A 333,539-nucleotide genomic window follows, 5' to 3' on the forward strand; every position below is an offset into this window, starting at 1 on the left:
AGTCATCTTATTCAGTCATCTTATTCAGTCATCTTATTCAGTCATCTTATTCAGTCATCTTATTCAGTCATCTTATTCAGTCATCTTATTAAATAAATAATATAAAGATAACAAATTGATTAAAATTTGACAACAATGAAAAATAGTATCTAACTTTTAAAATACCTGAAAATATCCTTATTTTATCGTACGATTGCAAATAAAAAACCGCCCGTTAAGCGGTTTGAGAGGTACCTAATTTGATATTCGGTCTATTAACTAATTCTAAATAAATAATTCTATCATTAACTTCTATATTCTCAGGTACAAAGTAAAAATCACTAATTTTTTTAAAAAAATCAGGCAAAAAATTATTTCAATATGTTTTATAATAGTTACTTTCATACTGTGGATTTTTAATATTAATATTAATAATATGATCCCCTACAATTTCATCATAAATATTTTTCATTTTTATTTTCCTATCTAATAAATAAATTTTAAAAAAATTGTACTTCAAAATTTTAATTAATTCTTTATTAATCGCCTTTTTTAAAACTATATTTTTCTGTTTTTAATAAATTAAAAACACTTAAAACTAATGCATCGCATAATCTTATAATCTTTTTCTCTAAGTAATAATATAATATATTTTAAGAAATTTAATAAAATTATGCAAAAAAAATATAAAAAATTCTTTTTAAATAATTTTTAAAAAGAATAAATTAAGAATTTAGTCTTAAATCATATATTTTCCCATCATCAGTCAAAATATAAAGCCAATTACCAAAAGTTTTGACATCAATAATACTATTTTTCTCAATAATTTTTAACACTTTAATTTCATTATTATCAATTTGATAAATATTCCCTTGATCATCCCCACCATAAATAAAGTTATTATTATCTAATGCAATATTAAAAATTACTCCTTTACGTAAGCTATTTATTAAAGTTCAAGTATTATTTTGATAAAAGTAAAATTTACTTGCCCCGTCATCAGCACTATCTAAAATTGCTAAGGTATTATTTTGGTTGACAATATTATAAACTTCCCCATTTACATGGTAAAATTTGTGTCATTGTTCCAGAAGCGGATCATAAGTTTCCAGCTCACCATTATTAAAACCAAAGATAATATTTTCATTAAGGTGATTAATACTTAGAATGCTAGTATCGGTAAAATTATTAATTAAGTGGGCTGGTGTAACCCCAACCTGGCCAGTGTAAACATCACCATTGCTAGCTCCCGCATATCATCTTCCTTCATAACAATAAACACTATAGATTTCAACTCCCTGCCCCACCAGCAACTTGGTAACAGTTGGATTGTTGAAATTACCAGTATAAACAAAGCCATTAACAGTACCAACATACCAATTATTACTATGTCAATCAACAAATAAACTTAAGATTAAATCAGATAATTCAATTGTTTTTAATATTTGATGTTGATAACCAATAATTAACTTACTATCACTGGCAACATACCAATTATTATGGGTATCAATTTGTAACCGATAACCTTGGTGAGTGGGAACAGTTGTTAATAATTCAAAATTAGCCCGCACAGAAGGATGACACGCAAAAAGATTAGTACCAACTATTGTGCTAAAAACAAAACTAGTTAAAATCTTTAAAATTTTGTGCATCATAAAGCTCCTTCCGATTATGTAATCATTTTTATTATAATAAAGAATCCTTTTAATAATTATTGTTAAAAGTAAATCTTTTAAAGGTTTAAAAAGTAAGGTAATTTTCTACATTGGACTAGCATCCACCCAAATTGATAGTTTATAAAAAATAACGTATAATTATTATAAGGAATGGTGGAAACATATGCGATGATTAATTAAGTTATTATCTTTAACAATTGTAGTTGGTGGTTTAACACCCCTGAGTGCTTGTAAAAATACTAATAGTTCACCAACTAATCATAAACCAACACCCCCACCAATTGATCCCGATGATAATAATAATGATCATAATAATGGTGAAGATGAAAACCCGCATGATATAGTGGTAATTCATCAAGAGATTAATGGTTATGACCAAGAAAAAGAAGCCTTAACTAATTTCCTAAAACAAGTTACTTTTAATAATGCTTTTGAACAAGACTGAAATCGCAGTTCAAAAACAACAGCTGTTAAAAGTTTACCTACCCTGTTATATAATTGAATCTTTTATAATTATGATGTCCAAAATATTAATGTTGGTGCTGAAACAGTTAATTTAACTTCTTTTATTGAGCAAATTAAACCAACCGTCAATATTACTAGTAACGGAACTGACAAAGAATATAGTTTTACTAATCTCAATGACTGAAAATATAATAGTAAATATCATACTATTGATAATATTCGCTTACAATTTAAACTACCTGACAACGAAGTTTATGTTTTTGACCGGACAATATCAGTGATGTTTTTAGAAGAAGACTGGGGTTATGTCGCTAATATGATTGATGTTGGTTATCGCAATAATTTAATTCAATATTTTAAAACTAACCCTAATTATTGACAAATATGAATAACCGAATGAAAAACTAATACGCCAACCACCCAACAAATTCAAGTAAAACTTTTTAGTATCTTGAAAAATTTCAGCCGTCCTTCGGTAATGAAAAATAATCCTTATTTCATTGATCCACTATTATATCATTATGGTGTTTATAAATATGGTCCCAATGATCACGACCAAGAAGAACCAAGTGACGAAGACATTGCTGGACAATTTGCTCGCTCATATAAAACAACTTATGAATTTTTTAATGACCCGTGAAACTTAGATGATTTCTTTCCAACCATTGAGCAAGATTACCAAGCCATTTATTTTTCTTATGAAGCAAATTTTAGTTGTGAAATTAAAAGCTTTGCAAGCACAACTAGTTTCTTTTTCAATATTCAATTTTCAGCAATTATCAATAAAAAATAATTATAATCTTGTATCTTCCTCAGCAGAATCGTAACCACTAAAATTAATTAATTCTTGATGTCTTGCTTTTTCTTCCTCAATTTGTTGCTTAATATTTTCTTGTTTTTCCTCATTTTTTTTCTTAACTTCCTTACATAATTCTTTTAATGCCAAGGCGGCAAGCTCTACTTTTTCAACTTCTTCTTCAGAAAGTTCCGCACAAGGAGGATTATCAACCGGTGGCGGTCCTTCTGATGGGATGTCTAAATTAAAATTATAAAATCACCTAAAGTCTTCCTCACCAAAATGTTGGTCATCAAATTGCCTTGATAATTCATCATTTGAAATGTCAAAGGATGCGCTTCGAATATGATTTAGCACATTAGAATTTAATTTATTACGGTCATAAGCCATAACTTCCATATAGTTGTCCCTAATAAGAGTCGGCCTCATAATATCAGAATTTCATCCGGGAACAAAATTTAACATTTCAGGACATTGTTCTTTGAACTTCAACAGCATTCCATGATAACTCCCAGTTCAGCGATTAAAAAGGCAATCACTTAAATGTAATGTTAGTCTTCAAGTTAGTTTTTCATTTATCCGAAAATTATGGGTTGATCTGGGAACTAATCCATGTAATATTAGATTAGTTGTGCAAATATCTTTGGCGTCATTACAAAGTTTTAAAAAAGTTTCTCAATCCTCAGGCGCTAATTTTGATTTTACATATTCTTTATAATAATTAGCCCTATTAATTTCCACCATTTCGCTAGTTATATTTCAAATTGAAGTATCCTTTTTTCATAAAAGTTTTAATCATTCAAACATAATTACTTAACCTCCTGATTAATTAAAAAGTACCTAAAATAACTAAATATTTTAGGTACTTTACGCACTCTTTTAAGTTGCTAATTTAATTTTAACGAAAATATTAAAAATAACACACGAAAATAATTATTACTTTTAGAATATTAAAATGACTAATTTTTCATAAAGGTGGTAAATATGATAGAATAAAAGCAACAATAAAAGACTAACAAGGAGAATTTTATATGAATTTAAGTATGTATAAAAAAGCAGAAATGCATCCAATGATTGAAAAAACAATGGAGTTAATTTTACATATTGGATTACCAATTATTGTCACTGAAGTTGCCGGTTATTATTTAGAAAGGTTAGAATTAGCAAGTGGTTATATTTTGATAATTAAACTAGCATTAGTGATTGTCTCATTAGTTCTTTCTGCTTTTTTAATTGTGCCGTTAATTTACTTAGCAGTAAACTATCGATTATTTCGCTTCATTAAAAAATTTAAAACCCACACCTTATTTAATTATAATAATAAAATTGCTAATGAAGATTTTAATGAATTACTAAAAACCTTATCAATTGATAATTATCACCATATTGTCCAAAAAATTAAAACTGAACGGAAATTTAAAGAATTATTACCAATTACTGATTTAGAAATAAAATACAACTGATTTAATGGTAAAATCAAAAGCTTTGTGTTTGTGATTCCTGGCTATGGACGCATTAGTATGTATAACCAAGAAATTTATTTAGATCATAAAAACCATTTAATGTTATTACACATTAACCATTATATTAAAACTAACTTTTTATTAGATACTATTAAAACTAATGATTTTCACGGGACAAGTTTAATTACCTTTAGTTGTTTTACAGGGAAATTAAACTCCTGGTATTATTTCACTGATGCCACTCGTCAAGAATACGGAGTAGTTGTTAACCAAGCGGAATTTTTAGGAGTGCACTCGGATTTAAAAAAAGATCATTAATTAACAAGAATAAAAAAGGTTTAATTATGTTAACATAATTAAACCTTTTTAAAAACTAAAATTTGTAATTTTTTAAGCAACTAGTGAAAACTCACGAACACTATAATCAGTTTTTTCAGTAAATTTATTTAAACGTTTTTTGTAAGTAATGATAATGTTTTTAAAGTTATCAAAATTAAATTCTGATTTTAATTTATTAGCCACATCATCTCATGCAATACAGTGCACTTCATTACCATTATCTTCAACTCAGAATTCGAATAAGTCGTGTGACCCACCATCTTTTGAGTTAACTGTTTTAAAGTTAGTTCCTTTATCACCAATAATTGGGAATTGAACATTTGAGATTATATCATCGTTTCTTCTTTGAAAGTTGTTATTACTTCTGTTGTTGTTGTACATCTTTTCCTCCTAAAAAATCATTCATAATGAGTATATTTAAAAAGTATTTTTTAAATCGTTCTGGAAATTTTAAGATTATTATGTAAAAATAATTGTAAAATTAAGCCTAATATCAAAATGAACTCTTTTTAGTATATCGTTTATTTAGAAAAAAATCAACTAATTTATGAAAATAAGTAATTTTTGTTCAAATAAATTATGTGTTTGTTTAAAAAACTATAAATTTAATAAATATAATCAGACCTTAAAAACTAAATTACACAAGTTTACTATCCTAGGATTATTGGTTCATATATACCAATAAATTGAACTTTAATTTACAAATTAATAACATAGATTAAATATTCGTAAACAAGAAAATTACTTACAAAATGAAAATGAATCTAATAAGATAGTAAAAATCTCATCTGTTAATTATTATTAAATTATTTTCGGATTCTAAAGGTAGAATAAGCATAATTATTTATTATAAAAACTTAAAATAACAAATCAAATATCAATCAGGATTCAATTCTTTGTTCCATAATAATAATGAAAAAAATAAAATTAAAAAAATTAATAACTCCTGAGATATTTTTTAATTAATCTATTATTATTTATACAAATATTAAAATTATTATCTTCATATTAGTGACGATATTGACAAAATATCAAAACTTCTTTTTCCCCTCCCATCAAATAACTTCTATTATGCAATATATTTATAAAAGTGTTATTCTAATTAATTACTAAAGCATGTCACACATTGGAATTATAAGTACCAGCATACAACGAACCATCAGATGAAAAACGCAACGAACGAATCGCTCCATCATTCAAACTAGCAAACTTTGTTGCTGTTCCACCAGTGGCAATCCGCCACACATTCGAACTACTAGTAGCAGCATACAACGAACCATCCTGTGAAAACACCAACGAATAAATTTGACTATCGCTTAAACCAACAAACTTTGTTACCATCCCATCAGTAGCAATCCGTCACACATTAGATGTTTGAGTAGCAGCATACAACGAACCATCCTGTGAAAATACCAATGAATTAATGGTAGAATCATTTAAACTAGCAAACTTTGTTGCCGTTCCATCAGTGGCAATCCGTCACACATTCGATCTACTAGTAGCAGCATACCAAAAACCATCAGATGAAAAGAGTAATGAAAAAATTCAACCATCATTCAAACTAGCAAACTTTGTTACCATCCCACTAGTGTCAATCCGCCATACATTGGAGTTACTAGTAGCAGCATACAACGAACCATCCTGTGAAAGTACCAACGAAATAATGGCAGAATCATTTAAACTAGCAAACTTAGTAACTGTACCACTAGTAGTCACACGTCAGACATTTGATTGATCAGTGGCAGCATACATATAAACTTCTAAATTACTAAATTAATAATAAAAGTAAATTTTTACAAAAACCTTATAAGAAAGTAATTATCTAAATAAAATAAACTAGCAATTGCTAGTTTATTTTATTTAATGTTATTAAAAGTTATTTAGTTGTTCTTTTTATCTTATTAGCTAATAAAATATATTGTTTTATGTTTAAATATTCCGAACTATTTATAATAATATTTTTGTCTAACTCACCAATAATATATCAACTCCTTATGCTATTATAAATGGTTGGGCTTCTTAAATAAAATAAATAATATAAAAACAAAACATAATAAATATAAAAATAAAATTTATTCAATAAATATATTTAATTACAAATTTACAATTAATTATTTTATTTATAATTAATTTAATATATTTTATATATATATTAAAAATATAATATAAAAATAATGATCAAAAAAAAGTTAATAAAAGCGCAGATGATATTAAAATAAAATTATCAATTTTTGTAACTGATGAAATATTTTTCATTAAAAAATAAAAAAACATATGATAAGCAAAAATAAAAAGTGATAAGTCTCCTAAAAAAATAATAAAATTGTTAGACTTAATATTAAAAGATAAAAATAAACAAAAAAAAGATGTTGCACAAAAAATTGTTAATGGTGAATAAGTTAAATATAACGATTTAGGAAACACAAAAATATTTAAAAAATTAATTCAAAACGATAATAAAAAAAATATTATTGTCACGAATGTTACTATTATTTTATTATTTTGTAAATATTCTTTGCCATATAAACTAACAAAAGCGCCAATTAAATAGCAATAAAATAATGGAATTATTCAAAGAAATTTTTGGCCAAAGAAAAAAGAATAGATTTGAAAAGTTAAATATATTAGTAATATAACTATTATTATTTTTTTCTTGATAATTAATATTAATAAATTTAAAAAAGGAGCTAATAAATAAATAATCGAAATTGCACTTAAATATCATCATGCTCAATTATTACCCGTTAATAAAATTTCAATTCAATTATTTTTTGACAAAGATGAAAAAAGAAGATTTAAAATAATATTAAAAATTCATAAAAATAATAATGTTGGCAAAAATTCAATCATTTTATATTTTGTATTTTTATTACATAAAAAATAACCAGTAATCATTGCAAAAATACTAACAGAAACATTTAATAATGGTTTAAATCATAAAAAATATAAAAAATAATGATGGAAAACAACAAATAAGCAAAGTATAAATTTCAGTAACTGAATATTTGCTTGTTTATTTTTATATATTTTTTGCTTATTTATAATTTTAATTTGTTCAATCATATTATTATCTCCTTATTAATCACTTTTGCTCCTTATAACAATTAAGATTATATACATACTTAAAATTAATAATTACTTTCTAATTATATATTAAAATTAATGTATTTATTAATTTTTAAATAAAATTATAGTTAACTTAGATTTTAACATAATTAAATTTTGATTATTAACTTTTTTTGATATATTTTAATGTCAAGACTTTTTTAGACAAATTTTATGTAGAGTAATAATTTCTGTATTGTACTAGTGAAAAGATTTTAATAAAGGTGTTAAAATGGCTAAAAAAAGAGCTTTGGTTGATACTGTATTAGAATTAATAGTCATTAATTATAATTATTCTTTTCAAATTTCGTAGGTGTTTAATTCTTCTCATGCGTAGTTGTTGATTTGCTTTTGAATTCATTTGCTTAGGGTAAGGTTTGGTGTAATTCAGTGAACGCAAATTCCTTGCTTGTAGTATTCTTGTAAGTTGTCAAGTTTTTTGATAAATCTATCAGGTGCTTTCCGTGTTCGTTCTAATTCAATTACTTGACAGGAATTATCATTTTTGTAAATAACTAAATCGGGATAACTGTTCAGATTGCCATTTTCCATTTTTAATTCGTGCTCTGTTAAATAACATTGAACAATACCAGATAAAATCAACTTCAAAACCAGCAAATAAAAAAATACTGCTACACAATAGATCAATTACATTCTCGTTTTAAACATTTTATTAAAAGATTTAGAGGTATTAGAGTCATATACTCAATATTATATTTTTATTGTTTTAAATTTATTGATGAATATAGAAAAACATCAATATCAGAATAAAAAATAATTTATTAAACATAATTTAATTAATCGTTTTCACAAAATCAATTAAAAATATATTAAGAAATAATATTTTTTTAAGTAAATTTGATAAATATCTATATGCTTTTATTAATGAAATGCAAACTTTTCAAGAACTTTGAAAAATTAAACATGTACCAGATAAAAAACTAATTAAAAATTCATTTTTATTTAAAAATGAATTTATTTCTCAAATTTAGATTTTATTTTTTTTAAATGTTCATTCCTCTTTATACCAATTCCACTTATTGTTTTTCCAAAAGAAGTGATTTGATTTTTATTTTGTTCTTCTATACAAAAACTATTACAAATTTGACTATTAATTACACTCACAGTCCTATTTAATTTAAGCATCATTATGTCCTGAATTTCTTGATTATTAAAATTATAATATACTTTTAATTGTTCTAGTATCAGAAAGCAATCTGCTAATTCTTCTTTTATTAATTCTTTGTTGGTCTTTCCTTTTAAGTTTTTACACAGTTCTTTTTGTAATTCAGCCATTTCTTCTATCGCCTGAATTATTTGTTTATCACCATAATATGTAATAATTGGTTTTATTAAATCTTTCATTTATTTTTCTCCTTCTTATTTAAATAGTTTTTAATAGCTCTTTAAAAATGGCTTCTAAAACTGGAACTACAATTGAATTACCTGCAAGTTGATATAATGCTGTTTTAGGTAATTCTTTAACTTCCTCAATATCTAGTTCATTAAATCCCATTAATCTTCAACATTCTTGCTCTGTTAAAACTCTTAAATAACAATATTTACCTTCTATTTCAAATATTGGAATATCATCACCCAAATATTCATTTGCATCAACTAGTACTTTTTGTTTTATGGATAAAGTTAAAGTATTAATATTGCCATCAGGCATAGCAACTATGTTATTTTGATGAACAGTTGATAAAGGAATAATAATGTTTCCTTCCTTTTCTCTTATTTTTCCTGCTTTTCTAGGTGAACCATCAGCTAAAGTATAATTATAATCATCATTAACTTTATAAGTTTTTATTGGAATTGCTAATTGCCCTGGTCAACCATAAGCAGTAGTTATTGTAGGCAAAATTGCTTTTTTATTACTTGTATCAGTAAATGTACTAACTTGAGTATGATTCATAATAGGGATTTGTGTTTTTCCTTGATTATTAAAAGTATTTTTATTTATTGGAATTGCTATTTTAATTTTGGAAGATGCCATAATTGTAGGTATTTCACCATTTTCACTATTAACAATATAATTATCTTTATTAAAAGTTGTAATTGGAATTTTAACAACTCCCGCATTGTTTCAACGTACTTGTTTAGTAGTAACACATTGAGCAATGCTATCTACAATTTTTATCTTGCCTTCTTGAATTGCTTTCGCCATTGAGGGTTGTTTGATATAATATGATTTATCTACATTTTGGTCTAAAAAATCTTTTAATGATTTTCTAACTTTTTTAAAATCTCTTTCAGTAAAACCCATTAGTTTTCAAAATTCTTGTTCTGATAATTCTCGTCAATGTAAAATATTTTGAGAATCAATAAATCCAATTTTAATTGGTACAGTTACATTTATTGTTCCTACATATGAATTTATTTTTCAAATTCGATTATATGCTCCATTAACCAGTTTATTATCTGTTGCTCGTGGAATTGTATAAAAATTACTATATTCTTTAAATTTAGATTCTACCTTTCAAAGATGCCCTTTTTCTAAAAAATATGATAAAGGAATCATTTCATTTTCTTTAACATTCTCTCATATGAATTTTTTATTTGTTGAATTTAAAATTGATACTACAAATACACGCTCACGATTTTGAGGAATTCCAAAATCTTTTGAATTTAAAACTTTATAAGTATTTGTATATCCCAAATTTTCTAATTTTCATAGATAATAATTAAAAAAATATCAATGACAAGCTTTTTTAGTTCCGTTACTTTCTAAAATATCATTAATATAATTAGAACAATTTAAATCTTTTTCATAACATGAGTAATCTTTATGATTTAATACCCCCTTAAAATCATCGCATGATATACAATAACCATATTTATGTTTGCATTTTTGTAATAAACCTTTGACATTTTCTCAAACTATATACTTAGGTTTATGCATTAATTCTTTTTCAATTATCCTAATAGTTTCTAAAAATAATAAACTTCTACCGGATTCAATATTCTTTTTTCCAGCATTGTTTCAATCTTGGCAAGGTGAACCATGAACTAATAAATCAATTTGAGTATTTCATTTACGAACATCTTGTGGTGAATATTTATTTTTAAACAAACGATTATAAGCAATTGTTGCATAATCTAATACTTCAATATAATCTGTTGATTTAATGTCATATCCTAAATTTTCTAAAGCTTTACGTGGTGCACCTATTCCCCCAAAAATTTCTAGAACTTTAATTTTTTTATTAATTAAATTCATTGTAATTGTGCTCCAGGTAAATTTAATTTATATGTAACTCAAAGACATCCTTGATTGAATGAACTGGCACAACCTTTAAACTTAATTCTCTTTTTAAAAATTAGTATCTGAATATTACTATTATGTTTTTCAAATAAGTTACCTCTAGGTGTTGTTTCTAATGTTCTTAAAGGCAATAGCATTGCAAATGGAATATCTAGTTTAAATAATCTTTCTAGTATTTGATTTTGAATACTAAATGGTGGATTTGAAATAATAAGATCACAATTTTTAGGTGGTTTTGTAGTAAAAAAATCATTTTGCAAATCATCAAAAATATGTGTTGCTTGAAAATTTGATAAATTATTGTTTAAAGCTTCTTGTCTAAATTCCGATTCTAAATGATTAAAGGGTAATCATATATTTCGATAAGTACTAATATTAATTCTTTTATACATATCTTGCACAACTCATTTTGGAGTTTCTACATGATCTTTATCTCTAATTTTTGGTTCAGATGAAACTATCCTAAATTCTGTATTTGCCATAAATTTCCTCTTTCTATAATTAGTAAAATATTTTCCTAGAAATAAATCTCTTTATAATTTGAAATTTGAATAGTTTCTATCTCACTAAATAACTTGTCATTATCCATAAAATTAAATTTAAGTTGTCCAAAATTATTTATTTCAGAAGTAACTAAAATTTTATGTTTAATTAATAATTTTTCTATTTCATTGAATTCTTCATACATATAATTATTTTCTAAAACTTTTATTTTTAATGAATTCTCAGCTTCTTTTAAAGAATTAAAACTTTCAATTAATAATTTTCAGGTTTTGATAACTAAATTAAATTTCTTTAATTTTATTCATTCTTTTAACTTGTTAATCTTGTTATATTTAATAGCTTCATAATTTTTCATTATAAATCTTTGCACTCTTTACTGCTTGAGTTGTTAGAAGAATGTTGATTTAATAAGTTTAATATTAATCCCAATTCTTGGATATTTAGTTCTACTTTAGTAGTCAATAATGGCTCTGACACTAAATTTTTACTAATTAAATTACTATCTATATTTTTTAATATTTCATTTAAGACAGCTTTGTATGATTTGTTAATTTTTAATGATAATAATATTTTTTCTGATAATTCATTTTTACATAACATAATTAATTTCCTCCATTCTTAGCAAGTAATATTAATTGCTTTTTGATATTATTAATTTCACTAATTTTTTTGCATAAACTTTTCTTTTTGGTTGTAAAAGAGACTGATGGAATTATAGCCACATATTCATTTTCAGTTCCTATTTCACCAATTTTCCGAATAATTATTGATTCGTATTTAACTAAAGATATTATTTCATTGACTACTTGATCCATCAAAAATTGCAGTTCACTCTTTAAATCAGTTTTATTATTTTCTATCATATAGATCATTCCCTTTTATTTTTTCTACTATTAATTTTTCATTAGCTTTTAATAATCTAAAATTGTTCTTGTGTTTTAACAATCAACTTAAATGTTCTTCTGCAGCAGCACGATTTGAATATGAATAAATACGTCCTTTTTTATTTGTGTAATATCCTATATATTCTGATGTTTCAATATTTTGAATTATAATGACTCACATAATTATGTGCTCCTTCCTAAGGATCCAAGTTCATTAATTAATTGCCTTAAAAAATCAAAATGTTTTTGACAAAGTACAATACAGTTAAAACTAGTGATAATTGCATATTGCGGTAATGATTGATCAAAATCGACAGTAGGACATACTTCACAAAATGAATCAGCAACTTTTGTTGTTCTCTTTTCAATATGCAGTTTTTGAAAAGTTGGTTGATTATCGCTCATATATCTAATTCCTTTCTATACTTTTTGAACTAAATGGTAAGAGTTATGCTGGTAGTATCAAGTTTGTTCCGCACATGTTGTTTCAACTTTTTGTAGTGATGTGCCACAGCATACTTTTTGCTCAACATACCCCCTGCTCTTTGATAAAGTTTTTTAGCTAATGCTAAGTTAAATTTCATATCTTTAGAAAAAGAAACTATTGGATTTTTAACAAATCCTTTAATTTTGAAATGAATATCATCTAATTCATTTACTGTTGTTCCTTTCGCCTGAATTCTCTGCATATCAACTAAATAGTTGAACAAAAGTCTGGCAGAGTCACTTTTGTATCGATTAGTTTGAGTTTCACCAATTGCTTTTTTAGTATTATCCTGATTACGCACTTCAATAAGTTTTTTCTTGCCACGATATTCTACTTTTTGAAATAATTCTTTAGTTACGTCATCTAAGTTTATTTCCTTATTTATTACTAACCTAGTTTTTTTAGGTTTTAATAAATTTTTGCTTCTTCTAAATAAACGACATTTATAATCCGTTAAATTTTTCATTTTAAATGTTTTACCTTTAGTAGCAGAATAAGGATTTTCATAAAACATTTTAGTAATGTATTTTCCCATATAAGAAGCTATTTTTCCTATTGTGTCTGATTCTTCAATATCACGTTGAGTAATTCTAATACAGGTATTAAAACCATGTGGTCATAATTTTTCAAGAACTTTTGAATTAAAGATTGTCTGATATTTCATAAATTTACCATCTTTAATTTTTTTAGTTGTAAGTTTTTCTAAATCCATATCGACAGTGTTTTTCAATAGAATATGAAAATGAACTGCTCCACGTTCTTGATATTCATAAACTAGTAACCACTTATATTCAGCATTTCTAGTTTTTAAATATTTATTAAATCTCATGTTAAACTTATTAAAATATTCATTTGCAGTTTTAATATCTGTTAAATTTTCCTTAAAAGTTAACGTAATAAAATAATCATTTGGTCTAAAATTTAGATATACAAAATCTTGAATATTCTGTCTAGATCTATTAAGACTTGAAACTGATTTTGAAAACTTTTCATCTTTATCAATTTTAGATGGTGTATCTAAAACTACAGAATCACTAACTTTTGATCTACTAAATTTATTTCATGCATATGAAATTGGTACATAGACAGCTGGTTTTAATTCAATTCAATTGTTATATTCATCTTTTCACATAACAGCTTTTTCAACTTTAATTACAGATGGTTCATTCCATACTTTATATGGCATATTGGAAACTCTTATTCTTGCAACATCGCCTACCTCTGTTAAAGTAACAACTGTTCTTCTTTCAAATTTTTGAGCAGCTACGAAACTCATTTTTAACCTCCTACTTGACTTTTGTAGAATATTAAAAAAACGCCCATATTTATAGACGTTTTTTTAATATTAGGAGGTACCTAATTTTTTATTCTATCTAATTTTTGCTATTGGAATAAAGGTTAAGTAAATTATTAACGTTAAAATAACGGATTTTCTTATTTTAAAACTTTAATTTTCAAGATTTGTACACGGGTTATTACGGTCCAAAATTTTAATTTCACAACTACCTCTTAAATTAGTAGCAATCAAGGTTTGTAATTCAGATAAAGCATTTTCAAAATCAGTTTCCCGGTCAAATTCTAAAAATTCAATACACAATACAGCATCAATTGCTTGTTCTGTTAACATTGTGCGAGTTGATTCTCGTCAATTGAGACAACGACAAATTGCCCCAATCTCATCTTTATAAACAATTTCTCCCTCATAAGGTAGTTCTTTTTGCTCTGAACCTAAGGTAATAAAATCTTCAGTTCCGATGGCTTTGGTTAATAACATATCCCCCACAATTTTGCTAATATCTTCCCCACCACACGGCATCCCATATTTTAACGAAACTGAATTATAAATATCAACTAGTGGATTAATGGTTCTAATTTCATTATTGTTTTTAACTCGTTTTAACAAAGCCTCAATGGAAGAACGAGCACCCTTTTTAGTTTTAAATTGTTGATAAGCTTCTCGTCAAGTTCTAATTACTGGGTTAGCCATAAACTCTTCCGCGCTAATATATTGTTGAGCGTTTTGTTGCGCAGCATTCAACAACGCTTGGTACTGAGCGGTGTCATAAATATGATTATCAATATTATGGGCAATTACTACCCCAATTTTGGCGGTTGGAAAGATTGCTCAAAAATCATCTTTAATAATTATTTTCTTCATATATGATTCTCCTTTGGAATTTGTAAATATTTATTAATATAACTTTAAATGCTGACTCTAAAAGCCATCCTTATTATTATATTAATAAAATATTATAAATTAAAGAAATTTTTCGCAAATTAATGATTTTAATAAATTTTTTTTATTTTTTAAACCTTTTAAAAGTTTATAACTAATAAGAAAAACTCTAACATTCCAAAAATCACAAGCATATAATGAGAGTGAGGGTAAATAAATTATTTACTTTCACTTAATAATAGAAAAAACTATTAAAAAGCATATTTTAACTTAAAGGAGGTTTTTATCATGAAAATCTTATTATCATTAATTAGTTCTGCCGCAATTGTTGGAGGAACAAGTGGGGCTTTGGCTCCTATTAACCATCACAATGTTGTAAATAAAAACTTGGGAGAAATTCCAGCATTTAACCAAACTGTTATTAATGCTGTTAAAAACGAAGTCACTGCCGATTTTATGATGTATCAACCCAAACCAGATGTTAGTCATGCTAAAATTGCTGTAATTACTCCCCAAAACTTTACATCGAACTTTGTAAAATCATTTGTTGATTTTGCTGGAACAACCCACACTGGAACATTATGACAAGTTCAAATGATCATCCAAGTAACATATGTGATCCATGAAGAATCACCAGTAACAATTACTATTAATGGTGAATTTGCTTACTATGATGCCATTGCTCAACATGCCTACACTAATATTCCATGATCAAATTACATTTTATAATTTTAATAATAAATTCCTAAATACGCGAAAATAAAAATCTATCGAAATGATAGATTTTTTTATTGAAGAAACTTAATCTTTTTTTAAGATTGTTTTAACAGTGCCGTTAATACGATCTTTAATTGTTAGCTCATACATTGTGGTATTATTAAGGGTTGTTTTCTTAACATCAATAATTTTATGTTCAATGCCATTATCAAAAATAAAATCACCAACCGCATAATGGGTTACCATCTGAGTAGCATTCGAATCCTCAGCATTATTGAAATCAAAACGATTAACATTTAACCCCACACTAGTTTCTGCTTGGTCGTTATCATCAAAGGTTAATTCCACCGTCGGGCTATTCTCTGCGATAGTTGGTGGTTTTTCTTCTAACTCCGCTTTAATTTTTTTTCGATCAAAAATTGAAGATAATGATAAAGTATTTTCTGGTTCTAAAAATTGGTTCGTTGGAAATGATTCAACATATTTTTCATCCCGTTTTGGCATAATATAATCTGCTGGTTGAATCAAAGTCGTTGGTCGTTGGAGTGACTGTTCATTTTCAACCGAACGCTGATTTCCAGTTGGATTTGTTTCTTTCGATTGTAATTTTGTTTTTAACTCATCTAATTGTTGAAGATTATTTTCTAATTCTAACTTATCATTACCCGGTTCACTATGCGTGGTCGGAATCCGTTTGGGAGTTTTTAACCCAGTATATTTTTTTAATGCTTTAATATCACCATGTAATTTAATTAAATAATCTTGCACCTGGTTCATATTATCTTTTAAGGCACTCAGTAACTGATCATGTTCTGTAATAAGGTCAGCATGTTTATTATCAAGAGATGAAGTGGCTGTTATTTTTTCAACGATGGTTCCCTGTGGCAATGGTTTTTGGGCAAGTACTTTGCTTAGTAAGAGAATCATAAAGATTCCTGCGCAGCTTGGACCAATAATTAACATAAAAATTGTTCCCACTTGGTATTCCAAAATTGCTTGATTGGTATAAGGCGGTAAGACAATACCACCATTAACAGTTTCACTAATTTGCAAATGAAAAATTGCCTGGAAACCAGTTGCTAATAAGGCAAAGGGGTCTGAAAACTTTACTTCATAAACAATATTATGATGTCATTGTTGTAAAACATAATTGGGATCAGCGGTTAACGATAATAATTGACTTCCCCCAATTCCTAGTAAAATTAACGCAATAATAAAACTAGCAATTGTCAAAAAGAAAGTTGTCAATAAAAAGGCTTTACTAATAAAAAACTTTTTCATTTTTAAACTAAAATTAATTCTCGCTGTGCTTCGGTTAAGAGCTGATGACCATCTTCGGTAACTAGAATATCATCTTCAATCCGCACCCCACCCAGGTCGGGAATGTAAATCCCTGGTTCCACAGTAATTACCATTCCTGGTTTTAGGGGAACATTACAAAATGGTGACACCCGGGGAAACTCATGGACTTCAATTCCTAGCCCATGACCAGTTGAATGGGTAAAATATTCACCATAACCTTTTGCAATAATATAATTACGACAAATATCATCAATTTCTTTGGTAGTTACCCCTGGTTTAACAGCGGCAATTCCTAATTTTTGGGCTTGATAAACAATATCATAAATTTCTAGCATTTTTGCACTAGGTTGTCCTAAACCAATTGTGCGAGTGGTATCTGAACAATATCCTTGGTAAATACAACCAAAATCAATTGTGACTAATTCATTATTATTAATAACTTTGTCGGAAGCTTTCCCATGGGGTAATGCTCCACGGATTCCCGAAGCAACAATTGTTTCAAAACTAGGTTGTTCAGCCCCCATTTCAATAAAGGTGTTTAAAATAATTTGTTCAACTTCCCGTTCAGTCATCCCCACCTTAATTTTTTTAATAACATTGGCAATGGCTGCGTCCCCAATTGCACAGGCTTTTTTGATTAAGTTAACTTCCTCATTATCTTTAATTGTTCGTAATTCTGTAAAATCAACGGGTTTTAAAGTAACATCCCCTAACGCTTTATCAATCATTTGGTAGTGACTATAAACTAAAAAATCACTTTCAAAAGCAAGGTTTTTAACCTGGTGTTTGTGAAGAACTTCACTTAGGGTTCCAAAAAAACCATTAGCATTATTGGTTACCATTAGTTCGACTCGGGACACATTTTTGGCATGTTCTTTTCCCGCTGTGATATAACGACCATCTAAAAATAAAATCGACTCATCTTTAGTATATAATAAGTACCCTTCCGAAGAAGCAAATTTAGAAAACCATAAGCGGTTAACGGGAGAATGAAATAAAATTGCTTCAACATTGTGCTGCGTTAAATACTTATTTAAAATTGCATTGCGATCTAATTTAATATTGATAAATTTTTGCATTGTTCCTACTCCTTTATTCTTATTCATATTACCTTAATTAAACCTTAATTATAAAATAAAGCAACCAGATTGTTAAAGATTTCCGAAATTTTCTTTGATCACATCCCCAGGATGCAACGGATTTTTAGTTAATAAACCATGTTCATAAGCATAATGTTTAATATTTCTTAAGTCAAGATTAGGAAAGGCATTAATAATATTACTAAATAAACCTCCTTGTTTAACAACCTCTTCATAAATAATAATTTGCTGATACTGGTGGGCAATTATTTCTTGCATCATCTTTTCATCAATTGGATTTATAAAACGAGCATTAACTAGGTTAACTTTGGCTGTTAATTGGTGATTAATAATCAACTTTTTAAAATGTTCAACATTATTCCCATAGGTGATAATAAGATACTGTGCGGTTGGAGAAGATAAGTAATATTCTCATTCCCCAATCGTAAACGGAGCAGGATTATCATTGTAAGTAATTCCCATTTTCGGATAGCGAATAAAAAATGGGTCGCGGTCATTAGCTAATGCTAACTGTAACATTTGGTTAAAATCCGTATCATTAGCTGGTTGCGCAATAATGGCAAAACCCCCCATACTATTTAAAAAACTAATATCATAGACCCCATGGTGACTTACCCCATCCGCTAAACTTAAACTAGCGCGGTCAATTAGAAAAATTACCGGTAAGTGGTTGCGAACAACATCATGTAAAATTTCATCATAAGCTCGTTGTAAAAATGTTGAATACATGCTAACAATAACTTTGTGGTGGTCAAGGGCAAACCCGCTGGCTAACGTAACCCCGTGTTCTTCAGCAATCCCCACATCAATACAATAATCTTTATTTTCATTCATAAACTCTTCTAAATATAAAGAAGATTGCATCGCTGCGGAAATTAAGTAAAATTTTTGGTTCCGAAAAACTTTTTGGAGATGGTGAGCCACATAATAGCTTCATTCACTTTCTGGTTTGGTGACTAAACTATAAGAATGACAACTTTCTGAACTAGTTGGATTTTCTTCTGGATAGCCCTTTCCTTTTTTGGTATTAACATGGACCAGAACACTTCCCTTTGTTTTTTTGGCATTTTTTAACGCCCGGGTTAACTTCCGAAAGTTATGACCATCAATTTTTCCAATATAGTCTAAATTAAAACCAGCAAATAGCCCGGGGATGGCAAAGCGGTGGATTAATTTTTCAACTAGTAAATGGCATAAATATAGTAAGGTAAAAGGTGGAATATAACGCGTAACCTTTGAAATTTTTGCCATCATTTTATAAAACCAACTAGCACGAAATTTACTAATTGTGGTATGTAAAATACTAATGTTTTTAGAAATACTCATTTCATTATCATTTAAAATAATAATAACTTTGTTGGCAATTGTTCCTAAGTGATTTAACGCTTCAAAAGTTAAGCCATTAGTAAATGCGGCATCCCCAATAATACAAACAACGTTTTGATACTGGGGGTTATAACTATAAGCAATGGCAGTTGATAATGCCGTTCCCGCATGGCCATTGGCTAGATAATCATACTTACTTTCCTGGGGTGATTGAAAAGCACTGAGACCGTGCGGCAAGCGAATTGTGCTAAATTGTTCCTTGCGATCAGTTAAAATTTTATAAGGATATGTTTGGTGACCAGTATCAAATAAAATTAAATCATTATTATCAATATCAAATGATTTTAATAAGCTAATGGTTAATTCAACGGTTCCTAAGTTACTTGCTAAGTGACCACCATTTTTCTTGACAGTTGTAATAATGGTGGTGCGTAAATCTTCCGCAAGTTCAGATAGTTCTTTGGTGCGTAAAGTTTTCAAATCATAATGATTATGATAATCTTTTAATTTCATTTCCTTCTTATCCTTTCTAATTAATATTTCTGCAAAAAATAATTATTATATTGAATAAAATAATTAAAATAAACGGGGGTAATATCAGCAATGGCATAATGACACTGGGAAGTTACTAATAATTTAACTTTATAAACTTCAACATTTTTAGTATCATTTAACATTTTTTTAATAACATTTAAATTAATTAGCATTACTAATAAATACCCATATTCATAATACAGTTCCCCCTGGGGATGATCTAAAAAGGGCTGGTAAAAAACATTGGCAATTTCGGCATATAAAAGATGATATGGATAATATGGTTTTACCCGGTGGTGATGATGATCAATTGTGGTAAACAATTCTGTTTCATAATTAATATTTAAACGGTGAAGAATAAGCTGTTCTGCTAATTTATTAATTGCTTGTAAAATTTCTTTGCCCTGCTTTTGGACCTTTTGACGTTTAATATAATGCATATGATAGTAGATTAAAATTAGCTTAATCAGAATAATACTATCAAAATAATCTTTCTCAACTCGATTATTTAACCGCAATAAATAAACATAATTCTTAATGATAATATCTTTCCTATCAAAAGTTGTAAAATATTTAAAAACTGCCCGATTTAAATTTAATTCTAATAGTTTTTTAATAATTTTACGATTGTTTCTTTTAACTCACCCTTGGTGTTCAAAAATTTGCCCCATTATTCGTCGTCAACTTTAAAATCTGTTGTTTTATTATCATTAACAATTTTAGTCACTTTATCTTTGATATCTTGCAGCTTAATTTCTGCTTGTTTTGTCAACTGAATTCCGGTTTCAAAAGCATTAATTGCCTGATCGATTGGTAATTCATTTTTTTCTAATTCATTAACAATGTTTTTTAATTCTGTTAAAATGTCTTCAAATGATTTTTTAGGTTCCATTATTTCCCCTCCTCTTTAATATCAGTAACTTGTGAATAAACAAGCCCATCACTTAACCTTGTTATTATTTTATCATTATTCTGAACTTGCGATGTTGATAATAAAATCTTTTGCTTACTATCATATGTCACACTATAACCCCGGGTTAAAGTTTTTAAGGGGCTTAATAAATCTAACTTAGCAATTAAATTATTTTTGTGGTGCGTCAAGGTTAGTAAAGAATTTTGAATGATTGTTAATAGTTGCTGATAATAATAACTAACTTGGTTAAGATTATAATTAATAAAATTATCAGTGATTTGGTTAAACTTATGTCTTAAAACTTGGTAATTATGAAATCGTTTTTCATATAAGGCCTGGGGAGTTGTTAGCCAGTAGTTATTTTTTAAATTATTTAAAGTAACTTGGTAATTATCAACTTTATTTTTAATTAAAGTAATTAAAGTTTTATACTGTTGGTGCAGATAAGTTAGTAATTCCTTTTGGTCAGGAGTTGCTAACTCAGCGGCGGCGGTTGGGGTTGGTGCGCGTAAATCAGCAACAAAATCAGCAATTGTAAAATCAATTTCATGGCCAACCGAAGAAATTATTGGGATTGGACATTGGTAAATTGCCTCGGCTACTTCAAATTCATTGAAAGCTCACAAATCTTCAATACTTCCCCCACCGCGACCAACAATCAAAGTATCCAATGGCACGTTAAAATTTTGGGCTGCTGTAATTTTTGCTTTAATGTCATATTTAGCCTCTTTTCCCTGTACTAAACAAGGGAACAAATAAATATTAGTTTGGGGAAAACGGCGATGAATAGTGGTAATAATATCACGAATGGCAGCACCAGTTGGAGCAGTAATAACCCCAATATTACGGGGAAATTTAGGAATTGGTTTTTTAATTGCCTGGGCAAACCACCCTTTTTGTTCTAAGGTCTGTTTTAATTGTTCATATTGTAAAAATAAATCACCAATCCCATCTAAGCTAATATTGACAACTTGCAAACTATATGTTCCTTGTGGTTCGTATAGTTTGACCGTTCCAATGGCAATAATTTTTAACCCTTCTTTTAACTTAAATTTTAGATTTTTAGCATTAAAAGAAAACATAATTGCTCGGAGTTGGGACTTTTCATCCTTAATTGTAAAATAAATATGACCTGAAGAATGATTGGTAATGTTGGAAATCTCACCCTGGACAGAAATATTAACTAAATTATGATCTTGTTCTATAATATTCTTGATATAAGCATTAATTTCAGAAACTTTAAAAATATTACTTGCCATGATTCTCACCTTACATTTTCTCTAATCATTATATATTTTTTTTCTTTAAATTATAATTATTTAGATGGTTTTTCAATAATTTTAATAAAAAAGAATATTATTAAGCATTTAATAATATTCTTTTAATTAGTCTTTTAATAATAACGTCTATTATTATAATATCAAGCAAAATCACCAAGACGATAACCATTTTGGTTTTGATTATCTCGATCAGGATAATTTTTAATTAATCGGGCTTCATTATCAAACTCTACCACATAACTATATTTGATCTGTTCACTATTATTTAAATACTGATTGCCATCCCCATCATATGCTTGCCAATCTGTTGTTGTTCATCGTTGACCAACAGGGGGCGCATTATATTTATTTTTTGTTAGATCTCATAAGGGGTTATATTGTTTTGACCAGTCAGAAATTTTGGCATATGCAGCTTCAGTATAATCAATTGATGCTGTATGATGGTTTAAATCAACCGACTGGTCTTTAGGACCATAATAATCTAATTGGTAACGGACACCAACTAAACTACCATTATCATCAACTATTTTTCCTAATTTTTTACCATCGACCCCAGTTCCTTCCGCAGTAATATTTCATTTTTTATCTAAAAAAATATTATCGAACCAATCATTAGCCATTGTTTGATTAACATTTTTCACTAATTTCCCTAAAAATCCGGTATCAAAACTAGTAGTTTCACTAATAAATTGATGCATTAAATCAGCATCAGAATTAGTTTGATCACCATGGGCTCAAATATTTAGCATTTCTAAAAATGACCCAGGATGATACTTATTTTCGCTTGGTAAAAATCCTAATTCGTTTAAGACAAATTGTCCATATTTACTATGCGGATTAACTTGTCCTAAATTAACTTGATAATCTGCCATTGTTGGTCCTTCATTATATACCTTTTCTATATGTTGAACATTTTCTTGGTTAATAACAAAATCATGGGTTGTATCATCCCACCGGTAAAACCAATTAGCAAGACTACCAATCCCTCTTAACAATTTATACAAATCAAAGCCCGGTTCTTTTAGCATTTGGGTAACTATCCGTAATAATCCACTGGCTTCCGTTGCTAGCGGTAATTTTTTAAAGATTTCAGAATTTTGAAATTGTTGTAATTCTTGATAGATTCCTAACGACATTGTTGCATTAAAATTTTGCTCATTAAAATTAGGTCCTAGGGTGCTCAGAGCCTTTGTAAACCACTGATTTAAAATTGCATATCATTTAATAAAAAAATCTTGATTAGTGATTAAAGCTAGTGATTGTTTTTGTTGATCTCCTGGTTTCAAAAAATAACGATAAATTTCTCCTTGAATTTGTTTTAACAAATTATATAGATTTACATTCTGAGGATGGCCACTATTATCCTGATATTGCACTTTTAAAGTATTAATTAAGTTTTCACCAAAGATTTTTGCGAGCGGACTAGTACTGTTAATTGTTGGTTCGGATGAATCGAGATGATACCAATCTTTAATAGCAAAAATACTCATTACTGCTAAGGGAGCAGCTAAAATTAATCCTAAACTTTTTTCTCCCGCCTGGTCAGTTTTTACCACCGGTAATAATTTAGTAAGATTATATAATGCTGGTAACTCAGCACCAACACCAAAACTGTTTAAACCAGTCATTGCTAAATTAAAATATTGAGTCCCAAATAAATCATATAAACTAGAAGTTTGGTTAGCGATTGCTTGACCATACTTAACTGTTTCTTGGTCTTTATTTTTATCAAAATAAGTAAGGTTATTAGGGGTTGGTGGACTACCAACAGCATTATCAAAAACTAAATTTGAAACACCGGGACTTTCGGGATCTCCATAATAATAAAATCAATCTTTGGTATTCTGAATATAATTAGTAATTGTTTTTGAATGTTGCGATAAAATATTGGCATATGCCCCAGTATCATACAATGCCCAAGCAGTGTTGGGATTGGCAACCACACTATCAGCAGTTCAATTGTCAACATTTCATTTTGAAAAATCATCCATCTGTACCATGGTACTCATAATATTATAACGATTATTTTCACCATAATAATCAGGGCCATGGTTAGGTCTTCAAAACATGTTATTTAGTTTCTTATATTCAGTAACATAATCATTAATTTTAACTTGTTGACCGCTCTTTGTTGTAAAAGTACCTTGTAAGTTACTTGTTAAACTATTTAAAAAATATTGTAACGCTGGAAAAGCATAGGTGTTCATATTTTCATGGCGAGCAGCAATTAAAATTTTTGCAATGCTACTTGTATATTTAATTTCATTGCGGATTACAGGATCAATCTTATTTAATTCACTATCAAAATATCCTGTCCTTGTATTTGCTTTTTGATTTTTACAAGCGATTACACTTATAGTTGAAGTTGTTAATAAACTTGCCACACTAAAAATGGACAATAACTTTTTCATTTTTATATGTCTCCTTTTATATCTTTCTTGGGCCTTAAAAATGATTATATTTAAAAAAAAAAAAAAAAGTGATAAGATAAATAACTAAATTTCAAAAATTTGGGGAGAAATCCAAAAATAACCATTAATTAAATAACTAAACTATAACATAATAAAAAAACCTGCTAGCGGTTTTATACTTGGTCAAGAACTTTATTAAGATAACTATAATCTTCATCTTCCCCATATTTTTTAACAATTTCCAAGGCTTCATTAATGACAATTGCCCGGGAAGTGTGTAATTCTTTAATTTCATAGACACTATATACTAAGACAGCTTTATGATAATTACTTAACCGTTCAAATACTCACCCTGGTTTTAAGTTATGGCTAATATCCGCGATAATTTGGTCTAAATGGTCAAGAATTTCAATAACTTTGTTAATTTCCGCTTCAGTACGAACACTTTGGGAAAAATCAAATGCTTCCTGTTTTGTTTGACTAATTGTATTATTTAACACAAAATGTCGATATAATAAATTAATAATATCAATCCGAATTTCACGTTGAGTCATTACTAGCTCCTTCTATATAAAATGATATAAACTATATCAAAAATGACGATCATATTTTTTATTAACAGCATTGGCATGGGCGGTCAACTGGTGATGTAAATATAAGATACTCTCATCTGATATTTTATCATAAGTTTGCTCATCAATTTGCTCAATTTGTTGAATCACATCAAACCACGAATGGTTGGTTAAATTTAAGTGCCGAATGTTATGATTCTGTCCCCAATTATTAAAAGTTAATTCATAATGAGTATCAATAATTAAAAAGTTAATTGTGCAAACGGCCAAGAATTGTTTGGCGTTTAATAATTTTAAAACCCGGTTAATCATAAATTGTTGAGTAACAATTGGTGAGGTAATTGTTTTATTATTAAAATTTCAATATGGTTGGTGAATGTCAACTGTTAAGGGGGCTGTTAACTTTTTATACTTCAGAAAATATAAATTTTTGCGGGTTAAAACAATCCGGTCAAAAAAATAAGTTAAATGGTATTTTTCATCATAAAACGCTACATTTTTAAAATACCATAAATAATTAACTTGTTGTAAATATTTTTTCATAACCCGATCAAGTGGCGAATAGTTTTGCCTGCGAAACTCTTCTTTTCATGTGAGCGGTGGCAATGATAATTTTGTTCGAATCTTAGTTAATTTTTTTGTTGCTTTCAAAGACCATCATTGCTCCTGTTCATGTAAATTACTTTCTTATGGTAATTATATCAAAAAAGACCCCTAACTTAAATCCTCCTGGTTTCAGAATTCGCAAAGAAAAAAGGTTCTGTGAACCTATTATTTATCATTTTTACGAATAATTTTAAAAAGTGGTTTTTTCTTTTGGGAAAATTCAGCTTCTTCTTCATCTAATAAGCGTTGCAATAAATCATCATTATACTCACGGGTTAATTCTTCTTGGACCGGAAAACTTTGATCAACTACTCTAATATGGGTATTATTAACAATTAAGGGATGATCAATCTCACTAGCCGGAATAATATTAACATCAGTTGAATGTAAGTATAATAATTTACCTTCTAACTTAACATTTGATAATAACAAACATTCATTTTTTTTGACCAAAAAATCCCCTAGTTGATCTTCTGTATAAATTGGATATGCTAAATAATTATGATTAGTTTCTTGGTTATTAAATAATAATTTACTTTTGCTTCCCCGATGAATTGAAATAATTTGACCATTTTTTAAAACATATAAATAACCATTTTTAATTTCACTCTGTTCCAATGTCAGCCCCCCAAATTCACTTTAATTATACCTAATTTTTTAAAAAAGTATAAAAAAATATCATAATTTTTCTTGAAAGTTCTTGAAAATTTATCTTAAATCTACCAAGATTTTGCACAAAAATTAAAAAAGCACTGCTTGGCAATAACTTTTTGTTATTTTTTAGCACGTGCTTCTTGGGTTAATTTTGCTTGAGTTCGTAAGGAAGTGATTAATAAATCACGATTTTCCTTAATTTCTTCGCGGATTCGTAATAAATCTTGAAATTCTTTTTGTTTTTTAATAAAATCTTCAATATTAGCTTTGGTTGTTTTATTTTTTAGCAATTGCTTATTTAATAACCGAATTTCAATATGTTGTTTCTGGTTTAATAACATAACATGACGACGCAAGATTGCTGTGGATTCATCCCGGTTTGCTAAAATTCGTTCTTGCAATTCGGGATCAGTTGTTTTAATTGCTTTTGATAAATTGATTGCCCGGTTAAAATCCGCTAGTTCTTGGGATAGTTGCCGGTTATAACCTTGTTCATATTGCATCTTAACATTCATTAAATATTGTGTCATCCGTTGTTCATAAGCTAAGCGTTGATCAAGATTTGGTTTTTTAGTTTCATCAAATTGATGATTATAATTAGCTTTTTTATAGCGGTCTTTCGCAATTTGGGCTTGTTCATGTTCTCATTCCTCATCCACTGAGGGTGACAAGATTTGATCATCATTACTAATTTCTGCAAATTGATTTTTTGAACGGTTATTTTTAGCCGCTAATTGCTGGCGTAAAGAATTTAACTGTTCTTGCTCCTCGGGAGTAAGCTTTTGGAATTTCCCTTTTGTTTCTAAACGTAAAATAACACGTTCTTCAATTGATAAATCATCGGTTTCACTACGAATAATTTTAACTGGGGTTGGTTTGGGTGGGGTTGGTGCTTTGGGCAAGAATTCCCCCGGGGCCAACTCGGATTTCTTTTGGGTAATTAAGCGAACCAGAATTTCTTCATCATTTTTTTCAATTTCAATTTTTTCATCGGGATTAATAACAAAATCAACCACAGATAATCCGTTTCGTTTAATTTGGGTAATTTGTTCAGAAAAAACTGGGCGTAATTCTCTTTTGATTTCTGTTGTTTCTTCTAACTCATGGCGACGAATAATTGGTTTTTTAACTGGTTCATTTGATAAAGGAACATTAGAATTTAACTTGTTTTTAACACTGCTAGTATCAAGACTACTTCATGATGAGTAAACATCACCTGGTTTCAAAATTTCATTATCATCAACTGGTGGTTTAATTAGATTAACTGGTTTTTTATTTGCAATTGGTTTAGCAGTAGTTTTTTCAAGAGCAGTTGGTTTAACTGCTTTTGGTGTTTTAACTTTTGGTTGTGCTGTTTTTGTTTTTTTGACCGTTGCTTTTTTGTTGGCGGCTGGTTTTGCTGGTGAAGTTTTGGGAGTTGGTGCTTTAGTTTTTGGTGCTGCTTTTGGTTTAGCAGCTTTTTGTACAACTGGCTTTGTAACTACTGGTTCAGCAGCTGGTGTTGCAGCAGGTGGGTCTGATTTTTCAGTTAGTTCTCGATAATCACGATTAATGAACTGACTTTTATTACGTGCCTTTTCCCAATGACTTTTATCATTTAAACGAATTACCCCCGGTTTTTTAACACTACCAACTTCTTGTTGATATTGTTTTAATAAAGCTTTATACTCTTCACTGTCCTTGTCCATTTGTCCTAATAAAACTTTAATTGTTGATGGTGTGATTTTTTTCTCGACTAATTCATCAGTGTTCCGATCTGGATTAATAATATTTCCATAACTAACTCTTGATGTTACAATTGATTCTTCATTCATCTTGTCTTTTGCCATTTGTTTTACCCCTATCTTGAATATCTGCCTATTCTGTATGTCTCCATATAATTATATAAAATTTTCAAAACTTTTTAAATACTTTTTAATAAAAACTTGATTTTTAAGATATTTTATTTATAATATTATTTTATAATTTTTTAATTCATAATTGTGAAAATAAAAGGATGATAAATTATCCCTGTTACCATTTTGATTTTGGGCCTTTGCGATGGCGAACCCGAATTTTTTTTATTTTCGGGGGTTTATTAACAACTACTGGTGATGGGGGAACTGGGGGACGATTATACATTTGATGTTCATCATATAAGGAACGCGCAATTTCCCGCATTAAGACTGTCCCATAGTTATCATTATTACCATGTTCATCAGCAATTTTTGCTAAATCAATTTGTGGTGTGGTTTTTAATTCATCATCAATCTTTACATCAGCATTTAACATTTTTTTGTTTACTTTTGGTAATTTTCCGGCTGTTTTCGTTAACTGTTCTAAATATTCAGCACGCTTAGCTAATTCTTGTAAGCGAAATTGTTGAATTTGGTGTAATTTTGCTTGCTGCGATAATTTGGAAGAATGCAATTTTTTATCTTCCGCTTTTTTTAACGCTAGTAATAACTCCCGTTGGGTTTGCTCATCCATTTGTTTTGCTCATAATTCTTTTTCTTTTGCTCATTCTAAAGCAACTCCCGGACGTTTTGTTGGATCAATATCACTCGAAGTAATTACTTCGTCAAAATATTTACTAATTAATGTTTGTGTATCTTCATCATGGGGATGTTTCATCCTAGTCAACTCCTTTGCTGACCAAGGCTATGTTAATAAGAGTTTATTTTAGTCTTGGTTTTTGTTTTCATATTTTGCTACTAAAATTTGTGGCAATGGGTGGTCAACTGGTGGTTTTTTATGTTTTCGACTTAATTTTTTTTGTAACTTTTGTTCTTTTTTGATATTTTTACTAATTAATTTTTCTTTATATTGTTTTTCTGCTAAAATTGATGCTCTGCGTCGTTCGATTGCTTTTAACTCATTAGGATGATAACCAGCCGTTGTATATTTAATGGCGGTTAAATCAAACTCTAAATTTGGACGTTTAGATTCATCGTAATAATTAATACCATAATCTTTTAATTTTTTACGAGATTGTAAAATTAATTTTTCCTCAGCAACGGTTTGCTTTTTATTTTGGAGTTTAGTATCAATTTTAGCGCTCGCCTTTTTTTCATTTTCCTCGCTAAGGTTAAAAAAATTTTCACCATATTTTAATTTTTTAAGATTTGGTCGCTTTTTAGGATCAATATCAGAAATATAAATTTCTTCTTTTAAAACTTTTTTTCGTTTTGGTTTAGTTTTTTTAACAGGTTCTGGTTGTTCATCATTCACGATGGGCGCTGGTTTTACCACGACCGGTCGTGAAGACGGCTTTGGTTGGGGTGGTGTTTTTGGTTCAACAACCTTTGCTGACTGTGCTAAGGGATTAATCTGACTAGTAATATCCGTTGGCAAAAAGAATTCTGTTGATAATAACTTAACAACTGGTTGTTCATCAGGAATATAATTTTTAATAACTTTGTCACCAACATTAACTTTACGACCTAACCCTCATTCTTGCACGGAATTTTTTAAGCGTTTGCGGTGTTGCAAAATATGGTCCGGATTTTTGCGTGGTTTGGGTTTATTAATTGCTTGTTTTTTGGCGACCGAGTCCATATATTTTTTTCATTCCCCAGCATTTGAGTTTCGTTTTGATAATAAATTTAATTGTGATTTACTTAAGTTTAACTGGTCGCGAATTTCTTCAATTGATTTTGGTTTAGTATTTTGCACTTTTGTTAAGTCATTTTCCGGGCGATAGCCTTCTCGGGGAGCATTATTATATAAATTAGCTCCTGATTCTTTACTATTACGACGTTTTAGTAATTCTAATTGGGTTTTATTTAACCCTCATGTTCGTGAATTTTCTTTTACTTTTTCATTAAATAACTGCAACTTGTTTTCTTCGTTAGTTTCAATAATTTCATCCGCTAAAATTAAATCGTCATTATTAGGTCCCCGTTGGACATCACGTTGACTTAGTAATTTTTTTTGTGTGGCGTTTAACCCTAATTCCGAAGGACTATTAATAACAACTGGTTCTTCTTTTTCAACATTATTAATTGTGTTATTTTTTCAAAGCTCCGCTGGTGAAGTATTTCGCTTATCTAAGAGTGTTTTTTGGGTTGCGGATAATCCTAAGATATCACTGTTAAAAGGATTATTTTTTGCTTTCGCAACAGCTTTCGGCGCCGAATCTTGCTCTTCACTACGATAGCCTTTAATTTCCCGGTTAGGAAATAATTCTTTAGGATCTGTTAATTCCCGTTTTTTTAATAATTCTAGTTGTGTGCGGTTAAGTCCTAAATTATTATTAGGTCCTTTTTTCCCCTTTGTCTTTGAATTACTCATCTGTGCTGCCCCCATTGACCATTTTAATTCATTCTTTTAAATTATATCATTTTTTGATTGATTTTAGTATAAAAACTTGTATAATATATTGCTATTATTTATTAATTGATAGCCTTACTTAAATGATTAATATAAGTATACTCCTATTTTTAGTAAATTATCATCATTTAGCAAGATAAAAATAAAAAAGTAAATGTAAATTTACTTTAGTCTTCTTCTTCATAATTATTCAATAACTTTTTGGGTTTGCGAGGAACTGCTGGCTGACGGGTACGAGAATTTCGTAAATTACTTAAATAATTTAAACCAGTGGCAAGAGCAATAATTCCCACAAATAATGCGCCCACTCCTAAAATGACTAATGGGTAACCAACCACCCGGGGGTCTAATTGTTCATATGGAAATGGGGTAAATACTTCCTGATTTTGTGGCGGAAATGATATTAGCATTACAGCTCTTAACAAAACATAAAATAAATAAATTGCTAAGTGGATCATGTTATACCAACTATATTTTTTAAAATAATCTTTGCTATTAATGATGGGGGTAGCAAAAATAAAATAAAACCCAATAATTAACAACGGGGTCACCATATGTTCAATGACAGATTTGATAATCTTATACCAAGTATTAAACCCGACAACATTACTTGAAACTAATAAAGTTACATTATATAAAATAAAAGCTAAAACATTTAAAGCGGTAACTCGCGTTAAATTATTTTTTCCAGTAATTCAACTTGGCATATTTTTAGTGTGGATATTAATTCAATTAAGCAAACCATATGTAAATGTTGCTAATGAAATTCACACAGATAAGTAAATCGACTGGTTAATGATCGAAAAATCAAAATTAGTTGTATAATCACCATATTGGGGATCTGGTTGGATAGTTGAAAAAATTAAATCTAAGAAAACACATAACAGCGGAACAATTGTAAATCAGACATAGAAAGCATATTTAAGATAACTTTTTTTCATTTGCCTACTCCTAAACTTTTGTAATATCAGAAATGATATTAATTTTATTTTAAATATTAGTGCACAATATTATCTTAATTTTCCGCTTAATAATTTTTACATCGCTATTTTTTCATAGTCTTATCAATAACATTACCAACAGACTAAGTTAATTATACAAAAAAAAAAAAAAAGGAAATTCAATAAATTATTTTAAACTAAAATAGCATCTTTGATAAGATGCTATTTTTGCTTACTTAAATAAGTTTCTAAAATTAATTGGGCCGCTAAACTATCTTTTTTTTGCTTACGCTTAGCACGTGATAAATTAGCCTCTAACATAATTTGATGGGATTGGTGGGTTGTTAACCGTTCATCAACTAAAATAATGGGAATTACCAAATTGCCTAGTTTTGTTTTTAAAATTGCAATAAATTCTTCAACCATTTTTGCCCGAGGACCAATGGTATTATTCATATTTTTAGGATAACCAACAATTAAATGACTAAATTTTTCTGTGGTAATTAAATTAACAACCTGACTTGCTGCCTGTTGAAAATCCTCCTCGGGAAAACGAAGTACTCCCCGGGCAGTGGCAATAACTCCGTGTGAACTTGCTAGTCCAATTGTTTTACTACCAACATCAAGAGCTAAATAATAATTATTCATCAAGATAGGTAAATAAGTTTTCCATAATGGTTAACATCATTGCTTTATTTTTAAATCCTGATTGAGCAACGCTCGGATTACCCCCACCATTACCTTCAATCAGTGGATTTAATTTTTTGACAATATTCCCCGCTTGATATTGGGTTTGCAGATCTTTAGAAACTCCCACGACTAATTTGTAATCATCCTGGTGATGGAAATCTACAAAAAATACGAGAAGGTTATTATATTTTGTTTTATAGTTATCAACCAAGGCTTTTAAAGTTGCTACATCAATTTCAACATTAAAACGATGATAAAGCACATTAATATTATTTATTGTCGTAACTGGTAAATCTTGATATTGGGTTAGTTGTACTTGCATGCGGAAATTAGCATATTTTTTATTTCATTGCTTATATTGTTCTTTAAATTCTAAAATTAAATCTTTTAGTTGTTTTAAGTGCTCTTTTGAAATAGCTAAATCATTAATTTGATTTCATAACCTTTCTAAGTTTTCATCTGGTAAGTTGTCTTTACCTTGGTTATACTTATCAATTAATACCATAACCTCATTTTTTATTTTTAAAAATTCATCATTTAAATAAGCCGCAATTGTTTTGTGACTAGTAATGGCATGAACACGATAAGTTCCGGCTCCTTTTGATTCAACCCCGGTTACCATTAAATCCTCCACTTCTTGGGAGTTAGCAACATGGGTTCCTCCACATAATTCACAAGAATAAGTTCCAAAACGCACGATTCGCACAATTTCATCATATTTTTCGGTAAAGAAGGCTAACGCATGATATTTATTAAGAGCTTCATCCATATTAGTATAAATAACTTCACAAGGAATTGCTGCTTTAATAGCCTGGGTAACTGAAGCTTCAACTTTGGTAATTTCTTCATTAGTAATATTTTGGTTATGAGTAATATCAATTCTTAACCGTTCTTCATCATTATAAGAACCAGTTTGCATAGCATGAGTTCCTAAAACTTCTCGTAACGCTGCATGTAATAAATGGGTCCCCGAGTGATTTTTCCGGGTGTAAAAACGTTTGTCCTTATCAATTGAAGCGTTTACTTCAGCGCCTAATTTAATTGTGCCATTAACAATAACATGGTGAATATTTTGCTTATTAGGACCTTGCTGCACATCAACAACTTGGATGGTTGCCGTAGCACTCGTAATAATTCCGTGGTCGGCTGCTTGCCCCCCCTTTTCAGCATAAAAGGGCGTGCGATCTAAAATTAAATATCCTTCCTGATCAGTTAACTCGGTTACTTCTTGGTTATGGGCAAACATAAAAACAACTTTAGCATTTTTAACTTCTTCAACTTCATAACCAACAAATTCACTAACAACATCTAATTTAGTAAATAGTTCATTTTGCAAATGCATTGCTTTAATATTTTTGCGATTCGTACGGGATAAATCTTTTGCCCGTTCTAACAATTGGTAGAACCCAGCACTATCAACTTTAATATTATTATCTGCCGCTTCTTCTTCAATTAATTCAATTGGAAAACCATAACTTTCAAATAATTTAAAAGCATTTTCTTTACTAATTTCACCATATTTTTCTTTTAATTCATTAAATAGTTTACTTCCTTGTTCCAAAGTATTTAAAAACTTAACTTCTTCATCTTTAATCGCCTGGATAATAATTTCTTGTTTAGCAATTAAATAATCATAAAATGGAACCATCGCATTAATAACTTCTGTCACTAATAAATATAAAAATGGCTGGTTAATTCCTAGTTTTTTCCCATATAAACTAGCTCGGCGGATTAAACGCCGAATAACATAACCACGATCCTTGTTACTAGGAAAAACACCATCAGCAATCGCAAAAGTTGCCGCACGAATATGATCAGCAATTACTTTAAAAGCGGTATTAATTTTTGTTTGTTCACTTGGTTCTTTTCAAAAATCACTAGGATCATATTGATATTTATTATTAATAATTTTTTCAGTAGCCTTAATAATTGGTAAAAATAAGTCAGTTTCAAAATTAGTTGGAGTTTCTTGAATAATAGAAGTAATTCGTTCCAAACCTGCCCCCGTATCAATATTTTTCCGGGGTAATTCACTATAAGTACCATCGCCATTATTATTAAATTGTGAAAAGACAATATTTCATACTTCTAAATAACGATCATTTTCAATATCTTCTTTTAATAACCGCAGTCCAACATGTTGGGGATCATATTTTTCTCCGCGGTCATAAAAAATTTCAGTATTTGGTCCACAGGGTCCTTCCCCAATTTCTCAAAAATTAGTATCTTTACCACCCCTAATAATTCTGTCATCACTTAAACCAATAATATCTTTTCAAATATGATAAGCTTCGTCATCCTCTTCATAAATGGTAATATACAATTTTGCCGGGTCAAAACCAATTCATTGAGACGAAGTTAAAAACTCTCATGCAAATTCAATTGCTTCTTTTTTAAAATAATCGCCAATTGAAAAATTGCCCAACATTTCAAATAAGGTATGATGACGAGCAGTATGACCAACATTTTCAATATCATTAGTTCGAATTGATTTTTGAGAGTTAGTTAATCTTTTGGCCGGGGGGGTTTTGCGCCCATCAAAATAAGGTTTTAATGTCGCTACACCTGAATTAATTCATAGTAATGAGGGATCATCAACAGGAATTAACGAAGCAGGTTTTAATTCATAGTGGTCTTTTGATTTAAAAAAATCCAACCATAATTGTCTAATTTCAGTTGAAGTAAGTTTTCGCATTAATGTTATCCTTCCTAATTAATATCATTTCTTAAAGTCAATTGAATTATAGCATATCAAAAAATAAAATACTGTTTAAATCAATTAAACAGTATTGTTTTTAACGACTATTTTGAGAATCCTTTAATAAATCTTGAATACTTAAAACAATTGTTCTATTCTTTGCTAAATTCTCTGCTGATTTTTTTGCAGCTTTTAGTTGTTTAAATTGATGATAAAATTGTTCATATAAATTTTCTAAATTATTATCCTCAATATTAATTTTATAAGTATCTTGGTATTTTTTTATTTTCATGCAGCAGTTTTTCATTGCATCACTAAGCGATTGTATTTTTTTATGATATTTATCAGATTGAAATAAATTGGGTTCATTTACTATTTCCTCATAAATAAATTCCATTAATCCTAAAGCTTTCTCAGTTAATTGAATTTTATTTTCTCATAAATCTTTTTTAAGATTATCAAACATTTCGTGGGTAAAAATAACATTTGAAATATTCTTATACATTTGGAGCGTACTCAATAATTCATCAAATATACTAAAAAAATTATCCAAAAATAGTTCCAAATTTTTAGTTAATTTAAGGTTACAAACTTGTTGATATTTTTGTAATCCCCTGGGGGAATCATATTTATTTTCAACAGCGATAATTTTTTGATAAAACTCTTTTTGAAAAGTAATTTTTCAGTTTGCATTTGTTGATGAACCTTTTTTCGTTCTTGCTTCCGCCATTTTATTTTTTCATTTAATTCATGCTTCAGGTTTCTGGTTTTCAAAGAGCCTATCCCCAATAGTTTTGTCTTCGCGAGTAGTAAAATTATTAATTAGTTTGGCATAACTATCAAACTTATATTTTAATTGTAAAAATGTTGCTAATGGTGTTGTCGATGGATTTGACATTTTTCTTTTCCTTTCTAATAAAATAATAATTAAATAAAAAAATACCTAACAAAAAAATGTTAGGTACTTTAAGTACTCAATTATTATGTATTTAATTATACTTAAAAAATTATTTTTCCACAACATTATGCCAAATTTTATTTGTACTTTTACTATACACATAAACATTATTCTTTTGATCAATAAATATTTGCGGATCGGGATAATTTAAACTAGCAATTTTAGTAACTGTTCCACTTAAATCACCCATTCAAATATTACCTTGGGCGGATGCTCCATACCAATGGTTTTGATGATCAAGCACAATTAAATTAATATTTTCACTTAACTTGGCCAAGGGTTTAAAATTAGCATTTGTATCACCAACATATAATTCTTTACTATTGGTTGCCACATATAGATGATTATTTGCATCAATATTTAAAGCACTAATTCCAGTTAAGGTTCCCAAGGCTTGCGGTTGTGTACCCGGACCTTTTTTAAATAAGTTTCCTTGTCCCGAAGCAATATAGACATTGGCATTATCATCAACAACAATATAATTAATCCCAAAGGTATCACTAAATTGGGTTACTAAGTCTAGCGAAGAATTATTAGGATTAATTGTTCAAACTTTATGACCAAGGTCACTTAAATAAATATTTTTATTTTTTGTTAAGACAAAATTGATAACTTTATCAGCAAAATTAGAAACTTTTGTTTTATGGGTTAAGTCTTGCAAATCATAATTTCAAATTTCATCAAGATTATTATTGGTAGTATGGTTAACAATAAATAATTTATCATCTTGATTAATTCCCAACGCTCCAATATTATTAATATCTAGAAAGGTATTAAATTTATTTGTCTTATTATTTTTTCAAATTTTACTATCTTTGGTTAGGACATATAAATTATTCTGGCGATCACTTGTAATTCCCCAGACCTCTTGTTGAAAAGTACTATATTCTTGCAAAGTAATCACCGGATTGTTGGTAATCCCAATCTTTGTCGGTTGGAAGAAAAGTCACCATACAATCCCGCCACTGGCGGCTAAAATTAAAATTACCACTAAGATTCAAATAACAACTCATTTTTTATATTGTTTTTTCGGAGAAATTGGATTAGAACCAAAATCTATCTTATTAAATTTAGAAGAGACTGTTAATGATGGAGGTTTTAAAACCGGATCACGATGAGATTCTTTGGAATTATTAATCGGTTGATGTGGAACTTTTAACGGGTGGGAAATATTATTGGCAATATGCTGTGCATGGTTCTTAATTATAAATAACCCACAAATGATTTTATCACAATAAAAAATAGCCAATGGTTCTCCAAAATTCTTTGGTTGTTGTTTTAAAATTGGCGCATTAAAATTAATTAATTTTAAATTTTGCAAATTAAAACTTGGATTATTTAAGCGTAGATTAATAAGAACTTTTTTAACATTATTACAACAGCGTGAACATAAACCTTGATAACCATCAACAAATAAATTTCCCATATTGCCTCCAAAAATAATTAGTTCTATTTTATAAAGTCATCGGTAGTAATTTAATATTATGTTGCTATGGTAATATTGTAATAAAGTCTTAAATAAATTAATATTATTGTTTTAATTATATAAAAAGATTGCTTATTTAGCAAGATAGTTAATTAAAATCGTCAAAAATATAATAATGTTGAATAACTCTTTCCTCATTCCCCCTAAATCTGCATTAATTGTAAAATAAAATCTTTGATAATAATACTAGCATATTTTAAATTTTCTTTAAATTGGCTAGTTGAAGCAGTGGGATTATGGAGATAATCACTAATAACTTTGATTGATAGGATTGGGATGTTAAATTTATATGCTGTTTGGAAAAAAGCAGTCCCCTCCATATCCACAATATCAATTAAATTATTAAAATTTGCTTGGAGATATTCAAAATGATGTTGTTGGTCAATAAAAATATCACTTGTTCCTAACACCACTTTGTGGAGATTTTCATCATCTTTGGTAATTTGGCTAATTAATTGGGGGTCACTGGTAAAAAATGGTGGTTCTTGGGGGATTTGACCTTTTTGATAACCAAATTCACTAGCATCGGCATAAGTATATAGTGCTTTTTCAACAATTAATAATTCAAAAATTTTATACTCAGGTTTTAAACTACCAACCGTTCCAATATTATATATCTTTTTAATAGCATAGTCATTAATTAAGGTTGTCAAAGCAATCGCCGCATTAACTTGTCCAATTTGGGAAATGGCAAACAATCATGTTCCCTTTTGAAATAATTTAATATGATCATATTTAATAATTTCACTTGGTTTAATAGTATCTAATAATACTTGCAACTCTTCTTGCATGGCACCAATTACTAAATTCATTTTCTTGTTCTCCTCTATTGCTCAGTAATTCAAACTTGGTATGTTTTTAAAATATTAGTTCCTAAATTATCGACCCCATGTTTTTGACTAGCGATTTCATACTGACGTTTTAACATCTCCTTAAAAGTTAAAGTTAAATCCTTGGTAGCTAATGCTCGTAATTCTTCAACCCCCGGATAATTACGCTCATCACTAATTTTATCAGCAATAAAAATTAACATTTCAAAGGGGGTCATTTCAGGATGACCGACCGTATGTCATTTCACAGCATTCAAAATTTCTTCATCGGTAAATAACAAATCATATTTTAAATGTAAAAACCCAGTATAAGAATGCCAAGTCGGTACTGGCTCAGTTAAAGTTTCTGGGCAATATTTTATTAGCATATCACGTTGTCGTTCTTCACTTCAACGTTTGGTAACATCATGAAAAGTTCCCGCAATTAAAGCTTTATGGTCATCTAAATGGTGAATGATGGCTAATTCTTGAGCTTTTTTACCAACATTTAAACAATGAAGATAGCGTTTTTCATCCATTTGGTCCCGAATTCGTTCTTCTAAATATAATAAGTGATCATTAATGTAATTATTAATAGCTGGTAATTGTAAATCTAAATTTTTCCCTTCCCGAACCAGGGTACTTGATAAATGCGTATTATTTTTAAAAGGAACACTAATAGCCTGGTATTTAGTTAAAATCTCGGGGGTAACATCTTGATGATTACGTTCAAAAATAATAAAAGTTTGCAGTTTTACTAATTCATTAATATTATTTCACTTATCTAAACTAGCTAATTGGTCAGAACCAATCATAAAATAAAATTGGTTAGTGGGATTTTGTTCATACAAAGTCTTCACAGTTTGATAAGTGATACTAGGTGCATTATTCTTTAATTCTAAATCATTAATTTTAACATAGTCTAATCCTTGAATGGCAAGTTTAATCATATTTAAGCGATCAACAATTGGGGATAATTTTCGTGTTTTAAAGGGGTTTTGATTAGTAGGAATAATTCAAACTTCTTGAATATCACAATGTTCCTTAACTAATTTTATCATTTTTAAATGATCACTATGAAATGGATCAAAACTTCCACCAAATAATGCTATTTTCATTATGTTTTTTTCTCCCTTGTTATTATCATTACTAATTTATTTTATCTTAATAATAAAAAAACACTACCAAAATGTAATGTTTTTTTCAATATTTTTAGTTATTCATTATTATTTTTAATCCCTAATTCTTTTAAAACATCTTCAACAGTATCTTTTAAAATCTTACGAAATTGGGCAATTGATAAGGTAATTGTAATATTATCATTTTCATTCTTTAAGAAATCTTCCTGGTTAGCATCAGCCATGGGGGTAGTTTTCTTAGGTGAAGAATTTTTTTTCTTTTGGAACACCTTTTCTCCCGATGGCAAAATTACTACTTCTTCGTCAAAATCATCATCGCTCCCGTTAATCACAATTTCTTCATCATCCGCATTTAAAGTTAACTTATCATCATCACGGTGCGAGGTTTTAATCCGGTTCATAATATAATCCATTCGGTCATTAAAATTACGTTCCTTAATCCGATTTAATAATTGTTGAAATTCATTGGGTTGGGTTTGGGAACTATCACGAAGTTTTTTTAAGTTTTCTAACCGTTCAATTAAATTGTCATGTTCATTTAAACCAGGTTCATTTTTTAACTCATTAATTTTTGAACGAGCATTTTGCAAAATTGCGTGGATATTACCTTCTGGCAAGCTGCTTGGCGAAGAAATTTCGCTATCTTCGGTGCTATCTTCAACAACTAGTCGTTCTTGGGGGGGGTGGTCTTCTACTAATTCATCAGTTAGTTGAACACCACTTACTGATTCAATCTCATCATCATAACTCAGATGATTTTCTAAATTAATTGCTAAATCTTCGGTTGGTGGAGTTTTCTTTTTTCGTGCCATATTCTGATCCTCATTTTCATTAATTCTTTTAAATTATATAATAATTTTAAAATTTTAGGAAATGTTCTCGCCCAAAGGCTTTAGTTAGTTACTTTCATACTTTGCCGGAAGAAACATAGGGCACAAACTACTAAGAAACAAGAAATTGTATCAAAACATACTGAGGTAATGGTTCCCCACCAAGAAACATATTCATTAAAAGTTAAAGGAAATAAGGTAATTAAACTAACCACCCCAAAAATTAAGCCCCCAATTCCAAAGATAAAACTTAACAAGTCAAACCGAAAGGCTCAACGTTCATATTGATAACGAAAACTGTTTTTATTTTGCATTGTTGTTTTTTGTAAACTATATAATTTGGTTCCTGACCGGTAAGCAACAAAAGCACTTAAAACACTTAAACTATCAAAAAAGATTGATAATAAGGTAAAAATAAAAGAGTGTGTATCTCTAACTTTTTCGTTTGGATTTCAAAATGGTTCTAATGAAATTGCGCTTAAACTCCCAAACATAATTCCAAAAAAACCAAAAATAAAACTTAAAATATCAGATCAAACAATTTTGTCTTTGAGTTTTTTCATAGTAAATAGCCTCTGCTTTGTAAATGCTAACATAACCAAAATTATACTCTCTTTAAATTTAAAAGTAAATCACCAATATTTTGTTGAAAACTAGTAATTAAAAGCGATCACGAAATAATTGTTTAATTTTTTTATTAAACTCTAACCAAAAATCGATTAAATAATCTTTAGAATCTAATTTTCCTTCGGCAATTTGGTCTAATACCTTTTCCATATTAGCAGTATAATACTCATCAATAATGCTTTGATATGCTTTTTCTAAATAGTCAATAGTTTTAATCCCTTGCGTAGTTGGTTCATATGCTTTTTTATTTAAAGTAACATATTCACGAGTTCGTAAAATTTTAAAAATGGTAGCATAAGTTGCTGGACGGCCCACCCCAAGTTCTTCTAAAACTTTAATTAAACTTGCTTCCGTAAATAGTGGTTCTGGTTTCGTAAATGATTGTTTTGGCAAAATTTCATCAAATTTAATTTCACTGCCAAGTTGATAAGTATTCTTACTAGTTAATAAATCTTCCTCATCTTCTTCTTTATCATCTAATAATTTTTTAACTCCCATAAAAGAAATAATTCCGGTTGCTAAAGTAAATTCATACTTATCTTTATTAAGAATAGTAACTATTGTCCGATCAATTTGGGCGGGGGCCATTAATGATCCTAAGGTGTATTCTCAAATTAATTTATAAATATTATATTGTTCTTTTGGTAAATGTTCTTTGGCCCAAATTAAATCATGGTTTAAATTAGTTGGGCGGATGGCCTCATGAGCATCTTGGACATTTAACTTACTTTTTTGTTTTTTAGTTGTTGTTAATAGATATTCTGGTCCAAATTTATTAGTTAAATAATCTTGGGCAGTTCGAATAAAATCATCATTTAACCGAGTTGAATCAGTACGAGGATAAGAAATTATTCCTTGTTCATATAAGGTCTGTAAGATTTTAGTTGCCGTTTCCGTTGGATAATCATATTTACTATTTGCTTTTTGTAAAACTGTTGATGTAATTAAGGGACTAATCCCCTTACTTTTTGATGGCTTCTGGACAATATTCGTAATTTTACTAGTAGGAGTAAGATCAGCAATAATATCATTGACCATTTGTTGAGAAGAAATTGTTTTTTCAACTTTATTATTATTAATTTTTGTTAGCTCAAACTGATCTTGGCGATGAAGTCCAAAAAGATTTCAATATTCAACTGGTTTAAAATTCTGATGTTCAAAATAACGTTTAACAATTAATTTTAAAGCCACAGATTGCACTCGACCAGCTGATTTAGAATCAATTTTTACTTTTAATAAATTAGACAATCGAAAACCTAATAATCTATCTAAGATTCTTCGTGTTTCTTGGGCTTTAACAAGATTCATATCAACTTTTGTTTTATTAGCAATTGCATTCATCACTGCTGGTTTGGTAATTTCATTAAAAATTAAACGATAGCTCTTTGATTTGCACCGTAAAAGTTCTTGTAAACTATAAGCAATAGCTTCTCCTTCGCGATCCGGGTCAGTTGCTAAATAAACTTGTTCAGCATTGTTTGCAAACTCTTTTAATTTGTTAATAATCTCAACCCGGTCGGGAATTGGTTGATATCTTGGCTTCATAGTTTCTAAATCAATTCCCAAATAATAATCACCATCAGTTTTTAATTCTCGTAAATGCCCACCCGTTGCTCAAACAATATAATCTTTTCCTAAAAAACTTTGGACTTTTTTAGCTTTGGCGGGAGCTTCCATAATTACTAATATTTTAGCCATTATTATTGTGTCCTCCTATCTTAAATTTTGTGCGTGCTGTTTGGATTGTAATATGCTACTTATTTTAACACAATTAGGGTCTAATAAAAATTAAAATCATTTTCAAGATTTGATATAAATTGCCAAAATTTAAAATAGAAAAATAAAAAAACTGGAAACCCAGTCTTTAACTTAAGATTCTTTTTGTGATGTCAATTATTTTTGCAACATCATCTGGTCTTGTTAACCCCGTCGTTTTATCAATAATTGCTGAATAAATATGCGGAATAATCTTTTGTACCTTAGCATCTAAGGCAATTTGCAGAATTTCTTGATAATTTTCAAAATCGATCCCCCCCGTTGGCTCCAGTCATAAGTCGGCCTGGGCACAAGCTTCAGCCACAATTTTATATTCCGCACGATGTTGTAAACCATTCATTGGAAAAAATTTAATTGATGACGCTTGCATTTCTTTAGCCATTGCCATGGCGGTTGAAACTGGCACAATTGCGGGTTCGTGATTGCTACTTAATGGCCCAGTTGATATTTTAACATAACCCGGTTTTCCGGTTGGCGAAATTAAGCAGTTAATAATTGTATTCTCACGAGCTACACTTCCTCTTGTATAACCAACAACAGGAAATACTTGGTTAATATGACGGGGTAAGACTTGTTTTGCAATATCAACTACCCGGTAGCACTGAGTAGGATCACCACTACCTAATCCAATACTAGCAACATCACCAATTACTTGGTGAAAATTATTGACATAATTAATAGCTGCTTCGGAATTTAAAAAATCTTTTGCTAAAATACCAATTAGGACATGACCTTGCCCTGCTGTTTTAATATCCTGGGCATTATTAATATCTTTTGCTAAAACATTAATACAAACCCGATCTTTAATAAATAACATTTATTGTCCCTCCTTTTTAACATATTCTTGAATTAATCCCCCAATAATTTTGATATCTTCAAGTGCCAAGGCACGGGGGTCGATATAAATAATATTTTTATTTGCATAATTATTTCTGGTAATTAAAATAGGATCATTATTTTCAAAATAATGGATTAAATCATTTGCCTGAAAATTAGTAATGGCAGGGTCAATTATAATTTTAAGACGATATAATTCACGGCCCGCTTCATCTTGCTCAATAATACTTTTAATTCCTGGTAAATTATCAATCATTACTTGTAACTGTTCTAAGAGTTTAATTTGGTCTGACACATCTGGTTTTCGAACTAAATACTCTTCGACAGCTTGTACTAACCCTGCAATATTTTCTTTACCAATTTTCATAGCCCGCGCAATTCCACCACTTTGAGCACGGATATAATTTAAGTATTTTTGCTTTCCAATAATTAATCCCGCGGTTGGTCCCGATAATGCTTTGGTCCCACTATAAATAACAACATCTGCCCCCTGGTGATAATATTTGATTAAATCTTCTTCGGCCGCACAATCAATGATAATTGGTAAATTATGCTGGTGCGCAGTAGTGATTGCTTCTTGGGGTGATATGATTGATTTTTGAACACAATGATGAGATTTAATATATAAAACTGCTGCACTGCGGGAGTTTATTAAACTTGTTAAATGCTGTGAATAACACATATTGGCATAACCAGCTTCCTTCACAACACCACCCCCTAAATTTACCATTGTTTCAATTGCTCCTCCAAAATTAATATTATGACCTTTGGGTAAAATAATTTCATTGGGTAGTTCGTGATTTTGCAAGACATTTAACTGCAAAGCATAATTATCTTGGGCAATCATCCCGGCGACACTAATAGCAATTCCCCCAGCTGCACAATTAACAATGTGAACATCTTCTACTTGTAATAGTTTTGCTAAATAACGACTTGCCTGGGTAACTAAATCTTTCATCACCACATAGTCTTGGCCGGCAGTAATCATTGATTGTCCAACTGCTTTGGAAATGGTTGAAACCCCAATAATAGACATTTTTCCAGCGGCATTAATTACTTTTTTTAAATTTAATTTTTGATAAAAACTATTTATTTTTTCCATATTTTCTCTCCCCTAAGTGGATGATGTTCGTTTTAACAACACACATCACCGGTTTAATTTCTTTTGTTAATTTGATGGTTTGTCCTTGTTTTTGTTGCATTCCTTCAGTAGCTAATATGTCAACTTGGTTAATTTCAAAAAATGTCAGATCAGCCTGGTAATTAACTGCTAACTTTCCACAATGGGAAAATCCTAAAAAGGTTGCTGGGTCAATTGTAACTTTGGCAATGATTTCTTTTAAAGATAGTCCAAAGTATAGCATTTTACTTAATACATTTGCTAATGAATATACTGGCCCATCCCAACGATTTTTTTGGTAAATATCACTACTAATAAAATCAGGAACATACTTATGGGCTAGAGCTCATTTAAAAGGAGCAAAACTAAAACTTTCACTACCATGACCAACATCTAATTTTAGTCCCCGCTGTAATGCAGCATTTAAATACCCAATTGTTAAAGGATCTTTTTGAAAAATTCGATTTGACTTGCCATTATAAGCATGAGTAATAATGACATTGTTACCTGTTAATGCCAAAATATCATTAATATTTGGTGGTCCATTCCCAATGTGAATCATTACTGGTACTAAATTATTATTCTGCTGAATCTTAATTGTTTTAATAAGTGGTTGAAGTTCATTAACCCCAACAACACTCTTTGACATTCTTACTTTTAACCCAACAATAAAATCAGGATATTGATGAAGCTTTTGCGAAATTAATTTCTCATCAATATTATTAAGATCCAGTAATTCCCCTTGAAAAGGAATTCCAATCTTCGCAACATTTAATCAACAATAAACTTTTGTTTGATACTTATCTTTACAATGATAAAAATCATCAACAGCATCAGCGCCAACACTGCCAGCATCAATAACAGTTGTTACACCTTGACGAACCCCAATCTCATCAGGGTCATCCGTATATAATGATTGTTTTTCATAACAATGGGTATGAATATCAATTCACCCCGAACTCACATATGCTTTATTAAAAAAGTTATACTGTTCAAAATTAGCATATTGCTTTATATCAAAACTTGTCATCTTGCCAATGGCAATAATGGTGTTATCGTTTGTACTAATATAAATGGGCTGGTCATCAAGATCCAGAACATTATAAAATACTCGTTTAATTCTCTTCACCTCCTATGAAAATGCCGGAACCATTCCTAAAATCATGGCACCCAAAATTGCTCCCCCAACTAGTGGTTTTTTAATTCACATGAAAATCCCCGCACCAATACCAGCACCAATCCCCGCTAAGGGATTAAAAGTAGCGGCCGAAAAAATTACTAACGGTCCTAAGAATTTTCCAGTAGCATTCCCAGCACCAATCATAATATCTGTTCCGAGTCCTTTGGCTTCTTTTGGTTTTAAGATGCGAATTAAAATAATGACCACCCCAATAATCATTCCAATCACCGCTCCTAATAGTAGAGCTAAGAATGGGTTATGCATTACAAAGGCTAACTTATTTGAGGCTAGAAATACTGCGGGAACTCCAATTCCAACTCCAGTTAAAATTGAACCACCAACATCTAGTATTCCAACTAATGGCCCTTCTAAAATACGGGCAATTAAAAATCCAACCGCAAAGCCCATTGCGGCCGTATAGTCGCCAGTCACTAACCCATTTTTTAACATGGCGACTACAAAAATTTCATTTAAAGCTCCGATTCCTTTTTGCACAAATAAATATGTTGATAATACTACCCCAGCACTTAGCATCATTGTAATGATAATAAAGAACCAGTCTTTCAGTAAGATTCTTTCAAGACGATTAAATCCGCGCAAAAAATTTGATTCCTTACTATTAATACTTTCCAGATTTTGGCCAGCCACATTTGCTAATAAATTAATTTTTTGTGCTAACAATTCTAACTTATCATTTGCTTTTTGAAACTGATGTTCTACTTTATGATAATAGAGGTTAGTTTTTTTAAACTCTCATTTTAATTTAACATTATCAAGTAAAACTTTTTTACTCTTAGCATATTGAGAAAGTTTTTGGCCAACAATAATGTTTTCGCTTTCCAAAGTAGTAATAATTGTTAAATTATGATCAAGAGTATGTTGTAAATTAATTTTACGGTTAGTAATTTTTTCAATTTTAACTTGATATTTTTTAATTCTTGCATTATACTGCGCAATTTTTTTATTATTAATCTTATCAATTTCTTGTAACTTGGTTAATAATAATTCTTTGCTAATCCCCGAGTTTAATGGTTCGGCATTATTTAATAACTCATCATATTCGTTTTTAATAACATTGACATGTTCTGTTAAAAATGTCTCTTGTTCAAATGTAACTTCGGATTGTTTTTCAGTTAAGATTGTTTCTTTTGTTGTCAAATTATTTAATAATAATTTTAGTTTTTCATTTTTTCGACACAAAATTTTATATTGCTGAATAATTTTCTTTTTTGATTTAATTTCTGAATAATTTTGTTTGTAATCTTTAATATATGCTTTTGCATCCTTAACTAAAGTTTCTGCTTGTGATCACTTAGCACTAATTTTTTGGTAATGCTTAGTCACCTTTTCCAAGTTTTTTTGAGCATTAAGAACATTTTCTTGTTGAAACTCATATTCTGTTTTTAAAATTTCAGCTTCGGATAAAGTTTTAGCTTTCAACTGGCGAATATTTTTTTTCAAACTTTTAATTGCATTACGAATAACTAATCGTTTATTAAAATCTCTCTCATCTTGTAGTTTATTTTGATGAGTAGTAATTTGGGTTTCATAAATTAATAATTGTTTTTTAATTTTATCTGTTTTATTAATCATTGTTTGTAATCTGTTTGAATTATTTAGATCTCTCTTCATTATTGCACCTCTTCTATAATCCCGGGGTGAGACGTTAAATTATAATCAATATTAACATGTCCAAGTTGGACCAAGTCCCCTAACATTTTTATCCCCGAAGCTTTAACAGGTTTTAAATGAATAATATCATTTCAGGTGATATTACGAAAATAAGCAATCAAAATAAATAACACAATGGTTAACACAAACAAAACTCAAAATTGAACAGATAAAATTCCTTTTTGATCCCATGATGAACCAACTAAGATTCCTAACACAATACCAGGAATAGCATTCCCGGAAATAAATTGGGATAATACCCCAAAAATAATTGCTGGAAGACCAATTTTCTTTCCTGCATCTAAAGCGGCAATTAAAAATAACACGGGCATAATATAATTAAACAAATAATTTGCCGCGGGAGATAAAATTCCACTGGCAATGGCAGATAATTGGCGGGGAATATAACTATAAATTGTAATCATGATTGGCATCACAACAATCCCAATGATCATTGAACCAGCACCAACCATTAATGGGGAGCGCATCACTTGAAAGGTATCTTTTTTTCGCGTACATACTTTTGCCAAAGCAATTCCTCAGTTAGGAATAATTCGATGAATAACATCTTGGGTCAACGCCCCCGTTCCAATTGCGGAAGCAGTTGAGTTAAAAAAAATCCTAATCCAAATGCAAAGTGCGAAACTGGATCACCATTACAAGCATTAATTTCTCCCAATGTTCGGAAAGCCCCTAGTGCTTGTTTTTCTGGGGCATGAAACATTCGGGCGGTTCCAATTCCAATTGATAAACCGACCAATGCCCCAATAATAATTGCAATAATAATAGCAACACCTAAACTCATCTTGGTAACCTCCTAAAATATTTCAAGATATTTTGCCCGCACAATAATTTTCAATTTAATTTCATACTTAAGTTTTTTGTGGGGAAAAAAAGTTCCTAAAAACCGTTGTGATTTTAATTCACTATTATCAGATAACTCAACAACATCTAATGGTTCTAAATGAATAATAAAATTATTAAATTTCTTATATGCTAATTTTTTCATTTCTTCAAAAGCATTATTATATGCTTCACGAATTTTAAGACCTTTTCCGGTTACGATTAAATCGGTTTCTTCAATTTTTAAAATTGATTTGTCTTCTTGTTGATAAGTATTTATTAAAGAGGGTTGGGATGATTGAATTTTATCTTCGGGATTATTCATTTTGATGAACCTCTAATCAAGCGGTGGTTAATTTTTCACCTAACTCTTCCGTGTCCATAAATCCAAATCCTAATACTTGGATGCCTTGTTTAATTGCACTAACTCCCTCGTCAACTGATCGTAAATGATCAACTGCTTCATAATCAAATTCATTAGCAGCGGTAATGGCCCCAGCTCCCCCAGAGCCACAAAAACTAATTCCTAAATCAGCTTGAACTTCATTCATTACTTGCCCTAACTTCATATCAGCTAGCATCCCTTCAATAACAATTGCAGTTCCTCCCGCGGCTTCAACCCCCGCTTTCACATTAAATCCTTGACCCATTCGGTGGCCAATAACTACTAGTGGTTTTGTCATTTTTAAACCTCCTCCCAATTTGCTAAATGTGTTGCCACTAAAAAAATTTCTTTCTCACTAATTTCAAAATCTTTTTCACTTAATAACTTCAATAAATCATTTAAAAACTCTGTTGCTGCTTTGATAAATTCTGGTTTAATTTGTGCCCTAATCTCTGGTGTCAAATCAAATTCCAATTCTTGCTGGTGGTAAAAACGGTGAAGAAAGGCTAAAATATGATTTTCAAAAATATCATATGTATTACTAGCTATTTTATATTGGTCTGCTGTCATTAATTTTTTAACCACCATTTGGGCAGTACTTTTATCCACACCCATTAAAGATGATCACCTCTTTTCCCTATAATAAGTTTAAAACTAAATAAAACAAAAAAAGTTTCATTATTTATTTTTAAAAATGAAACTTTTTTTATTTTTTCAAAAAGGTATTTTGTAAAATATTAGTATAGTATTCTTCTCTTGAAGCAATAATTTGCTCATAAATTAAATCTAGCACATATAACATTGCATAACGTGTGGACTTTGTAATTAAATAATTATCATTCGGATTATAACTAAGATTTAAATTATAATCTCTTAGTTTTTTTAAGTGGTTTTGTAAATATTTACTAATTGTAAAAATAACAGCATGGTTCTTTTTGGCTTGCTTAACTAAATTTAAAACACTTTTGGTTTCTCCCGATAATGATAATGCTAAGACAACAAAATCCTGGTCAATAATTTGACTAAAAATTAAATTGTTTTCATGGTCTTTATTAAAATAAGTTTTAATACCCAACCGTAATAGTCGTGAGTAAAAGCTTTCCATTCATAAAGCTGATTCACCATAGGCAAATAATAAGATTGTTTTATTATTATTCACATAGTCAACAAATTTTTGAATAATTTCATAATTTAATAAGGCATTAGTTGCCTCTAAATTAGTTTTAATTTTAGTCAAAGTATTGTCGAGGTTATGATTATTTGGGTGCTTATTAGTATTAAAAGATGTTAAAATAATAATTAATTCTTTATAACCTTGAAGGCCAATTTCTTTACACATTCGAATAATGGTGGCCGGCGAAGAAAAAGTTGCCTTTGCTAATTGGTTAATATTATAATTATTAATTTTATTCAAATGATTAATAATAAATTCACTGATAAAAGAAAATTTATTTTCATTATTTTTTAAATTTTCTAATTTATTAATTAAGTTATCATAATTCATAAGTCTCGCTATCTCCTTATTATTCACTTATTTGTCCCTTACTTATAAAATTATCATAAATTATTCTAATTATTGTTTTTTTTTTTTTTTTAGTTAATAATATTATTTATTATTTTCAAAGGATATGTTAAGATATTTTAGTAATTGACAGAGGTAGTTTATTATTTATAAACTTGAGAAATACTCTTCGAACCTGATCTAGTTAATACTAGCGTAGGGAGTTCAAATTATGATGAATTAATTTTATATTCTATTATTTTGTTCTCTTTCTCATGTTAATTACTATGTAATTATTGTGTAAGGAGTTTTTTTATGGAGCAAACCGTTGAAAATTTTTATGATGCCAAGAAACAAAAAATAATTTTGTGGACCGGGAAAATCATTTGTATAATTCCCATTGTTTTGTATTTAGTTTTTCTAATTTTAACAGCTAGTTTAAATGCAACGTTATTAAGTAATTTATTACATATTAACAACGATGAAAATTTACAAAACATGCGGTTATTTTTAATTTGTTTTTGTAGTTTTGGATTAATTTTTGCGATTTTATACGCAGTGAGTTGTTGAATTTGTAAATACGAAGAATATTTAAACTATAAAATGCAGTTTATTTTACTAAGTATCTTTAGTTTAAATATTTTAAATTTAGTTTTAAATATTACAATTTATAGCCAAGAATTAAAACCGCAAGATACCATTTTTAAAGATAAAACTAAACAAAAAAAATTTTGACAATTATTTGGAATTAGAAAATGGTATACCTTTGATTATGTTATCATTGCGTTATTTGTGGGAATTACTTTAGCCCTAAACTATATTGAAAGTTATCTCTTACCCCAATTGCCAAATGGTGGTGGGGTTGCTTTAAAATATATTCCGTTAATTATCTTAGCTTTTATTCATTCAAGTTTAGCAGGATGAATTTGTGGGGCTGTTAGTTCATTATTAGCAATTTTATTTATTCAATCAGGATTTATAATTTCACCATGATCATTTATCCTAGATTATTTTTTACCAATGACAACTCCCTGCTTAGCAGGATGAATGCGATTCAAAGTTACAAATGATAAAAAATATATTACTTATATTAACTATTTAATTATGTGTATCACAATTATGCTAATTATTTACTTTTGACAAATTTTATCAGCAGTTGCTGTCTGAAACGTGTTATACCCGGATGCAATTTGAAAAGGTTATGCCGGATGATTATATGCTTTTGTTTATAACTTCATTCATATGTTCTTATTTACCTATCCGCTAACCCAAATCGTAGTGCCAATTGCTCTGCGGGGACTAGCACCTGTATATATAAATCGCTTTCAACAACATTATGGTTACTAATAAAATATTATTAATAACTATTAAAAGTTTAAAAAGGTTATTAATTAATAACTTTTTTTATTTTATAATGAAAATGAAGAAAGACTTTTCTTCGGAAAGGAAGCGGAAAACATAATGAAAAAATTAATTAATTTATTAGTGGCGTTAAGTATTAGTGGCGTAATAACTATCAGCCCAACTTTTAAAAACCAGCCTTCCAATTATCATCATTCAGAGAAGGCATTTAACCAGCATTGAACAAAATTGGAAAAATTTAGTTTTAGCAAAACAAAAATTAGTGCTCGTAAAGTAGTTACTTACAAAATTGGAAACAACAAAGATTTATATTATTTGGACTTAACAAATCCAACTAACCCTATTAGTAAGTTACTCTTTAAAAATCTTGGAATGTATCAATTTGTTTCCCCAATTGATAACATTTTAATTGGTTACCAAATTGGGGTATTCCCAAGTGCCTTGCAATATTTTGATTTAACTGATATTAACCATCCCGTTATAAAAAATCTAAATTTTAAAAATAACATTTATAACCTTGAAGTATTATCTTCAACACAACTTATCATTAATGCTGAAATAAATAATAAATCACAAATATTGATCGCTGATGTTCAAAATCCCCAACAACCAGTTTATAATTCTGTTAAGGTCGGAATCAATAATATTTCAGCTATTAAAGCAATTAGTAACCATGAAATCTTACTAACGTCTAAGGAACAGGAATTATCCTATTTAAATTTTAGTAATCCACAACAACCAGTTTTAACACCACTAAAAATTAAAGTGAATAATATTAATGAAATAAATAATATTTTACCATTAACCAATAATACTTTTATTATTAGTGATCTCGATAGTAATATGTGATATTTAAAAATTAATAATTCGCATCCTAAATTAACTGCTTTGCATCTGAAAGGATTAAGTTTATTAAGTAATTCTTTTATTGCAATTAATAATCAGCAAATCTTTTTTGTAACACCAAATAATTTAACCTTAACATATCTTGATTTTAGTGATTTAAATCATCCCCTCTTAATTCCTTATCACCAATATCAAAATGTTACTCAAATCGTTAAAGTTGATCAAAATGGAATTTTAATTAACCAAATGGCAGGTACTCTTACTTATCTTGATATTAGTAATTTGCAAGATTTAAAACCAACAAGTTTAACAAAGCAAACTTTAAATATTCCAATTCTTTCGTTAACAAATAATAACTGACTGATTGTTGACGAAACAGGAACTAATTGGTTACTCTATAATAATTAATAAATAAAAACTCTTAATTAATTAAGAGTTTTTATTTTTAGCTCAAATTGCTGATACTTCCTTGATCTTCATATCTTTAGCTTTAATAATTTTATTGCTTTTAACATTTAGTGGTTGTTGAAATTCTTTTTTATTACCCGATTTAATTTCACCATGCACTGCTGCTTTTCAATCATTTAATGTTCCCTTACGTGCTTTGGCATTTTTTCAATGCATTGCTAAACAATTATTAACCTCAACTTCGCCGCCCTTTTCGACAGGAACTAATAAATCAATTACTCACCCAAATTCTGTCTCCTTATTAAATTCAGTGATTTTAATAAAAGCTCCAGCAATATCTTTACGAAATAAAGTATTGTTTCGTCCGCCGGCTGGATGAGTATTATCTCATATCTTTCTTATTTCTGGCTCTGTTAATTTATAATTTTTTGCCATAAAAATCTCCTCTTTATATCTAAAACTATTATATTAATTATATAATATTTTTTGCATAAAGTATAGCGACCGACCCGGTTTTCCGAAGGTTCGTCATTCGGAATTAAGATTAACATCATAGTTAACATTTTCTTGTTTAGTCTTTAGCACCTCAATAAAAAATTATTTATTAAAATTTTATTTTTGAACAGGCACATTACTTGCTTTGCGAACTAGAAAAAATACTTTTAAAGCAATCACGGCTAATAAACCACTACTAATATCAAAGATGACTGCTAAAATAGTAGCGAAATAAGAAAAGCGAACATTTTTTCATAAAACAGTTAAGGATACTAAACTAAGAATTTCAAAAATTAAACCAATTAAACCAATAAAGAAACTAAAAAAATCTAGTTGCAGTGAAGTTTTTTCTAACTTCAAAATTTTAACTGTTGCATGGTTATCTTGCTTAACTTGTAGATGCTTAGTCCCAACAATAAAAGCAATTAAAACAAATAACATACTAGCTATGTCAAAAAAAATTGCCCCAATCGTAATATCATAAGATAAAATTGTATTATTTCAAAAAGGTTCTAGGGATAGTAAGCTAATAATTCCACATACTGAACCCACAAATCCTAATACAAAACTAGCAGTATCAGTTAAAATAATAACATTCCCAAGATTTCTAAAGACTTTTTTCATTTCTTCCGGTATCCTTATGTTCCTTGCTATTAATGTAAATAAACCTATTTTATGATTATAACTATTTTTAACAAAAAAACAAGCATAGTTTTGATACCCAAAAAGATAATAATTATTTAATTAAAGTAATTTTAAAAAAAAAAAAAAAACGTCCATGTTTTAATAAACGTTTTATAAATTAAAAATACTTTTTTTGATCATTTATTCTTAATTAAATTAGAAAAGGAAATGGGAAAATTATAAAAAGTTCTAAGAAGAAAAATCTTTTCTGGATGATTAAAACTTTATTAAGAGTCACATTAATAAAATAGAATATCCAAATGAGCTTGTCATATTATTAAATTAATATTTTCATCAATTATATTTACATAATACTTAAAAATATTATTTTATAACTTAGAAAAATTAATAGCCAAGGATACTTTTATCTTCAATAATATTATTTAACAATATTAATTCTAACTCTAACAGGGTCATCTTTAAACTAACTATGTTGCATTGGTGTTACAATAAGAATGAACTTGATTCTAAATAATATTTATGGCAAATTAATTTTGATTATAATTTATGTTTAGCAAATAAAGAATTAGCAAAATTAAGGTGGAATGGTTTTTACTTGCTTGAATAAAATTACAAATAATGAATCATATTATTTTTAAAAGTATGGTCTTGGTTACCATTTTTCATTTGTAAATAGGTAAAAATGATTTAGTTAGTTTAAATAACCAAATCAATAAAAATTATTAACTTTAATGTGTTACCTATTTACATCTTTATTTTAACTCTTTTATATTTAAAAAACTTATTTTTTTTAAAAAATTTCTATTAATTTTAGACATTTTTTCTATATCAAAAATAAGATTTTATAAATTAAACATTCGTAACTTTTTTAACAAACACAACATCCTCCAAATTAAAATTATCTGGGGTGTCAATTAGCTGATGATGGTATTTTCTTCAATAATATCATAAAATGGGAATTAAAATTCCAGCACAAATAAAGTCTGTTAAACCAATTAAAATAAAGAATCAAATTGGATTACCAGTTGCAATACTTATTCCATAACCAATTGCTAAGCATGGTAAAGCAATTACTACTGAGCGTAAACTATTAGTAAAAGTCGCCATCATTGATTTATTAATTCCTTGAAAGAAAGTTAAACATATAAAAGTTAATGAACATGTTGGATAAGCCATAAAATATATGACAACTCATCAATGGTATTGTCCCGCATCTTGGGCAGGAAAAGCAAACAACTTAATCATATCACCGGCAAAAATCATAATTAAAATAAAAATTAAACAAAACCAGATTATTAAAACTAAACTAACCCGTTTTAGCACTTGTCAAATCCGATTATATTTTTTTGCCCCATAGTTATAAGCAATAATTGAACGAGCCCCCTGCGTTAAACCAAACCCAACAGAAATTATAAAAGTTATCCATGGGTTAATAGCTGCAATTAATTGTTGAAGAATAGCAATATTGTTTTCATACTTTTGATTAGGTAGTAACACTGCTAAACTAGTTGCAACATAAGAAGTTAACATAAATGATAAGCTAATAATAAAATTAGGCAGTCCCGCTTTCATAAAATTAGCAACATTATTTCATTTTATAAAAAATAAATCATGTTTATTAAAACGAGCATTACTATGCTTAAAACAAAAAATTAGTATTATTCCCCACCCAAATTGGACAAAATAAGAAAGCACAGTTCCTAACATTGAACCAACCATTTCTAAGTGACAAACTTTCATAAAGAAAATGCTTCCGGCACAATTTATTAAAACAGAAGTGACAATTGACATCATAACCCAGTTCATTTTTCCTTCACTGCGAAGCATTGATAAAAACCAATAACTTAAAAACATTAAAGGTGTTGATAATAAAAGTGGATATAAATAGCTTCAACATAACTGTTCTGTAATTGGATTATAATATGATCCCATTTGGCTCGTAATTAAAATAGCATGCCACTGGGGAAAAATTATGCAAAAAATTACGAAAGCAACCATAATTGAAAAAATAGTCGTAGTGGCAAAACCATTCCCCGCAATCTCCTTCATTTTTTGGTTATTACGTTGCCCATAGGCAATGGAAAAATTCATTGCACATCCTAATCCAATCATAATACTAAACGCTAGAATTAAATTATTTACTTGCATTGAATATTGGGTTGCAACATTAATAAAAGAACGCATCTCATTATAAGGAATCATTGTCACAGCTTCTACTCCGTAAAGATGATTAATAATATTATATTGGTTAACATACCACGGATCATACATTAAATCAGGAGTAGCATATGCTAGTGCTAATTCTTTATCAATAATATTATAAGCTCCTTGAATTACCATAATTAAAACAGTTGGTAAACAAAAATATAAAATAGCAATTCAGGGTTTTGCATAACGAAACTTTTGCTCATTTTTTGTCATTATTAAACTCATTAGTCATCCCTCCTTTCGCTTTAAATATAAAAAGGACACCAAAAATTAGTTGTTTCATAGTTTGGTGTCCTTATTTATATTATAAACCTCGCAAGGAGGGTTTTTTAATTTTATTTATAAAATTTATAAAATAACTTTATACCATCGTAATAAACCTACAACGGCATTAATTAAATTAATTGTTCACAAAATAATCATGTTAATATTAATAAAACCGGTAATCCCACTGTACATAATAATTTGGGTAAGATTAACGAAAATTCAAAATATTCACTGTTCTCGTAAACCACCAATCATTAAAAGCATTGCAATAATGCTTAAACCAGTATTTAAAGTGTCTAACAAATGGGGTGCTAATTGATTATCATAGTCATACTGACCAGTAATTAGCTTTGATAACCAGGGAATTTCAAAATAAAAAATGACAGAAATTATGATCCCAATAATAATGGCCCCCACAAGGACATAGTATCATCGTCATTCCCGGATTTTAACTTCAGTTTCGCCAGCCCCGATTCGTTTTTGCCAGTGGTACCAACCAATAATTTGAAAAGGTAAAAAGAAAAAGATGTTTAATTGAGCAGCCCCAATATAACCTCAGGCAAAGGCAAATAATCCATAAATAATTACATTAATCGTTCCCCAGAAAAAATTTGATAAGCGCCCAAAAGCAATTAAAAAGATACAAATAATCCCCGTAAAACTAGCAATTCCACTTAGCGATAATAAAACAATTTTTCATACCTGCGTATGATTAGCAATTGCCCCACTAATTACAAATCATGAGGAAGAATTATTGAAAAAATAATTAAAATCAATAAATGATAGCACTAATGTTAGCAAAGCAATAATGATAATTGCAATTTTAAACTTCAGATTTAAGTCTTTTAAATCTGATTTAATACTTTTATAACCTAAAAAATTATTAATAGTAAAAGCCTCCTTTAATAAAAAATGATATTTTAGTAATTTAAAATATCATTTCAATTTTTATAATTTGTCTAAAAATGTATAAACCTCTTGGTAATTTGGTTCCGAACTAACAGGGTTTACAATTTGTAAATAAATAATCTCATTATTTTCATTTAAAACAATGACACTACGAGCTAATAAGTTATTAAAATCAAAATATAAATTAGTTTTATTGCCAAAATCTCGATAGTTAGTATCAGATAATAAAATATGATTTGGATTTAAAAAAGATTCGCAACCTCTGGTTAAGGCAAACGGTAGATCACGTGATATTGTAATTAACTGCACATCAGGATATTTGCTAACTAGCTTATTATTAAACTCGCGAGTTTGTAACATACACACACTAGTGTCAATGCTCGGAATTGCGGAAATTACTTTGTATTTTTTCTTAACATCAGTCAAATTAAAATCTTCAAATTTTGTGGTGTCCGCTTTAAAAATTAATTTATCCCCCACTTTTATATGGTTTTTAGGAAGTAATGTATAAACATCACCTTGCATAGTTTTTATAGCCATTTTGTTCACTTTCCTTTTCTATAATTGTATTATAACTTGTTTTTAATATTTTATCAGAATTTAAATTCTAATATTTTTATTTTATAAATTATTTCAAGCAGTTGCAATAATCTCCTGCACTTTTTGATCAGTTATGTTATTAATTGGTGCTGATGTTTGTTGCAATAAACAAATAAATTCAATGTTTGCTTTTTTATTGCCAGTGATTGGTGAATAATCAAGATCTAAAAAACTAAAATTGTTTTGTAAACTTAATGCGATAATTTTTTTAATAACTTCATAATGAATTTCCTGACGATTAATTTTTCCCTTATTAACATTTTCGCGGGTAGTTTCAAATTGTGGTTTAATTAATAACACAGCATAATGCTTTGGTAATAAAATATCTTTTAAAACCGGGATAATTTTATCTAATGAAATAAAAGAAACATCACAACAAGCAAATTCAATGCCATCGGCAAATAGCTCTTTATTTGCATAACGAAAATTAGTTTTTTCTAAACTAATAACGCGCTGATCACTACGTAATTTTCAAACTAATTGGTTGGTTCCCACATCAACAGCATACACTTTTTTGGCATCATTTTGTAATAAACAATCAGTAAATCCTCCAGTAGAAGCACCAATGTCCAAACAAACTAATCCCCCCACGGGAATTTGAAATGTGCGAAGCGCTTTTTCTAATTTATAACCTGCTCGCGAAACATATTTTAATTCATTGCCACGAATTTTAATGTCCGCATTATCATCAACTAATGTCCCCGCCTTCAAAATTGGTTCATTATTAACTAAGACATTATTACTTAAAATTAGCGCCTTGGCTTTTTCACGCGAAGGAGCTAATTTTTTATCAACTAATAACTGATCGATTCTAATTTTCATTTTTTACCTTCATATCTCTTTTCTAACGTTGTCATGGTCATAAAAATGTTTTATTACTTTTTTTTAAGTGTAGTTTACGTAATAATATCACTAATGCAATAATAATTATAGTAATAATTAATAAAAAAATTAAAAAACAAATTCAATTAGTTTTTCGTTTTAAATAACGCATTTCTTCAAAAGGCATAATATCATAACCATAGTAGCTAATAATTTGACCGCGGGTTCTTTTAGCTAATAGTAAAGATAAAACGTGGAGTCCCAAAGTGGCTAATAAAACAATACTAGTAACAGTAATTTCCGTTTTTAAATTTTTAACATTACCAAGTTTTCAAAATCCTAACACAAATTCTTTCTTGCCAATGTCATAAGCATGTTGTAGAGCAATTAAAATCCCTAAGGAAATTAACCCTAATAAGTAAATTAATGTTGCTAATCAATTGATAACAATTTTACGCACAATACTTTTTTTATAAATACTAAAAACAAAATTAGGAATAGTTTCATGACCGGTTTGAAGTTGTTGATAATATCTCTTAACTTCCCCGCGAATAGTTGATAATTCAAAACAACCATAAAAGAAAATCCCAACCGCTAAAATTAATAAAGCAATTAGTAAATATGGATATGGTATTAATTGAACTTTAATATTGGCAAAAGATGCTTCCGCAAATTTAATTCCCCCAGGCATTAAATCAGATAATTTTTGCTGTGAATTAGGAAAATAACCTTTGCTTTTTGCAACATAATAAATTGTAATAAAGAATGCTAAAATAAAAATTCCTCCCAAACCAAATAAAAGATAACAACTAGCACGAAATTTTTCTCAAATTATCTTTTGTTTAATAAAACCCGGAATCTTATCTTTTATTTCATTATCATTAGCAAATCCTAATGGTGGTTGCACTAAGTTCGGGTTATTAATTTGGCTAAGTGGTGGCGAATAGTTTTGTCCCGTTGGTGAGGAATTATTCGACTGGGGTTGGTGTGGTGGTAAATTTGGTTGATAATCATTATTAATAAATTCATTACCTTTATCTTTTTTCATTTTTTGTCTCCTCATTATTCTTTTTGTATTTTAAGTTTGTCGCACCTAAAAAAATATCAAAAGGTTATTATTAATAAATGATACATAACAAAATTTTAACATTTAAAATGTTTAAAGATAAAATAATATTTTTCTAAAAAATGAAAAAATCCTAAAGTTTTTGTTTAGGATTAGTAATTAAATAATTAATTTTTTGCACTCGTTTTTTAGTATCCCGGTAAAATTCTAACGCTTGGTCTTCTTTCAAAATATAATCAGTGATTTTTTTGAAAAAATATGCGCCATACGTTTGTGATCATTTTAAGGAAACAAAATCATCTGTTAACTTCGCTTCAATCATTTTTGAATAGTTGCTAATAATGTAATTACTTTCTAATAATAAATTAGCGATATTATGGTATTTAAATAAATAATAGTTAGTTTTTGGTAACTGGTATTTTTGCACCAGATTAGCCAGGTTGGTTGGGATAACCAAATGGTGAGTGTTTAAATCAACAATAACTTCTTGTGGTTGCCATAAGGGAACATAATGAACCTGGGCTTTTAACTTTAGCATTTTCTGATACTCTGGTTCAATCATTCATCGACGTGCTCACTTATTATTTGCTCAATTATAATAAGAAAATTTATCAAACATTGTTTAAGCCCTCCTGGTTAATATAATTATTCCTGCAATTTATTAACTATGAACGATATCCTTTCACTAACATTGCAAAAGAAATAATTAAAATATTAACAAAAAAGAAAATTGTAATAATAGGAACATAGGCTGGGAATTGGAAGAATGCTTTAAATTCTGTTCACATTAAGATCTGTCAAATTAACCCAATAACTAACCAAATTAGCATTTGCAAAAACATTAATAAATTATAAGAAAATTGTTGTAATTGTGATAAGCGGTACCACATAAAGTAAATGGGAATTAAACTAATTGCCATTAGTAAAATTGAAATAACCAATAAAATGTAATTTGTTGTAACATACTTTTTCGTTGATATAAAAGCAGGAAAGATCATAATAACAGCAAACCCAATTCCTAACACAATCATTCCAATGTTTGAACGCATACGAGCGCGAAGTTCTTTTTTGGTTGAAATGTTAATAAAGCGGAGCCATGCTAAGAACTGATTATTTCCCCGGTATGAAGAAGAAGATGGCATTAAGATACTAATGGCCATTCGTAAGGCAAGACCAATAACTAATAGTATTAAACTAATTGGTGTTAAAAATACTAAGAAAATTGTCCCCGCTTTAATGGCCCCGTTTGCTAAGTTAAAAATACCATCCAAGCCATCTTGGTTCATAATAATCCCAAAAATTGAAAAAACATTTGGTTGATAAGGTTGTCCGTTTGTTCAGTGAATCACCCCATCATCAATATTCGTTCCATATCAAATTTCTTTATAACCATTGGCTGTGTGGGAATTATCCGTAAGTGATATTAAAAATAATCCTAAGAATAAAGCAATATAACAAGAAACAGCACCAATTCATAAACAAAGTTTTCCAACTTTTAAGCGGATATTTCATTTTCAATGGGGAGTCTTAACGTTTAATAATAATATTAAAACAAATAACCCAGTCCCCGCCGCAATAATTCCAAAGATTGGTAAAAAAATATATAAATCTAACGCCCAAAATTTAAATAAACCAAAACCATCTAACGCAAAGATTCCTTGGAATGAAGCGTACGATAATAAAAAGTTTAAAAGATTATAAGCACTGCTAGCTTTAATATTTGGTAAAGGGTTAGTTGCCATTCCCTCAATACTTAAATTAGTAATGATATTGTTTTTAATTGCACCCACTTGATTATTTAAACTTGGTGTAACTGCAATCCCAATAATGGCAAAAATCACAAAAATTGCTCAAATTGCCCCAAATTTTAATCAAGATGTTAACGCCATTAAAAGTCCTCCTATTGTGTTCTATGTAAAATAATTTTTGATAAGCAAAAGTTTTCCATTGTTTTAATTATACCAAAAAAAGTTAATGAAATTAACACTAACTTTAAAAGTTCCGTCATTTACATCATAATTCTTTCCACTGCTTTGATATCAGGTATTGATAATAAAGAAGACTTCACCTGATTTAGTTTATCAACATTTGCAACTTTAATAATTAATTTAATGGTAGTTGCCATTAAAGATGGCGCACTATGAGCGTTAATCATTTGAATGGCAGCGTTTAAATGACTTAAAATTTTTGTTACATCTACTAATAACGCCGGGCGATCAATGGCTTCAATTTTAATGGCACAATCATATTGTTTATTTTTAGAAACACTTTCGTTTCAACTAACTTCCACTTGTCGTTCTTGTTTTTCGGCAGTCTGAATATTTTTGCAGGTACGCAAGTGCACTTTAATTCCCTCGGCTTTTGAAACATAACCAACAATATCTTCATACGGAATTGGTAAACAACATTGGGAAATCACAACCTTAATGCTGGTAATTCCTTGGACAATAATGTCATCTTTTAACTGGGCTTTTTTATATTGTTTATCTTGTAATTTTTTTAAGATTTTTTCATTTTGGCTAGTTTCATTATCTAGGTAAATTAAGTTAACAGCTTCTTCAATTGAATATTCATCATTAGCAACATCTAACAAGAAATCTTCAATGTTATGATAATTAATCGCTTCTAAACGCTCTTGTTGTCCTTCTGAATCAAGGAGTTTTCATTTAAAATCTTTTTTGGCAATGTAGTCTTCAATGTTAGCTTTGACTTGCTTAATCTTTTCTAAATTAGCAGATTTAGTATCCCCCGTTGTTTCGGCAATTTCACGTTTTAAATATTTTTTAATTTTTTGCCGGGCCGATGAAGTTTTAGCAATCACTAGCCATGAATGGTTTGGTTTCTGAGATGGTGATGTTTTAATATCAACAACATCCCCGGATTTTAAAACAGTGGCGATGGGCGAAAAGAACCCATTGATTTTGGCTCCAATCGTTTTTTCCCCAATTTCCGAGTGGATCTTGTAGGCAAAATCTAATACTGTTGAACCAAACGGTAAGGTTACAACTTTTCCATTCGGAGTTAACACATAAACTAACGAAGAAAAAATATCATTCTGAATGATTTCTTCCATTAGTTGGTCCGAACGATAGGCCTCTTGTTGAATTTCATCTCGTTCTTGGGCCGTGATATTTTCTAAATCCAAAATCCGTTTAAAGATATCTAGTCGTTCATCAATATCTTTTTGTTTTTTGGCAACATCATAATTTTCGCCTTCTTTGTATCGTCAGTGGGCCGCCACCCCTTGTTCCGCAATTTCATCCATTTCTTCAGTCCGAATTTGCACTTCAAAAATTGTTCCATCACTAGCAACAATTGTTGTGTGCAACGATTGATATAAATTATTTTTCGGTGTTGCAATATAATCCTTAAAACGGTTATTAAGCGGAGTAAAGTGTTGGTGAATATAACCTAACACCTTATAACAATCATCAACAGAATGAGTTATAATCCGTACCGCTAAAATATCATGAATATCATCAAAGTCTTTTCCAAACTGGTTCATTTTCCGGTAAATCGAATAAATTGATTTGCTTCGCCCAAAAATGCGAACATCCATCCCCTTTTCGTTAATTAAAATATTTTTAATTTCGGTAATTTTTTGAGCCATGTTAGATTCACGTTCTTTATTACTTCATTCTAACAAGTGGACAATTTTAGTATACTGGGCAGGATTCATAATTTTAAAGGATAAATCTTCAATTTGAGATTTAACTGCCTTCATCCCAATCCGGTGGGCAATGGCTGAATAAATTTCTAAACTTTCTTTGGCAATAATTTGTTGTTTTTCTGGCGATAAATAATTAATTGTTTTTAAATTATGTAAGCGATCAGCTAATTTAATAATAATAACCCGAATGTCCTTGGCCATCGATAAATATAATTTTCGTAAATACTGGGCCTTAATCTGCGTACGGTTTTCTTTAGCAAAATAGCTAACTTTTGTAACAGCTTCTACTAAATCCGCAATTTCTTTCCCAAATAATTTTTCAACTTCTTCAAAAGTAGCCGGGGTGTCTTCTAAAACATCATGTAACAATCCAGCGATTAATGTTTTAGGCCCCATCCTTCACTGCGCTAAAAAAAAGGTGGTTCATAAGGGATGAATAATATAGGGCGCACCACTTTTGCGAGTTTGACCTTGGTGTTTCTCACTAGCATAGTGGTAGGCTTTTTCAATTTCTGCTAAGGTGTTCTGATCCTTAATATATAATTTAATTTGATCTAACACCGTGGCAAATTTTATTTGGTCATCCATTATAAACACATCCTTTTCTATCTTTGCGTCTATAATTATATAATTTAATTAATTAATATTCAATAATAGCGCGGTGCGGGTAATCTTTTAATTGGTCACTACCATTTAAGAAAGTTAACTTAATTAAAAACATCATTCCAACCACTTCTGCTTGTTGGTCAGCTACTAACTCGCAAATTGCTTTGGCCGTTCCCCCCGTTGCTAAGACATCATCAATAATTAACACTTTATCATTAGGCTGTAAATCTCCTGCATGAATTTCCAACGTATTCGTTCCGTATTCTAACGCATACTCGGCTTTCACAGTAGCGCGGGGTAATTTATGGGGTTTGCGAACAGGAATAAATCGTAAATTAGCCGCATAACTAACTGCCGGTCCAAATAAGAATCCACGGGCTTCTGGCGCTAAAATAACAGTGGCCCCCACTTCGTGCGCATAAGCAACCATCTCATCAATTACTGTTTTAAAAGCGGTGGTGTTATTTAATAGAGGCGTAATATCTTTGAAAATAATTCCTTGCTGTGGAAAATCAGGGATATCAATAATATATTTCTTTAAATCCATTGTTCTGCTCTCCTTTTGCTAGTCATTAACACCAGCAACAATTTGTTCATCAATTTCAACCCGTTGCGAGTCTAAATAATTTTTAACCCGGATTTTATTTAATGCCCGGTATTTTTCTAACGCCACTCAAATCGGGATCGCTAAGAATAACACACTAAACATTCCAATTGCTAACCCAATGAAAACAGTAATGTTAAAGCCAAAGACACTTCCCGAAAAGGCCGCTAAGATAATTAAAATAATTGCAAAGATGGCCCCTAGAGTTAAACAATGACGAAGCATTTGTTTAATTGTTAAATTGGCAATTTTTTGTAAAAAGTTATGGGTATAATTATAATTCCGAAATTCTTTGTTAATTAATTTAATTTCTTTTTTATTTTTAGCAGCTAAATCTTGGGCAATTTTTCATTGCGTTTTAAGATGTTCAGCAAACTCTTTCTTCACTTCTTTTTGTTTTAAATTAGGGTTGGCCACCATTAATTTTTTAATTTCTTCTTGCATGTAAACTTTTTTAGCCCGGCGTAAACGGCGAACTTGGGCGCGGTGCTCACTCATATATGTAAAGAAAGTTTCATATTCTTTAATATTAACCAGTTTTTTGTTTTGTTTTGCTCGCGCCATGACAATCGCTCCCATTGCTCACGCAAAACCAAAGATGGCGATAAAGGCAATACTCATTTCAAAAGTTAAAAGAATATGGGCAATTACGACAATTGAAACACTAACTGCTAAGGTAAAGACAGCGGCACATAAAATTCCAATAAATTGTGCTCAGTCTAATCGGAATAATGTATAAACAAAGATACAAGCAATTCCAATTGCTAAACTAATCCCCGCTGTTTTTAAGATATAGGTTTCCATCACTGGTGAGGTTTTTTCTAAGTTAAAGACCGGGTCTTCGGGGGTTAAACCATAATACCCAGCAATTGATGAGAGCAATTCACGGGCAAAATTACTTCCCGAAATATTAGTACTAATAACTAATAATTGTTGACCCATTGACATATCATCAGCTTTGATAACATATAAATTAAAACTAAAATTATAACCACGCGTTGCTTGTAAATGTTTTAATTCTTGGGTCATCTCTTGAATTTCCGCTGCCGCATCATCGCGATGACGTCAAATATCACTAGCAACAGTAATATTAGTTCCTGGTTTAATTGTACTATCAATATTTGCTTTCCCAGCAAAACCAATAATTAAGGCAATGATAATTAAGATGATTCCCACAATTGGCGAATATTTCGTAATATTATATAATGAAAATTTTGGTTTGAATCGTAACTTGTGGGGTTTTTTTGGTTGGCCTTCCACACTGGCGGTAGTTTCGTTAACATCACTTGTTGGTAAGGCAAAGAAACTTTCACTTAGTAATTGACCTTCCCCATTCACCACTTGGTGGGGGTGTTTTTTTTGTTGGAAATAAGTTAACAATGAAAAGCGAGGAATATCTAACCACGTAACTTTTTCTTGTCAACGAAGTTTAATAATAATCCAGTACATAATCCGAGCCACGGCAAAGACCATTACTAATGAAATTATTAAAGCAACTAGTAAGATAGTGGCAAATGATTTAATATTATTAGTTCCTGCTCAGAATAATGATAATCCTAAGACTAATAAGACAACTAAGGCATCCACAAAAACAGCAACCGTTTGTTTATTGGCAATTTTCATCGCCGGTTCATAAGGTAAACCATTTTGATAGCGCTCACGCTTATAGCGTGAAAATAGCAAGAGATTTCCTTCTAAGGCGATTCCAAAGGCAATAATAACCGCAGTAATACTTTCGGGGGAAATTTGGACTCCTAATAACGATGAGAAGTATAACGTTAAAATAATCGTAAAGGCTAAGGTTAGAATTGCTACAAATCCAAACAAACGATAGTAAATTAATAAATAAACACAAATCGCCGCCGCAATAATTCCTAACACAATCATTGAAACATTTAAAATATTACGTGAAACAACCGGTGGAATTGTGGTATGACCACGCACAACAAATTTTAAACCACTTAAGCCCCCATTAACTAAGTTACTAATTGTGCGGGCTTCTGTATCAGTTGAAGTTGCAATTTGGTTAGAATTTAAACCGGGAGTTGTCCCCTTATTAATGGCATTATAGTTAATAATGTATTTTTTATACTTATCTTTTATTTGGGGCGTATAGTTCACAATACCAGTTAAATATTTTCGTAACGGGTCAATGTATTGATTTTTAATTGCTTTTTTATCATTGGGATCAATTACTAGTTTATCTAAAGAAACAGTAGTAAAGCGAAAACTATCTTCTTGCATTAGTTTCACTAATTCTGGATGACTCATTCCACTAGTTGCTAAATCTAGTAAGTTGCGATAGACAATAATTCCCCCTTGCCCCTCATCTTTGTAACTAACATCAAAAATACTACGAACATTAAGAATATCAGTGCCGTTTAGGTTGGGTAAAATATTAACATTAAAATTAGTAGCGATCGCTTGAATATTATCCGTATCATGGCGTAATTCATCAATGAATTGGCCAAGATCCGTTCAAATGTATAATGGTTCGGGTGACCCTTGACTAGGCGTTAAACTTTTAATAATAGCATCTCATTTCGCCTGGTCTTTAATATTTAAGTTAATAATTGGGTGGCGAGTTTTATCAATCCCCGCTTCGGCGCCAGAAATTACATCACTTAATGGTGTTCGTTCTTTATCACTAACTAGTAAGTCAGTGCCATCCCCTTTCATTAAATAAATGGCTCCTAAGCGTTGAATATCAGTTTTTAAATCAGCATACGACTTAAATAAATCCTTCCCGGCAATTAATTCTAACCCATTATGCCCTAATGTTTGCAAGTATAAGTTAGTATTATTTAACGGGTCAAGCTTGTTACGTAATAAATCTAGTCCTTTTTTATTATCACCGTTGGGAGAACCATCGGGGTTTTCTACGGTTGTATCAAAAACATTAATTTGAACTTGATAACCGCCCGAATAAGCAATTCCTAATTTATAAGAATAAGAAAAATTTTCACCAGAAAAAACCGCACCCACGATCATGGCACACGTTAAAATTAATAAGACAAAAATTCTAACAATTAATTTTGTTAAAACCTTTCTATTAACTGGTTTTTTTATTGTCTTTACTTGTTGTTTTTCTTTCACAATAACACCACTCTATATTCTTATCATTATCCATATGTTTCTTGGTTTAACCTTTTTTATTAGTAAACATATCTTTAAAATCATCTAACTTTACATCTTGATTAATGATTTTTTCATTATTCATAAATTCAATAATCCGGTTCATTTTAATATTAAAGATATAATAGGCGCTGTCACTAACATCAATTACTTTTTTATCAGCCAAAATAACTTTTAGAAAGTAATTAGCAACATCAACTTCGCTAATATTAGGATTAGCTAACTTAAAATCAATGGTTTTTAATCTGATCATTTTAATGATATAATCGGCTGTTTGCCGACGGAATTTTTCTGTATTTTCCATTAAGCATCCACCTTATTTCAAATCAATTACTATTATATATTAGTTCTTTTGAAAAATTAAGTAAAATCTGAAAAATATTTAAAAATTTATCAGGTTTTTTCGCGTAATTGGGCAATAATTGCTAAACCATTACTAGTTAAAACCCGGCCCCGCGGAGTTTTTATCAAAAATCCTTGTTGTAATAAATACGGTTCAATGACATTAGTAATGGTTAACAACGGTTCATTAATAACTTGGCTGAGAGAAACCAAGCCAACCGGTTGAGTACCAAAAAGTTCGTTAATTGTTAATAAATAATTAATTTCTAAACGATTTAACCCCGCGGGAGCATAATTTAAGTTAGTTAAAATGTCCTGTACTTCCGCTAAAGTAAGATTGGTTTTATTGACAACTAAACTATAGTCATAGACATGTTTTAACAAGTTAACAGCCTGGCGGGGATTATTGCGCGTAAAACTAGCAAGATAAGCAACCACATTACTATCTAAAATAAGATGGTACTTTTCCATTGTCGTGGTGATAATTTGACAAATTTCGGTTGGTTGATAAGGGCTGAGATAAAAATGGTGGAGAAAGCGGTTTAATAATGGGCTTGGCAATTGGTGTACTAAGGTCGTGGCCCCAATAAGAGTAAATTTTGGCAAGGCAAGATTGATAACACGCGTATTATAATCTTTGCCAATCACTAAGTTTAGTTGATTGTCTTCTAACACCGGGTATAAGATTTCCCCAACTTCTTTAGCAATTGAATGAATTTCATCAATAAAGACAATTTCATAGTCGTGCAGTTGGGTTAAACAACTAATTAAATCACTGGGCTTTTGTAAATTTGGTCCGTGCAAAACATGTAACTTGCTATTAGTCACCTTGGCAATTAAATACGCCAAACTTGTTTTTCCTAACCCACTGGCTCCCGCAATAATGATGTGGTCGAGGGGTTCTTGCTTTAATTTGCTAGCCGCAATTGCTAGAGTTAAATTCTTTTTAATTTGTTCTTGACCGATATATTGGGTGAAAGTCTGCGGGCGAAAATTATAAGTAGACATACGAACTCGCTTTTTGGAGCACTTGTTTTAAATATTGGTCAAGATTATCACAATGATGGTCACTTTCGTTAATTGCTTTATAAATAATTGGAAGCGAATAACCAAGGGTCTTTAAACAATCAATCACACTATTTTGGAGATTGTTATATTCCTTGCGAAAATAAATTTTTTGCAGATGCATAATTAAAATCCGAGCGGTATGGGATTTAACTCCTTTTAGCTTACTTAAAGTTTCAATGTTATTTTCCTTAACATAACTTAATAACTGGTCAACACCAACCTGGGTTAGAACATTATAAGCTGTTTTTAAACCAATGGTGGGAATTGTTAATAAATCTAAAAATAGTTTTTTAGTCTCTAAATTATAAAAACCAAACCACTGGTAAGCAGCAAATTCGTTATTAATTAAACAAGTGTAGACCTGGAAAAGATCCTGTTCATGTAAGTTAATTTCTTTGGGGGTAATTAAGGTAATTTCATACCCATAATTATTAATTTCTAATAAGATTTGGTGGCCCTTAATTTGGCGGATAATACCTTTTAAATAACTATACATTTTAATCATCCCTTCTCGTTTGTTATTTCACATTTTGAGAATGGATTTCCTTGCGAAAATTTAAAAAGTTACTAAAATTTTTAGTAAGTTAACCATCTTGACTAAATCATCATGGTTTTTTTGTAAAATTTCGCGAAGATGCGCTTTTTGAAAGGCATAGAGATTATGATTTAAGTGCTTATGATCATAGGTATATAACGCATCTAATGTGCGTCATAATTTATCCCAGTAGTCTTTATCATGGTTGTCATTTTTCAATAAGATTTGGTATAACTCATCATTTTGTAACACATAATCTGGTTGTTTCACTGTGATAACTTCTCCCGTGGGATGGCTAAACCGTAAAATATTTTGGTTGTGGTATAAATCATAAATATCAATAATTTTGATATTGTCGAGATTAAAGCGAAACATCTGTTTTTTGGCCATATAATTTAAAATTGTCATTTCTAAATCTTTTCCCAAGACTAAAAAGGTTTTAATTTTTTTGCGGAGCACCAGGCGGTTTAAAAAATGGGCAAACGATTTTAGACTTTGTTGCTTTTTATTATTAATTGTTCAGTTCAAATGATATTGGTAGTTAATTAACTCATCAAGAGGTTTAGTTTGTAAATCAACCAAACTGCTAAGAACACTTGTCCCAATTAAAAATGGTTTTGAATGACTATCTTGCAAATGGTCATACAACTGGTAGTCTTTCCGAAAGTGATACGCTTCAAAATCAAAAGCTAACATTGGAAATGCCAGGTTCCCAATAATTTCTTGTAACACTTGGGGCTCATATGTAATTGTAATTCCATTTACGACATGCTGTGCCATTTAACCGCTCTTTTCTATATTATTATTTAATTATGATAAAAAAGGATAATCTCCTATCCTTTGCATTGTGTTAGTCCCATTGGGCATTATGATAGACTTGTTGCACATCATCATCTTCTTCTAATAAATTAATTAATCCTTCAACTTTTTCCTTGGTACTGCTGTCCACTTCGACAAATTGGGTGGGATTCATAGTAATTTCCACCACATCAAAGTCATTAATCTTTTTCACTTCGGTCAAGAACTTTTTCACCTGCATTAATTTATCGGGAGCTGTGGTAATAATAAAATTATTATTTTCCACTTGTAAATCTTCCGCTTCCGTTTCTAATAATCATTCTAAGACTTCATCTTCGTGAAGGTGATCATTGCTAAAGGCAATCATCCCCTTGCGTTCAAATAAATAAGCCACTGAATTGGTTTGGCCAAGACTCCCACCTTTTTTAGTAAAATAACTACGAACATTCGCAGCTGTCCGGTTACGATTATCCGTTAAACAATCAACAATCACCGCCACGCCGTGGGGACCATAACCTTCATAACGAACTTCTTCATAATTATCAGTTGTTGTTTCACCAGCCGCTTTTTTGATCACCTTTTCATAATTATCCTTGGGCATATTATTTGCCCGCGCTTTTTCTAATACTAACCGTAGCGCGGGGTTAGATTCAATATTTGGTCCACCTTTTTTAACTGCCACGCTAATTTCCTTGGCAATTTTAATAAAAATTTTAGCCCGTTTAGCATCTTGGGCGTCTTTCCGGTGTTTAATATTAGCAAATTGTGAATGTCCTGCCATGTTGTCCCTCCTTAATATCTTAACATTTGACATTTATACTATATTATATTTTAAAGGGTTTTTTATGATTTGAAAAGAAAAAAATCAAAAAATAGCAATAAAAAAGTCACCAAAATAAAAAACAAGTTTAAAAAACTTGTTTTAAATAATCCTGATAATAACTCGGTAATTCTTAGTCACGAATTACTAATTCATTTTGTAAAGCTAAAACTTTTTCCGCTCCTAATATTTTATCGGCAATTGCTAAGGCAAAATTCATGGTTGAACCAACTGAAGCACCGGTAATAATATGCCCATCGGTAATGGCGGCCATTTCATCATTGTAAATTGCTTTTTCCATTCCACTTGTGCACCCTGGATAACTTGTTGCTTCGCGGTTATCTAAAATTCCTAGATGTCCTAAAATTTGGGGCGCCGCACAAACTGCCGCAATGGTTTTTTCTTCTTGGTTGGCACGAATTAACCAGTCCTTAACCATTTCACTTTTCATTAAATTTTCAACCCCAACGCGACCCCCAGGCAGAATATAACCAATATATTGTTCATATTTAACATCTGCTAACAATTTATCAGCTTTAATAATAACATCATGAGCTGATTTTACTTCTAAATCATTAGTAATACTAATTAACTCCACCTGTAACCCTCCACGTCGTAAAACATCAGTTGTAATAATTGCTTCGCCTTCTTCAAAACCAGGCGCTAAAAATAATGCAAATTTCATCCAGAAACACCTCTTTCTATTTGTTAATTATATTATATTTTTATATAATTGTTAAGTAAAGGATTATGATAGAAAAGAGTGAAAAAATGGGATTAATTGGAAATTTCTTATACCGGTTACGGAAAAAAGAACAAAAGCATAAAAAACATTATCGTCAGTTTCATGAAGAAAATTTATTAATTGTTAATGGCGTTATTAAAAATGTGAATATTAAAACAATTCGTACTTTTCGTGATAAGTTTGAAAATCTTATTCAACCAAAAGCCATTAATGTTAAAAATGGTTATCTAATTCGCAAAGCCCATGCTTTTAATAGTTTTGGGATCTTTTATAAATTAGATGTTGTTTTTTGTAATAAAAACTTTCAAGTTATTAATTTAATCCCTAATTTTACTAGCCAAAAAGTTAGTCATTACTTTTCTGAGTGCTACTTTATATATTGTTTCGCCCCGGGAATGATTAACTTCTTAGAAATTAAACAAAATGATATTGTACGAATTAGTTAAAAATATCAAGGAAAATTAATTATTAGGATATAATAAAAGTATTGAAAGATTATTAAATAAAAAGGAGAAAAATATATGGCAAAACTAAAATATGCTAGTGTCTCAGTTAGTATTACCTTCCCAAAAGTAATGGTCTGAGTGGCAGGTGTGTGACTATTCCTATTAGCAATTTTAAATGCTTGTGGAGTTCCGAATACTAATACCGCAATGTATCAAAAAAATAGTACCACTGATCACGGAGCCATTGTCTTAATTAGTGCATTTCTATTTACTTGTGTGACAACTTTTGTTAAACATAAAATTGGAAAATTAATTGCGGGAGTTGTCTTCTTAGGCTTAGCGGTTGTGGGAATTATTGGCGTGTTAGTTACTTCAACTTCAAGCACTTCAACATGAGTAATTTTCGTTGCTGAATTAATTGCAATTATTGGATGTATTATCTGAATTCTTGAGGGTGTTGGTGTTTTAAAAGTAACAAGTACTAAATAACAAGAAAAACTTTGCTAAATGCAAAGTTTTTTTATTTAAGTAATTAATGTTATCTGATGCTTTCTTCAACCGGGCGTGAAGTGCTTGATTTACTTGTTTTTTGTTGGGTTCACATTGTAGTTTTTTCCTTAATAATATTTTTTGCTAAAATTTCGTATTGGGCGCGGTCACTTGTTAAATCATAAACCATATTTAATGCTAATAGCGCACGTTTATACAATAATTGGTTTACTTTACTATTTTTAACTTTTAAATATTCACTCCATGTTGCTAAAACTTTTGTTTTTAAAACTCGATTTTGTTTGTGGAGATTTTCTATTTGTTTAGCTAAATTTTCTTGCTTAATATCATTAGCCAATGGTGTTCGTAAAACATTCGTAGTATGTAATTTTGTAATTTCTGCTTGATTTGCTTTAATTTGGACTTGGTAATTTACTAAATCACTTAAAAGTTGCCCAATTTTAGGATGTTTGATTCACTTTAAAATATCTTGGTAAAAGGGATAACGTTCAATTTCAGCGTGAGTACGGTCCTGAAATAAATCCATTCGAATAAATAATTGACATTCTCACCAGATTTTGGCAGCCAATGGATAAGTTAAATCAATTTTTTGTTCCCCGTCGCGTTTACATAGTTGTTGATATTGGCTTTTCTGATACTCATCAGAAAAATCAATTAGTTCTCCTTGATAAGAACGGTCAATTTTTCAAGTTTTTGCTGCTTCTAATAAGAAATCATCTTCATTACTAGTTAACAGTGTTGTTGTACTAGCACGGAAACTTAACACATTATATTCAGATTTTAAAGCTGTCAATAATTTAAGATATTGTGGTTGCTGATATTCGGCAGGAGTTAAATTTGCTACTTTTTTAAATTGTTGAGAAAAACGTTTGAAGATTTTAGTTAGATTTTCTTTACTAGCAGTAGATGACAATTCATTATCCGAAGCACTTGGCAAGAAACTATTTTTTAGATCTTTACATGCATTAACTAAATCTTCAACTGCAATTCGTTTTGCTAAAATTTGCATTTTAGCAGTTAATAATTCTTGGAAAGTCTCAAAATCGGTAGTATTTTGCCGAATTAATGCTTGTTCAGTAGCAGTAAAATAATCCCTAGTTTGTTTAGCAGCGATGTTATCAAAAAGTTTAGTAAAATTAGTTTGGAACGAATCATTAATAGTAGCTAGTTCAGCATACGAAGCTCGTAAGTCAACATACTCACTATCTAAATTAATGCTCATTTCTTGAACTTTTTTGCTAGCAGCTTGAAGATCATCCCCAAACTTATGGATTAAAGCAATGTCCCTACTAATTTCAGGGAGAATTTCATATTTAGGAACAATAATTTTTTTAACTTCCAAAAAATTATTTTTAACAGTGTGATAATGTTTAATTAGTTTTTCATATGCTTGTTCAGCTTCTTTATCATAAAAGCGGGCTTTGATTTTTAATAATTGTAATTTTTGCTGTTCAAATTCCATTATGATATCTTCAAAATTGGTTCAAATTCTATTATATTCAGTTTGATCAAGAACCGAATTATTTTCAACTAAAATTAATAATTTTTTAAATTCTTCATTTTCAATTTTAGTTAATAGCGCAGTACTTTTAGCAATTAACTGTTGAAAAGCCAGATAATATTTTTCTAAATATTTTGTTTTTACTTTCGGGTCTAATCCGGCGATTGGTCAATTACTATGCTCTTCAAACAAATCGGCATAATTAACTTCTGGGGTTTTTTGTTCAATATTAATGTTATTAATCGCAAGGATCTGTTTTAAGAAATTATCTAAATATTGGTTTTGCCCCGGACTAATTTTAAAATAATCATAATATTTTTTAGTTAAAACAGTTGTTAAGTTAGTTGCTTCTAAGTCGGGATTTTTTAACATTTCTTGGATAATGTCATCTAAAAAATTATTCGTATTTTTAACATAGAGTAAACCATAACTTTTTTGGTCAGCCGTTGGGACCATCTGAAAATCAAATGGCGCCCCACTAAGTGGTTGTCTACTTTCATCAATTACTTCAAGATATGTTTTAATAAAATCTTGGTAGTTGTAATTTTTAATGGTATCAAACCATAACCCTAATTTTGGATTGCTTGTTATTTTTAATAAAAAATTATAAATTTCTTTAATCATTGCTTGTAATTTTTCAAAAAAACGCGGGTCAGATTGGTTATATTTATAAATTTCATTATGAGCCAATTTTTCAAAAGGATAAGTAGGGACTGCCAGTTCCCGGCAAACTTTTTGTTGCAAAAGTCCGGCTGGGGTCATTATTGGATCAATAATATTAGTTCGCAAACGAGCAAAGGCTTCTTGCAAAGTTGCGGTTGGAATCGGAGTTGGGGTCATTCCGTGCTCTTGAATTTTTTTGACCCCCGCCTCATATTGTTCTTGTAATTCCGTTAGTTTGGCAGAATCAAAAAACATTTCATCGGTGCCTAAATTTTTAAAACTAGGATGATTAGCTAAGAAATTTTGGAAATGATTAATTAATTCTGGTTCAGATAATGTTGATGGTGATTTTGCAATAATTGCTAAGAAACTCTGTTTTAATTTTTCTACTTCAAATGTAATTCCAAATTTAATATCTCTAAAATAATGGTTAATTCCTTGTAAATATACATCATGATGAACAAAATTTGCTTTAAATCTAGCGATACTTGTTTTAATACGTGCTGTCAAATCAGCAAGTTCTTCGAAATGTATTTCCGAATTCCCAGATGTTCTATTGCGTAATAGATAAAATTCTAATTCCTTAGCTAATGTTGGGTCCAATATAGTAAGATATTGATTAGTTACCTGATATAACTCTGAATCTACTGTCATATTTTCTCAATTATCAAAAATTGCATATTTTGTGACTAAAGTATTAGTTAACCATTTTTCTAATTCAACATATTTATTAACAAAATTTGAAAATTGTTCGTATGACACAAAACTATTCGGAAGTGAACTAAAAGGATGGTTTGCAATTCGTGCTTGGTATTTTTCAAAAGTTTTTGTTACAATTACTTGTTCAAAATAAAGGTATAATTGGAGAGCAAAATGATTATAAATATTAACTTGCTTAATTGAATGTTTTGCCTTAAAGTCAGCAATTTGAGTAATATTATCATTACTAAAGTTTGTACAATTAACTAAATTAAGCGTATCGTGGTCTTGATCTAAATATTGCTGATAGTCAACAGGAATTTGTTGTCAGTACCAACGATATTTTTGAATATTTTGAACCAAACTACTAACATCAACTGTTGATAATAAGTGAGCATCTAAATTATGATAAAAACCATGATATTTTTTTAAAACAGCATATTTTAAAATATCAAATGCTTCATTCGGCGATGTTTTAAGCGTTTGACGGAGATGCTCATTAATTTGAGGAGTTAAAATTTCTGTCTCCTCATCTAAAAATTTAACATTGGCTTTAATATCTGAGGTTTGTAACTTTGCTTGTACCCTCGCTTTTAAAATATCCTCATCTTTTTTTAATTCTGTCCATGTTTTAATTTCTTTTGCCACCAAAAATCTATAAGCATTTTCACGAAGTGAATGCTGATGATCCACAGTATCAAGTTGAGTTTTAAATTCATTTCATAACTGACGGCACTTTGTAGTTACTACTTCGGAAAATTCCCAATAATTAGTAGTTTCATCATTGTTTAATAATGTTGTAATAACATAGTCTTGAATAAGATCACGAAAATGATCAAAATCAAAATTTATTCAAACATTAACCTGGTAGTCTGGTAATTTAACAGTGGCTAGTTTAATTTGTTGGACTTCTTCTTCATTAGGTTCTTTACTAATTATATAGTTAATATTTTTATCATTAATAGTTGTCTCCTGATTATATTTTAGATATGAAGATAAATAAGTTTCAATTCTTTCGATATTCAACTCATCTGCTAACGCGGGATTAGTTACTAAAATATTTTCTTTTAAAAATGTTAAATAAAGTTGTAATGTTTGACAATATAATCGATGTTGGGGTGCTTGGGTTCATTTCTTTTTTTCTAACTCTTGTTGCATAATTAAAAATGAGCGTTTTTGCTTAGTCATTGTTGTTTTTAAATTTTTTAACTGCGTAATAGTAGTTAAAAAAGTATTATTTTGACTCGTTGAAAAATCAGCATTTACTGTTCTATCACTAGCTGTTGCTGGAGAACTTACCGTAGTTGCTACAGCAGCCGTTGTGAATTCGTCAATTGCATCCTTTTGTACGGCGGTTGGGGTGATAATTCGCTGCATAATTTGATTTAATGAATCTTCAATAGTAAGATATTGTGCTTCTAAAAATTGATGGTCCAAAAAGTCACTCAAAACAGCAGTATCTTTATATCTTAATAATAAGCGATTATTTTCATACGCTGTTTTCATTAAATTATCCATTTTTGTTAATAATATTGTTCTATTTGCTTCATTAAAAGTTGCGGGGGGATTATCAAAAACTGCTTGTAATTCTGCAATCGCAGTTAAATTAGCCAGTAGTTTGGTTAATAAATTATTATATTTATTAATTTTGATGGTTGCGTCGGAAAACCGGTTAAATTCTTGTTGAAAACTAACAAGTTCATCAATATGTTCGTTAAAATTAATTAATTTTTGAGCTAAAATAGTTAATCCTTCATTAGCGTGCGGATTTGTTTTCATAATTTTTTTCTTATTTAAGAAATTGCTATTTTGTCTAATGATGTCTTGCATTTCTTTAATATTTTTATTTATATGGTCCATCGGGATTGCCTTCTTTCTTAAAATAAAAAAAATTAAAAAATGCCTAATAAAAAATTACTTTTTATTAGGCATTATCTATGCTCAATTAAATTATTTCTATATAAATAAATATCTTTATTTATATGGTTTAATTATAGCATTGATAATTTAATGAATAAAATTATTCTAGTTTATTTTTTTTGAATAAATTAAATGTTAAAAAAATCAAATAAAATTAATCATCATCGATTTCAATAAAATCATTGTCTTCTTCTTCAATCGCATGAGCAAAGGACTCAACTTTTTTCCCATTCCCATGATAAGTTTTGTCTTTAATGCGACGAATTTGATCTTCCATTTTTTTGGATGCTTGTTCAACACCTTTATAAAAGTCATCGGTAGTTACTTCTGCTTTTAAGAAGTTATTTTTTCCTTTTATATCAATTGAACAATTAATGTGGACTTGATTTTCTTTATAAAATTCAATATCCATTTGAACTATATCATTAGGAGATACTTGACTATATTTTTCTAATTTATCAAATACTGTTTTAATATGATCTTGCATTGCTGCAGTTACTTCAAGATTTTTGCCTCTAATAGTATATTTCATGTGACATCCTCTTTTCTATGTCTTAATTATATGCTATTCTTTATTAATTTGACAAGCAAAATTCTTAAGATAATTATTTTTATTTAATAAAACTTTCCTCATCACTGTTATTTCTTTGCAGAGAGCTTGAGAGATTTTCGGCTTTAGTATTCAGACTTTCTTTTTTTAATTGCAGAGAATAATTTTGATAAATATTTTCAAAACTACCAATAGAATTTAAAATTAAAGAAGCTTTTTTAAACAATTCTTTATTTTTATCTTGTATTTTAAAATATTTATCTCATTTTGCATTCTCATTCGCGGAATTCTTCATACATGTTTCGATAACTTTATGCCATTCAGCAATGGGGTTATAAATATTAGCTAAATAATGGGCTCGTTTTTCACCTCAGCGGACAATTTTTAGTCCTTCATAATACATTTTTTCTGCTTTTCAAATTTTTATTAAAATTAATTGAGAATAAGGATATTTCTGGGATATTTCCTGATATAGACGATCATTTTTTAGAAAAGAATCACCAATTAAACTATTATTTTTTTTAACATTATTAACTCAGATTTTATCTGACGCTTCAGATAAACTATATAACTGTTCATCATAATATTTTGCAAAATTAGGTTCTGTACTTATCTTGCTATTCATTTTATCTAAAAATTGTTCAAATTTATTATTAAAAATTTCTAATTTTCTATAATTTTTACAAATTATATTTTGGATGGTTTTTTCAGAAAATTCATAAATTAATTCTTCAAACTTATCCATACAATAATGAATATCTCGTTGCATTTCTTCATAGATATCTTTAAAGTTAGCATCTTTTTCATTTCAAGAAATTAATGCTCTCTTAGCAGTATCAAAAAAATGTGCTAATCTATTATAATCATCAAAAACCTTTTTCACATTCGAAAGCATTATTTTATATGTCGTAAGTTTTGAGAATTTATCTTTTCATTTTTCTATAAATTCTTGGTCATCTTCTGATAAATAGATATTCACTAGTAAAAAATTAATTAACTTATTATAAGTGTTTATTGTTTGTTCTAAATCATCAACTACTATTTCGTCAAGGTTATCTTCGGTTAAATTAAGATATTTTTCTTTTTGTTTCAAAAAATTCAGTAGTTCATGAACTTGATTTTCATTCTCTTTTCATTTTTCAATATTTTTAATTTTTTGACTAATTGCCATGATATTTTTTTTAACTGCTAGTTCTAACTTAGAAAATTCATCAATTCTTTTTTTAATGCTTTGGAAAAGTTGTTCAGTATTAGTTAAAGAACTTAAATACTGGTAAAAATCTTGTTCACTAAAAATATGTTTTAGATTCTTCATATTATTGTTTCAATCATCATAATTATTTTCAATTTTTGTTAGTTTCTCTTTCAGTACATCAATACTAAATAATTTATCTTCCAAAAAATCTTTGGCATAATTAAAAATATCATTAATTCCATCATTTATTTTTAAATTTAGTGACTCATCAGTTACTAAATAATTATTAATAAGTTTAAGTTGAGTTAAAAAACCTTTTTTGATCTTTAATTGGGCAATTATTTTATCCATTTTTGCCATAGAATTAGTTACATGATTTTTGTGTCAAGTTGAAAAATTAACAGTATCTACAATTAGTTTTTCTTTTCTTCATTTTATCAAATTAAAAATTTTGGCAGTTAATTCCTTTTTTCCAATTTCATATTGTTCAATTATTTTATCATACTCAGTATCCTCAAAAATAGAATTATTAGTTAAATAATCATTAAGGTTTAAATTTTGATCATTTATAAATTTATTTACCTCTCCTTGAATTAGTTTTGATTTTCTCTCAAATTCATCGTTATTATATGAAGTTATTTCTTGCATTAGTTCTTGTTGCTCAAGAGCATTAAATCATTCTAGAGATTGTTGAACATCTATTTTGATATTACTATCAGTTTTAATAATTTCGCTAGTAAAAGTAACCAATGGTTTGAAGATTTCTGTATTTGCTTGTTCATCAGATAGAATTGCAAACTGCTGATGAAACATTTTGTTGACAACTGTCTTTATAAGATGATTTTCAGTTTGGGAAGAATTATGCAGCATTTCTTGAATAATTTCTTTTATTAACTTGTTATTACTTTTAGCAAATAATAGTGCAAGATGGTCATTATTATTAGTATTATCATTACTATTATTTGAACTTAAATAGTAAAATTCAAAGGGGGATACTTCTCCATGTGAAATTTTATTAGCATATAAATCTTCAAAAGAATTAGTAAATAGTTTAGGGTCAGAAATTATATTTTTCCAAAAACTATTAGTTTTTTGAGCATTAAAAAGGGTTAGAATAAAATTAAATAATTCTTTAATCATTGTCATAAAAGCGGCTAAGAATTTATCACTAGTTGGGTTAAATTTATAAATTTCATCAAGGTTACTTACCTTATACAATACTTCTGAAAAATTAGTTTGCAATTCTGTTTCATATAAAGGTAAAGCATCATCTAAATTATCAATAAATTTTGGTAATTCTCATTCTATAAATTTATTGATTTTATCGAAATCAATTTCAATAACATTAACTCCTAGTCTTGTTAGATTATCAACAAAATTATTATATTCTAATAATTTTGTTGATAATTCTGCATCAAGAATTACATTATTTTCTACTAATTCTTTACTTATTTCATTAATATCATATTGACTATTTTTTCATTTAATTACTGTACTTTGGACATTTTTTTGGATAACCCCTAACCCATCTATAATTTCTCTGTGCTTGTTAGATAAAATTCCAGTTAACATAGGAAAGCCACGGATAAATGTATTAATTTTATCTTTAATATTAGATTCAATTAGAGTACTAGAACTTTTTTTATAATTAATAAACTTATCATATAAATCTTTATCTATAATTTTTAGAACATTTTCTAGAAAATTATTTAATTCTAGATTATTTACTATTTTTGTTTGTCAATTATCAAATATATTTTTTATTTTATCTTGTGCTACATATTTATTAATATTCTTAATTAATATTGCAAATTTTTGGTTAAGGAAACTTAAATCATCATAATTTTTAATTACTAAATCTTTAGCAGTAATTTTTGCATGAGGATTAGTACCTAATCGTTTTTCTTGGAGAATATTTTGTGTATAATCATCTATAACAATATCAATCTTTTTAGCAAACGATGTTTTTAACCTTTCTTCGATATCCAACATTAATTTTAGTAGGTAATGAGTATGAAAATTAATTTTTAACGTTGGCTGGGCAAGTTTTAAATGTTTAATTTTTTCAATCTGATTTAAACTAAAATCATTTAAACTTATAAAGTTTATGACTTTTAAATCATCATCAAATATTTGTCGTTGTTCAAGAGGAATGTTTTTAAAATAATGCGGGTTATCATTAATAGTTTTTAATATTTTTTTAACATCCACTAATGTTAAAAGTTGCGTGTTTAAATCATGTACAAACCCAGGATATTGATCCAAAATAACATATTTTAAAATTTGAAATGTTGAAAATGCTCCACCCTTTAAAATGTTTCTATTAAGATATTTCTTAATTTCCAATCGCATAATTTGTTGATTATCATTTAGATCACATAAATTTGCGGTAATTCCCATTTTTTTAAGTAATTCTTTATTTTCTTGGAGCAGACCATTTTTTAGTTGGGTAATTGCTGATGGAGTTAAAATATTTTTATTAATTAAAAATTGGGCAAGATTTTCACTAAGGGATAAATCATCGTGGTTCTGCAAAGTACTTCTAAACTCTTCCATTAATGAATCATAATATTTCTGAGCTAGTTCAGAATATGAATCTTTTTTAAAGATATTTTTTTTGATAATTTCTTCTCTAGTTGTAGTTTTAATATGATGATTTAAAGCTTCTTTAAATTTATAAAATAATACTTCATCAAAATTAATTCAAATATTAAAGGTATAATTATTTTTTGATAAAAGTTCTTGTTGTCATTTAATTTGAGCCAATTGGTCAGGTGTTAATTTTGCAGAAATTAAATAATTAATATTTTTTTCTTCAGATTTTAAAGGATTATTATATATTTGGTAATCTTTTAAATTATTTCTTAATTTTTCTAGATTTAATTTTTGTGATAATTCTGGATTATTATTAATATACTTAGCTAAATATAGAATATATAATTGTAAATTTTGAAAGAATAAATTATAATTATTTTCATTTATTTCATCTTGGAGAATTTCAATATTATTTTCTCTTTTAATATTTGGCGACTCATTGGTAATTCAACTATTTTTCAATTTTTTTAAAAAACTAATAATTTTTGGTGCGGTTGCAAGAGGGATACCATGTTCTTTAATAACATTATTGACTTCTTCTGCTTCTATTGAATTAAATTTTATAGCATCAAATTGTAAATTAGGAGAAGAACTTGTGGCATTCTCTTGAAGGCCATTTTTTAATTTGGATAAAATAAGTTCGTCAGTTACCCTTGGACTATACATACCACGTGCTCATTGGGAAGTAATTAAATCAAAAGAATTATTTTTTAGTTTCATTGCCTCCCCTTGCTCAATTTTAAATATGTCAATTTCAGCATTATTTTTTGCTATTTCTTCATTTAGTCCCTGAATATTACCCTCTTCTTTTGTAAAAAATTCTAATCTAATTTCTTTTTCACTACGAATAAGTTCATTAGCAATTCGCTTTAGAATGGTTTGATATTTATAAAATTCCATTTGATTAATAGCTAAAAGATCATGAAGTTTATCTATAACTTGTGGAATATTTTTAATGCTATTGTCATTTATTCACTTTGCTAAGATATTACCGTTATTTTTTATTCTTTTTAATCTTTCTTCACATCAAGAATTATATTTTTTATACAACTTTTTAAGTTCTATAATTTTTCGGCGTTTTTGTAGTTTTTGTTTAAATATTTGAATTATAATTTCTGAATTTTTTTCTTGTGAATTTTTCTTGTTATTAATCTTAATTTCATTATTAATCTTTTTAACTTGCTTACATAATTCAGAAATAAGCGTTTGATAATTTTGAGATTGGTCATTTTCGTGGTTAAATTCTAAATTGATTAAAATATCCTCAATTTCAAGGGAACCTTTTTCAAATAACGGCACCATATTTTCATTTTTTTGGGCATTCCCAAGGCTTGTTAAGAATTTTTCGATTATTAAGTAAAGTTCATTACTAAAATTATTGGTTTCTTTCCGTAATATTTCTAAATAGCCAAAACAATTATTAATGAGTGCTCTTGATAAATTTTGGTTAGTTTTTCAATATCTCTGAATTTGTTCTAATTCTTTAATTAGTTTTGTTAGGGCATTTTTTGAAATATAATACTTATTTTGTTCCGCAATAATGGTTTTTGATAAATCAGATTGGGAAGTAACAACATTATCATTATTTGCTTTCACTAAATTAAATAAATCAAGCTGTTTATTATATAATGCATCCAATGGTTCTAGTGTTAAAGAAGAATTTTGACCATGATTTATTTCATTGGTTAATATTTGTTGATTATTATTTAAGATGTTTCAAGTATTTGTCATTAAAAAAACTTTTTTGCTTGGCATAAAAATCATCCTTCCGTTCAAAAAATTAAAATGCCTAAATAAAAATTGCTTTTTTTATTTAGGCATTATTTATGCTCAACTAAAAATCATGTAAATAATTTCATTTACACTTTTATTTTACAATATATAACACTTTTTAAATTTAGAAATAAATCTTTTTTTAAATAAATAATATGTCTTAAAATTTACATTAAAAATAAAATATCATTATTGTTAACTTTCTTTAGGATATTTTAATTTAGTAAATGGTTGGGCAGGAGCCTGGGCTAGTTTTCTTTTATGCTCCGAAATGGCGTGTAATTTTTGAATTTTTTCCTCAATAGTTGGACTTGTTTCAAAGCCTTGTAAATAATTATCAAGTTCGTGGTAACTAAAACCTAATTCATCCTCATCGGTTTGGTTGGCTCATAATCCGGCGGTTGGTTTGCGAGTAATAATTTCGGGACAAACCCCTAATAATTCAGCGGCTTGACAAACTTCCCCTTTTAATAAATGAATAATCGGAACTAAATCAACACCCCCATCACCATACTTAGTAAAATAACCAAGATGTCATTCATCAGCATTATCTGTTCCTAATACCAAATATTGGTGAGCTTGCGCCAAAGCATATAGTGTCGTCATTCGTAAACGCGGTTTAATATTAGCAAGGGCTAATTTATTAGTTGGAGATAATGGTAAATTTTTAACTAATTCATCATAAGTAGTTGTTAAATCAACAACTTGGGATGTTAACTGGTGGTGGTTAACTAGTTTCAGACTATACTCCTGGTCAACCGGATCAGAATGGCAAGGCATTATCACTGTTAAATGGTTGTTGGGAAAGGCTTTTTGGCCTAATAATGCAACAACAGCAGAGTCAATTCCTCCCGATAAGCCAATAATAACACCCTGGCAATTAGCGACGGTGACTTCTTGGCGAATTCAAGTAACTAAATAATCTAAATAATCTTGTAAGTTTTTCATTTTAACCATCCCATTCTAATTCATAATCAAAAATCTTAACTGTATCGCCGGGTTGGGCTCCTTTGGCACGTAACATGTCAAAAACTTTAAGATCTTGCAACTTTTTATTAAATAATAATAAATTATCATAAGTTGAAATTGGTGTTTTATGGTAAGCTTTAAAAACACTTTCCCCTTCAACTTTTCAAAGGCCATTTCCTAAATTAATAACTTGAACATCAACTTGTTTTTCTTCATAAGTATAATGTTTATAACTAGCATCACTTGGTGCTTCGGTTTCGCCAAGTTGCCATAATGCTTTGTTTTCTTTAATTTCGGCTAAAAAATCCCCAATTCGGTTTAATAAAACATCTAAATTTTGGTTTAATAACCCACTTGTTTCAATAATATCAGCATTTTTAATTTGTTTTTTAAATTCTTGTAAGTTTTCACGAGCATTATCAATATCCATTTTATTAGCAACAATTAATTCTTTCCGGAGTTCTAATTTATAATTATATGATTTTAATTCATTTTGAATTTTATGATAATTATCAACAACATTTTCAGTTCCATAGTTTCCCGACATGTCAATGACATGGACAATAATTTTGCACCGTTCAATATGGCGGAGAAAATCATGGCCAAGACCTTTGCCAGCACTAGCCCCTTCAATTAGGCCCGGTAAATCAGCCACCACAAAACTACGATTTTTACTATCCTTAACAACCCCTAGCTGGGGAGTTAAAGTGGTAAAGGGATAATCAGCAATTTGGGGTTTTGCTTTTGATATTTTTGATAATAAAGTTGATTTACCAGCATTGGGAAGACCAACTAATCCAACATCAGCTAAAACTTTTAATTCACAACGAACTTCAAGACTTTCACCCAGATCACCGGCTTCAAAAATGGTCGGGGCTCTATTTCGGGAGTTTGCAAAGCGAGCATTCCCGCGACCACCTTTACCACCCTTTGCAACAATACATTCTTGATTATGTTCCAAAATATCACAAATAATTTGATTTGTCGCATTATTGATAACTAAGGTTCCTAACGGAACTTTAACATATTTATGGGGCGCATTCTTACCATGCATATCTTTAATGTCACCTTTTTCCCCATCTTGGGCTTTAATTTCCCGTTGGTATTTCAGATCTAATAGCGTGTTCATTCCTTCATCGCCAACAAAGATAATGTCCCCACCATTACCCCCATCACCTCCAGCAGGGCCACCTTTGGGAACATATAATTCACGGCGAAAAGCGACCGCTCCATCGCCGCCTTTTCCAGCTTGTAATTTAATTGTTGCAACATCAATAAATTTCATTTATCTACTCTTTTCTTTCTGTACTATATCTATCTTACCCTAAAATTATTAAAAAGTATTAAGATTATTATTTAAAATAACCATTAATTTTAATAAGAAACCTAACCAGTAAGAATTCCAAAATTAATTTTATTACAGATTTTAAATTTTATAATATAATTATATTCTAAACTACTTTGAAAACTATGAATTATGAAAGGAAAGGATGTGATTAGTTAGTGGGTAGGAATAGAAAACATCTAAAACTTTTTGAGTTTTTAACTGTGTTTGCGACAATGATTGGGATTGTTGTGGGGGTTGGAATTTATTCAAAAAATGACCTCGGGAAAGGTCATGTGTTAGGAATTACCCAAAATCCAGTGATGGCAATTATCTTATGAGTCATTGTCGGGATTTTAGGAATTGCGATGATTGTTGCTTTTATGGAAATCGCTTCATCCACTAAAAAAGGCAAAAGTGGAACCTTAGCAAACTGATTTGGTCATTTTGTTAATCGAAAAACCGGGTCATTAGTAGCGATTTTTAATATTTTAGGTTATATACCTATTATTTATTCAATTTTATCGTACTTAATTATTGATTTTATCTTAACCGCATTAGAAGTAACTCCTAGTTCTGATGTTAAATTAGCAATCTTCTTGGTTGGTGGTGTGGGAGTAATGAGTTTATTTGGAATTGCCAATGCGTTTACACGTCATTCGGGAAAAATTATTCAAATTATTGGATTAGGAATTAAATTATTCCCCTTAATCATTGGATTATTTTTAGGATTCGTTCATCCCGCCAGTGATAACTCATTTAATGAACCAACAATGCGAAGTTGACACGCGGGGAATTTCTTTATTGCAATTGCACCAATTTTATTCTCGCTTGACGGTTTTATCTATGCGGCAAATTTACAAAAAGAAGTTACTAATAAGCAGCAAGTACCAAAGGCATTGTTTTGTGGAATGGTATTTATTATTGTCTTTTATGTTTTATTATCAATCTCAATCTTTTTAGGAACAAATGATGGTAGTTTATTTACCTTGTTTGCTAATACATTAGCTGGTTGATTTACTAGAGTAATTTATTGGTTAATTGTAATTTCGGCCTTGGTTAGTTTAAATGGAATGACCTTAACAGGGGCCAACGCCATTCATGCCGCTTCCGAAGATAAGTTCTTTTTCTTCCAAAAAGCAATTTCGTTAAAATGATCAGCAATTTACCAAACTATGATTGGAATTGTATGATATTTAATTGCGGTATTAGTCAGTTATTTTGCCACTGGTGATTTATTTTATATTATTGACCAGTTGTCAAATGCGATTACCGTTCTTGATTTTATCTTTTATGGTCTATTAATCTTAGCGGCAATTGTTAATCGGATTCGCAAAAAAGTCCCTGTTGATAAAACCCGGATGTTTTGACCGTTTGCAATATTATCTGTGGTAATTTTAGCCACTTTTACTTCTTATATTATTTATTCAATTTTTGCCGAACCAGGAGGTATTACCCGTTGATTCTTATTAGGAACAATGATGATTGTAGTTATTGTGTGAGCAATTAATGAATATTTAATTAAAAAAACGCAAAAATCAGAACCTGAAGCAAATCCTGAGGTTGATCCAACCTTATTAAATTCAGAGCTGGTTAAATCATCACAAACTCTAGAAACAGTATAAAGTCTATCCATTAATAGTCTTTTTTTATTACCAATAAAAAAAGACCTTTATCGAGGAATAAAGATCTATTAAAATTATCATGTTTTTTGAACTTAAATTTAAATAAGTGAGAGGATATTTTTTATAAAGTTCAATTTATTATTAAGCATAAGGGTTTTGAGAATAACAGATGTGTTAAAAAACTTAAATATTATATAAGAGTTAAACAAATTCAATGTAGACGAGAATGAGTAAATAGCGACATATTAAAATGGAGATAAGAATAAATTTTTATAAATTATATTTAAAACTAAAATATAAAACTTATGATTATTTTTTAACAGCACCTGTTATTTATTATAAGCTATTTCTTATGATAAGTTATTTTAATGGGGTATATTAATTTATATGTATTTTCGAAGGTAAATTTATAAATGTTATATATGAATAAGTTTGTTATTTTAATGCACTATAGCATGCATTTCTAATACTTTTATAAATTATAATATTTCAATACAGATACCTCTTTCCTTGATTAAATAATTTTCGCATTCGTAAATAGTTTTTTGCAGTTTATATTTATCAATTGATGGGGTACCCATATGAGGATCCCACCTCCTTTCCTATCATAATTATTTTTTAATCAATAATGTATCTGAGAAAAGACTTGCTGTTCGTTTTATAAATCTCTTCCTAATATAATTAAATCATTGAAAAGCAAAATTTTTTTTATTAAAAATAAACTTATTTTTTGTATGAAAAATAGAAACCATAATTTTTACGGTTTATTTTTTTGCTAAATAAAATAATTGTAAAAGAACTTGCACTTTTTCTTCACTAGTAGCATCTGATTCAAGAATTTTATTAACAATCATTTTTGCTTTTTCAAAATCTAATAAATCTTCCATTGCTAAACTTTCTAATTTAATTTTAGCAAGCATATCTTCTAAATTAGTATTTAAAGAAAAGTAAATTCCCTTGTTTTCTTTTTCAATATTAACATCATTACTAATTTTTAAATAATAATCATAATGATTTTTATTTTTATAATAATTATTTAACGAAATAATTTTATTAATATAAAAGTTGGGAAACATTTCAGTAGCTTTGGCTTTTAATAAATTAGCTAAACTTCCTTTTAAATCAGTAACCAAAATTGCTTCTTGGCGAATAATATCTTTCTGGGGGAAAGTATTAATATAGGGGATGAAGATAATAGTAAACTCAATAATTTGTTTTTCAATTAGTTCTTTATTAATAACTTCTTTAATATTATGATTTAAATTGGCAGTTAAAAACTTAAACAAGGTTTTATATTCCACCCGGGATTTAATAAAATCTTGTTTTAATTTTGTGGTAGCATCAATTGTTCATAAATTTTCTCATTGGTATTTTGTTCAGATTAAAAACCGAAATAAGCGTTGTTGGGCATCATGACGGTTGATCGTATATCCTTCTTTTTCAAGGTGATCAAATAATCGTTGCAAAAAATTAGTAATGACTTGGTATTCATAACCAAAGTCATTCGTAGCAACAATCATTTCATGTTTTGATAAAAACATATTTGATAAAAATAATTTTTCAAATTGATTAGAAGTAAATTCAATATTAAATGTTTGACAAATTTCATCAATAACTTGGCTAGCAATGCTATATGATTTTTGATGTTTATAAAACTGCTCATGGTCTGCCATTTGGGCATATAGCTGTTGACCTTCACTAAATTTTTTTCGATATACCAAGGTGATAAATAAAATTAAGGATAATGTATCTCACCCGAGTTCAACAAATGATAAATCATTTTTATGTGATAATAAAATATTTTTTATTTTTAAAAAGTCTTCATGACCATATGGTAAATTAAACTTGTTAAAAATAAAATCTAAAATTAATTTACTACTTTTATTTGTATTAATTTGTATACTAAGATTAATCAATAATTTCCGTTTTGATAATTCATCACCACAAAAGAAATACCCGTTACCACTGTTAGAAATTAAAATTTTATCATAATGGTATTTTTCGCGAATTGTTTCATTAATTTTAGTAATTAACTTAAAAGCACTATTCACACTAATGTTTAGTAACTTACTAATGGTGCTTAGTTTAGTATAGTCGTTTAAAAAGACATAAGTAACTAAAATATAACCCCCAACATTACTATTTAAAAAGATGTCTTGTTTCGAAGTTATTAGTTCATAAATTTCTTGAAATTCTTCTTTAGTAATTTTAGTAACATTCAAAGTCTTATTTTTATGTTTTAAGGCACTATTAATGTGATTTAAGTGATAATAAAAATCACCGCGCGATATTTTAATATGATTTAAGAAATTTTTAATTTTCTTAAAAGGTTGGTCCAAATTTTCTTTTAAGGCTTCTAGTATTTCCAAATCTTTTGAATCTAACATAATTATTTTTTCTCCTTACTCTAATTATATTATTAATTTTTTCTTTTTAAAAAATAAAATAAAAAAATGTAATATTATTTTATTACATTTATTTTAATTTGTCCTAATAATTTTTTAACTTCTGTGATTTCAGCAATTCCTTTGGTAAATGCTGTTGCTGCTCCCGCACTTGCACTATACAAGAGGGCTTGATCAAAGGAATGGTGTTTTAAGTAAGTTCCCACAAAAGCACCCACCATTGAATCACCAGCTCCTACCGAATTTACTAATTGTCCCTCAGCACTATTAACTTGATAAATATTTTTATCAGTAATTAAAATGCTGCCCTCTTTTCCATTACTAATTAAAACATTTTGTGCACCCATTGTTATTAACTGCTGACCAAGATTAATGATATCTTTTTCATTTTTAAAATGATAATTAGTTTGAAAGAGTTCATTTAGTTCTTCTAGATTTGGTTTAATTAAAAACGGATGATAAGGTAATGTTAATAATAAAATTTCTTTAGTACTATCAACCACAAACATAATATTATTTTCAGCACAATACTTAGCAATCGTTGCATACAAATCATGGGGACAACCCTGGGGAACCGAACCGGAAATAATTAAACAGTCATTAGCTTTCACAGTTGCTTTAACTGCTTCAATAATTTTTGTAACATCTGATTGGGAAACTTGAAAACCTAAACCATTTAATTCAGTTTCTTGTTTAGTAGTTAAGTTTTTTATTTTTAAATTTACCCGAACCTTTCCAGCAACTTCCACAAAATTACTATCAATATTTTTTGCTTTTAAATAATTTAAAAATTCAAATTTACTATCCTGTCCCATTCACCCTAAGACTGTTGTTTGATATCCTAAATTTTTTAACATCACCGAAACATTAATTCCCTTCCCGCCAAGAACCTCATATTCATTAAGAGCTTTATTTGTTACTCCTAAGTTAAAAGTTTCAGTTTCAACAATTCGATCAATAGCGGGGTTTAAAGTCAAAGTATAAATCATTTTAATAACCTCATCTCCTTTCACAATTATACCTAAATAAAACCCAAAACTTAATTTGGGTCTTAACTTTCTTAAAGATTAATATTTAATTTTCCTTTTTTAATATCATGCATTCTTCAAAAACTTAAAACACATGTTGAGGCAATTGCTCCTAAGATAATTGCTAATAAGTAGAAAACAATTCCCATCCCAATTTGTAAACCAGTTCCACTAAATAAGTTTGATCGTAAGAGTGCAAAAACAAAGATTCCACCGTGTGGAGCACTTAAACTAACTTGGAATGCCATTGTCACGGCCCCTGTAATTGCACCACCTACCATCATTGCTGGTAATACCCGTTTGGGATCTTTGGCCGCATAAGGAATTGCTCCCTCGGTAATAAAACACAATGCTAAGAACCAGTTAGCACGCGATGCCTCACGGTCTTTTGGGGTTCATACTTTTTTAAATACTAAACATGAACAAGCGATTGCTAACGGAGGGACCATTCCAGCAGCCATTACAGAACCCATAATCGTTGGTTCATAGACAAAACCAGATTGTCCAACATCGGGATTAATTGATAATGTTCCTAATGTGTAAGCTACTTTATTGACCGGTCCACCCAAGTCAACACACATCATAAACCCTAAAATTAATCCAACAATAACTGACACATTATATTCGTTTAATTTGGTTACTCCTAATTTTAAACCATAAGCAAAATAACCTAGCGGAATGTTTAAAGCAAACATTACCACTCCAATTGCTAAAACTGATAACACGGGAATAAAAACAATATCTTTAACTCCTCGTAAGGACTGGGGAATTTTTTTAAAGATTACTGTTAAACCATACACAATGAAGGCAGCTGCATATCCCCCAACTAGCGCCCCGATGAATCCTGAATTATATTGCAGTCCCGATGGTAATAAACTTCCCCACTCATTAACTCATTTTGTGGGGTCTTGACCAGGACTATATAACATTTCGGGCGCAGTGGCCGCTAAACCAGCAATCATTCCTGGCAAAAGACCTTGGGGTCCAACAATTGAATATGCAACATAGGCCCCTAAAATTGGAATCATCATTGCAAAGGCAATTTTTCCCAACCCACTAAATCAGCGGGCAATTGGACGGTTCGTTCCAAAAGCACCACCCGTATAACCTGAATCTAATAAAAATCCAATTCCTAAAATAATACCACCAGCAACCACAAATGGTAACATTCGCGAAACTCCACCTAATAAGTTTCGTGAAACATATTTAAATTGTTTTAAAGAGATTTCACCAACTTCATCACTAGCACCCTTATTTTTAATTGTTGTTAAGCGATCATGGTTTAAATATCGTTTAATGACAGCTTGGCCATCATAAATAGCATCTTTGGTCCCCACTTCCAGAACTTCTTTATTGGCAAAACGCCCTAAGTTAGTAACTGCCTTGTCAGCAGCAAAAATAATAATTTTAGCGTTCGCAATATCTTCTGGCGTTAACACTGATTCTGGTCCACTTCGACCTTGGGTTTCAATTTTAACGGTATATCCCATTGCCTTAGCCGCTTCTTCTAATTTTTCTTTTGCCATATAAGTATGGGCAATCCCGGTCGGACAAGCAGTAATCCCAATCACATCATAATGTTGATTTGGTGCTAACTTATCTGCCTCTGGTGCTTCTTTAGTTTGAAAAGCATTAATTAACTCTTGATAAGATGTAGCCCTTCGAAGTTGCTTAATGGTATCCTTATTAGTTAAAAACATGGCGAGTTGAGATAATGCTTGGATATGTTCTTTACCACCCTGGGCGGGGGTAACAATCATAAAAATTAAATCAACTGGTTTATTATCTAAACTCTGCCAATCAATTTCTGTTGCCAAGGTCATAATAGCAATAGTTGGTTGATTAACTGCTGAACTAGAACAATGGGGAATTGCAATCCCATCGCCAACACCAGTAACGCCCTCTTTTTCACGCTTTTCTAAATCTTGTAATAATTGTTGTTGATTAGTTACAATATTATTTTTAACTAGTAACGCACTTAACTCTTCAAAAACAGCCGTTTTTGTTTTGACAGTTCCCTTAATAATTGTTGTTGTCTCATGAAAATAATTAGCAATTGTCATTCAATATCCTCTCCTTTAGTTACTTTTCTTTCAATTGGCGGAAATAATTTCAACTTCATTAGTTGTCGCAAATTTTACTAATGACTTATGATTAAATTTAGTTTGGTCGGCTAAAACATACGCTTGCTTTGCTCTTTTGATAACTTCAGCTTTAATCATCGCTTCTTCAGGATCAGTTGTATATAATTCATTGTCATCAATTCCATTTACTCCTAAAAAAGCTAAGTCAATATTATATTTTTGTAAAGTACTAATTGCTTCTCAACCGATTAGAGCACCAGTTGATAACTTATACTTACCTCCTAATAAATAAACATCATGAAAACCAGCGATAGTTAATAATTCAGCGTGTAAAATTGAATTAGTAATAATGATAATTTTTTGGGTTGGATCAATTAATTTAATTAAAGCTAACGTTGAAGAACCAGCATCCAAATAAATTGACATTTTATCTTTGATTAACTTAACAGCCTTATCAGCAATTAAATATTTTTCTTTAGCATTATGCTGAATCTTTTGATTAATTTGTTCTTCAAAACCATATTCTTTGCTTTCTTTTAGCTTAACTCCCCCATGAGTTCTTTTAATTAATCCTTGCTGTTCCATTTCCGTTAAGTCACGGCGAACAGTAGTTGGTGAAAGATTTAATTTTTCAATAATATCATTAACTAAAATGATATGATCCTCTTTTAATAATTCTAAAATTTTATGCCATCTAATATCCTTTATCATTCTTAATCACCTAATTTTATTATATCCTAATTTAACCAAAATCAACCAAAAAAAACCAAAAATAATAAACTATAATAAAATTATTTGTTTTTAACACTTTTTTTGTTTGAATTTTATTAAGGTTATTTTTAACCTTTTTTTGTGAAATTGCTATAATTTAAGTATCTTACAATTAATTAATGTAGGAATAAAAATTACAAAGAGAGTATTTAAAATACCATAAAAAAGTTTATTTTTTATGGTATTTTTCTTTAAATGGAGGTGTTCTTATGCCAGAAGAAATTTTATCTTTAGATAGTGATGAAGGAATTCAAGAAGATTTATTGGATGGTGAACAATTGTTAGACGACGACAATTCTTCACCATCATTGGAAAAAGAAAGACAACCATCACAGCAGGTTGAAGAAAGTTCTGATGAAGGATTTGTTGATGATTCAGATGACAAAGAGTTTGAAAATGAACCAGGCAATAATAAAAGTTTATGAACAAGAATAAAAAATAAACTTACTGGAAATAATGAAGAAATAAAAGTTAGTAATATTGCTTTTTTAGCATTGTGAAAATATCATAATGATTTGGATAAATATGAAGAAAAAGAAAAAAATGAAATTAAAAAATGCTATCAAAAATTTCAAGAAAAAATTTATGGTATTTTTGCAAATAGTAATGAAAACGATGAAATTGTAATAAAAGTTGAAGGTCGTGAAGTTGCAGCTATTACAATTAAAGAATTAAAAAAAATCCCTGATGATCCGGTAAAATGAGTTTATGACCAAATTGAAGCTAATAATAAAACTAAAAAAACTCATACGATTAATGCAGAAGAACTAACTGAAAAGCAACAAAAATTAATCCAACGAAAAAATGAAAACGTGAAAAAAACAGATGATATTCAAACCCAATTGGACAATCAATATAATGAACAATTAGTTCTTAGCCCATCGGCCCCACCAAGCCCTGATGAATCATTTCATCGATAACACAATAATTTAATTAACATAAAAAATGGATAATTTAATTATCCATTTTTTTATAAATATCAAATTGCTGATCATTCCATATCCGATAATTACTTTTAATATTAATCCGCTCTAATGTCACAGAAATAATAATAGAAAAAATGTAACAAACACCAATTTGAATGGCATCATTAATTAATTCAATAATAGCGGCAGAGGGGCCAAATAATAAATAAGCATATAAAACATATCATAATAGCATTAAACTGCTTAACAAGTTAGCAACATATCTGGTAATAATCCGATATAAAAAGTAAGTAAGGACAAACATTAAAATCCGAATAATGATGGAAACCGGAATGAAAACTAACCCGCCAGTTATTAAGTCAATTATTCCGGCATAAAGAATTCCGACAATTAACATTAATGGTCCACGAATAAAGATTGTTAACCCTAAAAATAACCCATCGGATAATTGTAAAATACTTTTCCCATTTGCAATTTTAATAAACTGACTAATAAAGGCAATAATAATCAAGATTGCAGTAACTAGCGCCAGAGTTGTTAAATAACGAATTGATTTTAAACGATACATAAAGCTTGTTTTCTTTTAAACAAATTGTTGATGAACCGCAATTTCAGAGGAAGGATTATGATAAAAAACACTAGTTTCAACTGGTTTTTTTCCTTCCCGCTGAATTTTTAGGAGAATAAGATAACCATTAATTACTTTAATTTTAATTCCTTCTTTAGTTAAAGCAACAATTGTTCCGTTTGCTAACTGTTGATCATTAGTTGTTAAATGATCCCAACTAATTTTTGCCTCGTGAATTTTATAAATTTTATCATTAATAGTAGTATAGGCAATTGGTCACGCATATAATCCCCGAATTTGGTTATAAATATTTTCTTTAATTTGATTCCAATTAATTCGTTCTTCCTCGCGGGTGATATTATAAGCAAAAGTAACCTTGGTTTCATCTTGGGGGACTGGCTGGTATTTATTTTCTAACGTTGGGATTAAATGGTGTTTAATAATATCAATTGCTAACACCATTAATTTATCATGCAAAGAACTGGCAGTATCAGTTAAGCTAATGGTTAGTTTGTTTTGATAATAAACATCGCCAGCATCCATTTTTTTAACCATTTGCATCAAACTAATCCCTGTTTCATGCTCACCATATATAATTGCTTTATGAATTGGTGCCCCACCCCGTAATTTGGGTAATAATGAGGCATGGACATTTAAACAATTAATAGTTGGCAAGGCTAAAATTTTGCTCGGAATAAATTGGCCATATGCACAAGTTAAAATTAAATCTGGTTGTAACTGGGCTAACTCTTCATAAGCATCAATTAATTTTTCTGGTTGAAAAACTAGTAAGTTATGCGCTAGTGCTAATTGCTTCACCGGTGAAAACTGTACTTCTTGTTTACGCCCAGTTTTCCGGTCAGGTTGGCATACCACCCCAACAATAGTAAACTCGGTTTCCATCTCTAACAATGTTTTTAAAACACTTGTAGCAAACATGGGAGTTCCCATAAAAATTACCCGATATTTTTTCATTTTTATCATTCCTTTTCTATAAATAATGGTGTTGGTGTAATAATTTTTTAATATGCTGGAAAATTACCACCATTGCTAACGTATCACGATTACAATATTTTAACATTGCCGAACGAAAATATTTTAGTCAAACTGGTAAGGTAATATTATTTTCAACGCGCCGACGGAAGGTTTCACTGGCCATATCCCCTTTTCGAATTTTTAACTCCTGGTAAGTAAACTGGGGATCAAAAGCCGGCTGGGTTTTTTTAATTGATTTGGAACCATAAAATTCTGGTTTATAAATCATGAAGTCTTTAAAAAAATCCATTAAATCAATTGTTTTTGCTCTAATTTCTAATAATTTAGTTTGGAGATATTGGTATTGTTGTTTACAAGAGATGTCATCTGTGGTGGAAATTTTTCAGTTCAAATAATCTCCTAGTTCAAAAAGAACTTTGCACTCAAAACTTTTATAATAGGCCACATAAACTCCCAACCCATTCTTCGTTAAATCAGCAACTAATTGGGTCGCTAATGCTAACCGGGGGTCTTCTAGACCATCAGCTAAATAAGCATAATGATCCATTGTCTTTTCATCTCGATAATCAAAGTTATCATCTGTTAAAACATGAACCGAATATTGAAAAGGGATCTGTTGATAAGAATATGAATAATCAAACCGTGGCACGGCAGCTTTCATTGTTTCAAAGTCATACATATAAATAGGATATTGATACTGACGAAAAATCTGTAATAATTCATCAACCCGGTGGGGATTAATCACGGGGTCTAAATCCTGCAACACTTTAATTTGGCGCGTTTGGGGTTCATTAAATTGTAAAGGTTTTTTTAAGGTAGCAGAACGTTTAAAATTAAATGGTAAATGAATATCTTTTAACATCATAATATTTTCTTCATATAATAGTAAGGTTTTCTTGCCCATCCCACGGTAAAGCTCAAACACACTATTATGTTCGGGGAGCAAGGCACTTGCATGTTGGCAATAACCATAATAACGGAAATGATCATCTGGTTTTTGGTTTCAGCAACTAGCCCCCACAAATAAATCATAAATTTCTGTTAATGACTTTTGATATCCTAGTTTAATTGCTACTAAATCAAGTTCAATCGCGCGCTCATTTTTTAACCGGGGGTCAGTAATCTCACCAGTTGTTAACTGCTGGGCAAATGTCATTAATGATACGCCCGCCATTCGTTTCGAGGGTTGTTTAAAGTCATCTTGTAACATAAAAAGACAGTCATAATCAATATCACCATGCCGATAATATGACGGGTCTAACAACATTACAGAAATTTTACTAATTCGTAAACCACAGCCAGTTAAAACATAATATTGGTAAGCAATATCATAGGCATGATCAATCTTGAGATCTTTTTCAACATACTCACCAAGATCTTTATCATATTTTTTACCAGTAGAAGCTTTTACTTCAATTAAATGAAAACTACCATCATCTAAACGTTTTAAAATATCACATTTGGTAATACAATTATTATATTGAAAAGAAGGTTCAAAATATACTTGGTAAGATTGATCTTGCAAAACCTCCTGGGTTTTCGCAAAAGCAATTTTCTTACTATAGTGGTCAAGATTAAAACATTTATAATCCCGGGCAAAATATTCGCGTGCCCGCGCGCCCACTTCATTTCCATCGGCAATCGTTTCTCCCGGATAAAATTCAATAACCTCAGCGGGATCAATTAGTTGGTTTAAATCATCATGGTAATTGTTTAGTTTTTGGGTGTCCAAATCATCATCACCTACTCCAGCTGGTCAGGATGTTTCGAGCATTAAATCATAGAGGTTTTCGTTCATAATATCAACAGCATTATTTTCTTCATCTTCAGTTTCATCATTTAAAAAACTGTCTTCATCAATTTTTGTCCCATGAATATTATCTTTTAAATCAAAAAAAACTGAGAGTTGTTGTTCACTAACCCATGTTTGAACTTGTTTTAAGTTTGCCCGGTTAGCTAATGCTCAGGATAATTTAAAACATTTTTTAAAACGTTTATAATCTTCTTTTTTTAAAGTAAGTTTAGTGTCCATTTTTATTAACCTCCAACTAAATTAATTATACTAATAAAATAAAAAAATAAATTCAAGTTTGAATTTACTTTTATTTGCGGGGCACAAATTTTTCAACTTTTGGTTTTGGTTTATCTTCGGGATGACCACTGCCTGCAGTTTTTTTACCAGCTTTTCGTAAATTGCGTTCTTCTTCCCGTTTTTTCAACATTTCCTGACGTTGTTGTTCCATTTCTTTTTTGGTTTGTTCTTTTTGGGCTTTTTTTTCTTCTTTTGTTAACTTAACTTTCTTTTCAATAATATTAATACGGCGTTTAGCTTCTTCTAAATCAATTTCTTGGTTAACAGTTCATGTTGTTTCATATTGTTTTTTACTAATTTTTTTTGAAATTCCCTCAATTTCAAACGCTTTTTGCTCTAAAAAATTATTTGTTTTTGCCTCGTAAATATCAACAATTACATCAAAAATATCACGGTATTTATATTCTTTCCCTTTGCGGGCAATAACTTTTTCATATTCTAAGCGTAAATTTTTACGGTTATCAGTTTCTTTAATATATTGTTTAATTTTATCTTTTACCTGTTTTTTCCGTTTTTCCCGCTCTAATTTTTGGGCTTTTTTCCCCATTACCGACGAAACTACCGCAAAAATAATAACTGCTACCACAATCACAACTAAAATAATATTCATTGTCATTGAGTTTCCAAATAAATTTGACATTTAAAATAAACCTCCCATAAGTTTTAGTTTCTATGATGAATCTAACCGCTAGTTAATACTAACCTTTTTCTTATTAATATTATATCTTAACAAACTGAATAGTAAATAAAATTTACCAAGATTCTAACTTTAAAACCTGGTAAATTTTATAATTTAAGTGGTAACACTTTTCGTCTCTTCTTCAATAATTGCAATTTGTTTTAATTCCGTCGCACTTTCATTTAGTAAGTGCTGCGCTGCTTCTTGTTCTGTCATTGGCAAAAATTCAGCATCTAGTTGGGCTTGGAAAGTCGGATTATTTTTTAACCGATCACGTAGTTTTGGCATATAATAAATAAAATACCACGCCACCGCCACCGCAACAAAGAACCAGAACATTAAAAATTCAATCAAAGTGGCAGCTAATGTGGCCCCAGTTTCATTAATCATCGTTGTAATCATTTGGTAATTAAAAATAATAAACTGGATTGTTAAAAAAATAAAAGTAACACTAAATAAAATTCATTCTCAAACTTTAATTTTTAACTGACGACGAAAGCCCATCACACAACATGCTGCTAACACAAAAATATAAATAACAATTGTAATATTTGTTGAAAATCCTAAGACAGTTCCAAAATCAAAGCCCGAACCAATCGCATCAGGGATTACTAACATAATAATACAAGCAATAATTGTAATAATTAAGTTAACAGTACTTGCACGCATTGCAATATTTTCTTTATCTAAGACAGCTAGCTTTTCACTAATATATCCTTCTTTTGCTAAGGGTTCAATCATTCCTCCTGAATATAAGGAATTTTGCATGGCACCGTTTAATTTTAATGATAAAGTACAAATGACTAAAATTACCATGCCAGTGGTACCAGCAACCCCCGCCACAACATTATTTGGATTATAATTACTTGTTCCTGAGCTTCAACCATTATGGTTAATACCAGCCTCGGTAATAGCGCCAATAATAAAGACGGTTACTACTAAGTAAAAAATTGTTGCAATTGCTAAAATAATAAGAATTCCGCGGCCAAAATTTCGTTGCGGATTTTTAACATTTTTGGCGACGACAATAAATGTTTCAAAACCAACAAAGAAATAAAAGAAACTACTAAAAGCATTATTAAACTTATCGACCGTAAAGGATAAATTTTTCGTTCCCTGGGCGGCTTCGTTAAAAGCAAGATGACCATTTTGGGCCATTAAAATAATGGCACAAATAATTAAGAAAATAGTTGAGCCTCATTTAATAATTCCCGATAAATTAACAAATCAGCGAAAACCTTTCATTCCAAAGTACATACAACTAGCAACGAGAGCATAAATTAAGATTCCAATACTATCAATAATTAGGTTTTCCCATCGTTTTGGTGCTCACGCAAAAATTGGTAGTTGGTCTAAATTAGTTCGAAACATGGAAATAATGGTAACAATAATTGTTGAAGGTAAGGTAATATATTGGATAAAACCAATTAACCAACCACAAAAACGGCCAAAGACTCCACGGACATACACATAAGCCCCACCATTAGTATCATGGTAGACTTTACTACACTTGGCAAACGCTCAAGCACTCCCCCAAGCCATTAAGGCCCCTAATAAAATAATTCATAAAATATGTAGGCCTAACCCCCCAGTTTGTCAGTAATATATTGAAATAAATGACATTGGAAAGGCAATTCCACAGGTGTAGTTAAACCCAATTCAAACTAGTTCCGCCAAACTAATTTTACTTTTTTCCGGTTTTGTTGTTTTGGACCAGAATTTCATTTTTGTCCAAAATCCTTTTTTTTCCATTTTTAATTCCTTTCTATTTAATAATTAGTAAAAAAAGAGCGAGATAATAAAACTATATTATCTCCCTAAGTTGGTAATTATTCTTCACGTAAATCGCCTTCTAAGGCAAGTGCTTCTTCCCGAATATGAAGCGCATCTTGAAGATTTTCATTATCTTGGTTCTGATGAATTGCCTTGTTCCGAACTAAATAGTTATCTAATTCATCTTGAATTTCTTTCATTACATAGTGTCAATCATCAACTACTACAAATTGCGCATCTAATGCTTGTTGAATAGTTGGATCTTTTTGTAATCTTGCTTTGTATTTAGGCATGTAATAAACAAAGTATCAAATAATTGCAAAAAGTATCATCGCCAGAATGTAAGCAACTTCAATGGTATTTGAAACCAGCGCAGCTACACCCGCGGCTGAATCCTTGGTCCCTAACTGGGCAATGGCACTATCATATGATTTTCCTAAATCAATAAAGAATTGAATAAATTGTCAAATTAAGAAAACAAATACTAACATTCACGCAATCATTTCTCAAATTGTTACTTTCATTTTTTTAGTAAATCCTAGTTTTAAAGCCGTCGCAATTACAAAAACATAAATAATAATCATAATTAATGAGGCTTCACCAACAATTGCGGCATAGGAGAAGACCGAGTCGCCTCCCGTCGCTCCCTGAATAATATCAGGAATAAATAACCAAATGATGGCAAAAATTAAGGTAATTACTAAGTTTAAAAATGAAGCACGAAACGGAATGTTATCTTTTGTTAATTCTTGGTATTTAGCTGGAAAAATCCCCTCTACGGCAAAAGGTTCTAAAATTGACCCTGAATATAAGGCATTTTGCATTGCCGCATTTGCTTTTAAGGAAACAGTACAAATTAACATAATAATAACACCAATATAATATAGTCAACTTCCAGCGTGATCACCTAATAATCGAAAGACTTGCAAATTAGGGTTATTACTAAATTCTCCCCCAATCGCTCCTAGCATTAAAACGGTTACCACCACATAAAAGATGGTTGATAATAACATTGTTCAAATAATACTACGTCCGATATTTCGTTCGGGGTTTTTAACATTTTTCCCAATTGTCGCATATGTTTCAAATCCAAGGAAGAAAAAGAAACACGAGGTAAAAGCACTTGAAAAATTGCTAGGATTTAATTGGGTATATTTACTACTAGCATTTAAATCTCATGCGGAAGTACCATTTAAGGCAAACATTGCAATTAAGGCAATAAATAATAATGCGGTTGAACCCCATTTAATATAACTTGAAGCATTTAAATAGCGTTTTAACATTTTCATTCCTAAAAATAACGTACATGAAACTAACATATAGACAAAGACTCCAACCGCATCTCATGTTAAATTAGCTCAATTTCCTAAACTATCTTTGGTATCTAAAAAGGTTCCTGATCCTACAAAGTTTAATCTAATCATTGAGACAATTTGCGAAGTAACAATAATTGGTAAGGTAGTATATTGTAAAAAAGAAATAAATCAACCTCAAAATTTCCCAAAATTACTACGCACATAAATATAAGCGGCCCCGTTTCCAGCTGGGTGTACACGCGATAATTTATTAAAAGCTCAGGCACAAGTTCCCGCCACTAATCCTTCAATTAAAAAGATTCAAATCATGTGCATTCCTAAAAATAACCCATCATGTTTTTCCGATGATATCATTAGCGTTGCATAAACCGAAGTAAAAGCAATTCCACAAGTATAGTTAAAACCTAATCATACCAACTCTTGCAAACTAAACTTCTTTTTTTCACCACTAACTGTTGTATTTTCAGTTTTCGCAGAGTTTTTCATTTTTTTAAAATACTCCTTTCTTTTCAAAAGATATTAAATAATAAACTTGATAAAGGCATCGTGGTCCTCTTAATTTAAATAAAAGGATATTGCTAAAATTACTTTAAACTCAAAATGAATTATAATTTAAAGTAAATTTAGATATCTAATTTATTGGCATATCATTTATTTAAATTTATTAAATAATTCCTTTATATAAGAATTAGTATAATTAAAAATAATTGAAAAAGCAAGTAAAAAATGCGAAGTATTTTAAAAAACCTGATAAAATTAGCCTTTTTTACGACATTGAATATTAATTAACTTCAAACATCAAACTTGTTTAAATATAATTACTCTTGTTTTTTATTACTATTTTAATTATTTGATATACTTGTAGCGAATAAATAAATTATTCACATTTATAAACAAATGAAAACATATTAGAGCACACAAAGGCCGTAAAAGTAAGCAATATTTTTACGGCCTTTTTATTTATTTAGAAAAAATAGAAAGACAATTAGGAAACTTTAACATGAAAACATATTATGAAGTAAAACAAGAAAAAATTAAGAATTTTACAGAAAACATAATCCTTTATCAAGAACATCCGGAAATTATTGACAATGAAAATTTTATCTTTGCTTATGATGAATTTTTGAAGGAAATGAAAAGATATAACGATGAATTAAAAGAAAATGAAAAACTAAGCAACGATATTGTAAAAATAGAGAACATTTTACAAGATAAAAACTATCATATTACAGCAGAGGATTTAAACGAAACTTTAACAAATCTTAAATCTTACCAAAAAAAACTAATTAAACTTGAGTTAGAAATGAAACAAAAGAAAAACTCAAAAATTGTTAATTTATTAACTAATATTCTTATAATTTTGAAACAAATAATAGAAACCTTAACAACTTGATTAAAAAATCTACGCTTTGATATGGCTGAATTTATGATTGGGAAAGAACATGTCAATCGAATCGAACCAACAGAACATTTTGATTTAACTGAATTAGAAGCATTAAAAGGAAACATTTCAAATACACAACTCATGATATTAGCAGTGGAGAACTTTAACTTTTTTTTAAAAGAAAACTATTATGATGCAATTCCCAAAAACTTATATAAATTGGTAGATAACCAAGCTGCAAAAAATAACCCTGCTGATGAAACAATGGATTTTGAACTTGAAAGTTTAAAATTTTGACCAATTAATATCCGCCAAAAAATCCTTACTAACTTACGTAGTCACTTAGAATCTTGGGTGGCAAAAGATGACAAGTATTCATTACAAAACTATCAGCAAATAAATGCTATGATAAATGATGAATTAAACACTATCGCTAATCTTAGTATAAAAAATGAAAATCTAAATGAGAAAATTGCTGAAATTGAAGATTTTATTAAAAATAGTGACCAGGAAATTTTTGAATCAGTTAGATATTTGCAATATCTTACTGATCTAGCCCTAATTCAAGAACATCATATTACAGAAGTCTATAAATATTTAATGATTCCAGAAAAAGATGAATTAATAAAAAAAATAACAGAAATGACTCAAATTTTAGAAAATAAAAAATCAATAACTGAGCAATATGAATTATTAACTAATTATATAACATTCATTCCCGCGTTAAATATAGACTTGGAAGATTTTAAAAGCTTTGATTTAGCTACTATTAACAATATCTGCCAGCAAATCCTTAAAACACCTGCCAAAGATTTAATGATAGAAAAACTAATTAATCACTTGGAAACTTGTTATTGAAATAATTTAAAAGAATTTATTATCAATTATCAAAAAACGCAAACCTTTATCTTACAAAATCTTTTAATAAAAATAAAAATGGGTGAAACCAATAATATTAACCGATTCGCTATTGAGTCCCAGTTTAACATATTACAAAAAAATGAAGACAAGTTATTAGAATCAATAATACTATGTAATAAAAATTATACAAATCTTATTCACCTGATAATTCCTAATGATCAAAAAAAATGTGAAAATATTATTGCAAAACTAGCAATAACTACTCAATCTATTGAAGACCATACTAGCCAAATTATTCCAATCTATGACCAAACCAACCCACCAAAATGAATAAAAAAATTCAACGAATTTGACAATAAACTTGAGGAACTTATAGAGCAGCAAAATTTTTTTGAAGATAAGAATAAACTAATACAAAAGAAAAATAGTTCGCAGAAACAAAGTAAATATCGTTATGCATTTTATAAAGAAAGAAGTTTACCTCAAAAATTTTTTAAAGAATTTGATATTTTAAATGCTAATCAATTAAGCTTTCACCATTGATATCAAACTGGTTATTCTATAATTGATAATTTTATTAAGAATGACTCTCTTGATAAAAATGATATATCTTTTAAAGAAAAAGAAGATGAATTATTAACCTTGCGATTGAGTAATTTAAAAAAACCTGCCTTTTATACAACATTAATTGAAAATCTTGAAGCAGAACAAAGAACTTTATTAAAAGATTATCCTGATTTAGAACAATTTTTGCAAAATATGTTTAAAAATAATGAAGAACATATTGCGACAACAAATGCTTTTTATAAAGATTTTTTAGTATCTAAGGCTAGTACATTAGAAAATAACGATGATGATTCAAAAAATAAATGATACCAATATCATTATTTATTAAAGTCAAAGTACAATCATGAATTTATGAGATTATTTAATTATTTTGGTCCCAAAATATATTTGCTTAAATTTACCAATGGTGATTTTGCTAAAAAAATTCTTCAAAAAATTAAAACTGATATATCATACTTTGAAATAGATTTTTTGAAGGCAGTTGGATTAATAAATAATGAAACCCCTACAATTAACCCTAGAAATTTAATTATTAAAAATTTAGACAAAATTACTAAACATAATGAATCAGCAACTTTTGAAATGTCATCTACTAGTCTTCAAAACAAATTACCATCTTATGACATCATTCAAAAATACTATGAATGTACAAATAAAATTAATTCATTAAGTTATTTAAGATATTTTGCTGAACTTTATGATACTAATAATCCTGATGGAATATTTAAAAAAGATAATTTTTCTAATTCATTTATGATCCCTTATGAAATTTTGCATCAAATAAAATCTGAAATTTTTGACGTGCAAAACGAAAAAATTCAAGATTCAATCTTTAAAAATAAAGGCCATGAAATCATTGAAAAAATAAGGTTTATCCAACAAAAAATTATTAGTAAAAAAGAAACAATTTATGAAATAATTTTAAAAAATAAAACTGAAATTGAAAATGATGAACAATATAGTTTCGACCGAATCATAATAGAGATTTTAAAAGATATTAACGCTATTTTTTACGAAATAACAAATACAGTTATCAAAAACCACGACAAGTTAAATTTAAAAATAAATGAATTTAATAATGATAATGCCATCTTAAATCATTTGGGAAAAACAATTGGTTTTGAAAATATTGATACTATCCCCTATCATAACCTTCTTATTGATTGAAATAAAATTGATATGCATTTGGAGGCCTTTAATCTAGAATCATTAAATTCCAATGGCCAAAAATATATAGCATCTAATCTATTAGACACAATCCAGATTTTAATTGATGAATTAATTTCCAATAACTTAAAATTAGAAAAACTTGATGATGACCAAATAGCTTCTAAAGGAGAAATGTCCCTATTTTCTGACATTAATTCATTAGTCCAACTTTTTTGTAAAAAAAATGCTCAACAAATTTTTGGTTTAATCGCAAAATTAAATGAAAATAATAACGAGCTAAATATATTATTAAACAAAAAACTAGAAGTAGTCATAGAAAAATACAAAAAAGAAGTTGAAATTGGAACTGATAAACTAAAAGAACTAGAAAAAGAACTACAAATACAACAAAAAAATCATCAAGAAATACTACAAGAAAGTAATGAACAATACCAAAACGAAATAACAAAACTAAAAGCAGAACTAGAAAAAGAAAAAAGAGAAATAGAAAAAGAACTACAAATACAACAAAAAAATCATCAAGAAACATTACAAAAAAGTAATGAAGAACACGAAAACAAGATAAGAGAACTAGAAAAAGAACTACAAATACAACAAAAAAAACGCCACGAAGCACTACAAAAAAGTAATAAAGAACACCAAAACGAAATAACAAAACTAACAGCAGAACTAGAATTACAAAAAGAAGAACTAGAAATACAACAAACAATTTACCAAAAAACACTACAAGAAAGTAATAAAGAACACCAAAACGAAATAACAAAACTAACAGCAGAACTAGAATTACAAAAAGAAGAACTAGAAATACAACAAACAATTTACCAAAAAACACTACAAGAAAGTAATAAAGAACACCAAAACGAAATAACAAAACTAAAAGCAGAACTAGAATTAGAAAAAAGAAAACTAGAAAAAGAACTACAAATACAACAAAAAAAACGCCAAGAAGCACTACAAAAAAGTAATGAACAACACCAAAACGAAATAACAAAACTAAAAGCAGAACTAGAATTAGAAAAAAGAAAACTAGAAAAAGAACTACAAATACAACAAAAAAAACGCCAAGAAATACTACAAGAAAGTAATGAACAACACCAAAACGAAATAACAAAACTAAAAGCAGAACTAGAATTAGAAAAAAGAAAACTAGAAAAAGAACTACAAATACAACAAAAAAAACGCCAAGAAATACTACAAGAAAGTAATGAACAACACCAAAACGAAATAACAAAACTAAAAGCAGAACTAGAAAAAGAAAAAATAATTCACCAAGAAGCTCTACAAAAAAGTAATGAAGAACACGAAAAAATAAGAGAACTAGAAGAAAAACTAGAATTAGAAAAAAATTATGAAGTAATGAAGAACTTTATTGATAATTTAGAAACCATTGCTTCCAATAAAGATAGTTTATTTAAAGCGGTGCTTAATTTCGATGGAACAGGAACATTTAACCATACTCAAACGATAATGCTTGAATCTGTTTGAAATTATATGAACAATAAAATAGAAAAAAATAAAGAAATAGACAAAGAAATTTTAATACAAAAGATAGCAAAATTAGAACAAGAAATAAGCGACCTGAGAACTAATGTTATAAGTTCTGACATTAAAGATGATTTTATTGAAAATTATCTAAAAGAATTAGAAAGTTGAAAAATTGAGCAGAAATGGAAAACAAAAACTGATTTTCATGATGAATATGTCAAGTACAAAAAAGAATTTAAAAATAAAAAAATAGATGGTTTTAAAGCCTGGGCACAACTAATTATTTCAACTAAAAATATAGATCTTCATAATAAAATTAATGATGATGAAACTATAAATAAAATTATTAAATATGCACTATTAACCATAATAAAAGCGTGTGAACCTTATTCAAATGTTCTTGATCAAGTGGGGAAAAAAAGTACCCAAGATTGAGAGAACGATAAGAATAAACCAGTAATTATTCAAGATACTACAGATATAAATTTAAAACTTAATTCGACACCCTTATTTAAGGAATATCAAAGTTTTAATGATTCACAAGAAATTATTAAAAATTTAATAACAGCAGGCAAATATCAACTTCTAAAAGAAATTGGTAAGATGTTAAATCAAAATATGCTAAATGTCCTAAATCCCTCATCACAAATTGAAAAAAAATTATCATTAAAAGTAATGCAGATATTAAATAATATTAAAGATTATAAAGTAAATGCTAGTAAACTAAATAAAAATTTAAGTGGATCCCTTTCATCCTTAGCTTCCACTAGTACCACTGCAAGCAATATTAGTAATCGTTTCAGGTCTTGATTATCAAACAACGATTCTAATAATAGATAATCGCGATATAAAAAATGAATTCTCTTTTAGAATTCATTTTTTTATTAAACAACATAGTTTTTAAATTATTATTTTTTAATAATCTAATTCTTTGTTTTTGATATGTTCTTGGCGCATAATATCATAAATATCAGATTCAAATTTTTTTGTTCCATTAATAACTGCCAACAATGGTTGTTCACCAATTTTAGCTGGTAGTTGTAAGGTATCTTCAAAGTAAGTGGCAATTCCTTTAATTAAACCACCCCCACCACAAATGGTGATCCCGTTTTGAAAAATATCTCCCGCTAATTCGGGTGGTGTTTCTTCTAAAACTTGAACTGTTAAATCAATAATACGAGAAATTGGAACTTTTAGAACTTCACGAATTTCTTCGGGAACTAGTTCAATTTCGCGTGGTAAACCAGAAACAACATCTCGACCATATACTTTCATTTTTCGTTCATCGGGATATTTTGCTAAACTACCAATTTCAATTTTAATCATTTCCGCAGTTTTAATTCCAATTTCTAATCCATATTGACTACGAACATATTTTAAAAGTTCATCATTTAAGTAGTTACCAGCAACTTTAACTGATTTTGATAACACAATATCTCCAGATGATAACACCGCAACATCAGTTGTTCCTCCACCCATATCAACAACTAAGTTTCCATTAGGTTTATAGATATCAACTCCCCCACCTAAGGCTGCCATTTTAACTTCTTCTTCAACAAAGACACGGTCAGCTCCTAAGTTAGTAGCAATTTTTTTCAAGGCATTTTTTTCTAATTCTGTAATTACACTAGGACAAGCTAGTAACATTACTGATCCTTTTAATTGTTTTGAGACATGTAAACGGTTAAAAATATATTTTAATTGGGCTTCGGTTGCTCTAATATCTGTGATAACTCCGTCAACCATTGGACGGACAATTCGAATTGATTTGTTACCTTTTCCGATCATTTTATATGCTTCGGCTCCAACAGCAATAATTCGATTTTCTTTTATTTTGTAAGCAACAATTGAGGGTTCATTATAAACAATTCCACTTCCTGAAATGTAAACAAGTGTAAATGCTGTTCCTAAATCAATTGATACAAAAGTCGGTTTCTTATTGTTAATTAATGCCATATAAAAATCCTCCTTAAGTATAATTATATTCTAATTCTTATATTAAACAAGATAAAAATTAGGAAAAAATATAATTATTATTAAATCTACCGACATAATTTTAGAACTTTAATAACTAAGTTGTTAACCTGATACCTTAATTGCTAATGATTTTGTTTTGATTTCCCCTGGAATTACTGATCAAGATGGAATTTTAAGATTACCATATTTTAAATTTGTAATTTTAACTTTTTGAATTTGATATTTTAAGACCACATCACTTGGTTGTAATGGTTGTAATAATCCTTCCACTTGTAAAAACTTAATATTAAAGAAAACAACATCAGTATAATATCCCCGGTAATGCCTTAAATTGGTGTTAACCGTTGCCAAATTAGTTGGGAATGATAATTGGGTTGGTGGTAAAAAATTAGGAACAAATGAATAAAAAACGTTGTTCCGAATAGCTAACTTATTTTTAAAATTATTTAATAAATTTAACTGGTCAGCTAACCAGTGGTTTACAACATCAATTTCTTGACGATAAATGTTAACTTGTCCCTGGGCTGTTAAATAAACAATATTTTTAAGGGGAACAGCATGGGCATTATCATTGACCCCCATGGCATAATTAGTAATTGCCGGATTGGCATTTTGATCAATTGCCACTTCAACGGGGGTCAGATTGCAATTAAAATTATCAATCTTAATGGTGTTATCCGCATGAAAATTGTGACAACCGCTCAGCAAACTAGCCGGAGTACTGCTCAAAATAACGGCACTAAAAAAGGTTAGTAACTTTTTCATAATCTCTCTCCTTGGTAATATCTCATTCTCGCTATTGTCTTAACTATCTTAACTCGTTTTATTATAAAATACAAGATACCCAGAAAATAAATAACAAAATAAAAAAAGTCAAAATTTGTTTTGACTTTTTTAAAAACTCCTATTTTTTTAATGACTGCACGGGATTACCATGGTAGGCATCTAAGTAGATTTGTTTAATATCAGTTAATAATGGAATACGGGGGTTAGCTGGTGTACATTGGTCATCAAACGCATCTTGAGACATTTTGTCTAAGGCTGCTAAGAAGTCTTTTTCACTAACATTTAATTGGTATCTTTCAAAATATTCTTTAAATGAACTAACTAATTCAACATCTTTTGATAATTTTTGCACATTACTAATTAAGTTATCAACTAATTCCGCATCACTACTTCCTTTAATCCCACAGTAACGAGCAATTTCGGCATAGCGTTCTAGCGCATTAGCAACTGTATATTGTGAGAAGTAAGTTTGTTTACCCCCTTCTAATAAAGTTGCTGCATTATAACGAATTACATATGGTAATAAAATTGAGTTTGCTGCCCCGTGGATAACACCAAATTCTCCTCCAATTTTATGACTCATTGAGTGCACTAGTCCTAAGAACGCATTGGCAAAGGCCATTCCGGCTTGAGTTGCGGCATCTGCCATTTTACTACGTGCTTTAACAGCACTGCTACCGTTATGGTAAGCATCTGGTAAATAAGTAAAGATTGTTTTAATTCCTTGTAAACAATAAGGGTCAGTATAATCCGTTGCTAAAGCTGAAACATAAGCTTCAAACAAGTGGGTCATTGCATCTAACGCTGGAGCATTAGTTCCCCCTTTCGGCACGGTTAATGTTAACTCAGGGTCCACAATTGCCATGTGCGGAGTTAAGGCATAATCCGCTAGCGGATATTTAATATGAGTTTTATCATCGGTAATAACTGAGAATGGTGTTACTTCTGAACCGGTTCCCGAAGTTGTGGGAATACATACTAATTTAACCCCGTTTGTCATTGTGGGGAACTTCACAACTCTTTTGCGAATATCATTAAAGGTCATTGCTAGGTCAGCAAATTTAGCATCCGGATGTTGTTCTAATAACCAAATCATTTTGGCCGCATCCATCGCACTTCCTCCCCCAATGGCAATTACCACATCGGGACGCGAGTTTTTCATTGATTTAACTCCCCGTTCAGTTGTGGCAAACGTTGGGTTTGGTTCAACATCGGCAAACACATCATATTTAATTCCTAATTGTTCTAGCACTGATGTAACTTTTTGGCCGTATAATTCGTTAATTACCGGGTCAGTTACAATAAAAGCTTTTTTACAATTTCATTCTTTTAGATCTTGTAACGCAAATGGTAAACATCCAAATTTATGATAAATGCGTTCTGGTAATCTCATTCATTGCATATTTTCTCTCCTTACTGCGACAGTTTTAGTATTTAATAAATGTTGGGGCCCAATGTTAACTGAAGTTGAGTTTCCCCCTCAGCTTCCACATCCTAAGGTAAATGAGGGTGCTAATTGGAAGTTGTACATATCACCAACGGCTCCTAATGATGATGGCATGTTAACAACCATTCTTCCGGCGTTTAAAGAATCACGTCATAAGTCAATCTCGGCTTTCCCTTTAATTTCATCCGTTCATAAACTAGCAGTATGCCCTGGTCCCATTGTTAATAAGTCTTTGGCGATTGCTAACGCATGGTTAAAGTCTTTTGCTTTATATAAACCAACATATGTTGATAATTTTTCATGGGCTAATGGTTCATCATGACTTGATTTTTCAGCCGGACATAAAATTAATCTCGTGTTGGTTGGAATTGTTACCCCGGTAATTTTGGCAATTGTTTGGGGAGTTTGCCCTACTAAAGCAGGGTTTAAAATCCCATATTTTCCTTCTTTAAACATTGCTTTGCGAACTTTATCCAAGTCTTCTTTTTTGGTCATCACATAACCATTTTTTTGTTCAAATAACTTGACAACTTTGTCATACACTTTTTCTAACACAATTACTGAGTTTTCAGTGGCACAAATAACCCCGTTATCAAAAGTATTTGATTGCATAATTGAAGAAGTTGCGACATCTAAATCAGCTAATTCAGTAATGATTGCCGGACAGTTTCCAGCTCCCACTCCTAAGGCTGGTTTTCCTGAAGAATAAGCTGATTTAACCATTCCTGGTCCCCCAGTGGCTAAGATTAGATCAGCCGCTGCCATTAAATCAGTGGTATCTTGAATTTGAGCATCTTCCACCCACGCAATAATATCTTTGGGTGCTCCCGCAGCTACAGCGGCATCTAAAACAACTTTCGCCGCTTTAATGGTACAATTTTTTGCTCCTGGGTGGGGCGAAATAATAATCCCGTTTCTTGTTTTTAAGGCAATTAATGTTTTAAAAATTGCCGTCGCCGTTGGATTTGTGGTTGGAATAACAGCCGCAATGACCCCCACTGGTTCATATACTAGTTGGTATCCTAATCCTAAATTTTCTTCGTACACACCTACTGTTTTCATATCACGGTATTTATTATGAATATACTCAGCAGCATAATGGTTTTTAATAATTTTGTCTTCAACAATACCCATGTTTGTTTCATTAACAGCATCAATTGCTAATTCGATCCGAGCTTTATTGGCAGCAATTGCAGCAGCATGAAAAATTTTATCAACTTGCTCTTGATTATAAGTTGCAAATTGCTTTTGGGCAGCACTAACTTTCGTAATTAATGCTTCAATTTTTTTGTTTTCCATCTTTTGGTTTTCCTCCTAATTTGTAAAAATATCTCCATCAATATAGTTATACTACAATATTTATAACATTGATATAGTTTTTTGGTAAATTTTGACAATTTTAAATGGAAATAATTACCATTTTAAAATAAAATTATCTATTTTTTTATTTACGATGCATCCCTTCTTGGACGATCTTTAGACACTCGCGACAATATTCACGAGTGGGTGGGACAACCTCTGGTAATTCAAACTTACGATTTAAATTATTATATTTGGGAATCATCATATTATGATATGGGAGGATTTCAAATTTTTCCATATGTTTTAAATCCTTAATAAAATTACCAATCCCTAATAAATTTTCTCTCGTATCAGTATAACCTGGGACTAAGACATGACGAATTCAAGTTGTTGCCCCATTGTCATCTAACCACTTAATTCCTTGTAAAATATTTTCGTTTCCTAATCTGGTTAATGCTTTGTGCCGAACACTATCAATTTCTTTAATATCACAAATAAATAAGTCACACACTTTAACCAGCTCTTTTCACTTATTTAAAATTACTTCATTAGTACTAAAAGTACATACGGAAGTATCAACCGCCGTATGAATCCCGCGCGCTTTGGCGGTGGTAAATAATTCAATAATAAAGTCTAACTGCATTAAGGGTTCTCCCCCCGACATTGTTAAACCACCATGGACATAAAATTCTTTTGTTCGTTCATAATGATCAAGAATTTCTTCGACCGAAATTGGTTTTTCCTTATTTACCTCCTGTGTTTCTGGATTATGACAATATTTACATCTTAACGGACATCCTTGTAAGAAATAAACTAGTCGTAACCCTGGTCCATCAACCGCGCCAAAAGACTCAAAACTACTATAATATCCAGTCACCTTTGACATGCTCTCCCTCTTTTCCATAATTATTATATCCCTTTTATTAAAAAATAAAATAGGACTAAATTATTCAAAATAAAACAATCAACTCCTCACGTTGATTGTTTTATTTAATTAATAGCTTAATTTTTATTACATTCCTTCGTGGAAAGTTCTTGAAATAACATCTTCTTGTTGTTCTTTAGTTAATTTTACAAAGTTAACGGCGTATCCTGAAACACGAATTGTTAACTGTGGATATAATTCAGGATGTGCTTGGGCATCTCTTAAAACCGCACGGTCTAAAACGTTAACGTTTAAGTGGTGTCCTCCTTTTCCCATGTATCCGTCTAGCATATTAACTAAATTTGTGATTTGTGAATCTGATGCTGACATCTTCTTCATCTCCCTTCTCTTATACTTATATTCTAGTCCTTTCCCACTAAAAATCAAGATGTTTACCAAAATTTTTCATTTTTATTGATAAAGTAAAAAAGAACAATTTCTTGTTCTTTTGTGAGTTTAGTCTAATTTTCCAAAGACATTTTTAAAGACTTCATCATAAGTTGCCACGGGAATAATTTTTAAAGTATCCTGCACTTCTTTTGGAATATCATCTAAGTCTTTTAAGTTTTTATTTGGGATTAAGATTGTTTTTAAACCACTTCGTTTTGCTGAAATTGATTTTTCTCGTAATCCCCCAATTGGTAACACTTGACCACGCAAGGTAATTTCCCCCGTCATTCCAATGTCTTTTGAAACAGGACGGTTACTTAATGCACTAATAATTGCGGTTGTTAAAGTAATTCCCGCTGAAGGGCCATCTTTTGGGACTGCTCCTTCCGGAACATGGATATGAACATCATGGGTTTCAAAGAATTTGGGATCAATACTATATTTTTCAGCATTTGCTTTAACATAGTCTAACGCAATCGAAGCTGATTCTTTCATCACATCTCCTAGTTTTCCGGTTAACACAAAGTTTCCTTTTCCTAGGAAGGTATTAACTTCAATTGGTAAGATGTCCCCACCAAATTGGGTATAAGCTAAACCAGTTACGACTCCAATTTGTGATTCTTTTTCTGCTTCGGTATGTTCAAAACGACGTTTTCCCAATAATTCATTAACTACCTGCGGAGTTACTGTTAAGTTTGTCATTTCTTTATTTAAGAATTTAACAATAAACTTACGAGCAACAGCGTTTAAATCACGTTCTAACTGTCTAACTCCTGCTTCTCTTGTATAATGCTTAATAATTTCATTAATTGCATCATCATTGAAAATTAACTGACCATCAGCTAAACCATTATTAGTTAATACTTTTGGTACTAAATAATCTTTTGCAATATGGAATTTTTCTAATTCCGTATAGGAAGATAATTGAATAATTTCCATCCGGTCAATTAATGCTTCGGGAATATTATCATAGTAGTTGGCTGTTGCAATAAACATAACATTTCCAAGGTCATAGTTTTCTTCAATATAATGATCTGAGAAAGTTGCATTTTGTTCAGGGTCAAGAACCTCTAGCATTGCACTAGCGGGATCACCACGATAGTCAGAAGACATTTTGTCAATTTCATCTAACAAGAATAAGGGGTTAATTGTTTTTGCCCGTTTCATTGATTGAATAATTCGCCCAGGCATTGCCCCAATATATGTTTTCCGGTGACCTCTAATTTCTGATTCATCTTTAACCCCACCTAGGGCCACTTTGACAAAGTTCCGTCCGGTTGCTTCCGCAATTGATTTCGCTAAACTAGTTTTTCCAACACCAGGAGGGCCAACTAAACAAATAATTTGACCTTTTAGGGAGTTAGTCATTGTTTTAACAGCTAAATATTCAATAATCCGTTCTTTAACTTTATCTAATCCAAAGTGATATTTATCCAGCATTTCTTTCGCATATTTTAGATCATTTTTTTCTTCGGTACGTTCTCACCATGGAATTTGCATCATTCAGTCAATGTAAGTACGAATAATATTTGATTCACTTGAAGCTTGTGGTAATGATTCATAGCGAGCAATTTCTTGTTCAATGCGTTCTTTGATGTTTTTTGGGAACGGTTCTTTTTCTAGTCGTTCTTTGTAAACTTTCATTTCGTCTGCCGCATCATCGAATTCACCTAATTCATCTTTAATTGCTTTTAATTTTTCACGTAAATAGTACTCACGTTGTTGTTCATCAACACGTTCTTTAATTTTTTTACTAATTTTGTTATCAATATCACTAACTTGTTGCTTATTAACTAAATGGTCAAAGATAATTTGTAATCTTTTTTCAACATCCAATTCTTCTAAAATATCTTGTTTTTTAGCAACTGGAATAAATGGTAAGAATTGGGCAATGGTGTCAACAACTTCATTACCATCAACGGAATCACCGATTTGTTCTAATAAATCTTCCGGTAAAATATCTTGCAATTCCATTAATTGTTTAATATTGCTTGTAATTTTTTCTACAATTTTATCTTCTGATTTAATTACTGATTTTAAAATATCAATATCAGCAGTATAATATTCCCCTTCGCGTAAATCTAACAATTTAACACGATCAACGGCTTTAAAGTTAACTGTTAAACTACCATCTTCTCACACTTTCCGAATTTTTAACTCTGCTAAGACTCCAATCCGGTAAATCCCTGATAATTTTGGGTCATCTTCTAGTGGTTTTTTTTGACTAACTAACACAATATGGTTATCGAATTCCTTATTCGCTGTGTTAACCGCTAAAATTGACTTATCTCTCCCCACTTCTAAAACTTGTTCAAAACCTGGAAAAATATAACTACCTCTAGTAACTAACACAGGAACATTCTTTAATTGGGTTGTTTCTGTTGATTGGTTAATTGGTTCTGCCATTTTTAAACACCTCCTATAAATGTTTTTTACTTGTATATATGTTAACTATCATAAAATAAAAGTCAATAGTTAAGATACATTTCCACTATAAAAAGATTATAACAAAAAAATTAGCACTTGCAATACATAAGTGCTAAAATTTTAAAAGTTTTCTTTTATTGACCATTATTATTATATAAGTATTCAAAAACCTTATCATGAATTACTTGGTCTTTAATTTGGTCTTCAGTTACTAATTTGGCTTCTTTTAAAGTTTTGCCATCAATTCCAAATTGTTTTCCTAATTTATCATATTCTTTATCAATATCTTCGGCACTAACATCAAATTTTTGCTCTGCTTTGACAGCATCAACAATAACACCATTTTCTAAACGGTTTTTAGCATCTTTGAATAATTCATTATTAATGTCTTCTTCAGTTAACCCCGTTCTTTTTTTGTAAGTTTTAATGTCCATTTGTTGCGCTTGTAATTTTTGTTCAAATTCATGTTTTAACTGGTTGGCTTCCTTACGAATAATTGATTCTGGAATTGATAAGGCTGAATCTTTGGCAATTTCTCTAAATAATAGTCCAATAAAACGGTCTTGTTCTTGCTTCATTAGTTGTTCTTGTAGATTATTTTCGACATGTTCTTTTAACTTCGCTAAAGTATCAATTCCTTTTAAATTAACATCTTTTGCTAATTCATCATTTAATTCGGGTAGTTCTTTTTCCTTAACTTCTTTAATATTTAGTTTAAATACAGCTGGTTTTCCTTTTAATTCTTCCACTTGATAGTCAGCGGGGAAAGTAACATTTATATCATGGTGATCACCAGTTTTTAAACCAATCATGGCTTCTTCAAAGCCAGGAATAAATTGACCACTACCAATTTCTAACGTAAAATCACTTGCTTTTCCCCCTTTAAAAGGTTTTCCATCCATAAATCCCTCAAAATCAAAGATAACAGTATCACCCTTGGCAATTGGGGTTGTTTTAGCTTTAAAAATTGCAAACTTGTCACGTAACTGGTCAATGCTTCGATCAATATCTTCTTTTTTAACAACTACTTTTTCTTTTTTTAACTCATTAAATCCAGTGTATTTATTAATTTTAATTTCTGGTTTTAAATCAAATTCTAATTCTAAAACATATTCTGTTTTGCTTAATTTTTTAACTGCAGGAGTTGGGGAATTAAATGGTTCAACATCTGATTTTTGCGCAAAGGCAAATTGATAAGCTTTATTAACAACTAAGCGGTGTGCTGCATTTAAAATATTTGCTTCGGTTAAATGCTTTTTCACCAAGTCAGCAGGGACTTTTCCCTTACGAAAACCAGGGACTTCAATTTCATTAGTTGCCTTTTGTTCAGCTTTTTTAACCACCTCTGCTCATTCGTTACCATCAACAGTTACAATTCATTTTCCAATTCCTTTATCTAAATTTTTTTCTGCTTTAAATTTCATCTTTAATACCTACCTTTTTAACACATTTATCATTATAACAAAAACTATAATTTATATCCGCTAAATTTATTATTTTTTACAGAACTTGTTCAATTTCAAATAATTCTAAATATTTATTCGCAATTGCCACTGAGCAATTTAACTGTTCAGCAATTGTTTCAATTTGGATATCATCAAATTGAAGTAAATGACCTTTATAAATAATTGCGCAAGTGAGATCAGCAACTTCATTATTATCAATAAAAAATGGATAGAGCGCATAATAATAATTTTGTAAAATATATAAACAAACATTGAATAAACTAGGATTATCATTATAAACATACTGGTCTAATAATTTTTGAATTTTTTTAACCTGGTGGTGAGTACAAAAATCTTGAATTTTTGTGGGATTTAACATGAAGGTGCCATTTGTTTTAGTTACTTGGAAATTTTCATCGATATTTTGTTCTTTTAAGACATATAATAAATGAATTTTTGACCCGTTGCGATAAAGATTATTCATTAAATATTTCCTAATTGTGGGGAGAATTTGGCGAGCATTATAGTTTTTTAAATAATGAAAAGCAACTAAATGATTTTCTTCATCCATCGAATTTAATAAAATATTTTCAATCTCCGCTAAGGATAAATTTGCTGGTAATTTCCGATTAGTTTGCTCATTCAAGACCGCATTTGCTTGTTTAAAAAATTCAACTAATTTTGTTTCAACTTGCTGGGGAATATAGGGCATTTCTAATTCATTGCGAGTTTTTCAATAAACTGCTTCATAATCACCTTCTTTTAAGAGATCAGCAAGTTCCGTTAAAATTTCATCATAATAATTATTTGATTTTTCCATCTTCTTAAACTCCTAGGATTTCTACTAAAATTATATAATTAAAAAAATAAATTAAAAACCCTATTTACATTAATTTTTAACTAATGTGGATAGGATTTAATTTGTGCTTTTTCAATTAAATTTAAATGGCACCCACGGAGAGATTCGAACTCACGACCCTACGCTTAGAAGGCGCATGCTCTATCCTACTGAGCTACGTGGGCATAACCTTATTTATATTATCACAATTATTTTCATTTTTTCAAGCAAAATTAGGATATTTTAAGTAGATATTTTGTGGGTAGAAAATAAAAAAAATAATTTTGCTAATCATTTTAAATAAAAAAATATGTTATAATTTTTTTAGAATTAAATATTTGAGTATATATAATACCTAACAAAGCTTTTTTTGTTAGGTATTTTTTATTTCAGAGATATTTAGTTCTACTAGGATATGAAACTAGAATTCTGACTGACTATTTTAACGGAAATTTAAGTCTTGATAGCTAAATTTAACATAGAGATCCCTTAAATCGCAACGTAACAATTTGAAAAACTATTTTTAATTAAAAAAGTAGTTAATAATTAACTACTTTTAAAAGAACAATTCTTCACTAAGATCATAATCAAGATATAAGGTTGAATTGTCATTAGTTTTTGGTTTGGCTGGAATTAATTGGTAATTTAATTTAAATTGATGTTCAATTAACACAATTGCCCGATAAATTGCCATAAAAATGACCCCATTAATTGAAAACTTAATTAAATTAAACGGAATCACAATTGATACTAAAATACTTTTAAACCAAGCAATATCACTTGGTTGATAGTTCATAAATTTTGCATACATATCATAAATAAATAACCAGTTAAAAAATGTCATTAAGAATGTTGTACAAATAATGCTAAAGATAATAGCAATACTTGTCATTAAATAGTCATATCCTTTTTCGTTTTTGCCTTTAACAAATTTATTAATTATTTGGCGGAAATAAAAATCCCCAACTAAGAAAATCCAAATAAAAATTAAATCGGCCAGCATTAAGGCAAAAACATCAATTGGACCATCCCCTAAGTAGGCCATTCGTAATCAGCTTACACTAATTACTAATAAACTACTATAAACAATTCCAATAATTCGGACTGCTAATAAACAGATAAAGTCAGTAAATTCAATTTTTAAGAACGGAGCCACTGAAAAAATACTTAAATTAGCCACCTTACTAATTCAAGAAAATAGCACATATAACGCAACAATAATTGCCATGGCCGCGATTCGTTTTGTTTCTAACCGAAAACTATTTTTCAATAATCCTCTCATCTTAAATTCCTCACTTTTTTAATCACTAAAATTATATCTAATTAAAAAGAAAATGGAATAGTTATTAATCAAAGTTTTACAAATCATGAAAGGAACAGCAACCAATGCAATTTAACAACTTACAAGAATTACAAAATATTATAATAAAGTTTTCATCATTAGAAATTAGAAATAACCAAGAACTAACTAATGCAATAAAAGAAACTCATCAAAAATTTTTAAATATTATTTTAAAGAATATTTTAAAAGAAATTAATGTTCTACAAGAAGATTTAACAAAAAATGCTCATGACCCTTTATTAGGAGAAACTAGTCAAGAAAAACAAGAAAAATTAGCTAGTCTTTATTCATTTCAAAAGAAAATTGAGTCACTTCAAAGCGAAATTAAAGAAATGGTACCAACTGCACTAACAATCGAATCCGAAAAAATTAAAATTAACTTACTTTTTGATAAAATTATTGATCATTTATCACAACAAGAAATAACTAATTTTAAAAAAATTTTTGAAGAAGATTTAAATGTAGCAATAAAATCACTTGGTTTCAAAATTAAAACAATACAATATCGCTTAAAAATTAATCCACGCAATATTTATTTTGCTAAAGCAAATACATCTATTTTAAATTCTATAATTCCTACAAAAATAAAAAAAATGATTTTGCCAAATAAACAAAAACAAGGGATTGAAATTGCAGATTTTGATTTTTGTAATCTTCCATCTAGTGATGATGTTTTTAAGTGAGTAAAACCGAAACAAACACCAGCCAGAAAAAAACAATCACCAAATTTAGAAGAACTCAATGAAATTGATATTGCTAATAAGTTAAAAATAACTGAAGAAAAGCAAGTAACTGAGCAAATTGAAATGGATGTTTTAACAACAAGGCAAGAAAAAATGCAAATAGCAAAAAATCAAAATGGGAAAAAACTTAACGAAATTAAAACAGAAATAAAACAGGCCCAGGAAGAAATAGAAATGAGTGAAATTAAAAATAACCCTACTAGTCGTTAAATTTCCAAAATATTATCCAACTAATAATTTTATATGTTATATTAATATAAGAAAATAAAAAAGAAAGGAAATTTTAAGATGAGTAAAAATAATGTGCTGCCAGTAATTGTGGAAATTCCTAAAGGATCAAGCAATAAATATGAATATGATAGTCAAACGGGCCGTATTATTTTAGACCGGGTATTATATGGTGCTAATTTTTATCCCGGGGAATATGGATTTATTGAAAATACTTTAGACTGGGATGGTGATCCGTTAGATGTAATTTCATTAATTACCTATCCAACTGTTCCAGGGTGTCAAATCAACGTCCGGGTGTTAGGAACAATTAACATGATTGATAATGGCGAAATTGATACCAAATTATTTGGAGTGGTGGATAGTGATCCCCGATTTAAACATTACCAAACATTAACAGATGTGCCCCAACATTTGCGCGATGAAATTGAAAATTTCTTCTTGCAATATAAAGCATTACAAAAAAAAGAAGTTCGGATTAATGGTTGAAGTGGTGTTGAACAAGCCCTTAAAGAAATTAAAGAATGTCAAGATCGTTACTTAGAATATAAAACAATTCTTGAAACTGAAGGCAAAGAAAAAGTAATGCAAATCTGAAAAGAAAAAGGACTAGGTCAAGCGTAAACTAGGATTTATTACTAAAAAACTGTAAATAATTACAGTTTTTTATTTTTGATTCTGATCAATTTTTTCGGAAATAATATCAACAATTTCATTAGGAGTTTTATCTTCCGCATCAATAACTAAAAAATTAAACTTATCCTTATTTCGTTGGTATCATTCTTCATATTTTTTATTTAATAACTCTCAGTAAGCAGGGCTGACGGTTTGTTCACTTGGTCTTCCCCGTTGCTTAATCCGGTTCATGGCCCCAAACGGTGAAATTCGTAAGTAAACTACTAACTCTGGTTTAATGGTTTCATCTAGGTATAAACTTTGTAAAACTACAATATCATAAAACTCCCGATAAACTTTGTAATCAGTCATGTTCATATAACCTAGTTCGTGAAGAACATCCACAAAGATAATATCTTCTAAGACACTCCGGTCAAAAATAATATTTGGCTCAATTTTAGCTTGTTTTAACTGTTTACTACGAGCCATCACCATATAAACTTGCATTTTAAACGCCATATTTTTGGGATCAGCATAGTATTCATCTAAATATGGATTTTCTTCAACTGGTTCATCCATTACTACATAGTTATATTTATCGCCAAGCATTTTACTAATCGTTGATTTTCCAACCCCTACTACTCCCGCTAATGTAATTCGCATAACTTCCCTCTTTTCTCATTTGCTTAATTTTATCGTATTTTAAAAATGATTAAAAGTAGTTTTATTTTTTTATACTATTAAAAATTCCAAAAAAGCGCTTAATTTCTTTGGGTTTTAAGTATCGTCATTCACCTGGCTTTAAACTTTCATCTAACTGTAAAAAACCAATGGCCACTCTTTTTAACTTAAGAACTTCACTCCCTACTGTTGTAAGCATTCGTTTAACTTGGTGTTTTTTACCCTCATGAATAATTAGTTCTACCACGGTGGTATCATCTTTTTCTGAGTATTTTAACACCCGCGCTTGGGCGGGTGAAGTTGTAAAATTATCTGCAATTGTTACTCCCCGGGCTAAATCACGTAGTTGTGTTTTTGTCACCACTCCTTTGACAAGAACATGATAAGTTTTATCTATAATATGTTTTGGATGAGTAATAATATTAGCAAACTCCCCATCATTCGTAATTAATAATAATCCACTCGTATCATAATCTAATCGTCCAACGGGATAAACACGCTGGGAAATTCCTGGTAAGTATGAGAGTACCGTTTTGCGATGGTGAGGATCACGAACAGTGCTAACAGTATTACGCGGTTTATTTAACATGATGTAGATTTTTTGCTGGTTTTTATTTGCCAGGATTTTATTATCAATCATAATAACATCGTGGGGACTAACTTTAAACCCCATTTCTCTAATAACTTCACCATTCACCTTCACGCGGTGCTGGGCAATTAATTCTTCTGCTTTGCGCCGCGAAGCATAACCATAATTAGCAATTACTTTTTGTAACCGTTCCATTATTTAAATAAGTCCTCTTCTTGATCACTAGTAATTTCTTGTAATTGCGGTAATTCAGCTAGGGAATTTAAGTTAAAAGCTTTTAAGAATTCTTCGGTAACTTTATAGTTTAGTGGTTTTCCGGGCAAGTCACTTTTGCCAGCTTCTTCAATTAATTCACGAGCTTTTAACTTATAAATGACATTATCGGAATTAACGCCCCGTAAATCCTCAATTTCTGGCTTGCTAATCGGACCACGATAAGCAATGATGGCTAATGTTTCGAGAGCTGCTTGGGATAACCGGGCTTCAACTTTAGGATGGGATAATTTTAAATAAAACGGATAATATTCTTTTTTAGTTGTTAACCGGTATTTATTTGCAAAATTATTAATCATTAACCCCCGAGTAGAATTAGTTTGGTATTCCTTGGTTAAGGTTGTAATTAACTGCTGACAATCCACAGGTGGTAATTCTAAAACTTCACTAATTTCAGTCAGACCAATTCCTTCATCGCCGCTAATAAAAAGTAACCCTTCTAATAAAGCAATTTTTTCATTATTATTCATCTTGGTGCTCCTCTCCTAAGTTAAGATAAGTAATATAAATGTTATCCAAATGTTGGTGCTGAGTAATGCTAATCTTTTGATGACGAGCTAAGTCTAAAATCGCAATAAAACAAGCAACAAACACTTGGGTTGATAGTTCAAAATAATCTAATAAATCTTCTAATAACCATTCCTGCGTGGTGTTTTCAATAATATTTAAAATTTTAACCGCAACTTCTTCGGGGGAAACTTCGGTAATAATAATATTGGAATTTAATGGTTTCGCCGCATTAATCCGCTCTAACATTTTCAAAAAACTATTGGCTAATTTATCAATGTTAATTTTAGGGGATAATGGTAATTCTTCATCGGGAATGCGTTGACCTTTAATAATAGTTTTTGGTTTGGATAAATATTTACTTGATTCTTGGTGTTGGTTTTTAAAATAATGGGTCACTTCTTTAATCTTTTTATATTCTAATAACCGGGCAATTAATTCTTCACGGTTATCCTTTTCGTAGTTTTCATCAATTTCAACTTCTTCTTTTGGCAATACTAGTTTGGTTTTAATTTCAATTAAATAACTAGCCATTAATAAATATTCGGACGCAATTTCAATGTTTAATTTTTCAAATTGATGTAAATATGCTAAAAACTGATCAGTTATTTCTAACAAACTAATACTAAAAAGATCAACTTCTTTTTCTTTAATTAGATGTAGTAATAAATCCAACGGACCAGTAAAATTATCTAAACTTACTTCATAGCGGGGATTATTTGTCAACATTATCTTTCCCTTCTTTACTTCCTCTTTATATATCATAATGATATTTTATAATAATTCAAAGCAAAATTATAAAAAATTGCGAAATCCACCCCTCAGTTCTAAAGTCCAAAGAAAAAGAGGGCACAGCTCTCTTAATTAATTATTGAATTACTTCATATACTAGTTCGTACGCTTTGGGTTCTTTGTCGGTAATTTTAAAAGTACTTGCTGCTCATTCATAAACTGGTTCGGTAACATAGCGATTAGTATATAATGTCATCACTACTTCCCCTTCGTTAACAAATTCACCCGTTTTTTTATTTAAGTAAATTCCGGCATGATGGTCAATTGCTTCTTCTTTGGTATTGCGTCCAGCTCCTAAGCGGACAGATAATAATCCTAAGGCGTTAGTATCAACAATTTCGACAAAACCAGTTTCTTTTGCTTTAATTTCAACTTTATTTTTAACTTTTAGCATTTGGTCTAGAGAACTTAAATCACTAATTAGTGATAAATCACCACCCTGTTCTTGAATAAAGTTTTTAAAGTAAGTTAATGGTTCGGATGAATTATGGAGTTTATCCTGACAAGCTTTAAAAGCACTGTCAAAATCAGGGAATAAGTCTGCTTGGCATAAACTCAAGGCGGCTGATTCACAAACAATATAATTTAAGTCATCAGGACCTTCACCTTGCAACGTTTTGACAACTTCATAAATTTCAATGGCATTCCCAATAGCACGACCTAACGGTTGGTTCATATTGGTAATTTCCGCCGCAATTTTTTTATCAAAGTGTTTCCCAATCCCCACCATAATTTCAGCTAATTGCTTAGCTTCGGAAATTGATTTCATAAAAGCCCCATTCCCACATTTAACATCTAAGACAATCCCATCACTACCCGTCGCAATTTTTTTACACATAATGCTAGCGGCAATTAAGGGAATTGAATTGACAGTGGCTGTCACATCACGAAGAGCATAAATTTTTTTATCGGCAGGAACAATATTACTTGACTGGGCAATAATTGAAATATTTGTTTTATTAACAATTCGGACAAATTCCGCAAACGGAATTTCAACTTTGAACCCGGGGAAACTTTCTAATTTATCAATTGTTCCTCCTGTTTGGCCCAGACCACGACCCGACATTTTTGCTACTTTTAATCCAAAACTAGCAACCAAGGGGGCGTAGATTAAACTAACTTTATCGCCAACTCCTCCTGAAGAATGCTTGTCAACTTTAAAACCGTTAATTGGTGATAAGTCATATACTTCTCCAGATTGAATCATTGCATCAGTTAAATATGATATTTCAGTAATTGACATTGATTGGAAAAAAACTGCCATTAGAAAAGCCGACATTTGATAGTCAGGGATCACCCCCGTAGTATATCCTTCAATAATAAATTTAATTTCTTCTTGGGTTAGCTCTTGGCCATTTTTTTTCTTTTCAATTAAGTCTAAAAGTCTCATTCTTTTTCATCTCCTATGTATTTCTTAAGCATTTTTGGCTTTTTGTTTTAATTCGGCACGATATTTTTCATAGGCTTTCTTATGGTCAACATCTTTATATTGATCAATTCCTTTTTGAATGATTTGCTTAACATTGTTTGAAATTAAGTCGGTTGGTTTGGTCATAAAAGTATCTGGTTTAATTGGTTTATGAAACACAACATGAATATATTTCTTGCCTTTTTGTTTAACTTTTTTATTTAAAACTTGGTATGAATTAACAAGGGATACGGGAATAATTGGCGCATGTGCTTTTTGGGCGATTTTAAAACTTCCTGCTTGGAATTCGCCCATTGCTTGTTGATGACTACGGGTTCCTTCTGGAAAGACAACCATTGTCCGGGGCACCCGAATTAATTCATTTGCTTCATTAATAACTTCAATTGCTTGGCGGGGATTCTTACGGTCTAAGAATAACACATCAATTAAAGCCACAAAATTTTTAAAGCGCTTGTCAGTTGCTAATTCTTTCTTGGCAATAAAAGCACAAGGAGCAGTTTTATTAAAATCATTTAACCGAAAAATAATCGCGGGATCAATATTTGACTGGTGGTTAGCAACCATCAAACAACCCTTATCAATTCAATTTTCTTCGTTATGAACAATTAATTTAATATCAAAAATTCATAACATATACTTTGTTCGTTTCTGGAGCCAGTGATAACGATATTCTTCAGAAACAATGTTGGGATCACGTTTAATTTTTCTGGCCATGCTCTTTGATTTTGTTAACATTCGTAAAAAACGAGGGAATGTTAAGATAATTTTTCATATATTTGGCATTAAGATCTTCTCCTTCTCACATATTTTTTAACAGTAAATTTATCATACTCTTGGTTAAATTTTAATTCAAAATCATCAAGATTAAAAGGGGGAAAATAAGTATCACCAGTATATTCACCCTTAATATAACTAATAATTAGCTCATCTGCCACGGGTAACGTTTCTTCATATACCTTTGAACCCCCACACACTATTAACTCATTATTAGGATTTTGGTGATATTGCGCAATGATTGGTTGTAAATCATGAACAATTTGAACATCGGGATGATCAAAGTGATAATTAGGATTATGGGTCACCACAATTGTTTTGCGATTAGGTAACACCCGGTTAATCCCTTCAAAAGTAGTCCGTCCTAATAAAATTGTTTTATTAAGAGTTTCAGCTTTAAAATGTTGAAGTTCAGCTTTAATATGCCATGGTAAGTGGTGATCCTTACCAATTAACCCATGCTGATCCATTGCTCATAATAACTTAATCATTATACTGCCACCAAGCCTTTAATCGCTGGATATGGATCATAGTTTTCTAAGACAATATCTTCATAAGTAAAATCAAATAATGATTTAACATCCGGGTTTAATTTTAAGGTTGGTAAAGCACGGGGCGTTCTCGTTAATTGTTCATTAATTTGGGTTAGGTGGTTTTGATAAATATGACAATCACCAAAACTATGAACAAAATCACCCACTTCAAAACCGCATACCTGCGCAATCATATAAGTTAATAAGGCATAACTGGCAATATTAAACGGAACTCCTAAAAAAACATCGGCACTACGTTGGTATAATTGGCAACTTAATTTATTATCTTGAGAAACATAGAACTGGACTAGGGTATGACAAGGTGGTAAGGCCATATTATCAACTTCTTTTGGATTTCAAGCACTTAAAATATGACGACGTGAATAAGGGTTGGTTTTTAAATTATCAATTAACTTTGCTAGTTGGTCCACTCCTTCAAAATTACGTCATTGTTTTCCATAAACTGGACCAAGATCCCCATATTTTTGTGCGAATTCATTATCGGTTTTAATTTTTTCAACAAATTCAGCTAAAGTTTCATTTTGGTAATCTGGTGTCTTCGTATATTTTTCATATGGCCATTCGTTTCAAATCCGCACATTATGGTCAACTAAATATTTAATATTAGTATCACCCTTAATAAACCATAGTAATTCATAGACTACTGATTTAAAATGAACTTTTTTCGTTGTTAACAAGGGAAACCCTTCCGCTAAATTAAAACGCATTTGATAACCAAAATAAGAAATTGTCCCGGTGTTAGTCCGGTCTTGCTTGGCTAAACCATTATCTAAAATAAACTGGGCCATTGTTAGATACTGTTTCATTAATTTACCACTCCTTTTTATCCTGTTAGAAAGTATCAATACAAGTAAATATTACCTTATTTAACAAATAAAATCACTCGAAATTACGAACAATTAATTAATTTTTTGCTGGCATTTTAAAAATAATATGTTATCATATCTATAAGAAAAGAGGCATCAAACTAATGAAAAAATATTTTAAATTATTAATTAGTAAACTTAAAATATCATTTGGTTTGTTTGTGCCCAATATCTTTGGCGCAATCCGCACCTCAAATAGTGATAATGAATATGAACAAGCTTATATAATTAATACTGCAATTTGTACTCCCGAAGAAATTAACCAAGCAACAATTAAGGTTAAAACAGAAGAAGAACAACCAACGCTACCAGTTAGTCACCAAATTATTAAAAAACATCATAATTTAAGATTAACCCCACCACAACATAACCCCCTATTAGTAATTATTGGTTTTGTTGTCTGGTTTTTTAAAATAAAAAATGTGCAGATTCTAATCTAAGTCAAAACTGTAGCTTACTCAAGAATACAAAATACATACCCAAAAAATTAATACCTAATCAAAATACAAGCAAATTTAAATTAACAATTATAAACTTACAACAAATATAGTAATTTTTTCATATTTAAATTAAACCTTTCAAATCAAATAATAATATTATAAAAAGTCTAGTTCCTCTCATGCTAGGCTTTTTTTTAATTTAAAATAAAAAAATATTTTCTTACGAAAATATTTTAAAACCATGGTTTAAAAGTTTTAGTAATTCCAAATCATGAATTAATCTCATTCTGGACAACTGGTAAGTTAAAATATAGAATAACAACCACAATAATTGCTAAGACTAATAACACCGCAAAGACGATCATAAAGATTGCAAATTTAGATAGTTTTCGTTTTTCATGGGTGGTATCATTCTCAGCGGCTAAAGTAGCTGGCTGCTGGTCAGCATATAAGTTATTAGCATCATAACCAAAGTCCTGATCATTATTTAGGTTAAATTCATTATTGGCAGAGTCATTATAACTTGGTTCTGCAAAAGTACTGGCGTCATTACCAAATTCTGATCCGTAATTATCTAAATTATTATCTAAGTCCATCTCATTGGTATTCATCATTCCATCATTGATATTTTCCATTGCAAATTCATCATCAGTAAATTGACTATCAACCCCTAAATTTGGGTTAGGGGTATTTAAATTTGAGGATGCCATAATTTCTGGGTTCATAATTGCATAATGGTTATCGGTCCCTGGCGCTGGTGGTTGATTATTATTGCTATTATTTACATACTCACTGCTTGGTGGTGGATTAAGGGGCGGTGCAAGTGGTGGATTATATGGTGGTTGTTGATAAAATGATGGTTGGTTTAATGGCGGTGTAAAATATGGTTGGTAAGGATTATTCATCAAATAAGGATTATTAAAATTCATATAATTAGGAGTTTCTGGATAATATGAATAATTTTGTTGGTGATTACCAACTGGTGATAAAATGTATGGTTGGTAAACAATTGGTTGATAAATTGGCTTATTATGTTGAATATTATTTTGGCCAGTTAATCCTAATGAATTTAAAACAGGCGAATTACGATTATTCAATGGTCCTAATGGGCCTAACCCCATTTCTAATTCCGAGTTATTAACGGGATAGTAACCTACTTGCGCTCCCCCATAAAACATTGGATTTGGTGCACCCCCGATAGGATTCATCATGTGGGCAGCTGATAATTGATTATTCCGCGCCATTAATGCTTGGTTTTGTTGCCATAATTGATTAATTAAATTAGTATTATCCATATTGCCAGTTGGACTAGGATTATTTGGTTGTTGTTGATAATTAAGGTTATTTGTTGGTTGACTAAATGTCGAATTTAATCCCGCTTGGTTTAAATTTCTCCCTGGTCCAGGCTGGGGAAAATTATCTGGTGATTTGTTTGGAACAGCGGTTTGTTGAAAATTTTCATTAGGAAAAGGCTTTGGTCCATTATTATTAGTTCCCAAGTTTTGATTAATTGCTTGTTGAAATTGTTCTTTGCTGTTTGTCATTACTGTTTGCCCCTATCATATATTAACCTATACTCGATATACCCTGTTGTCTTTGTATTATTATTACTATATATATTATACTACAAAATTGATTTTTTTAATTTATAATCTTGCATTATTTTTTATTTAAGTATATACTATTATATTTTTATTTTTTTAAAAAAATATAATATAAATAAAAAAACCTTTTAAATCAAGGTTTTAAGACATTATTTAGAATCACTATGAATAATAATATTTTGTTCTTCATTTTCAACCGCGTTATCCTTGGCTTGTTGGACAAAATCATCAGGATGATCAATTAACTTAGCTTTATTTTTGCGCCATGTTGTATAAAGCATTGGCACTAAAATTAACGCACAAATTAAATCATTTAACCCCGTGAAAACAAAGTAATCAATATTATTTCCCGTCGCATTACTTACCCCAAAACCGATTAATGATAAGGGAACAATTACTAATAATGATCGGAGCATTGAAGAAATCATTGTTTGCACCGGACGACCAATTGATGAATACAAGGCCATTGCGGTATAAGTTGCCGCGGCAAACAAATATGTTGAGAAGTTTAAAACTGCATACCAGCGGTATTTACCAACTAATTCAGCGGGAAACTCATATAATTTCATCATTTGATCAGCAAACGCTAAAATAATGATAAAAACGATAAAGAACCAAATTAATTCTAACAATGCCACCCGAAAGATAATTTTCTCAATCCGTTGGTATTTTTTTGCCCCATAAGCATAGGCACAAATAGCGGTTGCTCCCTGGGACAATCCAATTCCCGCGGAAATAAAGATTACCATAAAGGGTGAAATTGAAGTATAGACTAATTGACAAATATAGATTCCTACACTAGTTGCTTGCACTCGTTGACCATTTAGCGTAAAGTAAACATCATCTTGACCGGGTAAATGAACAACTAAAATTGTCGAAATTAAAATTTGGATGGCATTGGCAAAGTTCATAAAAAACGCACCAACCCCAATTGGCATTGCCCTTTTAATAACGGCAAATGATAACTTCATATCTTTAAATCCAAATTTACAATATGAATTTTTAGAAAAGATAATAATGGCGGTTGAAAAACATATGTTAAAAGTTCATGCCATCATACTACCCATCATCACTCCGGACATTTGTAAGTGGCAAAGTTTAGCAAAAATAAACGAAAATAAGACGTTGACAGGAATTGATAAAACTTGCATTAATAAAACAATGAAAACTTTTCCTTCGGTACGTAAAAAGGTTGGCAGAGCAAATGATAAAAATAATAAGGGTGAACAAAAGATAAAAATCCGGGAATATTCCCAAGCTAAAGTTACATAGTGCTCTTGAATTGCGGATGATAAAGAACTATTCATCTGTACCCGGACTAATAAAGAATGAAAATTATCATTCATTAAGAAAAACACCACGGTACTGATAAAAATTGAGGTAATAATTTGTAAAACAATCATGTTACCCATAATTTTGCGCATCGCAGCAATATTTCGTTTTCCATATTCCATTGAAAAAACAATTGAACAACCAACCCCAAATAACATCGCGAACGAAAAAATTGTATAATAAGCAGTCATTGTATACCCTGTTGTTAAATTTACTAAATTATCAGCATTTTTAGCAGTGATGCCAAATCGGATCATAATATCATCCTGAGTAAAACTTTGGGCCATATTTTTATCAATAATGTTATATAGTCCCTGAATAACCATAATTAACACCATCGGTCCACAAAAATACCAAATTGCTTCCCAAGGTCTCGCATAGCGAAGCATCTGTTCACGTTTGGTTAATCCTAGTTTACTATCCATAATCTTCTCACCTCCTTTGAAAATATGTTAAACATTTAACAAAATAACCTTAAAATTATACCATACTTTTTATAACTTCATCGTTTTCAGCAATTATTTATCCAAAAATTTTAAAACATCTTCAAGATGCTCAACGGGTTTTACTTTTCGTCAAGCTTGGAGAATGTTGAAATCATTGTCAACAACAAAAGTACTTCTTTCAATTGCCATAAAAGTATTGTTAAACATCTTTTTTTGTTTCATAACATCAAAATGCTGACAAAGTTTTTCATCAATATCACATAGCATTGGAAACGCAACCGCATGGTCACATTTAAACTGATGTTGTTTTTTGGGATTATCCCGGGAAATACCAATCACATTATAACCTTTTTGCAAAAACTCTTGGTAATGTTTATTGTAGGCAATGGTTTCTAATGTACATCCCGGGGTTGCTGCTTTCGGGAAAAAATATAAGACATAGCCCTTCTCTTTTTGAAATTCTGTTAATAAATGTTGTTGATTATCCTCAAATAAAAATGGTGTTGTTTTTAAATCCATTGTCCTGACCTCCTTGTTAAAAAAATAAGAAATAACAATTTCTTATTTTTGACTACTAAAAATTTGAATTAAGTATTTTGTTACTTCCAGTTTGTTTTTTAATATGTTAAATGATAATTTTAAATCGAGAAAAATCAAGTAAAATGAAATTTCGCTCAGATCAAATTGGTATTCTAGTTTATTAATTTCTGCTTGAATTTTATCAATTTCTGCTTTAATATCCTCATAATCCTCTTGCGCAGCATATACTTTTAAACTAGCACGTTCTTGTAAATCACTCACATCTTGATCTAATGATTTAATTATTGCCATTAATTCATTTAATGATTGTTCAATCTTTTCTTCTTTTAATGACATTTTTTCATTCTTATGCTCCATATTAATCACCTACTTCTATGTCTTTAATATATCATAAATTAACAAAAGAAACTAAAAATTTCCAATTATTAGAAAAAATTATCTCCTAGTAACTGCTAAATTACCAATTATGATGTGCTTAGTATTACTAAATAATCCGTTCTTAAATTAAAAGAGTGGATAAAAAATATTATAAGGGAAAAGGATGATTTGTAAAGATAAATCATCCATTTAATAAAAAAATGGTTATTGTAATAACCATTTTTAACCGCAAAATGCCACGGCTTCAATTTCCACTAACGCATCTTTGGGCAATTTTCCAACCTGAACGGCAGCGCGCGCTGGTTTGTTCGTATTAAAAAATTGACCATAGACCTCGTTCATTTTCGCAAAATCATTCATATCTTTTAAGAAAATATTAACTTTAACAACATCTTCTAAGGTCGCATTCCCAGCGGCTAAGATTGCTTGAATGTTTAATAATGATTGTTTTGTTTGATCAGCAATATCATTACTAATAAATTCCATTGTTGAAGGAACTAATGGTAATTGCCCCGAAACATAAATAAAATCTCCGGCCTTAATTGCTTGGGAATATGGTCCAATTGCACTTGGTGCTTGATCAGTATTAATTACTTGGTGTGCCATTTTTTTCTTTCCTTTCTGTGGTCTTTATAAGGTTATTATACAACAAAAGGTTTAGTAATTAATTACTAAACCTTTAATTCTTGTCACTGAATTTAATGTTTCTCTAATTCCTTGGACCCCTTGGCCGGATTCTTTAATTCCTAAGAATGGGAAGGAATCAGGTCCGCGTTGGGATTTTCCGTTAATATTAACAGTTCCGGTTTCTAATTCATGGGCCAAATGAAAGGCTTTGTTAATATTTCTAGTAAAAATACTTGCTTGTAAACCAAAATTTGATTTATTAGCAATTTTAACCATTTCTTCTTCAGTTTTACAACGAATAATTGGTAATACTGGACCAAAGGGTTCTTCTCATGCTAAACGCATATCAGTTGTAACATGGTCAATTAAAGTGGCGGCCATTAAATTACAATCCCTTTTATTACCAACGATTAATTTTGCATTTTGTGCTAAAGCATCATCAATTAATCCTTGCACAAAATCAGCGGAATTTAAATCAATTAGTGGAATAATAGTATGATTATCTAATGGTGAACCCATTGTTAATTTTTCAACCTCTGGTTTTAATAGTCTTACTAACTCATCAGCTACGGTATCATCAACTAACACCCTCTTAATGGCTGTACAACGCTGCCCTGAGTAAGAAAAGGCCCCGCCAATAATTTCTTTAACTGTTTTATGTAAATCAGCATCCGCTAATACTAATGCAGGGTCTTTTCCTCCTAATTCTAAAACTAATTCCCGACCTTTAGCCATATTTTTAATATGGTTTCCAACTTCGACTGAACCTGTAAAAGAAATTAAATTAATTTCATGATGACTAACTAATAAATCACCAATATCACGACCTCTTCCCGTTACGACATTAAAAACACCACGGGGAAAATTAGCTTCCATTGCTAATTTTGCCATGTAGAGTCCAACTAAACTACCATTAGTTGCTGGTTTAAAAACAACTGTGTTTCCAACAACTAAACTTGGGGCAATTTTAGAGATACTTAAGTTAACAGGATAATTGTATGGTGAAATTGCTAAAATAACACCCCGTGGTACTCTCGTAAAGATTCCCATTTTGTTTTTAATATTTCACCCATCACCAGTTAAAGCTTCTGGTTGCATTCTTTTGGCTTCTTCAATCGTATATTCAATATACTCAACTGATCGTAAAACTTCAGTTTCACCATCTTTAAGATTTTTCCCAACTTCATAAGCCATAATTTTTGCTAACTCTGCTTTATGTTTAAGTAATAAGGCACTTCAGTCTTCTAAATATTTAATTCGTTCAAATAAGGTTAAATTTGCCCATTCACGTTGGTGTTGGCGAGCACTTTTAAAAGCTAAATCAATTTCTTTTGCTTTTAAAGCAGGCACCTTTCCGCATGGCTTTAAATCAATTGGTGAAATAATTTCTAATCATTCACCATTATTAATTAACTTTCCATCAATTAGAGCATCAAGTGTTCAATTCATAAATTTATCATCTCTTTTCTATATAATCTTATTCTATAACTTTTTTATTAAATTGCTAGCAGTTTTATTTGAAAACCACCTTGTTAGTGGTTAATATAATAAATGTTGATAAATTAAATGCCGTTTTCTTTAATAAAGTTTTCTAAGGCTGCTAGTGATCGCGAACCATAAGCTTGGTATTTTTCTAATTTTGAATTAAATTTTTGATCAGTAAAATCAGGAATAATTCCAAAATTAGCTTTCATTGGTTGAAAATTATCCGGACTCGCATTAATAATATAATTAATTAAAGACCCAATCATTGTTTCGGGGGGAAATTCCAGTAGTTCTTGCTGGTTAGCATAACGAAAAATATTAATGGCACTAGCCAAACCCATCGCAGCGGATTCAACATAGCCTTCCACCCCGGTAATTTGTCCCGCAAAGAAAAGATGAGGATTGGCTTTTAGTTGTAATGTTGGTTGTAATAATACTGGGGAATTAATAAAATTATTTTTATGCATAACTCCATAGCGAACAATCACCGCATTTTCTAAGCCTGGAATTAATTGGATAATTCTTTTTTGTTCGGGAAATTTTAAATTAGTTTGGAAACCTACAATATTATATAAACTATCAATGGCATTATCTTGGCGCAGTTGAACTACCGCATATGGCTTGGTTCCATTCGGCATTGCTAAGCCAACTGGTTTCATTGGACCAAATAGTAATGATTGGCGACTACGCTTCGCCATTACTTCAATTGGCATACAACCTTCAAAATAAATTTCTTTTTCAAAGTCATGTAATTGGACAACTTCAGCATTAACAAGTTCATTTACTCAGTTATCAAATTCCGCTTTTGTTAATGGACAATTAATATAATCCTTACCTTCACCCAAATCATAACGAGATTTATAGTATGCTTTCTTAAAATCAATACTATTTTTGGTAATAATTGGGGCGGCAGCATCAAAGAAGTAAAAATATTCTTTACCTAAGAAATCACGAAGTGCCGCTTGCAGGCTAGCAGTTGTGAGGGGACCAGTTGCAATTAAAGTAATTTCCTTGTCATTAATCTGGTTATATTCCTGGTCAATAATTTCAATGTTGGGATGATCAGCTAACACTTCTGTAATATATTTCGAAAACCCCTTACGGTCAACAGCTAAGGCACCCCCTGCTGGAACCCGGTTGGCATAGGCTGCTTTAATAACTAGCGAATCCAACATTGTCATTTCAGCTTTTAATAGCCCCACACCATTGGTGATATTATCACTTCGTAACGAGTTTGAACATACTAGTTCAGCAAAATAATCTAATTTTTGAACCGGATTTTTATTAATGCGTTTACTTTCATAAAGTTTAACCTTAACACCCCGGGTTGCTAACTGGTAGGCAGCTTCACACCCAGCTAAGCCAGCCCCAATAATATTTACCGTTGTCATTTTAAAGTTTTCCTTTGATTTGTTCATATTGGTTTAGATATTGTTGATATTTTTCTTGTTCGGCTTTAACCTTCTCAGGAGATGCCTTGGCTAAGAAATTTTGGTTATTTAAAATATTGCGACTGCGTTCTAGTTCTTGTTCCAATTTAGCTAATTCTTGCTTTAATTTTTCTTGTTCCACCGTACGGTCAATTAAACCAGCGGTAATAACTTCTAACGTGTAATGAGGTAATGGTAAGGAAATATAATCTCCCCCTGGCAGTTGATAAGTAACTTCTATAATTTCAGCGTTAACTAATTTTTTTAAATATTCATTAATTGCTGGTTGGTAAGTTTTCAAATGCTCATAATAATCTGCTTGGGGATTAATAATAATTTTGATTTCGTGGTCCCGACCAATATTGTGCTCATTGCGTAATTCACGAAGGGCAGGAATAATCATAATAACATCATTTAAAAAATTAACTGGATAAGTAAAGTTAACATCGGGATATGTTTCTAACATAATTGATGGTTGTAAATTTAGGTGTTGGTAAATCTCTTCACTCACAAATGGAATGAAAGGATGTAACATAATTAAAATTTGTTTTAAAACATAGTATAAAGTTTGGAAAGTAATTTCTTTAACTTCGTGCTGACTACTATTTAAATTAACTTTTGCAAGTTCAATATACCATGAGCAATATTTATTTCACACAAAATCATATAACTCTTTGCCAGCCAGTACAAACTCATAGTTATCCATATTTTCTTTAACCTGATGTAAAGTTTTTGTTAATTCACTAAGAATTCAACTATCAATATTATTTTCTTGGTGGTGAGCAATAATTTGGTCAATCTCATTGGCAAAAGCTGATCACGGCACAAAACCAGTTGGCAAGTTTAATAACACATAACGAGAAGCATTTCATAACTTATTAATAAAATTTCATGACGCGTTAATTTTTTCTTGCGAATAACGTAAGTCTTGACCCGGAGCACTATTGGTCATTAAGAAATGGCGGAGAGTATCAGCACCGTACTGTTCAATCACATCCATCGGATCAATCCCGTTCCCTAATGATTTACTCATTTTTCGTCCTTGTTCATCCCGAATTAACCCATGAATTAAAACATCATTAAATGGTTTTTGGTCAGTAAATTCTAATGCTTGAAACATCATTCGTGATACTCAAAAGAAAATAATATCATAACCCGTTACTAAGACATTAGTTGGAAAATAACGGTTAAATAATTTTTCATCCCAATTTCACCCAAGAGTCGTAAACGGTCATAAGGCAGAAGAAAACCAAGTATCTAAAACATCTTCATCTTGGGTTCAGTTCTCTAAGTCACTAGGCGGATTAACACCAACATAAATTTTTGTTTCATCATTTTTGTGGTACCATACTGGAATTTGATGACCTCATCATAACTGACGGGAAATACACCAATCTTGAATATTTTCCATTCAAGTTAACAAGGTACGATTAAAACGTTCCGGGAAAAAATTAACTCGTTCGGCACTATTTTGTAAATTAATAACCGCCCTTGCTAACGGTTGCATTTTAACAAATCATTGTTTTGATAAATATGGTTCAACAATTGTATCACTGCGTTCTGAAAAACCAACTTGGTGATGATGATTTTCAATTTTAACAACTAACCCTTGGGCAGTTAAATCAGTTACTAAGTTACTGCGCGCAGCAAAGCGATCCTGGCCTTGATACTTCCCTGCTAGTTCATTCATAGTACCATCTAAGTTCATACAAATTGGCATTGCTAGGTGATGGCGAAGGCCAATTTCATAGTCATTAGGGTCATGGGCAGGAGTACATTTCATAGCGCCAGTCCCAAAGTCCATTTCAACATAATCATCACAAATAACTGGAATTAATTCATTATTAGCTGGATTAATAACTTTTTTATTTCAATATTTTTTGTAACGTTCATCCTGGGGATTAACAATAACACATTGATCAGCAAACATTGTTTCGGGACGAGTTGTGGCAATGGTTAAATATTCAGTGGTACTGTTTTCTAAGAAGTATTTAAAGTAATACATCTTCCCTTCCACTTCTTTATAAATAACTTCAATATTAGAAAGCGCTGTTTGTTGATGGGGATCTCACGGAATAATGCGATAACCACGGTAAATTAAACCTTTATTATATAACTCCCTAAAAACTTTGCGGACTGCTAACGATAAATTATCGTTTAAGGTAAACTGTTCTTTTTGATAATCCAATGCTAATCCTAATTTTGCCCATTGACTACGAATAATATCTGCGTATTCTTCTTTTCATGCTCAAACTTGTTCAATAAATTTTTCACGCCCTAAATCATGGCGCAAAATATTATTAACTGTTCGTAATCGCTCTTCAACCTTGCTTTGCGTTGCAATTCCGGCGTGGTCCATTCCTGGTAAATATAAAGTATCATAACCATTTAATTTTTTATAACGAATAATTAAATCTTGTAATGTTGTATCCCAGGCGTGCCCTAAATGTAACTTCCCAGTTACATTTGGCGGGGGAATCACAATTGCAAATGGTGGTTTTGGTGAATTAACATCACTTGTAAAATAACCATTTGTTTTTCAAAATTCATACTTATCTTTTTCCACCATTTGGGGTTGGTATTTTTTATCAAATAATTCTTTCATGGTAAATCCTGCCCTTCTGTTGTAATAAAAACTCCTATTATATCAATCTATAATAGGAGCAATTAATTTAATTACGGTACCATCCTGATTTTAATAAATAATTAATATTATTTATTATCTTAATTAAGATATTTAATTTTATCTTATAAGCAACCTTCATTAATATAATATATTAATCTTGCACCACCTGATTAATTCTCTAAAATATTATTATTAACTACTCCTCTTATATTTATATCCTTTATTATAATTTAAAAAGTTAAAAATACAAGTTAATTACTTGAATTATTACTAAGTAGTTTTTATAGTTTTCAAATTTAATTTTATTTCATAAAATAACTCTTTAATAACAATAAAAAGTAATTTCAACTTTTTTAAAATTTCAATATTTTAGTATAAATCCCCAATTAAAAATATTTTTAAAAAATATTTTATAGTGTTATAATTTTTATATAGAAAATTATTATGGAGGAAAAATAAATAATGAAAAAATTATTATTTCTATTAGGAACACTAGTTATTAGTAGTATTTCAAGTAATATTGCCTTAACAAATAGCCAAATCTTAAACCAAAAAGTAACTAACATCTCAACAGAATTAAAAACAAAAGATTTTAATACTGATAATGTCTCATTATCAACGGGAGATGCTGAACAAAATTTACCACAATTTGTTGCAGTACTAAATGAAGCCTTTCAATATATAAAAGAAAACAATATTAAAAATTGAAATATTAAATTGTTAAATTGATATCAAACTAGTCCATATGAACAAGATCGAAATCACTTTATTCCCCAAGATCAATTGGATAATCTTCACAAAATTATGAGTACCGACTCCTTTGTTGCTAAGACATTAATAGGTCAGTGAAAACGAATCCCAGTTTCTGAAACAACTTTCCATTATATTTGGAATTCTTATTTAGTTTATACTAATAACCAACAGGAAGGAAAAACCAACTTAAATCCTTTTTCAGCAGAACTTCCTGTTCAAGAAACAAGAACATTTAATATAAAACTTACGATTGAGTATTCCGAACCAATTCACGAAATTATTGTTGATTCTTCATTAGTTGAAATTACTAGTGATGCAGCTTATGGTAAATTAACTGCAATGACAGATATTTATGATAAATGTTATGAAGCAATGCAATTATTAACAAACCCCAGAATTGCTATTATGGTAATTGGGTTCCTTGTTAATGGTGAAATTAGAGCAGCTGTGCCGTTGTCACAAAATGCTGTTCATACATTTAAAAATATATTAACTGATGATAATTTTAAATTATTAGATTTTGAATTTCATGCTGAAAATCATGGATCTGACAAATTTTATACCGTTAATATGATTTATTTAGATAATAATGTTGAAAAAAATATTCCGTTGTCACCATTTTTTACAATTCACGGTTTATTTCAAAAAGCTACAATCCTGTTGGAAACCGAATTAATAGGAGATTAATTAACAATTACATAAACAAGGATTTAGTCATATTTATAAAAAAAATTATTTTATAAATATGACTTTTAATATTTATATAAAGAATTAAAAAATGTCTAAGTTAATTAGACATTGGTTGTAATTTGCGCTAATTGCGCTGATTTATTATTCGCATTACCTGTTATTAATGTTGAAGTTGAAATTGAAGTCACTGTAATTTTAATGTTAAGATTAGCAGTACTTAAATCAACTGTGGCGGGAAACGTCGTTCCATCATCTAAAGTTATTGCGGTATGGTAGTCCGTATCTAATTTAGTTCCTGTTACAATCTTATCAATTAAATTTTGTACCACCATGTTAACTGCACTTGTTACATCAGCTTTGCTAACCTGACCGGGAGTTGCGACTGAACTTCCAGTCACGGTGATTGGTTGGGGAAAAGTAAGATTACTAATATTTTTTCGGAAATTTTGATCAGAGATTAGAACATCCCCATCAAATTTTGTCCCTGCTAAATAGCCTTGCATTTTTCGCGCTAATGCTAATTGTTCAGGACTAATAAAATCACCATGCTGGTCTTTATAAAACTCGCGAATTTGATCATCATTTGCTTTAGTAATTGTTAAATGAATAGTATCACCATTTTTTAAACTACTTGTTCCATCTCAACCTTTATAAGTAATTAAAAAAGCATTCCCAAATAAATCGAGGTTATCATTAACTTCCTTTTGATGAGCACTCTCCACCTTGGTTGCAAGAACTTTCACAACTGTTGTGTTAAGTTTTTCTTTACTATCAACATTTAATAACACCTGGCTAAAATCACTAGCTGTTAAACCACCTAAAACAGGAGGTTTTGGATTTTCGGGCTTATTACAAGCAACCACTGATGAAGCACCGGTTGCTGTTAAACCAACAGCTCCTAGAATTGCTAAAAGTTTTTTCATAGGTCTTCTCCTTTATTGTGGAATAGAAAGGGATTTTAATTGTACTGTTCGTTTTTTCATAATTTATGTCTTTCTTTCCAAGAATATTATATTAATTAGTTTCCAATAATGTCAACCATTTAAAATTCTTAATTTTAAACAAAAAAATGGTTATCAATTAATTAATAACCTATGTTTTAACTAAACAAACTAGTAGCGCCTAGGGCAGTTGTAATAATAATTCAAAATGGTAAAGCGATAATTGAAATTAGCGTTGATACTAAAGTAAGATTGCTTGTTAATAATGTTTCTTTATTAAAATTAATTGAGTAAGCAACAATTACTGAGGCTGGGGGCGCTGCTAACATTATAACAATAATAGTTAACCCCATTGTGGATGTTGTTCAAGCACCGGTTGCTTTACCAATTAAAGCAACCAAACAAGTTAGCCCTAAGCCAATGACTGGGGCAATTAAAGTTTTCATAATAGTTCCATATCAAACTTTGGGATCTTTTAAGATATGAGTAATTTTCCCTTTTGTTAAATTAATTCCAATTGCTAACCAGGCTAAAGGTGTACAAACTCCAGCTAATGTTTTAGTAACAGTAAAGAGCGGGGGAAAAGTATTATCTAATCGCAGGGGTGAATATTTTGCCGAACTATTCTTTATCTGGTCGGGAACAACATTAATTCCCGGAATTAACTGGGTTACTCAAAAAATAAAGCCAATAATTGTGGCAATTAAAATTGGATTGAAAAAGATTTTTTTATAATTTAACTTTAACATCTGCCCAACATACACAAATTTGTTGACTGCTTTAACAGGTTGGTCAGTAGAAATGTGCACTGGATGATTAACTTTTCCCATAATAATAAACCCTAAGGAATATAAAAAGATATGGTATGGAACATTAAAAATATTAGAAGCAATTTTGCTTTCACTACCAGGAAATAAAGCTGTTACAATTGGAATCCCAAAGAACGAAGTCGCCGCAAAGGTCATACTCATTCCCAAAGCATCTTGGACATCTTTATCATATTGGAGATAAAAATAACGGGCAATTACTAACATAATTAAATAAAATAAAAATCCCGTTAATAATACCGCACACTCTGTTTTAACTTGTTCAACACTCGTATCAGACATAAACCCGTCAAATACTAAACATGGTAACCCCAGGGTGACTAAAACTTTAATAAAAACAACATCCCAGGTTGGTTTAAACTTTTGTTTTTTGGTTAAAATTCACCCCAGAAAAATCACAAAAATAGTTGCCAAAATGGCACTTCAAAAACCCCATGCTTGGAGTGTCTCACCAATTGCACTACCAACTGAATAAAAAATAATCCTCGTCTCCTCTTTTTTTCTTGTTTACTTTATTATAGCAAGAAAAAATCCTTATGGTTTCTTTTTATCACTTTCATCACTTGTTGCCTGGTGTTTTTTGGTTGCTAACCAATCACGATAAATGAAAAAGACAAAACTACTAAATAAAATAACAAATAAAACAATAATAATAACTAATGTAATAATTTCATTATGACCCATCGTCTGATCCCTCCTGTGGTACTGTTCTACTATTAAGCGTAACTGGTTTAATTTGATATTTTTTTAATTTGGTAATTGATAACCAACTAAAGAGTGCCGGAATAATTATCCCGAGTAAGACAGCTAACACACTTAATCATCATGCTTTATCTAATCCTTGGCTAACAAAAGTATAAAGCATAAAAATGATATTAACAAAAATTAGGACTGGAACTAAATATGAAAAAATAATCCGATAACTCTTGTTAATTTTAATTCACGAAGTCGCATTATTATTATCAATAATAATTTGTAACTTTTTGTAAATATGGACAAATAAGATAATTTCTAATAAACACATTAGTAACATATCAACACTGCCTGCTAAGGATTGGAAAGAATATATTAACTGGTTAGTTTCACTAAACATTAAGACTAAACCAATTACCATCATTAACCCAATGACTCCCAACACAATTTGGCGTTCTTTAATCCGATAGTTGGTATAGATTGCGTTAATACTAATTTCTACCATTGCAATAATACTACTTAACCCCGCAAATAATAATGCAATAAAGAATAAGATTCCTAAGAAATTACCGATCCCAACCACGGTGTTCTGGTTAATAACATTAAAGGCCTGCGGAAAGACATTAAAAATAAAACTCATCCCATCCCCATTCGGAAATTCAGCATCAATTGCTTTACTAAAATCATTAATACTACTTAAATTAGGGTTTTGGTTATAGACCAAAATCCCAGCGGATCCAAACACCATGATAATAGTTAATAACGAAATTGTTAACACTCCGGTTGATAAAATTCATGCTTTATTGGCATTATCTTGCTTTTTATTCGTTGACCCCGCAAAAATAATCATAAATCCCGACCCCACACAAACCGTAAAAATTGCTAATCCAAACGCATCACTTCAGACTTGGACATTTCCAAACGAAGCAGTTGTTTTATGGGTCGGAAGAAAAACCGTTCCTAATCCTTGCAAAGCCCCTGGGACTGTTAAAATATAGATTGATAAAACTAATAAGATTAAAAATAAGAGTGGAATAAATACTAAGTTTGCTTTTTCAATTCCTTTATTCCGAAAGTAAATAATTGCACCAACAATCACAATAATTACTAAAAATGCTATATAAGCTATTCATTGAAAATTAGCATCCCCAGCAACACCAACTCCCCCGGGTTCTAAAATATTATTATTAAATCAACTTGGAATCGCAATTAAATTAGTGAATTCAAGGACTAATGAAATTAACACATAACCAATTAAAACAGTATAATAATTGGCCACAATAAACATAAATCCCGCTTGAAATCACCCCATAAAACCACCAACGGTTGGATTCTCTTCATCAAATATTCTGATTGCTGATTTCCGTCTTAAATTCCCTAAATTAAACTCAAAAATTAATAAGGGTACCGAACAGACTATTAACGCAAAAATATATAGCACTAAAAATGATAATCCCCCATCTTGTTTTAATAAAGTGGGAAATCCCCAGACGTTTCCTAAACCAATTGCTGCTCCTAAGGTAGAAACAATAAAACCAATCTTGCTAACTTCTTTTTGTTTTTTCATTCTTTTCCCTTCCTACTATTTATATTACCCACCAATAATTTATTAAAATTGTACCATTATTTTAAATAACAACATAAAAATTCAAAAGAAAATTTAATTGTCTTAATAAAATAAAAAGTACCTCCTTAAATATCATGACATATTTAATGGTACTTTTATTATTTATAGAAAGGTATTTACATTTATTTTATATTAATTTCGTATTTGATTATTGATATATTTTTTAAATATTTTATATTAAATTTTATTATTTATTTTCTTCTTGATGAAAATTTATAGTAAATGTTAATTCTTTTGATGTTGCAGAAGCAGCACCTTTTGTAATTGTTACAGTTACTTTAATTGAACCATTTTGATCAGCAGTTGGTGCTGTAAAATCAGCAAATTTATAACTAACTTCTGCATCAGCTTTAGCTTTTGAAATTTCGCCATCAATCAAATTTTTAATTGCTGTTTCAACAGCAGGTTGATCATTTCCTTCTGGAGAAATTGTTAACTTTTCACCACTAATAGCATCAACTTTAGCTTTAATAGCATCAACTAATTCCTGATCCTTATTTTCTTCTTGATGAAAATTTATAGTAAATGTTAATTCTTTTGATGTTGCAGAAGCAGCACCTTTTGTAATTGTTACAGTTACTTTAATTGAACCATTTTGATCAGCAGTTGGTGCTGTAAAATCAGCAAATTTATAACTAACTTCTGCATCAGCTTTAGCTTCTGAAATTTCGCCATCAATCAAATTTTTAATTGCTGTTTCAACAGCAGGTTGATCATTTCCTTCTGGAGAAATTGTTAACTTTTCACCACTAATAGCATCAACTAATTCCTGATCCTTATTTTCTTCTTGTTGTTTAAATGTTACAGTAAACTCTCTTTTACCTGTTAATATTTTAGAATCATCTTTTGCTGTAATTGTAAATTTTAATCCTTTAGAAATATCTTGACCAACTTTAATACTTTCAAGTCCATTAATATCATAATCTGTTCCTTCAATAGCACCTGAAACACTATTATCTTTTAATGTGGTTTTTACAAATTCTTGTACTTTTGTTTTAACAAAATCTACATCACTTGCTGCAAGTTTATCTGTTTTAGAAACTGAAATTGCAAGAGGTTGAACCGAAATAATTCCAAGATCTGTTTTTTTAACTTCTTGAGAATTAAATTTTACATTAATTGGGCTTGAAGAACCTTTAAGTAATTCACTTTTATCAACAGCTTTAACAGCTAATGTTACCCCTTTTGATAAATCTCCGGCTTTGATATTATCAATTCCATCAACTGTATAATCTTTATCAGTTGCAGTTGATTGCAATTTTTTAACTGCTTCTGAAATAGCTTTAATAACTTTGTCTTTTGCATCGTTTGCTTCAGTATCAGTAACTTTTGTATTATCCTCAACTTCAATTGGATTAATAGATACTTTTAAATTAGTAAGATCTTGTTGTTGAACTTTACTTGTTACTGTTAAACTTACTTCTAATGAACCTGTTAATTCTGATCCATCTAATGCTTTAATATTAACAATAATTTTATCCCCATCACTAAATTGAGCATGATGAGTAGTAAATTCTTCTTTGTTTTCATCCAAAATATTAATTTGAACTTTGGCTGCATTTAGAGCTTCTACTTCTGAGATATGTTTTAAACTATCAATAACGGCATCATTAATAGCTTTATAAGCTTCGGTTTTTTCACCAGCTGCTTTATTAGCTGTATTAGCAATTGCATTACTAATAGCTACTGAAATTTGTTCTTTTTGCTTATCATTATATGATGATAAGTTTGTTAATTCATCTGTTGGTTCTGACTTGTCACTATTGCTACATGCCACCACTGATGAAGCGCCAGTTGCTGTTAAACCAACAGCCCCTAAAATAGCTAATAACTTCTTCATTTTATCTTCCTCTCTTTGTTAGCAAAATAGGAAAATATACAAAATAAAAAATTATCGTAATATTGGTGGAATAATAATTATCTATTTTATATACCTTTTCCTATGTGTAATAATACAAAAAAAAAAAAAAAACAAGTCTTTTACAAAAAAAAAAAAAAAAATACGATTTTTTTAATTATTGCTATTTTAAAATGTCTTCTCTCCATATTTAATCAAAATAAAAAAAGATGTTTTATTCTAAAATAAAACATCTAAAGATAAGGAATAATTAATTTTATAATTAACTATTAGTATTAGCTGTAAAATTTACTGTAAATTCTGCAGTATTACCTTGAATTAAAGTTGATGTATCTTTTGATTTAACTGTTAATTTTGCACCAGTTGTCATATCAGCACCTTCTTTAATTGCAGTAATCCCATCAATTATGTAATCAGTATCTAGAACTGTTCCTGCAACTACTTCATCAATTGCTTTTTGAACAGCATCTTTAATTGCAACAATTGCTTTGTCTGCTTCTTCTTTAGTAATGGTTGCCACAGCATCTACTTTTTGTTCTCCAACAGTAATTACAACTGATGAAATATCTTTTTTTTCTGCTGGTGGTGTAACTTCTTTTACAACAACACTAATTTTAACTTCCATTGTTGTATCAGTTTTTTCTCATTTATATGTTGTAGTTGGTGTTGTTTCATCAGCGTATACTAGTGCTGATTTTACAGTAGTATCTTCAACAGCTTTTGCTTCTGTTAAAGTTAATGTAACTTCAACTTTACCATCTTCTGTTGCTACTAAATCAGTAGCTGTTCCTGACACAAAAGCAATTAATTGATCAGCCGCTGTTGGTACAGCTGCACTTGATTCAAGAGCAACACTTTTAATTTTTGCACCTTCAGCTTGTCCAGTAGTTAATAATGTATTAACTGTAGCAACATCAATGTTTGCAGAATCAAAATTATATTTGTCGTCTTTAGCACTAACCCCATATTTTCCCATATCTGCTACAGCGTTGCTTGCATCATATGATGATTTAAATGAATCAGTTAAATCATTTGATGGTGTATCATTTTTGTCTTCTTTGTTACATGCGACAACTGATGAAGCACCAGTTGCTGTTAAACCAACAGCTCCTAAAATAGCTAATAATTTTTTCATGTAAAATACCTCTCTTAATTCTATTTTAATTTCTTAACCTCTATAAATAATTGGAAATCGATATTTTGATAAGCATAAATTAGTCTTTCATAAGACTTATTTTGTTTATCGCAACTATTTATTATACTTATACATATATCTTTCTTTCCTAAAATTAATGTTAATTAAAAGGTCTAGTAAAAACAATAGATTTCATTATTGCAAAAAAAAAAAAAAAAACATTTTTTATCTTAAAAAATATTCAATAAATATAGAGTTTAAATTTTAGTAAATTATATAATTATTATTTTTTTCATATTTATGAAAATAATAAAAAACTTCCTATAAATAAGAAGTTTTACTAATAATTATTTAGTTTTTTTAAAACGATAATCAAATTGATAATCTTTATGGTTCTTAGTAGTTGAATGCTTAGTATTCCATTCTTTTTTAGTTTTTGACGGTTTATTTCATGAACGGTTATTTTTACTATCAAATGCTTTTTTAAATTTTGGCATGGAACTAGAATGTGATTTTGAAAAATCTTTTGTCAAATTATAACTACTAATATCATAAGGGTTAATTGCTCTTTTTTGATATTGTTCAATTTTACGTAAATCATTCAAACTATTACGAGAATTAATAAAAGTAATTGCCGTTCCTTTAGCACCAGCACGAGCAGTTCGTCCAATCCGGTGCGTATAACTTTCTAATTCAACAGGTAAATCATAGTTAAAAACATAATCAACTCCATCAACATCAATTCCTCGTGCTGCAACATCTGTGGCAATTAGGACACTAACTTCTTGATTTCGAAAAGCTTGCATTGAACGATAACGGTCACCTTGTTTTTTATCACCATTAATAACTCGAGACTTAATTCCCTGACTAGCTAATAATTTAGCAATTTTTTCAGTATACATTTTAGTATTTGAAAAGATAATGCTTAATTTGGGTTTTAATTCTTGGTATAACTTAATTAACACTTCTTCTTTATTTAGTCCATACGTATCAATGTAATATTGATTAATATTGTTTTGTTCGAGAGTATTTTTTTGAACCGTAATACTAACTGGGTTCTTTTGATAAGTATTAGCAATTTCCAACACTGGTTTTGACATTGTTGCTGAAAATAATAAGGTTTGGTAATTTTGGGGCGCATTATTAAAGACTAAATCAATATCTTTTTTAAAGCCCATTTTTAACATTTCATCTGCTTCATCTAATACTATTGTTTTAATATTATTTAATCTTAATGTATGACGATTAAGATGATCGGCAATCCGTCCAGGGGTTCCAACTACCACATTTGCTTTTTTTAAAGCATAAATTTGGCTTTTAATTTGTGATCCTCCACATAATAATGTTGCATTTACTCCGTGTAAAAATAACGCGTATTTACGAACCTGATCTAGCACTTGGGTTGCTAATTCGCGGGTTGGACATAATATTATTGCCTGTGGTCTTTTTAAGTTAACATCTAAATTATGTAAGATTGGTAAAACAAAGGCCGCTGTTTTTCCAGTTCCGGTATGTGATTTTCCAATAATATCGTAATTATCAATGGCAACAGGAATTGCCTTTTGTTGAATTTCCGTTGCCTTCACATAACCTGTTTTTAAGATTGCTCGGTGCAATTCTTGTTTTAAATTTAATTCATTAAAATTCATTTTGTTCTCCTTTATTGATATAGCTGTCAAAATAATAAAATTGCTATGGAATCGTGCCAATCGCTAGCTATATACATTTAGAATTATCTGTAAATGAAACTAATGTAAATTATTTAACAACTTAGTACATTATATCACTAATTCCCAAAAAGCGAAAAAAAGTTATTTTTTTTAAGTTAATCATCTGGTCTTATTCATTGGCTTAATGTCACTCCGGGAAGATGCTCTGCAGGTTTAATTGTTCCAGCTAACACTCGACAATCAAAGTCATGATTTTCCCGGCTAAAATATTCTCCACTCAGGTGTTTAATAGTAAAGAAGACAAAAATCATTAATAATAATGTAATGACCAGACAAACCATCAAGATGATCATTACCAACAAATGAAGATTATTAAGATTAAAACTATCATCTTGCACGACTGGTAAATTCCAATCAACATTAATGTTATTAAAAAGACCATGGTGAGTTGTACTAATTGCACGTTGAATTAACTGCGCAACAAAAGTTGTGAATGCATTTAAAGCGGAAAAATAACCAGTGACTGGCCGGCGGCTAATTCGATAATTTCAAACAATTGCTAAGGAGAATATTATGGTAAAGATAATCGCAAAAGCAAAACCATTTAATAATTGCCCAACCAGTCATAATTCTGGAACCTTCGTAAAACTAACAAGCAAAAAGTAAACAATTCATAAACTAAAGGCAATCATCATTGCGTTACGAATTCCTCATTTTTTAACAACTATTGGGTATAATAATCCTCCAGCCATAATTTGGGCAATTCACCATAATTCTTGGGTTAAATGTAAATATTTCTTGACTAAATTAAGGTCATGATAAGTTACCCACGTTTGTTGAGCTAATAAGAAATTATAAAAATCACCTTGGGAAAATTCTCGAATTAATCCTACAAAAAATAAAATTACTAAAATTCCCCCTACTTTTCACCACGAAAAGTTTTTGGCTAATTTTAAGCGTTCAACATTAAAAGCACCCTGGTATGCTTTTTGTTCTTTTAAATTAAAACATAACCCACAAGAAATAACCGTAAAAATTAACATTAAGCTAAACACTAAATAATAATCGAGGGTTTGATTTTGGGCAATACTTTTAACAAAATTCAATAAATTAGCCCCACTTAAATTAGCGATAATCACCACCGGAAATAATAACGAAACGGTTAAAAAAGAATTACTACGGTATAAATAGACTTCATTAAAACATAAGTATCAAATTGAATTAGAAGCAATCGCAATTCCAAATAATAATGCACAAATAATAAAAGTCACTTGCTGATGAGGAGCACTTAACGCAACAATTATTCCTATTATAATACTAAGATATGATAACCAAAATCAAAAACGACGGTTTAAAAGTCCGGTAATCCATGATGCTGGAATAAAAAAGATTGTCGCATAGAAACTAGCACTTACTGCAAATAATATACCAATATTTTTTCAATTAATATTAGCACTAAATAACATAAAATTATAATTTAAGTTTAGAATTATTGATAATGCTAACCAGAATAAAAAATGTTGAATAATAAATGATCACTGTTTTTTAGTTGTTAAATGACGGTGAACCAAAAAAGCACCATATAAAGTAATTATTAAAATTGTTAATAATGGGTATAAAAGTAAACTATCTCAGTTATTCATTTCAATCCTCCCCATTATGGTTACTACCTTGCATAATTATTAATAAATTATTAAAATTGTTATTCATAGATAACTCCCCCTTCTATTATGATGGTTTTCTTATTAAAAAATAAAAAAACGCATCGAAAAACTATGCGTTCATTTAATTTAACCGCGCTTGAACTAGAATGCGCTCTATAACTTAGTTATATTTTATCATATTAATTTAACAAAAACTGGTTAAATTAACTAATGGAATATTTTTTTATAAAACCATTGACTTTTTTTTTTTTTTTTAGAATAAGACCATAGAATAACTTTGTTATTCTATATTAAGGTGATATAGTTAGATAAGAGTTTTTGATATGCTAAGTCTTTTGATAAATGATATTTTTTAATCGTTATTTTCTCAATAAAATTCAGTTAAAAAATATCAATAGTAATTACTTTATATAAATTTATGAATTGTTTTCTTTTTATAGTACTTTTATTAAATTAGTGTTTCAATTAGTTCCTAAGTATAATCTGAGATGTGAAAAATAATAATATTCTAACAAAACCATTGACTTTTTTTTTTTTTTTTAGAATAAGACCATAGAATAATATTTATAAAGTTATTCTATAAAGCGTCGATATATTTAGATAAGAGTTTTTGATATGCTAAATCTTTTAGGATAAGATAATCAAAGATTATCAATAAAAATTAATTCTCCGGTACGGGAGAATTAATTTTTATTTTTTAGCTTTTTATAAGGGATTCCCATTGTCATCAGTCTTAATCGCTTGACTTTGAAAAGCAAAAAAGCAACCAAATGGGATTGTATTGTGTTGTTCATCAACAATAATCAAGGCGCCATCTTGTCAGATGCCATTTTCATCGCGATATCGAGGATCACTATTGCCTTGGTTCATATGAACATCATGAATTCCAGGAATTTGATTGGAATAAATTTTGCCCCACACACATATTTTATAGTTTGGATTATTAATTGCACTAGCAAGATGTTTTGAAATCATAATTTCTAACGCTTGTGATTCATTACTAGGATCTAACGGTAAAACCTTCATATCATTAATATCAAAGATCCCACTCCGTAAATAATCAATGGCAATCCCATGGGGACCGGTTGGTAAATTACGATACTCTCCTTCCGGGATGTTAATTGCTTTATTTAAAATTGGGTGGCCCATTTCATGGGCAAAATAATATTTTAAATTATGCGGTGCTATTTTTGAATACACATTAATTGCTACTTCATAAACTTGGGCTAAGGCATAAATTTTAATAATATAATGGGGACTTTTATTATAAGAACTAATCCCTTCCACGGTTGTTTGGATAACTTGTCCCTTTAATAATGCATAGCTGTTCATCATTGGCGTTCCTTTCTCATTCGTATTATCTCTCACTTATTTCTTATTTTATCATTAAAAGAATTAACTCCTACTTGACTTTTTTTTTTTTTTTTAGAATAAGCGTATAGGGTAAATGATTTTATTTATTCTATAAAGGCAACGCTTCGTTAATAACTAATTTAGGGTGTAATTTATTAAAAATTAAAAAAACCTCGTTAAGAGGTTTTTTATATTATTTTTGCAGTTTTCGCTGCCCTAATTTATAACAAATTGTGTTATATAAGGTAGCTAACCCAAAAACTAACCCAGCAATAATAATGATAGCGATTACAAACCACGCGGCACCTGGTAAGCCAGCAAATGGTTTATGAACATTTAAGAAGAAATATTGATAGGGATATGCTTTTCCGGCTTGTCAACGGAATTCTCCCCTAATCATGTTAAAGATTCCTCATAAAATTGGGTAAAAATATAATTTTCATACTTGTTTATTTCAATACTGACGATTCGGAGTAATTTCATTCTTGGGCATCATAAATAAGAAATAAACAATCATCGCAATTGGACAAACCATGTGTTGGATAACAGTTAAGAACCAACCCTTTGCATTAGTAGGTTGTCCTGCTGGTAATAACATTGCGTTATAAATTAAAAACGTAATTGAAATATAAACGGTAATTGCTAGGGCCATGTTATAACCTAATCATTTGTTTTTTCCCTCATATTTTGGAAATAAACCAGCGGCTAATAACCAAACTCATACTAAAATATTAGTTTGAATGGTGAAAAAACTAAAATAATTAAAAGTAAAATCACCCTTATCTTTCATAAAATTTTGCGAAGCTTCATTACTTCATTCAACATTTGAGGGAATTGTAATGCCATTAACTAGCGGACTAATTCATCCGTATAAACAAACAGCCCCAATTAAGCCCCCAAAGAATAATTTATAATAGACACGCCAGTCTTTTCAAATCTCCTTTTGGTAAAACACTAACTATCAAATCCTTTCATTGTTTTTATCATAAAAGTATTATAACAAATATAAAAAAATAATAATAGTTATCAAAAATATTCAAAAATTATCAAAATCTAGGAAAAAACAATCATTTTCGAAAATAATTAGCCTAGGTTTTGCTATAATTAATCCAACTCACACAAATAATTATTCACCAAATTATAAAATTTAATTTGATAAAGAGTATGTAAAATGCCATCAGTAATAAATTTATTTTTTACTAGTGGCTTTTTTAAATAGAAAGAAGAAAATAACATGTTAAGTAAAAATATAAAACAAGAAATTTTAGAAGTTAGTAATATTGAAATTAACAAAATATTAGCTGATCCAACTTTAGATGATGACCAAAAAGATTCACAAATTAAAGAAGTTTTTAATAATATTCAGCAAATCTTATTTTACCAACTCAATGAACAATTAAATACAGTGAACAATGAGATTGCAACAGAAATTAATAAAAGTGAAACTGAAGTAACAAAGATATTAGGTAATTCTGCTTTAAATCCTGAACAACAACAAACTAATATTGAAAAAATCATTCAGGATTTAATTACTATAATTGATAAACTAATTGATAAGCTTTTTCAACAAAGTCGAAATGAAAAAGTAGTTAAACAAGAAAAAATTGCAATTTTAAAACAAGAAAACGAAGCAAAACTTAATAGTTTACTTGATAAAGCTTATCAAGAAACTAATACAGATTCTGAAACTCGATAAAAAAAATAAGGATGAAATTATCCTTATTTTTTTATGGTTTTATTTACTATCTTTGGCATATACTGAAACTTTAGTTTTATTTTTACCAAAGCGTTCATATTTAACAGTTCCATCAATTAATGCAAATAAAGTATCATCCCCACCACGTGAAACATTAACCCCAGGGTGAATTTTAGTTCCCCGTTGACGATAAATGATTGATCCCGCTCTTGTTGCTTGACCATCAGCTTTTTTTGCTCCTAATCTTTTTGAGTGTGAATCACGGCCATTTTTAGTTGACCCAACTCCTTTTTTCGAAGCAAATAATTGTAATCCTAATAAGAATTTCATCATTACTATGACACCTCCTTAAAACTAATATAGTTTTGATACTGTTGATAAATAGTTAATAATTGATAATATAAAGTATTTAAAATAACTTGTAAATTATGAGTATTTTTAACAACCTTAATAATTATTAACCCCTCGTTAATGGTAAAGTCACATGTATCATTTTCAAGTTGGTCAATAGCGTTTAACCCACCGCTAGTAATCCCAGTGATTGCGGCACAAACTAAGTCTTTTCCAACCTCACCAGCATTGGCATGACCAGATATTTCAACTTTACTTATTATGTTTTCAGTTTTATAAAAATTTATTTTAATCATAAATTATTTAGCAGATTCATCTGTTTTTTTCGCTGGTGTTGCTTTTGATGTTGATGTTTTTGTTGTCGAAGTTGCTTTTGCTGTTGTTGATTTAGCAGCACTAGTTTTTGTTGAAGTTGCTTTTGCTGTAGGAGCAGTTTTTGTTGTACTTGCTGGTTTTGAGACAGCTGGTTTTGGTTTCGCTGCTGAACTAGCTGGTGCTGCTTTGGGAGCACTTTCTTTAGCTTCTACTCCTGGTTTAGCTTCGGTTTTCACTTGAGCTGGGGCTGCTGATTTTGTCGCACTTGGCGCAGCTTCTTTTTTCGCAGTTCCGGCTAAAGCAATATCTTCAATTTTAACTTTTGTATAAGGCTGACGATGACCAGCTTTGGTATGTTCATTTTTTTTAGGTTTATATTTAAAAACAATGATTTTCTTTTGTTTCCCTTGTTTTAAAATAGTACCTGTAACACTAGCTCCTTTTAAGAACGGAGTCCCTACTTTGCCATCGATCATTAAGACTTCATTAAAATTAACTTTGTCGCCTTCATTTCCTTCTAACATTTCAACAAAAATTTCATCACCTTGTGAAACTTTAATTTGTTTTCCACCAGTTTTGATAATTGCAAACATTTTTACACCTCCAGTTTATACTCGCCTAGTAAGTAGATAAGTGTTTCATATCCTTTTGGTACTTAAAAGTCAAAGAGCGGTTGAAACTGAAACAACCATAAGTAATTATATCTAAAAAAATATTAAATTCAATAAAAATAATAAATTCTAACGAGTTTGGTGAAGATTATTTTGATTATTATTAAAATGACCAAATAAAATAACTACTCCGCCAACTATCCCGGTAAATAAAATATCAATAATAGCAATTAAATATTTATAAGGATCTTTTCCGTTTAGAAAACGTTGGTTTAAAATAATAACCGGGATTTCAATAATAACAATAACTAAATAGCAGATACTAGCTGCTAACGAAAAGACGGTTTTTAAATTTTGGTTAATACCCATTGTTTTATCTAAAATATTTAACACCACACCAACTAAACCAAACATTAAGAAAAAAACAAGAATCAAAGATGCTAATACTAATGAAATAATGGCCCCACTTTTAAAACATCCTGTCACTGGTTGGTTTCTGATTATTGGCGATGAGGAAACCGGAGGATTATTACTTCTTATTTGTTGCTGAGAATTATTTACATTATTAACCATTTAAAAAATCTCCTTTTAAAATCATTGACTAAATTGAACATAATTTTGATAATTTGGATCATCCTTTCCGGGATTAACAATTGTCATTCCTAAAACATACTTTCCAATAATAGCATTAAATGTTTTTAATTGGTCTGCGCCAGGCGCAATTTTTCCTAACGTATAAAGGTTTTTTAGCATATTATATAACTTATTACCATCAGTAATGGTTGGTGTTAAATCATTGGGATTAGCTTCGGCAGCCGTTTTTAAACCAGGGAAATAAACATAAGTTTTTGAAGTATCATTCATCATTTCTTGCATTGCCGTTCCGTTAAATGTTTTGCGGGGATTACTATTTTTTCAGCTGTTAACTTCCCCATTAATATCACTTCAGTTAATTGTGGCAACTGGTAATTTGTCAGTTTCTTCTTTAATCTTTTCAATTACAGGACCAATTAAATTATCCACAACTTCATTTTTTTCATCTTCTGGTAAATCTTTAATAATGTCCGCAACATTATCTTCAAAATGACCAGGATCAGTAATTGTTTCAATAATATCACTTAAATCACCTGGATTATTTTTTAAACCTACGATAGTTCAAAACCAATAAGCTAAAGCATCCCCGGTTTTTTGGACTTTTAAATCTGGAAAAATACTAAACATTTTATCAGCTGAAGATTCTCTAACTTTATTAGGATATTTTTCCTGGTCACTAGTTTGACCCTTATCAATAATTTCAGTAATATTTTGGTTGAAATTACTACTATTATAAAAGACTTTACTACTCATAATATTAGTAATAAAGAAGGCTAAAATCATCATTGTTAAAAAACCAAAAACCCCACCTAATAAGTAATTTATTGGTCGGTTAATTTTAACTGTTTTAAAATGTCCCTGTAGGGTTGTTAAATAAACAACTAATAAAATTATATTTGATAAGAAAAATCACCCTAAATACACTAAAATTGTTGCTACTAGCATTGAAACAATAATTGAACCAGCTGCTAGTTGGGCGTTACTACTAAACATATTTTTAAGAGCTGGATTAATAATATTAGCAAACGGTTCAATTAAAAATCCTTGTAATAAAAATAAAATTACAAAGAAAATAATATTTGCCCCTAAAAAATATAACCCCCCAAGGGTTTTCATAAAACACCCAACAACTAAACCAACAGCTAATAGACCAAAGACGATTCCTTCTCACATTGCAACCGGACCAATATTAATCATTAATTGTTCCTCCATTTTACTATTCTTAATAGTTTTTTCTTTTATTAATTATATAATAAAACTTCCTAAAAAGATAATCTTTGAAACTAATAATGTCTAATTTTTAAAAAAATCCTAATTGAAAACTATTATATAATTAAGAAAAGCATTAAGAAAGAAGGAAACCACATGAAAAAAATATTATCTATTCTCGCTTGTTCCATTTTAGGAAGTAGCGTTAGCCCGCTTGTTATGACAAATAATCACTTTAATAACAAGACTACGGAACAAGAAAATTATATTTATCAAATTAATCCCTTAAATTTTAAAATTAATTTAACAAAAAGTCATTGAACTGATCTTTTTAATAAAATTATTCACCAACCAGGGAGCTATGAACAATTTCAAGTAATTAATGCTAATTTGCAACAACTCCCCCATGATTCAGGAGTTACAAGCACCAACATTACAGGGTGCGCTCAAGCAATGGAAACCGGATTAGACCCCATTATGAAAAATATCGGTGCTAATGGTATTCTAATATTTATTGCAATTGTCACTGTTGAGAAACATACTTTTTATCAATTAGAAACAGCGACTCCTTATTAAGATAAAATTATTTGTTATTAAAAAATGTTAGGAATCCTAACATTTTTTATTTATTATTTAACTCTTCTTTAAAATTAAGAACAATTTTTTGGTCATCGAATGTTAATAAATTATGATCAGGGTTTACTAATTCATCTAAATCGGTTAACGCATAATAGTTAAGATTCATCTTTTTAAAATTATTAAGGGCGTTTGGAAGTTGATAACTAAAAATTGCTAACACACCAAGAACCTTAACCCCAACTGATTGTAAAGAAGCGGCAACATCTAATACTGAACCACCAGTTGAAATTAGATCTTCAATAACAATTACCTGGTCACCCGCTTGATAAACCCCTTCAATTTGGTTTTGTTTACCATGGTCTTTTTTACTACCCCGCACATATCCCATTGGTAATTGCATTAAATTAGCCACTAGCATCGCATGGGGAATCCCGGCCGTTGCTGTTCCAAAAATTGTGGTCACTTTGTCATCACCAAATTTTTCGTGAATAAGATTAACAAATTCCTTGGCAATAGCTGTTCGTAAATCAGGATAACTCATAATTAAGCGATTATCAATATAGATTGGGGATTTAATCCCACTTGCTCAAGTGTATAATTCAGTTGTGTTAATATTAATTGCTTTAATTGCCATTAATTTTTGTAAAATTTCTTTTTTAGTCATTTATTTACTTTTCCTTTCCTGGTTAAATTCTTCGTAAATTTGATGATAAGTTTGGTAGGGATCACTTGCCTGGGTAATTGCCCGGCCTACTACTAAATAATCTGCTTGGTACTCGCGTGCCATGGTAGGCGATGCCACTCGCTTTTGATCAGTTGGAGTTGGTGATAATTGAATCCCAGGGGTAATTGTTTTTAACTGCGGGTATTGGGCTTTTATTTGTTGGGCTTCTAATGGTGAGCAAATAACCCCATAATAATTAGCATCAACCGCAAGTTTTGCAAAGTTAAGAACTAAAGCTTCAGAAGTTAAACTATCAGATAAAAACATTTTTTGCAAATCTGAATTATCTAAACTAGTTAACACAGTAACTCCTAATAATTTAATATTATGTTGTGTGGCCAAATCACTAGTTAATTGTAAAGTTTCTTTCCCACTGGCCAAATGAATTGTTAACATATCAATTTGGTATTGGCTTAATGATTGTAAGGCTTTTTTAACCGTAATGGGAATATCATGGAGTTTTAAATCTAAAAAAATTTGATGGCCTTGTTGTTTTAATTCATTAATGATTTCTAAACCTTCACTGTAAATTAACTCCATTCCTAATTTTAAAAATAATTTTTCAGATTTAAAATTATTTAAAAAAGTAGTTAGTTCTTGTTTATTATTAAAATCACAAGCAATAATAATATTATTTTTCATCTTTACCTCCTAACGGTGCGCAGCACCGACAATTTCACTAATATTCTTTAAATTATTTTCTTGACAATATTTTTCTAACCCCGCCTTAATTTCTAACACTAATAAAGGATTATTGAAAAGACCAGTCCCTACGGCAATAACTGCTGCGCCAGCCATTAAAAATTCAAGGGCATCATCAGCCGAACTGATCCCACCCATTCCAATTATTGGAATTTTAACAGCCGAATAAACTTCATACACCATCCGTACCGCAATCGGTTTGATACAGTCACCAGATAACCCACCAATTTTATTGGCGAGAACTGGTTTTTTAGTTTGTAAATCAATTTTCATTGCCGGAATGGTATTAATCAGTGACAAACCATCAGCTTGTTCTTCTTCACACACCTTAGCAAATTGCTTAATATCAGTAACATTCGGAGATAGTTTTACAATTAGTTTTTTCTTTGTTAAAGCACCCCGAACTACGCGGACTACTTTTCTTGTTAAATCAAGGTTAGTTCCAAATAAGATTCCCCCTTCTTTAACATTAGGACAAGAAATGTTTAGTTCTGCAATATGGACTTCGGGAAGTTCATTAATTAACTTTGCAATTGCTATGTATTCTTCAATTGTTTTCCCATTAATGTTTACTATAATAGGAATCGTAAAGTTCTTAAAGGTTGGAATAATATTTGTTTTAAAATAATCAAAGCCAGGATTTTCCAAGCCAATTGAATTGATTAAACCATTTTTTACTTCGGCTAACCGAATTTGGGGATTCCCACTCCGTGGTTCTAAGGTGATTCCCTTAGTTGTTAACATCCCTAATTCATTGGGATCAAAATAATCTTGGTAGCATTCCCCATAACCAAATGTTCCAGAAGCAGTTGTAATCGGTGCTGTTATTTCATATCCTAAAAAATTTGTTTTTAATGTCATTTGTTTCCTCCTAAAATACCCGTTGGATAACTGGACCGTCAGTACATACTCTTTTATTAACACCATCAATGTTCTTAGTGCAGCCCATACATGCGCCAGTTCCACAAGCCATATGGTTTTCATAAGAAATTTGATAAGTAATTTGTTCAGCCTCTGCAATAGCTTTTATTTTCTCCATCATAATTTCCGGGCCACAAGTAATAATTAAATCAACCTTATTTTTTTGTAAATATTGTTGTAAACTGATAACAACATTTTGAGGTTGTCCTAAAGAACCATCATCAGTATTTAAAAGATAATCTTTTTTAATAAAATGTTCTAAAATTCTCAGTCCGTTTTTATTGCGGGCACCAAAAATTCCCTGAAAATTAATTTGCTGTGCATCTAGCTGATCAATTAGTTCTTTTAAGGGAGCAATCCCAATTCCCCCACCAATGACTAGCACATTATGATAAGGTGGAGAAATTATAAATCCTGATCCTAACGGTCCTTGCATTTTAATTTGTTGACCAGGTTTCCAATGCTTGCTCATATAAAGAGTTCCTAGTCCCTTAACTTCATAATAAATCTTGACAGTTTGTGCTGCTTTATCAATATCAAAGAAGCTAAATGGTCGTTTTAAATACTGGTCCGGGGAAGTTTCAACTAGGACAAACTGACCGGGTTTGGCGGTGGTGCTAATTAAAGGAGCCTTAAAAGTGGCTAAATATAAATTATCAGCAATTTGTTCATTATTTAATAAAGTAACAGTTTCAACTACTTGGGATTTCATTTATTCTTCTCCTTCTAAATGGTAAATGGTACCTTGGTAAATATTCATAATTGGTCAACCAACTAGTGGTTGGTTTAAAAAAGGGGTATTTTTTGATTTTGATTTTAATAACTCTGGACTAACAACTTGTTCTTTTGCCAGATTAATTACTACAAAATTAGCCAGGTTGCCAACAACTAATTCAACGGGGGGATGGTTAATCAGTTTTTGAGGATTAGTGGTTAAACACTTAATAATTGTTTTTAATGGCACTTGCTGAGTTTTAACTAATTTTGTGTATAAAGTGGGAAATGCTAATTGTAGTCCGATAATTCCCATTGCTCCTGTTTTAAAATCAGTCTTTTCAGATTGGTGGTGGGGAGCATGGTCTGTTGCAATAACATCAATAAGTCCTTCATTTAAAGCAGTAATTAAACTTTGCTGGTCTTGTTGGGAATTTAATGGGGGGTTCATTTTATAATTAGCATCATTGGGAATTGCATCTTCATAACTCAGTGTTAAATGGTGAGGTGTTACTTCACAAGTAATTAACTTATTTTTTTGCTTAGCTTGGCGGAGCAATTCAATACTTTCCTTAGTTGAGACATGACACAAATGATAAGGTAATTGGTGTTTAATCACAAAATCTAAATCTTTAATTAAGGGTAAGTATTCATAACTGTTATCCAATCCCGGCAAATTAAATTGTTTTGCTAGATTATGGTTTAAAATAACTTCGGTGGTTAAATTAACACGACTATCAACATGCAAGGATACCAGCTGTTGATGTTGATGAGCAAAGGTTAGTACTTCTTTTAAAATTTGGTGGTTGACTAGATAATTACCATCATCACTATAACCAATAACTCTATCATTAACTGCTAATAAATCAACCAGTTCCTGCCCTGCTATACCTTTGGTAATTGCCGAAAATAATTGCAAATTAATAGGTTGTGCTTTTAATTTGGATTCTAAACTTTTAATAATCTCAATATTATCAATTGTTGGGGTAGTATTTGCCATTAAACAAACAGTTTGGTATCCCCCATATAAACCACTAAGAGCACCCGTATGTAGATCTTCTTTATGAGTTTGTCCTGGTTCACGAAAATGGGCATGTAGGTCAATAAAACTTGGGGTAATAATCATATCCTTTGTTAATTTAATTTCAGTTCCTAGAACTTCTGGGCCAATGTTAATAATTTTATTATCTTCAATACTAATATTTGTTGGAACAAACTCATTTTCTAAGTATAGATATCCCCCACTAAATGTATAAATCATTTTTTTAGGACTCTCCTGCTAAAACATTATTTAAAAGAGCCATTCGCACATAAACCCCATTATGCATTTGTTTAAAAATTCGGGATTGGGCACATTCGACAACTTCATCATCAATTTCAATTCCGCGGTTAAAAGGGGCCGGGTGCATAATAATTGCGTGGGGTGGCATCTGGGCGACTAACTCGTGGGTTAACTTATAATTTCGTAAATAATCTAAGTGGTAATGTTCATCATCCGCAAACCGTTCAAATTGGTATCTTAATAACATTACAATATCCATAGTTGGCAGCGCTGTTTTTAAATCTACTTTTTCAACCCCAGGAATTTCTAATTCATTAATACATGAAATATAAACTTTCATTCCTAACTTTTGCATTATTTTAATATTTGTTTTTGCTACTCGGGAATATTTAATATCCCCAACAATCACAATTTTTAATCCAGCAAAAGTTCCAAACTCTTCTTTGATTGTTAAGAGATCTAATAAACTTTGGGTTGGGTGGTTTCCCGAACCATCACCACCATTTAGAATTGGGACATTAATTTTACCAACAAGTTGGTCATAATAATTGTTTTCACGATGGCGAATAACTAAGGCATCAACCCCCAACGCTTCAAAAGTCTTAACAGTGTCATACAAGGTTTCCCCTTTTTTAGTCGCACTATATGCCTCATTAAAATTCAAAGTTTTACATCCTAACCGGTGGGCAGCCATATCAAAAGAATAATGGGTTCTGGTTGAAGGTTCAAAGAATAAGTTAGCAATTACTTTTTGTTGTTGATAATCAACTGTTTTTTGATTATTTTTAAATTTTAAAGCATCATCTAATAGTTCATTAACATCACTAGCTGTTCAGTTGTCTAAGTTTAAAATACTTTTGTTTTTCATTATTTTATACCTCACTTTTCTTACCTTTATTTGACATAAAAAAAACTTACCTAACTAATTAGAAAAGTCTAAATAGTTAAGTAAGTAATAAAATTATTAGGAGAGAATAAATAAGTTAATGATTGGAAAAAACCAACATAATTTCGAAATCTTTTATTTTTCAGTTCTCAAACAGTAGTTGTTTTTCTTCTTTTCATTTATTATCACCTTGCTATAAATAATACCAAAATCTAAAAATTTGTCAAAGAAAATTGCTAAAAATTTTTAAATGGATAGTTATTTTATTATGATTCTTTAGTTAAAACATTAAGATAATTTAAAGCATTATTTTTATTCCCAGCAATATAATCTTTACTTCATTGTGATCAATTCATTAAATAATCATCTTTAATTGTAAATCAATTAAGTGTTTGGTGCTGATTAATAATGGCATCCAAATCATATAAAACATTGGCAAAGCGGAATGCTTCTGCCGTTAATAAAATTGCATTAATTAAACTTTCACGAACAACTAGTTCAGAAAATTGGGCTGGAGTTTGCAGATTAGTAATCATCTTATTAAAACCATTATAAGTTAATTTAACTTCACTTAAACCAGCGGTTAATGATCGATAATCACCATTATAATTTAATGATAGGTTATCTTTGGCCCCAGGATAAGTCTTATAATCAGCTTTGGTAAAATAATGGTAAATATTATTTTTGTCAAGAAAACCTTGAATATATAAACGATATGATTCTAACACTAAAGTAACAGATTCTGTTCCCATTGTTAGGGTCACATCAAAGGGGTGTTTTGTTTGATAATTTGGATTCATAACATATATTATTTCATCCGTTAAAATATTATGATCATTATTTTTATTTTTAAGATAAATATTGTCTTGATAAAATTGATGGTTTAATTCTAACATTTTAGGAACTGAATAATTTGATAAATTAATGTCATAATTACGATATTCTTTATTAATAACACTATGATAAGAATAATGATTCAGTAAGGGACTAATAATATTTGTTGTTCCCATTACTAAAGAACTTAAAATAATTAATAAATTTTTCATATAAATATTCTCCTATTAAATCATAATTATTATCTAAAATTTTATTAGATAATTAATTTTATTATAACTATAAATTATGTAATGTAAATATTTAAAATAATAACGAATATCAAAATCATACTCCTTTTAAACCATCTAAATCCTTAAATAAATTAGGAACAATAAAATGATAAAAAGTTGCTCAAAGCAACCTTTTTATCATTTTAATAAATCATCAATATTTTTAAAGGGCAAGGCATCAGTTGCAATTGATGGTCAAATATCTTCTTTAAATATTAATCTTGCTATTCTCAACGATGATACCATACTACTATTAGTTATAGTTGGAAAAATATCTAATTTATAGCCATGGAAATTAAATCAGAGGTTTCCATATCATTGATCCATTTTTCTTTCAAAATACCATTGTTTATTTGAATCATCAAAACCATTTGCTAACTTAAATTCTTGATTGACTTTATCAGGAAATTCTATTCACATTCTATCAGTTTCTCAATTAAAATCAGTAAGGGTATCACCTAAAACCCTCACTCCTTGTTCAAATTCTTTAAACACATTTGAATAAATTTTAAGAATATCATTGATATGTAAATTATCCTTGTGGGCTTTGATTTCTTCATATAAACTTTTATTATTTATAAAATTATTTTTAAAACTAAAGTCAATATCTTGACCTCCTGCACTAACAAGTTTACCTAAAAATGATTGAGTTAAAAACACTCCCGCAACTTCAACAAAATAATTTCAATCAAATTCACGAGTTAATGTTTTTTTGATAATTAGTTGTGTTGAAATCTGTTCTAAAGCCATTCCTTTAAAGTTTCAATTAGTTAATGTGAAATTCCCAAACCCAAAAACACGTTCAGCTTCAGCAATTTTTTGTTCTCCTAAAAATTGTTCTAAATCAGCTTTGAATGTTGTTTCTAGTTTTGTAAAATATTTTGTTAATGGTTGTGTAACATATTCTTTTTCTTTTCATCCAACTCGATTAAATTTAAAATATTCATTTTCTCATTCTCCGTTATTGCCTGATTGTATAGTAGTATTACCAAATTGTTTAGTTAAATTAGTTGTATAACTATTTATTGTTAATTCATCACTAAATCCTTGCATAATAGTTCCTTTTAAAATATTATAAACATTATTATTTAAAAACTGATTATCAGCATTTAAATCTTGATGATCTAATTTTTTAAATTCTTTAAATTTATTAGCATCTAGCTTAGTAAAGTCAACTTCTTGAATTGTTGTTTTTAAGTATTCAGATAAAGCATTTGATACAATTTTAATTAACTGTCCTAAAGCGGCTAAGTTATATGAAATATAAATATTATAATGATCAATGTTCAAGTTAATCGACTCAGCTTTCCCATCTTTCATGTATTGTAATTTTAAATGTAAGCTTCCTTCAACACGATAGACCTCTGTCAATTGTTCTGCAAGCCCTTCTTTTTCAATTTCTGCTTTCACAGCCGCATTATGAACCCCAATTGCATCGACAACAGACTGAGCATCAAATGCTTGTTTTGTTAATACAGAATTTTTAATATCAAAGTTTAAAATATTATTGACATCAATTTTATCAAATAAAACTGAATATTGTTTATTAGTTGCTAAAGTATCATTAATACTTTGCACAATGGGTTTTAAACCATTAAAAATTTTATTGTTAACATCAATGTTATTAATTTCTTGACCAGCAGTAAGTTTACCTAAAATATTAGCAAAATCTGATGGTTTCATTCCACCAGCTAATTGTGACATTGAGAATAAATTTTTGCGGTCATTAATAGTATGTCCAAATTGATTTGTAATATCATTTTGAACTGTTGATAATAATTGTTCTATTTTTTGATTATCATTTGGATTTTGAGCATTGTTATCATCTTTGCTACTAGAATGACAAGCAATTACATTACTTGCCCCAGTTGCTACTAAACCAATAGCTCCTAAAATACTTAGTAATTTTTTCATTTTTACATATCTCCTTATTTATTGTTTTGAATGGTACAATTTATTTTGCATGTATTCCAAAGTTAATTCGTAATCCTTGACACTTAAAATTATGACCTTATTAAAAATAGCAAAATTAAATAATCTATTAAGTTCAAGAACATGGTTAACGCGTAAAATAATTTCTTTTGCTAAGTTGTTATAAAAATAAGATATTCTTCGATGTTTTAAATAACGTACAATTAAACGATTATTATTTGTTTTTAAAACAAAAATCTTATTAACATTAAATGGCCCCATTAACCCTGTATAAATTAATTTTCCATAACTTATTATTGTACATTCATCAATTAAATCTTTAACTTCATTTAATAAATGCGTTGAAAAGAAAACTGTTTTACCTCGACGTTTTAGTTCTAATAAAAAATTATTTAAAAATTTTCGATTCTTAGAGTCTAAGTTTGCTCCCGGCTCATCTAAAATAACAATATCGGGATCATGAACAATGGCTTGAATTAACATTAACCGATTTTTCATTCCACTAGAGAACGAGGTTACTTTTTTCTTATAATCTTTTCATAAATCAAAAATAATCATTAGTTCTTTTACTCTTGCTTTAGCATCCCGGGAACTTAAACCAGCAGTTTTTGCTAATGATAATAAATATTCAAAAGCACTAATACCACTTGGAAAATGCTCTAAATTTAAACAAAAACCAATATTAAAATTTGCTTTTACACTGCCAGCTTTATAACCATTGACACGAATACTACCCTCATATTTTTTTAAAGCACCAATAATGGATTTCATAATGACACTTTTGCCACTTCCGGAAGGACCAATAATCGCATGAATTTTACCGGGATTAACAACAAAGTTAATATCCTTAATAGTAAAATTTTTAAATTTCTTAACATAATCTTTAACAATAATTGAATGATTATCCATAGAGAACCCCTCCTTTAATTTGAAATATTTTTACGAGTAATAATCATAAAAGCGCCAATGGTTAATAACCCTGCTAAAATAAGATAAACAATTTCAATCAAATAATCATCTTGAAACGGATGTAAATGTTCAACATCAAGTTGATTTTTATTGTTTAGAATTAATTCAAAGTCTTGATAACTAATTAACATATTATTTTGATTATCAAAATCTGGGGAAAAATTACTAAACGGATAAAACCAAAAATTACCATAATAACCAACCATTGAACTTCAAATACGATTTCAATGTTCAATTACATTAAAATAACTAATCGCTTGGTAGATGCCAATAATACTTTGATATTTTTTAAAACTTTCATCAAGACTAACTTGACTTGTTTTAAAAGTGTTATAGTCATAAACAGCATTATAAATAATGTCTTCTAAGTTTCGAATAATAAAATATAACGGATTATTATAAACTTTTAAAAATTCGCGCTGCAATTCAGCATTAAAACGATAAACTGTTGAACCACTCATGAAACTTTTATAAATTTCATTATAAACTTCACCATTAATTTTATTGCTATCAAAAGTAGAGCCATCATCCAGCTTTAATACTAATGAACTATCATTATAAGTTAATAATCCACAACATTTTGGTGCTTCTAAATCAATAAATTGATTTAAAGTATATGTTGTTTCATAATAATCAGCAATTTCTAATAATTCTTTAATATATACGGATGATGAACGTGATTGTTGCAAACTCGTTAAATCTTTAAAATAATTATCAAAACTTAAATCAATTTCAACACCATTCATAATATCAGGATTATCTTTTCAATAATTCACAATACCTTTTAAAACAAAATCCTTACTTTCGGTTAAACCTAATGATCGGTATAAATCAATTCTTTTCATTGTTACATCTTCAGCAGCAGGATTTTGCAACTCAGCATCACTTAATGAGTTATAAAAATCATAAATTTTCTTGGTAATATTTGGGTATTTCATCTGCTTAGTATCTAAATAATTTTTAAAATTAATAATTTCTTTAACTTGAGAAATTGTTTTTAACCCTTTTCCTTCAAAATTAATTGTTATTCAATTAGTTTTTTCCTTAAATAATGAATAAGGTAAACCTCCTAATAAAAAGAGACTACAAAAAATTGTTAAAATTAAGAAAACAATTTGGGAAGATAAAAAGGCTGTTAAAAAAGCTGTTCCGCTCATCACAATAAACCCAAACATTAAAGAATAAATAATTAATTCTTTTATAATATGCAAAAAATAATTAAAATAATGAGAATAATTAATACTATTAATAATAAATCCAACTAATGCACTAGCGCCACAATTAACTAAAATAAAGATAATTACAACAAAAAAAACACTAATTAATTGTCATAAAATAATTGAAAATCGTGAATAAGGTTTAGTAATTAGTAATAAAAAGGAATTATCCTCAAATTGGTTACTAAATAACTTAATCGTACAAATAACAGTTAATAATAAAAGTAACAGGTTTGTAAAAATTAGCACTAAATATTGGTAATTTACTAAAAAACTACTACCATCTTTTGCACTTAAGAAAAATACCATTGTACAAACAATCATAACGGTTAATGATAAAAGAAAAAAAACTCATAATGTTATTAAGTGACTTAATTTCATTAATGAAAAATTAAAAATCGCAAACATCCTTTTTTTTCGATGAAGTTTTTTAAAAGCTACAACACTTGTTGGACTATTATTCATTATTATTCCTTTCTTTAAATTAATGTTTTTGCTTATTTTAGCAATTAAAATAACTTTGCTCCCCCCACACCACCCTTAATAAATTTTTTAAATTCTAATTAAATCATCAATTGTTCAAGAATTATCAAGTTGTAAAAAACCTAATTTTCTCCAATAATCATTACTAAACTTAAAGTTAACTGTAATTGGCTTAAAACTTAAATCTGTTCTGTAAAAATGTAAGAAGTATCCATTTACTTTAACTCCTAGTGAATACGAATATGGTAAATATATATTTTTAAAAACTATCTGATGATTATCTTGATCAATTTCATATTTTAAATCTTTATAATCATCATCTTGATAACCTAAAAATTGAATTTTTCCACCAAGATCAGAATTAATCACAATGTTAGTGTTGCCAACCTTTATACCTGTTTTATAAGCTGTAAAAGTATTATTATAGATACTTAATAAATTATTAAATGCATATAAACCTAATCGACTAGGAAGTTGTTCAAAAAGTGATAAATTATTCAATAAATTATCTTTTAAATAAAAATTAATCGCTTGATCAGGTTGATAGTCAAACATCTGGTTAAAATAGTCCTTATTAAAATAATCCAAAATTATTTCAATAAAATAATTACTACTTAATTCCCGACTCGCTGCTTTTTTCAAAACTAGATTAATTGCAATAGTTCCTAGGTTAAATCCTTCAAATTCTAAACTATTAAAGAAGAACTGCCCGATCGCATAAATTCGATTATTATCTGGAATATTATTAAAATCAATATTATAACTATTTTTTAAAAATTTAGTTATTCGATTAATAAAATTAATTTCTTCAACCTGGCAGAGATGTTGTCATTCACTTTTAATGGTAGTTGGCCAGCCGTTTTTAATGGTTGTTAAATTAACATCTTTGAAAGAATAACCTCTTTCTTTCAAAAACTCATCATCTAATTCAAAATGATAATCATTAACTTTAAAATTTTCTAACCCTTCAAATAGTTTTTCATGTAAAACTTGAAAAATATTATTACTTAAAAATGCTTGATCTTGGTCGGAAAAATTATCATGGTTAAGTTTTTTAAATTCTTGGTACTTATCATCTAAATTAGCTAAGTCAATTTCTGTTGCATTATAAGAAAAATAATCTTGTAATGCTACAATGATAAATTCACGTAGTTGTTTAAAATCATCTAAATTATTTGCAGAAAAATATAAATTTAAATTATCATAATTAATATCCATTGTTTCTAAATGACCATCTTTAAAATAATTTAACTGTAACTTTAAAGAACATAACACCCGATAAATATCGTATAACCTATCTGATCCAAACTTATCTAATTCTTGTTGAATTGCTGCTAACACGGTTTGGTTCTTAATTTTCCCTAAGGCCTGAATAACCCCATTAAAATCAAATGGCATTAAATTAAAAGTTGTGCGATCAAAATTAACTGTTAATATATTATTACTTTCAATATTATTAAATAATGCTAAATATTTTTTATTCGTTGATAATTCATAATTAATTTTTTTAATAATTGGCGTTAACAAATTAAAAATTAATTTTTTCTTATTTTGTTCTTGAATTTCAACAGCATGGTTAGGATTTTTAGTAGTTAAATCTTCTAAAAATTGCTTAAATTCTCAATAAGGTACCTCTGGGGTTCCCACATTTGCTAGTCTAAATAAATTTTGGCTTTCATTAACAACTGCACCTAAATTATTAGTAATATCATTCGAAATCATTACTAATAAATCTTCTAATTCATCTGTTTTGTCATCAGGAACGATCGAATTATCTTTTGGTTCATTAGTTTGATAAATATGACAAGCACTAATACTAGTTGTCCCCGCCCCTAATAAAGTAACTGTTCCTAAAATAGATAATAATTTTTTCATTTTAATATGTCCCTCTTTTTTTAATTTAAATTGTGTTGTTAACTTTTAGGCAATTAATTCTTCAATTGTTGCAATTTGTAAATTACTAACTAACATATTTGATCAGTTTTCTTTTGCAAACATAAAACTAATTTGCTTAATTTGATTTGGGTCATTGCCAATGAATGGATAAAGTTTTAAACAATAACCATTTATTCTAAACACTAAATTTTCAGCAGCCTTGTTATACATTAGTTGATAACTAATCAGATGATTTGTATCATCAAAAGTAGGTCCTGCTAAATTATTAACTGTTGGAAGTGGCAATTCTAAGTTCATTAACCCGCCCTCAGAAAAATCAATCAGTTCGCTGCCAAGTGTAACTCCTGATTCGTAATGAATAAAAACATTTCGATAAATACTTAATAAATTATTAAAAGTTAATTTGCCTTTAATATTGCTTAGCTCAGTATAAACTGATTTTTTATCTAATAAATCATCTTTAATATTAAAAATTAATTGATCAGTGCTAAAACTAAACATTTTATTTCCTAAAAAATTCTGTGCTAAAAAATCAGCTGCCACTTTGGCAAAATAACCCCAACTTTTTTCTCTTGTTCAGGTTTTTTTAATTATCAAGTTAGTTTCAACTTGCTCTAATGCTAAATCTTTAAACTGCCAATTATTTAAGGAAAATTTACCATATCCAAAAATACGATTAGCATCTAAAACCTGTTGTCCTTCGGGAACATTTTTCAGAAAACTTTGCAAATTATTCATAAAATCTGTCTCTTGTTTAGTTAAAGTATTAGAAAGTGATGAATAAAGTTCTGGTGTTGTTAATGATGATAAATTATTTAAATTATAATTACTACTATCATCAAGTGTATTACTTCCAAATTCATTGTTTAAAATAGTGTTATAACTGTTTATTTTTAAATTTTTAAAGTCATGAAAAATAGTATTTTTTAAAATATTGAAAACATTTGTATTTAAAAAATTAGGGTCACTTGTTAAAGAAGCTTTATCTAATTTTAAAAATTCTTGATATTGTTTTGCATCTAATTTAGTGAAATCAATTTCTTGAATTGAATTAGCAATAAATTTTGATAAATTATCAGAAGCAATTGTAATTAACTGACTAAGGGCAGCAATATTGTACACAATATAAAGATTAAAATTATTAAGACTTAAATCTAAAGTTTCTAATTTTCCTTCTTTTTGATAACTCAATTTTAAGTTTAATTTAACTTCTAAATGGTAAACATCTTTTAAAGCATCCTGGTTAATATTTTTTAATGCTTCTTTTAATGTATCATTACCACTTTCTCCTAAAGCATCAATAATCCCTTGTCCATCAAAATTTTGTTTTGTTAAAGTAGAAGTTTCAGTATTTAAAGTTAAAATATTTTTTGATGGCAAGTTATCAAATAACACACTAAATTCTTTATTAGCAATTAAAGTTGTACTAATATCTTGAACAATATTATTTAAATTATTAAAAATAGTTTTCTTAACTTTTTGATCAGTAACTTCCTTACCAACATCAGTATTTTTAATTATGTCAACAATATTACCACCCGTTATTTCAGAATTACTAAGAGTACTAGCTGTAATTAAATTCTTACGTTCATTAACAGTTTTGCCAAAAGAACTAACAACTTGATTTTGTAACTTTGTTAAGAGTTCCTCAAAATTAACTTGTTGTTTTTCAACATCAGAATGATGTGATCCTCCACAAGCAATAATATTAGTAGTTACCGAAGAACTTAAACAAATTACCCCTAAAAATGACAACAATTTCTTCATTTATTCTTATATCCTCTCTTTATTTAGTCTTAAAATTACAAAACTAAAAAATAACATTTGCTTTATCTTAAATGTTTTTTACATACCCTTTTTTGAGATTAGACACCTAAAAATTCACAGTCCCGCTATTCTCACATCTAATCCTATTAAAAAAAAAGCAATAGTTTTCACATTTATGAAAATAAACGTTATTGAAAAAAAATAGCTCTTTAAGTCATTTAAACTTATTTTATTATTTATTGAATATTTCAAATTTATGAAAATTTTATATATTTTTAATTAATTTTATGAAAATGATTAATTAAATTATGTTTAATAATTTTTTTGTTCAAATATTGATGTTTTTCTATTTTCATCAATAAATTTACATCAACATCACTAATTAATAATTCAATTTTTGTGAATTGATTTTCCTTTACATTGTGGTAAATAAATACCATTTTTCATTTAACTTTTTTAAATTTATTATTTGATATATTAATTAAAGTTATTTGATCGTAATTTTTAACTTTCTTTTGAATTAATTCTGCTAAAATAATCAAATCATTTTTACTTAAATTATCAATTTCCTTTTTAATTTCCTTTAGTTACATAACTTTCATCTCAATATCTATTTAACTAATGGATATTAATTTTCTTTTTTTATTTTCACGAAATTAATTAAAAATATGAAATTTTAAAATAAAAAAAGCATTTATAAAATGCTTTTTTAAACAAGATCTTTTTTATAAAATATCAAATATGTCAAACCTCATAGACAACAAATAAGAACCAAATAAACTCCAGTTAAAACTCCATAATTAATATTCCTTGTTAAAACAAACGGATTTGTTATTAAAAAGGTTCGAACTAAACGATTATTATTAACATCATTTTTTTGAACTTCTATATAATTGAAATAATTATTATTAGGAATATGAACATCACCTAAACTATAAAAAGTAGTTGTGAAGTTACTCTGATTCTCAACATTCATAAAGGGTGTTAAAAGTTTATACGGATGATAAAATAAATTAAAATAATTAGTATATTTGATAACATCATTATAATAATAAACCTTATGAATTAAATTTTGATCTTGGACAGTAATTACCTGGTGATAATATTCATTTAATAAAACAATTAAATCTGTAAAAATCCCAAGAGAACCTGTTAAACTAAAATCATTAAGAGAAACATTGTTAATTAAATAACTTAGATTGTTTAACTGAACATTAGCTTGGTTGGCTGCTAAAGATCAAAATGTCAAATTATAGTTAGAACTAGGTTTCACTACCTCAAGAAACTTAACAATATTTTTATTTAAGAATTTTTTTTGCTGTAAATTATCGAATGTTAACATTCGGCTTAATAAATTTTTAATTGCCAGATCAGGCATTTTGGTAATTAGTGACTGATAATTATTATAAAGTTGACTAATATTTACCAGTCCAACATGATCAGATAATACGCCTAGATTTAAATTTGTTATTAAAGTTTGAATAAGATGATTATTACTATGTAAGAAATTTGCAGTTAGACTGGAAGAAATAACTAATTTTTGTTGTTGCATAATCGTAACAATATTTTGACAACCATTGAGGCTTTGAGAACTAGCACATTGGGTTATTAAATTATTAAAATCTTCTGGAGAATTATTAACTAAAAATTGGATCTTAGTAAATAATAATGGATTCTGAAAATAAGGGAAATCATACATCGGAGTAAAAAGATCACTAGTAAAATTTAATTCCCTAATAAACTTTGCAAAATAACTCCCATACTGCTGTTCAAAAGTTGTTTTAGTTTTCTGATCTTGTAATAATTTTGAAACAATTCCCGCATCATTAAGGGGGGTTGTTACAAAAACACAACATATTATATTACCAATTGTAATAAAAAAATTAATAAGGAAAAATAATAAAATAATTATGCGGGGGGAAAATAAATAACTAAAGAAAATAGTTAAACTAAAAAAAGTAATGATTAAAATTATACTAAATAAGATAGAACCATAAAAACGATTAAAATAATAGTTACTATAATTAATATTAATAAGATAACCAAATAATAAAGGGATAATTATACTTATAATAATCGTCAAAAAAGTAATGATAAAAATGGCACTAAATTTAGAAAGAAAAATATTTAGTCGGGAATATCGCATTGTTGAAGTTGTTAAATAACTAGTATTATCAGTTATATCATCTTGAAAAAAATTAATGCTTTTCATCACTACAAAAAAACCAGTAAAAACAAGAAAACTTAAATAATAAATAAAATATCCCAGGGCAACTGCATCACTAAAATTTAAACTATTTTTTGCCACCAGAGCAAAAATAACTAAGGTAAAAATTAGATTAATAGCAATCTGAAAAAAAAGATAAATTTTTGTAACAAAACTTTTAAATAATAACCAACAATAAACTTTAAAAAGTTGTAATTTCATCTGAAATGCCCTTCCCTTCTAGTTTTAGTTATTTAATATATTTATTATATAAATCATAGAGTGTCTCATGATGTTCTTTTAATTTAGACGGTTTAATTTTTAATTGATATAATTTTTCTAAAAAAATTTGTTTTGGTTCTGAAAGAGTTATTATGCAGGTATCATTTATTTTTTGATATGCAAGATTATTTTGCTGAGCATAGTTCTGAAAGATTTTTTCAGAAGTACTATCTAAAAAACTAATTTCCAACACAGGATTTATTAATTTGGGACGAGTTCCTGAATATAGAATTTTTCCTTCTTTAATAATTGTTAAGGAATCTAATAGTTCTTCTACTTCTGACAAAATATGTGTACAAATTAAAATTGTTTTTCCCTCGGCATTTAATTTTTTAATCAGTTTAATAATTCATAACCGCATATCAGGGTCAAGATTATCGGTAGGTTCATCTAAAATAATAACATCACAATCAGTAAATAAAATATTAGCAATTAATAACTTTTTCTTTAATCCACTTGAAAATTTATTGGGATTTTTCTTGGCAACAGCAGTTAAGTCAAGTTCTTTTAACAACTCCCAAGTTCTTGTTTTTGCTGCTTGATAGCTCATCCCTTTAATTAAACCTACCATTATCAAATATTGCTGACAAGTTAATCCTTTTTTAAAATTAGCCACTTCCGGAACATAGCCAATTTTCCTTTAATTTGTTCAGCAATATAAACTTCCCCATGATTAATATTTAAAACATTGAGTAACGATTTAATCATCGTGGTCTTTCCCGAACCGTTAGGTCCAATTAATCCATGCAGTTGACCTTTTTCTAAAATAAAATTAATTTGGTGTAAAACCTCTTTGTTTTTAAATTGTTTTTTAACATCTACTAATTTAATTAAAATATTTGGTTGCATTTAAACTAAATCCTTTCTTTTAAAAAATAAATAGCCTAAATATAAACTACTAATTGCTAATGTTAAATAAACACAATAGATTGCCACTTTATTGGTATGATTGGAAATTTGAAATGGGTTAACGATTAGAATAATATTTGGCTGATCATTCTGAATAATTTGATAAAAATTAGGTAAGATTTTTTCATTTAATAACAAATAAAATTGTCCAGCTGCTAGCGAAAGATATTTTGTTAGTTGGGCGCTTGGATTTGATAAATTAACATTTTCAAATTCATAATTACTAGTTCATAACTGGTATGGATGGTAAAGAATATCAAAATAATTAAGATAACGAAAGACTTCATTATACATAAAGATGCCTTGAACTCAATTATTAAAACTATTTTCATTATCAAATTCTAACAGGTTATTTAAATAATAATTCGATAAAGTTTGATAAAAATAATATCACACTGCCCCCTGACCATTAATGATCTCTTCATCAAAAGTATATTTGTATTTAGCAGCACTATTATGGTAATAGTTCATCAAATAATTAACGTTTTGCAACGGGACATTTAATTGCTTGGCAAACATTGGAATTAATGTTTCAAGCGTATTGCTTGGATTTACTTCCTTCATTTTTATAAAAGATAATAGTTTACTAATTGCAGGAGGAGAAAAATAGTTATTATGATAAATATTATTTACTAAAATATTAGCAAGCATTTTTAAATAATTATTTTTAAAATTATTAACATTCACTGACTTAGAAACTTCCTGGCTTCACTTTTGCTGAGAATAAGCAGGTTGAACAATTAAATTAGCATTTAAACTATCAGTTGTTAAAATATTTTTAAAAATTGAATTATCTAAAAACTGATGACTAAACCTTAGTTTCATTGTTAGTTCCCCATCATGAAAAGTTTTAAATACCTGGTCACAAACACTAATTGTTTGAGCATTAAGACAAGAAATAAGTAGTTGGTTGAAACCTAGGGTTGAATTATTATATTGAAAAATAGCATCTTGAAAAAACGGAAACTTATTTTTAATTTTAAATAGGTTATTCGCCAGGGTTGCATCAATTTGAACATTATAATATTTTTGAAAATTTAAATTAGTAACAATATTTTTAAATTCTTTCAAATAGTAATATTCGCTATATTGTTTTCGCTGCTTGGCAGTAATTAAAGCTAGGATATAGGGTGAGGTACGCCCATTGGAATCAGAATATTGTAACCCAAAAGCAATAAGAAAATTAATTCCAAAACTAATTAATGATATTAAAATAAATCAAATAATTGTTGCCTTAGCTGAAAAAAGAAAACTTAATAATAATGTTAATATAAAAAAGAAAATAATTAATATCATACTTGTAGCTACAAAACCATAAAATTTAGTAAAAAAGTAATTGCCATAATTAACATTAAGGCCATAACAACATAGAAGTGGAATAATTGTACTAATCATAATTGTTGAAAACGTAATGATAAAAATTGCTAAAAAACGTGCACAATAAAGATTTAATTTGGAATATTTTAGGGTGCTAGTAATTAAATAGTTAGTACCATCTTGTTCCTCATCTTTAAAAAGGGCTAATGTTATTAAACAAATATAAATTCCGCTCACAAAATTAAAACAAAAATATAATAAAAAATAAGTTCAAGCAATATTAGTTCCAAGCGCATTCTTGGTCACTATAATGCTGCTAATTCCTAGTAAAAACAAAAAATTTAGTAAAAATTGAAGAATAAAATATACTTTAGTGCTAATGAATGTTATTAATAATCATAAATATGTTACTAATATTTTTCAATGAAAAATTGCCAACTTCATTTACAATAAGTTCCTTTCAAAAAATAAAAAATTAGAAAACACCATGTGGGCCTTCTAATTTTTTATCTTATTCAAATTTTACACTATTTATTGCCATTGTTCCAGAAATTCGGTCAAGCGGCGCTGAAATTACCTTAATTTCCATAAAACCATAAGTTCGAAATTGAAGCTCCATTGTTTCAGGAATAATTCTTATTCATATTGTTAAAGTTATATTAGCATATGCCATTCCTGAAGAATCACTTCACGAAAGTTCTGATATTTTTGTCCCTTCTTCAGTGGGTGAAATATCTTTTAAATTAAGAGCTAAATTTTCATTACTATGTGAGCCAGCAATTAATGATCAATTTCAATCATAGCCAAGATTACTATAATTTATAATTAGATTTGAGTATTCAGTTTTAAAACGTTCTCAATCTTCGCCATATCATTTTGATAAATCGGCTATTGTATTTCAACTACGATATTTATTTGAATTTGCTCATGAATCATAACTACTTCAATCGGCGGTTGCCGTTCCTGATTCAGAATAGTTAGGATTAAATGTTAAATTTTTATACAATACTCCTAAAGTTAAATCAAATGATAAAAAACTATTTTGTACTAAATTAACTGACTCTTTGACAACATTTAATCTAATGTGATATTTAAAGGTATAGTTATTAATTTTAGTAACTGGATTATCAAGACCGATAACTTCAATATTATTAATATTGTCAATAAATAAACTTCCTGTTTCTTCCGGTGATGCGGCTAAGAAAATATCTAAATTATTAAAAATTTCTTCTTTATAAGCATTTGCATTTGTTGTACCAAAAGCAATCTTTGTTGTTTTTGCTTTAACTGTTATCCCATTTTTTAATAATTCAGTAAAATCATTAATATCAATTTTTCCGGTATTTTTTAAAATAACTTTAAAATTAGCAACTCCTTCATATTTTTCATCCGTTGGTTTCGCAATAATATAAATATTGTATGTAATTTATGAATCAAAATTTGGCATTTCTAATTCAGCATCTTTAATAATAAAGCGCTCTGGATTTGTTAATAAATCAACCCAAAATTCTTCATAAGTAGGATATGAATTTAACATTGTAGTTCACACATGAGTCGTAATATCATCAACTTCATTACTATTTAGTTCAATAGTAGTTGGATTAATTTTCATATCATTTAAGTTAGTCTTATTAACTAACTTCACATTATTTGTTGAGGTAAAACTTGCAGAATTTAATTGTCCTGTTAAAGCTCCCACCGCTGGGGTACCACCTAATGTTAATGTTCCTAAAATAATCAATAACTTATTCATAATTATATATCTCCTTAATTTTTCTTATAATTTTATTATTACATATTTTTTTAAAAAATAACAAAAAATAAAAATATATTTCTATTATTAGGATAAATATTATCACTACCATATTTATGGTTAATAAGGTAGTGATAATAAAAATAAATTAATAATTTACTATATATAATATAATTTAAACTAATCTTACAAAATACAAATCAAATGTGTCATTTTGCTGTAATTCTAAACCATCAATTCCTCTGGTACAATAATTATTTGGTTGCTCAACACAAAATGGATTAGTGGGACTATTTAATGATCAATATGACTCTTTTCAACCAGTTAAATAATCCTGTACTGCGTGATCTCAATCATAAATTCCTTCGAGAACTCGTCCATATTGGGTTACCTCCGGATTAATTTTAAAAGGTGCTTTGATACCAACAGTAATTGTTGGATAATAATTATTTAAATAATTCATTAGATTACCTAAAGTATTATCATCTTGTAATAAGGTTTTATCAATTTTAGTCGTAATTGTTGCTAGGGTTTGTTGGGGTTTCGCGGGATCTCATTGTGATCAGTCAACATAAGCATTTATAGTAATGGTTTCATTATTGCTAGGGGTAGCCGAACTAAAATCCCAATTAGCATCAATCTGATAATTATTATCAACCCCCGGTGTTAATAACTCCTGCGATGTTGCATTTTGGATATTTCCCACTTGCGAAATTATTGGGGTTGTAATTAATGTTAAACTTGACATTATTGTTAGTAAATTTTTCATTTTAATTCTCCTTTGCAAACATTCGTACGGATATTTTTCCGAATGTTATGATATGGCGTTAACTATCCATAATTTTATTATCTTTAAATTTTGTTGTTTCTTGGTCATTAAATGATAAATAATCTGATTGTAATAAATAATCTTTAATATCTTGATATTTAAACGTTTCTTTATTAATAATTGGTAATTGGGGTGATGAAAAAGCTAAATGATCTTTTGTTCACTCTTGTTGATTAGGAGTATCATAAATTTGAAACATAAATCCCCAGTGGGGTAATGAATAAGTAACTACTTCCCCATTATTATTAATTCAATATTCATTTGAATTAACTTCCAAACGAAAAACATGCTTCTGAGTTGTGGCATGTAATTTAAACAATCCCTTTGCTACTACACTTAGCGGCACATTCATACCCGGATTACCCGCTGCTCACTGGTTATATAAATCTAATTCTGAATAGACAATTGAGGGATTTTTTAAATCCGGGATATTTTTTTCAGTCGATAATAGTTTCTCTCAATGGTTTGAATTTCATCAAGTTGCGCGGTCTTCTCCTTTATACTTATAAGACATTGAAGCAAATTTAATAAAATCTTCACGTGCAGCATCACTTCAAGTTGTTTTTGCCTTGCTACTATTTAAAATATCATCAAATTTCTGGTGGGCCATTAATGCTACGCCACCGGCCGAAGTATCTTGGGTAATAAACTGGTTACTTTCAAAATTACTATCAAAAGTTATTGGTTCTTTTCCTTTTGTTGTCATTCCCATATCAGCAGTATCAATTAATTGTAGATACTGCGTCGCTTCTGTTAAATTATTAGCTGCTTGTAAATAAATAAAAAGATTATTATTTTTTGCAATATCTAAATAATCACGCTGATCCCAAATTGTTTTAGTATTGGTATCAACATAATAATTCTCATAAGCTACTCTGACTGTTTCTTTGTTTTCAACGACCGCTTTGGCAAAAGTTTTTACTCACGCCGGTTCTTGATATTGTTGATTGTTTGTTTGATCATTTAAACACCCCACCAATGGTGTTGTAATAGTGGTTAATAAAGTTAGACTCGTAAATATTGTTAATAATTTTTTCATTCTTAAATGTAACTACCTTTCTTGTGTTTTTTCATTTTCGCTTAATGGTTCTAATGGTTTCATTTCTAATGATGAAGTTGTTTCTAATTTTGCTTGGGTTTTTTTGGAAAAAATATTATAGGAAATAATACGTTTATCATCTTCATAAAATAAATAATATTGGAGATGGTTAACTCATAGTCTGGTTAAGGGATAAAATAAAACCCCGGCCATCATAATATTTCCCGCACAGTGAATACCATCATAAGATAACCCGTTTAATCATCAAGCAATTAAGGCAAAACTTTGCCCCCCATTGATTTGATTGCCAATGATGACCACTAACAGTCAGTTAATAACAGCAAAAACAAAACCAAATAATAACCCAAAAAGACCAGCAATAATAATAAAAGTTCACCATCATCTGAGAATTAACGGACGACAAACGCGTCCAAGTACCGCTAAAAGTGGCCAAATAATTAAGTATGGTAAAAACCAACTTAAATTAAAGCCCCAGTATAAACCATCAAGAAAACAAAAAATTAAACTAATACCAAAACTCATATAAAAAGGAAAATAAACTCCAGCAAATAAAATTAATAATGTCACTGGCTCAATGTTCGGTAAAAAAGCCATTGCTTCTTTTAAAGCAAAAACTAACGCCGCATAAATTGGAATTAAGCAAATTTGAATTAAAGTTTTAATAGTATAGGGACGCTTATGAAACAAAAATTTTGTTTTTAGTCTACCTCAAAAATTTTTCATAATTTTATTGTGTAACTAACATTAAATTAAAAATATCATTATTTTTCAAGAATAAATCATCAATCCCCACCCCACAAATATCAGGAATATTGCTTTTAGGATCAGTATTACCCTTACATTTTGAATTTGTGGGACTGGTAATTGCTCAATATTCAGAATCATGAGCTGTTTTTTTAATTCATCCGTTGTTAGTATTAACTCCTTCTAGCCAATGTCCTAAAGAACCACTGGCAATAACCTCAAAGCTATCAGGATAATTTTGCATTAAATCTCCTAATGTTAACATTGTTGATTCATAGTTGGAACTAAACAACATTTCATGGACCGGTTTTGTCGCATCGTAGGCATTAATTTTTATTTTTAAAGTATTATCAACCCGATTTTTTAATGCAAAATACTTTGGTAAATATGTAATGTTTAAGATTACCGAAGCACTAAAAATAATACTCGCAATGGCAATTATTAACCACATTACTCAATTTTTTTTATTAGTTTTATTCATATTGTTCTCCTTTAATTATGAGTTCTTAACAACTAAAAAAACGCTTTTGGAGCGTTTTGAATAATTATTAATTAGTAGGTTTTGGTTAGAAAATCAACCTTCATTTTAACTACTAGTAAACAATTAATTATCCAAACCCCAGGGATAATAATTATCGTATTGATAATTGGTTTGTAAATTTTTAGATCGGTCTACTGGCTTAGCTTCATTTTACTTACTATTCCTTCTCAAGATCTTTATCTCAATGGATTTTTATAGTGTTCATCAGCATTACAGTTGCTGGGACAGCCTAGGACTTGCACCTAATTCCCGTAATATCCAAAATTTGCTTTTTTAAGTTGTTATCTTAATAATATGAAGAAGTTGTCAAAATTGCAAGCATTATTTTATTTTTTACATCTAAATAAACTATTTATTATTTAATTCATATAAATAAAGATGATTTATATCAGCACTAACTACTGAAAAAAATAATTTATGATCAGAAGTCTCAAAAAAACCAGCAGCATAACTCTCTAACATGTTAGCAACCACAATTCTAATTGTACCATCATCATTCAATTGTAAAATTTGATGACTCCCATAATTGAAAGCCAAAATAGTGCCATCATCCAATTGCGCAATAGTCTGAACAAGAGTAGCGGTTTGTGATAAAAGTTTAAAATTATCTGATCCAATTTCTCAAGAATAAATATTATTCTCTGTAACAATTTTTATCAAATCCCCAAAATTTGGATTTTTATTAATTAATAAAAATCCAATAACTTTCCCACCGTGATTAGACGTTTCATAGAAATCATATGTTTTTTTAAGTGTTCAATCAAAATCAAAAATATAAATATATTTATCACTAGCAGCTAAAAACTGCCCATTAGAAAGTGGGAAAAAGTAAAGAATCTTATCAGGGCCACTAAATTTTTTAAGCAAAATTAACTTAGGTATTGATCCACTCAATTCTAAAGAATAAATTAGCAAATTATTAAAATTACCAGCAAAAACATAAATTTTACCATCTAACAACTGCACAATTTTATAAAATGTAATGTTAGATTCTGGAACATCAATGAAATCTTTTTTAAAAGAACCATCTCGATTTAACTCAACAATTTTTTTTCCTAAATTTAATAATATCGTTGAATCTTTCAATTCAGCTAATTTGGTATAATCAGTCGAAACTCCCCCTAAATTAGTCATATCAAAATGAGCAGTTTGTTTTTTTATTTTTCCAATATTAGGATTATATACTTGAAAATAAATTTCAATTGGTTCTACATTATCAGAAACATATATTTTGCTGTCTTTTTTTGCAGTCACTTTTGCAGTTGAAGAGGTAATTGACAACAACTCAATTTCTTCGATTTTTAGATCTTTATTTTTAGCAGCCAATGCTTTGCTAATAGTTTCAGATTTATTATTTACAATATTACCAATATTTGGCTCAATTAAATCTTGCGATACTAATTTTTTCCCACCAGTATTAAAATAAACCATCAAAGAATCACCAGGAATATAAACAGTACTATCTGGTTTAACAACAATTTTAGCTTCTGATTTATTATAGTTCTTAACTAATATTTGATTAATTTTTAAATTAGGATTTTCCTTGCCAAGATTATTTAAAACATCTTTTTCAATTGATGGATCATTAACTTCACCCACAATAATTTGGCTGCTCAAATCTGTTTTTAAAGTTACTACTTGCGGTAAAAAAGTAACAGTAACTTGTGAATTATATTCATAATGACCACTAGCTGATTTTGCCGCAATAACTGCTGATGTTCGTGTAGTATTTCTTAAAAAAATATCTTCAACAACTACTCTAGGATTATGCTTTTTTACTTCTGCTAAAATTGTTGAATCTTGATTATCGGCAATATGGCCTAAAACATTATCATCAAAATCTTCAGCTAAAGCAATAAGATTAACCCCGCCATTAAAATTATTACTTGTCACTTTTTTAGAAGCAGAAAAATAAAATCCTAATCCCGTAGCCAAACCAGCAGCCACCAACAAAATAAAAATTAAAAAAGAAATCAAAAAATTACGGCGCATCTTTGACATATGCTTTAAACTATGCAAATGCATCATGCCCAATTGATTAATTTTACTATCAACATTTTTTAAATAATTAATATCTTCACTATTTGAAATTGGATAATTTAGATTTGGCAGATCTTGTGAAACCAAAGTTGGTGGATCAAAAGCTTTATCTTTCTTTACTATATTATTAGGGGTTTCATTCAAAAAGACTTTATTATTATAAGGAATAACATTTTTACGAACAATATCCTTATAATCACCTTTTATATCAAACAAACTACTTTTTACAAATAGCCCAAAATGACGATTAGCACACCGTAAATATAAGACTATTTTAATATCATACTCTTCTTTTAATTCCACCAAACTCTTATTTCTAATTTCTAAAAATATTAAATTCTTTAAAAAATCTGGTCGAGTGGCCTTAATAGTATTTAATTTATTTTGTAATTCTGCTTGACATTGCGCACACAAAAAATTAGGAATCATATTTTTCATAGTTTTTTACCCTCTTTTTTATAAATTAGTATACGTTATATTATACATCAAAAAAAAAAAAAAAAGATTTATGACATTTTTATATTTTCAAACTAATTTAATCCTCTTAAAAGAAATGGTTAAATTCATTTTTTTACTTTACTAATTAAATAAATTATTAGTGCAAAAACTAAGATTCAAGAGCAAGAAATTACTAAGGGAACAGTGAGACTATCAAATAAATTGTAGGTTCCTTGGTCAACAATTGGATGGTGATTATATAAAGGCACAAAATTATACCACCCAAGAATCATCACTCCCATTGGGTAAGTAAAGGGTAAGCAATAACTAAAATATTTTAAATAATGACTAGCTTTAATTACTAATAAAGGTAAATATAGCCCTGATAAAAAGACAGCTAATAAAAATATAATCCCGGCTAATAACACTGTTACTTTAAAATTATTGAAAGCAATTCCTAGGCAAAAACCAATTAAACAAGCTAAAATAGAATTCAGAACAACAGCAATAAAAACATAAAATCAATTAATTCAACTAAAATTAATTTGAGAATTATAAACTAAAAACCCAAAACCCATAATTCACATTGAACTAATAATACTAATTAATAAATTATATAAAATTAAACTAACAATAAAATCTTTAACATTTACCATCAACACAGCTAAATGCTTATAAAACTTGGTAACTCGTAGTTCAGCAATCGTAATAGCAAGGTTAATTAAACCAATAGTGGGACCAATTGATAAAATAATGCCTGGTAATACAATAAAAGCAGCTTTTCCAGCCACTTGGCTGTTCATTAAACTTGCTAACTGGGTCATAATTACTAAGAAGATAACTGGTAACACAAAAACTAAAAATCATAATAAAATTGATTTATTTTGGTAACGTCAAATTAAGTGGAAAGTCTTCATTTTAATATGCCCCCTTGTTAAAATGGAAATACTTAAAATATCATCATCCTAAAATTACTAATAAAATAACACCAATTAAAACTAAACTAATTATTAATGGAATTGTTAAGTTGGAAAAAATACTATAATCACTAGCTTTGACAAGTGGTTGGCCAGTCACCGGAATAACCGGCGGAGAATAATATCAACTAACTAATAAAATTCCCATTGGGTAAGTAAAGGGTAAGCAATAGCTAATAATTGTTAAAAATAAATTATTTTTTAAAATTATGAGGGGCAGATATAACCCTGATAAGAAAATACTTAATAAAAAGATAACTAACGCAATAATAATACTTCATTTAAAATTATTAATAATAATTCCTAATAAGAACCCTAAACTGCAAGCTAAAATCGTACTAATAATAATTGCCAGACTAAATAATGGCCAGTTAATCCATTTAAAAGCATGCAGATAGGAATGATAGACACTAAAGCCAATCAACATTACTCATAATGTTCCTATTATAGTAACCAAGAGATTATATAATATTAAACTACCAAATAAAATTGGTAAGTTAATAGCACTAATTTTTAAATGCTTATAAAAAGTGGTATTCCGAATTTCAGAAATTGTAATTCCTAAATTAATTAACCCAATTAAGGGACTAATGGCTAAAATTGCCCCGGGGAGAGCTAAATAAGGGCCGTTGCTAGAACCACTATTCAAAGTATTGGCTGTTTCCACACTAATAAATAAAAAAATCACTGGCACAATAAAAATTAATACCCCGGAAATTCATGATTTACTTTGAAATTTTCAGATTAATTTAAAAATAATCTTCATTAATATTTTCCTTTTCTTCTCAGCATTTTGATTAGTATTTAATTTAATTATAATCAAAAATAAAAAATAGTTTTAAAAAACTATTCTTTATAAATTTAATAATTTACCAAAGGTGAAGTTTCCAATAATATAACTTGAACTACCCCCATAAATATCAGTAACAATTAATTTTACCCCAACTTTTTCATCTAACGGAATAATTGGCATGTTTTCAAAAATATTATCATTACTATCAACAATTGGATGACCATCAACATAGTATTTAATCCATTTTAAAGGATCCCACGCGGTAAAAGTAAAGTTAATTTGCGCAATATTACCGTTAATATTACGACTTAAATGTGGTCCTCAAATATGGGTTAAATTAACATTGTATTTTTCCCCACTAGCCTGAATAAAATGTTCTAAAATCGTATAATAGAAAAGACTTTGGACATGTTTAACATTTTTAAAATCAAAATCTGGTAAAAATGGATTACTATTTCAATCGCGCCCATCTTTAAACCAATTCCGATAATCACCCCGTAATTTATCAACATATAATCAACGTTTTTTCTGAGCGGAAGGAGTTTCAGGGTTATAGATTTTTTCGTAATATTCAACAACTTTTTCCATATTAATAATAGAATCAGCTTTTTCCTGGTCAGTTAAATAGCTTTCATATTTATTAACAATTTTATCAGTTGGTTGTTCCATAATATCATTTGATGATAACAAAGATTCACGAATTAGTTTATTGATATCTTTTTTATGATCCTCATAATCCCGAGAATTTGGAGTTGTATATAATAAAGAATTTGAAGTTAAAGAAGCTTTTGCACCAATATGTTGGGGATTTGAAGAAGAATTAATCTTGTCAAAATTAAGGTTAGTCTCTAATAAATTCCCATTCAGATTATTAACATCAGCAGCGGTTCATTTATCTAAGTTATAATCAAATAATGATGAAATTTGTGATTTTCCTGGAATATCAAAACCACCTAAAACAACATCATTAATATCCTCTTCATTTTGCTTAGTCATCCCATCATTATTATAAAATGGTAACGCGGTATCGAGGTTACAAGAAACAATATTCATTGTTGAAGAAGTTATTAAAGTTATCGAAGTTGTAAGTGCCAACAATTTCCTCATTTTAATGTCTCCTTTTATCTGTATATTTCTTTTGCCTAATTATATCAATTTAAAACTTAATAGCAAATATTTTTAGACTTGACAAAAAAATGTCCCCTTTAAAACCTTAGTGTTGCTGGGAAATTTTCATAAAAATAAAAAAAATAAAAAAAGAAAATAAGATTTTCTTTTTTAACTACTTTTTATTTAAAAAATGTCATATTAAACGTTTGAATATATTGTCAAACCATACATCCCATACAATAAATAACTTCTTTATCATTTAAATTACCAATTTTACTTAAATTATTTCATAAACCCTGGTCTAATAACCTATGATTAGCAAAGATTTCATCATGATATAAACAAAGCTCTAATTTTTTCCTTAATTTAGCAACTAAATTTTTATTTAAAAATAACTCTGCTAAATGGCCTTTTTTGGTGACATTAATTTGGTAAGTCTGCAAACTATTAAGAAGACTGTCCTTATATTCTTTTTTCCAACTGCGATGGTCGTCAAAATCAGGTTTCATAATATTTGCCATATTAATTTTTGTATTAAAAGTTCAAAATAAACTACTAATTTTTTTAGCAATTGTTTCTGTAATTTCAATATCACTAATATCCATTTCAACTATTTCAATTAAATATTGGATATAAATGTAGGGAATAATTTTTGTTTCTCATAATTCTTTTACTAACACATCCGCGGCATTGGTTTGTTTAATAAATTCATACATTAAAGTATAATCGCTGATAAACAAACTACTATAATTACCTTTTTTCCAAATCTTTTTAATAATTTTCTTATGTTGATCATTATCAAAAGCAGAAAGATAACATTTTTCTAAGAATTTATCATCAAATTTACGATAAATCATAAATTCTTCAAATTCATTAGTTTTTTCGTCAATAAAATCAAGGTTTAAATTATCCCCAGTTGGTAACTCATCTGGTAATTGGTTAGAATTTTCAGGGAGCACCTTATCAATTTCATGTAAGCGTTGTTGTAAAACATTATTAGCTGGGGAATTATCATTAAACTGAGCAAAAAGTTCCGTGGTATCTTCCCCGTTATTATGTTTGGCAACATAATCATCTAAGATATCTGATAAAGATGAATATGTTTTTAAAGATTTTTTTGCTTGTTGTAAAATTGCCGGGGTTGAAGGTCCAGCAAATTCATTATGAGAAATTTCTAAGAAGAAAATATCTCAATAAGGTTCTAGTTTATAACGAGAACTACTATTATTAGTAGAATCACTCGGTTCATCTGCTGGCGCTGGTTTATTTTTTAATCCTTTTTTAGTTTTTTTAGGACTTTTTTTAGTTTGTTGACTTGTAGAAGCATCATCTGCTAAGTTTTCTTCATCAGCACTTTCTACAACATCTGCTGTAGTTTTGGTTGGTGTAGTTTTTCGGTTTGAAGTTGGTTTGTTTTCTTCGTTAGCAACGGTTAATGAGTCATCTTGTTCATCTATTAAATCATCATCACTAGTTTTTAAAGAGGCTGAATCATCATTATTAGATGCATCATCTAGAAGTTTATCTTCTGCTAGTTCCAAATCAATTCCCATCGAAGGATCTTTATCAATTTCCTCGGTGGGATTATTAATAATATCTTGAATCGCAGCATCAACTTCGGCGGTGCTCATTCCGCCTTCTTCATCATCGTCAGCTGACAAATCATCATTATTAGCATTAGCAATAAAATTATCATCCATGATAATTTGATGATCATCATACTGAGTCCATTCCCCACCCCGAGATTGAACTTCATTTAAAAACTCAATAATTTTAAGATCACTAGTTTGGGGAAACATTTTATCAATAATAGCGAGAACTTCTTCTTTACTTAGCTGCTGAGAAACATTATCAACATAATCAAAAATATAGTCTTTGAATTCTTCAAAAAATTTAAAATTTTTAATGCGTTCTAAATCAAACATAATTATTTAACCCCTTCCATTTTTAATGCAATATCTCTCAGAACTTTCTCGCGATTAACTTCCCATTTTAATAACGGGATTCGATAAATTTCCCAATTTCGAACTTCTAAATATTTTTGACGATAAAAATCGTATTCTTTCTGGGCTAATGTTTTATTATAATGTTCCCCATCAATTTCAATTCCTAACACAAATTTTTGCTCTTTTTTATCATAAATTCCAATATCAATTAGATAATTATCAACTTTAATTTGTTGTTTAATTTGGAAACGTTTACCATAACCATTTTCCTGAATTAACTGGTCAAGCGCAACCAATACTTCGGCTTGAAATTCTGGATTGGTTGTTTTTACTTCGACTACTTCTGATTCAACAACATTATTACCAGTCTCTTCATTTCTTAATTCTCCTAAGACATTATCTAAAAAATCATCACGAAGTTCTGGTTCAATGTTTGGATTATTTAAAGCTTCCACATATTTTAAATAATAATGTAAAAATTTTGGTCCCTTATTTTTACTATCCTTGCTAATATCATATGATTTAATTGATTTTACTAAATATATTTTTCGTTTTGCTCTGGTAATCGCAACATTTAAGCGGTTTTCACCACCCCGGTCACTTAATGGTCCAAAGTAGTTTCGAAAGACCCCATTTTCATTTTTAGCGAAACCAAAGGAAAAGAGAATAATATCACGTTCATCCCCTTGCACATTTTCAAGGTTTTTAACAAAAATTGAGTAATTTTTGCGATCAACAATGCGGTTTAATTCATCAGCCAATTTTTTATTATTTTGTGCTCTTTTATCTAATAAACTTTGAATTAATACACTTTGTTCAACATTAAATGTAATAACCCCAATTGTTTCATTATGTTTCCGTGTTTCTAAAATTTCTTCAATTTTATTAACAACTGCTTCAGCCTCAGGACGATTTTGCCGATTAATAAATTTTCCTTCCGGTAAATAAATTTCTTCAATCGGAATTGTTGATAGTTTTGTATTTGAATTGGTAAATAACTGGTCAGTATAAAATCCCGTGTTGGAAAAATTAATTAGTTCTTTATGCACAGAACGGTAGTGGTAACGTAGCATCCGGCTTGGAATTTTTCCGTTAACAAAATCAAGAAGACTTTCTGCTTCTAAATTATCATTAAAATCTTCGGTTTCTTCTTCACCAGTATTTTTAATTCCAAAGAAATTAGTTGGCCGTAATTGTTTACTATCACCAGCCACCACAATGCGTTGTCCCCGATAAATAATTGGAATTGTTTTTTCAACAAATAACTGCGATGCTTCATCAAAAATAACTTGGTTAAATAAATTTGGTTTAGTTTCTAATAAAATAGCGGCGCTATCTGGAGTTGTCATTAACACCGGAAAGAGCGTGTGAATTGCTAAGGGATAATTACTAAAAATAAATTTTAATGATTTACGGGAGTTATTATTGACAACTTTCTTTAGCATCATAATTTGGTCTTGAATTTCCGGACCTAAACTTTAAATTTTTTCGCGAATATCAATTGCCAAGTTATTATCCAACTGGTCAATCGCCACATTAATTGATTTGATTTCAATTTCTTTAATTTCTTTATGTCAAACAGAGTTGGCAATTCCAATCATATCTTCATTATTATTTTCAAAGTTTTTAATATAAATTCATTTGTATAAAATAATTAAATGGTCTTTTGCTAATTGACTTTCTAATAAAAAATCAATAAATGGATAATTATCAGTAATAATTGGATCAAAATTGGTTTCTAATTTTAATAACACTAATCCTGCTAAAAATTCATCTAATGATTCGAGTTCTGTTTTTAATTTTGTAATTTTACTACTTGCTTCGGATAAAAAATTAACATAATCATCATAATCTTTTGTTAAGTTAATCTTTGGTTTAATTTCACCTTTTGCTAGCATATTATAAATTAAATAATCTAATTTTTTATCTTTGATTTTGGTTAATAGCTTGCTTAATTTTAAGAAATTAATTTTTTTATAATGGAGTTCAATTAAAACAGCAAACTTTTGCTTAAATTCCTTAATTTTAATAATATCATCTAAGTTAGCATAAATCTTTTCCACCCCTTCGGTAAAACTTTCTAAGGCTAGTGAAAAGATTGCATATTGATTTAAACGTTCATAATAATTAGGATCTAAATAATTATTAATATCTTTTAAATCATTTTTATACAAGGTGTAATTTTGGGTTTTTTCCTCTTCAATTAACTGACGATATTCCCGGATTTTATCAAAATAATAATCCATTTCATCATTACTAATTTTTTGTTTTTCACTAACTACCGTATTTAATGAACTATCAATAGCAGCTTTGATTTGGGAAAAAACAAAACTTTTGTTATTCATATCATCAATAAATAAACAATATTTTTGGAATTTTTTCATGTTATTATAAACAACTTCTAAAGCTGTTTTTTTCTCGGCACATAATAAAACATTATCACCCCGGTAAATATCATTAACAATTAGGTTAGTAATTGTTTGTGATTTTCCCGTTCCGGGGGGCCCTTCAATAATTAAATTTGAATTCATTGCTTTTTTAATTGCTAGTTTTTGATAAAAATCTAACTCACTAATTGCAATGACATCTTGTTCCCGAAAACTTTTTTCAAATTCAATCCGTTTTTCTTTTGAATCTTCATATTCATTTAAAATTTGAAAAAATAAATCATTTAATTCCCCTAAATTAGTATTCTCTAAAATTTTATTATAATCACTAAATAAGGCAGTATTAGTTGTTTTATAAATTCCAATAAAAGCAGCACATAAAATAGCACTTTCATTAAAATTATATTTATTTTTTAACTCACTAGTTGCTTGTTCTTTATTATAGGCTTTTAATGGTAATGAAAAATTGGTAATAATGCTTGTTTGGCTCACAACAGTGGGATTATTATTTTTAAAAGTAAGCCCAATCTCGCTTAGTTCTGTGAGTGCTTTTTCAATTTTATTAATATCCTCTTCGTCGTCAAGCGGATCAAAATTAACTAAATCTAAATTAATTTTGCGGGCTGCTAACTGACGAAGTTTAATCATTGGATTAATAATAACGTTGGTTGTTTCAATTCTTAATGTCATTTCTCGCTTAACCTTATCATTATTATCAACCACAATTGGTCATAATAATAATGGCCCCCGAAAAACTTCTTCTGTTTCTAAGAATCCTTCAATATATGGATAACCAAGATAAAAAACATTGTTCCCCTTTTCGGATAATTCATTTTCAGAATCTTTAACAATAATTTTTAAGTTATCAAATTGTTCAGCAAAATATGAATTTAGAAACTTAATTGTTTTATTAACTAAATCCTCAGGATTATCCTTATTTTTCCGTTTGTAAAATTTAATAATTTCTTCAAAAATTGGTTTTACTTTAAAAATATTTGATTTGGTTGATAATTCCCGATATTTATGCATAAAAACTTTATCATCTTCAGAAGAGTATAAAACTTTTAAATGCAAGTCAATGTTTGGAATACTATAAGCGTTTATCTCTTTTAGTTTGAGTGCTGATCCGGTTAAAAAATTTTGAAATTCTTGTTGCGGTTCAGCAAAATTAGTAAACAATAATTGGTATAAATCAATGATACTACGGTTGGTAGTGGTACTATTTTTTGTAAAAAATAAGTTCCCAATGGCTTTTTGACGTAAAAATCGATTTTGATATTGTTTTAAACTAGTATAAAGCTTTTTTTCTTCCATATTCCTTTCTCCTTTGCTCTCCTCGATATGGTGTTTATCATTATAACAAGCAACAAATAATATCACAATTTTGGTAAAACTTGACAAAATCACGACTATTAAAAACCCTATATTTCTATTGGCTAATTTCCTAACTAACTTAAAAAATCTGAAAAGAAAATTAGCAATTCCTTTTCAGATTTCACCCAAAAAACAGGTTTTTTTTAACTAATTAAGCTAAATTCTGCCGTTAATATGTCAGAATCCACCATTTTTAAATATTTTCCAATTCCAATAAAATCATATAACTTTAATTTAAGGTTGGGATATGGATGGTTAATTTTATTTTGTAAAAATAAGTACTTAGTAATATTAGGATTTTGAATATCCTTTACTAATTTATTATTAATTTTCATTTGTTCAGGTAATGACCACCAATATTCTTTGGTGTTGGGATCATACTTAGTTAATTTCCCATAATTAATAACTTCGGTATCGGCTAAAATAACTAGTTTAGTTTCATCAAAAGTTAAGTGTCCAGCTTGAAAAGCAATAATCCGTAACGGTTTTGATGGAATAAAATTTGTTCTTTCAATAATACATAACGCTTGACGAACAGTAAAAGTTCAATTGCCATGTAATAAAGAATCTTGGTGCTCAGCTTCACTGGCAATTAATACTTCATGGTCAAGTTTATATTTTAAAATTAATAATAATTCATTAACAATTAACTGGTTATGCTCAATAAAATAATCAATTAAATCTTCAATTTCTTGGTAATTGGGAAAAATTCCTTCATAGGCATTCATACTAGTTACTTCATATAGGAGCGAACACATCAAAAGATTATCATAGCAATGTTGATATTGGTTTGGTGGTAAGCTTCGTTTCAAGCGATGATAAAAATATCAAACAATATCATAGCTATTTAAAAATAAAAATTGTTTAAAAATATTTTTATTTCGCTGGTGGTCATTTTCATTTTTATTATATAAAGTAATATTTTGTGCGACTTTTAAATAAAAATCATTCAAAATATTATAAAAATCTAATAAGGACATTTCATAGGTCTCTAAAATTTTATATAGTCCTTCGGGTCCATATTTTTGGTAGAACTCCCGAACTTGTAAACGAATGCGATGTTTATCATCATATCATTGTCTTAAATTTCGTAAAATAATTTCTTGACTGCGTTTTTCTAACGTAATTGTACAACCATATGGCAGTCCTTGGTTTTCACTAATCATTTTACGAGAAGTTAAATTATGAGCAAATAAATTTTTAATACCTAGTGTTAAATCATATTTTTTATCAACATTAGTAATTAAATCATAAACTTCCAAGCGACTTTTATGATCAGTTTTTCGGAGTCCTCGCCCCAATTGTTGTAAATAGATCGTTTTCGAATTTGTAGGACGTAGCATAATAATAGTATCAATTTCCGGAACATCAATTCCTTCATTAAACATGTTGACAACACATAAATAATTAATTCGTAGTTTTTTAAAATCATTTAAGATTGCTGTACGGCTACTATTAACTTCGGAAGTTAAGTAACTTGCTTTTAGTCCTTTCATTGTTAAAAATTCAGCAACAATTCTAGCATGCTCGGTGGTAATACAAAAAATAACACACATTGGTTTGGCATAGTGACCAAGATATTTATTAATCATTTGATATAACAGTTCATTACGACTCGTTGTATTTAACTTTTGAAATAAAGCATCATCATTATTTAAATCGACTCCTGTCAAATCAGAAGTTGTATCATCAATACAATAATAATCAAACGGACATAATAACCGCTGGTTAACAGCATCCCATAGTCGTAACTCACTAGCAAACTCGTTATCAAAATATTTTAAAATTGTTTTACCATCAGTCCGTTCTGGCGTGGCGGTTAACCCTAATAATTGTTTTGGTTTAAAATAATTAAATACCCGGTCAAAAGTTTTTGCAGCAATATGATGTGCTTCATCAAAAATAATAATATCAAAATGGTGCGGGTCAAAATCAAACAAGCGGTTATGAATTGTTTGAATTGTGGCAAATAAATAGTTATTATTTTGGGAAGTTACCTGGTCATATAAAACTTCCCCAAAACTTTTATCCCTTAATACGCTTTGAAAAGTTAACAAGGCCTGATCAACAATTTCTTTTTGATGGGCTAAAAATAATATTGTTGGTTTAACATTGTTATTTTCTTTAATTTGATTTTGATAATCAAAAGCACTAACCACCGTTTTGCCAGTTCCGGTTGCCATAATAATTAGATGTTTATTTTTCCCTTGTTTCCGGCGACTTTTTAACTTATTAACAATTTCTTTTTGAAAATCATATAAGTATTTTCTTGTTGTTAAAAATTCAGTTGTTTGGTTAAACTGGTTATTAATAATTTCTTCTTGAGCTAAGTGAATACGATTTAATAAATCAGTTCGCTCCGTTGGATTATTAAAATTAACCAAACGGTCACTTCAAATTGTTTCATATTCCGTTAATAGTTGTTCATATAACTGGGGATTGGCAAATTCATTAACCTTAATATTTCATTCCCGACCGCGGACCATTCCCCGATATGTTAGATTAGAAGATCCGATAATAGCAGTTCCAAAACCTGATTTTCGACGAAAAATCGAAGCTTTAATATGAATGCGTTCACTTCGTTTTTCTAAATTATCTTCAACTCTAATCTCAAAATTATCATAAGTAGTAACAAGGCGCGTTAACTCTTCCAAGTTAACAAAGGCTGCCATATTATCAAAAGTAGTGGTAATTAACCGGATCTTGGTTTGACATTTATTAGCAATTGCAATTGAAGCTTCAATTTTATTTAATATTGCTTTGGAAATAAACGGAAAAATAAAATCAACTTCATCAGCTGTTCGGATTTCTTTGTTAAGTTCATTAATTAATTCCTGCGCATTTTGATTCGTAAAAAGATGGTTATCGGTTAACCGAATTGTATTATGATATTCACTTGGATTATCATCATGAATTTTTAATAAAATTTGTGGTAATAATTGTTCTTCCCCATTAGTTTTACTAATTAAACTATTTAAAAATGCTAATTTTTCTTCTAATGTTGGATAACTTTTTAATTTTGTTAATAAAAAATTATTATTAAATTGTTGTGCTAAATAATGGTCCCAGTCTTTAATATAATCTTTTTCGTGGGTTAATTCTTTGACAACATAATTGTCTTCAATTTGGTCATTAAGTTTTAACAACAGATCATAAAACCCTTTTTGTTTCATTTTTTTCACCTTACTATATAATTATTGCTTTAGTTGGATAAGTAGTTTTCTATTTATATTATATCTAGTTTTTAACAGTTATAAAAATATTACAAAATTTCTTTAATTTTTTTATTCCTACCTAAAATTAGCCTACCAACGATTAAGCAAAATTCTAAAATAATTACAAAAATTATCTACGAAAGCAAAATAATTATAGTTAATTATTGAAATTTTTTAGTATAATATGCTAGTGTTAGAACTTTAATGTATAAAAGGAGGAATGAGCAAATGGATATCGCAGCAGATAAAAAACATCGTAACTTTTATCTAACGGCTTTACTAATGATGATTCCCATGACTGTGCAAGGGTTAATGGATAACTTTATTAGTCTATTCAATACTTTTATTTGTGGGCAATTTCAAAATGGAACCTATTCATCCGATGATATTGTAGCGGGGATTGGTTCACAAACAAATGTTTTTGAAATTGTTTGATATGGTTTAATTGGTCTCGTTATTGCGGGGAACGTTTATACATCCCAATATTATGGGGCTAAAGATTTTGCAAAGGTTCGCGAAACAATGAATACGAAACTTTGCTATATGGTGGGATTTGCCCTAATTTCATTAATTATTGTTGAATCAGCAACTCCAAATATAATTAGTGCAATTATTGGGGGAGAAAATGCCGCCGGGGGAGCAGATAATGCTATTCATATTGGTGTTCAATATACAAGAATTGCCGCCATTTCTTATCCATTGTTAGCGATTAGTTATTGTTTTGCAATGACTATGAATGCGCTTGGAAAAATTAAAATTACCTTATTAGCTTCATTAGTTGGGATTTTAATTAACTTACTTGTTTCATGTTCATTTGGTTTTATTGGTGATCACGATACAATGTTTAAAGTTGATGGTCTTGCAGTCGGAGTTATCTTGTCATGGTTTGGTTCAACAATGGTATATGTAATTTACTTTTTAGTAACAAAACCAATTTTTCGTCCATATTTTAATATTTTCTATATTACAAAAGATATGCACAAAAAAATGATTAAAACTTCAATTCCCAATGTTGCTAACCAACTAATGTTAGGATTTGCGTTAGTAATTCAAATTGCGATCTTTGCTCGGAACGGAGGACCACAAGCAATTGCCGCTTTACAAATTGTCTTAACAATTTTCACCCTACTCTTCTCGATTTTCCGTCCGTTAACCGGATTAACGGCTTTCTTTGTTGGAAAAGAATTAGGAGCCAATAATACTAAACAAGCCAAAGAAAATGCCTGACGAATAATCTTCCTCGTCTTTATCGTTTCATTTATAATTGCCTTGTTATTCTTATCAATGAGTTGGTGGGTACCACAAACTTTATATCCAAACCTAAGTGACTATACAAAATCACTGGCTTCTTGGTACTTATATTTTGCCCCTATCTCATTCTTATGTACGGCCTTAATTCAGCTTCTATCCCTAATCTTAGGAGTTGGAGGTTACCAATTATATGCTTCAATTGCCAATATTATTATGTTATGGATGTTGGATGTCCTAGTCGTCTTCTTATTATTTAAATATACTAGTTTAACAATTCATTATGTTTTAATGATTGGATGTTTATTAAAACTAATTGAGCTAGCCGTCATCTTTACAATGTTCTTATTAATTCCATGAAACCGGAATTTGGTTGTCCACGAAGAATCATATGCACCTTCACACGCGACCCCTGGACAAAAATTATACCATCAACGCCGAATGAAGAAAAAACAAACCCCAAATAATCCAAACCAACCTTCATCGGGAAATTAAAAGAGTTTAATTATCAATTAAACTCTTTTTTGTTCTTAACGTTTCATACTATAATTATAATTATGATGTTTAATGTTCTCACCATGTTCTGGACTAAGCTTTGCCCCGGCAAAACTAGTTTGGTTATTATTTTTTTTACTAAAAACAAATTTATGTTTTGATTTAATACACTCTGAGTTTAAACAATGTAGTTTATATTCACAAGGTTTTGAACGACAAAAAAATAAACCATTCCCACAATTTTGACAACTTAACTCTGTTTTTTGTGACTCTTGAATTGCTCTACATTTTTCACAATTATCGCGATGTTTTTCACAGCCTACTAAAACGCTATCGTGCATCGCAATGCGGCCTTTTCCTTCATTACTTGGCATTTAAGTTTCCTCCTTACTTATTCATTTGAATAAATAAAACTCATCCAGAATATCACTTACCTATTTTGACAATACTAATTTAATAATAAACAATACTAAATTCTATATTTAATTATAAATATATTATTAGGACTAGAAGATAACCATCAGTATTAAATAGAAAAGAGTCAAATCGGATAAATTTATTGATTAAATAATAATTTTTCTTTTCTAATTTAATAATGCTTAAGTAGGAAAAATACTTAAGCACTATTAAAACCATTATATATAATTATTTAAGTTTTCTTTGCTAATGATTATTAACATTTTTAGACACGAAAAATGTAAAAAATTCATATAAAAAATGATAATAATAAATATTATCATTTTTTAAGTTATTTTTTTGCTTTTTTAGCTTCGACTTTCAAAACATTTTCTTTAATTTCATTAATTTCTTCGACACTCGTAATTTCATTAAATAAATGATACAACATATAATTTCGTTCCTTTGGATTAGTAAAATGTTGTTCAAAGAATTTAGCAGTGTCATCAACAATTGTCATTAGGGTTAATGCTTCATCATTGCTAATTTTTTCAGCTCCTAATGGTCCTTTCACAAGGGGTGGTAATTGGGAAACAAAAGTATAATCTTCTAACGCCCCCTCTTTTTGTGAATAATAGAAAATTCGGAATGAGGCCACTTTGCCAGCAATTGTTTTCACCGCATTGCGAACAGCTGTCACTTTTGTTGATAACATGTTTTTGATCGCCACTGCAATAATAACCGTAATTGTTCCAATTGGGAAAATAATTTGAATAATTAAGTCTAAATCAACACCAAATTTATCAGCAAAGATTGACTTAATTAAGGTATAAATATTTTGAATTAGTAAAACGGTTACAAAGAACGCAAAATTAGTTGCGGTTCACCATTTATGGGGCACTAAAACTTCTGTTTTTTTGCCAACAACATATCATAAGAAGTATGAAACTAAGACTAGCACAATTCCATAAGCTAATGATATTAAGGTTGTTAAAAAGTTGAAGAAACTAAAGACAATTGTTAAGCTAGTAACAAAATTTAAATAAATTCTAGTGTTAAAAATCACATAATCATTTGGGAAAGTTGTTATTAAATTATAACGTCATTCAAAAGCACGGCGTTTATATAATTTAATAATAATTGTAATATAAAAACATAAACCGATCAACGCAATTACCGCAGTAATAAAAATATAAGAATAAGCCATGTTAATATTAACAGTGCGTTGATCTCAGGCTTTTGCCCAGTCAGTAACATCGTTATTTCCTTTGCCAAAGAAATTAAACGACATTAGGGAAAAATCAATTAATGGGTAAGAAATTGACATTAACTGATGATAGCGCTCCTGAATTTCAGCATCGGTTAAGGTACCGGTTTTAATTTCAGTTAAAATTTGGTTTACATTATTTTTTTCATTAATATCTGTCCGCTCTTTTAAAAATAAAACTAACATTACAATCAAAACGGCGGTAAAGATTGCTCAGAAAATTAATAAAAATAAATATTGTCCACCAACAAAAGTACTTTTCTTTTTCTTGGTTTTAAAATTAGCATTCTCCATAAAACACCTTTTTCTATTTTTCATAGTTTTCATCATTATTTTTAAAATCGATGAAGGGCAATTAAACAACAACCAATAGTTGTGCTTATACTTAATATACTAATGGAAAATTATATAATTTGCAATAAATTATTAATTAAATTTTGTGGAAACCCCCCACATTTAAGAATTTAGCTCATACCGTTAATAAAATTATAGCATAAATTACTATTTTCAAAATTTATTTTAAGATTACATTATATAATCAATTAATTTTCGAGCTATTAAATCAGAATTTGAAGGTATATAATATGTTTTAATAATTACACATATTCGTAAAACAAAAGGATATAAAATAGTAATCATTAACCCAATATTATTTGGTAAATAAATAGCAGAATAATTATGTCCTCATTGATTTCTAATATCTTTTAGAAATTTCCATAAAGTTGAAGAATAAATATTTTTAATTAATTCAACAAATTCAGCTAATAATTCATTATCAACATATTTTTTAGAAAATGGTAAAAAATGTGGATCAAAATATAATTTATGACCATTTAATTTATAATCTTTTTTTATTTCTAGTAAAATATCATCATAATTATCTTCTTGTGATAAACTAAAATTTAAAAGCGTAGTTATTTTATCTAATGTAGAAAACAAATAAAGAAAATTTGCCATTTGTTTATGATAATAAAAACTTTTCATAAATTCTCTATAGAAAGGATTTAAGATATCTCTATCTACTCTTGATAAATCAATAAAATAATTTATTATTTGTTCTATTTCATAAAATAAATCCCCCCAAATTCTAACCTCTCCTTCTTCATTGGCAGCTAGAATTTGTAAATAATCATCAGTCATTTTTGATATATTTTCAAGAATACTTTCAATTTCTTCAGGATTTGATGCAAAACCTAAACTTGGTATATTAGTTTTTTTTGAGTCATTTTTAAAAATATTTTGTATTTGTTTTGGAATTTCTTCTAATAAAATTGCATCTCATTTTTTAAGTTCATTAAGAGCAATTGCTCTAATTTTTTGTCATCTTTTTTTCATACTGTCATTATATCAAAAATTACTTAAATAATTTAAATCTAAAATAACTAAAACAACATTCAGCTGCATTAATCATATCTAACTTGTTTATACCAGGTTTTTCATCTCGAATATTAGTTTTTTCATTATTAATACAATTAAATAATTCTTGATATAAATAACCATTCTTTTTTACTAATATTTCTTTATCATTAAACGTTTTATAAACATCTAAATTATTACTAAAATAAATTTTTCCTTCGGCTAATAATCTTTTTCATTTATACTGTCGATCTTGTACACTTCATCCTTTTACACCCGTAACTAAAATAGTAGAAAATCTTGTAATATCTAAATCTATATTTTTTCAATCATTATTTTCAAGTAATGTTTTTCTAACAAAATGGCCAACTGTACGAGCATCATGTCCAATACGATAACTAAAGTCTTCTTTTAAGTTATGATAAATTTGTGATCAACTATTAATTTTATTAACCATACTATCAACTTTTTCAGTCATATCCTTAAATTCTGTACTTGATATTGATTGTTCTTCAAGAATATAAATTCCTTCAACAAATTCTTCCTTGTCAAATTCAAATCCTATTAAAATTTGAGTAGCATCATCTTGCCCTTTGATACTATCAGCATAATCAGCACCAATCTTAATTTTAGTAAATCAATATTTATTCATATCTTTTCAAAAAAATCTTTTGGATTAAAAAATTTTGCACCAGTAATTAAATCTTTTTTATAGCTATAACGTTCAGCATTAAATTGTCTTTCTCCTCCACGAAATAATGAATCATATACTTCTGGTTTATTTTCATTTAATCAATTTCCTAAATCAAATACTCTTTGACTAAGATTTTTATTATTTACTTTAGTAGTGCCTCTGACAACTGTCACACCAATATTGTTCATAAAAGTTTGATCATTAAAATATGATATATCATTGTTGTCTAATTCTTTTTGGACTTCATCTGTTAAAGGAAAAATCGATTGAACATGTATGGTACCTTACATTATTAATTAAATTTTTTATAAAATTAAATCTGAATTTTAATATTTAAAATTAGCGTTATTCGCTTAATATCAGCATAAATGGTTGTTTAGTAATAAAATGATACGCAAATAAATAGATTAAACTAAGTATTGCCAAAAATACCAGACTTGCTAAAACTAAATCTAAATAAGGAATAGTTGTTAAAAATAAAGTATGAGAAATTTTAAATAATAATTTAAACAATCCTTCAACAAGATAAAAACTAATAAGAATATTTATAATTAAAAAAAATATGAAAAATATTAAATAAGGTAGCATAAAATAAGAACTAATTTTATGATTATTATAACCTAAAATTTTTAAATTAATAATTAAATATTTATTTTCATCAAAAATAAGAAATACTAAAAGAAATAAAACTGCTATCGCAATTATATAAAATAAAATACTTAACATCTTGATGGTTTTTAATAAAGTTGTTAACAAATCGGTCTTATTTCCGTAAGGAGGGAAATTATTCATCACATAATTTGGATATTCACCAATTAAATTGTATGAACTATAATCATCATATTTTTGATTACTACTATAAAATGCAATATTTTTTAAGACTTCTAAACCTTGTGTGGAAAAACTACCGGTTGCTAAATTTTCTATACTACTTATTGTAATTTTTGTAGCTGGATAAACTTGATGATATTGATAAAGTAAATAATGATAAAAAGAAGCAGCATCAATAAAAACAGCATTATCAACATAATCATAATAATTAACTCCGACTACTCGAAGACTTAATTTATTCCATAGAAAAGTACCAATTAAATTATCATTTTGAATGCTAGCTGGTATAATATCACCATATTTAACATTTAAAATTTTCGCTATTTGCATTGGTAAAATAACATTTACAAAATCATTTGACTGTTCTTTTAGCTCCTTTAATGCATCAGTTTTCCAAATATTTTGATAATAAATTCAATTATCCATACTATCTGCAAAAAAACCTTCAAATCGAAAGTTAGTAGGCACGGAAAGATTATCCATTTCTCAGAAACCACCCACATCATTATATAAAACTGTTTTGGATGGCTCATAAAGTTTAAAGCCAAAAGTTAAAAATGGATATTCTTGTGAAGCATTTCATTTAGGAAGAGCTAAATCAAATAGTAAGGATAGATTAGGATTCAAATCTTTAATAATTGCTAAAATACCTGGAGTATTTGCCCATTCTTTTACTTGGTCAGGTGTTAAAAAATAATGATATAAATTTTTATTATTTAAAAAATCATTTAAGGTGGCTTGATAATATATTATATTAATATTTTTTTGAAAAGTTTGATAACTAACCCAATAAATTTGTTCCTTCTCATCATAGTCCAAATTATTAGCTAAAGATTTAAACAAATTATCATTATTTTGTTTTACTCCTGAAAAAACACTTTTAATTTTTTCTGTTTTAAATTTCATATTACTAATAGTTTTTGAATAATTATAACTACTCATTATAAAAAAAGAACTAAAAGTAATTAAAGTTACTAAAAAGAAAATTAAAAAATTGGCTAGTGATTTTTTTCAGTTAGTTTGAAAAAAAGAAAGTATTAATTTTAAATCATAATTCTTTATTAAACTTATCCCTTTTCTAGTTTTTAATAAGGTTGTTGAAACTTTAAAAGGTTTTAATAATTCTAACGGTGGTTGGGTTAGAAAATACATTGTTAAAAAATAAGTTGTTAAAAATAATACTACTGGAAAAATTACCCCTAAAATTATTAAGGATCACTTATCAAAAATAACAAAACTATTAGGAATAAAAATAATGTTGCTAATTTCTTTTGTTAAAACATACTGAAGAAAAAAAGAAAAGCCATAGCCAATAAAAACTGCTAATACTAGAAATATTAAATAGATAATACTAACCGTTAAATATAATAACTTCTTTTTTAATCCTAAACTAATTAAAATTCCAAAAACATTTTTTTGAGCATTTAACTCTTTTTTAATAAAAATAATTGTTAAAATTAAACTGAAAATTATAACAACAATACCAAAATTCAAAAAGATACTAACTTGCGAATTTGCCAATTTAAATAAGGGGTTGTTATTTAAAGCATTTATTTAATTTGAAAATTGTAAGGCATCATAATTAAGCGCATAATCACGAATAAAATTACTTAAAGTGTTTTTAAGAATACTTGCGGGGCCATCCATTTGAATAAAATAACCTATATATTTATAATTATTATCTCCTCAAAAACTTCTATTAAGTCAAAGATTATTATTAAATTCACTATATTTTAAATACATATGGGGAATTGAACGGTAGGTTGGATTTCAACTAGATGCCTGATATCACTCATGAGTATATCCAAATCCTACAATATTATATTTTTTATTATTAATAAAAACTTCCTGAGCTAATTGAAAATCAGGATTATCATTAGGAGTTACCACAATTTCACCCAGAGCTTCAGGTATTCTTCCTTTTTGCATTATTATGTTAGAAGATAAAACTTGATTATTTAGGGCTTTTCAATCCTTATCGTTAAAATATGAATAAATTAAAGTATGATATAGTTTATTATTACTAGTTATTTTCTCATTCACAATTTGATTGCTAATTGATAATGTAAAGTTGTTGTTCTCTAAGTTAGTTATTAATGTATGATTTAATAATCAAGCAATAAAGTCATAATTTCAATTAGCAATTTCCTCCTGATGATAGATTGTTTTAATTGGTTGTGCTTCCATAATTGCTGCTTTTTCCTTGGATGTTAATACATATGAAGAAACATAAAAGTGTTCTTTAATATCATCAAAAGCTTTATCTGTAAGTTTATAAGCACGCCAGTCTTTATCAACAAAAGTAAAGGAATATTTAAAAATATTACTATTTTTAAGAGAATTAAAAATACTATTAATATTTTTGCTAGTTGATAAAGAACCACCAATTAAAAACGCAGATAGAACTAACATTATAAAAATAGCAACAAAATTAATTCACTTTTTATTAACTATAAAAAATTGGTTTTTCAATAATTTTTTTAGCATTATGTTTCTCCTCTTAACATTCAAATATCAAATTAATATTATCATTTATAAATTAAAAAGCAAAAGAATAATTTTGCCATAAAATCTTCAATATTTTTTTAAACTAAGTTAAATTATATATTAAAAAAGTATTGCAGGTTCTGCAATACTTTTAAAATAAATAATCCCTTATTATGCTTGTCAGCGCATTTTTCAACTAGCAATTCCGATATAAGTTGCTAATAATCCTAACGATACTGCTAAATAAATTGCGAAAGTAGTGGTGAAACTAAAGTTTCCTTTTCAAGCTGCTAAGAACGGATCTAAACAATATTTAAAAGGATTAATATATGTAACATATTTTAATACATTACTGTTTAAAATTAATTCAGCTGGCATAAATGAACCACTTAAAAAGGCAATTGGCATGTAAATAACATTTGAGACTGCGACAAAAGCAGTAGTTGATTTGAAAACTGATGCTAGCATCATTCCTAATCCAATTGAAGAAACAAAAATAATTAAGGCAAATGGAATTGCGGGACCAACATTATAAGGAATGGCTACTTTGTCTCAGCCAAATGAACCACCAAAGAAAATCCCTGCTCATAATAATGTTCAAAAGAATGCTAAGATAATGAAAGCAAACCCAACCGCAATAACTGCTAGAACAAAGAAAATTGGTTTAATATTAGTTGCCCCAATTCTTTTCATTAAAACACTATTTTTAAATTCCAAAATTGTTTGGGGAATAATAAAAATTCCAACCGACATTGTTTGCGTAACCGCAATTGATCCCACCAAAGTATGAACAGGATTATTGCCCGGGCTAACTTGTCCTTTAAAGGCAAAACCTTCTAAAAATAAAATGACAATTGGAAAGGCAAATAAGAAAAAGGGCACAAAAAATCCTTTATAATAATACTTTAGCATTAAGAGAATTAATGGTCGGTTTTTCCCATAATTACGCCCATCACTAATTCATTTATCAACTAAATTAGCTTTTTGCTTTTTAGCTTTTGCTTGCTTATCAGCAGCTTTTTTAGTGTCTGCTTCGTATTGTTTTTGCAAATCTCCTTTTTTATTAAGTTCAAACATTTTCCAAGTATAAGCATGGACTGAACCATATTTTGCAACAATGTCTTTGACACTTCCCGCGTCTTTAATTTCACCATTGTGCACGTAAATATATTTTTCACAAAAATCTTCAACTTCACTCATCATATGAGTAACTAAAAACATTGCTTTACCTTTATCAACAATATTTTCTTTTAAAAATTGAAAAATTTCGGCACGAACTTCAATATCTAATCCGGTTGAAACTTCATCTAAAATAACTAAATCAGGATCATGAATCACCGCTAATAAAATATTTAAGCGTTGTTGTTGACCACCTGATAAACCTTCAATAAATTTATTTTCCATTCCTAAGATTTGATAAGTTTTTAAAAGTTCGCGTAATTCATTTTCGGTCATTTTGATGTTAAAAGTATGTAAATAATACTTAATCATATCAATTACTGAAATTCCAATTGGATATTTGGAATCTTGAAATTGTAACCCAATTGTTAAATTTTCTTGTTTAATAACTTCTCCCTTAGTTGGTTTACGAATTCCACCAATGATTTCACTCATTGTTGATTTTCCACTTCCGTTGGCGCCAATAACACCAATCCGATCACCAGGGTTAATTACTAAATTAACACCATTAAGAGCCATTTTATTTTTATATTGTTTATAAACATTTTTTAACTCTACTAATGGTTTATCGCTATCAATTTGTTTTTTATTTTCTTTTATTGTATCCATTGTAATCCCTCTGATATCATTATTTTTTTCTTGTGTTATTCACAAGTATTAAAATTATATCAAAAAAAAAAAAAAAAGATGTTAAGATATTTTAACTATCATTTTAAAAACAATAACCTTTCATTAAGATGAAATTATTACTATTTATAATTTTTTTAATTTAATAATTTATTTTAATTTAATTTCTTTTTTATTTATTATGAAAGTTATTGTTTTTATAACTAATTTAACATATGATATTACCCATATGGGAAAAATTAATATTAACATATTATTTTTATTACCTATAACTAGTATATACTTTATAAAATTTGAATCATTTCCCAATTGTTGCGAGCGGAGGATGCCAAATGAAAAAGTTATTAGCTATTTTAGGGAGTTTAAATATTATTTTAACTAGTAGTTTTAATGTTACTAGTTGTGATATTTTTATAAAATAATACCCCCGAACAAGCAATTGATGCTGATATTGCCAATGCGGTTGCTTTTTTAATTGGCGATTGTTATTTACATTTTACCCAACCAAATGGTCAAATTACTCCTAGTGATATTAATAGTCAATTAAAATTACATATCCCTCATATTGTCCATGTGCAAAATAAAGTAATTAGCCAATATAATCCCCATCTTGTAACTTTTGATTTTTTAGGAAAAGATATTCCCCCACTTGCAGATATCATTAATCATCAAAATAATTCTTTAAAAGTAACAATTAAATATAACCAGGTAGCAGCTAAATATCAAATTTTAGTGTTTTTAACAGTCATTTTCTAGAATTATTTATTTTCATTTTAATGAAATTATTTATTTTTTGTCCTTAAAAATAAGGGTAAAAAATTAAAAAATAGTATTTAATTTCATTATTATGAAAAAATAGAGAAAAAACTATTGATTTCTTAATGTAAATAAACTAAAATGATAATTAGGAAAGAAAGATATAAGTAATAACTAAATAAAACACCAAAAATACTTTAAAATGTTTTTTTAGTTTTTATATTTAATTCTCTTTTCCACCATATTGAATATTTATTAGAGAAAAAACAAGGAAGGTATTTATTCATGAAAAAATTATTAGCGATTTTAGGAGCTCTAGGTTTAACAGCAACCGGAGCAAGTTCTGTTGTAGCCTGCAACAATAATAAAAAAGAAGATACAAATGACTTAACAAAATCATTTGAAAGTTTATATAAAGCTGATGCTTTTGATGATACAGCATTAGCTAAATGAGGCCTTACAAAAAATAATGATAAATATGATTTTACAGCAAACACTTTAGATGAATCAACTGTAACAAGTACTGTAACTTTAAAAGATGGTGCTGTTGTTAAACAATTAGTAAAAAATTTACCAGCAACCCCAGCAGCCGAAAATGATATTGTCGCTCAATATGCAGCTGAAGATCAATCAGGAATTACTCCAACTAATAAAACAATTACTCTTTCAATTAAACTAACTGAATTTAAAGCAGTTAAAAAAGAAAATGTTCTTAGTTGAGAAGATACAAAAGTAACAATGACTGTTACAATTCAAATTTCATTAGAAGCACAACAACAAGATATTAGTAAATTACAAGTACAAGTGCCAGATCAACAAGTAGGAGATCCAGCTAGTGTTACAAGTGGAGAAGCAACTACTGCTCAAGACGCAGTTAAAACAGCGGTTGCCAAAGCAATTAAAGCAGTAAGCCCAAGTGCAGTAATTACTACTGACTATACAATTGAAGGACTTGATAATATCAAAGCCGAAGATTTATCAGGAGGTGTTAAATTAAAAGTTCAAGCAGTTAATGGTTCAAAATTATTAATTGGAACATCACCTGAGTTTACAGTTAAATTTGTAAAAAAATCAGACCAAAAAACAGATATTTCTGGTGTAACAGTGGCAAACATTACCCAAACAGTAGCAGATAATACTAATATTACTGGTACTGAAGCTACAGCTGCTACTGATGAAATTAAAGCTAAAGTACAAGAAGCATTAGATGCAACAGTTCCAGGAACAGTTTTAAATACTGACTATACAATTGATGGCATGGATAAAATTGTTGCAAATGCTGATGTTTCTACACCAGTTAATTTAACAATTAAATCACAAGCTGCTTCAACAAAAATTACTGGAGATTCAAGAACTTTCACAATTACTTTCAATAATGCTGCGCCAACAAAAAAAGATATTTCAGGACTTACAATTACTGTTGATGCTCAAACAGTAGCAGATAATACTAACATTACTGCTGAGGAAGCTAATACCGCAGTTAATGCAATTAAAGCAGCAGTGCAAGCCAAAATTGATGCTGAAGTTTCAGGAACAGCTCTAGATACTGATTACACAATTGATGGATTAGATCAAATTGTTGCAAATGCTGATGTTTCTGCACCAGTGCAATTAACAGTTAAATCACAAGCTGCTTCAACAAAAATTACTGGTGATACTCAACCATTTACAGTAACTTTTAATAATAAATAAAACTTTACAAAATAAAAAAAATGGGAGATAATCCCATTTTTTTTATTTTATAAAATTTCAATTAAACTGGCAATAAAATTATTAATATTATCTCAAGTATCAGTTTTAACATCTAAGAATAAATTAGTTCCCCCACCTGTTAAATGATATTGTTCTTTTAAATTATTAAAAAGATCACGTAAATTAATGTGGTCTTTTAATTGTTCATTAATAAATAATAATAAATTTGGCGCTAATCCTCTATTATAATAAGCAAGAATTGTATTAGTTTCTGCTTTTGCTAAATTAATTAAGCGTGGACGAATTAACTGGTTCGAAATCATCGTGTTATCTAAATAATATTCATTAAAAGAAATCTTCTTCGGAGTTATTTTGGAGATAAGATCTAATTTAATAGTATTTGCAAGCTCTTGCAATTGCTTTTGGTGTTCTTTATCAATTTCTTTTAGATCATCTTTTAGTTGGTTAGTAATTGTTATTAAATCTAATAAGGTTTCATAAGTAGTTGGTAATTTTACCATGGTATGATCAAATTGATAATTTGGTTGCAAGTTCTTAATTTTTGCTAACGTATTAGTAATTAATTCTTGGTAGGAATTAAATTTTTCCGTAAAATACTTTTGTAATTCATCATAATTAGCAGTAGCATAAATAGTAATCCGATTTTCAAATTTAATTTCGAGAATTTCTAAACATTCTAAATCTCCTGTTGCATCAACATGGGTTCCCCCACATAAGTCCTGGGAAACATCACCAAATTTAACCACCCGGACATTATCTTGGTATTTAAAATCACGTGAAATAATCTTTTGGGCTTGGGCTTCTGCTAAAGTCATAAAAATTTCTTGGGATTTAATATTGGCTGTTATCCAAGATTGGAGTAAATCACGAGCTTGTAAAATATTTTCTAGTGTTAAACCCGGGTTCTTGAATAATTCAATATAAAATTTATCTTCACTAATCCCAACTGAACGCTCTTCAATGCCAGATTTAGTCACGGTATCTAAAGCTGATCATAATAAATGTTGGGCCGAATGATTTCTTGTTAATTTTAAACGATGATTAACATCAATAAATTGTTCACATTCATCATTTAGTTTTAATAAGTATTGATGACAATCAACTAAATGTAAATAGCAATTCGGAATAATCTGCTTATTTAAATCATATACCGTAATTTCGTTGCCATTGACAATTAGTTTTCCATAGTCAGAAGGTTGACCCCCACCTAACGCATAAAATACTGTCTGGTCAAAAAGGACAAATCCAACTCCGGTTAACTCAGTTATCTCTTGCCCCTTGCTATCAAATAATGCCTTCACCGTTCCACTTCCTTCAAACTGGTGATAACCATTAAATTTTGTTGCAGCAAAATTATTAGCTAGTTGTTGGTCCGCCAATTGTTTTCATAATTCTTTAATTGTCTTGCTGTCCATCTTCTTACTCTCCTTATTTCTATTTAATATTTTATTATGTTTACACTGATTTTGGTTTAGTTTTTTTTACTTTTTTTGTTTTTACTTTTACATCAATAATTTCATTACTATGGGTTACCGTTGGACTAGTGGGAAATGGCCGGTCGCTGCGGATCTTTTCTTTCCCCGCTAACATGAGAATTCCCCCAATTATTGCAAGAATTGGTCCAATAATTCAGATTCATGACACAAAAATTAACATAATTAAAACGATTCCCCCAGCAATTCGACCCCCAATTCTGCGTTGCATTGCTAACACAAAACATATAATAAAAGCTGTAATTAAAAATACTGAGACAACTAAAGCAGCAACAATCGCCATTGTACTATGCCCCCCAGGAATAGGGACACCTTCTAAACTAAAATCAAGATCATCACTATCAAAAACAACTAATAACAATAATAATAACATTGAAATTAAAAAATTAATAGTTGTTGTGATTAAGCCAATAATTCCCCCCGCTAAGCAAAGTTTACTTACTTGTAAGCGTGAACGTTCTAATTTCGTTTTGACAAATGGTCCTTTATGGTGCACTTTCACATATAACATATTATTAACTCAAATGTAAAAATATTGTAAGGCGACGGCAAGCGTACAAATCATAATAATAGAAGATAATAATAATGGGATTCCACCCGGACCAAAGTAATTTAAAAAGAAATAAGGAAATAAAGTGTGCTCGGGTTTGCCTTCCAGATGGCGATAAGTTCCCCGAATTACAATAATAATTAAATAAGCAACCATATAACTCATAATTAACCATAAAAATGACTTGTGATGTTTTTCATAGGGATAATAATATTCACCCGTTGTTAAAATATAGTTAATAATCATTGTAATTGGCATTACTAAGTGTAAAACAACGGTTGCTACTCATCGATAAGTATTATATTGTTCGGCCTGTCCTTTTTGCGTAAATAAACCTAGTCAAAAAACTAACATCGTAATGGTAATGTAAGTGGTAACTCCTAACCGAATAACAAAATGGGGTTTCGTATTCTTAAATTTTGAATCAAATAAATAAAGGAAAAAATAAAATGCCACCAGGTAATTAGTTTGGGTTGTGAAGAAAGAATAATAATTTGAAATGCGTTCAGTATACGATAACATCCGAAATTGTGGTTGGGGATCATAAGTTGCCAAAGTTACATCCACAATTAAAAATAAACTTAATGCAATTAAGGCCGCTAGCCGAACATAAAAATGGACCTTATCATTTCATTTAAACATTTGTTTTCTCCTTTAACCTAATTATTTATTGCAATTTTGCTAAATTTATTAAGTAGTATAATTATAATCATTTTTTGTAAATTTTTAAATACCCTATTTTTAAAAGGGAACTAATTATAATGAAGATAACTAACAAACCCGCTAAATAAGCATATCAAATTGGATCTGGGGGTGTCAATTGCAACCAGGTACTAATCTTTGGTAAGTATGGTAGGACTAGGACAACTCCTAAAATCATTGCAATCGGAACTACTAATTTTAATGGTGGGGCATCTTTAAAAATATTAATTTTATTTGTTCGCATCATCATAACCATCATCATATGTAAAATAGCCCCTTCGGTAAACATTGTGGTTTGAAATTGGGAAATTAAATGATTATTAGTAACACTTGGTGCTAATGAACTGGCTAAGGCAATTGAACTAAGAATAATCCCACTGACAATAAAGTTTAAAATACTAATAAATGTTACGGAAGGACCATTTCATAAGGCAAAAGAAATTAGTCCTTTTGTGTTTCATCCGCGCGGTTTTTTAATAAAATCAGGATGAACATTGTCAAAAACAACAGCCACTTGGGAAATATCATATAATAAATTTTGGAATAAAATTTGAATTGGGGCCATTGGTGCAAACGCTAACCAGGCTGAAGCAATTACTAAACTTAACATTAACCCAAAATTAGCGGCCACTGTTACTTTAATATATTTAATAATATTTGCAAAGATTCGTCGTCCTTCAATTATCCCATTTTCTAATACTAATAATGATTTTTCTAAGAGAATAATATCTGCCGCTTCTTTCGCAATATCAGTAGCATTCGCAACTGAAATTCCGACATCACTTTTCCGTAATGCAATCGCATCATTAATTCCATCACCTAAGAAACCAACCTTATGTTTTTTCTTTTGTAATAACTCGATAATTCGCGCTTTTTGAAAGGGAGTTAATTTTACAAAAATATTAGTTTTGTTTAATACTTCCATTAACTGCTGATCAGTCATATTATCAATTTCTTCCCCATCTAAAATTCCATTAATTTGAAAACCAATTTGTTGACAAACAGCCAAGGTTACTTGTTGACTATCACCTGTTAAGATTTTTGTTTCTACTCCGTATTTTTTTAATAATTTTAAAGTATTAATGACATCTTTTTTAATTAAATCTTTAAAACATAAAAAACCTAAAAATATTAGCTGTTGTTCAGCGGCTAATGTTAAAGGCTGATCGCCTTCGTAATTTTGATAAGCAAGGGCAATAATCCGCATTCCTTGTTGGTTTAGTTGTAAAGCATTATCTAATAATTTAATTTTAGTATCGCGATCTAGTTTTTTAACAAGCCCTTTGTCAAAATAATATTCAGAAATATTAAGAATTTCTTCAAAAGCACCCTTGGTAATGAGAACTTGCTGCTGAGTTGTTTTTTCTTGCATTAAAACTGACATGCGCCGACGAGTAAAGTCAAACGGTAATTCTCCTTGCAATTGATATTCCAGCGGCAAATTAGTAATAAACCGGCTTTGGGGATAATTAATAATTGCCTCATCAATTTGATTTTTCATTCCAGTTTGAAAATAACTATTTAAAAAAGCATATTTTAAAACCTGGGGACTTTTAATCATTGCATAATTATAATAACGATCTAAAATAATTTTATCTTCGGTAAGAGTTCCCGTTTTATCCGTACATAATACATCAATGGCTCCTAAATTTTGAACCGCATCTAGTTGTTTAATAACAACTTTTTGCTTTGCTAGTTTCTTACTACCCTTTGTTAAGTTAGCAGCCACAATCATTGGTAATGATTCAGGAGTTAACCCCACCGCTACCGACATTGCTAAAACCAGAGCATCTAACCATTCGTGGGTGCGAATCCCATTTAAAACTAAAACAACTGGAACCATCACCAAAATCATTAAAATAATTAAGCGGGTAATTTTTACTAACCCAATATTAAAACTATTAGTAACTTTTGTTGTTTTAATTTCTTGGTTAATTGATCCTAAATAAGTGTTTTTCCCGGTTCCAATCACGACCCCAATCGCGCTCCCGGCACTAACACTAGTTCCCATAAAACAAATATTATTTAAATCAAAAATATTTGCTGCTTGTTCGGAATTATTAGTACTTGTTTTATAAGCTGGAGTTGATTCACCGTTTAATACTGCTTGGTTAACTAAAAAGTTATTAGCATAAATAATTTTAACATCTCCCGGAATAATATCCCCAGTTGATAAATAAATCAAATCACCAACTAATAAATTATCAACCGGAATTTTTATTGACCGGTTGATTAAATCCGCAATCGTTAAACTTGTGATCTGATGAGTACCCAGATCATAATCACGTATTACAGCAGTTGTTTTGGTTACTAAACTAGCCAATTGTTTCGTGGTGCGAAAAGATTTATAGTCTTGGACAATAGAAATAATTGCACTTAAAAACATCATTACCGCAACAATGATCGCACTTGCTAAATCTAAATTATCTTGATAATTACCAATAATATATTTAGTAAGGTTAAAAAGACAAATAAAAATTAATAATAAGTTAAACGGATTAAGAAAAGTAAATATTATTTGTTTAAAAAAATTGAATCCTTTTGTTTTAATAACATTGGAACTTTGGGCTGCCAAAGCAGCAGCGACCGCTGATGATTGATAACCAACCGCTGGAACTGCTAAATTATTTTTTAAATCAACAAGACTAGTGGTATTAGAAAGGTCTTGATAAAAAGTCTTCAGATTATTATCAACAGAATTAGACATTTCTTTCTTGGCGCGCATCTTAACAAGTCCCTTCTAAAATTCTCCTATCTACATAATAACATTAACCAATAATTTTCAAACAAAAAAATAAAAAAAACAAAAGCAATCTTTTGTTTTTTTATTAGCTATTTACTAATAACCCCCTGGTCAAGAGCATCCTGCATTAAAAATGGTTTGTTATGACCAGGTAGAACATGTCACTGCGGTTCTAAATTAGTAATGCGTTTTAACTCCGTAATGAAATATTTATCATTACATAATTTACCAGTATAACCCTCTGATGTTTTATCCGGTAATAAACTAAAACCTGTTGTTACTAAGTTTAAATCTTTAATTCGTAACACTTGGGTTCCGGCGGTATGACCTGGGATATTAAATACTTCAATCTCATAGCCAATTTCATGAACAACACTATCACCTTCCAAGGCCACAAGATTTGTTAATGGATAATTAATTGCTAAGCCAATAAACTCTCCGGTAACATCATCCACCGTTTTTTGGGATAATAATCGTAAATCAATTTTTTGCAGATAAATTTTTAAATCGGGATATTCGCGTAAGACATTATCTAACCCTTCATAGTGATCAATGTGACCATGACCAATAAATAATGCTCGTAAAGTGATATTTTTCTCTTTTAAATAGCGTAGGGCTGCCGATGTCGCATTCGAAGCATCAATCATAATTGCTTCATTATTATCATTAATAATTAGATAAACATTTTGATTATCATAGGTCGAATCAATAAAGTTCTTCATTTTTGCCATTATTACTACCCCTTTTCAACTTTATAAATTTGGATTAAATTCTTCTGTTAAATAAGAACTATCTTCTAAATAAGTAATTGTATCATCAATTAAAAATAGTGATGCGTTAATTGATTCGATACTATCAATCACCTTAGTTTCTTTAATTTTTTCTAAGTTATTCATAAATATTTTTGATAACAAGGCGTGGCCTTCTTCTAAAATAATTAAACTATAACCAAATCATTTGGCAATTCCTAAGCACATCCCTCCTAATACATGGGTGATAAACTCTAGGGTTTTACTATTATCTCGATTTTTATCATAAAATGATAATTTAATAAAGTTTGTTTTAACAACCTCGTTAATAATTGTTACTAAAAAGTTACTAAAATCAGTGGCCGAAACTAAGTCATCCCCATTTTTTAATCTTTCATCATCAACTTTCACAAAGATGTTCATTACTGCTTTATAAAGTGCTTTAAAAGACACCACTTCTTTAAATTCAACATCTGGGAAAAGATCATGGTAACGCTTAAATCCCTCTTTGGTCCCATGGACAGCATATAAATATAAATTTTCAAAGACAGCCTGACTTGGGCGGTATCATTTAAAACGCAAGGTAACTTTAATATTTTCATCCGTATTCAATTGTTTTTGTAACATTCTTTGTGTTAATTCAATAGCTGGGCGATAATTTAGTTTCGCGTCCTTTTTTGCTAAAACTTTAATCACATATGTCTTTTCCATTTGCTAAAAAATCCCCTTTGCTTTATATTCTATATTAAATTATAGCATAAACAAGTGCTGAAAATAATTGATTTCTTAATTATTAAAAAGATATTTATTAATTGCTTTGGCAACCCCATCATGGTCATTACTATCAGTGAGAACATCCGCAATTGCTTTCACATCTTCATCAGCATTCGCAACTGCCACCCCAATTGCAGCTCATTTTAACATTTCAATATCATTATGTTCATTCCCAATTGCCATTACTTGCGAGCGGTCAATATTATATTGTTGACAGATTTGTTGAATTCCCCAAGCTTTGGTAATATTCTTATTAGTAATTTCAACATTTGTCCGGTTATTTCTAATTTCTTGACAAATTTCAAATTTATCGTCTCATTTTGCTAATAATTTCTCAACAATAGCAACTGGTCCTTCAATAAATAATTTTCCCCCAATAATTTCTTGGTTATGATAAGGAACTAATTCAACTTGACCAGGCAAATCCTGCAAATTTGAAAAATAACGGTTCGTAATGTCATCTGTTAATTCTTTATAATAAATCTTAATTTGGTTAAAATTACTAGCTGGCTGGTCAAATAAAATCATTGTCGTAAGTGGTGAAGCAATAATTTCTTGGCATAGTTGCCTAAAATCTGGTCCCCCTAACGGATTGGTAGCAATAATATGATGGGTTTGGTTATTAGCAACCACCGCACCATTAAAAGCTACCGTAAAATCATTAATATCATTTAGGTCTAATTTATCAATAATTGCTTTGATTTGATACAATGGGCGCCCCGAAGCAATTACTAACTTAATATTATAATCAGCTAATTTTTTTAAAGTTGTTAAAGTTGTTAAACTCATTGTATGTTCAGAGTTTAAGGCAGTCCCATCTAAATCAATGGCTACCAGTTTAATATTACTATTCATGTTGTCCCTCTTTTTTCTCATTTCTATAACCTATTATATATGATAATTAAAAGTTCTGAAAAAAAACTAGAAAAGTTATTTTCTAGTTCCTTTAATTGCCCGTTTCCCCCCAATTCCTTTTTTCCGTTTATATTTAACATAAATAATAGTAACAACAACAATTGTTGAAAGCCCAATAATTAATGGTAAAAACCAAGCTAAATTACTAGATTTACTAATCCAAGAACCTGGATTATCAGGAAAAGGCGTTGGGGTTGGTGTTGGGGTTGGCGCTGGGGGTGGTCCTGGCGGAGTTGCGTTGGGATCATTAATTAAATCAAAGCCTGTGCTACCGACCGCCGTTAGCGAAGTATCAACTGCTTGAATAATAATGGTTAAATGAGTTTTACCCAAAGCATCAGGATGACTATTATTAATAAACTCGGTTAAACTCTTATCATCTAATGGCTTAACAATATAGTCAGTTTGGTAGGCAATGTGATATTTTCCTTCTTTTAAAACATTATTAATATATCCTAAAATTCATTTTTTTAGATCAGCAGGATTTTGTTTAGTAAAATCAAAGGTTTGGTCAGTAAATTTAATTTTTGAGATATCAGTTGCTTTTGTAGGGTCATATTTTTTATTATTTCCAACCTTTATTAAATGGTGGTTAATAGCTAATGTGGAAGTTGGCAGGGCTCGCACATCAATCGTTAACCATGCTCAACCATCCGCACCATAATTAAATAAAGGATTTAATTCTGCGTTACATTCACTTAAAATTTGACCATTAACATAAATGGCATAATCAGTATTATAAACTAAGTTATATTTTTTTAGACGCTCTTCAACTTCACTGGTAATTGTGGCCTTTGCTGTCTCAATGTTAGGAGCATTCATTTTTACCGCTCCCGCTAATTCAGAAATTGATGATAAATCAGTAAAATTATGGGGGTGCGGATCAGGAGGAATCCGTTGGGTTGTTGTATTAGAAACATACTCTTTTCAATAAGCAATTGTTTGTTCAAATGATAAATTTTGAATTGCTTTACTATCAAAATTATAATAAGTCATTAAATAATTTTTTAAATGTAACCCATGGATTGTTGTTCAAAAATCAACCGCAATATTATCTGGTAAGGTATCCAAAAAACGTGGGTACTTATTTTCAAAGGTTGCCCCAATATTTACAAATTTTTCATATTTTTGATCATCTTCGGTGGTAATAATGTAATGTCATAAGCCAGGATTTGATCAATAAAGATCTTGATTACTAATTTGGCGTTTTTTTTGACTTGCATCAGGGTTGGCAAAAGGTTCTAATTGATTATCCTTATCGACCCCTTCACGTTCGATAGATTTAACTTTTGTAGGATCAAAGTTTTCTTTAACTCCCATTCCAGAAACTGATCCTTCGGAAATAAACCCTTCATCAAAGTTAGCCTTATTTTTAATAAATTGACCTTGATTATCTAAAGGATCTAACGCAAAAGCATAATCAGATTTTCGTTTGACCCAAATTATTTGGGTTTTGGTCCCGGTTTTAGAATTAATTTCAGGGTCATATTTAGGATTAGGTTTTCCATCAGGAAGCGTTGGGGTAATTAAGGTATTTTGGTCAGGATTATTTTTCGGATCCCATGCATATCATTTTAATTGTAAAGTCGGAACTAAGTTATCAATTACTACTTTAACATTATATTGGGCTCCTGGACTACTTTTTCTAATTAAAGAAATATTATAAACATTGGTAGCTGGTTCTGTACTTTTACTTTTTGATTCAGCAGGTGGTATAACTGTCCGACCATCAGTCAAAGTCATTGTAAATTTATTATCAAGAACCGGAACGTCCTTACCATTAACTGTCATTAATTCAACTGGTTTATTATTGGCATCCAGTTTAGCATCAAACTCGGTACTAACAGTAGTATGATAAATTAATGTTTTCGGATTTTTATCAGTAGCCGGAATAATCTTAGGAATATCATCAATTAATTTTGTGGGATCATTGGGATCAACAACTTTCCCCGGAAAGAAATTTAACCGATCAGCCATTTGTTTTTCTCAATAAGCAGGGGTTAGTGAAATTGAAATTGGAGTTTGAAAAGTTCATACTTGTTGTTCTTTAGTTGGCGGATATATGAATTTAATTGTTGTAATCGCTGTTTTAGTTTGGTCACTAAAAGCATATTGTTGCACAAATCCTTTTCAATTATCATATTCATATCCCATTGCATTTTGTAAGACGGCATTTAATTTATTAGTTTCATTAGGAATATTATTGGCATCTTCTAAACTTCCAGAAAAATCAGAATCTAAAGCAATTGGAACAGCTAATGCTTTTGCAATTTTATTTTTAAAATCATCTAAACTAAAACTGGAATTAATCGTCGCATTATAAACTTGAATTTGCGCATTAGCATCATGTCCAGACCACATTGCCCCTGTATATGCTGTTAATTTAAGATATAAATAACTACCATCTTTAATTAAAGTAATAGTTGTTTTGCCATCAACTTCGGCGGCATGCAATCTTTCTTTATCGTTAGAAATATTATAAGAAGCACTATCTTGGTAACTTAAATCACTTGTTTGGACATAATAATTTTGAACCACGGAAGGTGATAATCATCCTCCTCCTAAACTAGAATATAGGGAAAAAGTAATTTTAGGATAATAAGCTACAAATTTATCCCATGTTGATTCATAATCATCTCACTTTAAAAATTTAATTTGATCTGATGAGTTGCTATGATCCCCCCACGCTCCAAGACCATTAGTATGGGAAGTAATATTTGGAGAATTTATTGTTGATTGAATATTTAAGTGAAATGGATTAGGACTGGCACCAACTTTAGCTGTCAAACTATTATTAGGAATTTTATTTTGATAAGAATGAAAAGGCGCGGGCGGTAAAAAACTAGGTGCATTACTAGTTAAAACTACAAAACCAAGTAAAGATAAAAAATATTTAGATTTCATATACTTCAACTCTTTTCGTTAATTATTTTAAATTACTGGTTGGTTTTGAACCAAGGTATTTTTTTAAGGAGTCATCAACAAATAAAACATCATGCTCGTGGTTAATATTTTCAATGTGTTCATTTGCCGGAATAATCCCATTAACAAAGGCTAAAGCTTCCGCTTCGGAAACATCAATCTTTAAGCAATGACGTTCATAACCAGAAACAATAAATAACATTTGTCCCTTACTTGCCCGCGCAATGTATTCTTGTTCTTCGGTTGAGAGTCCTCCATAGGCATGGTAGACTTCTTCAACTTCTTTTAAATCGCTAGGAGCAAGGTTCATTATCATTGAATACTGGGTATTATTAATCATCGCTGTTGTTTTCTTTTTTATCTCTTCGGTTCCTGTAAAGTCATTTCAATTTTGGGTAGTAATAATCATCGCCCCATTATATTTCCGAATTCGTTTTACCATTTGATACATAAAGTTTAAAGCAACTGGATTATCCTTATCAATTGCTAAGTGGGCTTCATCAATAACAACGACAATTTTATTATTTTTTTCAAAACGATTTCGTTTAACTTCTCCTTTAACAAAAGCTAAAATTAGATATAATTGTGCGGAAGTTACTTTTTGAATATCTTGATCAAATAAAGTTCAGACATCATAAACAATAAAGTTAGAATTTAAGTTTAAAGTGGTTGGTCCATTTCATAATGTCGCATACTGGCCATCACCCATAAAATCATAATAAATCAGTTCTTTTAAATTACCTAAGATTGGATCATCATGATCGGCAATCGATTGACAAATTGTTTCATACAAATCACTAAAAGTTGGAAATTCAGTGTTTTTTAATTTACTAATTTCAGTCTGATTATTAATATTAAAGCGCTGGTATGTTTTTTGAATTTGATTAATTAATAAACGACGCTCACGTTCCGTTAATTCCTTATATAAGGTTTTAAATCACTGGTCTAGTAATCGTAAATGATTGGAGATTGGGGCGGCTTTTTCTTCATCTAATTCTTTTTCCACCGCATCAATAATGGTATTAATATCATCATTATCATCCCGGAAACTATTATCTAATACTTGTAAAGGGTTAATTCGCCCAACTGTGGCATCACCGGTATCGACTCATTGACCATCATAGAATAAACACAAATCTTTATATTCTCGTTCAGGGTCAATGGCAATAACAGTGCGGCCCATATTTAAGTGGAAAGCAATTTCTTTTTTAGTAGTATATGATTTTCCTGACCCCGAGGTTCCAATAATAATTTTATTGTGGTTTTTCCGTTTATCGGTTAATTTAAACTGGTCAAAAACAATCACATCATTAGTACTATTCTGTCCTAAATATAATCCTTGTTCATCATCCAGACCACCATTAATAAAGGGAAATGAACTTGCCAAAGTTAAACATGGCATTTCTCGACCACTCTGTTCCATTAACGGGTCAAAGGCTTTTGGTAAAAAAGCACTATAACCTTCTAATTGGCGGTAAGCTAAGGGATTAACTTTAATGTCCAATTCTTTTAAACTTCGTTTTAACCGAGCTTCCGATTCATGTAATAATTTCATATTTAATCCATAGTTTAAAAATAAAATATCAACATTTTTGACAACTTCATTTGCCCCCGTAATTGCTTCAATTAAATCTTCATACGCATTTATTTCATAAGCTTGTTCACTACGATCAACATTTGATTTGGTCATCATTGCTTTGGTACGAGCATTATTAACTGCTTTGTTTAAAGCCCGTTTAATTCGCGCAGAGTCCAGAGGACTAATATTTCAAATAATTGCTTGTTCATTATTAGCTAAACTAGCTCCCCAACCATAGCGGGCAAAAATTGGATAATCATAAACACCAAAAACCGAACTATAAACATTATCAGCTTTAAAATAATTCCGTCTAATTTGAAATTCATTGAATGCTAATAAATTTTCTAAACTATCTTGGTGTTTTTCATATTCTGCTTTACTAATTTTTTCTCCATAAGGGTTAAATACTAGTTTAATACTATTAACCAAGTCATAACCAGCAAGCGGGACAACCTTAAAGTTATTAAGTTCTAATTTTGCTTTGATAACTTCAATATATTCATGGAGTTTTTGGATTTTGTCAGCATAAACATAAAGATAAAAAACTTTTTTAGTTTGAATTTCATTATCAGCTGTCAAAGTGTCATTTTTCATATGACGGATATAAGACTGGTTTTCAAATAATCGGGCATTTAAACCTTTTGGTGAATAATTATTGTTGATATTTTCGCGAATTTGGCGAACTGTTTCTTCATAAAATTCAATTGTATCAGCAAACGAAATTGGTAAATCAACTTTAACAATTGAAAAACTAAAATCAAATAATTTAAAGGTTGCTTGCAGTTCCTTAATTTTTAAATCCTGAACTTCGGGGTTTAACAAGGTAATGTTATAACCCTTGATTTCAAACCCCGCAATAAAATGGTTTTTCCCATTAACTTTTTGGGTCTTAATATAATTTTCATCAACAATACAATCATAAGGGACTAAAAAACCAGTATTATTTTGGGGGGAGTCTTTCCGATAATGTTTTTTCTGGGCAAAAAATTTAAACATTAAAAATAAAGCATACCATCCCTTAACCCCAGGCATAATTGGTAATAGTAAAGGAATTGCTAAAATAGCAAATAAGATACAACAACTGATTTTAACCATTTTACTAATTGGTAACCCAATAATAAACAAGGTACTTAAACTAATTCACATAATAATGATTAGAATTTCAACTAAACCAATGCCACGTCAAAATTCTAATTTTGTCTTACGGACATTCTTTGGGATTAAATTATCCATTTTTCCACCTCCTCGGGTTATTTTGTACAAAAATATATTGTTAGCAAGATGATAAAGATTCCGATGCATGTAAAGATAAAGTAAAACGAACAACGGCGGATTAACCGGTTATGGGCTGTTTCAACTTCATATTTTTTTTGAATTCGTTTTTTCCGAAATCAAATTACTAAACTAATAACTATTGCGGCAAATGATAAGAATAAACATATTGATAATCACCCAGCCATTTTAACCACCTTCTACTTCGTTAATTCATAAATTTCTTCAATTTTTTCTGTTAAACTTTTTGATATCCGGGGATCAATTTCTTCATTGATTAAAATTTCTTCAATTTCAATTGCCTTTCCCTCGACTTTAATAAGTTTTTCTTTTTCGAGTAATAATTCCATCGTTTGGTTAGCACCCCCACCGCCACTATCACTAGAAGCATCATCATTTTCGGCTGCTAAGATATAAACATAATCTTTCCCAAAAGTTTCATCGGTCAAGGGAACAGATTCCTGATCAGCAACTTTTCCCATTGCATAACAGGGAGATTTTCACATTGGCATTAATTTAGCTTTTAATGGTTTTTCTTTGGAGTATACCACAACAGCATGTCCCGTTGGTAGTTGCATTAAATCAGCTGGTTTAATTAAACTAACTCCTGATAAAGAGCGGGTTCCACTTGCTTGTTTTTTTTCTAATAAAACTTGGTTGCTCCGTGATTTCGAAACAATTGTCCGTTCCCCAATAATTTCTGAATAATATTTTGCCGTTTCAATATCCATTGTTTGTAAGAAAATATGCATACTACAGTTATTGTTAATTGTTCGGGCCATATTTTCCCCATATTTATCAACTAATTGGGGTTTATCTTGAATAATTAATACTCACCAAATATTACGACCCCCCGAGACTGAAATTTTTGCCCCCATATCAGGAATTTTGGGAATATTAGCAAACTCATCTAAAATATAATAAAATGGTTTTTCTAATTTTCGGTTTGCTAAACTAGCTTGTTCAATCAAAATTTTATACGATTGCGAAATGAAAAGACTAGCAAAAATATGACGATCTGTCCGGTCATCAGGAACCACTAAGAATACAGCAGTTGGGCAATTAGTTAAGGTTTGTAAATCTAATTCATTTTTACTAATTAGGGTTCTTAAAATTGGGTCACTAAATTTTTCTAACCCTGTTTTAATACTTTGCAGAATTGAACCAGTTGTTTCTTTGGCTCCATCCAATAACCCCGAAATCGCAATGCGAGCGGGATGGGAAATATCTAATTTTTTAAAATAATTAAATAGTTTATCTTTGTTATTAATAATTGGAATAACTGAAGCAAGGTTAAATTTTTTTTCATCAAAACTATTATTTTCCCGCATATCATATAAAATTGCTAACAAAATCCCCTTAACTGCTCCACTCGCTGACTCTTGCCAAAATCGATCTTTTGGATCACTTCAGGGATATAAAGTGGTACAAATATCTGATAAATAATCTTGTGCTTTTTGTTGCCAGTAATAATATTTTGATGACTCTTGGTCTGTTCCATTACTATCTTTATACTTGCGTTCTAATTCACAACCCTTTACTCAGGCCTGGTAAATTAATGTTAGGGGGTTTCACCCGACAGATAATTCGGGACTTCGTAAATCTAACTTTAACACTCGATAACCATTATCAGCAAAAACTTTTGAGTTAGTTTCATATAGTTCACCTTTGGGATCGGAAATAATAACTCCTGGCTTAACATCTGATTGGGCAAATAATTGCAAGGTTGGAATAACAACCCCTTGTGTTTTCCCACTCCGTGTCCCGGCAACAACCATAGTATGAGTTTCTTTCCGAATATTAGCCATAAAATTCTTATTTTTCCCATTGAAAGAATTAGCAACCACTCCGTATTTATCACCAGCATGCATTAAATTTACTAAATCATAATTTTTATTTAAGTGTTTTACACTTAATCATTCTGCCGATCCATATGTTTTATCATGGGTTTTTCCAACAAATTCATAGCGAATATGATATTTAAAAATTAATAAAAACATGGCAAATATTAGGTAGACACCCCCAACGATTGCACCATAGATTGTTAAAAAATTATTTTGGTTTGTTGTTAAAATTTGTTCAATATCCTTAAAATTAACGGTTTTATTATGAGCTAAATCATAGAACACGGCGTATCCTAACAACATTATAAAGATAAAAACTCATAGACCAATGCTAAGAAATAAAATCATCCATTTTCGTTTTTTAAATCATTCTTTCATCAATTGTTGTTCTCCTTTCTGAGGCAATTTTATTAATCTTCATGCTGATTACCATTAAGACCAGGAATAGTATTACGTCGGCGGGTGCTGACATTAGCATTTTGCCAAGTACGACGAGCCTGGTCATTTTCTTCTCTTCGTTTATTATCCCCACTGTTCATTAAGAAATCATGGCCCTTTTTAGCGGTGCGGTATATTCCCGGGACTTTTCCTAGGTGACGTGGTAAGGTTGCTGGGTTTCAAGCTGAGGTTAACCCCCCAGTCATTGCCCGGAAAGTATTCAAACCAGAAGAGGCCCCCATATGTTCACCAACTAATGAATTAATAATATTTGAGAATTCATAAGTAGCCACTCCACCCCCACAAATAATTAGAATTAATAATAATTGGCGAGCAAACGGTTTGGCATCTAAACCAGAAAGATTTGTCTTCAGAATTAAATGGGTAATTGTCATAAACAAATCAAACCCAATAATTGCAGAGGAGGAGGCCAGAAATTTGGCAATAACCATATCTTTTCAAATAAATACTTTCTTACCATCATCTAAAACCATGGTAATCATCACAATCGGGGAAATAATAAATAAGAAAAATAATTCAATAATTTTTTGAATAACCATAAAACCAACTAACATTACAATCGCGACCATAAATAATGATCCAAAAATTTCAACAGTCATATTATAATCAAGAATATTATCCGGGGGACCAAAGTTGCTAGGAGTATAATTAGTAGTTCCATCCCAATTGGGATCACCTAAATGTCATAAGTAATCCGCAATTGAACCGTTATTCCCAAAGGAATTTTCAATTGTTTTGGTAAACTGAGCAATACAGAAATTAGCAACAAAAAAGAAAATCGGAATTAAAAACATAAAAATAATTGCTTTTCCGGAATTGAGAAGACATTGCAAGAATTTCTTTTTACTTTCAGCATGCTCTTTAAATTGAATAATCATAATCTGAATACAAAAAATAACAGCAAACACTGCAATTGCAATAATTAAAAAAATTCAAAATTGTTGGGGTAATTTGTTAAAATCAAAATTATTTTGATTACCAAATAAAATTGTAGTGATAAAACCTCCAGATAAATAATCTAGAACATAGGTAAAAACATTAATTAATTGTAACGGTCCCATTACGAAAACTCCCCAGAGCACTTCGTAGAGGGCTTCTTTAAAAATGTTTCCCATCCTTTATCACCTGCTTTCTATTATGTTAAATGTTAGCTACCAACTGAAGGTCCCGAAATTTGACTTAAGATTACACTAACAATAGTTGGTACTAGCACAGCAGATAATAGCCCAATAATTGGTCAAACAAGCGAGCGCACATATTCACTCCGCATTTCCGGATTATCCGCTGCTTTGGCAATGTGAAATCCAATAATTGCACATTTAACCGCACAAAATAGTCCTAGTAATCCAAAAATAATTCCTAGCGCCATATTTACTCATGGTTTTACTGTTGCTAAAATATCACTTGCATTGGGCGGGGCTGGGTTATCACCCAGTAGGTTTAAGGTATGTAATAGTAAATTCATCTTTAGCACTTCTTTCTATCTTTTTAATTCTGGTTAAAATCATGTCCTGTTAATTTGTTGATCTTGTAAGTTGTAAGTTATTAATAAGTTTTTTCACTTCATTAATGTTGGTTAATAAAGTCTTTAAGTTATCTTGCGAAAAATCATGGGGATATTTTTTTTCTAAATTGTATTGTTGGTTTAAAGCTAATAATTCATTCTCTAAATATCATTTAACTAAAACTTTGGTTTGGTTCGAAAAAACTCCGTTATTAGTAATAAATAAGATTTGGTATTCAGCATCATGGAAAGTAACAGCATTTTGGTAAAGACTAATATCCATAAAATCAATGGTTTGTTGATAATCAGCGGGAGTTGGAAACCAAGCGGGATCATTTTTATGCTGTACAAATTCTTTAATGCTCTTTTCAATACTATTAATTCGTTGCACTGTGCTGGTAATCAAATTTTGGTAATATTTAACATCATGTGGAATCGGACTGGGTGTTGGTTGGTCACCCCCACCCCCAAACGGATCAATACCTGTACAGCTAACAAGCGAATTAGTAACAGTTCCAATTAATGTTAAAGCAACCAACCAGCTAATAATTTTTTTCATAAAAAGAAAAACACCTCCAAATTAATTAGGATCTGATATCCTTATTTATTTGCAGGTGTTATATACACTCAATAGCTATGTAATTAAATATAATTATAAATTTGGTTCTTCATCATCTAATACATTAATATAATGTATTTGTTTACATGATTTACATTTAATTGAAATAATATTGTTGTAATATTTGAAGAGTAACAAGTTATCTGATTCACATCTAACTTGCTGGAAAACGGTGTCACCAAAGGGTAAAATTTCAAAGTTGTCACCGAAGAATGTTAACTGATTTGAATGAATTTCTACTACTTGATCGATAATTTTCATATAATAATTGCCTCCTTAAATTTTAATAATTTTAAGCAGGTACATAATTTTAATTTGAACTAAAACACATTAATTCAATATCATTAAAAGTTAACTAAATAAAAAATTAATAAAACTATCAACCTTTTATTCATATAACATTAATTTAATTGGCAGTGCAATTAAATTCTTTAACAATATAAACCCATATGTATATAATACTTGTAGGCTCAATTTAATTATAAAATAAATTTCGGATTATTCGCTATTCAAAACTTTTATTTTTTAGGTATTAATAATGTTTGAAATTAATATTTTTATTCTGCGATTTTTCAAGTATAATCAACACGAAATAAAAAAATCATAATTTTGGTAAATTATGATTTTTTTATTTATTATAGACCACATTTTAATTGAACATTACAGTTATTACATGTCACACAACCACCCGCATCAATCATTGTTCCTTCTTTACAAATTGGGCAAACATCACCAACTTCAGTTCCCACATTACGGTCTTGGTTAATTCCCCGTAATTTAACTGCTTCTTTTAAGTTATCATTAATTTCATTTTTATCAATGTTTGAAATAACTTCGACTCCCAGATTTTCTAGGTTTAGTTGTTCTAAAGCAGGATGTTCATTATCTGTTGTTAATGATAACACCTGGCTATCACGCGAACCATCAACATAAACGGTTCCCCCTTTAGCTCCCCCGTGGTAGAGACGAGTATAAATTTTTTCAACATCTTTAACAGAATATCCACGCGGTGCATTAACAGTTTTTGAAATTGAAGAGTCAACTCAGCGCTGAATAATACATTGCACATCAGCATGTTCTTCGGGCGCCAATTGCATTGCTGAGACAAAAATATCTGGTAAATGATCAGCACTATAACCTGGATTATATTTTAATCATTCATCCACAATTTTCGCATTAACCTCAATATTTTTTCCTAATCGTCCTGAACGGTAGAATTTAAAGCCAAAGTATGGTTCAAGACCAGTTGATACTCCGACCATTGTTCCCGTTGAACCAGTTGGCGCAATTGTTAACAAGTGTGAATTACGAATTCCGTATTTTAGAATATCTTGGCGAATATCTTCGGGCATTTTTTTCATATAACCCGTGTTAATAAAGCGTCCACGATCTTTTAAGAAGGGGAAACTACCTTTTTCTTTCGCTAATTCAATTGAAGTACGATAAGCAGTTGTCGCAATTACTTCAAAAATTTTATCAACAATCTTATTACCAGCTAAACTACCATAACGCACCCCATGGTAAATTAAGAGGTCATGTAATCCCATTACTCCTAACCCAACTCGTCGTTCACCAAGGGCTTGTTTTTTATTAGCTTCTAAGAAATAAGGCGTTGCATCAATAACATTATCTTGTAAACGAGTACAGTTCCGAACCGTTGCTTGTAATTTATCATATAAAATTTCTTTGGTTTCTTTATTAACAAAATTTGCTAGGTTGATTGCCGCTAAGTTACATACTGAATATGGGGCAAGCGGTTGTTCACCACAAGGGTTAGTTGCTACTACTTTCATATCATATGCTTTTGCATTTGTCATATCATTAGCCTGGTCAATAAAGAAAATCCCTGGTTCTGCTGAATAATTAGCACAGAAGTTAATTAAATCTCACAAGTCACGCGCACGCATTGTGTAGTATGTTTTTAATGGATAGCCCATTTGTTCTCATTCATAAATATCCCCAATTTTATGCCAGTTTTCATCATAAAATTGCTTTTGGTCAGGGGTATATTTATCTAAGTCGGGGAATTTTAATTCTCAAATATCATCATTTTCAACTGCTTGCATAAGCTTATGCGAAATTGTAACTGAAATATTAGCTCCTGATAAGAAAGATGGGTTTTCAACTTCTCAAGTTCCCCCTTCTTCTAATTTAATTTTGGCATCTTGTAAAATTTTACTGTCAACTTCGTTTTCTTTACTTATTGCTCATTCATATAAATTCCGTTCTGAATTTGTTAAGGGCACAAATTTAATTTTCCGAGTTGCTTCCTCACGAATTAAGCGATCTTGCGAATTATCTTTTAACCAACGTAAAATCTTGGGATTTTGCATTTTAGAAATAATAAATTCAATAATATCTGGATGTCAGTCCGCCATCATAATCATTTGGGCACCCCGACGACTTCCACCTTGTTCTACTAAATGGGTTAACGTACTTAAATCATTTAACCACGAGACTGCTCCCGATGATCGCCCCCCCACTGATTTGGCAATTGTACCACGCGGACGTAAAGTAGTTCCGTTAGTTCCGACCCCGCCCCCATGGGACATAATTTCCATTACTTCTTTCCGGTGAACTGAAATTCCTTCGCGGGAGTCTTTGATAAAGGGCATTACAAAACAGTTAAAAAAAGTAACATCACTGCCACTACCAGCTCCGTATAATACCCGACCAGCCGGGACAATATTTAAGTTTTTTAATTCCTCAAAGAAAATTTGTAAATATTTTTCATGTTCTTTTTCATTATTTGATAACGCTTTGGCAACTCGTCAGGCAATTTGTTCATAGTAAATTTCTAATGGTTTTTCCACCGTATTAAGATTCTTACGAATAATATCCTTTGCACTACCCACTAATAAATTAGGATCAATACTATTAACATAATCTTCTTCAACTTTAATATCACATGTCCCTGCTTCACGATCAACTTTAACAATATGTCCAAATCCCCGCGCGGGGAATCAACCATCATCTTTAATAACAGTAATCACAAGATCATTATTTTTTAATGTTTTTAAACCATTATCTTTTTGAGCATAACGATCTAAGACTACCATTCTTGAAACACCATCAAAAGTCATATGATAATCAGGTTCAATTTCCTTAATATGGGGAAAATAAGCACGAATATCAGCATTTAAACTAGCAACAAGTTCTTTTGAATACATTATTTTCTCACTCCTTCACATATAAATTCTAAGTCAATGTGTTTGACATAATTAAGTATACCAAACTTTTTCCGGAAGTTTTTAAAATAAATCAACATTAACCAAAATATTTAATTTCTAACAAACAGAAATTATTTAGTTTTCAGCGATAAACATTATTTTGCTTGGTGGTTTTAACAAATCAATTAAAACTTGAAAATTAGTACAGTTCGCTAAATAGTTAGTTTTTTCAGCAATATTAATCTTTCTCTTGGTAAAATAAATCTCCCCACGATATCTTCCGTATAAATAATTGTCAACTAACAGGGCTGCATGGTTACCTATTAAGTTACGATTATTTCATGTCATTATTTTATCATTATTTTTACTAAAATTACTACTTTCCACCAATCTTACTAAATATTGATTGCTGGTTCAATCAACAAAAAAGGTTTTATTTAATAAAAGGGTTTTTGTCTGGTCCGAAAATCCCAATGAAGAAATTTTAAATAAAAATTCTGTTGGGGCTAACGCACCGACCTTGGTTAAGAGCGCGATCTCTTGATGATTAATTTTCTTATTGGCAACAATAAAATTATTTATCCCAAAATATTTAAACCATTGCAGTTGTAAATAAAGAGGCAAGTAGCGAAAATCCTCAATTGTTGGGAAACATTCAGTCTCCGCTTGGGTGGTTTCACTAATAGCCGATAGAAAAATTGTTAAATTAATTCCATATTTTTGCAAAATTAATGTCCGGGTTAAAAATTCCGGTTGTTCCATCCCTGTATAAGGTTTTGGATAACAATTATATCATGCTCTGATTCGTTTTGAACTGCGTAATTTAAAAATTTCAATAACATCATTGAGATCATTATCACTAGCTAAAATTTGAATTTTGCCTGGAAAAGTATCAATAATATTAACAATTTCATATACTGAAAAACTGTTATCTAACCAAATGGATGTGGGGTTTAATTTTTGTAATTGTTGATAATCAAAAGCATGTTTTGATATTTCGAGACCAATTTCAAAATTTTGTTCTTGTCCATAAGAAATTAACTGAAGTAACTCTGGATTATTTATAAAATCAGGGAGATGACGGGTAGGGAAAAAGAGCATTGGGATCTTATTCTTTTTTGCTAACTTAATAGCTGCAATATTTTCTTGTAAACTAACTTTCTTTACATAAATTGAAACACCTAACATAAAATTTACCTCCCTTATTTTCTTGATTAAAAAAACATCTTAAAGTTTTATTTTAAGATGTCTCCTTTTAATACAATTACTTAATTATTTAATATCATTAATAACATTTGTTACCATATTATGATATTCTTCTAATAATCTTTCACTTTCTTTAAAACTAACTTGTTTTAAAACCATGATAATAGCATGTTTACATGAATAGTTTGATTCAACGAGTGCTTTGGCAATTATATCATCTGCGGCACCAGTTATTTCACGAACAATTTTAGCGGTTCTTACCTTCAATTTTTCATTAGTAGCCATTAAGTCAACCATTAAGTTTTGATATACTTTTCCCCATTTAATCATTAATGTTGTTGAAATCATGTTACATACTAATTTTGTGGCAGTTCCTGCTTTCATTCTCGTGCTGCCTGTAATAACTTCGGCCCCAGTTTCAATGGCAATTGTCTCATCAGCAATTTGACTCATTTCTGAATTTTTTGTCATACATAAACCGACTGCTAAGCCACCAACTGATTTAATATATTCTAAACCTGCTAAGACATAGGGAGTTCTTCCTGAAGCACCGATCCCAATGACAGTATCTAAAGCCGTAACATTTAACTGTTGCAGATCTTTAACTGCTTGGGCACGATCATCTTCGGCTCCTTCCGCTGGGAAGCGGATTGCTTTATCACCCCCAGCAATAATCCCCACAATGTGGTCTTCACCCACGCCATAAGTAGGCAGCATCTCGGAAGCATCAAGAATTCCAATTCGCCCTGATGTTCCCGCTCCAAGGTAGATTACCCGTCCCCCTTGGTTAAACTTTGGAAATATTAAATCAATAACTTTTGCAATAACTGAAATTTTGTATTTAATCGCTGGGGCAATCTTGGCATCTTCATTATTAATAATTGTCAGCATGCCTTCAGTAGTCTCTTTGTCAATATTCATACTGTTAACATTTCGTTGTTCAGTATCAATTTTCGTTAAATCAATTTTCATGTTGTTATTCTCTCCCCATATTATATTTATATTGTGTTATTTTAAATAGCTTCGATAATTTTAATAGATTTTTTTATTCCACTTTTGCTTCTTTAATTTTTAAGCGCTCTGTTTTTGGTAATTTGTAATATTCTACGGTCCAGTATACAAAAATTCCAATTACAGTGATAAAAGCACAAGTTCATAAAATTTGTTGTCAAAGTTGATATTTACCGTCTTTTTTATAAAGTTGCTTCATTTCCCGACCGCCAGCTTGGACAATGCGCGAATAACCGAACATTGTTACTAAGTAGCCCCCGCCAATTGAAATTGCACAACCAATTAAGTAGATTACAACTGCTAAACCAATATTTCCTTTATCAGTTGTCATCATAAATGTCGCTAAAATACCTGATGGTCCAAACATTGAGTTTAAACCAAATGTGATATGTCCTCACATATAAACAGCTCCAATGAAGAATCCTCCAAACCCAGCACCGATTGAGGCGGTGATGAACGGACGGATTCTTGGTAATGTTACCCCATAGATCATCGGTTCACCAATTCCGAAGACGGCCGGAATTAGTGCCCCTTGAATTTGACGGCGTAAGAGACTACCCTTCGCCGCCATAAATCACAATGCAATTCCCGTTCCAATTTGAGCCATTCCAGCCATTCCCAAGATTGGGAATAGACCGTTAACTCCGGTTTCCTTAATCAAAATTGCATAGATTGGAACAAACCCTTGGTGGATCCCAAAGGCCACCGCCACCAGAAAGATGGCGGCGAGCACAAAGGCTCCAAATGGATTGGTATATAGGTGAGCAAAGAATCAAGCAACTGCTTCATATAGATATCCCGAAACTGGAACAATTAAGAACACATTTAATAATAATAATACAAATAAAGTAATCGTTGGTGTTCCCACAGTATCTAAAGCTCCGGGCATGAATTTCCGAACTCCTCTTTCAATTCATAACGCAGCGGTTGCGGTTAATAAGGCCCCTAAGATATTTCCTGATGGGTATCCAAATTCTAGTAATCCTTTAGCATTAATAACTGGACGGTATCCCACAGTTAATCAGTTATTAAAGGGATCATTAATATGAATCCCTAAGAAATTAACTGTCTGATCACCATTGTTAACAATAAACATTGGTACTACTAGTGAAGAGAATGATGGTGAATAAATAGCTGCTGTCATCGCCCCTAAAACTCCACTACCTCCAAATACTTCACAAGTACGTCATCCAACAATAATAATAAAAGCATTCTTTCAAATATTTAGAATCAACCCTAAGGCATTAAATCATGAGAGAGCAGCTGCCGGGGCGTGGGCGGCGTCCATTACTCCACCGTACGAAGATTGCATAATTCCAGCAATCCCCGATAAGATCCCAGCCCCGATAAATCCAATAATCATTGGTGAAAAGATTTTTGAAAACTTCGTAAAAAATACTTGAATATAATTTTGTTTTTGTTTCAATTCACCTTTTACTTGTTTGGCAGCATCAGCGGCACTAATAAACTCACCACTGGGATTAGCTCCCTCCGAATACTCTGAGCGTTCAATGTTAACTAGTTTCCCAAATGCTTGGGTTACATTATTAACAAAACCAGGCCCTAAAACAATTTGCAACTCCGTTGGTGAAGGTGTTAACACACCCATAACATTGGGGGTTGCTTTTAACTTTTCAAGATCAATATTGGCATTCGCTTTAATATTTAATCGTAATCGTGTTAAACAATTAGTATATGATACAACATTATCAGCTTTTATAACATCAATCAGATCTTTGGCAGTTTGTTTTGCATCTTTTGCCATATGATAAAACTCCTCCTATAATTAAAATAATAAAACAAATAGAAAAATTCACAAGAAAAATGCCACTTTCTGGTAATTCATATCAAAATCTGTAATTTTATCTCGCAAAAAATTTCTTAAAACTTATTAATAATGGTGTTGTCCAAAATAGTTTGGTATTTTTCTAAATCTGATGATAACAAATTATAATAAATAATATCCAACGCAAAAAGCAACGCAAAGCGACTGGTTGAAGAAATTGTACGTTCAATTGACTCATTACTACTAATAGTAATCTGATAGTCAGCAATCTTACTAATTGTATTATTTGCTTTTTTACATACTAATAAAATCGGACACGCATTTTCTTGGGCAATTCTTGCTAATTTTATTAAATCTTGCGTTTCTCCTGAATATGACACTACAATTGTTAAATCTTCACTGGTACTATTTTTAGCTAAGAAATAACCATTATGAAAATCATTAACACTAATCGCATTAAAACCTAAGCGTAAGATTTTTTCTTGAAAATCCTTGGCAACATTATATGTTCCCCCTACCGCAAAAATGTTAATGCGCCGAGCTGTTTTTATTTTATCAATTATTTCACTAATTTTTTCCTTATGACCTAAAGTCAAACGAAAAGTGTCATGTAAACTCCGCACAATATTATGATAAATACCGTAGATAAAACCATTATTATCAGCTGATTTTAAAATATCATCTTCTGCTTTAATATTATGGTTAAAATATTTCACCACGTGAATAAGTTCTTTATAACCATCTAAATTTAAGTATTTAGTAAACCGGTTAATTGTGGCCACCGAAGTATAAGTATACTCGGCCATTTCTTTAATGGTAATTTCTGGAACCACGCTTAAATTTTGAACAATATATTTCGCAATAAAAGAAAACCGATGATCATCATCTAAACTTATTTTTTTTATTTCCCGAATAATTTCATTTTCAGTCATGGTAGCCCTCCAAAATTAATAGTTTTTTCTCTTATTAATTGCTTCAATAATAAACCACATGATCATTACCGCAATTAACCCAATTCCGGCAATTGATAATAAGACAATAGCTGGTGTTAAATAATGAAATGCATAAACAATTCCCCCTATAGCACCAATAAGAGTAAATCCAATTAGACTACTATAAATTATTCATTTTTGAATAGTTGTAAAATTAAACATTTAAATCTCCATTTTTTCATTTAACACTTTATAAAATTATATTATAAAATTAAATATTTTCCTAATAATTTTAGTTTGTTTCTAATTTAATCCCGACCCAATAAAAAAAATATTTATCATTCTTGTCATTAAGAACTGATAAATATTTGCTAATTATTAACCTCTGTTATTAAAACAGTATCATTAATAATATTAATTCATAAATCGGCATATAAGTCGGCTAACTCGTTATTTTTGATCCCGACGGTTTGGTTTTCAGCAAGGGTTACATTTGCTTGGTTAAGATGTGCAATGTCGTGAATTTTTTCATAAAATTCATGACTATGATGATAATTACAAATTTTAAAACCTAGCCAGTTGGTTAAAACATCAATTGCGTAAGTGATTCACTTGGTATAAACATCAAAATATAATAAATATTCAGAATTATTAGGATCTAAAATATTTAAAAAACCAGCCGCCACTAATTCATTAAAAAGAAAGATTAGTGATGAGGGATAATAACTCGCAGTATCTGAACCAACTTTTAAATAATTAAGCATTTTTAAGCGGGCATTCTCCAGACCCCCGGATAATTTTTCAAGATTAAAAAATTTCTGATAAGTAAATTGACTGGCATTTGGATACCATTTCTGATGGTCAAGCACAATTGCATTATAAATATAATCATAAATAATTTGGTAGTTTTCAGCTGTGGGTTCAAAGTATTTAACCTTTAATTTTATTGTGATTTGATCAACTGGAATCTTTTCCTTTTCAGACAGTAGTGTTTTGGTGTGATTAATAACCGGATAATAAAAGATTTCTTCAACATCAAGGGCAAAACTAATAATTTGATATGTTTTAACTAACATACATTTCCTATTTAATGTTTTTCTTAATTTTTAATCTCAATGCTGCCAATTTTTGTTTAAGAAGTCTTCACATTAAATAACTACCTAAAAAGTTTTTTAAATATTTTAATTCAGTTTCAAGATAATAATCATCAAAAACTTTTTTAATTTGGTTATTAATATCCCGAATAATTTCATTAATATCAACTGATTGATGAAAATACGTTTGGTATAATTTTTGATATTCTGTCATCATTGAAACAGTTGAGGTATTTAAAGTTAATTCTCGACGATTAATCACTTCTAAAAACATCTCAACTAATTTATTATTATTGATTGTAACATTATTTTGTTTTTTCACATAATATAATTCAATTTTAAGCGCCATTATTGGATTAAGATTACTGAAAGCTACTTCCACCTTTATAATCTCATTAAGTTCCCAGACTAGTTGGTGAAATAAATTCCTTTGGATTGGTAAAGTAAACATTGTTTCCTCCTTCTAAAATATTGTCCATTAAAATTATTATTATTATTATTATTATTTAGTATTTTGTTAAATTAAGAACAGTAAAAATTGCAATAAATAATTAATTTCTGATAAGTTAATTATTTTACTTTAATCTAATTTTGTAAAACCTGGTGGTAGTTCGGATCAACACCAATTCCCCACAAGCGGTGCGGTTGCGTAATAAAATTATGGGGACTAATTTTTCAAATAAATGGTAAAAAGGCATTTTGGGTTTCAACAATTGGTTGATAAAATGCTAATTTATTAATTAAAATTCTTAATTCATAAATAATCATGATACTAATTAATGTCAGCATAATTGCTAAAAATAACAACATTTTCGCACTAATAGTTTGGGCCATTAATTTTTCAAAGAATGGTAGTGATTTAATTTCAATAATTAGAAAAATTAAAATTTCGTCTAACATAATATTAAGATATATTAAGAAACCACCAACAAAAAAGACTAATCCGCGGTAGTGTCCCAAATCCATTAAATTTTTTAAAATTAAGCTAACAATGATCATCATTGAAAGAAAAACTAAAAATAGCACAGAAAAGACATTTAAATTATCAATAAAAAATGGTAAATTCGCATATAAAATGACAATCCAAACTAGAATAATTTTATAAATAGCAGGGAACAAAATAATAAAATTAAAAAATGAGATTAATTTTAGTCATAATATTTTATTAAAAAATCCCTTTTTAATATAATAACGTGAAATTATTGACCATGAGATCCTCGTAATAACCAAAAATAAGATTGTAAGAGTACCATAAAAAAAGGTCATAGCAAAAATATTCAATTGATAAATTCAGTTGGCAAAACCACCAACTATTTTGTTATCGATTGGTATCATATATGTTCTGTTCTCCTAAAATAACTGTCAAATATTTTGTTTGATATATTAATTATACAAAAATATTGTTATTTTACAAAAAAAAAAAAAAAAGCAACTTTATCCTAAATAATTGCTTTTTGAAAAATACTATTAATGACTGCACTTGGTCGTTTATTATTGTACAAAATATCATATAGTCCATTAAATAGTGGTAATTTAAGATGATGCTTTTCAGCTTCTAAATGAATTGTTTTACAAGTCAAAACCCCTTCTACTGTCTTGGCATGAGTAGCTAACACACTTTTGGCATCATCAGCCTGCGCAATTTCAAAACCTAAGGAATAATTCCGCGACTTAACAGAAGTTGCGGTTAAAATTAAATCAGCTAATCCCGCGAAGTTTAAAAAGGTTTCAATTTTGGCCCCTTTTGTTAAGGCAAAGATTTTAATTTCGTTTAAACCCATTGTAATTAATGAGGCTTTGGCATTATCAGAACTATGCAAACCATTAAAAATTCCTGAGGCAATGGCAACAGCATTTTTTAACGCCACCCCATATTCTGCCCCAATCACATCTTGGTCAGCAAACGTAACAAAATATTCATTATGAAATAATTCACGAATTGCCTGGGCAACAGTTAAATTTTCCGAAACTGCCATCATGCATGTTGGTTTGCGTAATAAAACTTCTTTGGCAATACTTGGCCCATATAAGCCACCATAAGCAATTAATAATTCTGGTTTAATCAAACTAGGAATTGATTTTGATAAAACTTCATGGGTCTCGGGGTCTAACCCTTTGGCAACATTAATAAAAACAGCTGGTTTTGTTAGAGTAGTGTTAATTTTGGTAATTACTGTTTTCAACGCCACCACTGGAACACTTAAAATAATATATTCAGCTTCTTCTAAAGCTTCCTGTAAATTGTTAGTAGCCCGAATTTCGCGGTTAATTTTTAAATCACCAAAAAATTTACTATTTAAATGATTATTATTAATATCTGTAATTTCAGTTTCATCAATCCCATACATAATAACTTGGTGATCATTATCTGTTAAAACATTTGCTAAAACTGTTCCATAAGCACCGGTTCCAATAATGGTAATATTACTACTAGTTTTTTTCATTGTTGTTCCTCTTTTACTTTCTTTCTCTAAATAAAATATTAATTGGTACCCCATTAAATCCAAAATAATCCCGAATTTGATTTTCTAAAAATCTTTTATAAGAAAAGTGAACATACTGGGGATTATTACAAAACATAATAAACGTTGGGATTGTACTTTCCGGTTGGGTTGCATAATAGATTTTTACCCGCCCCCCATTAAAATCAGGAGGCGGATTTAATAACTGCGCTTTTACTAAAATTTCATTTAAAACACTAGTTTTAACCCGCTGCTTTAAGCCAGTATATACTTCTTCAATGGCGCTAAATAAAGCATTTAACCGTTTTTTTTCGAGCGCTGAGACAAAAACCATTTTGGCATAATTTAAATATTTAAAATAACCACGAATTTGTTTTTCAATCTCATTCATTGTTCGTTCTGTTTTCTGAGGAATTGCATCCCACTTATTAACTACAATAATAACTGGTTTTTTTTGTTCAAACGCCAAACCACCAATATTAGTATCCTGATCGGTTACTTTTTGGGTCCCATCAATTAATAAAAGGACAATATCACTGCGTTCAATGGCACTGACAGCCCGCAGAACACTATATTTTTCTAATTTTTCGTAGACCTTTCCCTTGCGGCGAATTCCAGCAGTATCAATAACAGTATATTCAGTTTTATTGCGAGTAAAGGTGGTATCAATTGAATCGGTAGTTGTTCCTGCAATATCCGAAACAATAACGCGTTCTTCACCTAGAATGGCATTGGTTAAGGATGATTTTCCCACATTTGGTCGCCCAATTATTGAAAAATTAATCCCCTTATTTTTAATTTTAACCGGTAATTCATCTAAATAAGAAATAATTTGATCTAATAAATCACCAATTCCAATCCCATGACTAGCCGAAATTGCAATTGGTTCACCAAACCCCAGTGCCATATATTCATACAATTCATTATCTTTTTCTTGTTTATCGTACTTATTAATTGCTAATATCACTGGTTTTTTTGCTTTATAAAGCATTTTGGCAATCATTTCATCATCGGGGCTAATCCCCTCTTTATAAGAAACAACAAAAACAATTACATCTGCTTCATTAATTGCAATTTCCGCTTGCATTTTTATTTCTTCAGCAAATAACGCTTGGTGGTCAAGGGTAATTCCACCAGTATCAATTAATAAAAACTCTCTAGTTAATCACTCACTATAAGCATAAATCCGATCGCGGGTTACACCGGGGGTATCTTCCACAATTGCTAAGCGATCCTTAATAATCCGGTTAAATAAAGTTGATTTCCCAACATTCGGTCGCCCAATAATAGCGACAGTTCCTTTTCGTGCCATGTTATTGCCCCTCGCTTTTAATTTTTTCGTTATATAACTTTAACAACGCCTGAATAGTTTCTGAAAATGTCAAATTACTATTATCAAGGACAATTGCATCAGAAGTTACTACTAATGGTCCAGTCGCTCTTTGCATGTCGGCTTGGTCACGTTTTATCAGCTGTGCTTTTAGAAGTTCTAAATCATTGGGAACAATATTATTAACCTTATTTTGGTTTCACCGACGTAAGGCACGAACTTCAATGCTAGCTGTTAAAAAAATTTTTAATCCAGCGGTTGGGAGAACAACAGAAGTAATATCACGACCAACCATTACCACCCCTTGGTCTTTTGCTAAACTTCGTTGTAAGTCAACCATTGCTTCGCGAACAAAAGATAACCCCGTAATTTTATTAATATTTTTTAACACTACTTCTTGTTGGAGCTGGTCAGTAACATTTTCATTATTCACAAAAATATCATCACCGATCACTTGGTAATTAAAATTCTGCAAGGCAGTTTGTAAGGCTTGGTGGTCATTAAAATCAATATTATTAACCACACAATAATAAGTAAAAGCCCGGTAAGTTAACCCCGTATCAATAAATTGGTAGCCAATTTGTTTGGCAAATTCAGCGCCCGCCGAAGATTTTCCACTTCCTGCCGGACCATCAATTGCAATATTTATTTTCATTTTTTCACATCCCCTAATTTATAATGTTACCATTAAAACAATCGCAACTATCATTATTATCATAACAAAAATAATAACAACTAAGGGATATTTATCACGAAGTTTTGTTTTTCTAAACAACGCTAAAATATTAGTATGCTTTTCTTCCACCAGACCGCTTGCCTCTTTTAGCATTTCATTAGTGGTACGATGATCATTCTTACGAATTTGGGCAATAGTTCCAAAATCAATGTTAGAAGAATTAATCCGGTAATTTGCTAATGATTTTTTAATTTCTTCAATCTGATTAACATAATCAACTTTTTTATTTAAAATATCTTCTAATATTGACTGGTATTTTTCATATGTTGGTTTATTTAATAATGTTTCACTAATTAAAATATTATGCATAATATTTCCCGCATCAGCAGTGGAATTATAAGTTATTAAATCTTCTTGCTTAGTTTCAGTTTTAATCTGGTTTAATAATTGTTGGAGGTCATATTTAAAATTAGGGGAATATGGTTGCTCATCCGGGTTTTTATCAAGAAAAACTTTTTCTCAACTAAATTCTTGTTCAAAATCAGTTTTGATACTATTAAAATGGCCCGGATCAATTACATTCAACTTATTCATATAATTATTAACAACCTTGTTAACTTCATTAATTTCTTGGTCAAGCTCAATTTCTTTTTTAATCTCTTCACGCAATTGGGCAAACTTTTCCATTCTTGTTTCCAATTTAATAACACCTCCTAATAAATCACTTTTTTATTTTATATAAGAATTATATAATAATATCAATAAATTTTATAATATAATGTTTATGGAAATTAAGAGGTGCAAATATGGCTGATCGTAATATTGATAAAAAAAGAACTTATGTCAATACTAACTTGTGTATTGCTTGTGGTAGTTGTGTAATGGTTGATGAGACAGAAACATTTTTTATGGATGATGATGGGTTTGCCAATACAAAAGAAAATGATGCGGAATTAGTTGATGCCCAAATTGTTTGTCCGACCCAAGCTATTTTTATTAAAACCTTAGAAGAATATCGTAATCACCACAAAAGTAGTGAAGATCCTGATAATGAATAAAAAAATAACATTGATAAATGTTATTTTTTTATTCATTAAATGGGATTGCTTTTGCTAACTCTGATAAGGGTACTGCTAAATCTAAATTACTAGTTTTTTCTTTACGAATTGAACAACCTTCACAAAAAAGATCCCAAGTTACAGTCATTTGTTCAACATCAACTTCTAATGGTGCTGCTGTGATTTTTTGGTGTTGGCATTGTTGATCAATTCTAATTTTTGTTAGTAAGTCAGTTAATAATTTGTTGATTGCCAATAAGTCTTCGTTGGTCACGCTCTCACGGGCAATTAATTCCTCTAATCATTCTTTAGCAATCGCAATGTCTCTAATGTATTGTGGAAGTAACTGTTGGCTATTATTATCAATAATTCCAGTTAGTTCAACTTCACATTCCTCGGTATTTTTCATAGTCGCCCCCTTGCTAAATAACAATTCTGCTCCTAAGATAATTATAACATATAGCAAAAAATATTTTTTAAAAACTTACTAGCAACAAAAACTAGAGGGTTCTTGTTCTGGTACTTGTTCTGGCTCTGTAATAATAATAACATTATTAACATTTTTCTGATTTCTTTGCGCTAGTTCATTTTGCTTTTGTTTTAAAATATTTTGTTTTTTTTCTTTTTTTCAAATTAATCTGTGTTGTGTATCAATTGTGGCATGAACCTTATTTTCTTTAATAACTAATGTTTTATCCCGCCCTCTAGATTCTTCATTTGTAACAATCAGCCCATTTGAACAACAACTATTCATAATTGGTTCAACAGGTACTTGATTACTATCAGGACAATCTTGTGATTCTGAATCAAGGAGTCTTGAATATTCCGATTGACCACTAATACTTTCACAATTAGCACCTTTGAATTTTCATATTAATTTTTGTTTTAATCACTTTAAAGATGGACTTGAATAAGCAACTAAATCAACAAGGTAGTTTAAAGCAATTGGAATGCCCACTCCGAAGATAGCAGCACCATAATTAGCAACATATTTTTTATTATTAATTTCTTTAATAATTAAATCATAAGCAAACTTAAGTCCACAACTCCCACGGGTAATTCCGATTCCCGAAATAATACTTTTAATAATATTTTTACAACGGTCAGGAGCAAAAGTAGTTAGTGCCTGCGCCAAGGGGGCCAATTGGGCTGCTAAAGCAAATTTAGAAATTTCATTCCCAAAAAATTTTGCTTTCAGAAATTCTCAGACACTATCATCTTCTGATTCTTCTCCATAGTTATAAATAATAGTATAAATCCCCGATGTCACTAGGGAAAGGTTACTCAAAACTAATAATAATTTTAAAACTGTTTGTTGGTTATATGTTAATCACTCTTTATGGTGTAATTTTCGTTCAATAAATGGTCGACCCGCATAACTAAGGGCTTCTCCCGATAACAAATAAATATTAGCTTTTTTTCAAACATCATACTTAATGGGAAGCGTAAAAGAAGTAATAGCACTTACCATTTGTAATATTCCTGCTATTTCAGGACTTTTATTAATAATTTTAATTGTTCAGGAATTAATTCCAAAGATTTCATCATAATTACTACCATCTTTTTCGGGATCATAACCAAATGAACAGACTTCTTGCGTAACCAAGTTAAGTTTCTTCAATGGAATCTTTTTAAAATTATCAAATTCTAATGCCCTCTCTTGAAAAATTGCTGATGTCTCAGCAACATTATATTCTTCTGATATTAAATATTCGCTAGTTTTGTTAGCAGGATTAATAATTTTTGTCACTATTTTATATGTTACTTGTACTGGATTATTTTGTTCATTCTGTGGCATTTTATTCTCCTTCACATCTTATAAAAAAAGTGCCTAACAAAAAATATTTGTCAGGCACTTCTAGCACTCTGTTAACAATATTATTTATACTTATTTTTGAATTTAAGTATATTCTTTATAATAAATTATTTTGAAAAAATCACAATAATTATCATTGAAAAAGTAATTATTATATTTAGACAAGAAAAAATTCTTAATTATTTAAATATGTCCTAATAAATGAATCCTGAGCCTTTTTAAGGGTTTCATAAATAAAATGATGTAAATCTTTTATTTTATTATTAATTAAATAGTCGGTTATTTTTAGATAAAAATTTTTAATTTGTTGCGGTTGGTCAGGAATATTAATTAAACTATAAATCCGCAAAAATAAGGATAATAAGGTTTCTTCTTCAAAAATATTATTAATTAAATCGCAAGGCACCACCCGGTTTAAAAAATAAAACATTTTTGTTTCAATTTCAATAATTTGGTAAAGATTAGTAGGATCCCACCTTTGAACTTCGGCGAGGATTTGGTAGTATTCCTTTTTATTCTTGGACGTTAGTGCTTTGATTAATCGGGTATATTTCATCTCCACTATTGAAGCGCGAATTAAAAAAATATCTTCAATTTCGGCAATTGTTAATTGACGCACAAGATAATCCCCATTTTTAGTAATTTTTAATAAAAAACTATCAGCAAGCTTATCTAAAAAGAATTTAGCTTGGGCTTCCGAAAGGTGGTATGTATTAACAATATTAAAAATATCAATTGGTTCATTAACTTGATAAGTTTTATTAGCAAGCTTTGTTAATAAATCAATGATAATTTCCCGGTCAGTTCACTTTTTGAGGGCCATGGTTAGTTCCTTTCCATTTGTTAAATTATTTTAAAATTTTGCCATAGTATTCTAAAAAGGCAGTTTCTCAAATATTGATAAAACTTAATAAAAACTCGCGTAAGCTTAGTTCATCTTGGTTTAACGTTAACTCAAGCACTTTAATATAAAAATTAATTAATTGTTTACCATACATTTGAATGTTATAAGCAATTACTTTACGAGTATATAATCATAAGTTAATCGCTTTTTTTAAAATATTATCTAATAATGGTGTTTTCACAATTTGGGTAACATTACCAACAACATTATCAATTACCTGCATTATTTTAGGTAAATCATTTTTTTGCTGACTAAGTTTTTTTAATTCTTGCAAACAACTATTAATTTTTTCAATTACACTCGGAGTTAAACTATGCATTAATTTAATAAACCGAATTGTGGTAATTGTATAGTTTAAATATACTAACTGTTTAATTTCTGATTCTAAATATTTCTTAATAAAATACCCTTTCTCTTGATCATAAGCAATTAAATAATCATCAGTTAAGGCTGCAAAAACATTATCAACTTCTTCCTTACTAACATCATATTTAGCACAAAAAGGAATTTTATTAAGAACAGCATTGGGACGATACCGACCCGACAAAATATCTTCTAAAATGCAATTATATAATTGCTTTCGTGTTAGGTTAGACCTCATATTTTCTCCTGTTTTTTCTATTCAAATTATGTAATATTTTCATTATTAAGTAAAATTACGAGTAATTTTAACTCAAAAAAGATTATAGCAAAAAACAGCATAAAACAAAAGAAAAATAATATTATTTATTAATTAAAAAAAGAAAATAAAAATATTTTAGTTTTTTAATAATTATTAGCTTGCCGCGCAAAATTAGTGGCATTTTTTTGATTATAGGCAGCTAATAATTCTTGTTCTGTAAAGTTTAATTTCTCGGCAATCACAAAATAACTTGTTAAAACATTAAAATAATTAGCAACACTATGATCTTTAATAAAGTTAGTATATTCAACAAAACAATTCAAATAAATTGTTGTTAAATTAGTTGGTAAACTTAAATCACTTGGTTGGTAATTAAATGTATTAAAATCTACTTTTAAAGTATTCCCAATGCTAATTAAAAAATGAATACCATCAATATATTCTTCAAGTAATACCGCACGTGCTGAGGGCGGTTTTAAACTTCAATATTTAAAATCACGTTGTTCATTAATAAATTCAGCTAATTCAATTAAAAAGGCTAAAATTCGTTTTTCCAAAGTATCGCTTTCATTAATATTATGTTTTTGATAAATGTGATGATCTAATTTAGTTTGGTTAACAGCCAAGTTAACTAGTTCGTTATTGCTTATCATAGTCCAGATCCACCTTTCCTTCCTTAATTAATTTTAACAAATTTTTGGCTTCGGGGTGATTATTATATTTAGTTCCGACTTGGTCGGTTAATGAGGCAATAATTCGCTCGGAGGCAAAGGGGTCACGCGGATCATAAATTCAAGCATTATCAAAAGCGCTTGCCGCTGATTCGTGGCCCATTGTTCCAATTACTATTGCGTGAAAACGATTACGACGTAATTTTAACTGGTTAATTTTTGCAGTTGTGCGCTCTGATAAATCAGAAGTTAAAAGATCACTAATCATTAACAAATCAGCATTAAAATATTCATTTTTCTCCATCACATTCAACGCATGGTTAATTGCTGGTTCAATATCCGTGCTTCCACTAAAACTTTTGGATAAAAATTTAATTAAATTTGGAACGGAATTACGAACGGAAGAAAAATCATAGACATCTAAATTAGTTGAAAAATTGATCATATAACAAGGGCGTTTTTCTTGCAAGGCAATTTTAGCAATGGCTAAAGATAAGGCTTTAGCAATTTGTTCAGGGTTACCCCGCATTGAAGAAGAAGTATCAATACATAAAATAATTGGTCCTTTTTCTTCAGGAACTCTTGTTTTAACAATATTTAACTTTATTTTTTCAACTGGAACCTGATCTTGCGAAATAAATTCAAAAGTAGTTAGTTTTCCCTCAATAAATTTTTTATAAAAAATGTATTTTAAGACCGGGTCTTTTAAAAGAACTAATTCCGCGGGAAACATGTGCTCTAAATCCTTTGATTCAGTAGCTCCCACAATTTCTTCGGGTGAATTTCCAATTGGTTGTCATTCATAATCCATCACAATTTCTTCGGCTAATCTTTCTTCAATTAGTTTACTTTCCCCTTGGTAACGCCCTAATAAAGTAGCAATTTCCATAATCGCCGGATTTTGTTTTAAAAACTCGGCAAACTTTTCAATGGCTTCCATTTTTAAACTTTTTGTGAGGTTTTCTTCTGGATTTCACATTAAACCAAAAAAATTTCAAACTGTTTTAAGTAGTTTGTTAGTTTTTTGCATAATTTCAATCCGATTATAAAGTTCTTGCAAATACTTATTTCGTAATTCTTCAATTTTCGCAAAGCGATAATCCGCAATCCGTTTAATTAAGATTCCTTCCCAACTATTAATAAAATCTTTAAATAATACTGAGGGATCATTATCTTTTTTATTAAACTCATAACGATAAAAATTTAACCGGTCATAAAATGGTGATTTAACTTTAAATAAAAAATCTTGGGTTTTGGCATAGTTTTCTTTTAACGCACTATAGCCATTAACTTTAACCCAGTTTAATAAATAAATTTCTTTTTCCATTTCACTTGGTAAGGTAATGCTACGAATTTCTTTTTTAATTTTTTCATCATAAAAAGCAGTAATTTGTTGATCAAAAGTATCAGCTAATCACTTGTTATTTTGTTTAAACAACACAAAATGAGGATTTTGTAAATCCTGATTTTTTAGTTTAGATAAGTAAGTATTCATTTTTTTATCTAAGCGATCTTCTAAATACCCTTTCATCAACAAATTCCCCCTTTAATTAGGTGTTGATTCATCAAATTTTAATTCTTGGCCATCAAAAGCATTATTAACTGCTAAATAGTAAGCTTCTTTGAAGAAAATACATGGTTCCGCTAAAAGACGGTGCTTTTCATCCGGAAAAGCAGTTTCTAAACTATCAATTTCCTTTTCAACAGCTAAAATTTTTCGTTCAATTTCAGCGGCACTATTATCCCCTTTGGCATTTTTAACTTCAACAGTCATGTTAGAATTTAAAGTTAAGTTTTTTAATGTTTTATCATTTAAATAAATAACTTCTGTTTGCATAACATCATGCATATTATCTAAGTCTTCACCATAATATAATTCAACTAAGGTTGGTTGGTCTTTATTATGACGAGCATCAATAAAGTCTTCTACCCGAATGAAGCACACGGGATATTGGGCATCTGATCAAAAAATCCGGTGAAAAGTTCCCTGCACTTTTCCATCAAAAATATCATAGTATTCACTTTTCTTACTAATTGATTCTTGAATATCATCATATTGGCGGGCTAATTCTTCTAGTTCCTTGTCAAGACGAATTTTCTTTTGCTTAACATCAAATGTTAACGCATCTAAATAAAATTCATTAAAAATTGCTGTATATTCTTCTTCTTGCTGTTCATCATCTCAAATACAATAGGGAATGACTAACCAGTCTGGTTTATCAACCGTATCACGACCATTATAATAAGCTGATGCTTTCATTAAATGGGCAATTTTCTTTCAACGGCGATCCGAAATATAATATTGTCCTTCGGTAGCAACATACATTGCTTTCCGAAAACGGTTAATAAAATCAAAAGTATCTTGTTCCATTTTAACCTGGTTAATTTCTTTGCGTCACACATCATATTCCTCATGTGTAATTTGTAAGGCTTCATCAACTTGGACATCTAAATTGGTAACCCCCGCAATCATGTCATTAAAGTTTTCCTCTTCTTTTAAACCTTGGGCAATATAACGAATAATAAAACGGTCATATAAGGCTTCTAAACCTTGCCCTTCCGCTGGTAATTCATTCGAAGCAGAAATTAATAACTTCATTGGCACTTTAATATCAACCCCAGCGTTGCGAAAAATCTTTTCATTAATAATTGTTAATAAGGTATTTTGAATTGACGGTCCTGCTTTTCAAATTTCATCTAAGAAGACAATTTCAGCAGTTGGTAAGTATTTATCGATTAGTCGTTTATAAACTCCCCGTTGTAAATCTTCAATTGAAATTGGACCAAAAATTTCTTCGGGAGTTGAAAACCGGTTCATTAAATATTCAAAAATTGTACCATTTTTAAAAGCATGTTTAAGACGACGGGCTACTAATGATTTGGCAATCCCAGGTTTCCCCAATAGAAAAATTGATTCTCCACTAAGCATTGCTAACATTGCTAACTTAAAAATAACCTCTTTTTCATAAACATCTTTTTGTAATTGTTTTGTTAACTCTTCTAATCTTTGTGTTAATGTCATCCTATCTTCCCCCTACACTTCTAAACTGATTTTACGTTTTACATCATCAGATTTTACTAATAAAATACAAGCTCCCACTATTCAAATTGAAGTAATTACCAACACGACAATCATAAAAACTGGAATTCAAGTATTAATATCACCACTATCATTTGATGATACCTTAATACTTGATAAAACTAATAAAACAGCACAAATAATTTCTAAGAATAAGAAATATAAAATTGCTAACATAATATAAGTAATTGCTCACCCATAGACTGCGCCAGCCGTACGACAAATCGCCATTGGAATAAAATATAATAAGCCAAATAAAATAGTAATAATTAAGAATCCATATGCTAAGAAATCACGAACATAAATTCCCTTAGTAATTTCTAAGTTTGGATTAACAAAACTACCAACAGCAATTAAAATAACTTTTTGACCAATAAAATAGGCAAGAGTAATAGCTAAGATTTGGGCAAAAATAATAAATCCCCGCCCAAATTGTTCCATTGTACTACTTCAGTACATCCGGCGTTGGGAAAAATCATTATGTTGCGTTGGTGAAATATAACTAAATTTCTTTTGTTCTTGTTCTGATAATTCCGCAATTTCTTCTTCATATTTAGCCCGTTGCTCAGCGTTATCAAGCAACTCTAAATCAGGAAATTTACTACCATAAGTTGGTTTTTTATTCATCCTCATCACTCTTCCTTTCTATTGGGTTGGGTTTTGGAGTGTTATGTTAAATTCTACAAACCCATTTTCGATATAATCACCAGTAAAGTTAATCCGAATATAATAATTCCCAGCCTGTAATTGGGTGGTTGGTTGTAACCAATTATTATTTAATTTTACTTGAATATTATAGGATATTCTACTAAGATTTCAATTATTTTGATTAAAATAATTAATAATCTTGTTTTGGTACTTATCCTGTAACGTTTGAACTGTTGGAACAGGATTAGTTGCTAAATTAATTTCGTTAGCATTAACCATAATTGCCCTTCTTATTTTATCTAAACTTTCGCGTGGAACATTAATCTCTTTTTGAATGCTACCATAAAACGGATTATTGCTACTATTATCAGCAACAATTGTTAAAGTATATAATCCTCCCACCAATTTTTCGTTCAGATTGGCTATCCGACCATTTGGTTCATATAAAATAAAAGTAAACTGATTAATAATTCTTTGGTCTAAATTTAAGCCACTAAGTCCTTTTCGGAATTGTTCTTGGGCTTGAGCAATAATATCATTACCATAATCATTCATCGTATAAGCTCGTAAATTAATTTGATTTCCCAAATAACTTTCGACATTGGCCTTGGCAACTGTTACATCAATTGTGGTATCACCACTGATTAAATTATCACCGCCACTAGCCGCTACACGAATTGGCTGATGGCCAGGAATTAAGTGATTTTGATCATCAGGGTTAAGACCAAGTATTGTAAAATCACTGGTTTCTAATTCTAGTCCACTATTTCGAGCAGTACGAATAATACTTTCTTGAATCCGCTTGTATAAATCAGCATTAGTGTCCATTGTTGACATTGAAAGGGTAGGTAAGGATAATTCAGTAAAATTAGCTTTAACAACTTGAATATTTGTAAAAGTAGTTGCTCCTTGAAAGTTTAACGAAGAACCCAAAGCCTGTACTTTAACACTATAGGCTCCTACTTTTAAATTATTACCATTATTACGACCATTAGGGGGAGTGATATCAAAATTAAAATCATTCAAAATTGGTAAATTAACTGGATATTCTCCGTTGGTTCCGTGTGGAAAAGCACGAGCTCATTCTACCGTAGTGTTTAAAAAAGTACTTTTAATTTTATTTTCAAAAGTATATTGACTAGTTAAAGTTGAGAACCGTTCACGACTAATTTTATCTCTAACTTTATTGACTATTCATTGGGTATTTAAATCATTTTTATCAACGCCACGGGGATCTGGCACAACTTTTGATGGTAAGGTGAATGCTGTTTGAATATCTTTTGTTTGCGTTTTCGCATCATTTAATCAAAAAGTAGCTTTGACATTAACTTTTGGTAAAGTAAAGGCACGATCCTGATAAACTTTATTAGCATTCCCCCGTTCTTGTCCGTTAACAGGAGGATTTAAGGAATTAGTTGTTCCCCGAATTTCACTGGTTCCATTTGTTGAAATTGTTAATTCTTTTAAATTAACATCCCGCGGAGCATTCGGATCATTTAAATTATTTCATAAATATCTTGTCAAGTTATTTTTAACCGTTGGAATCAACTGGGTTAAACGTAAATCAAGTTCAGCATTGGTGTCATCATATTGAATATTATCAACAACCGTTTGAAAATCATTCAGATATTGGTAACTATCTAAATTAAGGGCCCGGTTGGTATAAGTTTGTTGGTTATAGTATAAATTAGTGGGGATTCGTTTAGTATCTAAAAAGTTAATTTGCACTTGGTTATGAAAAATTTGGTGCTCTGAATTTCAAATCTGCATATTATCACTGGCAATTCCTAAATCTTTAATATAACCTTGATAACTATTAACTTGTTCTGCTCCCATTGGTAATCCAAAATTATCTTGGGGATTTGGTTTAACAGGAGTTTTATCATAACTAGTAAATCCCCCATTACCACCAACATTAGAAAAAATTGGCATTTGGACATTTAAGGTATTAAAAATTTTGGCAATTGTATCATAACCCGCCTGGTGATTATTGAATAAACTAGCTCCTAACTGGTCAAAACTATTAATTTTACGACTATCATATAAAACATTGACAGCAAAATCATCCGCAGAAACCCCGGCTGCTTTAATTGGTACAAATGGTTTATCATTAATACCAGTAATTTCTTGGTTAACAATAATACTTTGGTCGCCATCATCATTATTTAAACGATAATACTGCTTTAATAACTTGCTTAAAAGTTGTTCATTAGTAGTATTTAAATCTAAGTTGGTATCTTGAATAAACTTTTGAATTTCAGAATTATTTGCTAAATTTAATAACTGCGCAATGGTAATTTGATGGGGAATTTCATATCAATAATCAACACGTTTTTTTAAATCAATATAATTATTAGCACCATCACTGGCCACCAGTTGTAAAGCAAAGCGCATTTTATAACTAAACATTCCTTGCTGAGCAGCGCTCGTATCTAAATACATTAAACCATATTTATCATCCCCACCGTTATAAGGATAACTTAACACACGGGGTAGTAAGGTCAATTTCATTTGAGAACCTTTATAAATAATATTGGTTCCGGATAATTTAGCTCCTGTCCCCGCTAGTAATGCTTCTACTTTCGTTAAGTCAGCACCAATTCAATCACTGGTTTGGAAGACATTTCGAATTAAATCGGTATCTTTATTATTGGCATAATTATCAATCGTTGGTTTTTCTGACAAAGTAAAATGAACATAGGTATTAATATTTTCGGGTTGGGCTAAATCTTTGGATAATAACCCATTAATATAATTGGTAATTTTATCTCCTAAGGGAATAGCATCTCGCCAGGGGTCGGTTTCATTATATGAAGAAGGCGCAACAAAAGCATAAATCATTCCGGCCGCCCCTAAGGCAATGGCCACTGAACCAATGACAGCAAAAATTCTTAAATTAGTTTTTTTATTAATTCGACGGGTTTTATGTTTCATTGATGGGGATAATACCTGTTCATTATCCTTAAAATTATCACTCATATAATTCACCTCCTCATGTTTTTATTGGTTAATGCTATTCCTGATCATCAACAGCAACATCAACCATGGCTGCTTCATTAATAACTGTTTCTTGGTTTAAAATATGGTCATTGGGATGAAGATTTTCTAATTTTAACTTTTCTTGTTCATATTTATAAGTTTCTTGTTCTATTAAAGTTAACCGTTCTTGCTCTAATTTTTTCAACTTCTCATCCTTTGCTCGAAAACTTTTTTCATCTTGTAAATACTCTGCTACTTTGCGTAATTTTCATTGTTTACCAACTTCTCGTCATAATAAGGTATAACAAATGATAATTACCAACGGGCAAATCATAAACCCAATTAAGGCAATAATTAAATAATTATTATGATAATTATACTGGGTTCAAAAATAAAAAATCACCACAATACCAAAAAGATAATAAAATAAGGTAAAAACAGTAGAAGTAATAATTCATGGTTTAAAGCTTGTTGCCCGGCGTAGTCGTAAGTATGGCACTCCAATGAAAGCAAAAAAGAATAAACTAATAATTAACCCAATAACTCCCGCAATAATATATTGTGTTTCAAAGGCTTGGTGGGTAATTAAGCCGGTAATATTCTTAATATAATTAAAACTCATTGCACAACCAGCGGCTAAGAAAAAGCCCATAAACATTCCTAATACTGAAAAACCCAGAATTAAAAGTCGGGTTGCAACTTCAATCCGCGTATTTCATTGTAACGCTAGTTCTTCGCGTTTAGTGCTTACTTTTCCAATCATATTGTTGCCCCCTTTCATCACACAATATTAACGAGTACGAATTGTTCTAATTTGTTGTGCCACATTATTTTCTAGTTCCCGATAATAATGTTTTAAATTAACACTAACAATAATAGTTCCCAACAAAAAGATTACTAACGCTACTCCCCCTAAAATTGTGGCCTTTCAATTAGCTGGATTAGCAATAAATAATGAATATACAACTGCCAAACCAATTATTCCCAAACCATTCACAGTACCAATAATACCCACCACAACTAACCAAATTCGCATTGTTTTAATTGTTCGGCACACCAACATCGGTACTACAATAAGAATAGTTATTGCTAACCATAAAAATAATAAACTAATAATTGCAATCTGCAGATAAGGTTTTACTAAATCAAGGTTTGAACCAACAATCCCACCGGTTTTCGACCCAATAAATGTTAAAATAAGACTGGTTGTTGTTTGGGCTAAGGGATAAATAAATAACGCTACCGTAATAATCATCATTAACGCACCAGCAAGAATTGCAATTCGCCCAAAGCTTTCCACTGAATCTTTAAAATAATAACGAAATGCTCCTAAATCATAATTATAAGCATGATGCTTAAACTGCATTCGTTGTTTTAATTCATAACTTCCTAAATTTCTCGTCACTTTTTCCCCAACGGTACGGTCCAATTTTTTAAGACTCTCTGGGCGATCATCTTCAACAAATTTTAATTCACGCACGGGCGGGGTTTCTTCCGCGGAATTATTGGATAATATTTTTTCTTCCGTGTTAATCATTAACCCACCTCCTTATTGCTCAGAATTAATAACTGCTGTAAACTGTTCACTAGCTATAATTGCTTTTCGTAATTTGCTTTTTTTATGGACAGCGGCACTTCATAATAAGACACTACCCGTAAAGATTAATAAACAACAAAGAGCAGCTAAAATAACCCCGGGAAAATTTAACCGCACGGGAATGTACAAATAAGAAATAATACTTAAACCTAACATTATTAAACCAAATAAAAAACCTAGTGAATTTAATAAGATTCCAGTTAGTTTTACTAACCGAATATTACGGACAATTAAAATTGGAATCACAAAAACGAGACTAAAAATTACGCCTCCCACGGCAATCACGACTGTCATTCCGCGAAAAACACCATCTGCTACTCCAAATTGGTTAAAAGCGGCCGGAATTGGCAACTGTGTGGTAGCAATCATTGCTAAAGAAGCAGAAACAATAATAATCACGCCCAACATTAATCCTTGGGAAATTAAAATAAATAATCGGCCAAAAATTTCAGCCGGACTACTAAAATACATCCGCGTAAGATGTAAATCTTCTGGAAGCGAAACTGGTTGGCTAACCGGTTCTGAATCCGCTAAAAAAGATGGTTGTTGTTGATTATCTTCACCAACCATTGTTTCTTGTAAAGTTAGTTCTTGATTTTCACTAATTTTGGCCATCAATATCACCCATTTTATTATGCCCTATCTGCGAATTTACCTAATTCGTATTTTGATTATAGCATTTTTTAGTTAAAAAAGGCAAATTTTAAATTTTTTCCGAAAAAAAGAAGAGGAAGCCCTCTTCTTATGGACGATGATTAATATCATAAATAATTTTAATCTTAATAATAACTGTTCCCTCGTATAATCCATTATATTTTGGAATAATGTTATCTAAGGTAATATCCGAAACTGGATTGTTAACTGTTGGTAATACTACCCGACTCACAACTTCCTGATCTCAGTAATTATAGTTTGAAGTTGGTAATAACAGATTTGGGTATTTTTTCTGCAATTCGTAGTTATAAGTAATTGCATTATGTCAAATTGTTATCATTAAGTTTTTAATATATTGTTCGGGATTTTGAATATTTAAGTTATCTAAGTAGAACACTAATGGTCCATTGGCTGTTGCATCAATTGGATCGCCACTTGGATTCATTGGAATTCTATTACTATCATATTTTAAAACAATCTGGACGGTCATTTCGCCCTGATAGATAGTTTGGTCTTTTAATCGGAATTTTAATTCTAATGGAATATTTGGACTTCCCCCTGGGGTAAAGTTTTTAATTGCATCGGCGACTTTTTGTTCATAGTCACTATCCCAAGCAGATATTTTTTTTGATACTCCATATAAAGTATACAATTCATTATTAAATGATGAGTAACCAATAATATCATTTCAAATTCTTGTGGTTAATGTTTTAATTTGACGGTCAACCGTTGTGGGATCTTGGTTAAATTTATAATCACGGGTTGTATAGTCAATTGGAACGTTTTTAGTTAACGGACTATCAATAATTCGTAACTTACCAGTAATTGTTAAATCAGCATCTTTTCCGGTTGTTCGGGCATCACCACGAGCTTTGATGGCATAATCTGTTCATCCTTTGGTTGCAAGCGCTTGTTTATAAGCAGCTTCTAATCCTGATTTATCAATCGTACTATTGCCTTTACTATCGACATAATCTGTTGATTTGGTTGAAATTTCACCGCCAAATTGACCAACCGCATTATGTCAAGTTGAAACAAATATTGAGTCAACAGTTGGATTTGAAGCAGTTGATAATAAGATTGGACCAGTATTGATTGTTTTGACTACCCCATCATTCATAATGATTGCATGAATAGTTGTATCACCTTTAAAGACCGGGTTAGTATTGTTATTTTTAGCAACTAACGTAATAGCATGTTTTGTCCCAATATTTGGTCAATTATTTCTAATTACCGCATCTCAACCACTTAGATCAAAATCCTTCATTTCAGGTGTTAGCGGTAAACCAGCAATTGCCATCGCATCACTTCAAACTTTTGCTTTATCAACTTGATAACGATCTTTTTCATAAACAATAATAGGCACTGCTAAACTTATATCTTTTGGCATTGTATAAGGATCTTTCGTTAAACTTCCTTCCACCCGAAGATAATGGTTAACACTTTCATCTTTTGGAGTTGCTAAGAACTTAAAGTTGGTGCTTTGACCACGCCCCGGTTCAACAACACTACTAAAGTCAATGTCATAATCCTTATAACTCGCAGCAACACGGGGATCAGTACTAAATTCCGGACTATTTTTAACATTTTGTCAAATAAATTGGTATAAAGTATCGTTATCCCCCACATCATTTTTAAGTTCTAGGGGTAAGTTAATATAATAGCTAATAATATTTAATTTAATTGTAATTGTCCCCTTGTATTTTTTGTTTCCACTATCAAACTTCCCATTATATTTAGCAATTAATTGTTCACTTAGTGGTTGGTTAAATTTAGTTGGTAATGCTAATCCTGATAAATCATAACCACTAATGTCATCAGGAGTGTTAGCAGTAAACTGTGTTTTAGCTTCATCTCAAATCTCATTTTGAAGCGTTGTTAAATCATCATATTTAGTAACATCTTTTAACGTAACTGAGAGGTCAACATCTTGAGAAATATCAACGGGACTACTATTAATAAGAGTAAAATAAATTGTAATTGAACCAGTATAACTAATTTCTGGTCTATCTTTTAAGGTAAAGACAATATAACCTGCTTCTTGATCACCATTATTAGGCGGTAAGGTATTATTTTCCTTGTCTGTAATATCTCCCATGTGGAGGTCAAGTCCTTGTTCAATCCGTCCCTCTTTTTTAGCCGCCGCTAAAATATCAGCATTAATATCTTTTGTTTCCGAAGAAACATAAACGCTATTGGTTAAAGTAAATTCAGTTGACACATTCTTTTTCCCATCAATAATATCGGAGTGGGAATTACCACAGGCAACCAACGTTGGTACTAACGAAGTTGCTAACATGGTTGCTGTTAAGATTGCTAATAACTTTTTCATTTTCTCACCTCACTTATGTTAAAAAATGCCATTTTTAGTATATATATTATACCGTAATTAATAAAATTATACTATATAATCTAAGTTAAAACGGAAAACAATCTGTTGGAATTGTTTTTCAACCCCACTAGGGTTTTTCAATTTTAAAATTAAATCTAAGGCGGTATTTTGATAATATTTTGCGCTATCTCCACTTACTAAATTAGTAGTCCAAGCGCTAAAATCATTTTTAATATGATACTGATTTAAAACATTATATTCAATATTATAGTCATTGCTTAATGAACTCTCGTATTGAACTTTCGTATATCCATTTAAAACATTATAGACACCAGCTGTATAGTTATTAATATCTTCAGCAAATTTTCAAGTATTTTCAGTAAATTCCTTTAAAATTAAGCTCTGCAATTGGCGCGGATCACTAACTAAACGCGGATCAATTTTAATAACATTATTTTGATTTGCAGCGGTACCATAAACCCCTGTTGTGTTTCAATAGTTACTAAATAAGTAATTTCGTTGGGCTAAATTAGTAAAATCTAACATTCCCGGTGAACTTACTGTTCCTTTTAAATTAAGAATATGATGTAGTTGAGGATGATCAATTGTAATAAATTCCGAGCTGTTAATAAATGGTAAATTAATTTCTAAATCCTTTGCTTCTTGAATAGTTCGTTTTTTAACATTTAAATAGTCACTAGTTTCACTATTGGCATATGTTTGAAAAGGAAGGATATTTCATTTAAATAACCACTGATATTTGGGATCGGCTGGGTTCGTTAATATATCAGTTTTCATCTTATCAACTAAATCAGCAAACTGAATTTCCCCATTTAATAATTCCCGAATTTGACTATTAATATTATTTTCTAAAATATTTTGAATTGTCTCTCCTTCTGGTAAGAACATAAAGTAAAACTCTTCGGGTTTATTAATATCCAATGTTTTTGGGGTTAATAAATCATAAAGTGGTTTTCAATCATCCGGAACAATATCTTTTGGTAAAACTAAATTCGGATTTTTTGTGGTTGCTAAAACATTTTTTAAAAACACAAATAACTGCGGAACATATTTAGTATTAATTTTAATATCTTTCCCCAGAGTTGATGATGAATTGCTAACTGCTAAATTAGTAGTTTTAAAATGATGGTTGGAATCATTAATAATCGCATTCATATCAAATAAGTATTGATAATCATCAATAACTGGTAGTGGTAAAGAAGGATCCAGACGGTCTTGTTCAGAAACACTAGAAATAACAAAATTACTATAAGGGTTGTAATCACCAACAAATTCCTTATTATCCCCTTTATTTTCTAAATATAAATTATCAAAATATTTTTGATATTGGTCATATACTTCATCATCTAATTTTAAACCATTAGTTTCACCCTTGACCACTAATCCATTTGCTTGTTTTCCTAAAATGTTTTTTTGGTTTGTTCAAACAATTGGTTTATCTTCATCTTTTTTCATACTTTCTGCCATTTTAAACTGGATAAAATTAGATAAAAACCCTTCTGTTCCAATAAAAATGGTTGGCATAATAATCAAGTTTTTTTGAATTTCCCCATTATACTTAATTTTTAAATATAAAATATTATTAACTAAATTTAAATTATTTCGTTGGACATCTTTTAAAGACAACTCATGTTGGGCATAAGCATCTGTATAAATTTTAAAAATGGCAATTTTATTCGGGTCTTTATAAATATTTTTATAAAGGAAATTGCGAGAAATATATGTTTTTGGTGCTTGGTTAAAAATATAATTATAAGCATATTCTAATCGTAAAGAAGTTGCCCGCACATTAATACGCTCAACAACCCCCGTGGTTGGGTTTGCTGGCACATTATATTCTTCAAAAGTCTTTTGCCCTTTAAAATTATCCCGTAGTGGCGTATTCGTAAAATCAACTTGGAAATAATCACCCTCATTAATATCCGGTAGTTTCCCATTGGTTTTAATCCCATTATAACTCAAGATATTTTGTAAAAATTGGACACCAAAATAAGCTCCGGGAATTAGAGCACCGATATATAATGTCGCACAAAAAGCAGCAATCACTGACTTTTTACGACTCGCAACACTAACTGTTTTTGTAATTTTATTAAGTGCCTTTCAACTTCCTGGTTTTTTTGCCATTAATTCAAACACCTTTCTAATCCTAAATAACCCCTTATTTAAGATTAATAATACCAAAAATATGATTAATAATCATATTTTTTAATATTAAATAAAAACCCTTCAGACTATTTCCTAGATAATCTGCTTTCATTATAGCAAAATTTTGCAAAATTACAATTTAATGTTTTATCTATTTTTCAAAGAAAGTTAAATATTAAATAAAAAAGCTTTTAACATGGGTTAAAAGCTTGTCAATTCAAACTTATAGATTATGATAACATCAAAGTTAAATTACCCGCGAAGTCATTCCAATAATTTTTAAAATATCTTTAATTTTAGCGGCTAAATCTAATGAAATGTAATATTCTACTAATAATGAAAATAAAATGTGTAAATGATCATGGTATTTATTTTCAACTAGTTTAATTGCTTTACTTAAAATTCTATCCATTTCTTGTTTTGGATTAAGGGTAATTTGGAAATATCGTTTATTTAAACGCACTAGTTCACCCATCATATTTTCATTTTTAATTTTAAGGTTATCAAAAGTATCAGATAAAAAATTATCAATTTTTACAGTTAGTGCTTTATTATGTTGTAAGTTTCCTTGTTTTGTTCGAAAACCAATAAAGTTTTTAGATAAATAAAATAAGGCATTTTTATTAGTAGTACTAATTTCTTCGAGGGCTTCAATTTCATTCATTTCTTTTAAAATATTTTGATAATCATAGTTTTCTTGTTTTTTCAGTTCCATATTTGGTTGCTCCTTTTTATTATTTAATTAAAAATGGTAAGTGGTAAATTAAATGTATAAATTAAATATTAATAAAAAAACAAATAGCACTAACATAACTGGATAAGAATTAGTTAGGTACTATTTGTACTCTGTTAACTTATTTAATTTACTTTATTATTATAATATATTTATCTTCATTCGCAAAGACTATTTAATAATTTTTTTGCTATTTAATTTGCGTTCAGCTTCTGTTAAATATAATTTTCGTAAGCGAATATCAGTTGGTGTTACTTCGACCAGTTCATCTAACTCAATAAATTCTAATGATTCTTCTAAGGTATAAACTGTGGGGGGAGTTAACCGCACTGCTTCATCACTACCAGCTGCTCTGGTATTTGTTAATTGTTTTGCTTTACAAGGATTAACATATAAATCATTGCTTCGGGAATGTAACCCAACTATCATTCCTTCATAAACTTTTGTTTGGGGTCCGACAAAAAGGATTCCCCGTTCTTCTAAAGGTCGTAACGCATAAGCAAGGGTAACTCCCCCAGTCATACTTACTAATACTCCATTTGGTCGCTTAGCAATTTCGCCCTTATAAGGCTCATAGCCTTCGGCGCTGCGAATCATAATCCCTTCCCCATGGGTAATATTGGTGAATTCTCGGCGAAAACCAATTAACCCGCGGGTCGGAATTGAAAAAGTTACTTTGTCCCGAATGCCATCGGAATCCATATCAATCATAATTCCCTTACGGACATTTAACTTATTAATTACACTACCACTATAATCTGTGGGAACACTAATAATAACTTTTTCCATTGGTTCTAAAATATTTCCCTCTGGTGTTGTTTTGAAAACAACTTGTGGTTTGGAAACTGCTAATTCATAACCTTCACGACGCATATTTTCAATTAAAATTGCTAAGTGTAATTCACCACGACCATAAACTTTAAAGCCATCCGCGCTAGAATCACTCATTGGCTCTACTCGTAGACCAACATTAATTTCTAATTCCTTGTCTAAACGATCTTTAATATTTCTAGTTGTAACATATTTTCCAACTTTCCCAGCAAATGGGGATTTATTAACAAGAAAATTCATTGACATTGTTGGTTCTTCAATAATGATTGGTGGCATTGGGCGAATATTATCCTTATCACAAACTGTATCACCAATTAAGATATTAGTAATCCCCGCTACCACGACAATATCTCCAGCAAATGCTTCTTTAACAGCCACTCTTTTTAGACCCTGGTATGTAAATAACTCGGTAATTTTTCCCTTGCGGGGATTACCAGCATTATCAACAATGGCCACTTCCTGCCCAACTTTAATAGTTCCCTCAAATAAGCGCCCAATTCCTAACCGTCCAATAAATGAATCATAGTCTAAAGAACTAATTTGCAAGCGGGTTGGATTTTGGCTTAATTCTTGCGGATATTCTCCAACATGATTAATGATACATTCAAATAACGGGGTTAAATCTTTCCCCTCATCTTCGAGTTCATATTTAACAATTCCTTCTTTGGCAATCCCGTGCAAAGTAGGAAAGTTCAACTGGTCATCATTAGCATTTAAATCCATAAATAATTCTAAAACTTCATCAACAACCTCTTTGGCTCGTTGATCCTTTTTATCAATTTTATTAACTAACAATATTGGGCGTAACCCTAATTCTAATGATTTTGATAAAACAAACCGTGTTTGGGGCATCGGTCCTTCCGAACTATCAACCAATAAAATAACAGTGTCAACAGTCTTCATAATTCGTTCAACTTCTGAAGAAAAATCAGCGTGGCCCGGCGTATCAACAATGTTAATCTTAATATCTTTATAGACAACTGAACATGTTTTTGAATAAATAGTAATTCCGCGTTCACGCTCTAAATCATTACTATCCATAACTTGGGCACTAACTTCTTCATTACTTCGAAAAACCCCTGATTGGGCTAAAAAAGCATCCACGAGGGTTGACTTTCCAGCATCAACATGGGCAATAACAGCAATATTAATAATTTTTTGATGTGACATTTAAATTCCCCTTTAAAATTTTAAATAATAGTATTTTTTATAACTCCGTATAAAATATTAACATAATACTAGCAAATTACCTATTTTTTTTGTAACTTCGTGGTTTATTTTTAATTAAAAATTTTATAATACATAATTAACAATAAAATCTTCAAAATCCTAAATTTTAAAGAGCTCCAAAATATTACCGACCACAATTATTCAATTTTATAACATTATTTCACAATATCTTAGTATAATAAAATTATTAAAGGATGTGAGAATATGGCAATTGATGTTAGTAAAATTGAAAAATTATCAACAAGTGATTTAATTAAAGCCTTAAATGATAAAAATAAGGAGTTCCAAACATTACAAACTAAAAAAATCGGAGTGTGGCAGAAAATTTAAAATTAAAAACTATCGAAAATGAACTTCGAATTATTAACGGAGAATTTATTAAACGGGGGATTTAAAAAGACAAACAATTGTTTGTCTTTTTTTATCCTTTTAAAATATTAATCGCCAGGTTATCCACCGAGGGATGATCAGGGTTAGTACAACTAACACTGGCGATGCAAGAAATAATTGCTTTTTGGTGGGGTTTTAATTTACAAATTACTTTAATCTTTGGTGTTTTATGAAAGTTTAAATGTTGGGCTATCATAACAAATTTATTTAAGAGTTCTTGTTCAGTAATTTTTAGTTTAAAAGAAGCCCAGTCATTTTCAGCATAAGAATTTTGATAGTTCATCCGAAAATTTTCTACTTGCAGATCACCATCATATAACATTAAATCTTCTACAATTGGTTGGGTTAAATATTGTTCATTTAAATCAGAAAATAAAATTTGTAAATAATCAATTTTTAAAACATTAATTTCAATTGCCATTTTTATTCTTCCTTTCTCTTAATCAACCAGCCCATAAGCTGCTAGTCATTCTAACCCATAATTTAAAGTAAAAAGATCAGTGGCAATCTTATCACTAATATTTTTAGCAATCTTATCTAAATCATCGCCATAATTAAGCTTAGTTAAACCTAGTTTATTATTAATAGCATTTTCCGATAATAACAAGGTTACTTCGTTATTTTCAATAATCATTGGCACTAACCGGTGATACTTATTGGCTAAATCAATTAAGTTAACCATTACTTTTGGAGTTAATAGTTTCCGCACTAACACGGGATCATTACTATAAACATCAAAGATTTTTTCAAATTCACTAGATTCTAATTGATCATTTTTATGCCGCGATAAATATTGTTCTAATTTTCCTTGGTTAGGAATAACCCGACCACTAACCCCGGTTTCTTTTGCTAGTTGGTAAGTTAAATACATAAAACAATCTTGTTTATTAAAATCAGTCAGCATCCGGGTTGCTACAGCGACAGCAACATCTAGCGCTAAGGCATCACGTTCTTGGGTTAATGTTCCCAAGGATAGTAACTGGTTTTTAAACTCTAAATTAAAAACTAAATCATCATTACGGTTAAAAACCCGTGGGTTAGCAAAGGCGACACTTTCAGCCATAGTGTGAAAGACTGTTTTATTTCGTTGCAATTGGGGAGCCGATGGGATTGGTTTTAAATCAAAGCCAGGTTTCATATTATTAAAAGTAACTTCTGGATTATAATCATGTTTAAAAGCAAATTCGTAGTATTTTAACCAATTAAGATTATTCATAATATTCATTAAATAATTTTTATTTCTGCGATAAAAACTAAATAAGAAAATACTTGCCCCGATAAACAAAAATCCGGTTATAAAATAAATAATAATTGGTGTTGTTCAACTATGAATGTTGTTGAGAGCACTTAAAATAATTGCACTAACTATCACTCCGATAATTCAAATTGCTAATAATAACCATCCCAGAACATAGTAAAAACTTTTGGCAAACCGTGGTTTTACTTTTTGATTGGGAAAAGTTGTTGCCACTAAATGATTAAGGTCTTGTTTAATATAGTCTTTGGTCTTATTAGTTATGTTCATATAATGCCCACCTTTATAGGTATTATAACGAAATTAAAAGATTTAAAAAAGAGAATTTTTAAAAATTCTCTATTAAATCCCGATGGGGTGACCCTCAAGACCATGCGCAACTTCCATGATAATTTCGGATAACGTTGGGTGGGGATGAACGGCTTTTGCTAAATCATAAATTGTTCCTTCAATTTCCATACATAAGGTAATTTCAGAAATCATATCTGTTGCGGTTGCACAAATGATATGAGCTCCTAAAATTTCACCATATTTAGGTTCACAAAGAATTTTAACAAAACCATCTGTTTCACCATCCGCAAGCGCTTTTCCGTTTGCTTTTAACGGAAATTTAAAAGCTTTATACTGAATATTTTGTTTAATTGCTTGTTCTTCAGTTAAACCCACCATTGCAACTTCAGGGTGTGAATAAATACATGATGGAATTTTATTGTATTCAATTTTATCTTGGTAACCCTTAATATTATTGATGGCTACAATTCCTTGTGCTGAAGCAACATGGGCTAGCATTGCTTTTCCAACTACATCGCCAATTGCATAAACACCAGGGAGATTAGTTTGACATTGGTCATTTACTTCAATATTTTTACGTTCACCAATGTTTAAACCAATGTTTTCAAATCCAGTTAACACCGGAGCTCGGCCAACTGATACTAAACAATAATCAGTTGCTAACTTAACTTCTTGGCCATCCTTGTTATCATAAATGATTGTTTTTCCTTTAATTTCTTTAATTTTAACACTAGTTTCAATTTTAACTTTGTTTTTAATTAAGAGTTTAGTCATTTCTTCGCGAACATCTTTATCTAACATTTCGAGAATTGTATCTAGACCTTGTAAAATAGTTACTTCGGTTCCTAACCGACGATATAGACAAGCAAATTCAACACCAATAACTCCACCCCCAATCACGGCTAATTTTTTCGGAATTTGGGGTAAAGATAATGCTTCGGTTGAACTAATCACAAAACCATCAGCAGTTGCCTTGTCGAAACCAGGGAGTGGTAAATTTCTAGAAACACTTCCCGTTGCAATAATTAAATTATCACAAGTATATTTATTCCCATTCACTTCAATTGTATTTTTATCCAACGCCTTTGCTTCCCCTTTAACTAAGGTAACCTTATTTTTTTTCAATAAGTATTCAACCCCTTTTGTTAACTGGTCAACAACTTTGGCTTTTCGTTCTTGCATTTTAACTCAGTTGGGGGCCACATCAGTTAAGTTTTTAATATCAATTCCATACATATCCGCATGTTGAATCATATCATAAACCTTGGCACCTTTTAAAAGCGCTTTGGTCGGAATACATCCGACATTCAAACAAACTCCCCCGTAGTATTCTTTTTCCACAATTAAAGTTTTTAATCCTTCTTGGGCTGCTTTAATCGCACACACATAACCCCCGGGACCTGCACCAACAATAATTACATCAAATTTATTATCCATTTTTTAAGCTCCTTACTATAATAACAATAAAGCTGGGGATTCTAATAATTCATTTAAACGCATTAAGAATCGGCCCCCATCAGCACCATCAATTAAACGGTGATCAATTGATAATGATAATGGTAAAATTGATTTTATGACAATATTGTTTTCTTTATCAACAGTTGGTTTTTTTTCAATTGTTCCAACTCCTAAAATTGCGGCTTCGGGGTAGTTAATAACAGGGGTTGCAATTTCAACACCAGCGGATCCAAAGTTAGTAATGGTAAAAGTTCCATCACTCATTTCATCCATTTTAAGCTTACCATCACGGGTACGCTCAGCTAAATCATTAACAGCATGGGCAATTTGTAAAATATGTAACTGGTCAGCCCCTTTGATAACTGGTACCATTAATCCCCGTGGGGTATCAACAGCCATCCCAATATTATAATATTGTTTATAAACTACTTCTTCTGTTTGTTGATCATAAGAAGAATTTAGCATTGCAAATTCTTGCAAGGCAATTGCACAAGCTTTAATGAAGAATGGCATAAAGGTTAACTTGATACCTTGTTTTTCAGCTTGTGGTTTTAACTGACTACGTAATTCAATTAATTTCGTAACATCAACATTTTTAATTAATGTTGTTTCTGGAATCACTGTTTTTGATAATGTCATTTGTTTAGCAATTGCTTTTCTAATTGGACTCATTGGTACCCGGTTAACTTGGCCAGTTGTTTTAATATTTGGCATTGTAATATTTGGTGCCACCATTGTTGGACCCGTTGCAACCGGTCCCCCACTGTGGTGACTCGCATTTTGAATATCACTTTTTTTAATTCGACCGTTTGGTCCGGTTCCCTGAATTTTAGTTAAATCAACTTTTAAGTCACTCGCCATTCGGCGAGCAACAGGAGTTGCTAATACTTTACTATTAACAGTTTGACTATTATTAGTTGCTGGTAACGAACGAGCAGCAATCACAGTATTTGAAATTGGAACTGCTCCCACTACCCCAGCTGCTTTTTCTTCTTCCGCTGGTTTTGCTTCGGCTGGTGGGGCTGACGATGGACTAGCACTATCACCGCTTCCATCATCAATTTCAATCACAACATCCCCTACAAAAATTGTATCGCCAACTTTCATGTTAATTTTTGTAATGGTTCCATCAACTGGGGAAGGAATTTCAGCATTTACTTTATCGGTTTCCACCGAAAACATTGTTTGACCATCTTTAATTTTGTCACCAACTTTAACATTGATTTCACCAACTACTCCTTCGGTTAGTCCTTCACCAATATCGGCAAATTTAAATTTTAACATCCGAAAATTCCTCCTTTAAATTTCATAAGCCATAATTTCTTTAACTTTTGTAACAATTTTTTCCACTGATGGTTGATGATAATGTTCACCACGGTCAAACGGAATCACAATATCATAACCAGTTAATCTAGCACATGGCGCTTCTAAGTATTCAAAACATTTTTCATTAACTGTCGCAATAATTTCAGCGGCCACACTAAATGAACGGACAGCTTCGTGAACAACTAATAAGCGTCCTGTTTTTTTAACTGATTCAATAACCATTTGGCGATCTCATGGTTGAATTGTTCGTAAATCAATTAACTCAATGCTTGTCTGATCACCGGCAGCTTTTAATTCTTCAATCGCTTTTTGACAATCAACTGTTTGGGTTCCATAAGTAACAATTGTCAAATCAGTTCCCTCTTGAATTTTATAACCTTCCCCAATTGGTAACGTATAATATTCATCTGGAATTTCTTGTTTAAATGCCCGATAAATTTTTGTTGGTTCTAAGAAAATTACGGGATCTGGTGATTCAATGGCTGCTAACAATAATCCTTTTGTATCAAAAGGAGTTGAAGGAATAATCACTTTTAACCCCGGGTTATGAGCAAACATTGCTTCCATTGCTTCAGAATGGTGTTCTAACGCACGAATTCCCCCACCCATTGGCATTCTAATAACTAACGGACAAGTGAAACGACCACGACTACGGTTGCGCATACGAGCAATATGCGTAAATAATTGTTGGATGGCGGGATAAGAAAATCCTTCAAATTGCATCTCAACAACTGGTAATAATCCGTTAATCGCCATTCCAACAGCACTTCCTGCTAAAGTTGCTTCCGCGATTGGGGCATCAAAACAACGTTTTTCACCATATTTTGCTTGTAAGCCCATTGTGGCACGAAAGACTCCACCTTCAAACCCAGCATCTTCACCATAAATAACAACATTTTGGTGTTTTTCCATTGCTAAGTCTAAAGCATGGGTTAACGCTTGAATATTATTAAAAGTAGCCATTAGTGGTGTCCTCCTTTACTTGGGTGCGCAGCAAAGTATGCTTTTGCCTCTTCATATTGTTCTTGTAAGAATTCTGGCATTTCTGCGTAAGTATATTTAAAAATGTCTTCTAGTTCAACAACATTGTTTTGTTCAACTCAAGCAAATTCATTTTTAATAAACTCCTCTTGTTCTTTGTCTAGTTTTTCTTGATCTTGTTCTGATCATAATTTTTTACCAATTAAATATGCTTTCATTCTGATTAATGGATCTTTGGTTAAAGCATCTTGGTATTGTTCTTCATCACGATAAACTTTTGGATCATCCGCCGAAGAATGGGCACCTAAACGGTAAGTATTACATTCAATAAATGATGGCCCTTCCCCTTTTCGTGCTAGGGCAATTGCTTCTTGCACAGCTCCGTATACGGCAAAGAAGTCATTACCATCGACAATAACATTTCTAATTCCAACCCCAATTGCTTTTACCGCAAAGTTAATTGCTTTGGTTGCTTTTTTACGTGGTGTTGAAATTGCATATTGGTTATTTTCCACAATATAAATAGCTGGCACTTCATGAAGTTTTCCAAAGTTCATAGCTTCGTAGAATTCACCTTCCGAAGAACCACCATCACCAGTTGTGGTAATTACAACTGCGTCAGTTCCCTTATATTTTTCCGCAAAGGCGAGACCAGTTGCATGTGAATATTGGGTTGCAATTGGAATGTTAACCGGTAACACATTAATTCCCTCAGGAGTTTTTGCTCCTAATTCATTTCCACACCAATATAACATAATGTTACGCATTGGAATTCCTGCTGCTAATCAAGCAGCATTATTCCGATAAGCTGGCGAAAATCAGTCTTTACCTTTAATTAATTGCATTGCATAAGCAACTTCTGAAGCTTCTTGGCCAGTTGAACTTAAAAATGATAACATTTTTCCTTGGCGTTGAATTTTATTTTGAAATTCATCTTGTTTTCTTGATAAACACATTAGTTTGTAAGCTTCAACAACGTCTTTATCCTTGATTTTGGGCATTAAATCAGGATTAATGATTTTCCCAGTTTTATCCATAATTTGAACCATTTCATTTTTCAATGAATCAAACTTATCAAAATACATTTTTTCTTTTGCCTCCTTTTAACTTAAGTAATTTAATTAATTACAACATCAATAATTTCATCGGTTGTAAAGTTTTGTCCAAAAATTGCTTGAATATCAAATTGTTCTAAAACATTTTTAATATCTACACGGGTATATTTACAATTTATTAACGCAGCTTCTAATTGTTCAGCTCCTTGGGAACCTAAAAAATCACCAAAAATTTTAATTTTTGTAATTTTACCTTGTTCAACATTTAACCGTATATCAACGGTTCCTTTACCTTCATAACGAATTTTATGTTGATAAGTAAACTCTGGTGAACTTCCATAATTTCAATCCCATGTCCGGTATTTTTCATCAGCTAATTTATTTACTTCAGCAATTACCTGCGCTGGTAAATCTAATACTTGTGCTCCCTTGTCGGAAACTAATTGTTGAATAATAAAATCACGAAATTGTTCAATTGTAATATCTGTTTTTAATAATGGACGAATATTAGTAACGCGAGCAGGAATTGATTTAATTCCTTTGGAAATAATTTTACTTTGATCAACATTTAAATATTTTGGTAATTTTGCTAAATCAACATCAAATAAAATTGTGCCATGGTGCAACAAACGATTTTGATAGGTTAATTGGGCATTACCCGATATTTTTTTGCCATCAATTTCAATATCATTTTTACCCGCAAATTTTGCTGATAATCCTAACTTTTGTAATACTTCAATAATAGGTTGTAAAATTGTTTGATAATTTTTTGCTAGTGGGCTATTCTTATCAACAATAAAGGAAAAGCATAAGTTTCCTTTATCTTGATAAACAGCACCCCCACCCGAAGATCTTCGAATAATATTAACTTGATCTTCTTCAACTGCTTTGAGATTAATCTCTTCTAATGTATTTTGGTTTTTACCAACAACAACAGTATTGTTATTTTGTCAAAGATAGAAAATCTCATCGCCAAAATCATGTTTCAAGAGGTATTCATCTAAAGCAAGATTGAAATAGACATCAGTTGAGGGATTATTAAAGTATATCATTACCTATTTTTTAAAGTAATTTAATCCCAAGACTTCTAGGGCAGGTAGTGTAATAAAGTTATATGGTTTATTGAAGTGTGGTAAGAAGAAGATATCAATTAATGGTAACTCATCAATTGTAACCCCTTTCATAATTGCTAATGAAAACATATACATAACTTCCGTATGGTTATTTTCAGAACCTACTTGTGCTCCAATAATTTTTCTTGTTTTTTTATCTCATAAAATTTTAATTAAGACTTTTTTATATGAATGCATAAATTCTGGACGGTCATTATCCTCAAAAGTAATTTGTTCATAATCCATTCCTAATTCTTTGGCAACTGTTTCAGTAACTCCGGTTGATGCTAAACATCAGTCAAAAACATTAATTGCATTTGACCCTTGGAATCCTGGTGAAGCTAATCCGGCTGGTTTTAAAGCATTAACTGCCGCAATAATTCCTGTACGTACCGCGTTTGTTGCTAGTGCAATATAACAAGGGCGTTGTTTAGCATTGTCATAAACTTCAATACAGTCCCCAACGGCAAAAATATTTTCATCCGAAGTTTGCATAAATTCATTAACCATAATTGCCTTGTTATTATCTAAGTCAACAACTCCGGCTAACATTTCAGTTGCTGGTTTAAACCCAACTGCTCAAATAACCATATCAGCATCGTGACTTCCTTTATCGGTTACAACTTTCGTTACTTTATTATTTTCGCCTTCAAATTTCATAACCTTTTCACCAGTTGCTAAATGCACACCGGCTGCTTTCATTGCGTTTTCAACACGGTCAGTAAATGGTTTATCATAATATCTTGGCATAATACGATCAGAAATGTCAACTAAAGTAACATTTTTACCTTTCGCGTGGAAAGCATCAACTAATTCAACACCAATGTATCCAGCTCCACAAACTACCACATTTTTGATATTTGGATCTTCATTAGCTTTTTTAACTAATGCTCCGTGTTGGTATCATTTAACAATGTGAACTCCTTCCATTGTAATTCCTTCAATTGGGGGAATGATTGGTCATGATCCAATTGCCAAAATTAAACGGTCATAATTGTCATCAAATTCTTTACCTGTTTTTAAATCTTTAACATGGATTATTTTCTTTTTATTGTCAATATTAAGAACTTCATGTTCCATATTAACTTTAATTCCTTCACTTTCTAAGATTTCTGGTGATGCATAAAATAATCCTTGGGGATCTTCTACTTCACCCTTAACTCATAAAGCAATCCCACATCCTAAAAATGATACGTTATTGTTTTTATCATAAGTAACAATTTCTGCTGATGGGTCCAATCTTCTTAATGTTCTAACCGCAGTTGTTCCTGCATGGTTGGTTCCTACTACTATAACTTTCATATTCTGTATGTCTCCTCCTTATTTATCATTACAAAGTTTTAGTATTTTTTATTCGTTCGATATAACTAACAGAATAAACTTGCATAAAAAAATCAGCAATAGATTTTATTCATAGTATTGTAAATCATATCGTAATCTCATTATATACCTTGAAAAAATAAAAAAACCAAAAATAATACTAAATAGTTATAAAAAATAAAAAAAATTGGCAATTTTTACCAATTTTTATTAATTTTATCTTATTTTTACGAAAAAATAGTTGACATAAAAATAAATACTAAATATTTTAAATATTTTAGAAAATTAATACTCATTTTCCGGATTTGATGGTGGTGAAAAGAAGCCACTATCATCTTCCTCTGCAATTTCTGGTTCAAAACTAATAATCGCGGAAGGATTAGAACCAGAATTTTCTTTAATTCCAAAGATTTTTTCATTTACTGTTTTATTTAAAGTTTGGCCTTTATATTTAATATATAATAAATTATTAATATAAATATATAAATACTGTAATCCCACAAACAAACCAATAATTAATAAGATCGAAAATATCATAATTAGTCATCCTAAATGTTGATGCACATTTAGAAAGAAATATGGATACCAAGTGCCCGCTGGGCGACCACTATAATAACGTAAACTTCCCCGGACTGAAATAATTAAGAAATATAAGAACGGATATAATAATATTAACCATAAATATAACTTATGATGCGTTTTAAGATGATTAAATAATATCTCCCGAAGTTAAAACATAACTAGTAATCATACTACTTGGGATTATTAAATGTAAAATAACAGTTGACACTCAATGGTATGCATCATACTGGTTAGAAGCCTGGGCTTTTGTAATAATTCCAAACCAAAATACAAGCATTGTCACCGTAATATACGTTGTAACTGCTAATTTAATTAAATAGCTTGGTTTTTTATGTTTAAATTTACTTTCAAATAAATAAGCAAAAAAGTAAATCGCAACAATATAGTTAGTTTGGGTTGTAAAAAAAGAATAATAATTTGACACCCGTTCGGAATAATTTAAATCTTTAAATTGTGGTTGGGGGTGGGTAATTGCTAAAATTAAGTCCGTTACTAAAAAGAAAGTTATTAAAATTAATCCCCCTAAGCGGATATAAAAAAGGATTTTATCGTTTCATTTTAACATTTTATCAGCCTCCGTTCTTTTATTTTAAATGGCGATTACTATCATTAACAATCGTATTAATAACATCATTCTCCCATTGATATTTTTTTAACTTCCTCATAATTTCTTCAAACTTACTATCAATTACACAACTTTTGATATCAAAATCATAAATTAAAATATCGTTTAAATTAAACAAGTATAGATCATTTAAACTTGCTCGTGATCAATACTCAAAACCATCATCATCATCAAGATCGATTGTTTCAAACTTTTCCTCTTTTTTAAAAAATTCATTTCAAAGTTCATCAAAACTTTTTGTTTCACTATGATAACATTCATTATCATACATGTTATTAAGAGTCATATGGTCAAAATAACCAATGGCTTTTCCCCGTAATTTTTTGACCGATGTAAACTGTAAGCCTAATGCATAATTTTGATAAGTCCCCAGAATAATAAAGGGATGTCGTGATCAACGGTTAAATTTATCTAAGTGATTTGCCATCACAATATCTTGTTGTTTAATTACAATATTTTGCAAAATAGTCCCTCTTTTTTAAAACAATTATTTCACTTTTAAATTTTTTAATAAAAGCTCTGAACAATTTATACAAGCAAGAGATGGAAAGACATCACCATTTGAAGTAAATTTTGTTCCAATTGGGTTAAAAAACTGGTGGCAAACATCGCATTCTTTTAAGCCTTGGTTTACAAAGTTGAAACAATCAGCACACATATTTTGATTATTTTCTCTTAAGAAATACTCATGACAGTGCGTACAAATTCCAATTGTCCCCTTAAACTGGCCAGTTTCTCACTTGGAAAATTCATAGCGATCATTTGAGCCAACATAAGAATAGACTTGAATAATTCATTTATCATCTTTATTAACCTTTTTCCCATTCACAGTTACTTTGGTTAATAAATATTTTTGGGCTTCTTCTGGACTTGTAAATACTTTGACAATTTTAGCACCTCGTGGTTGGGTTGGGTCTTCTACATAATAAACAATGTATAAATTTTTTTGCGTATTCATTATTTAACCGCCCTTTCTTTTTTAAATGGCTTATAATTTTCTTCCGCACATTTAAAACAAATTGTATAAGTTTTATTTTCCAGAATTAGTTTGCCAAATAATTCCCGATCAAAATCATCGCGGGTAATTCTTCGTTTTTTACATAAATCACATTTAAATGTTTCTAATCCAATTAATTCATTTTCACATTCTGAACAAATTCCTTCGTTGTTTAATTTATTCCGAATCCGGTTGCATTGTTTACATAATGGTAAATTATCAATAAAACTCTGGGTCTCTCTTTTATTAAACTCATAGGCTTCAGTGGTACTATCATAACTAAAAACTAAACAAAAAGAAATTTGTTTAATAACATCCTCATTATATTTATTATCTAAATAACAGTCTTGTAATGCCTCAACAGCATCTTTTTCTGATTTACAAATACAGCGCAAAGTTTGGTCAATCCCGTTACTATCAAAAATAAAATAATAATCTCACACCATCATTCCCGTTTTAACCCCTCTCTCTTATCTTTGATCTTTATAATTATAACATTTTCCACCCAGAATGAAAAATATTGGCAATGCAAGTGAAAAGATGTTGCTTAACTAATTATTAGTTAAGCAACATCTGAATAAGTTTTTCGGCAACTAGTTTCGGATCTTTAATAATTTTTAACCGCACTGTTGAATTATTAATTAGATATGTTAAAAAGTCATGAATTTTAGCTACATTATAACGTTGAATTTTTTGGTAAAACTTATTAATATCTACTTTTAAAGCAACTAAAATTCGTAAAATTTTATTTCAACTAGTTGAAGAACAATCTGCTTCAATTCGGCAAATTGTTGATTGCTGAACCCCAGTTTTTTGGGCTAATTCCTGTTGAGTTCAACCCCGATGTATTCTTAGCATTTTAATAACACCATTCAAATTAACTCCTCCTAATCTTTTAATTAATTAGCAAGTTTTAATTTTTTATATTAATATGCACAAGTATTTTATCATAAAAAAATTTATCTAAATGTAAAATTTTGTATTAATAAAATTAAAGATTATTAAAATAAACAGTTTACAAGATGAACTTTCTTGCATCAGACTGTTGAAGCAGCGAATTATTTCACAATATAAAAAACCATATTAACTAACCAAAATTAGCAATGATTTAGTTAAAAATGGTTTTTGCAATCGATATTTATTATTAACCATTTCCTATTTATTAAGATTCGCTGGAAAAGAACCTTTTGAGTGGATTTCAGTAGCATAACTTGAACTAGCAATTGAATGAGTTAAGGTAAGATTAGCTTCTCATTTTACTTCATTGTTCTGATGAATAAAATAATTGGCACCGGTTGTCGCCAAAGTAACACCACTAAAGTCATAGAAGGTTTTATCATTCATAATTTTTAAAACCTCAGCTAAATGAGCAAGATTAGCATTGACAATTTGGGCAACCTGATCAATATTAAAATCTTTTAATTGAATTAAATCAGCTTGGTGGGCAATTTGTTGTGTCATATCAACTGGAATTTGTCCTAATTTAGTAGCTAATTTTGTTTGCCCTTCTGAACTAGGGACAAAAAAGAATGAAATATAAATTGCTTGAGCGTATGTCTCATTAATATCACTTTTTCTTGGATGGTTACAAGCAACTAATGAACTTGTGCTAACTCCTGATAAAGTAATGGCCGCTAATAATGTAAATAATTTTTTCATTAGAAAATCCTTTCTATATTTAAAGTAATAATTTTATTAAAACATTAAAATTATTAGTAAACAATTATCTTTTTTTAAAATTTTTTTTGTTAAAAAATAAAAAAAGTTTCTAATAATAATGAAACTTTTAAAATAATAAATTTTTTGGTGTTCGTGGAAAGGCAATTACATCACGAATATTGGTCATTCCGGTTACATACATTACTAATCTTTCAAATCCTAAGCCAAAACCAGAACTTTTATAGTATCCGTATTTACGCAAATCTAAATACCATTGTAAATCAGGAGTGGGGATCTTCATTTCTAAACAACGATTAACAATTTTTTGATAATCATTTTCCCGCTGACTGCCCCCAACTAGTTCACCAATTCCGGGAACTAATAAATCACAAGCAGCAACTGTTTTATTATCATCGTTAATTTTCATATAAAAAGCTTTGATATCTTTTGGATAATTAATTAAAAATGTTGGTTTTTTATTGATAACTTCACAAAGATAACGTTCATGTTCAGTTTGCAAATCCATTCCTCAAAATATATCATTATTAACAAACTGATGACCATTTTTAACAGCCGCTAATAATAAATCAATTGCTGTTGTATATGAAGTTTGGGCAAAGTCACTTTCATAAACATTTTGTAATCTTGTTAATAATTCAGCATCAACATTAGCTGTTAAAAAACTTAGTTCCGAATGGTTATGATCAAATAAGTATTTAATAACATGTTTTACCATTCCTTGGGCAAGCTTCATAATATCGTTTAAATCACTAAAGGCAACTTCTGGTTCAATCATTCAGAACTCAGCAGCATGGCGAGTTGTATTTGAGTTTTCAGCCCGAAAAGTTGGTCCAAATGTATAAACACTCCGGAAGGCTTGGGCAAAACCTTCCGCGTGTAACTGCCCTGAAACTGTTAAACTTGCTTTTTTACCAAAGAAATCTTCGTGATATTTGTTATCATCACGAACTGTCACGATAAATGATTCCCCGGCTCCTTCGGCATCGTTCCCCGTAATAATTGGGGTGTTGACATACACAAAGTTCTGGCGGTTAAAGTACTCATGGATGGCAAAAGCAGCACTACTGCGAATCCGAAAAACAGCATTAAAGGTTTTTGTTTTTGCTCGCAAATGGGCAATTTCTCTTAAATATTCATGGGTATGTTCTTTTTTTTGTAAAGGGTAATTTTCATCTGCTAAGTCTAACACTTCAATAGCTGTTGCTTGCAATTCAAATGGTTGTTTAGCAGTTGGGGTTAAGGTAAAAATTCCGCTTATTTTTATGGCAGAAGATAAGCGGACACTCGCAATTTCATCAAAATTACTAATGGTTTCCTTTTTATAAACCACTTGTAAGTCATCAAAACAAGTCCCATCATTAATAACTAAAAACCCTAATTTTCCATTGTTCCGATTTGATCTTACTCACCCTAAAACTTCAATGTTAGTTTGGTCTTTAATTTTATCTTGGTATAAGTCAAAAACGATTTCCATTTTCCTACTCCTTTTAATATTTTATAATTTAATAGCACTTTCCAATGCTAGCTTCATCATTTTTACAAAATTAGTTTGGCGTTCTTCCGGACTTGTACTTTCTCCGGTTACTAATGAATCAGAAATTGTTAATAAACAAGCCGCATTTTTCTTTAGTTCAATAGCATTGGCAAATAAGGCAAATGATTCCATTTCTACACAAACCGCTTGATAGTGGTCATGAATTTTTTTTCAATCATCGGGATGTTTACGATAGAAGACATCCGAAGAGTGAATAGTTCCCGTAACTACTGGTTGGTTGATTTCTTGGGCAGTTGCATTAATTACTTCGTAAACTTTCCCAGGAGCACTAAGCACTTGTTCATCAATATCAGCAACAATTTTAGCGTATGAGTTTTCACCGTATACTTTTGAAGCGTTAACCAAATCATAAATCTTAACATTAGGATCATAGCTTCCCGCTGACCCAATTCTAATAATTGTCTCAACATCATAAAATTTAAATAATTCATATGAATAAATTCCAATGCTTGGACAACCCATTCCACTTCCGGCAATGGTAATTTTTTTGCCTTTGTATTCACCAGTATACATAAACATGTTCCGTACTTCATTAACTAATTTATAATTGTCTAAGAAATTTTCCGCAATATATTTTGCTCGTAAGGGATCTCCGGGCATTAAAACAACGGGGGCAATTTCCTCTTTTTTTGCTTTAATATGTGGTGTCATAAATGTTATCCTTCTTTCTGTAACTACATAATTATAAATATTTTACTATAAAAATTAAAAACGGAATATAAATTCCGTTGAATTAACGATATTTTTTAATGATTTTATTAGTTTTTAACCGAATATCTAGATATTCACGGTCCTTATCTGTTGATAACAATAACTGAACTAAATTATCATTCCAATAAATTAGTGGTAACAGGGTTGATAAGAAAATCTCACTTTTTTCATATAAAGCAGAAGAAATAATTAAATGGGTAATATCTGCATACTTGGATAATTCCGAGTTACTTTTTGAAGTAATTGCGACCACACTTGCTTTATTATCTTTGGCTTCTTTCGCGGCTTCAATAACCGAGGCAGTTTGCCCCAATAAACTCATACAAATTAACAGGTCATTTTCATGCAATAAACTTGCCCGCATTTTGATACTGTCTTCATCTTCATTTAAAACATTACACATAAAACCAAAACGGAATAAACGGTTTGATAATTCTTTGGCTGCTAGTCCTGTGTTCCCAATGCCGGCAATGTAAATATTACGGGCTTTCTTTAAAAGATTAACAGTTGCTAACATTTTATCCTTATCAAAAATTTGGTTATTACGTTGGATGACATCTAAATAATAATTATAAATATCTTCCGTTGCCTCAAATTTTAGATTACTGCTGTTTAAATGTTCTTGTTCAGCTCCTAAGGCGATAATAAAATTGCGATAACCTGAGAATCCTAGTTTACTAATTAACGAATAAATTGGTGAATAACCAATTCCGGTTGCTTTTGCTAAATCTTCAATTTTAATATCGCGCAGATTATTAACATTTTCGCGAATATAATCAACTACCCTTGCTTCTTTCTTCGTTAAATTTTCTTGTATCATCGATAATTTAGATAAAATTGAAATATTGTTATTGTTATCCATCATTATGTTAATCCCATTGGTTAGCTTGTTGTGATAATACAAAATCGCGATCGACGATATCTGATTCTCATACTTTATTGATTAAATCATCAGTAAAGTACATTCAAGGTAATAGTTTATTGACATAAATTCGATGATCATTCGCTCTTTGGTTCGGAGTTGAAATAATGTGGGCTCAATCAGCTAGTTTAACTGCTTTTGACATATCTTTTCCCGAAATGGCAATAATCTTTACTCCTTTTTCTTTGGCAACTTGTAATGCTTTATTAATTGATTCGTTATCCCCAAATAATGAATAAGCAATAATTAAATCATTCTTAGTCATAAATTTAGTTCTAATTAATAAGTCTTCTTCACTTTCATCCAAGTCAAAGGCATTGAAACCAAAACGGTATAATTCTAACGCTAATGTTCTTGATAAGGCATTAGTTGAACCCATTCCTACCACGAAAATCCGGTATGCTCCTTTAATTGCTTCTAATGTTTTTTCCACTAGTTCCGCTTTAATCATACTGTCGTTTTGGTTAATAATATCAAAGTAATTTTTTTTCATTAAACTTTCCATATTTTCAAAGTCTAATGATTTAATTTCAACATCACTAGCAACTGAGATTAAAAAGTCACGATAACCTCTAATTTGCATTTTTTTCAATAATCCATAAATGGCACTATACCCAGTATTTACTTTTTGGGCTAATAGTTCAATATTCATGGTTGTTACTTCTTTCATATTTTCTTTGATAAATTTAATAATTTCATTTTCTTTCTTTGTAAAATTTTTAGAATCAAAAGTTTCTAATTTCGATAAAAATGACGCCATTCTTTGTTCACTCCTTAAATTAATTGTTTTTAGCGTTCTTTATTTAAAACCATTTGATAAGCTACACGAGCAATCATTGCACCATTATCAGTACAATATTCTAATTTAGGAATAATAACTTCTAAACCATCTCGTGCTAAACTTTTAAATGCCGCACGTAGGGCAGAATTGGCCGATACTCCCCCGACTAGCGTTAACATTTTTGGGTGATATTCCTTTATCGCTTTCATAGTTTTCTTTACTATTATTTCCACACAAACTTTTTGAAATGAAGCACAAAAATCATTTAAATTAATTTCTTGCTGATTTTGGTGTGCTTTATTGATAACATTTCAACAAGCTGATTTCAAACCACTAAATGAAAAGTTATAACTGCCATCATCTAATGGTAAGGGAAATCGATAAGTATTTGGATTTCCTTGTTGCGCAAGTTTGTCAATAACTGGTCCTCCAGGATAATTTAATCCGAGCATTCGTGCTACTTTATCATAACACTCACCGATTGCATCATCTAATGTTGTACCAAGGATTTCAAAATCTAAATGCTTTCTTAAATACACGATTTGAGTATGCCCCCCGCTAACTAAGACTGCTAGCATGGGAAACTTAAATTGGTGGTCAATTGCGCCAGCATAAATATGACCATATAAATGGTTTGCTTTAATGACTGGAATGTCTAAATAACTGCCTAAGGTCTCAGCGGCTATTTTCCCAATCTGAAGCGCACCAATTAAGCCGGGCTTTTCTGTATAAGCAATATAGTCAAGGTCAAAGGGACTAATATTTGCTTCTAGGAATGCGGAAGATAAAACAGTGTTTAGATTATTCAAATGTAATCTTGCTGCCAATTCTGGAACCACGCCCCCATACTTAAGATGGTCGGCGATTTGTGATGATATAACATTCGTCTTTACCTGGTTGTTATGAATAATCCCAACACTTGTTTCGTCACAACTTGTTTCAAGCGCTAAAATCCACATACTAATACACCTCGCTTCTAATTATATCCTAAACGGAAAATTAAACAACATAATTATGGAAAAAAATTACAAAAAATAACATATTTTAGAACTAAAATATGTTATTCATTAATGTGTATATTGAATCTCTAAGACTAGATAACTTTGTTATCTTTCATTACTTTTTGAATACCTGCAATAGCATTGTCCGCATCGCTTCCATTGGCAATTATTTCAACTTCTGTACCAGTTTTAATTGCTAAGGCCATCACGTTCATGATTGATTTTAAATTTCCTTCTTTATCGGCAGTTTTAATAGAAATGTCTGAAGAATATTTACTTGCTTCTCCAACAACTAGGGCTGCTGGGCGGGCGTGCATTCCGACAGGATCAATAATAACAGCTTTAAATGATGCCATTTGATTTCCTCCTTCAAAATATACAAAATTATTATATCAAAATTAATACAAATCCTAACTTTTTTTAAATTTATTTTTAAAAATCAAAATAATTTAATCTAGCATTCTAGTAAGTTAGGAAATTTGGTGTTGAATTTCAACTGCTAACTGCTCAGAATTGTCATTAGTTAATAATTGCACCAAACTATCAGTAATACTTTCAAAATTAATATTAATATAGCTATTAGCTTTCAAATACCCTTTTTGCAAGGCCGGCGAATATAAATTGGCAATCATTAAATTAGTAAGATGCAAGCTCTGGGCTTGCAAATAACTATATTCATCAACACAAATAACCGCGTTTAGTTGGTAATCAGCAATACTATTGGCTAACAAATGATGATCCTCTTTAAAATTTGCTGTTTTTAAATGTAAGTAGCGAGGCTCAATTTTGGAATCATGACAAGCTTTAAAATAGCCTCGGTAAAGTTCTTTTTTATCTTCTAACAAGGTACTAATATATAAAACATTCTGATATTTGGCAATTAATTGTAAAGTCAAATCATACATCATTTTTTCATAGTTTAAATAAACACAATTATGATTGGGCAACTTTTGACCATAAATAATTAAATTATGATGGTATTTTTCAATTGTTTGCAAAGTTTCGTGGTTTAGTTCATCAAGATTGTTTAATAATAAAATAATTTTTTTAGTTTTCTTCTGGAAAAGATTCTCAATAATATCTTGCAACGATTGGTGTTGATCATCAAAATAAATAATGTTTAACGATAATTTTTGGGATCATAATTTCTGGGCTAATTTTTCAATCAAAAGATTAGTATGATAATCTAAAATATTAGTTGTAATTACCGCAATATTATCAATATTTTTAGGGTTTTTAGCAACAAAATTACTCCGCTGTACAATGGCATCTATTCGTTCATACATTTCTGTTGAAATTGAACCACCCGAAAAGTAGCGAGAGACTGTCCCTACTCCACAACCAGCAATCTTAGCAATTTCCTTATAATTCTTGATTTTCATATCTCCACCTCATTTTTAAACCTAGCTAATTCTTAACTTTTTTAATGGCTTTACTATCCGCTGAAATAATTTTTGAACCAATCGGGCTGGGAAAAATAACTTGAATGTTAGCGCCGATTTTTTTAACAACAACCCCAATTCCAAAAATTTCATGACTAACACTATCATCAATTGATCAATTTTCATGGGATGGCTGCGTGCTTGTGTTAAGAGCCTTATTTGAAAAATTACTTAAACTATTTTCTCATTCCCCATCTAAACTATAAGTACTTTTATACTTAACAGTTGTTCCTAATAAATCACTTTCAACTGCTTCTAAAAAGTCTGGATTTAACTCTTTAACAAAACGCGAAGGAAATCTTTCATTCCCAGTAACATATGAATAACCATCAGCGTAACTAATAAATAACAGTTCTTGTGCTCTGGTGATGGCAACATATAAAGTTCGACGTTCTTCTTCTAACTCGCTTTCCCCACTCTTGATTGCTTGGATGGAAGGAAAAATTCCTTCGTTAAGACCAACAATAAACACAATTTTATTTTCTAAACCTTTTGCATTATGAATTGTCATTAGTGAAACACTATCATCATTAATTTCATCATTATCATGGTCGGTTTGTAAGCTAATTAATTGTAAGTATTCATTAACTAATTCGAGTCCTTGTAAATCAGCATTTTGGGAGTCAAATTTAGCAATTCCATCAATCAATTCTTTAATATTTTCTACCCGTTCAGTTTCTAAATTATCTTCCAGTCGTTTTAAATAACCTGATTTTTCTAGTAAGGTTTCCATAACGATTTTAACACTTTGGGTGTCTTGTAATAACTGATGGGCACTAAAAATTGCTTCGCTCAGCGTCGTTAAATGATTTTTTAAACTATTTGGTAATAAATCAAAATGATCAAGTAATAATTGGTTAAAAGTTAACTGGTGTTCTTTGAGGATTGCTTTCACCTGTTCAACTGCTTTAGGTCCAATTTTAGGAGTAAATAACAGCACCCGGTCTAAAGCAAGTTCTTCATTATTAACTGCTAATTTTAATAGTGCTAAGGCATCCTTAATTTCTTTCCGTTCATAAAATTTAAAGGCCCCATAAATTCGATAAGAAATCCCATAATCAGCAAGAGAACCTTCAATATCACGGGATAAATAGTTAGCACGGTATAAGATTAAAATATCTTGGTAATGGTAGTCCTCTTTTTTCACCAGTTGGTTAATTTTACTGGCAATAAAATCACTTTCATCTAAACTACTGCTGGCATGGTATAAAATTGGTTTGACCCCTAATTCTTTACTAGTAAACAATTCTTTTTTAATCCGGTTGGTATTATTAACAATTAAATCATTGGCAAGCGATAAAATGTGTTGACTAGAACGATAGTTTTCATCTAAAATGATGGTTTGGGTTTCTTTAAAATAATGTTCAAAATTTAAAATTAAACGAATTTTAGCTCCCCGTCATGAATAAATCGTCTGGTCAGGATCACCAACCACCGTAATGTTTTGCTTTGTTTCTGATAATCATTTGATAATATCAAATTGTAAATCATTCGTATCTTGAAACTCATCAACTAATAAATAATCAAAACGATCTTGTCATTTCGCTAAAATGTCTTTATGATAAGAAAATAAGCGGTGAGTAAATAAAATTAAATCATTAAAATCTAAACTATTTAATTCTTTTAATCTTTTCTCATACTCTTTATAAACATAGCCTCAGCGTTTTTTATCACTATTTTCATAAGCGCCATCGATAACTTGACTTGGTGAATAAAAATCATTTTTCCAACTACTAATTTGTGACTTTACTACTCGGCTTTCTTGGGCATCATATTTTAAATTCGCCGCTTTATAAATTGCTCGAATAATTTGATCCTGGTCAGTGGTATCAATGATATTAAAACTACGCGGATAACCTAGGGTTTCAATATCTTCTCGTAAAATCCGCACACACAAGGCATGATAAGTCGAAATTCAAGTTTTTCGTCCCTCCTGACCAATTAAATCAACAATCCGATTTTTCATTTCATTAGCTGCCTTATTGGTAAAGGTGAGGGCACAAATTCTTCATGGTTTGTGGTTGCCATAACGAACTAAATAAGCAATTTTATTAATAATAACACGTGTTTTCCCACTACCAGCCCCGGCGATTACCCGGACCGGACCATTAATTGCTAAGACTGCTTCACGTTGGTTAGGATTCAAATCTTTAATAAATTCATTTAACATTGCAAAGATACCCCTTTATTCTTTCTACCTAGTATTTACCTTATAAATCTTCAATTTCCTTTAATGCTTCATCAGAAATATTTCCTGGTTGGTCCTTTTTCAAATGAACATGTTCTTTGTTACGCGTAATTGCTTCGCGTTTCTTTTTGGGTTTTTTAACTTGGTTTGGTTTAATTTTAACAATAAATAAATTAAAATGCTTATCAAATAATATTTGGTGGTTCTTATTTAAATATACACCAAAAGCAAGGCCTAAGTACCATAAAAAATAAAAAGTAGTAACTATTTTCATCACAATGGCGGCTATTTGACTAGTTTCTGTGCGTCCGGCTAAAATTTCACCTAAGTTTACTTTAAAAATTACATCAAAGACAAAGTTAAAAATTAATTCAACAAACCACGGAATAAAAATAATAAATAATTCACGAGTAAAAATTACAATCATTCGTAATTTATCATTTGTAGTTACTAATGTAATCCGCATCATCCACTTTCCCAAAGTTTTTCCGTTTCATACATACGGAATAATAACAAAATAGCAAAAGAAAATAATAAATGTTGCAATAATAACCACAATTGGTGTTCAGACACTGTGCGTAGGATCCCACTGGCGCATCGTTAGCGAAAGAACTAGCGGAATAATACTTGATAAGATTAAATCTAAAAAACGAGCAAAAATAATTCGCAATGGCCGTGATAACTGGTGGTAATTGTAGTCATCATCACCACCTTGCCGATTATTATTTTCGCTCTTTAGTTGTGAAGGATCAGACTTTGGTGTTATTTGCTCAGCATCATCAAAATCTGTGGTTGGAGTTGAAGGTTGTTTTTTACGAGCAGATTTTTTATCAATAATTTTCATTGGTATTCATCATTCTTAACTATTTATTTTGCATAAGTAAGTTTTCAATTTTTAAGATATCCTTCAATATCCTGCACAATTGGTGCAAATTTTTCATCATTGATATTTTGCACATACTTGTTTTCTTTAAAATTTCGTAATCTTCGTTCAATTTTATTTTGGGCACTGACAACTCCCTTAATTGCTAATTTTTTATTATTTTGTAAACGAACCATTCGCAAGAAACTAATTAAACAGAACCGAATAAAAGCATATTCTAACTCATCATGGTATTCTTTATATAAACCAATTTCGCGATAAAAGTTAAAAATATGAACTCATTGTTTTAAAAGATCAAAAACACTATAATTAATTGTTCCTAATTCATATTCTGCTAAAACATCATCAATCGCTAAAAAACCATCACTATTAGCTAGTGCTTTGTAAATAAATAAACTATCATTACGAACATAATTAATAAATTCAATTTTATGGTCTTGAATAAACTGGGTACGAAATACTTTCGTATTAATTAAAGTATGAACATTGGCAAAAACTTCTTTTTGAATTTTTGGCGTTAATAGTTTATTTAAATCATTTCGAAGGTAACTTTCTCCCTTAATGGTACTATAATATAACTTAAATTCTAACATATCAATTGGGACTAGTTCTTTATGATTTTCCTTAATTTTTGTTTTTAAAGTTGCCACGGCATTTTCTTTTAAAATTTGTCCTTCATCTAAAACTAAAAAATATTCCCCATTCGCAATATTAATTGCCGCATTAACTGCATACGAAAACCCTTGCCCACGCAAACTTGAAATCACCTGAATTTTATTATCAAAATTATAAAAATTATCACTTAATAATTCTAACGCTGTTGATTTTGGTTGAAATCCAGAATCATCAACTAAGATCACTTCATAGTCACTATCGCTTTGTGCTTTTATTGACGATAATGTTCGCAGAATTTTTACGGGGTGATTTTGGGTTACAATAATAATTGATAAAAACATAATCCGACATCCTTTCACAATTTTATTATTACTATAATTATATCTTATTTTTGTCAATTTTTAGTAATTTAAAATATATCCACTTTTTAAAATTGTATGCAAAAATATAATATTTTAATAGAAATAATTTTATAAAATTTTTTATAACTTAGAATTAAATTTATAATAACTATGCTATATTTAAATTAAGAAAGTAATGCACTTTCTAAAATGACATATTTAAAGGAGAATTTACCAATGAAAAGTTTAATAGCAATCTTAGGATCGATTGGATTAATTAGTAGCGGAGTTTCACCTATTATTATGCATGAAAAAAATGATATTACATTAGAAAATAGCAATTTAAATAATATTTGAAATGATGTTGGCATCAAGCACTCAATTGCTACTCCTGCTGCTGGAACCCATGATACTGAAGATACACAAACTGCTACAAAAGCAACTGCAAAAATTAATTGAGAGGATATTATTAGTCAATCAAATTTTGTTAACGCTAACGGTTATTTTGCATTACACCCTTATGATAATGCCAAATATTATAATATTGTTGAGTTAAAATTTAATGCAAAAGAAAGTACCAAAAATTTGCGGGTTTGAAATTATTCTGAAACCAATGATCAATGAGCAGGTTGAGGCCACCAAACAAGTAAAATTAATTTAACTCTAAAAGCAGCATATAATGATGATGAAGGAATTACTGCACTTGAATTAATATCATACATTTATGCAAGAACAGCTGGTTCAGTACATGAATGCTCAACAACTTCCCAAGTAGATTCAATTCAATTTCTTATTGGTTAGAAAAATAGCAATTAATTGCTATTTTTTTAATATCTTTTAAATCTTTAGATCTTTCCGATTAAATAGATATACTCCGCAATAACCAAATCCAGTTGCTAATATTGGTAATAATATTGTACAAATTGTAATAGCAATTTTATTAAATTGTAAATGCTGATATGCTTTCAAATATAAGTTATGACTACTATCAATTGGAATAATAGTTTCAGAACCTATTTTTGATGAAGAAAATTTAAGCGGAACAACTACCATTGATTGTAAAGAAATATATTTAATGTATTCTAATCCTGGAAATTGGGTTGGGTTCATATCATATATTAACAAAATAATTCATGTTATTAAAATTCAAAATGCTATCAAAGCATTAATAATATTAATTGTCATTGTTTTTTCAACTAACCATACTGAAATTAAAGTATAAAGCATTATCAATAAGGCGATAAACAAAATAAATTGGATTCCATATAAAAATACATAACCAAATCATTGCTTAGCATCATAGCTAATTCCGGCAAAAATTAAAATAATAATAAAAGATGGAACAAAAACAATTATATTTGCAATAATAATATAAAACATTTTAGCACTTGCAATTTGCTTTCTCGATAACGGCAAAACTAATCAAAAGTTAATTTGTCCGCCATTTACTTCTTTAATAAAATTCTTATTAATTAATACTAAGGAAAAAATTGAAAAAAAGACAATCCCCGGACCAGCAAATAATGCTCAATTTAGCATTTGCGAAATTGAAACTAAGGTTGTTCCGGTTGAAGAACCACTTGTTTTAATTTCCGCTGTAAAATTCCCTATCACTGGAACTTTAACACCATTAAGATGAGACATTAAGGTCATTGCTAATAAAGCTACTGTTATAATTAATCAAAAAATAACAAAAAATAATATTAATTTTCAATTAAGGCGAAAGTGATTTTTAATTACATTAAAATTATCATGTAGAAATTCCTTTTTCATAATATTTATAAAACACTCTCTCTTTCATATAATTTTTTGAAATGTTCTTCAATTTTATTAATATCACGTTCCACAACTTTAACTTCATCAATTAATTTACCATTTTTAATAAACCCAATACGATCACAAAGTTTTGTTACTTCTTCAAAAACATGGGAGCAAATCAGAATCGTTGTTTGATAATCCTGTTTCATTTTGATTATTAATTCATTAAATTGGTTTTTCATAACAGGATCCAAACCACTTGTTGGTTCATCTAAAACTAAAAATTTAGGCTTAATCATAGTGGCCGCAATTAACGCAGTTTTTTGTTTCATACCTTTTGACATTCTTTTAATTTTTTGACTAGCATCCAAATCAAAATGCAACAATAATTTTTCTACATATGTTCAATCAACTTCTGGTCTAAATTTTGTAATTAATTTTAAATATTCAATTCCAGTTAAATTATCATATAAACTAATTTCTCCAGCCACATAACCAGTAGATTTCATAATTTGTTTGGCATCTGTTCAAGGATTCAAACCATCAATTAAAATTGTCCCTGTATCAGATTTAATAAATCCCATAATTTGTCTTATTAAGGTAGTTTTCCCCGCGCCATTTGGCCCTAAGATTCCATATACTTCACCCACATTAATATTGATATTAATATTAAAATTAGCAATTTTCTTTCCATAATTTTTATTAAGATCATTAATCTGAATCATAACTATTCTCCTATAAACATAAGTTAATAAGATTATAGCATAAAAAAGCATTTCCTAATACCCCTAGAAATCTTCTTGTGGCACATAAAAACACCTAACTAAAAGGACTTAACAATAAAATAACTATTTATTTTACATATCCACTGGTTAGGTGTTTATTCTTAATTCTTAACGACCGTAATAAAGATCATCTTTATTTTGGGCTTCTTCTTTTTTACGTAAACGAATTAATTCTCTTTCAATCCGAGCAATTCTTTTATAATTAAAGGGATCCCAACTTCCAGACCCACTTCGCTTTCTTGAACCTGTTTTATATACTCAGTTATACTCTTTAACTTTTGAGAAAAACTTCATAATATCCTCTCCCCCTATATCATTTCTTCTAATAAAGTGATATCTAACATAATATCTTAATTTAAAATAAATATCAAACTAAAATTAAGAATTTCATAAAATAAAAAATTTAATTAGGAAAATATTGAAAAAAAAGATGTTATTACAAAATAACATCTTTTTTACTAACTTTATTAACCACCAAACGTAACATTTAAGGTATAATATGGGATTCCAGTTAATGATGACGCAGTCTTATCTGAAATTTCAAAGATTTTTGACCCTGGTTTTGGGGTTAGAACTGCTTTTTTAGTATTAGCATCAAAAGTTAATACTCAAATTTCATCATAGAAAATATCTTTGTATTTATTAGCAAAATTTTCTCCTAATAATTGTTTAGCTAAATCATAACGTAATTGATCAAGGTTTTGTTCTGTATAAGTTCCTGGTAAATTAACATCAATTGCTTGGTCTGATGTTGGTTTAGTATTATTTTCGGTTAAATATGTTCGCGGATTAGTATCAACTGTAAAATTAAAGGTAAATCCGGATTGGGCAATAACCCCATCCACTTTTGTTTCCATTGAAAATGTTCCTTTTTTAGTATTAGGATCAATGTTAACTTTTGCTGAACGAATAGCACTAATCATCGCATTGGCCATTGTTGATTTATAATAAGCAGGGAAGCGGTTGCGATCACCACCAAATTCCATAATTGCCGCGGCCATAAATAATATTTTAGAACTTGGATTACTCATATATTCATCATATAAATCTTTATCAATATAAATTGTTCCTAAATTTGTCTCTTGGAAAATATCATTAAAAGTAATTGGTTGACCATCAATGGTAACCGCATTTCCAGTTAAACCACTACCTGCTTTCGGAGTTAGCGTAATAATATGACTATCATTGTCAACAACAACATCCACCTGGTCAAGCGTAAATTGGGTTCCATTTAAAATATTAATAATTGCTAATGCTGTTTCTGGTTTAACATTTTCACCAAGATCATCTTTGCTATAGGGAACTGAAAGAATTTTTAACATCTGATTAATATCAGTTGTTGCTCAATCTAAGGCAATCTTTTTTGTTAAAAATGGTAAGTTAGGCGTATTTGGCATATAACGAATAATAGCCGATTTCATTCCTGGTTGAATATCAATATCAACATCATCAGGATTTACGCCATCTTTTTGGATCGCGGCTTTAATATTTTTAACTGTTGGGATAACTTGGTATTTGTCTTTAACATTTACCTTGTTTTCTTTTGTCCCATTATTACAAGCAACAACCGTCGTTGCCGTAGTTGCTGTAATTGTTAGTGATGCTAAAATCATCATTAATTTTCTCATTTTGTTCATCTCCTTTTTAATAAATTTAATTTAACTAAAATTAACTTTAAGTGCTCCGCTAAAATATTTTGAGCCTGATCAAGCTTCAATATCCGCGGAATTGTTAGTAATATTTTTTACGTATAAATCATTCAAGAGTTCACTTAGTTTATCAAGACTTCCCGCAAAATTTAGGGTAATAAACATCATCATAATCTGTAAAATTGATACTTGTGGTAATTTACCTAAATTAGTGGACAATCCTGAATTGGTAAGATCCATTGGATTGGCGGGAGGTTGTTTTGATTTAACTGTAAAATGAACAGTAACTGTCCCATAATAATCTTTGTGGGGATCATCATGGTCAGTTCAGTGATCCTTCCCAGTTTCTAAAATGGCAGTCCCGTTATTTGCATCAATTTTTAAACGGGGAACACTGGTAATTTGTTGATTTCAAATTGCTTCGGTTTCTTCGCCAATAAAGAATGTTCCAAATTTATCAATTTCGGAAATTAAGCCCATATTATTGAAAACAGTAGCAATCAAGAGTGTTTTGGGACGAGCATCATCAACAATTCCTAAATCTAAATTTTTTACTTTATCAGCAATATGGTTTGAATTAACAACCGTTTTATTAATTGTCAGTTCATTTTCACTAGTATTATCATTAATTACAATATTATACTCACCATTTCGGTATAAATCCGGGTTAGGATTAGTAATTAGCGATCCGTTAAACTTAATCTGCTGATGCAGGGCGTTAAAATCTCATTTTGTACCTTGAAAAAGTTTTGCTAATTGGGCAAATAACATCGGAATGGTTTGATTATTATCTTGGGGATTAACATCTTTAAAATTGACACCAGCAAAGCCTTTGACATCCAATGCTAAGACAGGGGGGTCAACAGGGATATCATTCCAATTACCACTCCCAGTTTGACAACTAACAACACCCATTGTTGAAGAAGTCACAATGGTAAGTGCACCAAGCATTGTTAATAATTTTTTCATATTGTCACTCCTTTAATTTGCCGACATAATTGCCACTAATGGATTAATCTTATTCATATTAAATCAACTGATTAAATAGGCAATTAGGTATAAAACAAAACCACTTGCAATAGCTATGATTGGGATCGCGGCATTCATCATTAGGGGAAAGACCATTCCCATGTTAGTTAGCACATTAATACCAATTGTTAAGAATAATCAACCAAAACCAAATCCGGCAATGGTCATTATTACAATAACCGGAATATACATTCCTATTACTAATTTAGTAATATAACGGTTACTATAGCCCAGAACTTTCATTGTGGCAATGATTGTTCGGTTTTCAGCAATAACAACATTACTTGTTAAGATAATAATCATAAAACTTAGAATGAAGGAAATTGCAATAATAAAGGCAATCACTCCCAACACCGCCTGAGCTAGATTTTGTAAAATCGCCTTGGCGGTGGCTATTGGTAACAAATTATTAAATGAACTTTCGGAATACGGTGGGTAAACTGTCGTTCCAACTGTCCCCCCGTTTAACCCATAGAAACTATAGTCACCAAAACTTTGAACAGTGGCCAAACCACTTTGCAGATCATCAGTAGTTTCACTTTTTGATAATTTATAATTAAACAGTGGATATTCATTTTCAAAAACTTTAATTCAATTTACAGCCAATGTTTGTTTTTGAAAATTATTAACAAAAGCGGTTCATAATTGATTAATTGGGGTACTTTGGTTATTTGTAATAAACGTTTCTAAAGCACTAAGAGCGGTTTGATAAGGTGCTGATAATGTTGGTAAAGATTTAACAAATGAATTTTGTCATTCATTCATAAATAATCGTAATAAATGATTACGGGTCTGGTCATAACCTAAAATTGCATTGGCACGCTCATTGTTAATTCAAGCTCGCGCACTACCATACTGGTTATTTACCCCAACAATATTGAAGACTTGATCACTATTATCATTTCCTAAGAGATAACTACCATCAACAATTTTATTATTTAAAATAGTAGGATTTGTAGCATTAGGGTCACTTGGATTTAAAGCACTGTCCAAAACCTTGTTATTTCCCTTCTCTCCTAAAACCACATTTTGGTAATTATTTGTACCATTAAATAGTAGTTTTCCAACTGTTTGACCACTACTATCAGTTCCGGTTACTTGTGATTCATCCCAACTATTTAGAATTTGTTGGGCATCCTGATAACCATTAACACTATTCTTAAATAACGCTTGGCGGAGAACCTTTATTGTAATTTGATCACCAGTTGCTAACCCTAACCTTTTAGCAAGGGTTTGGTTAATAACAATATTATTGCTATTAGTAAATAATTTATTATTTAAGGTATTTTTCCCATCACTTAAAGTTTGGTTGTTAAAACTCTCGTCAATTCCATAGACATCAACATTAATATTATTAACTTGGCCATGGAACATTGTTCCCCGATCATCAGTGTGGGGATTAAACGGTACCACTCCGAATGCTAAATTAAAACTTTTACTATGTTCTTTAAAAGCTGCTGCCATTTCAGTTCGTACTGCTTGGGGAGAGCGTGTATAAACTCCCTGGGTAAAACATTGACTAACATTATTGATAAAGAATGAATAAATTCAATCATACAAATCATACATTGGTTTTTTTAAATTAGCATTAAAATCTTGGGCATTACCACTATCTAACACTTTTCGAAATGACGTTTTAAGGGGGGCTTCAAGCCCGGGACGAAAATGATTATTATCTAAAACAATCATCGTCGAACTACTACCAAATGTTTTTTGGTAATCACTTTTCGTAAACAATTCACTATTTAAACTATCATCTAAATTTAAATTATTGTTAATGAAATATTGTGGGCGTTTCACATCTAAGGCAATTGTCTCACGATATTTTCAATAAAATAGCCGATACTGTTCTAATTCATTAATATGTTGTTTTGCCGTATCAGGATTAGCTAAGTAAGTTTCAAGCGTTGCTTTAGTTAAATTTCCTAACCCATAGTCTTTATAATCACCCCAGGTACTCATACAAACTGCTCTTGACAAATACTGATCACCAGCCGGAACAGTTAACTTATTACTTTTTAAAAATTCTTTTGAAATGTTTTTATATAACATTGATCGCATTTCAGTAGCATTATAAGTTGGTGAGTAATTTTCAGGATTAATCGTTGCTTGTTCAAAATCCTTAATATACTGATCAGCATTCCGCGTCATATTAGTATCACTAAGGGCACTATTATTAATATCTCATGGTTGTTGAGTAGGATCATATGTTTTTAAGAAAGTTGTCGGAAGATTATAAACTGGGGCTTGATATTCAACTAAGGTATTATAATCATCACCGGCATACGAATAACGAATATTATTTTGTAAAATAAACGGAATTGTTGTTGAAATTGTAATTAGAATGGTACTAATAATCATTGTCAACGAAACTCCAAACATTTTCCCCAATGAATTAGAGAACTGCACTGCTTGGAATCGGTTATCAAATGTTTTATGAACGGTACAAATTCTTTGAACAATTTGTTTGATCCGTCCGGCAGAAAACGATTCTTCTTTCTTAATTAGTTGCAATGGTGTTTTGGAATGCATCATAATTGTGGCACTAATCATTGTTACCCCTGTTAATAATGCAAAAACTGCAATAAAAGAAATTACTAATGCTCAGGGTGCTAAAGCAAAACCAGTATACGGAAGATTAAAGTATGCCCCAAAAATAATCCGAATAATTAACTGACTTGAAATTCCTAATAGATATCCAACAATTCCGCCAGCCAGGGCAATTAAAAGTGGATAACTTAAATAACTACTAATAATTTCTCGCCGACGATAACCCAACGCTCGTAAAATCCCATTTTGGGGACCAGTAGCTTCAATCTGCCGTTTAATAACCAAGACTAACACGAAGAAAGAAATAATTAAAATAACCGCAATGAGAATATAAGAACCAGTAATAAACCCATTTAAGGTTGTTAAGAAATAAGTTGTTCTTTTAGCAAACGGATAGCGTTTATCAGTGCGGAACGTAAGGACGGGGGTATCACCCGTAAGCGTTTTACTATAATAAGCATGTAAACCAATTGTCGCCCCACGTTTGCTATTTAAATAAGGGTTTAGGGTATTATTAATTAAACTTTCCTTAACCTCATCACGATAGTTATTAGTAAATTTTCCAACATAATAAACTTCCCGATCAGATTGACTAGCTGGGGTTAAAACTTGTTTAGTAATATCTAGTCTTGTAATATCATAGCTTTGATTATTAGCATCACGAACCGTATCGTTGACTAGCCCAAATAATTTTTGGTCAACATATGCTAACCCTTCATTCTTCATATTTGGAAACGGATGCGACTGGTCTATGATCGGCGTAATAAAATCAGCAGATTGGCCAAAACCAACTACCCGAAACCAATTTTGATTGGCATATGGTGATTTTGGTAATCACTTATTAATGTCTTCTTTTTGATAAGGACTTAAATCAACTGGTTGCAATTCACTATCCGCAACTTTAATTGTTGTTCCGTAACTATCAGCTTGTAAACGAATGACATCATTAATTTTGATATTATTCTTTTTGGCAAATTCAGGCGTTAAATAAACCCAATGCATGGTTTCATTATTTAATGAATTTAAATACTGTTGATAAAAACTTAGGGGCATCCCCGCACTCACAACAAATTTATCGATTGTTTGATGGGGATTAAGGGTCACTGCTTTAATAACCTTGTTATTACCTAAGTTAAAAACTCGTGCTTCCACCCGATCAAAATTAAATTGATAATCGGAATTCATTGTTGCTGTTTGCAAATAATCTAAAATTGCATTTTGGCGAACTTCAATATCGGAAATTGCTAAAAACTGGTCCGCACCACTAGCAGTGTTTTCAACATAACTAGTTTGCGAAAAATCAACAACAAAATCATGTTGATTACTCATTTTTTCTGAAATAAAATTATGATAAACGTTTTCAACACGTTGTTTGGAAACTTCAATTATTGTAAAAATCAAACAAGTTAAAAATACTAAAATAACTAACCCAATAAATTGGATTTTGTTCTTGATTGTATTTTTAATATTATTTTGAAACAATAACTTAAAACCAGACATTATTTTTTTCACCTTCTTTTTATTTTTTCCTTAATAAATTAAAAACAAAAAAGATGAGGTGGTGTTGTTTGCTTTTTAAACTGGGTTAATAAATGTGTTTTGCGTAAATTACTAATTAATTTTGCTTTTTCTAGTAAAAATCAGGCAATTGGTAGCTCACAAATATTGGGAAAACCAATCGTAAAATTATATGGGATTGTTTTAACCAAATCATCGTGGGCTAAATATTTTAAAATTGTTAAATTATTTAAATCAGTAATATTGCTGACATCTTTAATTCAAGCGATATAAATGCGAAATAATATTAAAGTGATAACAAACCCGATTGAAAAAATTCCATAGAACGAATAAAAAGAAGTTAAAAAAGTTGGATAAAAATGTTTATCAAAATAATTATTGTAAAGCACAGTAACATATAAGCAGTATGAAAATAATGATAAGTTAAAAATTCATAAAATAATAATTAATCAATTAGCTTTTAAAACTTGTTTTCATTGAATATTTGGTTGGTGCTGATAAGTTTTAAAATTCAACATAATTTGCAATAAGATTCCAACAAAAAATAACATTACAAAACTAATAAAGACTAAATAAGTTAAATTTAAAATAATATTAACAAAATTTAGTTTTCCCTGGGGATAAATTATTGAAAATGATGATGAAATTAAAATATAAGCACTAAATAATCCTAAAATAGTACTAATAAAACCACGATAAAATTGCTTAAAATTAACTTTCATTTTTTCATAGCCTCCTAGTAAGAGTTAATTTATTATAACATTAATTTAAACAGATAAAAAGGGTAAAAATTAGGGATTTTTAAAAATTTTTAAGGTAAAAATTAAAAAAATCTATTTAAAAACTAGATTTCTAATTATCAAAATAACATTAGGTTAAAACTTCATGGCCAGTCTCGGTAATTAAAATAGTATGTTCAAAATGGGCACTTGGTAAGCCATTAACCGAAACCGGAGTTCACCCATCACTAAGCATTTTAATTTTAGCAGTTCCGATTTGGACCATTGGTTCAATACAAATTGTCATTCCTGCTTGCAAACGTAAGCCCGTGTGTGGTTCACCAACATTGGGAATATGGGGATCTTCATGTAGTTCTTTGCCAATGCCATGACCAGTAAATTCTTGTGGTAAGAAAAAACCATTTCCTTCCACATATTCTTGAATCACGTGGCCAATATCACCAATGCGCACGCCGGGTTTTAGAATGGCAATCGCCTGGTCTAACGCATTTTTGGTAACCTCCACTAGTTGGTGGTGTAACTCACTTAATGGTTCACCGACAATCATCGTAAAAGCACCATCACTATTAAATCCTTGGTAGGCACATCCAGCATCAATTGACACTAAATCACCATTTTTAAGCGGTGTATTATTAGGAATTCCGTGAACTAAAACATCATTAATTGAGACACAAATTGTGGCGGGAAAACCATATAAACCTTTAAAATTCGGTTCACACTGGTGCTGGCGAATAATTTCCGCTGCTCTTTTATCCAATTCAACCCCCGTGATTCCTGGTTTAATCATTGCCCGTAATTCCTGATGGACTAATTTTAACACATTACAAGCAACCCGCATTTTGGCTAAATCTTCACTTGATTTTAAGGTTATCATTTTTTCACCATCTTTTCTACTTATCTATCATAACATAAGAAAGAAAAAACTAATAGCCACATAAGGGCCATTAGTTGAAAAGGTTGCTATACTAATTCAATGATTACCATAGGGGCATTATCACCACGACGATTATCTAATTTTAAAATTCGAGTATAACCACCATTGCGATCTTTGTATTTTTTGGCAATGCCATTAAATAATTTTTGTAAAGCAGTTTCTTTTTCATTTGCTTCAATATCTCTTAAGAAACTAGCCGCTCTTCGACGAGCATGTAAGTCTTGACGTTTTCCTAAGGTAATTAATTTATCAACATGACGACGTAATTCCTTTGCTCTGGTTTCGGTAACTTCTAACCTTTCGTTAATAATTAACTCAGTGGCAAGATTACGCATTAAACCATTGCGTCATGATGTATTTTTACCTCTTTTTTGTTGATATGACATGAATTGCTGCTCCTTTCTGTTTAATCTCTTCTAAAATGTAAACCTAAAGCGGCTACTTTTTCTTTAATTTCAGTTAATGATTTTTTACCTAAGTTACGAATTTCTTGGATTTCTTCTTCGGTTTTTGATATTAGATCACGAAGGGTTTCAATTTTAGCGCGTTTCAAACAGTTTTGTGAACGCTGAGTAAATTCTAACTCATCAATACTACGGTCTAATTCATCTTCTTCTTTTTCAGTTTCCGATGAAATGACTTGGGTTGCTTTGATTGCTTCATTTAAGTTAATAAAGAATTCTAAGTGTTCCGATAGAATTTTACCAGCCATCGCAATCGCGTTAACCGGAGTAATTGAACTATCAGTTTGGACTTCAATTTCTAATTTTTCTAAATCAGCATTTTTTCCTACTTTGGTTGGTTCAACTATATAAGAAACCTTTTGAACTGGTGAATAGTTTGAATCAATGACAATTAAGTCCGCATATTTCTTTTCTTTTTTATTATCATTAAATGATTTATATCCCCGCGAATTACGAGCATGTAATTCTAAGTTTAATTCTCCACCCTTGGCAATTGTGGCAATATGCAAATCCTTATTGATTACTTCAACACCAGCTGGTAATTCAATATCTTTTGCTAACACATCACCTTCCTTGTTAGAATTAATTTTTAAAATTACTGATTCTCCATCGGGAATAATATTTTGATCAATTTTTAACACAAGGTTTTTAATATTTAAAATAATTTTTGTAACATGTTCAACAACACCGGGAATTGCGGTAAATTCATGTGAGGCTCCTTTAATTCGAATGGCAAACACTGCCGCTCCGGGAGTTGAAGATAATAATGTTCGGCGCAATGCATTTCCCAGGGTAATTCCAAATCCACGTTCTAATGGTTCAACTAAAAATTTTCCATAATTGTTTGATTTGTCTTCCGCTTCTAATTTAAATTCTGGTCTAATAAATTGTTTCATCTAACTATCACTCTCCTTATCCTCGTGGTCTTTTTGGTGGGCGAGCCCCATTATGAGGAATTGGAGTTACATCTTTAATTGAAGTAATCTCTAACCCAATTGCTTGTAAACTTCTTACTGCCGCGTCTCGACCCGGACCTGGTCCTTTTACTTCAACTTGAATGCTGTGCATTCCGTGTTCTTGACTAGCTTTTCCCGCCGCTTCGGCAACCATTTGCGCTGCATATGGGGTTGATTTTTTACTTCCTTTAAACCCCATTGCTCCCGCTGATGATCATGAAATTACATTCCCGCCTTCATCGGAAATAGTGACAATTGTATTATTGAAAGTTGAGTGAATGTGGGCCACACCTTTATTAATATTTTTTTTAACTTTTTTCTTATTAGTTACTTTTTTAACAGCCATAATTACACTCCTCTATTTTTTCTTATTCGCTACTGTTTTTCGTGGTCCCTTAGCAGTACGCGCATTTTGTTTTGTTGATTGTCCTCTAACTGGTAACCCCTTACGGTGACGCATTCCTCGGTAACTTCCAATTTCCATCAATCGTTTAATATTTAAGGCAACTTCACGACGTAAGTCTCCTTCGGTTTTATATTTTGCAATTTCATTTCTAATTTTAGTTAATTCTTCTTCTGATAAATCTTTTACTCGTACATCTTCTGAGATTTTAGCATCTGCTAAGATTTGTTGAGATAGTGGTTTTCCGATTCCAAAGATATAAGTTAAGGCAATAACTACTCTTTTATCATTTGGAATATCGACTCCTCCAATACGTGCCATGCTTCTATTTTCCTCCTTTTATCCCTGTCTTTGCTTGTGTTTTGGTTGTTGACAGATTATCATAACGCGATTTTTTCTTCTAATTACCCGACATTTGTCGCAGATTTTTTTGACTGATGATCGTACTTTCATCGTGCATACTCCTCCTCAAACTTAATTTATTTGTGTCGAAAGACAATACGCCCACGTTCTAAATCATATGGTGACATTTCAACAGTTACTAAATCGCCCGGTAAAATGCGAATGTAATTCATCCGAATTTTACCAGAGACGTGAGCTAAAATAACTGCGCCGTTTTCTAATTCGACCTTAAACATTGTATTTGGTAATACTTCTAAAACTTTTCCTTGAACATCTAGTAAATCAGATTTAGCCATTTTATTACCTCCAATCTCTTTTGTTACTTAATAATTGCAACGATTTGGTTTCAAACAGCGTCACCTTCCATATCAGCATCAATAACTGATAGGTTTTGCTTATTAAGATAATATTGAACTAATGGTTCAGTATCTCGTTTATATTCTGCTAATCTTACCTGGACTTTTTCGGCAGTATCATCCGCGCGACGGACTAGTGGGGTTTGATCATAATCACAAATTCCCGCCACTTTCGGAGGGTGGAAGGTAATATGATAAGTTCTTTTACAAGTTGGACATGTTAAGCGTCCCGTAATCCGATCGATTAGTTTTGATTCTGCGATTTCAAAGTATAGGGTATAATCAACTTTCGCATTGCGTTTTGCTAATAATTCATCTAGTTTTTCCGCTTGATTAACAGTGCGGGGAAACCCATCTCAAATAATGTCCCCCTGAACTGTTTGTAAATAATCTTCTAACATCTCAATCATCAAGTCATCAGGAACTAGTTTCCCTTGTTCAGAATATTTTTTAGCTAAATTCCCCTTCGCAGTGTTATTTCGAATATTGTCCCGAATAATATCACCAGTTGAGATATGGTTATAACCAAACTGAGCAATAATTTTTTCTGATTGGGTTCCTTTCCCGCTCCCTGGTGCTCCTAATAATATAATATTGCGCATAAAATTAATAACACACCTTTCTTATCACAAGTATGAATTATCATTTGAATCTTGATTCAAACTTTGTGATTTTTTATCAATAAAGGCTTGTTGCGTAATTCGTCCTTTAATTTGACGCATTGTTTCTAACGCAACTGACACCATAATAATTAATCCAGTTCCCCCAATTGCTAAGGCACTTGGTAAACTAGTTAGTTTGCTAATAACATATGGTAAAATCGCAATGGCGGCTAAGAAGATTGACCCTAAAATACTTAAGCGGTTAATTGTCCCCTTAATATATTTTTCAGTTTCCTTCCCTGGTCGGACCCCGGGAATAAAGGTTCCCGCCTTTTGAAAGTTTTCAGCAATTTTTTCAGGGTTCATTTGCACTTGCGAATACAAGAATGTGAAAAGAATTGTTAAAACCGCATAAATAATAATTCCTGGTCAAGTTGAAAATGATAAGTAATTATTTGTAAACTGGACAAACCCATTATTAGGATTTGAAACACTAATAATTTGAGAAACGGTAATTGGCGCGGAAATTAAAGCTGAGGCAAAAATAACAGGAATTACCCCCGCCGAGTTAATTTTTAACGGCAAGAAGGGTTTATTCTGTTCACCGCCCGAGGACAGTCCACTTCCGGTTTGTTGAATTGGTAATTTCCGTTCTGATTCATTTAGCATTACGACAAACAAGATTACCAATAAGAACATCACCACATAAACTAAGAATTTTAAAATTCCATCAAATAATAGGTTAATGTCTTCTTGGCCAGAAATTCAAAACTTAAAGGTTGTTTCTAAGTTACTTGGCAATTTTGCCACAATTCCCGCGAAAATAATGATTGAAACTCCGTTTCCAATTCCCCGAATTGTGATTTGATCGGCAACTCATAACATAAACATTGTTCCGGCAATTAAAGCACACGGAACTAAAATGTAGTAGAAAATTGGACTTCCCGTTCCAAAATCATTAGTTGATCACTTCGGACTAATAATTCCCTGGTTGGCCATCGTAAAGATTGTGGCCACCCCCTGCATAATTGCAAAAGGAATTGTTAATCATTTTGTTAAACGGTCTAATTTTTTCCGACCTTTTTCTCCACCCTTCGCTCAACGCGATAATGGTGGAATCACATCCGTTGATAACAACTGGACAATAATTGAGGCAGTAATATATGGCGAAACTCCCAAAGCTAAAATTGAGAATTTTCCTAAAGTTCCTCCCCCTAACATTGAGATTAAACTGAAGAACTGATCAGTATTTGATAAATCTTGAATATTAGGACTAACAGTAACTCCGGGCACGGTCAAATAACTTCCTAATCGAATTACAACTAACACAATTAGGGTGAAAGCAATTCTTTTAATTAGATCTTTGTTTTTCACAAAAAAGTTATTTGATTTGACAAGATCAACTTGTGCTGCTTTCTTGGCCTTTCTTTTTTTAGCTTTGGTTTTCACTATTATATTACCTCTACTTTCCCCCCAGCCGCTTCAATTGCTTGTTGGGCTGCTTTTGAAATTTTATTTGTTTTGACATTGACGCTCTTAGATATTGTACCACTACCTAAGATTTTAATTAATTCTTTTTCTGATTTAATTAATTTTTTTTGAGCTAATGTTTGGTGATTAATTTCACTCACATTTAATTTTTCTAAATCTTTTAAGTTAAAGATTGTATAACTTTTGGTATTAATATTGGTGAATCCTACTTTCGGAATTCTTCGAAAGATTGGAGTTTGTCCCCCTTCAAATCCGGGGCGCACTCCCCCACCAGTACGAGCATTTTGACCTTTATTACCTTTTCCAGAAGTTTTCCCAGTTCCCGAAGATGTTCCTCGTCCTAAGCGTTTTTTCTCATGACGAGCGCCTTCACTATATTTTAATTCATGTAATTTCATTAATATACGCTCCTTATCCTAGTAATTCTTCTGGTGTTTTACCACGTAATTTGGCAATTTGGTCTGCCGTTCTTAATTCTTTGAAGCCCTCAAAAGCTGCTCGTAAAATATTAATTGGGGTATTTGATCCTAATGATTTCGTATAAACATCTGCTAATCCTGAAAGTTCAATCACAGCACGCACTGGGCCACCAGCAATGACTCCCGTCCCTTTTTTAGCTGGTTTCATCATTACTTTTCCAGCGCCAAAGTGACCAATAACCTCATGGGGAATTGTTGTTCCCACAATTGGAACTCTTACTAATTGTTTTTTGGCCTCTTTAATTGCTTTTTTAATTGCATCAGGCACTTCATTAGCTTTTCCAGTTCCAAAGCCAACTTTTCCTTTTTTATCACCAATTACAACAACTGCCGCGAAACGGAAGTGACGACCACCCTTTGTTACTTTGGTAACCCGGTTAATTGCAACAACTTTTTCTTCAAACATGTTGTCTTGGTTATCACGACGGTTAAATCCTTTGTTGTCTTGTTTATTAAAAGGTTTATTTTGGTGGAAATTTGGTTTTCCTTCTTGGTGTGATTTTGCGGGTGCTTGTTCAGCTGGTTTTCCTTGTTCATTAGTATTAACTGCTAATGCTTCTTTATTTTCTGCCATTATTTTCTTTCTCCTTTATTAGAATTTTAAGCCAGCTTTACGAGCGGCTTCTGCAAATGCTTTTACTTTTCCGTGGTATAAATACCCACTACGATCAAATACGACATTGGTAATTTTTTTAGCAATTGCTAATTTAGCAATTTCAGCTCCTACTTGTTCAGCAGCAGCGATGTTTGAAGTTGATTTTAAATCTTTCATTTTTAAAGTTGATGCGGAAGCAAGGGTTGTTTGTTTCACATCATCAATCAATTGGGCATAAAAGTGGCCGTTTGATTTGAACACATTCAATCTTGGTCGTTGCGAGGTTCCAGAAATTTTGTTACGCACACGATAATGTCTTTTTTTACGATTACTACTACGTGAGTTGTTATTCATCTTCTCTTTCCTTCCCTGCTGTTATTTACCAGCTGATTTTCCTTCTTTACGAATAATGTGTTCATTTTTATATTTAATCCCTTTTCCTTTATAAGGTTCAGGTTTTTTAAAGTTTCTAATATTAGCAGCAACTTCACCTACTAATTGTTTTGAAATTCCTTCCACCGTAATTTGTGTTGGTTTGGGAACAGTTAGGGTAATTCCTTTAGGAATATGGTATTCAATCGGATGTGAGAACCCTAAGTTTAACATTAGTTTATCCCCTTGTAAGTTAGCTTTGTAACCAACCCCCGAGATTTCTAATTCTTTTTTGAACCCAACACTAACTCCCTGGATCATTCCTTGGATTAGTGAATTGATAGTTCCGTGTAATTGTTTAGTATGTTTAACTTCGTTAACTCTGGTTGTTTTAACAACCCCATCTTTTGCTTCGACTTTGATAACATTAGGAATTTTTTGTTCTAATTGTCCTTTTGTGCCTTTAACAATAACATTATTTGGTTGGACTGTAACTTCAACACCGGTTGGGATTTTTAATTCGCGATTTCCAATTCGAGACATTTTGCTACCTCTATAACTTTCTATCACACATAAGCAATAACTTCCCCACCGAGATGAGCTTGTTTTGCCATTTTATCTGTCATAACCCCTTGGCTAGTTGAAATGATTGCAATCCCTAATCCATTTAATACTTGAGGTACTCTATCAACAGTTACATAAACTCGTAGTCCTGGTTTTGAAATTCTTTTTAACCCTGAAATAACTTTTGTTTTTCCTTTATATTTTAGCAAGATACTTAATTCTTTTTTAACTTCTCCTGTTACTTTAAAATCTTCAATGTAACCTTCTGCTTTTAAAATTTCAGCTAATTTAACTTTCATTTTACTTGCCGGCATCACAACACTTTTATGTAGTCGTTGGTTAGCATTTCTGATTCTTGTTAACATATCAGCAATTGGATCGATCATCATAATTATCTAGTCTCTCTTTCTATCATGAAGCTTTTCTAACACCTGGGATTTGTCCCTTGTAAGCTAAATCTCTAAAACATAAACGACATAAGTTATATTTACGTAATACCGCATGAGGACGTCCACAGTTTCCACAACGAGTGTAGCCTCTTACTTTAAATTTTGGATGACGAGCTTGTTTAACTTTTAATGATTTTTTAGCCATGTTTCTTTCCCCCTATTTTTTAAATGGCATTCCCATTTTTTTCAATAATGCATAAGCATCTTCGTTCTTGTTGGCACTTGTTACAATTGTAATATCCATTCCCCGAATTTTTTTAACTTTATCATAGTCAATTTCAGGGAAAATGATTTGTTCTTTAATTCCTAATGAATAATTTCCTCTGCCGTCAAAAGCATCTTTGCTAACACCACGGAAATCTCTTACCCGTGGTAAGGCAATATTAATTAGTTTATCTAAAAATTGGTACATTTTTTTCCCACGCAGAGTAACTTTTGCTCCAATTGGCATTCCTTCTCGTAATTTGAATGAAGCAATTGAGCCTTTTGCTAAAGTTACAACTGGACGTAATCCGGCAATTAAACTTAACTCACTAACGACATCTTCAATTGCTTTGGAATTATGGGTCGCATCTCCTGCTCCGACATTAATTACAATTTTTGTAACCTTCGGAACTTGCATAATTGATTGATAACCTTGCTCTTTGAATAACTCTGGTAAAATTTCTTCTTTATAACGTTTTTCAATTCGTTCCATCTTTTATCTTGTTATTCCTTTCTTACGCCAAATGCGCTTTTGATTTACGAGCAATTCTTGTTTTTTTACCATTATCATTAATTTGGTAACTAATTTTTGTGGTTTCTTTTTTATTTTTTGGATCAATTAATGCAATATTTGAGATGTGAATTGAAGCAGGAACCGTTTGGATTCCTCCTTCGGTATTATCTTGCGAAGGTTTTACATGTTTAGTATTAGTAATTCCTTCAATTATAACGCGGTTTTTATCACGAATGATTTTCATAATTGGACCTTCAACACCTTTATGTTTTCCAGAAATAACTTTTACTAAGTCACCTTTTTTAAATTTTAATTTTATCATGGTATTCCTCCTATAGTACTTCTGGTGCTAACGAAGCAATCTTACTAAAGCCTGCTTCTTTAACTTCTCTGGCAATTGGACCAAAAATCCGTGTCCCTCTTGGTGTTTTATCATCCTTAATAATAACAACCGCGTTTTCTGAAAACCGAATGTGACTACCATCATTGCGGTGGAGTCCCCGTTTGGTACGAACAATTACCGCTTTAACAACTTGTCCTTTTTTAACAATTCCACCAGGAACAGCTTTTTTAATAGTACATACAACAATATCACCTATATTAGTAAACTTACGAAATGAACCACCTAAGTTTTTAATAACTAAAACTTCTTTTGCTCCGGAATTATCAGCAACTTTTAATCTAGACTCTTGTTGGATCATTATTTCTTCCTCACAGTTTTCCGATCTTAACCAATTGCTTTTTCGATCACGGCAATTAAACGAAAACGTTTAACTTTTGACAGTGGTCTTGTTTCCATAATGCTTACTTTATCTCCGATGTGAGCTTCGTTTTGTTCATCATGGGCTAAATATTTTTTTGAATATTTAACGCGTTTACCATATAGAGGGTGGTTTTTGTATGTTTCAACAAGAACGGCAATTGTTTTATCAGATTTATCTGAAACTACTCGTCCTTGTAAAATTTTACGACGATTTCTTTCCATTATTTTGTTGTTCCTTTCTTAGTAGTTGTTTTTTTGGCAGTTTCGCTAGTAGCACTAACTTTTTTAGTTGTTGCTTTGGCGATTTTATCACGGTTTTCTTCTCAGTTGGCCCCATATGTATATTCTTTCGCATTAGGGTCTTTTTGTTTAGTACTGATGTCAATTTTAACACCAGTTCCTTTTCCTTTTGCCGTTCCGGCTGCTAATGTACTTTTCATTTCAGCTAGTTTAGCCTTGGCATCTTTTTCAACTTTCGCCTTAACTTCCCCAGTTCCCTTCGCAGTTTTTGGTCCTAATTTTTCGACTTCAATTTCTGCTTTGGCACTAGTTACTGATTTAACCGTAACTGTTGCTGGTTTGGCTGGTTTCGGTGTTGTTGCTTTGGCTTTGGCAACTTTTTCTGCTTCATTTTTAGCGATTAAACTTTTCAAAGCATCATCTTTTGGTGTTGATGGTGCTGGTTTAGTTGCTGGTTTCGAAGCTGCTTTTGGTGCTGGTGCTTTTGCAGAAGCTGCTTTTTCAGCAACCGGTTTTTTTGGTGCCGGTTTTTTAGCTGTTGGTTTAGCAGCTGTTGGTGGTGTTGCTTTCGCCGGTGCTTCGTTGGCAACTGATTCGCTAACTTCGTCATTAGCATCAAGCATTGCTTCATCAAGTGGTAAATCCATCAATGAAGAGAAATCATTTTCTTTTGCCTCTTGATCAGCCATCATTTTTTCAATTTTGGCTTTTCGTTCTTTGGCAAAAGCTTGTGATTCTTTTTCAATTTTGGCATATGTTTCTTTTAAATCAATTTTAACGTTAATTTGGGTATTTTCTCCAGCAATCCGGCGTTGACTAATAATAGTTAAAATGCGAGCAATTTGTTTTCTTAGTAAACTGATACGGTGGGGTTTTTCTAAGTTTCCCATTGCCGCTTGGAATTTTAAAGCAAATAATTCTGCTCGTGATTCTTCCTCTAGTTTTTTTAACTCTTCAGTTGATTTTTTTAATAACTCACTATTCAACATTATTCTTCACCTCTTTTAACGATTTTACAACGCACTGGTAATTTGTGCATTGCTAAACGTAACGCTTCTCTTGCTGTTTCTTCATCAACACCAGCGACTTCAAACATAATAGTTCCAGTCTTAACAACTGCTACTCAGTCTTCTGGTGCTCCTTTCCCACTTCCCATCCGCACTTCTAATGGTTTTTTAGTTTTTGCCATGTGGGGAAAGATTCTAATTCATACTTTTCCTCAACGTTTCATATAACGTGTCATTGCAATCCGCGCCGCTTCAATTTGACGGTTAGTAACTCAAGCTCCATCTAATGATTGTAAACCATATTCTCCAAAGTCAACTTTGGTATTTCCTTTAGCTTTTCCTTCATAACTAATTCGGTGGGGACGACGATATTTTGTTCTTTTTGGTATTAACATAAACTATTTCGCCTCCTTATCCCTGTTAAAAGGTTTTTTGTTAAAGTCTTTTTTTTCTCATTTTGGTTTTTCATCCGTATATGAAACTAGTTGGTTTCCTAAGATTTCACCTTTACAAATTCATACTTTAACCCCAATTTGTCCATAAGTTGTTAAAGCTTCTGCAAGCGCATAATCAATATCACTTCTTAGGGTTGCTAATGGTACGATTCCTTCCGAATATCCTTCGGTACGAGCCATATCAACTCCCCCTAGACGACCTGAAACTGATGTTTTAATTCCTTTGGCTCCGGCTTTCATGGCCTTACGAATTGCTAATTTTTGGACAGTTCTAAATGATGCCCGGTTAACAATTTGTTCAGCAATCGTATTAGCAACTAATTGTGCATCAATGTCAGGGTTTTTAATTTCAACCACATTAATTTTAATTTCCATTTTGCGATCATGAATTGTTTTGCGAATTAATTTAACTAATTCGGGAATGTTTTTTCCTTCTTGTCCTAATACCACACCAACTCGAGCAGTTCTAATAAAGATAACGATTTCTTTTTTAGTTCTTTCGATTTCAATTTTAGAAACACTAGCATTTTTTAATTTTTGCATTAGTGCTTTTCTAATTTTGATATCTTGGTGTAATCAATTCACGAAATCTTGTTTTTCAGCGTATCAACGTGAATCTCATGTTTTGATAACTCCAACTCGTAATCCGGTTGGACTAACTTTTTGACCCATATTTGTTATCTTCCTTTCTTATTGTGCTCCATCACTAACAGTAATTGTGATGTGACTAGTTCTCTTTAAAATTTCATATGCTCTTCCGTGGGCACGGGGACGGAAACGTTTTAATGTTGGTCCTTCGTTAACGAAGATTTCTTTAATAAATAATTTATCAGCGTCTAAGCCGTTATTATTAACAGCATTGGCAACTGCTGATTTAACCAGTTTTTTAACTGGAACTGATGATTTTTTATTTGTGTTATCTAGAATGACAATTGCTTCTCCAACTTTTTTATTTCGAATTAAATCGGCAACCAAACGAACTTTACGGGGTGAAATTCTAATCATTCTTAAGTGTGCTTGTACATTCATTTATATATATCTCACTTTCTAATAATTATTTTTTCTTTTTCTTGTCATCCCCATGACCACCGAATTTTCTTGTCGGAGAGAATTCCCCTAATTTATGACCAACCATATCTTCAGTAACATAAACTGGAATATGTTCTTTTCCGTTATGTACCGCAAAGGTGTGACCAATAAATTCTGGGAAAATTGTACTTCTTCTAGATCACGTTTTAATAACTTCTTTTTTACTATTTGCATTTAAAGCTTCTACTTTTTTTAGTAAATGTTCATCAACAAATGGTCCTTTTTTTAGACTTCGTGACATCGGCATTTACCTCCTTCTTTTCTAAATAACTTTTTTAATTAAATGTGATGTTTACTATCTTAGGCTTTACAAAATTAAGTAGTGACCATCAAAACAATTTAATTAAACTATTTAGGACGGCGACGGACAATCAATTTTGTAGAAGCTTTTTTCTGGTTACGAGTTTTAACACCCAAGGCTTTTTTCCCTCATGGTGTCATTGGTGCTTTCCGACCAACAGGAGCTTTTCCTTCTCCCCCCCCATGTGGGTGGTCATTTGGGTTCATAACTGATCCCCGTACAGTGGGACGAATTCCCCGTCAACGGTTACGACCAGCTTTTCCTCAGTTAACTAAAGCATAGTCTTCGTTCCCCACTTCACCAACTGTGGCGCGACATTCCGCTAACACTTTGCGAACTTCTCCTGATGTTAAACGCAAAGTAACATACTTACCATCTTCATCTTTCCCTAAGATTTGGACTGATGAACCGGCTGAGCGGGCCATTTGGCCACCTTTTCCGGGACGTAGTTCAATGTTATGCACTAAAGTTCCCTCCGGAATGTTTTTTAATTTCATGTTGTTTCCAACTTTAATATCAACTTTTTCACCACTAATAATTTCCATTCCAACTTGAATGTTTTTGGGAGCTAAAATGTAGCGTTTTTCCCCATCCACATAATGTACTAATGAAATGAAAGCATTACGGTTAGGATCATATTCAATTGAGGCAATTTTTCCAACAACATTATCTTTGTTGCGTTTAAAGTCAACAAGACGATATTTTGTTTTATGCCCACCACCATGGTGTCTAGTAGTAATAACCCCTTGGTTATTCCGTCCACCACGTTTTTTTAATGGCTGTAATAATGACTTTTCTGGTTTATCAGTTGTTAAGACTGAATAATCCAGCGTTGTCATATTTCGCCGACCATTAGTAACTGGTTTATAACTTTTAATTGGCATTTGTATTTATCCTCCTTAAGCCAAATATCCAGATAGTTGTATCCTGGAACTATTTATCTTCTCCTAATAAATCCAATGTTTCACCTGGTTTTAATTTGATGATGGCTCTTTTGGTATGAGTTGTTTCACCAACAAATTTTCCCATTCTTTTTTCTTTTGGATCATAGTTAATTACATTTACTTTTGCAACCTTTACTTCAAAGATTTTTTCAAAAGCTTTTTTGATTTGTACTTTATTAGCACCACGCGCAACTTCGAATGTGTACACACCTTGCGCCATATTGTTATATGATTTTTCAGTTAAAATTGGTTTCTTAATAACATTTGTAATATGCATTATGCGTACACCTCCTCAATTGTTTTAATAACTTCTTCAGTAACTAATAATTTATTCGCATTTAATAAGTCATAAATATTGATTCCATCGCTCGGAATAATATTTACTTTTTCAATATTACGAGATGATTTTACAATAACTTCATCTCCTGGTTTTGTTACAATTAATAACTTTTCATTATTAACTTTTAAGTTGGCTAGAATTTCAACCATTGTTTTAGTTGATGGCTCATTTAGGGCAAATTGGTCAACGATAACTAAATTGCTTTCTTTTACTTTTAATGATAATGCTGATTTAATCGCTAGTTTTCTAACTTTCCGATTAACATGCTTAATATAGTTTTTATCGGGAGTTGGTCCAAATACAATTCCCCCACCTTTTCATTGGGGTGCTCTAATTGAACCTTGACGAGCACGACCAGTACCTTTTTGTCGTCATGGTTTTCTTCCCCCACCAGATACTTCAGTTCTTGTTTTAACTTTGTGTGTTCCCTGACGCATTGCTGATTGTTGGGCAACCACAGCATCATACATTGCTTGTTGGTGCGGTTCAATTCCTCAAATAGCATCATTTAGGTTAATTTCTTTAACACTAGTTCCTTTAGTATCAAATACTTGTACTTTCATGTTTCTTATTTTCCTTCCACACTATTTAGCTTCTTCACTAGCGGGCTCCGAAACAACGGGTGCTGTTGGTGTTTCAACAGTTTGGTTATCTTCAACTGGGGCTGCTGGTGCAGGTGCTTGTTCTTCTTTTACTTCAACTTTTGGTTCTGGTTTAACAGTTCTCACTAAGAGTTCGGTTGGTGTATTTGGGGTTAATCCCTTAATTGCTTCTTTAACAATAACAACTTGTTTTTTTGGACCAGGAATTGATCCCTTAACTAATAAAGCATTTTTTTCAACATCAATTGCAATAATTTCTAAGTTTTGGATTGTTACTTGTTCAGCTCCCATATGCCCTGGCATTTTTTTTGATTTTAAAATGCGGTTAGGGGCAATCGCTCCCATTGATCCAACGCCACGATGATACCCTGAACCATGTCCCATTGGACCTCGTGAATAATTATGTCTTTTAATTGAACCAGTAAATCCTTTTCCTTTTGAAATTCCGGTCACATCAACGAATTCCCCAGCAGTAAAGATGTCAGCTTTAATAATATCACCGGTCTGATAACCGTTCATATTTCTGATTTCTTTTACGAAGCGCTTAGGTGTTGTGTTTGCCTTTTTGAATTGACCTTGATCTGGTTTTGAAACAAGGTTAACTCTTTTATCTTCAACAGCTAGTTGTAATGCGTCATAACCTTGTTTTTCTTTTGTTAAAACTTGTAAAACAACGTTAGGTTGAACTTCAACTACTGTAACTGGTACTAACCGTCCGTCTGTTGCAAAGACTTGGGTCATCCCAATTTTACGTCCTAAGATTCCTTTCATTTCTTTTCCTCCTTGAAAATGCGTCATGTATATCTTTAATATAATTTACAAAGAATATTTTAAAGCTAATTACTTCATTTCAATTTCAACCCCACTAGGTAGTTGTACTCTAGTTAAGGTATCCATCACTTTAGCGCTTGGATTGATAATATCAATTACTCTTTTATGGGTTCTTCTCTCAAATTGTTCACGTGAATCTTTATATTTGTGAGTAGCACGAATAATTGTAATAATTTCTTTATCAGTTGGTAAAGGAATTGGTCCTTTAACTTCTGCGCCAGCAGCTTGCGCTGCTTCAATGATTTTAGAAATTGATTGGTCCACTACACGGTGGTCGTAACCTTTTAATTTTATTCTCATTTTTGTCTGAGCCATAAATTCTCCTCCTAATTTTATTATACTTTTTGCTGAACCATTGACAACAGTTATCAGTGTATCATTGATAGACCACAACAATTCGCATAAAATATACATGCTACTAAATTGTATTGAATTATAATAAATATTGCAAGGGTTTTCTGACAAAAAATGAATTTTTTTTAGAAATAAACCACTCGTTGTAATTATAAGATATAATTAAAATAATAATGAAATATAGTATATATGGTAAGAGTTAGAACATAAGGATGGATGATAAATGGGGAGAAAACCAGCAGCAAATAAACAAGCGGTTAATTTAACAGCCGATAATCGCTACCAAAGGATTCAGCAATTTAAATTAGAATCACGGCGCTTTCAAGATGAAAATTTACAGCGAAAACTTTCCCGGGACCATGAAATTAATAAACGTCCCCGCCATAAAGTTGTTCGCGATCCCAAAAAAACTATTGATAAAAACAATCCAATGTATAAAATCTTATTAAATGCCCAGAAAAAAAATAATGAACTAAAAAAAGCAGCTTATAAAACAGATGATCCCAACTATATTGATATTAATCATATGACGGTTGCTGATCGAGTAAAAATCATTAAATTAGCAAAACAAAAAAATAATAAAATCTATCGACAATTATTAATGGAAAAATCAACCACGGGATTATCAGAACTAGCCCGCCAACGAAAGCGAGAATTAATGGCGGCTAATATGAAAAATTGAAAAACAAAGAAAAAATAGGTTTTTAATAAAAATTAACCTATTTTATTTATGGTATTTTTCATTATTAATAATTTTAAACGAACGATAAATTTGTTCTAATAAAATTAACCGGCATAATTGGTGGGGTAAAGTAATTAATCCTAAACTAAGGCGATAATTAACTTTCGGGAGTAAATCATAGTCAAGCCCATCACTACCCCCAATAATAAATGCTAGTTTAGCATTTTGGAAATCTTTAACTTCTTGAATTAAATTTGCTAATTGTAAACTAGTCATTTGCTTGCCATTAATGTCTAATAAAACTTTGACATATTCATGATAATTACTTAGCTTATCGCTCACAAGAGCAGTTTGGGCTTTAATATTTTTAGCAACATCAAATTGACTAATTTCTTTTAATTCAATAATTTCAATTTTACTATAATGCTTAATCCGGGTTAGAAATAAATCATTACCTTCGATTAAATAATTTTTATCTAATGTGCCAACAACAATAATTTTAATATCCACCGGAAAGTGTTACTAATGATTATACTTAATTGAATTTGGATCAATTGTTCACATTAGATCAGGAATTGAATAATTAGAACTGCGGACTTTAAAGACCCCATTCGAACCAACTTTACTTGCATCTTCTGGTTTAATTGGATTGACAGGATCACCTTTATTAACAAATCCTTGGGCTAACGTAACTTTATCTGCAAACGGAATTGGCATTTTAACACGGTATTGGTGATAATCATCATCTTGATAAGCACTAGTATTTGCTAAATCATAGAAGTTATAGCCAACAAAAAATCATTGGTGACCATATGCTTTAGCATCATCTTTACTATTCGGATCACGATATGATAAATAGTTAATAACCCCCGTTACATGTTGAACTGTTGATTTAAAAGTATATATATTATTTTGATTTGTAAACTCAAAAGTAAAAGTAAGACTTGGGATTTCAACTAAAACATATCTTGTTGATTGTAATACTTTATCATTTGAAGCATCTTTTGCTTGGGTATTAAAATTATTAGCAGGAGTATTTAACCAATCAACCACTTGTTTAATTGGAGTTAATACATTTAATGAATCTTTTGTGACAATAATATCAGCGGCATTTTTGCTAACATAATTTTTATCTGTGGTTTTTTCATAATTACTTGTTTTTTGGACAATTTGTTTTGGATTTGACCCATAAATTGTAACATCTGGATTATCAGTATTCACTAAGGCAACTTGAGTATAGAAGGAATCAGCTGTCGTTGAATAATTATTAAAGAATGATTCTCATGCTGTTTTTGCATCGCCAGTTGCTGAGGAAATTAGCTTATCTTTTTGGGCTTTTAAACCACTATTAATTTGGTCTTTACTTCATTTGGCACCTTTTTGACCCCCACTATTATCGTCAGTTAAATTAAGACCATATAAGAATGGTAACGCAATGTTCGTTTGTAAACTTACTGTTCCCCCGTTTAAACTATACTGAGTATCAGCAGTTGATGAATATGGATCAAGCACTCCCTCAGTTTCACTTGCTGTTGGGTTATGATCAAATCCTTTATCACCATTATAGATAAACATTGGCAATAATTGCCCATCCCCGGCCTTACATGCTATTAAAGAAGAAGCTGATGTTGTTATTAAGGTCGCTACTGTAAAAATTGATAATAATTTACGCATTTAAAATTCTTCTCCTCCTAAGTAAATCTTTCTTTAATAATCATACTTTATTTTATTTTTAATAGCAAATAAAATAATTAAAATTAATAGATTTATCCCTAATAATTTCTGCAATTTAATTATTTTTGAAAACCAAAGTTGGCAAATGAACCATGTTTTTTAACAAACAATAAGTCCACTGATCCCGTTGGGCCATTTCGGTGCTTTGAAAGAATTAACTGGGCTTTTTCAGTTTCATTAAAGTTATTATCTTCATTTCAGTTTTCATGAGCACTATAATATTCTTCACGATATAAAAACATAATGATATCAGCATCTTGTTCGATCGCTCCCGAATCTCTTAAATCGGACATAATTGGCCGTTTATCTTCTCGTTTTTCAACTGAACGAGATAACTGTGATAAACAAACAATCGGAACTTCTAATTCCCGAGCCAGGGCTTTTAACTGGCGAGAAATGGTTGATACTTCTTGTTGACGTGAATCACCAAAATGCAAACCAGTACTTAATAATTGTAGATAATCAATTACAACTAACGAAACTTTGTTTTCACGGCATAGTTTTCGTAATTTTGATTGTAATTCAATTACTTTTAAACCTGGCGTATCATCAATAAATAATTTTGCTTTTTTTAATGCATCTCCTGCTTTGGTAATTTTTTTTCAATCTTCTTCCGTTAGCCCTTTTCCATTCCGGACTTTTGTGGAATCAACAGTTGAAATTGTTCCAATCATCCGTTGAATTAATTGTTCACTTGGCATTTCGACAGAAAAAATCGCAACGGCATCTTTTGTTTGGTGGGCACAATTAACAGCAAAATTTAACGCTAAAGCAGTTTTCCCCATCGAAGGACGGGCCGCTAAAATAACAAAATCACCCTTTTGAAAACCAGATGTCATTTTATCAAGATCTTTAAAACCACTGGGACTTCCCGTTAAAATTTCACCAGAGTTTTCTAACATTTCAATTTTTTGTAAAACTTTGTCAACTTCATCAAAAGAAGTCTTAAACAAGTTCCCTTTGCGTTCGCGTTTAACATCTAAAATTTCTTTTTCAGCTTTGCTGACCACTTCTTCAATTGGCTGGTGGGAATCAATCTCTTTGTTAATACCATCAATAACTGCTTTTAATCTGCGGGCGGTTGTATTTTTAATAATAATATCTAAATATTCATTAAGATTGGCATCAGTTGTATATGACTGGAATAAATCAGTTAAGTATTCAATTCCACCAATTTTATTTAACAAATTATCTTTTAACATTTGATTACTTAAAGTTGTAATATCAATGGCAATTTTATTAGCGAATAATTCATATAATGCTTTAAAGATTACTTTATAATTCATTGTGGTAAAATCTTCATCGGTTAAAAGCGCAAAAATTTCTTCAGCTCCCGCAATCGAGTGTGCGGCAATCGCTAAAACATTTTGCTCAGCATCCTTAATGACATTTATTTTTTGTAAATTTTCATTTGCTAATTCACTCATGGTTAGCTCTCCTTTTTGTCAACCATCACTTTTAAGGTTGCAATAATATCATGGTGTAATTTTATTTTTAAATAGTGCAAACCAATACTTGTTAAATTATGATTTTCAGTAAATTTCTTTTTATTAATTTTAATATTATATTCTTTGGCTAAGCGGTCCTCAATTTGAGTTAATGAAACCGAACCAAAAACTTTATTATCGTGGACTTTTAATTTAAAGTTTAAAGTTAAACTTTCTAACTGAGTTTTCAATTTTTGAAGCTCATTAATTTCTGCTTGTTCAACAGCTTTATTAGTAGCTAAGACTTCCTGTAATTTTTGTAAATTATGTTCAGTGGCGGGAATTGCTAGATGTTCTTTAATTAAAAAATTCTTGGCATAACCATCCGCAACATTAATAACATCATTTACTTTTCCTTTTCCTTTAACATCTTTTATTAAGATCACTTTCATTGATAATCACCTAAGTATGATTATATCGTAAAAATGCCAATAAAAAAATCAATATATAAATATATTGATCCTATTCCATTTCCAATAAATATAAACATAAGACTGCTTTTTTAAAAACTTTATCCATAACTTTTTCATAATCCTTATTTTCAACCGTAATGGCTGGGCGATATTCAGCATGGTTTAAAAAATTAAAGATTTCATATTCTAACTTTGGATTAAATTCTTTTAATTCCTCCCGCTTTTCATTTAGTAAGGGCAGGATTTTTTTCATTTGCACAATCTTTTCTTTAATGTTACCATTGTATGAAAAATATTCAGTAAAAATTTGTTCTTTATTAGGTGCTAAGTCATCACCATTTTCCTGAACATTTTTTTTGTGATGATGGCGAAAATTATTTACCTGTTTTTTGACACGGCTGTTACTGGGCGCATTATTTTGTGAGCCAAACTTATGAACATTCAAACCATTTACTGTTACTTGGTTAACTGTAATTCCAAACCATTCAATTAATTCAAAAATTCTCGTTGAATAGTTCATAAAAGCAATTGAACGATAGTTATTAATAGCAGTGATTGCTTTTTGTTCGGCTTCATCAACTGTTAAAACAACATTTAAAGTATATTCACAAAATCTTAACACATCAGAATCATCTTCAAATAATTCATCAATAATGTCATAGATCGCATCCTTACTTAAAGTTTCTGGTTTCTTTTTGGTTTTTTTATTGTGTTCCAGTTCAATATCATTTAACAAATCTAAACTATAAACTTCATTAATAGCCCCAATATCTAATAGTTTTTGGTTTTTATGTAAATCAATGTCAAAAAAACTCATTGCTTTTTCAACATTCATCCCAAATAATTTTATTGAAGCAGTATCAAGAGCTGTTTTAATATAAGGATCCCCAACCATCACAACTCAATCGGCCACAAGTTCTTTAAAATTCGTTAAAAAATAAGCATATTTCTCATTTTCATTTTTATCAAAAATTGACATAATTACTTCCCATCTATCAAAATTCTTTGACCTATCAATATCTTTTTCTATATAATTTTATCAAAAAAATTGCATTTTTACTATTAAATATGGTATTATTAATTACTATTTTTTAAATCAAAGGATAGAAGATTCAATAGCCAATTACACCAATTATATAGGCTGTTGCAAGTGAAAATAAGGCGTTAGATACTAACATTTTTCAGTTAGTTTCTTTTTTAATTACCGCCATTGTTGATAAACATGGAATATATAATAAGAAAAATAACATAAAACTAATCCCATTGGCTAAATTAAAGAACGAACTAATGGCAGTTTGACTGCCAAAGACAATAGTCATATTACTAATGGCTAGTTCTTTCGCTGGAAAGGCTAACAATAAACTAGTTGCCATTCGCCAGTCGTTTAATCCCAACGGCATAAATAAATAACTTAATCCCCGTCCAACATAGCCAATAAATGACTGATCAATCTGCTCATCGGTTAAAACACCGTGAATTCCTAAGTGACTAAATAATCATACAATAATACTTCCTAATAAAATAAATTTACCTGCCCGAATTAAAAAGGTTTTTAATTCAAGCCACATTAATTTAATAATTGTTAAAAAATCAGGAGTTCGTCATTTGGGAACTTCAATTAAAAATAAATTTGCTTTTTTGCGAAACATTGTTTTTGAAAATAATAACCCAATTAAGAGAGCTGTTAACCCACTAAAAATTTGTAAGATAAAAACAACTAGCCATGTGTTTTTAGTAAAAATCATTGATGCGACAAAGGCAAATACTGTTGCCCGGGCGGAACAAGAAATAAAGGGCGCAATAAAAATTGAAATAAATTTTTCTTTTTTATTAGTTGTACTACGCGCCATCATAATGGCAGGAACATTACATCCCATCCCAGAAATTAAATTAATGACACTCCGTCCTGATAACCCAAAGGGTGATAGTAACTGGTCAGTTAAAACTGAGACGCGGGCTAAATAACCACTTTGTTGAAATAATCCAACAAATAAAAATAAGATTAAAATATAAGGAATAAATGGTAGGACCGCAAACAGACCAGCTAAAATCCCATCACAAATGAGACCCGTTAAGAAAAGCGGAGCATTTGTGGCTAGCATTTTATCTTTAATGAGAGTTAATAGCAAATCATTAAATAAATAATCTAATTTTTCATTTAAAAAACCACCTGTGTAGGGGCCAAAGGTAATGTAGCATAAACCAACTAGGAGCAAAACAAAAATTGGAAGCCCAAAGGTACGCTTTAATAATAAATAGTCAACTTTTTCATGCCAATTTTTAATCTTATTTTTGGTTACTGCTAAAACAGAATTTTCTAACACAAAAATTTCTTGGTATAACTTTTTAATAAAATCAAAACGGACTTGGTAAATAACTTCCTGGTTGGCATTATTATTTTCAGCAGTTAATGCTAAAATTTCCTCGTAATTTTCCTGGTTATTTTTTAAATAATCAATGGCAATTTGGTTATTTTCTAATAGTTGAATTGCTAAAAACCGCTTTGACATTCCGCTAATTGTTAATTTTTCGGTAATTTGAGTAATTTTACTTTCAATATCATTACCATAATTTAATTTAAACGCATTCAAAGGACATGCTAATTCTTTTTGAACATTGTTTAATCCCTTATTAGTTTTCGCTACCGTTAACACAACTGGGCAAGTTAACATTTTTGCTAACTTATTGTTTAAAATTCGTTGGTTTTTTAACTCATCAACCATATTAATTGATAAAACTAATGGTTTTTGGGTTTCTAATAATTGAATGGTTAAATGCATATCACGTAAAAACGAATTAGCTCCTAAAACATTTAAAATACCACTAAAATCTGTTTTAAAAATAGTATTTAAAACAACATTATCATCATCACCACGGGCATTTAAATTATAAATTCCTGGTAAATCCATTAACTTCAAATCAGTTGTCTGTTTAATTTTACCAACCATTGGGGCGACTGTTGTTCGGTCAAAGTTTCCAATAATTGTAGTTTTATTTGTTAAATGATTAAAGAAAGTTGATTTACCAATATTAGGTGATCCCACTAATAAAAAGTAATTATTTTTATCTTTTTTCTTAGGGGATTTCACAGCTGAATTATGACACGACATATCTAACCTCAATATACTTCGCCTGGTCAATGTTAATTGCGTATTCAACATTATTGACTCTAATATGTAAAATTTTATTTTGATACTTAATAACTTCAATTTCTTGGTGCGGATAAATCCCAATTTGATGAATTTTATGTAAAAATTCATTTTCAATTAACGGATTAATTCTAACTACTGTTACCTTTTTCCCGCAATATTCTTTTCCTAACATATTTCCAACCTTCTTTTTGTCATTATTAATTATATCTTATTTTAAAATAAAAAAAGTAAATATTCCTATTTACCAACATTTTTTTATTTTAACATAACATATAAATGGTGGACCCGAACGGGATCGAACCGTCGACCCCCTGCGTGCAAGGCAGGTGCTCTCCCAGCTGAGCTACGGGCCCATTAAAAAAATGGTCGGGCTAAATGGACTTGAACCATCGACCTCACCCTTATCAGGGGTGCACTCTAACCAGCTGAGCTATAGCCCGAAAACCTTACTTATTATAACATTATCTTAATTAAAAAAACAAGTTAATTTCATTAAAAATGATAATTTTCTGCACTTTTTTAAAGAAAAAGGCTCCATCTTTATTATGATGGAACCTTTATTCAACAATTTGACTTAAGTCTTCAATATCAAAGTTATTTTCAGTTTTTCCTTTTTTTGCATTCTTTTTCGCTAACTTAGTTTGGAGTTTTTGTTGACGTTCTTCTTCTTTTTTTAACCGTTTTAATTCTTTTTTTGATAATCCTGCAGTTAATAAATCATTATCTAAGAAATTAATATAATCATTTGTGTAATCATCATTTAAGTAATCCTGGTTCTGATCTTCATTGCCATAATTTAAGTTATTTAAACTACCTTGTTGTTGAGCATTTTCATTTTCAACATAGCTATGATTTTCAACCTGCTCTGATGCTGAATTGGACACCACAGATGGTTGCGCACTTACTGTTTCTCCTCCGGATGCTGCACTTTCACTTTCTACTGGTGAGTTATTACTATCCTCATTAAGATTTTCATTTGTTAACTCCGAAGATTCTGGTTGCGAATAATTTGTAGAATTTTGGCCATTATTTTCCGAACTATTATTAACCTCGTACCCACGATAACCTTCATCATTAGAATGTGGTTGTGCTGAGGCATTCATAGCGGTCATATCCATATTTCCTAGCCCTTCACTATAACCCGGAGGCGCATACATTTCATTATTGTATGGATTAAAATTATTTTCATCAACATAGACTGGTGGATTAACAAATTCTTCTGTTATATATGGTTGTTGATAATTTTGCTCTTGGTGTTGTTGCAAATTTGATGGTTGCGATTGCGCCATCGTGGGCTGATAATTTGGTCCACTCGCTGAATTATTGTTATTATTATAACCCATTGCATTATTATTCATATTTCCATAAGCCACTGAACCATTATTTGATGGTGAATGATATCCTCTGGCAGGTTGTCCATGATATTGATGGTGATGGTGATCACCATGGTCATGACCATGACAGCGATGTTCACAAAAACTACCACAAGAACCATTACCTGGATACATCCCTGGAAATCCCATTGGATAAAATGGATACATCATTGGTGGTTGCTGAGCTGGCTGTTGAATAAAGAATACTTGTGGTGAAGAAGTTGGGGCCACTGGTGGCTGATACATTGGATAAGTTGGTGGCATTACTGGTTGGGCCACTGGTGGTTGTTGAAAAGGAACATAACCTGGATTTTGTGGTGTCTCTAAACTAGACATAAAAACTTCAGCATCCCGACGTGATCGAAATAATGCGACCTCATCATTTGCTGCTGATTTAACTAAAAATCCTTCTTCATTCGGAACAATATAAAAATTTGAATTTATACTCATAATATTTAGCACCCCATCACATTTTGATAAAAATGACCATAATTTCTATTTGTATATATTATATCATAATTCCCTATCTTTTAATAAGTAATCTTTACTAAACATAAACCATAGGGTTTGGCACAAAAACTTGTTTTTTTACTCCCTGGAAGGTTGGCTAACTGTGTTTTAATTTCCGCTAAACTAATTTTGCCTTCCGAGCACGCTAAAATATTTTGGACCATCATCCGAATTTGGTAACGAATAAATGCTTTGGCCTGAACATGAATTAAAATTTTATGTTGATCATTTCGTTCCACCCAAATTTTATTAATTGTTCGGATCGTATTAATATTTTCTCCTTTTTTAACCCCTGAAAAATTAAAAAAATCATGGGTTCCTACAAAAACTTGGGCAATTTGATTTAATTTATCAACATCTAAGGGTTTTGGATATTTTAATTCATAACGGCAATTAAAAATATCAACCACCCCATCATTGATTGTATAAACATATTCTTTCTCGAAAACATTGCGCACCCCAAAATTTTCATCTCGGATTTCATAATCTTTAATATTAATATCTAATGGTAACGAAGCACTAACAGTTTTGATAAAAAATCCGACATCTTTAGGAATGAACGGCAGTTTGACTAAAACCTTTTGATCGCAAGCATGAACTTGTTGATCGGTTTTACTTGCTCCTAGCATCCATAATTGTTGGTGGGAAACACGAAAAAATGCTTTTTCTAATTCGCCTTGAATTGTCGTAGCATTTTTTTGTTTTACTCAGCCATGATAATCATAACCATCATATTGTAAAGTTAATAGTAAATACATTATTATCATCCCATTACAAAATCATCAATGTGGGGAATCCGAAGCGGAATAAATCCGGTTTTAATTTTGCCAAAAACTCAGCCGGTACCTTCTCAATGTCAAACATTATAGAATGTTTCACTTGTCCCCATCGTAGCTCATTGGGCAATAACAACACTAGCAATTCCAGCGACAAAAACAAAGATAATAATATCTATAAAATTAATATGGTAATGGCGGTAGCGAGTCCGTTTGGCATGGGGATCATAACCACGCGCATCCATTGCATAAGCTAAATCCTCCGCCTTTTGAAAAGCTGACACTAATAATGGAATAATTAAAGATGTTGTTGATTTAATTTTATCTTTAAAATGGCCATTCTTAAAATCAACTCCCCGTGAAGCTTGGGCTTTCATAATTCGGCCCGCTTCTTCAATTAACGTTGGAATCATTCTTAGGGCAATTGAAATAATGGTTGATAAAATATGAACTGGAAACTTAACTAATTTTAATGGACTTAGTAAGTCTTCTAAAGCTAATGTTAAGTCTAATGGTTGGGTTGTGGCAGTTAAGATTGTTGTAATCATAATCATCAAGTAAATCCGGCAAGCCATATATAAAGCATTAAAAACCGCTTTTTCAGAAAAACAAAATCATCCTTTTCCCCCAGGAGCCGATGGCCCTAAGGCTTCTGCTTTTCCACCTCAGTGTCAGCCAATATAACCATTCGTAATTAAAAAACAGTTAATAATTAGTAACACGGTAAACATAAATAAAATTGGTTTTAATAAAGAAAAGAGCATTCGTGCTCGTAAATGAGCCATAAAGAAAATTGTTAACACTGTACATCCTAATAACACATAGCCCGTAAAACCAGTTGAAAAAAAGATTGAGGCCATCAATGCAATTAACATGAATAATTTAACACGAGGATCCATCCGATGAATCGGAGAATTATAAGCAATATAACGCCCAAATGATAATCTCATTGTTTACACAACCTTTCTTATTTCTTTTTCATTTTAACAATTTCTGCAGCTAATTGTGCCATGTTACGGATATCTTGGTTAGTTAAATCTAACCCTTTTTCTTGGAGTTTATAAATTAAATTATAAATTTTTGGTGGTTCAATTAATAATTCTTCTAATAATTCTTTATTGCGAAAAATATCAAAGGGAGTTCCAACTTTTAAAACTTTTCCTTCTTTCATCGCAATAACTTCATCAGCAATTTGAAGGACATGGTCCATATTGTGGGTCACAAGAATGATCCGTTTTTGTTGCTCTTTATTAATACGATTGAAAAGATCAATAAAATCTTCTTCTCCTTCCGGATCTAACCCAGCGGTCGGTTCATCTAAGATTAAGGTATTTCCTTCCATTGCTAAAATCCCAGCAATCGCAACTCTTCGTTTTTGCCCTCCGGATAAATCAAAGGGTGAACGTTCAAGATAACTTAAAGGTAAGCCTACCATTTCCAAATATTTTTTCGCATTTTCCCGGGCGACTTCTTTTTTTTCACCCAAATGAACTGGTCCAAACATAATATCTTTTTCAATTGTTTCTTCAAATAATTGATACTCTGGAAATTGGAAAACTAAACCAATGGTTTTCCGCAATTGTTTAATATTTTTAATTTTCTTTTGCTTAGCTTTAATAATAAAACCATTCGCATTAATTTCACCTGTGGTTGGAATTAATAAGCCGTTAATATGTTGAATTAAAGTTGATTTTCCACTTCCGGTGGAACCAATGATTGCAATAATTTTTCCCGGTGAAAGTGTTAAATTAATATTTTCTAGCGATTTAAATTCATACGGAGTTTTCGGCGCATAAACATGCGAAACATTGGTAAAAATAATGTCGCTACTTTCTAAATTTTTAACTTCATCATTTTTTTTATTTTTTATTTTTGACATATTTCATCCACCAACTCCTCTAAACTTAAGGTATTCTTAACACTTAACCCCGCGGCCTTTAAAGAATCAATCATCTTGGAAACAAACGGCACATCTAAATGAATTGAGCGTAAAAAATCTTCATCATATAAAATTTCTTCTGGTTTCCCAATCTTAACCATTTTTCCCTTATTCATTACAATAACCTTATCCGCGTTTAAAATTTCATCCATATCATGGGTAATTGAAATAATCGTTTTTTCACGAGTATTTTTTAAATCAACCATAATTTGTTTAACTTCTTTTTTCCCTTTGGGATCCAACATACTAGTTGCCTCATCAAAAATTAATATTTCGGGTTGTAAAGCTAACGCTGAGGCAATTGCCACCCGTTGTTTTTGACCCCCGGACAACATTAAGGGTTCATGGTTTAGAAAGTCTAGCATCCCAACTTGTTTTGCCACACGTTCAATAATTGGTTGCATTTCTGGTTGGGGAATCCGACGATTTTCTAAACCAAAAGCAATATCATCCCGAACAGTTGAACCAATAAACTGATTATCGGGATTTTGAAAAACAATTCCTAAAAATTTTCGAATCCCATTCATTTTTGAATTAGTCATCATATTTCCAAAAATTTCAACACTACCATTTTGGGGACGTAAAACACCAATAATAATTTTACTAATTGTTGATTTTCCACTCCCATTATGACCAATAATAGTTACATATTCACCATGGTTGATTTCAAAACTAACCCCATCAACAGCGTTAGGGTGATTTTCTCGATAACGAAATTCAATGTCTGTTAATTTCAATGAAACATTATTTAATTTTTCCAGTGTTATATCTACATTTTTTTTCTTTCTTGCCATTTTACTGATCACCTTAATATTTATTTTCTCCCCAAAATTTATAAATTAATTATATAGCAATATTTGCTAATATCTAAAAATTAACTAAATAAATTATTTATTACAAACATATTATATATATAAATTATAAATAAAGGAATTTATTTTAAGATTTTTTTTAAAATAAAATAAACTATCAGATAATATTCAAAAATTACCTTAATAGTTTATTCTAAAATTTATAAACACTATTTTTTGTATAAAGATAAAAGTTATCTGGGGAAACCTTCGCAAATTGGACTTGGTGGTTTAAAAACTCTTCATTAAAATAAGCTATTGGTTGTTGTCAATCGTTTTTTGAAGAATATAACGGAGTCAACCCCTGCTTTTGCTTACCAAAGACATACAAATCACCATTAGTATCTTCAAAAAAATTATTAGTTAAATCTTCTAATACTACTTCAAAATCAACTCATAAATTACCAGGGCTTATACCATCACCAGGTTTAATTAATTCAATGTTATATTTTTTTAAGGTTGCATCATAATTACGGACTAAAACATATTTAATTTTATCGCTAGTTGCATTATCAATAATAATATTTAAAATATCAGCATAATCCGGGGTGAATTTAAAATCATGTTCAACTTTATTGTCCCTTATTATTAAACCATCCACAAGATTACTAAAAGCACTTTTTACTACTTTGAATTCCATTCCATTTTTATAAAAAATTTTAGCAAATTTAAAATCATCTATAATTCGATTGCGTCCTATCATAGCATCATGTTCAATATCAAGATCAAGTTTAATTGGAAAAGAAACATAGGTAGTTTGATAATAAACATCAATTCTGTTCGCCAAGGGATTATAATAAATATCATTAATTATTTCCGGTAATATTGTAAAAGAGTTAATTTTTTTGCCAACATGGAAAGTATCGTCCCGCTCATCAAAAAATAACTGATATAAAAACCCATCCGTTGTTAAAATAAGAAAGAAAATTTTTTGATATCGAAGGGTAGTTGGATCAGTAAACGGAATCATTAAAACTTTTTTAATTGTTTTTGTGAGCGCCGTTCCGGAAATATCAAAAATACTACTAATCACTTTTTTATTTTCTCCAATAAAAAATATATTATTATCTTTTGTAAAACCATAAAGTACTTGGCTGCCATTAATTTCATCAGCATCCATTTGCCTTACTTGTGAAGATAAAGCTAAAACTTGTTCTCAATCATTATTCGCATCATAAATAATATCATCCGAAGTTAAAACATACTGGTGATTATTAATTTGATTAACATTTACAATTGCTTTATCAAATGTTTTAATTTTTTGACCAGAATTATGGACTGTCAAATTAATAGTGGCTTTTCCTTTTCATAATAGACCCGGTTGGGCAGGAACTGTAATATCAATTGCAATATTATTTGTTTCTCACGGTGTTAGCACATCAGTTGTTTGTAAAGTTGTTAATGGGTGGTCAATTAAACTTATTAAATTAGGATCTAATAAACTATTGTCATAGTGAATAACTTGTTTGATAGCTGAGCGCAAACTTTTTTCTGAGGTATCATCAATATTAATATAATAATTTTGATAATCCCCGGTTAAATCTTTTGATAAATTCCCTAAATCACGGGGATTAATAAATGGAACAACGGGTTTATTTTCACCAGACCCAGTTGAATTAGTAAATAACTTTATTCCTTGTCATGCTCCTAATGATATCCCAACAATTAATAAAAATACCATTCCCAAAATTAATGGTGTTTTAAATTTTTTCTTAGTTTTTACTACTGTTTTAATTAAATTAGGTTGAATTTGTAACGCTGAATTAAATTTTGCCGACGGAATATTGGTCTTAGCAAGATTCATTTGGACATTATGATTGGGATGATTTAAGTTGTTAACTTTTTGTAAGACCTGCGGATTAAATTTAACATTATGATGTTGATTTTTTTCTTTACTTTCAGAATAAATTAAATAGTATTGCTTAAAATGACAATTAATGATTGCAATATTAATTGCGGATGGTTGTTGTTGGCAAAATTTTATCGCTGCAGTAATTGGCAATAAAAATAACTCTTCGTTCCATAAATTAGGAAATACTCTTGTTCGCAAAAAGACTTTAATATTTTCAATATTATTTTGACAATATTTACAAACTAAAGCATTCTCAGTAGTTACTAGACTATTGGTTGTAACTTCCTTGCGCATCAAAATACCTCCTCTGTTTCATAGTTAGTCATATAATTTTAACATATTTTTAAAAAAGGTTAAATATTTTTAAATTAAAACTAATAATCACAAAAAATAATTATTCACAAAAAAATCCTTAATTAAATTAAGGATTTTTTACCATTCATTATCATCTAAATCAAGATTTTGAATATAAACTTCGCGTGGCTTCGCACCATTTTGGGGACCAATTACCCCGTTATCTTCTAATAAATCAATTAGTCGGCTTGCCCGGTTATACCCAATTGAAAATTTTCGTTGAATTAGGGATGTTGATGCTTTTTGATTCAGAATCACAAACCGCTTAATTTCATGGTATAAAGGATCTAAATCATTTTGCTCACCTGGTTCTTTACCACCCGGTTGATCAATATTTAAAAACTCCTCTTCATATTCTGGTTCTTGTTGACTGCGACAATACTGAACTAACCTTTCAATTTCTTCATCAGAAATATAAGCTCCTTGGGCACGAGTTGGAATATTTTGCCCGGCTGGAGCATATAACATATCCCCATACCCAATTAATTTTTCAGCTCCGGTTTGGTCTAAAATAGTTCGTGAATCAATTGAGGAAGCGACCGCAAACGCAATGCGTGACGGAATATTGGTTTTAATAACTCCGGTAATAACATCGGTTGATGGCCGTTGAGTGGCAATAATCATGTGAATTCCCGCTGCCCGAGCTAACTGGGTAATTCGCATAATAGAATCTTCAATATCTTTCCCCGCTGTCATCATTAAATCCGCAAGTTCGTCAATAACCACAACAATATATGGTAATTTATCTTCGGCTTTAACTTTTGCATTATAAGTTTCAATATTACGGACACCTTTTTCTGATAAGATACTATATCGGCGTTCCATTTCACCAATAACTTTTTTTAGCGCTCCATTTGCTAATTTTGTATCCGAAATTACCGGCGCTAGTAAATGCGGTAAATTATTATAAACTGCTAATTCAACCTGTTTTGGATCAATTAATAATAACTTCACCTCATGGGGTTTTGTTCGTAATAGTAAGGAAGATAAAATTGTGTTAATTGAGACTGACTTTCCGCTTCCTGTTGAACCGGCAACTAATAAATGGGGCATCTTATCTAATTCAATGAAAATAATTTCCCCATTAACACTCCGTCCAATCGCAACTAATAATTTATTATTTTGTTTTTCTAATGGGGTTTTTTCCATAATTTCCCGTAACGTTACCTTATTACTAATTTGGTTGGCAATTTCAATTCCCACCGCCGATTTGCCCTGAATTGGAGCTTCAATCCGGACATTTTGGGTTGCTAAAGCATATTTTAAGTCATTTTCTAAACTTGTAATTTTATTAACCTTGACCCCCGGTTGCATATGAATTTCAAACTTAGTAATTGTTGGTCCAATGTTAATTCCCTGGACACTGGCTGCAACATTAAACTGTTGAAAAACTTCATTAATTTTTAACGCTTTATTTTGAGCTGCTTGTTTATTAATTTCATTATTTTGATGATTAACTACTTTTTCATTTAATAAACTTAATTTTGGCAATTCATAACTTTCATTAATGGCTAATTTTTTAGGATTAGTTGGTGCTTTTTTATTAATTTCAACATTTCGGGGTGGTGAGATTGGTTGTTGGGGTTCAGAATAATTCGGATTATGACGATTTAACTGTCGATTAATTGCTTTATTATGTGCTTCTAAAATTTGATCAGTTTGTGAAACATAACTTGTTGGCGGTTGTTTTGGCTCAGGAGTTAACTCTGGTAAATCATCATAAAATCCTGGTTCATTCTTAACCGGAGTGTTAGCGGGCGGAATGTTAAATTCTTGGGTTTGATCATTTTCATCATAAATTGAAGTTTGCCGCAACTCACTGGTCTTCATTGTTGAGGTATTAGATAATTTTCCAAACGGTGTAATTGCTGATTCCGAATTTAATTTTTCTCGCGCTTTTGATAAATCTACATTATTACCATATGCTGAAGAATAAAACGGCGCCTCATTTAATTTATTATTATCTTCTCGCCGATGGCGGGGGCGAAGATATTCATGTTCACTGGGAATATAAACAGGTTTCCGCGGTGGTTGCAGACGACTTGGTGGCTCATTAAAATTAACATAATTTTGCTTTTTATTTTTATTATTGCGAGTTTGGTGATAATCATCAGCAATTAAATCTTCAATCAACCGTTGGTCATGCGCGGCAGTAAAAGATGGCATTTGAATCGTAATATCCGAAGATTCGGTTGTGTGCATAACCTGGCGGGGTGAAAAAATTTCATCATCAGGAATATTAATTGATTGGTAAATACTAGTTTGTAAGACTTTTTTATTAGCTTTACGATTTTTATTGGCTGTTAATTTAACAACCCGTATTCCGTGGCTATTTTGGCGATTTTTTGAACGAAACATTCCAAATGGTGAACCGGTAAAGACCCAGCTAAACCATAAGATAGTAAAACTTAAGGCTAATGCTAAGGAACCAAAAATTGTTAAATAAGAAAAAATTGCCGCAATAAAGTTTCCAATAATTCCCCCACCTGCATATAATGTAATTCAATCACCATTAAAACCCACAAAAGTAATGGGATTACGAGGATGAGGATTAAAAATGGATGCTTTTTGTCAGTGGTTAATATAATTACTCATAATCTTAACAAAATTATCTTGGTCAAAATATTTAATTTCATGCTGTGCAAATTGCACAATTAATAACACATTGCTTACCATTCAACAGGCTAAAATTGCAAAAACCAGGATCATATAACGAACCCGTTTTTTTAACTTTATTTTAACCCCAATAAAAATAGTAATTCCTAATATTAAGCACAATAAATAAACAATGTATTTAAACCATCCAAAGGGAAAAGTAAAAATAACATCATCAATAAACTGTCCAATTAAAGTAATTCGACCAACTGCAATAATTGTAAAGAAAATTAACAATAATGATCCAATAATTCACCCGATTGAATCATTGCGGCGTTGTTTTTTCTCAATTTTAATGATGGCAGTCGTCTCATTTTGATCATTTAATGGATGATCATCATAAGAATTTCGTCTCATATTAAATTGCCCCCTTGAAATATTAATTAATAATAGATATGACCATACCAAAAAAATTATTATATTAATATTTATACTATAAATATATCATAAACTAAAAAGATATCCTAAATTTTAGATTTCATTTACAATTGCTAAAATAATTGGGGTTTTTCCGGTTTCCAATTTAACAAAAGATAACACGGTACTACGAATTTCATTTTTAACTTCGTTAACATCATACATTTCTCCCGCAATTGCTTTTTTATGGTGTTTTTCAATAATATCGGTAATTACTTTTTGCATTTTTTTAAAAATATCATTATTTTCTTGAATATAAATTACTCCTCGCATTTGGGTATCAATCAAGGAAGTAATGGCTTTTGTTTTGGCATCAATTGAAACACCAATAATAACAACTCCATCTGTTGCTAATTGTTTTCGTTCATTTAACACTACCGCACCAATATCACCAACACCAATGCCATCAACATATAAGTCCGAAGTTTTAACTTTTCCGATAACTTTATCAAATTCACCATTTGTAAAGTTCACACTTTCCCCATTATCACATAAGAAAATGTTTTCAACGGGGACCCCTGCTTCGTTAGCAGCTTGTTTTGCTTTAACAAAGTCTTTATATAACCCTTTAACAGGAATAAAGTATTGTGGTTTTAAAATTGAAGTCATTAATTTAATGTCTTCGTAACTAGCGGTCATTGTTCAGATTTTGCGATCTGATAAGGCAATTGTTTTAGCCACTGTCCGAGCTAACTCATCTAACACATTAGCATGGTTTAGTTCACTCCCCGGATTTGGTGGCGTTGCTAAGATAATGGTATCGGTTTCTTTGATATCTAAAATATCATCATTCCCACTAGCAATTTTAATTAACCGGCTATATAAACGTTCACCACTTCCTGTTACTATAATTAATGATTTTTCATCATCAACAACATCATGTAAAGTTTTCAGATTAATTCCTTCTAAGTTCATTTGGTTATTGGCATTAATTACTTTTAAAGCCTCTAATAAAGTTTGACCATAAATTCCAACATTAATATTATTTTCGCGCACTAAATCAAATAATTCATTTATTTTATGTAAGTCCTGGTCAAAACAAGCTAAAATTAAACGCCCCTGTGCTTCTTTAACTGCTCTTTCAATATAACTTTTAATTTTATGGTTTGGCGCAGTATAGTCCATTCGGGAAGCTGATGAAGCTTCTGATAAAAATAATAATACTTTATTATGGGTTGCAATGTCAGTTAAATGTTGCATATCCATTGCAAAATCAGGGTCAGCTTTTGCATCAAACATATAATCTCCTGGGTAAATAATTACCCCATCTGGCGTATGCAAAGCATAACCATAACTATTTGGCATGTTTGTTGTCGTTGCAAAAACTTCTACTTTGCAAGGTCCCAATTCAATAACATCGCGGGGGTTAACAACTTTAAATAGTTCTTCTTTTCCCCGTACTTTAAAACGTTGTAAATGAAAATTTAAAATATGAGCAGTTAGTTTACTTCCGTACACAGGAATTGCAACTTCTTTTAAAATATAAGTCACTGCTTCTGAACATTCATCCGAAGGTTTTGTAATAAAAATCCCTTTAATCCGATTGCGATTTTCTTTTAAATAATCAAAATTAGAAATCACCACATCGATTCCTAAAATTCCCCGTTCCGGGTTTTTTGTTCCCGCATCAAAAACAAAAATATCTTGATCAACTTCCACGCAGTATAAATTCTTCCCACGCTCATCTAGCCCTCCAAGGGCAAAAAAACTAATTTTTGACATAAATCGTCTTCCTTTCTGAAGTTTTTTAATTAACATTCTAAATTAAAAAATTGTCTACTATTAATTGTGATAAGAAACCATATAACTATAATCTTAAACATTATACAATAACAAATAAAATTTTGAAAATATATTTAACTTAATTTTATATTTTTAAAAAATGCGATAAAATAAAACATAGAACAGGGGTGTTACGATGAAAGCGATCTTCCCAGGTAGTTTTGATCCAATTCATGAGGGACATATTAATATTATTAAGAAGGCAAGTTTATTATTTGAAAAGTTATATGTTATTGTTTCGATCAATTTAGAAAAAAAAGAACAAGGTGACATTTTTGAGCGAACTAAAATTGTGAAGGCTATTTGTGCTGATATTAATCCAATGATTGAGGTTTTAACAAATGATAATCGTCTAACAAGTGAGTTAGCAAAAGAATTAGGAGCAAATTATATTATTCGGGGACTGCGCAATAATAATGATTTGAAATACGAAATGGAATTAGCATTTGCAAATAAAAAGTTAAATAATAATCTCGAAACAATTTTTTTTATTGCTGATTATGGATTAACTGAAATTTCTTCAACCTTATTAAAACAAATTAACCAATTAAAAAAGTAGTTTTGAATGAATATCTAAAATAAAATAGACACGTAAAAAATAAGTTTATGTGTAATAATTTTATTGAAAGGTATTCTTTTTATTTATGGGAACAAAATGATTTACAAAAGATGAAAAACTTCATATTTTAAAATATTATGAAAATAATGGTTGGGCCAAAACTATTAAAAAATTTAACATTTCTGAACCAACTTTAGCTAGATGAAATAAAGAAATAAAACTCAAAGGTGAGTTGGGTTTGATTCCAGGAAATGGGGCACAATCAAAAGGTATTCGTAGACCAGGACGATCTAAAAATATTAATTTTGAATCGATGACAAAAATAGAATTAATAAAGTATATTGAAATGTTAGAAGATATAAAAAAGTATTTGACCAAATCGAAAAAGATGAAATTCCAAGCGATTTTGTCATTGAAGAAAAAATACAAAATTAAATACTTATGTAAAATTCTAAATGTTTCAAGAGCAGGATATTATAAATGAA

General features: G+C 30.1%; 302 protein-coding genes, 3 tRNA genes, 3 pseudogenes and 2 riboswitches. Of the genes and pseudogenes, 26 read left to right on the forward strand and 282 right to left on the reverse strand.

Translation table 4 applies throughout. The features are described from left to right. Window positions 1-214: 214 nt before the first annotated feature. Window positions 215-451 (reverse strand): hypothetical protein, encoded by a 237-nt coding sequence (locus tag QPK10_RS00005; protein WP_368485994.1) that lies wholly within the window; start codon window positions 449-451, stop codon window positions 215-217. 253 nt (window positions 452-704) lie between these two features. Beyond that, window positions 705-1,634, reverse strand: coding sequence for a hypothetical protein (locus tag QPK10_RS00010; protein WP_368485995.1), 930 nt, complete (start codon window positions 1,632-1,634; stop codon window positions 705-707). Window positions 1,635-1,818: 184 nt separating this feature from the next. On the opposite strand from QPK10_RS00010, the gene QPK10_RS00015 reads away from it, so the two are divergent. After that, window positions 1,819-2,913 (forward strand): hypothetical protein, encoded by a 1,095-nt coding sequence (locus tag QPK10_RS00015; protein WP_368485996.1) that lies wholly within the window; start codon window positions 1,819-1,821, stop codon window positions 2,911-2,913. Here the strand turns inward: QPK10_RS00015 and QPK10_RS00020 are convergent, their stop codons facing one another. Next, window positions 2,914-3,723, reverse strand: coding sequence for a hypothetical protein (locus QPK10_RS00020; protein WP_368485997.1), 810 nt, complete (start codon window positions 3,721-3,723; stop codon window positions 2,914-2,916). It lies immediately after the preceding gene. Window positions 3,724-3,947: 224 nt separating this feature from the next. Between QPK10_RS00020 and QPK10_RS00025 the strand changes: the two genes are divergently transcribed. Then, a complete protein-coding gene (locus QPK10_RS00025; RefSeq protein WP_368485998.1) occupies window positions 3,948-4,697 on the forward strand; it encodes a hypothetical protein in 750 nt (249 codons plus the stop codon). Between the two features lie 72 nt (window positions 4,698-4,769). Here the strand turns inward: QPK10_RS00025 and QPK10_RS00030 are convergent, their stop codons facing one another. From QPK10_RS00030 to QPK10_RS00090, 13 genes are all read right to left on the reverse strand, one after another. After that, complete coding sequence (locus QPK10_RS00030; protein ID WP_368485999.1) at window positions 4,770-5,099, reverse strand: hypothetical protein; 330 nt, start codon at window positions 5,097-5,099, stop codon at window positions 4,770-4,772. A gap of 717 nt (window positions 5,100-5,816) precedes the next feature. Further along, window positions 5,817-6,470 (reverse strand): WD40 repeat domain-containing protein, encoded by a 654-nt coding sequence (locus QPK10_RS00035; protein ID WP_368486000.1) that lies wholly within the window; start codon window positions 6,468-6,470, stop codon window positions 5,817-5,819. Window positions 6,471-8,114: 1,644 nt separating this feature from the next. After that, window positions 8,115-8,375, reverse strand: a complete 261-nt coding sequence (locus tag QPK10_RS00040) for a hypothetical protein (RefSeq protein WP_368486001.1) — start codon at window positions 8,373-8,375, stop codon at window positions 8,115-8,117. Window positions 8,376-8,798: 423 nt separating this feature from the next. Beyond that, complete coding sequence (locus QPK10_RS00045) at window positions 8,799-9,188, reverse strand: hypothetical protein (RefSeq protein ID WP_368486003.1); 390 nt, start codon at window positions 9,186-9,188, stop codon at window positions 8,799-8,801. A 19-nt stretch (window positions 9,189-9,207) separates the two neighbouring features. Further along, window positions 9,208-11,043 carry a DNA cytosine methyltransferase gene (locus tag QPK10_RS00050; RefSeq protein ID WP_368486004.1) on the reverse strand — a complete coding sequence of 612 codons (1,836 nt, stop codon included), beginning with the start codon at window positions 11,041-11,043 and terminating at the stop codon, window positions 9,208-9,210. Further along, a complete protein-coding gene (locus tag QPK10_RS00055; protein WP_368486007.1) occupies window positions 11,034-11,570 on the reverse strand; it encodes a sugar-phosphate nucleotidyltransferase in 537 nt (178 codons plus the stop codon). Before QPK10_RS00055 ends, QPK10_RS00050 begins: the two co-directional genes overlap by 10 nt. Window positions 11,571-11,605: 35 nt before the next feature. Further along, complete coding sequence (locus tag QPK10_RS00060) at window positions 11,606-11,947, reverse strand: hypothetical protein (RefSeq protein WP_368486008.1); 342 nt, start codon at window positions 11,945-11,947, stop codon at window positions 11,606-11,608. Then, window positions 11,947-12,192, reverse strand: coding sequence for a hypothetical protein (locus tag QPK10_RS00065; RefSeq protein ID WP_368486009.1), 246 nt, complete (start codon window positions 12,190-12,192; stop codon window positions 11,947-11,949). The genes QPK10_RS00060 and QPK10_RS00065 overlap by 1 nt, the downstream gene beginning before the upstream one ends. A 2-nt stretch (window positions 12,193-12,194) precedes the next feature. After that, entirely contained in the window at window positions 12,195-12,455 is a 261-nt protein-coding gene (locus QPK10_RS00070; protein WP_368486010.1) for a hypothetical protein, read from the reverse strand. After that, on the reverse strand, window positions 12,442-12,657 hold the full coding sequence (locus QPK10_RS00075; RefSeq protein WP_368486011.1) for a hypothetical protein: 216 nt from the start codon (window positions 12,655-12,657) through the stop codon (window positions 12,442-12,444). Before QPK10_RS00075 ends, QPK10_RS00070 begins: the two co-directional genes overlap by 14 nt. A gap of 2 nt (window positions 12,658-12,659) precedes the next feature. Further along, window positions 12,660-12,881: a hypothetical protein gene (locus QPK10_RS00080; RefSeq protein ID WP_368486012.1), complete on the reverse strand. Its 222-nt coding sequence runs from the start codon at window positions 12,879-12,881 to the stop codon at window positions 12,660-12,662. A gap of 29 nt (window positions 12,882-12,910) precedes the next feature. Further along, window positions 12,911-14,239: a hypothetical protein gene (locus QPK10_RS00085; RefSeq protein WP_368486013.1), complete on the reverse strand. Its 1,329-nt coding sequence runs from the start codon at window positions 14,237-14,239 to the stop codon at window positions 12,911-12,913. A gap of 171 nt (window positions 14,240-14,410) precedes the next feature. Then, window positions 14,411-15,121, reverse strand: coding sequence for a B3/4 domain-containing protein (locus QPK10_RS00090; protein ID WP_368486014.1), 711 nt, complete (start codon window positions 15,119-15,121; stop codon window positions 14,411-14,413). Window positions 15,122-15,427: 306 nt separating this feature from the next. Here QPK10_RS00090 and QPK10_RS00095 point away from each other — a divergent pair, with 306 nt between their 5' ends. Beyond that, complete coding sequence (locus tag QPK10_RS00095) at window positions 15,428-15,868, forward strand: hypothetical protein (protein ID WP_368486015.1); 441 nt, start codon at window positions 15,428-15,430, stop codon at window positions 15,866-15,868. Between the two features lie 72 nt (window positions 15,869-15,940). Here QPK10_RS00095 and QPK10_RS00100 read toward each other — a convergent pair whose 3' ends face one another. From QPK10_RS00100 to QPK10_RS00255, 32 genes and pseudogenes are all read right to left on the reverse strand, one after another. Further along, window positions 15,941-17,137 carry a hypothetical protein gene (locus QPK10_RS00100; protein WP_368486016.1) on the reverse strand — a complete coding sequence of 399 codons (1,197 nt, stop codon included), beginning with the start codon at window positions 17,135-17,137 and terminating at the stop codon, window positions 15,941-15,943. 2 nt (window positions 17,138-17,139) lie between these two features. After that, window positions 17,140-18,237, reverse strand: coding sequence for an aminopeptidase P family protein (locus QPK10_RS00105; protein WP_368486017.1), 1,098 nt, complete (start codon window positions 18,235-18,237; stop codon window positions 17,140-17,142). Between the two features lie 72 nt (window positions 18,238-18,309). Continuing rightward, window positions 18,310-20,097, reverse strand: coding sequence for a 1-deoxy-D-xylulose-5-phosphate synthase (locus QPK10_RS00110; RefSeq protein ID WP_368486018.1), 1,788 nt, complete (start codon window positions 20,095-20,097; stop codon window positions 18,310-18,312). A 20-nt stretch (window positions 20,098-20,117) separates the two neighbouring features. Further along, on the reverse strand, window positions 20,118-20,789 hold the full coding sequence (locus QPK10_RS00115; protein WP_368486019.1) for a hypothetical protein: 672 nt from the start codon (window positions 20,787-20,789) through the stop codon (window positions 20,118-20,120). Further along, window positions 20,789-21,010, reverse strand: coding sequence for an exodeoxyribonuclease VII small subunit (xseB, locus tag QPK10_RS00120; RefSeq protein ID WP_047791361.1), 222 nt, complete (start codon window positions 21,008-21,010; stop codon window positions 20,789-20,791). Before xseB ends, QPK10_RS00115 begins: the two co-directional genes overlap by 1 nt. Then, window positions 21,010-22,290, reverse strand: coding sequence for an exodeoxyribonuclease VII large subunit (gene xseA, locus QPK10_RS00125; protein WP_368486020.1), 1,281 nt, complete (start codon window positions 22,288-22,290; stop codon window positions 21,010-21,012). The genes xseB and xseA overlap by 1 nt, the downstream gene beginning before the upstream one ends. 134 nt (window positions 22,291-22,424) lie before the next feature. After that, complete coding sequence (locus QPK10_RS00130) at window positions 22,425-24,722, reverse strand: lipoprotein (protein ID WP_368486021.1); 2,298 nt, start codon at window positions 24,720-24,722, stop codon at window positions 22,425-22,427. A 173-nt stretch (window positions 24,723-24,895) separates the two neighbouring features. Then, complete coding sequence (locus tag QPK10_RS00135; protein ID WP_368486022.1) at window positions 24,896-25,276, reverse strand: transcription antitermination factor NusB; 381 nt, start codon at window positions 25,274-25,276, stop codon at window positions 24,896-24,898. Between the two features lie 12 nt (window positions 25,277-25,288). After that, window positions 25,289-25,945, reverse strand: a complete 657-nt coding sequence (locus tag QPK10_RS00140) for a hypothetical protein (protein WP_368486023.1) — start codon at window positions 25,943-25,945, stop codon at window positions 25,289-25,291. A 120-nt stretch (window positions 25,946-26,065) separates the two neighbouring features. Then, the gene (locus QPK10_RS00145; protein ID WP_368486024.1) at window positions 26,066-26,518 is read right to left on the reverse strand and encodes a hypothetical protein; all 453 of its coding nucleotides are present in this window, start codon (window positions 26,516-26,518) and stop codon (window positions 26,066-26,068) included. Between the two features lie 155 nt (window positions 26,519-26,673). Then, window positions 26,674-28,383 carry a hypothetical protein gene (locus QPK10_RS00150; protein ID WP_368486025.1) on the reverse strand — a complete coding sequence of 570 codons (1,710 nt, stop codon included), beginning with the start codon at window positions 28,381-28,383 and terminating at the stop codon, window positions 26,674-26,676. 184 nt (window positions 28,384-28,567) lie between these two features. Then, window positions 28,568-29,167, reverse strand: a complete 600-nt coding sequence (locus QPK10_RS00155; protein WP_368486026.1) for a hypothetical protein — start codon at window positions 29,165-29,167, stop codon at window positions 28,568-28,570. A gap of 48 nt (window positions 29,168-29,215) precedes the next feature. Further along, window positions 29,216-30,826, reverse strand: coding sequence for a hypothetical protein (locus QPK10_RS00160; RefSeq protein WP_368486027.1), 1,611 nt, complete (start codon window positions 30,824-30,826; stop codon window positions 29,216-29,218). A gap of 206 nt (window positions 30,827-31,032) precedes the next feature. Continuing rightward, entirely contained in the window at window positions 31,033-31,806 is a 774-nt protein-coding gene (locus tag QPK10_RS00165; RefSeq protein WP_368486028.1) for a hypothetical protein, read from the reverse strand. 222 nt (window positions 31,807-32,028) lie between these two features. After that, complete coding sequence (ruvX, locus tag QPK10_RS00170) at window positions 32,029-32,454, reverse strand: Holliday junction resolvase RuvX (RefSeq protein WP_368486029.1); 426 nt, start codon at window positions 32,452-32,454, stop codon at window positions 32,029-32,031. After that, window positions 32,447-35,191: an alanine--tRNA ligase gene (gene alaS / locus QPK10_RS00175; RefSeq protein WP_368486030.1), complete on the reverse strand. Its 2,745-nt coding sequence runs from the start codon at window positions 35,189-35,191 to the stop codon at window positions 32,447-32,449. Before alaS ends, ruvX begins: the two co-directional genes overlap by 8 nt. Before the next feature lie 100 nt (window positions 35,192-35,291). After that, window positions 35,292-36,092, reverse strand: coding sequence for a hypothetical protein (locus QPK10_RS00180; protein ID WP_368486031.1), 801 nt, complete (start codon window positions 36,090-36,092; stop codon window positions 35,292-35,294). 109 nt (window positions 36,093-36,201) lie between these two features. Further along, on the reverse strand, window positions 36,202-37,578 hold the full coding sequence (locus QPK10_RS00185) for a hypothetical protein (RefSeq protein ID WP_368486032.1): 1,377 nt from the start codon (window positions 37,576-37,578) through the stop codon (window positions 36,202-36,204). Window positions 37,579-37,781: 203 nt separating this feature from the next. Beyond that, window positions 37,782-38,450: a 5'-methylthioadenosine/S-adenosylhomocysteine nucleosidase gene (gene mtnN, locus QPK10_RS00190; protein ID WP_368486033.1), complete on the reverse strand. Its 669-nt coding sequence runs from the start codon at window positions 38,448-38,450 to the stop codon at window positions 37,782-37,784. A gap of 14 nt (window positions 38,451-38,464) precedes the next feature. Then, window positions 38,465-39,565 carry a nicotinate-nucleotide adenylyltransferase gene (locus QPK10_RS00195; protein ID WP_368486034.1) on the reverse strand — a complete coding sequence of 367 codons (1,101 nt, stop codon included), beginning with the start codon at window positions 39,563-39,565 and terminating at the stop codon, window positions 38,465-38,467. A gap of 98 nt (window positions 39,566-39,663) precedes the next feature. After that, window positions 39,664-40,398 (reverse strand): hypothetical protein, encoded by a 735-nt coding sequence (locus QPK10_RS00200; protein WP_368486035.1) that lies wholly within the window; start codon window positions 40,396-40,398, stop codon window positions 39,664-39,666. Window positions 40,399-40,478: 80 nt separating this feature from the next. Further along, window positions 40,479-40,979 (reverse strand): hypothetical protein, encoded by a 501-nt coding sequence (locus tag QPK10_RS00205; RefSeq protein ID WP_368486036.1) that lies wholly within the window; start codon window positions 40,977-40,979, stop codon window positions 40,479-40,481. 97 nt (window positions 40,980-41,076) lie between these two features. After that, entirely contained in the window at window positions 41,077-42,741 is a 1,665-nt protein-coding gene (gene topA / locus QPK10_RS00210) for a type I DNA topoisomerase (RefSeq protein WP_368486037.1), read from the reverse strand. Between the two features lie 166 nt (window positions 42,742-42,907). Continuing rightward, entirely contained in the window at window positions 42,908-43,636 is a 729-nt protein-coding gene (locus tag QPK10_RS00215; protein WP_368486038.1) for a KDGP aldolase, read from the reverse strand. Then, window positions 43,637-44,758, reverse strand: coding sequence for a DgaE family pyridoxal phosphate-dependent ammonia lyase (locus QPK10_RS00220; RefSeq protein WP_368486039.1), 1,122 nt, complete (start codon window positions 44,756-44,758; stop codon window positions 43,637-43,639). Next, a complete protein-coding gene (locus QPK10_RS00225; RefSeq protein WP_368486040.1) occupies window positions 44,742-45,905 on the reverse strand; it encodes an amidohydrolase family protein in 1,164 nt (387 codons plus the stop codon). The genes QPK10_RS00220 and QPK10_RS00225 overlap by 17 nt, the downstream gene beginning before the upstream one ends. A gap of 3 nt (window positions 45,906-45,908) precedes the next feature. Further along, window positions 45,909-47,588: a DUF4310 family protein gene (locus tag QPK10_RS00230; protein WP_368486041.1), complete on the reverse strand. Its 1,680-nt coding sequence runs from the start codon at window positions 47,586-47,588 to the stop codon at window positions 45,909-45,911. Beyond that, a pseudogene (locus tag QPK10_RS00235) lies at window positions 47,588-48,432 on the reverse strand (DUF4311 domain-containing protein). The gene QPK10_RS00230 and the pseudogene QPK10_RS00235 overlap by 1 nt, the downstream one beginning before the upstream one ends. A gap of 12 nt (window positions 48,433-48,444) precedes the next feature. Beyond that, window positions 48,445-48,795 (reverse strand): DUF4312 family protein, encoded by a 351-nt coding sequence (locus QPK10_RS00240; protein ID WP_368486042.1) that lies wholly within the window; start codon window positions 48,793-48,795, stop codon window positions 48,445-48,447. Beyond that, a complete protein-coding gene (locus QPK10_RS00245; RefSeq protein WP_368486043.1) occupies window positions 48,788-49,153 on the reverse strand; it encodes an SFCGS family glycine-rich protein in 366 nt (121 codons plus the stop codon). Before QPK10_RS00245 ends, QPK10_RS00240 begins: the two co-directional genes overlap by 8 nt. Before the next feature lie 2 nt (window positions 49,154-49,155). Continuing rightward, complete coding sequence (locus QPK10_RS00250; protein ID WP_368486044.1) at window positions 49,156-49,470, reverse strand: hypothetical protein; 315 nt, start codon at window positions 49,468-49,470, stop codon at window positions 49,156-49,158. 91 nt (window positions 49,471-49,561) lie between these two features. Further along, window positions 49,562-50,359: a MurR/RpiR family transcriptional regulator gene (locus tag QPK10_RS00255; protein WP_368486045.1), complete on the reverse strand. Its 798-nt coding sequence runs from the start codon at window positions 50,357-50,359 to the stop codon at window positions 49,562-49,564. Window positions 50,360-50,498: 139 nt separating this feature from the next. Beyond that, window positions 50,499-50,597, forward strand: a riboswitch (TPP riboswitch). 74 nt (window positions 50,598-50,671) lie between these two features. Here QPK10_RS00255 and QPK10_RS00260 point away from each other — a divergent pair. Further along, a complete protein-coding gene (locus QPK10_RS00260; RefSeq protein ID WP_368486046.1) occupies window positions 50,672-51,703 on the forward strand; it encodes an energy-coupled thiamine transporter ThiT in 1,032 nt (343 codons plus the stop codon). A 114-nt stretch (window positions 51,704-51,817) separates the two neighbouring features. Continuing rightward, entirely contained in the window at window positions 51,818-52,972 is a 1,155-nt protein-coding gene (locus QPK10_RS00265; RefSeq protein ID WP_368486047.1) for a hypothetical protein, read from the forward strand. Window positions 52,973-52,993: 21 nt separating this feature from the next. On the opposite strand, the gene QPK10_RS00270 is transcribed toward QPK10_RS00265, so the two are convergent. The 18 genes from QPK10_RS00270 to QPK10_RS00355 form a co-directional block, all read right to left on the reverse strand. Beyond that, window positions 52,994-53,407, reverse strand: coding sequence for a hypothetical protein (locus QPK10_RS00270; RefSeq protein ID WP_047791338.1), 414 nt, complete (start codon window positions 53,405-53,407; stop codon window positions 52,994-52,996). Between the two features lie 177 nt (window positions 53,408-53,584). Then, window positions 53,585-54,091: a hypothetical protein gene (locus tag QPK10_RS00275; protein ID WP_368486048.1), complete on the reverse strand. Its 507-nt coding sequence runs from the start codon at window positions 54,089-54,091 to the stop codon at window positions 53,585-53,587. An 870-nt stretch (window positions 54,092-54,961) separates the two neighbouring features. Continuing rightward, window positions 54,962-56,545, reverse strand: a complete 1,584-nt coding sequence (locus QPK10_RS00280) for an MATE family efflux transporter (RefSeq protein ID WP_368486049.1) — start codon at window positions 56,543-56,545, stop codon at window positions 54,962-54,964. A gap of 123 nt (window positions 56,546-56,668) precedes the next feature. Next, window positions 56,669-57,532 carry a nicotinamide riboside transporter PnuC gene (gene pnuC / locus QPK10_RS00285; protein WP_368486050.1) on the reverse strand — a complete coding sequence of 288 codons (864 nt, stop codon included), beginning with the start codon at window positions 57,530-57,532 and terminating at the stop codon, window positions 56,669-56,671. Between the two features lie 3 nt (window positions 57,533-57,535). Continuing rightward, window positions 57,536-58,036, reverse strand: a complete 501-nt coding sequence (locus QPK10_RS00290) for a peroxiredoxin (protein WP_368486051.1) — start codon at window positions 58,034-58,036, stop codon at window positions 57,536-57,538. An 81-nt stretch (window positions 58,037-58,117) separates the two neighbouring features. Then, window positions 58,118-58,918: a TlyA family RNA methyltransferase gene (locus QPK10_RS00295; protein WP_368486052.1), complete on the reverse strand. Its 801-nt coding sequence runs from the start codon at window positions 58,916-58,918 to the stop codon at window positions 58,118-58,120. A gap of 22 nt (window positions 58,919-58,940) precedes the next feature. Continuing rightward, complete coding sequence (locus QPK10_RS00300) at window positions 58,941-59,966, reverse strand: MSC_0882 family membrane protein (RefSeq protein WP_368486053.1); 1,026 nt, start codon at window positions 59,964-59,966, stop codon at window positions 58,941-58,943. Between the two features lie 151 nt (window positions 59,967-60,117). Continuing rightward, entirely contained in the window at window positions 60,118-60,603 is a 486-nt protein-coding gene (locus QPK10_RS00305; RefSeq protein WP_368486054.1) for a hypothetical protein, read from the reverse strand. Between the two features lie 46 nt (window positions 60,604-60,649). Further along, on the reverse strand, window positions 60,650-61,873 hold the full coding sequence (gene scm1 / locus QPK10_RS00310) for a motility-associated protein Scm1 (protein ID WP_368486056.1): 1,224 nt from the start codon (window positions 61,871-61,873) through the stop codon (window positions 60,650-60,652). 119 nt (window positions 61,874-61,992) lie between these two features. Next, window positions 61,993-64,242 carry a bifunctional (p)ppGpp synthetase/guanosine-3',5'-bis(diphosphate) 3'-pyrophosphohydrolase gene (locus QPK10_RS00315; RefSeq protein ID WP_368486057.1) on the reverse strand — a complete coding sequence of 750 codons (2,250 nt, stop codon included), beginning with the start codon at window positions 64,240-64,242 and terminating at the stop codon, window positions 61,993-61,995. Window positions 64,243-64,294: 52 nt separating this feature from the next. Further along, window positions 64,295-64,807: an adenine phosphoribosyltransferase gene (locus QPK10_RS00320; protein WP_368486059.1), complete on the reverse strand. Its 513-nt coding sequence runs from the start codon at window positions 64,805-64,807 to the stop codon at window positions 64,295-64,297. Window positions 64,808-64,825: 18 nt separating this feature from the next. Then, window positions 64,826-67,960: a protein translocase SecDF, variant type gene (locus QPK10_RS00325; RefSeq protein WP_368486061.1), complete on the reverse strand. Its 3,135-nt coding sequence runs from the start codon at window positions 67,958-67,960 to the stop codon at window positions 64,826-64,828. Between the two features lie 46 nt (window positions 67,961-68,006). Continuing rightward, window positions 68,007-68,303, reverse strand: a complete 297-nt coding sequence (locus QPK10_RS00330; RefSeq protein ID WP_148552295.1) for a hypothetical protein — start codon at window positions 68,301-68,303, stop codon at window positions 68,007-68,009. An 86-nt stretch (window positions 68,304-68,389) separates the two neighbouring features. After that, on the reverse strand, window positions 68,390-69,349 hold the full coding sequence (gene ruvB, locus QPK10_RS00335) for a Holliday junction branch migration DNA helicase RuvB (RefSeq protein WP_368486062.1): 960 nt from the start codon (window positions 69,347-69,349) through the stop codon (window positions 68,390-68,392). After that, window positions 69,336-69,938, reverse strand: a complete 603-nt coding sequence (ruvA, locus tag QPK10_RS00340; protein WP_368486063.1) for a Holliday junction branch migration protein RuvA — start codon at window positions 69,936-69,938, stop codon at window positions 69,336-69,338. The genes ruvB and ruvA overlap by 14 nt, the downstream gene beginning before the upstream one ends. Before the next feature lie 27 nt (window positions 69,939-69,965). After that, window positions 69,966-70,724 (reverse strand): hypothetical protein, encoded by a 759-nt coding sequence (locus tag QPK10_RS00345; RefSeq protein WP_368486065.1) that lies wholly within the window; start codon window positions 70,722-70,724, stop codon window positions 69,966-69,968. A gap of 70 nt (window positions 70,725-70,794) precedes the next feature. Further along, the gene (locus tag QPK10_RS00350; RefSeq protein ID WP_368486066.1) at window positions 70,795-71,523 is read right to left on the reverse strand and encodes a YebC/PmpR family DNA-binding transcriptional regulator; all 729 of its coding nucleotides are present in this window, start codon (window positions 71,521-71,523) and stop codon (window positions 70,795-70,797) included. A 172-nt stretch (window positions 71,524-71,695) separates the two neighbouring features. Next, window positions 71,696-72,247: a DJ-1 family glyoxalase III gene (locus QPK10_RS00355; RefSeq protein WP_368486067.1), complete on the reverse strand. Its 552-nt coding sequence runs from the start codon at window positions 72,245-72,247 to the stop codon at window positions 71,696-71,698. An 86-nt stretch (window positions 72,248-72,333) separates the two neighbouring features. Between QPK10_RS00355 and QPK10_RS00360 the strand changes: the two genes are divergently transcribed. Together QPK10_RS00360 and QPK10_RS00365 are read left to right on the forward strand one after the other, a co-directional pair. Next, entirely contained in the window at window positions 72,334-72,753 is a 420-nt protein-coding gene (locus tag QPK10_RS00360; RefSeq protein WP_368486068.1) for a hypothetical protein, read from the forward strand. A gap of 75 nt (window positions 72,754-72,828) precedes the next feature. After that, a complete protein-coding gene (locus QPK10_RS00365) occupies window positions 72,829-73,242 on the forward strand; it encodes a hypothetical protein (protein WP_368486069.1) in 414 nt (137 codons plus the stop codon). A 49-nt stretch (window positions 73,243-73,291) separates the two neighbouring features. Here the strand turns inward: QPK10_RS00365 and QPK10_RS00370 are convergent, their stop codons facing one another. From QPK10_RS00370 to obgE, 5 genes are all read right to left on the reverse strand, one after another. Then, window positions 73,292-77,986 carry a hypothetical protein gene (locus QPK10_RS00370; protein WP_368486070.1) on the reverse strand — a complete coding sequence of 1,565 codons (4,695 nt, stop codon included), beginning with the start codon at window positions 77,984-77,986 and terminating at the stop codon, window positions 73,292-73,294. A 214-nt stretch (window positions 77,987-78,200) separates the two neighbouring features. Then, the gene (raiA, locus tag QPK10_RS00375; RefSeq protein ID WP_368486071.1) at window positions 78,201-78,578 is read right to left on the reverse strand and encodes a ribosome-associated translation inhibitor RaiA; all 378 of its coding nucleotides are present in this window, start codon (window positions 78,576-78,578) and stop codon (window positions 78,201-78,203) included. A gap of 79 nt (window positions 78,579-78,657) precedes the next feature. Continuing rightward, entirely contained in the window at window positions 78,658-84,141 is a 5,484-nt protein-coding gene (locus QPK10_RS00380) for a hypothetical protein (protein ID WP_368486072.1), read from the reverse strand. Window positions 84,142-84,354: 213 nt separating this feature from the next. Further along, window positions 84,355-85,107, reverse strand: coding sequence for an NAD(+) synthase (gene nadE / locus QPK10_RS00385; RefSeq protein ID WP_368486073.1), 753 nt, complete (start codon window positions 85,105-85,107; stop codon window positions 84,355-84,357). Window position 85,108: 1 nt separating this feature from the next. Beyond that, window positions 85,109-86,413 (reverse strand): GTPase ObgE, encoded by a 1,305-nt coding sequence (gene obgE / locus QPK10_RS00390; protein ID WP_368486074.1) that lies wholly within the window; start codon window positions 86,411-86,413, stop codon window positions 85,109-85,111. 218 nt (window positions 86,414-86,631) lie between these two features. Here obgE and QPK10_RS00395 point away from each other — a divergent pair, with 218 nt between their 5' ends. Further along, entirely contained in the window at window positions 86,632-88,077 is a 1,446-nt protein-coding gene (locus QPK10_RS00395) for an APC family permease (protein WP_368486075.1), read from the forward strand. A 764-nt stretch (window positions 88,078-88,841) separates the two neighbouring features. Here the strand turns inward: QPK10_RS00395 and QPK10_RS00400 are convergent. The 4 genes from QPK10_RS00400 to QPK10_RS00415 form a co-directional block, all read right to left on the reverse strand. Beyond that, window positions 88,842-90,464, reverse strand: coding sequence for a hypothetical protein (locus tag QPK10_RS00400; RefSeq protein ID WP_368486076.1), 1,623 nt, complete (start codon window positions 90,462-90,464; stop codon window positions 88,842-88,844). Window positions 90,465-90,538: 74 nt separating this feature from the next. Beyond that, window positions 90,539-91,471: a 1-phosphofructokinase gene (gene pfkB, locus QPK10_RS00405; protein WP_368486077.1), complete on the reverse strand. Its 933-nt coding sequence runs from the start codon at window positions 91,469-91,471 to the stop codon at window positions 90,539-90,541. A 71-nt stretch (window positions 91,472-91,542) separates the two neighbouring features. Beyond that, window positions 91,543-93,573: a fructose-specific PTS transporter subunit EIIC gene (locus QPK10_RS00410; protein ID WP_368486078.1), complete on the reverse strand. Its 2,031-nt coding sequence runs from the start codon at window positions 93,571-93,573 to the stop codon at window positions 91,543-91,545. A gap of 15 nt (window positions 93,574-93,588) precedes the next feature. After that, window positions 93,589-94,305 carry a DeoR/GlpR family DNA-binding transcription regulator gene (locus tag QPK10_RS00415; RefSeq protein ID WP_368486079.1) on the reverse strand — a complete coding sequence of 239 codons (717 nt, stop codon included), beginning with the start codon at window positions 94,303-94,305 and terminating at the stop codon, window positions 93,589-93,591. Between the two features lie 269 nt (window positions 94,306-94,574). Between QPK10_RS00415 and QPK10_RS00420 the strand changes: the two genes are divergently transcribed. Next, complete coding sequence (locus tag QPK10_RS00420) at window positions 94,575-95,285, forward strand: hypothetical protein (protein WP_368486080.1); 711 nt, start codon at window positions 94,575-94,577, stop codon at window positions 95,283-95,285. 34 nt (window positions 95,286-95,319) lie between these two features. On the opposite strand, the gene QPK10_RS00425 is transcribed toward QPK10_RS00420, so the two are convergent. From QPK10_RS00425 to QPK10_RS00450, 6 genes are all read right to left on the reverse strand, one after another. After that, on the reverse strand, window positions 95,320-95,859 hold the full coding sequence (locus QPK10_RS00425) for a hypothetical protein (protein ID WP_368486081.1): 540 nt from the start codon (window positions 95,857-95,859) through the stop codon (window positions 95,320-95,322). Between the two features lie 15 nt (window positions 95,860-95,874). Continuing rightward, the gene (gene fmt / locus QPK10_RS00430) at window positions 95,875-96,834 is read right to left on the reverse strand and encodes a methionyl-tRNA formyltransferase (RefSeq protein WP_368486082.1); all 960 of its coding nucleotides are present in this window, start codon (window positions 96,832-96,834) and stop codon (window positions 95,875-95,877) included. A gap of 16 nt (window positions 96,835-96,850) precedes the next feature. Beyond that, window positions 96,851-98,887, reverse strand: coding sequence for a DUF2779 domain-containing protein (locus QPK10_RS00435; RefSeq protein ID WP_368486083.1), 2,037 nt, complete (start codon window positions 98,885-98,887; stop codon window positions 96,851-96,853). 70 nt (window positions 98,888-98,957) lie between these two features. After that, window positions 98,958-99,587, reverse strand: coding sequence for a hypothetical protein (locus tag QPK10_RS00440; protein ID WP_368486084.1), 630 nt, complete (start codon window positions 99,585-99,587; stop codon window positions 98,958-98,960). Between the two features lie 153 nt (window positions 99,588-99,740). Further along, window positions 99,741-101,378 (reverse strand): APC family permease, encoded by a 1,638-nt coding sequence (locus QPK10_RS00445; RefSeq protein ID WP_368486085.1) that lies wholly within the window; start codon window positions 101,376-101,378, stop codon window positions 99,741-99,743. 77 nt (window positions 101,379-101,455) lie between these two features. After that, complete coding sequence (locus tag QPK10_RS00450; RefSeq protein ID WP_368486086.1) at window positions 101,456-103,201, reverse strand: APC family permease; 1,746 nt, start codon at window positions 103,199-103,201, stop codon at window positions 101,456-101,458. A gap of 514 nt (window positions 103,202-103,715) precedes the next feature. Here QPK10_RS00450 and QPK10_RS00455 point away from each other — a divergent pair. After that, on the forward strand, window positions 103,716-109,022 hold the full coding sequence (locus tag QPK10_RS00455; protein ID WP_368486087.1) for a hypothetical protein: 5,307 nt from the start codon (window positions 103,716-103,718) through the stop codon (window positions 109,020-109,022). 75 nt (window positions 109,023-109,097) lie between these two features. Here QPK10_RS00455 and QPK10_RS00460 read toward each other — a convergent pair whose 3' ends face one another. The 10 genes from QPK10_RS00460 to QPK10_RS00505 form a co-directional block, all read right to left on the reverse strand. Beyond that, the gene (locus tag QPK10_RS00460) at window positions 109,098-110,138 is read right to left on the reverse strand and encodes a rod shape-determining protein (protein WP_368486088.1); all 1,041 of its coding nucleotides are present in this window, start codon (window positions 110,136-110,138) and stop codon (window positions 109,098-109,100) included. Window positions 110,139-110,261: 123 nt separating this feature from the next. Continuing rightward, window positions 110,262-110,924, reverse strand: coding sequence for a hypothetical protein (locus QPK10_RS00465; protein WP_368486089.1), 663 nt, complete (start codon window positions 110,922-110,924; stop codon window positions 110,262-110,264). 139 nt (window positions 110,925-111,063) lie between these two features. Continuing rightward, a complete protein-coding gene (gene adhE / locus QPK10_RS00470; protein ID WP_368486090.1) occupies window positions 111,064-113,691 on the reverse strand; it encodes a bifunctional acetaldehyde-CoA/alcohol dehydrogenase in 2,628 nt (875 codons plus the stop codon). Window positions 113,692-113,836: 145 nt separating this feature from the next. Further along, entirely contained in the window at window positions 113,837-114,580 is a 744-nt protein-coding gene (gene pflA / locus QPK10_RS00475; RefSeq protein ID WP_368486091.1) for a pyruvate formate-lyase-activating protein, read from the reverse strand. Between the two features lie 126 nt (window positions 114,581-114,706). After that, window positions 114,707-114,949: a glycine radical domain-containing protein gene (locus QPK10_RS00480; protein WP_368486092.1), complete on the reverse strand. Its 243-nt coding sequence runs from the start codon at window positions 114,947-114,949 to the stop codon at window positions 114,707-114,709. 126 nt (window positions 114,950-115,075) lie between these two features. After that, on the reverse strand, window positions 115,076-117,415 hold the full coding sequence (gene lon / locus QPK10_RS00485; protein ID WP_368486093.1) for an endopeptidase La: 2,340 nt from the start codon (window positions 117,413-117,415) through the stop codon (window positions 115,076-115,078). A gap of 155 nt (window positions 117,416-117,570) precedes the next feature. After that, window positions 117,571-118,860, reverse strand: coding sequence for a trigger factor (gene tig / locus QPK10_RS00490; RefSeq protein WP_368486094.1), 1,290 nt, complete (start codon window positions 118,858-118,860; stop codon window positions 117,571-117,573). 76 nt (window positions 118,861-118,936) lie between these two features. After that, window positions 118,937-119,701, reverse strand: coding sequence for a DUF3196 family protein (locus QPK10_RS00495; RefSeq protein WP_368486095.1), 765 nt, complete (start codon window positions 119,699-119,701; stop codon window positions 118,937-118,939). Window positions 119,702-119,827: 126 nt separating this feature from the next. Then, window positions 119,828-119,904 (reverse strand) — tRNA-Arg (locus QPK10_RS00500). Window positions 119,905-120,275: 371 nt separating this feature from the next. Beyond that, on the reverse strand, window positions 120,276-121,001 hold the full coding sequence (locus QPK10_RS00505; protein ID WP_368486096.1) for an ECF transporter S component: 726 nt from the start codon (window positions 120,999-121,001) through the stop codon (window positions 120,276-120,278). Window positions 121,002-121,105: 104 nt separating this feature from the next. Here QPK10_RS00505 and QPK10_RS00510 point away from each other — a divergent pair, with 104 nt between their 5' ends. Both QPK10_RS00510 and QPK10_RS00515 read left to right on the forward strand, forming a co-directional pair. After that, window positions 121,106-122,014, forward strand: coding sequence for a hypothetical protein (locus tag QPK10_RS00510; protein ID WP_368486098.1), 909 nt, complete (start codon window positions 121,106-121,108; stop codon window positions 122,012-122,014). A 78-nt stretch (window positions 122,015-122,092) separates the two neighbouring features. Further along, complete coding sequence (locus tag QPK10_RS00515) at window positions 122,093-122,656, forward strand: inorganic diphosphatase (RefSeq protein ID WP_368486099.1); 564 nt, start codon at window positions 122,093-122,095, stop codon at window positions 122,654-122,656. A 42-nt stretch (window positions 122,657-122,698) separates the two neighbouring features. On the opposite strand, the gene QPK10_RS00520 is transcribed toward QPK10_RS00515, so the two are convergent. From QPK10_RS00520 to thyA, 8 genes are all read right to left on the reverse strand, one after another. Next, a complete protein-coding gene (locus tag QPK10_RS00520; protein ID WP_368486100.1) occupies window positions 122,699-123,310 on the reverse strand; it encodes a deoxynucleoside kinase in 612 nt (203 codons plus the stop codon). Between the two features lie 61 nt (window positions 123,311-123,371). Next, complete coding sequence (locus tag QPK10_RS00525; protein WP_368486101.1) at window positions 123,372-124,112, reverse strand: pseudouridine synthase; 741 nt, start codon at window positions 124,110-124,112, stop codon at window positions 123,372-123,374. Further along, entirely contained in the window at window positions 124,112-124,660 is a 549-nt protein-coding gene (gene scpB / locus QPK10_RS00530; RefSeq protein WP_368486102.1) for an SMC-Scp complex subunit ScpB, read from the reverse strand. The genes QPK10_RS00525 and scpB overlap by 1 nt, the downstream gene beginning before the upstream one ends. Continuing rightward, window positions 124,653-125,426, reverse strand: a complete 774-nt coding sequence (locus QPK10_RS00535) for a ScpA family protein (protein WP_368486103.1) — start codon at window positions 125,424-125,426, stop codon at window positions 124,653-124,655. The genes scpB and QPK10_RS00535 overlap by 8 nt, the downstream gene beginning before the upstream one ends. A gap of 139 nt (window positions 125,427-125,565) precedes the next feature. After that, window positions 125,566-126,879, reverse strand: a complete 1,314-nt coding sequence (locus QPK10_RS00540) for a thymidine phosphorylase (RefSeq protein WP_368486104.1) — start codon at window positions 126,877-126,879, stop codon at window positions 125,566-125,568. Window positions 126,880-126,903: 24 nt separating this feature from the next. Continuing rightward, window positions 126,904-127,701, reverse strand: a complete 798-nt coding sequence (locus QPK10_RS00545; protein WP_368486105.1) for a lysophospholipid acyltransferase family protein — start codon at window positions 127,699-127,701, stop codon at window positions 126,904-126,906. Continuing rightward, window positions 127,701-128,183, reverse strand: coding sequence for a dihydrofolate reductase (locus QPK10_RS00550; RefSeq protein ID WP_368486106.1), 483 nt, complete (start codon window positions 128,181-128,183; stop codon window positions 127,701-127,703). The genes QPK10_RS00545 and QPK10_RS00550 overlap by 1 nt, the downstream gene beginning before the upstream one ends. After that, window positions 128,183-129,052: a thymidylate synthase gene (gene thyA, locus QPK10_RS00555; RefSeq protein WP_368486107.1), complete on the reverse strand. Its 870-nt coding sequence runs from the start codon at window positions 129,050-129,052 to the stop codon at window positions 128,183-128,185. The genes QPK10_RS00550 and thyA overlap by 1 nt, the downstream gene beginning before the upstream one ends. A 164-nt stretch (window positions 129,053-129,216) precedes the next feature. Between thyA and QPK10_RS00560 the strand changes: the two genes are divergently transcribed. Beyond that, on the forward strand, window positions 129,217-129,552 hold the full coding sequence (locus QPK10_RS00560; RefSeq protein ID WP_368486108.1) for a hypothetical protein: 336 nt from the start codon (window positions 129,217-129,219) through the stop codon (window positions 129,550-129,552). A gap of 233 nt (window positions 129,553-129,785) precedes the next feature. Here the strand turns inward: QPK10_RS00560 and QPK10_RS00565 are convergent, their stop codons facing one another. The 8 genes from QPK10_RS00565 to QPK10_RS00600 all read right to left on the reverse strand — a co-directional run bounded on the left by QPK10_RS00565 (window position 129,786) and on the right by QPK10_RS00600 (window position 139,999). Next, the gene (locus QPK10_RS00565) at window positions 129,786-131,096 is read right to left on the reverse strand and encodes a hypothetical protein (RefSeq protein ID WP_368486109.1); all 1,311 of its coding nucleotides are present in this window, start codon (window positions 131,094-131,096) and stop codon (window positions 129,786-129,788) included. Window positions 131,097-131,305: 209 nt separating this feature from the next. Further along, the gene (locus QPK10_RS00570; protein ID WP_368486110.1) at window positions 131,306-132,913 is read right to left on the reverse strand and encodes an MATE family efflux transporter; all 1,608 of its coding nucleotides are present in this window, start codon (window positions 132,911-132,913) and stop codon (window positions 131,306-131,308) included. A 93-nt stretch (window positions 132,914-133,006) separates the two neighbouring features. Next, window positions 133,007-133,453, reverse strand: a complete 447-nt coding sequence (locus tag QPK10_RS00575) for a peroxiredoxin (protein ID WP_368486111.1) — start codon at window positions 133,451-133,453, stop codon at window positions 133,007-133,009. 42 nt (window positions 133,454-133,495) lie between these two features. After that, on the reverse strand, window positions 133,496-133,831 hold the full coding sequence (locus QPK10_RS00580) for a hypothetical protein (protein ID WP_368486112.1): 336 nt from the start codon (window positions 133,829-133,831) through the stop codon (window positions 133,496-133,498). Window positions 133,832-134,074: 243 nt separating this feature from the next. Further along, window positions 134,075-134,458 (reverse strand): RidA family protein, encoded by a 384-nt coding sequence (locus tag QPK10_RS00585; protein WP_368486113.1) that lies wholly within the window; start codon window positions 134,456-134,458, stop codon window positions 134,075-134,077. Between the two features lie 51 nt (window positions 134,459-134,509). Then, the gene (locus tag QPK10_RS00590; RefSeq protein WP_368486114.1) at window positions 134,510-135,928 is read right to left on the reverse strand and encodes an NADP-dependent glyceraldehyde-3-phosphate dehydrogenase; all 1,419 of its coding nucleotides are present in this window, start codon (window positions 135,926-135,928) and stop codon (window positions 134,510-134,512) included. Between the two features lie 113 nt (window positions 135,929-136,041). Further along, window positions 136,042-137,355 carry a methylenetetrahydrofolate--tRNA-(uracil(54)-C(5))-methyltransferase (FADH(2)-oxidizing) TrmFO gene (trmFO, locus tag QPK10_RS00595; RefSeq protein WP_368486115.1) on the reverse strand — a complete coding sequence of 438 codons (1,314 nt, stop codon included), beginning with the start codon at window positions 137,353-137,355 and terminating at the stop codon, window positions 136,042-136,044. Between the two features lies 1 nt (window position 137,356). Next, a complete protein-coding gene (locus tag QPK10_RS00600) occupies window positions 137,357-139,999 on the reverse strand; it encodes a valine--tRNA ligase (protein WP_368486116.1) in 2,643 nt (880 codons plus the stop codon). A 483-nt stretch (window positions 140,000-140,482) separates the two neighbouring features. Here QPK10_RS00600 and QPK10_RS00605 point away from each other — a divergent pair, with 483 nt between their 5' ends. Beyond that, window positions 140,483-141,460: a hypothetical protein gene (locus QPK10_RS00605; RefSeq protein WP_047791274.1), complete on the forward strand. Its 978-nt coding sequence runs from the start codon at window positions 140,483-140,485 to the stop codon at window positions 141,458-141,460. Between the two features lie 104 nt (window positions 141,461-141,564). Here QPK10_RS00605 and QPK10_RS00610 read toward each other — a convergent pair whose 3' ends face one another. From QPK10_RS00610 to QPK10_RS00655, 10 genes are all read right to left on the reverse strand, one after another. Then, a complete protein-coding gene (locus tag QPK10_RS00610; RefSeq protein WP_047791273.1) occupies window positions 141,565-142,386 on the reverse strand; it encodes a lipoprotein in 822 nt (273 codons plus the stop codon). A gap of 176 nt (window positions 142,387-142,562) precedes the next feature. After that, entirely contained in the window at window positions 142,563-143,645 is a 1,083-nt protein-coding gene (locus QPK10_RS00615; protein ID WP_368486117.1) for an AEC family transporter, read from the reverse strand. A gap of 120 nt (window positions 143,646-143,765) precedes the next feature. Beyond that, entirely contained in the window at window positions 143,766-143,915 is a 150-nt protein-coding gene (locus tag QPK10_RS00620) for a hypothetical protein (protein WP_158500490.1), read from the reverse strand. Beyond that, complete coding sequence (locus QPK10_RS00625) at window positions 143,905-145,491, reverse strand: sodium-dependent transporter (protein ID WP_368486118.1); 1,587 nt, start codon at window positions 145,489-145,491, stop codon at window positions 143,905-143,907. The genes QPK10_RS00620 and QPK10_RS00625 overlap by 11 nt, the downstream gene beginning before the upstream one ends. A gap of 247 nt (window positions 145,492-145,738) precedes the next feature. Next, window positions 145,739-147,391, reverse strand: a complete 1,653-nt coding sequence (locus QPK10_RS00630) for a spiralin repeat-containing protein (protein WP_368486119.1) — start codon at window positions 147,389-147,391, stop codon at window positions 145,739-145,741. 280 nt (window positions 147,392-147,671) lie between these two features. Continuing rightward, complete coding sequence (locus QPK10_RS00635) at window positions 147,672-148,544, reverse strand: lipoprotein (protein ID WP_368486120.1); 873 nt, start codon at window positions 148,542-148,544, stop codon at window positions 147,672-147,674. Between the two features lie 347 nt (window positions 148,545-148,891). After that, window positions 148,892-150,193: a DEAD/DEAH box helicase gene (locus QPK10_RS00640; protein WP_368486121.1), complete on the reverse strand. Its 1,302-nt coding sequence runs from the start codon at window positions 150,191-150,193 to the stop codon at window positions 148,892-148,894. Window positions 150,194-150,369: 176 nt separating this feature from the next. Continuing rightward, window positions 150,370-151,857: a hypothetical protein gene (locus QPK10_RS00645; protein ID WP_368486122.1), complete on the reverse strand. Its 1,488-nt coding sequence runs from the start codon at window positions 151,855-151,857 to the stop codon at window positions 150,370-150,372. 726 nt (window positions 151,858-152,583) lie between these two features. Next, entirely contained in the window at window positions 152,584-153,213 is a 630-nt protein-coding gene (locus QPK10_RS00650) for a DUF2278 family protein (RefSeq protein WP_368486123.1), read from the reverse strand. A 211-nt stretch (window positions 153,214-153,424) separates the two neighbouring features. After that, on the reverse strand, window positions 153,425-154,186 hold the full coding sequence (locus tag QPK10_RS00655) for a Pr6Pr family membrane protein (RefSeq protein WP_368486124.1): 762 nt from the start codon (window positions 154,184-154,186) through the stop codon (window positions 153,425-153,427). A 279-nt stretch (window positions 154,187-154,465) separates the two neighbouring features. Between QPK10_RS00655 and QPK10_RS00660 the strand changes: the two genes are divergently transcribed. Then, window positions 154,466-154,927 (forward strand): hypothetical protein, encoded by a 462-nt coding sequence (locus QPK10_RS00660; protein WP_368486125.1) that lies wholly within the window; start codon window positions 154,466-154,468, stop codon window positions 154,925-154,927. A 39-nt stretch (window positions 154,928-154,966) separates the two neighbouring features. Here QPK10_RS00660 and rpmA read toward each other — a convergent pair whose 3' ends face one another. From rpmA to QPK10_RS00685, 5 genes and pseudogenes are all read right to left on the reverse strand, one after another. Then, window positions 154,967-155,257, reverse strand: a complete 291-nt coding sequence (gene rpmA / locus QPK10_RS00665) for a 50S ribosomal protein L27 (RefSeq protein WP_047791997.1) — start codon at window positions 155,255-155,257, stop codon at window positions 154,967-154,969. Between the two features lie 5 nt (window positions 155,258-155,262). Beyond that, a complete protein-coding gene (locus QPK10_RS00670) occupies window positions 155,263-155,574 on the reverse strand; it encodes a ribosomal-processing cysteine protease Prp (RefSeq protein ID WP_368486126.1) in 312 nt (103 codons plus the stop codon). A gap of 321 nt (window positions 155,575-155,895) precedes the next feature. After that, window positions 155,896-156,186: pseudogene (gene rplU / locus QPK10_RS00675) on the reverse strand (50S ribosomal protein L21); the annotation flags it as partial. 147 nt (window positions 156,187-156,333) lie between these two features. Beyond that, window positions 156,334-156,777: a hypothetical protein gene (locus QPK10_RS00680; RefSeq protein WP_368486127.1), complete on the reverse strand. Its 444-nt coding sequence runs from the start codon at window positions 156,775-156,777 to the stop codon at window positions 156,334-156,336. A 15-nt stretch (window positions 156,778-156,792) separates the two neighbouring features. Continuing rightward, window positions 156,793-157,995, reverse strand: a complete 1,203-nt coding sequence (locus QPK10_RS00685) for a hypothetical protein (RefSeq protein ID WP_368486128.1) — start codon at window positions 157,993-157,995, stop codon at window positions 156,793-156,795. Window positions 157,996-158,163: 168 nt separating this feature from the next. Between QPK10_RS00685 and QPK10_RS00690 the strand changes: the two genes are divergently transcribed. Next, window positions 158,164-158,583 carry a hypothetical protein gene (locus QPK10_RS00690; RefSeq protein WP_368486129.1) on the forward strand — a complete coding sequence of 140 codons (420 nt, stop codon included), beginning with the start codon at window positions 158,164-158,166 and terminating at the stop codon, window positions 158,581-158,583. A gap of 46 nt (window positions 158,584-158,629) precedes the next feature. Here QPK10_RS00690 and pyrE read toward each other — a convergent pair whose 3' ends face one another. The 31 genes from pyrE to QPK10_RS00845 all read right to left on the reverse strand — a co-directional run bounded on the left by pyrE (window position 158,630) and on the right by QPK10_RS00845 (window position 197,064). Next, on the reverse strand, window positions 158,630-159,250 hold the full coding sequence (gene pyrE, locus QPK10_RS00695) for an orotate phosphoribosyltransferase (protein WP_368486130.1): 621 nt from the start codon (window positions 159,248-159,250) through the stop codon (window positions 158,630-158,632). Then, window positions 159,251-159,952, reverse strand: a complete 702-nt coding sequence (gene pyrF / locus QPK10_RS00700; RefSeq protein ID WP_368486131.1) for an orotidine-5'-phosphate decarboxylase — start codon at window positions 159,950-159,952, stop codon at window positions 159,251-159,253. Window positions 159,953-159,961: 9 nt separating this feature from the next. Further along, window positions 159,962-160,873, reverse strand: coding sequence for a dihydroorotate dehydrogenase (locus tag QPK10_RS00705; RefSeq protein ID WP_368486132.1), 912 nt, complete (start codon window positions 160,871-160,873; stop codon window positions 159,962-159,964). 10 nt (window positions 160,874-160,883) lie between these two features. Continuing rightward, complete coding sequence (locus tag QPK10_RS00710; protein WP_368486133.1) at window positions 160,884-161,645, reverse strand: dihydroorotate dehydrogenase electron transfer subunit; 762 nt, start codon at window positions 161,643-161,645, stop codon at window positions 160,884-160,886. Beyond that, window positions 161,646-162,908, reverse strand: coding sequence for a dihydroorotase (locus tag QPK10_RS00715; protein WP_368486134.1), 1,263 nt, complete (start codon window positions 162,906-162,908; stop codon window positions 161,646-161,648). It abuts the gene before it with no gap. Window positions 162,909-162,912: 4 nt separating this feature from the next. After that, window positions 162,913-163,797, reverse strand: a complete 885-nt coding sequence (locus QPK10_RS00720; protein ID WP_368486135.1) for an aspartate carbamoyltransferase catalytic subunit — start codon at window positions 163,795-163,797, stop codon at window positions 162,913-162,915. A 68-nt stretch (window positions 163,798-163,865) separates the two neighbouring features. Then, a complete protein-coding gene (locus QPK10_RS00725) occupies window positions 163,866-163,994 on the reverse strand; it encodes a hypothetical protein (RefSeq protein ID WP_257787437.1) in 129 nt (42 codons plus the stop codon). 87 nt (window positions 163,995-164,081) lie between these two features. Continuing rightward, entirely contained in the window at window positions 164,082-164,861 is a 780-nt protein-coding gene (locus QPK10_RS00730; protein WP_368486136.1) for a ribosome-inactivating family protein, read from the reverse strand. A gap of 195 nt (window positions 164,862-165,056) precedes the next feature. Beyond that, window positions 165,057-166,835, reverse strand: coding sequence for a lipoprotein (locus QPK10_RS00735; RefSeq protein WP_368486137.1), 1,779 nt, complete (start codon window positions 166,833-166,835; stop codon window positions 165,057-165,059). 18 nt (window positions 166,836-166,853) lie between these two features. Continuing rightward, on the reverse strand, window positions 166,854-167,762 hold the full coding sequence (locus QPK10_RS00740; protein WP_368486138.1) for an ABC transporter ATP-binding protein: 909 nt from the start codon (window positions 167,760-167,762) through the stop codon (window positions 166,854-166,856). A 14-nt stretch (window positions 167,763-167,776) separates the two neighbouring features. Further along, the gene (locus tag QPK10_RS00745) at window positions 167,777-169,504 is read right to left on the reverse strand and encodes an ABC transporter permease (RefSeq protein WP_368486139.1); all 1,728 of its coding nucleotides are present in this window, start codon (window positions 169,502-169,504) and stop codon (window positions 167,777-167,779) included. Between the two features lie 87 nt (window positions 169,505-169,591). Beyond that, window positions 169,592-171,397 carry a hypothetical protein gene (locus tag QPK10_RS00750; protein WP_368486140.1) on the reverse strand — a complete coding sequence of 602 codons (1,806 nt, stop codon included), beginning with the start codon at window positions 171,395-171,397 and terminating at the stop codon, window positions 169,592-169,594. Window positions 171,398-171,442: 45 nt separating this feature from the next. Then, entirely contained in the window at window positions 171,443-173,185 is a 1,743-nt protein-coding gene (locus QPK10_RS00755) for a lipoprotein (protein ID WP_368486141.1), read from the reverse strand. A gap of 709 nt (window positions 173,186-173,894) precedes the next feature. Then, window positions 173,895-175,613, reverse strand: a complete 1,719-nt coding sequence (locus QPK10_RS00760; protein ID WP_368486142.1) for a hypothetical protein — start codon at window positions 175,611-175,613, stop codon at window positions 173,895-173,897. 28 nt (window positions 175,614-175,641) lie between these two features. Next, window positions 175,642-176,289 carry an ATP-binding cassette domain-containing protein gene (locus QPK10_RS00765; protein WP_368486143.1) on the reverse strand — a complete coding sequence of 216 codons (648 nt, stop codon included), beginning with the start codon at window positions 176,287-176,289 and terminating at the stop codon, window positions 175,642-175,644. Beyond that, entirely contained in the window at window positions 176,265-176,522 is a 258-nt protein-coding gene (locus QPK10_RS00770) for an ATP-binding cassette domain-containing protein (protein ID WP_368486144.1), read from the reverse strand. The genes QPK10_RS00765 and QPK10_RS00770 overlap by 25 nt, the downstream gene beginning before the upstream one ends. Continuing rightward, window positions 176,523-178,205, reverse strand: a complete 1,683-nt coding sequence (locus QPK10_RS00775) for a hypothetical protein (protein WP_368486145.1) — start codon at window positions 178,203-178,205, stop codon at window positions 176,523-176,525. It abuts the gene before it with no gap. A gap of 205 nt (window positions 178,206-178,410) precedes the next feature. Beyond that, complete coding sequence (locus QPK10_RS00780) at window positions 178,411-178,905, reverse strand: hypothetical protein (RefSeq protein ID WP_368486146.1); 495 nt, start codon at window positions 178,903-178,905, stop codon at window positions 178,411-178,413. Window positions 178,906-179,325: 420 nt separating this feature from the next. Next, on the reverse strand, window positions 179,326-179,652 hold the full coding sequence (locus QPK10_RS00785; RefSeq protein ID WP_368486147.1) for a hypothetical protein: 327 nt from the start codon (window positions 179,650-179,652) through the stop codon (window positions 179,326-179,328). Window positions 179,653-179,827: 175 nt separating this feature from the next. Continuing rightward, window positions 179,828-180,421 carry a hypothetical protein gene (locus QPK10_RS00790; RefSeq protein WP_368486148.1) on the reverse strand — a complete coding sequence of 198 codons (594 nt, stop codon included), beginning with the start codon at window positions 180,419-180,421 and terminating at the stop codon, window positions 179,828-179,830. Between the two features lie 58 nt (window positions 180,422-180,479). Then, window positions 180,480-181,520 carry a lipoprotein gene (locus QPK10_RS00795; RefSeq protein WP_368486149.1) on the reverse strand — a complete coding sequence of 347 codons (1,041 nt, stop codon included), beginning with the start codon at window positions 181,518-181,520 and terminating at the stop codon, window positions 180,480-180,482. A gap of 12 nt (window positions 181,521-181,532) precedes the next feature. Then, on the reverse strand, window positions 181,533-182,264 hold the full coding sequence (locus QPK10_RS00800) for a hypothetical protein (protein ID WP_368486150.1): 732 nt from the start codon (window positions 182,262-182,264) through the stop codon (window positions 181,533-181,535). Between the two features lie 4 nt (window positions 182,265-182,268). Continuing rightward, window positions 182,269-182,766, reverse strand: a complete 498-nt coding sequence (locus QPK10_RS00805) for a hypothetical protein (RefSeq protein ID WP_368486151.1) — start codon at window positions 182,764-182,766, stop codon at window positions 182,269-182,271. Between the two features lie 166 nt (window positions 182,767-182,932). Next, window positions 182,933-183,103: riboswitch (cobalamin riboswitch) on the reverse strand. Between the two features lie 71 nt (window positions 183,104-183,174). Beyond that, window positions 183,175-185,304, reverse strand: coding sequence for a hypothetical protein (locus QPK10_RS00810; protein WP_368486152.1), 2,130 nt, complete (start codon window positions 185,302-185,304; stop codon window positions 183,175-183,177). Between the two features lie 119 nt (window positions 185,305-185,423). Then, on the reverse strand, window positions 185,424-186,221 hold the full coding sequence (locus tag QPK10_RS00815; protein WP_368486153.1) for an ABC transporter permease: 798 nt from the start codon (window positions 186,219-186,221) through the stop codon (window positions 185,424-185,426). A 1-nt stretch (window position 186,222) separates the two neighbouring features. Further along, window positions 186,223-187,047 carry an ABC transporter permease gene (locus QPK10_RS00820; RefSeq protein ID WP_368486154.1) on the reverse strand — a complete coding sequence of 275 codons (825 nt, stop codon included), beginning with the start codon at window positions 187,045-187,047 and terminating at the stop codon, window positions 186,223-186,225. An 87-nt stretch (window positions 187,048-187,134) separates the two neighbouring features. Then, complete coding sequence (locus QPK10_RS00825; protein WP_368486155.1) at window positions 187,135-188,181, reverse strand: hypothetical protein; 1,047 nt, start codon at window positions 188,179-188,181, stop codon at window positions 187,135-187,137. A gap of 182 nt (window positions 188,182-188,363) precedes the next feature. Then, window positions 188,364-190,109, reverse strand: coding sequence for a hypothetical protein (locus QPK10_RS00830; RefSeq protein ID WP_368486157.1), 1,746 nt, complete (start codon window positions 190,107-190,109; stop codon window positions 188,364-188,366). A gap of 2 nt (window positions 190,110-190,111) precedes the next feature. Beyond that, entirely contained in the window at window positions 190,112-191,578 is a 1,467-nt protein-coding gene (locus QPK10_RS00835) for an AAA domain-containing protein (protein WP_368486158.1), read from the reverse strand. 30 nt (window positions 191,579-191,608) lie between these two features. Next, window positions 191,609-193,831 (reverse strand): AAA domain-containing protein, encoded by a 2,223-nt coding sequence (locus QPK10_RS00840; protein WP_368486159.1) that lies wholly within the window; start codon window positions 193,829-193,831, stop codon window positions 191,609-191,611. Window positions 193,832-194,034: 203 nt separating this feature from the next. Beyond that, window positions 194,035-197,064, reverse strand: coding sequence for a DEAD/DEAH box helicase family protein (locus QPK10_RS00845; RefSeq protein WP_368486160.1), 3,030 nt, complete (start codon window positions 197,062-197,064; stop codon window positions 194,035-194,037). Between the two features lie 270 nt (window positions 197,065-197,334). On the opposite strand from QPK10_RS00845, the gene QPK10_RS00850 reads away from it, so the two are divergent. After that, a complete protein-coding gene (locus QPK10_RS00850) occupies window positions 197,335-198,849 on the forward strand; it encodes an MATE family efflux transporter (protein WP_368486161.1) in 1,515 nt (504 codons plus the stop codon). Window positions 198,850-198,884: 35 nt separating this feature from the next. Here QPK10_RS00850 and QPK10_RS00855 read toward each other — a convergent pair whose 3' ends face one another. The 8 genes from QPK10_RS00855 to QPK10_RS00890 all read right to left on the reverse strand — a co-directional run bounded on the left by QPK10_RS00855 (window position 198,885) and on the right by QPK10_RS00890 (window position 207,668). Continuing rightward, window positions 198,885-199,223 carry a hypothetical protein gene (locus tag QPK10_RS00855; RefSeq protein WP_368486162.1) on the reverse strand — a complete coding sequence of 113 codons (339 nt, stop codon included), beginning with the start codon at window positions 199,221-199,223 and terminating at the stop codon, window positions 198,885-198,887. A gap of 374 nt (window positions 199,224-199,597) precedes the next feature. After that, window positions 199,598-200,806 carry a hypothetical protein gene (locus tag QPK10_RS00860; protein WP_368486163.1) on the reverse strand — a complete coding sequence of 403 codons (1,209 nt, stop codon included), beginning with the start codon at window positions 200,804-200,806 and terminating at the stop codon, window positions 199,598-199,600. A gap of 231 nt (window positions 200,807-201,037) precedes the next feature. Continuing rightward, window positions 201,038-201,916, reverse strand: a complete 879-nt coding sequence (locus tag QPK10_RS00865) for a hypothetical protein (RefSeq protein WP_368486164.1) — start codon at window positions 201,914-201,916, stop codon at window positions 201,038-201,040. After that, the gene (locus QPK10_RS00870) at window positions 201,867-202,520 is read right to left on the reverse strand and encodes a hypothetical protein (protein ID WP_368486165.1); all 654 of its coding nucleotides are present in this window, start codon (window positions 202,518-202,520) and stop codon (window positions 201,867-201,869) included. The genes QPK10_RS00865 and QPK10_RS00870 overlap by 50 nt, the downstream gene beginning before the upstream one ends. Then, window positions 202,433-202,750, reverse strand: coding sequence for a hypothetical protein (locus tag QPK10_RS00875; RefSeq protein ID WP_368486166.1), 318 nt, complete (start codon window positions 202,748-202,750; stop codon window positions 202,433-202,435). The genes QPK10_RS00870 and QPK10_RS00875 overlap by 88 nt, the downstream gene beginning before the upstream one ends. Before the next feature lie 157 nt (window positions 202,751-202,907). Beyond that, window positions 202,908-204,887, reverse strand: a complete 1,980-nt coding sequence (locus tag QPK10_RS00880; protein ID WP_368486167.1) for an FtsX-like permease family protein — start codon at window positions 204,885-204,887, stop codon at window positions 202,908-202,910. 60 nt (window positions 204,888-204,947) lie between these two features. After that, complete coding sequence (locus QPK10_RS00885; RefSeq protein WP_368486168.1) at window positions 204,948-205,880, reverse strand: hypothetical protein; 933 nt, start codon at window positions 205,878-205,880, stop codon at window positions 204,948-204,950. Between the two features lie 171 nt (window positions 205,881-206,051). Beyond that, entirely contained in the window at window positions 206,052-207,668 is a 1,617-nt protein-coding gene (locus QPK10_RS00890; protein ID WP_368486169.1) for an ABC transporter ATP-binding protein/permease, read from the reverse strand. Window positions 207,669-208,018: 350 nt separating this feature from the next. Between QPK10_RS00890 and QPK10_RS00895 the strand changes: the two genes are divergently transcribed. From QPK10_RS00895 to QPK10_RS00905, 3 genes are all read left to right on the forward strand, one after another. Then, complete coding sequence (locus QPK10_RS00895; RefSeq protein ID WP_368486170.1) at window positions 208,019-208,108, forward strand: lipoprotein; 90 nt, start codon at window positions 208,019-208,021, stop codon at window positions 208,106-208,108. A gap of 151 nt (window positions 208,109-208,259) precedes the next feature. Next, window positions 208,260-208,442: a hypothetical protein gene (locus QPK10_RS00900; protein WP_368486171.1), complete on the forward strand. Its 183-nt coding sequence runs from the start codon at window positions 208,260-208,262 to the stop codon at window positions 208,440-208,442. 285 nt (window positions 208,443-208,727) lie between these two features. Continuing rightward, complete coding sequence (locus QPK10_RS00905; protein ID WP_368486172.1) at window positions 208,728-210,134, forward strand: lipoprotein; 1,407 nt, start codon at window positions 208,728-208,730, stop codon at window positions 210,132-210,134. Between the two features lie 47 nt (window positions 210,135-210,181). On the opposite strand, the gene QPK10_RS00910 is transcribed toward QPK10_RS00905, so the two are convergent. From QPK10_RS00910 to QPK10_RS01040, 27 genes are all read right to left on the reverse strand, one after another. Next, window positions 210,182-211,600 carry an alanine--tRNA ligase-related protein gene (locus QPK10_RS00910; protein ID WP_368486279.1) on the reverse strand — a complete coding sequence of 473 codons (1,419 nt, stop codon included), beginning with the start codon at window positions 211,598-211,600 and terminating at the stop codon, window positions 210,182-210,184. A 10-nt stretch (window positions 211,601-211,610) separates the two neighbouring features. Then, window positions 211,611-212,840 carry a hypothetical protein gene (locus tag QPK10_RS00915; protein WP_368486173.1) on the reverse strand — a complete coding sequence of 410 codons (1,230 nt, stop codon included), beginning with the start codon at window positions 212,838-212,840 and terminating at the stop codon, window positions 211,611-211,613. 61 nt (window positions 212,841-212,901) lie between these two features. After that, complete coding sequence (gene mgtA / locus QPK10_RS00920; RefSeq protein ID WP_368486174.1) at window positions 212,902-215,625, reverse strand: magnesium-translocating P-type ATPase; 2,724 nt, start codon at window positions 215,623-215,625, stop codon at window positions 212,902-212,904. A gap of 107 nt (window positions 215,626-215,732) precedes the next feature. Continuing rightward, on the reverse strand, window positions 215,733-216,374 hold the full coding sequence (locus tag QPK10_RS00925; RefSeq protein ID WP_368486175.1) for an MBL fold metallo-hydrolase: 642 nt from the start codon (window positions 216,372-216,374) through the stop codon (window positions 215,733-215,735). Between the two features lie 21 nt (window positions 216,375-216,395). Then, window positions 216,396-217,103 carry a hypothetical protein gene (locus QPK10_RS00930; RefSeq protein ID WP_368486176.1) on the reverse strand — a complete coding sequence of 236 codons (708 nt, stop codon included), beginning with the start codon at window positions 217,101-217,103 and terminating at the stop codon, window positions 216,396-216,398. Window positions 217,104-217,178: 75 nt separating this feature from the next. Then, window positions 217,179-218,021, reverse strand: coding sequence for a Cof-type HAD-IIB family hydrolase (locus QPK10_RS00935; protein ID WP_368486177.1), 843 nt, complete (start codon window positions 218,019-218,021; stop codon window positions 217,179-217,181). Window positions 218,022-218,096: 75 nt separating this feature from the next. Beyond that, on the reverse strand, window positions 218,097-220,985 hold the full coding sequence (locus tag QPK10_RS00940; protein WP_368486178.1) for an Mbov_0399 family ICE element protein: 2,889 nt from the start codon (window positions 220,983-220,985) through the stop codon (window positions 218,097-218,099). Window positions 220,986-221,007: 22 nt separating this feature from the next. Beyond that, the gene (locus tag QPK10_RS00945) at window positions 221,008-223,815 is read right to left on the reverse strand and encodes an Mbov_0397 family ICE element conjugal transfer ATPase (protein WP_368486179.1); all 2,808 of its coding nucleotides are present in this window, start codon (window positions 223,813-223,815) and stop codon (window positions 221,008-221,010) included. A 17-nt stretch (window positions 223,816-223,832) separates the two neighbouring features. Next, window positions 223,833-224,042: a hypothetical protein gene (locus tag QPK10_RS00950; RefSeq protein ID WP_368486180.1), complete on the reverse strand. Its 210-nt coding sequence runs from the start codon at window positions 224,040-224,042 to the stop codon at window positions 223,833-223,835. Between the two features lie 12 nt (window positions 224,043-224,054). Further along, the gene (locus tag QPK10_RS00955) at window positions 224,055-226,076 is read right to left on the reverse strand and encodes a VirD4-like conjugal transfer protein, CD1115 family (protein ID WP_368486181.1); all 2,022 of its coding nucleotides are present in this window, start codon (window positions 226,074-226,076) and stop codon (window positions 224,055-224,057) included. A gap of 32 nt (window positions 226,077-226,108) precedes the next feature. Beyond that, window positions 226,109-227,272 carry an Mbov_0396 family ICE element transmembrane protein gene (locus tag QPK10_RS00960; protein ID WP_368486182.1) on the reverse strand — a complete coding sequence of 388 codons (1,164 nt, stop codon included), beginning with the start codon at window positions 227,270-227,272 and terminating at the stop codon, window positions 226,109-226,111. Window positions 227,273-227,304: 32 nt separating this feature from the next. After that, window positions 227,305-227,622, reverse strand: coding sequence for an Mbov_0395 family pilin-like conjugal transfer protein (locus QPK10_RS00965; RefSeq protein WP_047791218.1), 318 nt, complete (start codon window positions 227,620-227,622; stop codon window positions 227,305-227,307). A 49-nt stretch (window positions 227,623-227,671) separates the two neighbouring features. Further along, window positions 227,672-228,220: a lipoprotein gene (locus QPK10_RS00970; RefSeq protein ID WP_368486183.1), complete on the reverse strand. Its 549-nt coding sequence runs from the start codon at window positions 228,218-228,220 to the stop codon at window positions 227,672-227,674. 93 nt (window positions 228,221-228,313) lie between these two features. Next, the gene (locus QPK10_RS00975; RefSeq protein WP_025317181.1) at window positions 228,314-228,541 is read right to left on the reverse strand and encodes a hypothetical protein; all 228 of its coding nucleotides are present in this window, start codon (window positions 228,539-228,541) and stop codon (window positions 228,314-228,316) included. Between the two features lie 374 nt (window positions 228,542-228,915). Further along, window positions 228,916-231,450 (reverse strand): vitamin B12-dependent ribonucleotide reductase, encoded by a 2,535-nt coding sequence (locus QPK10_RS00980; protein ID WP_368486184.1) that lies wholly within the window; start codon window positions 231,448-231,450, stop codon window positions 228,916-228,918. Between the two features lie 135 nt (window positions 231,451-231,585). Beyond that, window positions 231,586-232,638 carry a MupG family TIM beta-alpha barrel fold protein gene (locus tag QPK10_RS00985; protein ID WP_368486185.1) on the reverse strand — a complete coding sequence of 351 codons (1,053 nt, stop codon included), beginning with the start codon at window positions 232,636-232,638 and terminating at the stop codon, window positions 231,586-231,588. Between the two features lie 84 nt (window positions 232,639-232,722). Beyond that, entirely contained in the window at window positions 232,723-233,628 is a 906-nt protein-coding gene (gene murQ, locus QPK10_RS00990; RefSeq protein ID WP_368486186.1) for an N-acetylmuramic acid 6-phosphate etherase, read from the reverse strand. A 73-nt stretch (window positions 233,629-233,701) separates the two neighbouring features. After that, window positions 233,702-235,432 carry a PTS transporter subunit EIIC gene (locus QPK10_RS00995; protein ID WP_047791211.1) on the reverse strand — a complete coding sequence of 577 codons (1,731 nt, stop codon included), beginning with the start codon at window positions 235,430-235,432 and terminating at the stop codon, window positions 233,702-233,704. Window positions 235,433-235,548: 116 nt separating this feature from the next. Further along, on the reverse strand, window positions 235,549-236,385 hold the full coding sequence (locus QPK10_RS01000) for a MurR/RpiR family transcriptional regulator (RefSeq protein WP_368486187.1): 837 nt from the start codon (window positions 236,383-236,385) through the stop codon (window positions 235,549-235,551). Between the two features lie 15 nt (window positions 236,386-236,400). Beyond that, on the reverse strand, window positions 236,401-236,607 hold the full coding sequence (locus QPK10_RS01005; RefSeq protein WP_368486188.1) for a hypothetical protein: 207 nt from the start codon (window positions 236,605-236,607) through the stop codon (window positions 236,401-236,403). Window positions 236,608-236,756: 149 nt separating this feature from the next. Further along, window positions 236,757-237,461, reverse strand: a complete 705-nt coding sequence (locus tag QPK10_RS01010) for a hypothetical protein (protein WP_368486189.1) — start codon at window positions 237,459-237,461, stop codon at window positions 236,757-236,759. A 7-nt stretch (window positions 237,462-237,468) separates the two neighbouring features. Beyond that, on the reverse strand, window positions 237,469-237,930 hold the full coding sequence (locus QPK10_RS01015) for a hypothetical protein (protein ID WP_368486190.1): 462 nt from the start codon (window positions 237,928-237,930) through the stop codon (window positions 237,469-237,471). 134 nt (window positions 237,931-238,064) lie between these two features. After that, window positions 238,065-238,814 carry a hypothetical protein gene (locus tag QPK10_RS01020; protein ID WP_368486191.1) on the reverse strand — a complete coding sequence of 250 codons (750 nt, stop codon included), beginning with the start codon at window positions 238,812-238,814 and terminating at the stop codon, window positions 238,065-238,067. A 104-nt stretch (window positions 238,815-238,918) separates the two neighbouring features. After that, window positions 238,919-239,923 (reverse strand): NAD(P)H-dependent glycerol-3-phosphate dehydrogenase, encoded by a 1,005-nt coding sequence (locus tag QPK10_RS01025; RefSeq protein ID WP_368486192.1) that lies wholly within the window; start codon window positions 239,921-239,923, stop codon window positions 238,919-238,921. Window positions 239,924-239,936: 13 nt separating this feature from the next. Beyond that, window positions 239,937-241,253, reverse strand: a complete 1,317-nt coding sequence (gene der, locus QPK10_RS01030) for a ribosome biogenesis GTPase Der (protein ID WP_368486193.1) — start codon at window positions 241,251-241,253, stop codon at window positions 239,937-239,939. Between the two features lies 1 nt (window position 241,254). Then, on the reverse strand, window positions 241,255-241,926 hold the full coding sequence (gene cmk / locus QPK10_RS01035) for a (d)CMP kinase (protein ID WP_368486194.1): 672 nt from the start codon (window positions 241,924-241,926) through the stop codon (window positions 241,255-241,257). An 18-nt stretch (window positions 241,927-241,944) separates the two neighbouring features. Next, entirely contained in the window at window positions 241,945-242,646 is a 702-nt protein-coding gene (locus QPK10_RS01040) for a hypothetical protein (protein WP_368486195.1), read from the reverse strand. A 107-nt stretch (window positions 242,647-242,753) separates the two neighbouring features. Between QPK10_RS01040 and QPK10_RS01045 the strand changes: the two genes are divergently transcribed. Beyond that, window positions 242,754-243,005, forward strand: a complete 252-nt coding sequence (locus QPK10_RS01045; RefSeq protein ID WP_047791202.1) for a ferredoxin — start codon at window positions 242,754-242,756, stop codon at window positions 243,003-243,005. Window positions 243,006-243,033: 28 nt separating this feature from the next. Here QPK10_RS01045 and QPK10_RS01050 read toward each other — a convergent pair whose 3' ends face one another. From QPK10_RS01050 to typA, 16 genes are all read right to left on the reverse strand, one after another. Continuing rightward, entirely contained in the window at window positions 243,034-243,414 is a 381-nt protein-coding gene (locus tag QPK10_RS01050; RefSeq protein ID WP_368486197.1) for a hypothetical protein, read from the reverse strand. Window positions 243,415-243,492: 78 nt separating this feature from the next. Next, window positions 243,493-244,803, reverse strand: coding sequence for a hypothetical protein (locus QPK10_RS01055; RefSeq protein WP_368486198.1), 1,311 nt, complete (start codon window positions 244,801-244,803; stop codon window positions 243,493-243,495). Between the two features lie 193 nt (window positions 244,804-244,996). Continuing rightward, the gene (locus QPK10_RS01060) at window positions 244,997-245,644 is read right to left on the reverse strand and encodes a hypothetical protein (protein ID WP_368486199.1); all 648 of its coding nucleotides are present in this window, start codon (window positions 245,642-245,644) and stop codon (window positions 244,997-244,999) included. A 25-nt stretch (window positions 245,645-245,669) separates the two neighbouring features. Then, a complete protein-coding gene (locus QPK10_RS01065) occupies window positions 245,670-246,326 on the reverse strand; it encodes a hypothetical protein (RefSeq protein ID WP_368486200.1) in 657 nt (218 codons plus the stop codon). A gap of 164 nt (window positions 246,327-246,490) precedes the next feature. After that, a complete protein-coding gene (locus QPK10_RS01070; protein WP_368486201.1) occupies window positions 246,491-247,000 on the reverse strand; it encodes a dUTP diphosphatase in 510 nt (169 codons plus the stop codon). After that, the gene (locus QPK10_RS01075) at window positions 246,987-248,549 is read right to left on the reverse strand and encodes a VWA domain-containing protein (protein WP_368486202.1); all 1,563 of its coding nucleotides are present in this window, start codon (window positions 248,547-248,549) and stop codon (window positions 246,987-246,989) included. Before QPK10_RS01075 ends, QPK10_RS01070 begins: the two co-directional genes overlap by 14 nt. Window positions 248,550-248,564: 15 nt before the next feature. Beyond that, window positions 248,565-250,040, reverse strand: a complete 1,476-nt coding sequence (locus QPK10_RS01080) for an AAA family ATPase (RefSeq protein WP_368486203.1) — start codon at window positions 250,038-250,040, stop codon at window positions 248,565-248,567. Window positions 250,041-250,052: 12 nt separating this feature from the next. Further along, window positions 250,053-250,724 carry a hypothetical protein gene (locus tag QPK10_RS01085; RefSeq protein ID WP_368486204.1) on the reverse strand — a complete coding sequence of 224 codons (672 nt, stop codon included), beginning with the start codon at window positions 250,722-250,724 and terminating at the stop codon, window positions 250,053-250,055. A gap of 18 nt (window positions 250,725-250,742) precedes the next feature. Beyond that, complete coding sequence (locus QPK10_RS01090; RefSeq protein ID WP_368486205.1) at window positions 250,743-253,724, reverse strand: hypothetical protein; 2,982 nt, start codon at window positions 253,722-253,724, stop codon at window positions 250,743-250,745. A gap of 34 nt (window positions 253,725-253,758) precedes the next feature. Next, the gene (locus QPK10_RS01095; RefSeq protein WP_368486206.1) at window positions 253,759-254,487 is read right to left on the reverse strand and encodes a hypothetical protein; all 729 of its coding nucleotides are present in this window, start codon (window positions 254,485-254,487) and stop codon (window positions 253,759-253,761) included. A gap of 27 nt (window positions 254,488-254,514) precedes the next feature. Beyond that, window positions 254,515-255,261, reverse strand: coding sequence for a hypothetical protein (locus QPK10_RS01100; protein WP_368486207.1), 747 nt, complete (start codon window positions 255,259-255,261; stop codon window positions 254,515-254,517). Window positions 255,262-255,273: 12 nt separating this feature from the next. Then, the gene (locus QPK10_RS01105) at window positions 255,274-255,936 is read right to left on the reverse strand and encodes a hypothetical protein (protein WP_368486208.1); all 663 of its coding nucleotides are present in this window, start codon (window positions 255,934-255,936) and stop codon (window positions 255,274-255,276) included. Between the two features lie 127 nt (window positions 255,937-256,063). Further along, on the reverse strand, window positions 256,064-258,307 hold the full coding sequence (locus tag QPK10_RS01110) for a hypothetical protein (RefSeq protein ID WP_368486209.1): 2,244 nt from the start codon (window positions 258,305-258,307) through the stop codon (window positions 256,064-256,066). A gap of 66 nt (window positions 258,308-258,373) precedes the next feature. Continuing rightward, window positions 258,374-260,452 (reverse strand): hypothetical protein, encoded by a 2,079-nt coding sequence (locus QPK10_RS01115; protein WP_368486210.1) that lies wholly within the window; start codon window positions 260,450-260,452, stop codon window positions 258,374-258,376. 268 nt (window positions 260,453-260,720) lie between these two features. Further along, window positions 260,721-261,188 carry a hypothetical protein gene (locus QPK10_RS01120; protein ID WP_368486211.1) on the reverse strand — a complete coding sequence of 156 codons (468 nt, stop codon included), beginning with the start codon at window positions 261,186-261,188 and terminating at the stop codon, window positions 260,721-260,723. A 189-nt stretch (window positions 261,189-261,377) separates the two neighbouring features. Beyond that, entirely contained in the window at window positions 261,378-263,207 is a 1,830-nt protein-coding gene (gene typA / locus QPK10_RS01125) for a translational GTPase TypA (RefSeq protein WP_368486212.1), read from the reverse strand. 264 nt (window positions 263,208-263,471) lie between these two features. Between typA and QPK10_RS01130 the strand changes: the two genes are divergently transcribed. Next, window positions 263,472-263,597, forward strand: a complete 126-nt coding sequence (locus tag QPK10_RS01130) for a hypothetical protein (protein WP_368486213.1) — start codon at window positions 263,472-263,474, stop codon at window positions 263,595-263,597. A gap of 91 nt (window positions 263,598-263,688) precedes the next feature. Here QPK10_RS01130 and QPK10_RS01135 read toward each other — a convergent pair whose 3' ends face one another. From QPK10_RS01135 to QPK10_RS01255, 25 genes are all read right to left on the reverse strand, one after another. Beyond that, on the reverse strand, window positions 263,689-264,078 hold the full coding sequence (locus QPK10_RS01135) for a hypothetical protein (protein ID WP_368486214.1): 390 nt from the start codon (window positions 264,076-264,078) through the stop codon (window positions 263,689-263,691). Between the two features lie 18 nt (window positions 264,079-264,096). Next, window positions 264,097-265,182 carry a DUF3137 domain-containing protein gene (locus tag QPK10_RS01140; RefSeq protein WP_368486215.1) on the reverse strand — a complete coding sequence of 362 codons (1,086 nt, stop codon included), beginning with the start codon at window positions 265,180-265,182 and terminating at the stop codon, window positions 264,097-264,099. A 72-nt stretch (window positions 265,183-265,254) separates the two neighbouring features. Further along, a complete protein-coding gene (gene lpdA, locus QPK10_RS01145; protein ID WP_368486216.1) occupies window positions 265,255-266,640 on the reverse strand; it encodes a dihydrolipoyl dehydrogenase in 1,386 nt (461 codons plus the stop codon). 15 nt (window positions 266,641-266,655) lie between these two features. Further along, window positions 266,656-267,945, reverse strand: a complete 1,290-nt coding sequence (locus tag QPK10_RS01150; protein ID WP_368486217.1) for a dihydrolipoamide acetyltransferase family protein — start codon at window positions 267,943-267,945, stop codon at window positions 266,656-266,658. 15 nt (window positions 267,946-267,960) lie between these two features. Beyond that, window positions 267,961-268,950, reverse strand: a complete 990-nt coding sequence (locus QPK10_RS01155) for an alpha-ketoacid dehydrogenase subunit beta (RefSeq protein ID WP_368486218.1) — start codon at window positions 268,948-268,950, stop codon at window positions 267,961-267,963. Continuing rightward, on the reverse strand, window positions 268,950-270,053 hold the full coding sequence (gene pdhA, locus QPK10_RS01160) for a pyruvate dehydrogenase (acetyl-transferring) E1 component subunit alpha (RefSeq protein ID WP_047791181.1): 1,104 nt from the start codon (window positions 270,051-270,053) through the stop codon (window positions 268,950-268,952). The genes QPK10_RS01155 and pdhA overlap by 1 nt, the downstream gene beginning before the upstream one ends. 32 nt (window positions 270,054-270,085) lie before the next feature. Then, the gene (locus tag QPK10_RS01165; RefSeq protein WP_368486219.1) at window positions 270,086-271,075 is read right to left on the reverse strand and encodes a lipoate--protein ligase; all 990 of its coding nucleotides are present in this window, start codon (window positions 271,073-271,075) and stop codon (window positions 270,086-270,088) included. Window positions 271,076-271,078: 3 nt separating this feature from the next. Continuing rightward, entirely contained in the window at window positions 271,079-272,437 is a 1,359-nt protein-coding gene (locus QPK10_RS01170; protein ID WP_368486220.1) for an FAD-dependent oxidoreductase, read from the reverse strand. A gap of 303 nt (window positions 272,438-272,740) precedes the next feature. Continuing rightward, on the reverse strand, window positions 272,741-272,992 hold the full coding sequence (locus QPK10_RS01175; protein WP_368486221.1) for a hypothetical protein: 252 nt from the start codon (window positions 272,990-272,992) through the stop codon (window positions 272,741-272,743). A gap of 172 nt (window positions 272,993-273,164) precedes the next feature. Further along, window positions 273,165-273,602 (reverse strand): hypothetical protein, encoded by a 438-nt coding sequence (locus QPK10_RS01180; protein ID WP_368486222.1) that lies wholly within the window; start codon window positions 273,600-273,602, stop codon window positions 273,165-273,167. 19 nt (window positions 273,603-273,621) lie between these two features. Beyond that, on the reverse strand, window positions 273,622-274,125 hold the full coding sequence (locus QPK10_RS01185; protein ID WP_368486223.1) for a hypothetical protein: 504 nt from the start codon (window positions 274,123-274,125) through the stop codon (window positions 273,622-273,624). Window positions 274,126-274,149: 24 nt separating this feature from the next. Continuing rightward, window positions 274,150-274,620 carry a hypothetical protein gene (locus QPK10_RS01190; RefSeq protein WP_368486224.1) on the reverse strand — a complete coding sequence of 157 codons (471 nt, stop codon included), beginning with the start codon at window positions 274,618-274,620 and terminating at the stop codon, window positions 274,150-274,152. Continuing rightward, window positions 274,620-275,108 (reverse strand): hypothetical protein, encoded by a 489-nt coding sequence (locus QPK10_RS01195; RefSeq protein WP_368486225.1) that lies wholly within the window; start codon window positions 275,106-275,108, stop codon window positions 274,620-274,622. Before QPK10_RS01195 ends, QPK10_RS01190 begins: the two co-directional genes overlap by 1 nt. A 109-nt stretch (window positions 275,109-275,217) precedes the next feature. Continuing rightward, window positions 275,218-275,517, reverse strand: a complete 300-nt coding sequence (locus QPK10_RS01200; protein ID WP_368486226.1) for a helix-turn-helix domain-containing protein — start codon at window positions 275,515-275,517, stop codon at window positions 275,218-275,220. A gap of 297 nt (window positions 275,518-275,814) precedes the next feature. Beyond that, a complete protein-coding gene (locus tag QPK10_RS01205; RefSeq protein WP_368486227.1) occupies window positions 275,815-276,318 on the reverse strand; it encodes a hypothetical protein in 504 nt (167 codons plus the stop codon). A 127-nt stretch (window positions 276,319-276,445) separates the two neighbouring features. Then, window positions 276,446-277,813: an asparagine--tRNA ligase gene (asnS, locus tag QPK10_RS01210; RefSeq protein ID WP_368486228.1), complete on the reverse strand. Its 1,368-nt coding sequence runs from the start codon at window positions 277,811-277,813 to the stop codon at window positions 276,446-276,448. A gap of 21 nt (window positions 277,814-277,834) precedes the next feature. Next, window positions 277,835-278,545, reverse strand: coding sequence for a purine-nucleoside phosphorylase (gene deoD / locus QPK10_RS01215; RefSeq protein WP_368486229.1), 711 nt, complete (start codon window positions 278,543-278,545; stop codon window positions 277,835-277,837). Between the two features lie 82 nt (window positions 278,546-278,627). After that, a complete protein-coding gene (locus QPK10_RS01220; RefSeq protein WP_368486230.1) occupies window positions 278,628-279,470 on the reverse strand; it encodes a MurR/RpiR family transcriptional regulator in 843 nt (280 codons plus the stop codon). A gap of 4 nt (window positions 279,471-279,474) precedes the next feature. Then, a complete protein-coding gene (locus tag QPK10_RS01225; protein ID WP_368486231.1) occupies window positions 279,475-280,287 on the reverse strand; it encodes a MurR/RpiR family transcriptional regulator in 813 nt (270 codons plus the stop codon). 29 nt (window positions 280,288-280,316) lie between these two features. Further along, complete coding sequence (gene tsaD / locus QPK10_RS01230) at window positions 280,317-281,267, reverse strand: tRNA (adenosine(37)-N6)-threonylcarbamoyltransferase complex transferase subunit TsaD (protein WP_368486232.1); 951 nt, start codon at window positions 281,265-281,267, stop codon at window positions 280,317-280,319. A 134-nt stretch (window positions 281,268-281,401) separates the two neighbouring features. Continuing rightward, window positions 281,402-281,665 (reverse strand): HPr family phosphocarrier protein, encoded by a 264-nt coding sequence (locus QPK10_RS01235; RefSeq protein ID WP_025317127.1) that lies wholly within the window; start codon window positions 281,663-281,665, stop codon window positions 281,402-281,404. A gap of 114 nt (window positions 281,666-281,779) precedes the next feature. After that, window positions 281,780-282,691, reverse strand: coding sequence for a hypothetical protein (locus tag QPK10_RS01240; RefSeq protein ID WP_368486233.1), 912 nt, complete (start codon window positions 282,689-282,691; stop codon window positions 281,780-281,782). Window positions 282,692-282,716: 25 nt separating this feature from the next. Then, window positions 282,717-284,921, reverse strand: a complete 2,205-nt coding sequence (locus QPK10_RS01245; protein WP_368486234.1) for an ATP-dependent helicase — start codon at window positions 284,919-284,921, stop codon at window positions 282,717-282,719. Between the two features lie 40 nt (window positions 284,922-284,961). Beyond that, on the reverse strand, window positions 284,962-285,783 hold the full coding sequence (locus tag QPK10_RS01250) for an RDD family protein (RefSeq protein WP_368486235.1): 822 nt from the start codon (window positions 285,781-285,783) through the stop codon (window positions 284,962-284,964). A gap of 23 nt (window positions 285,784-285,806) precedes the next feature. Beyond that, window positions 285,807-286,778, reverse strand: coding sequence for a glycosyltransferase family 2 protein (locus QPK10_RS01255; RefSeq protein WP_368486236.1), 972 nt, complete (start codon window positions 286,776-286,778; stop codon window positions 285,807-285,809). Window positions 286,779-287,015: 237 nt separating this feature from the next. Between QPK10_RS01255 and QPK10_RS01260 the strand changes: the two genes are divergently transcribed. After that, window positions 287,016-287,579, forward strand: a complete 564-nt coding sequence (locus QPK10_RS01260; protein ID WP_368486237.1) for a hypothetical protein — start codon at window positions 287,016-287,018, stop codon at window positions 287,577-287,579. Between the two features lie 36 nt (window positions 287,580-287,615). On the opposite strand, the gene QPK10_RS01265 is transcribed toward QPK10_RS01260, so the two are convergent. The 36 genes from QPK10_RS01265 to rpsJ form a co-directional block, all read right to left on the reverse strand. Then, on the reverse strand, window positions 287,616-288,551 hold the full coding sequence (locus QPK10_RS01265) for an ABC transporter permease (protein WP_368486238.1): 936 nt from the start codon (window positions 288,549-288,551) through the stop codon (window positions 287,616-287,618). Window positions 288,552-288,556: 5 nt separating this feature from the next. Then, the gene (locus QPK10_RS01270) at window positions 288,557-289,261 is read right to left on the reverse strand and encodes an ABC transporter ATP-binding protein (RefSeq protein ID WP_368486239.1); all 705 of its coding nucleotides are present in this window, start codon (window positions 289,259-289,261) and stop codon (window positions 288,557-288,559) included. A gap of 168 nt (window positions 289,262-289,429) precedes the next feature. Beyond that, window positions 289,430-289,615, reverse strand: coding sequence for a hypothetical protein (locus QPK10_RS01275; protein ID WP_368486240.1), 186 nt, complete (start codon window positions 289,613-289,615; stop codon window positions 289,430-289,432). A 173-nt stretch (window positions 289,616-289,788) separates the two neighbouring features. Then, entirely contained in the window at window positions 289,789-290,949 is a 1,161-nt protein-coding gene (locus QPK10_RS01280) for a Vmc-like lipoprotein signal peptide domain-containing protein (protein ID WP_368486241.1), read from the reverse strand. A 30-nt stretch (window positions 290,950-290,979) separates the two neighbouring features. Further along, on the reverse strand, window positions 290,980-291,939 hold the full coding sequence (locus tag QPK10_RS01285) for a lipoprotein (RefSeq protein ID WP_368486242.1): 960 nt from the start codon (window positions 291,937-291,939) through the stop codon (window positions 290,980-290,982). A 12-nt stretch (window positions 291,940-291,951) separates the two neighbouring features. Next, entirely contained in the window at window positions 291,952-296,049 is a 4,098-nt protein-coding gene (locus QPK10_RS01290; RefSeq protein ID WP_368486243.1) for an ABC transporter permease, read from the reverse strand. 38 nt (window positions 296,050-296,087) lie between these two features. Continuing rightward, a complete protein-coding gene (locus tag QPK10_RS01295) occupies window positions 296,088-296,789 on the reverse strand; it encodes a hypothetical protein (protein ID WP_368486244.1) in 702 nt (233 codons plus the stop codon). Between the two features lie 148 nt (window positions 296,790-296,937). Next, window positions 296,938-297,681: a type I methionyl aminopeptidase gene (gene map / locus QPK10_RS01300; protein WP_368486245.1), complete on the reverse strand. Its 744-nt coding sequence runs from the start codon at window positions 297,679-297,681 to the stop codon at window positions 296,938-296,940. 86 nt (window positions 297,682-297,767) lie between these two features. Further along, window positions 297,768-298,127, reverse strand: a complete 360-nt coding sequence (gene rplQ / locus QPK10_RS01305; protein ID WP_368486246.1) for a 50S ribosomal protein L17 — start codon at window positions 298,125-298,127, stop codon at window positions 297,768-297,770. A 20-nt stretch (window positions 298,128-298,147) separates the two neighbouring features. Then, window positions 298,148-299,101: a DNA-directed RNA polymerase subunit alpha gene (locus QPK10_RS01310; RefSeq protein WP_368486247.1), complete on the reverse strand. Its 954-nt coding sequence runs from the start codon at window positions 299,099-299,101 to the stop codon at window positions 298,148-298,150. Between the two features lie 16 nt (window positions 299,102-299,117). Beyond that, on the reverse strand, window positions 299,118-299,507 hold the full coding sequence (rpsK, locus tag QPK10_RS01315; RefSeq protein WP_368486248.1) for a 30S ribosomal protein S11: 390 nt from the start codon (window positions 299,505-299,507) through the stop codon (window positions 299,118-299,120). A gap of 12 nt (window positions 299,508-299,519) precedes the next feature. Beyond that, window positions 299,520-299,885 (reverse strand): 30S ribosomal protein S13, encoded by a 366-nt coding sequence (gene rpsM / locus QPK10_RS01320; RefSeq protein WP_047791157.1) that lies wholly within the window; start codon window positions 299,883-299,885, stop codon window positions 299,520-299,522. Between the two features lie 18 nt (window positions 299,886-299,903). Further along, window positions 299,904-300,017 (reverse strand): 50S ribosomal protein L36, encoded by a 114-nt coding sequence (gene rpmJ, locus QPK10_RS01325; protein ID WP_073797358.1) that lies wholly within the window; start codon window positions 300,015-300,017, stop codon window positions 299,904-299,906. 26 nt (window positions 300,018-300,043) lie between these two features. Beyond that, window positions 300,044-300,262 carry a translation initiation factor IF-1 gene (gene infA, locus QPK10_RS01330; RefSeq protein ID WP_025317111.1) on the reverse strand — a complete coding sequence of 73 codons (219 nt, stop codon included), beginning with the start codon at window positions 300,260-300,262 and terminating at the stop codon, window positions 300,044-300,046. A gap of 23 nt (window positions 300,263-300,285) precedes the next feature. Then, window positions 300,286-300,924, reverse strand: coding sequence for an adenylate kinase (locus tag QPK10_RS01335; protein WP_368486249.1), 639 nt, complete (start codon window positions 300,922-300,924; stop codon window positions 300,286-300,288). A gap of 21 nt (window positions 300,925-300,945) precedes the next feature. Then, on the reverse strand, window positions 300,946-302,373 hold the full coding sequence (secY, locus tag QPK10_RS01340) for a preprotein translocase subunit SecY (protein WP_368486250.1): 1,428 nt from the start codon (window positions 302,371-302,373) through the stop codon (window positions 300,946-300,948). Between the two features lie 2 nt (window positions 302,374-302,375). Further along, window positions 302,376-302,813, reverse strand: coding sequence for a 50S ribosomal protein L15 (gene rplO, locus QPK10_RS01345; RefSeq protein ID WP_368486251.1), 438 nt, complete (start codon window positions 302,811-302,813; stop codon window positions 302,376-302,378). 13 nt (window positions 302,814-302,826) lie between these two features. After that, window positions 302,827-303,300, reverse strand: coding sequence for a 30S ribosomal protein S5 (gene rpsE / locus QPK10_RS01350; RefSeq protein WP_047791153.1), 474 nt, complete (start codon window positions 303,298-303,300; stop codon window positions 302,827-302,829). A 186-nt stretch (window positions 303,301-303,486) separates the two neighbouring features. Further along, window positions 303,487-303,843 carry a 50S ribosomal protein L18 gene (gene rplR, locus QPK10_RS01355; RefSeq protein WP_368486252.1) on the reverse strand — a complete coding sequence of 119 codons (357 nt, stop codon included), beginning with the start codon at window positions 303,841-303,843 and terminating at the stop codon, window positions 303,487-303,489. A 21-nt stretch (window positions 303,844-303,864) separates the two neighbouring features. Continuing rightward, window positions 303,865-304,404: a 50S ribosomal protein L6 gene (gene rplF, locus QPK10_RS01360; protein ID WP_025317105.1), complete on the reverse strand. Its 540-nt coding sequence runs from the start codon at window positions 304,402-304,404 to the stop codon at window positions 303,865-303,867. Window positions 304,405-304,424: 20 nt separating this feature from the next. Next, entirely contained in the window at window positions 304,425-304,814 is a 390-nt protein-coding gene (rpsH, locus tag QPK10_RS01365) for a 30S ribosomal protein S8 (RefSeq protein WP_368486253.1), read from the reverse strand. A 19-nt stretch (window positions 304,815-304,833) separates the two neighbouring features. Next, entirely contained in the window at window positions 304,834-305,019 is a 186-nt protein-coding gene (locus tag QPK10_RS01370; RefSeq protein WP_025317103.1) for a type Z 30S ribosomal protein S14, read from the reverse strand. 12 nt (window positions 305,020-305,031) lie between these two features. Then, window positions 305,032-305,571 carry a 50S ribosomal protein L5 gene (gene rplE / locus QPK10_RS01375; RefSeq protein ID WP_368486254.1) on the reverse strand — a complete coding sequence of 180 codons (540 nt, stop codon included), beginning with the start codon at window positions 305,569-305,571 and terminating at the stop codon, window positions 305,032-305,034. Between the two features lie 22 nt (window positions 305,572-305,593). Further along, window positions 305,594-305,914: a 50S ribosomal protein L24 gene (rplX, locus tag QPK10_RS01380; RefSeq protein ID WP_368486255.1), complete on the reverse strand. Its 321-nt coding sequence runs from the start codon at window positions 305,912-305,914 to the stop codon at window positions 305,594-305,596. A 10-nt stretch (window positions 305,915-305,924) separates the two neighbouring features. Then, entirely contained in the window at window positions 305,925-306,293 is a 369-nt protein-coding gene (rplN, locus tag QPK10_RS01385; protein ID WP_368486256.1) for a 50S ribosomal protein L14, read from the reverse strand. 26 nt (window positions 306,294-306,319) lie between these two features. Further along, a complete protein-coding gene (rpsQ, locus tag QPK10_RS01390; RefSeq protein WP_368486280.1) occupies window positions 306,320-306,580 on the reverse strand; it encodes a 30S ribosomal protein S17 in 261 nt (86 codons plus the stop codon). Next, a complete protein-coding gene (rpmC, locus tag QPK10_RS01395; protein WP_368486257.1) occupies window positions 306,577-307,584 on the reverse strand; it encodes a 50S ribosomal protein L29 in 1,008 nt (335 codons plus the stop codon). Before rpmC ends, rpsQ begins: the two co-directional genes overlap by 4 nt. Further along, window positions 307,584-307,997, reverse strand: a complete 414-nt coding sequence (gene rplP / locus QPK10_RS01400) for a 50S ribosomal protein L16 (RefSeq protein ID WP_025317097.1) — start codon at window positions 307,995-307,997, stop codon at window positions 307,584-307,586. Before rplP ends, rpmC begins: the two co-directional genes overlap by 1 nt. A 3-nt stretch (window positions 307,998-308,000) precedes the next feature. Beyond that, complete coding sequence (rpsC, locus tag QPK10_RS01405) at window positions 308,001-308,729, reverse strand: 30S ribosomal protein S3 (protein WP_368486258.1); 729 nt, start codon at window positions 308,727-308,729, stop codon at window positions 308,001-308,003. An 18-nt stretch (window positions 308,730-308,747) separates the two neighbouring features. Then, window positions 308,748-309,086 (reverse strand): 50S ribosomal protein L22, encoded by a 339-nt coding sequence (rplV, locus tag QPK10_RS01410; protein WP_368486259.1) that lies wholly within the window; start codon window positions 309,084-309,086, stop codon window positions 308,748-308,750. Between the two features lie 25 nt (window positions 309,087-309,111). Further along, window positions 309,112-309,387 carry a 30S ribosomal protein S19 gene (rpsS, locus tag QPK10_RS01415; RefSeq protein WP_025317094.1) on the reverse strand — a complete coding sequence of 92 codons (276 nt, stop codon included), beginning with the start codon at window positions 309,385-309,387 and terminating at the stop codon, window positions 309,112-309,114. 107 nt (window positions 309,388-309,494) lie between these two features. Beyond that, window positions 309,495-310,331 carry a 50S ribosomal protein L2 gene (rplB, locus tag QPK10_RS01420; RefSeq protein ID WP_368486260.1) on the reverse strand — a complete coding sequence of 279 codons (837 nt, stop codon included), beginning with the start codon at window positions 310,329-310,331 and terminating at the stop codon, window positions 309,495-309,497. Between the two features lie 49 nt (window positions 310,332-310,380). Then, window positions 310,381-310,668, reverse strand: coding sequence for a 50S ribosomal protein L23 (gene rplW, locus QPK10_RS01425; RefSeq protein WP_025317092.1), 288 nt, complete (start codon window positions 310,666-310,668; stop codon window positions 310,381-310,383). Further along, window positions 310,668-311,294 carry a 50S ribosomal protein L4 gene (gene rplD, locus QPK10_RS01430; protein WP_368486261.1) on the reverse strand — a complete coding sequence of 209 codons (627 nt, stop codon included), beginning with the start codon at window positions 311,292-311,294 and terminating at the stop codon, window positions 310,668-310,670. Before rplD ends, rplW begins: the two co-directional genes overlap by 1 nt. A 21-nt stretch (window positions 311,295-311,315) precedes the next feature. Next, the gene (gene rplC, locus QPK10_RS01435; RefSeq protein ID WP_368486262.1) at window positions 311,316-312,104 is read right to left on the reverse strand and encodes a 50S ribosomal protein L3; all 789 of its coding nucleotides are present in this window, start codon (window positions 312,102-312,104) and stop codon (window positions 311,316-311,318) included. 69 nt (window positions 312,105-312,173) lie between these two features. After that, window positions 312,174-312,479, reverse strand: coding sequence for a 30S ribosomal protein S10 (rpsJ, locus tag QPK10_RS01440; protein WP_047791138.1), 306 nt, complete (start codon window positions 312,477-312,479; stop codon window positions 312,174-312,176). 262 nt (window positions 312,480-312,741) lie between these two features. Between rpsJ and QPK10_RS01445 the strand changes: the two genes are divergently transcribed. Further along, entirely contained in the window at window positions 312,742-313,218 is a 477-nt protein-coding gene (locus QPK10_RS01445; RefSeq protein WP_368486263.1) for a hypothetical protein, read from the forward strand. A gap of 24 nt (window positions 313,219-313,242) precedes the next feature. On the opposite strand, the gene QPK10_RS01450 is transcribed toward QPK10_RS01445, so the two are convergent. The 17 genes from QPK10_RS01450 to QPK10_RS01530 form a co-directional block, all read right to left on the reverse strand. Next, on the reverse strand, window positions 313,243-313,710 hold the full coding sequence (locus QPK10_RS01450; protein WP_368486264.1) for a 23S rRNA (pseudouridine(1915)-N(3))-methyltransferase RlmH: 468 nt from the start codon (window positions 313,708-313,710) through the stop codon (window positions 313,243-313,245). Between the two features lie 12 nt (window positions 313,711-313,722). Continuing rightward, a complete protein-coding gene (locus QPK10_RS01455) occupies window positions 313,723-314,874 on the reverse strand; it encodes a lipoprotein (RefSeq protein ID WP_368486265.1) in 1,152 nt (383 codons plus the stop codon). A gap of 119 nt (window positions 314,875-314,993) precedes the next feature. After that, the gene (gene dnaB / locus QPK10_RS01460) at window positions 314,994-316,361 is read right to left on the reverse strand and encodes a replicative DNA helicase (RefSeq protein ID WP_047791134.1); all 1,368 of its coding nucleotides are present in this window, start codon (window positions 316,359-316,361) and stop codon (window positions 314,994-314,996) included. 2 nt (window positions 316,362-316,363) lie between these two features. Continuing rightward, a complete protein-coding gene (gene rplI / locus QPK10_RS01465; RefSeq protein WP_368486267.1) occupies window positions 316,364-316,813 on the reverse strand; it encodes a 50S ribosomal protein L9 in 450 nt (149 codons plus the stop codon). Window positions 316,814-316,883: 70 nt separating this feature from the next. Then, window positions 316,884-317,813, reverse strand: coding sequence for a hypothetical protein (locus QPK10_RS01470; RefSeq protein WP_368486268.1), 930 nt, complete (start codon window positions 317,811-317,813; stop codon window positions 316,884-316,886). 112 nt (window positions 317,814-317,925) lie between these two features. Next, entirely contained in the window at window positions 317,926-319,944 is a 2,019-nt protein-coding gene (gene feoB / locus QPK10_RS01475) for a ferrous iron transport protein B (protein ID WP_368486269.1), read from the reverse strand. After that, a complete protein-coding gene (locus QPK10_RS01480) occupies window positions 319,931-320,158 on the reverse strand; it encodes a FeoA family protein (RefSeq protein WP_047791130.1) in 228 nt (75 codons plus the stop codon). The genes feoB and QPK10_RS01480 overlap by 14 nt, the downstream gene beginning before the upstream one ends. 105 nt (window positions 320,159-320,263) lie before the next feature. Then, window positions 320,264-320,339 (reverse strand) — tRNA-Ala (locus QPK10_RS01485). A gap of 10 nt (window positions 320,340-320,349) precedes the next feature. Beyond that, window positions 320,350-320,426: transfer RNA gene (locus QPK10_RS01490), tRNA-Ile, on the reverse strand. 117 nt (window positions 320,427-320,543) lie between these two features. Beyond that, window positions 320,544-321,809, reverse strand: a complete 1,266-nt coding sequence (locus QPK10_RS01495; RefSeq protein WP_368486270.1) for a hypothetical protein — start codon at window positions 321,807-321,809, stop codon at window positions 320,544-320,546. Window positions 321,810-321,889: 80 nt separating this feature from the next. Continuing rightward, the gene (gene truA / locus QPK10_RS01500; RefSeq protein WP_368486271.1) at window positions 321,890-322,627 is read right to left on the reverse strand and encodes a tRNA pseudouridine(38-40) synthase TruA; all 738 of its coding nucleotides are present in this window, start codon (window positions 322,625-322,627) and stop codon (window positions 321,890-321,892) included. Between the two features lie 2 nt (window positions 322,628-322,629). Next, window positions 322,630-323,595 carry an energy-coupling factor transporter transmembrane protein EcfT gene (locus QPK10_RS01505; protein WP_368486272.1) on the reverse strand — a complete coding sequence of 322 codons (966 nt, stop codon included), beginning with the start codon at window positions 323,593-323,595 and terminating at the stop codon, window positions 322,630-322,632. Between the two features lie 17 nt (window positions 323,596-323,612). Further along, window positions 323,613-324,524, reverse strand: a complete 912-nt coding sequence (locus QPK10_RS01510) for an energy-coupling factor transporter ATPase (RefSeq protein WP_368486273.1) — start codon at window positions 324,522-324,524, stop codon at window positions 323,613-323,615. Further along, window positions 324,512-325,378 carry an energy-coupling factor transporter ATPase gene (locus QPK10_RS01515; protein WP_368486274.1) on the reverse strand — a complete coding sequence of 289 codons (867 nt, stop codon included), beginning with the start codon at window positions 325,376-325,378 and terminating at the stop codon, window positions 324,512-324,514. The genes QPK10_RS01510 and QPK10_RS01515 overlap by 13 nt, the downstream gene beginning before the upstream one ends. A gap of 211 nt (window positions 325,379-325,589) precedes the next feature. After that, window positions 325,590-327,581, reverse strand: a complete 1,992-nt coding sequence (locus QPK10_RS01520; protein ID WP_368486275.1) for a hypothetical protein — start codon at window positions 327,579-327,581, stop codon at window positions 325,590-325,592. 138 nt (window positions 327,582-327,719) lie between these two features. Next, the gene (locus tag QPK10_RS01525) at window positions 327,720-330,653 is read right to left on the reverse strand and encodes a DNA translocase FtsK (protein ID WP_368486276.1); all 2,934 of its coding nucleotides are present in this window, start codon (window positions 330,651-330,653) and stop codon (window positions 327,720-327,722) included. 114 nt (window positions 330,654-330,767) lie between these two features. Continuing rightward, entirely contained in the window at window positions 330,768-332,435 is a 1,668-nt protein-coding gene (locus QPK10_RS01530) for a ribonuclease J (RefSeq protein ID WP_368486277.1), read from the reverse strand. 196 nt (window positions 332,436-332,631) lie between these two features. Here QPK10_RS01530 and coaD point away from each other — a divergent pair, with 196 nt between their 5' ends. Next, window positions 332,632-333,054 carry a pantetheine-phosphate adenylyltransferase gene (gene coaD, locus QPK10_RS01535; RefSeq protein ID WP_368486278.1) on the forward strand — a complete coding sequence of 141 codons (423 nt, stop codon included), beginning with the start codon at window positions 332,632-332,634 and terminating at the stop codon, window positions 333,052-333,054. A gap of 85 nt (window positions 333,055-333,139) precedes the next feature. Beyond that, window positions 333,140-333,539, forward strand: a pseudogene (locus tag QPK10_RS01540) (IS3 family transposase); the annotation flags it as partial.

The organism is Spiroplasma sp. DGKH1 (genome assembly GCF_040940205.1).
GTDB lineage: Bacteria > Bacillota_I > Bacilli_A > Mycoplasmatales > Mycoplasmataceae > Spiroplasma.